This window comes from Nitratidesulfovibrio sp. HK-II (assembly GCF_003402415.2).
Taxonomy (GTDB): Bacteria; Desulfobacterota; Desulfovibrionia; order Desulfovibrionales; family Desulfovibrionaceae; genus Cupidesulfovibrio.
Map to the genome: position 1 here is coordinate 1,760,698 of NZ_AP036014.1, position 461,373 is coordinate 2,222,070.

Sequence of the window (461,373 nt, forward strand, 5' to 3'; positions counted from 1 at the left end):
CACCGGGAATTTCAGCGACAGCTTGCGCTGGTCCTCGATGATGCGCGAGCCGTAGTCCACAAGGCCCGCCATGGCGTCGCGGTCGAAGGGCAAGAGCTTTGCCTCGTCGATGATCCGCGCGATGCGCGCAAGGTACACCTTCACCCCGTCGGCGTTGCGCTCCGTGGCCTCGGTCAGGTGCGCCTTGATCTTGAACAGCTTGGGGAAGCGGTCGTCGTTGACCAGGAGCGTCTCGTACATCTCCTCGGTGCCCACCAGCACCACCTTCAGGTCAAGGCGCAGCGGTTCCGGTTCTATGCCCTTGGTCTTGCTGGAATCCTGCCCGTCGCCCGCGTCCTCTATGCGGGCCTGGCCCGAGCGCAGGGCGCGCAGCAGCCCTTCCCAGGCGCTGGGGTAGGACAGGATGTCCTCCATGTGCAGCACCAGGAAGCCGCCGTTGGCCTTCTGCAGGGAGCCCGCCTTGACCAGGGTGAAGTCCGTCACCAGCGCGCCCATTTCCGATTCGCGCTCGATGCACCCCAGAAGGTTGGACGGGGTGGGGTGGTCGTCCACCACGATGGGCGCGCCGTGGGTTTCGCTGTTGTCCACGAACACGTTGATGTCGTAGCGGAAGGAGGTGTCCTCCGGCGGCGGGCCAAGATCGGGCTGCTGCTGCGGCATGTGGGTGGGCAGGTCGCGCTGCACGAAGCCCTCGATGTTGTCCAGGATGTCTTCGCGCATGTCGGCGAAAAAGCGCTTCAACTCGTCGCACGGGCAGGACTTGGCGAACTTTTCGGCCAGCGGCGTCAGGAACTGGTCCAGCACCTCGCGCACCACTTCCTTTTCAAGGGTGCGCTCGTCCTCCACGAGGTCCTGCTCGGCGCGGGTCAGCTTGCGCATCAGGCCGGTCATGGCCTGCAGCAGGCGGTCGCCCTTCAGCTTCAGGCTCTTGCGCAGGGTGGCGTCGAGCTTTTCGTACTCGTCCTCGCTCAGCCGTTTGCCCTCCACGATGGGGTACAGGGTCAGGCTGCCGGAATCGTCCATGTCCAGGTTGAAGCCTTCGCCCACGGCCACCGTGTCCATTTCCTTGAACAGCTTGCTGCGCTGCGTCTGAAATTTGTCCAGTAAAATGGTGCGTTTGCGAACAAAGGCGTCGTGCTCGAAGCGGCTGGGGGCTTCCTTGCGGGCCTTGGACAGGGCCTGGGTGAGGGCGGTGCGCAGCTTGCGCCCCTGCCCGGCGGGCAGCGCGATGAGGCGCGGTCTGTCCGGGTCCTCGAAATTGTAGACGTGGATGAGGTCTGGCGGGGTGTCCATCTTGCGGGCGCGCGGCGCGAGGTATTCGCGCAGCATGTAGGTGCGGCCAAGGTTGGCCTCGCCCGAAAGGTAGACGTTGTAGCCGCCGTCGCGGATGTGCAGCGCCAGCTCCAGCGCCTGCAGCACGCGGGGCTGGGGGGTGCGGCGCATGCCGTTGCGCGGCGGGCGTGGAATGGCGTCGCTGGTCTCCCACTGGATGCGGGCGGGGTCGAGCGTGGCGCGAAGGCGGGCGGCGGGCAGCGGGGAAACCTTGGTCATGATGCTCCTGCACGGCGAAGGGATTGAATCTGAAGAACGGACCGGCGCGAAGGGCCGGGTTTTCCAGCGTAGCGCGTTGCCCCGCGCTTGTCACGCCCCTGTCGCCCCCGTCGCCCGCAAGGCCACGTCCAGCGGGGCTCGCGGGGGATGGCTGTCTTCCGCCACGGTTCTGGGCCAGGGTTGGTAGGGCTTGGCAGCCGGGGCGGAACGAGGAAGGGCGGGGGATGGCTGGGCGTCCGGGTCGTCTGGAGGGGTTTGTCAGCCGGGACGCGAACGGCTATCATCCGCGCCATGACCGCAGCCCACCGTCCGGAGCCGACCCGCGAGGCGAATGCCACCGGCGGGGAACTGCACCCCGTGGCCCCGCGTAAGCAGGGACCGGGGGTTCTCCTGTCCGTGGTGGTGCCGGTGCTGCACGAGGCGCACCGCATCGCGGATCTGGCCGGGCATGTGGCCGCGCTGGCGGCGCATCTGCCCGGCGGCGCGGTGGAACTGGTTGTCGCCGACGGCGCGTCCGAGGCGGACACCCTGGCCGCGCTGGCGGCGTGTCGAGCCGATATGAACACGGACGCCGGGGCCGCGTGCGGAGCGCCGCAGCGCCTGGGTGTCGAAGGTTTTTCTGGTGGCTCTCTGTCCGTGCGCGGCGTGGCCGCGCCGCGTGGCCGGGCCCGGCAGATGAACGCCGGGGCCGCCGTGGCCGGAGGGCAGGTGTTGCTGTTCCTGCACGCGGACACCCGCCTGCCGGACGACGCCTTTCCCGCCGTGCTGCGGGCCGTGGGCGTGGACGTGACCCCCGTCGTGGGGGCGCACGAGGCGGACATGGACGCCCATAGGGACGAGAACACGCCCGCCAGCGGTGCCGGGCCTGCGGGCAACGCGGCCCCCGCAACGGATGTCCGCTCCGGGGCGTTGCGCCAACGCGCCGGGGCGTTCACCCTGTCCATCGACGCGCCTGGCGCGTGGTTTCGGGTGGTGGAGGCGCTGGCCAACCTGCGCAACCGGCTCACCCGCACGCCCTATGGCGACCAGGCCCAGTTTTTCCGGGCGGAGTTGTTCCGCGCCATGGGCGGCTACCCGGACCAGCCGCTGATGGAAGATGTGGAGATCATGCGCCGCCTGCGCGGCGCGGGCGAACCGCTGGCCCTTTTGCCGCAGCGGGTGGCCACCTCGGCCCGGCGCTGGCGCGACGAAGGGGCCGTGCGCTGCACCCTGCGCAACGCCTGTCTGCGGCTGCTGTATGCGCTGGGGGTTCCGGCGCAGCTACTGGCGCGCTGGTACCGCGCCCGAAAAGGAGCATCATGAGCGACACCTGCGTACTCTTCTTCGTCAAATACCCCGAGCCGGGCGCGGTGAAGACCCGCCTTGCGTCCGTCATGGGCGCGGAACCGGCCGCCGCCATGTATCGCCATTTCGTGCAGGACATGCTGGGGGAACTGGCCCAGGTGAAGGCCGACCTGCGCATCTGTTGTGACGTGGAATCGGCCCCTGGCGGTTCCGGCGGCGCGGATGCGGCGCTGGCCGCCTACAAGGCGTGGCTGGGGCCCCGGCATGCCTACCGGCCCCAAGCGGGCGACGACCTTGGCGCGCGCATGCGCACGGCCCTTGCGGACGCCTACGCCGAAGGGTACGAGCGCGTGGTGGTGCTGGGCAGCGACATCCCCGACTTTCCGCACGAGCTGGTGCAGAAGGCCCTGGACGACCTGGACCTGCATGATGCGGTCATCGGCCCGGCCTTCGACGGCGGGTACTATCTGATAGGCTTCCGGCGCGACAGGTTCCGGCCCGAGGTGTTCGATTCCATCGCCTGGAGCGGCACGGCGGTGTACGCCGCCACCATGGAGAGGCTGGAAGCCGCCCGGCTGGACGTGGTGCGCCTGCCGGAATGGAACGACGTGGACACCATGTGGGACCTCAACGTGCTGTACCGCACCAACCGCAACAGCTCGTTCCGCAAGTCGGCCTCCTACGCCGCAATGCGCGAGCAAGACGCGCTCATCCGCCAGTACGACATGGAACTGCCCGTTTGGGCACGGGAAACGGAAACAGGAAAATGAAACCCGCCTTGTTCTTGCCGCGCGCGGTGCTGTGCAGCGGCCTGCTGGCCCTGCTGCTGTGCGCCCCCACGCGTGCCCTGGCCGCCGACGATGCTCCGGCGGCCTCGTCGCTCGATGTCCCGCCATTTTCCGCGTCACCGTTCCCCGCCCCGGCGGATGACGGAACGGATTCCCCGGCGGATGCATCCGCCTCAACCGCAGAACCTGCCGCTCCGAAGACCGCCAAGGCCTTCAGCACGGTGGTCATCTACTTCGAGAACGACCTGTTCGGCGGCACCGACCAGTACTACACCAACGCGGTGCAGGCCCGGCTGGTTTCGCCCGACCTCAAGACCCTGTCCGACGACGAAATGCTGCCCGACGTGCTGGATCACCTGATCGAGCGCCTGCCCTTCGCGGGCGACCCGGACGCCCAGTACAACGTCAGCGTGGCCTTCGGGCAGGCCATCTACACCCCGTCGGACACCCAGGCCAGGCACTACCTGCCCGGCGACAGGCCCTACGCGGGCTTTCTGTACGGGGCCATCGGCCTGCACGCCAAGAAGGGCGACCACATGGACACCCTGCAATTCACCGGGGGCATCGTGGGGCCGTCGGCCAGGGGCGAAACGGCCCAGAACGAGATACATGAACTGCGCGACATCCCCACGGCCAAGGGCTGGGACAACCAGTTGCACGACGAACCGGGCGCGATGCTGACCTGGCAGCGCAACTGGCGGCTGAACCCTTCATCCATCGGGCGCGGTTTCGGCTGGGACGTGCTGCCCCGCGCGGGGGCCACGGCGGGCAACGTGCTGACCCAGGCCAACGCGGGGGGCGAGGTGCGCCTTGGCTGGAACCTGCCGGGCGACTTCGAGACCTCGCTGATACGCCCCGGCGGCGGCATAGAAGCCCCCACCGACGACGCGGACCCCCGCGTGCGCGAAAGCTGGGGCTGGTATCTGTTCGCCGGTGCCGATGGCCGGGCCGTGGCGCGCGACATCTTTCTGGACGGCAACACCTTCCGCGACAGCCACGACGTGGAAAAGAAGTACTTCGTGGCCGATCTTTCCGGGGGGCTCGCCGTGATCATCGACGGGGTGCGCATAACCTACACCCATGTCTACCGCACCGAGGAATTCGTGGGACAGGACCGGGGCCAGCACTTCGGCTCGCTGACCGTGGGGCTTTCGTTCTAGCCACGGCCAGTCGCCGTTCCGGCATTGCATGACAAGGGAGCGCTCCTTCGGGGCGCTCCCTTGTTGCGTTCAGCGGGCGGCTTTCGGATGGGTTGGCGGGGGCTGCCGCACGGGGCACGAACCACGGTGCGGGTCGGCATGGCGTCGGCCGGAGACTGCATGTCCGGGGTGCGGAAGGGTACGCGTCATGCGTTCATGAAGTTGTGAAAGGATATGTGTTGCAGAATAATCTTCGTGATGTCGAGGGCAAGTGTCGCACATGTTGTTTTTGAAGGCTTCAAAGGTATGCATTTTGAAATATGCTTTTAAATTATGATGTGAGTAGGCACTTTTTTGCTGTAAGGTGCTGTCGCTTGCCGCCCCTTTCGAGTACAGCGCCGTAGCTGCGTTGCGGCCCGGTTTTCAGGCGGGTACGGCCGGTATTCGAAGACGGCCCATTGGTCCATGGCGCATACAGGCTGCCCGGCTCTCTTGCGCTTTTTCCTGCCAGCCGCGTTTTCTGCGTGTTTCCTGCAGCTCCGGCGTGCAGGCTGGCTCTTGCCGCTGGTCTCAGCGGGTATGCCATGATTTATAATAGTGATTGCCCGCATCGGGATGGCTACAATAGTATAGACAAAAAAGTGAGCGAGATGGGTAGGCTACTCGGAAGACTCGTCAGAGAGGCACGGCTTGAACGGAACCTGGGCGGCAAGCCGCTGTCCATACGTCAACTGGCTGACCGCCTGGGAGTGCATCATTCGTATCTCAGCCGCATAGAGCGGGGCGACGATGTATGCCTGAAACCGGACAAACTGCTGAAGCTCGCGGATCTGCTGGGCATGGACCACCACCTCGTGCTGGCCGTGGCGGGCATCGTGCCCGAGCGGCTGCGCGAAGCCATTTTCGACAACCGCAAGGCCTTCACCAGCTTCGTGCGCAATGTGCTGCGCGATGATCCGTCACCCTGCATCCGTGACGTCCATGCAGAGGACCGCGCAAGGCGCTGCTGGCGAATAGCCTATGCCGACGATGCGGACCTGCTGCTGCGCCTTGCCGATGCCATGTCCCGCGAAGGATGGATCGTCTCGCGGCGGGCTCTGGACCATCTGGCGGCTGCCCTGGCCCTGGCCGAGCCTTCCTTTTGCGACGTGGGGCTGGGGCGGGGCGTGGTCAACACGGCGGGCATGCGCAGCCTGAGGATATTTCGGCGGCACGACGCGGGCGGCAAGGGCCGGCTGGCGGTGGTCTACCGTTCCCGCCGGACGGGCACGGGAACTGTGCGCACCGTGGTCGACCTGTTCCGGCGCATGCGTCACGCCTTCGGAGTGCGCGTGCAGGTGACGGACGGCTTCGATGTGGTGGTTTTCGATTCATGCGCGGATCGGGAGGCGGCCAGGGAAGACGCCGGTCCGTTTCGCCCTTTCGGTGGTAATGGCGGTTTCCCCTTGCAGGCCGGGGCGCGCAATTGCCCCGTGCCTGTGGATGGGGGCGATGCGCCCCATGGCGGCCTTACCACGCCGGTCCTGTCGGTGTGCATGTGTTTCCAGTGGGACGAGATGGATGCTTTCTCCGTTTTCGTGGATGCGGGGAAGGGCTTCGCGCAACCAGTAACGAAGGAGTGACCACGTGAACAACGTTCGCGTCAGCATCCGCTTGATTCTGGGCTTCATCTTCGTGGCCGTGCTCACGCTGATCACGGCCGGTTCCGGGTATTTCGCCATCGAGAACGCGGGGGAAAGCCTGCGCGAGGTCAACGAGGAAATGCTGCCCGCCGTGGCCCACACAGGCAGCATGGAACTGGCCATGCGCGGCATCGTGGTGGCCCAGCGCACCCTGATGATGGAGCGCCTTTCGGCCACGGAGCGCGAACGCCAGCGCGAAAACATCCGCCAGGCCCGCGAGGTGATCGCCAAGGCCAAGGGCGAGATGGAGCGGATAGACCTGTCGCCCGCCGTGAAGGAAAAGTGGGCGACCTTCAACACCACGCTGGAGCAGGTGCGCGCCATCAACGACGAGATCATGTCGTCCATCCAGGAGTGGGAGCGGGACATCGCCAATGACGACAAGCAGGCCAAGGCTGCGGACCTCGTTATCGGCAAGGGGGTTCAGGCCAACGCCCGACTGGCGGAAGCCGCCGCCGCAGTGCAGGCAACAGTCCGCGTGGAGGCACGCGCGGCCCGCGCCGCAAGCGCGGCCGACGCCCGCGTTGCCCACAACACCGCCATCGGCCTCGCCATCGGCGCGCCGCTGCTGTCGCTGCTGTTCGGCATTCTCATTTCCCGCTCCATCACCCTGCCGCTGGGCAGGGCGGTGTCGTTCGCGCAACTGGTGGCGGGCGGCAACCTGAACGCCGAACTGGCCGTGCGCGGGCGCGACGAGATCGGCGCGCTGGCCGACGCGTTGCGGGTGATGGTGGACACGCTGAAGCTGAAGATCGCCGAGGCCGAGGACAAGAGCGAGCAGGCCGCCCGTAAGGAGCAGGAAGCCCTTGTGGCCATGCGCGAGGCGGAAGAGGCCCGCAAACAGGCGGAAAGCGCCAAGCGCGAGGGCATGTTGCAGGCCGCCGCGCGGGTGGAGGGCGCGGTGGAGGTGGTGTCTTCCGCGTCCGAGGAGCTTTCGGCCCAGATCGAACAGGCAGACCGGGGCGCGGAGGAGCAGGCCAAGCGCGTTTCAGAGACTGCCACGGCCATGGAGGAAATGAACGCCAGCGTGCTGGAGGTGGCCCGCAACGCCGGGGACACGGCCGAGGTTTCCGACGCCGCCAAGGCCAAGGCCGCGCGTGGGGCCGAATTGGTGGAACGGGTGGTGGGCACCATTGACGGCGTGCGGCGGCAGTCGATGGACCTCAAGACCGACATGGAAGACCTGGGACGCCAGGCGGAGGCCATCGGCCAGATCATGAACGTGATCAGCGATATCGCCGACCAGACCAACCTGCTGGCGCTGAATGCGGCCATTGAGGCCGCGCGGGCCGGTGACGCCGGGCGCGGCTTTGCCGTGGTGGCCGACGAGGTGCGCAAGCTGGCGGAAAAGACCATGCAGGCCACCGTGCAGGTGGGCGATTCCATCCGGGGGGTGCAGCAGGGCACCCGCAAGAACATGGAGAACGTGGACCGCTCGGTGCAGGGAATCGAAGAGGCCACGCTTTTGGTGCGCGAATCGGGCGAGGCGCTGGGCGAGATCGTGCGGCTGGTGGAAACGGCCAGCGACCAGGTGCGGTCCATCGCCACGGCCTCGGAGCAGCAGTCCTCGGCCAGCGAGGAGATCAACCACGCGGTGGAGCAGGTCAGCACCATTTCCGGCGAGACGGCGCAGGCCATGCGCGAATCGGCGCGGGCTGTGTCCGCGCTGGCCGAGCAGGCCCAGGTGCTGAAACGTCTGGTGGACGAGATGAAGGCGGGGTAACCGCCCGCGTTACGGGGCCAGGGAAGAATGAAAGCGGGCCGCCCCTCCGTGCTGGAGGGGCGGCCCGTGTCGTTCCGTGAAAATGCGAGGAAACGTCTAGTTCACGGCTTCACCGCTGCCGTACACCTCGGCCAGGATATCCCCCGCGCCATCGGCCACCAGTTGCGCGGCAAGGTCCAGGCCGACCGTGCGGGCCTGCGCGCCATCGGGGGCGCTTTTGCCGTTCATGGTGCGGCGGATAACCCGCGCGCCGGTCAGGTCGGCCACCAGACCTTCAAGGGTAAAGGTGTCGTTGCCGGTCATCACGGCGTGCCCGGCGATGGGCACCTGGCAGCCGCCCTGCAACCCGGCCAGGAAGCCGCGCTCGGCCTCCACGCGGATGCGGGTGGGCGTGTGTTCCAGAAAGGCCAGCAGGTCATGCAGGTCGGTCCGGTCTGCCCGGAATTCTATGCCCAGCGCGCCCTGGCCCACGGCGGGCAGGAAGGCGGGCGGACCCAGCACCTCGCTCTTGGGCGCGGAAAGGCCAAGGCGCTTCATGCCAGCGGTGGCCATGATGATGGCGTCGAACTGGCCCTCGGAAAGCTTGCGCAGGCGGGTGTCCACGTTGCCGCGCAAGGAGACCACGTTCAGGTCCGGGCGCAGGGCCAGCAACTGCGACTGGCGGCGCAGGCTGCTGGTGCCCACGGTGGCCCCGTGGGGCAGGGCGGCCAGGGATGCGTGGTGCACGGAAAGGAAGGTGTCGGAAGGTTCCTCGCGCTCGGGAATGATGCCCAGCACCAGCCCTTCCGGCAGTTCCATGGGCACGTCCTTCATGCTGTGCACGGCAAGGTCGGCCCGGCCGTCCAGCAGGGCTTCCTCGATTTCCTTCACGAACAGGCCCTTGCCGCCCACCTTGGCCAGCGGCACGTCGAGGATGATGTCGCCCCGAGTCTTCAGCACCAGCAGTTCCACGGAAACGCCGGGGTGCTTGCCCTCGATGCAGGACTTGATGTGTTCGGCCTGCCACAGGGCCAGCTTGCTGCCTCGGGTGGCGATGACGAGTTTCTTCATGTGGTTGGGTGCTGTGAGAGGATGAAATCGTGGGCGTGCGCCAGCGGACGAAAAGACAATCCGGATGCGGCCGCTAGCTGCACGTGGAGCAGTTGCCCCCAGAACACCCGGAGCAGCCGCTGCGGTTGGACTTGGGGAAGGTCACGGTCTGCCCCACGCGCGAGGGCGCGGGCATCTTGAAGCAGGCGCAGGACAGCTGCTTTTCGGTGCGGGCGGAACCGCAGGCGGGGCAGGGCGGCACGTCGTCGCCGAAGACGAGTTCCTCGAACTTCTTGCCGCAGGCGGTACATTCGTATTCAAAGATGGGCATGATGCGGTCTCCTCCAAGGCGGTGCGAAAGGCAGCCCTGCCGTATCGCATGATGGCCCCGTACCATGCGGGGCCGTGCGCGCGGGGCGGAATATGTTCAGGCGGAACGGGGGCCGGGCCGGTGCACCAGCGCGCCGGGCTGGCCGGACGCACTGCCCGCTCGTCACCACGTGCGGGCTAGCCCGGCGTCTGGCCTTCCAGATACGGTTGCAGGGCCAGCACGTTCTCGAACAGGAAATGGTCGGTCAGCTGGCACAGCAGGTGCCCCACGGTGATGTGGATTTCCTGCACCAGCGGGGTGCGTCGGTCGGAAACGTCCAGCAGGTAGTCGCACAGCGGGGCCATTTCGCCGCCGCCGCGCCCGGTCATGCCCACCGTGGCCATGCCCTTGTCGCGCGCGGCCTTCAGCGCCAGCACCACGTTGGGGCTGTTGCCGGATGTGGAAATGCCCACCAGCATGTCGCCGGGCTGGCCCAGCGCCTGCACCTGCTTCAGGAACACCTGCTCGAAGCCGTAATCGTTGCCTATGGCGGTAAGTATCGAGGTGTCGGTGGTCAAGGCCAGCGCGGGCAGGGGCGGGCGCTCCATCATGAACCGGTTCACGAATTCGGCGGCCAGGTGCTGGGCGTCGGCGGCGCTGCCGCCGTTGCCGCAGAACAGTATCTTGCGGCCGCGCGCCAGGGTGAGGGCCATCTGCAGGGCCAGTTCCACCACGCGGTCAGCGTTCTGCTGGAAATAGCGTTCACGAAGCTTCGCGCCTTCGGTGGCGTGTTCGAGCACGATCTGACGGGCGGTGTCGGTCATGGAGCGGTGGATACCTCTGCGGCGGGCCTGCGGGCTGCCCGTGGAAGTTGCGGAACCACTCGGCAGTATACCAAATGGCCGCATGTGACAACCGTGGGGCGCGCCGGTAACGCCCGTGACTCCCGCGAAGTCAGGGGGTGGGCAGGGTGCGGGGCCACCCTTCGCGCCTTCGGGGCGGGGTTCCGCCGCGCCGCCCTTCGCGGTTATTCCTTGAAGGCGCGGGCCGTTTCCTCTAGGAACACTCCATGCACACCGCGCTTCGTTCCATTCTCATCGTCACCAAGTCGGGCCACCGCGAGGCAGAGGCCCTTGGCGAGCGCATGCGCGCCTGGTTCGTCGCGCGCGGCCTTGCGGCGCACGTGGTGGAGAACACGGGCGACGCCGTGTCCCAGGCCGTGGCCGGGCAGGAGTGCAGCCTGGCCCTGGTGCTGGGGGGCGACGGCACCATCCTTGGCGTGGCCCGGCGGCTGCTGGGCACCGGCGTGCCGCTTCTGGGCGTGAACCTGGGCAAGGTGGGCTTTCTGGCCGAGGTTTCCGCCACCCGCTGGGAAGCCAGCCTGGAACGGCTGCTGTCCGGCGGCGTCACCGTGCAGGAACGGCTGGCCCTGTCCTTTCGCGTGGAGCGAGACGGCCGCACCGTACATTCCGGCGGCGCGGTGAACGACGTGGTCATCAATCGCGGGATTCTCGCGCGGGTCATCAACCTGGACCTGCGCGTGGGACAGGAACGGCTGGGCGAACTGCGCGCCGACGGGCTCATCGTATCCACCCCCACCGGGGCCACGGGGTATTCCGTGTCCGCGCGGGGGCCGCTGGTGCACCCGCAGTTGCAGGTGTACACGGTGACGCCCATCTGCCCGTTCCTGAACAACCTGTTGCCGTTGGTGCTGCCCGGCGAGGCCCGGCTTTCCGTGGCGGTGCGCGAGCGCACCACCGACGTCTACCTGACCCAGGACGGGCAGGAAGGCTACGCCCTGCGCGCGGGCGACGTGGTGCACGTGGAGCGCGCGCCCGGCGGCATGCTGTTCGCCGCCATCGAGGAACTTTCGTACTACCGCAAGCTGAAGGCCAAGGGGTTTATCAAGGACCAGGCGTAGGGGCTATTTCCAAATAGTCCTTTCGTCCGTTGGCTACGTCAAACGTCGCCTGCCATTTCGGTCGAATACGGCAAGAGTATGCTCCCTCATGGCAGGCTTGTTTTCCTTGCCAACGAACGAAAATCCTGATTTGGAAACAGCCCCTTGGAGAATCCTTAAGGTCGGGATTGGAGCAAGCCCAATACGATCGGCACCCGTAGACGTTCGCGCTCGCCGCCGGTCCGCCCGCCTCGTTCTCCGCGTCGGCCCTTTGCCGGGGGGCCGCCCCGCCATGCCACCCGGCACGCCGACACGAGGTCGCCATGCGAAAGCTGCCCGAGTTCGACGCCGTCAGGGACATCCGCCTGCGCAAGGACCCCTATTTCGACGCGTGGGTCTACAATTTCATGACCGAGAACAATCTCGAACACCTCATGAACCCCACGCTCATCGCCACGCCGGAGCAGTTGCGCTTCATGGTGGCGCTGGCCGACGACCAGGTCTACGTGCCCTGTTCGGACGAAACATTCCGCCTCATGTGCGCGTCAGAGACGCCACGGGATCTGCAGAAGCAGTACAACCGCGCGTGGCGCATCATCATGCGCCTGGTGCGCAGCGCCACGCACATCGAAAAGCAGGTCAAGCGGCGCATCATGCAGTACTGCCGCCATCGCTTTCGCCTGCACATCAGCCAGCACACCACCATCCCCTCGCGGGTGGTCAAGCGGTTGACCAGCATCGTGCTTACCCAGTCCGGCCAGGAAGACCCGTGGGTGGGCCGCAAGCAGGCCGCCAACCGCAAGGCCCGCGCCTTGTTGCAAGACCCCGCGTTGCAGCGGTTGCTGCGTCGCCCCCCGGCCACGCTGGACCCGCACCGCGACATCGTGGACATGCGCTGGGAACTGGACCTGACCGAACTTGTCCGGCTGCTGCACGTGGCCATGCACGGCCGCCAGTGGCTGGAATGTCCCCCCTCGCCGCTTGCGGTGGAGCAGGCCATGGAATCGGTGGGCGAACCTTCGGCCCAGCTGCGCCTGCTGTTCGGCCCGGAAACCGAGCCCCGCAAGAAGATCCTGTACCTGTGCGACGGCGACGGCGGCGTCATGTTCGACCTCGCCATCGTCAGGGTGCTGCTGCGCATGGGCCACCAGGTGGTGCTGGCCCTGAAGGAGGGCTTCTTCTTCTACGCGCCGGTGATCTGGGACGTGGAGTCCGACCCCACGCTGAAAGAGGAGATGGAGTCCGCCTTCGTGCTGCACGACGACAGGGTGAGCAAGAACGACCTGCTGCGCCACCTGCGCGAGCACCGCTTCGTGGTCATTTCCGACGGCACGCGCGAACGGCTGAACCTGTACCGCGCCAGCGTCACCTTTGCCCGGTCCTGGAAGGAGTGCGACGTGGTCATGGCCAAGGGCTGGCGCGCCGACAACATCTTTCTGCGCACCAGCCACCAGTTCACCCGCGACATCGTGTGCTTCTGGGGCGAGGACGACGGGCAGTGCAACATCGTCTGCAAACCCCGCGCGACCGGGGTGCGCAAGTTTACCGAAAAGGATCTGGCCGGCAAGGCGGCAGAGATCATCGAGGCCATGCGCGCGGCGCGCCAGGCGGGCAAGGCGGTGATGTTCTACAGCTGCATCATCGGCTCCATTCCCGGCCAGACCAAGACCGCCATCGCCGTGGTGGACGCCTTCGTGCGGCACCTGCGCGAGAAGCTGGACACCACCTTCATCGTCAACCCCGCCGAGCACTTCGAGGAAGGCATGGACGGCGACGACCTGATGTTCATGTGGGAGCGGGTGCAGCGTAGCGGGCTCATCGACATCTGGCGTTTCCAGACCGTTGAGGATATAGAGACGAGCTTCGCGCTGCAGGAACGCAAGGTGCCCTCGGCGTGGTCGGGCAAGGACGCCACGTACTCCACCGGCTGCACCAAGGAAATGCAGATCGCCCTCGACATGCAGAAGAAGCACCGCGAACTCCAGATCATCGGCCCGTCGCCGGACAACTTCTTCCGCCGCCGCGAATACGGCGTGGGCAAGTACTTCGACGTGGGCATCAGCGGATAACCGCAGCCTTCAAGGATACACGATGCATACGCCCCATACCGTGGCCGCGCTGCTCACGGACTGTTTCGACGCCCAGCACAAGGCCACCGCCGCTTGGCACATGGCCGAACCCCCGGCGCACAAGCCCGCGCCAATCGTGACGGACGCCCCGGATGCCGTGGCCGACGCCGCGCTGCTGCACCGGCTGGTGCTGGCCCAACACCTGATGAACTTCCGCCTGTGGCACGTGGAGGACACCGCCCGCCGCACCGACGTCGGGCCGGATGTCATCGCCGGGTGCAAGCGCACCATCGACGGCCTGAACCAGAGCCGCAACGACTACATGGAAAAGGTGGATGCCTGCCTGGTGGCGCTGCTGCGCCCGCTGCTGCCCGCGCCCGCCCCCGGTGAGCGCCCGCGCCACAACACCGAGTCGCTGGGCATGGCCGTGGACCGGTTGTCCATTCTCAGCCTGAAGGTCTTCCACATGGAAGAACAGGCCGAACGTACCGACGCCGCGCCCGACCACCGCGAACGCTGCGCCGCCAAGCTGGCCGTGCTGCGCGAGCAGCGCGCCGACCTGGCCCAGGCCGTGCTGGACCTGGCCGCCGAGTTCCTTGACGGCCGCAAGCAGCCCAAGGCCTACTACCAGTTCAAGATGTACAACGATCCCAGCCTTAACCCCGAGCTGTACAAGCACGTAAAGGGGTAGGAGAGGGAGAATTGTGAAGAGAATGACCGGGGGAAGGAACCTTTTGGAAAAGGTTCCTTCCCCCGGACCCCCATCCTCCCAAACTTTTTAGTAGGGGCATACCCCACAAAAAGGGGTCAAGGGGGCGCGGCCCCCTTGCGGGGGGCGGGGCGGAGCCCCGCATTGCCTTTGCATCCAAGCCGTTCAGGAGATTCGTCATGGCCTTGTATGAAGCCGTCATCGGGTTGGAAGTGCACGCCCAGTTGCGCACGCGGTCCAAGCTGTTCTGTTCCTGTTCCACCGCGTTCGGGGCGGCCCCCAACACCAACGTGTGCGAAGTGTGCTCCGGCATGCCCGGCGTGCTGCCGGTGCCCAACGCCCGCGCCGTGGAATACGCCGCCCGCATGGGCATGGCCGTGAACTGCACGGTGAACCCGGTTTCGGTGTTCGCGCGCAAGAACTATTTCTACCCGGACCTGCCCAAGGGCTACCAGATCTCGCAGTTCGAGACGCCCATCTGCGAACACGGCCACCTGGACATCACGGTGAACGGCCAGACGCGCCGCATCGGCATCACGCGCATCCACATGGAGGACGATGCGGGCAAGAACATCCACTCGGCGGGCGACAACGCCAGCTACGTGGACCTGAACCGCTCGGGCGTGCCGCTTATCGAGATCGTCAGCGAGCCGGACATGCGCAGCGCGGAAGAAGCCGTGGCCTACCTGAAGGCCCTGCACTCCATCGTGGTGTACCTTGGCGTGTGCGACGGCAACATGGAGGAGGGCAGCTTCCGCTGCGACGCCAACGTGTCCATCCGCCCGAAGGGACAGAAGGAATTCGGCACCCGCGCGGAGCTGAAGAACCTGAACTCGTTCCGCAACGTGCAGCGGGCCATCGAGTACGAAATCGCCCGCCAGCAGGACGTGCTGGAGGACGGCGATGCCGTGGTGCAGGAAACCCGCCTGTACGACGCGGTGAAGAACGTCACCGTGTCCATGCGCGGCAAGGAAGAAGCCCACGACTACCGCTACTTCCCCGATCCGGACCTGATGCCCGTGCGCATCGCGTCGGAAGACCTGGCCCGCTGGCGCGCCGACCTGCCGGAACTGCCGCAGGCCCGCCGCGCCCGGCTCATGGAACAGCACGGCCTGTCCGAGCAGGACGCCGAGGTGCTTACGGCGGACAGGGCGCTGGCCGATTTCTTCGAGGCGGCCACGGCGGCCTGCGGCCAGCCCAAGAAGGTGGCCAACATGATGCAGGGCGCGCTGCTGCGCGAACTGAACCAGCGCGCGGTGACGGTGGACGCCATCGCCATGCGTCCGGAAGCGCTGGGCGAACTGGTGCGCATCGTCGAGGCCGGGCTGATCAGCGCCAAGATCGCCAACGACATCTTCGGCGAGCTGCTGGAAAGCGGAGCCATGCCCGAGTCCTTCGTGAAGGAGCGCGGGCTGGTGCAGATTTCCGACACCTCGGCCATCGAGACCGCCGTGGACGAGGCCATCGCCGAAAACCCGGCCGAGGTGGAAGCCTACAAGGGCGGCAAGACCAAGCTGATCAGCTTCTTCATGGGGCAGATCATGCGCAAGACCAAGGGCAAGGCCAACCCGGCCCTGGTTACCGAACTGCTGCAGAAGAAGCTGGGGTAGCCCCCGGAACGACAACGACGCCAGACGCAACGCGGGGCGAAGGAACCGGTAGGGTTTCTTCGCCCGCTTCATTTTGGGGACGGGGGAAGGGAGCCGTGTTCAGCGCAAGGCCGCCAGCCCGGCCTCTTGCGCGGCCTCGGTGAAGTCGTCCATTTCCGGGCCGTGGTCGTACCCGGCCAGGTGGCCAAGGCCGTGCGCCAAAAGGCGCAGGGCGTGTTCCACCGGCTCCTGCCCGTACAGCAGGCATTCGCGCCGCCAGGTATCCAGCGACAGCACCAGCCAGCCCAGATGGCTGGGGGGGGCTTCGTCCGCCCCATCATGCGGGCCGTCATGCGGACCGTCTTCCGGCAGAACGGGGGGCATGGCGGGCTCACCGTCTTGGGCGGGAAAGGACAGGATGTTGGTGGGGCCGGTGCAGCCAAGGTGTACGGCATTCAGGCGGGCGATTTCCTCGTCGCCCACCAGGTCCAGCTCCACGGCGCACCCGGCAAGGCCCGTGGCCTCCTGCATGGCCGCGAACACGGCGCGCAGTTCGCCGGGGGCCAGGGGCAGCATCCAGCCCATGCCGAGTGCGCGGCGCAACACCAGCATGGCGGCCTAGACGGGCTTGGCGGGCTTGGCGTTCGCCTCGGGCCCGGCGGATTCCGGAGCGTCCTGTGCAGGGTTCGGCGAAGCGTTCGGCGGAACGTCCGCCTTCACCGGGCCGTCGCCGTTGCCGCCATCCAGCGTGCCGTAGCAGCAGGGCATGGCCGGTTGCGGCTCGTTGCAGGCGGGGCAGGGCGGACACTCCGGGCAGGGGCCGTCGGGCTTCCTGCCGCTCTTTTCGGTCGCTTTGCCGCTCCTGTCCTGTCCGCTTTTCTCGGCTCCGTTCCTGTCACCATTTTTTTCGGGGCACTTTTCCGCGCCCTTCTCGCCGCATTTGGGCGCGTCACGATCTGGGCTGCGGTCGGGCTGGCCGGGCTTTGCCGCGTCCGGGTAGCCGATGCGCTGGTGGAACAACCCGGTGAGGATGCGGTGGAAGTTCTCGCCCAGCTTGTGCAGGTCCTTGAAGGTCAGTTCCGATTCGTCAAGCTGCCCTTCGGCGAAGATGCCCTTGACGATGGTGTCGATGTGCCCCTTGATGCGCGCCGGAGTGGGGTCCACCAGCGTGCGGCTGGACGCCTCCACGGCGTCGGCCAGCATGACGATGGCCGCCTCGCGCGTCTGCGGGCGCGGGCCGGGGTACTGGTAGTCCTGTTCGCGCGGGTTTTCGCCCAGGTTCACGGCCTTCTGGTAGAAGTAGCGGATTACCCGCGTGCCGTGGTGCTGGCCGATGATGTCCACGATCTCCTGCCCCAGGCGGTGCTGCTGGGCCAGTTCCGCGCCCTTCTTGACGTGCGAGGTAAGAATCAGCGCGCTCATGGACGGGGCCAGCTTGTCGTGCTTGTTGCGCCCGCCGAACTGGTTCTCGATGAAGTATTCCGGGCGGCTCAGCTTGCCGATGTCGTGGTACAGCGCGGCCACCTTGCACAGCAGGCTGTTGGCCCCGATGGCCTTGGCCCCGGCCTCGACCATGTTCGAGACGATGAGCGAGTGGTGGTAGGTGCCGGGCACGGCCACCATCAGGTCCTGCAGCAGCGGCTGTTCCAGGTTCATCAGCTCCATGAGCCTGAAGCGCGTGGTGTAGCCCAGGCACAGCTCGATGATGGGCGAGAGCGCGAACAGCAGCAGCAGCGAGAGCATGGCGTTGACCACCACGGCCAGCAGCCCCCACGCCAGTGCGGCCGGGTCCACGTGCCCGCCCAGCGCGGTGGCCCCCAGCCAGACCAGGCCCAGGCCCGCGCACAGCGGCAGCATGCTCCACACCACGTCCTGGCGGGTCTGGGCGCGGGTGACCAGCCAGGTGTTCCACATGGCTCCCAGAAAATAGAACATGAACAGGGCAAGGCCCCCGTCGGCCAGCACGGTGCAGAAGAAAGCCAGCAAGAGCCCGGTGACGCAGTAGCGCCGGGCCGAAAAGATCAGCGCGGCAAGGCCCGCCGCCCCGGCCACGGGAAAGGCGAAGGCCAGCACCTCGGGCGTCAGGCCGCCCCCCTGTTCCAGCACCCGCTGACCAAGCAGGGTCAGGCCCTTGGACATCAGCGCGAACACCAGCAGCAACAGCGCCACGAAGAACAGGTCCTTCTGGCGCACGGCGGAACCCATGCGCCCGCTGGGCGAGAACAGCATGCCCGTGCCCAGCAGCAGGGACGTCAGCAGCACCCCGGCCACGGTGGCCATGTGCACCTTTTCGCCCTTGCGCGCCCACAGGGCCTGCAACTTCAACTGTTGCTCGCGGCTTACCCGTTCACCCTGGCGCACCACCACCTCGCCCTTCTGGATGCGGTAGAACACCGGCTCCACGGCGCCGGCCATTTCCGCGACCCGAGCGTCGGTGGCCTCGCGGTTCAGGGTAAGGGTGGGCGAGAGCAGGGGCGACAGCAGCAGCACGGCGGTGCGGCGCACAGCCAGCGAGGCCTTGGTTTCGTTCTTCAGGTTCTGGCTCAATTCCGAAACCACGGACCGCAGGTCGTGCAGGTTCTGCAAATCGGTGCGCAGGGTTTCGCCGCCGGTGGCCAGATCGCGCAGCAACACCCCGCCCTTGAACTGGAGCACGATGCGCGTGTCGGCCGAAACGCCTTCGGCCAGGCGCGATTCCACCCACGGCAGGGCGCGGGTGGTGACCAGGGCCTGCAATTCTTCGCTGGCCAGCACGGCCAGGGTGCGTTCGGTGATTTCCGCGCCCAGGGCCTCGGCCAGCTGCCAGCGCAGTTGTTCCTGCTCGGCCGGGTCGGCGTGGTTCACGGCCAGGAAGATGTCGTGCACGCGCTGGCGCAGCAGCGCGATGGGCTCGCGGCTCAGGTCGAACACGGCGGGCTGCAGTTGGGCCACCTGATCGCGCCGGGCGCGGGTGCCCTGCTGGTCTTCCACCAGCAGGTCGCGGTCGGCCGTCACCTCTTGCGCGGCGATCTCGCCAGCCACGAACAGCCGCACCGAGGGCGAAAGGTTGGCGCCCGCCAGCACGGCCAGCGCGACCATGGTCAGGCAGAAGAAGAACAATCCCGGCCCGGCCTGGTGCCGGGCCAGCCAGCGGATGGGCGCGGCCACGAACTCGGCCGTCAGCGCCCTGGGTCTAGCGGGAGTTTGCTGTTTCGTGGCGTTCATAGGCCTGCACGATCCTCCCCACCAGGGGGTGGCGGATCACGTCGTCTTCATGGAAGCGGATGGAGCGGATGCCCTTGACGCCTTCAAGCACGCGCAAGGCGTGCACCAGGCCGGAGCGCGCAAGCGCGTCGGCCTTGCCCGAGGCGGGCAGGTCTATCTGGGTGATGTCGCCGGTGATCACCGCGCGCGAGCCGAAGCCCAGGCGGGTGAGGAACATCTTCATCTGTTCCTGGGTGGTGTTCTGCGCCTCGTCCAGGATGATGAACGCGTCGTTCAGGGTACGGCCGCGCATGAAGGCCAGCGGGGCGATCTCGATGATGCCCGTCTCCAGCATGTCGGACACCTTCTGGAAGTCCTGCATGTCGTGCAGGGCGTCGTACAGCGGGCGCAGGTAGGGGTTCACCTTCTCCACCAAGTCGCCGGGCAGGAAGCCCAGCTTTTCCCCCGCCTCCACGGCGGGCCGGGTGAGGATGATGCGCTTGACCTTCTTGGCCAGCAGCATGGAAAGGGCCACGGCCACGGCAAGATAGGTCTTGCCGGTGCCCGCCGGGCCCACGGCGAAGACCATGTCGTTTTCGCGCAGGGCGGCCACGTAGTCGCGCTGGCTCAAGGTCTTGGGGGTGATGGTCTTGCGGGGGGAAACCACGAACACCGCATCGCGGAAGATGCGCCGCAGGTCGGCCGAGGGGTCGCGGTCGAGCATGCCGTAGGCATAGGCCATGTCGCGCGGGTAGACGGGGTGGCCCGACTTCAGCAGGCCGTACAGCTGCGCCAGCAGGTTCAGCACCGTTTCGCGCACGCGGGGGTCTTCGGCCTCCACGGTGACGGTGGACCCGCGCGTATCCAGGCGCACGCCGGACTTTTCGGCGATCAGGGAAAGATTGGCGTTGTGCGCGCCGAACAGCTGGTTGGCCAGTGCTGCGTCGTCGAATTCCAGCGTGGCGGCGGTGGTGGTTTGCGACATGAGTCTCGCTGGGTTGTGGTGGGCGGAGTGGCGTTGCGGGCCATGCATGGCGAACGCCTGCGGGCCGGTCCGGGATGCGCCGCCGTGCGGCATGCGGTCCGGGAGCGGCCAGGGCTCCGGCCGGGCGCTGGCCCGGCTGCGGCTAGGCGGCGAAATGCCCGAATGGCGAGAAGATGGGGCGCGCCGCGTGGATGTCCGTTACCGCCCCGATAGCCCGTTTCCGGCGTGGCGTCCAATGGTTTCACCGCCTAGGGCGCGGCGGTATGCGCTGGCGGATGCGCGTGCGCGGGGATGGCCGCGCCCGCCCGGAAAGCGCGGGGATGGATGTCGGCACGGCAACTGCCGTGAGTCCGCGCTGGCATGGCCGATGCATTAAGAAGTGTAAAGGCGGAACCCGGAAAAATCGTCCGCCCCGGAGGCAGCATGTCCATCTCGTCCATCTACAGCAGTTACGGCACCTACGGCATCGACCTTTCGATGAAGAAGACACAGGAACAGGCGGAGAGCGGCTCGTCCTCCTTGTCCGCCTCTTCTTCATCCACCTCGTCCTCTTCGTCCAACACGGTGACCGGGCTTTCGCTCGACTACCTGAGCCAGCTTTCCGCCGTGCTGAAGGAAATTTCTCCCAACGCCAGCGGCAAGCTGACCTTCAGCATGGTGGAGGACTACCGCAAGGACCTGGAGGAGGAGTTTTCCGCCAAGGTGCGCGAAGACCTGACCAAGCTTGGGGTGGACAAGGACGTGGAATTCCGGGTGGTCACCAATGACAAGACCGGCGGCGTCTCGGTGATCACCGACAGCGAGGACAAGGCCAAGATAGAGAAATATTTCAAGGACAACCCGGACATGGTCAAAAAGTTCCAGAAGATCCAGACGTTGTCCAACCTCGAGAAGGCCCGCAAGGCGGAAGGATATTCCGCCCAGGACGTGAAGACCCGTCTGCAGATGGAAGCCATGAGCGCCTGGTGGAGCGAGGACGGCGCGTCCTCGCAGATCATGGACTTTACGGGGGGGCAGGCCACGTTTCTTGCCGGTTTGAGCGCGCGGGTGTAGCCCGGCGCGCAGGCGGCGCGCCTAGTGCGGCCCCATGCCCTTGCATGCATTTCATGCCCCCGGACATTCCGCGCGGCTTTCCCGCTACGCAGGTTTTCCTGCCAGCCGGGCGGAGCGGAATGGCCGGGGGTTGTCATTGCCGGGCGATTGCGGCATGACGTGCCCGTGAACGCACCAGACCCCGCCACCCTTGCGGCCGCACCCGCCGCAGCGCCGTCCCCCGTGGGGGGCGACACGCCGTTGCGCACCATCCAGGTGGTCAACGTGCGCTGGTTCAACGCCACGGCGTGGTACGGCATGATGCTGGCCCGCCTGTTGCGCGAGGCCGGGCACGAAACCCTGGTGCTGGGCCTTGCGGGCACCGAATCCTTCGAGCGCGCCCGCGCCTGGGGGCTGGACCCCATCCCCCTGCCGCTGAATGCCGCCAATCCCGTCACCCTTGCCGGGCTGTACGGCTCGCTGCACCGCATCGTGCGCGATTTTCGCCCCCACGTGGTCAACTGCCACCGGGGGGAAGCCTTCGTGCTGTGGGGCCTGTTGAAGGCGCTGCACGCGCGCGGGCCGCACCGCTTCGGGCTGGTGCGCACGCGCGGCGACCAGCGCCTGCCGAAAGGCAACCGGCCCAACCTGTTCCTGCACACCCGCGTGGCCGATGCGGTCGTTGCCACCAACTCGGTGATGGCCGGGCACTTCATCCATGAAATGGGCGTGCCCGCAGACCGGGTGCATACCATTCTCGGCGGGGTGGACGAGGCCGTGTTCCGCTTCGACGCGGCGGGCCGCGCCCGCGTGCGCGCCGAATACGGCTGGACGGACGACGATTTCGTGGTGGGGCTGCTGGGCCGGTTCGACGCGGTGAAGGGCCAGCGCGAACTCATCGAGACGGTGGCGGGGCTGCGCGCGGGCCGCTGGGACGGCACGCCCCGTCAGAGCCTGCGGCTGATGCTGGCCGGGTTCGATTCCGCCACGCCCGAGGCCACGGTGCGCGGCTGGCTGCGCGAGGCGGGCATCGAGGACAGTTCGGTGATCACCGGCAAGCGGCCCGACGTGGCGGCGTGCATCTCGGCCATGGACCTTGGGGTGGTGGCCTCGCTGTGGTCGGAAACCATTGCCCGCGCCGCGCTGGAGATCATGGCCTGCGGCAGGCCGCTGGTGTCCACCACCGTGGGGGTCATGCCCGACCTTCTGCCCCACGGCGCATTGGTTCCGCCGGGCGATGCGGCGGCCATGGCTGGGGCCATCGCCCACGCCATGGACAGCCCGCCGTGGCTGGAAATATTGCGCGACGCCTGTGGTCTGCGCATCGCCAGCCTGCACCGGGCGGACTTTCTGAACCGCACCCTTGCCGTCTATCGGGACGTGTGCCGCGGCGTGTGGCAAGGCGCCTGCCGCCTGAATGGTCCTGACACCCCAGACACCCCTGACCACGCGCGCGGGGCCTGACGTCCGCCACATATTTCCCCATCCCGACGGCGCGTCCGCGCCGCCACACCATGCACCACGGGCGGGGCCGCCCACGCCGCTCCGCCACGCAAGAGCCAGAGCAGGAGACACACCAGTGAGCCTCAAGAGTTTCGCCAGCGACAACACCTCGGGCGTGCACCCGCGCATTCTCGCCGCCATGGAGCGCGCCAACGCCGGGCAGGCCCGCCCCTACGGGCAGGACCCGTACACCGAGCAGGCGAAAGAGGTATTCGCCCAGCACTTCGGGCCGGACATCGACATGTACTTCGTGTTTCTGGGCACGGCTGCCAACGTGCTGGGGCTGCGCGCCGTGACCCGGCCGTGGCATTCGGTGGTCTGCGCGGACGTGGCGCACATCAACGTGGACGAATGCGGCGCGCCGGAATCGGTTACCGGGTCGAAGCTCCAGGTCATCCCCTCGCACGACGGGCGCATCCGGGTCATGGACGTGGTGCCGCTGCTGCACATGATCGGCAACTTCCACCACAGCCAGCCCCGGGTCATTTCCATCACCCAGTCCACGGAGCTTGGCACGGTGTATTCCCCGGCGCAGGTGCGCGCCCTGGCCGATTTCGCCCACGCCAACGGCATGCTGCTGCACATGGACGGCGCGCGGCTGGCCAACGCGGCGGCGGCGCTGGACGTGAGCCTTGCGGAACTTACCCGCGACGCGGGCGTGGACGTGCTGTCCTTTGGCGGCACCAAGAACGGCATGATGTTCGGCGAGGCGGTGATCTTCTTCAACCCCGAACTGTCGCGCGAATTCAACTTCATCCGCAAGCAGGGCATGCAGCTCATTTCCAAGATGCGCTTCATCGCCGCGCAGTTCATCGAAATGCTGCACGACGGCCTGTGGCTGGAAAACGCCCGCAACGCCAACCAGATGGCCCGGCTGATGGCCGACAGCCTGCGCGGCCTGCCCCACGTCACCATCACCCGGCCGGTGGAGGCCAACGCGGTGTTCGCGCGCCTCTCGCCCGAGCACATCGCCCGGTTGCAGCAGGATTTCTACTTCTATGAATGGGACCCGGTGCTGCACGAGGTGCGCTGGATGACCAGCTTCGACACCACCGAGGAAGACGTGCGGGCATTCACCGACGCCGTGAAGGCGCTGGGGTAGGGAGGGCGGCCGTTCGACACGACTGCGGCGGCAGGATGATGAAAGAGTGGGCGTATGCATCTGCATACGCCCACTCATGCATTTGTACGGAAAGCGTGTTCGATAAGGCGTTAGTCGTAACAATCATCGCCCGCATGCAGTATCCTGGGGCGAAATTCAAGCCAAACGTTTCTGCAGCGGTAAGCGGGTAGCCGCCATGCCGCAGTCAGGCCGGATATCAGGGGGATATCAGAACTCGTACATCAGCGACAGATTGCCCCCCACGCCCTCGCGCACGCCGGTATAGCCCTGTGCGCCCAGATCAAGCGAAAAGCCGCTGTCTGGCAGGGGTTTCCAGATAATGCCCGCCTCGCCCACGCCCGTGCCGCCCTTCAGGGTTGGCGCGGGTGCGTCGACCCCGGCCACCACGCTGTGCGCCGTGCCGTCGAATTCGTATTCCCATGCCGCGCCGGTGTACGGCGTGATGCACTTGTTCAGCGCATAGCCAAAGCGCGCCCCAAGGCGGGTGCGGTACGAATCCACGTCGTCGAACGTTACCGGGTCGCCCAGTATGCGCACGTCCGCCCCCGTGGTGTGCGTCCAGAGGTACTTGCCGTACAGGTCAAGCCAGGCCTGTTCGCTGATGTTCCAGATGTACCCCACGCCAGCGTGCGCGCCGTAGTAGGCGACGTTGATGTCGTATTCGGCCTCTCCCAGCGTGGGGTTCAGGTCGTCGCTCCTGTAGTCGGAACTGAGTCTGCCCGCGCGCACCGTTGCTTCTGCGTACAGCCCGCGCGCCATGCCGTCGGTGGCTTCCACCCGGCCCAGCAGGCCGCCGCCGTTGGAACGGCTGTCGCCCCGGGCCGTGATGCTATCGCCCGCCGCCGTTTCGTTGTGGCTGTCGTAGGAGCCGACGCTTGTTTCGAAGAAGGCCCCCACAAGCAGGTCGGTGCCGCTTACCGGCAGGCGTTTGGCCAGACCGGTCATGAGCGAGAAGCTCTGCACGTCCACATGAGACCCGGTTGCATAGCGGGATGTGCCGCCGGACGTGGCCCCGAAGCCAGCCCAGCCAGCCTGCGCCATGTTGTCCGCGCCAAGGACGGCTGCCGCGCGCGCGTTGCCCATGCCCGGCCCGGCCGCAAGGTCCGCGCCTTGCGTCACAAGGGCGACGCCAGCCGCCTTGCCCTCGGACGGGGATTTGCGCACGCTTTCGTCCGTCTGTTCGATGCTGGTCACACGGGCCAACAGGCTGTTGACGGTTGTTTCCAGGCCGAAGGTGTAGAGGCTGGAAATGCCCGCCATGCCCGTTGTGGTGTTGGTCATGCCCGTGTCGGCGAAGAGAAAGGAGGTGCTTTTGATGAGGGTAACGGTGTCGTTGACGGCCAGCGGGGTTCCGCCGCCCACGATGCCGACGCCCACGGTGGTCGGGGCGGTGGAAGGGCCGCTGGAGGGCGTCTCGATAACAACTCCGTTATCCACGGTAAGCACCGTGTCGCCCGCCCTGACCGTATCGGGCAGGTAGAAGCGGAAGTGCTGGAAATTATCGATACCAGATGTCTGAAGGTTCAGGGTGTGGATTTCCAGCGTGTTGCCGGTGCGGGTGTCCTGGAGAGCACTCATGCCGTCCCAATGGAAGCGACCACCAACAAGGCCGGAATTGCGGAGGTCGGGGGTGCCGAAGATGCGCAGGGTGTTGCCGGTGGCGGTGCCAGCCTGAGAATACCCCCCAAATACCATGGTGCTTATCGCGCCGCCGGTGATGGTTACGATGTTGTTGCTGGCGCTGCCGGAACCGTCGCTGAAGCCGCCGTATATCCCTTCTCCCGTGTGTGTGCCGCCGGTTACTGTTACACTGTTGCCATTGGCGTTGCCGGCATCGCTGAAGCCGCCGATTATGGGGCCGGTTATGCCGGTGTCGATGGTGACGTTTCCGCCTGTGGCGTCAGAGGCGTCGGGCCGATAGACGCCAACGTAGCCGGGATTGGCGAATTGCATGCTCGGCAAGGCGAAGGTGGCACCGCCCGAGTTGGCGGCCCGTGTTGGTGCGGCCAGCGCGAGCAGCGCGAAAAAGAGTAGCGCCGCCGCAGCGCGCGCGGAATGGCTGCGTGCGCGCCGTGGAGATTTTTTTGCCTGTGGGCCCCCCTGGCGCAAGGACAAAAACATGACTCCCCCCTGATGTAATGCTGTGGTGTGGTGCTTCCTCTGGTGATTTGCGGGCGTAAGAATGCCCGGTGCAGCACGCGCTGGCATCGGGCATTGATTGCGGCTCGGTTCTATCGGATGTTATCTAAACTACACGTATGTTAACTAAATGCAAAGCAGATGTAAAGTGAATGTAAGGCTGCCATGCCCCGTATCGGTTGCAAGTTTAGGCCGTGGGCATGGGGGTGTCGTGGGGCGTCAGAATTTGATAGTGGCGCTTCATATGGCGGATTTACCACTGCACTGCTTCAGCAAGCTTGCAATCTGTCCTGCAATATGTTCGTCACATGGCTTTAAATCGGGGAGACGACCGGCGTTGCGGTAGGTCCGGCGTGAGGCGGGCGGCACGCTGCGGTGCCATTATCAGGCAGATGGGATGTGTCGCAGACTCCACACCAGAACTTTCTGTGCCTACAGCCGCATCTTCGCGTACAGCCGGGCCAGCCAGGGGCGGGAGTACAGGAACAGGCGCAGCAGCAGCCACGAGCCGGGCTTGTCCTTGGCCTTGAAGCGGTGGACGTGGGCGGCGCTGCCGGGCAGGTTTTCACCCATGGTGGTGGCGAAAAACACGGAAAATCCCTGGGCCCGCGCGATGTCGCGGGCCTCGTCGCAGTATGCGCCCCACGGCCAGCACAGCGAGCGCACGGGGTGTCCCAGTTCGCGGGCCAGGGTGGCGGCGCAGTCGGACAGTTCGCGGGTCATGCGGGCGGTGCGGTCGGCATCGGACTCGTGCGCGCCAAGGCCGCCCGGCGTGGCGGTGAAGGTTTCAGCCAACGCTTCAAGTTCTCGCACCTTGCCGGAATCCTGAAAGAAGGCGTAGGCCCCGGCCTTGTCCTGCGGGACAAGGCCGCGGATGGCGTCCACCAGTTGCGGGTCGGGCACGAAGGCGCGGCGCAGCAGGGCGGGCCGCTGCGGAAAGGCGGGCAGCCCCCACGGCACGGGAAAGTCCACCCGGTCGAAGGTGCGCGTGCGGTGGCCGGGGGCGTGAAATCCCTTGTATTCCGGCTTGGCGAACACGGCGTGGTGCCAGTGGGAATGGGCGGCGATGGCCATGGTGCCATCGGCCTCCATCAGCCGCGCCTCGTCCCAGTTGCAGAACAGGTCCTTGCGCTCGTCAAAGCCCAGTGCGTGGCGCACGTAGGGCTGGTCCACGCGGGGCAGCCCGTCCTCGCGGACGCGGCCCGCGCGCACGTCGTCCAGGGTGGGGCGCGGCGTGCCCTGCTCCAGCCTGCCCGTCACGGCGAAAATGACGCCCTTGTGCCCGTACTGCTTCAGGATGGGCCAGGCGTACACGTAGTTGTCCAGAAACCCGTCGTCGAAGGTGATCAGCGCACTGCGCGGCGGCAGCGGGGCCTGGCCCAGAAGATACGCCTCGGCCTCGGCAAGCCCGATGCCGGTCCACCCGGCGCGGCGCATGGCGCGGCAGTGGGCCTCGAAGGTATCTGGGTGGACGGCGATGGGATTTTTCTTGCGACTGACGTAGTGGTACATCAGCACGGGCAGGCTTTTCAGGCCAGACAGGCCAGACAGGCCAGATGAGGCGGACGCTGCGGCGGGGCGGGGTGCGGACATGCGGTGACGGTGGCTTGGCCGGTTGAGGATGAACGATGTCGGGCGCGCCATTGCCGGGTGGCCCGTCGCGCGGCTTGTCCGGCGTGTGTAGCGCAGCGGGCGGCGTCCGTCGAGAGGTGGGCGAGAAGTGTGGGGCGGCGTGAGGGGCGATACGTCGGCTGGCGGGGGGCGCGGGTTCGCGATGCCTTGGCGGCAGCGGGGCACCGCCTGATATTTCTGCTCCGGCCAAGCGATGCGGGCCGGTGCGACGCCGGTCGTGTCGGTCTTTTGACATTGCGCCGCTTGACACCACGGCGCACCGGATTATCCTACAATGGCAGCAGGTTTGCGGCACGTATCGTCGATAAAGGAGAGCTAGGCGAGATGGCAGTCGAATACAAGGACTACTACAAATTGCTGGGCGTGGAGCGTTCCACCCCGCGCGACGACATCTCGAAGGCGTACAAGAAGCTTGCCCGCAAGTATCACCCGGACCTCAATCCCGGTGACAAGAATGCGGAAGAACGCTTCAAGGAAATCAACGAAGCCTACGAGGTGCTCAAGGACGACGAGAAGCGTCGGCTTTACGATCAACTTGGCCCCAACTGGCAGCATGGACAACAGTTTCAGGGTGCGCCGGGCTTCGAGAACATGCGCTTCGACTTTGGCGGTGGGCGCGGCTTTGAAGGGGCCGGGTTCAGCGATTTCTTCGAGACGCTGTTCGGCGGCGGCGCGCGGGCGCGCGGGCAGGGCGGCTTCGGGCCGGACCCGTTCGGCAATTTTTCCGCCCGGCAGCGGCGCGGCCGCGACGTGGAGGCGGAGTTTTCGCTGACGCTGGAGGAAGCCTTCCGGGGCGGCCGCAAGGCTGTGTCCCTGCGCGAGGCCAGTGGCGGCGCCAAGACGCTGGAGGTGAACATACCCGCCGGCGTGCGCGAGGGGGCCCGCATTCGGCTGGCCGGCCAGGGCGACCCCGGCATGGGCGGCGGCCCTGCGGGCGACCTGTACCTGAAGGTGCGCATGGCCCCGCATCCGCAATTCACCCTGGACGGCGACAACGTGATCTACGACCTGCAACTGGCCCCGTGGGAGGCGGCGCTGGGGACCACGGTGCGCGTGCCCACGCTGGACGGCGATGTGGACATGACCATTGCCCCCGGCGCGTGCAGCGGGCGCAAGCTGCGGCTGCGCGGCAAGGGTCTGGGCAGCGGCGTGGCGCGCGGCGACCAGTACGTGCGCATAGGCATCCGCACGCCGGGCGAACCCACGGAGCGCGAACGGGAACTGTGGCAGGAACTGGCCCGGACCTCCGCGTTCCGGGCGCGGGACTGACGCGGAAGCCGGAAACAGCATGACTGGCGCGGAACAGGGCAGGCACGGGAACAACACGGCCCGATTTTCATCCGGAGGTGACGCCTGATGTGCCCCGACGAACGACACGACCACGGATACGACCTTGCGCAGGGCGGTGAACTGCCCATCCGTTCAGAATTCATCGCCTGGGCGGAATTCCTTCAAATATCCGGCGTGCACCCCAGCCGCCTGGGTGAGCTGATCGAACTGGGCTGGCTGGAACCGCGCCGCACGGCGGGCGAAGGCTACCTGTTCCGCCGGTTGGACGTGTACCGCACCCGCAAGCTGGAACGCATCTGCGACGACTTTGAACTGTCCAGCCTTGGCGGGACCATCGTGGTGGACCTGCTGGACCGCATCGACCGTCTGGAACGCAGGGTGCGGGAGCTGGAAGCGCAACGGTAGCGAGCCGCCCCGCGCCGGGTTGGCCGCTCCATCACGGAATTTCTGCCTTCGGGCGCGCCGCCCCCGGCTTTTACCGGGGGGCAGGCCGCCGCCCAGGGCACACCGTATTCTTGGCCCGGCCCTGCCGGGCAAGGGGGAATGAGAGATATGGACATCAACAAGTTCACCGAAAAGTCGCAGCAGGCCATTGCCGAGGCCCAGTCCACGGCCGTGCGCTTCGGGCACCAGCAGGTGGACGTGGAGCACGCAGCGCTGGCCCTTGTGCGTCAGGAGCAGGGGCTGGTGCCGCGCCTGCTGGAGCGGGCTGGCTACAAGCCCGACGCCTTTGCCGCAGCCCTCGAGGCCACGTTGCAGAAGCGCCCGGCCGTTAGCGGCCCCGGCGCGGCGCAGGGCCAGATCTACGTCACCCAGCGGCTGAACCAGGCCCTGGTGCGCGCGCAGGATTTCGCCAGGCGGCTCAAGGACGAATACGTCAGCGTGGAGCATCTTATCTGTGCCTTTCTGGAAGAGCCGCCCGCAACCGATATGGGCAAGGTGGCCCGCGAGTTCGGCCTGACCCAGGACAAGCTGCTGGCCGTGCTTGAAGACGTGCGCGGTGCGCAGCGCGTTACCTCGCAGAATCCGGAGGACACCTACGAGGCGCTCCAGAAGTACGGGCGCGACCTGGTGGAAGAAGCCCGCAAGGGCAAGCTGGACCCGGTCATCGGGCGCGATGCGGAAATCCGCCGGGTGGTGCGCATCCTGTCGCGGCGCACCAAGAACAACCCCGTGCTCATCGGCGAGGCGGGCGTGGGCAAGACGGCCATCGTCGAGGGCCTCGCCCACCGCATCCTGAAGGGCGACGTGCCGGAAGGGCTGAAAAACCGCAGCCTGTTCGCGCTGGACATGGGCGCGCTCATCGCCGGGGCCAAGTACCGCGGCGAGTTCGAGGAACGGCTGAAGGCCGTGCTGAAGGAAGTGGAAAAGGCCGAAGGCCGCATCCTCATGTTCATCGACGAACTGCACACCATCGTGGGCGCGGGCAAGAGCGACGGGGCCATGGACGCCGGCAACCTGCTGAAACCCATGCTGGCGCGCGGCGAGCTGCACTGCATCGGCGCGACCACGCTGGACGAGTACCGCAAGTACATCGAGAAGGACCCGGCCCTGGAACGCCGTTTCCAGCCGGTGGTGGTGGACGAGCCCACGGTGGAGGACACCATCTCCATCCTGCGCGGCCTGCGCGAGCGGTTCGAGGTGCACCACGGCGTGCGCATCAGCGATTCGGCCATCGTCGAGGCGGTGACCCTGTCGCACCGCTACATCACCGACCGCCAGCTGCCGGACAAGGCCATCGACCTCATCGACGAGGCGGCGGCGCTGATCCGTACCGAAATCGACTCGCTGCCCGCCGAACTGGACGAGGTGAACCGCAAGGTCATGCAGCTCGAAATCGAGCGCGAGGCCCTGCGCCGCGAGACGGACGCCGCCTCGCGCGAGCGGCTGGAACGGCTGGAGAACGAACTGGCCGACCTGCGCGCCAGCCAGGCCACCCTGCTGGCCCAGTGGGAGCGCGAAAAGGGCTCCATCGACGCCGTGCGCCACGTTAAGGAAGAGATCGAGCGCACCCGCCTCGCCATCGACGAGGCGGAACGCAACTACGACCTCAACCGCGCGGCGGAACTGAAGTATTCCAAACTGCTGGAACTGGAGCGCAAGCTGGCCGACGCCGAACGCGGCGACGACGAGAACCGCCTGCTGAAGGAAGAGGTGCGTCCCGACGACGTGGCCGAAATTGTGGCCCGCTGGACCGGCATCCCCGTCACCCGGCTGCTGGAGTCGGAACGCGAGAAGCTGCTGCGCCTGGGCGACGTGCTGCACGAGCGGGTGATCGGACAGGACGAGGCCGTGCAGGCCGTGGCCGAAGCGGTGCTGCGCGCCCGGGCCGGGCTTTCCGACCCCGGGCGGCCCATCGGGTCGTTCATCTTCCTTGGCCCCACGGGCGTCGGCAAGACCGAACTGTGCAAGACGCTGGCGGAATCGCTGTTCGACAGCGAGGACAACATCGTGCGCATCGACATGAGCGAATACATGGAGAAGCACGCGGTGGCCCGGCTCATCGGCGCGCCCCCCGGCTACGTGGGCTACGACGAGGGCGGTCAGCTGACCGAGGCCGTGCGCCGCAAGCCGTACAGCGTGGTGCTGTTCGACGAGATAGAAAAGGCCCACGCCGATGTGTTCAACGTGCTGCTGCAAATCCTGGACGACGGGCGGCTCACCGACAGCCACGGCCGCACCGTGGACTTCAAGAACACCATCATCATCATGACCTCCAACATCGGGTCGGCGCACCTGTTGGAGGGCATCACCGAGGGCGGCGAATTCCGCCCCGGCGTGCGCGACAGGGTGATGGACGAGATGCGCCGCCACTTCCGGCCGGAGTTCCTGAACCGGGTGGACGAGATCGTCATGTTCCGCCCGCTGCTGCCCGAGCAGATCGGGCGCATCGTGGAACTGTTGCTGGGCAGGCTGCGGGCGCGTCTGGCCGACCGCAAGATCACCGTGGATCTTTCCGATGCGGCGCGCGACTTCATCGCCGAATCGGCCTACGACCCGGTGTACGGGGCGCGGCCCCTGCGGCGCTACCTGCAAACCAACGTGGAAACCCCGCTGGCCCGCCGCCTGATCTCGGGCGACCTCAAGGACGGGCAGCACGTGGTCATTGGCGTGCGGCTGGACAAGCTGACGTTTGAGTAACCTGTCGCAATTTTGAACGTATATTGAGAGAGATGCGTCGGGGAGGGGACCCTTTGGAAAGGGTCTCCCTCCCCGAACCCCGCGTTGCTGTCGCCATCCGTAAGCACTCGCGCGGGGCGCTCGTGCAACGGCTGCCGCTCCTCCCAAACTTTTTAATAAGGACGACCTTGGTCCGCGTGACCAAAAGGTACTCGGTACTATTTCGTGGGAAATTCAAGGACGCCTTTGAAGAGTACCTTGAAAACCGCCGCAACCGCGCGCCCCTTACTCTTGCCATAGCAGATGGCGCACCCTCCGCCCATTGGTACGCCATGCCGATTGCCCTGCGGTGGCGCTTCTGGTAATGGCACCGGCACGGGCGGTTCGCCCATCCAACTATCACACTCCCGGAGCAAAGCATGCGTTGGTTGCTGCTGGCCGCGCTAACGGCCCTTTTCGCGTTCGCAGGTCACGGAACCGCCATGGCGGCTTCGGCACAGAGGGGACACACGGTGATCAAGCTGGAAACGAGCATGGGCGACATCGTCATCGAACTGGATGACGAAAAGGCCCCCAAGTCCGCCGCCAACTTTCGTGAATACGTTGCGGCCGGTCACTACGACGGCACCATTTTCCACCGCGTCATCGACGGGTTCATGATCCAGGGCGGCGGCTACGACGAGAAGATGCGTGAAAAGCCCACCCGCGAACCCATCGAGAACGAGGCCAACAACGGCCTGCGCAACGAGAAGTACACCGTGGCCATGGCCCGCACCATGGCTCCGCATTCCGCCACCGCCCAGTTCTTCATCAACGTGAAGGACAACGCCTTCCTCGACCACCGCGCCCCCACCATGCAGGGCTGGGGCTATGCCGTGTTCGGCAAGGTGACCGAAGGCACCGACGTGGTCGACAAGATCAAGGCGGTGCGCACCGCCACCGTGGGTTCGTTCGAGAACGTGCCCACCACGGCCGTGGTCATCAAGAAGGCCACCGTGCTGACCCCGGCGGCGAAGTAGTTCGCTCCGCGACGGACAAGAGCGCATCGGCAGCGCCCCGCGCCCGGCAAGGGTGACGGGGCGCTATCGTTTTGCGTTGCGCACCGCGTATGGTCCCGGCGAGCCCCAGCCGCCCACAGTCGCCCCCCCGGCGTGTCCGCTCCGCGACGGCTGGTCCGCAACGGGCCGCGACCGTCACGGCGGGCGGGAGTGTCACCCATCGGACCGCAATGGACCATCCCGGCGGACCATAGGCGGGCGGCGGCAAGGGTGGTATGGTCCACCATGCGCGCGCCGCTCAGGACGGCACGGTTCGCCCAGGGCATCCATTGCGCGGCGCATCACGTTCACCCCGGAACCCCTTGCCCAAGGACGCCACATCCATGGAATACCGCATCGAGCGCGACAGCCTTGGCGAACGCAAGGTGCCCGCGCATGTCTACTACGGCGTGCAGACCCTGCGGGCGCTGGAGAACTTCGACGTCACCGGCCAGACCATCGGCCGCCATCCGCGCTTCGTGCAGGCGCTGGCCGCCGTGAAGAAGGCCGCAGCGCTGGCCAACATGGAACTGGGCCTGCTGGACGGCGGCGTGGGGCAAGCCATCGTGCAGGCCTGCCGCGAGGTGCGCGCGGGCCGCTTCGACGACCAGTTCGTGGTGGACGTGATCCAGGGCGGGGCGGGCACCTCGGTGAACATGAACGCCAACGAGGTCATCGCCAACCGCGCGCTGGAGCTCCTGGGCCATGCGCGCGGCGAGTACGGCGTGGTCAGCCCGCTGAACCACGTCAACCTCTCGCAGTCCACCAACGACGTGTATCCCACCGCGCTGCGCATTGCGCTGGTGTGGTACGCGCGCGACCTTGGCGGCGCGCTGCGCGAACTGCGCGACGCCTTCCATGCCAAGGGCGAGGCGTTCGCCGATGTCATCAAGATGGCCCGCACCCAGTTGCAGGACGCCGTGCCCATCACCCTGGGCGCGGAATTCGCGGCCTACGGGGTGACCGTGGGCGAGGACACCGAGCGCCTGACCGAGGTGACCCGCCTGCTGTGCGAGGTGAACATAGGGGCCACGGCCGTGGGCACCGGCATCAACACCGTGCCCGGCTACGCGCCGCTGGTCTGCGACCGGCTGGCGGACATCACCGGGCTGCCGCTGTCCCTTTCGCCCAACCTGGTGGAGGCCACCAGCGACGCGGGGGCCTACGTCACCCTGTCCGGCCTGCTCAAGCGCGTGGCGGTAAAGCTCTCCAAGATATGCAACGACCTGCGGCTGCTGTCGTCCGGGCCGTTCACCGGCCTTGGCGAGATATCCCTGCCCGCCGTGCAGCCGGGCTCCAGCATCATGCCCGGCAAGGTCAACCCGGTGATTCCGGAACTGGTCAACCAGGTCTGCCAGCAGGTCATCGGCAACGATCTTACGGTGACCCTGGCGGCGGAGGCGGGGCAGCTGGAACTGAACGTGTTCGGCCCCATCATGGCCTGCAACCTGTTCCAGTCGCTGGAAATCCTGACGCGCGCTGCGCGCATCTTGCGGGTGCGCTGCGTGGAGGGCATTGCCGCCAACCGCGAACGCTGCCTGGAATTGCTGCACGGCTCGCTGGGCATGGTCACGGCGCTGGCCCCGGTCATCGGCTACGAGGCGGCGGCCGCCGTGGTCAAGGACGCCCGCGCCACCGGGCGCACCCCGCGCGACCTGCTGGTGGAGCGCGGCCTGATGCGGCCGGAGGAATACGACGACCTGATGGACCCGGCCAAGATGCTGGGTCCGCGCGACGTGCGCGGCCACCGGCACGGCACGAACGGGCAGGGCGGGGGGGACGCATGTCCCACGGCCTGACGTTCACCCGCCTGGCGGACCTGAGTCATCCCATAGGCGCCGGCATGCCGCGCTGGCCGGGCGACCCTCCGGTGACCTTTCTGGAAATGGCCTGCCGTGAAGAAGACGGCTACGACCTGCGCGCCTTCGCCATGGGCGAGCACAGCGGCACCCACGTCAACGCGCCCGGCTCGTTCCTGGCGGACGGGGCGGACGTGCGCGCGGCGGCCCCGTGGCCGCTGCTGCTGCCCCTGGCCGTGCTGGACCTGCGTACGCGGGCGGCGGCGGACCCCGGCACGCGCTGCGCGCCGGACGACGTGCTGGCGTGGGAGGCGGCCAACGGTCGCGTTCCGCGCGGGTGCCTGTTCGTGTGCAATACCGGCTGGCACCGGCTGTGGAACGAGCCGGAACGGTTCATGGGAATCCAGTGGGGGGCGCTGCGCGCCGGGCCCGGAACCGCGCCGCCCATGCGGTTCCCCTCGTTCACGCCGGATGCGGTGCACCTGCTGGTGCACGCGCGCGGGGCGCGGGGCATCGGCATTGACACCCACGGCGTGGATGCCCCCGACGACGGGGAATTTTTGTGCAATCGCATGGCCCTGGCCGCCGGAGCGGTGGTGGTGGAATGTCTGGCCGCGCTGGATGGACTGCCCGCCGCCGGGGCGCACGTCTTGCTGGCCCCGCTGCCGCTGCGCGGCGGCACGGGCGCGCCGGTGATGGTGACGGCGTTCATTCCGTAGGCCGATCGGGGTTTGCCAGCCGTCAGCAACATGTCGAAGGGGGAGGAACCTCACGGTTCCTCCCCCTGTATTCTTGCAGTGTCTGCGAAACGGCGGGATGATGCGTCCCCCTGCGTTCTTTAGGGGCTGTCTCCTAATTAGGATTTTCGTTCGTTGGCAAGGAAAACTAGCCTGCCATGAGGGAGTGCGGTAGCCGTTAGGCGAGCGCGTAGCGCGAGTCTTACGGATAGCGACCGCAACGCGTACTCTTATCGTATTCGACCGACATGGCAGGCGAAGTTTGACCGCGTTGCGCACGATGCCCGTAGGGCTCGCAAGCTCGCCCAACGGGCACGCTTCGCGCCCTTCGGGTCGGTCAGCCAACGGGCGAAAAGACAATTTGGAGACAGCCCCTAGCTGCGCATGTCGCCAATGACACGCTTCAGATCCGAGGCCAGCCGCGAAACGTCCTCCACCGCCTGCGACGAGTGGCGCATGGCCTCGGCCGTTTCGGCGGCGATGCGGGTGATCTCGTCGGTGGAGCGATTGATCTCCTCGCTGGCCGCGGACTGCTGTTCCGAGGCGGTGGCGATGGAGCGCACCTGGTCGGCGGTGCTTTCCACAAGGCCCACGATCTCGCGCAGCACGTCGCCCGAGCGGCGGGCCATGCCCGTGCCTTCCTCGATGGCGGCGGTGGCCTTTTCGGTGTTGTCGATGTTCTTGCGCGCGCTTTCCTGAATGCCCCGGATGGCGCTGCCCACCTCGTTGGTGGCGGTCATGGTCTTTTCGGCCAGCTTGCGCACCTCATCGGCCACCACGGCGAAACCGCGCCCCGCGTCCCCGGCCCGCGCCGCCTCGATGGCGGCGTTGAGCGCCAGCAGGTTGGTCTGGTCGGCGATGTCGGCGATGACGTTCATGATCTGGCCGATGCCCTGGGCCTGGGTGCCCAGTTCGGCCATGTCGGCCTTGAGGTGCGAGGCAAGCTCATGGGCATGCTGGATGGTGCGCACCGAGCCGTCCACCACCCCGGCCCCTTCCTGGGCGCGGGTCTTGGCCTTTTCGGCCATCTCGGCGGCACCCCCGGCGTTGCGGGCCACCTCGAGCACGGAGGCGTTCATCTGTTCCATGGCGGTGGCCGCCTCGGCCGTGCGCTCACGCTGGATGTCCGACCCGCGCGCGGACTGCTCTATCTGCGCCGAAAGCTCTTCCGAGGCGGCGGCCAGTTGCGAGGCCACGTCGTCGGCCTCTGCCGAGGCCCGCGCGATGCGTTCGTTCTGCTGGGTGATGATGGCGGCCTGGCGCTTCATCTCTGTGGTGTCGATGTACAGGCAGAACCCGCCGATGATCTTGCCGTCCAGGTCCTGCAGGTAGGTGACGTTGGCCAGCACGTCCACCTTGCCGCCCTTGTGGCCGGTGATGACCACCTCGAGGTTGGTGATGCTGGTCTTCTCGTTCATGGCCCGTCCCACGGCGGTCTTGCGGCCGGGGTCGTTGTAGAACACCTCGGCCAGGGTGCGGCCGTATTGCGTTTTGGGGTCGGAGTCGATTTCCAGCATGTCCATGCAGGCCTTGTTGGTGAACACCGTGCGTTCCTCGCGGTCCACGATCAGCACGGGCACCACCATGGCCTCCAGTACGCTCTGCGAGAAGCCCAGCTTCTCCTTCAGGTCCGCCACCATGGACTGGATGGAGCGGGCCAGGTCGTCCAGTTCGCAGCGGTACGCGCCTTCCATGATGGCGCGCAGGTCGCCCCCGGCCACGCGTCCCGAGAAGTCGCGGATGCGGTTCATGGGGCCAAGGATGACGCGTCGGGTCAGCAGCACGATGGAGCCGGTAAGGGCGATGATGGCCACAAGTCCCACAACCGCCAGCAGCATGCGCTGCTGGCGCGCCACCCCGGCCAGGTCGTCCTCGTAGGCGGAGGAACAGATCTTCCACCCGGTGAGCGGCATGGTGCGGCTGACGAGAATCTTGGACTTGCCGTCCCAGGGGTATTCGATCTGGGTCGTCTGCTGGGCCATGACGGTGCGGACGAAATCGTACTTCGTCGCGTCGGAGAACAGCAGATCCTTGTTGGGGTGCGAGATGAACCTGCCCTTGGCGTCGAGCACGAAGGGGTAGCCCTGCTGGCCGAACTTCACGCTTTCGACGAAGCGGGCGCTGAAGCTCGTCCAGTTGAGGGTGATGGCGATGCCGCCGCCCGACTGTCCCATGACGTTGAGCACGGGAGCCGCGATGGTGAACAGCACGTCGCCCTTGGGTCCCTTGAAGGGCGTTGCGCCGACGAATTCCCTGCCCGCGCCGGTGGCGGCAAGCGCATCGGACATTTCCAGCGGCTTGCCGGACATATCCTGGCCGTCCGCCGTGTAGCCCGCGAGCACCTTGCCCGTGGCGTCGTAAGCGTGGATGGCGGCATAGTGCGAGTTGCCCTTCAGGGTCTGCTGCAACTGGTCCTTCATGACCAGGCTGGCGCTGCCGTATAGTATGCCGCTGGCCAGCGCCTTCTGCTGCGCAAGCCCGCGCACGGCGGTGAGGTTGCCGGTCACGAAGTCTTCCGCCGCCTTCTCTATCTGCTGTCCCACCTGGGCCATGTTGGCCGTCTCGGTGCGCAGCATGCCGTCGTAGGCGGTCTTGGACGCGATGAACACGAACGCGCACATGAAGAAGATGACCAGTCCGCCGGTAAGGACGGTGATCTGCGTGGAGATGCTCTTGAAGCGCATGCGATACTCCCGGAAGCGGTGCGTCTTGTGCGAGGCTTATCGGCACGTTCCGGCCATTGTTTAGGCAGGCCGGAGGCGCCGGGTCAATCGGCCCGCGTGGTGTCGGCGTGACGTGCGCGCGGCATCGGCGCTGCCGGTCCGCGCCCCGGCTTCATGCACCGGGGCGGAACGCGACGCATGAAGGGCGCTGCGGCGCGGAGGGCGCCAGCCGTCATGAGGGCTCATGCAACAGGCTAGCCGGAACCGTGTCCGCTGCCAAGCGGTTTTGCGCCGGTTTCACGTCGGGCGCGGGAGCGTGGGGGGACGTTGCGTGGACCCTGCGGTGGGAGTGAAGGCGTTTTGGCGAAATGGCGCGGCATGTTGCAGTGCGTTGCATGGGGCAGGCGGCGTCGCCGGGCGCAATTGCCGTCCGGCGTGGGGCTTGCGGAAGACGCGTTGCGGCAAGGACGAACGGGGGACGCCTTGCGGCGTCCCCCGTGATGTTGCGTGGACAGGCAAGGCCCGGCGCGAGGCCGGACCCTGCGGCTAGACGATGCCCGCCGCCGAAAGGATGTCGCGCAGGCGTGACTGGTTGGCCGGTTGCAGCGGCACCATGGGCAGACGCAGCTCCAGTTCCATCTTGCCCATCATGGACAGGGCGGTCTTGACCGGGATGGGGTTGGTTTCCAGGAACATGGCGCGGTTGATGGACGCAAGCTCGTAGTGCACGCGGCGCGCGGTGGCCAGGTCGCCCTCGAAGAAGGCGCGGCACAGTTCGGCCATCTTGGCGGGCACCACGTTGGAACTCACGGAAATGACCCCGCAGCCGCCCACCGCCAGCAGCGGCAGAACGGTGAAGTCGTCGCCCGAAAGCACCTGGAAGTCCGCGCCGCAGTACTCGATGATTTCGGAAACCTGGATCAGGTTGCCCGTGGCTTCCTTGATGCCGATGACCTCGGGAATGTCGCGCTTCATGCGGGCCAGCGTTTCCGGGCACAGGTTGGTGCCCGTGCGGCTCGGCACGTTGTACACGATGAAGGGCATGGGCACTTCGGCGGCGATGGCCTTGAAGTGCTGGTACAGCCCTTCCTGGGTGGGCTTGTTGTAGTACGGGGTTATCAGCAGCGCGCCGTCGGCGCCGGCCTGCTTGGCGTAGCGGGTAAGCTCCACCGCCTCGCGGGTGTTGTTGGAACCGGCCCCCGCCAGCACGGGCACGCGGCCCTTCACCTGCTCGACGCAGATGCGGATGACGTCCTTGTGCTCCTGGTGGGTGAGCGTTGCCGATTCGCCCGTGGTGCCGCAGGGGACAAGGCCGTTGATGCCCTGTTCGATCTGCCATTCGATGAACGCACGGTAGCGTTCCTCATCCACGGCGCCGTTGCGGAACGGCGTGACGAGAGCGGTGAAAGCGCCTTGAAACTGCATGTTGCCTCCTTTGGACCGGGTACCTGCTGCCCCGGCCTTGCGGCACGCCGCGCCCGGGATGGCCGCCTTCCCTGCCGCCCGCGCGGCCTGAACGCGCGGCAATGCAAGGGGGGCCCGCCGGGCGGGGTGCGTTACGCCAGGGCCAGCCCCAGCCCCTCCAGGAACATTTCGCCCGAGAAGACGCGCACGGCCTTGCCGGAAAGGAAGACCGAGCCGCCCTCTATGGATATGCCAAGGATTTCGCCGCCGGAACTCCTGACATTCACCGTGGATTCGGTAAGCCCCAGCGCATGGGCGATGAACGCTCCCGCCGCCGCGCCGGTGCCGCAGGCGTAGGTTTCGTCCTCCACCCCGCGCTCGAAGGTGCGCAGATGGATGTTCCTGCGGTCGATGACCTGCGCGAAGTTGGCGTTGGTCCCGGCCGGGGCGAAGTGCGCGTGGCGGCGCAGGGCAGCGCCAAGGGTGCGCACGTCCACGGCCGAGGCGTCGCGCTGGAACACCACGGCGTGCGGCACGCCGGTGTTCACGAAGTGCACCATCTCGCGGCCCTGGCCAAGGTCAAGTTCGATGCCCAGGGCCAGGTCGCGCGGCGGGGTCAGTTCCACCTTGGCCATGCCCGCCGCCACGTCGGCCTCTGCGCGGATGAGCCCGGCGTCGGTGCCGAATACGTGTTTCGGTCCGGCAAAGCCCAGCTCCACGGCAAGGAGCGCCGCGCAGCGCGATGCGTTGCCGCACATCTCGGCGCGCGAGCCGTCGGCGTTGTAGAAGTGCCAGATGTAGTCGCCTTCGCGGTCCTTCGGCGTCTCGTCCAGAAAGACGAGGCCGTCGGCCCCCACGCCGAAGGCGCGGCGGCACACCGCGCGGGCCCAGTCGGGCATGGCCGCCAGGGGCAGGCGCAGCGCCCGGTTGTCGATGAATACGAAGTCGTTCCCGCACCCGTGCAGCTTGTGTATGGGTACGGTGCGTGCCTTGCCGCTCATGCTGCGTGCTCCTTGTGTTGGCCGGGGCCGGGCGGGCGCGCGTTGCGCTGCCTACCTCGCGGCGGGAACCGTGCCGACGACCGCCTCGACGACAGGGTCCGGCTCCACGGCGTCCTTCAGGGGAACCTGCCGGACGGAAATATCCATGCCCACGATCCAGTGCCGGGGCTGCGGGCGTCCTTGCGCCCGTTCGGGCCAGACCAGCACGTCCACCACGTTGACGCTGCGGCCCTCCATGTCTGGCCGGGACCATAGCAGCGAAGGTGCCGCGCCGTCCACGACCCCGTCGAACCCGGTGCCGATGCCCCCGCCGAGCAGGATGTGGAAGGCCTGCCCCAGTTCGGCCAGGTAGCGCCGCTCGCCAAGCCCGCCCCATGCGGCCACGCCGATGACGAGGTCCGCGCGCTCCTGCGCGGCAAGCCCCGACTGTACGGCCTGCGCGGCCATGGCGGGCGTGGGGTCTTCCCACGGCTTCGGCAGCGCGGGCAGGAAGACCACGGCCACCTTGCGCCCGGCCACGGCGTGGATGCGCGTTGCGGGTTGGCCGCCCACTTCGCGGAATCCTGCGGGCGCGTCGTTCGCGTGCTTGCGGAACCAGGCGGCGGCAGCGCCGGAAAGGTAGCCGTCGTCCACGCGCAGCAGGTCGTAGGCCTTGCGCACCATGGGGGCCAGGCGGCCTTCGGCGTCCTCGCCCACGTCGGCCGGAAATTCATCGGGCCCGGCCAGCACCAGGGTGGGAATGCCGTCCTGCCCGCGCCACTGCTTGAACATGCTCGCCCGCCGGGCAAGCCCACCAGAGGTGCCGCCCCCTCAGGAGGGGCAGGGATGCAGCGTGCCCCTGGTGCTGGCGTTGTACAGGATGCGCAGCACGGGGCCTTGCGTTGCGTCGGCCCGGGCGCTGGCGTCCTCGGCGGACAGGGGCGCACCCTGCCCCAGCAGGGCGAAGTCTGCCAGGCTGCGCGGCGCGACTGTCTGGGGCTGCGCGGCGCTTGGGTCGGCGTTGGGGACGGCGCTGTCCGTGGCCGGGACTGGTGAGACTGGCGAAGCTGGCGACGGCTGGAGCCCAGGCATATGCACGCGGGGCTCACCGGCCGTGGCGAAGGGCAGGCCAGAGGGCAGCCCGTCACGCGTCATGGCCGGATTTGTCACGTTCGCGGGCGTCGCCTGCGTGGTCGCGGTGGGCTGCTGCGCTGTCGGGCCTTCGCTGCCGTCAGGTCGTGCGCAGGCGGCCAGCAGCACGCACAGCGCCGTTGCCGCAAGGCAACAGACAACCCACGCCGCATCCCTGTGCGGGCGCGGCTGGCGAAGCTGGAAATGGGGGGACGGAAACGGGCGAAGCGCCGGGGCGGCGGCACGGAGAGCCCGTGCCGCCGTGCCGTCAGGCGATGATCGCAGGGTCATCGCCTAGTCGTTGAGGAATTCTTTAAGTTCCTTCCCGGCGCGGAAGAAGGGCAGGCGTTTGGGCTCGACCACGACCATGTCGCCGGTCTTGGGGTTGCGGCCGGAGTAGCCGCCGTAGTCCTTGACCTTGAAGCTGCCGAAGCCGCGGATTTCCACGCGGTCTCCATCAGTCAGCGCGTCCTTCATGCTGTCCACGAAGGTGTTCACGACCATGGCGGCTTCCTCGATGGGGATGTTCGTCTCTTCGGACAGCGTCTTGATGAGTTCGCTCTTGTTCATGGAATCCTCCGTGGTGCGGCGGTGCGGTTCGTTCCGCCCCGAAAAACGTCTGCGGGAAGACGGCGGCCGGAAAACGTCGAATCGTCACGCGGGGCGCGCGGGGCTTGCCGCCGGATGGAACCGGTGCGCCTTGCCCGGATTTCCTGCCCGCAAGGTAGGGGAAGGGTGGGGGGCAACTCCAAAGACGATGAACGCACTATGGCCGAAGATGGTCAAGGTTTCAAGGGGTTAATATGGCTCTTCCGCAAGGGCGCGCAAGGGGTGCTTGTCCGCCAGTTCCGGCAGCAGTGCGGATCGCATGCGTTGCAGTTTGACCGCGATGGAAAAAAGGTCTTGCGCGGCGGGAGATTGCGGCGCAACGCGCATCAACGGCTTCTGCTTGCGCACAGCGTCCGGCAGGGCCTTGTCCAGGCGCACGCCGCCCAGGAACTGCGGCTCTATGTCCAGGAACTTGCGGCAGGCGGCGGCCAGGCGCTCGAAGGTCTGGGTTTCTTCCTTGCGCGATTCCGCCTGGTTCACGATGACGAAGAAGTCGCGCACCCCGTGCTGCGTGGAAAGCACCTTCATCAACGCGTAGCTGTCGGTGAGCGAGGTGGGTTCCGGCGTCACGATGACGATGCGCAACTGGGTCATGGCCGCGAAGGCCAGCACCGTGGGGTTGATGCCCGCGCCAAGGTCCAGGAACAGGAAGTCGTAGGCGGCGAACAGCGGCTCCAGCTTGCGGACCAGCAGGGCGCGCATGTCCCCGTCCATTTCCACCAGTTCGGGCACGCCCGAGGCGGCGGGCAGGAAATCGAATCCGCCCTGTTCGATGGGCACGGCGATGTCGCGAGGGGCCGCATCGCTGTCCAGAAGGTCCTGCATGTTCCTGTCGGGCGCGATGCCCAGCAGCACGTCCAGGTTGGCCAGCCCGAGGTCGCAGTCCATGAGCAGCAGGGGGTGCCCGCCGCGATACAGGCAGTAGCCGAGGTTGAGGGCGATGTTGGTCTTGCCCACGCCGCCCTTGCCGCTGAGTATGGAAACGCTGAGTGTGGTGTTCTGCGTCATGTTCCGTCCGTGGATGCGGCCCCGTGGGGAGCCAAATTGCCCTAAGGGGCTGCCTCCCAATTAGGATTTTTGTTCGTTGGCAAGGAAAGTGAGCCTGCCATGAGGGAGTATACTCTTGTTGTATTCGACCGACATGGCGGGGGAAGCTTGACGCAGCCAACGGGCAAAAGGACAATTGGGGTGGAGCCCCTAGTCGTCGTTGCCTGAAAAAAGAAACTGCTTCTCGTCCGACTGCACCATGGTGGAACGGTCATAGTCGGGCACGCCCGGCAGCCGGTGCACCCGCACGCGGGCCTTGCCCGAGTTCTTGGCCTCGTACAGGGCCTTGTCCGCCCGGTCGAGCAGCTCTTCCGCCCGGCACACCGTGGCGCCCTTGCACCCTGCGATGCCCGCGGAAAAGGTGACCCGGAAGGTCTCGCCCCGGCACTCGAAGGCTTCTTCCCGCATCTGTTGCAGCAGGCGTTCCAGCAGGGCCTGGGCGCGCATGGGCGAAGCCCCCGGCAGCAGCAGCACGAATTCCTCGCCGCCGATGCGGCCCGCCACGTCATAGGCGCGGGTGGCGTCGCGCAGCACGTCGGCCATGCGGCGCAGCACAAGGTCGCCGCAGGCGTGGCCCCAGGTGTCGTTGATGCGCTTGAAGTCGTCCAGGTCCACCATGGCCAGGCTGAGTTCCGCGCCGCCCCGGTGCACGCGCTGGAGTTCCAGTTCCACCTGGCGCAGGAAGGCCCGGCGGTTCATCAGGCCGGTGAGCGGATCATGGTCGCGCTGGTGGGCCAGTTCTTCCACGGCCTTTTGCAGTTCGCGCAAATTGAAGTTCGAGCTCTTGTCGAGTTCGATGGCGAACCATTCACGCAGGCCGTGTTCTTCGGCCAGGGCCAGCCAGCGGTGCCGGGTCATGCCGGGAAACAGACGGGCCACGGCCAGCAGCGGGCCGTCGTCGGTCAGGTCCCGCCGTTCCGTCCCGGAATCTGTGCCCTCGGGCGCACGGGCGACGCGGGCGGCCTCTTTGGCCAGCGCCCGGCGCAGGGCGTCCAACTCCCCCGGCAACTGCCCAGATTGAGAGGACTGGGCGGGCTGGGAGGCTTGTGCGGAATCGCCCGAATCTCCGGGGGGAGCGGCGTCAGTTGGTCTTCTGGCCATGGAGGTACAGCAGGTAGTCCCGCAGGAGCTGATCAATGCGGCCGTCCAGCACGGCCTCGACATCGCCTATTTCCGTATTGGTGCGGTGGTCCTTGACGAGGCGGTACGGCTGCAGCGTGTAGGTGCGGATCTGGCTGCCGAAGCCGATGGCGTCCTTGCCCGCGTACTGGGCCTTCTTCTCTTCTTCCAGCCTGCGCAGTTCCAGTTCGTACAGGCGCGCCCGCAATATCTGCATGGCCGTGTCGCGGTTGCTGTGCTGCGACTTTTCGTTCTGGCACTGCGCCGAAATGCCCGTGGGCAGGTGGGTGATGCGCACGGCCGAACTGGTGGTGTTCACGCTCTGGCCGCCGGGGCCGCTGGAGCGGAAGATGTCGATGCGCAGGTCCGTATCCTTGATGTCCACGGTGATTTCCTGGCCCACGTCGGGGATCACGTCCACCGAGGCGAACGAGGTGTGGCGGCGGCCGGATGAATCGAACGGCGAGATGCGGATGAGCCGGTGGATGCCCTTTTCGCCCTTGAGCAGACCGTAGGCGTTGGGCCCGGCCATGCGCAGGGTGACGCTCTTCACGCCCGCCTCGTCGCCCGCGAGATAGTCGAGGTATTCCGCCTTGATGTCGTGGGTGTCGGCCCAGCGCAGGTACATGCGCACCAGCATCTCTGCCCAGTCCTGGGCCTCGGTGCCGCCCGCGCCGGGATGGATTTCCACGATGGCGGCCAGGCGGTCTTCCTTGCCGGAGAGGAGCAGGTTCATCTCCGTCTCCTGCAGCAGGCTTTCCAGCGCGGCAACCTGTTCGGCCAGCGATTCCAGGGCCTCCTGGCCGGGTTCGCCCGTGGCGTCCTCTTCCTCCGCCAGGGTCAGCCATTCGGTGACGTCGCGGCGGCAGGTTTCCAGGCGCTCCAGGCGCGTTATCTCGCCTTCCAGCTGGCTTTTTTCCTGCAGGACGGGGGTAAGCTTTTCGGGGTTGTTCCAGGCGTCGGGGCTGGAAAGCTGGCGTTCGATTTCGTCGAGGCGGTTGCGGTTGCCCGCAAGGTCAAAGACGCCCCCAGAGGGTGGCGTACTGGTCGATGAGGGCGGCGCTGCGCGCGCGCAATTCGGCAAGCTGAAGCATGTGGGTGGTGTGTCTGTTGCGGGGTTGTGCGTGATGAACGGGATGGGCCGTTGCGGGGCGGGCGGTTGTGCCCGGCGCTCTGCTCAGGCCCGGCGGCGGCGAGTGGGCAGCAGCAGCGCGGCGGCCGCAAGGCCCAGGGCCACGGGCCACACCAGGTGGTGTACCCGGTGGAACACGGTGGTTTCCGCGCGGGCCGTGGCCATGCCGCCGATCACCTCGGCCCGGAACAGGCCGCCGCGCTCGGCGATGCGCCCCTGCGGGTCGATGATGGCCGAGATGCCGGTGTTGGTGCCGCGCAGCACGTAACGTCCCTGTTCCACGGCCCGAAGCACAGAGAGCTGCAGGTGCTGTTCCGGGGCCGCCGTGGTGCCGAACCACGCATCGTTGCTGATGTTCACCAGAACGTTGGCCCCGTCGGCAACGCGTTGCTGGGCCAGTTCCGGAAAAATAGTTTCATAGCAAATGAGTATGCCCAGCGCAAGGTTGCCGAGACGCAGCGGGGCAACGGCGGCTCCGGGGGTGAAGTCGCCCACGCCCTGCATCAGGGTTTCCAGGAAGGGCATGTCCAGGCCGGGGGGGGCGTATTCGCCGAAGGGGACAAGGTGCTCCTTGTCGTAGTGCCCGGCGTCGCCGCCCGCCTCGTCCACCAGCATGGCGCGGTTGTACAGCAGAAAGCCGCGCTTCACGGGGGCGTTGACGTAACCGGGCGTGCCGATGAGCACAGGCGTGCGGTTGGCGGCGGCAAAGGCGCGGATGGCCGGGCCGAATTCCTTGTGTTCCTGGAAGTAGAAGGGCATGGCCGTTTCCGGCCACACGATGAAGGCGGGGTGCCCGGCGGACACGGCGTCCTTGCTCAGCGAAAGGTAGCGCTCCACCGTGGCCCGCTGGAAGGCGGGCTCCCACTTCTGGTCCTGGTCGATGTTGCCCTGCACCAGCGCCACCCGGAAGGGCTCGCCATCCTTGGGCAGGCCGCGCGACAGGGTGTACGCGCCATAGCCCACCAGGCCGAACGCCACCAGCGAGGCCCCCAGGGCGCAGGCCAGGGTCTGGGCCAGCGAAGAGGGCGTCACGGAACGGCGCGCGCCGGGGCAGTGCAGGCCGCATTCCGGGGCCATGGCCCCCATGGCCCAGCACACCACGGCCACCAGCAGGCCGGAAAGGCCGTAGGCCCCCACCAGCGACGCCCCCTGCACGGCCACGGGCCACGGGGCGAAGGCGGCGGAAAGAACAAGCCACGGAAAGCCGGTAAGGAACACCCCGCGCAGCATTTCCAGCAGCAGCCAGGCGCAGCCCAGGAACAGTCCGCGCCGGAAGGGGGTGAGCCGGTCGCGCGTCAGGTGCGCCAGAAGGCAGAACTGCCCGGCGTACAGGCCCACGTACGCGCCGATGGCCACGGCGCACGGCACGGCCAGCGCCCAGGGCAACTGGCCGTATTCGTGCACGGGCAGGGCCAGCCAGTACAGGCAGGCCGAGGAACCGGCGATGCCGGTAAGCCAGCCCACGCGAAAGGCGGGCCAGCGGCCCGGCGCGCCAAGGCCCAGCAACAGCAGGGCAAGGGGGTAGGCAAGGGCGAGAAGCGGCAGTTGGACCACCGGGTTCGGAAAGCCCAGCCACAGACCCGCCGCGCCGAGAAGGATGCAGAGTGCGTTGCGCATAAGCGGAGGTGAAAACCCCTGGGAGGGGAAAAGTCAAGCACGGCACGGTGACGGATGTGTTGCGTGTGTCCGTCGTGCCGCGCCGCGCCGTGACGCGTCGTGCCGCGCCATGAGCCAAGCCGGGCCGCATCGGGGCGGCAGCGGAGGCTGTACGGCGGGGGTGGGAAACCGCCCGGCCATGCCGCCGGGGCAGGTCGTGAACGGCAGGCCCGTGAATAGAGGACCGGTGAACGGGCAGCCGGGTAAGGGCGGGGCCGGGGAACAGGGAACCGGCTATGCGGCCGCGATGGGCCCCACGCGCACCGTGCGGATCTGCTTGGCGTCGGCCTCCACCACCTCGAAGCGGCGTCCGGCCAGATCGAAGGCCTCGCCCGCCTGGGGCACGTGGCCCGCCAGCATGCTGAGGTAGCCGCCGATGGTGTCCACCTCGTCCGAGGCAAGGCTGATGCCCAGTTCTTCCAGGTCTTCCAGCAGGGCGCGCCCGGAAAGCTGGTAGTTATCGCCGTCCAGCACCACGATGTCCTCGTCGCGCGGGGCATCGTGCTCGTCCTCGATGTCGCCCACGATGACCTCCAGCACGTCCTCGATGGTCACGAGGCCAGAGGTGCCGCCGTACTCGTCGAGCACGATGGCCATGTGGTTCTTGCGGCTGCGGAATTCCTGGAGCAGTTCGTAGACGTTTTTGGTCTCGGGCACGAAGTACGGCTCGCGCATCAGGTCAGCCACCGGAGTTCCGCATCCGGCGGGGTCGACGAAGCAGCGCAGCAGATCCTTGGCGTAGACCACGCCCACGATGTTGTCGCGGTTGTCGCGGTAGATGGGGATGCGCGAATGCCCGGAAGCGACGATGCGCTCGATGACTTCCCCCAGGGGGTTGTCCACCTCGACGCAGTCGATGTCGGTGCGGGGGGTCATGATGTCCTGGACCTGCGTGTCGTCGAGGCTCAGGATGTTCAGCAGCATCGAGCCTTCGTCGGCGTCCAGTTCGCCGTCTTCGCGGGCCTCGATGATGGCCTGTTCCACCGAGTCGTTGGTGCGGCCATGGAACAGCCGCGTGATGCGCGACCAGATGGGACTGCCCGATTCTCCGTCCAAAGGGGGCTCCTGTGTTGTGGTGACGTCGCCGTGGGGCGGGGCGGTATTCGCCACCGGCGGCTGGCGGATGCGCCGCCGCGCACGGCATGCCGGAACCCCATGCATGACCCGGTGGTGATGCCCGCGGCCCGCCGTGCACGGCGGGGGCGCGGAGCGGCGCGTGGTCAGGCGGGGGTTGCCAGCGGGCACGGGCGCTTGCGGTCCGGCGTCACACTACATCGCTCCCGCTTTCCCTGTAAAGCTCAAGGTGGCGGCGGATTACCCAGTTGCCGAGGGGTTCCGCCTCGCCCTCGTCGGACAGGGGCTTCCAGTCGGCCATGTGCGGGGCGTCGGGGCGGGCCTGGCCCCAGGCCAGCACCTGCGCGCCCAGTTCCACGTCGCGCGTTTCAAAGGCCACGAAGCGGTTCTGAATGCGGCAATGCAGCCAGAAGCCCAGGCTGCGGTCGTGCTGTGGGTCGTACAGTTCCAGCAGGGCGGCGAAGCGCCCGCCCACGTCCAGGCTCATGCCCCGCGCCGTGGCGGAGCGGGCCGTGGCGCGCGGCGCCAGCAGGCGCAGCCCCCCGCCGGAAAGGTTCAGCAGGCCCACGGGCAGCGCGGTGGTGATGTCGGGAAAAATGGGGGGGATGTCGTCTTTGGCAGCGGGGGCAGCGGGGGCAGCGGGGGCGCAGGACGCCGGGGGCTCCGTGGGGTGCGGCGGGGAGTGGGACGGGGGGAGGTCCCGTGCTGGCGGCGCGTCGTGGGCGGGGTCGTCGACTGGCACGGTGTCGAAGTCTTCGGGCAGGGCGGTCTCGCCGGAAAGTCCGGCCCGATGCGCGGTGAAGCTGTTCAGGGTGGTGGCGTCGGGCAGGGCCAGCAGCGGCGTGCCCAGCCTGCGGCCATCGGCAGGGGCTGGCGTGTCCGGCCCCATGGGCCATGCGGCAAGGCCCAGCACCAGGTGGCGCGGCACGTCCAGCCGCAGGAAGGCCCGCTTCTGCCGCCGTTCCAGCTTTTCCGGCAGGGCCAGGTCCACCAGCCAGACCGAATCGGCATCGCCGCCGGGGCTGCGGGGCGCGTCGCGGTTGGCGGAGGGCGCACGGTGCGCCCCGATGATTTTCGTGGTGAACTGGTAGTAGATCTGGATGCGCTTCTGCTGGGTGCGGAAGTAGCAGTCCACCTCGCGGCCCTTCCACGATTCCGGCACGGTGCGCAACAGCGAACATTCCAGCGTCAGGTCCGAGCGCGACACCGACACGGCGGTGCAGTAGGTGGAGCGGCGACCCGTGGGGCCGTGGAACTGCATCTCGAAGCGGCCGCGTTGCAGGATGGCGGCCTCGAACAGTTCGCGGATCACGTGCGGGTCGTTCACCCAGCCTTCGGGGGTGTAGCGCTGGCCTCGCTGGCGCAGTCCGCCGATAAGCAGCACCGCCGCCAGCAGCGCGGCCACGGCCGCCACGATGAGCATGAATTCGCGCACCAGCGAAAAATCGGACTGGTAGTCGCCGAAGTGGCGCGAAATATCGGCCAGGAAACTGGCCGCGCCCGGAAGAGGGAAGGCATGCGGGGAAGCGGGAAGGCCGAGGAGGAAGGCTTCGGCAAGGGTGCGGGCAAGACCGTTGAAGACGAAGTCCGACAGGAACGGTGCGGCGCTGTTCATGATGATGCCCCGGACTGTTGGTGTACGCCGTAGGGTGCGCGGCAGGCGGCGTGCGAACCCGGACGGACGCATCTTGGACGGTAGCCGCAAACGGCCTTCGTCGCAACAGGCGGAACGTTAGAGCTTGGGCGTCGTGCGGGCGGAACGCGGGGCGCGAGGCGAAGGGGGAAGAGGGAAGGGACGAGGGTGCGGCACCCGGCAACGGGCGCGGCACGCCGCGCCCCGAGCGTTTCGCGCCTAGGCCCGTTCCAGCTTGCGCAGGTGGATTTCCAGGCAGGTCAGCGCGGCCGGGGTCACCCCGGAAATGCGCGATGCCTGCCCCATGGTGCGCGGCCGGACGCGGGTGAGCTTTTCCACGATCTCGCGGGTCAGCCCGGCCACCGCGCCGTAGTCCAGGTCTTCGGGCAGGGGGGCGGATTCCTGCCGGGCGGCGCGCTCCACCAGTTCCTCCTGCCGGGCCAGGTACCCGGAATAGCGGATGATGGTTTCCGCCTCTTCGCACACCTCGGGCGCGTGGTCCGTGGCTTCGGGCCAGAAGACACGCAGCCGTTCCAGCGACATGCTGGGGCGGCGCAGCAACTCGGCCAGCGACACGGCGCGGGTGGGCACGGCTTCGCCAAGTTCGGCGAAGATGGCGCGGGTGGCGGCGTCGGGCGTCACCCGGCGCTGTTCCAACTGGTTCATGAGTTCGGCCAGGGCATCGTGGCGGGCGCGGAACACGGCCCAGTGGGCGTCGTCCACGAGGCCCAGGTCGCGGCCCAGCGGGGTCAGCCTGGCGTCGGCGTTGTTCTCGCGCAGCAGCAGGCGGTGTTCCGCGCGAGAGGTGAACATGCGGTACGGCTCGCGCGTGCCCTTGGTGACCAGGTCGTCCACCAGCACGGCCATGTAGGCCACGTCGCGCCCCGGCAGGAACGGCGGCATCCCGCGCAGCGCGCACGAGGCGTTCAGCGCGGCCCACAAGCCCTGCGCCGCCGCCTCTTCGTAGCCGGATGTGCCGTTGATCTGCCCGGCCAGGTACAGGCCCGGCAGCGTCTTGGCTTCCAGCGTGGGGTGCAGCTGGATGGGGTCCGCGTAGTCGTATTCGATGGCGTAGCCGGGGCGCACGATCTGGGCGTTTTCCAGCCCCGGAATGGTGGCGATCATGGCCTTCTGCACGTCCAGCGGCAGGCTGGTGGGAATGCCGTTGGGGTAGCATTCCGGGCTGGTCAGCCCTTCCGGCTCCACGAAGATCTGGTGGCGTTCGCGGTCGGGGAAGCGGGCCACCTTGTCCTCGATGGACGGGCAGTAGCGCGCCCCGGTGCCGGTGATGACCCCGGTGAACATGGGCGAGCGGTCGAACCCGGCGCGGATGGCCGCGTGGGTGCGCTCGTTGGTCCAGGTCATGTGGCAGGGCACCTGCGGCAGGCGCACGCCGGGGCCGCGAAAACTGAACGGGCGCGGCGGTTCGTCGCCGGGCTGCTCTTCCATGACCGAAAAGTCGATGCTGTCCCGCAGCAGGCGCGGGGTGGTGCCGGTCTTCAGCCGCCCCAGTTCCAGCCCGTGGCCGCGCAGCGAGGCGGAAAGCCCAACGGCGGGCGCATCACCCAGCCTGCCGCCGGGAAAGTTGGTGAGCCCCACGTGGATCAGCCCGCACAGGAAGGTGCCTGTGGTCAGCAGCACCGACCGGGCGCGAAATTCTTGCCCAAGGCCGGTGCGCACCCCGGCGGCGCGGCCCTGTTCGCTCAGGATGGCCTCTGCCGTGTCCTGCCAGACCCACAGGTTGTCCTGTGCGAAGACGTCGCGCCGCACCGCGTGCAGGTAGGCGTCGCGGTCTATCTGGGCGCGGGTGGCCCGCACGGCGGGCCCCTTGCTGACGTTCAGGGTGCGGAACTGGATGCCCGCCTCGTCGGCCCACAGGCCCATCATGCCGCCCAGCGCGTCGATTTCCTTGACCATGTGCCCCTTGGCAAGCCCGCCGATGGCCGGGTTGCACGAAAGGTGGCCGATGCGGTCGGCGTTGCTGGTCAGCAGCAGGGTGGGGTGGCCCAGGCGCGCGCTGGCCATGGCGGCCTCGCACCCGGCATGCCCCGCCCCGACCACGATGCAGTCGAAGATGGCGGGAAATGGGGGTTTGCGCGGCGTGAGGGATGCGGACATGGGCGGTACCGTGGGGTTGGGGGCTGTGACGGCGAAGGCGGCAAGGTGACGTTGTGACGACGCGACGGGGCAACGCCGAAGCGCCCGACCAGACGGCGAGGCAAGGCGCAAGGGTGGGCGCGTTACGCCCCCGGCTGCTTTCCGTCCTTGAACAGCATGGTGGCGATGACCTTGGCGTCTCCGATGTTGCAGGAGATGCGCGTGGCCTCGTTGGGCACGTGAGCGTTGGGCACCAGCTTGGACCATACGGCGGCGGAAAGGCCCATGCGCCGCACGATGGCGGCCACGGTGCCCCCGCCAATGCCAGCGGGCCGGGCGGTGACGCCGTACACGCCGCTGATGGCCGCGCGCAGCCGGGTGACCACCTCGGCGTCGGGGCTGGTGGGCGGCGCGGCCTGCTCGCGCAGCACGTGCGAAATGGCGATGGAGGCCCCGTATTCGCGCTCCACCTCATCGGCCAGGCCGCGCACGGCCGCCACCACGTCATCCAGGTCGTAGCGGGGCAGCACGCGGCAGTCCACGTAGAACACGTCCGAGCCGGGCACGGTGTTCACGTTGGGCACGTTGGCTTCTTTCTTGGTGGGCACGAAGGTGGACGTGGCCGGGTTGAACAGCGGGTCCGCGTCGGGGAAGCGCTCGTTCAGGCGGCGGATGCGCAGGATGAGCGCGGCGGCGGCCGCGAGGGAGTTCACCCCCTCGTCCGGCGTGGAGGCGTGGCACTGCTTGCCGGTGACGGCGATGCGCAGCCAGAGCATGCTCTTTTCCGCCACCTCGATCATGGCCCCTTCGCTGTCGCCGAAGTCGGGCACCACGATGAGGTCGTCCTGCCGGAACAGGTCGGGCCGCACGGCGGCCACGTGGGCCATGCCGTGGGTGTTGCCCGTTTCCTCGTCGGCCACGAAGGCGAGGCCAAGGGAAAGATCGGGGGTGATGCCCTGCTCCAGCAGTTCGCGCGCCACCAGCAGGCCAGAGACGATGGCCTGCTGGTTGTCCTCCACCCCGCGCCCGAACAGCACGTCGCCGTCCACGCGCATGGTCCACGGATCGCCGTCCCACAGGGCGGGGTCGCCGGGGGGCACGACGTCCATGTGCGCCAGCACCCACACCGTGCGGGGGGATTTGCCCGGCACGCGGGCGATGATGTTGGGGCGATGGCCGCAGGGCACGCGGGGGTCGGGGGCGTCGATGGTCTCGATGTCCGTCACGCCCATGTCGCGCAGGTGGGCAAACAGCCAGTCGGCCTTGGCGCGTTCGCCTTCGCCGCCGCTTTCCGGGCCAAGGGCCGGGCGGCGGGTCAGTTCGCGCTGCACTTCGATGACGGTGTCGCGGCGGGCGTCGAGAGCGGATAGGATGCGATGCGGCATGCGGCAAACCCCGTGCGCGTGGCGCGTGACGCCCGCTGCCGCACGAAGCGGCCCGGCCGCCGAGTCAGAAGGGTGCCCCGCCGGGCATGACCATGGCTGGCGCGCGGCGGAGAAAAAAAGAAAGGGCGAGGTCGCCCGCGCCCTTTCCCGTGGTGTCGAGGTAGGGTCTAGCGGCCCTTGGCGGCGCGCTTGGACGCCTTGAGGGGGTTGACCTTCGCGGCGGCGGCGGCCTGCGTCTTGATGTGCGTGGCGAAGTTGCACTTGCCGCCCACCCACTTGCGTTCGGGCAGGGGGTAGCTGCCGCAGAACTTTTCGTCTTCGAAAAGGCGAATGCGTTCACAGCCTTCGCACTGTTCGACGATGGGCTTGATGGCGATGCCGTTCATCACCACGCCGTCGGCCGTCTTGGTGGCACCAGCAAGGACGTTGCTCGTTGCGCTCATCTCGAAATCCTCCGTCGCGCGCGAAGCGCGTTTGTTCTTTCAGAAAGCAGGTTCCAATTATACAGTTCGCCCCGATTGTCAACAGGAAAATGGCGAAGCGGGGCCGGATACCGATGGGCGTGGAAAAACGGCGCTCCCCCCGGCGGGCGGCAGGCGGCTACCTGCCCAGCTTGTCCAGCACCCAGCGGCGCACGTCGCGCATCTGGGCCACCAGGACGGGGTAGTCGAAGCGGGTGAACCGGCCATCCTGATACAACACCTCGCCCGCCACCATGGTCAGGCGCACCTCGTGCCCGGTGGCGGCGTACACCAGGTGAGAGACCGGGTTGTACATGGGTTGCAGGTTGGGCGCGGTAAGGTCCAGCGCGGTAAGGTCGGCCGGGCAGCCGGGGGCAAGCTGGCCAAGGCCGGGCCAGTGCAGGGCGGCCGCGCCGCCACGGGTGGCCATGTCCAGCACGGCCTGGGCCGGGGCGCAGGTGGGGTCCATGCAGCGCAGCTTGTGCAGCATGGCGCAACTGGTCATTTCCGTGAACATGTTCAGGCTGTTGTTGCTGGCCGCGCCGTCGGTGCCGATGCCCACCGGAACGCCCAGTTGCAGCATGCGCACCACGGGAGCCGCCCCGGACGCCAGCTTCATGTTGCTTTCCGGGTTGTGGGCCACGGCCGCGCCGGTCCGCGCCAGCAGTTCGATTTCGTCGTCCGTCAGGTCCACGGCGTGGGCCACGGTGGCGCGGGGGGTGAGCAGGCCAAGGCCGTGGCAGTAAGGCACGGGCCGCTGTCCGAACATCTGCTGGCACTGGGCGGTTTCCGTGGTGGTTTCCGCCAGGTGGATGTGCAGGGGCAGGTCCAGTTCCTCGGCCAGCGCCTGGCAGCGTTGCAGCAGCTCCGGCGAGGTGGTGTACACCGCGTGCGGGGTGACGCACTGGCGGATGCGCGGGTTGTGCCGCCAGCGCTCGTGCAGCTGCCGCACCAGCGCAAGGCCCGCGTCGGCGTCGGGGTAGGCGGGCGAGGGAAAGCCGAAGATGCCCTCGCCGCCCAGGCAGCGCATGCCCGCCTTGTCCACGGCGCGGTAGGTGGCGTCCTGGATCAGGTACATGTCGTTGAAGGCGGTGGTGCCGGTGCGCAGCATTTCGGCGCAGCCCAGCAGGGCCCCGGCTTCCACGATGTCGGGTGTGAGGTGCTTTTCCACGGGAAAGATGTGCTGCGTCAGCCATTCCATCAGCGGCAGGTCGTCGGCCACGCCGCGCAAAAAGGTCATGGCCGCGTGGGTGTGCGCGTTGACCAGGCCGGGCAGGACCAGCGCATCGCCAAGGTCCAGCACCCGCGCCGGTGCATGCGCGGCGGCCACGGCCTCGCGCGGGCCCACGTCCAGCACCATGCCGTCGGCCACGGCCAGCGCGCCGTTCTCGACGACGGTTCGCAACCCGTCTTGTGTAACGATGCAGGCGGCCTGTATGAGGATGTCGCAGGGGCGTGTCATGGTGGCTCCTTCAGGTGGCGGAGTGCGGCAGGGCGGGCCAGCGCGGTGCGCGCCGCGGGTGATGTCGATGGCTTTCGGCCGGGCAACGAAACGATTTTCCTTTAATATAGGGCATGGCGCGCGGCAAGCGTGCGGAATGCGGCAATGAGCGCCAGGGAGCGCCAAGGAGCGAAGGATGCGCGTGGGATGCCTGCTGGTGCACGGGTTCACCGGAGCCCCCTTTGAAATGGAACCGCTGGCCGGACCGTTGCGGGACGCGGGGTGCGTGGTGCGCAATATCCGCCTGCCGGGTCACGACACCTCGTTCGAGGACTTTCGACGCACCGTGTTCGCCGATTGGGCGGCCCACGCGGAAGCAGAATACCGCGCGCTGGAGCAAGAGGTGGACGCGGTGGTGCCCGTCGGGCTTTCCATGGGCGGCACCATCGCCCTGCACCTGGCGCAGGTGTTCCGGCCCCTGGGCGTGGTGGCGCTGGCCGCACCCGTGTACGTGTACCGCATCGTTCCGTGGCGCATGAAGGACTGGCGGTTGCCGCTGGTGGGGCTGCTGCGCCACGTGCGCCCGGTGTGGCCCTCCGCCCCGCGCAGCGAGGCGGCCCGCGCCGTGGCCCCGTGGCGTGGATATGAAGACGCCACGGCCCTGCCGCAGTTGCACAGCCTGATCAGGGGCGCGGCCGACGTGCGCAGGGGGCTGCACCGGGTGACGGCCCCCCTGCTGGTCATGCAGGCGCGCGGCGACGCCACCGTGCATTTCTCCAACGCCTTGCACATTGCCGCCCACGTGGCCTCGCCCGACGTGACCCTGAAACTGTTCGACATCGCGGACAGGCGCGCCGGGCACCACGTCATCACCACCCACGCTGAAAGCCGCGACAGGGTGTGCGCTGTCGTGCGCGACTTCGTGTGCGGGCTTTTTTGTTGAGACAAAAATGTTATTTTTTGCCTTTTTTGCCGTTTTCTCCAAAAAACATAATTTCACAATCTAATATTCCGCAACAATTACACTGTTTCTGCTGTGTGACCGGTCAATCCCGACTTGTGCTTGTGGCGGGATTGACGATTTTGCACGGAATCGTTAAATCCTGATCATGCCGGACGCTCCGGGGGAATCGCGTTGGCGCATTCCCGGCTTTTCGCGGCACGTTCCGCTTTCCGACGGCAAACGCCGGACACGGGTGCGGAAACATGCTATGCGGGAGGCGAACCGGGCTGCCGTTCCGGCCGTATCCCCACAGGTTCGCCAAGCAGAGGTTACCAGCGTGCACGTGAAGCCCATCAGCCAGCATTTCAACGACTTCGTCATCGAGCGCGAGCGCGCCCGGTGCATCAACTGCGAGGTCTGCGTGCGGCAGTGTTCGTACGAGGCCCATTTCTGGGATGAGGCCAGACAGTTCGTGGTGCACGACAGTGCCCGCTGCGTGGGCTGCCACCGCTGCGCGGCCATGTGCCCCACCAGTTGCCTGACCATCCGCAAGAAGCCCTCGGATTTCCGCGACAACTCGCTGTGGACGTCCACGTACATCAAGCACATTTTCAAGCAGGCCGACACCGGCGGGGTGCTGCTGTCCGGCATGGGCAACCCGCAGCCCAAGCCCATCTACTGGGACAACATGCTGCTGGACGCCAGCCAGGTGACCAACCCCTCCATAGACCCGCTGCGCGAGCCCATGGAACTGCGCACCTTTCTGGGTGCCAAGCCCGACGCCGTGGACTTCATCCACACCCCGGAAGGCCCGCGCCTGAAGCAGCCCCTGCCGCCGCAACTGCAACTGGAATACCCCATCATGTTCGCGGCCATGTCGTTCGGGGCCATCAACTTCAACCTGCACGTGGCCATGGCCCGCGCCGCCACGCAACTCGGCATCTGCTACAATACCGGCGAAGGCGGCCTGCACCCCGACCTGTACCAGTACGGGGCCAACACCATCGTGCAGGTGGCCTCCGGACGGTTCGGCGTGCACAAGGACTACCTGAACGCCGGGGCCGCCGTGGAGATCAAGGTGGGGCAGGGGGCCAAACCGGGCATTGGCGGCCACCTGCCGGGCGAGAAGATCGACGAGGAAGTCTCGCGCACCCGCATGGTGCCGCAGGGTTCCGACGCCATCTCGCCCGCGCCGCACCACGACATCTATTCCATTGAAGACCTGCTTCAGCTCATCTACGCCATCAAGGAATCCACCCGCTACCGGGTGCCCGTGGCCGTGAAGATAGCCGCGGTGCACAACGCCCCGGCCATCGCGTCCGGCATCGTGCGCGCCGGGGCGGACATCGTGGTCATCGACGGCTTCCGGGGCGGCACGGGCGCGGCCCCCACCATGATCCGCGACAACGTGGGCATTCCCATCGAACTGGCCCTGGCCGCCGTGGACAACCGCCTGCGCGACGAGGGCATCCGCAACCATGCCTCGCTGGTGGTGGCCGGGGGCGTGCGGTGCAGCGCCGACGTGGTGAAAGCCATCGCCCTGGGCGCCGACGCCGTGTACATCGGCACCGCCGCGCTGGTGGCCGTGGGCTGCACCCTGTGCGGCCGCTGCTACACCGGCAAGTGCCCGTGGGGCATCGCCACCAACGCCGCGCAACTCAAGAAGCGCCAGAACCCGGACGTGGCCGCGCAGCGCATGGCCAATCTTGTCCGCGCCTGGGGCCACGAGATTCAGGAAATGCTGGGCGGCATGGGGCTGAACTCCATCGAGAGCCTGCGCGGCAACCGCGACAAGCTGCGGGGCGTGGGGCTCAACGACGTGGAACTGAATGTCCTGGGCATCAAGCACGCGGGGTTGTAACCCGGCGGTGCGGATCGCGGGCGCTGGCTGCGTCAAACCGGCTTTTTGCGCCGGTCACGTACCAAAGAGTACGCTCCCTCTGCAAAAATGCCGGTTTTCCTTGCCATCACCCACGCTGCGCCCCGCCGGGGTTGTGCGGGGTATGGCGTGATGAAGAGTTAAAGAAGAACTTGAAGTCGGTGCGGCCCACTGACACCACGGAGAAAGGCCATGCAGGCTCCACGCGATTTCTGGCATTTCGAGAAGGACATTTCCGGCTGCGGCGTGTTCGGCGTCATCGACCGGGCGCGGCGGCTCATACCGGGGTCGGAGCCCATTGCGGCCATGTGCACCATGCACGACCGGGGCAACGGCCTGGGCGGCGGCTTCGCTGCCTACGGCATCTACCCGGACCGGGCGGACTGGTACGCCTTCCACCTGATGTGTGACGACCGCGACGCGCTGGAACGGGCGGAAGGCGTCATCAAGCAGTTTCACGACATCCGCCATTCCGAGCCCATCCCCACCCGCAAGGTGGCCAGCGTGAAGAACCCGCCCGTGGTCTGGCGCTTCTTTGTCACGCCCAAGGCCAACCGGCCCGCCTGGGCCACCGGCGACGAGGCCGACTACATGGTGGGCACGGTGATGCACATCAACACCAAGGTGCCCGGCGTGTTCGTGTTTTCCAGCGGCAAGGACATGGGGGCCTTCAAGGGCGTGGGCTTTCCCGAGGACATCGCCGACTTCTTCCGGCTGGACGAATACCACGCCCACATGTGGACAGGGCACAACCGTTTTCCCACCAACACCCCCGGCTGGTGGGGCGGGGCGCACCCGTTCACCCTGCTGGACTGGGCCATTGTGCATAACGGCGAAATCTCGTCCTACGGCATCAACAAGCGCTACCTGTGCCAGCACGGCTACGAGTGCACCCTGATGACCGACACCGAGGTGGTGGCCTACCTGATCGACCTTTTGATCCGCAAGCACGGCCTGACCAAGCGCGAGGCCAGCTGGGTGTTCGCGCCGCCGTTCTGGGACGAGGTGGACCGCATGCCCGAGGCGGAGCGCGAGGCCTTCAAGGCGTTGCGCATGGTCTACGGTTCGGCCCTGCTCAACGGCCCGTTCGCCATCCTGGTGACCGATTCCCACGGGATGATGGGCCTCAACGACCGGGTCAAGCTGCGCCCGCTGGTGGTGGCCGAAAAGGGCGACCGGGTGTTCATGTCCAGCGAGGAAAGCTCCATCCGCGAGGTCTGCCGTGACCTTGACCGGGTCTGGGCGCCCAAGGCGGGCCAGCCCGTGATCGTAGACTATCTGCCGCAGGGGGATGCAGCATGAACGCCGACGTGATGTGCGACGAAAAGGGCTTCTGCGTGCAGCGCGAGGGCGAGCGGTGCGTCATCGACGCCACCGGGGTCTACTACCGTCAGCTCAATGAACACATCCGCGCCGCGCTGGAGCACGGCGTGACCGACATCGAGGTGGTGCAGGTGCGCGGGCAACGCTACATCGCCACCGCCGTGGAGGGCGACGTGCGCTTCACCGTGCGCGGGGTGCCGGGGCAGGACCTGGGCGCGTTCATGCGCGGGCCCACCATCCATGTGCACGGCAACGCGCAGGACGGCGTGGGCAACACCATGGACGGCGGGCGCATCGTCATCCACGGCATGGCGGGCGACGTGCTGGGCTACGCCATGCGCGACGGGCGCATTCTGGTGCGGGGCGACGTGGGCTACCGCGTGGGCATCCATATGAAGGCCTACATGGACCGCGTGCCGGTCATCGTGGTGGGGGGCAAGGCGGGCGATTTTCTGGGCGAATACATGGCGGGCGGGGCCATCATCCTGCTGGGCATGCATTCCGGCATGGCCGATGCGCCCATCACCGGGCGCAATCTGGGCACCGGCATGCACGGCGGGGTCATCTACCTGCGCGGCCGGGTGCCGGAATACCAGCTTGGGCCGGGCCTTTCCATGGAGCCGGTGGACGACGGGGACATGGAGTTCCTGCGCGGGCATGTGGCGGACTTTGCCGCCGAGTTCGCGGGCGAGTTCGGGGCCGTGGGCGATGAACCAGCCGATGCCGCGACGCTGACCGATGCCATCCTGTCCGAGCCGTTCGTGAAGATACGCCCCTTCTCGCACCGACCCTATGGCAACATGTACGTGGGGACGAACTAGCCGCCACGTCGGCAATAGCACGGGATATCGAACGGAACGGAATGCAACGGGGCCCCGGCGCGTCAACGCGCCGGGGCCTTTCGCCGTTGCGGCGCGTTGTTTGGGGCGCGCCGGGGGTTGCGCGGCATGGCCGGAGTGCGCATAGTCAGGCATTGGTCCGCATTTCCTCGTTTCCGGCGTCGCCCCATGCGCCGCGCCTTCACCCCGACGGGAGCGTTTCATGCCGCACAATATCGACCTCATCCTCACCCTGGCGGGCGGACTTACCGCCGCGCTGGCCCTTGGTTTCATCACCCAGAAGCTGCGCCTGTCGCCCATCGTGGGCTACCTGCTGGCGGGCATGGTGGTGGGGCCGTATTCTCCCGGTTTCGTGGCCGACGCGGACACGGCCACCCAGTTCGCGGAACTGGGCGTCATCCTGCTGATGTTCGGGGTGGGGCTGCATTTTCATCTCAAGGATCTCATGGCCGTGCGTTCCGTGGCCGTGCCGGGGGCCATCGTGCAGATCGCCGCCGCCACGGTGCTGGGCATGCTGGCCACGCATTTCTTCGGCTGGTCGTGGACGGCGGGGGCCGTGTTCGGCATGGCCATTTCCGTTGCCAGCACCGTGGTGCTCACCCGCGTGCTGTCCGACAACCGGGCCATGCACACTCCCGTGGGCCATGTGGCCATCGGCTGGCTGGTGGTGGAAGACCTGTTCACCATCCTGGTGCTGGTGCTGCTGCCCGCGCTGTTCCCGCCCGCTGCCGCTCCCGGTGCGGGGGGCGCGTCGGTGTGGGCTACACTGGGCATGACCACCCTCAAGCTGGGCGCGCTGGTGGTGTTTACGCTGGTGGCCGGGCAGCGGCTGATCCCGCTGTTGCTTGCCTATGTGGCCCGCACCGGCACGCGAGACCTGTTCACCTTGGCCGTGCTGGTGCTGGCCCTTGGCATTGCCGTGGGTGCGGCGGAGTTCTTCGGAGCGTCCATGGCGCTGGGGGCGTTTCTGGCGGGGATGGTCGTCGGGCAGTCCGACTTCAGCGCCCGCGCTGCGGCCGAGGCGCTGCCCATGCGCGACGCCTTCGCGGTGCTGTTCTTCGTGTCCGTGGGCATGCTGTTCGACCCCGCCTCGCTGGCCACCGGCTGGCCGCTGATGCTGGTCACCCTGGGCATCGTGCTGGTGGGCAAGCCGCTGGCCGCGCTGCTGGTGGTGCTGGTGCTGGGGCGCCCCCTGCGCAAGGCCGTCTCCGTGGCTGTGGCGTTGGCCCAGATCGGCGAATTCTCGTTCATTCTCGCCTCCATGGGCACCGCGCTGGGGGTATTGCCACCGGAGGCGGGCAACGCCCTGGTGGTGGCGGCGGTGGTGTCCATCACCATCAACCCCTTGCTGTACAAGGGTATTGATCCGATGATGAAGGCGCTGGCCCGGCGGGGCATCGGCGTGGCCCGCGCCGGGGGCGACGGTGACACGCCCGTTCCACCGCCCGGCGACAACGCCCACCGCGTGGTGCTGATCGGATACGGTCCCGTGGGCCGGGCCATTGCCCGCATCCTGCGCGACAACGACATGGACGTGGTGGTGGTGGAGATGAACATCGACACCGTGCGCGAACTGCGCGAACTGCGCGAACAGGCCGCGCGCGAGGCGGCGGAAGGCGAGGGCGGCGACGCCGACGGCACGGCCCATGCCCCGCATGACTCGCATGACGGGCATGGCCTTGCGGCCGTGCACGGCGACGCCACCCAGGCCGAAATATTGCGTCACGCCGGGCTCGAACAGGCCGAGGCGCTGATCATCTCCACGGCTACCGCGCCCGCGCGCGAGATCATCGAGGTGGCACGGGGGGTGAACCCCAGGGCGCGCATCCTCATCCACACCACCTACCTGCGCGAGGCCGAGGCCCTGCGCGCGGGCGGGGCGGAAGTGGTCTTTTCCGGCGAGGGCGCGGTGGCGCTGTCCCTGTCCACCTTCCTGTTGCGTGAACTGGGCGCCACCGACGAACAGGTGGACGCCGAGCGCCGCCGCATCCGTGAGGAATGGTGTTGAATTCGCCGCGTGCCTGTGCCTTGGTGCGTTGAACGGTGGGAACCAGCGGCAACGGGATGTGGCGCGCCCCGCCTGCCCGTAAACGGGCCGGCCCCCCGCACCGCAGGGCCGTTGCTTTCGCGTCGGGACGCGGGGGAAAGCGTCTGGTCGCACTCGGCCGCACCCCGCCATGCCCGGCCGAAGGCCCGCGCCGCTTGGCGCGCGCGGTTCCCCGGCCAGAAAAGCGTTGAAAAAAAAGGCCACGGCAGGTAGGTATGTCACGTTTTGCGACCATAACGCCCTCGCCTGCGGGGGCGTAACCTTCAAGGAGGCATCATGCTCTGGACCAACGTGGCGTACGCCATGGGCGCTGGGCAGCCGGCCGGCGGCGGGGCCAACCCCATCGCGTCTTTCGTGCCGCTGATTCTCATGTTCGCCATTTTCTACTTTCTCCTGATCCGTCCCCAGCAGAAGAAGGCCAAGGAACACAAGGCCATGCTGGAAGCCATCAAGAAGGGCGACAACGTGGTCACCGCTGGCGGCCTGTACGCCCGCGTGTTCGAGGTGCAGGACGACGTGCTGGTGCTCGACCTTGGCGAAACCAAGGTCCGCGTGGGTCGTTCCTTCGTCAGCGCGGTCATCGACCCCAAGGCGAAGAAGGACGACAAGAAGCCCGCCAAGGGCGCGGACAAGAAGGAAGACGGGAAGGACGGGCAGAAGTAGCCCCGTTTCCACCGGCATGGGCAAGCACGCGCGCCGCCAAGGCGGATTGCGCCTGCTTGCCTTTTTGCCGTGAATGCGGCCGCGCGCCGCACCCGCGTGACATACCGCAACTCCAGGAGTCGCAATGAAAGAGGGTTTCCGCTGGAGACTCGCCGTGGTGCTGGCCGTGCTGCTGTTCGCCGCGGCCTACGTGCTGCCGAGCCTGCCGGGCGTCAAGTCGTCGCCGCTGGGGCGGTTTCTGCCCGACAGCACCATCAGCCTCGGGCTCGACCTCATGGGCGGCATCCACCTGACGCTCGGCGTCGACGTGGACAAGGCCGTGGAAAACTCGCTGGCTCAGATGGGCCAGGACATCCGCACCATGGCGCGCGAGAAGGACGCCTTCGTGCTGCGCCCCCGCGTGCTGCCCGGCGACCGCATCGAGTTCGTGCTGGCCAAGGCAGAGCGGCGCGAGGTGCTGGGCGAACTGCTGGCCAGGCAGTTCCCGCAGCTCAGCGTTGCCGCGCCGCAGACCACCGATGACGGACAGTTGCGCTACGTGGCCACCATGAAGCCGGAATATCGCAAGACCATCAGCGATATGGCGCTGGAGCAGGCGGTCAAGACCATCCGCAACCGCATCGACCAGTTCGGCGTGGCCGAACCGGACATCCGCAAGCAGCAGGACAACCGCATCCAGATCCAGCTGCCCGGCCTGCACGACACCCAGCGCGCCATCCAGATCATCGGCCAGACGGCCCACCTGGAATTCCACATCGTGCGCGACGACGTGGACGCGGAAAAGGCCGCGCGCGGCATCGTGCCGCCCGGCACCGAGGTGCGGCCCATGGTCCGCCGCGGCGCCGACGGCAGCCAGTCCGAACTGCCCCTGGTGGTGGACAAGGAAGCCGTGCTCACCGGCGAATACGTGGCCGACGCGCGCCCCGGCTTCGACAATTTCAACCAGGCCTATGTGATGCTGACCTTCAACAGCCGCGGCGCGGCCATGTTCGAGCGCATCACCCAGGAAAACGTGCGCAAGCGCCTGGCCATCGTGCTGGACGGCAAGGTGTACTCCGCGCCGGTCATCCAGGAAAAGATCGGCGGCGGCCGCGCCAGCATCACCGGCAAGTTCTCCACGGCAGAGGCGCAGGACCTGGCCATCGTGCTGCGTGCGGGTTCCTTGCCCGCGCCGGTGAGCATTCTCGAAGAGCGTACCGTGGGTCCCTCGCTGGGCCAGGAATCCATCGACAAGGGCATCATGGCCGCCGTTGTCGGCGGCGCGGCGGTGATGCTGTTCATGGTGGTGTACTACGGCGTGTCGGGCCTTATCGCCGACGTCATGCTGTGCGTCACCGTGCTGCTCATCCTTGCGGGCATGGCCGCCTTCGGGGCCACCCTGACCCTGCCGGGCCTTGCGGGCATCGTGCTGACCCTGGGCATGGCCGTGGACGCCAACGTGCTGATCTACGAACGCATCCGCGAGGAACTGCGCAAGGGGCACACGGTGCTTTCCGCCATCCATGAAGGCTTCGACCGCGCCACGCTGGCCATCACCGACTCGAACCTGACCACCATCATCGCGGCGGCCATCCTGTACCAGTTCGGCACCGGCCCGGTGCGGGGCTTTGCCGTCACGCTGTCGCTGGGCATCATCGCGTCCATGTTCACCGCCATCTTCGTCTCGCGCGTGGTCTTCCAGGCCTGGAAGGGCGGTTCGGGCGACAAACGCCTCAGCATATAGCGGAGGAGAACCACAATGGGTTTCTCGTTCATCCGGCATGACACCAATGTCGACTTCGTGGGCATGCGCCACAAGGCGTACGTGCTTTCCATCGTGCTCATCCTCGTGGGCCTGCTGTCCATCGTCTTCAAGGGCGGGCTGACCTACGGCATCGACTTCGCGGGCGGGGCCATCGTGCAGGTGAAGTTCGACCGCCCCGTGGCCGACGACACCCTGAAGAAGAGCCTGGAAGGCGCCAACCTGCCTGGCCTTGCCGTGCAGCGTTTCGGCGAGGGCGAAACCGAATACCTCATCCGCATCTCGAACTCCGACGAATCGACCGATGTCATCCGCACGGCGGTCACCGCGGCGTTGAAGGCCAACATCAAGGACGCCAGCTTCGAGGTGCAGCGTCTGGAGATGGTCGGCCCCAAGGTGGGCGCGGATCTCAAGAGCAAGGCGGTGGAGGCGCTGTACTACGCGGTGCTGCTTATCGCCATCTACATCTCCGGCCGGTTCGAGCGCCGCTGGATGGCGTCTGCCGTCATGGCGGGCACCCTTGCGGGCGGCATGTACCTGCTGGGGATCATCGGAGTGCCCCGGTTGTGGCTGGTGCCGTTCTCGCTGGTGCTCACCATGGTGCTGTGCTGGAAGCTGCGGCTCAACTTCGCCCTGGGGGCCATCGTGGCGCTGGTGCACGACGTGCTCATCACCCTGGGCGTGCTCTCCCTGCTGGACAAGGAAGTGGACCTGAACATCGTGGCGGCCATCCTGACCCTGGTGGGCTACTCGCTTAACGACACCATCATCGTCTACGACCGCATCCGCGAAACGCTGCGCACCCACCGCAAGGAATGGACGTATGCGCGCATCATCAACGCCAGCATCAACCAGACGCTCAGCCGCACCATCCTGACGGGCGGCACCACGCTGGTGGTCATTCTGGCGCTGTTCGTGCTGGGCGGCGGGGTCATCCACGACTTCGCGCTGACCATGCTGGTGGGCGTGTTCGTGGGCATCCTGTCCTCCATCTTCGTGGCGAGCCCGGTGCTGCTGCACTTCGGCATGCCCGAGGAAGAAAAGGAACCCGCGCCCCGCGTGGGCCAGGAAGGGGCCGTGTAGGCAGCCTTTTCAGGTTCGCATCAGAAATGGACGGGCGGCGCGCAGGTGCCGCCCGTTTTTCATGTTATCATCCCAAATCGCCGTTCGATGCGGCATGGGGGAACGAAATCGCGCCAGGCTGCCGCCCAAGGCATGATGGCGGTTGCTTTTTTTCGTGTTCAGGCGTTATCCTACGGGTACTTGCAATCGTTTTTGTCCCGTGGAGGCGACATGAAGGCAATCGTTGCGGGTGGGGCGCTGGCCGCCCTGCTGGTCGGGGCGGCCCTGGGGGCCATGACGGTCCCGGCAGTTCCGGCCCTGGCGGCGGACGGCGCGGCGCTGTACGCGCAGTGCGCGGGTTGCCACGGCGATGACGGCGGCAAGGCAGCCCTTGGGGCAGCGCGCCCCGTGAAGGGGCAAACTGCCGAAGCCCTGTACGGCAAACTGAAAGGCTATGCCGAGGGCAGCTACGGCGGATCGAAAAAGGCCGTCATGGCGGGGGTCGCCAAGAAGCTTTCGGACGAGGACATGCGGGCCTTGGCCGCGCACATGGCCTCCTTTTAGAGCCGACCGCCGCACAGGGCACGCCTGCGGGGCCTGCCCGTCGAACGGTCTGGTAAAACAGGCATCATCAAGAACAGGAGAACTCGCATGAAACGCATTCTTGTGATCATGAGCATCTGTGCCGCCCTTGCCTTCGGCATTTCCGCTGCAGTGGCCGCCGACGGCGCCGCCCTGTACAAGTCCTGCGTTGGCTGTCACGGGGCCGACGGCTCCAAGGTGGCCATGGGCGTAGGCCAGCCCGTGAAGGGCCAGAAGGCCGACGAACTGTTCAAGAAGCTGAAGGGCTACGCAGACGGCAGCTATGGCGGCGAGAAGAAGGCCGTCATGACCAACCTCGTCAAGCGCTATTCCGACGAGGAAATGAAGGCCATGGCCGATTACATGTCCAAGCTGTAGGAGCCTGACGATGCGCGTCCGCCATCATGACCTGACGAGTGTTGGCGTGCGCGCGCTTGCCGCCACGGCCTTGTTGCTTGGTTTGATCGCATCGTGCGCCACGGGGGCGTGGGCGACGGCTCCGTCCGTCGGCCATGCCCCCGTTCTCGTGGCTGCCGTCGATGCCTCCCCGGCCTCCCCGACCACGCCGGGCGATGCCGGGCATGGCGGACATAACGGACATGCCGGGCAGGGTAGCGCCACCATGCCCGACGATCCTGCGGAGCACACTGGGCATGCGGGGTCCGCGGGCCACGCCCCGGCCACTGCAGCACCCGCCCAGGATGCCCATGTCGGCCACGGCGTGGCCGACGCCGCACAGCCCCCGGCGGAGCACGTGCACCCGGTGCCCCCGCCCACCACAGGCAAACTCGGCCAGCCAACGCCCGCGGGTCAGTCCGGCCAGCCGCCTCAAGGAGCCCAGCCTTCTTTGGCGGGGGTGGACGAGCGCCTCGGCGAGATCATCCCCGAAGGCGTCCTGCTGCGCGACGAGATGGGCAACCCCATCGACCCGCGCAGCCTGATGGACGTGCCGGTGATCATCGCACCCATCTATTATTCCTGCCCCACCGTGTGCAACATGCTGCAAAGCTCGCTGGCGCGGGTGTTGCCGCAGATTTCTCTGCAACCGGGCAAGGACTATCGCGTGCTGTCCGTGAGTTTTGACGAGACGGACACCCCCCAACTGGCCGCGCGCAAGAAGCAGAACTATTTCGCGGCGATGAATTTTTCCTATCCGGAAGACGGCTGGCGCTTCCTGTCCGGCGACCTTGCGTCCATCAACAGGTTCATGGACGCCATCGGCTTCCGGTTCACCCGGCAGGGGCGCGACTTCATCCACCCCGTGGTGCTGGTGGTCACCGCGCCGGGGGGCAAGGTGGTGCGCTACCTGTACGGCCAGAACTTCATGCCCTTCGACCTGACCATGGCCGTCACGGAAGCCTCGCACGGCACCATCGGCCTGTCGGTGAAGCGCGTGCTGTCGTACTGCTTCACCTACGACCCGGAAGGGCGGCGCTACGTGTTCGACTTCATGCGCATCGCCGGGCTGATCATCCTGTTCGGCGCGGCGGTGCTGCTGTTCGTGCTGGTGCGGGGCGGCCCGCGCAAGAAGGAACGCAAGGAACCGGAAGGCACGCCCACGTCTGGCACGCCCACGGAAGGCACGCCCCCTTCCGGCGCATCTTCATCCGATCTGCCTCCGTCAGATTCGCCAAAGCCGGGGCCTCCCCAGGGCTAGGCCGCCAATTCGGCCTGCTGCGTCCGACGGTTCGGTTCCGTTGTCAGTTCTTATTCCCGGTTCACTGCCCGTACCAGCTACAGGAGATCATCGCATGAGCGCAGACGCGCACGACCACCCGAACTTCTTCCAGCCGCTGCCCGGCACGAAGGGAGGGATTGCCTCGTGGATCTTCAGCACCGATCACAAGCGCATCGGCATGCTGTACCTGTACTGCATCGTCGCCATGTTCCTGGTGGGGCTGACGCTGGGCTTCCTGATCCGGCTGGAACTCATCGCGCCGGGTCGCACCATCATGGGGCCGCAGACCTACAACGCGCTGTTCACCCTGCACGGGGTGGTGATGATCTTCCTGGTGGTCATCCCCAGCATTCCCGCCGCGTTCGGCAACATCTTCCTGCCCATCCAGATCGGGGCGGAGGACGTGTCCTTTCCCCGGCTGAACATCTTTTCATGGTGGCTGTACATCATCGGCGCGTTGCTGGCCGTTGTCTCGCTGGTCACCGGCAAGGGTGCGCCCGACACCGGCTGGACCTTTTACGTGCCTTTCAGCGCGGTGACCACCACCAACGTGGACGTGGCGGTCATCGCCGTGTTCATCCTGGGCTTTTCGTCGATTCTCACGGGGCTCAACTTCATTACCACCCTGCATCGGCTGCGCGCCCCCGGCATGACCTGGACGCGCCTGCCGCTGTTCTGCTGGTCGCTGTACGCCACGGGCTGGATTCAGGTGCTGGCCACGCCGGTGCTCGGCATCACCGTGCTGCTCATCTTTGCCGAGCGGGTGCTGGGCGTGGGGCTGTTCGACCCCTCGCGCGGGGGCGACCCCATCCTGTACCAGCACCTGTTCTGGATCTATTCGCACCCGGCGGTGTACATCATGATCCTGCCCGCCATGGGCGTGATTTCCGAAATCCTGCCGGTGTTCGCGCGCAAGCCCATCTTCGGCTACAAGATGATTGCCTTTTCCAGCCTTGCCATCGCGTTTGCCGGGTCGCTGGTGTGGGCGCACCACATGTTCGTCAGCGGCATGAGCGACACTGCGGTGATGGTCTTCTCGTTCCTGACCTTCGTGGTGGCCATTCCCTCGGCCATCAAGGTCTTCAACTGGGTTTCCACGCTGTACAAGGGGTCCATCCGGGTGGAACCGCCCCTGTGGTACGCGCTGGCGTTCATCTTTCTGTTTTCCATCGGCGGCCTGACGGGCCTTGTGCTGGGCGCGGCGGGCACTGACGTGCATGTGCACGACACCTATTTCGTGGTGGCGCACTTCCACTACGTGATTTTCGGGGGGCTCGGCTTTGGGCTGTTCGGGGCCATGCACTACTGGTTCCCCAAGGTCTATGGACGCATGTACGACAAGCGCATCGCCAACTGGTCGTGTCTGATCGCCTTCGTGGGCTTCAACATCCTGTATTTTCCCATGTTCATCATCGGGTTGCAGGGCATGCCGCGCCGCTACTACGACTACCTGCCCAAGTACGCAGATGGGCACTTCATCTCCACCATGGGGTCGTGGGTGCTGGCGGCCGGGCTGCTGCTGATGTTCTGGAACCTGTGGCGGGGCATTCGCCACGGCAAGCCCGTGGGCCGCAACCCGTGGGGCGCGGCCACGCTGGAATGGATGGTGCCTTCCCCACCGCCGCACCACAACTTCGACGTCGAGCCCGTGGTCACGCACGGCCCCTACGACTACACGGGGGTGAAGCCCGATGCATGAGCACCGCGACTACGAAGGGGCCAAGATAGGCATGTGGCTCTTCCTGTTCACGGAAGTGCTGCTGTTCGGCGGGCTGTTCCTGCTCTATGCCGTGTACCTGCACCGCTACCCGGCGGAATTCCATGCCGCGGGCAAGGACTTGAGCCGTATCTTCGGCACGGCCAACACCATCGTGCTCATTACCAGTTCGCTGTTCATGGCGCTGGCCATCAGCGCGCTGCAACGCGGCAAGGTGCTGCTTTCGCAGCGGCTTGTGCTGCTTACGGTGGCCCTGGCCGGGGTGTTCCTGGTGAACAAGTTCTTCGAGTGGAGCGCCAAGATAAGCCACGGCATCTATCCAGACAGCCCCGCGCTGCTCAAGCTGCCGCCCGGCGAGATGGTGTTCTTCAACCTGTACTACCTGATGACCGGGCTGCACGGCATCCACGTGATCATCGGCGGTGCCGTGCTGCTGTATGGCTGGCACCTGATGCGCGTGGGCCGGGTGACTCCGGAGCACTTCGTGTTCCTGGAAAACGGCGGGCTGTACTGGCACCTGGTGGACCTGGTGTGGATCTACCTGTTTCCGCTCTTCTATCTTGTGGTCTAGGGGGCCAGCATGACCGGACACGACACAGAGCACCACGCCGTCCCGGCGCGCACCAACATGCTGGTGTGGGCGGCCCTGATGATGCTGACCGCCATCACCGTGGGCGTTACCGCCTACGACTTCGGTTTCCTGAACGTGGTGGTGGCGCTGAGCGTGGCCACAACCAAGGCGGGGCTGGTCATCCTGTGGTTCATGCACCTGCGCTACGAGGGCAGGGTCATACGGCTGATGGTGTTCACGGCCTTCGTCATCCTTGCCATCGCCATCGGGTTCACCTTCTTCGACGTGGCCTACAGGTAGGTTGCCATGTATCCGCAATCATTGACGCCCGTGCAGCAGGTGGACCTTGCGTTCGCCATCATCTTCGGGTTTTCGGTATTCGTGCTGCTGGCCATCACCGCAGCCATGCTGTGGTTCGTGTGGCGCTACCACGAATCGCGCCACCCCGTTGCCGCGCAGTTCTCCGGCAACGTTCCCGCCGAGATCGCCTGGACGGTGATTCCCTCCATCATCGTCATGGGCCTGTTCTACTACGGGTGGGAGGGCTACAAGGCCCTGCGCACCGTGCCAGAGGGCGCCATGGAGGTTAAGGTGACCGCCCGCATGTGGTCGTGGGTGTTCGAATACCCCGGCGGCAAGCGGAACAGCGTGCTGGTGGCGCCCGTGGACACCCCGGTGAAGCTGCGCATGACCAGCGTGGATGTGCTGCACAGCCTGTTCGTGCCCGCCTTCCGCATCAAGATGGACACCGTGCCCGGCATGGAAACCTATGCCTGGTTCAAGGCCGACCGCCCCGGAGAGTATGACCTGCTGTGCGCCGAATACTGCGGGCTGAAGCACGCCAACATGATCACCACGGTGAAGGTGGTGGACAAGCCTGCCTTCGATGTCTGGCTGGCCAGCACCGAGGCCCCCGGCGGCAAGGGCAGGGCGCTGATGGAAACGTACGGCTGCATCTCGTGCCATTCGCTGGACGGAACGCCAGGCGTCGGTCCCACCTTCAGGGACCTGTACGGGGCCGAACGCGAGGTGGCCCTGCCCGACGGCACGAAACGCAAGGTGTTCGCCGACGAAGGGTATCTGCGCCGCGCCTTCACCGACCCCAACGGCGAACTGGTAGTGGGCTACGACCCCATCATGCCGTCCACCGAGGGCATGGTGCCGCAAGAAGACATGGAACAGATGCTGGCCTGGCTGATGCACGGCAATGAGGTGGGGCGCGAGGAGGGCAGGCGGCTGATGGAGGCCGAAGGCTGCATCTCGTGCCATTCCACCGACGGTTCGATCATTGCCGGGCCCAGCCTGAAGGGGCTGTGGAACGCCCCCTCCACCGTGCTGCGCGACGGCAAGGAACAACAGGTCACCGCCGATGATGCGTACCTGCGCGCCAAGATCGCCAATGCTCAGTCGCTGGGCACGGTGAAGGGCTACGACCCCATGATGCCGCCGTATGAGCACCTGACGCCGGATCAACTCGGGGCCATGGTGGAGTACATCAAGTCCCTCGGTGAGCACGCACATTGATGCACAAGGTTCGCATGCCCAGTCTGCACGACCTGCGCCTGTTGCTGCGCCTGAACGTGACGTTGATGGTGGGCGCGGCCACAGCCTTCGGCTTTCTGCTGGCCGTGCCGCTGCCCTTTGCCGCGCGGGGGGGGACGCCGGTTGCGCTGGTCTGCGTGGTGGCCGGGGCCATGCTGCTCGCGGCGGCGTGTTCCGCGTGGAATCAGGCCCAGGAGCGCGACATCGACGCCTTGCTGCCCCGCACGGCGGGGCGGCCGTTGCCCGCCGGGCGCATGACGCCAGGCACGGCCGTGGGACTGGGGGCGTTGCTGTTCGCGGGGGCGTTGGGTTGCCTGTTCACGGCCGGGGCGTTCGCACCGCCCGTGGACCAGCCCCCGGCCTTCGGCAGCTTGCCCGCCGAGGCGTATCCGTTGTCCGGTCTGCGCCTTGCCCTGGTGGGCGCGGCCATCGCCGTTGTTTACAACGGCGCGTACACCCCCCTGAAACGGGTGACGGCCTTTGCCCTGCTGCCGGGGGCGCTGGTGGGGGCCATGCCGCCCCTGCTGGGCTGGATGGCGGCGGGCGGAGACCCGGCCGACCCCGTGGCCATCCTGCTGTACGGCGTGTACGTGTTGTGGCAGGTGCCCCATTTCTGGCTGCGGGCACAGCGTGAAAGCATCCACTACGCCCGCGCCGGGCTGCCCGTGCCGCCCGCCCAGTATGCGGCCGAACGCTACGGCAGGCTGCTGCGGGTGTGGTATCACGCCTACGCCGTGGCCGTGCTGATGCTGCCGGTTTTCCCGCTGCTGCACGACCCGCTGACCCGCGCCGGGGTGGTGGGGCTTGGCGTGGCGCTGCTGGCGGCGGCCGCCCTGCCGCGCCGCGCCAAGAGGGGCGGAACGCCCGATGGTCATGGGCTGGCCCTGCGCGTCGCGGACGCCGCCATGCCCGCGCTCATGCTGCTGTTGCTGCTGGACCGGGTGCTGCCTTTATTTTAAGTTCAGATACCACCTCTTTCCTCCACATCCGCATCGGGAGCCGCACATGGTCTGGATTCATCCCGTCCTGCAGTTCGTCGCCACGCTCATCGGCCTGTACGCCATGTATCTGGGCTGGGTCCGTTTCCAGGCCGCCCACATGGGGCGCAAGATGGTCTTTCCGTGGAAGCCGCACGTGAAGTGGGGCACCGTGGCCCTGGGCGTATGGGCGGCGGGGGCGTTGCTGGGGCTGGCAGTGGCCCGGCTGGCGTGGTCCAGCGTGTTCATCACCGGCGCGCACGCGTGGGTGGGCCTGCTGATGGTGCCCCTGTGCGCCGTGGGCTACCTGACCGGACAGCGCATGGACGTGGTGAAGAAGCGCCGCAAGCTGCTGCCGCTGCTGCACGGAGCGAACAACCTGCTGCTGGTGGTGCTGGCCCTGTGGCAGTTGTGGACGGGCATCGTGGTGGTGCGCGTTTATCTGCTGTAGCCAGGATTGTGCTGAATCTTTGCGCCCGGCGCGGCAGTGGCGACCACTGCCGCGCCGGGCATTTTTTGTCTTTGGGCAGCCTTGGCGGGGCGCGGGGGAGGGGACGCACGGGGCTGGGCGGATCATTCCGCCGCCATCCCTCCCGCGTGGCTGGGGCTGATGCCGAAATAGCGGCGAAATTCCCGGCTGAACTGCGAAACGCTTTCATAACCCACCATGCGGGCCGCCTCGCTGGCGCGCACACCATCCTCGCGCAGCAGGCTGCGCGCCTTGTTCAGGCGCACCCGTTTCAGGTACTGGATGGGCGAGAACGAGGTAACGTCCTTGAAGGCCCGGTGGAACGTGGACGGGCTCATGTTCACGAACCCGGCCAACTGGTCCACGTTGAACGGCTCAGAAAAGTTGCCGTGGATCTGCTTCAGGGCCTTTTCGATGCGCGACATGTTGGTGTTCTTGGTGACAAGGGCATGCAGCGCAGCCGCGTTCTCGCCGCACAGCACCCGAAACAACAGTTCGCGCACCAGCCCCGGCCCCAGCACCTGGCTTTCCAGCGGGCAGGTCAGCGCCCACAGCAGGCGCAGCACCGTGTTCTTGAAGGCCGCGTCGGCCCTGGCCAGAAACAGCCCCTGATGGGTGCAGCCTTGCGTCAGCGACCGGTAGTCGATACGGTCTTCTATCTGATCTATGAGTTGGTTGAGCAGCCCCAGGTCAATGTCCACCACCAGGGACAGCAGTGGTTCTTCCGGCGTGGCCACGGCCTCGCATTCGGCGGCAATGGGCACGCTGAGGGCCAGGTAGTGGTCCTCGTCATATTGGTAGACCCGCCCGCCGAAGTGCACCAGCTTGGCCCCCTGGCCGAGAATGATCAGCCCCTGCTTGTACAGCAGCGGCGTGCGCTGGATGGAGCCGGAGGTTCTGTACAGCCCCACGCCGGACAGGCCGGTTTCCGTCTTGCCCTCGCCGACGGCAAGCCTGTTCATGAGTTCCGCGATTTCGTGCATCCGTCCTCCATTCCGAAGCGGGGCTGGGGTGCCCGCTGTTTGAAGCGGTGGTAACAGTTCTGACGCGTTTCTGCCACCGCTGGCAGGATCAGGCAAGATATCGGCAGGAATGTGCCTTCTCTTCCGGGCACGGGATGGGTATTCACCGGAGCATTGAACATTCCCCGCGCCGGTCCGAACCAACGGGACGAACCCCGGCCCGGGCGGATGGCGCAACGGCGGCCCCGCACGCAACGGAAAGGCCGCCGACCGCGAAACCGTGAACGGGCGCACCGCGCCCGGCCCCGAAGGAGCGAGACGTGCTGTACAGAACCATGCCCAAGAACGGTGACACGCTGTCCGCGCTGGGCTTCGGCTGCATGCGCCTGCCCATGCTGGACGGCAAGGTGGACGAGGCCCGCGCCATCGCACAGATCCGCAGCGCCATCGACGGCGGCGTCAACTACGTGGACACGGCGTGGCCGTATCACCACGGCGAGAGCGAGATCGTGCTGGGCAAGGCCCTGCGCGGCGGCTACCGCGAGAAGGTGAAGGTTGCCACCAAGCTGCCCTCGTGGCTGGTGCAGGACCGCGCCGACATGGACCGCTACCTGGATGCGCAACTGGAGCGCCTTGGGGTTGCGTGCATCGACTACTACCTGGTGCACGCGTTGGACGGCCCCCTGTGGGACACCGTGCACGGCCTGGGCGTGCTGGAATTTCTGGATTGTGCCAAGGCCGACGGGCGCATCGCCAACGCCGGGTTCTCGTTCCACGGGCTGGCGGAAGACTTCAGGCGCATCATCGACGCCTATCCCTGGGTGTTCTGCCAGATTCAGTACAACTACCTGGACGAGACCTACCAGGCGGGCACCGATGGGCTGCGTTACGCCGCGGGCAAGGACATCGGCGTGATCATCATGGAGCCGTTGCGCGGCGGCAATCTGGGACTGATCACCGCGCCCCCCGCCGTGCAGGCCATCTGGGACGAGTCGCCCGTGCGGCGCACCCCGGTGGAATGGGCGCTGCGCTGGATATGGAACCACCCGGAAGTGACCGTGGTGCTGTCCGGCATGAACGAAGAGGCGCACATCGCCGAGAACCTGGCCATCGCCGGGTCGGCCCGGGCTGGCTCCATGACCCCGCAGGAACTGGAACTGGTGACCCGCGCCAGCGACAAGTACCGCGAACTGATGAAGGTGCGCTGCACCGGTTGCGGCTACTGCATGCCGTGCCCCATGGGCGTTTCCATTCCCATGTGCTTCGAGACCTACAACAAGATGCACATGTTCGGTAACATCGAGGAAGGCAAGTTCCTGTACGCCCTGCGCATGAGCGGCGAGATCGGCGGCGAGGGTCCCGGCTACGCCTCGCAGTGCGTGGCCTGCGGTCAGTGCATGGAAAACTGTCCGCAGCACATCGCCATTCCGGATGTGCTGGCCGAACTGGCGGCCGAACTGGAAGGGCCGGACTTTGCCCAACTGCAGGAGGCGGGGCGGCAGTTCTTGCGCCGCACGGCGTAGGTTGCCGGACAGGGCGGACAGAATTGGATAGAATGAGCCGGGCAGGCCGGGGCGGCCCATCCACCTCGGCCCCCGGGTACACTTCTGCTGGACGTGGGACAGGCTTCAGACCCGATTTTGATGCGCAACACGTGTCGCACCGCCCGTTCCGTGCGGGCAGCGACGGCCAACGCCGACCGGAGGGATACCCGGCGTGAAGATACTGTTCTACGATTGCTTCGCGGGCATCAGCGGCGACATGCACCTTGCCGCGCTGCTTTCCCTTGGCGTGGAGCCCGACTACCTGCGGGCCGAACTTTCAAAGCTGGGGCTGGACAACGAGTTCGAGTTGCGGGTGACGCCCGACATGCGCAAGGGCATTGCGGGCCTGCGGGTGGACGTTGTGCTGCCGCACGAGGGGCAAAATTGCGGGCAGGGCGATGGGCACGGGCACGATCATGACCATCCGCATGGGCACGGTCGGCATGCGGACAATGACCGCGGGCACGGGCATCATCACGCGCACCACGAACATGGTGCCCATCATCACGGGCGCCACCATGGAGAGCACCGCGACCACCATCATGCCCATGCTGATGGGCATGGCCTCCATCACCCCCCGCACCGCAACCTGCCGGACATAGAGGCCATCATCACCGCCAGCACGCTGCCCGAGCCCGTGCAGCGCACCAGCCTGGCCATCTTCCGCAGGCTGGCCGAGGCAGAGGCCAGGGTGCACGGCAAGCCGGTGCACGAGGTGCACTTTCACGAGGTGGGCGCCACCGATTCCATCGTGGACATCGTGGGCGCGGCCATCTGCTACCACAGCCTGGGCGTGGACGCGGCCTGGGCATCTCCCGTGGAACTGGGCGGCGGGTTCGTGCGTTGCGCCCACGGGCTGATGCCCGTGCCCGCCCCGGCCACGGCGGAACTGCTGTCGGGCATACCCACCACGCGTGGTGCCACCCCGCACGAAACCACCACCCCCACTGGCGCGGCCATCCTGGCCACGCTGGTGCGCCGGTTCACCGCCGCGCCGCGCATGGCCGTGCAGCGCACCGGCTACGGCATCGGCCACCGCGACACGGAATTGCCCAACCTGCTGCGAGTGCATCTGGCCGAAGTGGACGAGACGCATGCGGGCACGGCGGCAGATGCCGCAATGCCGCATCCCGCAGGGCTGCCCACGGAGTCCGCGCGCCTGCTGCAATGCAACATCGACGACATGACCGCCGAGCAACTGGCCGTGGCCATGGAACTGCTGATGGAAGAGGGGGCCATGGACGTGCACTTCACCCCCATCACGATGAAGAAGGGGCGGCCAGCCACCTGCGTTTCGCTGCTCTGCGCCCGGGGCGAGCAGGAGCGCTTCGCGCGGCTGCTGTTCCGGCACACCACCACGCTGGGCATCAAGAGCGTGCCCATTGACAAGCTGGTGCTGGAAACGCGCTTCGAGCGGCTGGAAACCCCGCTGGGGCCGGTGACCATGAAGCTGGCCCTGCTGGACGGCGAGGTGCTGCGCGCCAAGCCGGAACTGGAAGACTGCAAGGCGCTGGCGCGCCAACACGGTATTCCCCTTGCCGATGTGTATCTGGCCGTGGGCAAAGCGCGTAACTAGGGGCTGTACCTTCAGAACAGCTTTCAAGGCATACCGGCAGCGCCCGTGTGGCGCGCCGCAACGACGGACGACGACATGGACAGGACAGACGCCCTGCGCGACCTGCTGGAAGGCATCCGCACGGGCACCATCGACGTGGACAAGGGCATGTCGCAACTGCGCGACCTACCGTACCTTGAAATGGGCCACACCCGCTTCGACATGCACCGCAAGCTGCGCAACGGCTTTCCCGAGGTGGTCTACGGCGCGGGCAAGACGCCCGAGCAGGTGGCGGACATCTTCACCCGGCTGCGCGGCATCAGCCACGTGCTGGCCACCCGCGTCTCGCCGGAAATGGCGGAGCACGTGCTGGCCGCCTGCCCTGGTGCCACCTACAACCCCCTTGGCCGCACCCTGACCATGCTGCACGGCGAACTGGCCTTCAAGCCGGGCGAGATCGGCATCATCACCGCAGGCACCTCGGACCTGCCCGTGGCCGAGGAGGCCCGCGTGACCTGCGAAATGCTGGGCAGCAAGGCGTGGGTCATTTCCGACGTGGGCGTCGCGGGCGTGCACCGGCTGTTCGACCGGCTGGACGAGTTGCGCAAGGCCCGCGTGCTCATCGTGGTGGCGGGCATGGAAGGCGCGCTCACCAGCGTGGTGGGCGGCCTCGTCTCGCAGCCGCTCATCGCCGTGCCCACCTCGGTGGGGTACGGGGCCAACTTCGCCGGGTTGTCCGCGCTGCTCGGCATGCTCACCTCGTGCGCCAGCGGCGTCACCGTGGTCAACATCGACAACGGGTTCGGCGCGGCCTGCGCGGCGTGCCGCATCAACAATCTGTTTGCGGAGTAGGTGTGGAGGGGAGCGTTTTTTTGCGCCTCCGGCGGGCAGGGGGATTCTCCCCCTGCACCCCTTTAACAACAAAAACCGCCCAATTGGGCGGTTTTTCTGTTTTGTGGATAAGAGCAGCCTCTGATCCTCCGATATCTCGCAATATCATTTTCGGGGGTGCAGGGGGCGTTCGCCCCTTGCCCGCCGGAGGCTGACAAAAAACTTCCCCTCTAATCCACCCGGTAATGACACCCCAGACTCTGCTTGTTGCGCAGCGCGGCCATGGTCACCATGTACGAGGTCTGGCAGCCGTGGAACAGGTCCACGAGCGGCTTGGAAAGCGGGGTGCGCTTGTAGAAGTCGTGCAGGTGGCGCGACAGGTCGCGCAGGTCTTCGAAGGCGCGTTGCAGACGGCTGCGGGTGCGGGTGATGCCCACGTAGTTCCACATGGTGTGGCGGATGGTGGCCCAGTCCTGCGCGATGAGGGCCGGGTCGTCGTTGCGTTCGTCGCCGGAGGATTGCCAGTCGGGGATGGAGTCGCGCAGGCGCTTGCCAAGGCCGCGTCGTGCCCCGGCGCGGCTGGCGATGTCTTCCGCCGCCGCGCGGCCCCACAGCAGCGCTTCGAGCAGCGAGGTGGAGGCCAGGCGGTTGGCCCCGTGCACGCCGGTGCAGCTGCATTCACCCACGCTGTACAGCCGTTCCAGGGTGGTGCGGCCAGCGAGGTCGGTAAGAATGCCGCCGCAGAAGTAGTGCGCGGCGGGCACCACGGGGATCAGGTCGCGCCGGATGTCGATGCCCAGTTCCAGGCACCGCGCGAAGATGGTGGGGAAGCGTTCCGAGGGGTCCTGCTCCATGTGGCGGGCGTCCAGGTACACGCATTCCTCGCCGTTGCGCAGCATTTCCTCCACGATGGACCGGGCCACGATGTCGCGCGGGGCCAGGTCGCCACGGGGGTCGTAGCGTTCCATGAAGTGCTCGCCGCTGCCGTTCACCAGCCGCCCGCCTTCGCCGCGCATGGCCTCGGTGACCAGGAACCGGCGCGAGCTGCGGTGCAGCAAGGCGGTGGGATGGAACTGCACGTATTCCAGGTTCTCGGTGCGCACGAAGGCGCGGCTGGCCATGGCCACGCCCGAGCCGATGCAGGCCGGGCTGTTGGTGGTGTGCAGGTACACCTGCCCGATGCCGCCGGTTGCCAGCACGGTGACGTCGGCGAGGATGGTTTCCACCCGGCGCAACTGCTCGTTGAAGACGTAGGCCCCCACGCACTGGTTGTTGAGTTGGTAGCGGAACTCGTTGTTGCGCGCGTGGTGGTGGCTGGTCAGCAGGTCGACGGCGGTGCGCTCGGACAGCACGCGGATGTTGGGCGCGGCGTTCACCGCCGCCATCAGGCCGTCCATGATGGCCCGGCCGGTGTAGTCGGCGCAGTGCAGGATGCGGTGCGCGCCGTGGCCGCCTTCCATGGTCAGGTCCCATTCGCATTCGGGGGTGCGCCCCTTGGCGAACGGAATGTGCAGCCGGTCCACAAGAATGTCCTGCACGGCCTTGGGACCGCTGCGGGCGATGTGGCGCACCGCGCGCAGGTGGTTGTGGCGGTGCCCGGCGATGAGGATGTCGGTTTCAAGCTGGCGGGGGTCGCCGTCGCCCGCGCGGAACACGATGCCGCCCTGGGCCAGGGCGGAATTGCCGCTGTCCAGGTGCTGGCCGCTGTTGATGAGCGTGACGTCGATGCCCTGGTCGGCCAGGGTGAGCGCGGTGGTGCACCCGGCGATGCCCGAACCGATGACCAGGACCGGGGTGTGCAGGCGGTAGGTGGAATTGTTCATGGCGCGTCCCTTGCGAAGTGGCGGGCGTGGGGGGATGTGGTGCGCTGCCCGTGCGCCGGGCCTTCCGGTTGGCAGGGGCATTCCCGGTGGCGGAAGGGGCGGCTGGCGCGGGCGGAGAAAAGCCGTCTCCTGATTGGGCAAGCCGGGCGCAGGATGCTGGTCGGCCCGCGCGATGCCCCGTGTCGGCGGGCGTCGCGCGGGCCGTCCGTCAATCTCTACGCCTGCTCAGGCGCAGGCGTCCAGCATGCGTTGCAGGGCGGCCTTGGCGGGTTCGTGCAGGTCCATGGGCACCGTGACCGGGGTTTCCGTGCCCGCCGCCACGCCTTCCAGGGTGCGCAGCAGCTTGGGCTCGGTCACGCGGGCCATGTGCGAACAGGCGCTTTCCAGCAGAGGCAGCACGGTCAGCCGCCCGGCATGCTGGCGGGCCAGCCGCTGCACGAGGTTGATTTCCGTGCCCACGATGACGGTGGAGCCGTCCGGGGCCTCGTCGGCAAAGCGGATGATGGTGGTGGTGGACCCGGCGGCGTCGGCGGCGTTGACCACCTCTGGCGAACATTCCGGGTGCACCACGATGCGGCAGCCGGGGTGCGCGGCGCGGGCCGTTTCCATCTGGCGCAGGTTGAACCGCGCGTGGATGGCGCAGCAGCCGGGCCAGATCAGCAGTTCCGCCCGGCGGGCCTCGTCGGTCAGCACGTCTGTACCGAAGCTGGCGGCCCGCACGTCAAGCATGTGCCGCTTGTCGTCGGGAATGCCCAGCAGGTTCGCGGTGTTGCGGGCCAGGTTCTTGTCCGGCATGAACAGCACGGCGTCGCCCTGTTTCCGGGTCCATTCCAGCATGGTGCGCGCGTTGGCGGAGGTACACACCGCGCCGCCGTGCCGCCCCACCACGGCCTTTACCGCCAGCGAGGTGTTCACGTAGGCCAGCGGCACAACCTTGCGGCCGTCGGCCTGAAGGGCGCGCAGCACCGCGTCCACCCGTTCGGCCGGGGCCATCTGGGCCATGACGCAGTTGGCGGAATGTTCGGGCAGGTACACCTTCTGGCCGGGGCGCGCCAGCAGGGCGGCCGATTCGGCCATGAAGTACACCCCGCAGAACACGATGCTGGCGGCGTCCGTCGTGGCCACGCGGCGGGCCAGTTCCAGCGAGTCGCCGCGCAGGTCGGTGTGCCGGATGACCGATTCGTGCTGGTAATGGTGCCCCATGATGGTCAGGTTGGGGCCGAGCGCGGCGCGCAGCGCGGCGATGCGCTCTTTCTGGGAGGGCTGTGCGGTCATGTCATGCCTTGCGTATGCGCATGCTGAAGTCCGCCACCGGGGCGGAGTGGGTGAGCCTGCCCACGGAGACGAAATCCGGCCCGTGGGGGGATGCCTCTGCCAACTGGCGCAGCGTTTCCAGGGTGACGCCGCCGCTGGCCTCGGTTTCGATGCCGGGGGGCACAAGGGTAAGCGATTCGCGCAGGAGCGCAAGGTCCATGTTGTCCAGCATGATGCGGTCCACCTTGCTGGCCACGGCCTCGCGCACCTCGTCGGGGGTGCGGCATTCCACCTCTATGGGCGGGCAGGGCGCGTAGGCGGCGCGCAGCGCCGCCACGGCGGCGGTGATGGACCCGGCCGCGTCGATGTGGTTGTCCTTCAGCATCAGCATTTCGGCCAGGGTGCGGCGGTGGTTTTGTCCGCCGCCCACAAGCACCGCGTACTTTTCGGGAAAGCGCAGCCCCGGCAGGGTCTTGCGCGTATCCAGCAGGCGGGTGGCCGTGCCCTCCAGTTCGCGCGCGTAGCGGCGCGTAAGGTTGGCGATTCCGGACAGGTGGCAGATGAAGTTCAGGATGACCCGTTCCGCCTTCAGCACCAGCCGTGCCGGGCCTTCGATGTCGGCGGCGATGAAGCCGGGCGGCAGTTCGTCGCCGTCGGCGGTGTGGGGGGTCCACGTCCAGCCGCCCACCACCGGGCTTTCCAGCAGGGCGGCACAGCGCTCCATGACCAGCGGGGCAATGGGCAGCCCGGCCACCAGGGTCTGCTGCTTGGCCACGATGACCGCCGCCAGCCGGTCCACGGGGCCGAACACGGCGTCGCTGGTCAGGTCGGGGCCGTCCTCGGTCAGGGCCAGGTCGATGGCGGCCAGCAGGTGTTCGCGGGCCTGCCCGGTAAAGAAGGCGTCGAAATCCGGTACGGTATGCGATGACATGGATTGTGCCGTCACTGGCTAGATGGTACACGCAGGGTGCCCCGCGCAGCGCCTGCGCGTGGCGCTGGCAACGGCGGAGAGGGTGCTTGCCGTGTAGTAGGAGGCTGCCCCGCTTTCGTCAAGCCAACGCCGCCGTGCCGCCACACGGGGCGGGCATGTCTGATGACTGTCTTGCGCAGGCGCGGTGCCGCCATGCATCACGCAGCACGCATCATGCGACCATCGAGTGGGGGATTTCATGACCGGGCAGGAACACGGGCACGAAAGCGGCGCAGACCGCGCATGTCCGGAAGGCGCCCCGCGCGACGATGCGGACGCCTGCCGGGTCATCGTGCTGCCCGAAGAATGCCGCGACCCTTCCGTGCAGGGCGAAGACGCAGAATTCGCCCACCCCGCCGACGTCGCCGACCATCTTGAGAATCTTTCGCTCGAACGCCAGGTGTGCGTGCTGCGCCACCTGCCCGCCGAAGACGCCGCCGACGCCCTGGCCGAGCTTGACGAGCACGTGCGCGTCGACCTGCTGGAAAACCTCGACGCCGACGTTGCCGCCCAGATCCTGTCCGAAATGTCGCCCGACGACGCGGCCGACGTGCTGGACGAACTGGACGAGGACCACCGCGACGTCCTGCTGAACAGCCTCGAAACCGAGGACGCCGAGGAAATCCGCCACCTCATGGCCTTCGACCCGGATACCGCGGGCGGGGTCATGAACACCGAGGTGATCATCCTCGACCATGGCCTGACCGCCGACCAGGCCATCCTGCAGATCCGCGCCGAGATCGAAGACAAGGAAATTCCCTACTACGCCTACGTGGTGGACGAGCAGGACCGCCTTGTGGGCGTGCTGTCGCTGCGCGACATCATGCTCTGCAAGCCCGGCAACAAGCTGCGGGACGAGGTGCGCGGCCAGGGCCTCATTTCCGTGCTGTTCGACCAGGACAAGGAAGACGTGGCGCATCTGCTGGGCCACTACAACTTCATGGCCATGCCCGTGGTGGACTACGAGGGCCGCCTGCTGGGCGTGGTCACCCACGACGACATCATCGACATCATCCACGACGAAGCGTCCGAGGACATGCTGGGCATGGTGGGCGCGGGCACGGACGAAAGCGTGGACACGCCGTGGCACGAATCGGTGCTGAAGCGGCTGCCGTGGCTGGTCATCAACATGCTGAACTCGGCCGTGTCGGCGTCCGTTGTCTACATGTTCGAGGGGTCCATCGCCCAGATGGCGGTGCTGGCCGTGCTGATGCCCATGGTGGCCAACCAGGCGGGCAACACCGGGCAACAGGCGCTGGCCGTGATGATCCGGCAGCTGGCGGTGGAACGGTTCGACCGGCGCAAGGCTTGGTGGGCGGTGCTGCGCGAGGCCAAGATCGGCCTGTCCAGCGGGGCCATTGTCGCGCTGCTGGTGCTGTGCGCGGTGTGGGCGTTTGCCGGGTCGTGGAAGCTGGCGGCGGTGATGTCGCTGGCGCTGCTCTTGGACATGTTGCTGGGGGCGCTGGCCGGGGCGTCCATACCGCTCATTTTGCGCGCGCTGCGGCGCGACCCGGCGCAGGCGTCCAGCATCTTTCTTACCGCCATCACCGACGGCGCGGGGTTCTTCATCTTTTTGGGGCTGGCGACATTGGTATTGTTTTAGGCGCCATGCCACATGCCTTCGTGGCGTGATAATGTGCAGGTGGGCGTCCGTACAACGCGCGGAGACGCTCGATTGCTGAGGCTGCATGAATGAAGAAGGGCCGGTCCCCCATGGTGGGACCGGCCCTTGGCCGTTCGGTGCGGCAGCCCGCCGTCGCGCGGGCTACAGGGTGAGCACCGAGGCGTCTATGATCTCGCGGCGCATCTCCAGAAAGCGCTTGCCCGTCAGGTCTCGCGGGCGGGGCAGATCCACGGTGTAGGTGCGTTGCACCCGGCCGGGCAGCTTGCCTTCGATGGTGACGATCCGGTCGGCCAGGAACAGCGCCTCGTCGGTGTTGTTGGTGACGAAGATGACGGTGCGCTTGTCGGTCTGCCAGATGCGTTCGGTCTCCTGCTCCATGAAGATGCGCGTCTGGGCGTCCAACTGGCCGAAGGGTTCGTCCAGCAGCATCACCCGGGGCTTGTTGGCGTAGGCGCGGGCAATGCCCACGCGCTGCTTCATGCCGCCGGAAAGCTGGTGCGGGTAGTGCTTCTCGAAGCCTTTCAGCCCCACCAGGTCGATGTAGTGCAGGGCGATGTCACGGCATTCGTCCTTGGGCAGGCCGCACAGTTTCGGCCCCATTTCCACGTTGCCGAGCACGGTCTTCCACGGAAAGAGCATGTACCCCTGGAACACCAGCCCACGGTCGGCCCCCGGCCCGGTCACCGGCTCTCCGTCCAGGATCACGGTGCCGGTGGTGGGTGTTTCCAGCCCGGCGATGATGCGCAGCAGCGTACTCTTGCCGCTCTGGCCGGGGCCCAGGATGACCACGAATTCGTTGGCCTGCACGTCGATGCTCACGTCGTCGAGCACCGGCACTTCCTGACTGCCCTTCTGGATGAAGGTCTTGCTCACGTTGCGGCATTCGATCACGGCGTCGTCCCTTCCTTTCGGGTGTGCGATTGCTGCGGGCTGCGGGCGCGGTGGGCAAAATCCTGGCGGGCTACAGCCCGGCGATCTTGCGCTTCCACGGGCACAGCTTGCGTTCCAGCGCGGTGACCAGCAACGTGGTGCCCCACGCCGCCGCCGCGATGACCGCCATGCCGCCGATGACCATGGCCGGTTGCGACAGGTTCATGCCCTGCACGATGATGTACCCCAGGCCCGAGCGGGCGCTGACCAGTTCCGCCGCCAGCACGCAGGTCCAGGCGATGCTGAGCGATATCTGCAAGCCCGCGAAGATGGCCGGGAACGAGGCGGGAAAACAGACGTGCAGGATTTCGTCGCGCCGCTTGCCGCCCAGCATGCGCACCACGTCGTACAGTTCCGGCTCCACCAGGCGCACGCCGTTGTAGGCGTTGAGCAGGCAGGGCACGAAGGTGCCCAGCACGATGATGAACACCTTGGACGTCTCGCCGATGCCGAACCACAGGATGGAGATGGATATCCACGAGATGGGGGGCATGGGCTTCAGCAGGTCGAACAGCGGTTTTACGATGGCGTTGACGTAGCGGTTCAGGGCCATGAACAGGCCCAGCGGCACGGCGATGGCGGCGGCGATGGAAAAGCCCGTCACCACGCGCCGGGTGCTGGCCCACACATGGCCCCACAGGGTCAGTTCCGCCAGTTCCTCGCGGGCGAGAACCACCAGCTGTTCCAGCACCTCGTGCGGGCGGGCCAGGGCGCTGCTGCCGCCGCCCAGCACGTTGGAACCGGCCAGCCAGTCCCACGTCCAGAAGAACGTCACGATGGACACGGTGTGCAGGAACCAGCGGTTGGTGAGGATGCGGACGAGGCTGAAGGGGCCGTGGTCCACCACCTGGCCCACGGTTTCGTTGGCGATGGAAGAGGTTGCGGCGTTGCACGTGGCTTCCTGCGACATGGTCTACCTCCTGATTCCGGCCAGCAGCCGCTTTTCCACCCTGTCGATGATCACGCCGATGAACGCGCCGGTCAGGCCCACCATGAACATGCCCAGCACCACCATTTCGGGCATGGCCAGGCGGCGGCCCATGGTGATCATGAACCCCAGGCCCGCGTCGGCTGCCAACAGTTCTGCCGCCACAAGGTTGGTCCAGCAGCAGGCCAGCGCGATCTGGAGTGCGCCGAAGACCATGGGCAGGGCCGAGGGGATGCACAGCTGCCTGAAAATCTGCCAGTCGCTGGCCCCGTAGGTGCGGGCCATCTGGATGAGCGTGGGGTTGGTCATCTTGACGCCCACGTAGGCGTTGATGACGCAGGGCACCAGCCCCCCCAGCCAGATGATGAATATCTTGCCGGGCAGCCCGATGCCGAACCAAAAGATGGTCAGGGGTATCCACGCCACCGGGGGGATGGGCCGGATGATCTCGAAGATGGGCCGGGCCAGCCCCTCGGCCACGTTGAACCAGCCCATGGCCAGGCCCAGCGGCAGCCCCACGGCCAGCGCCAGGAAATAGCCGCCGAAGGCTTCCTGGATGCTTACCCAGGCGTGCTCGTACAGCAGCGCGCCGTCCGGGTCGATGTTGGTGAACTTGTCGAACAGAAGCTGCGTCACGGTTGTGGGCGCGGCCAGCATGGTGTCCGGCACGACCCCGGTGCGCACGACGATCTCCCATGCGATGAAGAACGTGGCCACGCTGAGAATGGGCAATATCTTCAGCGCCAGCGGTGTTCTTACGACTACCTCGCGATACGCGGTCATGCAGACCTCCGGTGTCGGCGGGTGGGAAGGGGCGCCCGCCCCGGGCGGGGCGGGCGCTGCGCGTAAGCGGTTACTTGACGGTGGGCACCAGCTTCAGGAACTTGTCGGTGATGTAGTAGCCGGACAGCAGCTTTTCACCTTCGGCGGGCTTCAGCTTGCCGAGTTCGGTGAAGAACTTCACCAGGTCCTTCTGCCATGCCTGCACCTGGCTTTCGCCAGCGGAGGCGTCGAACATCTTCAGCTGTTCCTGCAGGGTGAACACCGGGTGCAGTTCAAGGTCCATCTTCGCTTCTTCCTCGGTCATGTTCAGCCCGGCCCACTTCAGGAACTTGGCGTATTCCGGGGCCAGCTTCACGCCTTCGGAGCGCAGGGCGTCGATGCCCTGGAAGTACACCTTCAGGAAGCGCGCGACTTCCTCGGGGTTCTTGTCGCAGTACTCCTTGTCGCCAATGAGCACGATGGGCACGAAGCCGCCCGCCGTCTTGACGTCGGAGGCGACCTTCCAGCCCTTCTTGAGGCCGTTGTACATCTGCGGGGCCCACAGCACGACCGCGTCGCCGATGCCCTTCTCGAACGCGGCCACGCACTGGGCGGGGTCCATGTTCTTGATGGTCACGTCCTTGTCGGTCAGGCCCAGGGACTTCAGCCACAGGCTCATGGCGTAGTGGCCGGACGAGATGGTGGTGGCCAGGATGGTCTTGCCCTTGACGCTTTCAGGCGAGCCGAACACCTCGGGGTGCTTGGGGTTGAATCCCTTGGTCTTCAGGATGGGGCTGTCCGGACGCACCAGCACCGCGTTGGTCACCGACTCGTCGTTGGCGATGGCGATGAGGTAGGCGTTCTGGCGCAGCGCGCCGAACATCATGGGCACGCCGCCCGTGCCGCCCACGACCCACTGTTTGGCGGGCAGGGCTTCGATCTGGGCCATGCCCGAATCGAACATGTGCATCTTGAAGTCGAACCCGGCGGCCTTGTCCCAGCCCTTCTGCTTGGCGTACCAGGGCACGAAGGTTTCGTGTTCGGCCTGCCAGGTGGTGTTCAGGATCTTCACTTCCGCAGCCAGGGCCGTTGCCGCCATGGCAAGAAGAGCCATCACGGCAGCCGCAAATCCAACCCAACGTTTCATCTGGAGCATGGTCAGACCTCCTTGAAGCAGGTTACGGTAGACTGTCTGGGGCGTATGTTCTTGCCATTGCGAGTCCCCTTGCGGGGTTACCACCATCTGATGAGCTCCGTGACGTGTTCACGGATGCGTACGAATTCCGGGTCCATGAAGTCGCGCGGGCGGGGCAGGTCCACGCGGACCTCGGCCTTGATGCGCGTGGGCTTGTTGGACAGCACGAGGATGCGCTCGGACACGTAGACCGCCTCCTCGATGTTGTGGGTGATGAACAGCACCGTGCTTTGCAGCTTGCGCCACAGGTTCACCAGTTCGTCCTCCAGATAGAACCGCAGCTTCACGTCCAGCTGGCCGTACGGCTCGTCCATCAGCAGCAGGTCCGGGTCCACGGCGAACGCGCGGGAGACCGCGATGCGCTGCTGCATGCTGGCGGATATCTGGTTGGGGTACAGGTTCGCGCACTGGGTCAGCCCCACCAGGTCCAGGATGTGGTCGAGCCGCTCGTCGATTTCCTTTTGCGGGCGACCCTTGACCTCCATGCCGTAGGCCACGTTTTCGCGCACGGTGCGCCAGGGCAGGCAGGTGGGTTCCTGGAAGACGTAGGAGATGTTGTGGCGTTTGGGGTTGGCGGGCGTGCCGTCGATGAGTATCTGGCCGCCCGATGCGGGCAGCAGGCAGGACAGGGCGTTGAGGAAGGTGGTCTTGCCGCAGCCCGTGGGGCCGACGATGGCCACGAATTCGCCCTCCGCCACCGAGAAGGATATGTCGTCGAGAACCAGCAGTTCACCGAACCGCTTGGTGAGGTTGCATACTTCGATCTTGGTCCGTGGTCTGGCGGCGTCTTGCACGGGTACGCTCCATCGGCCGGGGGCTGTCGGCTCTTTCCGTCCGGTCTGGGCCGGAGGGGGAAGGACCGGGCCACCGCGTTGTCGGAGGCGGCGGATTCCGCGTCGTCGTCATGGCTGCGGGGGCCGGGCGTACCCGGCCGACCCCCGCGCGGAGGCCGGCCGGACCCGGAACGCCCCGTCTACAGCACCTCTTCCACAGGCACGTGCGACAGCCCGAAGGCTTCGGCCACGGCCGGATAGGTTATCTTGCCGTCCACCACGTTCAGCCCCTTGCGGATGTCCGCGTGGCGGCGGCAGGCTTCCTTCCACCCCAGGTCCGCGATGGTCAGGGCGTAGGGAAGGGTTGCGTTGGTCAGCGCGGCCGTGGAGGTCATGGCCACGGCGCCGGGGATGTTGGCCACGCAGTAGTGGCTCACGCCGTCCACCACGTACACCGGTTCGGCATGGGTGGTAGGCCGCGAGGTCTCGAAGCAGCCGCCCTGGTCGATGGCCACGTCCACCAGGATGGAGCCCTTGCGCATCAGCGCGAGGTCTTCGCGGGTGACCAGGTGGGGGGCCTTGGCCCCCGGCACCAGCACCGCGCCGATGACCACGTCAGCCTGGGGCAGCAGCTTGCGGATGGCGTAGGGGCCGGACATCATGGTGATGCAGTTGGGCGGCATCACGTCGCTGAGGTAGCGCAGCCGGTCCAGGTTCTTGTCCATCAGGTACACCGTGGCCCCAAGGCCGCAGGCCATCTTGGCCGCGTTGATGCCCACGGTGCCCCCGCCGATGACCACCACAACGGCGGGTTCCACGCCGGGCACGCCGCCCATCAGTTTGCCCATGCCCCCGGTGGGTATTTCCAGGTACTTGGCGGCCTGCTGGATGGCCATGCGGCCCGCCACCTCGGACATGGGGGTGAGCAGCGGCAGCGAGCCGTCCGCCTTCTGGATGGTTTCGTAGGCGATGTTCACGTTGCGCGCTGCGGTCAGGGCGTGGGTCTGCTCCTCGTCGGCCGCCAGGTGCAGGTAGGTGAACAGTATCTGGTCCTTGCGCAGCATGCCGTATTCCGAGGGCTGCGGCTCCTTGACGTGCATGACCATGTCGCACTCGGCGAAGATGGCCCGCGCGTCGGACATGACGGCTCCGGCGGCCACGTATTCCGCGTCGTCGAATCCCGCGCCCGCGCCCGCCCCGGTTTCCACCAGCACCGAGTGCCCGTGCGCGCGCAGCGCCACCACGCCCGCGGGCGTCATGGCCACGCGGTTCTCCAGCACCTTGATCTCTTTCAGAACGCCGACCTGCATGGGATGCTCCTTTGCGGGTTGGAGTATCAGCCGAGCACCTTTTCAAGGGCCGCACGCAGGGTGCGGAGGATGACGTCGATGTCGCCCCTGGTGACCACATAGGCCGGGGCGATGTTGATGATGTTGTTGTAGCCGGGCAGGCTGCGGTTGGTGCGGCCCACCAGCACGCCGTTGGCCGCCATTTCGCCCACCACCTGGATGACCTTGCCCTCGGGCACGGGCTTCTTGCCTGCCCTGTCCTGCACCAGTTCGATACCGCACAGAAGGCCCTTGCCGCGCACGTCGCCGACATAGGGCAGCCCGGCCAGTTCCCGCAGGCCCGCCAGCAGGTAGTCGCCCATGGCCACCACGTTATCGAGCAGCTTTTCCTCCTCGATGATGGCCATGTTCTCAAGGGCGGCGCTGCACCCGGCGGCGCAGCCGCCGTAGGTGCTGATGTCGCGGAAGTAGGCCATCTTGTCGGCCGGGTCGTTCAGGAAGGCGTTGAAGACCGCCTCGGTGGTGGCGGTGACCGAGATGGGCATGTAGGCGCTGGCGACGCCCTTGGCCATGGTCACGATGTCGGGGGTGACGCCGTAGTGCTGGTAGCCGAACATGGTGCCGGTGCGGCCCATGCCGCAGACCACTTCGTCCATGATCAGCAGCACGCCGTGGCGGCGGCAGATGTCGGCCAGCACGGTGTAGTATTCCGCCACCGGCGGGATGACCCCGCCGCCCGCCGTGATGGGCTCGACGATGAGGCCGCCCACGGTTTCCGGTCCTTCCTGCTCAATGATCCGCTCCACCGCCCGGGCACAGTCGATGTCGCAGCCGGGGTAGCTCTTGCCGAAGGCGCAGCGGTAGCAGCAGGCGTGGGGAAATTCGACGAAGCCGGGCACCAGCGGGCCGAACCATTCCTTGCGTTCCGCCTGGCCGGTGGAACTGAGCGCGCCCAGGGTGGTGCCGTGGTAGTCGCGGGCGCGGAACAGTATCTTTTTCTTGGCGGTGTTGCCGGAAAGATGCGCCAGCGCGCGCACCATCTTGTAGGCCTTTTCGTTGGCCTCGGACCCGCTGTTGGAAAGGTAGGCGCGGGTCAGCCCCGGCATGTGGGCAAGCAGCTTTTCGGCGAACTCGATGTAGGGGATGTTGCCCGCCGTGGCCGCGTAGTAGGGCATGGCCTTCATCTGTTCGTACACGGCCCGGGCGATGCGTTCGCGGCCGTAGCCCACGTTCACGCACCACACGCCGCCCGAGGTGGCGTCCAGATATTCCCTGCCGTTGATGTCCCGCAACTTCAGCCCTTCGCCTTCGACCACGATCATGGGGCCTTTTCCGGCGAGGGCCTGGTGCTGGACGAGATGATGCCACACGTGGGCCATGTCGGCCGCCGCGTATGCCGCTGGGTCATGCTTCAGACTGGGGCTCATGTCCTGCTCCTTGGGGTTGTCAGGAAAAACGATGATGCCTTCCGTGATGCGGACCGCGGGGAGCAACCTCCGGGCGGGAATGATGCGGATGTGATCCGTCAATTGTCGGCGTTCCGGGCGGTCCTCCAGTAAATCCGGGGAAATCTGCGAAAATCCGTGAAGGCCTTCCGCCTTCTTTTTTCGCTTTGTCTAGACATAGCGATGAGACTTTGCTATTTTTTTGTCAAGCGTTTTTTGCGACGGGCGGGAACCTGCCGTAAAATAACCTCAACGCCACGCAACATCATGAAATGACAGCGCGGCATACCCCTCTGAGGAGGCTTCGACATGCCCAAGATGACCCCCAGTGAAGCAATGGCGGAAGTGCTGGTGCAGGAAGGCGTCACCCATGTCAGCGGCATTCTCGGCTCCGCTTTCATGGACCTGCTGGACCTGTTCCCGGCGGCGGGCATCGATTTCATATCGGTGCGGCACGAACAGACGGCGGGCCACATGGAGGACGCCTTCACAAGAATGACCGGCAGGGCAGGCGTTTGCATCGGCCAGAACGGGCCTGGCATCACCAACTACGCCACGGCGGTGGCCACGGCCAACATGGCCCACACGCCCATGGTGCTTATTTCGCCCAGTGCTGGCAGCATTTCCGTGGGTTGGGACGGCTTTCAGGAATGTGATACTTGGAACATGTTCAAGCCGATCACGAAAGCGTCACTCCGCGTGCCGCACCCCAAGCGCGCGGCCGACATCCTGCGCACGGCCTTCCGCATCGCCTACGCCGAACGCGGACCGGTGCTGGTGGATATCCCGCGCGACTTCTTCTACGGCGAACTGGACGAGGACATCCTGGCCCCTTCGCAGTACCGGGTGGCCCCCGGCGGCATCGGCAATCCGGAACAGTTCCGCGACGCAGTGGAAGTGCTGAAGGCCGCCAAGCGGCCGGTCATCGTCTCCGGGCGTGGCGTGGTCGATTCCGGCGCGCTGGAAACGGTAAAGGCCCTGGCCGAGCACCTCAACGCCCCTGTGGCCTGCACCTACCTGCACAACGACGCCTTTCCCTGCGACCATCCGCTGTGGACCGGCCCCATCGGGTACATGGGCTCCAAGGCGGCCATGCGCATCCTGCAGCAGGCCGACGTCATCCTGGCCATCGGCACCCGGCTGTCCTACTTCGGCACGCTGCCCCAGTACGACATCAACTACTTCCCCAAGACCGCCAAGATCGTCCAGATCGACATCAACCCCCGCCACATCGCCAAGACCCACCCCGTGGCCGTGGGCCTGTGCGCCGACGCAAAGGACGCCGCCGTGGAACTGCTGGCCCGCGTCCGCGAGGCCATTCCCAATCCCAAGCGCGACGATGCCGTGTACGCCATGGTCAAGGCCGAACTGGAGGACTGGTACAAGGAAATCGCCGCCATCGCCGACGAACCGGTGCAGGAAGGCCGCATGCACCCGCGCAAGGCGCTGGAGGTGGTGGGCCGCTTCGTCACCGCGCACAACGCCATCGCCACCACCGACATCGGCAACACCTCGTCCACGGCCAACAGCTACCTGCGCTTCCGCAACGCCAAGCGTTCGGTGGCCACGCTGACCTTCGGCAACACCGGGTTCGCCTATCAGGCGGGCCTGGGCGCGCAGCTTGCCTGCCCCGAGGACGCCGTGGTGGCCATCGTGGGTGACGGCGCGTGGGGCATGAGCCTGTTCGAGGTGCCCACCGCCGTGCAGTACAACCTGCCGGTCATCGCCACCGTGTACAACAACGGGGCATGGTGCGCGGAAAAGAAGAACCAGGTGGACTTCTACAACAACCGCTTCGTGGGCGCGGACATCTGGTCCAACTCGTATGCGGCCATCGCGGAAGCCATGGGCGCGGTGGGCTACAAGGTGAACACCCAGGCCGACCTGGCCGACGCACTGGACGCCGCCCGCAAGAGCCGCAAGCCCTCGGTCATCGAGATCATGACCGACGGCACGCGCCTGGCCCCGCCGTTCCGGCGTGACGCCCTGGCGCTGCCCACGCGGCACCTGCCCAAGTATGACCACCTGGACAAGCGGCACTTCCCCAAGTAGCCGCCGCCAAACTGCGATACGGCAAGGGCGGCGCGCCCGATGGTGCACGAGAGTGAACCCGGACAGGTCATGGCTGATGCACGGAACGGGCGCGCCGCCCGCGCCTTTTGGAAGCAAGACGGAAACACGGGGGCTTGCCCCCGCACGTGCGGCGCCTGCCGCCCCCTTGCAGGGGGGCGGCAGGGTCCGGCGGCTGTTCCCTTTCGGGGGGCGGTTTGCGTGCAGGAGCAGGAAATGTAGTCCGGCGTGCGCCTGGCAGCCACGGCTTCGGCCTGGCACACGCCGGGGCACGCCATTGGGCGCGTCCCCACCATACATGGGCAGGTGAACATGAATCCCTTTCTTCGCACCCGCGTGTACCAGGGCCCGGTGCGGGCCGTGGTGCTGGACTGGGCGGGCACGGCCGTTGACCACGGCTGCCTTGGCCCCGCCGCCGTGTTCGTCCGGGCCTTCGCCCTGCATGGCGTGGAGGTGAGCGTGGCCGAGGCGCGCGAGCCCATGGGCAGCGAAAAGCGCGAGCATGTGCGCCGCATGCTGGGCATGGACTCCGTGGCGGCCCGCTGGCGCGCCGCGCATGGCCGCGCGCCCGGCGAGGCGGACGTGGACGCCGTGTACCGCGACGTGGAGCCGCTGATGCTGCAAACCATCGCCGCCCATGCCGCGCCGGTGCCCGGCCTTGCGGAATTCGTGGGCCGCGTGCGCGGCCGGGGCATGGGCCTTGGTTCGTGCACCGGCTACACCGGCCCAATGATGGCGGTGCTGGCGCCGGAGGCGGCCCGTCAGGGCTACAGCCCCGACGTGGTGGTGCACGCCTCCGAGGTGCCGACGGGCAGACCGTACCCGTGGATGTGCTACCTGAACGCCATGCGGCTGGGGGTGCACCCCATGGAATCCATGGTCAAGATCGGCGACACCGTGGCCGACGTGCACGAAGGCCGCAACGCGGGCATGTGGACCGTGGGCGTGGTGCGCACCGGCAACGACGTGGGCCTTTCCGAGGCGGACGCTGCGGCCATGGACCCGGAACGCCTGGCTGTTCTGGCGGCATCCGCCGGGGCGCGGCTGCGCGATGCCGGGGCGCATTACGTGGTGGATTCCATCGCTGACTGCTTTGCCGTCATCGAGGCCATCGAGGCGCGCCTTGCCCGGGGCGAGTCGCCGTATCCGGGCTGATGCCGCCCGCGAAGCTGGGCGGAATGTTCAGCGGGGGCTGGTCTGCCACGCGCGTCCGTGGTACGCGGGCGTGGCCCGATGGTGCGGGTTTTTGCCTCCGGCAGGGGCGGTCGTGGGCCGGTCCGCCCTCGGGACGGGGAGAACGAAGGGGAAACGCGTGCCGGTGCGGTGGCGCACCGCGCGCGGCCATGGGAAGGGTATGGGCAAATCCAAGTATCTCGTCATTTACGAATGGCTTTCCGAGCAGATACGCAACAAGGTGTACCAGCCAGGGGACAAGATCCCCAACGAGAACGAGCTGGCCGCCATGTTCGGCGTGCATCGCATGACGGTGCGGCAGGCCATCGACAAGCTGGTCAACGACCACATGCTGGTGCGCAAGCGCAGCAAGGGCACCTTTCTGCTTTCCGAGAAAAGCCCGGTGCTCACCCGTTCGCTCGAAAGCATCACCACCTATTACGATGACATCATCAGCGCCGGGCTTGAGCCGCATTACCGGACCATCGCGGCGGGCATCGAGTTCGCCGACGCCGAGGTGGCCGCCCACCTGAACATCGCCGTGACCCAGCCGGTGATCTTCCTGTACCGGCTGATGCTGGCCAGCGGCGTGCCGCTGGTGCTGGAGCGTTCCATCCTGCCCACCGACCTGGTGCCCGGCTTTCTGGAAAAGAAGCTGGACACCGTGCTCTACAAGGTGCTGCACGAGGACTACGGCATGCGCCTGTTGCATTCGCGGCAGGAACTGGGTGCGGTGATGCCCACCGAGAGCGAGCGCAAATACCTGAAGATCGGCGATAATTGTCCGTGCATCTGGGTGGAGAGCGTGGTCTACGCCGATACGGGGCGAGCCGTGGAATTCAGCCGCGCCCTGCATCGGGGCGACAAGTACCGCTTCCGCTGCGCCATTGGCGGCTACGTGTACGACAAGGACGGCAAGGCGGGGCAGGTTCCCCTTGCCGGAGCGCTGGTGGACCCCGCCGGAAACGGCGGGGCAGGCTCGGAAGGCAAGGCTGGGCAGACGGAAGGCTGACCGTGTCCCGCCATGCCTGCGGGCAGGGGAAAACGCACGCGAAAAAGGCCGTGCTCCGTGGGAGTTCCGGCCTTTTTCGCGTGCGCCGCCATGAATCCGTTTGACGGACGTTTGGCGGGCGATGGGCAGGGGATGTCAGCGTTTGGGGGGCAGCAGCGACAGCCATTGCGCCGACTCGGGCGCGGGGTCCGGCGTGCGATGGGCGGCGGGGCGTCCGGTCGGCGCAGCCGGGGGTGCGTCGGACTGGTCCTGAGGCTGTTCTGGAGCAGGGGCCGGGGCGTCGGTGAGAACCTCTGCGGGGCTGTTTCCAGAAGTTGCCGGGGGGAACGCGGGCGGTTCCGGCTCGCCGGTTTCCTGTTCCGGCGTGTCCCACAACGAGGGGTGGCGTTCTTCCGCCAGCGCGGAGGGGGCGGAGGGCGCGTCGGGCAGCCCGGCGGACGGCCCCCTGCCGGGCTCGATTTCAGGCGCGGCCTGCGAAAGGGCATGGAGTGCGGCTTCATTCCCGGCGTCGGGCGCTGCGGCCGGGTGTTCAAGCGGTGAGGCATCGAACGCCGGGTCCTCGTGCTGGTATGGAGGCACGCTGCCCGCGTCGGCATCCATTCCGCCGTCCGTCATATGGTCCGGCCCGGCATGAGACATGCCCGGATCGAATTCCGGTTCCATGTCCATGGCGTTGCCCCAGACCGTTTCCGGTCCCATGTCGGACGCTTCGAAGGGCGTGTCGCCAGGGCCAGACGTGTCAGGGCCAGACGTGTCCGGGCCAGACGTGTCCGGGCCAGACGCGTGCGGGTCGAACATGTCCGGGAGGAACATGTCCGGCGCGGAGGCCATCATGTCCGCATCCGGGTCGGTGAAGGCGGCAGGGGCGATATCTTCGGAATACTCGGTTTCCGGGTAGTCCCAGTTGTCGTCCCGAGCGTCGTCTGCCCGGATGTCTTCCCGCGCGTCTTGCCGGATGTCTTCCCGGACGCCGGGGGCAAGGGATTCATCACCGCCGTGTTTCGCGTTGTCTTTGGCGGCGGCCAATTCCGCATCCGCCGGGGCCTGGTCGTCGTCCCCGGCCATGGGGGCGGCGTCCGCAGGGGGCGATGGATGGACATCCGGCACGATCATGGCCTCGGGCGCGTGGTTGGTCGCGGTCGGCGTGTTGTCTTCGGCCTCGGCGGAAAAACTTTCGGCCTCGCCGGGTACGGCCGGGCGTTCGCCATTCCCGCAACAGGCTGCGGGTGCGGCGTCCCGTGCTGCATCGGTCGGCACGAGGATGGTGGCCACGTCGGCCATGGGGCACGGAAAATTCCAGGCTCCGCTGGCCCTCGCTCCCTCCCCGGCCGTGTCGGCGTAGGCGGCGCGGCACAGTTCCATGAACGTGTCCATGTAGGGCGATACCCACTTGCCCTTGTGGCGCACCATGAGCACGGCGGTTTCAAAGGGCTGGTCCGTCCACGCCAGCGCGCGCAGGTTGCCTGCGCGCAGTTCGTCGCGCACGGCAACGCCGGGCAGCAGGGTCACCCCCACGCCAGATGCCACGCAGCCGCGCAGGGCCGCCGCGCTTGAAAATTCCAGCCCCGCCGCAAGCTGCACCCCTTCGGCGGCCAGGGCATCCTCGATCACCGCGCGGTACGAGCAGTCCGCAGTGGAAAGCACCAGCGTCGCGCCGTGCAGGTCGCGCGCGGACAATGTTTCGCGGCCCGCCAGCGGGTGATGCGGCGCCGCCACCAGCACCAGCGGCTCCACGCCCAGGGCCTCCACCACCAGGTCGCCGCCGCGCACGCTGTCGGTCATGACAAAGGCGAGGTCGGTTATGCCCTGGCGCAGGTCCTTTTCCAGTCCGTTCAGGGTACAGGCCGTCAGGTGCAGGGCCACTTCCGGGTGGCGGCGGCGGAACGCCGCGATGACCGGGGGCAGGCGGTAGGCGCACAGCGATTCCGGCACCCGCACGGTGAGCAGGCCGCGCAGGCGCGATTCGCCGGTGACCCAGGCGCGCGCTTCGTCCTCCACGTCGATGAGCTTGGCCGCGTACTGCACCAGCCGTTCACCGGCGTCGGTCAGCGCCACGCGGCGGCCCAGCCGTTCGAACAGCCGGACGCCCAGTTCCGTCTCCAGCGCGGCGATGCGCGCGGAAACCGTGGACTGCGCCGCGTTCAGTTCCGCCGCCGCGCGGTGGAAGCTGAGCAGGCGCGCCACTGCCGCAAAGGTCCTCAGATCGCGAAGCTCCATGGCCGTCCTCGTTATCGTTCGGAAACCGCGATTACCCGCATCGAAACGTATCGTTGGATTCGATTTTGAGCAATGCGTATGCAGCGCTTTAGATACTGTCGAGCGGGGCATCCGGGTGGCCCGGACCTGTCGGCAACACCCTGAAGCAGGAGGCATATCCATGGATATCAGCGTGATCGAACGCAAGGTGCGGGAACGTTTCGAGGCCGGATTCAATTGTGCCGAGTCGGTATTTCTTGTCGTCACCGAGGCGTTCGGCCATCACGCGCCGGAACAGGCGCGACTGGCCACCGCCTTTGGCGGCGGCGTTGGGCGGTGCAAGGAGGAGATGTGCGGGGCCGTCGCGGGTGGCGTGCTGGCCGTGGGGGCGTTGCACGGGCGTGACCGCGCCGGGGCCGATTGGGATACGGCCGCCGAGGTGGCGCGGGCAGTGCGCAATGACGCCCTTGCGACCTGCGGCAGCACGCGGTGCGCCGATCTCCTGCATGCCTTTGGCGAGCAGCAGGGCATGGCGGCCTGCATCCGGTTCACGGCCACGGTGGCGGGGCGCGTGGCCGCCCGGTTGCTGGAGGCGGAAGGTGAAGCGACCGCCTGTGATGGTCCCGGCGGTTGCGCCTGCGGGTGCTCTGCCTCCCGGTTGCCGGAAACCCCCCGTCGGCAAGGGTGACAGGCGGACTGATCGGGCCGGAGATTCAGGAGCTCCTTGATTCGGGACATTCGATCTTTGGCGCACTGCGCCGTCGTGTATGCGCTGTGCGCACGTGACCCTGCCGCGCAGACGGGCAGCGCGGCAGAGGGCGATGGCCGAACGCAAGCGGGGCGCTCGGAAAGGAGCGCCCCGCATCGTTTCGACAGTCACTTGCCCGGCTAGCCGGTAGCCTCGGCGTCTTCGCAGCCGGACATGGTGCACACCACATTGCGGCCGTTGGCCTTGGCCAGGTACAGCGCCCGGTCGGCCTCGCGCACCAGTTCCTCCACGTTGGCGAACGCGCCGGGGCGAAAGCCCGCCACGCCTATGCTCACCGTGGCCGAAAGCTGCACGCCGTGGTGCGTCACCCGGCATTGCTCGATGCGGTGGCGCAGCCGTTCGGCCAGCATGTGGCCTTGCGCCTCTTCGGTATGCGGCAGGATGACCACGAATTCCTCGCCGCCGTAGCGGGCCGCGAAGTCGGTGGCGCGGATGCCGTGGCGCAGCACGTCGGCCAGTTCGCGCAGTACGGCATCGCCCGCCTGGTGGCCGTACGTGTCGTTGATGGCCTTGAAGTGGTCCAGGTCCAGCAGCAGCAGGCTCATGGAGTGCCCGTAGCGGCGGTGCCGCTCGAACTCGGTGCGCAGCCGCTCGTCCAGGCTGCGCCGGTTGTGCAGCCGGGTCAGGGCGTCGTGGTCGGCCTGCAGCTTCACCTCGCGGTAGATCATGGCGTTCTTCAACGCCAGCGCCAGGTGTTTCATGGCGGAATCCAGCGCCTGTGCCTGATCCTTGCCCAGCGACTGGCTGCCGTCGGTCAGGATGGCCAGCGCCCCCATGGCTTCGGTCCCGGCGCGCAACGGCATCAGGATCACCCTGCCGGGCAGGGGGCCCGATGGGGGCTCCACGGCACAGCCGGTGGCGTCGACCACCTCCGCCATGCCCGGCACGTGGGTGACGCGGTAGCCCGCCACCGGCGCGTTGCCCAGGCGACGGGCCGATTCCAGCAGCAGATCCACCCATTCCACGTTCACCGGGCAGTCGGGCGAGGTGGCCACGAACAGCTCCGCCTCCAGCGCGCCACCATCGGCCACCGGCGGCCAGAAGATGCCGTGCACGGCCGATACGGGCAGCAGCAGCGCGAGGTCTTCGCGCACCTTGCCCAGGATGTCGGCCGGGTCCAGGCTTTCCGTGGCCCGGGTAAGAAAGGTGACCAGGAACGACAGGGTGTCGTTCTTGCGGGCCAGCATTTCCCGTTCGAGAAAAATCTCGCGCGTCATGCGCAGGATGTCGTGGTAGAGGTTGCGCGTTTCCACGGCGCGGCGCAGCACGTCCAGCACGCGGGCCCGGGTGAGCGGCGGCTTGATGACGTCGGTGAAGCTGCTGTCCAGCGCCCGTTCTATCTCGTCGCGCGAGTAGCCGGGCTCCAGCACCAGCACGCGCGGGACAAGGTCGAGGTGCTGCGACTTGCCTTCGCGCTGGCTGGCGATGGCGTTCCACGCTTCGGACGTGAGCCAGAACAGGCACGGGTCGTCGCGCTCCATTTCAAGGGCCGACGGCGCGTGTCCCGGAGGCAGGGCGATGATGCGGTAGTCGCTGCCCGCGTGCGCGGCCAGCAACCCCGCCGCGGCCTCTGAAAGGCCCATGGTCCACATGGTGTGCTGTTGTGTCTTCTTCATGGTCCGGTCTCCCCCCCCAGGGGTGTGCGGCATACGGTCGGTGTCCGTCTGTGTCGGCGTTTCGGGCTCCCCTGTTGCGAAACGCCGGGCAGGCGTCGAAAGCACGACGCTTGCACGCGGAACAAGCAAGAAGTGGTCCATGTGGCCTTTGGCGCGGTGTGGATGCACCGCAACACGGCGCGACGGCAAGGTTTGCCGCCTGCCCGGCGTAAGCGGGATGCGGCGGGAGAGCGCAGGGTGGATGCGCAAGGGCACGAGGGGCGCGCCTGCCGCGCGGGGCGGCGTGCCCGATGTTTCCGGTTGGTTTGACAGCCTCGACAAGTTGTGTCTTTGCTGCACCATGAGCACCAAGCGCGCCTGGGGCACCCTGCACCCCTTTCTTGAAACCGGCGACATCATGGGACGGCCCGTGGCCAATGCGGGCTTTCTGCGGGCGCTGCTGCGCGCCGACCCCTTTCCGGAGTACCATTTCTTCCTGCCGGGCCACGACGTGGCCAGGGCCACGGAAGTCCGCCTGCGCGAGGAGTTTCCCTCCATCGTCTCGCGCAACGGATTCAGGGTGACCACCCGCAACGAACTGGCGTGGATGCTGGCGCGCAAGCCCTACCACTGCTTCCACCTGTCCGACAGCGTGACGGACCAGCCTCATGTGGCCCGGCTGCGCAACGCGCACGCTCCGGTGCTGTTCCCGGTCACCGGGGTCACCCATTCGCTCAGCTACGCCCGCTATCCCGCACGGTTTCTGGCGCATCTGTGGCCGGGCACCACGGCGCGCGACGCCGTGGTGGCCACCTCCACCGCCGGGCAAACGGTGGTGCTGCGCATGTTCGAGCACCTGCGCCGCGTCTACGGGCTGGACGAGGAAACCCACCCCGCGCCGCATGTCGAGCGCATACCCCTTGGTGTGGACGCGAATTTCCTGAACGCCGCGTCCGGTGCAGCAACCGGTGCAGCAACCGGTGCTGCGTCCGGTGACGGCACGCCCCGAAAATCCGCCCTGCGCACCGGCATGCGCCAGCGGCTTGGCGTGGCCGAAGAACCGGTGCTGCTGGTTTTCGCGCGCATCGCCCACTATTCCAAGATGGACCTGCTGCCCCTGCTGCGCGCCCTGCAGCGCACCGAGGGCCTGGGCCTGCCCCGGGGCGGCTACCTGCTGGTGGTGGCCGGGTTCGTGAAGCCCGGCGACGAAACCCCGGCGCGCATCACCGAGCTTGCCGGGCGGCTGGGCATCCGCATCCGGGTGGTTCCTTCGCCCGGCGACGCCGAGCGGGCCGCGCTGTTCGCCGCGGCGGACATCTTCGTCTCGCCGGTGGACAACATGCAGGAGACCTTTGGCCTCACCCTCGTGGAAGCCGGGGCCGCCGGGTTGCCCGCCGTCGTTTCCGACTACGACGGCTACCGCGACATCGTGGTGCACGGCGAAACCGGGTTCACCGTGCCCACGCTGGCCCCCGTGGCCACGCCCGACGTGGACATGTTGGCCCCGGTCTTCTTCGACAGCCAGTACCACCTGCTGCTGGCCCAGCAGACCGTGGTGGACGTGCCCGCACTGGCCGACGCCCTGGCCCGCCTGGCCACCGACGCGGCCCTGCGCGCCCGCATGGGGGCCGCCGCGCGGGCGCGGGTGCTGGCCGAATTCACCTGGGACGGCGTGGCGGCCCGCTGGCTGGACCTGTGGGAGGCGTTGTGGCGGCAGCCCGCGCCTGGCGGCCATGGCGGATACGTCGTATCCGGCGGCGAAGACGGCGCGCACGGCGACGTCGATGCCGGTGCCGACGCGGAGGCCCTGCGCGAACTGCGCGAGGCCGTCCACCCGCTGCACATGCCCTACGCCGAGGTGTTCGGGGCGTATCCCTCCACGCTGCTCGACCGCGACATGGCCTTGCGCTGGACCCGCGCGGGTGAGGCCGTGTACCGCAAGCAGGAATTTCCCGTGCTGTACGCAGGCGTGGACCGGCAGGTACCCCCGGTCCTGCTGCAACGGATGCTGTTCGCCGCGCGGCGCCCTGCACCGGCCGGGCAGCTGCTGGACATGCTGACGGGCGAGGGCTTGGCTCGCGAGGCGGCCACCTTCCTGTTGCTGTGGGCGCTGAAGCAGGACCTGCTGGAACGGGCCGGGTCCGGCTTGGGCTCGTCAAACGGGCACGTCGGGCCAAACGGGGCAAACGGACAAGACGGGACAACGCCATGACCACCCCCCCGGCCGCGCTGCACTTCCATACCCTGCTTTCCGACCGGGGCGGGGCCACGCGCGTGGCCCGCATGCTGGCGCGCGGCCTTGTCCGGCGTGGGGTGGTGGTGCACCATACCTGCGAAATCCTGGACTGCGACGCCTGCAACGACGCTGGCGGCGACGACGCTGGCGGAGGGTGCGCGCAGGGGGTCGTCCCCGCCGCCGGGGTGGGCGGCTGCCTGCTGCCCGGCATGCCCCTGCACCTGCATTCCACGCTGGACTGGACGGCCTGCCTGCACTCCGTCGCGGCAGCGGGGCAGGGCGGCCAGCCTGTGCCGCTCATCGTCACCGTGCATGACTGCTCACTGCTCGCGGGCGGGTGTGTGTATCCCATCGATTGCGACGGCTGGGGCACGGGCTGCCCCACGCCGTGCCCGCGCGGCTACCCCGGCGCTGCCTCGTTGCAGGACAGCCGGGCGCGGGCCCTTGTGGCCGCCGCCCCGCTGCTGGTCAGCCCCTCGGGCTGGCTGGCGCGCATGGTGCGCGCCCGGTTTCCGGATATGCCGTGCGTCGTGGTCCCCAACGGGGTGGAGGCGGCGGGCGGCCCCCCGCCGCATGAGGCCCGCGCCGCGCTGGGCATAGCGCCCGACGCGCGGGTGGCCATCTTCGTGGCGCACGGCGGCGAGCAGGCCATGCTCAAGGGCGGGCACCGCTGGTTGGCCCTGTGGAACGAGGTGAAGCGCGCCGTGCCCGCCGCGGTGGGGCTGATGGTGGGCGGCGACGTGACCGAGCGCGACGGCGACCTGCTGCGCTGGCCCTACGTGGGCCGCGCCATGCTGGACACCCTGCTGGCTGCGGCGGACGTGTTCGTCTATCCCACGCTGGCCGACAACCATGCGCTGGTGGTGCTGGAGGCTATGGCGGCCGGGGTGCCGGTGTGTTCGTTCCGCGTGGGCGGGCTGCCGGAACAGGTGGAGGACGGCGTGACCGGTGCCCTGGCCGACGAAGGCGATTGGGGCGGCCTGGCCGCTTCGGTGGCTGGGCTTCTGGAACGCCCTCGGCTGGCCCGCACCCTGGGCAGGGCAGGGCAGGAGGCGTGGCGCGCCCGTTTCACCGTGGACAGGATGGTGGAAGACTACCTGAAGGTTTACGCCCGGCTGTAGTCGGCATCTTGCCGGACGCGGGCGCGTTCCGTCTCGTCGGCGTCCCGGCCCCCTTCCGCATTCCTGCCACATGCCGCAGCGCCTGGCGCCTCTGGCGCGTCTGGCGTATCGGGGATGGTCGCCGTGCATTCCCGCTCGGCATGGGCGCGGCCGTGCGCCAGTTCGCGCAGCGCATCAATGGCGAGCCGGGCCGTGTTGCGGTCCCAGAGCATCCAGATGTGGCTCACGGCCGGGGACGTGCGCAGGGTCCAGCCGGGCGTGGTCACGTGCAGCCCTTCCTGCGGCACCACCATGTTGTCGATGGGTGAGTACAGGGCCACGCAGCCCACTTCGGCCGGGGCCTCGCAGGCTTCCAGGTTGCGGATCAGCGCGCCCCGGAAGGTCAGGCTGCGCGCCAGGCTGCCCGCGCCCAGCCGGGCCAGGCTGCTGCCCTGGTGCGGCGTGCCCAGGGTTACCGCCCCGCTCACCAGTTGCTGGTTGGCGGCGTCGGCCAGCCAGCCCCGGATGAGCAGCCCGCCCAGGCTGTGCCCCATGAGCAGGGGCTTTTCGCCGGGGTGCGCGGCCACCAGGTCGCGCACCGCCTCGTCCAGTTCGTCCACCAGCAGCCCGAAATCGGTACGCCAACTGGAATAGCCGTGGCAGTACACCCGCGTGAACCCGGCCGCGCGCAGCCAGCGGCGGTACAGGGTCCATGCCGTGACGTTGTGGTACAGGCCGTGGACCAACAAGACAGGAGGCGTGACGGGCGATTGATCCGGCGCGGGCGGGCAGGGAAACGGACGGGGGCGGCAGCGCCGCCGAAACCAGGGGGCCAGCGGGTAGAACGCCAGGGCCAGCAACACCCCGGCCACGCTGTAGGCCACGCCCCGCAACACCAGCGAGGCGGGGGGCGTGGGGGCGGCGTCGCGGCGGGCGGCGCGGAAGAACAGCAGGTAGCTGACCGCGGCCACCGCAAGGGCGATGCACAGCGGCGCAAGCAGGTAGGACATGCACGGGCCTCTTCGGGCGGAATGCGGCGCGGGGGGGCATGCGCCCGCCGCCGCGCCGGGTTGTCTTGACGCGGTGAGAGTAGCCAATTACTGTTTACGGAACAAGCACCGCCGGGCAACGCCGTTCGCGTCGTGCCCGAGCCGTTGCGGCAGCAGGAAGTCCTGCCAGCCGCATGGCTTCGTCCCATCCCCGTTTCGCGGCGCATCTTCCGGGCCAGCCCGCCCTGCGCCGCCCACCCATGCCGACATCCCACCCGTCACGAGGTTTTCCCGTCCCATGTCGATGTCTTTTCTTCCGTCTTTTTCTGTCGCAGCCCGTTCCGCCGCCAGCCGCGCGGTTTCCCTGGCCGTGGCCGTGGCCGCGGTTGCCTGCTTCCTGACCCTTGCGCCCTTGTCGGCGCTGGCGTCGGACGACAACCCCGACAAGTCCAGTGAAAAGGGCAACCTTCCGGAGCCCCTGGAGGGCGCCATCTCCATGTTGCTCGCCGCCGTGGGCGACCGCAACGCGGCCTTCGGCAAGGGCATCGACCCCGCCGAACTGCGCACCCTGCTCGACTTCGCCATGCAGCCCGCCGCCGCCACCGAAAAGGCCCTGCCCGCCAAGCGCGACCCCGGCTACGGCATCTTCTACCGCAGCCAGATCGGCGCGCCGCTGGATAAGCTGCTGCGTTACTGCTACGACCCGGCCATTCCGCAGGAAGCGGTGTTTCCCGCGTCCATTCGCAGCAGCCGCTGGCAGCCGGGCAGCGACATCGTGAAGAACGGCGTGCGGCTGTGGGAGCGCGTTCCGGACCAGGGGCTTGCCGATGCCCCGCTGGTGCTGCACGGCGCGGAGCGCGAGGAAATCACCCCCGACACCTTCAGCGGCTGCTACTACGCCTACACCCTGAACCGCCTGCTGGTGCTCATGCGCCACGAAGGCCGGGCGGTGCTGGTTTCCGTGTCGCGGCAGGCAGAGCCTTCCACCGTGGGCCGCAAGGGCGCCATCGTGGGCAAGGACGCCGACTGGGAATACGTCTATTCCGGCGTGCCCGGCGCGACCACGCGCGGCATCAGCTGGATGGACACCTACATGTACGATTCCGCCACCATCACCGTGTTCTTCGAGGATCAGCCCGGCTCCAAGACCACCGGCTACGCGCTGTTCAAGTGGGTGAAGGCCGGGTGGGCCAACCTGAACGTGGTGCAGCGCAAACACATCCGCTCCGGGGCGGAGCGCTTTCTGTCCGGCTTCCGGCAGGTGCTGGAATCGGACCGGCTGCCCCCGGCCGAAGCCATTGCCGCGCGCACCGGCGAGTTCGACCGCATGAACGAGGACGCCCTGCGCACCGCGCTGGCGGACTACAGCGTGCGGCTGGCCGTGGTGGCCAAGGAGGATTCCGTCCTCTCCCGCGACGATTTCTGGAAGATCATCAAGGACGGTGCCTACGCCAACCATCTCAGCCGCGAGGAACTGGTCAGCGCGCTGCTCAAGAACTTCATGAAGGAACGGCTGGGCAAGCCCGCGCTGGGCTCGTAGCCGGGCCCGTTCTCCACGCCATCAACGCCCTTGGCGGCAACGGCAACGCGCGGCGCAACGTCGCGCGTTGCCTCGTTTCCGGCGAGCGGCTATAGTGCGCCCAGCGTGCGGCGCGGCCATCGCATCCCCGCGCGCGCATCGTTTTCCGTACCCCAACAGCAGGAACCGCATGTCCTCCTCAGCCAGCGATATTTCCTCCTCCCTTTCGGCATGCGCCGGGGACTCTTGCGAACCGGACGCTTCCGGACCAGACGTTTTCGGGCCAGACGTGGCCTGTCTGCTGGCGTCCACGGCTGGTGTCGTACCCGTGGACGACGCGGCCTTCGCCGCCGCCTACGAGGCCACCGGCGACGTGGACCGCGCCCGCCTGAAGACCTGCATCGCCCGGCTGCACGTGCTGTATGGCTCTGCGAGCGGCCTTGGCGCGGGCGACGTGCGCGAGGGCCGCACCGCCACGCGCTGGCGGCACGGCTTCACCAGTCTGGAACAGGCCTCTCCCTGCGCCTGGACGCTGCTGTGCGTGGATGCGTCGTGGTCCTCCGGCCCGCGCCTGCTGGCGGCATTGCTGCCCGCGCTGTTCGCGGGGGTGGGCAGCGTGGCCGTGCTGCGCGTGGGCGGTGGCGGGGCGTGGCCGCCGCAGGTGCTGGCGGCGCTGGAACTGGCCGGGCAAGAAGTGGCGGCCGATGCGGAACCCGCCGCAGTGCCCGCGTTGCTGGAGGCGCTTGCGGCTTCGGGCGGGGTAGGGGGCGCTGCGGGCCGCCTGCTGCTGCTGGGCGAGCATCCCGATCAGATGGCCGCCCTGGCCCGGGTGCAGGGGGTGCCCGTGTGGCGCGACGCACCTTCACCGACCATCGCGATTGCATCATGCGGCGATGGTATCGAGAATTCCGATTGTCCCGATGGTGCGGCCCTGCGCGCCGCACATCCCGACGCCACCTTCGTGGATGTCCCGGCCCTGCCGGAGTCCCTAGGCCGCGCCGTAGCCCCTGCGCCGCTCGTCCCCTTGTTTCCCCTGGCTCCCTTGTCCGCTGTCGCTTGCGCTCCGGCGCATGCCGGTGGCTGGCTGCCCCACACCGGGCTGGTGCTGGGTCCCGGCCATGAATGGTGCTGGATGCATCCCGGCCTGACCCCGGCCTGGTTTGCCCGGCGCTCCGTGGCCCTGCTGCCCGCGTCGCCTCCGCCCGAAGACTTGCTGCCCTGACTGTTCCTGATCGTTTTGGGCGGCACCCGCTGTTTACCCGCCCGTACAGTTCTCCGGTTTCCCACTCCCTCGCACGCCAATCCCCGGAGCCACCCATGTCCCACGCAGCCACCGGCGGCAAACGCACCCATCCCCGCGAGAAGGCGGGGCCGCTGCGCAACATCGGCATCATCGCGCACATCGACGCGGGCAAGACCACCCTCACCGAGCGCATCCTGTACTATACCGACCGCATCCACCGCATGGGCGAGGTGCACGACGGCACCGCAACCATGGACTTCATGCCCGAAGAGCAGGAGCGCGGCATCACCATCGCTTCCGCCTGCACCACCTGCGCGTGGAACGGCCATACCGTGAACATCATCGACACCCCCGGCCACGTGGACTTCACCATAGAGGTGGAACGTTCGCTGCGCGTGCTGGACGGCGCGGTGGGCGTGTTCTGCGCCGTGGGCGGGGTGGAGCCGCAGTCGGAGACGGTGTGGCGGCAGTCCGAGAAGTTCGGCGTGCCCAAACTGGCCTTCGTGAACAAGATGGACCGCGCAGGGGCCGACTTCGGCGCTGTGCTGGAGGCCATGCGCACCCGACTGGGGGCCGTGGTGGTGCCGGTGATGGCCCCGGTGGGGCAGGGCGAGGATTTCGAGGGCCTGCTGGACCTGGTGACCATGGAATACCTGTCCTTCGACCAGGCCACCCAGGGTCGCGAGTACACCCGCACCCCGCTGGAACAGGCCGCCTCCCTGCCCGACGCCCCCGACCCGGCGGCGCTCGCCGCCGCGGCGGCCTGGCGCGAACGGATGCTGGAAACCCTGGCTGAGGCGGACGACGCGTTCATCGACGTGTACCTGGGCGGCGGCGACATGCAGCCCGGCGTCATCCGCGCCGCGCTGCGCCGGGCCACCCTGGCCCGGCGGGCCGTGCCGGTGTTCGCGGGATCGGCCCTGCGCAACGTGGGCGTGCAGCCCGTGCTGGACGGCGTGTGCGACTACCTGCCCGGCCCGGACGAAACCGCTCCGGTGCTGGGCTACGACACCGCCGTGGGGCGCAAGACGGCCGTTCCCTCCGATCCTGACGCGCCGTTTTCCGCGCTGGTGTTCAAGGTGGTCATGGAGGGCAGCCGCAAGTACGCCCTGTTGCGGGTATACGCGGGCGCGGCCTCGGAAGGGGATGCCTGCCGCAATGTCACCCGCGAGAAGGATGAGCGCCTTTCCAAGCTGTACCGGCTGCACGCCGGGCGGCGCGAACAGATCGAAACCGCCGTGGCGGGCGACATCGTGGCCGCCGTGGGGCTGCGCTCGGTGCGCACCGGCGACACCCTGTCCGACCCGGCCCGGCCGCTGCTGCTGGAAAACATAGCCGGATACCGCCCGGTGATCTCGCTGGCGCTGGAACCCCGCAACACGGAGGAAGGGGCCAAGCTGGACGAGGTGCTGGAGCGCTTCACCCTGGAGGACCCCACCCTGGCCGTGGAACTGGACGAGGGCACGGGCCAGCGCATTGTTTCCGGCATGGGCGAACTGCACCTTGAAGTGGTGCTTGAACGCATGCGCCGCGAGTACGGCGTGTCGCCCCGAGTGGGCAACCCGCAGGTGGTGCACCAGGAAACCGTGCTTTCCGCCGCCACGGGCAGCGGGGAATTCGACCGCGAACTGGGCGACCAGCCCCACTACGGCTTCGTCGGTGTTTCCCTTGCCCCGCGCCCGCGCGACGAAGGCACCCGGGTGCGTTTCGAGGTGGACGTGCAGCAATGGCCCCGCCCGTGGGTGGACGCCGTGGAACAGGGCATCACCGACAGCCTGCAGAGCGGGGTGGTCAAGGGCTACCCGGTGCAGGACGTGGAGATCGCCGTCACCGAACTGCGCCGCCGCGACGGCGCGTCCAGCCCGGCGGGCTACCACATGGCCGCCGTGGCCGCCGTCAAGGACGCCCTGGCCAAGGCCGACCCGGTGTTGCTGGAGCCCATCATGTTCGTGGAGATCGGCGTGCCCGAGGCCCACGTGGGCTCGGCCATCGGCCTTCTGGGGGCGCGCGGCGGCAAGGTGGAGAACATGTTCGACCATTCCGGCCAGAAGGTGGTGCAGGCCCTGGCCCCGCTGCGCGAACTGTTCGGCTTTTCCACGGCCTTGCGTTCGGCCACCCAGGGCCGCGCCGGGCTGGTGATGCGCTTCGAGCGCTTCGACAGGATGGAATGAGGATCCCGCCGATGCGCATGACGGTAAGGCCGGTATGGCGCTTCATGCCCTGCGCGGACAAGGATTCGCGCCGATGACGTGGTGGACGAGGTTGCGTCGCTGGACACGTTTCCAGTACCTGAGGCTGGTGCGCCAGCCCGCGTCGGCCCATTCGCTGGCCGTGGGGCTCGCGGCCGGTGTGTTCGCGGGCTTTCTGCCCATCATCCCGTTCCAGATGGCGGTGGCCGTGACTCTGGCCCTTCCGGTGCGCGGCAGCAAGGTGGCGGCCGCGCTGGGTACGTGGGTTTCCAACCCGGTCAACGTCATTCCCCTGTACGCTCTGATGTACTGGGTGGGCGGGTTGTTCGTGGCCACCGACGCCGCCTTCGACCCCGCGCACCTCGCCATGCGCGACATGCTGACCATGGGGGCGGATTTCTTTCTGGTGATGTGCCTGGGCGGGGTGGTCATGGGCATTCCCGCCTCGTGCATCACCTACGTGCTGGCCTTTCGCGGGGTGAACGCCTACCGCCACCGCCGGATGATCAAACTGATGCGCGCGTGGCAGGCCCGGCAGCCGGTGGTGACGCCGGAGGCGGCGCAGGCCGCGCCCCCATGCGCCTTGCCGGGCGATGTCGGCGGGGGGGACAGCCCCAAGCCCCGCAGCCCTGCAGATAACGGAGACCGTTCATGACCGCCCGCAGCAAGAATTCCGGCAGAACCGACAGAACTGGCAAAGCAGGCAGCGCCGGAAAGCCGGGCCATTCCCGCAGCGCCTCAAATCGTTCGGGGCGCGGTCCGGCCGCGCGTGGGCGCAACCGTTTCGACGGCGCGCCGCAGGACGCAGGCGGTCTGCCCGCGGATGCGGACGCTGTGGAAAGTGCGTTTCCCGTTTCCTCCGCCGAAGACGCCATGCCCTCGCCCGACGGGGCAGGGGGGCCGCGCGCCAAGAAGAGCCTTGGCCAGAACTTCCTGCGCGACCGCAACATCGCCGCCAAGATCGTGGCGGCCCTGCGCATCGGGCCGGAGGACCGGGTCATCGAGATCGGCCCCGGCCCCGGCGCGCTGACCCGGCACATTCACGCCGCCGGTCCCGCGCAGCTGTTTCTGCTGGAAAAGGATTACCACTGGGCCACGGAGCATGGCCGCACCCGCCCGGCCGAGCCGCCGGTGATCACCCCCGTGCTCACCGACGCGCTGTGTTTTCCGTGGGAGCGGCTGACCCCGGCACGGTCGTGGAAGGTCATCGGCAATCTGCCCTACAACGTGGCCTCGCCGCTGATGTGGGACATCCTGAGCATGGCCCCCGGCCTTGCGCGGGCGGTGTTCATGATTCAGAAGGAAGTGGGCGAGCGCATCGTGGCCGCGCCGGGCAGCGGGGCCTATGGCGCGCTTTCGGTGTGGTTGCAGAGCTTTGCCGTGCCGCGCATGGAGTTCATCGTGCCGCCGCAGGTGTTCGTGCCGCGCCCCAAGGTGGATTCCGCCGTGCTGTCCTTCGTGCCGCTGGGCCCGGCGCGGGGCCGGTTCGACCCGGCGCGCCTTTCGCGCCTTTTGAAGGTGTGTTTTCAACAGCGCCGCAAGCAGTTGCAAAGAATATTGCGTGGTTATATTGCGGAAGACGTGCCCGCGCTGCTTTCCGCACTTGGGCTGGACCCGGCCATGCGGCCGGAGAACCTTGCTCCGGAAGATTTTCACATGCTGTCGGAAGCCGTCAAAATCCCCTGACAGCCTTGACTTTGTGCCGGGAATCATGTTTGTCGATGCGGAGTGTACCGTTGTTCCGTTGCGTGCGGGGTGCGCCTCTGGTATTGCTGGGGCGGCTTGAGAAAAAAAGCGCAAACGTGGCGGCCACACCGCCCGCGCCGAAAGCTTCAGGCAACCTGAGCGCAGCTAACCTGAGAGGAGGAGAAGGCAGATGACCAAGGCTGATCTGGTCGACAAGATCGCGGCAAAGGCCAACCTGACCAAGGCCAGCGCCGAGCGCTCGCTGAACGCGTTCCTGGACGCGGTGAAGGACGCTCTGGCCGCCGAAGGCAAGCTCACCCTGACCGGCTTCGGCACCTTCGCCGTCGAGGCGCGCAAGGCGCGCAAGGGCCGCAACCCCCGCACCGGCGCCGAAATCAAGATTCCGGCGTCCAAGGTGGTCAAGTTCCGCCCCGGCAAGACCCTGAAGGACTCGATCAAGTAGGGTCGGAGGAACAACATGCTGCACGGTGAAACCATCCATAGCCCCCTGCCGCAGGACATCCCGTGGTGGATGCCCGACCACGCCATCTTTTTCGGCGTGCTGTACGGCGTCCTGTTCGTGATCTGCAGCGGCGTCGGCTACGTGATTCTCAAGTCGGTGATGGAATCCTGCAAGGGCGGGTGCCATTCCGAGGGGCATCACTAGGCAAGAGTTTTTCACCCGTTTCCGGCGGCCGTACGCGGCGCCATGAACGGGTTCTTTTTCGGCCCTGTCCGGTTTCGGGCAGGGCTTGCCTTTTGCGCGCGGGCGGAGTATACAACCCGTTCGCACCCACCCCGCAAGGGGATTTCTGGCGAAGGGGGTGATTTCTTTGCCCGGTGTGTATCTTAACGACGACGAATACAACTTCGACATCGCGCTGCGTCGCTTCAAGAAGCAGGTCGAAAAGGCCGGCGTTCTTTCCGAAATGAAGAAGCGTCAGCACTACGAAAAGCCCAGCGTGATGCGCAAGAAGAAGAAGGCGGCCGCCCGCAAGCGTCTCCTGAAGAAGATCAGGAAGATGAACATGGCCTAAGCCGCCTGCTTGCGACCCGCTTGTGAACGGACACGCGCATGCTGTCCGAACCGAGTCAGGAACGGGAAACCCGGAGGCCTTCCGGGTTTCCCGTGTTCCGTATTTTTCGCCCTTCCTCATCCTTTTGCACCCGGTGGCGACCATGAATCTTTCCGAACGCATCGAGAAGGACTACGTGTCGGCCTACAAGGCCAAGGACGCGGTGCGCCTGGGCGTGCTGCGCATGCTGAAGACCGCCGCCAAGAACCTGCAGGTGGAGCTGATGCGCCCGGTCACCGAGGCGGAACTGCTGGACGTGGTGCTGAAGCAGGCCAAACAGCGGCAGGACTCCATCGAGCAGTTCACCGCCGCCGCGCGCGTCGATCTTGCCGACAAGGAACAGGCCGAGCTGGTCATCCTGCGCGAATACCTTCCCACCCCGCTGGAAGGCGACGAGCTTGCCGCCGCCATTGATGCCGCCATCGCGGAAACCGGGGCCAAGGGTCCGCAGGACATGGGCCGGGTGATGCAGGCCATCATGAATGCCCACAAGGGCCGGGTGGACGGCAAGGCGCTTTCCGCCACCGTCCGCGCGCGTCTGGCGGGGTAGCCCCCAGCATGGAATCCCGCAGCCTTCAGGTGCTGGAGTTCGGCAAGGTGCTGACGCACCTTGCCGGCATGTGCGTTTCCGAAGCCGGAGCGGAAGCGGCCCACGCGGTGCGCCCGCTGACCGACATCGGCGCGGTGCACCACGCCGCCGCCCTGTTCGACGAGGCGCGGCGCTGGGCCGGGCACACGGGGTTCCGCCTCTCTTCCTTCCCGCCGCTGGACGGCGTGTTCCGCGCGCTGGACGCCCCGGCCACGGTGCTCGACCTCGACGCCCTGTGGGCCCTGCGCCAGACCCTGGGCCTGGCCCGCAAGCTGGCCTTGTCCATCCGCGAGGGGCAGTCCACCGGCGGGCGCTGGGAATTGCTGGTGGCCCTTGTGGATGGCCATCCGCTGCCGCAACGCACCGTTTCGGGCCTGGACCGCTGCGTGTCCGACGACGGCCTGCTGCGCGACGAAAGCTCGCCCGAGCTCTCGCTGGTGCGCGGCGAAATTCGCCGCATCCACCAGCAGTGCACCCGCAAGGTCAAGGAATACGCCCAGCGCTACAACATCGGCCACTACCTGCAGGACGAGTTCATGACCCTCTCGTCCGACCGGTACGTGCTGCCCCTGAAGTCCAACTTCAAGGGCCGCTTGCAGGGCATCATCCACGACTATTCCCAGACCGGCGAAACCTGCTACTTCGAGCCCATGTTCCTGGTGGAGCTGAACAACGGCCTGCAGGAACTGAAACGCGAGGAACGCGAGGAAGAGCGCAAGGTGCTGCGCTATCTCACCGACCTCGTGCGCGACGAGCTGGCCGCCGTGCGCGGCGCCTACGACCTGCTGGTGGAGGCCGACGTGCTGTGCGCGCGCTGCGCCCTGTCCGCCCGGTTCGAGGAATGCGGCGAGGCGGGGGCGGTTTCCATCGTCGAGGGGGGGCATGTTGCGCTGCTGGGCGCGCGCCATCCGCTGCTGGCTCTGGCCGCCGCCCGCGAGGCGAAGGCAGGGGGCGCGACCGTGCAGTCCGCCGCCCGCGCCACGGGCCGGGACAAGGCCGCCTCCGGCCATGGCCCCCAATTCCCCCAGGCCCCCCAGGCAGTGGACATCGAGCTTTTGCCCGGCCAACTCGGCCTGGTCATCAGCGGCGGCAACGCGGGCGGCAAGACGGTGTGCCTGAAGACGCTGGGCCTCATCGCGCTGATGGGGCTGGCCGGGTTGCCCGTGCCGGTGCGCCCCGGCAGCACGCTGCCGTTCTGGACCGACATCTTCGCCTTCATCGGCGACGAGCAGAGCCTTGAGGACAACGTGTCCACCTTCACCGCGCAGATCCGCCACCTGAGCGGCGTCTGGGACCGCCTTGGTTCCGGCGCGCTGGTGATCCTGGACGAATTCGGCGCGGGCACGGACCCGGCGCAGGGCGCTGCCCTGGCCCAGGCCGTGCTGGACGAGGTGATGGATGCGGGCTCCACCGTGGTGGCGGCCACCCATTTTCCGGCGCTGAAGGCCTACGCGCTGACGCGCGAGCAGGTGCGCGCCGCATCCGTGCTGTTCGACCCGGCCACCAAGCGGCCGCTGTTCCGCCTGGCCTACGACCAGGTGGGGGCCAGCCAGGCGCTGGACGTGGCCCGCGAGCACGGCCTGCCGGAAGCGGTGCTGCGCCGCGCCGAGCAGTACCTGCTGCTGGACGGCGAGGACACCAGCGCGCTGGTGGACCGCCTGAACGCGCTGGCCGTGCAGCGCGAAGCCGAAATTTCCTCGCTGCGGGCGGAAGAGGCCCGTTTTCGCGACAAGCGCGCCAAGCTCGACGAGCGCTTCGAGCGCGAACGCCGCACCCTGTTCGAATCGGTGCAGGGACAGGCCAAGACCGTGCTCCAGGAATGGAAGTCCGGCAAGGTCAGCCACAAGCAGGCCCTGAAGGCTCTGGCGGAAACCCGCGCCAGGCTGGCGGGGGGCGCGCCCGGAATGCCGGGCGAGGGCGGCGGCCCGGAAGAGCCTTCGCAGGCCCCCGCGCTGCAGGTGGAAACCCTGCGCACCGGGCAGGCCGTGCGCTACGTGCCGTGGGGCAAGAAGGGCACGGTGGTCGAGGTGGACGCCCGGCGCGGCCGGGTGCGCGTGGACCTGAGCGGCGTGACCATGTGGGCCGAGGCTAAAGACCTGGCCGCATTGGACGAAAAGCCTCGTGTGGCCGTGGGCGCGGTAACCCGCACCATTTCGGACGCAACCGCGTCCATGAGGGTTGACTTGCGCGGCATGCGTGCTGATGTTGCCGTAAGCGAACTGTCGCGCGCGCTGGACAAGGCCCTGCTCGCGGGCATGTCGGCGGTGGAGGCCATCCACGGCCGCGGCACCGGGGCCCTGCGCAAGGAAATCCACGCATTTCTCAAGACGTTTCCGGCCGTGCGGTCGTTTGCCCTTGCCCCGGAAGACCAGGGCGGCGACGGCGTGACCGTCATTGAACTCAAGTAGCTGGTCCAGTTGCAGAATACGGTGAAAATGGAGCAGGGCGGCCCGCGCACCACGCGGTCCTCCCTTTCGCGCACCCGGAACACCGGAACGGCGGCATGAAACGCAGGGACGGCTCGGTCGTGCAGGCCATCAAGGCCCGCCTGAACCTCGTGGAGGTGGCGCGCCGCTACGTCGAGCTGCGCCATACCGGCGGCCCGCGCTGGATGGCCCCGTGCCCGTTCCACCAGGAGACCAAGCCTTCCTTCTCCATCAACGAGGAGGAAGGATTTTTCTACTGCTTCGGCTGCCAGGCCTCGGGCGACATTTTCGATTTCTACGGCCGCATCCACGGGCTGGAATTTCGCGAGACGCTGGAGGCCCTGGCCGAGGAGGCGGGCGTTTCGCTGGAGGACGACTGGAAGCCGGACCCCAAGGTGCAGCGCGAACAGTCGTTCAAGCGGCAGTGCCTGCGCATGTACGACGTGGCGCGCGAGCATTTCCGGCGCAACCTGACCATTTCGGACGGCCAGGAATGCCGCGACTACATCGCGCGCCGCCAGCTTTCGCCGGAGATCGTGAACGGTTTCGAGCTTGGCTGGAGCCTGCGCGGATGGTCGGCCCTGGCGGACGCGTTGCGCCGGGCGGGCTTTGCCCAGGCGGACGCCGCGCAGGCGGGCCTTTTGTCGCGCAACGACGCGGGACGCATGTTCGACCGTTTCCGGGGCCGGATGATCTTTCCCATCAAGAACCTGGCGGGGCAGGTCATCGCCTTTGGCGGGCGCATCATCGCCGACGAGGACCAGGCCAAGTACATCAACAGCAGCGATTCGGCCATCTACAAGAAAGGGGAGCACCTCTACGGCCTGTTCCAGGCGCGCCGGGCCATGACCCAGCACAAGACGGCCATGCTTACCGAAGGGTACATGGACGTGCTGACCCTGCACCAGTACGGCTACAACATGGCCTGCGGCGTGCTGGGCACCGCGCTGACGCCGGAACAGGTCAAGCGCCTTGGCGGCTTCTGCTCCACGGTGGAGCTCTTGTTCGACGGCGACAACCCCGGCCGCAAGGCGGCCATGCGCGCATGCGAGATGCTGCTGACGCGCGGCATGCGCTGCAAGGTGGTGCTGCTGCCCGACGGCGAGGACATCGACAGCCTGCTGCACGATCAGGGCAAGGATGCCTTCGAGGCGCTGCGCAAGAGCGCGCCCGACGGGCTGGAATTCTGCATCGACACCCTGCGCACGCTCTATTCGCCGGGCGACGCGCTGGAATGGTCGCGCAACCTTTTGCGGCAGGCGGGGGCGGGCCATGCGGACGGACAGTTGCTGGCGTCGCGCTTTCTGTCCCGCATCGCCTCTGGCCTTGGCATCCGCGAGGACGCCATCCGCGAGGGACTTTCGGGCGATTTCTACAAGGGCGCGGCCGCGGCCGCGCCCGGTGGCCGCGAGGCGCGGCAGCCCGCGCCGCAGCGCCAGGTGGACGCCGTGCACGCCAGCGGCGACGCACCCGCCAAGCGTGACCGGGCCGTGATGTTCTTTCTGGTGCGCTACCCGCACCATTTCGCCCGCCTGCGCGAGGCCGGGGCCGAACTGGTGCTGGCCAGCCCGTGGGCGCGTGAACTGTGGGCCAAGATGGCCCGCCACGGCGCGGAGCCGGAGCAGCTTCTGCCCAATCTTTCGGAACGCGAAAAGGAATTCTGGATCAGGTGCAGGACGGGCGATGTCCCGCCCCGCGACAAGGAACTCGAGGAATTGCAGGATCTGCTTTCCGGCATCGAATCGGTGACCACACGGGAACTCGGCGCATCAAGCATGATGGCCGCCCTTCGCCAGACGGCGACATCCACCGACCCTGCCGCAGGCATTGAATTGCTGAGGGCCCTTCAGGAAACGTTGGGGAGATCGAATGGGTAACATCAAGGATATTCAGCAGATCAAGTCGCTCATCGCCAAAGGCAAGGTGAACGGCTTTCTGACCTTCGACGAGGTCAACAAGGCCCTGCCCGCAGAGGTCAACACGCCCGAGCAGATCGAGGAGATCATCGGCATCTTCGACCAGCTCGAGATCGCCATTGTCGATACCGAGAAGGACGGCAAGAAGATTTCCGTGTCGCCCGGCGAGTCGGAAGAGGAACCTTCCGGCGAACCGGGGCTGGACCTTGTGGAGGACGAGGAGTCGGCGGACTATTCGTCGCGTTCCACCGACCCGGTGCGCATGTACCTGCGCGAAATGGGCGCGGTGCCGCTGCTGGACCGCGACGGCGAAGTGCAGATCGCCAAGAAGATCGAACTCGGCGAGCAGGACGTGCTGTACGCCCTGGTCGAAGTGCCGGTGGCCGTCGAGGAACTGATCAACGTCGGCGAAGACCTGAAGCAGAACCGCATCAAGCTGAAGGACGTCGTCAAGACCATAGAGGAAGACGACCCCAGCGAAGACGAGATGAACCAGCGTTCGCGGGTCATCCTGCTGCTGGACGAGATCAAGCATACCTACAAGAAGAAGCGCAAGGTCTACGGCAAGCTGGACGACTGCTGCACCCTGGAACGCCGGGTGACGGCCATCCAGAAGGAAATCCTTGGCTTCAAGGAAGACATCGTCAACCGTCTGCGCGACATCAAGCTGGAAAAGACCCTCATCGACCGGATCATCGAGACGGTGGAGGACTACGTGCGGCAGATGCACAACTGCCAGCGCGACCTTTCCGCCTACATCCTGTCCACGGGCAAGAACCAGGCCGAGATACAGGACATCTTCCGCATGCTGGAAGCACGCGAGATGAACCCCGTGGCCGCATCCGCCGCGCTGGGCATGACGGTGGAAGAACTGTTCTCGTTCAAGGAAATGATCATCGGCAAGATCGAGATCCTGAACCGGTTGCAGGACAAGTGCTGCCACAACGTGACGGACCTCGAGGAAGTGCTGTGGCGCATCAAGCGCGGCAACACCCACGCCATGCGCGCCAAGCAGGAGCTGATCCGCTCCAACCTGCGCTTGGTGGTCAGCATTGCCAAGAAGTACACCAACCGCGGCTTGCAGTTCCTGGACCTGATCCAGGAAGGCAACATCGGCCTGATGAAGGCCGTGGACAAGTTCGAGTACCAGCGCGGCTACAAGTTCTCCACCTACGCCACGTGGTGGATACGCCAGGCCATCACCCGCGCCATCGCCGACCAGGCCCGCACCATCCGCATTCCGGTGCACATGATAGAGACCATCAACAAGCTCATCCGCACCTCCCGCTACCTCGTGCAGGAACTGGGGCGCGACCCCACCCCCGAGGAAATCGCCGAGCGCATGGATTACCCCATCGACAAGGTGAAGAAGGTGCTGAAGATCGCCAAGGAACCGATCTCGCTCGAAACGCCCATCGGCGACGAGGAAGATTCGAGCCTCGGCGACTTCATCGAGGACAAGAAGGCTGTGGCCCCGGCGGAAGAGGTGGTCAACACCAAGCTGTCGGAGCAGATCGCCTCGGTGCTGGCCGACCTTACCCCGCGCGAGGAGCAGGTGCTGCGCAAGCGCTTCGGCATCGGCGAAAAGTCGGACCACACCCTCGAGGAAGTGGGCAAGCTGTTCAACGTCACACGCGAGCGCATCCGGCAGATCGAGGCAAAGGCCCTGCGCAAGCTGCGCCACCCCGTGCGCAGCCAGATGCTGCGTTCGTACTACGAAAGCTAGAATTGGCGCGGCGCCCCATGGCGGCGCAACGCATTCGCTGATAACATCGGGGGCGGCCAGCAGGCCGCCCCTGCCGCGTGCTGGGGGCCAACGTGCAACCGTTGACGGCACGCGGCGGCGCATACGCACGGTGCTTCTCCGTACCGACCGGGCGATGCGCGAAGAACACACTCTGACGGTACGAGAACGAGACCTTCATGGCACAGGACAACACCTGCAATTGCACCCGCCGCGACTGCGCCTTCTCGGGGGAGGGGCGTCTGTGCGATGTGCTGGACCGCGCCGGGGTGCCGCGTGACGGCAAGTGGCGCACGCTCATCTTCTACATGCGCGGGTTGGGCGAGTTCAGCACCCTCAGCGACGAACAGAAGGCCCGCATCCAGCAACTGCTGGTGGACGTGCTGAACCGGCGGGATTTCAGCGAGGCCAGCTATCACGACGTGCTGCGGGCCGACAGGGACATCCGTGTGGAACCCTACGAGTGCCGCATGCGCGAGGCCCTGCAGGAAGCGGAACGTCTGGCCCGCGAATTCCGCTCCATGCTGCACCAGCGGCGGGGCGACATGGACAGGCTGGAACAGGACAGCGTGCGCGCCGTGGAAAGCGGGCTGGACCCGGCCGAAGTGGTGCGCCTGTTGCGGGCCACCTTCAGCGAAGTGCGCGAACAGTTGGAGAACGACGCAGCCCGGGTGGGCGAACTGACCGTCACCGACCCGCTCACCGGGCTGGGCAACCGGCGCGCCTTCGACGCCGCCCTGGCGGCGGGCGAGGCGGCGTGGGCCGGGGGCACCCCGCTGGCGCTGGTGCTGTTCGACGTGGACCGCTTCAAGCTGATCAACGACCAGCACGGACACCGCATCGGCGACCAGGTGCTGCGTACCGTGGCCGAGGTGTTGCGCCGCAAGGTGGATGACTGCAACCGTAGCGTGGGCGAGGGGGCCGGAGAATGCGCCTCTGCCGTGGCGCGCTACGGGGGCGAGGAATTCGCCCTGGTGCTTACCGGCGAAGGCGCGCTGCGGGCCGGGGAGATCGCCGAATCGGTGCGCGCGGGGCTTGAGGGCGTCAGCTTCGCCATCCGCGACGGCAATGGGCAGACGGTGGAGCATGGCGTGCGCGTGACCATGAGCGCGGGCGTGGCCCATGCCCGTCCGGGCCTTGCGGCGCCGCTGGCGGAAAGCCTGTTCGACCTGGCCGACAAGGCCCTGTACGAGGCCAAGCGCGAGGGGCGCAACCGGGTGCGGGTGTTTTTGGCCGAAGACGGCGGACAGCCGAAATAGCTGCCCCCGCCCTGTGGGACTGGAGCACGGGTCGCGCGCGGCAGAGCCCATGCGGGACGATGATTCTTCCAGGATATTGCCGCACGCACCCGGATGGCGGGGCGGCGGGCGAAAGCGCCATCGGCCGGAACGGCCGGGGCGCTTTTCGCGTTGCGGGGCCGGGGCTTTCCGGGCGCGCGAGCGGGCAGAAGGGACAGTGTGCCGCGCGCCGAGTTGCGGCGAACGCCGGTTGGTGTACACTGTGCCAAACCGCCGTTGCCGCGCGGCATCCCGAACAGGCCGGACTGCGTGCCGCGCCCATGTTTCCTCTGGCCAAGGAGGTGCATCCATGTCGTCTCGATCCACCCGTGCACCCAAACGCGTGACATCTGGCCAGCAACGCCTGGGGGGCGACCGCCCCGATCTTTCAGCCCGTTCCGTCACCCGCGCCATCTCCCATCCCGGCACCCTGACCCGCCGTGGGTTCCTGCGCCTGGCGGGCGGCGCGGCGCTGGGACTGGGCATTGCCACGGGTCTGCCCATGTGGGCCGCGTGGGGGGGGCGGGCCTGGGCGGCCGCCGCGCATCCGCTATCCGGCGGGCCGTTGCCCCTGCCCGGCCAATCCGGCCAATCCGGCCAATCCGGCCAGTCCGGCAAGTCAGGCCTGTTCGGGCTGCTGACCCCCACGGGACCGTTCACCCTCACCGCCGCGCCCCAGCCGGGCCTGCTGCCCGCCACGGGCGGCCCCCTGCTGACCTACATGGCGGAACACGAGGGCCGCGTGTACCACAACCCCGTGCTGGTGCTGGACAAGGGGCAGGACTTCGCCGTGCGCCTGGTGAACGGGCTTGGGGCCATAGGGCCCGCTCCGGGCGGGCACGGCGATGTGCATGGGGCAGGGCACGGGGGGCATGCTCCCGCCGCGGCGTCCGGCTCCAACGATGCCGGTCCGGACACCATCATCCACTGGCACGGCGTGGACTGCCCCTGGCGTCAGGCCGGGCATCCCATGTATGCCGTGGGTCCCGGCGGGCACTACGACTATGCCTTCCCCATCACCAACCGGTCGGGCACCTACTGGTACCACCCGCATCCGCACGGGGACACGGCGCGGCAGGCCTATCTGGGGCTGGCCTCGTTTTTCATCGTGCGCGACGACGAGGAGCGCGCCTTCGCGCGTGAACTGGACCTGACCCTGGGCGTCACCGACATTCCACTGGTGTTGCAGGACAAACGCATCGGGCCGGACGGCGGGCTGGTTTACACTCCCACGCAGGACGAACTGTTCATGGGTTACCTGGGCGACCGGGTGCTGGTGAACGGCGCGCACCTGCCCACGCTGTCCGCTGCCACCCGGGTCTACCGGTTCCGGCTGCTCAACGGCAGCACGGCGCGCATCTTCAACCTGTCCTTCGTGCCGGGCGGGGGCGCTGGCGACAGCAGGGGCAAGGCGACCGCCCGGCCGCCCGTGCTGCCCATGACGCTCATCGCCAACGACGGCGGCTTTCTGCCCGTACCCTGCCAGATCGACGGGCTTTTCCTTGTGCCGGGAGAGCGCGCGGAAGTGCTGCTGGACCTGCGCGGCCTTGATGTGGGCGAGGTGGCGTGGCTGCGCAATCTGTCGTTCGACCCCATGCACAACGAGATGGATCATGCGGGCGGGGGAACAGGCGAGGCCGGGGGCACTGGCCATGGCGGCGGGCACGGTGATGCAGCCGTTGCCACTCCCTCGGACGCGCAGGGAATGAGGATGGGGCATGACGGTTCCATGCCCCACGGCATGACCAGGGCCACCATGCCCAAGGTGACGGATGCGGCCGAGGGACACGGCGGCCACGGGGCGGGCGGTGGGGCGCACGGGGAAACGGGCGGCCTGGCCGAAGGCGGCGCTTACCCCATCCTGCGGGTGTCTGTGGAACGCGCGGAACGCTATGACCGCAAGATTCCCGAGCGGTTTTCCTCGACGGGAGATGCCACCGACGCTCTGGCGGACCTGCCTGCATTCACACGCACCCTGCGGCTCGCGGCCGACGGCAAGCGCTGGACCATCGCCGGTGAGACCTTCGCCATGGACCGCTTTCCCATCACGGTGCCGGACAGGCGGCGCGAGCTGTGGGCGATTGTGAACGCGGCCCGCAGCATGCCGCACCCCATGCACCTGCACGGGTACTTTTTTCGCGTTCGCGAGCGACGTGGCAGCCCGGCGCAGGTGCGCTCCCTGGCCGTGGACGGCGCGGGCAGGCTGCCCACGGACCTGGGCCTGAAGGACACGGTGCTGGCGTGGCCCGGCGAAACGGTGCTGGCCGACGTGGATTTCAGCGCGCCGGCCTACCCCGGCGAACAGGTGTTCCTGTTCCACTGCCACAACCTGGAGCACGAGGACCAGGGGATGATGGTCAACGTGCGCCTGCCATAGGCGGGGGAGAAGAAGCATTCCGGAATCGTGCCGGAAGGTTGCCCGCAAGTCCGGCCACGGGCGCGGCATTGCCGCAACGCCATGAACGAAGAAGCCCGCCGTCCCCATCTGGGAGCGGCGGGCTTCGTGCGTTTTCGGCGTGAAAGAGGGCGCGCGGGCGCTACTTGTTCATCACGTTCAGGAACTCGCGGTTGCTCTTGGTGGCGCGCATCTTGTCCAGCAGGAATTCCATGCTGTCGATGGGCGACATGGGGGCAAGTATCTTGCGCAGGATCCACACGCGGTTGAGCACCTCGTCGGACAGCAGCAGGTCTTCCTTGCGGGTGCCGGTGCGGTTGATGTCGATGGCCGGGAACACGCGCTTTTCGGCAAGGTGGCGTTCCAGGTAAATCTCCATGTTGCCGGTGCCCTTGAATTCTTCGAAGATCACTTCGTCCATGCGCGAGCCGGTGTCGATGAGGGCGGTGGCGATGATGGTCAGGCTGCCGCCTTCCTCGATGTTGCGCGCCGCGCCGAAGAATCGCTTGGGGCGTTGCAGGGCGTTGGCGTCGAGACCGCCGGACAGCACGCGGCCCGAAGACGGGGTAACGGCGTTGTACGCACGGCCAAGGCGGGTGATGGAGTCGAGCAGGATGACCACGTCGCGCTTGCGTTCCACCAGGCGCTTGGCCTTTTCCAGCACCATCTCGCAGACCTGCACGTGGCGCTGCGGCGGTTCGTCGAAGGTGGAGCTGACCACCTCGGCGTTCTTCACCGTGCGCTCCATGTCGGTCACTTCTTCGGGCCGCTCGTCGATGAGCAGCACGATGAGGTAGGCATCGGGATGGTTGGCGTTGATGGAATTGGCGATGGTCTGGAGCAGGATGGTCTTGCCGGTGCGGGGCGGCGCGACGATGAGGCCGCGCTGGCCACGGCCCACGGGGGCCATCATGTCGATGACGCGGCTGGAGTAGTTCTTGTCCCCGTTCTCCATGATGAACTGGCGGTCGGGGTAGATGGGCGTCAGGTTGTCGAACAGGACGAGGTTCTTGGCGTTTTCCGGCGGCTCGAACCCGATTTCGGTCACCTTCAGCAGGGCGAAATAGCGTTCCCCTTCCTTGGGCGGGCGAATCTGGCCGGAAACCACGTCGCCCTTGCGCAGGTTGAAGCGGCGGATCTGCGAGGGCGAGACGTAGATGTCGTCGGGCCCCGGCATGTAGCTGCACAGCGGTGAGCGCAGAAAGCCGAAACCGTCGGGCAGTATCTCCAGAACGCCGTCGCCGTAAATGGCGCCGTTCTGCGAGGCGCAGGCCTGAAGCAGGGCGAAGATCAGCTCCTGCTTGCGCATGCCGCTTGCGCCTTCGACGTTGTACTGCTCGGCAAGCTCCATGAGCTCGCCCATGCTCTTGATCTTGAGTTCCGAAAGATTCATGGCCGTTTCGGAACCCTGAACGTTCTTCTTTTTCCTCATAGGCGTGGTGGGATACTGCTTTGGAAGGATGTGGAGGGTATATGAAAGGATAGGACCACAGTCGGCCGCACGGCGCGAAAGACCGCACGATGGCGAACCGGTCACGAGGCGGGACTGATGTCGGAGTGACTATAAGAAGGAAATACGTCGAGATGGTCGGGCGGGAACACTGTACCGGGTCCGCTGCCGGGTTTTCATTGCCCGGAATGGAGGGGAGAGGACCCGCAAGAGTGGTGTTGCAACAATCGGTTGCTTCCACCCGCCGTACAAGGGGCTACCTAGCCCATTCGACACGGGATGGCAAGAGGTCTACTCGTTTTTTTCCCTGGCCTGCAAGACGTCCTGGAACATCTCTTCGATTTCGGCGCGCACATGGTCCTGGGTGCGGTCGAGCACGCAGGCCAGTTCCAGGGTAATCAGGCCCATGGCCTGCTCCAGCAGGCGGCGTTCGCCGAACGAGAGTTCCTTGTCGCGGCCGATGAGCAGCAACTCGCGCAGCACGTAGGCCACGTCCGCCAAATCGCCGCTTTTCAGCTTTTCGGAATATTCGCGGTACCGGCGGTTCCAGTTCTGGCCGGTGTACCCGGTGAAGCCGGTGCGGTCGCGCAGGGATTCGAGGATCTCGGCCCCGCGTTCCGGCGCGCACAGCGGCCGCAGCCCCACGTTGGCCGCGTTGCGCACGGGCACCATGAGCGTCACGTTGTTGCCGAGGATGCGGACGATGTAAAAGTCCGTGGCAACACCGCCAACTACCTGCGACTCGACGCGTTCGACCTTGCCGACGCCTTGAGCCGGGTAGACGACGAGTTGATCCTGGGCAAACACTCGGTGAACTCCATGCGGGGGAAAATAAGGTTGATCTCGGCAGGAAAGAACAGTCTATCCCAATCCGCAGCAAGAGTCCATCCCGCGTCAGGTTGACGGCGCAGCGCATGCTGGCGGGGGCGCAGGCCGCGCCTTGCGGACGGGCGGGAAGAACGGTTGTCCGTGCCGGGTTATGTGGGAGTGCAGGCTGGGCAGCTTGCCGTGCGGCAACGAAAGCCGAAGGTTTGCCTCGGCCGGGCCGCACCTGTAGCGTGCGGACGGTACGGGCTCTACAGCGGTTCGTGGCCCTGCCAGCGTCAGTCGGGCAGGAAGGCGTTGGCGAACTGGGTGGTGGCCGTGGCGCCCTGGGCGGCGAAAATGGTCATGGCCTGCACGGCGGCGGGCAGCAGCTTGTCCAGCAGCTCCTGTTCCGGGCCGGACAGGCGGCCGAGCACCCAGTTGGTGGTTTCGCCGCCGTGCGGAGGGCGGCCAATGCCCAGGCGCAGCCGGTGGAAGTCGGGCGTGCCGAGCAGCTGGGTGATGGATTTCAACCCGTTGTGCCCGGCGTTGCCGCCCCCGGTCTTGAACTTCATGCGGCCGAAGGGGATGTCCAGTTCGTCGTGCACCACCAGAATGGAGGCTGGCTTGACCCGGTAGTACGAGGCGATGGCCAGCACCGCTTCGCCGCTCAGGTTCATGAAGGTCTGCGGCTTGGCCACAAGCCAGGGATCGCCGGATGGCGTGATGCGGCAGCGCCACAGGTCGTATTTCTTCTTGCCGCCGGAAAGCTGGTCGCACCCGCCGCCCGGTTCGCGGGCGGCTGCTTCCATCAGCGCGTCCACGGCCATGAAGCCCAGGTTGTGGCGCGTGCGCTCGTATTCCTTGCCCGGATTGCCCAGGCCGACGATGAGACCGGCGACGTTCATGCGTGAAAGGGGTGGTTGTAGGTGGCGGAACGGAGAGAGGAGCGCCGGAAGCAGGCATGACCGCCATGGCTCGGCAGAGCTGGCAGATCTGGCGGGGCAGCCGGATTATGGGCAACCCTGGCTACGTCCGTGCGGACTGCGCCGCACCGGGCTTCGCCAACGCGGAAACCGGCCCCGCGCATCTGCGCGGGGCCGGAGGGAAACCGCGGTCCGAACCGTGGGAACACGCCTGAATCATGCCGCACGCACCAAGGTGCGCGGCGCGGCAGGGGCGTGACGCCCGGCCTTGGTCGCTATTCCTCGCCCTTGGGCGAGACGACGGCGACGATGGCGAAGTTGCGGTCGGCAACGGCAGTGACGCCTTCGCCGAGCGGCAGGTCGTTCACGCTGATGGTCTTGCCGATTTCAAGGTCGGTCAGATCGATGGTGATCTTGCTGGGCATCAGCAGGGGCTTGGCGCAAATGTCCAGCGCTTCGCGGTACACTTCCAGCTTGCCGCCCACCTTCACGCCCTTGGAGGTGCCGGTGAATTCGAGGGGCACGCGGATCTTGACGGGCTTTTCCAGGTCCACGCCGCGAAAATCGATGTGCGAGAAGCGGCTTTTCACCGGGTGGTACTGGATCTGCCAGAACAGCGCCGGGTAGGTGGTCTTGGTGCCGTTGTCGTCCAGTTCGAGGTTGAAGACGGTGGTGCGGCCCACGGCTTCGAACATCTTCTCGACGGGAAGCGTGTCCATCACGATCGGCACGTTCAGGCCTTCGGCGTTGTAGAACACGCCGGGGACCAGGGTTTCGACCCGCAGCTTGCGGTTGGCGCCCTTGCCAAGGCCGTCACGCTTGCGCACGCTCAAAGTCTTCAGTTCGGACATTGCAGTTCTCCTTAAATTCATTCCCGCGTAAGCATCCCGCCCCGCGTCGGAATGTGAATTGCTTATACGAAAAGCACGCTCACCGAGGATTCGGTGTGGATGTTGTGGATGGCCTTGGCCAGAAGGCCGGCCACGGACAGCACCTTCAGCTTGCCGCACGCGGCCAGCTTGTCGCCCAGGGGCACCGTGTCGGTAACGATGACCTGCGAAAAGGCGGAATTGCACAGCCGCTCGATGGCGGGGCCGGAAAGCACGGGGTGGGTGGCGCAAGCCATGACTTCCTTGGCCCCGTTCTTCAGCAGCACGTCGCCCGCCGCGCACATGGTGCCCGCGGTGTCGATCATGTCGTCCACCACGATGGCGATCTTGTCCTTCACGTCGCCGATGACGTGCATGGCCGACGCCTGGTTGGGCCTGTCGCGGCGCTTGTCGATGATGGCGAGTCCCGCGTTCAGCTTCTTGGCGAACGAGCGGGCGCGCTCCACGCCGCCCGCGTCGGGCGAGACGATGACGATGTCACCGGCGTACGGACGCAGGTATTCGAGAATGACCGGCTGCGCGTACAGGTTGTCCACCGGAACGTCGAAAAAGCCCTGAATCTGCCCGGCGTGCAGGTCTACCGTAACCACCCGGTCGGTGCCGGCGGTGGTCAGGAAGTCGGCCACCAGCTTGGCGCTGATGGGCGCGCGCGGGCTGACCTTGCGGTCCTGCCGGGCGTAGCCGTAGTAGGGCACCACGGCGGTGACGCGGCCCGCGCTGGCACGCTTGAGCGCATCCAGCATCAGGCAGAGCTGCATCAGGTTGTAATTCACGGGCGAACAGGTGGCCTGAACGACGAACACGTCGTCACCACGCACGTTGTCGCCGATCTCGATGCGAATCTCGCCGTCGCTGAACGTCTCGCACAGGGCCGGGGTGAGCTGGCACCCCAGATGGTCACAGATGGCCTTGGCGAGGGCGGGGTTCGACGTGCCGGTAAGAATCTTCAGATCACCGTGCATGTTTCGACTTCCGGCTTGTGGTTGCGATGGCAAGCGTCATCGGAAAAGTGGCTGGGGCGGAAGGATTCGAACCCTCGGATGACGGGACCAAAACCCGTTGCCTTACCAGCTTGGCGACACCCCAGCATGAGGGAAAACTGATTTGTTACGCAGGGGCTGGCCTGCGTGCGCCGGTCAGGCGGCGCGCCTCTCACAGCGCGTGCAAAAAGGCCGCGATGTTGTCGTTGCGAAGCGCTTCGGCCACATCGCGCGCCGTGCCGTGTTTTCTGAACAGGGCGAAGAGGCTTGCGCCGCTCCCGCTCATCAGCGCGGCACAGGCCCCGCGTCGAAGAAGAAATTCCTTGGTCCGGCGCAGGGTTCCATGTGTCTGAAAAACAACCGGTTCAAAGCTGTTGGTCAGCCACGGGCTGCGAGAGAGTGGATTTCTATCTTCTAGACTTTCCGATGTCAAGCAAGGGCGCAATGATTTCGCGCACCGCCCGGCTTCGGGGGCGTCGTGCGCGCACGCCGGGTTGGCGGCATCCCATGCCCGGTAGGCCCACGGGGTGGAAACGCGCAGCGGCGGACAGGCCAGCACCAGGTGCATGCCCGCAAGGCCGAGGCCCGCGAGTTCCCCATGGGGGACCGGGGTGAGCTCGTCGCCGATGCCGGTGGCCCGCGCCGGGCCGTCCATCAGAAAGAAGGGCACGTCCGCGCCCACCTTGGCCGCGATGGTCCGCAGGGTTTCTGGCGTGGGGACCATGTCGGGGGCCTGTTTCAGGCACAGCGCGGCAAGGTGGCGCAGCAGCGCGGCCGCGTCGGCGCTGCCGCCGCCAAGTCCGGCCCCGTGGGGGATGCGCTTTTCCAGGTGTACCCCAAGGCCGGGGCGAAACCCGGTGGCCATGGCGAAGCCTTCATAGGCGGCGACCACGGTGTTGCGGGCCGGGGCCACGTCCGGCTCGGTGCAGGTGAAGCAGATTCCCTCGCCCGCATGGGGGGCCACGTGCAGCAGGTCGTGCGGTTCGGGCAGGGGCAGGAACAGGGTGTCCAGTTCGTGGTAACCGTCGGGGCGCACGCCGGTGATGCGCAGGTACAGGTTCACCTTGCACCCGGCGCGCAGGGTGACTGCGGGGGATGGCGCGGTGATCATGCCGCCGCGTCCGCGCCGCGCCGCAGGGTTTCCACCGTCAGGTGCCCGTTGGTGAACACGCACAGTTCCCCGGCCACGGCCATGGCCTCGCGCACCACGGTTTCCGCGTCCAGCGCGGTATGCCGGGACAGGGCGCGGGCGGCGGACAGGGCGTAGGGGCCGCCGCTGCCGATGGCGGCGATGCCGTCGTCGGGTTCGATGACGTCACCGGTGCCGGTAAGGATGAGGATGGTTTCCGCGTCGGCCACCAGCAGCATGGCCTCCAGCCTGCGCAGATACTTGTCCTTGCGCCAGTCCTTGGCCAGTTCCACGGCGGCGCGGGTAAGGTTGCCGCCGAATTCCTCCAGCTTGGCCTCGAACCGCTCGAACAGGGTGAACGCGTCGGCCGTGGCCCCGGCAAAGCCCGCCAGCACCCGGTCACGGTACAGACGGCGCACCTTGCGGGCGGTGTGCTTCATCACCACGCTCTGGCCCATGGTCACCTGGCCGTCACCGGCCATGGCCACGCCGTTCGCGTCGCGCACGGCCAGGATGGTCGTTCCCTTCAGTTCCATATGTCGGTTCCTTCGGCGTCGCGCGCCGGTGTCGTGCTGTCGTGTTCGTCCGCTGTCGTCCCTGGTCGTTCTCAATCGTCCGGGGTGTCATGGGGATGCGCGCTCAGGCGTGCGGTTGGCCGCCTGCAGTATGTCCAGCATCGGTGGCCTGCGCGGCAAGGCGTTGGAAGGCAGCGCGCCACACCGCCAGCATGGTCTGCCCATGCAGGACGAAGCGCACCTCGCGCACCAGCCCGGCGCGCAGGCCGCGCACGGCCTCGGCCAGGGCGATGGGCGCGGCCAGTTCCGGCGGGTAGCCGTAGCTGCCGCAACTGACGGCCGGAAAGGCCACGCGGGCAAGCCCGTGCTCGGCCGCGAGGCGCAGACTGTTGGCATGGGCGGCGGCAAGCGCCATCGGCTCGCCCTGCATGCCGCCGCGCCAGATGGGCCCCACTGCGTGAATGACATGGCGCGCCCGCAGGTTGAAGCCGGGGGTGATGACGGCCTCTCCGGCCGATAGCGGTCCGCGCGCGGCCACGATGGCCCGTCCGGCGGACAACAGTTGCGGCCCGGCGGCGCGATGCAATGCGCCATCCACGCCGCCGCCCCCGCGCAGTTCGGCGTTGGCGGCGTTGACCACCGCGTCGGCCTCCGTGGCAGCCAGGTCGCCCGTGGTCACCAGCAGCCGTCCGGGGCCGACGGGGGCATCAATCATCAGGGAGAGTGCATCCATGGACGTGCCTGTGGACGTTGCCGTATGCGAGATTGGCGGCCGCAGCGGTAGGCGGAAGGGCGGGCGGCAGCATTCCTGCGGCTGGCGGCGCGCTCCGCCATTACCAGAATGCCTTGCGTTCCTGATACCTGGCGTCGAAGCGCTCCAGGTCGGCCTGCTCCTCAGGCGTGCGGATGGCCCCGCGCGCCTTGTCGCGCAGCTGCTCCACCTTTTCCTTCTCGTTGGCGAACAGTGCGCTGTAGGCCAGGTGCAGGTAACCCTTGAACACCTGCCCGTCCATGCCGAGCGCGCGGCCGTAATAGTCGTGCACTTCGGAATCCTCGGGCAGATGCCGCAGCACTTCCTTGTAATAGGTATAGGCTTCGGCGCGCTGGCCGGAATCGAACAGCAGGCGCGCGTAGAAGAACAGGCCCATGTAGTCGCGCGAATTCATCAGCACGGCGCGTTGCAGCATTTGCGCGGCGCGGTTGCGGTCGCCCTTGGTGTAGTGGAACCGTCCGGCCTCGCGCCAGACCAGCTGGTCCTTGGGGTTGCAGGCGATGGCCTTGTCGAACGCGGCCGTGGCCTCGCCCACCCGGTTCAGGCGCGAGTACAGGATGGCCAGCCCCAGTTGCGACATGCAGTCGCCGGGCTTGGCCTGCTCGAAGGTGCGCAGGGCGATGTTGGCGTCTGCGTAGCGGGCGCGCACCAGCAGTTGCACCCGGCGGAAGCGTTCGTCGTCGTCCTTGCGATCGCGCACGCTGGCGGGCAGCTGTTCCACGCGCAACCGCACCTCGCTGATGCGGTCGGTCACGTTGGGGTGGGTGCTGAGATAGGTGGGCACGTCGGTGCCGGTCATCCAGTGCTGGCGGCGAATCTTCTCGAAGGCCCCGGCCATGCCGTCGGGTTTGAAGCCTGCGGCCACCAGGTACTGCATGCCCACCTGGTCGGCGTCGGTTTCGTCGATGCGGCTGTAGTTGAGCATGGCCGTCTGCCCGGCAGCCAGCGAACCGGCCATGGCAGCGCCCTTGCCGCTGCCCGCCCCCACGAAGGCCCCGGCCAGCGCCCCGGCCAGGCTGAGCAGGGTGATGCGCTGCGATTTCTCGATGCGGCTGGCGATGTGGTGCTGGGTGACGTGGGCCATTTCGTGGGCCAGCACGCCGGCCACCTCGCTTTCGTGCTCCATGGCCATCAGCAGGCCGGTGTGCACGAATATGTATCCGCCGGGGCTGGCGAAGGCGTTGACGGCGTTGTGCAGCAGCACGTTGGTCTCGAAGTCGAAGGGCTGCGGCGGCACCACCGCCTTCAGCCGCTCCACGATGGACCGCACGTACTCCTTCACCTCCGGGTCTTCCACCAGCGGCAGGCGCGCCTTGATGAGCACGTTGAACTTCTTGCCCAGTTCCACCTCGTCCTTGACCGTGAAGTCGCCAAGGAAGGCCCCGGCGGGCGGCGCGAAGGCGGGCAGGGCCTGGCCCAGCAGCAGGAGCGCGCACAGGCACAGGGCAAGAGCGCCCCGCAGGCTGGCGCGGAGCCAGCCGGTGCGGGGCGCGGAATGATGGCGGAAGCGAGTGGTCATGCGCGTGCTATAGCACGTCCCACACCGCGCCGGAAGGCGTGTCACGCACTTCTATGCCGAGGGCGGCGATCTCGTCGCGGATGGCGTCGGCGCGGGCGAAGTCCTTGTCGGCGCGGGCGTTGATGCGGGCCTGCATCAGTTCTTCGACCCTGGCCGGGTCGATGGACTTGCGGGCCACGCGGCAGGCGCGCAGTTCCGCAAGGAATTCTGCGGGGTCGCGGCCGAACACGCCCAGCACGGCGGTCCAGGCGCGGGCCTCGACCAGCACGCGGCGGAAGAGTTCGCGCGCGCCCTCTGTCTTGCGCTGGCCCTTGTTGTCCAGGATGCGGTTGGCCAGGCGGACCATGGTGAACACGTGCCCCAGGGCGGCCGCCGTGTTCATGTCGTCTTCCATGGCGTCGGCGAAGGCCTGGCGCAGGCCTTCGAATTCCTCGGTCACGTCCTTGGGCAGGGGGCCGGAGGTCCACTTTTCGCGTTGCAGTTCGGCGTGCAGCAGCCCCAGCGCCTCGTAGATGCGCTTGAGGTTCTTTTCCGCTTCGTCCATGGACTCGAAAGTGAAGTCGATGGGGCTGCGGTAGTGCTTGGTGAGCAGGAAGTAGCGAAGCGTCTCGGGCAGGTAGCCTTCCAGGATGTCGCGGATGGTGCGGAAGTTGCCGAGCGATTTGGACATCTTTTCGGCGTTCACCTGCACGAAGCCGTTGTGCACCCAGTAACGCACGAAATCCTTGCCCAGGGCGGCCTCGGTCTGGGCGATCTCGTTCTCGTGGTGCGGAAAGACCAGGTCCTGCCCGCCGCCGTGGATGTCCAGGGGCAGGGGCAAGTGCTTTTCGCTCATGGCCGAGCACTCGATGTGCCAGCCGGGACGGCCATGCCCCCACGGGCTTTCCCAGTATGGTTCGCCGGGCTTGGCGCCCTTCCACAGGGCGAAGTCGAGCGGGTCTTCCTTTTCCTCGCCGGGGGCCACGCGCGCGCCGGAGCGCAGGTCGTCCACGTCGCGTCCGGAAAGCTTGCCATACCCGGGAAAGGCGCGCACGCGGAAGTACACGTCGCCCGAGGGGGTGGCGTAGGCCTTGCCCTGTTCGATGAGCCGTTCGCACAGCGAGATCATCTCGGCGATGTGCGTGGTGGCGCGCGGCTCTATGTCGGCCCGCAGCACGTTCAGGCGGTCCATGTCCTCGTAGAAGGTGGCGATGTACTTTTCCGCCACTTCCTGGCTGGAAAGGCCTTCCTGGTTGGCGCGGGTGATGATCTTGTCGTCCACGTCGGTGAAGTTGCGCGCGAAGGTGACGTCGAGGCCGGTGTGGCGCAGGTAGCGCACCAGCACGTCGAACACCACGGCGGAGCGGGCGTGGCCGATGTGGCACAGGTCGTACGCGGTGATGCCGCAGACGTACATGTTGACCTTGCCGGGCACGGCGGGCTCGAAGTGTTCCTTTTTGCGGGTCAGGGTATTGTACAGTTGCATTGATGCTCCCGTGGATGTGCGGTGTGGTGCGGCAGCGGACGCGGTACGCGCCGTGTCAGTTGCACCCTGCGCTTTCGGCGCGGTGCGGGAATAAATGTGACGCCAGGCGTTCGGCTTGTAAGGCCGACGCTCCGCCCGTCAGATGTGCGACGGGTGTACGGCAGCGTCTGACGACGGCTAGCAGCCGCCGGTGCGGGCGGACCCGTCGAACTGGTCGATGCGGCGCTGGTGGCGGCCGCCCTCGAATTGCGTGTCCAGAAACACGTCCACGAGGCCCATGGCCACGCCGGGGCCGGTCACCCGTTCCCCAAGGCACAGCACGTTGGCGTCGTTGTGCTGGCGGGTGGCGCGGGCGTGGAATTCGCAGGTGCACAGCGCGGCGCGGATGCCGGGAAAACGGTTGGCGGCCATGGACATGCCGATGCCCGTGCCGCAAACCAGGATGCCGAGGCCGCCGGTGGCCAGCACACGTTCCGCCACCTTGGCGGCGTAGAGCGGGTAGTCGCAACTTTCGGCGGTCTGGGGGCCAAGGTCTTCAACTTCGCGGCCGGTGGCCTTGAGGTGGGCGACGATGACTTGCTTCAGGGCGAGACCGGCGTGGTCGGAGCCGATTATGACGGGTGCGGACATGGGTTCCCTCGCTGCGTGCTGACGGAAATATGGGATGTGCGCCGATGTCGTGCGCGGTGCGTGCCGTGGAAGTTGAACGCTGCCCGTGCGCCGGACCGCAACGACGTGGGCGGGACGGCTGCCGGACGGCGCTGGAAATGTGCTGTTCCCGGAGCCGCTTGTCAAGACGGTGGTGCGCCCCGTGCGGGCGCGGAGGACGGCGGTCGCCTGCCCGGTCAGCCCTTGCCGCCGTTTCCGCAACATCGGGCCATGCGGGCCAGGTGCCGCTCGCGGTCCGCATCGGCCCCGGCGGCGTGGCGGGCCAGTTCGTCGCGCAGGAAGGCGGCGCGGCCAGCCAGTTCATGAATACGGGCATCATCCGTGGCGGGCACTCCCGCATCCAGCAGTTCCATCATGCGGCGGCCAAGGGCGGCGTGCTCCTCGTCCATGCGGCGGCGCAACTGGCGCGCCTCCATGCAGCGTAGCACGCCGGTTGCCATGCGGCCCAACTCGCCGCGCAGCACGCACAGCCCCACCTTGAGGTTGGACAGCACGGCGGAAAGGGAGAAGGAGGTGAAGGTGTCGGGCGCGGTCATGAACGTCTCCGTCGCGTTGTGGTGCCTGCGGGGCTGGTGGTGTTGGCGGGCTGGACCTAGCGCCGCGCGCCTTCGCGCAGCGGCAACACCTCGGTGCCTTCGGGCAGGACAAGCCCCAGCTGTTCGCCGGTGAAGGCCTGCGGCCGCTCCCGCTCCTTCACGAGCAGGATGGCGGAATATCCCTTGGCGTGGGTGATGGCGATCTTGCGCGGCAGGGGGGGCACGGCGTCGTCGTAGTCGATGCGCATGTCCCATCCGTCCTGGGGTTCGCCGGGGGGCGCATCGGTCCAGCGGCGGGGCAGCCCTTCAGGAGAAAGTTCAAGCATTCCGCGAACCCTGCCGCGCGGCAGAGTGTAGGCGATTCCCCCGTCCGCCACAAGCCTGGGGTCGGCGTGGGCATCATCGAACACCTTGGCGAACCTGCCGTTGAGCAGGTTGGCGAGATCCGGCACCGAAAAGGGCACCGGCACGCCGAACGAGAGCAGGGCGCGCCCGCCTCGGTTCAGTTCGCCGCTGTGGTAATAGGCGCGGTTCTCGTTGGGCGCGTAGGCGAGAAAGGTGGTGTCGTCCTCGCGGATGCGGGCCACGGTGGCCCCGATGCCCGCCATGATGTCCAGCCGCAGCGGCACGTCTCCGTTGGACCACAAGAGCGCCACCACGCGGTTGCCGTCATGTTCGCTTGTCTTGTAGCGCAGGCTGGCGTTGACCCGGAAGGGACCCGCGTCGGCCTCGTTGGACTGCGCCCAACTGCGGTAGGCGTGCCAGGCGGCGTCGGCCTCGGCCTGCGGGGCGGGCACGCCGGGGGCCACGCGCGGGGCACAGCCCTGGGCCAGCGCGGCCGCGACGAGCAGGAGCAGGACGCAACAGCGCACGGCAATGCCGTGCGCCAGGGATTGGTCGTGGGAAAGACGAAGGGGATGCATCATAGGTTCTTGAGCTTGGCGGTGATGTCCGCCGCGTTGGCGGGTGACATTTCCAGCGCCTTGCGGTAGCCCTTGCGCGCCTCGGCCTTCTTGCCGAGGGCGGCGGCGATGTCGCCGTAGTGTTCCCAGATGGTGGGGTCGCTGGCGCCCTGGTCCACGGCGCGGTTGATGGTCTGCCACGCTTCGTTCAGCTCGCCCCGGCGGTAGTGCGTCCAGGCCAGCGAGTCGATAATGTAGGTGCTGTCGGGCGACTCTTCAAGGGCACGGGTGATCAGCTCCAGCGCACGGTCCAGGTCGCGCCCCTGCTCGGCCAGGGTGTAGCCCACGTAGTTCAGGGCCTGGGCGTGGCGCGGATGTTCGGCCACCACCTGTTCCATCACCGTGAAGGCCTCGGCCTTCATGCCCCGCTCATCCAGGATGATGCCGCGCATGAAGGCGATTTCCGCGTCGTCGGGCCAGAACCTGCGCGCTTCGTCCATGACGGCCAGGGCTTCTTCCGGCTTGTTGCTGTTCAGGTACAGCTGGGCCTCCATCTGCCAGAATTCCTTCTGGCCGGGGTAGGTCTTCTGTCCTTCCTTCAGCGTGGCCAGGGCGGCGTTCAGGTCGCCGGTCTCGAACTGCAGCTGGCTTTTCAGGCGCAGGGCTCGGTCGTGGAACTTGTTGGACGGGGTGATCTCGCCAAGCCAGTGGATGGCCCCGGCAGGGTCGCGCTTGCCCTCGAAGGAGAGCACGGCCAGGTAGAAATACACTTCCTCGGGCGCGCCGGGTGTGTCCTTGACCACGGTGAGCAGGGCGTCGGCCTGTTCGTAGAATTTTTCTTCCAGGAACAGCGTGGCCGCCGTGAGCAGAAAGCCGAAGGTCTCCGGCCCCTGACGGGCCAGTTCATAGGCCTTGGCCGGGTTGTTCAGCTTCAGGCTGATGGCGATGAGCCGCAGCCACACGTCCTGGTTGCTTTCGTCCAGGGTGATGATCTGCTCATAGGTGCGCTCGGCCTCCACGTAGTCCTTGCGCAGTTCGTAGATGAACGCCAGTTCCGCCCAGGCCTCCAGAAAATCCGGCGCGGCCTTCACGGCCTTGCGCAACTGGCCCAAAGCCTCGGAGTGGCGGTTCAGCCCCACCAGCGCGCGGGCGTGGTAGTAACGCAGCACCGGCGTGCGGTTGCGCTCGGCGATGCCGGAGAGCAGCTTGTCCGCCTCGGCGAAGTTGCGGGTCTTCACCAGCAGCAGGGCCAGTTCCTGGCGGGCCTGCTCGTCCTCGCCATGGGCGCTGGTGAAGGCGCGCAGGGTGTACAGCGCGTCGTTGGTGCGGTTTTCCTCAAGGTAGGTTTCCACCAGCAGCAGGGTGATGTCGAGGTCGTCGGGATAGCGCGACACGCCTTCCTGCAACACCTGCCGGGCCAGGGTGGGTTCCTTGCGCGAAAGCAGGAACGAGCCGCCGTCGATGAACACCCTGGGGGACGGGTCCAGCGCCACCAGCTTTTCGATGGCGGTCATGGCGTCGCGCAGGTTGCCGGTGCGGCTGGCCTGCTCCAGAAGCAGATAGTAGTAAGTGGTCGCCGCTTCCGGCGTAAGCCGCCATTCCACCGGGGCCGCGGGCTGTTCCGGCGTGGCCTGGCGGGTGGCGCAGCCCGCGACGCCGGTGGCCAGACAGACGGCGGCCAGCAGCACGGCAGCGCGGCGCAGCGGCCACGGGCGGGCCTGCCGCGCCAAACGTGCCAGACGTGCGGCGAAGGTGCGGCGGTGCGCCCCTTGGGGCTGGTGCGCCGGGGCGTTCCGGAAAATGGCGATGGGGAAAATGGATGGCATGAAGGGCTCGTGCAACGGCCTGACCGGGCCGGGCGGCTACTGTGAAATCCAATCCGAGGAGAAGTCGCGGATTTCCTTGAAGAGGTGGTCACGCAGCTTTTGCAGCAGACGCGCCTCGATCTGCCGGACGCGTTCCCGGGTGATGTCGTACTTTTCGCCGATCTCGCGCAGGGTGACGGGCTGTTCCGAAAGCAGACGGTGCTGGAGGATGTACGCCTCCTTGTCCGAAAGCTTCGGCAGGATGGTCTGCACCCTGTCCTGCACCATGCGCGCGATTTCGCTGTTGGCCAGCGTCTCTTCAATGCCGGGGCCCAGCGCGGGCAGAAAGTCCATGCGGGTGGCCCCGCCGGAATCCTCGCCCACGGTGATGTCCAGCGACATGTCGGACGAATCGAGCCGCTGTTCCATCTCCACGACCTGCTCGACGGTGACGTTGAGCTTTTCGGAAAGGGTGGCGGCGTCGGGGTCGTACCCCTGCGCGATGAGGCGCTGGCGTTCCTTGTTAAGGTTGTAGAACAGCTTGCGCTGGGCCTGGGTGGTGCCTATCTTGACCATCCTCCAGTTGTCCATGATGAACTTGAGGATGTAGGCCTTGATCCAGAACGCGGCGTAGTACGAGAACTTGATGCCTTTTTCCGGGTCGAACTTGTTCACCGCGCGCATCAGGCCCACGTTGCCTTCCTGAATCAGATCCAGCACATTCTGCATCCAGCGGCGCTGGAAGTCCATGGCGATCTTGACCACCAGGCGCAGGTGCGAGGTAACCAGGCGGAAGGCGGCGTCGCTGTCGCCCTGTTCCTGCACGCGCCGGGCAAGGTCGAATTCCTCGTCCGGCTTCAGCAGGGGAAAGCGGCTGATTTCGCGCAGGTACAGGTGCAGGGAATCGCGCGTGGAGGCCCCAGGCGTGGACGGGCGCAGCACGGGCAGGGCCTGGCGCGGGCTTTCGCCGTCGTCGTGCGCCTCTGCGCCGTGCGGGGCGGCTTCGCCATGCAGCATATCCACGTCGATGGCGTCGTCGCTGGCGCCGTCGAAATCGATGTCCAGGTCTTCTTCGTCCGCCCCTTCCGTACCATCCGGGGTTTCTTCGTCATCCTCGGCGGAGATGCGCGATACGGGAGACGGATCGTCCTCGTCGGCGGGGGCGTTGCGGCGGCTTCGCGCGGGTTTTCCGGCAGTTGCCTTGGCGGAAGCGCCGCGGGCGGCCTTGGCGCGGGGCGTGCCGCTGGGCACGTCATTGGTGACGTCACTGGTCACGTCACCGCGCACGTCAAGGATCACCTCGGCATCAACCACTACGGGGTCGACGCCGGGCGTTTCGGCTGGCGCGGCGGCCTTGGCGCCGCGTGCGCGCGGGGCGGGGCGCGGCGTTCTGGGGGTATCGGTCATGGTATCCGGTAAGGCGCGGCGCGGGCCGCGCCGGTTCGTGCGTCGTGCAGCGGTGTCCCAAAATGCTTGACGGGGGCCGTACAGACGATGATGGTATGATTTTTGTTTGTCCTTTACAAGGCTTTCCGGTACACAGGCCTACCCGCGCGGCGTCGCGCGCCAGTGTGCGCCAAGGTGCGCCAAGGTGCGCATGTCTCGGGCATGTTTCGGAACCCTCGCGGCCTACGGTCATCCGGTCGTCGGCGAGCCAAGTTTCAGGAGTACAGGCTGTGCCAGATTTTCGTCAAGCGCTTCGCTCCGGCCGTCGACTGGTCTTCGACGGCGGCATGGGCACCATGCTGCAATCGCGCGGGCTGCCGCCCGGCGTGAGCCCCGAACTTTTCTGTCTGGCCCGGCCCGACGTGCTGGTGGGCATCCATGCCGACTACCTGCGCGCCGGGGCCGACGTACTGACCACCAACACCTTCGGGGGCTGCGTCTACAAGCTGGGCACCGGCACGCCCGACGTGGTGGAATTCAACCGGGCCATGGCCCGCGCCGCGCGCGAGGCGGTGGCCTCCAGCGGCCGCGAGGCGTTCGTGGCGGGCAGCGTGGGGCCGTCCGGCCACTTCATGCGTCCGTTGGGCGACCTGGACCCCGCCGAACTGGTGGCCGCCTTCCGCGCCCAGATCCGGGGGCTGGTGCAGGGCGGGGTGGACCTGATCCTGGCCGAAACCCAGTTTGACCTGGCAGAGGCCCGGGCCATCGTGCTGGCCGTGCGCGCCGAATGCGACCTGCCCGTGGGCGTTTCCATGACCTTCGAGAACGGCGTCAGCCTTACCGGCACGCGGCCCGAGGTGTTCGTGCAGTCCATGCTGAACATGGGCGTGGACCTTGTGGGCACCAACTGCAGCGCTGGTCCGGAGCAGATGGTCGAGGTGGCGGACGAACTGCTGGCCATCTCGGAAGTGCCGGTGCTGGTGGAGCCCAACGCGGGCCTGCCGGAACTGGTGGACGGCAAGACCGTGTTCCGCCTGGGGCCGGACGACTTTGCCCGGCATACCGCGCGCTTCGCCGCCGCAGGGGCGCGCCTGCTGGGCGGCTGCTGCGGCACCACGCCCGACCACATCGCCGCCCTGCGCGGGGCGCTGGACGCCCTTTCCGGCGGCCTTGTTCCCGACCCGGCCCGGCGCGACGGCATCGTGCTGACCACCCGCGCCCAGGCCGTGCACATCGGGGCAGGCAGCCCCATTCGCATCATCGGCGAGCGCATCAACCCCACCGGCAAGAAGCAGCTCATCGCCGAATTGCAGGCGGGCGAATTCGCCCAGGCGCTGCGCTTCGCCGACGAACAGGTGGAGGCGGGCGCGCCGGTGCTGGACGTGAACGTGGGCGCGCCCATGGTGGACGAGGCGGTGCTGCTACCCGCGCTGGTGGAGCGCCTGGTGGCCCGCCACGCGCTGCCGCTGTCGCTGGATTCGTCCAACGCGGACGCCATCGCGGGGGCCCTGCCGTTCCATCCCGGCTCGCCGCTGGTCAATTCCATCAGCGGCGAACCCGGCCGCATGGAGCATCTGGGGCCGCTGTGCCGCGACCACGGCGCGCCGTTCATCCTGTTGCCGCTCAAGGGGCGCAAGCTGCCGGTGACGGCGGCCGAGCGCATCGCCATCATCGAGGAACTGTTGCAACAGGCGGACGGGCTGCGCATTCCGCGCCGCCTGGTCATGGTGGACGTGCTGGCGCTGGCCGTGTCGTCCAAGGCCGAGGCCGCCCGCCACTGCCTGGACACCATCCGCTGGTGCGCCGCGCAGGGCCTGCCCACCACCATCGGCCTGTCCAACATCTCGTTCGGCCTGCCCGCGCGCGAACTGTTGAATTCCACCTTCCTGGCCATGGCGGCGGGCGCGGGGCTTTCCTCGTGCATCGCCCACCCCGGCAACGCGCGCATCCGCGAGGCGGTGGCCGCCTCGGGCGTGCTGCTGGGGCTGGACGCCAACGCCGAAGCCTTCATCGAGGGCTATTCCGGCTGGACGCCGGGCAGCGGGGAGGCCGGTGCGGTCCAGACGGGCGGGGCAGGGGGGGCTTCCGGTGCCAGTGGCGTGAAGGCCAAGGCCGCCACGCTGGAAGAGGCCGTCATCCGGGGCGACCGCGAGGGCGCGCTGGCCCTGGTGGACCGCGCCCTGTCCGAAGGGGCCGACCCGTTCTCGCTGGTGCAGGACAAGCTGATTCCCGGCATCACCGAGGTGGGCCGCCGCTACGAGCGGCGCGAGTACTTCCTGCCGCAGCTCATCCGCTCCGCAGAGACCATGCAGCATGCCTTCCGCAAACTTCAACCATTGCTTGAAGCCCAGCGGGGGCAGGAAACGCGGCCGGTGATCATCATGGCCACGGTGGAAGGCGACATCCACGACATCGGCAAGAACATCGTCACGCTGATGCTGGGCAACCACGGGTTCGACGTGGTGGACCTGGGCAAGGACGTGAAGGCCGCCGACATCGTGGAGGCCGCCGAGCGCCACGGGGCCGGGGTGATCGGGCTTTCGGCCCTGATGACCACCACCATGGTGCGCATGGAGGACACCGTGCGGCTGGTGCGCGAACGCGGCCTGCCCATCAAGGTCATGGTGGGCGGCGCGGTGGTGACGCCCGCCTTTGCCGAGGCCATCGGCGCGGATGGCTATTCCGCCGACGCCGTGGAGGCCGTGCGCGTGGCCAAGGAGTTGCTGGCCGTCCAGTAGGGACGTTGGCGGCGCCCGCGTGGCGCCGCTGCCGTGCCCCATGACCGGCCAGGGGGTCTCCGCGTTTTTTTCCGCGTTGCCAACGGGGCCGCCATTCCGGCGTCCGTCTTCATCCATTTTCCGCGCGGCCGTTCCGGACGCGCCGGTTGCCCCGGCGCACGTTCGGCGGTAAGAATGCGCTCCGCCCCTGCGGCGGATGCCGGGGGTGCGCCGGGCCCGTGCCCGTTGCCGCGCCGTTTCCGCCGGTTCCATCAATCGGAGGCTTCCTGATGAAACGCCTGATATCGCTCGTTCTTCTGCCGCTGGTGCTTGCCGCCCTGTGCGGCGCGGCCATTGCGTCCCCCACGGGGGTGGAAGAAATGGGCTCCGGCGAGTTGCTGCGCCGCGTCACCGCCGCCAAGGGCAAGGTGGTCATCGTCAATTTCTTTGCCTCGTGGTGCCCGCCGTGCCTGGAGGAGATTCCCGGCCTGATCAGCATGCGCGCCCGCTATCCAGAGGACAAGGTGGCCCTGTACGGCATCTCGCTGGACGATAACCCCAAGCAACTCGCGGCCTTCATGTCCCGCACGCCGTTCAACTACCCGGTGTGGAAGGGCAAGGACGAGTTGCAGCGGTTCTTCAACGTGTCGTCCATTCCGCAACTGCTGGTCTATGACCGCGAAGGCAAACTGGTGGCCAACCACGTGGGCCTTGTCGAGGCGGAGGAACTGGGCAAGTTCGTGGATACCCTGCTGGGGGGCAAATAGATGGGCCAGCCTTACATCCGCAAGGCCCGCGTGCAGGACGTGAAGGCCATCCACGGCCTGCTCATGCACACCTCCGGCCAGGGGCTGCTGCTGCCCCGTTCGCTGAACCAGCTGTACAGCCACCTGCGCGACTTCGTGGTCATCGACCCGGACGACGGCGGCCCGCTGGTGGGCTGTTGCGCCCTTTCCATCGCCTGGGACGACATCGCCGAGGTGCGTTCGCTGGTGGTGGCCGACGTGCTGCGCGGCAAGGGCTGGGGCCGCAAGCTGGTGGATGCCTGCCTGAGCGATGCCGTGACCCTGGGCATCTTCCGGGTGTTCGCCTTGACCTATCAGGTGGATTTCTTTCTGAAGATGGGGTTCCGGGTGGTAGAAAAGGATGTGTTGCCCCAGAAGATCTGGGCGGACTGCATCCACTGCCCCAAGTTCCCCGACTGCGACGAGACGGCGGTGCTGCTGGAAATGTAGCCGCCGATGCGGCCCGGCGATCCCGGTGCCCCCTGCGATCGTTGACGACAGTGCACTGCCCTTGCGGGGCGGCTCCTCACCTCGGCTGCAACCCATGCCGCGTGGCGATGCCCCTCCCTCGCATCATCAAAATACCCAGGCCCGGAGGCCGGACGACAATGACGATCAAGGAACTGAAGGTGGTGTACGACGCGCAGGCCATTGCCGCGCGCGTGGCCGAGATGGGCCAGGAGATCAACCGCCTGTACGCGGGCGAAGAAGTGGTGGTGGTCTGCGTGCTGAAGGGCGCGTTCATGTTCTTCGCCGACCTGGTGCGGCATCTGGACATGCGCCCCGAACTCGATTTCGTGCGCGTGGCCAGCTACGGCGCGTCCACCTCCACCTGCGGCACCGTCAGCTTCACCAAGGACGTGGAGGTGCCCTTGCAGGGCAAGCACGTGCTGCTGGTGGAAGACATCGTGGACACCGGCCACACCGTGGACTTCCTGTTCCGCCAGTTGGCGGCGCGGGGCGCCAAGAGCCTGCGCCTGGCCGCGCTGGTGGACAAGCAGGAACGCCGCGCCGTGCCCGTGCGCGTCGACTTCGCCGGGTTTGCGTTGCCCGGTGGCTTCATTGTAGGGTATGGGCTCGACTATGCCGAACGGTATCGCGAACTTCCCGGCATCTACGAAGCCGTCATCGAACCCGAGGGTGCGTAGGGTGGGCGAAACCGCCAGCCTGTCGTCGCGCCCCGGCCATTCGCCGAGATCCCACGTCCGAGGTGCCCGATGATCGTCATCTGCCCCAGTTGCTCGACCAAGTACAACCTCCCCGACGATCGCGCCCGCCCCGGTGCGAAGTTGAAGTGCACGCTGTGCAAGTCCGTTTTCCCCATCGAGGCGGGCACCCCGCCCACGACACCGCCGGGCGGCGTTCCCGATTTTGACGCCGCCATGGGCGACATGGGCATGGGCAGTGACGACGCGCAGGGCGCCGCCAATGGCCTTGTCTCCGCCAACGGCGCGGAACTGGACCACGGCCCCTTTGACGTCGCCAGCGACGCCGCCGATCTGGACGCCGCCGTGCGCGCCAAGGTGCAGGCCGAAGCGCGCAAGCGCGACCGGGCCGGAGACGAAGGTCCCGACGTCAGCGACATCATCGGCTCCATGAAGGGCTACAACCTGGATGACGCCCCGCCCGCCGTGCCGCCCAAGAAGTATGGCTGGCCGGTCGTCGCCGGTTTCGTGGCCGTGCTGCTGGCCGTGGCCGTGGGCGTCACCCTGCGCTTCACCGGCATCTGGCCCTCGGATAAGGCGGCGGATACGCCGCCGCCGGTGGTCAACGGCACCGAGCAGATCAAGAACATCGCCTTGCGCAATTACCGCCAGTACTACGTGAACAACGAGAAGGTGGGCCAGGTGGCGGTGATCGAGGGCAAGGTGGTGAACAACTTCTCCTCGCCCCGCGAACTGATCAAGATCGAGGCTTCGCTGTACGACGCCAACGGCGCGGCCGTGGTCACCAAGCAGCAGTTGTGCGGCGTCACCGTGTCGCTGTTCCAGTTGCAGGTGCTGGGCGAGCAGGAGCTGGAAACGGCCCTGAACAACAAAATTGAAATCCTCACCAACAACACCAACGTGCCCCCCGGCGGCGAAGTGCCGTTCATGGTGGTGTTCTACAATCCGCCCGCCTCCGTGGCCGAATTCGGCGTCAAGGTGGTGGAGGCGCGCACCCCGCCCGAAAGCAAGTAGCGTGCGCCCGTGAAGCTGCGCGAAACCTACGTCTGCACCGCCTGCGGGGCGCGCGCGCCGCAATGGCGCGGCCAGTGTCCCGCCTGCAAGGAATGGAACACCCTGGAGCTTACCGTGGCCCCGCGCGAGGGCCGGGCAGGGGCGCGCTCCGGGGCGTCGTCCGTTGGCGCGCAGGGCAGGGCGCAACCGCTCAAGGATGTGGCCGATCACGGGGCCGAGCCTTTCGGCAGCGGTCTCGATGCGCTGGACCGCGTACTGGGCAAGGGATTGGTGCCGGGCGCGGCCATTCTGGTGGGCGGCGAGCCGGGCATCGGCAAGTCCACGCTGCTGCTGCAGGTGGCCGGGGCCGTGGCGGCCTCGAACCGCTCCGTGCTGTACCTTTCCGGCGAGGAATCGCTGCCCCAGCTCAAGGCGCGCGCCGAACGGCTGGGCGTGCTGCATGACGAACTCATGGCCGTGGCCACCACCAGGCTGGACGACGTGCTGCCCCTGCTGGAAGGCCCCGCCGCCCCCGCGCTGCTCATCGTCGATTCCGTGCAGACCGTCAGTTCCGACCGGGCGGAAGGACTGCCCGGCAACGTCAGCCAGGTGCGCGCCGTTTCCACGGAAATCGTCGAGGCCTGCAAGCGCAGCGGCACCACGGTGCTGCTGGTGGGCCACGTGACCAAGGATGGCGCGCTGGCGGGACCGCGCCTGCTGGAACACCTGGTGGACACGGTCATCTCCATCGAGGGCGACCGGCGGCAGATGTTCCGCCTGCTGCGGGTGCTCAAGAACCGCTTTGGCCCCAATCAGGAACTGCTGGTCTTCCGCATGGCCGAGCAGGGCATGGAGGTGGTGGAAGACCCTTCCACCTTCTTCCTCGGCGCGCGCGACCCGGCCCTGTCCGGCACCGCGCTGGTCATGGCCGTGGACGGGCAGCGTCCGCTGGCGGTGGAGGTGCAGGCCCTGGTCACCCGCAGCTATCTGGCCATTCCGCGCCGCACGGGCCTTGGGTTCGACGTGAACCGCCTGCATCTGCTGCTGGCGGTGCTGGAAAAGCGGCTGCGCCTCAACTTCGGCCAGGTGGACATCTACGCCAAGATCGGCGGCGGCATGAAGCTGCAGGACCCCGGCATGGACCTGGGACTGGTGGCCGCCGTGCTCTCGTCGTTCTACGACCTGCCCTTGCCCGAGCGGGCCGTGTTCTGGGGCGAGGTGGACCTCAACGGCCAGGTGCGCCCGGTGGCCGCCCATGCCATCCGCCGCGACCAGGCCCGCAGGCTTGGCTACACGCCCCTTCTCCACCCCGCCGACGATGACGCGCGCGGCGTGCCCACCGTGGCCGCCTTGCAGGACGCGCTGTTCCGCCGCGCCCGCCGCCCCGCGTATGCCGCCCAGTCCGACGGGCAGGGCGCGCGCGGCCCTGCCGTCGATGGCGGGGCCACGGGCGCCGATTCCGGCAGCGGCGAGGACGACGGCGTCTAGCATAAGAGGGGGGCGTCCGCCGCGTACGTGCGCCTTCCCGCCGCCTCATTCCCCTTTTCCCGCATCCAGCCCCAGCATCCGCACCCGGCGTTGTCACGCCGCGCTTCCGCATCGTTCCCCAACGCGTCGTCGTAACGGCCTTCGCTGTTTCGTACATGATAATCTGGGCAATGCCGTTTGCTTGGGCCGCCCAACAGGGTACATTCAGGGCAATTTTCCCGAACGTCATCACCGCGATAACGGAGACCGCCATGAAGAACCCGCGCGCCTCGTTTCCGCCTGTTCCCGCCATCCTCGGCACGGTGTTGAGTCTGCTCGCCGCCGGTCTCGCGTTGCCCGGCGGCCTTCTCTGGTCTGGCCTTGCGCTCTGCCTTGGCCTTGCCATGACCGCCGGGGCCTTTTTCTACGACATGCGCATCCGGGAGGCCCGGCAGGACGGGTTGCGCGCAGAATTCATCGCGCGCGGCCCAGGGCGGGTGCTGGAAGACATCCGCGCCCGTGGGGGCTCGTCGTACCCGGCCCTGGAGGAGGCCGCCCGGCTGGAGGCGGACACCGCCCTGCTGCACGCGGCCTTCGACGTACTGGCCGCGCCGGTGCTGCTGCTGGACGCCTCGGGGCGCATCGCCCGGGCCAGCAAGGGCGCATCCACGCTGACGGGCGTTCCGCCGGACCGCATGCTCGGCCGCACCCCGGCGGACGCCCTTGCCGGAGGAGCAGGCGCAAGCGGAGGCCTGGACTTCATGCCCGTCGTGCCCGCCACCTCCCTGCACCGCGACGTGGAATTCGTCACCCCCGGGGGTGCGCGCCTGTCGTTGCAGGCGCTCTCCGATTCGCTGGCCGACGTGCACGGTGCCGTGTCGGGCGCGGTGGTTGCCCTGATCGACCACAGTGATTCAAGGCGCGAATGCTCGGCCCTGGAGTTGCGCCAGCAGGAACTTCTGGTCACGGGCGCGGACATCAGCAGCCTGGCCCAGCGCGTGGCCTCCGCATCGGAAGAGCTCTCCGCCTCGTCGGACGAGCAGGCGCGCGGCGCGGTGCGCCAGAAGGAGCAGTCCGCCTCGGTGGCCACGGCCATGGAGCAGATGCGCAACACCGTGCTCGAGGTGGCGCGCAACGCCTCGGCCACGTCCGACGCCGCTCGGGACGCCCGCAACGACGCCAACGAAGGCGCGGCGCTGGTGCAGCGCGCCGTGGGGGGCATCAACGCGGTGGCCGAATCGGCCGACCGGCTGGCGGCTGAACTCAAGCAACTGGACGGGCAGGCCGGGGAGATCGGCCGCATCATCGGGGTCATCAACGACATCGCGGACCAGACCAACCTGCTGGCCCTCAACGCCGCCATAGAGGCGGCCCGCGCCGGTGACGCCGGGCGCGGCTTCGCCGTGGTGGCGGACGAGGTGCGCAAACTGGCGGAAAAGACCATGTCGGCCACCAAGGAAGTGGAGCAGGCGGTGCGTACCATCCAGCAGCGCTCCACCGACGCCATGCAGTCCATGCAGGTGACCGGGGCCCAGGTGACCGAGAGCACCCAGCTTTCCAACGAGGCGGGGCAGGCCATCACCCGCATCACGGTGCGCATAGAGGACATGGTGGAGCGTGTGGCGCAGATCGCCACGGCGGCCGAACAGCAGTCCGCCTCGGCGGAAGAGGTGACCGGCGCGGTGGAGGCCATCGCCGCCGTGGCCGGGGAATCGGAGGCGGGCGCGACGCAGGCGTCGGCTGCCACGCGCGACCTGGCCGGGCTTTCGCAGGAACTGCTCACCCTGGCCGTGCGCTTCAGCGAGGCCAAGGTGGACGCCACCAAGCTGTGGAAGTCCCAGGGGCAGATGCGCGGCGTGCTGCCCAAGCTGATGCAGGAATTCGCCGTGGGCAACTACGGGCGGGACGTGGTCGCCAAGGTTCTGGAAGCCATGGGCAACCCCGTGTTCCTGGCCACCGGCAACTACCCGGACCAGGTGCTGAAGCAGATGGCGCACGAACTTTCGCGCATCACCGGAGATTCCACGCGCGATGTGTTCCGCAAACTGGGGCGCTACACCATGGACGGTTTCTACAGGATGTATCGCCGTTACTTCAAGACCAACGATCTCAAGGAAATGTACCTGGGCATGGATGCACTGCACAAGCAGCTTACCAAGGACTACCCCGGCATCAATCCGCCAGCCTTCACTTACGAGGACAGGGGCAACACCCTGATAATGACGTATCGATCCTCTCGCGCGCTGTTTGAATACTTCGAGGGGATACTTATCGGCGCGGCCGATTTCATGAGGCGAAAGGTGGACGTCAAGGTGACGCCGCAGGGGGAACATACCGCACGGGCGGAAATCCGTTTTCTCGACTGACCGTGCAATGTCGGATATCGGCGTGGGGCTCTCCCTGGCGGGGGTTCCCCCATTTTATACTTTAAACGCGATGGGGGCTGCGTTAACGTAGGTCTGCTGCCACCCTGACCATGCGCCGGTTTGTTGCGCCCGTTTGCCCGATTGCGGCTTGCGGGGGATATCCGGTACAACCGGCAGGCACGGTCGGGCGATCAGCTAGGGGCGGTGCCCCTACAGGGCAACGGCGTGATGGCGGCGGAACTGGGCGCGGGGGACGGCCAGGCGATTCAGGACACCACGGGTGCCGCGACATCCGGTGCATCGGCCGCGGGGGATGCAGGAACCACTGGAGACGGGACGCAGATGCAGGAATACACGGCGCTGGCGCGCGAGGTGCGGGAGCGGCTTGGGCGCGTGGGCAGCGGGCTTGCCCTGCTGGTGCAGCAGCGCGAGGACGATTTTCTCGCCCTTGGCGCGGAATTGCAGGACGTGGCCCTTCGGGTTCAGGACATTGCCGCCGACAGCCAGAAGCTGACCCACATCGCTTCGGGCGACACAGTGCGCCATATTCTGGAAGAACTGGTGGCCGAACTGGATGCCATGCAGACGCTCTGCCACGTGGACGAGGACGCCACAGATCTCGCCATGCTGGCCCGTGCGCGCGAACTGGTGCACGAACTCTCCAAATCCATTCGTGATTACGCACGGGTTGTGCGCACGCTGCAAATGCTGGGCATCTCCACGCGCATCGAAAGCGCGCGCCTCGGTTCGGACGGGCGCGGCTTCAGCACCCTTGCCGACGACGTGGAAAAACTGGGCTACAAGATCGTCGAATATTCCGACCGCATCATGCTGCAGGCGAAAACGCTGGACGCGCTGGCCGAAAAGGCCGAAACCAGCACCCGCGAGATGCACGAAATGCAGCGCGAGTGCGCCTATTCCGTGTTCGGGTCGCTGCGCGACAACATGGACACCCTGCACGAGGTGGCCGACTCCAGCCGCAAGGCCTCGGAAGAGGTGCGCGGGCATACTGCCGACATTGCAACATCCATGGGGCGCATCATAGGCTCGCTCCAGTTTCACGACATCGTGCGCCAGCAGGTGGAGCATGTGGAAGAGGCCCTGGCCGACGCCCGCACGGGCATCGAGGGCGCACCGGAAACCGACGAGGCCGCGCTGGCCGAGGAATTGGCCGTGGCCGCCGATATCTGCGCCCTGCAACAGGCCCAGTTGGACAACGCGCGGAACAGCTTTGCCGATGCCGTGTCCACCCTGCGGCTTGAGCTGACGGCCATCGCCGCCAGCGTGCGCGGGGTAGGCCAGCGCACCGGGGGATTCTCTGATGAGTCACGCCTGGGTGAGGGCTGCGGGGGCACCGCCGTGCTCGACCACTTGGAGCGTAGCGTGGCGGAAATCGCCGCGCGCATGCTGTCGTTGGCCGAGCAGGGCGAACGCATGGGCCACGTGATGGGCGAAGTTGCCGAAATGGTTGCGCAGATGAGCGTTTTTCTTGAAGATATAGAAGACGTCGGCGACGAGATAGAGCTCATCGCACTCAACGCCAGCATCCGGGCCGCGCATACCGGAGAAAAGGGCAAGGCGCTGGGCGTACTGGCCTCTTCCATCCAGCGGCTGTCGCAGGATGCGGGCGAAAGCACCACGGCCCTTGCCACGCTGCTGCGCGAGGTGGACGGCGTGGCAGGGCAGCTCAAGAGCTATGCGACCGCCTACCTCGATTCCTCGCGCGTCACGGAAATTTCCGATGAACTGGAGGGGCTTACGAACGGTCTGCGCCAGGTGAACGGCGAAGCCGCACGCCTGTTCGCCGGGGTGGGCAATGCCTGCTCCGAGTTGGCCAGACAGGTTGACCACGCCGTGAGCGACCTTGGTTTCGATGCCCAGGTGAAGGCCGGACTTTCCGACGCCGCCGCGGACGTGGGCGACATGGCCGCCATGCTGCGCGACCGGGTGCCCGCCTCCGCGCGCGAGGCCGCGTCACGGCGCCTTGCCGCCCTGCGCGACCGCTACACCATGGAGCAGGAACGCGTGCTGCACGGCCGCGTGCTGGGCGGCGCGCACGCCGCTGCCCCGGCGGCCGGGGGTGACGACGGCTACGGCGACAACATCGAACTTTTCTGACCCCGCCGCGTCGCGGCTACCGTCGCGACGCCCGCACGAAACCGCCAACTCAGAACATTCGAGCACGAGGGATTTCATGAGCAAGCTCATCATGACGGTGGACGATTCGGCGAGCATCCGGCAGATGGTCGGCTTCACCCTGCGCAACGCGGGGTACGAGGTCGTTGAGGCCAAGGACGGCAAGGACGCCGTGAGCAAGCTTTCCGGGCCCATCAAGATGGTGATCACCGACCTGAACATGCCCAACATGGACGGCATTGAACTTATTAAACAGATTCGCGCCAACCCCGCCTACAAGTTCATCCCGGTCATCATGCTGACCACCGAGTCGCAGGCTACCCGCAAGCAGGAAGGCAAGGCCGCAGGAGCTACGGGCTGGATCGTCAAGCCGTTCCAGCCGGAACAGTTGCTGGCCGTGGTCAAGAAGGTGCTCGGCTAGGCCCGGGCGCGCACCGTCCGGAAACGCCGCACATTTCGGACAAGGAAGGGCCGCATGCAATCGCAGGAAGACGCAAACAGGGCCGCCTTCATCGAAGAAGCGCAAGACCTGCTGGCAGAGCTGGAAACGGCGTTGCTGGAACTGGAGGAGCAGCCCGATGACCGCGACCTGGTGGCGCGTGTGTTCCGGGCCATGCACACCATCAAGGGGTCCGGGGCCATGTTCGGCTTCGACGACATCGCCCACTTCACCCACGACGTGGAAACGGTGTTCGACCGGGTGCGCAATGGCGAGATGCCCGTCACCCGCCAGTTGCTGGACCTTACCCTGGCCTCGCGCGACCACATCGCACGGCTGTTGCACTGCGCCGTCAGCGGTGAAGCGCCCGACCTTTCGCACGCGGCGGCCATCACCGCGTCGCTGCGCGCCCTGGTGCCGACGGCTGCGGCCCTCGCTGCCGAAGCCCCGGCTCAGGACGCCGACGGCGCGGAATGCCTGGCTCAACCCGACGCATCGTGCCCCCCCTGTGCCCGCACCTGGCGGGTGCGCTTTCGCCCCGCGCCGTCCATCCTCTTCAGCGGCGCGAATCCCTTGTCCTTGCTGGATGAACTGCGCGAGCTTGGCGGGGCGCGGGTATTCCCGCACTTCAGCGACGTTCCCGCCCTCGACGAATTGCAGCCAGAACTGTGCCACGTGTGGTGGGACGTGCTGCTTTCCACCGAAGGGGACGAGACGGCCATTCGCGACGTGTTCCTGTTCGTGGAGGACGACGCGGACATCGACATCCGCCTGGTGGACGACGCGCGCATTGTGGACGACGCCGCCTACAAGCGTCTGGGCGAAATCCTGCTGGAGCGCGGCGACGTCAGCGCAGACGACCTGCACCGCGTGCTGGACGAGCAGCGCCCTCTGGGCCGTCTGCTGACCGACGCGGGCGTGGTGATGCCGGAGCGGGTGGAGGCGGCCCTTGCCGAGCAGCAGGCCGTGCGCACCATCCGCCAGTCGCGTGACAAGGAAACCGCGACGCGCGACGATTCCGGGGCCAGCATCCGCGTGGCCGCATCCAAGCTGGACTTTCTTGTGGACCTGGTGGGCGAACTGGTCATCGTGCAGGCCCAGCTTTCGCAGGCCGCGCACCTGCGCAGCGACCCCGGCCTGCTGGGGCTGGTGGAGGAACTGGAGCGGTTGAGCGACGAGTTGCGCGACACCACCCTGGGCATCCGCATGCTGCCCATCGGCACCACCTTCAGCAAGTTCCGCCGCCTGGTGCGCGACCTTTCGGCGGAACTGGGCAAGGACGTGGAACTGGTGACCCAGGGCGGAGAGACCGAACTGGACAAGACCGTCATCGAACGGCTGGGCGACCCCCTGGTGCACTGCCTGCGCAACAGCCTGGACCACGGGGTGGAGCAGCCCGACGTGCGCGTCGCGGCGGGCAAGCCGCGTACCGGCACGGTAACCCTTGCGGCGGCCCATGCCGGGGGGGAGGTGCTGATCACCATCGCCGACGACGGCGCGGGCATCGACCCGGCCCGGGTGATGGAAATCGCCCGCAGGCGCGGCGTCATCGCCCCGGACGTGGAACTGCCCCCGCGCGAGGCCATGGAACTCATCTTCGCGCCCGGCTTTTCCACGGCGGAAAAAGTCACCAGCGTTTCCGGCCGAGGGGTGGGCATGGACGTGGTGAAGCGCTCCATAGAGGCGCTGCGCGGCCGCATAGAACTGGACAGCGCCGTGGGGCGGGGCACCACGCTCACCATCCGCCTGCCGCTCACCCTGGCCATCATCGACGGCCTGCAGGTGCAGGTGGGCGGCGAATCGTTCGTCATTCCGCTGAACCATGTGGAGGAGTGCGCGGAACACACAACCCCCCGCTCCGGCGACGACAGGCAGCGCATCATCAACCTGCGCGGCGAGATCGTGCCCTACATCCGCCTGCGCGAGCTGTTCGCATCTCCCGGCCCTGCGCCGGGCATCGAGCAGGTGGTGGTGGTCGATGCGCAGGGCAGCCGTTTCGGGCTGGTGGTGGACTGCGTGGTGGGCGAGCACCAGACGGTGATCAAGAGCCTTGGCCGCATCTACAAGGACGTGCCGGGCATTTCCGGGGCCACCATCAAGGGCGACGGCAGCATGGCCCTGATCCTGGACGTGCCGGGGCTGGTGCAACTGGCCGCCGGACAGCCGCAGGGCGGGCAGGCCGGGGCTTCTGGGGCCGCTGGCGGGGCGGCGCGTCCGCGTTCGGCCCCCATGGCCGCCCCGTCGCGCGGGGGGGCTGCATGACCAACGGCGCCACGGCCCTTCCGGCGGGGTGCGCCCGGCCAGGCCCCATGGCCCAGAAGCTGTTCGACCGCATGAGCCGCTTCGTTTACGAGCAGGTGGGCATCAAGCTGCCCGCCTCGAAGCGGGTGATGCTGGAGGCGCGCTTGCAGAAACGCCTGCGCGCGCTGGGCATGACCACCTACGACCAGTACGTGGACTACCTGTTTACGGACAAGGGCATCGACGAGGAACTGCGCAACTTCATCGACGTGGTGACCACCAACACCACTGAATTCTTCCGCGAACCGCGTCATTTCGACTACCTTGCCGCCACCGTGCTGCCCGGCTGGACTGCCGCTGCCGCGCGGCAGCGCGCCCAGCGTGCGCTGCGGGTGTGGAGCGCGGGTTGTTCCATTGGCATGGAGCCCTACACGCTGGCCATGGTGCTGCGCGACTACGCGGAGAGTACGCCCGGCTTCACCTTTTCCATTCTGGCCACGGACATTTCGTCGCGGGCGCTGCAACAGGCGGTGCGGGCCGTGTACGAGGAAGAGCGCGTGCACAACGTGCCGGATCACTTTCGCAAGCGCTACCTGCTGCGCAGCCGCGACCGTTCGCGCCGCCTGGTGCGCATGGGGCCGGAACTGCGCTCGTCCGTGCGCTTCGAGCGGCTGAATTTCATGGAGCCCTTCGGTTTCTCGGAACCCATGGACATCATTTTCTGCCGCAACGTGATCATCTATTTCGACAAACCCACGCAGGAAGGGCTGTTCACCCGGTTCTGCCAGTGTCTGCGCCCCGGCGGGCACCTGTTCATCGGGCACTCCGAAAGTCTTACCGGCATGGCGCTGCCCCTTGAGCAGGTGGCGCCCACCGTCTACCGGAGGACACGATGACCGCGCGCCGCATCAAGGTGCTGGTGGTGGACGATTCCGCCCTGGTGCGCCAGACCTTGGCGGACATCGTCTCGGGCGACGAGGAACTGGAGCTCATCGGCACCGCCTCCGACCCCTTCGTGGCCGCCAAGCGCATGGAAAACGTGGCCCCGGACGTGATCCTGCTGGATGTGGAGATGCCCCGCATGGACGGCATCACCTTCCTGCGCAAGATCATGACCCAGCATCCCATCCCCGTGGTGATCTGCTCGTCGGTGACGGAGCAGGGGGCCGAGGCCACCTTCAAGGCCATGGAGTACGGCGCGGTGGAGGTCATCCAGAAGCCGCGCATGGGCACCAAGCGCTTTCTGGAGGAATCCAGCATCCGCATCTGCGATGCGCTGAAGGCCGCCGCCCGCTCCCGGTTGCGCAAGCTCAGCCCCCTGGCCGCCGGGGTGCCGCCCAAACTTTCCGCCGATGCGGTGCTGCCCGCCGCGACGCCGCTGACCACCACGGTGCAGCAGACCGAGAAGGTGGTGGTCATCGGCGCGTCCACGGGCGGCACCGAGGCCCTGCGCGTGGTGCTGGAGGCCATGCCCGAAGGCTGCCCGCCCATCGCCATCGTGCAGCACATGCCGGAACACTTCACCACCGCCTTCGCAAACCGGCTGAACGCCATCTGCCGGGTGACGGTGAAGGAGGCGCAGGACAACGACGTCATGCGGCGCGGCCAGGTGCTCATTGCGCCGGGCAACCTGCACATGCTGCTCAAGCGCAACGGTTCGCGCTACTACGTCGAGGTGCGCGAAGGCCCGCTGGTGCGCAGGCACCGGCCTTCCGTGGACGTGCTGTTCCGTTCCGCCGCGCGGTACGCCGGGCGCAACGCCGTGGCCGCCATCATGACCGGCATGGGCGACGACGGTGCGGCGGGCATCAAGGAGCTGTTCGACGTGGGCGCGCACACCATCGCCCAGGACGAGGCCAGCTGCGTGGTCTTCGGCATGCCGCAGGAAGCCATCAAGCTGGGCGGGGTGCGCAAGGTGGTTTCGCTTGAAGAAATAGCCCCGGCCATCGTCCGCGCCTGCGGGGGGTAGCGGCCGCAGGAACGCGCCCGTGCCTGCACCATGCCCCGGCAGGGACGCCATCAGGCCCGTAGAGAACGTTCCGCACGGTTGCGGCGCGCCCCGGGGCGCGCCGCAACCCTTCTGGAAACGCCCGTCGCCACGGGCGTTTTCCATCGTCCTGCAGGCACGACAGAGTACGACAACGCAAACGGACCAAGGAGCATCGGACATGACAGAAACCGGCACGCCGGAACCGAGAGGCGCCATCCTTCAGCGCGACAAGCAGACCTACGCCATCGTGCCGCGCACCCCCTGCGGCATGCTGACGCCGGAAATACTCGACGCCATTTCCCGCGTGGCGCGCAAATACGGCATTCCCATCATCAAGATCACCTCCGGGCAGCGCCTTGCCCTGGTGGGCATGACGGCCGAGCAGGTGGAGCCCATCTGGGAAGATCTGCGCATGGACGTGGGCCGCGCGGTGGAGCTGTGCGTGCACTACGTGCAGGCCTGTCCCGGCACGGCGGTGTGCAAGCTGGGGCTGCAGGATTCGCTGGGGCTTGGCATCGAGATCGAGCAGACGCTGGCCGAGCAGCCCTTTCCGGCCAAGGTCAAGTTCGGCGTTTCCGGCTGTCCCATGTGCTGCGGCGAAAGCTACCTGCGCGACGTGGGCCTGGTGGGCACCAAGCGCGGCTGGAACGTGATCGTGGGCGGCAACTCTGGCGGGCACCCGCGCATCGGCGATGTGCTGGCCGAGGACCTGACCCGCGAGGCGGCGCTGGAGCTCGTGCAGCGCTTCATGCAGCTGTACCGCGACAATTCCGGCAAGCGGCTGCGCGTGTCCAAGTACGTGGAGAAGACCGGCATAGAGGCCATACGCGCCGCGCTGCTGCCCGCCGCCGAATAGGCGCGCGGCGATTTCGCGAGCAGAAAATACTGGCGGCAGGACTGCTTCGGGCGGTCCTGCCGCCTTCGTTGGCGGAAATGGTGAACGCGAGCGCGGTGGTCAGGGGGCAGGCAAAGGCGGCACGGCAGCGCGTGCCCTTGGCCCCGCCTAGCCGCCGCTGCCGGGGGCGCGCGGCTCCTGCGCGGCCTCCTTGCCCGGGCCGTGCCGATACAGCAACACCTGCACCGGGTCCACGGTCACCAGCCCTTCGGCCAGCAGTTCCTCGACGCGGGGCAGGAATGCCTCTATCTTGGCGGCGTCGTCGACGATCTCGACCACGATGGGCAGGTCTTCGGACAGGCGCAGCACCCGCGCGGTGTGCACCACGCTGTTGGCCCCGAAGCCCGCCAGCCCGCGGAATACCGTGCCGCCCGCCAGCCCGTCGCGCCGGGCGGATTCCAGGATGACCTCGTGCAGGGCGCGGCCCTTGTGGGTGTCGCGTTCGCCGGTGTAGATGCGCAGACGCAGGGCGTCGCCCGATATGATGCGCATGGCGTGCTCCTTCCTGTGGTGGATGCGTGCCGGTGGTGCATGCCGGTAGGCGGTTCTACACCAGCCGTCCGGCTCCCAGGCCCAGCCACAGCAGCACGAGGCCCAGCAGCAGCTGGCCGCCCGCATACAGGGCAAAGGCCATCCACTGCCCGGTCTCCATGAGGCCGAGGCTTTCGAAGGTGAAGGTGGAAAAGGTGGTGAACGCGCCCATGAAGCCGGTCAGCAGCACCACGCGCACGTCGGGATGCAGGGAGATGCGGTTTTCGCACACCCCCCAGACGAACCCGAAGGCCAGACAGCCCAGCACGTTGACCACGAACGTGCCGAGCGGAAACGTGCCGGGCGTCGCGCGCTGCACCAACCCGGCAAGGCCGTAGCGGGCAAGGCTGCCCAGCGCGCCCGCCAGGCCCAGCAAGACGATCTTCTGCACGGATTGGTCCTTTCTTCCGCCCATCTTCCGCAGTGCCGGAACGATGCGGCCCATGGAGTCCACATGGCGCTGGAAATGGAAATCAAGTTCCCCGAGGCGGACCTTGCCGCGCTTCGCGCGGCTTTGCAAGTGCTGGGGGCAACCGGCGGCGCTCCCTATCTGGAATGCAACCGGGTGTACGACACCCCCGGCCGCGACCTGCGCGCCGCCAATACCCTGCTGCGGCTGCGCACCAAGGCCGGGCCGGACCTGCGTGCCGCCGTGCTGACCATGAAGCGTCCGCCCCATGCGGCGGATGCCGGGTCCGCTCCCATTCCGGATGACGTGAAAGTCTGGGACGAGGTGCAGACCGCCGTGGCCGACGCCGACGCCATGCACCACGTGCTGACGGGGCTGGGGTACACGGTGGCCTTCGGCTATGACAAGGTGCGCGAGGTATGGAGCCTGGACGGGGTGCACGTGTGCCTGGACACCATGCCCTTCGGTCCGGTGGCGGAACTGGAGGGCGACCGCGAGGCCATCATGGCCGTGGCCGACAGGCTCGGTCTTGACAGGGCGCGCGCATCCATCGAAACCTATCACGATCTCAACCGCCGTTGGCGCGCGGCCCACGGGCTGCCCCCGGCGGAGGACTTCACCTTCGACGCGGCAGGGCTTGCCGCCGCCCGCCGGATGGTCTTCGGCGAAGACGATGGCCGAGCCGGGGCGGAATGACCCCTCACGGTCACGAAATTCCATGGGCGCAAGGTGTGCCGCGCGGCCCCCGTGGCCCCTCGACAGCACGCGCCGCGATGTTAGTATAAGGGCGTGGCCGCCGCAGGCCGCCCGGAAACAGCGAAACGAGCACCCATGAGCACCCATTTCGACGATCTAGGTTCACCGGCGGTTCCGGTCCGCATGGCAAGGCCGTCAGGTCCCTCCGGACCGCCAGATATGCCAGACATGCCGGATGGCGGCAGACACACGGATATCCTCATCGAGGATGAAGTGCGCGAGCCCCGGATGTTCCGGGTGCTCCTGCACAACGACGACTACACGACCATGGAGTTCGTGGTGTCGATTCTGGTCGAGGTGTTCCGCAGAACGCCCGACGAGGCGACGCGCATCATGCTGGCCGTCCACGAGAAGGGCGTCGGCGAATGCGGCGTGTACACGGCGGAGGTGGCCGAGACCAAGGTCGCCCTCGTGCATGCCCGCGCCCGGCGCGAAGGCTATCCACTGCGCTGCACCCTCGAAGAGGTATGACATGATCGGAAGACGCCTTGAAGCAGCGCTTACCGCCGCCGTCAACGACGTGCGGACGCGCAACCACGAGTTCCTGACGCTGGAGCACCTGCTCTACGCCATCTCCGGCGAGGACGCGGGCAAGTCCATCCTCGAATCCGTCGGGGTGGACGTGAAGGCCCTGCGCCTGCGCCTGGAAACCTTTTTCGCCACCCACCTGGAGCCGCTGCCCGCCGACACCCCCACCGAGGTGGTGCAGACGCTGGGCGTGCAGCGCGTGCTGCAGCGGGCCATCCGCCACATGCAGTCTGCGGGCAAGGCCGCCGTGGAAATCGGCGACGTGCTGGCCGCCATCTTCGAAGAGGACGACGCCTACGCCACCTATTTCCTGAAGTCGCAGGGGGTGAGCCGACTGGACGTGCTGCAGCACATCTCGCACGGCATGCCGGAGGACGGCGAGGGCGGCGGCGCGGGTGACGCCGAAGGCGAGGAGGGCGCGCCCGATTCCCCGCGCACCGACGCGCTGGAAAAGTTCACCGTGGACCTCACCGCCCGCGCCCGCGACGGCCGCATCGACCCGCTGATCGGTCGGGCGAAGGAACTGGAGCGGACCATTCAGGTGCTGGCCCGGCGGCGCAAGAACAACCCGCTGTACGTGGGCGACCCCGGCGTGGGCAAGACCGCCATCGCCGAAGGGCTGGCCCTGCGCGTGGCGGGCGGCGAGGTGCCCGAGGAATTCCGCGACGTGCGCATCTTCGCCCTGGACATGGGCGCGCTGCTGGCGGGCACCAAGTACCGGGGAGACTTCGAGCAGCGCTTGAAGGGCGTCATCACCGACCTCGGCAAGGTGCCGGGGGCCATCCTGTTCATCGACGAGATCCACACCATCGTGGGCGCGGGTTCCACCAGCGGCGGCTCCATGGATGCCTCCAACATCCTGAAGCCCGTGCTGGCCGACGGCAGCATCCGCTGCATCGGGTCCACCACCTACGAGGAATATCGCAACCATTTCGAGAAAGACCGCGCCCTGTCGCGCCGGTTCCAGAAGATCGACGTGCAGGAACCCTCGCAGGACGAATGCGTGGACATCCTGAAGGGGCTGCGTCCCTACTACGAGGACCACCACAAGGTGCGCTACACGCTGCCCGCCCTGCGCGCGGCCGTGGAGCTTTCCGCCCGGTACATCACCGAACGGCTGCTGCCCGACAAGGCCATCGACGTGCTGGACGAGGCGGGCGCGGCGGCCCGGCTGCGGCGCGGAGCCCGCGCGGCTTCGGCTTCGGACGCGGCCATCAGTGTGAAGGACGTGGAAAAGGTGGTGGCGCGCATGGCCCAGATACCGTCGCGCACGGTGTCGTCCAGCGACCGCGACCGCCTGCGCACCCTCGATGAAGATCTGCGCAACGTGGTCTTCGGCCAGGACGCGGCCGTGGGCGTCCTGGCGCGGGCCATCCTGCGCGCGCGGGCGGGCCTGGGGCGCGAAGACCGGCCCACCGGCAGCTTCCTGTTCTACGGCCCCACGGGCGTGGGCAAGACCGAACTTGCCCGCCGCCTGGCAGAGGTCATGGGCATCGGCTTCGTGCGCTACGACATGAGCGAATACATGGAGAAGCACTCGGTGTCGCGGCTCATCGGCGCGCCCCCCGGCTACGTGGGCTTCGACCAGGGCGGCCTGCTGACCGAGGCCATCCGCAAGCAGCCGTACACCGTGCTGCTGCTGGACGAGATCGAAAAGGCCCATCCGGACATCTTCAACATCCTGCTTCAGGTCATGGACTACGCCACGCTCACCGACAACACCGGGCGCAAGGCGGACTTCCGCAACGTGGTGCTGATCATGACCTCCAACGCGGGCGTGCGTGAAATGAGCGCGCCGTCCATCGGCTTTGGCGCCACCGCGCAGGAAGACGTGGCGGGCAAGGGCCGCAAGGCCGTGGAGAACATGTTCAGCCCGGAATTCCGCAACCGGCTGGACGCCATGATTCCCTTCGCCGGGCTGACCACCCCGGTGATGGAGCGCATTGTGGACAAGTTCGTGCTGGAACTGGAAGCCGGGCTGAAGGACCGGCGCGTGCGCCTGGAGCTGACCCCGGCGGCCCGCGTGCGCCTGGCCGAAAAGGGCTTCGAGCCCGCCTTCGGGGCGCGCCCGCTGCGCCGGGTGATCCGCACCGCGCTGGAAGACGAACTGGCCCGCGAGGTGCTGTTCGGCAAGCTGCGCAAGGGCGGCACCGCCATCGTGGACGTGGCCGCGCCGGAGGCGGCCGCCGCGCCCGCCCGCAAGGGTAAGGGCAAAGGCGCGGCGAAGGATGCCGCACCGGCGCCTGTGACCGAGGCAGCACCGGTACCCCTGTCCGGCGCCCCGCAGTCCGTTGCCGGGCTGGGCCTGGTGTTCCGCTATGAGCCGCTCGGCGGCGACGACGCCGCTGCCGATAAATGAACGTGCGCGTGCTGGGCCGGATGACCGGGGACGGTTCCGACTTCCCCGACCCGGCCGCCGCCCCGCCCGAAGGGCTGCTGGCCGTGGGGGGCGACCTTTCGCCCGCCCGGCTGGTGGCCGCCTACATGCGCGGCATCTTTCCCTGGTACGACCGGGGCACGCCCATCCTGTGGTGGTCGCCCGACCCGCGCTGCGCGCTGCTGCCGGGCAACCTGCACGTGTCGCGCAGCCTTGCCCGGCGCATCCGTTCCGATACGTTCGAGATTTCCTTCGACAAGGCCTTCGCGCTGGTCATCCGGCGCTGCGCGGCCACGCCCCGGCCGGGGCAGCGCGGCACTTGGCTGGTGCCCGCCATGATCGACGCCTACGAGGCGCTGCACCGCCTGGGCATCGCCCATTCGGCGGAGGCATGGCAGGGCGGCAGGCTGGTGGGCGGGGTGTACGGCGTGGCCCTGGGCGGGGTGTTCTACGGCGAATCCATGTTCCATCTCGCGGACGACGCCTCCAAGGTGGCGTTCACCTGGCTGGCCGCGTGGCTGCGCGAGGCGGGCTGCACCCTCATCGACTGCCAGCAGACCACCCCGCACATGGTGCGCTTTGGCGCGGTGGAACTGCCCCGGCCCGAATTCCTGGCCCGGCTGGCGGAAGGGCTGCGTGGCGCATTGCGTCTTGCCGACGGCCGCGAGGCGCGCTGTCCGGACGTTTCCGGGCTGCCCGCGCGGGGGGCGACGTCTGCGGCCGAAGTTCCGTGGGCAGCCGGGCAGGATGCGAAACCGGCCGGGCACTGGCGTGTCCCGGCCGGTTTTCGACCTTCCTGGTAGGGGCGCGGACCGGACGGTCCGCCTCATGATGCATTTCGCCACCGGCGTTGGCTGCCCCGTTGGGCGGCCAGCATGGCCAAGGCGACCGGCCCGTGGCGCGCACCCGTGTGGCGCGCTGGAGCGGGGCGGGTTATTCCTGCTCGTGCACCAGCGGCTCGTGCTGGGCCAGGTCGTAGAAGCCGCGCATGGCAAAGTGTAGCGGGTAGCGGGGCACGTCGTCGAAACGGATGACGCCCATGGTCTTGCCTTCCGGCAGGGCGGAGAAGGGCACCACGCCGCGCGGCACCGGCAGTTGCAGCGGACAGGCGATGATGCAGGTCAGCCGGTCGGCGTAGCGCCTGGACAGGTAGTCCACCACCGCGTCGCGCTCCGCCTCGGTGAAGGCTTCCAGCACCGTGCGCAGGGCGTCTGTTTCCGCCTCGGGGCCGGTCAGGTCGTCGGCGCCTGGTGCATTCGGATCAAGCGGCGCGCCCACCAGGCCGGGCACCCCGCGCAGGGCGGCCAGTTCTTCCGCCGCCTCCGTTTCGTCGGCCAGCCGGAAAAGGTGCGCCTGCACGTTGCGCCGCCCCTTGAAGGTGCGGATGGTGACGGATATGACGTGGGTGCGCGCCACCGGGGGCGTGCCTTCCACGGGAATGATGTTCAGTTCCATGCGGGCTCCATGCGTGGTTCCTGCGCGCCGGGCATCGTGCCAGCGGCCGGGAGTGCGTGCGTCGTGCGTGTGTCGTCGGGGCGGTGCGTCCGCAATCCGTGCCCATGGGCACGGGGGCATGAGAGGTCTGGAAGGCTCCATGCCGGGCAACGGGCCGCATCGCTTCCAAATTTTCTAGACCATCTTTCCGGCGGATGGAAGGGGGCGGGCGTCATCCGGCCATGTTCGCGGGCCTTGCCCCCCTCTGGAGAGGCCGTGCGGGCCGCCGTTTCCGTTTCCCGCCATCTGGCTGGCCGTCCGCGAGGGCGGCCGACCCCTTCCGAAAATGCACACCGGCCCGCGCAACGGGCCATGGAAACAGATATGACCCAATCCCCGTTCACCCTGCGCACCGACTACGAGCCGCGCGGCGACCAGCCCGAAGCCATCGACCAGATCGTCGCCAACATCGAGGCGGGCGTGAAGGACCAGGTGCTGCTGGGGGTCACCGGTTCCGGCAAGACCTTCACCATGGCCCAGGTCATCGCCCGCTGCGGCAGGCCCGCCCTGGTGCTGGCCCCCAACAAGACCCTGGCCGCCCAGTTGTACAACGAGTTCCGCCAGCTGTTCCCGGAGAACGCGGTGGAATATTTCGTCAGCTATTACGACTATTACCAGCCGGAAGCCTACGTGCCCTCGTCAGACACGTACATCGAGAAGGATTCGTCCATCAACGACAACATCGACAAGCTGCGCCACGCGGCCACCCACGCGCTGCTCACCCGGCGCGACGTGGTCATCGTGGCTTCGGTGTCGTGCATCTACGGCCTGGGTTCGCCGGAATACTACGCCAAACTGGTCATTCCCGTGGAGACCGGGCAGCGGCTGTCCATGGATGCCCTGGTTACCCGGCTGGTGGAGGTGCAGTACGAGCGCAACGACTACGACTTCCATCGCGGCACCTTCCGGGTGCGGGGTGACGTGCTGGAAATCATCCCCGCCTACCATCACGAGCGGGCGCTGCGCATCGAGTTCTTTGGCGACGACATCGACGCCATCAACGAGATAGACCCGCTCACCGGCGAAGTGCTGGCTGCGGTGGGCAAGACGGTCATCTATCCGGCCAGCCACTACGTGTCCGACCGCGACAACCTGGTGCGGGCCATTTCCGACATCCGCGGCGAACTGGGCGAGCGCCTGCGCGAACTGAAGGGGGCCAACCGCCTGGTGGAGGCCCAGCGGCTGGAGCAGCGCACCATGCTCGACCTCGAGATGATGGAGGAAATGGGCTACTGCAACGGGGTGGAAAACTATTCGCGCCACCTCGACGGCCGCGAGCCGGGCGGCCCGCCTTCGTGCCTGCTGGACTACTTTCCCGATGATTTCGTGCTGTTCGTGGACGAATCGCACATCACGGTCTCTCAGGTGGGGGCCATGTACAAGGGCGACCGTTCGCGCAAGACCACCCTGGTGGATTACGGCTTTCGCCTGCCCTCGGCCCTGGACAACAGGCCGCTGGAATTTCACGAGTTCCTCGCGCGGCTGAACCAGACCGTGTACGTTTCCGCCACGCCCGGCAAATGGGAGCTGGACCGCTCGCAGGGCATCGTGGCCGAGCAGATCATCCGGCCCACCGGCCTTGTCGATCCCATCACGGAGGTGCGCCCGACCAAGGGGCAGGTGGATGACCTGCTGGGCGAATGCCGCCTGCGCGCCGCGCGCGACGAACGCGTGCTGGTGACCACGCTCACCAAGCGCATGGCCGAAGACCTGACGGAATACTTCAACGAGATGGGCGTGGCCGCGCGCTACCTGCATTCCGACATCGACACCATGGAACGCATGGCCATCATCCAGGCGTTGCGCCGCAAGGAATTTGACGTGCTTGTGGGCATCAACCTGCTGCGTGAAGGTCTTGATATCCCGGAAGTTTCTCTGGTATCTATTCTTGATGCGGACAAGGAGGGCTTTCTGCGCTCCACGGGTTCGCTCATCCAGACCTTCGGCCGCGCCGCGCGTAACGTGGAAGGCCGGGTGATCATGTACGCGGACGTGGTGACCCGGTCCATGCAGGCCGCCATGGACGAGACGGCCAGGCGGCGCGAACGGCAGACCGGCTACAACGAGGCGCACCACATCGTGCCCGCCACCATCCGCAAGGCGGTGGATACGCCGTTCGACGCCATCTACGCCGAGGCCGCAGAAGCCAAGGGACGCAAGGGCAAGGGGCGCAAGGACGCGGCGCAGGCGGCGACAACCGTTGCCCCGTGGTCCAGCGATCCGCACGAGTTGGCCAAACAGATCCAGCAGCTGGAGCGCGACATGCGCGAGGCCGCCAAGGAACTGGAATTCGAGCGCGCGGCGGAACTGCGCGACCGCATCCGGCTGCTGCGCGAGCATTTGCTGGGTGCGTCCGGTACGAACTAGTACGGCACGAACTACTACGGCGCGACCATATTCGGCACGAACTGGGCTCGGCGGCATCATGCAGCGGGGCGCACGCCCCGGATGGCGGTTCAGGCCTGCCCGGCTTCGGGCGGTAACGGTCAGACAGGACGACGGCACATGCGGCAACACCCGCTGATCACCGCCTACCACCGGTTGCGCATCCGCCTTGGGGCATGGGGCCCGCTGGTCATCAGCCAGTGCACCATGCTGCTGGTGTTCGCCACGGCAACCTGGGCCTATTCGCACATCGAAGGCTGGAGCCTGTGGGACAGCTTCTACATGGTGGTCATCACCCTTTCCACCGTGGGCTTTCAGGAGGTGCACCCCCTGTCCGTCCCCGGCCGGGTGCTGACCACGGTGCTGATCCTGACCGGGGTGGGCAACTTCGCCTTCATCCTTGGCGCGTTCTCGCAACTGCTGGTGGATGGCAAGCTTTACAAGATGCTCGGGAGGCGCAGGGTGCTGAAGACCATATCGTCGCTACGCGGCCATTGCATCGTCTGCGGCTACGGCCGCATCGGCTCTGTGGTGGCGCGCGAACTGATGCAGGAAGGCGTGCCCATCGTGGTGGTGGAAAACGACCCGGTGGCCGTGGAGCGGCTGGAAAACGACGGCATCGTCCATCTTGCGGGCGACGCCACCAGCGACGACGTGCTCAACGCCTGCAACATCGGACACGCCAAGGCGCTCGTGGCCGCGCTGTCGCTGGATTCGGCCAACGTCTACGTGGTGCTCAGCGCGCGCCAGATGAACCCGGACATGATCATCATCGCCCGCGCGGGCGACGCCTCGCACATCGGCAAACTGCAACTGGCCGGGGCGGACCGGGTGTTCCTGCCGCACCACCTGGGCGGGCTGCGCATGGCCCAGTCCATTTTGCGCCCCACCGTGACCACGTTCATGGAACTGGCCCACTCCAAGACCGACCTGAACATCCAGATGGAAGAACTGACCGTGGGCGAGGGCTCGGAACTGTCGGGCAAGACGCTGATGGCCTCGGGCATCCGGCAGCGGTTCAACCTCATCGTCATCGGGGTCAAGAAGCCCGACGGCCAGATGTTCTTCAACCCGGAATCGACCTACGAATTGAACCCCGGCGACACCCTGGTCACCGTGGGCAAGCCGGAGAACTTCCGGCAGTTGCAGGAGATTCTGTGACGGCAAGCGGCCGGGCAGGGCGGAATGCCGCTGACGGGGGCGGCGACGCGCCCATGGCGGAACAGGCCGCAGCGCCTTCCGCAACGCCCGGCAGCGACACGGCCAATGTCCCGGTCATCGCAACGGTCATCCTGCACTACGGCGACCCGGCGCTGGCCGCCAATCTGGCCGACACGTTGCGCCGGGCCGATCCGGACCATGCCTCGCGGGTGCTGGTTCTGGACAACGCGGCCCCGCGACCGGCCATTGGCGCATGGCGCAGACTGCCGGACAACCTGTTCTGGGGCGGCGCGCTGGCGTACAGCCTGGACGCCGCGCGCGACATGGGCTGCACGCACCTGTGGTTCCTGAACAACGACATTTCCTTCGAGACGCGTCCGCCGCTGGTGGCGCGGGCGGCCCTGCGCATGGCCCGCATGGGCGCGGCGCTGGCCGCGCGCGGGCTGGGCGGACCAGCAGGCAGGGTGGGGGTGTACGCCCCGGCCGTGGACCGCAACCCCTACCACCCGCAGATGGTGCGCGACGCGCGCGTGCAGTACCGGCGCGTGGCGCTGGTGGACGGCATCGCGCCGTGCATCGACCTTGATTGCGCGCGTGCCGTGGGCGGCGCGGACTGCGCCGACAACCCGCGCGGCTACGGGGTGGACGTGTGGCTGTCCCTGCGGGCGCACCGGGCGGGCTGGCCGGTGGTGGTGGACCATCAGCTGGTGGTCCGGCACCGCTACCACACCACGGCGCGTTCCGTGGACGGCTTCATGGATGCCGCCGCCCGCGCCGAGCACGAGTACATGACCCGTCGCCTCGGCCCCGCATGGCGCGACGAGGTGGCCAGCCTGCAACATCAATGGACCGACGAGACCACGCTGTGAGCATTTCCGACGGTATTTTCCCGGCCGATACCGCGCAGGGCGATGCGCGTGACGCCGCCCCCGCGCACGTGGCCGCGCGCGCCGAATCCCTGCGCGAGCAGCTGAACTACCACAGTCATCGCTACTACGTGCTGGACGACGCGGAAATCTCCGACGCCGAATACGACGCCCTGTTCCGCGAACTGCAGGACATCGAGGCGGAATGGCCCTCCCTGCGCACGCCCGATTCGCCCACCCACCGCGTGGGCGACGCCGTGGTGGCCGCGCTGGAAACGCAGGCCCACACCCTGCGCATGTACAGCCTGGACAACGCCTTTTCGGGCGAGGAATGGGACGCCTTCATCCAGCGGTTGCTGCGGGCCGAGCCGGATGCCCCCACGGCCTTCTGGTGCGACCCCAAGATGGACGGCCTGGCGCTGGAAGTGATCTACGAAAACGGGGTCTTCACCACGGCCCTCACGCGGGGCGACGGCGAAAAGGGCGAAATCGTCACCACGGCCATGCGCACGGTGCGCAACCTGCCGCTGCGCCTGCACGGCGAGGGGCCGCATCCTATTCGTCTGGAGGTGCGCGGCGAGGTGGTCATCACCCGCGCGGAATTCGACGCCCTCAACGCCGCCCGGCGCGGGGCGGGCGAAAAGCTGTTCGCCAATCCGCGCAACGCCGCCGCCGGTTCGGTGCGCCAGTTGGATGCCTCGGTCACGGCGGGGCGACCGTTGCGTTTCCTGGCCTACGGGGTGGGGCAGGTCATCTGGCCTGATGATGTGACCGGGGGGGCGCAGGGGCTTGAAGCCCGCTGGGTCACCCACGGCCAGGTCATGGCCGCGCTGGCCGACTACGGCTTCGGCACCCCGCCCGATGCGCGCCGCTGCGAAAACCCGGCGGACGTCATGGCCTACTACGAGGAGCTTGGCCGTCGCCGATCGGAACTGCCCTTCGACATCGACGGCGTGGTGGCCAAGCTGGACGACCTGTCCGCGCAGGAGGCGCTGGGCTATACCGCCCGCGCGCCGCGTTGGGCCATCGCCCTGAAGTTTCCCGCCCACCAGGCCACCACCCGGCTTGAGCACATCGCCATCCAGGTGGGCCGCACGGGGGTGCTGACCCCGGTGGCGGAACTTGCGCCCGTGGCCGTGGGCGGCGTCACCGTGTCGCGGGCCACCCTGCACAACGAGGACGAAATCCGCGCCAAGGATTTGCGCGTGGGCGACATGGTCGTCGTGCAGCGCGCGGGCGACGTGATTCCGGAGGTGGTGCGTCCCCTGCCCGAACACCGTCCCGCCGACGGCCTGCCGGAGTTCGAATTTCCCCGCGCCTGCCCGGTGTGCCACACCCCGGTGCGCCGCGAAGAGGGCGAGGCCGCGTGGCGCTGCGTCAACGTGGGCTGCCCCGCCGTGGTGCGCCAGTCCATCATCCACTTCGTGTCCAAGGCCGGGCTCGACATTCAGGGCGTGGGCCGCAGGTGGGTGGAACTGCTGGTGGACCGGGGCAAGGTGACCAGCCCGGCGGATCTGTTCAGCCTGGACAAGCAGGCCCTGCTGGCCTTCGAGCGCATGGGGCCGAAGCTGGCGGAAAATTTCATCGCAGCGTTCGATGCCGCGCGCACCGGAGCAACCCTTGCCCGGCTTATCTGCGCACTGGGCATCCGCCACGTGGGCGAACAGACCGCGCGCACCCTGGCCACCCATTTCGCCCACCTCGACGCGCTGGGCGCGGCCGAAGGCGAGGCGTTGCAGCAACTGCCGGACATCGGGCCCGAGGTTGCCGGGTCTATTCGCGCCTTCTTCGCCAACGAGGGCAACCGCGCCTTGCTGGAGCGGCTGCGCGGGGTGGGCCTGTGGCCGGTGCGCCCAGTGCGCTCGGACGCGGACGCCGCGGGCACGCCGGGCGAAGGCAATGGCCCGCTGGCCGGGATGGGTGTTCTGTTCACCGGTTCTTTGGTTTCCCTCACCCGGTCCGAGGCGGAGCGGCGCGCCGTGGCCGCCGGGGCGCACATCCTTGGCGGCGTCAGCAAGAAGCTGGACCTGCTGGTGGTGGGCGACAAGCCCGGCTCCAAGCTCGACAAGGCCACGAAACTCGGCATACGGGTACTGCGGGAACAGGAGTTTCTCGACCTGCTGGAAGGCAGGGGCGGGGATGGGAACCCCGCAGGCGGTGCCGGCACGCCCGGCAATGAAGGCGAAGGCGACAAGGCTGGCGGTGCGGGTAACGATGCGGCTTCAGCATCTGCCTCGGTCGCTCCGGCTTCCTCGGCCCCGGCCGTATCGTCCGTTCCCCGCAAGAAGGACCAGCATTCATTGCTGTGATTCCGGCATTTCCGTTCAGACGCCACGCTTGCCGGGCCGCATCCCGGGTTTCGGCGGCGCGCGCATAACGCATAAGGAGCGAGCATGAGCACTTCGATCATCGTCACGGGCGCTGGCGGACGCATGGGGTCCACCATCTGCCGCATGGCGCAGGAAGACCCGGCCCTGACGCTGGCCGCCGTCGTCGAGCGTCCCGAACGCCTGGCCTCGCTCGACGTGTGGAAATGTCCCGCTGGCAGCGACCCGGTCGCGGTGTTCGCCCAGGTGCCCGGCGGCGTGGTGGTGGACTTCACCTCGCCCGAGGCCAGCCTGGCCAACGCCCGCGCCGCCGCCAAGGCCGGAGTGTCGCACGTCATCGGCACCACGGGGCTCACCGCCGAGCAGAAGGCGGAACTGGCCGACCTGGCCAAGACCGCGCGCATCTTCTGGGCGCCCAACATGAGCATCGGCGTCAATGTGTTACTGAAAATCCTGCCGCAACTGGTGCAGCAACTGGGCGAACAGTACGACCTGGAAATGGTGGAACTGCACCACAACCGCAAGAAGGATTCGCCCAGCGGCACCGCCCTGCGTCTTGCCGAATGCCTGGCCGAGGCACGCGGCTGGAACCTGCCCGCCGTTGCCAACTACCACCGCGAAGGCATCATCGGCGAACGGCCCACGAAAGAGATCGGCATCCAGACCATTCGCGGCGGCGATGTGGTGGGCGTGCACACCGTGTACGCCATGGGCCCCGGCGAACGCATCGAAATCACCCATCAGGCCCACTCGCGCGAAAACTTCGCCCAGGGCGCCCTGCGCGCCGCCAAGTGGCTGCCCCAGCAGCAGCCCGGCACGCTCTACTCCATGCTGGACATGTTGTAGGCACCGGACGCTTAAAGACGAATCGGGGGAAGGGGGAAACTTTTGAAAAAGTTTCCCCCTTCCCCCGAACCCCCTTTCCCCTTCCAAACTTTTTGTTTGTTGCGTGGTTGCATATGTCATCTGTGCCGTCTTCACATAGCTGAATACTATCGGCATGGTAAGCCCCAATGAAAAAGTTTTGAGCGGGTAGGGAGGGGTTCGGGGAGGGAAGGGAGAACTTTTCCAAAAGTTCTCCCTTCCCTCCCCGATACTCTCCACCTTTTTCCGATTCGGAGAAGCTTAATGAACATCGCGCTGTTGCAGCTGAACATGGTGGTGGGCGACGTGGCGGGCAATGCGGCGCGCATCGAGGCGGCGGTGCGCGATGCCGCGGCGCGGGGTGCGGGTCTGTGCGTGACGCCAGAGCTGGCCATCTGCGGGTACCCCCCGCGCGACCTGTTGCTGCGGCGCGACTTCGTGCCCGGCTGCCGCAAGGCGCTGGAGGCGCTGGCGCTGCGGCTGAAGGATGGGCCGCCGGTGCTGGTGGGCGCGCCGGTGCCCAATCCCACGCCGGTGGGCAACCGGCTGCACAACGCGGCGGTGCTGCTGCACGAGGGCACGGTAACGGTGGCCACGCGCAAGGTGCTGCTGCCCACCTACGACGTGTTCGACGAGCGCCGGTATTTCGAGCCGGGGGTGAACTGCGGCGCGGTGACGGTGGCGGGCTGGCGCATCGGCGTCACGGTGTGCGAGGACATCTGGAACGACAAGACCTTCTGGCAGGAACACCGCCAGTACGAGACCGACCCGGTGTCGGACCTTGCACTGGCGGGCGTGGACGTCATCGTCAACCTGTCGGCCTCGCCGTTCACGCTGGGCAAGCAGGCGGTACGCGAACGCATGCTGTCGCGCGTGGCCTCGCGCTACCGGGTGCCGGTGCTGTATGCCAACCAGGTGGGCGGCAACGACGACCTGCTGTTCGCGGGGAAGAGTGTGGCCTTCGACGCGGTGGGGCACCTCATGGCGCGGGGCCGCCCGTTCGAGGAAGACACGGTGCTGGTGGACGTTGCGGCGGGCACGGGCTCCATCTGCCCGGACCCGGCCGAGCCGGAGGCGCAAGTGTGGCATGCGCTGGTCATGGGCACGCGCGACTACGCCCGCAAGTGCGGGTTCACGGGTGCGGTGCTGGGCCTTTCGGGCGGGGTGGATTCGGCATTGGTGGCGGCAGTCGCGGCAGAGGCGCTGGGGCCTGGGAACGTGCGGGTGCTGCTGATGCCTTCGCCCCATTCCAGCGAGGGCAGCGTGACCGACGCGCTGGCCGTGGCCCGCAATCTGGGCCTGTCGGCGGACGCGGTGCATACGGTGCCCATCGGCCCGCTGATGGACGGCTTCGACGCGGCGCTGGCCCCGGTGTTCGGCGCGCTGGGCCGCACCGTGCGCGACGTGACGGAAGAGAACATCCAGTCGCGCATCCGGGGCAACCTGCTCATGGCCGTGTCCAACAAGTCCGGCGCGGTGCTGCTGACCACCGGCAACAAGTCGGAACTGGCCGTGGGCTACTGCACCATCTACGGCGACATGGCGGGCGGGCTCGCCGTCATCGCTGACGTGCCCAAGACCCTGGTGTACCGGGTGTGCCGCTGGCGCAACGCCCAGGCCGGGTTCGACCTGATTCCCACGGCCATCCTGGACAAAGCCCCCTCGGCGGAACTGCGGCCGGACCAGAAGGATACCGACAGCCTGCCCCCTTACGACGTGCTGGACGCCATCCTGGAGCGCAGCGTGGTGCACCACATGGACCGCAACGCCGTGGTGGCCGAAGGCTTCGACCCCGCCGTGGTGGACAACGTGCTGCGACTGGTGCGCATTTCCGAATTCAAGCGGCGGCAGGCCGCGCCCGGTCTGAAGGTTACCGACCGCGCCTTTGGCACCGGCTGGCGCATGCCCGTGGCAAGCCGGTTGGTGTTGCCGTGACAGGTGGTTGAATAAAGCAGGTTTATTCGCAGTGTGCAGGGTCAGCTATAGCTTTTTTATATCTCGAGACCCAAAACGAACTTTTGTTTTCATCCCAAGCTGTGATTGATGTGCTATTCTCTGACGTTTCGTTGAATTCTATCATTAAAATCACGTTTCCTGCCGACCAGCCAGGGACTTCAATTTTGACGATGCCATATTTTTTGTTTTTTGGATCTAGTGTTGCCGTTGCAATGTTCCCGCATTTTGTACTAAACATATATATGTTGTGAGCTATGTCTATTAAGCTTTTTTCTTCGCGCCATGTTTCCACGAAATATTTCTCTGTTCGCAGCTCGTCCGCAGAACGGTTGGAGTAGCGTACAACCATGCAACCAGAAAGCATCACTATAAACAATAAATAGACGACTGGCTTCATTTTGTAGCATCCAATTTTTGTGTGTTTATGTGGCTATCCTAATATTTATTTCGTGTTACGTCGCGAAAGATGAGCATGTCAATGACTGCCAGAGAGATGGCGATATAAGCGCCTGCCTCTCCATTGTGCTACGAGCCCGGATTCCATAAGCAACGTAACGTTTTCTTTCTTTAATTCTCCAGTCGCACCCGCTGATCATAATACGCGGTGCTGTCGCCCATGTCGGTGGCCAGCGGGGCGATGAGCGCATTGGGCGAGCGGCCATGGGCCAGCCAGCCGCCGCGCGGCATGATCACGGTGCGGGGATGGATGCCGGGCCGGGTCTGCACTTGCACGGGCATGCGGCCATGCGGCGAGACGATGAACACGGGGCGGTCCATGTCCAGCGTGGCAAGGGCAGGGCATTCCGGGGCCACCTGCACGGTGACGGGCTCCGTGTTGCCGCCGGGCTGGCGGTCCGGCAGGCCCACCTGCGAGTTGACGTAGTCCGGGGCCAGCAGGGTCAGCAGATGCAGGGGGTAGTCGCTCGCCGAAGCGCCATGCGGAGTGGTCGCGGCGGCACCGTCCATGTGCAGGGCCTCCGGCAGATGGTACAGCCCGTCGGCATGGGCGAAGCGCAGCCCTTCCCAGGCCACGGCGGCGCGCCTGGCCTTGGTCCAGCCGGTGGCCTTCAATTCTTCAAGCGATACTTCAAGCCAGGGAGAGCGCAGGGCCTGCCGCAGCACATCCTCCCGATCCGGGAATGAGATGGGCCGGGCCAGCCGCTCCGCCACGCCGCGCGCGATGTCGAAGTCGTGGCGCACATCACCGGGCATGGGGCAGGCGGGGGCGGCGTAGGCGATGTAGTTGTGGAAGGCGGAGCCAAAGATTTCCTCGCGCTCCAGCACCAGCGCGCAGGGCAGCACCACGTCGGCCCGGCGCGCGGTGTCGGTGAGAAAGGCTTCCACCACCACGGTGAAGTCGATGGCCTCCACGGCGCGGGCCAGGGCCGGGGCGTCGGGCGACTGGTTCACGGGGTTGAAGGCGTCAACCCACAGGAAGCGTACCGGCGGGTCGGCCTGGGCCAGTTCCTGCGCCAGATGCGAGAGCAGGAAGGTGCGGGCGGGCGTGCCCGCCTTCTTGCCCCACGAAAGGTCCAGGCTGCGGCCGGAGGAAATGCCGTAGTACGCGCCGCCGCCGGAAACGCCCATGTTGCCGGACAGCATGACCAGCGCATTGATGAACCGCACGCTTTCGCCGCCGCGCAGGTAACGTTGCAGCCCCCAGCCCAGCAGGCTGGCCGTGGGGCCGTCGGCCCCTGCCTCGCGGCACATCCACCGGCACAGGGTGTCCAGGTCCGCCGGGGTGGCGTCACAGGCGGCCAGCAGTTCAGATTCGCTCATGGCCAGCAGCATGGCCCGGAATTCCGCGAAGCCCCGCGTGCGTTCGCTGATGGCCCGGGGCACGGCATCGTCCGCCAGCAGGCGGCGGATGGCCGCAGCGGCCAGAAACCGGTCGCCGCCGGGGCGGATGCGGATGCGGGCGTCGGTGAAGGCGTCGTTGTCGTCGCCGCCGGGAGAGATGGTCAGCACCGGCACGCCGCGCTTGCGGGCGTCGCGCACCATCAGCCCCAGATGCAGCGAGGACCGGGCCAGGTCCTTGCCCCAGTTGACGATGGCGGCGGCGTTGGCCAGGTCGTCGCTGTCGTTGTGGTCCGGCGCGCCGAAGTCGGCCTCGCAGGCGGCATCACCCGCGCCGTCGCACAAGGATCCGCGCTTGCTGGCCGCGCCCAGGCTGTTGAAAAGGTAGTTGCTGGCCTCCGCCAGCGCGCCCCGGTAGCCGAAGCCGCGCAGGTGCAGGATGGATTCCGGCGTGTGCCGAAGGGCGTCCAGCCTGGCCGCGCACAGGGCCAGGGCCTCGTCCCACGTGGCCGGGTGCAGCGCGCCGTCCCCGCCGCGCACCAGCGGCGTGGTGATGCGGTCGGGGCTCAGGCGGCGGGCGGCCAGCCCGCGCCCCTTGACGCAGACCACCCCGCGCGTGAACGGGTGGTCCGGGTTGCCGGAAACGCGCACGCCCCCGGCGGTGTCGTCATGCAGGCTGGTTTCCTCGTCCGGCAGGTGCACCACCAGTGAACAGGCCCCGTGACAGTCAAGCGAACAGGCGGAAAGACGTTGCATGCGAAACTCCGTGGGGGAGCGGGTTGGCGGAAAATGGCGGGCATCCGGGCGGGAGAGGGTGCGGGCCGCACGGCCACTGAGCGCCACACTTACCGGAGCTTCCGTGACCCCGGTCACGGAAGAACGGCGCGGGCCGTGCCACGGTTGAGACGCCATGTAAAAAGGGCCGGACCCGGCAGCAACCGGACCCGGCCCCGCCCGGTCAGGGAAAGGGCGAAGCTGGCGGCGGGCTAGTTCTGGTACAGCTTGTCGCCGGAAATGACGGGGATGCCCGCCTCGTTCAGTACTTCGATGGCCTGGTCGGTGCGGTCGAAGCGGAAGATGAGCACCGCGTTGGCGCCGTTCTGCTGCACGAAGGCGTACATGTATTCCACGTTGACGCCGCGGGTGCTCAGCAGTTGCAGGATACTGTCGAGGCCGCCGGGATGGTCGGGCACTTCCACGGCCACCACCGAGGTGCGGCCCACGGTGAAGCCCTTGTCCTTCAGGGCGGCCTTGGCCTTTTCGTGGTCGTGCACGATCAGGCGCAGGATGCCGAAGTCCGAGGTGTCGGCCAGCGACAGGGCGCGGATGTTGATGCCCGCCTCTGCCAGGGTGTGGGTGACCTCGGCCAGACGTCCGGCCTTGTTCTCGAGAAATACGGAAATCTGTTCCACTTTCATGGCGACAATCCTTTTGCGGGGTGAAGCAGGCCGGTTCGCCCTGCCGTTGCAGTCATTGAAGGTGGATAGCATCCCCGGCGGGCTGTTGACAAGCCGGGTGCGGACTGGCCCGGGCCGGATGAAGGGCCGTGCGCAAGCGATGCGGGGCAGATGCGTAACGTTTCCAGCCCCCCCTGCGTCCCGGCGCGGGGTGTCCTTTCTCGACCGCTTGCGGAAGCAGGCCCGGTGGCTATATTGAACACGCACGCTGCGCACGCCGCACTTCGCGGCACGGCGCACGGCAAGCACCGTGGAGCACAGATGTCCAACGCCATGAATTTCGCCTTCATGCGGGAAGAACCCGCACCGCCCAACGGGCGGCGTGTCGCCATCATCGGCGCGGGGCCTTCGGGCCTTGCCGCCGCCGGATATCTGGGGTGCCTTGGCTACCAGGTGGAGGTCTACGACAAGCTGCCCAAGCCCGGCGGCCTGATGCTGTTCGGCATCCCCGGCCACCGCATTCCGGCCGACCGCATTCAGCGCGGGGTGTTCATCCTGTCGCGCAAGTTCGGGGTCAATTTTCACAACAAGACCAAGATCTGTTGCAGCGCCCCCCTGCACGAGGAGGAGGGCGACCACTTCTCGTGCGACATCCGGGGGCTGGGCGAACTGGTGGAGGATCACGACGCCGTGATCATCTGCAGCGGCGCGTGGAAGTCGCGCAAGCTCGGCATTCCCGGCGAGCACCTGAAGGGCGTGTACTCCGGCCTGGAATTCCTGTTCCCCATCCGCGCGGTGAAGTACGCCACCAGCAACGTTTCCGTGCCGCCGGTGGAAGGGCGCACCGTTGTGGTGATCGGGGCCGGGCATTCGGCCATGGATGTGGCCCACAGCGCGAAGGCCCTGGGGGCCAGGCGCGTGGTCATGGTCTACCGGCGCACCAAAAAGGACGCCCCGGCCGGCAGCTACGAGGTGGACCGGCTTATCGACGCGGGCTGCGAATGGCTGGAGCGGCGCACCCCGGTGCGGGTGGTGGCCGATGAAGCCGGAGAACACGCGGCCGCGCTGGAAATGACCGACGCCAACACCGGCGAGACCGAAGCGCTGCCCGCCGACGTCATCGTCACCGCCATCGGCGAAATTCCCACCCCGCCGTTTCAGAAGGAACTGGGGCTGGAAAACGTGCGCAAGGGCGAAGTGCGCTGGCTGCACATGACCAGTATAGAGAACGTCTTCGTGGCGGGCGACGTGCTGACCGGGCCCAGCAAGATCGGCAAGGCCGTGTACAGCGGGCTGCGGGCCGCGCGTTCGCTGACCAACTGGCTGGACCTGAAGGCGCAGCACCGCGAAAGCGAATACAACTACGACGCCGACGTCATCACGCGCCCCGGCGCATCCAACGAGCCGAGGTAGCGCGCCATGTCGGAATGCCAAGGCAGGGGCAAGACCCTGCACATCGACTACAGCAAGTGCATCGGCTGCGAAACGTGCGAGGCCGTGTGCGGCTTTCTGTACGATACGCCGCGCATCGCCATGGCCCGTACCAATGACGGCCAGATGATTCCCATCTACTGTCAGCACTGCGAGCAAGCCCACTGCATGAAGGTATGCAACCGTGGCGCGCTGATGCGCGACCGCGACGGAGCCGTGGTGCTGCAACCCATGCTCTGCCGGGGCTGCGAGACGCGCAACTGCGTCATCGCCTGCCCCTATGCCGCCTTTTTCGCCACCGACCGGGGCGTGGCCGTGCGCAAGTGCGACCTGTGCGTGGGGCGGCGCGCCGTGGGTCTTGGCCCCGCCTGCGCGGAAATGTGCCCTTGCGGGGCCATCCGCTTTGCCGACCGCGATGAACTGGACGAGCTGGAAACGGAAGCCTCGCGCGAGGCCCGCGACCGTGTGCTTGCGCACATCCGGCCCAAGAAGTAGCCAGCTCGAAAAAACGTGAAAAGCCAACGGCGGGGCGACCTTGCAAGAAGGTTGTCCCGCCGTTGCCGTTTTTGCTTGCGTTGTTCTTCTCTATCCAGCAGAGCGTTGGCATGAGGCTTTTGCCATGCGGGTTATGTGGTGGACATGGTGCCGTCGGGCGTAGCCCGTTCGGGGTGCAAACGGCAGCTCGACGTACCAGGACGCAAGCGGATGGTGGCGCATGTTATTCAAGTGGATGACTCTGGTGGCGCTGGGCGTCGGGATTCCCTGCTTTCTCGTCGGTGGGTACCTGAACGGACCCGCCGAGCTGAAGATTCTGGATTTCCTGCGGCAGGACTTCAGGGACAGCCAGCTCCGGAAGGCCTACCTCGCTGAATTTGCCTACGATCTGTACATTCCTTTGGAAGTGCGCCGTCAGTACTTCGTCTCCAACATGCTGATGGGAATTGCGCTGGTGTGTCTGGCCGTTCTGATGTTTCAGATCAACGACGTCATGGCGAAGGTGTTGGCCCCCGTGATGGGAAGCGGCGTTCTCGTGGGGATGTTCTGGGAAAGCCGGCGATACCTGAAAAGCACGCGGCCGCGCTGACGAGGTGTGGCGTCTGCTGGCAGGGCAGCGCACGGCGTTCGACAGGAAGAACATTGGCGGGAAGCACATCTGCGAACAGTACATCTGCCGGGCGCGGCGACTGTCGCGCAAAAAAGAAGGGGGCCGAAGCCCCCTTTCGTTTTGCAATCTGCACGCGCCGTGACTACGACTTCTCGCGCATGTCGATGACGCGCTTGGCCTTGCCCTCGGAGCGCTGGATGGAGCGCGGCTCCACCAGACGTACCTTGGCAGTGACGCCCAGGAATTCCTTGATGGTCTTCTGCAACCGGGCTTCGCGGCGCTGCAGGTTCTTGATCTCGTCCGAGAAGAATTCCTCGGAAACTTCCACCTGCACCTCGATGTTGTCCAGGTTGCCTTCGCGGGTCACCAGCAACTGGTAGTGCGGGGCCAGGCCCTCGGTTTCCATCAGGATGGATTCGATCTGCGAGGGGAACACGTTCACCCCGCGGATGATCAGCATGTCGTCGCTGCGGCCCGTCACGCGGCGCATGCGCACATGGGTGCGGCCGCAGGCGCAGGGGGTGTAGTCCAGCGAGGTGATGTCGCGGGTGCGGTAGCGCACCAGCGGGATGCCTTCCTTGGTCAGGGTGGTGATGACCAGTTCGCCGGTGGCGCCGGGGGGCAGCGATTCACCGCTCACCGGGTCGATGATTTCCGGCAGGAAGTGGTCTTCATAGATGTGCATGCCGCACTTGGCTTCCACGCATTCCATGGAGACGCCGGGGCCCATGATTTCGGACAGGCCATAGATGTTCAGGGCGTCGATGCCGAGTTTGGTCTCGATTTCCGCGCGCATTTCCTCGGTCCACGGTTCCGCGCCGAACACGCCGATGCGCAGGGGCAGTTCGCGCAGGTCGATGCCCGCTTCTTCCGCCGCTTCGTGCAGGTACAGGCTGTACGAGGGGGTACAGCAGATGACCGTGGCGCCAAAGTCGCGCAGCAGCAGCACCTGGCGCTTGGTGGCCCCGCCGGACACGGGAATGACCGTGGCCCCCAGGCGTTCCGCCCCGTAGTGCGCGCCAAGGCCCCCGGTGAACAGGCCGTACCCGTAGGCGTTGTGGATGAGGTCGCGGCGGGTCACCCCTGCGGCGGCCAGGCTGCGGGCCATCAGTTCGGCCCAGTTGTCCAGGTCGCGCTTGGTGTAGCCCACCACGGTGGCCTTGCCGGTGGTGCCGCTGGATGCGTGCAGCCGCACGATGGTGTCCTTGGGCACGGCGAACAGCCCGAAGGGATAGTTGTTGCGCAGGTCCTGCTTTTCGGTGAAGGGCAGCAGGGTAACGTCGGATAGCCGCTTGATGTCCGCCGGGGTAACCCCCGCCTCTTCGAACCGGCGGCGGTAGTGGGGCACGTTGGCGTAGACGCGCTCGCAGAGGTTCTTCAACCTGCGCAGTTGCAGCGCTTCCAGCTCCTCGCGCGGGAGCGTCTCGCGGTCGACGTCGAAAATCATGGGGGGCTCCTCTCGGGTTCACCGCAGGTGGCGCCGCGCGGCGCAATGGCGCGGGCGGCCCGTGCGTCACGTGTCGGGCAAGGCCAACTTGTGCCCCAACTGCCCGCATGTGGTCAAGGATGCCGGGGCGGTGCGGGCCGCCGCGGCCTTGCAGCCGCATTCACCTTTTGCCCGGAAGCGCGGTTCGTCCGGACACGGGGAGGGGGCGGCCCGTATGCATTTGCGGAGATGTAGCGAATGCGATAGATGGAATGTTTGGACAGTGAACCGGGCGGATGTCCCCGGATTTTCCGGCCCGCCCACGTTGCCCAGGCATGACATTTCGCAGGACCATCGCACCATGACCATACCGCAATCCCCCGCGCAGTCGCCCGATTTCGCCGCCTTCGCGCAGGCGGTGCGCGGCGCCCGCACCTGCCGCCGGTTTCGGGAAAGCGCTGCCGTGTCCCTTGCCATGCTGCAAGCGCTGGTGGACACGGCGCGGGTGTGCCCCAGCGGGGCAAACCGCCAGCCGCTGCGTTATGCCGCGTGCGTCGACCCCGTGCGCAATGCCGCCGTGTTTCCGCACCTGCGCTGGGCCGCCTACCTCAAGGACTGGGGCGGCCCGTTGCCCGGCGAACGCCCGGCGGCATACATCGCCGTGCTGTGCGACAAGAAGGGATCGCCCACGCCGGAAATAGACCTTGGCATCGCGGCGCAGACCATCCAGCTTGGGGCGCACGCGCTGGGCCTTGGCTGCTGCATGATCGGCGCGTTCGACCGCGACGGCGTGCGCGCGGCCCTGGGGCTGGACACGCCGGATTTTGCCGAATTGGACCTCGTGCTTGTGCTGGCGCTGGGCGTACCCGCCGAAACCCGCGTGCTGGACGCCGTGGGCGACGACGGCGACATCCGCTACCATCGCGACGCGGACGGCGCGCACCACGTGCCCAAACGAAGCCTGTCGTCGGTGCTGCTGCTGGCGCACGGCGGCGGGGACGTACTGACGGAATAGGGGCGGCCCCCCTGGTCCGGCGCATTGCCGGATGCCGGGACAGGCCGCGAACAGGACAAAACCGGCGGGCCATCCGCCGCCCGATATGAACACCACGGTCCGCGCCGCGCGCGGGCCGGACCACAGGACACCGCATGAAACCCATCGAAAAGAAGTTCAAGGACATCCCCACCGCCGAGAAGGTGGCCACCTTCGTCAACTGGCTGGAAGAAAAGAAGGGCCGCGACGTGCTGGCCCTGAATCTCGCGGGCATGAACGCCTTCGCCGAATCCATCATCATCGTCACCGCCGGCTCGGTGCGCCACGCGCAGGGCCTTGCCGACCACATCCTGGGCATGTGCGACGACGAGAAGATCGAATTCCTGCGCATGGAAGGCTACCAGGCCGGGCAGTGGATACTGCTCGACTGCAACGACGTGATCATCAACGTATTCCAGCCGCCGGTGCGCGAAATGTTCCGGCTGGAAAGCCTGTGGTCCGACGCGCCGGTGCTGCATGACGGGCGCGAACTGGCCCCGCCGGTGGAGGCCGCCACCACTTCGGCGGGCACCCACAGCGGCGTGCGCCGCATGGCGGGCAAGGTGGCTGGCGCACGCGCCGCCGCCGTGACCACCAAGCGCGCGGCCACGTCGTCCGCGAGCGCGGACGCCGAGGAAACCAAGCCCAAGCCGCGCACCCGCAAGCCTGCCGCGCCCAAGGGCGGAGCCGACCAGTGAGCAGGGCGGCCGCCGGGCAGACCCTGACCCCCACGGTGCTGCTTATCCTGGACGGCTGGGGCATCGCCCCGGCCGGGCCAGGCAACGCCGTGTCGCTGGCGCGCACGCCCAATCTCGACAAGCTTGTTGAGCTGCCCTCGCGCACCACGCTGGCCTGTTCCGGCCGCGATGTGGGCCTGCCCTCCGGGTTCATGGGCAACTCCGAAGTGGGCCACATGAACATCGGCGCGGGCCGGGTGGTCTATCAGGACCTGACCCGCATCGACATGGCCGTGGAAAACGGCGACCTCGCGCGCAACCCGGCGCTGTGCGGCCTGCTGGCCGCCATCGCGGCACGGGCCGGGAGGCTGCACCTGATGGGCCTGCTTTCCGACGGCGGCGTGCACAGCCACATCCGCCACCTGCGGCCCATCGTCGACGCCGCCAAGGCGCAAGGCGTGCCCGTGCTGGTGCATGCCTTTCTGGACGGGCGCGACACCTCGCCCACCAGCGGCGCGGGCTACGTGGCCGACCTTGAAGCCATCCTGCGCGACGCGGGCTGGGGGTGCATCGCCAGCCTGACCGGCCGCTACTACGCCATGGACCGCGACAAGCGCTACGAGCGCAACGCGCTGGCCTGGACTGCGCTCACTGGCGGCAAGGGCACGCTGGTTGATGCGGCGTCCATGCCGTGCGGCTCCCTTGCCGAGGCCGTGCGCGCGGCCTACGCGGCGGGCGAGACCGACGAGTTCGTCACCCCCCGCGTGGTGACGGAGGGCGGCGCGCCCGTGGGGCTGGTGGCCGACGGCGACGGCGTGTTCTTCTTCAATTTTCGGGCGGATCGCGCCCGGCAGCTCACCCGTGCCTTCATCGACCCGGCCTTTGACGGCTTCGACCGAGATGCCGACGGCGGGCGGCGGCCCGAACTTTCAGGCTTCGTGACCATGACCGGCTACGACGCCAGCTTCGCCGTGCCCGTGGCCTTCGCCAAGGACAACCTGGCCATGACCCTCGGCGAGGTGGTTTCCGGCCTCGGGCTGCGCCAACTGCGCATCGCGGAGACGGAAAAGTACGCCCACGTCACCTATTTTCTGAACTGCGGCCGCGAGGAACCCTTCCCCGGCGAGGAACGCCGCCTGGTGGCATCCCCGCGCGACGTGGCCACCTACGACCTCAAGCCCGCCATGAGCGCGGTGGAGGTCACCGACCTGCTGCTGGAGGAATGGCGACAGGGCGGGTACGGGCTGGTGGTGTGCAACCTGGCCAACTGCGACATGGTGGGGCACACCGGCATCATTCCCGCGGCCATCGCCGCCGTGGAGACCGTGGACGCCTGCGTGGGCCGCATCGCCGAGGCGGTGCTTGGCGCGGGCGGGCGGCTCATCGTCACGGCCGATCACGGCAATGCGGAGGAACTGCTGGACGGCGAGGGCAAGCCCCAGACCGCGCACACCACCAACCGGGTGCACTGCATCGTGGCCGAGCGCGATGCGTCGAATCCCGACGGCATGCGCACGCTGCGCCTGCGCGGCGACGGCAGGCTGGGCGACATCGCGCCCACCATCCTCGGCCTGTGGGGCGTGGACATGCCGGACCTGATGACCGGAACATCCCTGATCCTGCCTGAGACAGCAACACGTGATGACGGCGACACGGAGGCGGCATAGATGGCCGATGACAAGAGAAACGGGCAGGACGGCAAGAGCCGCAAGCCGCTGAACCCGGTGCGGCCCGACGGGCTGGAAGTGATCTTCTTCTACCCCTGCCCGCACTGCCGCCGCCAGGTGCCCCTGATCAGCCCCACGCAGCCCTCCATGGCCCAGTGCGATTCGTGCATGCAGCACTTTCCCATCGTGCCGGTGGACGAGCGCACCGTGCGCTTTCTGAAGGTGATGCTGGACAACGGGCGGGCGGCCATCGACCCCGATTTCGCGTAGCGTTCGGCTGGTTCGCGTGTCCTGCCGCCCCCTCCGGGCGGAGGGCAGGCAGGGCGAGCCGGTGCATGAAAAAAAACGTCCCCCGTTCGCGGCTGCGAGCGGGGGACGGCCTTTTTGAAAAACTCAGGTCCGGCGGGGGCTACGCGTTGGCGCGGCAGTGGGCAAAGGCCTCGGAAATGCGTTCCTTCACGTATTGCATGAAGTCTTCGTCGCCGTCTTCCAGGTTGAAGCAGCGGGCGTCGTTGCCGTTGAGGCCGGTGGGAATCCAGTCGCCTCGCTCCTCGGGGTCGGTCAGGGAATCGTCGTGAAAGCAGACCGACAGCCAGCGCGCTGCGGGGTCGTCGTCCACCACGTCCACCAGCACGGCCAGCTGGCGGGCAGCCCAGCCGGGGTAGGTGCCGCGCAGCGAATGGCTGACGCCGGGGCGGCTGACGAATTCCACCACGGCCCCTTCGTGGGCGTGCAGGTGGTCGCGCAGGGCAAGAAATACGGGCAGCACCCCCGTGGCGTCTTCACCGGCGGTCCATTCGGCGATGAAGGCGTTCGCGGCGGTTTCGGTGGCGGCATCGGCGTACATGGGCGTCTCCGTGGTTGTCGATTGCGGTGGCCGCGCGGGCCGGGCGTCTGCAAGCGCTTGCATATGCCTTTGCATGCAGGGGCTGTCAACACGGGCGGGAGACGAACGCGGAACCGGGGCAACGCATGCGGGCCGCATGGCCCCAAGAGAAGTCGCGCAATCGGCGGGGCCTGATGCGCGGCGGCTACGCCTTTCCGGCGGCGGGGGCTGGCACGGGCCGCAGGTCGTAGCGGCGGATCTGGGCCAGCGGAAAGAAGCGCAGGGTGCGGTCGGGCAGCAGCACCTGCAACGTGCCGTGCGGCGTGGGGGTGCAATCGAGGCAATCGTGCGTCACTTCCCCCCCGTCGATGAAGGCAACCTCAAGCCGCCACACCTGCGGCACACCCGCCTTGTGGCCGGAAAGCTCGTTCATGGCGTGTATCTCGCGCTCCATCAGCGCGCGCCACGCCGCCTTGACCAGCTTGCGGTTGTCCGGGGTGTCGTGCTCCCGGCACAGGCCCATCTTGAGGCTGTCGGGGGAAGGCACGAAGCCGTGCACCCAGCCGGTGGAGGCGTCCGCGCCGCAGGCAAGGCAGGGGATCATGGCGTGCGCCTCCTGACGTGGGGTGAAGGGCAGGGCGGCGGACGGCGCGCCCCGCTCACTGGCCTATACCGCCCCGGCCGCCGCTTGGAAAGATGCGTGCAGCCGGAAAACGAAACGCGGGAAGGGGATGCGTGCATTCCCTTCCCGCGAGCGGATTTTCCGGTCTTCGCGAGCTACTGGCCGCGCAGGTGGCGCACCGCGTTCTCGAACAGTACGGTGCCCAGCGTTGCAGGTTCTCCGCGCGTCCAGCCCGGATGGTTGGTGGGGTGGTTGAAGGCCTCGGGGTGGGGCATCAGGCCCAGAATGCGCCCGGTGGGGTCGGTAAGCCCTGCGATGCCCAGCGGCGAACCGTTGGGGTTCCACGGGTATTCCATGGTCACCGCGCCGGTTTCCGGGTGGGCGTACTGCAGGGTAACAAGGTTTTCGGCCACCAGGCGGCGCATCACCTCGTCGTCCAGGGGCACCAGCTTGCCCTCGCCGTGGCGCACGGGCACGTACAGGGTGTCGATGCCTTTAGTGAACACGCAGGGGCTCTGGGGGTTCACCTTTAGGGTCACCCAGCGGTCTTCGTAGCGGGCCGAATCGTTGTGCCCCAGCGAAACCTGGCGCTCGAAATACTTGCCGTCCAGCGCGGGCAGAAGACCCAGCTTCACCAGCAGCTGAAAGCCGTTGCAGATGCCGAGGGCCAGGCCGCCCCGGCCGATGAACTCCTTCAGCCGGTCCAGCAGCGACTGCCCGTCGGCGTCGGAAAGGTGCAGCCAGCGCTGCGCGGCGGCGTGGGCCGCGCCAAGGTCGTCCCCGTCCAGGAAGCCGCCGGGAAAGACGATGAAGTTGTAGTCCTCTATTCTGGTCCTGCGGGCCACGATGTCGGCGAAATGCACCACATCCGCCCGGTCGGCCCCGGCAAGGCGGGCCGCGTGGGCCGATTCCTCGTGCGAGTTCGTGCCGTAGCCGGTGATGACCAGCGTGTTCACCTGCGCCATGCGCTGCTCCTCGATGGTTTTCTTGGCAGTGTTGACTGCCTTGACAGGGGGATGTGCCTCGACTAGCTACTCGTCAGCGCTGCGCGCCGTGCACACGAAAGTGCGCGTTGGCCGTTGCGTCGGCCCGGCCGTCGTTCGCCTGCCTGGAGGCATGTTCGCCATGCCTGTGGGGACGCATGCCCGGATGGGGCCTGCCCGTCAAGAGATGTTTCCGGGGATGTTTCCGGAAAGGTTTCCGGAGCCTTGAACGACGCGGCGGAAACGGAGGGCGGTGCCCGAACCGTTTCCGCAGACGTGCCGTCCGGCGTTGCGGGCGGCGGGCGCACCCAGCGCACCCGTTCCGAAAACCCCGGCCAGCGTGCCGCGCGCGGCACGTAACGGTTGCCGCGCAACGGCCGTGCGGCATGCGGCGACATGTGCCGCAGTGCATCGCGCACACCGCTTTCGTGCGTTGGGGATAGCCGGGACCGTCGATATTACGTTCCAGTGGTACATCACGTCAACGGCTGACCTTCATGCCGAAAATGTGGCATAAGGTCCTGATGGCGTTTTTTTGCGTATCGCGTCAACCGAAGGGCGAGCGCTGTAACGGGCGTGCGGCAAGACCTGCGCGCCGCGAGCGAGAGCAACCAGTCACTCAGGCAGGAGTTTCATGAAGACCAAGTTCATATTCATCACCGGGGGCGTGCTGTCCTCGCTCGGCAAGGGGCTGGCCGCCGCCTCCATCGGAGCGCTGCTGAAGGCCCGTGGGCTCAAGGTAACCATCCAGAAGCTCGACCCCTACATCAACGTCGACCCCGGCACGATGAATCCGTTCCAGCACGGCGAAGTGTACGTCACCGATGACGGCGCGGAAACCGACCTCGACCTCGGGCATTACGAGCGGTACCTTGGCGAGTCGCTGTCGCAGAAGAACAACTACACCTCGGGGTCCATCTACCACCGCGTCATCACCAAGGAACGCCGGGGCGACTATCTGGGCGGCACCGTGCAGGTCATCCCGCACGTGACCGACGAAATCAAGAACGCCATCCTCAGCCTGGCCGAGGACGAGCCCGACGTGGCGCTGATCGAAATCGGCGGCACCGTGGGCGACATCGAGGGCCTGCCCTTTCTGGAAGCCATCCGCCAGTTGCGCGGGGACCTCGGCAAGGACCACTGCCTGTACGTCCACCTGACGCTGGTGCCCTACCTGAAGGCTGCGGGCGAGCACAAGACCAAGCCCACCCAGCACAGCGTGAAGGAACTGCGTTCCATCGGCATCCAGCCCGACATCATCCTGTGCCGTTGCGAAAAGGCCATCAGCGCAGAGCTCAAGCGCAAGATCGCCCTGTTCTGCGACGTGGACCAGGACGCCGTGTTCTCGTCGGTGGACGTGGACAACATTTACGAGGTGCCGCTGCGCTTCTACGAGGAAGGCTTCGACCAGAAGATCGCCATCATGCTGCGCCTGCCCGCCAAGAACGCCAATCTGGAGTCGTGGGAGACGCTTATCCACACCTGCTCGCACCCGGAAGGGCAGGTGACCATCGCCATCGTGGGCAAGTACGTGGACCTCAAGGAAGCGTACAAGAGTCTGCACGAGGCGCTGATCCACGGCGGCGTGGCCAACAAGGTCAAGGTGAACCTGCGCTACGTGAACTCCGAGGAGATCACCGAGGCCAACGTGGCCGAAAAGCTGGCCGGGTGCGACGGCATCCTGGTGCCGGGCGGTTTCGGGCATCGCGGCGTGGAGGGCAAGATCCGCTCCATCCGCCACGCCCGCGAACACAACATACCCTTCTTCGGCATCTGCCTTGGCATGCAGTGCGCGGTCATCGAGTACGCCCGCAACGTGCTGGGCCTGGCCGACGCCAATTCCGAGGAATTCAACGAACTTTCCGACAACAAGGTCATCTACCTGATGACCGAGTGGTACGACTTCCGCAAGGGGGCCGTGGAACGCCGCGACGCCTCCAGCGACAAGGGCGGAACCTTGCGTCTGGGCGCGTACCCCTGCGTGGTGGTGCCCGGCACCAAGGCGTGGGACGCCTACGGGGCGGAACGCGTGGACGAGCGCCATCGCCACCGCTTCGAGTTCAACAAGGCCTACTTCGAGGCCATGGCCGAAAAGGGCCTGGTGTTCAGCGGCCTTTCGCCCGACGGCGAACTGGTGGAAATCGTGGAGCTGCCTGACCACCCGTGGTTCCTGGGCTGCCAGTTCCACCCCGAGTTCAAGTCCAATCCCATGCAGCCGCACCCCCTGTTCCGCGAGTTCATCAAGGCGGCCAAGAAGGAAGCGGTGGGCGGCGGCAAGAAGAAATAACGCGCCGCATGCCGGGCACGCCACGCCTCTGGTTTCGATGCAACGCGCCTTCCCCGGCGGAAGGCGCGTTGCCCCGTCTGGGTGGGGAGGGGGCGGAAAATGCCGTGTCGACCCCGGCGCGCCTTTCATCCGACATCGCGCATGCCGCACCCGTTGCCCCGGCCGGATCCAGACCGGCCCCTTGACGCGCCACGGTTACGTCGCATTGTAAATCGTCGGCCCTGCGCGAGCCACCGGCAACCCGGTATGGCGAAAGGCGTCGACTGGTGGTAAAAGCGTCCGGCGGGGCAGGGGGGATACGCCGCTTCAGCCCCGCCGTCCGCAGCATCTTTTCGGAAGGTCCGCCCGCCAAGGCCGCGCGCACGCGCGGTCACGTCAGGGCGGGCATCCATCCGCCACGGAGAACCATGCATCCCGAAGCACCCAGCACCAGCCCGGTCCAGGCCACCCCGGATTCTTCCGGCGGCCTGACGCCCGACGCCCTGTACGAGCGCCTTCGCGCGCGCCGTTTCATTTTCGCGGGCCCATGCGCCCTTGAAAGCCTGGAACTGGCCCTGGACACCGCCCACGCCGTGCGCGAGGCGGCCGAGGCCGCCGGGCTGTTCGCCGTGTTCAAGAGCTCGTGGGACAAGGCCAACCGCACCTCGCTGGACGGCTTTCGCGGCCCCGGCCTTGTGCGCGGCATGGAATGGCTGGCCCGCATCAAGCAGGAAACCGGCCTGCCCGTGGTCACCGACATCCATGAGCCGGAACAGGCCGGGCCCGTGGCCGAAGTGGCCGACGTGCTCCAGATTCCCGCCTTCCTGTGCCGCCAGACCAGCCTGCTGCTGGCCGCCGCCCAGACGGGCAGGGTGGTCAACGTCAAGAAGGGCCAGTTCGTGGCCCCGTGGGACATGGCCCCCGCCCTGGACAAGCTGCGTTCCACGGGCAACGGCCGCATTCTCCTGACGGAGCGCGGGTCCAGCTTCGGCTACAACAATCTGGTGGTTGACTTCCGTTCGCTGCCCATCATGCAGGGCTTCGGCGTGCCGGTGGTGTTCGACGCCACCCATTCGGTGCAGCTGCCCGGCGGCAAGGGCACGTCATCCGGCGGCGACCGACGCTTCGTGCCCATGCTGTCCCGCGCGGCCGTGGCCGCCGGGGTGGACGGGGTGTTTCTGGAAACCCACCCGGACCCGGACCGCGCCCTGTGCGACGGCCCCAACAGCTGGCCGCTGGACAAGCTGGCCCCGCTGCTGCGCGACTTCGCCGCCCTCTGGAGCCTGCCGTATGCAAGCTGAAGACCTGGCCCGGTCCATTTCGCTGCTGGTGCTGGACGTGGACGGCGTGATGACCGACGGCGGCCTGTACTACGACGACGAGGGGCGCGTCTCCAAGCGCTTCAACGTGCAGGACGGCCTGGGCATCAAGCTGGCGCAGGCCGCGGGCATCACCGTGGCGGTCATCACCGGGCTCACCTCCGGCGCAGTCGAGGCGCGCGTGCGCTCCCTGGGCATCACGGACTACCACGCAGGCTTCCGGCACAAGTCGGAATGCATCGACGAAATCCGCCGCAAGCACAACGTGGAATGGTCGCAGGTGGCCTACCTTGGCGACGACTGGGTGGACTTCGGTCCCTTGAAACTGGTGGGCCTGCCCATGGCCGTGGCCAATGCCCAGCCCGAGGTCAAGGCCCTGGCCCGCTACGTGACCACCGCCAATGGCGGCCACGGCGCGGTGCGCGAGGTCATCCGCTTTCTGCTGACCCAGCAGGGCCTGCTGGAGCGCATGCTGGAAAGCTGGCCGGAGCAGGCATGAGACGCCGCACGCTGTTGATTTTGCTGGCGGTCCTCGTGGCCGTTGGCGGCGCGGCCGCCTGGAACTGGCAGGCCGGGGTGCGCAAGGCCCTGGAAACCGCCATGTCCGGAGACGCGCCGTCCTCCACCACGCTGGAAGAGGCCGTGGGCGTGGCCATGAAGGGCATAGAACTGGTTCAGGGCGAGAAGGGCATAGAACTGTGGCGGCTGAAGGCCACCTGGGCCCAGTTACGCCAGACCAACAATATCATCGACGTGGACAAGCCCGACCTCGTCTACCAGATGGACGGGGGCAAGCAGGTGCGCATCGTGGCCCAGAAGGGCGAGGTGCAACAGCAGGTGCAACTGGTGCGCATGTGGGACGACGTGCACGCCACGCATGAGCGGCACGAACTGTTCGCCAGCCTGATGGTGTACAACGGCACCAGCCGCACCATGTATTTTCCCGAAGGGGCGCGCATGGCGGGCCAGGGCATGTCGGGCAACGCCACGAAACTGGAATGGGACGTGGCCGCCGACGTGCTGCGCGGCAGCGACGGGGTGTCGTTGCTGCTCATGCCTCGCGCCGATGAGAAGGGCGGGCAGGCCGATGGCGCGCAGCCCAAGGCGGTCGCCCCGAAAAAGGATGCCCCGCGCAAGGATGTTGCGAAGAAGGAAGCCCTGAAAAAGGACGTTTCCGGAAAGGCCGCCCAGCACAAACCGGGGCAGACCGCCCGAAAGGCGTCGCCCCCCAAGGCCCCGAACACTGACGCGGGCGCTTCCAAGCCAACCAAGCAGGAGACCAGGCAATGAAATATACCGGCATCCGCTCCGCGCTGTGCGTGGCGCTGCTGTTGACCTTTTCGGCATCGGCCGTGGCCCCCGTGCCCGCCATTGCCGCCGACGCCAAGTCCCCCTCCCCCGTGCGGCGCGACGTGCCCACGGCCGTCAAGTCGGACCGCATGCAGTACGACGCCAAGGGCCAGGTGGTGATCTTCGAGGGCACCGTGTACGTGCAGCGCCCGGACTTCGAGATGTGGGCCGAGCGCATTACCCTGCATCTCAAGAAGAAGTCGGCCAAGCCCGGCAAGGCCGACACGGCGGGAGACGCCGCGCAGGGCCAATCGGGCCAGCCCGGAGTGTCGGGGATGGACGCGGGCGAGATCGACCGCATCGTGGCCGAACGCAACGTGCGCATGAAGCGCGAGAACCGCACCGGCGAATGCGAGAAGGCCACCTACACCGTGGACAACGCCGTCATGGTCATGGAAGGCAACCCCGTGCTGCACGAGGGCGACAACAGCATCAAGGGCGAGGTCATCACCTTCTACACCCGCGAGAACCGCAGCGAAGTGCGCGGTTCCGGCGCAAAGCGGGTGCAGGCGGTGTTCACCTCGTCGGGCGACGTGAATCCCCTCGGCGAGTCCAAGGACAACGGCAAGGATGACGGCAAGGACGCCGCCAAACCCTCGGGGGCGGCCCAGTGAGCTCGGTGCTGCGCGGGGAGGACCTGCACAAGCAGTTCGGCCAGCGCGAGGTGGTGCGCGGCGTGTCCCTTTCCGTGTCGCAGGGCGAGACCGTGGGGCTGCTTGGCCCCAACGGCGCGGGCAAGACCACCACGTTCTACATGCTCATCGGCATCATCAAGCCGACCGCGGGGCGCGTGGAGCTTGACGGCCGCGACATCGCCGACTGGCCCCTGCACGAGCGGGCCCGGGTGGGGTTGAGCTATCTGCCGCAGGAAAGTTCCATCTTTCGTCGGCTCACGGTGCGCCAGAATCTTCAGATCATCCTTGAGCACACCGGGCTTTCCAGGGCCAGGCAGCAGGAGCGGTCGGACATGCTGATGGCCGACTTCGGCATCAGCCATCTGGCGGATTCCGTGGCCATGCACCTGTCCGGCGGCGAGCGGCGGCGGCTGGAGATCGCGCGGTCCATGATCCGCGAGCCCAAGTTCATCCTGCTGGACGAACCGTTCGCGGGCATCGACCCGCTGGCGGTGGACGACATCCAGCAACTGATCACCGGCCTGCGCGACCGGGGCATCGGTGTGCTCATCTCCGACCACAACGTGCGGGAAACCCTGCATATCTGCGACAGGGCCTACCTGGTCCACCAGGGCGAAGTGATCCTGGAGGGCACCCCCGCGCACATCGTGGACAACCCGCGCGCGCGCGACGTGTATCTGGGCGAGGGATTCTCGCTCTAGCTCCATTTGCATTTTTGCCGCATTCACGGCGCCTTCCGCATCGCGGGGGGCGCCTTTTTCGTGCCTGCCGCCGGGGTGCGGGGCATCCCTCCGGGGGTATCCGGCGAAATGGCGACAGCGGTTGCATACTTTTTGCTTCTATGGCATGGTTTCCCTAACCTCTTGGGGAAGGGAACACATTTCCACAGTGGGCCGTTTCTTGCTTGACGTCGCACCCCGCGTTGCGTCGTCATCTTGCTCGCCCTCAACGTTTGGTGCATAGGGGTCGTCCACGCATGGCATTGGAACTCAGGCAACAGCTCAAGCTCACCCAGCAATTGGTGATGACGCCGCAACTGCAACAGGCCATCCGGCTGCTGCAGCTTTCGCGGCTTGAGCTTGTCGAGACGGTGCAGCAGGAGCTGCTGGAAAACCCGTTCCTGGAGGAAGCGCAGGACGAGGGGCCGCAGTCCGAAGCCCCCGACCAGCGGGACGCCGCCCCCGAAGCGGCGGCGGATGTCGCCTACGACCGCGATATTGCCCGCGAGGCCGACTGGGAGGATTACCTGGGCGATTTCGCCAGCACCAGCCGCCAGTCAACGGTGCGCGAATCGGAAATGCCCGAGGAGATGACCTCGTTCGAGGCGCGCTACGCCGCAAAGCCCTCGCTGGAAGGGCACCTGATGTGGCAGTTGCGCCTTTCCGCGCTCACCGAGCGCCAGAAGGACATCGGCGAGGTGATCATCGGCAACATCGCCTCGTCGGGCTACCTGCATGCGACCATCGACGAGATCGCCGAAATGGCGGGCGTGGCCCCCGGCGAGGTGGAGCCGGTGCTGCACGCCCTGCAGCGCTTCGACCCCGTGGGGGTGGCCGCGCGCACCGCGCAGGAATGCCTGCTGGTGCAGATAGAGATGCTGGGCTACACGCGCGACAAGGTGCTGGTGGAACTGGTGCGCGACCACCTGGAAGACCTTGAGAAGCGGCGCTACAAGCCGCTCTTGCGCAAGTTCCGCCTGACCATGGAGGACCTCAAGGAGTACCTGGACCTCATCCAGACCCTGGACCCCATGCCCGGCGCCAGCTACGGCGGCGGCGACCCGCAGTTCGTCAGCCCCGACGTGTTCGTCTACAAGTACGACGACGATTTCATCATCATGCTCAATGAGGACGGCCTGCCGCACCTGCAATTGAGCACCATGTACGAGCGCTCTGCCGCTGCGGCGGCCTCGGCGGGCGAGCGCGAATATTTCCAGGAAAAGATGCGCTCGGCCTCGTGGCTTATCAAGAGCCTGTACCAGCGCCAGCGTACGCTGTACAAGGTGGTGGAATCCATCGTGAAGTATCAGCGTGGCTTTTTCGAGGACGGGGTTTCGCGCCTGAAGCCGCTCATCCTGAAGGACATCGCCGACGACATCGGCATGCACGAATCCACGGTCAGCCGCATTACCACCAGCAAGTACGTGGCCACGCCGCACGGCATCATGGAGTTGAAGTTCTTCTTCAACAGTGCGCTGGAACTGGACGACGGCAGCCAGGTGGGCTCCGAGAGCGTGAAGGCGCTGATCAAGAAACTGATCGGCGAGGAAGATCCCAAGGAACCCCTGAGCGACGAGCGCATCGGCGAAATTCTGAAGGAACAGCTCAAAGTCAATATTGCCCGCAGGACCGTTGCGAAGTATCGTACTGCCATGGACATTCCCTCCTCTTCCAAGCGGAAGGAACTGTTCTGACGGTCAGAGCCCCGCGCCGGACCAGGCGCAGGGCGGCGCACCCGGCAGGCGCACCCCAGCGTGCGCGCCGCGCGACGCGCGTCGCATTCCCCTCTCACCACTGGAGGAGCGTATGAACATCTCTTTCACCTTCAAGAACTTCGAACCCTCCGACCACCTGAAGAAGTACGCCCGCCGTCGCCTTGAAAAGCTTGGCCGGTTTGTCGGCAAGTCCGCCCTTGAAATGCAGGTGAACCTTTCCGTCGACAAGTTCCGCCACAAGGCTGAAGTGCAGATGACCGGCGACGGGTTCACCCTGTCGGCCGTCGAGCAATCGGAAGACATGTACGCCACCCTCGACCTGGTGCTGGAAAAGCTGGAATCGCAGCTGCGCAAGCAGGTGGAGAAGCAGAAGGACCGCCGCCGCACGGTGCAGTCCGAAAAGCTGGGCAAGGGCATCGACGTGTTCACCTTCGGCACCGTGGGTGAAGGCGACGAACGCACCATCACCGGCACCGACCACTTCGCCCCCAAGCCCATGCACGTGGACGAGGCGGCCATGCAGCTGGACCAGGGCGACAACGAGTTCCTGGTCTTCCTGAACGCCGAAGTGGAGCGCGTGAACATCATCTACCGCCGCCGCAACGGCGACTTCGGCCTTATCGATCCCGTCGTCTAGGCGTCATACATGCGGCTTTCGGACTATCTTCACGATGAACTGATCCTGCCCGAGCTCTCCGCCGGCACCAAGAAGGAGGTGCTGGCGGAACTCGTGCAGGCCGTGGTGCGGCGGCATCCCGAAGTGGATGCCGCCGTTGCGCTGGGCGTGCTGCAGGACCGCGAGGGCCTGGGCACCACGGGCATCGGCGACGGGGTGGCCATTCCCCACGGCAAGCTGGCCACCATCAGCGACATCGTCGTCGCCGTGGGCCGCAGCGTGCCCGGGCTGGACTTCGACGCCCTGGACATGAAACCGTGTCATCTCTTTTTCCTGGTGCTGGCTCCCGAACAGGTGGCGGGCATGCACCTGCGCATCCTGGCCCATATCTCGCGCCTGCTGAAGGACCCGCAGTTCCGCCGCGCCATGCTCGACGCGCCGGACGGGGCGGCCTTCACGGCGCTGATGCGCACCACGTAACGCGGAACACCTTGCGCACATCATCGGCAGGCGCGCGGCGCGGCGCGTCTGCCGAAACGCCATCCGGCACCGGCCCGCCCGAGGAGTCCGCCATGCCCACCAAGGCTTCCCACCCACCCACGCCCGATGCTTCCACGGCGTCGGACGCACCCGCCCCCGGCACGGCGTCGGACGCGGGCAGCCCCGTGGCCGCCGCCGACTTTCCCGTCATCATCGTTACCGGGCTTTCCGGCGCGGGCAAGAGCACCGTGCTCAACGTGCTGGAAGACTTGCGCTATTTCACGGTGGATGGTCTGCCCGCCACCCTGGCCCCGCAGATGGTCACCATCCTGAACCGCGAGGCCCTGGCCCATTACCAGGGGCTGGTGCTGGGCATGGACCTGCGCGAGAGCAATTTCGTCCGCAACCTGGAAAAGTCGCTGGAACGGTTGCAGGGCATGGGCGTGCGCCCGGCGGTGGTCTTCATAGAGGCCAACCCCGCCGTGCTTAACCGGCGCTACGCCACCACCCGCCGCCCGCACCCGCTGGAAAGCGAGGGCATGGGGCTGGAACAGGCCCTGGAGCAGGAACGGCTGCGTCTTGCCCCGGTGCGCGAAACCGCCGACCTCGTGGTGGACACCTCCAGCTATTCCATCCACGACCTGCGCCGGGTCATCCAGAAGAAGTGGAGCACCATCCAGGGGCGCATCCGCTCGCTGCGCATCAACATCGTCACTTTCGGCTTCAAGTACGGCGTGCCCGCCGATGCGGACCTGGTGTTCGACCTGCGCTTTCTGCCCAACCCCTATTTCGTGCCGGACCTGCGGCCGCTGTCCGGCCTGGACGAGCCGGTGGCCAAATACGTGCTTGAAGCGGGCCACGGCGACGCGTTTCTCGCCAGGCTCATAGATTTTTTGCATTTCCTGCTGCCGCAGTACGAGGCGGAAGGGCGCTACCGCCTGACCATCGCCATCGGCTGCACCGGCGGGCGGCACCGTTCGGTCTCGGTGGCCGAGGCCCTGCTTCGCGCCTTGAAAAAATCTGATTATGCCGTATCCATAGAGCACCGCCACATGGAACTGGGCTGACGCCCGCTGCCCGCGCGGCCAACCGCCTTGCCCTGCCGCAGGGCGCACGGCTCAATCCGACAACCCCTCAGGCCCAGCCTGCACGCACCAGCATGTCCACCACCGCACAGTCCCCGGCCGCACAGCCCCAGACGGAACCGCGCATCGGCGTGATTCTGGTCACCCACGCCGACTACGGCGCGGCGCTGCTGCGCGCCGCGGAATTCATCCTTGGCCCCCTGCAGGACTGCGCGTCCATCAGCGTGGACGTCTCGCAAGAGGTGGACGAAACGGTGAAGCGCCTGAACGAGGCGGTGAAGCGCCTGGACACCGGGCGCGGGGTCATGATCCTTACCGACATGTTCGGCGGCACGCCCACCAACCTCAGCCTTGCACTGCTGGGCAAGGGCAACGTGGAAGTGCTGACCGGCGTCAACCTGCCCATGCTGCTGAAGGTGTTTGGCGGGCGCGACGGCGATCTCGCCACCCTCTCGCGCGACGCGCGCGACGCAGGGGCCAAGGGCATCGTCGCGGCGGGCGAACTGCTGCGCAGCCGGGTCAAGAACGGGTAGGGCCATGCTCTGGTTCCGCATCGACAACCGCCTGGTGCACGGCCAGATCATCGAGGCGTGGCTGCCTTACACCGGGGCACGGCGCCTGCTGGTGGCCAACGACGCCCTTGCCGCCGACGACCTGCAACAGCAGATCGTCTCGCTGGCCATTCCCGGCCGGGTGGAAGTGCACTTCGTGCGGGTGGACGCGCTGTCCACGTACTGTACCGGGCGCATCGACGAGGGGCACGACACGCTCGTGCTCTTCGCCACGTGCGCCGACGCCCGCCGCGCCTTCGACGCCGGAGTGGGCATGAACACCCTGAACATCGGCAACCTGCACTATACCCCCGGCAAGAAGCAGCTGTGCGCGCATGTTTCCGTGTCCGACGACGACGAAGCCTGCCTGCGCTTTTTCAGCCGCCATTCCGTGGCGCTGGATTTTCGCTGCGTGCCCAACGAACCGGTGCAGATAAAGGGGTGGTCATGACGGATATGCTGCCCGTGCTCACCCTGGCGCTGCCCATCGCTTTTTTTTTGCCGTTTTTTCGCTGCTGCGCTTTTCGCTGAACCTGGGGTTTCTGGAACGCCCGCTCGCCATCGGCTTCTTGTGGGCAGTCATGACCGGCGAGTGGGGGCTTTCCATGCACCTCGCCATATTCCTTGAGCTGCTTTGGCTCGATCTGTTCCCGGCGGGCACCTACATCCCGCCCAACTCCATCATCACGCTGCTGCTCACCCTGGCCGTGGCCGGGCATTTCGGCCTGGAATCGGCCGGGCAACTGGCCATTCCCGTGCTGCTTGCCCTGCCCGCCGCACTTACCGGCGCGCACGTGGAATACCTGCACCGCCGCTGGCGCAACCAGCAGTACACGGACCTTCTGCACTGGGGCAGGGTGGCCGAGCACCCCGGCAAGGGCGATTCGCCCCTGTGGCGCATCATGGTGCGGTCGCTGGGTGAACTGTTCATGCTGAATCTGGGCCTGTTCTGCGTGTGGCTGCTTGTGCTTGTGGGAACTATCGAGCTTATGTCCAACTATATCGGGCATCTTCCCGCAGTTCCCGGCATTGCCTGGGGGCACGTGTGGTTCGTGGGGGCCATGGGCGGCATGCTGGCGCTGCGCCTGCGCCGCGCCTATGCGGCCTTTGCGCTGGCCTTGCTGGCCGCTTCGGCCGCATCCTTCATCTGATTCGCATTCGTCACCGGAAATTGACGTTGCCGAGGCCTGGGGTACTTGGCAGCCCCCAAGGTTTGTGCTATTTGGCACAAACAATTTCGCAGCAGCATGCGAGCTACTCGCAGCAAAAACCCCAATGCCACATGCAACGGAGGAAACCGACATGGCAGCTCTTGTTCTTGGTCACATGAACCCCGATACCGACTCCATCATCGCCGCCATCGGCGTTGCCGATCTGATGACCAAGCGCGGCATCGAAGCCAAGGCCGTCGCGCAGGGTGCCTGCACCCCCGAAACCGATTTCGTGCTCGGCAAGTTCGGCCTGAAGGCCCCCGAAGTGGTGACCTCCGTGGCTGGCCAGAAGGTCATCCTGGTCGACACCACCGAACGCGCGCAGCTGCCCGCCGACCTGTCCGACGCCGAAATCCTGGGCGTCGTCGACCACCACAAGCTGGGCGACGTGACCACCCCCAACCCGCTGGAAATGTGGGTGTGGCCCGTGGGCTGTACCGGCACCGTGATCAAGGCGATGTACGACTTCTACGGCATCGAAGTGCCCAAGGGCATCGCGGGCGGCCTGCTGTGCGCCATCCTGTCCGACACCGTCATGTTCAAGTCCGTCACCTGCACCCCCGCCGACAAGAAGGCCGTTGAAGCCCTTGCCAAGATCGCGGGCGTGGCCGACGTGATGGCCCTGGGCATGGAAATGTTCAAGGTGAAGTCCGCCGTTGACGGCGCGTCCATGAAGGACCTGGTCTTCCGCGACTACAAGGACTTCGACATGGGCGGCAAGAAGGTCGGCATCGGCCAGCTGGAAGTGGTGGACCTGTCCATCCTCGAGCCCGTGAAGGCCGGCCTGTACGAAGAAATCACCAAGGTGAAGGGCGAAGGCCGTCACTCGGTGTTCCTGCTGCTGACCGACATCATGAAGGAAGGTTCCGAAATGCTGATCGTTTCGGACGACGCCTCCGTGGTTGAAAAGGCGTTCGGCGTGAAGGCCGAAGGCAAGTCGGTGTGGCTCGACGGTGTGATGAGCCGCAAGAAGCAGGTGGTGCCCAACTTCGAAAAGGCCTTCAAGGGCTAGTCGAAGCGGCAACCCGACCGACGCAGACTGACGCATTCTGGGCCCGGCGGCATATGTCGCCGGGCCTTTTGCGTTTGCGGGGCGGTACGGGTGGTGCCGAGGGGCGTCGGAAGGGCGCGGAACGGCCCGGCCGGACTTGCAAGGCGATGGCGGAAGGGACGCAGCCGGACGGTCTTGGCGCGGGACGGGATCAGCCCTGTTCGCGTCCGTGCGCGTGGACCTGTTCATCCAGACGGGCAAGGGCCATGCTGCGCAGTTCGCGCAGGTGCGCGCCCGAAGAGGCCCCCTGGTTGCGGAACTCCGGCGGCAGCTTCACGGCCAGCAGGGTGGCCAGTTCCGACTCGGTGCGGCGACGCAACGCCTCCAGCCGGGACATGCAGGCATCGGGAATACGCGGCGGATCGTACGGGGCAAGGGCGTCGCCAGTGCCGGAAGCGGGCGACGACGCTGTTACGATCGCATCGTCAGGCTGGCGCTGCGCGCAATCCGGTCCGGTGTCCATGCCCTTGCCCGTGCCGTCGGCCAGCACCAGCAGCCGCATGGCGGGCAGCAGCCCGCGCAGGTGCATCGCCAGCAACAGGTCCACCCGAGTACCGGGCCGCAATTCCGCGTACCGGGCAAGGCGCATGTGCAGCCGGGCGGCCATGTCGCCCGCTTCGATGAATCGTACGGGCATGGCCAGCCGCGCGCCCAGCGCCCTCGCCAGCGGCGCGCCGCGATCCTCGTGGCCGTAGTGGTGCGGCAGCACGTCCGCGCCCGTCGTCACCTTGCCGAGGTCGTGGCACAGGGCCATCCAGGCCACCAGTTCCGGCCGTGGCGGTTGCATCCCCGACATCTCCGGCGAGTTCCACGTATCAGGGGCCGGGCCGTTTGCTGCTCCGTGGGGCTGCGGCGCGCCGCCCCCCTCGCCCGGCGGCCTGTGCTCGGCCAGCGCGGCCGCAATGTCCATGACCCGCGCCACGTGGTCCAGCACCGACTCCGTGTGGTAACGCACGGGTCCGGCGGGCACCCCGTCGGCCCCGGCCAGTTCGGCGAACCATGGCGAAAGGCAGCCGCCCGCGTGCAGCACCTTCAGGTAGCGGCCGGGGCAGGGTGTGGCCAGCGCCTTCAGGGTTTCGCGGCACACCTGCTCGGCGGGCAGGCTGTCCAGCGCGCCGCTGGCGGCCACCTCGCGCATCTGGGCCAGCGTTTCGGGATGCACGCTGAACTCCGGAAACCTCGCCGCGAAACGCGCGGCGCGAAACACCCGCACCGGGCTGTCGGCCAGCGCCGTGGGCGAGGCCGGGCGCAGCACCCGCGCGGCAAGGTCGGCCAGCGCCTGCGGGTGCGCATGCAGCATGCCGGTTTCGGTCAGGGCCATGGCGTTGACGGTGAAGTCGCGCGCGGCCAGGTCTTCGTCCAGTGTGCCGCGCAAGGGCAAGTGCTCAACACCGCCCAGCAGGTACACGTCGATGTCGCGCCCAACCTTGCGGGCGCCGGGGTTCTGCCGTACAAAACACGCCGCGTCGCCCTCGAAGGCCACGTCGTGTTCGCGCGGCATGCCGCCCAGCAGCAGGTCGCGCACGGCTCCGCCCACGAGATACGTCTTCATGCGGTGAACGTATCCGATTTCGGCCCGGACGGAAATGCGCCCGGCTCCGCAACGCCCCATCCCGTGGGAAATCACTTCACGCCATGCCGGGAGGTACCATGCCCAGCAGTACTGGCCACTCCGCCCGCAACCGCGGCAGCGCCTCGCATGATGCCGCCATCCGGACGGGGCAGGGCATTCCTGTTGCGCATTTGTTGCACGACGGCCTGCCCCAGCCGTCATCCGGCACGCCATCCCACATAGCCCCCGGTCAGCCGCCCGCCGCGCCACAGTGGATGGCCGATCCGCTGCCGCCCGAAATCCTGCGCGCTTTGCCTGGCTGGGGAGACGACCTGGCCGCGTGCCCCGGCTTCGTCCCGGTGACCGTGGGGGGCGTGCCCCTGCTGGCGGCGCGGCTGGGCATGCCCGAACCGTCCGAATCATCCGCTGCTTCCCTGTCTTGCGCCGTCGCGGGCCGCGACGCCCCTTTTCCGCCCGGCGGCGCGCCAGCGCCGTCCGCCACGGGCTCCGCCCCTCCTTCGGTGATCATCTGCGGACCGTGCACCTCCAGCCTCGACGTGGCTCACGCCCTTGCCGCCGCCGGGGTCCTGCCCGAGTGGGGCGCGGTGCTGGCCGTTTCGCAGCGCGCCGGGCGCGGCCAGTTGCGCCGCCCGTGGGAATCGCCGCCCGGCAACATCTACGCCGCCTTGCGCCTGCCCGCCGCTGGCGTGTTCGCCACCGAGACGGCGGCCATCGCCCTGGGCTGCCTGTTCGCCGAGTCTTTCGCGGCGCTGGGCGTGCCGGTGCAACTGAAATGGCCCAACGACCTGCTGCTGGGCGACGCCAAGATCGGCGGCATGCTCATCGAGGAAAAGCGCGGGGTGGTGCTGGCGGGCATCGGCATCAACCTGGTGTCCGCCCCCCCGCCTGAAGCCCTGCGCCAGGGCTGGGCGGTGCCCGCCGCCAGCCTGGCCGACCGCGACATTTCCGCCACGCCGCTGACGCTGTGGCGCCATCTTGTGGAGGGGGCGCTTTTCTGCTATGAAGCGCAAGTTCTACGCGCCGGTGGGGCCGATTTCGTATCGTGCGCGGAAAAGCATCTTGCCTGGGTAGGCCGTGGGGTTGTGGTTCACGGTGGCGATGTGGGTGACTGTCCGGGCAGGATTCTTGGACTCGAACCGCAGGGGGGCCTGCGGATTGTCATTTCGGGCAGGGAACACATACTCCGCTCCGGCAGCATCACGCCCATACCTTCGTGATCCGTATTCCATGCGCCCCGCGCATGCGCGCACGTCAATTCCGGTCGCCCCTTGCGGGCCGGACAGCCAGGATACCGAGGATTAGATGGGCATCAAGACCTTCGAGCAGGTGTTGGAAGAGGTGAGGGGCAAGGCGATTCTGGTGGCCAACCGGGGCATCCCGGCCCGCCGCATCTGCCGCTCGATCCGTGAACGCTTCGATGCCGTGGCCGTGATGACCGCCACCGACATCGACAAGACCTCTCCGGCCGCCTCCGCAGCGCAGGAGCTACTGCTGCTCGGTTCCGACCCCAGAGCGTATCTGGACATCGACCACATCATCGCGCTGGCCAAACAGCGCGACATGGTCGCCATTCACCCCGGATGGGGCTTCGCTTCCGAAGACGAACGCTTTCCCGCCAAGTGCAAGGCCGCCGGTCTGACCTTCATCGGGTCCACCGCGGAGGCCATGAACCTGCTCGGCAACAAGGTGCAGGTCCGCAAGCTTGCCAAGAAGCTGAACATCCCCGTCGTTCCCGGCTCCGAGGGGGCCGTGGACATTCCCACCGCGCGCACCATCATCAACGAGATCGGCCTGCCGGTCATGCTGAAGGCGGAAGGCGGCGGCGGCGGCCGGGGCATTTTCGCCATCCATCGCGCCGAAGAGCTTTCCGACGCCTTCATGAAGGCGTCCACCATGGCGCAGGCATCGTTCGGCAACCCGCGCCTGTACGTGGAAAAGTACCTGCCTTCGGTGCGCCACATCGAAATCCAGGTCATCGCAGACATGTACGGCAACGTGTTCGCCTTTGACGAACGCGACTGTACCGTGCAGCGCAACCACCAGAAGCTCATCGAGATCACGCCCTCGCCGTGGGCGGGCATAACCCCCGAGCTGCGCGAACGGCTGAAAGAATACTCGCGCATGCTGGTGCGCGAGGTGGGTTACCATTCGCTGTGCACCGTGGAATTCCTGGTCACCGCCGACGGCACGCCGTACCTCATCGAGGTGAACACCCGCCTGCAGGTGGAGCACGGCATCACCGAATGCCGCTACGGCATCGACCTGGTGGAAGAGCAGATCGCCGTGGCCTTCGGGGCCAAGCTGCGCTTCACCGAGGAAAACACCGCCCCGCAGCACGTGGCCATGCAGGTGCGCATCAACTGCGAGGACCCGCAGAACCACTTCGCCCCCAACTCGGGCCTGGTCAGCCGCTACGTGTCGCCCGGCGGCCCCGGCGTGCGCCTGGACTCGAACATGTGCGCGGGCTACGAGTTTCCGTCCAACTACGACTCGGCGGGATCCTTGCTCATCGCCTACGGGCAGGGCTGGGAAAAGGTGCTCGGCATCATGGAGCGCTGCCTTGGCGAGTACGTCATCGGCGGCATCAAGACCACCATCCCGTTCTACAAGCAGGTGCTGAAGCACCCCAAGTTCCGCGCGGGCGACCTGGACACCAACTTCATCGCCAACACGCCGGAACTGATGTGCTACTCCGACCTCGCCCCCGAGGCGGAGCGCCTTGCGCGCCTGGTGGCCGAGGTTTCGGCCAAGGGTTACAACCCCTACGTGCAGTTGGGTGAATACCGCACCCGCGAAACGCCGCGCATGCCCCGCTTCGAGCCGGTGCTGCCGCACATTCCCGGCGCCGTGCGCCGCGCGCCCTCGCCGTATCCCACGGGCGACCGCACCGCGCTGCTGGACTACCTGCGCGACGCGGGCCACGTGCACTTCACCGACACCACCCCCCGCGACATGACCCAGTCGAACAGCGGCAACCGCTTCCGCCTGGCGGAAGACGCGCTGATCGGCCCGTATCTGGACAACTGCGGGTTCTTCTCCATCGAGAACGGCGGCGGCGCGCACTTCCACGTGGCGCTCATGGCCAACATGACCTACCCGTTCTCGGAAGCGAAGGAATGGAACCGCTTCGCGCCCAAGACGCTGAAGCAGATCCTCATCCGCTCCACCAACGTGCTGGGTTACAAGCCGCAGCCCAAGAACCTCATGCGCATGACCGGCGAGATGGTGTGCGATACCCACCACATCATCCGCTGCTTCGACTTCCTGAACCACATCGAGAACATGCGCCCCTTCGCGGAAGTTGCGCTGAACCGCACCGACGTGGTCTTCGAGCCCGCGCTGTCGCTGTCGTGGGCCAAGGGCTTCGACGTGGACCACTACGTGGGCGTGACGGAAGAAGTGCTGCGCATGGTGGGCAGCGTGGCCGGGGTGGGCCCCGACCAGGCCGCGAAGCAGATCATCCTGGGCCTGAAGGACATGGCGGGCATGTGTCCGCCCCGGTTCATGACGGCCCTGGTCACCGCCCTGCGCAAGCGCTGGCCCTCGCTGGTGCTGCATTACCACCGCCATTACACCGACGGCCTGTTCGTGCCTTCCGTGGGTGCGGCCGCCAAGGCGGGCGCGCACATCGTGGACGCGGCCCTTGGCGCTTCGGTGCGTTCGTACGGGCAGGGCGACGTGCTGGCCACGGCCGCCTACCTGGAAGACGAACTGGGCCTGAAGACCAACCTGAACAAGAACATGATCCGCGACTGCAACTTCGTGCTCAAGCAGATCATGCCGTACTACGACCGCTACTGCGCGCCGTACTTCCAGGGCATCGACCACGACGTGGTCGAGCACGCCATGCCCGGCGGGGCCACCTCGTCGTCGCAGGAAGGGGCCATGAAGCAGGGGTACATCCACCTTCTGCCGTACATGCTCAAGTTCCTGGCGGGCACCCGCAAGATCGTGCGCTACCACGACGTGACGCCCGGCTCGCAGGTTACCTGGAACACCGCCTTCCTGGCCGTGACCAACGCCCACAAGCGCGGCGGCGAGGAAGAAGTGCGCTACCTGCTCGAAGTGCTGGACCACGTGGCCCGGCACGACGAGGCCGAACTGACGCCGGAAATGCGCAAGGCGCGCCTGTCCATCTACCAGGACTGCAACGACGCCTTCCGCAACCTGCTGCTGGGCCGCTTCGGCAAGCTGCCCCTCGGCTTTCCGGCCGACTGGGTGTACGAAAGCGCCTTCGGCAACGAATGGAAGAAGGCCATCGCCTCGCGCACGGAGGCTTCGCCCCTTGATTCGCTGACCGACGTGGACCTTGCCGCCGAAGAGCGCGGCTACGTCGAGATCATACGCCGCAAGCCCACGGAAGAAGAGTTCGTCCTGTACCTGAACCACCCGGGCGACGCCATCAAGACCATCCAGTTGCGGGCTCGCTTCGGCAACCCCAACAACCTGCCGCTGGACGTGTGGTTCGAGGGCATTGCCCCCGGCGAGGACCTGAACTTCCTCGATTCCAACGGCAAGCCGCACCATCTCGCGCTGCTCAGCATCTCGCGCCCCAACGAAGCGGGCATGAGCGTGGTGCGCTACGTGCTGGACTCGGAATTCATGAGCTGCGAGGTGCAGGTGGCCAAGGCCGCCATCTCCGACGCCAAGGGCACGGAAAAGGCCGACCCGTCCAACCCCATGCACGTGGCCGCGCCCAGCAACGGCGACCTGTGGGTGATGTACGTGCACCCCGGCGACGTGGTGAAGGCCGGCGAAGAGCTGTTCAACATCTCCATCATGAAGCAGGAAAAGGCGGTGCTGGCCCCGGTTTCCGGCATGGTCAAGCGCGTGCTGAAAACCGCCGACTACCGCGAAAGCAAGCAGATGATGCCGGTACGCGAAGGCGAGCTGATCGTGGAGCTTGGGCCCATCCCGCGCACCTGCCCCAACGCGGCGTGCTCGCGGCCCATCACCATGGAAGGCATCGACTTCTGCCCCTACTGCGGCGAGGCCTTGAATCCATAAGCAGACATTCCGCGCGCGGCCCCGGCACCACTGCGGGCCGCGCGCGGATACATCCTTCGGCTGTATCAGGCACCGCCCGGCCCGGCTTTCACGGGCCGCGGGCGACGATGCGAGAACCCCCCATAAGGAGACCGGCACCCCATGCCAGCCCCCTGCATGATACCCACCGGCTGATCACAACGCCCCGCGCGTGGGACAAGACCGGCATTTTCGGGTATCGGACCTTCAGGCAAGCGTTTCTATCCCCCATAGGAGGATTCACGAATGGGCAAAACTCCGGTTGAAAAGCCCGCGGCCAAGGCCGCCAAGGCTGGCGCCGAGATTTCCGAACTCACCAAGAAGCTGGTGCTGACCGGCGCCGACATCGTGCGCATCGGCGATGACGCCGAACTGCTGGTCGGCGGCAAGAACTACAACACCGCCATCATCAGCCAGGTGGAAGGAATCCGCGCACCCGAGTTCCGCGCCATATCGTCGCAGGCGTTCCACATCCTGCTCGACGAAACCAAGGTCAACGCATCGCTCGTCCGCGCCACCGTGGACAAGGAATACAACCGCATCGACTGGAACGACCCCGAGATCAACAAGGATTCGGAGTTCCTGCAGAAGTTCGTTCGCAACCTGGCCAAGGAAATCCGGACGCAGGCGTCCGCCAAGCCGGGTGAAACCCAGATCAAGCTGCGCACCTTCGTCAACAACGTGGTGGAAGGCTTCGCCACCTCGCCGGAAGGCATCGACCAGCTGCGCAAGCGCTCGGTGCTGGTGCAGGCGGGCATCCTGTGCGTGGAACTGCCCAAGGAAGTGGACGAATGCGTGCGCGCCGCCTACCGCTCCATCTGCAAGGAAGCGGGCGCGGAAGACGTGCCCGTGGCCGTGCGCTCCTCCGCCGCCGGTGAAGACTCGCGCAAGAAGGCCTTCGCCGGGCTGCAGGACACCTACCTGAACATCGTGGGTGAAAGCCGCGTGTCCGCCGCGTACCACTGGGACTGCGCATCCGCCTACAACCTGCGCTCCATGACCTACCGCCGCGAGGCGATCCTGGACGCGCAGGCCCGCGCCGAAGCCACCGGCGACGAATCCATCGCCATCAAGGCCAAGCAGGAATGGGCCATCGAGAACACCTCGCTCTCGGTGTGCATCATGCGCATGATCAACCCGGTCATCTCCGGCACCGCCTTCAGCGCGGACACCGCCACCGGCTGCCGGGGCACCGCGCGCAAGGACCTGGTGGGCATGGACGCCAGCTACGGCCTCGGCGAGGCCGTGGTGGGCGGCATGGTCACCCCGGACAAGTTCTACGTCTTCCAGCGTGACGACGGGCCCGAGGTGGTCATCCGCCAGATGGGCTGCAAGGACAAGAAGATCGTCTACGACGAGAAGGGCGGCACCAAGAAGGTGTCCGTGCCGGAAATCGAGGCCTTCCGCTGGTCGCTTTCGCTGGCCCAGGCCGAGCAGGTGGCCAAGGGCGTGCGCGCCATCAGCCGCGCCTACGGCGACATGATCATGGACACCGAATTCTGCATCGACTCGGCCGACCGGCTGTGGTTCGTGCAGGCCCGCCCCGAAACCCGCTGGAATGAAGAGCTGGAAAAGCACCCGCACACCATCTTCATGCGCCGCCGCGAGGTGGACCCGAAGGCGGCCACCCAGGCCGAGGTGCTGCTGGAAGGCAACGGCGCGTCGCGCGGGGCCGGGCAGGGCAGGGTGAAGTTCCTGCGTTCCGCCCTGGAACTGAACAAGATCAACAAGGGCGACATCCTCGCCGCCGACCGCACCGACCCCGACATGGTGCCCGGCATGCGCGTGGCCGCCGCCATCCTTGCCGACGTGGGCGGCGACACCAGCCACGCGGCCATCACCTCGCGCGAACTGGGCATCCCCGCCGTCATCGGCATCCAGCGCCTGGAAATCCTGCGCGCCCTGGACGGCCAGGAAGTGACCGTGGACGGCACCCGCGGCCGGGTGTACCGGGGCATGCTGCCCCTGCGCGAAGTGGGCGGCGAGATGGACCTGTCCAAGCTCCCCCCCACCAAGACCAAGGTCGGCCTGATCCTGGCCGACGTGGGCCAGGCCATGTTCCTCTCGCGCCTGCGCGAGGTGGAAGACTTCGAGGTGGGCCTGCTGCGCGCGGAATTCATGCTGGGCAACATCGGCGTGCACCCGCAGGCGCTGGAAGCCTTCGACAGCGGCGAACTGGACCACGCCGTGCAGGCCAAGCTGCGCGAACTGGACGCCCGCCTTTCCAAGATCCTGCGCGAACAGCTTGCCGCCGGGCTCATCGCCATCGACATGAAGCTGCGCGAGTATGCGGGCCACATCACCGGGCTGTCCGCAGAGATAGAGGCCCTGGCCTCGCGCGAGAATCTGCGCGGCACCGAACAGGTGCTGGTCATGCACCGCAAGATGCGCGAACTGGACCATAAGCTGGACGAGCATGTGGAACTGGCCACCCGCCGCATCGACATCCTGAAGACGTCCATTGACCTTGAAGACCACGTGCGCGTGATCATGGGCTACGACGACCAGTTGGCCATGCTCAACGGCATCGACCCGGACACGGTGAAACGCCGCGCCGAGATAGAGGCCAACGTGCGCGCCCACGTGGAGCGCATCGAGGACATTCCCGCCGTGCAGGACGCGCTGGCCAAGATCGCACGCCTGCGCCACGAGGTGGGGCTGCGCAGCGGCCTGCAGAAGGAAATGGACGACATGCGCGCCGTGCCGGACAAAATCCGCGCCCTGATCCGTTCACGCGGGTTCCGCACCGGCAAGGAACACTACGTGCAGACCCTGTCGCAGGGCCTGGCCCTGTTTGCCATGGCCTTCTACGGCAAGGACATCGTCTACCGCACCACAGACTTCAAGTCGAACGAGTACCGCAACCTGCTGGGCGGCAACCTGTTCGAGCAGATCGAAGACAACCCCATGCTGGGCTTCCGCGGGGTGTCGCGCAACCTGCACGACTGGGAAATCGAGGCATTCAAGCTGGCGCGCGGGGTGTACGGCGGGGTCAACCTGCAGCTCATGCTGCCCTTCGTGCGCACCCTTGAGGAAGCGCGCTCCATGCGCCGCTACCTCGAGCAGGTGCACAAGGTTAAGAGCGGCGTTGACGGACTGAAGATGATCCAGATGTCGGAAATTCCGTCCAACGCCGTGCTGGCCAAGCAGTTCATCGAGGAGTTCGACGGCTTCTCCATCGGCTCCAACGACATGACCCAGATGGTGCTGGCCACCGATCGCGACAACGCGCGCCTTGGCCACATCTATGACGAGGAAGACCCGGCCGTTGTCTGGGCCATCCTGGTCACCATCTTCACCGGCCAGAAGTGCGCCCGCAAGGTGGGCTTCTGCGGCCAGGGCGTGTCCAACAGCAAGATACTGCGCGGCCTGGTGGCCATCGCGGGCATCGTGTCCGCCTCCGTAGTGCCCGACACCTACTACCAGACCAAGCTGGACATGGCCGAAGTGGAAGCGGAGAACATCCCCACCTCGGAACTGGGCACTTGGCTGCGCGACCAGCACCTGGCGAACCTTCGCGCGCTGCTGGAGGAAAAGGGCTACGGCCACATCCTCAAGAAGTACACCCAGGCCGAAGACCTGATGGACTGGTACGAAGGCGAACTGCGCCGCCTGCACGAACTGCTGCGCGAAAGCCTGGAAACGCCCAAGGAGAAGTTCTACCGCTCCGAGCTGGAACAGTTCCGGGCCACCTTCCACAAGCCGGTCATCTACGCCACCTGGAACTGGTCCAGCACCGTCTCCGACGCGCTGCACCAGGCCGGGTTCGCCAACTTCGAGGAGCAGGCCAAGGCCCTGGAGGCCCAGCGCGCCAAGAAGTGGTAGACGCCGGTCGCGGCACCCGTTTCACCACGCCCTGCGCTCACGCCGCCGGGTGATGGCCGGAACGACATCGCCAGTAAATGCCGACACACGGCATGCGCCACACGCGTGCCGGAAGCACGTTGAAGAGAAAAGGACGGGCGGTCTTCGGGCCGCCCGTTTCTCTGTATCCCGCTGCTGCAGCTACAGGGCGCTTTCCCATGCCGGAGGAAGGCGCCCTTGCCGTGCTTCGGCCGTCCCTCCGCCTGATCCTTCCTGCATGACGGTCATCCTGCGAACACAGATTGTGCTGAGCTAGTTATTACCTGACAGTAGGCCCTCCGAAAGGAAGTGGTCATGCCGTGCCCGACTGGGGTAGCGATGAGGTTGCGAAGCGTCATCAACCACCAGCAAGGAGACCGACATGACCACTGGCAAGAAGGTAGCACGAAGGAAGTTGAGCCTGCTAGAGCTTGCAAGCGAACTGGACAACGTGAGCAAGGCGTGCCGCATCATGGGGTATTCGCGGCAGCAGTTCTACGAAATCCGTCGCAATTACCAGACGTTCGGGGCTGAAGGGCTTGTGGACCGCCTGCCGGGACCACGAGAACCGCACCCGAACCGGGTGGATGAGGCGACGGCGGAAAGGATTCTCGCGTACAGTCTTGATTTCCCGACGCACGGCCCGGTGCGCGTGGCCCAGCAACTGGTGCTGCAAGGTGTGCAGGTCAGTTCCGGGGGCGTGCGAGGCGTTTGGAGCCGCAACGGAATATTGACCCGACATGAACGGTTGCTGCGCCTGGAGCGGCATGTGCGGGATACCGGAATCTCCCTGAATGACGACCAGGTTCGCACTCTGGAACGATTTAGCCCGGAATTCCGGGAGCGCCATATCGAAACCCGGTGCAGCGGGGATCTGGCGGCCGTGGATACGTTTTTCGTAGGCACGCTGAAGGGCGTGGGAAAAATCTATATGCAATCGGCCAACAGCTGCCACAGCCGCTACGCCTTCGGCAGGCTGTGCACCAGCAAGCTGCCGGTTACGGCGGTGCATATGCTCAACGAGTCCGTGCTGCCCTTATTCGAGGAACACGACACGCCGGTCGTCACGGTGCTTTCGGATAATGGCCGGGAATTCTGCGGGCGTCCCGACAGGCATCCCTATGAGTTGTTCCTGCAACTGGAAGGCATCGAGCACCGGACAACCCGCATCAGACGCCCGCAAAGCAACGGCTATGTGGAGCGGCTGCACAGGACATTGCTTGACGAGCATTTCAGGATTCAGGGGCGCAGGAACTGGTACGAGTGCTTAGACGAAATGCAGACGGACCTGGACGTTTACCTGCACCACTACAACCACGAGCGGGCGCACCAAGGCAGAAACATGAACGGTCGGACACCCTACCAAGCCTTCCTCAATGGCCTTCCCGGAGGCCAGCCGGAAGAGGACAGCGAAGGGCAGCAGGCAGCCTGATCAGCGCCCCGCCGGGCACGGCAGTGTCAGGTGAATACTATCTCTGTACATACAGGGGGCTTTTACTTTGTTAGAGCAGCCAGCAGCAGCAAACTCTAAAGTGATTTGTCACATGTTCTATCCAAAAAATTGCCTGCCAGTTTCGCACCTGCCTTGAATCGCTTCCAAAGAAGCACCATTCCTGTGGCAAGCAACCAGAGAGCGAGCATTTTGGCCGCAGTGCGGTTAAAGAAAAATGCAAATTTGCATCCGAACTGTTCGAGGTTGCCGATCAAGATGACAACGGTTGTGGCTATTGCGAACAGGGCTATCCACTTGGGCAATACTTTCGTTTTCAGTATCGAGATACCGAAAAACAGAAACATCATAGACGAAAAGAGAAACTGAGCATGTTCGGCAATCGATTCGCCGACATAGGTATTCATCGCTTTGAAAACGAGATCGATATCAGCTGCGTCGAACTGGCCTGTTGCACGCAATTGCCCAAGAGAAGGAAATAGGATGCTGTACCTGATGATACCTGTAAACAGTAGCACTCCTGCGACTATGCCACAGCACTGTCCGAACTTTGAGTAAACGCGCTCCCCAGAATATTCCAGGAGCATTCCAAAGATAATTGCAAAAAAGAACATGCTTATTCCGGCACCACCTACGCCGAAGTAGTACAGAAATGGCACGATGTGGCGCAACTCGTGAATCCTTTGCAGAATGACGCCCGGCTCGGCGCGGATGATATCGGGATACCCAAAATAATATTTCAACCCCATGATGCCAAAAACAACACATAACCCACCACAAAGACCGGCTATCCCACCAGCGGTGTGAAGCGTTCTCACTACATTCATAGCAAAACCTCCAAAAAAGTTTAGCAGCTAAACCTTTGATGAAAAAATTACTTCCCAGCAAAGTCGGCGACCATGTCAACGACGGATGCAAACGCCTCGACGTCATTATCCGACATTTTTTCAAGCCTCGAAAGTATGTCACCCACAAGAGCCATTTCATGCCTCTCATGTTCTTCGTAAGCCTTCCAGCCAAGCGCTGTCAGGTAAAGCTCATGAACTCGGCTATCGTTTGGATGATAACGCTTCTCTAGGACCTCCTTGTTCAAAAGTTTTGTGGAAAGTTGCGAAACAGCCCCTTTAGTGACTTTGAGTATGTCGGCAATCTGCCAAGCGGTGACTCCCGGATTCTGCCCAATCATCTCAATAAGATGTATCTCGGCTTTATGAAAGTCCATCCCCGCGTAGCTTCTGGCTTCTCGCTTTCCGGCGGTGAGGATATGAATGAGTCTCTTGAGCGAAAGAAACAGGGCTTTTCGTGAATCGTTCATGAACAGATAGTATAGAAGCTAAACAATCATGTCAAGCAGGCTTTAGAGCCTAAGATCGGCGCGAAAGCCTCCCACACAGGTCCCCACTCAACGGGGCTTGGTGAAGAAAAAGTTTTTGACAACAAAGACTTACCATTTCACCCAAAAGACCAACGTCGTCGGATTGCCCGGGGCTAGAGCTCTAGAAATTCTACTATCCTGGGGGGGGATCGCTCCAGAGGAAGAACAGGATGTGCTGAGCTAGTTATTGCCTGACGATTCTCAACAAGGCTCCCGCCCTGATATGGCGTGCAGGAACCGACGGCCAGTGCGACTGGTTCAACGAAACCTGGCTCGCCTTTACTGGCAAGAGCATGGCACAAGAGCGCGGTGACGGCTGGACGGCTGGCGTTCACCCAGAAGACGCCGAGAACTGCCTCCGTACATACGAAAACGCGTTTTCGCAGCGCCATCCGTTCGAGATGGAATACCGCCTGCTCCGCCATGACGGCACCTATCGCTGGATCGTCGACTTCGGAAAGCCGCTGTACGCAATCGACGGGGAGTTCGTTGGATACATCGGCTACTGCTACGACATCACCGAGCGCAAGCAGGCCCTCGCGGAACTTACAGAGGCAAAAAGCAACGCGGAGAAGGCCAGCAAGTCGAAAAGCGAGTTCCTGGCCAACATGAGCCACGAGGTGCGCACCCCCCTCAACGGAATTCACGGCATGCTGCAACTGCTTCTGACCCTTTCCCCAGAAGGCGAACAGGCTGAATATGCAAGCATTGCCATACAATCGTGCGAACGCCTCACCAGCCTGCTATCGGATATTCTGGATCTCTCTCGGGTAGAGGCGGGCAAGCTTGCCATTCAGTCAAAGCCCTTCAACCTGCGCGAGACGCTACGCAATGTGGACGACCTCTTTCGCCCTAATGTCATCAAGAGTGGTGTGCATCTGAACATGCAGGTTGCGTCTTCAGTGCCAGCCATGCTCGTTGGTGACGAACTGCGACTGCAACAGATATTGAACAATCTTGTGGGCAATGCCTTCAAGTTCACGGATTCTGGCCAGATCAGCGTGGAGGTGTACCCCCTCTGGTCAGCAGAGCCGAATGAATGCCGTCTGCTGTTCGCGGTATCGGATACCGGCATCGGTGTTGCGGCAGAGCATATTCCCCACCTGTTCCGGCCGTTCGAGCAGGCAGGGTCCGGCTACGCGCGCAGACATCAGGGGGCGGGCCTGGGGCTGTCCATATGCCGCCAGTTGGTTTCTCTCATGGGTGGGGACATCACATTCGAAAGTGAAGCAGGGGAGGGGTCAACCATCCTTTTCTGCATCACGCTACGGCGCGACGCGGAAGCAAGTGCGGCTTACGAAGAGGCGGCGGACAATCCCGCGCGACTTGCCGGGCTCCGTATTCTGCTTGCCGAGGACGACGCCGTGAGCCGCCTTGCCTTCGGCAGACATCTCACGCAGTGCGGCGCCCAGGTCCTAGAGGCCGGAGACGGCAGGCAGGCGTTGGACCTGCTGGCGCGGGAGCATGTTGACGTAGTCGTCATGGACATCCAGATGCCGGACATTGACGGCCTTGAGGCTACAGCACGATTGCGCCGTGGCGATGCTGGGGAAGCGAACCGTCATGTTCCGCTCGTCGTCATGACGGCATACGCCATGACCGGTGACCGGGAACGATTCCTGGCCATCGGGGCTGATGGCTACCTCGCCAAGCCTGCTACCATGGCAGCCTTGCGCGGCGCCATCAGCGAGGTTCGAGCCCGCAGGCTGGGGGTGGACAAGAGAGCGTCGGCCATTTGAGGGCTGGTGTGATGAAAGCTTCAGCAACCGGAGGAGGCATAGGGCAGGGGCGTGCACGTGCGCCAGTCCCCGTCGGATACGGTGCGCTCGCCAGTTGCCGTCGGGCCTGCCTCTTAAAGTGATGAGTGAAGGTTGTCGGTTCTTGCCGTGCCGTTGGGGGGCACGCCTTCACGAATGCTTCGCAACATTCTGAACACCAATAAAAACGGGGGGGCCATGCCCCCCCGTCATGCACTCGGATGGCCTTTCCCTGCCTCGCCTCTTGTCTCGGCAGGGGGCGGCGCTACTTCAGGCGCGAGGTCACGTTGTCCTCGATCCAGTGCGGGTCCAGCCATTCCACGGGCTGCACCTGCACCCCGCTGATGGTCACGCCGAAGTGCAGATGGTCGCCGCCCGCCATGCCGGTGGTGCCGGTCTTGCCGATGACGTCGCCCTTTTTCACTTGTTGGCCCACGTTGGCCGAAATCTCGCTGAGGTGCGAGTACAGGGTCTGCAGGCCAAGGCCGTGGTCGATGATCACGAGATTGCCATAAATGCCCAGCTGCCCGGCAAAGACCACGCGCCCGCTGTTGGAGGCGGGCACCTCGGCCATGGCCAGCGAGGCGAAGTCCAGGCCCAGGTGGGTCTGGTTGTCCACCTTCTGCCCGTTGTAGATGTAGCTGCGGTTGTCCGCGAACCCGGCCCGGGTGGCCGAGTTGGGCAACTGCAGGAAGGCACCGTGCCAGAGCATGTTGGGAGCGGTATCCTTGCCCACTTCCAGCAGCTTGCGTTCGTTGGAGGTGCGCAGTTCGCTGTTCACCTTCAGGAAGCGCTCCAACTGGGTCATTTCGCCGGGCACTTCCTGCTCGAACTCGGGCATCTTGCTGGTCAGGAAGTTTTCGGAAAGATTGATGTTGTCATGCCGGAATACCTTGTCCAGCGGGCGGATGACCAGGCGGCTGGCCATGGCGTTGCCCGAAAGGTCCACCGCGGTTATTTCCGGCGCGTACTGGGCCATGGTGAGAAAGTGGGGGAAGGCGAAGAAGCAGAGATAGTCGCCGCTGGGCTGCCGGAACCCCGGAAAGTACAGGTCGCCCACCTTCACGCCGGTGCGTTCCACATCCTCGTTCACCGAATAGAGAATGGAACCGGTGCCGCCACGCCGCACGTAGGGGGGCATGCTCTTCACCGAAACGCGCGGGGGCTGGGTGTCGAGGCGCATGGGGTAGACCCGGGTGGTGGTGTTGCCCTTGCCGAACCCGGCCAGCGAGGTGTCGGTCGCGCGCACTTCAAGGTCGAACGCGCCGTCCTTCAGGCCCGCGTCCTTCAGATTGAAGGTGACGCGCTGTTCGCGGCGACCGTCTGAAAAGGCGCTGTCGAGCACGACCAGAGAGTGCGAATTTTTCTTCACCGTGACGGAGACGGACCGGATGCCCGACTTCTTGTCGCGCAGGGTCAGCGCCAGGTCCTGATGCGGCGAGGCGCGCCCCGTGTCCGGGGTAAGGATGACTTCCGGCCCTTCCATGTCCTGGAAGAGCATGAAGCCGCCGATGCCGAGCAGCCCCAGCAGGGCCGCGAACACGATCACGATGGAAAGATTCTTTGCTGCAGTCATGTCTCCTGATCCTTTCAAGTGAAAAGCCGCCCTGAAAGCCGGGCGGCTCGTGTCGGAACCTTTGGGGAATGGCTTCGGTGCTGGCGCGCGCTCCTGATTTCCGGCTGGCCGGCAGGGATTGCGGATTTGCTACGGATGCTCGACCGCGTCCAGCAGACTGATGGTCAGCTTCAGGAAGTCGGCCTCGGTCACGATGCCCACCAGGCGGTTGTCCTCGGTCACCGGCAGGCACCCGTACTTGTGGTGCAGCAGCAGTTCGGCCGCGTCGCGCAGCAGGGTGCCGGGGTGCACGCACACCACGTCGGTGCGCATGATCTCGCCTACGGGAATGCCGGAATCTATCTCGTTCTGCACCGCCTCGTCCACGTCGGCGAAGCGGGAAATGGTGGCGGACAGGATGTCGCGGTGGGTCAGCAGCCCCTGGAAGTCGCCCTTGGCGTCCACGATGGGAATGTGCCGGATGCGGGCCAGCTGCATCAGCGAACGGGCCGCCCGGAGCGAATCGGTCTTCTTCAGGGTGAAGAGGCCTGTGGACATCAAGTCGCCGACGTAGAGCATGGCTTCCCCCACATGCATGTTTCGCGAAGTGTCGCATACTCCGCGCATAAGTCAAGCAAGCCCGGGCGCGACATGCGCCCGGTTGCCCATTGCGCCCGGCCGCGCAACGTCCACCGGCGGGCAGACATTCACCCGCCCGATTGACGCCGGAGGCAAAATCTGTTTTCCAAGCCATGCCGGGGCCGTAAGGACGAAGCGACTCGCAGCGCCCGTCCCCACGCCTTTGCCCCCTTCCGCAGTCCGCCCGATGCCTCGCCGACGCGACAACGCCCGCCACGCGGCGTCCGCACGGCCTTGCGGCCCTGTCGCGCGTGTTCACGCGCAGGCGCGCCGTGCCGAAGGATGAGAAGGCAGCCCGCGCGACCGTTCGCGATCGCCCCATCGGCGTGTGCGGCCGGATTTCCGGCGCGGCGGCCACGGCCCCGGCAGGGCACCCATTCCCAAAAAGGACCGCGCATGCTCGACATGAAGCGCAACCGCGAGCGCATGGTGAAACAGCAGTTGGAGACGCGCGGCATCACCGACCCGGCCGTGCTCGTGGCCATGCGTTCCGTGCCGCGCCACCTGTTCGTGCAGGAAGCCCTGCGCGCGCAGGCCTATGAAGATCACCCCCTGCCCATCGGACATGGCCAGACCATTTCCCAGCCGTTCATCGTGGCGCTCATGTCGCAGATCATCGAGCCGCAGCCCGGCCTGCGGGTGCTGGAAATAGGCACCGGTTCGGGCTACCAGGCCGCCGTGCTGGCCGAAATGGGCATGGACGTGTACACGGTGGAACGCATCCGCGAACTGCATGGGGCCGCGCGCGACCTGCTGCGCACGCTGAAGTACCGCAAGGTGCGCCTGAAGCTGGACGACGGCACCCTGGGCTGGCCAGAGGCCGCCCCCTACGACCGCATCCTGGTCACGGCGGGCGGGCCTGAAGTGCCGCTGCCGCTCATCGAGCAACTGGCCGACCCCGGCATTCTGGTCATCCCCGTGGGCACCAGCAAGCGCATGCAGGAGCTGGTGGTGGTGCGCAAGCAGGGCGGCCGCGTGGTGCGCGAAAGCAAGGGCGGGGTGGCCTTCGTGGATCTTGTGGGCACCCACGGCTGGCGGAATTGACGCGTACTCGCCGCACAGGCGTCGCTCGCAGTGCGAAATCGCACGAGGGCGCCCCGGCACCTGCGGTTTCCGGCCGCATACGGCTTTTTCTCCGCCTGACTACCGTTCCTTTCCCTCCCGTTCTGCCCTCGTTTCGCCCCTGTTTCGCCCCTGTTTTGCTTGACGGGGCGGCGCGATTCATTACCTTACCGGGGCGGGGGAAGCCCCCCGCAAAACGGCCGTCCGCGACAGCGAGCGGCTGCGCGCAACCGGCCCGCCACCGTTCTGAAACCGGGCCGCCATCACGCCGCGACCACATCGAAATTCCCATGGTCGGCCATGCCACGCGGCGGGCCACCACAGACAAGGAGCATACCGTATGTCCTCGTGCAGCACCTGCCCCTCGGCCAAGAACAAGGCCGAAACGGGCAAGCCCAGCGCCGGCATGGCCATTCAGGACGAGATCATCTCCTCCACGCTGGGGCGGATCAGATACAAGCTCTTCATCATGAGCGGCAAGGGTGGGGTGGGAAAAAGCTCCGTCACCGTGAACACGGCGGCGGCGCTTGCCGCGCGCGGCTACAAGGTGGGCATCCTGGACGTGGACATCCACGGGCCCAGCGTGCCCAACCTGCTGGGCCTGCGCGCGGGCATAGAGGCCGACGAGCGCGGCGGCCTGCTGAATCCCGCGAAATACAACGACAACCTGTTCGTCATCTCCATGGATTCGCTGCTCAAGGACCGCGACACGGCGGTGCTGTGGCGCGGGCCAAAGAAGACGGCTGCCATCCGCCAGTTCGTGTCCGACGTGAACTGGGGCGACCTTGACTTTCTGCTTATCGATTCCCCCCCCGGCACCGGCGACGAACACATGACCGTGCTGAAGACCATTCCCGACGCCCTGTGCGTGGTGGTGACCACCCCGCAGGAAATCTCGCTGGCCGACGTGCGCAAGGCCATCAACTTCCTGCAGTATGCCCAGGCCAACGTGCTGGGCGTGGTAGAGAACATGAGCGGCCTGTACTGTCCGCACTGCGGCGGCGAAATCTCGCTGTTCAAGAAGGGCGGCGGGCGCGAACTGGCCGAGAAGTACGGCCTGACCTTCCTGGGCGCGGTGCCGTTGGACCCGGCCACCGTGGTGGCCGCCGACCGGGGCGTGCCCGTGGTGATGCTGGAAGAGGATTCGCGCGCCAAGCAGGGCTTTCTGGAACTGGCCGACAACATCGCGGCCGCGTCCGAGAACAGCCTGGAAGCTGTGGCCAGCACCCACGCCTGATCCCGTCTGCGAAAGTTACCGGCGCGGGGCGTGCAACGGCGCGCCCCGCGCGACCTGCTTTCCATAACTTTACCTGCCTTTCACGACACCGGCGGCATTCCCGCCACAGCATGACGCCCACCCGCCCTTTGCCAGCGCGGCGAAGTATGCTAGGAACACCCTCATGACGCAGCAACCAAGCCCCCTCAAGCGGATGTTCAATCTGGCCAACCGCATCACGCTGGCGCGCATCTTCATCGTGCCCGCCATCGTCGTGCTGCTGATGTTTCCGGGCCGCATCACCTGCCTGGCGGCGGTGGTGCTGTTCGCGCTGGCTTCGGCCACCGACGTCATCGACGGCCACATCGCGCGCCGCTCGAACATGGTGACCAGCTTCGGAAAGTTCCTGGACCCGCTGGCGGACAAGATACTCATCGGGTCCGTGCTCATCATGCTGGTGGAACTGGGATGGATTGCCGGGTGGATCGCCATCGTGATCATCGCGCGCGAACTGATGGTCACGGGCCTGCGCGCCGTGGCCGCCGACGAGGGGCTGGTCATCGCCGCCGACAAGTTCGGCAAGATGAAGACCGTCATGCAGATGTTCGCGCTGGTGCCGCTGATGCTGCACTTCCCCTGGTTCGGGCTCGACCCCAACCCGGCAGGGCAGTTTATGCTTTACATCGCGTTGTTTCTCACGGTATTTTCAGGCTTCAACTACCTGTATACATTTTACGGAAACTGGCTCAAGGAAGGCGCCGGACGGGCATAGCCCGCAATGGCGGGGCGCATGGCCGGAGACGCATTCATGCAGGATCACGAGGGACTGCACAGCAGGCTGAAGAACTGCCTGCAGACCATCCTTGAGCTGGAACCCGACCTGGAACGGTTGGAGCTTGGGGGTGAACTGATGCAGGAGTTCACCGTGCTCAAGTCGTTCATGGAACGGCTTGACGCCGTGCTGCTGGACGAGGACGATGTGCGCCGCATAGAGCGCGCCACGGCGAATTTTCTGGAAGAACTGAAGGGGCCGGTTTCCGCCATGCGCCGTCGCGGCGAGCAGCATCGGCTGCTGCAGTAACCGAAGATGTTCTGGCGTCGCCTGCTCATCGGCCTGTCCGTGGCCCTCAACGTCGTCCTGCTGTACCGCCTTGTCTGGAGCGGGCAGGGCATAGTGGCCTACAAGGCGCTGAAGCAGCAATGCACCGCCATGGAGACCCGGCTGAAGGATCTCGACGCACGCAACCTGGCGCTCAGCCGTGAAATACGGCTCTTGCAGGCGGACGGAAAGTATGTCGAAAAGATGATCCGCAAGCGGCTGAACTTCGTGAAGGACAACGAAATCCTCTACATCTTCCCCGAGACGCAGGTGGAAGCGGCCACACCGGGAGCCGGATCTGATGAAGGCAAAAATTGAGTGGTATCAAGAGGTACTTGAACTCGAACCGAGTTCTAAGGTCTTTTTTCCGCTCGCCCGCCTGCTGGCCGAAAACGGTCAATCCGATGACGCCATAGCCACCCTGCGCCAGGGGCTGGATCGCCATCCCGAATTCATCGAAGCCCGCCTTTTCCTTATCGAACTCTTGCATGCAAGCCACAGGGACGACCTGCGCGACGGCGAGGTGGGCAAGCTGGCCCGTCTGCTGGGCGCGTATCCCGGTTTCTGGGACGCCTGGAGCGCCTGCCTGGCCGCAGGGGACAAAGGCCGCGACACCGCGCTGGCCCTGGCCTTCCTGGCCGCCTCGTTCCGCTCCGGCCCGCAGGGCGCGCTGTCGTGGACGGCAGTCATAGAGCACGGCCTGCGCGCCATGCTCGGCGGCAACGGCGCACAGGCTCCGTCCACCGCACCTTCTCGTGCCGCTGCAGCCCCCTCCGTCTCACCGTCCGCGCCTTCCGATTCCGGGATTTCCGAAGCCCCGGATTTCGTGCGCCTGCAGGATGCGCCGGAAGTGCGCGACGGATTCGCCGTGTCCGCCGCAAGCGGCGCAGCCGAAGCGCAAGACGCGCAGGACGAGGAAGAGGAACATTTTTCGCTGCGTACCCGCTCCATGGCCCAGGTGCTCTCCGAACAGGGCGACCTGAAGGGCGCTCTCGACATCTACGAGGAACTGCTGGCCGCAGCGGGCAGCGACGAAGAACGCGCCGACATCACCGGCGTGATCCAGGAACTCACCAATCGCCTCAAGTCCGCAGGGGAGGGAAGCCAGCGGCAGCAGGCGATCGACGAGGGGCAGCCCCTTCAGGGCAAACACAAGCTCATCCACATGCTCGAATCGCTGGCCGAGCGCCTAGAGGCGCGCGCGCAGGGATAGCGGGCAGGAACATCCGTACCGAAACCCACGCGCGGGGATACCGCGCGGCAGCCGTGCGCGTCCTTCGCCATGAAGGGGGGAACGGGGCAACGCCCCGCGCCACGCGGACTGCCGCAGATCGCAACGATCCATTCAGGAGAAAGAGAGTGCAGCGAGTCAACAAGGCCGCCTGTCTGCTGCTCGCGCTGGGCGTGCTGCTGGCGACGGGGTGCAAGCACGAGACCAAGGAGTACTGGAAGGACACCCGCCGGTACTACCGCGAATACCTGAACACCCCGGCCAAGCTCGACCTTGAGGACAAGGGCGAGGTGGAACCCGCTGAGGCCCGCCTCGCCGAAGGGTTCGCCGGCATCGACATCCAGCTTCGCGCCCTGGAGCGCGCCTTGGAAAACAGCGACCGCAAGCCCGACGCCGCGTGGGCCAAGCAGATGTTCCAGCGCTTTCCGTGGATCAGCGGCCTTGCCGCCGTGGACAGCACCGGCAACGTCATGGCCCAGCAGCCGGACGCCCCCATGAAACCCCTGGACTTCACGCCCCTGCTGCAGGAAGACGCCAAGCAGAACATGCGCGCCCTGCGCGGCTACGTCCAGGAAACGCCCCTGGGCTCCGAAGTGTACGTGGGCGTGCCGATCTACGTGGGCTCCGATTTCCGGGGCCTCGTCATCGCCCATTTCGACATGCGCGCGCTGCTGCCGTATTCGTCGCGCCCTGCCGACCTGATGATCGCCGCCCCCGGCCAGGTCGTGTGGCCCGGCCGCTTCGACGCACAGGCCACCCCCATCGCCTCCACGGATTGGGACAAACTGGTGACCGAACACGCCTACGGCTCCGTTTCCAACGGCAATGGCGAGTTTTACTGGGTGTCGCGCTACCTCGGCAACCTGCCGCTGGTCTTCGCCGTGCCCGAAGCGGGCAGCTTTCCCGAAAAGCCGGAACAGCTTGCCATCCTCAAGCAGGCCACCGCGTTGGGTTCGGCCAACGCCCCCAACGAGCCGGTGACCGAAATCCAGCCCGCCTATCCCGAACTTGACGAATCCGAGGGCAGCATCCTGACCAAGCCCGCGCCGCAGGCGTCGGACGATCAGAAGGTCAAGGAAGAAGCCATCCGATAAGGTTCGCGTCGCGCCGGGGCGTGCCCGCTTCCGCCATGCGGCGGAGGGCGCGTCCCGGCGCGCGCCGTTTCTGGCCCTTTTTGCCATCCGCCGGGCCGGTTGCGCCCGGAAATCGCCACCACCGCGCCGCACGGGTCGCGGTTTCGCCAGGAGCATTCCATGCCAGAGGTCACCGTTACCGAGCACCTGCTGCTGCACCAGAAGCGTTCACCCGCAGCCACCGGCCAGTTCACCACCCTGCTGAACGACCTTATCCTGTCCGCCAAGATCATCGCCCGCAGCGTGAACAAGGCGGGTCTGCTGGACGTGCTGGGCGGCACCGGCGAGGTCAACGTGCAGGGCGAGAACGTGCAGAAGCTGGACGAATTCGCCAACCGGGTGCTCATCTACCGCATGGAGCGCTCCGGCGCGCTGTGCGCCATGGGGTCCGAGGAAAACGCCGACGTCATTCGCGTTTCCGAAAAGCTTACCCGGGGCGACTACATCCTCATCTTCGACCCGCTGGACGGCTCGTCCAACATCGACGTAAACATCAACGTCGGCACCATCTTCTCCATCCTGCGCCGCAAGTCGCCCTCGGGCGACGACGCCACCATGGAGGACGTGCTGCAGGCCGGCACCGAGCAGGTGGCCGCAGGCTACATCCTGTACGGTCCCTCCACCATGCTGGTATATTCCACCGGCCAGGGCGTGCACGGCTTCACCCTGGACCCCACCGTGGGCGAATTCCTGCTCTCGCACCCCGACATCCGCATTCCCGAGCGGGGCAAGATATACTCGGTCAACGAGTCGTACTGGCACTACTGGGACGACGCGACCCGCGAAGCCGTCGGCTACTTCAAGGGCACCGCCAACGAGCGCGGCAAGCCCTATTCGTTGCGCTACGTGGGTTCGCTGGTGGCCGACTTTCACCGCACCCTGCTGTACGGCGGCATCTTCATGTATCCCATGGATCAGCGCGACCCCCAAAAGCCCCAGGGCAAGCTGCGCCTGCAGTGCGAAGCCTCGCCCCTGGCCTTTCTGGCCGAGCAGGCTGGCGGCCAGGCCACCGACGGCACCGGCCGCATCCTGGACATCAAACCCCAGGTGCTGCACGAGCGCGTGCCCCTGTTCATCGGTTCGCGCCGCGACGTACAGGCCGTGACCGACATTTACACCCGACACGCGAAGTAGGGCGGGGCACTGGATAATTACGGAAGAAGCAACCGGGGGAGGGGAAGGAAACATTTGCGACACCCGTTGGTGAGCGAAGCGAACCTTACGGATGGCGACCGCAGCGCGAAAATGTTTCCTTCCCCTCCCCCGTACCCCCTCCCCATCTTTCCAAACTTTTTAATTGGGGCTCACACCCGCTACGACGGCTTACCATGCTCTGTCTCGGCATAGAAACCTCGTGCGATGAAACCGCTCTGGCGCTGGTGCGCGACGGCGCGGTCATTGCCGACGTCATGTCCTCGCAGGCCGATGTGCACGCCCTGTTCGGCGGGGTGGTGCCGGAACTTGCATCGCGCGAGCATTACCGGCTCATCGGCGCGCTGTGCGACGAGGTGCTGCGCCGCGCGGGCGTCACCGCCGCGGACATCGACGTGGTGGCCGTCGCGCGCGGGCCGGGCCTGCTGGGCAGTCTGCTGGTGGGCATGGGCTTCGCCAAGGGCCTCGCCCTGGCCACCGGCGCGCGGCTGGTGGGGGTCAACCATCTGCACGCCCACCTGTTGGCCGCCGGCATTGCCGAAGAACTGCCGTACCCCACGCTGGGGCTGCTGGTATCCGGCGGGCACACCCACATCTACCGCCTGGAATCGCCGCGCCACATGCGCCTGCTGGGCCGCACCCTGGACGACGCGGCAGGCGAGGCCTTCGACAAGGTGGCCAAGCAGCTCGGCCTGGCCTATCCCGGCGGACGCACCATCGACGAGTTGGGCCGCAAGGGCAGGGTGAACCCCACCATGTTCCCCCGGCCTTACGTGGACAACGACAACCTCGATTTCAGCTTCAGCGGGCTCAAGACCGCCGCAGGGCTGGTGGTGCAGGCCAACCCCGCCCTGTCCCAGGCCGCGCGCGCCGTGGCGGCCAGTGCGGACCTTTCTGCCCCTTCTGCCGATTCAGCCTGTGCAGATGGCGCCGCGCCAGATTCGGCGTTGTGCGGCCTGTACGACATGTGCGCCTCGTTCAACCACGCCGTGGCCGACACCTTGCGCATCAAGCTGGAGCGCGCCCTGTTGCGCGAGAATGGCCCGCTGCCCGGCACGCCCCCCCCGGCGAAAAAGAAAGGGAAGAAGGGCAGGGCGGCGGCGCGCGATGGGCAACAGCTTGCGATGCATGAAATTTTCGACCCGGCCGACGGGTGTTCCCCCAGTTCGGAGCACGGCCGTGCCCTCGATTGCCCCCCCGAGGCAAACCGCGTCCCCGTGCGGGCGCTGGTGGCCGCGGGCGGCGTTGCCGCCAACTCGTACGTGCGCGAGGCCCTGACGGACCTTGCCCGCCGCGCGGGCCTGCCGCTCTTGCTGCCCACGCCCGCGCTGTGCACCGACAACGGCGTCATGGTGGCCCATGCGGGCTGGCGGCTGGCGTCCCTGGGGCTGGGGCACGACCTTGCGCTGGAGGCCATCCCGCGCGGACGAACGATTCCCGATGATTTCACCATGTTCCGGGCTGTATAGAAGCGGTGCTGCCACGCCGTCGTGCTTGACACGCCAGCAGCGCCCTACTATTTCTTCATAGGTTGGCAGGAGGCGGGGCGCCCACCGCGACGACACATCGTGCGGTGCCACGCCAGCACCCTGAAAACAGCGTTTCCTGCCCATGCCGCAACGGGTCCTGTCCGTATCGAAACCGGGCTTTGACCGTCTCGTGTGCGGTCGCCGCATGCATATACGACCAAAAGGAGTGCACCATGGCCGTTCAGATCACCGACGCCAACTTCGAAGCCAACGTCCTCAAATCCTCCATTCCCGTGCTGATCGACTTCTGGGCTCCCTGGTGCGGTCCGTGTCGCGCGATGGGTCCCGTCATCGACGAGCTGGCCGCTGAATACGACGGCAAGGTGCTCATCGCCAAGATGAACGTGGACGAGAACCCCGCCACCCCCTCCAAGTACGGCATCCGCGCCATTCCCACCCTGATCCTGTTCAAGGGCGGCGAGGTGGTGGAGCAGATCACCGGCGCCGTTTCCAAGAGCAGCATCAAGGACATGATCGCGCAGAAGGCCCTTGGCTAACATGAAGACATACGACGCCATCGTCATTGGAGGAGGGCCGGCCGGCATGACGGCCGCCCTCTACCTTTTGCGTTCCGGCGTGAGCGTCGCCTTCGTCGAAAAGCTGTCTCCCGGCGGCCAGGTGCTCATGACCGCCGAGATAGAGAACTACCCCGGCTTTCCCAAGGGCATCCAGGGGTGGGAGCTGGCCGACCTGTTCACCGCCCACCTCGAACGCTACCCCCACGACAAGTACAACGACGCGGTCACCGCGTTTGAACCCGCGCCCGGCGCCAACCGTGTGCGCGTGGGCGACGAATGGATCGTCGGCAAGACCGTGGTGGTCTGCTCGGGCGCGCGCTACAAGAGGCTGGGCCTGCCGGACGAAGACCGGCTCATCGGCAAGGGCATCTCGTACTGCGCCCTGTGCGACGGCAATTTCTTTCGCGGGCAGAAGGTCGGCGTGGTGGGCGGGGGCAACTCCGCCCTCGAGGAATCGCTGTACCTCGCCAAGCTTGTGGCCAAGCTGCACCTGATCCACCGGCGCGACGAATTCCGTGGCTGCAAGTGCTACCAGGAAAAGGTGCAGTCCGCGCCCAACATCGCCATCGAGTATTCCTCCGTCGTCCGAAAGCTGCACGGTGACAAGGCCCTTGAGGGCGTCACCCTGGCAGACGTGAAGACGGGCGAAGAGCGCTTTCTGCCGCTGGACGGGCTGTTCATCTTCATCGGCTTCGAACCCGTGGGCGACTTTTTGCCCGACGGCATCGACAAGGACCCGCAGGGCTTCATCATCACCGATACCGAGATGCGCACCAGCCTGCCGGGTGTCTTCGCCGCCGGGGACATCCGGGCGAAGTCCTGCCGTCAGGTGACCACCGCCGTCGGTGACGGGGCCACTGCCGCAACCGCAGCCTTCACCTACCTGGAACAGCTCGATGCGTAACGCCCTTTCCCGTATCCTGGCCGTCGTGCCCCTTTTGCTGCTGCTTTCGGGCTGCGGCATCATCGACTACTTCTACCTGCCCCCGCCCGAAGAAACGGCGCAGGAACTGTTCGAGTCCGGCAACGACGCCATGCGTGAAAAGCGCTACGGTGAAGCGGCGGAATCCTTCAGCAAGCTGAAGGAACAGTTCCCGTTCAGCCCTTACACCATAGAGGCCGAACTGTCCCTGGCCGACGCCCACTTCCTGGACGAGGACTACCTGCTGGCGGGTGAAGCCTACAAGGAATTCGAAACGCTGCACCCCCGGCACGAGGCCATCCCCTACGTGCTGTACCAGGTGGGGCAGTCGCGCCAGAAGGCCTATCTGTCCATCGACAGGCCCACCACGGGCCTGGTGGAGGCCATCCAGTACTACCAGCGCCTGCGCGAAAGCTACCCCGGCACCGAATATGCCGAAAAGGGCAAGCAGCACATCGCGGAATGCCGCCGCCTGCTCGCCGAGCGCGAACTGTACATCGGCGACTTCTACTGGCGCGCCGAACGCTACGGCGCGGCCTGGCGGCGCTACGAGTACGTGATGGAAAACTTCCCCGAGATCACCGACCTGCGCGACCATGCCGAAGCCAAGAGCAAGGTCGCCTACCTCAAGTACCGCCAGCAGCAGTCGCAGCAGGTGCACGAGCAGCGCGAAGGATCTTGGAAGCGCTGGTTCAACTGGCTGTAGGATTCCGCACCATCGCACGCATGAAGGCGGCCCCCCGGAAGGGAGGCCGCCTTTTCACATGGGGAAAGACCGGATGTTTCGCTCGGTTGCTGCCGGGGGAGGGGGGGCAGCGGACGGATCCGTGCCCCGGCATGCAGGTGCAGCGCCCGAAACTGCCCCCCGAAGTCGATGCGGCGCAAGCAAAGGGGCGGTGCACGCCGCCCCCCTCACACAACGGATGCGGCCGCCCGGACCTTGGCAAAGGGCGGCCGCTTGCATGTGGTAGCGAGTACGACTGGGCCGGGAGAAGCTCTTCGGCCCGCGCGAATCAGTTCAGGAACCCGCGCACCCCGGTGAACACGATCTGCGCGGACAGGGCCGCCAGGATCAGACCGGTGATCTTGCTGAGGATGGAAATGCCGGTGCGGCCCAGCAACTTTTCGATGGCCGGACCGATGTACAGGATCACCGCCACGCACAGCACCGCCGCCAAGAGGCCCAGGCTGGCCACCACCCGTTCCAGCGGACCGCGCACCGTGGCCCCCATGACCATAAGCGCGCCGATGGTGGCGGGTCCCACGGTGATGGGAATGGCCAGCGGCACCACGCTGATGTCGCCGTTCACCTCCTGCACGCGCGAGGGCTGCGGGTCGCGCACCAGCGCCACGGCGGAAAGGAACAGCAGCGCGCCGGAGCCGATGCGGAAGGCGTCCAGGGTGATGCCGAACAGGTCGAAGATATACTCACCAAAGAAATACAGGCACATGCACACGACGTACACGGCCACGCCCACCCGCACGGCAAGGCGGCGCTGCGTCTGCGGCACCATGTCCCTGGTCATGGTCAGGAACATGGTCAGCACGAAGAACGGCGTCAGCAGAAAGAACATCTTGACGAAGGTGGTCACGAACAGGTTGGCGATGGCGCTCATGGATGCCGCTCCGATGGGGTGGCAGGGGGTATGCGTGCCCCTCGCCACGCCGTTTCGCAAGCGGCGGGGGAGGGCAGACGGATTATACAGCGCCGGGGGGTTCGCCGGGAAGGGGGAAAACTTCCGGGCGGCCGCCCGGAGTTTCGGACGGTGCTAGGCGCGGTGCACGGGCAGCGCGCCGAAGGATTGGCTGGTGGGCATGACCTCGATGCGGCTCACGTTGACGTGGGCCGGGCAGGACACGGCCCAGGCGATGGCGTCGGCGATGTCCTCGGGCCGCAGGGCTGACGCCCCTTCATACAGCCTGGCGGCGCGGTCGGCATCCCCGCCGAAGCGGACCACGGAAAACTCGCTTTCCGCAAGGCCCGGCTCGATGTTGGTCACGCGCACGCCGGTGCCGTGCAGGTCGGCCCGCAATCCGCGCGAGAATTGCATGACGAAGGCCTTGGTGCCGCCATACACGTTGGCGCCGGGGTAGGCATAGGTGCCGGTGATGGACCCCAGGTTGACCACATGGCCGCGACCGCGTTCCACCATGCCGGGCAGCAGAGCGCGGGTGACGTGCAGCAGGCCCTTGATGTTGGTGTCCACCATGGTCGTCCAGTCGTCCAGGCTGCATCGGTGCGCCGGTTCCAGTCCCAGGGCCAGGCCCGCGTTGTTCACCAGCACGTCCACGGCGCGCCACGCTTCGGGCAGGTTCGCCAGCGCTTCTTGCACCGCGTCCGCGTCGCGCACGTCGAAGCACAGCGGCAGGCAGTTTCCGTCACCCAGTTCCGCCGCCAGCGCGTCCAGCCGGTCCCGGCGGCGGCCGGTGGCGATGATGCGCCAGCCGTCGGCGGCGAAGCGGCGGGCGGTGGCCGCGCCGAACCCGGCGGTGGCCCCGGTGATGCAGACGATGCCGTTGGACGATGCGGAGCGGGCGGTGGCGGAACGGGAAGCGGTGATGGTCATGGTCTTTCCTGTGGGGCTGCGAAGTTCCTGCGGTGGCGGCGCGCGCGCCGGTTCACGGTCCAGGCGGCACGGAGGCGCATACTAGCCCCCGTGCGGCCGTCAGGCAAGCCGTTCGCCCGCACAAACGGCAGTGGGCGCTCCGCCGTTGACGACCGGCTCGCGCCATGCATGTTGTCGGCGCGTATCGACATGGAACGCGACCCCGTGCTAGGCTTGTAGCAAACACCGCCGGACCGGCGGTGTGGTGTCACCGCGCCAGCGGCCCTTTCGCGCCCCACGCGGCATCCGCGCGGTTTCCGGCCACGTCGAAGCCCGCCAGCGGCGCGGGCACGACAGCCCCCCTCCCGGCGCACGTCCAACCGCAACCCAGGAAGGCACACATGGCCCATACGTTCACCTATCCCCGCGACGTGAAAACCGTCTACTACTTCGGCACCTGCCTCGTGGACATGTCGTTCCCGCAGGCGGGCATGGCGGGCATTCATCTGCTGCGCCGCGCCGGGGTGGAGGTGGTCTTTCCGCAGGAACAGTCGTGCTGCGGCCAGCCCGCGTACAATTCCGGCTTCCTCGAAGAGGCCAGGGCCGTGGCCAGGGCGCAGATCAAGGCCTTCTCCAAGGCCGACTGGCCCATCGTGGTGCCCTCCGGCTCGTGCGCGGGCATGATGCGCCACCACTACCCGGAAATCTTCGCCAACGACCCGGAATACTTCGACGTGCGCAAATTTTCCGAACGGATTTTCGAGCTGGGCGACTTTCTGCACAACGCCCTGCACGTGCAGTACAAGGACAAGGGCAAGCCGGTGAAGGTCACCTGGCATTCCTCGTGCCACGCCATGCGCGAAATGGGGGCCACGGCCGCGGCCAAGGCGCTCATCGGCCAACTGTCCAACGTTGAGCTGGTGGAAATCGAGCGGGAGTACGAATGTTGCGGCTTTGGCGGCACGTTTTCCATCAAGCAGCCGGAAATCTCGGCCGCCATGGTTGCGGACAAGGTGGAGGACATCCGGTCCACCGGGGCGTCCGCCATCCTTTCCGGCGACTGCGGCTGTCTCATGAACATCGGCGGGGCCATGGAGCGCGCGGGCGTGCCCGTGGCGCCGCGCCACCTTGCCGAATTCATATGGGAGCGCATCAATGGGTAGCCAGCACCTCGACTTTACGGCCAACGTCACCGAGGCCCTTGCCGACCGCCAGTTGCGCGCCAACTTCAAGTCGGCCCTTACCGGTCTGATGAAAAAGCGCGTGGCCGTGCTGCCCGACGAGGCGGAACGCGAACGCATGCGCGACGACGCGGAAGCCGCCAAGCGCAAGGCCCTGGCCAAGCTGCCGGAACTGCTGGAGCGGCTGGAGCGCAAGTGTACGGAAAACGGCATCATCGTGCACTGGGCCGAAACCACGGCCGAGGCCAACGAGATCATTCTGGGCATCATGCGCAGCCACGACGCCACCAAGCTGGTGAAGGGCAAGTCCATGGTCTCGGAAGAGATGCACCTGAACCACTTCCTGGAAACCCACGGCATAGAGGCGCTGGAAACCGACCTTGGCGAGTTCATCATCCAGCTGAACCACGAGCCGCCCTCGCACATCATCGTGCCCGCCGTGCACAAGAACCGCCAGCAGGTGGGGCGCATCTTCGCCGACAATCTGGAAGGCATTCCCTACACCGACGTGGTGGAGGAACTGAACGCCATCGCCCGCAAGACCCTGCGCGAAAAGTTCCGCACCGGGCACGTGGGCCTTTCGGGCGTGAACTTCGCCGTGGCCGAAACGGGCACCCTGGTGCTGGTGGAAAACGAGGGCAACGGCCGCATGTGCACCACGGTGCCCCCGGTGCACGTGGCCGTCATGGGGCTGGAAAAGGTGGTGGAATCGCTGTCCGACCTGCCGCCCCTGCTGCGCCTGCTGACGGCGTCGGCCACGGGGCAGCTGGTCACCACCTACGTCAACTGCATCACCAGCCCCCGCAAGGAGGGCGAACGGGACGGCCCCAAGGAAATCCATCTGATCATCCTGGACAACGGCCGCTCGAAGATGCTGGCCGACGCCCAACTACGCCGCACGTTACAGTGCATCCGCTGCGGCACCTGCCTGAACCACTGCCCGGTGTACATCCGCATCGGCGGACACGCCTACGGTTCGGTGTATCCCGGCCCCATCGGCAAGATACTCACCCCGCAGATCGACGGACTGGCCGACAAGGGCGTGCTGGCCACCGCGTCCAGCCTGTGCAACGCCTGCGAAGAGGTGTGCCCGGTGCGCATCCCCATTCCGGGCATCATCCGGCGCATGCGCACCGAAGCCTACGACGAGAAGGGCGACGGCGTGGTGAAGGGCCACGGGGCCAAGAAGAACCTGCTGGAAACCCTGGTCTGGAAGGGCTGGGAACTGACCTACCGCATTCCCGCGCTGAACCGGTTCGTGGTGTCCATGCTGGGCAGGTTCGGCGACAGGCTGCCCAACGTCGGCCCGCTGAAGGCGTGGACCAGCGTGCGCACCGCGCCGCGCTTCGCGCCCAAGAGCCTGCATCAACTCGTGAAGGAAGAGGGAATTCGCCATGAGTAGCACCGCCCGCGACCGCATCTTCGCGCGCCTGCACGCGGCGCGCACCACCGTATCGCCCTATGTGCCGCAGGGCGGCAACTGGCAGGCCCCCATGCTGGACAAGGCCCAGCGCATCGAACTGCTGAAGAAGCGCATGGAAACCGTGCGCTCGGAAGTACACGTGGTGCCCGAGGCGGAATGGCCCGCCAAGCTGCTGGAGGTGCTGAAGACCCGCGAGGCCAAGACCCTGACCTACGGCCACGACGCGTGGTTCGGCGGAACCTTGCGCTCGAAGATAAAGGGCAAGGGCCTGCCCAAGCTGGTGCCCTACGGCGAGAACGTGGAGGCCTTCCGCGACGAGTTGTTCGGCATCGACGTGGGCATTACCTCGACTCTGGGCGGCATTGCCGAAAACGGCACGCTCATCGTCTGGCCCACCCCGCAGGAACCGCGCCTGCTCTCGCTGGTGCCCACGGTGCATGTGGCGCTGCTGAAGGCCGACACCATCTACAGCACCCTGGCCGAGGCCATGCGTGAAATGCGCTGGGCCGAGGGCATGCCCACCAACGCGCTGCTCATCTCCGGCCCGTCCAAGACGGCGGACATCGAGATGACCCTGGCCTTCGGGGTGCATGGTCCCAAGGAACTGATCGTTCTCGTGCTGGAATAACCCCCGCGACGCGAACGAAAATCCGCATTCGCGAGGTGACTCGCCTCACAGTGCCTGACAACCGCGCGCCGGGAAGGGGGATTCCCTTTTCCCGGCGCGTCGCGCATGGTGCGGCGAAGCATAAACCACGGGGAGCCCAATGCCGCAGGACGCCTTTTCCAACGACCAGCCCGGACCCGACCACGCCGCCGACCGCCATGCCTTCTACCGGCACTTCAAGGGCCGCTACTATCAGATGGTGGGCGAGGCGCTGGACACGGCCACCGAGGGCAGGGTGGTGGTGTACCGCACCCTGTACCCGTCCGGCCATGCCCTGTTCACCCGTCCGCACGACGAATTCCACGGCTGGAGAATCACCGACGACGGTGAGCGCGTGCGCCGCTTCGCCCCGGTAGACTATGCCGACCTGCCCGATGAAGCCCGCGCCCGCGTGATCACGGCGCTGCAACTGGCGGCCGGGTAGGGCGGCCCAAGCGCATAGGGTGATCGGTCCGAACGATTCCGCCGTCTTGCCGAACCTGCCTGTACCCCGCCGGGTCGCCCCGCGAGACCCCATCCTCCGCCCCCGCCCGGCCCGGGCGCACGTCTCGCGTGTTTCCGACCACGTCAGTCTTCCAGCTTCCCCCTGAAGTCGATGTTCATCATCAATGACGGCAAGATGCGCTCTTTGCTGGTCACACCGGAAGGGCCGTGATAGGATGCCGTGCGCCTGTTCCCCGGCCATTGCCATGGCGGCCCACCGTGCCGCCATGGCAGCAGCGGGGTAGGGGGCGCGCAGACCATGCCGGTCCAGGCTGGGCCACATCCGCACCGCATCTCACAGGACAGGCCAGATCGGAGGCATCATGCAGCAACCCCACGACTACGAAACCGCCCTGCGCGAAAAGAACGCCGCCGCCCTGTCCTCGGTGCTGGCCGCCGTGCTGCTGACCGCGCTCAAGCTGGTGGTGGGCGTTTCCACCAACAGCCTCGGCATCCTGTCCGAGGCGGCCCACAGCGGGCTGGACCTGGTGGCGGCCGCCGTCACGTGGTTCGCGGTGCGCATTTCCTCCCGTCCGCCCGACGCGCGCCATCCTTACGGCCACGGCAAGGTGGAGAACCTTTCCGCGCTTGTGGAAACGCTGCTGCTGCTGGTCACCTGCGGGTGGATCGTGTGGGAGGCCATGCACCGGCTGTTCGTGGAACCGGAAATGGTGCGGCCTTCCTTCTGGGGTCTTGGGGTCATGGGCATTTCCATCGTGGTGGACATCTCGCGCTCGCGCATGCTGCGCCGCGTGGCCAAGAAGCACAACAGCCAGGCCCTGGAAGCCGATGCGCTGCACTTTTCCACCGACATCTGGTCGTCGGCCGTGGTCATCGTGGGCCTGCTGGCCCTGCTGGCGGCGGACCTGCTGCCGGAAGGCTCGGCCCTGCGGCCCGCGCTGGAACGCGCCGACGCTGTGGCCGCGCTGCTGGTGTGCGTCATCGTGGTGCACGTCAGCCTGGGCCTTGGCCGCCGCGCCGTGGACGCCCTGTTGGACGGCGGCGACGCGGGGCTTGCCGAACGCATCGAGGCCGCCGTGGCCGCCCAGCCCGGCGTGGTCCGGGTGGAACGCACCCGGGTGCGTGAAAGCGGCCCGCACGCCTTCGTGGACATGACCGTCATCGTGGCGGCCGGGCTGTCGCTGGAAGCGGCCCACGACATCACCCAACTGGCCGAAGAAGCCGTGCGCGAGGAAGCCCCCGGCGCGGACGTGACCATCCATTTCGAGCCGCAGGCGACGGGCGAGCGCGACGCGATGGCGCGCATCCGTTGCGTGGCCGCTGCCCACGCGCTGCCCGTGCATGCCGTGGAAGTCATAGACGCCCAGCCCAGGGCCGACGCCCCGCACGAACTGATGGTGGAACTTCATGTGGAACTTGAAGGCCACATGACGCTCGGGGCGGCCCATGGCCGCGTCACGGCCTTCGAGGAGGCCCTGCGCGCCGAACTGGGGCCGCTGCACGTGGCCACGCACATCGAGCCCGCGCAGGACATGGCCGCCGCCGCAGTTTCGCGGGTGGTGGAATCGCCGCGCATCAAGGCGGAAGTGCAGGCGGCCGCAGATGCCGAGCCCGGCGTGCACGACTGCCATCACGTGCACATCCGCCGCCACGGCGAAGACATTTCCCTCAGTTTCCACTGCCGCATGGCCCCGGAAACTTCGGTGACCGAAGCCCACCGGGCGTCCGCCGCCCTGGAGGCGCGTCTGCGCGCCAGCCTGCCGGAACTTGGCCGGGTGGTTGTGCACATGGAGCCGGAGCAGGGGTAGGTGCGGGCCCGGGGCGGTGAACCTGCGGCAGGCAGGCCCAGCGAGGCCGCGACGCAAAATGTATCACCCCGTTGTATGCCGTGTCGCCCCGGAGTATATGTACTGAAAGCCGGGACCAGGCAGCCACGGCGGCTTCCTGCGCCATTGGCTTCCATGTACCGGCGAGGCCCACATGCCCTTCCACCCGCTCCACGGCCCCATCCGCAAAAAGCTCGCGCTGTTGATCCTCATGTCGGCCCTTCCGGCGCTGGTCCTGATTGTCGCCTTTGGCTTGCAGGCCAGGAACAGGGCCATCGAAAACGCCACGCACGAATTGCAGTCCTTCGTGCGCAATGCCGCGGAAACGCAGGTGCGCACAACCGCGGCAACCCAACTGCTGCTGGAAAACCTGTCGCGCGTGCCAGAGGTGCAGAATGCCGATATTCCCGGCTGCACCCGCATCTTCAGGGACGTGCTGCGCATCAACCCCCGCTATTCCGTGCTCCACCTCGTGGACATCCAAGGCCGCATCATCGCCTCCACCTACGCCACGGCAGGCACCAACTTCGCCGGAGTCAAACATTTCCGGGATGCGTTGACCACCAAGGGCTTTGTGGTAGGTGAATACCAACTTGGCGTAAGCCTTGGCGTGCCCGTGATCCCCTTCGGGTGCCCAGTGATCGGACCTGACGGAAAACTCCGCGGCGTACTGCTCACCAGCATCCTGCTCCGCAGCTACGGCGACCAGTTTGCCGAAATGCGCTTTCCGCCAGATTCCTTCTTCGGCGTCTCTGACCACCAGGGGCTGCGCCTGTTCCGTTTTCCCGTTACCGACGATCTTCCGCTGGGACGGCCCATCCAGGCATCCATGTTCCGTATCGCCTCTGCCGCCGATGAAGAGGGGCTTGCGGAGAACACGGGGTCCGACGGCGTTGAGCGTATCGTAGCCTACAGGAAGATGCGGACCAGTGTGGCGGCCCTTCCGTACATGTACATGTTCGCAGGTATTCCGAAGTCCACCCTCCATGCTGCGGCCTGGAAAAGCCCGCTTCGCGAGCTGACCATTGCGCTGCTCATGGTGGTGTTCATGCTGGCCAGCGGTTGGTTCTTTGGCGGGCGCAACGTGGGCCGCCGACTGGAAGACCTTGCTGCGGCGGCGACACGCATCGGCGAAGGACATCTTTCCACGCGGGTGGACCCCGAACCCGGGATAACCGAAATCGACATCCTGGCAAGGTCGTTCAACGACATGGCCCAGGCGCTGGAACAGGACAGGCGAGAGCGCGCCCGCACAGAAGACGAACTGCGCGTGGCCAGAACCCAGGCCGAGGCGGCCAACCGCGCCAAAAGCCTGTTCCTGGCCAACATGAGCCATGAACTGCGCACCCCGCTCAATGGCCTGCTGGGCATGCTGCAACTCATCAAGGGGAACGAAGACCCCAACGAACGGGACGCCTACCTGGATTTTGCCCAGCGCGCTGGCCGCCGCCTGACGGATTTGTTGAGCGATCTGCTGGACCTGTCGCGCATCGAGGCCGGGGGCATGCGCATCGAATGCAGGCCCTTCACCCTGGCCAGCATCTTTGCGGCGCTGGCCGAGACCTTCTCGCCAATGCACCAGAGCAAAAGGGTCCCCCTCGTGCTTGCGTGCGCGCCGGAAATCCCACCGGTGCTCCTGGGCGATGATGTTCACGTCCGGCAGATCCTTTTCAATCTCGTGGGCAACGCCATGAAGTTCACGGACAAAGGCGAGGTCCGACTCGAGGTCTTTCCGCTGCTGCCCATGCCGTCCGGCGCGATCCGGCTTTTGTTCATCGTCAGCGATACCGGCATCGGCATCCCCGACGACAAACTTGACCATATCGTCCACCCCTTTGCCCAGGTGGAAGAAAGCTACACCCGTGCCCATCAGGGGGCGGGGCTTGGCCTGTCCATCGTGCGCAACCTCGTGCTCGCCATGGGGGGAACACTGCAGTTCGACAGCCTGATGGGGCAGGGCACCAGCGTCTGCCTGACCCTGCCGTTCGCCGTTTCCGCCAGTGCGCCTCCGGCAAAGCCGCCCGCAGAGTTCAGCCCGGAAGGCGCCCCCCAGGCAGGATTGCGCATCCTGCTGGTAGAGGATGACGAAGTGAGCCGCCTGTGCGCCCGGCGGATGCTGGAACATCTGGGGCACGAGGTGACCACCACCACCAACGGCGCGCAGGCCCTGGACGAATTGCGGGCCAAGCCGTTCGATTGCGTGCTCATGGACGTGCAGATGGCCGTGATGGACGGGGTGGAGGCCACGCGGCACATCCGGAGCGGCATGTCCGGCGTGCTGGATGCGCGGGTTCCCGTTATCGCAATGACGGCATACGCCATGGCCGGAGACAGGGATAAATTCCTGGCCGTCGGCATGGACGGATATGTGGCCAAGCCGGTCTTGGCCACGGAACTTGCCGCCGCCATCGGCAGTGCCGTGGCGCAACGCCGTTCGGCATGAGCCGCCCGCCTTGCGTGCGTGCCATCACCGGAAAGGGCAGCGCGGCGCGTGAAAACGCAAGCGGTTACTCGCATCGGGGTTGCGCGGCGGGCAAAAAAACGTACAATGCCCAGTTATCCGGGAGAAGCGGCGTTCGCCGCGCTCCGGGCCCCGTACGTTTGCGCATTCCGTATCATGTCCCCCACACCGCATCCCGTCCCGCACGGCAGTTCCGGAGCCTTTCATGCCCGCACCCGATCTTGGCCGCTTCATCGCCGGCTTCCGGCGTTTTCAGAAAAGCTGGTTCTGCCGCGACCACAACCTGTTCGAGAACCTGGTGGAAGAGCAGTCGCCCAAGGCGCTGGTCATCGCGTGCAGCGATTCGCGCGTGGACCCGGCGCTGCTTCTGGACTGCAACCCCGGCGACCTTTTCGTGGTGCGCAACGTGGCCAACCTGGTGCCACCGTACGAGGCGCACACCACCACCCAGCACGGGGTCAGCGCCGCACTGGAGTTCGCCGTGCGCAGCCTGAAGGTGGAGGACATCATCATCCTGGGCCACGCCCGGTGCGGCGGCATCAAGGCCCTGCTTTCCGGGGCGGCCGGGGGCAGGGACGACACGGAGTTCCTGGCGCGCTGGGTGAGCATTGCCGCGCCCGCGCAAGAGCGGGTGCAGAAAAGCTGCCCGCACTGTTCAGAGCAGGAGTTGCACCGGGCCTGCGAGCAGGAATCCATTCTGGTTTCGCTGGAAAACCTGATGACCTTCCCCTGGCTGCGCGAACGGGTGGAGCAGGGCGAACTTTCGCTGCACGGCTGGTTCTTCGACCTGGAGAAGGGCGAACTGCTGGGGTGGGACGCAGCCACCAACACCTTCCAGCCCATGGTGCGCGAGTGCGTCTGATGGCGGTGCGCCGCGCATGACGCCGCGTGTTCCCGGCTGGCTGCCGCCGGGAACTCTTCCCCTCGGCTGTCGGACCGTACCGCCACGCCCGTGCCGGTCTGATACGACCTGACGCGGCCCGACGCGACCAGACGGGCACCGGGTTTCCGCCTGTACCTGGCCAGCGTTCACGCTTTCCCCTTGCGTGAATCCACGCCGTTCGGCGGCATGCGTCGCGTCCGGCTCATCGGGCGCATCGGGCGCGGGTGCCGTCTTTCCTTGCGCCTTCCGCCGTATTCTCTCCTTCGGACACCTTGAGAAAAGCTGCCGCGCATCGTATGGTGATAGACGGAGTAAAGGCGCTCCTGCCGCCCCGCGCACGCCTGACGGCGACGCGACCGGCGGAAGGCGCCCCCAGCCCGCCATGCGCGTCGGCCGGGGGCGTTTTCCCGTCACCGGAACCGAGCAACCCGCACGAAACAACACGGCACGGCAGCCGCACGGATATTCCCGCATGTTCTTCTCGAAATTTTCGTCCAACCAGAAGCGCGAACAGCAAGACGCCCCCGGCGTGCCCCCCGAAGAGGCGGGCGTGTCCGGACAGGCCTCCGAACACGGCGGCGAAACGCCCGAATCTTCGGCGCAGGCCTCTGGACGCGGGGGATTCGGCGGGCTGGGCGACCTGCTGGGCGAGCAGGAGCGCAAGTACGTTCTGGCCTACATCGTCATCGGCATCGTGCTGGTGGAATTTCTGGTGGCCATCGTGGCCATCTGGCAGGGTGTGGCCAACGTGCAGAGCATGCCCGACGGCACGGTGCGCTTCCGCTTTCCGTGGGGCGGCTACCTGGTTTCGGTGGCCGCCGCGCCGGTGGTGGTGCTGCTGGTGTTGCAGGTCATCGCGCTGGGGTACACACGCCTGATCAAGGGCGACCCGGTGCTGACAGAGGCGCAGTTGCGCCAACTGCCGCCGTGGCTGCAAAAGATGCTGGCCGCCGTGAACGGCGTGCCCACCTTCCTGCTGTTGCTGGGCGTGACCCTGCTGGCCACGGTGATCTACTATTTCGACAAGGTGCTGGGCTTCGTCATCCGGCTGGGTGAATCCACGGAACACCTGGTGCTGTGGGTGGGCGGCGGCGTGCTGGCCGCGTGGTGCGTGGGGTATCTGGGCCGCATGTGGTTCGCCTACAAGGTGCGCCGCATGCAGGAAGAATACGCCTACCGGCGCGAGGTGCTGGACCGCACCGGCATGATCATCGTGGACCAGCGCACCATGCTGGCCCAGCTGCCCGGCCAGGCGGACCCCATGGCCCCGCGCGCCCTGCCGGGCACCATCGACGTTTCACCTTCCGGCGGGGTGCGCCACGCCAAGGTGCTGCCGCCCGCCCCGTCCGCACCATCTGCCCCGCCTGGCCCAGTCGAGGCGGATGCCGATCCGGACGGCAACGCGGCCGGGGCGCACGTGGTGGATGTTCTGGACGCCGTGCCCCCCATGCCCCCCGCGCCCACCCCCGACTACACGGCTCCCGCAGCCCCCATTGACGGCGGGCCGGAGGACGATGAGATCGAACCGGGCCTGCACGAACCGCCCCGGGCAAAAACCGCTGAACCCGCCCCGAAGAAGCCCCGCGCCCGCAAGAAAGCGCCAGACTAGCACGGCGGCGGAACAAGTGCCCCCCAAAAGACCGGAAGCCGGTCGGCGTTGCGCAACGCCGACCGGCTTCGTGATGTTGTCCGGCCTTCCCGGCCCACGCGGCATGCTCCGGAACACCCGGCGGGATCAGCAGCGGGCAACCCGCAGGGCATGCGGGCAGCCTGACGCGCGTTGCGCCCTGCCGGTGCGTGCCGTGCCCTCTCAATTCCCGCGGCCCGGCTACCATTCGGCCGGGGCGATGCCCAGCAGCCGCTGCACCTTGACGATGGCGGCATCGCGCGACCTGCGCCCCGCCGGGGCGGGGTTGTCGTCCTCGTCCTCCAGCAGGTGGGCGAAAAGCACGGTGCGGCCATCCCCATTCCGCACCCAGCCCACGAACCAGCCGACCTGCCGGTCTTCGACGCGCGTCCCGTCGGGCAGCAGGCGCACGCCGCTGCCGGTCTTGCCGTACAGCTTCCAGCCGCCCTGCATGTCCTGCACGAACAGGATGCGCCGGGTCATTTCCTGCGCATGCGCCGACACAGGCAGCTCCGAACGCACCAGCCTGCCGATGAAGTCCACCTCTTCCTGGGGCGAGACGGCCAGGCTGCTGGACAGCCACGAGCGGGTCAGGCCGTCGTCCGTGCCCCCACGTCCCGATGGGCCGCGCCGCCCCGAAACATCGCGGTTGCCGTAGCCCAGCCGGTCCACGTAGGCCTTGAAGCGCTCCATGCCCAATTCCCGCGTGGTGGCCTGCGAATACCACACGCAGCTGTTGCGCATCCACATGACCGGGTCGTGCGGCTGCTTCCACATGTCGTAGGCCACGTTCAGGCTTTCGTCGTAGGGGCGCACCGGGTGCGTCTCGTCGATCAGGATGCCCGCGTCGTAGCCCATGAGGCTGATGGCGATCTTGAACGTGGAGCAGGGCGCGCGGCGGGTGGCCAGGTCGCCTTCCGCCGCCAGCACCTCGTCGCCCTCGCGCGCCAGAAAGCTGGTGGCGGCAAAGGCCGGGGCGGATAGGGCCGCGCACAGTGCAAGCAGCAGCACGAGTACCGCCGGGGGGAAAACACGATGAATCCGCATGCGTCACCTTGGGCATGTCTATGAAAAGGCACGCCGCCGGAACGATTCCGGCGGCGGCCTTTCGTTTCAGCCCCTGCGTTACGCCGGATGCGTTATTGTTTCAATGGGGTGCGATGACCGGGGGCTGCACGGCGACGGGGCACGCAGCACGGACGGCGGACCGGGCTGAAAGGAACCGGAAAGGCGACAGAGGCAAGAGGAAGGAGAACGCCGGACAATCGGCGGATGATGCAGCCAGCGCGCTACCGCCCCAGAAACGGGGCCACGATGCTCTGGTAGCCGCCATCCTTCTTCATGTCGCGCAGAGCATCGGCCAGCCGGGGCACAATGTCGGCATGGCGGCGGTTGAGGTACATGTACATCTCGCGCGTGGCCAGGGGCGGGTCCAGCGCGCGCAGGTTGTCCAGGCCCAGCTTGCGCCCGTAATGCAGGCCGCCAAGGTGGTAGTACAGCACCACGTCCACGCGCCCGGCGCGCAACAGCGCGAACAGGTTTTCCGGCGTGGCCACCTTTACCGTGCTGCTGGCGCGTACGTTCTCGTCGTAAATCTTCCAGCCGATGATGTAGGCGACGGTGTAGTGGCGCAGATCGTCCCAGTGGCGCACGCTCACGTCCGGCCGCAGGGCGAAGGCCGTGAATTCGTAGGTCATGTTGCTTTCGGGCACCCGGAGCAGGTTGGGATAGGCGGCTTCCAGCCCGCTGATGCGGTTGGCGTCGCCATCCACCTGCCCGGCGTCGGCCATTACCAGCCCGCGTTCGCTGGGCAGTTGTTGCAGGGCTACATCCAGCCCCGCACGCCCGAAGGCCCCCTTGATAATCAGGTCCAGCATGCCTTCATGGTCGGGCTCGCTGAGCGGCGGGGACACAGTGGTGGCCAGGATAAGGGCAGGCGCGGGCTGCGCGGGAGTGGAAGGAGAAGGTGCGGAGGACGCGGTAGCGGCAACAGAAGGGCCGGATGCGGAAGCCGCTGGGGGGGACTGCCCGGCACATGCGCCGGAAGCGACCGCGCACAGCAGAAGCGCGCATGACATCGCACGGGGCATTACCCTCGTCATGCCCCGTAACATCGCCCGCAGTATCTTCATTCGTGCAAAAGCCATCAAGCGCCCTGTGAACCTTGAATCTTCGGCCTGATCGTCAGCGCGCGCTCATGGTGCCGTGGCCTTTGCAGGCGGCGTATGCGACGTCCGGAACACGCACGACGTTGGGCCGCCCACGGCCCGCAGCAACAGATACACGTAGGTTAGACGGAAATCCGGAGTTGGTTTGTCGAGTGTCTATTCTATCCTGAATTTTCGTCAACAGGCTAGAGCGGGCACGACGTGCATTTTCGCCCGGCGGCGCTGGAGTTTTCACCGACGGGTGCGCGCATCCCGTTGCGGAAGAAGCAAAATGATTCGGACCTGCCTGCCGGAAAAGCCCTGACGAACACGAGGGGGAAAAGCCATGCACAAGAACGATGCCCAAGAGCGATGCACATGACAGGCATGCCCACAAAGAAAGACCTGTGAATTTGCCATGGGCATCTGCCTGCAATCACATGGAAAAGGGCTCTGAAGCCTCGCTGTTCAACAGCGCAAGATGATCTGCCCCAGTGTTTGCCAACTTTACTGCCATTGGCTTGCCGCCGTTGCCCATGGACCAACACCCCCTGAATCAAGCCAGATGGGCAATATGATGTCATGTTATATTATATGCCAATTGACGGCATGACGTACGGACACTACGCATGACAATGAAGATAATGTTTTTTTTAACGTCACTTTCAATGGAGGCAGTATGAGAATCGCGTGCATTCTTTCAGCGTTGCTAGCCTTCCTTTCGTTCGGTCTACCATCGGGGGCCGCAGCGCCGTTGGCGGACAAGCCGGTCGTGCCCCCCGTGGCGGTTGTGTATGAGCAATTCGCCCCGCTGACCGCCATTCCCCGGCCATCGCTCAAGGAGGACAAGGTTCGCGACCATATCCGGCGCATGGCGGACAGCCTTGGTCTTGCGTGGAAGGTGGATGCGGCGGGGAACATGCTGGTGACCAAACCTGCCGCCAAGGGATACGAATCCGCCCCCACGGTGGTGTTGCAGGCGCACATGGACATGGTGTGCGTCACCGATGGCCGCCCCTTCGACTTTGCGACCCAGCCCATCGTCATGACCACCGAGAACGGTTGGATGCACGCCGAAGGCACAACGCTCGGGGCCGATGACGGCATGGGCGTGGCCATGATGCTTGCCGTGCTGCAAAGCAGGGATATGGTGCACGGCAAGATCGAATGCCTGTTCACCGTGGACGAGGAAGGACAGATGACGGGCGCCGCCAACCTGCAGGCGGGGTTCCTTACGGGCAGGATGTACATCAACCTGGACGCCGAGGATTACGACGTCGCCTACATCGGCAGCGCGGGCAGCTACATCGCGACGGGTCGGCTGCCGTTCGTCATGGCGGCTGTCCCGGCGGACACGGCCTTCTACAGGCTTTCCATGGATGGAGGGCTGGGCGGCCATTCGGGCCTCATGATCGACAAGGGCCGCGCCAACGTCATCAAGCTGGCCGCGCAGCTGCTGCAAGAAGCCAACACGCATCACGGCGTCGTCCTTTCCACCATTGATGCCGGGCAGGCCCACAACAGCATCGCCTATTCGCTGGCGGCGGTGGTGGGTGTTCCCACCGCTCGCAAGGCGGATTTTGCGACCCGGGTTGCCGCGTTCGCCAAGGCGCAGGGCGAGGTCTATGCCAAGTCGGACCCCGGGCTGAAAATATCCCTGGCCGAGGTATCACCGCCCGACCAGGTGGTGGCCAGGTCCGCAAGTGATGCGCTGCTGCGCGTGCTCACCGGATTGCCCAACGGTGTTCTGGCCATGAGCACCAAGGTGCCGGGGCTTGTGGAAACGTCAAGCAACGTGGGCATGCTGCGCACGGGCGAGAATTCCTTCGCCATCACCACCCATACCCGCAGCAACGTGCCCGCCAGTCTCGCGGATGTCCGTTCGCGCATCGGGGCATTGTATGGGGCGCAGGGCGTCACCGTGGCTTCCGCCGATGTCACCGAGTTTCCCGCGTGGGATGCGCCGCTGGGAACGCCTGTGCAAAAGTACGTTCAGGCCGCCTTTCACAGCCAGACCGGGCGTGAACTCAAGATGGCCACCATCCATGCGGGGCTGGAGTGCGGGCAGGTGACGCGCAACTACCCGGATATGGACATGATATCCATCGGCGCGTTGCAGCAGGACGTCCATACCCCGCGTGAACGGGTTGAACTGGCCAGCGTTGAAGGTATCTGGAAGGCGTTGGCGGAAAGCCTGTATCTGGTCGCGCGGCAGTAACGACGGGTTCCGGGCGGGAGGCGATGGGCGCGGGGCGAAGGCAGGGCCGAAAGCCATCCGAAACGGCGGCGAATGCCCGGCAGGATGACGTCCGGCGTACCTTAAGCAGACGGTCATGAAGGACCCAGCCTTGTCACGGCAACTCGCTTCGACCATGCCTGACATGAGTCTCATGGGGACTGAGAAGCTGATCCGACATGCCGGGCGGCCCGCTTTCGGAAAGACACACGCCCCCATTCCCTCTACCGCCAAAAAGATTTGGGCCGACCTGCCTCGCGGCGGGTCGGCCCAAAAATTTGTGGAGGCGGCGGGCGTCTATGTACCTGCCAGCCTCAACTGTAACACCCAGAATGATATGGATACGCCAAGGAGGCTGTATCTCGTGTTTGTATCCACGCTTTGTACTCATCAGGGTAGCCTGTTAGTCTCCGAAATGCAAGAAGGGTGAGGGTGAAGACAGGGGGAACAGTTAGCCCAGCCTGAACATGACTACAAAAAAGACCCGTGGTGTATCGCCGGTCTTTAGCTTGTTGTTGCCGGGGGAGAGACCCGGAAGACTCATCGTGCAGCACTATGACTGTGAACGAGATATCTGTATGGATTCCGCAACAGCTTCATAGGGAATCGTCCTCGAACGGCAACGGCGAACGCGAGATCATTTTCTTTCACGGGCGATGTCGATGGTCTCTTTCAGTATCTCGACTTCCATCGTTTTTCAGCCAAGGAGCCGTTCCAAGTCTCGGATACGCTTCTTCAGGGCTTTTGCCTCAGCCGCGGTTACCACTTGGTCATCGGCCTGAATGGCCACCTTTCCGCCATCGCTCATAAGATTTCTCCATTGGAAGACCTGATTCGGAGTGATGCCGTATTTACGGGCTACGAAGGAGACGCTCAAGCCGGGCAGGGAGGATACCTCGATCACCCGGAGTTTCTCGGCAATGGTCCACCGGCGACGCTGGACCACGGTTACGACCTCGACCGTGGGACTTTCATTAGCGTTATTGCAAGAGAAAGGGCGGGATACTGAAGCGTCCCACCCTTGTTGGTTTGTCTTGTTTTTCCAAGATGATCGTTTGGTTTTGGGTCATTGGGGCTGCAGTGGTGCAGGGCGGATGTATTCCATGACAGCGGATGTTTCCCGCCAGAAGTCTTCGTACCGGACTCCTGCATCCAGTTGGGCTGCCTTGCGTACGGCATTCAACTCCTGAAAGTTTGATTCCACAAGCGTGAATATCTCGGGATCAAGGTGCAGATTCTCTGCCATTTTACGCATTATCTTCAGTACGTCGGCTTCGCCAAGTCCACTTCTGTACGGGCGATCTTCTGTAAGAGCGGTGAAAATGTCGCTTATGGCCAATATGCGGGCCGGGATATCGTATTCCTCCGGTGCCGGTCTGAAGGGATAGCCCGTGCCGTTCAACTTTTCCTGGTGTAACGAGGCTGTTCTGGCAATATCCTTCAGCCCGCTGGAGTGATTCAGCATACTGAATGTGTAGAATGGGTGTGTTTCTATGATGGCTCTTTCTTCATCTGTAAGAGGACCGTTCTTTTCAAGAATCTCATTGGGGACTATCAGCTTTCCAATGTCGTGTAATTGACCTGCCATCTGCAGGTGGAATGAATCATCGAATCCTGCCAGTTTGCCGAGAGCTACGGCAGATGCAGATACCCCCGACGAGTGGGTGGATGTGAAACGCGATTTGTAGTCAATGGCAAGAGTGAGAATATCCGTAAGTTCGACAATCTGCTTTGCGGAAAGCATTTCGTCTGCTTCGTGTATCGTTTTATTGCTGTGCTCATAATGAATACCGTGCAGCCAGAATGAATCCCTTGCGGACGCATCATCAAAGGCCCGTACAACACGCGGCGAGAACAGGGTTCCCGCAAGGCTGGCTATGGTTTTGATGATCTTGTCCTTGAGATAAAGTATCTGGCGCTTGTCCGTGATGCTTATGTCTATTCTGTCCGCAAGGTGGATGATGTAGGCATCGAGCGGAATGGAATTACCATCCTGATCGTATCCCTGCGTTGCGTCCCATCTTACATGGTGGTGTAACACAGTGCGGTTGATATCTTTGAACATGTCGCTCTGACTGAGAAGAATGAAGCCGACTGCACAGTGTTTTTCCGGAGAAAGAACATCAAAGGCGTGGAGGTCGACAATTTCATTGATGGAGAGTGTGAAACAGCCGATATCGTGCAGTTCTGCGGCAAGAACAAGACGCTCCCTTTCAGCCTGCGAGTAGCCGAGAGACTCTGCGATGAGTGATGAAAAAATCGCGACGCGTCTTCCGTGTCCGGCGACAACAGGACAGACCAAATCCTGTGTAGCGGCAAGAGTTCTTATCATCTCGGTGCGGGAAATGCGAATATCCATATTTCCTCCGGTGACGCAGGGGTGGAATGTAAGGGGATTGGTCAAGTGTCTATTTGCTTGCTATGTAAGCGCAGATTCTTGCCCTGTTTCAACTTTCAACATCCTGTTACCACACCAACTGTCAGCGGCAGGATATTGCGGGAATAATCCTCTCCTTTCGTCATTGGACTTCACGTTCGGCAGCCTTTCAAAGATACAGTGCAGATACCGTAGCAGACCAACGCGTTGGCTGTAGCTGTATTGACTAGACTATACAAGGCCGCGCTTGCCGCAGCGCCTCTGAGCGAGGCTGAACAAAGCCAGTTTTTCCGGCCGACCGCAAAGGGACGAATGGCTTTCTCGGCCAAACTGTTATCCGGCTGCAGGATGCCGCCTCCGAGACACGCGTCACCTCGCTCCCATTGCCCCAAGGCGTAGGAGATGACGCGACCGAGCAGGCTTTTGGACGGCGTGGTCCGTCCCGCTCAAGAAGCAAAGCCTTGATGGTGCCCATGGCCTGATGGGATTGGCACTGACACATCGTCAAAATGAGATCCACATCAAACCCCGCTTGTCTGGCCTGCTTTTCCAGGCCACCTAGAGTTGAGCGATGAGATCGACCACCTCATGAGCAGTGCCACGTTTCTTTGTCCGGGCCTTGAGCACGTCCATGACCTTGCGTGCACGTGCGCCAAACAGCCCACATGAGCTCCCCCAGGGCGTTGTACCCCACGTACCCATCGGCTTGCAGGTAGCCTGAAAAGTCACGCACCAGCTCCTCGGCAATTTCTCCGGAACGCGAGGGTGAAGAATGAAAGAGTACGCCTGGTTTTCCAGGAGAACCGCCCCGTGCGAGCCACATATACGACTTGCTCGTCTTTCGGCCTGGTTCCTTCAACACCTGCACCGTGGTTTCATCCAGATTCAGGACCGGCCCAGAGAGAATCTCTTCATGCAAAAGGTCCATTATTGGCTTACATGCCTCGGCTGCCCACAAAGCCCAGCCGCACATGGAGCTTCGGGAGACATCCAGGCCAAATCGGGGAAACATGCCTTTGGCGATAGCACGGCAGCCCGTCCACAAGCTTGGAAGCTAGGATATGCGCCAGGAGACCGGCGTAGCGATACCTTTGGGAATGACCTGCGGCGGCATGGGAACATTTTTTACAGTGTGACGATCGTCTTCGACTCCCTCGCACTTGCGGCAGGCGTACATGGGACAGATGTGGCGCACAATCTGGACTTTAGCCGGAACGAAGACCTCCTGTTCGCTGACTTCTTCACCGATGCGGGTCAGGGGTGAGCCGCGGCATGCCTTGTCCTCGTCAGGCAAGTCGTGAACAGCTTGGCATTCCGCGTGTGCTGTACGGGATGGGTCGGCCGTCATGGTGCGCACGGGCATAGACCCGGTAGCACACATCTGTGAGAACCGTGGCGGGCACCTGCAATGCACCCTCCTGGCCGGTCTTTTTCGCAGGCCCAAGGTCGTTTGTTGTGTAGTGATGGTAGTAGAGCGGAGCGCAATGTTCGACTTTGACGGCGACGACCAAGGCATGCTCGAGGAGCAGGATGGCCTCGAAAATGCCGCGAAGTGCGGAGTACGTGGGCACAGGATACGAAAGGGGAGACGATCCTGTGTCTGGGCGGAAAAATAGCTGTTTTTCCTGCCCCCCCTAGAGAAACTTGGAACGCGTCCATCAGTACATCCTGCTAATATTTGCTAGCAAGCACTGCCTCACTAGTCTTCTTTATACGTGCGACAGCTAGGCGTGGTGCAATTATTTTTGCATAGGCGATATCAATTATGCTCATGGCAAGTTCGCGCCTGAACTGTCAGCCTAAAGCGAGCGGTACGGGGGGTGTGCTGAGCTAGCTATTACCTGACAGTAGGCGATCCAAAAGGAAGTGGCCATGCCGTGACAGCCGTTCGCGACGAGTGCGATCCGACTCATGAGCCAACCACTGATTGGCCAACTGCTTGGCATCCTGCTCAAAAAGCTTCTTCATTGCTAACCCCCCATCGATCCGAAGAAACATCTCGCCAATACGTGAGGACAAGGCATTAGCTGCCTCGCGAGCCTCGCGCAAGTACGAAGTTTGAAGCGTGGTGCGAATTTCACATCGCCCCAGCAGCCAGCGGTAGCGATGGGGAACAACCTTCCGGAAGTGGTAGGTCGTCCTGTTCAGGACAAGCAGTGAGGGGGATTTCGACGGCAAAGGAAGACCCCGATTGGATCAGCAGTTTGTATCCGCTGGTACAACCGGGGTCTTCAAAGGCCAGCCAGCATCTGTAATCTCAGCATGTTGGCTTACAATTTGGTGGAGGCGGCGGGAATCGAACCCGCGTCCGAGAACATTCCACGCGAAACGTCTACAGGCTTATGTCGGGAACAATTGTCGTCACGGGCTTGGCCCCCGACCGGGCGGCCCTAGACCAGCTCACCTGCTTTTCTCACACCCTCGGCGGCGAGCGCCCTTGGATGCCAGCCCGATGAAGTTACACCTCGCCGACGTATCGGGCGTCGATCGGTTCGGCGTGGCCACTAATTAGGCAGCCAGTGCGTATTCGTAATTGTTGGCAATTACTTTTGGTGCCGCTTTTTACGAGGCCAGCGGCGCCTCGGCCTGCAGTTCCGGCTTCCACATCCCCGTCGAAACCAGGGCGCCCCCGTATGTACGGCGGTGTCCGGCGTGAACGGCGTGTCGTGCCGTAATGCTGTGCGGGCCACCATCCCGCTTTGCATACTATAATGCCGTCTCCGGCAAAGGCAAGGCGTACCGGGCCAACCGCGTCTGGCGAAATATCCAGCCCCCGACCTTGCCGGAAGAGGGGCTATACGGGCTTTTGCAGCCCGTGGCAAGCGATCCGCGCCGCGCTGGCTGCAACGCAAGACGCCCGTGCCGGGGCGTCGCGCCATGGCCGGGCGGAAAAGTCTTTTCTCAATGATGGGAGAACGTGGGGAAGGGGGCGCCAGATCCGCATGGCCCGGTGCGCTTCCGGCGGATGCACCGCACGGCATGAATGCGCGGGTCAGGAATGAAGCGTCAATCCTGACTGACAGGCCAGTGCAGGCCGGAGCAACAGCGCCCGGCAACGCCGCAAGGGCAGGGCTTAGGCGTATCTGCCAAAATAGAAGTGCGACATGGCCCCCTTCAGGCTGACCCGATAGGCCGAGGTGGAACTTTCTGCGGTGCTTTCCTGGGTGGCGGCGTCCACGGCGTCGTAGGCGGATGCGCCCACGCGGGCGGTGACCACGCGGCGCAGGCTGCGGATATCGCGGATGATCTCGGACTGCGAGGCCAGCTCGCCGAAGGCGGAGGACAGTTCCGGCGTATCGGCCAGGGCCTGTTCGATGCGTGCCTTGTCGGGGTGGTCGCCCACCACCGAGAGCGAACCCGCATCGTCCATGGACAGGGTAAGCTTTTCGTCCAACGACACGCCGGCGGCGTCCATGCGCGTGGAAAGGGCGTCCAGAAATCCCTCTTGCAGGTCGGCAACGTTCTGCTCCAGCGTTTCCAACACGTTGCCGCCCCGCTCGGAAATATCTTCCAACGTCGATCGCAGCTTGGGGCTCAACGCGGAAAGGCTGGCGCTGTCGGTCAGGCGGGCAAGGCCGCCGTCGCTCGCCTGCGGCTGCTCGGACGCGGACGCCGCGCGCCCCGTATCGGCATCTTGCCCCGTGGTGCGATGCACGACCATCATGCTGCCGAGATTGTTGTAGATGCCGTCTATGGCCACGCCCGCCTCCGTCGTGCAGAAATTTCCCTTCCCGTGCCTGGGCTGGAAATGAGCAAGATCGGTGCCAGCCTGCCGGGCAGGCGGCAGGGCAGGGGGCTGAAAATGCCAACGGCCAGCCGGGCAAAGCGCGTTGACAGCCATGGGCCTTTTGCCGGAATCTGGCGGAAAGTCCGGGGTTGCCGCCATCAGCGGACACCGGCAGGAGAACGCCATGCAGAACAGACATGCCGGACGCCCCGGCGCCGCCGGGTGCGGAACGAAAGCCGTTCATGGCCGGTATGGGGGGCGACGCCTGGCGGCGGCGTTGTTGTGCGCCGCCCTTGCCGTCGCTGCCCTGGGCGGCCTGCCCGCGCCAGTGCGGGCACAGGCGCAGGGCTCGCAATTGCCAGGGGGCGACTACCCAGACGCGCAATGCACCTCGCCCCTGCGCCCCTTTGCCGGGGACAAGGCGTGGGAGTGGGAACTGTACCGCCAGAAGATGGGGGCCTACCGGGCCTGCGTGGACGCGTACGTGCGCCGCGCCCGCGCGGATATAGAAATCATCCAGGGCAAGATCGACCGGGCCGTGCGCGAGTACAACCGCGAGGTCACCATGCCCTGACGGGGATTCCGGACTGGTAGGACGGACTGGTAGGACGCACGCGCTGCACCGCGGTGCGGCCGGGCGAGACCGGGAAGGCACCCGCCCGCCGCACCGCCAAACGGGGAAAGGGCACGCGGAAGACGAACCCTAGCCCGGCCCGTTCCAGTGCCCGCAATTCTCGCAGGCAAAGCCGGAGAAGTCCGCCGCCCCGGCATCGTCGGTCCAGACTTCAACCTCGTTGACATGCCCGCAGTTCTCGCAGGGAATGCGGGCCATGTGCCCTTCGGGGTCGTAGTCGCATTCCTCGCCACGGATCAGCAGGGTGGTGGTGTACTCGGGCATGGCGACCTCCGGGATTGCGGTGCCGCCCCTTTCTCGAGGCGCCGACGATCACGCCTGGAAGGGTGCATGAAGAAACTGTCCATCCTGACAATGCAGCAGGTTTCCGTCGCGGTCAACACGGGGCGCGGGGCCGATGCTCCCCCCCGTCGCATCGGTTCGGACAGCTTGACCGGGCCGCCGGGCTGCCCTATATTGTCATACATGCCGCCCAATGGCGGCCCCGTACTGTGCCGCTGCGCGGGTTTTGCCCCGGCAGCGGGACACTTTCTTTTTGCCTACCAACAGACCATGCCCAGATATCGCAAGGAACGAGCATGAGCAGCATTCCCATCTCCACCGAAGGCTACGAACGACTGAAAAAGGAACTGGAACGCCTGAAGTCGGAGCGCCCGGCGGTCATCCAGGCCATCAAGGAAGCCCGCGAAGAAGGTGATCTGAAAGAAAACGCTGGCTACGACGCCGCCCGCGAACGGCAGGGCATGCTTGAGGCCCGCATCACGTACATCGAATCGCGCATGGCTCAGTTCAACATCATAGACCTGGATTCCCTGTCCGGCGACAAGGTGATGTTCGGCGCCACGGTGGCCATCGAAGACCTTGAGAGCGGCGAAGCCAAGCGCTACACGCTGCTCGGCCCCGATGAGGCCGATTACGCTCAGGGCACCATTTCCGTCCTGTCGCCGGTGGCGCGCGCGCTGCTGGGCAAGGAAGAAGGCGACGAGATCGTGGTCGAGGCCCCGCGCGGCCGCATCAGCTACGAAATCATCTCCATAGAATTCGAGGGCACGCGGCGCTAGCGCGCGGCAGCCCCTGGCCGATACGGACGCCCCGGCCCCGCCGGGGCGTCGTCGTTTCGGCAGCCGTCAGGCGCGGGCATGCCCGCCCGGAAAAAACGGGTGGCGCGGGGGGGGCTTTCGCCCCGGCGAGAAAGATGGCATGATCCACGTGAAAGAAAGCACATGCGGGCCGCCGTCCAGCACCGGCCCGGCAACGGAAGGAGTGCACCATGGCCCCCGCCAAGAACCTGACAACCGATCGGCTTGACGCCTTGCGTCACAAGCTGTTGGCCATGCTCGCCACGGTGGAGCAGGCCATCGACAGTTGCATCGAGGCCTATTGCCAACGCGACGAGGCCAGAGCCTGGACCGTCGCCTCGCATGACCACGCCATCAACGAAATGGAAACCTGCATCGACGAGATGGGCATGCGCCTGCTTGCCCGCGAAAGCCCGCTTGCGCAGGACCTGCGCACCGTGCTGGCCACCATGCGCATCGCCAACGACATTGAGCGAATGGCCGACGAGGCCGCCAACATCGCCGAGCGCACCATGCCGCTGGTGGCCCTGCCGCCGCTGCCTTTCGACGATGACTTCAAGGCCTATGTCCCTCTGGTGCGCAACATGGTGCATCAGGCCGTGCAATGCGTGGTGGACATGGACGCGGACCTCGCCCGCAGCCTGGCCGAACTGGACGAAGGAGTGGACTGCGGCCTGCGCCAGATCACCCTGAAGGTCGTCCAGTACATGAAGGCCAATCCGGAGAGGATGGAGGCGGCGTTGTCGTTCCTGATCATCTGCCGCAGACTTGAACGCATCGGCGACCTTTCCACCAACATCGGCGAAAGCGTGTACTTCGCCGTTCGCGGGGTCAACGCCAAGCACAGCCACTTCGAGGAAGACGAACAGGCATAGTGCCTTCACAAGATGCACAGCATTATGCGCAAATTACGCTGACAAGACACAGCATGACGGTCTACAAGAACGGCTTCGGGCACACATGGTCCGAAGCCGTTCTTGTTTTCGATGAATGTTTCTGCGGCACCACATTCACTCGTTGCATTTGCATCTGTATTTTTCATTAAATGCTTGCGATGCTGCTTGCACAGCATGCACGCTGCATGATGAGTGTGCCACCACATCTCGCGCATGCGCCGCGATTCCATGGAGATACCTGTTCCGAAACTTGACGCTGGCAGGTCGAAATGCTACCTCCCCGCTCATTGCTTGATCAATCAATTAATCCGGCATGGCGTGAGGACATGCCGGATAGCGTGAACGTTCACTTCGGAGGTGCATCCCACAATGGCGTCCATGGATTATCTGCAACTGGCGGCAGCGCTCGCCCCCATCGTCTGGCTGATTTTTTCGCTCGTCGTGCTCAAGCTGCCCGCCTATCGCACCTGTGCGCTGACCCTGGTCGGCACCCTTGCCCTGGCCGTGCTCGGCTGGTGGAAGATGCCGACCGTCATGGCCCTTTCCGCAGCGCTCGAAGGTGCCGCCATGGCCCTGTGGCCCATCATGATCGTGATCATCGCGGCCGTGTTCACCTACAACCTTGCCCGCCACACCGGCAGCATGGACGTGATCACCCGCATGCTCTCGTCCATCACCACCGACAAGCGCCTGCTGGTGCTCATCGTGGCCTGGGGCTTCGGCGGCTTTCTTGAAGGCGTGGCCGGATACGGCACCGCCGTGGCCATTCCCGCCAGCATCCTTGCCGCCATGGGCTTTCAGCCCGTTTTCGCCGCAGTCATCTGCCTTGTGGCCAACACCGTGCCCACCGCCTTCGGGGCCATCGGCATTCCCATCGTGACCATGGCCGGCGTTACCGGCCTGCCGGTGGAGACCATCAGCTACTACACCGCGTTGCAGCTGTTCGTGTTCATCATCCTGATCACCTACCTGCTGGTCATCCTGACCGCCGGGTTCAAGGGTATCAAGGGCGTATTCTGGGCCACCCTTGTCTCGGGCCTCGCCTTCGCCTTTCCCCAACTGTACACCGCCAAGTACATGGGCGCCGAACTGCCGTGCCTTATCGGCAGCGTATGCAGCATGATCGCCACCATCGTCTGGGCGCGCCTGTTCCACCGCGACACCGCCGCCGAGGTGGCGCCAATTCCCACAGCGGAAAAGGTGAAGGCCTGGCTGCCGTACATTCTGGTGTTCGCCTTCATCATCCTGTGCAGCAACCTGTTCCCGGCCATCCGCGACGCCCTGGGCGCCGTGAAGACCACCGTGCGCATCTACGGCGACAACCCCTTCATCTTCAAGTGGATAGCCACTCCGGGCGCGCTGATCATCATCGCCACCTACATCGGCGGCATGATTCAGGGCGTGAAGGTGCGCGAGATCAGCGGCGTGCTCGGCAACACCGCCAAGAAGCTGGTGCACTCGGGCATCACCGTGGTTTCCATCGTGGCGCTGGCCAAGGTCATGGCCGCCAGCGGCATGATCAACACCATCGCCATCGCCGTTGCCGATTCCACCAGCAGCTACTTCCCGTTCATCTCGCCGCTGCTGGGCGCGCTGGGCACCTTCGTCACCGGCAGCGACACCTCGTCCAACGTGCTCTTCGGCCAGTTGCAGATGGAAGTGGCCAACCGCATCAGCATCGACAGCGCCTGGATCGTCTCCGCATCCGCCGCCGGGGCCACCGCAGGCAAGATGATCTCGCCCCAGTCCATCGCCGTGGCCACCGCCGCCACCGGCCTCACCGGTTACGAAGGGCGCATCATGAACCGCACCCTTGCCGTGTGCGCGGGGTACGTCCTCGTGCTCGGCACCCTGGTCTACGTGGCCATTCCGTACCTGCACTTGCTGTAATACCGGCAAATCGCCAATCTTGGAGGGGGCGTCTTCGGACGCCCCCTCTTCGTTTTCCGGATGCAGGTAGACACGATGGGCAACCGGGACAGCGCCAGCCTGCTTATCGCGCTGTCCGCACGGCGGCTACGCGGAAAGCGCACGAGAAGGAGGCGGCTGGTGCGGATACGGCGAAACCGGTGAGGGGCACGCATGAAAAAGGCCACCCGAAGGGTGGCCTGAACGTCGACTGGACCGGAGACGGAGGCCGGCCGGAACCCGGTCAATCGCGCCTGTGGTGGGCGGCCTGCTGCAGGCTGCCGCGCACGATGAACAGCCCCGCCAGCAGCATGCCGGAAATCAGCGGCTGAGAACGGGTGGCGAAGGCCAGCAGGAAGGCGGCGAAGGTGGCATAAAGCATGTAGCGGTCCCACGGCTCCACGTTGCCGCGGGGCATGTCCAGCAGGGCGCTGGGGCGCGCGAGGTAGGTCACCCCCGCCGTGAGCAGGATGATCACGAACACGCCCGCCGCGCGCAGGTCGGCCAGCATGTGCGCAAGCCCGGGCGTGCCGGTGTACAGGCCAAGCCCGCCGAGCATGATGGACATGTTCACCCCCAGCAGCAGCCGGTCCAGCAGCACGCGCCGCCACAGCAGCACGGCCATGCACAGCGCGGCGCACAGTGCCCCGAGGCCGTAGGGCAGCAGCGCCAGGTCAGGCTCGTCGCCCACGAGGCGCGTGGCGATGGCGAAGACCTGCAACGGCAGCAACTCGAAGGCAAGGCGAATCCACTTGTGCATGGGGCTTCCGGGAACCCTGTCGGCCGGACCGACGGGGACATGGCGGCCGTCAGGAATGCTGGAACGGCCCGCGCGCTCCGGACGGAAATTGTCGTGGGTCAAGGTGTTGCCCGTTACGTTTGGACGTGGACATGAAAGGCAAGGCTGCCGCTGGCGCCACACCACCAGCGACGCGTAGCTCTAACCGAAAACCGGCTCACGCGGCAAGAGGAGCTCGGGCGTCATGACAATCCATGCGCCCCGCCGGGACGGCGGCATGGCGGCACCACGCGGGCATGGCGTGCCCCCTCCTGGGAGGAGGAGGGGGCAGGTGTGCCTGACGGCACGTTTCGGCACGAGCAGGATAAAAACACGGCGCACACGATGAAAAACGGAAAAAGGCCCTGTTTTCACAGGGCCTTTTGTCGTCTTGGTAGCAAGGGAGGGACTTGAACCCCCGACACTGCGGGTATGAACCGCATGCTCTAACCAACTGAGCTACCTTGCCAAGTCCAATGCCGCGCCGGGGTCGTTCCCGTTGCGACGGATGGTTTCTCTACCGGACACGGGGGGGCTTGGCAAGCGTTTTTTGGAACCTTTCGGAAAAAGCCCGCGCAAGCCGCGTCAGGTAAGACACGAAGCCAGCGCTGCCGCCGCCCCGCCTGCCATCAGTTGACCATGAACCAGAACACCAGCGGGGCCACGGCCAAACGATACCAGGCAAAGGGGGCCAGGGTCACCCGGCCCATGAGGCCGATGAACACCTTCACCGCCACCCACGCGGACAGGAACGACACCACGAAGCCGGTGGCGAAGAAGGGGATGTCGGCCGTGGTGAACAGCGCATGGTTCTTCAGCAGGTCGTAGCCCGTCGCGGCGAACATGATGGGCACCGCCGCGATGAACGAGTATTCGGCGGCCAGGCCGCGCCGAGCGCCCAGCAGCATGCCGCCCATGATGGTGGCGGCCGAGCGCGAGAACCCCGGCCACAGGGCCAGGCACTGGAACAGGCCGATGCCCAGCGCCAGCGCCGGGGTCATGTCGTCCAGCCCCATGAAGGCGGGGCGCATTTTGCGGCGTTCCACCAGCAGCATCGCCGCCGCGCCCACCACCAGCGCCACGGCCACCGTGGCCGGGGTGAACAGGTGTTCCTTGATGTAGCCGTGCGCCACCAGCCCCAGCAGGCTGGCGGGCAGCGAGGTGATGCACAGCAGCACGATGCCGCGCACCCCGGCGAAGCGCACGTAGGGCTTGGGCCGCAGCAGCCCCCAGAAGCGGTCCCAGTACAGCACCACCACGGCAAGGATGGCCCCAAGCTGGATGGCCACCTCGAAGGTGGCCACCTTGGGCCCGGAAAGGCCCAGCAGGTCGCCGACGATGATCAGATGTCCCGTGGAGGATACGGGCAGGAATTCGGTGAGCCCTTCGACGATGCCGAGGATGACGGCGGAGAGGATGTCGTGCATGGGGTGGCTTTCGGCCGGAAACGGCCGGACGGCTGGGGTGGATGATGGACTAGGACGCCGCGCGCGAACCGAAAAAAGCCGTGCGCCCGCGCTCCCGACCGCGCATGCCGCGCCGGACGGCCTGGCATATCTAACAAACAGGCGGACGGGCAGGCGGGCAGGCCGGATTGCGCGGGGATACCGCATGGCACGTCGAGTTGCAACCCCGCCGTGGTTGTTGTAAATTGCACGCCGCGCTAACGCCGCCCCGTGCGGCGGCCATGCAGCGTCAACCCTTGCGGGTTGCCTCCGTCCGGTCCAGCGTACCCGGTCCGGACTATCGACCTGCGCGACCTGCCTGGCCCGTGCCGACTTACCTGCCTGGGCAGGGCGGCTCAGGTGACCGGCAGCGCGCCTGAAGCCGCCATACAGCCAAAACACGTCGCGCCAAAACACCTGCTCCAGCACGCCGCCAGGGGGAACCATGACCACCGTCATTCCGCACAGCGAATTGGTGAAGCGCGCCGCCGCCTGGGTGGCCGAGCGCAGGGCCGAGCAACCGTCCCGCCCCCTGAGCGACATCGTGGACGAGGCGGGCGCGCGGTTCAATCTCGGCCCCATGGAAACCGAGATGCTGCTCGACCTGTTCCGCACCTGCCACAACGACCATACACAGGGATAATCCTCTGCGCCTTCCACTCAACACCCTGCTGCAACGCCAGCTGTTCGGCGAACTGCTGCACCTGTTCCTGCTCTGCCTGGGCTCGCTGCTCACGCTGGTGCTGATAGGCCGCGGCCTTCAACTGCGCGAACTGTTCCTGGGGCTGGATCTCGGCCTTGCGGACGCCGTGCTGCTGTTCGTCTACCTGACCCCGTTCTTCATGCTGCTGGTGGTGCCGGTGGCCTGCATGCTCAGCGTGTTCCTGACCTTCCTGCGCATGAGCACCGACCGCGAACTCATCGCGCTGAAGGCGGGCGGCGTCAGCCTGTACCAGATGCTGGCGGCCCCCGTGCTGTTCTGCGTGCTGTGCACCCTGCTGACCCTGGGCATTTCGTTGCAGGGCCTGGCCTGGGGCATGTCCAACTTTCGCGCCACCGTCATGGAGATCGCCAACAGCCGCGCCCGCGTGGTGGTGCAGCCCGGGGTGTTCAACAAGGACATTCCAGGGCTGACCCTGTTCGCCCGCCAGGTGGACCCTGCGGACAGCCGCCTGTCGCAGGTCATCGTGGAGGACCGCTCGCGCAAGGACGCCACCCTGACGATCCTCGCGCCCACCGGGGCCATCGCCACCGACGAGGCGCGCGGCGAACTGCTGTTCCGCCTGCAGAACGGCCGTCTGTACAAGACGGAAGGGCAGCAGGTCTCGGTGCTGGGCTTCGGGGAATACGTGGTGCGCATCGACCTTGGGCAGATGTTCAAGGGGCTCGACCTCGGTGAGGTGAAGCCCAAGGAACTCTCGTGGTCGCAGTTGCGCGCGCTGCCCCTGGACGAGGCCAAGGCCGAACTGGGCGACAAGTACCTGCGCAAGGTAGCCGTGGAACTGCACAAGCGCTGGGTGTTCCCGGCGGCGTGCCTGGTGCTGGGGCTGTTCGCCATGCCGCTGGCCTGCGCCTTCGAGGGGCTGCACCGCCAGTTCGGCGTGGTGCTGGCACTGCTGATGTTCCTGGTCTATTACAGCCTGCTCTCGTTCGGGCTGACCACGGGCGAGGCGGGCACCATTCCGCCGGCGGTGGGCCTGTGGGCGCCCAACGCGCTGTTCCTGGCCACCGGCCTGTGGGGCCTGCGCATGGCCGCGCACGAGCGCACTCCGGCCTTCGTCAGCCTGTTCTCGCACAGTCGTCTGGTCCTGCGGCGCAAGAGGGCATCCGCATGAGCCTGCTGTTCCGCTACCTGTTTCGCAACAACCTGCTGCTGATCCTGCCCACCCTGGCCATCGGCACGGGGCTGTACATCCTGTCCGACCTGTTCGACCGCCTGGACGACTTTCTGGAAGCGGGCGTCAGCTTTCGCGTTGCCGTCTGGTACTTCGTGGCCAAAACGCCGCTGATCGTCTCACAGATACTGCCAGCCGTGTTCCTGCTGGCAACGCTGGCCCAGCTCTGCCTCATGTCGCGCGGGCGCGAACTCATCGCGTTGCAGGCGGGCGGGGTGTCGCTGGGGCGCGTGGCCAGGTCGCTGGTGGTGTGCGGCATGGCCTGGGCCGTGGTGCAACTGGGCTTTTCCCAGGTGCTCGGCGTTTCGGGCGAACTGGAGGCCGCGCGCATCTGGAGCGAGGACGTGCGCGGCAAGACCGCGGCCACGGCCACCCTGCGCAACGTGTGGTTCACCGATGGGCCTTACGTGGTCAATCTGGCCGAGGTGGTCCCGGCAAAGGGCGAAGGGCAAGAGCTTGCCGCCTATGAACTGTCCCCCGACGGACAGGCGATATCACGGGTGATCCGCGCCGCCACCTTCACGGCCAACCACAAGGGCTGGACGCTTCAGGGCGTGACCGTGTTCGATCCTTCCGGCTATCTCAGCACCCGCCACGACACCCTGACCCTGCCGCTGCGGCAGGACGTGCAGGCCTTTCTGGTCACCGCGCCCAACGCCGACCCCTCGCGGCTGCCCCTGTGGCAACTGGGGCACGCCATCGAGCGATTGTCCGAATCCGGCTCCAACGTGGAAGGGGTGCGCACCGCCTGGCACATGAAGCTGGCCTATGCCGCCTCGCTGGTGGTCATGGCCGTGGTGGCGGCCGCCATGGTCACCTGGCGCGACAACATCTACCTGTGCATCGGCCTTGCCCTGGTCATCACCTTCATCTTCTACAGCATGTTCACCGTGGGGGGGACGCTGGGGCAGAAGGGCATCGTCTCGCCGCCCCTGGCCGCCTGGGGGGCGGACGCGCTGATCCTGGGCATTGCCCTGGCCCGTCTGGCGTGGTTCCTGAAGCCCCGCTTCAAGGCAGCGTGACGCGGCCACGCCGCGCGGATGAGCAAAAACAGCGCCCCGCCATGCACTGCATGGCGGGGCGTTTCGCATGCCGGTGAAGAAGGGCAGGGCTATTCGGATGTGGAGGGGGCGTCCCCATCCTGGTCCGCGGGCTGATCCGCCGCGTTGGCGCCGCCCGCGGGGGAACCCGCCAGAGGCACGTCGCGCTTGGCGCTGCCGAAGGGATCGAGCAGGGCGGAGCCCTGCACCTCGCCCACGGCGACAACCTTGCGCAGCGCCGCCCACAGGTTGTCCACGCCAAGGCCCGTCCTGGCCGACACCACCAGCGGAGCTATGCCGCCCAGAATGTCCCGCCACTGGCGCTGGCGCTCGGCGCGTTCGCGCTGGGTGCACTTGTCGGCCTTGGTCAGCACCGGCAACAGGGTGATGCCGCTCTTGCGGGCGAACGAGGTCAGATCCAGGTCCAGGCGCTGCGGGTCCAGGCGGCTGTCCAGCAGCACGGCCAGGGCCTTCAGGGTGGGGCAGGTGGTCAGGTAGCGCTCGATGAGCGTGGCCCACTTCTGCCGTTCCTCCTTGCTGCACTTGGCGTAGCCGTAGCCGGGCAGGTCCACCACGTAGAAGCCGTCGGGCTTCACGCGGTAGTAGTTGATGGAGCGCGTCTTGCCGGGGGTGGCGCTGATCTTGGCCAGCCCCTTGCGGCGGGCCAGCGAGTTGACGAGGGACGACTTGCCCACGTTGGAGCGCCCGGCAAAGGCTATCTGCGGCGCGTCGAAGGCGCGCATCTGTTCCAGGGTGTAGACGGTGGCTTCAAGTTCAAGCACTGGTTGCATGATGGTATCCGGTTGGCGCGCGACGCGCCGTATTGCTTTGGGGTATGTCCGGGCAAGCAGCGCCGGGGGGAAAACGCCGGGACGGCGGGGCGGCTGCGGCTTGGTGTTGACAAGAGACCGCCGTTGGGAAAAAATATCCTGTTACCCGATGCGGGCGCATGGTGTCCAGCCCGGCCGCCGTGCCGCCCCCCGCCTTCATCCGAACATGCCAACCGCCAACCGGAAGGACGCCGCATGGCCCGCTACCGCATACTGGTGCTGAACGGCCCCAACCTGGGGGCGCTGGGCGTGCGCCAGCCCGACATCTACGGCAGCTCGGGCATGGACGCCGTGCCCGGCCTGGTGGCCCAGGTGCTGGGTGCGCGGGCCCGCGAGGTGGAACTGGAGTTCTTCCAGACCAACGGCGAAGGCGCGCTCATCGACCGGCTGGAGCAGGCCCGGCGCGACGGCGTGGACGGCGTGGCGCTGAACGCGGGCGCGTACACCCACACCAGCCTTGCCCTGGCCGACTGCCTGGCCTGGATCGGCCTGCCCTGCGTCGAGGTGCATCTCAGCAACGTGCTGGCCCGGTCGGAACCGCTGCGCCAGAAGAGCTACATCGGCCGCCACGTCATCGGCGTCGTGGCCGGGTTCGGCATCACCAGCTATGCACTGGCCGTGCAGTCGCTGGTCCTGCATCTGGACGCCCGGCAATCGCCCGCAACGACCCCGGTGTAGCGCCGCATATTCAATCAGAACATCACCCCGGAGGCTTCATGTATTCGACCACCGATTTCAGGAAGGGCCTGAAGATCGAAATCGACGGCACCCCCTTCGAAATCGTCGAGTTCCAGCATTTCAAGCCCGGCAAGGGCGGGGCCATGGTGCGCACCAAGCTGCGCAACCTGCTGAACGACCGCGTGGTGGACAACACCTTCCGCTCCGGCGAAAAGGTGGGCCGCCCCGACATGGAAACCCGCGAAATGCAGTACCTGTACCGTGAAGGCGACGACCTCGTGTTCATGGACCTGACCACCTACGAGCAGCTGCACATCGCCGAGGACTCCACCGACGGCAAGGCCGGCTTCCTGAAGGAAGCCCAGCAGGTGCGCGTGCTGCTGTACAACGGCAAACCGCTGGACATCGACCTGCCCGTGTCCCTGGTGCTGGAAGTGACCGACACAGAGCCCGGCGCCAAGGGCGACACGGTGAGCAACGTGACCAAGCCCGCCACGCTGGAAACCGGCATTGTCATCGGCGTGCCGATCTTCGTGAACATTGGCGACCGCGTGAAGGTCGACACCCGCACCCGCGACTATCTGGGCCGCGAATAGCCCGGTCACGCGCACAGACACCGTTCACGAAACCGGCAGACCGGATTGGACCAGACATGCTGGGCCAGACGGTTCAGACCGGAGCGGCGAGGCCGTGTGGACGGGAATCCTCGAGTACGGTAAGGGATATGGCCGATACGGTCATATCCCTTTTCCTTGCGGGGCCGCCCCGCACGCACCACGCATTCCGCGACAATCTGGGAGGGTGCCGCCACGGACGGCAACAAACTGGCCCGCGAACTCTTCGGGCTCTTCCTCATCTTCTGGGGGCTGCTGCTCTTGCTCAGCCTCGCCACGTTCGACGCCCGCGACCCCAGCCTGAACCACGTGGTCAGCAACGCCGCGCAAGTGCGCAACAGCGCCGGGCTGTTCGGCTCGTACCTTGGCGGCATCCTGGTGGACCTGTTCGGCTTTTCCTCGTTCCTGTGGCCGCTGGGCTTCATGGGCCTTGGCGCGCGCTATGTGGTCATCCCCTTCGACGTGCCGTGGTGGCGCTGGATGGGGCTGATACTGCTCGGCGCGTGCGTGGCCACCATGGGCGCGGGCTGGAACCTGGCCATCGGCGACGTGGGCGGCGGCGGCTTTTTCGGCGTGGTGCTGCACAATTTCGCGGCCCGCTACTTCAGCCCGCGCGGCTCCGCGCTGGTGTGGCTGTTCCTGTTCCTGATCTCGGTGCAGTTGGTGCTGGGCCTTTCCTGGGCGGCCATGGGGCGACGCATTCTTGAAGGGCTGCGTGAAGGATTGACGCCAAAGGCAAAGCCCTCGGCAAAACTGGAAATCGCCGCGCCTCGCAACGTGGCGGCACCTGTCCCGACCCGCCCGGTGATCGTCGCTGCGGACGAGCCGCTGCCCGATCACGCGGCAACGGCAGGGGCAAATCGCCCCTCGCGCTGGCTGCGCCTGCCCGGCATGGGTGTGTTCCTGTTCCTGTGGAACCGCAAGCGGGGGGGGAGGCAGGGCCAGGTGCTCGACGTCACTCCCGCGTCGCTGCCCGCGGGGCGCAACGTGCAGGGCACGCCCCGGCCGTACCGCCCGCAAGATGCCGGGCTGGATGCTTCCGCCCATATTCTGGAAGACGACGACGCTTACGCCCACGCGGTTCACGACGCCGCGCTGCAGAACGGTCGGCCGGGCCGGGGCAGTGCCGATGCCGTGGCTGGCGGCACACGAGGCAAGGGTGCGCCCGCCAGCGTCGGCAATCCCTTCGCGGAGGGGGACTTCGGGCCGGGCTCCATGGGCCTTGACGACGATCTCATGAGCGACGAACTTGCGGGCGGTCTGCCCGAAGACCTGGTGGATTACGCCGCCGGAGAAGCAGGCCCCACCTGGCTGGAAGGCGCTTTTGGCGACGATCCGGCCCGCGAAGGGCAACCTGCCGCACCGTCGAAGCCCGCCCGCCCCCGCAAGGCCCGCAGCAAGCTGCCCGGCCTGGACCTGCTGCACTCCGTGGCGGGTGGCGACGCCAAGCCCGCCCGGCAGATGCTGGAGGCCAAGGGACAAAGCGTCATCACCTGCCTGGCCGACTTCGGCGTGCAGGGCGAGCTGACCCGCATCACCCCCGGCCCGGTGGTCACCATGTTCGAGGTGCGCCCGGCCCCCGGCGTGAAGGTGAGCCGCATCGCCAACCTCAGCGACGACCTGGCGCTGGCGCTCAAAGCCATAGCCGTGCGCATCCAGGCCCCCATCCCCGGCACGGACACCGTGGGCATAGAAATTCCCAACGAGGCGCGCGAAAACGTGTGCTTCAAGGAACTGCTGGCCTCGGACACCTTCCGCTCGGCCCCGTCCATGCTCACCATGGCCATCGGCAAGGACATCGCGGGCAACGCCACCGTGGCGGACCTGGCCCGCATGCCCCACCTGCTGGTGGCCGGGGCCACCGGCGCGGGCAAGAGCGTGTGCCTGAACTCCATTCTGCTCAGCTTTTTGTACAAGGCGCGCCCAGAAGACGTGCAACTGCTGCTGGTGGACCCCAAGCGCATCGAACTTGCCGTATACGCCGACCTGCCGCACCTGGTGCACCCGGTGGTCACCGAGATGGCCCTGGCCAAGAACGCGCTGGACTGGGCCGTGCAGGAAATGGACCGCCGTTACCAGGCCATGGCGCGCCTGGCCGTGCGCAACATCGCCGGGTACAACCAGAAGCTGGCCGACCTTGGCGCGGACCTGCCGCCGGAACTGTCCGACCTGGAGCGCATGCCGTACCTGGTCATCGTCATCGACGAACTGGCCGACCTCATGCTCACCGCCGCCAAGGAAGTTGAAACCAGCATCGTGCGCCTGGCCCAGTTGGCGCGCGCCGCAGGCATCCACATGATCCTGGCCACCCAGCGCCCCAGCGTGGACGTGGTGACCGGGCTCATCAAGGCCAACTTCCCGTGCCGCATCTCGTTCCAGGTCACCTCCAAGCACGATTCGCGCACCATTCTCGACACCGTGGGCGCGGAACATCTGCTGGGCAAGGGCGACATGCTCTTCAAGCCCAGCGGCAGCAAACTGCAACGGCTGCACGGGGCCTTCGTGGGCGACGACGACGTGGCCGCCGTGGTGGAGTTCTGGAAGCGCCAGCAGGCCCCCAACTACTCGGTGGACTTCGCCGAATGGGGCAACGACGGTACGGGTGACGGCCCCAACGGCAACGGCGGGGGCGACCTTTCGGACGACCCCATGTACGCCGAGGCCGTGGAATTCGTCATCGGACAGGGCAAGGCGTCCATCTCGCAAATCCAGCGGCGCTTCCGCATCGGGTTCAACCGGGCGGCGCGCTACGTGGAGCAGATGGAGCACGACGGCATCATCGGTCCTTCGGACGGCAGCAAGCCGCGCATGGTCATCAGGTAGCGGGCGGCGCGGGGCAGGGGACAGGACCATCGCCCTCCGCCCCCGTACCCTTTCCCGCCACGGGTCAAGGCGCGCCGCGAGTTGACGCGGCCGGGCAGTCCTGCTAGCGCAGCCCCCATGGCCCGGCCATGCGCGCCTTGCCATGTCTCCCCCTGCGGGGCACCGCCGCAAGGCCGCGCCCTGAAGCCACTCCATCCCGACAAGCAATCCCTCACAGGAGAATTCCGTGAAGCGTCCCCTTTCTCTCCGTGTATTGGCCCGCCTCTGCGGGCTTGGCGCGCTCTGCCTTGCCGCGCTGCTGGCGGCCGCCCCGGCCCAGGCCGCCGGGGAACTGACCAACCGGCTGCAACAACGCTACGACGCCACCACCACCCTCAAGGCGGACTTCACCCAGGTGCTGCTGCACCGCGAAAGCGGCGCCAAGGAAACCCGGCAAGGCACCCTGCAATTCCGCAAGCCGCTGCTGGTGCGCTGGGAGACCAAGGCCCCCCATGCCGAACTGCTGGTGGTGACGGCCAGCGAAATCTGGAACTTCCTGCCGGACGAAGAGGTGGCCTACAAGTACCCCGTGGAACTGGTGCAGGATTCGCGCTCCATCATCAAGGTCATCACCGGCCAGGCCAGACTGGAGCAGGACTTCGACGTGGCCGAGGAAGCCGACGACAGCGGCATGGCCCGCCTGCACATGTACCCCAAGGAGCCCACCCCCCAGCTCACCGAAGCTTTCCTGTGGGTGGACCCGGCCACCAACCTCATCCGCCGGGCCAAGATCATCGACTTCTACGGCAACGAAAACGACATTACCCTGAACAGCCTTGCCACCGACGCCGGAGTGCAGGACAGCGCCTTCCGCTTCGCGCCGCCCAAGGGGGTGGATGTGGAAGACCGGACCAGGCAGGGCTCGCCCGAGAAGCAGCTGTTCAATTAGGCCGCGCGGTGCATGAGGCCGCTGACGGCTACAGGCATCGCCACCCCTTCCGGCTGAATACCAGAGGACATGTTGCCAGCAGAAGCTGGCCCCTCCTCCTTGCGGGCGCCACGCCGTCCTGCTTCAAGTTGAACTTGAAGTTCAAAAACGACAACGCCTCCCGCACAGCCGCGAGAGGCGTTGTCTGCATCCAAGGCCAGGAACAGGAAGAAACTTACGCTTCCAGCCCGGCGGCGCGGCGCAGTGCCGCCACCTCGTTGGCGGTCAGGCGGCGCGCCGTCCCCTTGGGCAACTCGCCCAACTCCAGCGGTCCCTGGCGGACGCGGCGCAGCAGCAACACGGTCAGGCCGAGGTCACGGCACATCCGGCGAATCTGGCGGTTCACGCCCTGATGCAGGGTCATCTCGATGAGACTGGCCTGCCGGTCTGACTGAAGCAGGCGCACGTCCACCGGGGCCAGCCGTTCGCCTTCGGCCAGGGTCATGCCCTCGCGCATGGGCGCAAGGGACGCCTCGGTCACGTGGCCGCGCACCTTGACCATGTAGACCTTGGGCAGGTGATAGCGGGGGTGGGTGAGCCGGTTGGTCAGGTCGCCGTCATCGGTAAGGATGAGCAGCCCCTCGGAAAAATAGTCCAGCCTGCCCACCGGGTACAGCCGCCCGCCGCGCAGGTCCGGCGGCAGGATGCCGAGCACCGTGGGCCGCCCCTGCGGGTCGCGCACGGTGGACACCACCTGCACCGGCTTGTGCAGCATCACGTAGGTGAACGTGGCGGGCGCGGCGTCCAGTTCCAGCAGTTGGCCGCGTACCTCGATGCGGTCGCGCCCCGGCACCACCCGTGCGCCGGGGGTGTCCACCACGGCATCGTTGACCCGCACAACCCCTTGCAGTATGAGGTCGTCGGCCTGCCGCCGCGAGCACACGCCCGCCCCGGCAATGGCCTTGTTCAGGCGCACCTCTCCGGGCTGCATGACCGACTCGGCCGCAGCCCCGGCATGCGCGCCTGGAGTATCCGCTTCGGGTCCGTGGCCCTTCGTGTCGCCACGCTCTCCTCGGCCCGCATGCCGCTCGTCGGGCCGTGCGTCCTCCGGGGCACGCGGGCGGCCAGGGCGGGGCGAACCGCCGGATCGGGCGGGGGCTGCGGCGTGCCCCTTGGCGCGCTGCGACGGACGGGATGCGGGCCTGGGCGGTGACGACGGACGGCGCTGGGTCATGGAGTTCCGGGCCGGGAGAACCGGCGGGCAAAAAATTACGGGCAGAACGGGCAAGGCGGCACATCAGGCATGCAGACCGCCCACGTGGGTCAGTCTATCCCGGTCGCCCCGCAAAGAAAACCGTCCGACGCACCCTTTCGGCAGCGCGCCGGACGGCATCCCGGACACGAGAGGCTGCGGGCTGCCGAGAAACGCAATCCGCGTCCCCGGCCTGCCGCACGTCTGGCCGGTTACGGCCGGATGATCTTGGTGGCGAGTTGCAGGCTGGTGACCACGTCGAGCATGTTGGTGGTCTGCCCCACGGCCTTTTGCTCCAGAAGCCCGAAATGGTCAAGGCAGGTGCCGCACACCAGCACGGTGGCCCCTGCTGCCTCCAGGCGCTTCAGGTGGGGCAGGGCGGGGCTGTCCGCCGCCGAAAGGCGCACAGCGCCGTTCAGCATGACGATACGCCACAGTTCCGCGCCCATTTCCGGCAGCGTGGCCAGAAAGTTCTGCATCAACTTTGCGCCCAGGGCGTCGTCGCCCGCGCCGATGACGTCGGAGGTCAGGAAGACCACGACCTTCTCGCCCATGCGGCGCAGTTGCTCTTCGGTCATCACCTCGCAGACCTCGCAGTCGTCGGCTGCAGGGGCCGGGGCCTCGCCCTTCACGCCGCGCAACCGCCACAGACCGCCACCGGCATCCTCGGCCTGCACGGCGTAGCCCTGGGTAGACAGGAAACGCGTCACGTTTTCGCGCGCGGCATCGTTATCGACGACCACCACCAGCGAGGCGGGCGACTGCTCGTCAAGGCAGCGCTTGCAGCGCAGCACGGGCTGGGGGCAGGGAAGATTCTGGCAGTTCAGTTCGATTTCTGGCATGGTGAGCCTCCTTTTCAGAGGGAACACCACACCGCGCGGCCCGGTCAAATCGAAAACATCCGCGCGTTTCATAAAAACATATTCATAAAATAAATAGAAGACGCCACACCACATGGCAGACGCCAAAAAGAACGACCATCCGACGCAGGGCCAGAGCGTGCACCTGCTCAAGCGATGCTTGAAGTATTTCCGCCCCTACAAATGGCAGATCTTCATCTCCATGCTGGGCATGGGGCTGGTGTCCCTGACCACGGCGGGCACGGCCTGGCTGGTCAAACCCGCCCTGGACGAAATCTTCATCAACAAGGATGAGCAGGCGCTGCTGTATGTGCCGTTGCTGTTCTTCGTGCTCACGCTGGTGAAAGGCGTGGGCCGTTACGTACAGAACTACTACATGCACTTCAGCGGGCTGCGCGTGCTGGAAAAGCTGCGCTCGGAACTCTACGACAAGATGATCTTTCTGCCGCTGCAGTTCTACGAGGACACGCAGGTGGGCATGCTCATGTCGCGCATCATCAGCGACGTGACCATGATCCGCAACAGCCTGCCGTCCATCGTGATGATGGTGCGGCAACTCCTGACCATGCTCGGCCTGGTGGGCGTGGTGTTCTACCAGAACCCGCACCTGGCGGTATGGGCGGTGCTGGTGCTGCCGCTGGCCCTGTACCCGCTGGTGTGGTTCGGCCGCAAGCTGCGCAAATACGGCCGCCGCAACCAGTCGAAACTGGCGGATATTTCAGTGGTGTTGCAGGAAGTGTTCAGCGGCATTCGGGTGGTGAAGGCCTTCGCCACGGAACGTCACGAGGCGCGCCGCTTTGACGACGAAAACGAGCGCCTGGCCCGGCTGTACCTGAAGCAGGCAAGCGTGTCCGAACTTTCTTCGCCGGTCATGGAACTGATCGGGGCCATCGGCATCGGCCTGGTCATCTGGTTCGGCGGGCGCGAGGTCATCGCAGGCGAGACCACGGCGGGCACGTTCTTCTCGTTCGTGGCCGCACTGGCCATGCTGTATGACCCGGTCAAGTCGCTGAACTCCGCCAACATGGATGTGCAGCGCGCCCTGGCCGGGGCCGAGCGGGTGTTCGACATCCTTGATGCGCCGAACCTGGTGGTGGAGCAGGGGGGCGACGTTCCCTTCGACGAGCCTTTCCGCGAACTGCGCTTCGAGGGCGTCACCTTCACCTATGGCGGCAAGTCCGCTCCCGCGCTGGACAACGTGAGCCTTACGGTGAAAGCGGGCGAGCGGGTGGCCATCGTGGGCCCCAGCGGCGCGGGCAAGAGCACCTTCGTGAACCTCATTCCCCGTTTCTACGAGCCGCAGCAGGGGGCCATCATCCTGAACGGCCGCCCCGTCTCCGACTACACCCTGCCCACGCTGCGCCGCAACGTGGCCATGGTTTCGCAGGACGCCTTTCTGTTCAACCTTTCCGTGCGCGACAACATCACCTACGGCCTCACTGGCCAGGCGGCGGAAACGGCCGTGCGCGAGGCCGCGCGTTCTGCCTACGCAGAAGAATTCATTGCCGCGATGCCCGAAGGGTACGACACCGTGCTTGGCGAGCGCGGCGTGAAGGTCTCCGGCGGACAGAAGCAGCGCCTGACCATCGCCCGAGCCATCATGAAGGACGCGCCGCTGCTGATCCTGGACGAGGCCACCAGCGCGCTGGATTCCGAAGCCGAGCGCATCGTGCAGAAGGCGCTGGACAACCTGATGGAAAACCGCACCAGCATCGTCATCGCCCACCGGCTGTCCACCATCCTTTCGGCGGACCGCATCCTAGTCATGGAGCAGGGGCGCATCGTGGACGCCGGGCGGCACGAGGAACTGCTGGACCGCTGCCCCCTGTACGCCCGGCTGTACGCCATGCAGTTCGCCACAGAGGGCGCAGAGCAGGGCGCGGCCGCGCTGCCCGCCGCCGGAGCCACCGCGTGAAGCTGCCGCCCTCGCTCGTAGCGCCGCCGCTGTACGCGCTGTACAACGCATGGTGCGCCACCCTGCGCTATGACGTGGCCGGGCGCGACGCCGTGGACGCGCTGTGGCACGGCCGCACCCCCATGGTTTTCGCGCTGTGGCACGACGAACTCTTTCCGCTCATGCACGTGCGGCGCGACCTTGAAATCGTCACCGTGGTCAGCCAAAGCCGCGACGGCGAATACCTGGCCCAGGTGCTGCAACGGCTGGGCCTGCGCACTGCGCGGGGCTCCAGTTCGCGCGGCGGGGTCAAGGCGCTGATCAGCGCGGCCCGCCAGATGCGCAAGGAAGGCTTGTGCGGGTGCGTAACCGTGGACGGGCCGCGCGGCCCACGCCACAAGGTCAAGCCGGGGGCCATCTTCCTGGCCCAGCGGGCACAGGCCCCCATCGTGCCCATGCGTATTTTTATGGAACGCGCCAAGGTGTTCGAGCGCGCCTGGGACCGCTTTCAGTTGCCCCTGCCGTTTTCCCGCGTGCGGGTGGTGTTCGGTGAGCCGTACCGGCTGCCGGATACGGTCGATGCAGCCAGCCCGATGGAAGGAGAAGAGGGCGGGCAGAGTGCTGAAGCAACCCTGGCCGCCGCCTGCGCGGACCTTGAAGCCCGGCTTGAGAGGTTGCGATGACCACCCCCGCCCCCCGCGACGACATTCCCGTGCCACCCCTCTCCGGCAAATCCGGCACGCCCGGTGATACCCCCTCAGCCCCCGAGGGCCTGGCCGCGCGCCTGCTGCACATGTTGGGCCGCGCCCTGGCCGGGCGGGGATTCGACGGCATCGCCCGATACGGCAACGCGCTGGGCGCGCTGCTGTGGCATTGCCTGCCGGGCAGACGACGTCTGGCGGCCCGCGCCATCGCCGAGCATCTCGGCGTGTCGCAGCAAGAGGCCAACCGCATCGCGCGCGAAAGTTTCGCCCACAATGCCCGGTCGTTCCTGGAACTCGTGCTGGTGGGCCGGTTCGGCTTCGAAGATACGGGCGCGCGCCTGATCATCGACAGGCCCGACCTGCTGCGCAAAATAGCCGAAAGCGACCGCCCCATGGTGGCGACCACCGGACATCTCGGCGCATGGGAATTCATGTCCTCGCTGATGGGCCAGTGGCATCTGGACCGACCGCGCATGGTGGTGGTGCGCCGCAACAGCAACCGCACCATCAACGACTTCATCTTCGCCATGCGCGGCGCGCGCGGGTTGCAGGTGGTGGACCACCGCAACGCCGTGTTCACCGTGCTCAAGGGGCTGAAGCGCAACGGCTGTGTCGGCTTTCTGGTGGACCACAACTGCCGCCGCGATGAAGCCATCTTCCTGCCGTTCCTGAGCGAGACAGCCGCCGTGAACATGGGGCCGGCCCTGCTGGCCGTGCGTGCCGAGGCGGTAGTGTGGCCCGCCTTCATGATCCGCGAGAGCGACCACTACCGCCTGTACATCGACGACCCGCTGGACACCGCCACGCTTGGCGGCGACAGGGCGGACAAGGTCGAAGCCGTGGCCCGGTTCTACACCCAGGCCGTGGAAAAGGCCGTACGCGCACATCCGGAACAATGGTTCTGGATGCACAAGCGCTGGAAGACCCGCCCCAAGCAGGACGACTGATTCCGCCTGCTGCCTCATGCCTCTGTATCCATCGACCACTCACACCGATTGATCCGCCTCCGCCGATGACGCGCAAGCGTTCGTCGGCGGTCTTTTTGGGCGCGCGTGGACATCGTGCACGCCGATCGCATCAACGTTGAAAGCAACTTCTGCGATGGCAGGTCCTGCGGATAACCTTGGCGGCTAACACTTCCTTGTCCGCACACAACAACACCCATGGCAGGGACAAGTTCGCATCGTGAGCAGGTACTGGTCGGGCATTCTGCTGTCACCCCGACACAACCAATTATTTCGATATCAACTCGCGAAATATCGTGCTGCGACATCCCGCGCGAGCGGCCTAGAATACCAGATATCCGGGGCAAACATCATGGCAGACGCAGATTGGAGCGCATATCCGGGGCGATGCAAACCATGGATTCGGGTGGGTAGCATCGAAAAGCCACCGGTTGTTTCACGAAAAATAATGAATTTGTATCAATGCGAAATGAAAGACTTCTCACATTCAAAAAGTTAACATAATTTACATTATGAGACATTAAAAAGATCAGATAAGGGTCGAGGGCGCACCTCATTCCCCCCAGAAAGCGCCATCATCCCCGTGCCCCCCCCTGATCCCTTACCCCCTGCAGTGCACCGCCGCATCTCGGGCAGCAGCAAGCTGACCTTCCGTTTCGGACCTTGCGCTCCGCGACCAATCACCATGTCCGATCAATCATCCGACCAGACGTATCTCCTGCGTGCGCATTGCCTGCTTTGAACTCGACATTGACGCGGCCGGTTGGCGACACGTTTCCTGCGGCGCAGCTTTTACAGAGTCCGGCTCCAACTCCTTCTGCCCCCGTCAACCCCGTGTTCCAAGTTTCACTCGTGGATGCTTTCCGTGCGTCTGTGCGTTTTCGCACGAAAATGTTTCAAATCCCACTTGTCAGGCTCCCGATTTGCGCCCCGTTTTTTCAAAATACGGGGCGACATCCACCCGCACCCAGTACGCGCCGCAGAAACGAATTTTGGGCATTTTCCGGTCTGGGACGCAAAAACGGGCACCATCCGCAGGGATGATGCCCGTTTTACAACCAATATTGGCACGGTGAGGCCGAGTTTTTCGGCCAACGGCCCTGCCGACGGCAGAGCGCTACCCGTTCAGCTCTGCCCAGTCCTTATTGAAGGTTTCGAGACCGGCCGAGGTCAGCGGGTGGTCGAACATCTGGCGCAGCACGGCGAACGGCACGGTGGCGACGTGGGCTCCCATAAGGGCTGCCTCGGCCACGTGGCGCGGATGGCGCACGCTGGCCACGATGACCCGCGCGTCCATCGCATAATTGCGCAGGATGGCCATGATGTCGGCCACCAGCTGCATGCCGTCCTGCGACAGCCCGTCCAGACGGCCGACAAAGGGCGAGACGAACGAGGCCCCGGCCTTGGCGGCCAGCAGGGCCTGCATGGGCGAGAAGACCAGGGTCACGTTGGTGTCCACGCCCTTGGACTTCAGCACCCGCACGGCCTTCAGCCCCTCGGGGGTCATGGGAATCTTGACCACCACGTTGGGGCCGTTGCGCATGAGGTCGAGCCCCATGCCGATGAATTCGTCGGCGGTCTCGCCCACGGCCTCCAGGCTCACCGGGCCTTCCACCTCGCGGCAGATGTCGCGCATCACCGCGCGCCAGTCCCCGCCTTCGCGGGCCATCAGCGTGGGATTTGTGGTCACGCCGTCCAGCAGCCCCCAGGCCCTGGCGGCGCGGATTTCGGCGATGTTGGCCGTATCCAGGAAAAACTGCATGGGGCCGATGCCTCCTGCGTCAGGCCGCCGACGCCCGGGGCGCAGTTCCGAACATGAGCCGGACATGCCCCGCCGGGATGCGGCGGCGTCACGAAAAGATATGCGGAAGAAAACGACATCCGGGGATATAGCCGCCGTCGGCGGCCATGGCCGCGCAGGCGGCCGTGAGGCGGCTGATGCGCAAGGGGCCACCGACCGTCCGGAAAAACGCTGCGGCTAATCGGCGTCCTTTTCTTCGTGCCCGGGAATTTCCCGACCGCCGCCCTGCAACTGCTTCAGGAAGGTGTCGCGGCATTCGTAGCTGCAAAAACGGTAGGTCTTCTCGCCGTCGCGCACGGTGACGCCGCCGTTGGCGTCGATGTATGCGCCGCACACGGGGTCGCGCACCATTTCGCCGGTTGCCACCATTTCTTCCTTCTGCTTCTTGTCGTCCTTGCTCTTCTTGCGCGACTCGTTGGTCACGAGACGATAGAGAAAATAGCCTGCCGCGATCAGCACGAGCCACTTGAGCATGCCAGACTCCCTTTGGGACCTTGCGGCCCTTGAGGTGTTGATGGGGTGAGACGGAACCGGTCGGAACGAGTCCGTCCATACCTGGCCATACGCGGGCCAGCCTGGAAAATTCCGACTCGGACGCGGGTTCTCGCCTGCCCCGCGCTACTGGCCGATGCACCCTTCGTGCAGGGTGAACGTCAGCGATTTCAGGGCGTGTATCAGACTTTGCCCGTCGGGGAAAGCGAGTTCGGGGGCGATTTCGTGCAGGGGCACCAGCACGAAGGCCCGTTCGCGCATGCGCGGATGCGGCAACGTCAGGCGCGGGGTGTCGCGCACCGCATCGCCGAACAGCAGCAGGTCGATGTCGATGGTGCGCGGGGCATAGCGCAGGGACGCATCCGGCGCGCCTTCCACCCCACCTGGGCCATCCTCGGGAGAATACGCCCGGCGACGCCCCATGGCCCGCTCCACGGCCAGCAGATCGTCCAGCAGCCCTTCCGGCGTCACGCCCGGCCCGCATTCCAGCCGCGCCACCTGGTTGGCGAACCACGGCTGGTCACGGTAGCCCTGCGGCTCGGTGCGGTACACGGACGACACCGCGCCAACGACAATGCCGGGCAGGGCGGCAAGCGCCGCCACTGCCCGGACGAGATTGTCGGCGGGGTCGCCCCCCGGCACGCCCTTTCGGACGTTGGGGGGGGGCAGGTTGGACCCCAGGCAGACGTAGGCGATTACAGGTTCGCGATGCGTGACACGGCCTCCTCAAGGCGGTCGGTGCCCACGGTGAGCGAAATGCGGAAGTAGCCTTCGCCCGGCGTGCCGAAGCCGTTGCCGGGGGTCAGCACCACGCCGGTCTTTTCCAGCACGGCGGTGACGAATTCTGCGGACGAACCGTAGCCGGCGGGCACCTTGGCCCAGATGTAGAACGCGGCGGTGGGCACGCGGCAGGCGATGCCCACCTTGTTCAGGGCGGCCACCACCACGTCGCGGCGCTTGCGGTAGATGGCGCGCAGTTCGCGGCAGAAGTCGTCGCCGTCGCGCAGGGCCACGATGGAGGCTTCCTGCACGGCCTGGAAGATGCCGGAGTCCACGTTTTCCTTCACCTTGCCAAGGCCCGCCACCAGAGAGGCGTTGCCCACGGCCATGCCCACACGCCAGCCGGTCATGTTGTAGGTCTTGGACAGCGAGTGGAACTCGATGGTCACGTCCTTGGCCCCTTCCACTTCGAGAATGCTCATGGGCTTGTCATTCTCGTCGTAGTAGACCTCGGTGTAGGCCGTGTCGTGCGCGATGATCACGTTGTGCTTCTTGCAGATGCCGATGAGCTTTTCGTAGAACGCGCGCGGGGCCGTGGCCGCCGTGGGGTTGTTGGGATAGTTGACGAAGATCATCTTCGCCCGGTCCCAGGTGGCGGCGGGGATGGCGTCGAGGTCGGGCAGGTAGTCGTTTTCCTCCACCAGGGGGATGAACTGCACCTCGCCGCCCACGAAGCCGGTGGCGATGTGGTACACCGGGTAGTTGGGGGTGCACACCAGCACGAGGTCGCCGGGGTTCACGAAGGCCAGCGGAAAATGGGCGATGCCTTCCTTGGACCCGATGAGCCCGATGACCTCGGTCTTGGGGTCAAGGCTGACGCCAAATCGGCGGCCGTACCAGTTGGCCACTTCCTGCCGGAATTCCAGCATGCCCACGTACGAGGGGTACTGGTGGTTGGCGGGGCGCTCCACGGCCTTCTTCATGGCGTCGATGATGAAGTCGGGCGTCGGCATGTCGGGGTCGCCGATGCCGAGGCTGATGATGTCCACGCCACGGGCGGCAACTTCGGCCTTGACCTTGTCGATGCCCGCGAACAGGTACGGGGGCAGGGTCGCCAGCCGGTCCGCGAGTTTGAAATCAGCCATTCCGAATCCTCTCCTTGCGGGTTTCGATCCCCTCGGGCGCGGCCTTTCGCCATGCGGCGCGGCGCGCCCATGCGCCGGTAAAAAAAGAGGGCTCTGCCAGAAGCCCGTTCCTTGTAAAGCCAGTCCGGGTACCGCGTACCCGGTTTCGTCCGGTTGCGCGAAATCTACAGGCCCCCCGCCCGGCCTGTCAATTGATAATGGCTCCTGACGAACCGGCTCTCCGGGCGGCTGTCCAAGCGGATCAAGCGCGGGACACCATCCGCCGCCCCCCCCTCGCCCCTGCCGGCCTCTCCTCCGATGCAGCGCCACGCTCGGGGTATGCATCCTGCAGTAGCCACGCACATGCACCACCACCCTGCCCACTCCCATGCGGTGCGATGGGCGGTGGTGGCCCCCTCCCCTCCACTCGCCCGAGCCCCGGAAATCCCGTTGCGGCGCGGTTCCGGACGTATCCTGGCAAGGGACGGGGAAAGGGGGAGCGTTGCCTGGTGCGGATATGCAGGGACATCCTACCCTACCCTACTTCTTGAGTTTTAGTTGTCAAAAATGTCATCGGGCATAACGAAAACGACAAAACGAACGACACGCTCCATCAGACGCCACACACGGCTTCACGACAACGCGGGGGACGCATGACATCGGCGACACGGGCTTTGGCTGGATTGGGCCTGCTGGCGGCACTTTTCGCCTGCGCGGGCATGGCGCTCGCGCTGGGAGCGGCGGACTGGGCGCTATACGGAATCGTGGTTGCCGGGGCCTTGGCGTCCCTGGCCTGCCTGTACGACGCATGGCGCGTGCACGCGGCGCTGCGCGAGGCCGCGCGGCTGGCCGCCGCAGTGCGTGGTGACGATACAGGTTCCGGAGAGACCGGGCGTGCCGCTTCAGGCGGGCTGTCTTTCGGGGACAGGAAGATCGGGGTTGCCGCCGTGGCCCAGGCCGTAGATTCTGGTGATGATGCGCCAATCTTGCTGGCCTGTCATGTGCCGCGCCTTGTGGCGCTTCTGGAGGCCGCGCGACAGCGCGGCGTGGCGGAAACCGCCCGGGCCGACGCATGCTCGCACTCGGCCGACGCCGCCGGGCGCAAGGCCGCGCAGGTGCGTGACCGGGCAGAGGCATCCAACCGGCAGGCCATGCGCAATTCCGCCCGGACCCTGGACCGGGCCGTCACCTCGTTGCAGGAGGCGGGCGCACGCCTGGCGGCCGAGGCGGGCGGGGCATCCACAGGGGCGGACAACCAGCGGCGGCTGGCTGGCGACACCGCCGTGGCCATGGAGCAGATGACCTCCACGGTCACCGCCGTGGCCCGCAACGCGGGCGACGCCGCCGTCCAGGCCGACACCGCGCGCCAGAAGGCCCTGGCCGGGCGCGACGTGGTGGGCAAGGCCGTGGCGTCCATCGCCGCCGTGCACGGGCACACCACCGGCCTGCGCGGCGTCATGGGCGACCTGGGCACCCGGGCCGAATCCATCGGGCAGGTCATGGGTGTCATCACCGACATCGCCGACCAGACCAACCTGCTGGCGCTGAACGCCGCCATCGAGGCGGCCCGCGCCGGGGACGCCGGGCGCGGCTTTGCCGTGGTGGCCGACGAGGTGCGCAAGCTGGCGGAAAAGACCATGCAGGCCACCCGCGAAGTGGGCGAGGTCATCACCGCCATCCAGAGCGGCACCCGCAAGACCCTGGCCGACATGGACGAGGCCGCCCGCGTGGTGGACGAGGCCACCCGCCTGGCCGAGGATTCCGGCACGGCGCTGGACGAAATCGTGCACATCGTGGAGGCGACCTCCGACGGGGTGCGCAACATCGCCACCGCAGCGGAGCAGCAGGCCGCCACCTGCGAGGAAATCAACCGCATCACCACCCAGGTGGACGCCATCTCGCGCGAAACGGCCGACGGCATGCACCGCGCCAACGACGACATCGCCACGCTTTCCGCGCAGATGGCCCGGTTGGCCACCCTGAACCGGGTGTTCCACGTCATCGGCGAGGGCACGGTGCAAACCCTCATGCGCGGGCTGGCCGACGCGCCGGATATCCGCTCCATGCAGCGCGAGCGCATCGAGCGGCGGCTGCGCGAGGTCATCGCCGCCGCCCCGTACCTTGAACTGCTGTACATGACCGACGGCAAGGGGCGACAGATCATCGCCAACATCGCCCCGGCCGCACTGGCCACCCCGGCCGACGCGCAGGCCTGCGGCAAGGACTGGTCGTCGCGCCCGTGGTTCACCGGGGCCATGGCCATCGGCGACCTGTACATCTCGGAAAGCTACGTCTCGCAGGCCTCGGGCGCCCCGTGCATCACCGTGTCGCTGCCCATGGAGGACGACGCGGGAAACCCGGTGGCCCTGCTGGCCGCCGACGTGAAGCTGGGGTAGCCCCGACACGACAGCCCTGAGCCACGGGACCGGGGAAAAACGCACGCCCCCCTGCATGGGGCATCCCTGCGGCTCTCGTCACGCATCTCTTCCTTATATGTCACCCATACGGGGCGTGCCACGCGGCGCGCCCCGTTTCGCATGCAGCACCGCCACCCTGCCGTGTCACGCGTTCTCCCCCCGCTCTTGCCGCATGATGGGTGCCCGTGTACCATGCCGCATCGGATACCGTCCGCCCCGCGTGCCGCGCACGGCCGCCGGGGCCGGACACAACCGCGCCGCGCACCCAGAGCTCCATGCCCCCACGCCGTTCCCCCGTCACCGCCGAAACCGCGCCCGCCCGGCGCGGCGCAGGACCGTCCGTGACCGCCCAACCTGACAAACCGGCCAAGCCGGGCAAACCGACTAGGCCGAGCAAATCCGCCAAACCGGCCGGTCGCGCCCCGGCCGCGCGGCCCGTGGCGGAGCGCACGCCCCGCGCCACCCATCCGCTCATGGACGGGTACCTCGAATATCTGCTCATCGAGCGCGGCCTTGCGGAAAACACCCTGGCCGCCTACGCGGCGGACCTTGCCGACTTCGCCGGATTTCTCGCGCAAGGCGGCATGGCGCTGGAGGCCGCCACGGAACAGACCCTGTTCCTGTACATCGTGGACCTGCGGCGGCGCGGCCTGACCAGCCGCACCCTGTCCCGCCACCTTTCGGCCCTGCGCGGGCTGTTCGCCCACGGCGTGGCCGAGGGGCAACTGACGGCGGATCCGCTACGCTACCTGGAAAATCCCAAGCTGCCGCGCACCCTGCCCGACGTGCTCATCCGCGAGGAAATGGCCGCCGTGCTGGCCCGGCCGGACCTTTCCGATCGCCTGGGCTTTCGCGACCGCACCATGCTGGAATTGCTGTACGCTTCGGGCCTGCGCGTCTCCGAACTGTGCGGGCTGCGCCCTTTGGATTTCGATCCCATGACCGGCCTCGTGCGCGTGTTCGGCAAGGGGTCCAAGGAACGCATCGTGCCGGTGCATGACACGGCCGCGAAATTTCTGGCGGCCTACATCCGCGACTGGCGGCCCGCCTTCCGCCCGGTGGAGGACGCCCTGTTCCTGAACCGCTCGGGCAAGGGGCTGACCCGCCAGGCGGTGTGGAAGGTGGTCAAGCGACACGTGGCCGAGGCGGGCATCCGCAAAGACATCTCGCCGCACACCTTCCGCCATTCCTTCGCCACCCATCTGCTGGACGGCGGGGCCGACCTGCGCACCGTGCAGATGCTGCTGGGACACGCCGACATCGCGGCCACGGAAATCTACACCCACGTGCAGGCCGACCGGCTGCGCCAGGTGCACCGCGCCCATCACCCCCGCTCGCGCTCCTGACACCGCGCCGCGCGCCACCGCCATACGGACACCCACGCATGCAGCAGCCCCCCAAGATAGCCGCGCCGGTGCTGGTCACCGCCCACGCCAACGCAGACTTCGACGCCCTGGCCGCCATGGTGGCGGCGGGCAAGCTGTACCCCGGCGCTGTGCTGGTGTTTCCCGGCAGCCAGGAACGCACCCTGCGCAATTTCTTTATCGAAAGCGCCACCTACATGTTCAATTTCCGGCAGGCGCGCGACATCGACCCCGAAAGCGTGCAGACCCTGGTCATCGTGGATACCCGCCAGCACTCTCGGGTGCCCCACGTGCACACCGTGCTGGCGCGCGCCGATGTCACCGTGCATCTCTGGGACCACCACCCCGACACCGACGAGGACATTCCCGCCGCATTCACCCGCGTGCTGCCGTGGGGCTCCACCACGGCCATCATCGTGGCCGAAATCCGTGAACGCGGGCTGACCCTGACGCGCGACGAGGCCACCATGCTCGGCCTCGGCATCTTCGAGGACACCGGCTCGTTCTCCTTCGCCTCCACCACCGAGCACGACTTTGCCGCGGCGGGCTGGCTGAAGACGCAGGGCATGGACCTGAACGCCATCGCCGAACTCATCGCCCGCGACCTGACCAGCGAACAGGTGGGCATCCTGAACGCCCTGCTCGAATCGGCCACCACCCACGACATCAACGGCGCGCTGGTGACCATCGCCGAGGCGTCCATGGAAACCTACATGGGCGACTTTGCGCTGCTGGCCCACAAGATGATGGACATGGAGAACATCAAGGTGCTGTTCGCCTTGTGCCGCATGGGCGACAGGGTGCAGGTGGTGGCCCGCAGCCGCCTGCCCGAGGTGGACGTGGCCCAGGTGTGCGTATCGCTCGGCGGCGGCGGCCACCCTTACGCGGCCTCCGCCTCGGTCAAGGACAAGACCTTGCAACAGGTACGCGACGAGTTGTTCGCCCTGCTTTTTTCGGCGGTCAACCCGCAGATGCGCGTGCGCGACCTTATGTCCTCGCCGGTGGTGGGCGTGGACGACGACCGCTCCATCGCCGACGCGGAGGAAACCATGACCCGCTACGGCCTGAAGGCCGTGCCCGTGTTCGCCGCGGGCACCCGGCGGTGCGTGGGGTACCTGGAACAGCAGACCGCCGCGCGGGCCATATCGCACGGGCTGGGGCACATGGGCGTCATCGAGTACATGCAGCGCCGCGTGCAGACCGTGACCCCGGACGAAGACCTGTACAAGGTCATGGAAATCATCGTGGGGCTGCGCCAGCGCCTGGTGCCCGTGGTGGACCGGGTGGCCGCGCCGCATCTGGCGGGCAGCTACGGCATCGACCGCCCGGCCTCGGCCCCTACTGTCGTCGAGGATGGCGACGAGACCGGCGAGGTGGTGGGGGTCATCACCCGCACCGACCTCATCAACACCCTGGTCGAGGAACCGGCCCGCATCCCCGAAACGCTGCTGCCTGAATCGCGCCGGGAGAGGAACATCCGCTCCCTGTTGCAGGAACGCCTGCCCGACACCCACTTTCGCCTGCTGGAACTGGCGGGCCAACTGGGCGACAGGCTGGGCGTGCCGGTGTACGCCGTGGGCGGCTTCGTGCGCGACATATTGCTGGGACGGCCGAACCTTGACCTTGACGTGGTGGTGGAAGGCGACGGCATCGCCTTTGCCCGCGCCCTGGCCGACGAACTGGGCGGGCGCATGCGCGCGCACCACAAGTTCAAGACCGCCGTGGTCATCTTTCCGGCGTGGGAATCGGAAAAGACGCGCGGCGGCAAAGGCCTGGCCGAGCGCAACGGAGGGGATGGCCAGGGCGCCCCCCCCGCCCCCCTGTCCGAGCACGCCCCGCAGACCCCGCCCGCCGGGGGCGCGGCATCCGACGATTCCACGGCGGAGGCGGCACACCGTGCTGCGGCCCGGCCGGAGCAGCGCATCGACGTGGCCACGGCCCGCCTGGAATACTATGAATACCCGGCCGCCCTTCCCACGGTGGAGTTGTCATCCATAAAGATGGACCTGTACCGGCGCGACTTCACCATCAACGCCCAGGCCGTGCAGCTCAATGCCGCCCACTTCGGGCGACTGGTGGACTTCTTCGGCGCGCAGCGCGACATGAAGGACAAGGCCATCCGCGTGCTGCACTCGCTGTCGTTCGTGGAAGACCCCACCCGCATCCTGCGCGCCATCCGCTTCGAGAAGCGCTACGACTTCCGCATCGGCGCGCAGACCGAGCGGCTCATCAAGAACGCCCTGCAACTGGGCATGGTGGACAAGCTGTCCGGCGCGCGGCTGTTCCACGAACTGAAGCTGATCTTCGACGAAAAGTCCCCCCTGCCGTGCATCCGGCGCATGGAGGACTTCGACATCCTGCGCCTCGTTCACCCGCTGCTCAAGCTGAATCCGGCCAAAATGGACGTGCTGACCGAACTGGAACGGGTGCTGCACTGGTACCGGCTGCTGTACCTTTCGCCCGCGCCTGAACCATGGGTGCTCTACCTGCTGGGGCTGTGCGGCAACGGAAAATACCTGGACGTGGCCGCCGTCACCGACAGGCTGGCCTTCTCGCGCAAGGTGCGCCAGGACTTCCTTATCCTGCGCGAGAACGTGCGCGAGGCGTACAACCTGCTCAACCTGTGGATGCAGCGCGACGGTTCCATGAGCGGCCTGAACAACCTGCTCTCGCCCATCGCGCCGGAAGGCATCCTGTACCTGATGGCCCGCGCCAAGACCGAAGACGCCCGCAAGCATATCTCGCACTACCTCACCCGCCTGCGCGGCGAGGCGCCCGACATCACCGGCAACGACCTGCTGGCCATGGGCATTCCGGCGGGCCCGGCCTACGGCCGGGTGCTGCGCCGGGTGCTGGCCGCCAAGCTGGACGGGGTGGCCCGCACCCGCGCGGCGCAGTTGGACCTGGCGCACGAACTGTTGCGCGAGGAAACCGCGCGCGAGGCGCTTGCCCTTGGTGGCGCGGGCGCCGACGGCGAGGACGCGGAAGCCGCCTGCGTGGCGCAGGGCCAGGCAGGCGCGGCGCGCGGCCGTTCCCGGCCGCCGGAATGGCGCGACATGCACAACGGACGGCACGCGCCGGGCGGAATTGACGCGCGAAACGGGGGGAGCGGCCCGAATGCGTCTGGTACATCGGCTGCGTCTGGCACGTCGGATGCAGCAAATGCGTCGGACGTGTCCGGTGTGGCTGACGTGCCCGACCCCACGGGTGGAGAGGACGACGCGGACGGGCCGGACAACAGCGCTTCCCCGGCCAGGGACGGCACCGCCACGAAATGACGCCCCCTGCCCAAGGGCAAAATGTCGGCCCGCGCGCTCCGCAAACACGGCCCCGGCGGCCCGCCCCCCTTGCCCCGCAAGGCCCGAGGGTGTAAGCACAACAGACCGATGGAATTTCAATCGGAAATACGGCACGTTGCGCATGCGCACAAACAGTGGCGCGCACGGGCCTTCAGGAGACGGAACGGATCATGGAAACGCTTTGGGCGCCGTGGCGCCTCGACTACATTCTGGGCCCCAAGCCCGACAGCTGCGTGTTCTGCCTGCCCGAACACACCGGCGAGGACGAGGCGCGCCTCGTGCTGCATCGCGGACGGCACAATTTCGTGATCATGAACAAGTTCCCGTACAACAACGGGCACCTTATGGTCACGCCGTTCCGGCACGTGATGGACCTGGCCGCGCTGGAGCCGGAAGAGGCCCACGAAATGATGGACCTGCTCCAGACCTGCACCACCATCCTGCGCCAGCGCTTCAGCCCGCAGGGGATCAACATCGGGCTCAACCTGGGCGAGGCCGCCGGGGCGGGCATCCGCGAACACCTGCATTTCCATCTCGTGCCGCGCTGGAACGGCGATTCGTCGTTCATGGCGGTGATGAGTGAAACCCGGGTCATACCCGAGCATCTGCATTCCACGTATCATGCCCTGAAACCCCTGTTCGACCGCCTGCCCCAAGCGGGACGGTAAGGAGGCCGACATGCGCTTCGTCAAGGTTCTCGTTCTGGTGCTGGTGTTCTTCATCTCCATGATGTTCTTCGTGCAGAACAACGCGGTGCTGTCGCAGGCCGTCACCCTGAAGCTCGACCTGTTCTTCGACACCGCGTGGAGCTCCATCGAGCTGCCGTTCTATTTCATGGTGCTGTGTGCCTTCCTGCTGGGCGCGCTGTGCACCATGCTCATGCTTATGGTCAGCCGCCTGCGCGCCGGTGCCGCCCTCCGCCGCGCCAACAAGCGCATCCGCGTGCTGGAAAAGGAACTGAATTCGCTGCGCAACCTGCCGCTGGAAGCCGCGCGCAAGGCCCCGGAACCCATTGCCGCCCCCGCTTCCGCACCCGTGGCCGCCGCGGAGCCCACCCCGGCCAAGGCCGGGTAGGCAGAACCCCGTGACGCTGCTGGACAGACTGAAGGCGGGCGCGCGCACGCTGCTGGGCCACCGGCGCGCCGACATCCTTTCGCCCATGGGGCCGGATGCCGAATCTCCCGGCGCGCGCGACGCGCTGTCGGCCATCCAGGAGCTGAGCCGGGTGGTGCGCAACGACCCGGACGCGGTGGAGATCTACCTCGCCCTCGGCAACCTGTACCGCCTGCGCGGCGACATCGAACGCGCCGTGCAGATTCGCAGCAGCCTCATCGTGCGGCCGGGGCTGGACTCGCAGTTCAAGGCACGGGCCCTGTTCGAGCTTGGGCGAGACTACCGGCGCGGCGGGGTCATGGACCGGGCGCTCGCGGCCTTTGACGAGGCGCGGGCGCTCGGGGCCGACCCGGAACAGATCACCTTCGAACTGGCCCTGCTCCACGCGGACAGCGGGGCCTTCGAGGAAGCCGCCGCGCAGTACGCGCGCCTGGGCTACCGCCCGGCGCAGGCCCACTACATGGTGCGCCACGCCGAAGACCTGGACCGTTGCGGCCGCGCGGACGAGGCGAAAGCGCTGCTGACCAAAGCCGTCAAGGTCTACCCCGGCGCGGTGGAGGCCTGGCGGGCGCGGCTGGTCATGGCGGCACGCACCGGCGAATGGCGTCGCGCGGGCAAGCTGCTGCGCGAGGGCCTGGAGCGGGTGCCCGTCTCCATCCGCTTCCTGTTGCTTGAAGGACTGCTTGAACTTGAAGCCCCCGCCCCCCGCAACGGGGCTGGCAACGGGACGTCCAGCACTACTGACTTCGAGGAACAGCGTTGCGCCACGGTGCTTGCCGCCATCGAGGCGCAGGAGCCGGACCTGCTGCTCCAATACTACGGCGCGCTGTTCCTGCTGCGCTGCGGCAACCGCGAAGAGGCGGGCAACTGGCTGGCCAAGGCCATGGTGCTGCGCCCCGACTTCTGGGCCGCCCGGCTGGAGTTGCTCTCGCTGTCCATGGAACAACAGCACCTGTCGCCGGTGTTCCGCAGCCAGTTGGAATACTTCATCGAGCATGCCCGCAAGGTGAAGCGCTTCGTGTGCGGGGCCTGCGGTCTGCGCCGCGAGCACACCTTCAGCGTATGTCCGCGCTGCCGCAGCTGGCATTCGGCCACGTTCCGCATGTCCCTGCAAGACTGAGGGCACTGCATCGGCCTTTCGCCCTCTGGCCGGACGCCGCTGCATGGCGGCGCTGCCCCGTCCGGCCCGTCGGCCGGTACTTCCATCCCCACCCGTTCGCGGTGTACACACGAGGCATGACAGACACCTCCCCCCTTCCGCACGCCCTGTCCGACGCAACCGCCGATGCCTCGGACGGCTCCACCGGGGATGGCTGCGCGTGCAGCCCCGCCCCCGACACGTCACGTGATGCTGCGTCCCGTCATGACGCGCCCTCCGTCGCGTCAGGCAGCGGCCCGCGCGGCGCATCGCGCCTTGCCGGGGCCACCACGGCAGCGGCAGCCCGCGCCAATCCGTCAAAGCTCACCCCCATGTTCGAGCAGTACCTGCGCATCAAGGACGACCACCCGGACGCGCTGCTGCTCTATCGCATGGGCGATTTCTACGAGATGTTCTTCGACGATGCGGAAACGGCCGCGCGCGAACTGCAGATCGCCCTCACCTGCCGCAACCCCAACGCTGACCTGCGCGTGCCCATGTGCGGCGTGCCCCACCATTCGGTGGAAGGGTACATCACCCAGTTGCTGGAAAAGGGCTTCAAGGTGGCCCTGTGCGACCAGATAGAGGACCCGCGCGAGGCCAAGGGGCTGGTCAAGCGCGCCGTCACCCGCGTGCTGACCCCCGGCACGGTGGTGGAGGACGCCAACCTCGACGCCAAGGGCCACAATTACCTCGGCGCGCTGTACTGGGACGACGAGAAAGAGGCGGGCGGCTTTGCCTGGCTCGATTTTTCCACGGGTGACTGGTCCGGCCTGCACGCGAAGAAATCCGCGGACCTGTGGCAGTGGGTGCGCAAGATGCAGCCCCGCGAACTGCTGGTGCCCGAGGGCGCGCAGGTGCCAGCGTCCATGTCGCTGACGTCCACGCAGGTGGTGCGGGTGCCGGGACGCGCCCCCTTTGACCTGAAGGCCGCGACGGAACGGCTGCTGCACGCCCAGAACGTGCGCGACACCGGGGCGCTGGGCCTTGAAGGAAAGGATGAACTCGTCCGGGCCTGCGGGGCGCTGCTCGCCTACATCGTGCAGACCCAGAAGCAGGACCTCATCCACCTTGCCCCGTTCCGTCCGCTGAACCTCGGGCGGCATCTCATCGTGGACGAGGTGACGGAACGCAACCTAGAAATCTTTCGCCGCCTGGACGGCCGCAAGGGGCCGGGCACGCTGTGGCACGTGCTGGACCACACCGAAACTCCCATGGGCGGCCGCCTGCTGGAAGAGCGGCTGCGCCACCCGTGGCGCGAAATGGGCCCCATAGAGGAAACTCAGGCGGCGGTGACCTGGCTGTTCGAGCGCGACGACACCCGGCGCAACCTGCGGTCCGCCCTGAACCAGGTGTACGACCTTGAACGGCTGACCACGCGCATCTTCCTGAACCGTGCCGCCCCCAAGGACTACGTGGCCCTGCGCCAGAGCCTGGCCGCCCTGCCCAAGGTGCGCGGCGTGCTGGAACGGCCCGAGGTGGCCCCCGGCAGCTACCCCAACGACGGCGCCGCACGCGGCGAAGGCCAGCCGCCCTTCCTGCGCGCCGCCCTGAAGGGCTGGGACGACCTGTCCGACTATTTCGACCTGCTGGAGCGCGCGCTGGTGGACAGCCCGCCCCATCTCGTGACCGAAGGCGGGCTTTTCCGACCCGGCTTCCACGCCGAACTGGACGACCTGCTCGACCTTACCGAACACGGCGAGAATCTACTGCAACAGCTGCTGGCGGAGGAACAGGCCGCCAGTGGATTGCCCAAGCTCAAGCTGGGCTTCAACCGGGTGTTCGGCTACTACTTCGAGCTTTCACGCTCCGCCTCGGACACCGTGCCCGAGCATTTCGTGCGCCGCCAGACCCTGGCCAACGCCGAACGCTTCACCACCCCGCGCCTGAAGGAACTGGAGGAAAAGCTGGTCTCGGCCAGCGACCGGCGCAAGTCGCTGGAGTACAAGCTGTTCCAGAAGCTGCGCGAAACCGTGTCCGAAGCAAGGCCTCGCGTGCTGTTCATGGCCGATCTCTTGGCAGGCTTCGACTACTGGCAGTGCCTTGCGGAAACGGCCCGCCGCTGGAACTGGACGCGCCCGGTGCTGTCGCAGGCCACCGACATCCTGATCCGCGAAGGCCGCCACCCCGTGGTGGAGGCCATGCAGGGCAGCGCCAACTTCATTCCCAACGACCTGCGCATGGACGAAGCCCGGCGGCTGCTGCTGATCACCGGACCCAACATGGCCGGCAAATCCACGGTGCTGCGCCAGACGGCCATCATCTGCCTGCTGGCCCAGATGGGCTCGTTCGTCCCCGCGCGCGAGGCGCGCCTGGGCATCGCCGACCGGGTGTTCTCGCGGGTGGGGGCATCGGACAACCTGGCCCAGGGGCAATCCACCTTCATGGTGGAAATGATGGAAACCGCGCGCATCCTGCGCCAGGCAAGCAAGCGCAGCCTGGTCATCCTGGACGAGATAGGGCGCGGCACCAGCACCTTCGACGGCCTGGCCCTGGCCTGGGCCGTGGTGGAAGAACTGGCCCGCCGCGCGGGCGGCACCATCCGCACCCTGTTCGCCACCCACTACCACGAACTGACGGCCCTCGAGGGGCGCATTCCCGGCGTGCACAACATGAACATCGCCATCCGCGAATGGGGCGGCGAAATCGTGTTCCTGCGCCGTCTGGTGCCCGGCCCGTCCGACCGCAGCTACGGCATCGAGGTGGCCCGGCTTGCCGGGGTGCCGCAGCCGGTGGTACAGCGCGCACGGGAACTGCTGCACGAACTGGAGAAGACCCGCGACGGCCGGGGCGACGCCCCCCGCGCGGCGCGCGCCGTGCTGCCGGGGCTGGACATGCCGGAACCGAAGCAGGCCGCGAAACCGCGCGTCATGCCCTCCGCACTGGGGGGGCAGACCATGCCGGTGGCGCACCCGCTGCTGACCACCCTGCGCGACCTGGACACCGACCACCTGACGCCCATGGGGGCGCTGCAACTGCTCAACGAATGGAAACTGCTCTGGGGAGGCCCCGCCCATGCCGAAGATACCGTTACCGACCAGCCCCCGGCAACGCCGGGAGGCGACACTGACTGACGCATCCGCCCACCGGGCATGGCGCCTACGCCGGATGGCGGCCTTGACGGCGCTGTGCGGCCTGCTGGTTCTGGGAGCCGCGTGCGGCAAGAAGGTCATGCCCGTGCCGCAGGACAACCGCGAACTGTTCACCTGGCGTTCGGCCACGGCCACGGCAACGGCCAACGGCTGCATCGTGGCGCGGGGCGAGGCCCAGGGCAACGTGGACAACCTGGCCTCGGTCATCGTGGAAATCCAGGTGCTGGACGCGCCCGCCAACGGCGCGGGCGACAGCTGCGCCGGTTGTCCCTTCCAGGCCACGTCGCGCCAGGAATTCCGGCCTGAAAAGCAGCTTACCCCGCAGGCCACCGCCATCGTGGAAATGACCATGTGCCCCGACCGCAAGGCCCCGGCCTACCGCTGGCGGCTGGTGGGCGTGAACGTGCTGACCCGCTTCGCGCATGCCCTGAGCAAGGTGCAGACGCTTGTGGCCGACCCCAACGCGCCGGGCTTCAACCTGCCGGTGGAGGAAGCCGCTCCCCAGCAGCAGACCGAAATCGTGCTGCCGTAGCGACGGACGCCAGATCGCGCCGGAACGGACAGAAACGAGAGCGATCGGGAAAGGTCACGACGACCGGGGACGGCAGGGCTGGGCTGGCATGCCCGCATGCGCCGTCCCCGGCCCGTTCCCACGCCATTTCAGGGAGGATCGCATGCACCATTTCCAGTACCACGAGGGCGAACTGCACGCCGAAGACGTGCCGGTGCGCGAACTGGCAGCCCGGTTCGGCACGCCGCTGTACGTCTATTCCGCAGCCACGCTGCGCCGCCATTTCCAGGCCTTCGACAGCGCGTTCACCGGCGTTACGCACCTGACCTGCTATTCGGTAAAGGCCAATTCCAACGTGCACCTGTTGCGCCTGCTGGCGGAACTGGGCGCGGGCATGGACATCGTGTCCGGGGGCGAACTGCACCGCGCGCTCACCGCCGGGGTGGCCCCGGACCGCATCGTCTACAGCGGGGTGGGCAAGCGCGACGACGAAATCCGCGCCGCGCTGGAAGCGGGCATCCTGCTGTTCAACGTGGAATCGGTGCAGGAACTGGAGCGCATCGACGCCGTGGCGGGCGAAATGGGGCGCACCGCGCGCATCGGCGTGCGCATCAACCCGGACGTGGACCCCAAGACCCACCCGTACATCTCCACGGGCATGCGCAACAACAAGTTCGGGCTGGACATGGAGCAGGCCCTGGCCGCCTACCTGCTGGCCCGCGACCTGCCCAACGTCACCCCGGTGGGCATCGACTGCCACATCGGCTCGCAGCTCACCACCCTGGCCCCGTTCCTGGAGGCGCTGGACCGGGTGCTGGACTTCCACGAGCGGCTGCGCGACCTGGGGCTGCCCATCACCCATCTGGACCTTGGCGGCGGTCTCGGCATCACCTACGGCGAGGAAACCCCGCCCCATCCCAAGGAGTTCGGCGAGGCGGTGTCCACCCGGCTGCGCGGGAGGGGGCTGTCGCTGATCCTCGAACCGGGCCGGGTCATCGCGGGCAACGCGGGCATCCTGGTGGGCGAGGTGGTCTACACCAAGTCCACGCCCAGCAAGAACTTCATCATCGCGGACGCGGCCATGAACGACCTCGTGCGGCCCTCGCTGTACCAGTCGTACCATCGCATCGCCGAGGTGAAGCCCGCCGGACGCGGCGAAATCACCGCCGACGTGGTGGGGCCCATCTGCGAGTCGGGCGACTTTCTGGCGCGCGACCGCATCCTGCCCGACATGCGGCGCGGCGACCTGCTGGCCGTATTCTCTGCCGGGGCCTACGGGTTCTCCATGAGTTCCAACTACAATTCACGCCCCCGCGCGGCCGAGGTTCTGGTGGACGGCGCGACGGCGCGGTGCATCCGCCGCCGCGAAACGCTGGCGGACCTGATCGCGCCGGAACTGAACGCCGAGGGGTGACCGGCAGCGGCGCACGGCGCGAAGCAACGCCATCAGCGCAACGCCGTCATCGACATCGAACGGCAATCGGGGGCCCTGCGGGGCCCCTTTCGCGTTGCGGGGCGAAGGGAGCATCATGTGCCCAGCTAGCCACCTGAAGTAACAGTCAAAAACAGAATTCTCGCACTACCGTGATTTTTCCGCTTGCATCGCGCACGGAATCTTGTTTATAAAAGTGAACACAACGCCCGGAACGCACACAGGGCCATGACGGCCAGACCGGGCGATCGTGACGGATGCCGCACCACCTCCAGCAGGACACCACCATGCCGGACGCCTTCGACACCTTCTTCGCCCGGGTCATGCAGGGCACGGACATCACCACCCAGCAGGCCCTTGCCCGCGTTCTGGGTGTGAACCGCAGCGCCATCACCCAGGCCAAGAACCGCGACGCCATTCCGCAGAAGTGGATTCTGCGGCTGTCGCGCGTGTACGGCATCTCGCCAGACTGGCTGGAATACGGCCGAGGCGCGGCCCGCCCTGCCCCGCTTGCCGATGCCGTTTCCGGCAACGCCGCCCGTTCCGCCGTTGGCCTGGCCGCAGAATCCGGGCGCACGCCTTCGCTGCGTCCGTCCATGCCCGCGTCTCCGCTCGCTGACCTCCCCCCCGCCGTGCACATGGTGCCCAAGGTGCGCGCCCGGCTCAGCGCCGGGGGAGGCTCGTTCGAAGTGCAGGCCATGCCCGTGGGCGGCCAGCCCTTCGCGCATGCCTGGCTGTCGCGCAAGGGCACACCTTCCGCCATGGTGCTCATGGACGTGGTGGGCGACAGCATGGAACCGGAAATCCGCGACGGCGACACCGTGCTGGTGGACCGCTCCACCGAGGAAATGCGCTTCGGCCAGGTGTACGCCGTGGGCCTGGAAGACGCCGTGCTGGTCAAGCGCGTCATGCGCACGCCAGACGGCCTTGCTCTCGTCAGCGACAACCCCGCGTATTCGCCCATCCGGGTGCGCGGCGACGAACTGGAACAGTTCCGCGTCATCGGCCGGGTTGTCTGGCTGTGTCGCGAACTGGGGTAGGTATTTTTTTTGCCCGACATGTTCACTTTTATAAACAGCCAGCGCGGCGGCATGCGCAACACCGCCGCCAAGGAGTCCGTCATGCAACAGCGTTTCTGCACTTGCGGCCATCAGCTCTGGGTTCTGTACAGCTCCATCGAGCGCAAGTTCCGCACCCTGTTCTTCGCTGGCACCTGCTTCAGCGGCAAGCGGGTGGACACCTGCCCCTGCTGCGGCGCCCCCCTCGACATCAACCGCCTGAACTAGGTTGCCCACGTGCAGCCCGAAGGGTCCCCGGACGCGGCCTGCCGCCACCCCATGCGGCGGGCCGCCGGACACCCTTGCGACCATTGCCCGACAGGCGGGTGTGGCATCCCCCAGTCGCTCCCCATTGCCTCTCCACCCAGATGCAGGGGCATCCTGCATTGACCTGTCCCCCAAGCGCCGCTAGATATATGTATACAGCCATCCAATCCGGCTGCTTTTTCCGGCGCATCGCCGCCCAGGTCCGGATGCCGCACCCGGCCCTGACCACATGTTTCCCACGGCAGTCGACGGTATGCCACACACCGCCCACGCCACTACCGCCTTGCCCCGTTGCCACGCCCCTGCGCGGCAAACGCCACGCACTTCGGCACCGTCCCCGGCGTCCGCCATGGGCCGCGCGCTGCTAGCGGGCCTTGCCGCCTGGATGCTTTTCCTCTCATGCCCGCTCCCTTCCCGGGCCTTCACCCTGCTCACCGAAGACCTGCCGCCCTTCAATTACCTTCATGACGGCCTGCCGCGCGGGCCGGGCGTGGACATCGTCACCACCGTGCTGGCGCGCACCGGCACGCCCGTGAACCGAGAGGACATCCGCGTCCTGCCCTGGGCCAGGGCGTTCCACCAAGCCCAAGGAGTGTCGGACGCACTGCTGTTCAGCACCGCCCGCACTCCGGAACGCGAAGGATTGTTCAAGTGGGTGGGGCCCATCATGCGGGTGACCGTGGGCACCATCGTCCGCACGGAAAGCAGGATGGCCCCCCGCCAGTGGAGCGATCTGCGCGGCCTGCGCATCGGCACGGTGCGCAATACTGTGGGGGAACAACTGCTGCTCGAAAAGGGCGTGCCGCCGGAATCGCTGCACTCCGCCACCACCCCGGCGGACGCCGTGCGCATGCTCACCGCAGGCCGGGTGGACGTGCTGGCGTTCAACATCCACTCCACCTTCTACATGATGCAGCAGGGGGGCATCGACAGAGCCGCGTACAGCGTCTCCATGGTGCTGGAACGGTTCGACCTGTACATGGCCTTCAACCCTGCGGCGGACGATGCCCTGCTGGCCCGCCTGCAATCCACGCTGGACGCCCTGCGCTGCAACGGCGGCGTACCGGGCGGCAGCGACCTTGCGCGCATCGTGCGCCCGTATGCCGCGTTCTTTCCGCCCGGATCGTTCCCGGAGGAACGCAACTGCCCCCGCGTCGAAACGCCTGTGCCTTGAAATTGCTCCCGTCCCGGCGGGCAACCTGGCCATGCTGCGCCCAAGCCGTCACAAGGCATCCCGGCTCGACCTGCCCTTCGCACTCCCCGACATACGGCATTGCCCCAGGTTCCCGCGCGGCATGCGACAGGACCGGTTCCGCCCGCAGCAACGAGAAAAGGCCCCGAAAGGGGGCCTTTGCCGCGCGCCTGTGCGTTTATGGTGCCGAGGAAGGGACTCGAACCCTTACAGGATTTCTCCCACTACCCCCTCAAGATAGCGTGTCTACCAATTCCACCACCTCGGCACGGGGTTGGCGCAAGGCGCGCCGAAACATGCACTGCTAGTTGGACTTCTGCTCGGTCTGCGGAGCAGCGGGAGCCGGAGCGGCTGGCGCAGTCGGGGCGGGCTGCACGTCTTCCAGCTTCACGTCCAGGATGGCCGAATCGTCCGATTTGCGGCTGCTGGTGAGCACGTTGTACGACAGCGACGTGATGATGAACAGGACCGCCAGAAACGCGGTCAGCTTGGCAAGCATGCCGCCGGCGCCAGTGCTGCCGAACAGCGAGGTGTTGCCGCCGCCGAAGATCACGCCCATGCCTTCCTTGCCGGACTGCAGCAGCACCAGCACGATCAGGGCAAGACACGCGACCACATGCAGGGTCAGGATCAGGGTCTGCACCGTACTCTCCTTGTCGAAACTCCGCGCCGTGGCGCGGCTTACGCCAAAATGATGCGGCTGAACGAGTCAGCCTGCAAAGAAGCGCCTCCTACCAAGACACCGTCCACATTGTCAAGGGCAATGATTTCACGGGCGTTCTCGGGCTTGACGCTGCCCCCGTAGAGGATGCGCACCGCCCTGCCCGCCTCTCCAAAGCGGGACACCAGCAACTGGCGCACCTTGGCATGGGCGTCGATGATTTCCGGCGGACCGGCCACCTTGCCCGTGCCGATGGCCCACACGGGCTCGTAGGCCACGGCGATGGCATCAGGCACGGCGTCCGCCTTCACCCCGGCAAGGCCGGTGGCCATCTGGCGCTCCAGCACCTCGGCCAGGCGGCCCGCCTCACGCTCTTCGATGGTCTCGCCGATGCACAGCACCACCTTCAGGCCAGCAGTCAGACTGAATGCGGTCTTCCGGCCCACCAGTTCGTCGGTTTCGCCGATGACGTGGCGACGTTCGGAATGGCCCGTCAGCACCCACCCGCACCCGCAATCCAGCAGCATGGCGGGTGAAATCTCGCCGGTGAAGGCCCCTTCGGCCGCCGGGTACACGTCCTGCCCGCCCACGGAAAAGCCCGGCGCATGGCGCAATGCGTCCCCCACGGAGGAAAGCGCCGTGAACGGAGGAAAGACGAGCACCTCGCGGTCGTCCGGCAGGGCCTCGGCCGCCAGCGCCGCCAGCGAAGCGGCGGTGGTGCGCGCCTCACCGGCGGTCTTGTACATCTTCCAATTGGCGGCCATGAGCTTCTTCATGCGGGTCTCCGACGGGGTGGCGTGAAAGTTTGCAAACACGGGGCAAAGGCCTGCGCAGTCCCGGCCACAGGCGTCCTCCCGTTCGCTGGGCGGGTGCCGATGATCGGAATCAGACCTCGCCGGGGTCCGTTGACGCCGTGGAAGGCGCGGGGCAGCAACCGGGGTCGCGGCTGGCCCAATCGGCCAGGTCGCATTCGTAGATGATGGCGTCTTCGCCGGTGTCGCCGTAATAGTGCGGCCGCACGCCCGCCCGGGTGAACCCCAGCCCTGTGTACAGGCCGATGGCCGGGGCGTTGCCGGTGCGGACCTCAAGCACGGCCCTATGTATGCCCATTTTGGCGCCCACTTGCAACAGGATGGCCAGCAGCCGCCGCCCCAGCCCGCGTCGCCGCGCGTCGGGGTGCACGGCCACGTTCAGTATTTCCAGTTCGCCCGCCAGGTGGTACACGGCCACGTACGCCACAAGGCGGCCCGCGTCGCGCAGGCCGAACACCGAAAACACCTTGCGCTCGAACGCCAGCCGAAACTGTTCGTCGCTCCACGGGGTGGAGAAGCACTGGCGCTCCAGTTCCGCCACCTCGGCGATGTCGCCGGGCCCCAAGCGGAAGAACTCCGGCCGCGCCGCGCGCTGCGCCGCGCCGGAACAGGGACATTCAGGAGACTGCATGGGCAAGCGCCCTCCTTCACGTTCTGCGGACGATGCCGCCGGGCTGCGCCGCCCCAGGCCGCAACCCGGCCAGGGGCACGGCAAGGCGTCGCGCCCCCGGCCACGCGGCCGCGGCGCCGCGCGACGTGCCGCCAGGGCCGACGCCCCCCTCGCAGAGGGCGTCGAATACCTTGAAATCACAGACGAACGCGACAGGCCACTGATGGCCATGCCCATCGCCGAGGCCCGCCGCCAAACCCTGCGCCACCGGGTGGTGCTGGTAATGCTGCACGACACCGAGGGGCGCATCTACCTGCAGAAACGCAGGGCGACCAAGCACCTCTACCCCGGCAGGTGGGATCTTTCGGCCACCGGGCACGTGCGGGCCGGCGAGGCGCGCGAGGACGCGGCCCAGCGCGAACTGCGCGAGGAACTGGGCATCACGGCCGTGCGGCTGGTGCGCCGGGCCGAGGTGCCCGCCTCCGAGGAAACGGGCTTCGCCCACATCACCCTCTACACCGCCGGGCCAACGGCAGAGACCCCACGCCCCAATCCGGACGAGGTGGCCGACGGCATGTTCGTGGATGCCGACGAACTTAATGCGCTGCTTGAACATTTTCGGGACATGCTGACGCCCGCGCTGGTCTGGGCCACGGAACGCGGCGACGTGTTCCGCGACATGCCCGCGCCGTGTCCGGACACGGACGCGGCGTGGGAAGGGGCATCCTGATGCCCGACACGGCCGGATTCGGGCTGCGGCGGCCGGATTCGGGCGAACCACCGACGGCGGAGAAGGCTGCAGCCGCTTCCCACGCGCCCGCGTCGTGCCGTTGACTACAGCGCCAGCACCTCGCGCATGGCCTCGTGCACCCGGCCATTGCTGGCCAGAATACCCTCGTTGGTGAAATCGTAGGGCGCGCCGTCAAACCCGGTCACGCGCCCGCCTGCTTCCTCCACCAGCAGCCAGCCCGCCGCCGTGTCCCAAGGCTTCAGGTCCGCCTCATAGAAGGCGTCGAACCGGCCGCTGGCCACGAAGGCCAGGTCGATGGCGGCGGCCCCGCAGCGGCGCACGCCCCGCGTGGTCACCAGCGCCTTGCGCAGCCGGGCCAGCACCGTGTCCACGTCTTCCTGAATGGTGTAGGGAAAGCCGGTGGCCACCACCGCCTGCTCCAGCGGCGCGCGGTCCGAAACGGACAACGGTTCGCCGTTGCAAAAGGCCCCGCCGCCCCGCACCGCCCAGAAGCACTCCCCCAGCACGGGCGCGTTGACGATGCCCAATTCCACCCGGCCCTCGTGCCACAGGCCCACCGAGGTGGCCACGAAGGGCAGTGAATGCGCGAAGTTGGTGGTGCCGTCGATGGGGTCGATGATCCAGCAGGTGCCGCGCGGCTCGCGCGAGGTGGCGCTTTCCTCGGCCATGAAGGTGGCCCCGGAAACGACACTCCTCAAGCGATCCTTGAGAAAAGCCTCCACCGCAAGATCCGTTTCGGTCAAAAGATCAATGCGCCCCTTGAGCCGGATGTTGCGCGGCTTGCGCCAATGCTCCATGACCAGCGCGCCGCTTTCGCGGATAATCTCCAGAATGCGGGGCAACTGCGCGGCAAAGGGGGAAGCGGCACTGCCGGAAGGCGATGCCGAAGGCTGGCCGGAAGGAACTGACGAAGGCTGGGAGGACATGATGGCTCGCTGCAGGCGGCATGGCCGCCCCGTGGCTGCGGCGCAAAAGCGCGGCATGCGGGCGCGCTGCGTCGCCGGGCGTGCCCCGGCCCGCTGCCCCGCCGCCGGGCAGCGCCTAGTTGATGTACACGCGGCCGTAGAACTTGCGGTCGTCAAGGGTGCGGCCGGTGCCGCGCACCACGGTGGTCAGGGGGTCGTCGTCGATGATGACCTTCAGGCGCGTCTCGCGCGAGACCAGCGCGCCCAGGCCCTTCAGCAGCGCGCCCCCGCCCGCCAGCAGCACGCCGTTGCTGGCGATGTCGGCGGAAAGTTCCGGCGGGGTCTTTTCCAGCGCCTTGCGGATGGCCATGATGATGATGCGCACAGGCTCCTGCAGGGCCTCGCGCACATGGCCGTCGGTGACGCGCACCACCTTGGGGGTGCCGCTCACCATGTCCTTGCCGGACACCTCGACCATCAGCTGCTCCGGCAGCGGAAAGGCCGACCCGATGGCCATCTTGATGCGCTCGGAGGTGTTCTCGCCGATGAGCATCTGAAATTCTTCCTTGAAGTAGCGCTGCACCGCCTGGTTCATGGCGTCGCCCGCCACGCGCACCGATTCAGCGTAGGCCACGGCGGACAGGGTGATCACCGCCACCTCGGTGGTGCCGCCGCCGATGTCCACCACCATGTTGCCCAGCGGCTCGTGGATGGGCAGGTTGGCTCCGATGGCGGCGGCCATGGGCTCCTCCACCAGGCGCACGTCGCGCGCGCCCGCCTGTTGGGCCGACTCGATGACCGCGCGCTTCTCCACCTGGGTGATGCCCGTGGGCACGCAGATGACGATGCCCGGCTTCACCAGCGAAAAACCGCTGATGACCTTGCGGATGAAAAAGGCGATCATCTGCCGCGTCACCTCGAAGTCGGCGATGACGCCGTCCTTCATGGGACGTATGGCGCGGATGCGCTTGGGGGTGCGACCAAGGAACTCCTTGGCCTCGCGCCCCACCGCAAGCACGGTGTTGCGGTCGGTTTCCAGGGCGACCACCGAAGGTTCGTTCAGCACGATGCCCTCGGCCCGGGTGTACAGCAGCGTGTTGGCCGTACCCAGGTCCATGGCCAGGTCCTTGCCCAGAAAGCCGAACAGTCTGCGCAGCATCTAGTGGCTCTTGCGGTTGCGGTGTCAGTCGTCGGTATCGGGGCGGTCGGCGTGCGGGGCGGGCGCGGGCACGCGGCGTTCCAGCCGCGCCTTTGGCAACAGTTCGCGCAGCCTGCTCTTCAGGTACAGGTTCTCCAGAAACAGCGCCAGATGGTCCACCGCCATGCGGGTGAAGGCGCGCAGGTCGTCGGGTATGACGCGTGGCTCGCCGTGGCCAAGGCACAACACCCCGCGCGTAACCTTGTTGATCATCAGCGGCAGGCACATCACCGACTGGAAGGCGGGCATGTGCGCCCCCTTGCCGAACAGCGGCGCCATGGGCGCGCCGTCGGTGCCTTCGGTGAACACCGGGGCGTCGTTGCGGAACACCCAACCCACGATGCCGTTGCCGATGGGGTACATGGGCGCGTCGCCCTTGCCGAGCAGCAGCGGGCTGCTTTCACCCTCCAGGATGTAGTTCTGCCCGTCGCCATCGCGTGCGGCGAACAGTGCGTGGTCGAAGCCGGTGGCCTCTGCCATCAGACGCAGGAATTCGGCCAGGAATTGCGGCCAGCGGCTGATGCGCCCGCGCAACTCGCTGACCACCTGCAACGCCGCGTAGTAGCGGGTCAGGCTGGCCTGCCCGGCCCCCTGGCAGACCACGCCCTGAACGCCCGAGATGAGATCGGCGAACAGTTGCAGAATCTTCTGGTCCTTGTCGGAAAAGGAGTACTGCCGCTTGCTGTCGATGCACAGCGCGCCGCCGCCCGGCACCGGGCAGCCCATGAAGGCCTTGATGGTGGCCTCCTCGTTGCTGCGGTAGTAGCCAAGGTGGCTCTGGCGCTGGTCGAAGTTGTTGACCAGCAGCGGCTCGCGGTTGCGGATGATCCAGCCGACCAGGCCGCGCCCCGGGGCGATGGCCGTGCCAGTGTCCACCATGTCGCCCAGGCTGAAGCTGGCTGCAAGACGATGCGACTGGCTGTCGCGGTCCAGCGCGGCGGCGGCCGCCGCCGTGGCCGCGCCAGCCGAAAGATCGTCCGCGCCGTCGCCCCCGGCGGAGGCGTCGGGCAGGAAGAGCACGGCGGAATACGCGTCGAACACGCTGCAGATGATGGCAAGAATGCGTTCGTGGCAACGTTGGCTGTTCATATCCGGTTCCTCTCCGGCCCCGTGCGGTAGCCGGAGTTCATGACGTATGGCGTGGGCGGCGCGTCCGTCTGGCGGCAACACACGCAGGGGGCGTCGTGGCGGACGCCTGCTCGACCGCTGGCGCGCGCGCCATTTCCAAAGGGGAAAGCGCGGCGCTAGCCAGCCTATCCCCCCGTGGCGCGGCCCGCAAGGGGCCGAGGCACTGCGGCGACATTCGGCAGCCGATGCGGCGCGCGCGGGACATAAGGCCAAGGGGCGACAGCAGCCTGTGGCGCGGGTTCACGCACTGTCGCGCACAGCGACAGCGCGACGCGCGACCCGGCCGCTCCGTTTCAACCGGTGCTTTAACAAAGCCGGGCACATTCCCGCAACAGTCGCATGCCCACCAGAGCGCCGCGTGGCGCGGGCCCTGCGGCCCCCCGCCGCCCCGAAACCCTTGTGCGCGAGTCCTTGCCCGTCACATTATGGTAGAATTTTTTTAGAAAAAAAAATAGGCTCAAGCATCGCAATGGGGCAACTGCAATCGGGTTCGCCATGCCGGAGGGGAATGGCGAAGGCCCGCGCGTATCGGAACCACGCATGAAGATCACTCTGAAAAACGCCTTCAGCAAGGGCGAGTTCACCTACCGCGAAGACGGGCTGTTGTCCGAACCGGTGGAGCTTACCTCGCTTGCCGAGTTGAAGCGCTTTCTCGACGTGATGCACGTCAAGCAATGCCTGTTGCGCCCCTTCTTTGAACATGCCGACTACCCCTTGGTCGAATCGCGCGAGCTGCTGCCGTCGTTCGAGGCGGACCTGTGGGAATACAAGCAGTTGCCAGGCTTCAGCATGGTGGCCTTTGAACGCCCCCTCAACTACTTCCAGGAAGTCTTCCAGTTCGACATCCTGCACCCGGTGCTGGATACGGCCAGCGTTGCGGAAGGGGCCTCGTGCCCGCTGGAATCGCAGGTCATCGCCCGCAACGTGCAGGCCATGCAGACCCGCCTGCCCAAGGCATTTCAGGAATCGTTCCGCCAGCGCTTCGGGCGGTTCGACACCTCCGTGCTCGACTACTACCCCGCCCTGATGCCCTTTCTGCTGGCCATGGACCGCGCGCAGGTCTTCGCGCTGGACAGCTTTGGCCATTTCCACCTTGGCGGGGTGTACGCCTCGTTCCCGTCCGAACTCGACAGCGAAATCAAGCGCTTCGGCATGCGCATCGGCAAGTTCGACGTGGGCGACAACGAGATGTACGAACGCAACCGCCTGTTCGTGTACCAGTACCTGATGGAGCTGTACGGCTTTCCCATCGTGTCCGAGCGGCGCACCTCCAGCGCGCTGTTCGCGCGGCGGCTGCACAAGATGGGCGAACGGTTCATGATCCGCGTGCTGGGCCAGTCGGACCGCACCATCACCACCATGACCGGCGAGGGAGATTCACGCCCTTACCCCCGCGTGGAAAAGCTGGCCCTGGTCCGCGTGGACGCAGACCAGGAAGAAGCCCTGCGCGCCATCGACGAGGCGGGCTACTTCCTGGACCGCGAACGGCGGGTGGTCATTCTGCGCGTCACCTACCGCCAGCACAAGTTCAACCCCGACAACGTGCGGCAAGACCGCGCCCTGTCCGTGGAAGCGCAGGAAGTCATTCACCCCGTGACCGGCCAGGTGCTGGGCGACCTGAACATCATCAAGGACGCCAGCAACATGTTCTTGCGCCTGAACGACATAACCCGCGGCGAATACACGGGCAGGATCATCTTCAAGCGCAACGAGATCGTCGAGAACACCGACACGGACGAAAAGCGCCTGAAGTTCCTGTACGCATGGCTGTCCAAGCACCAGCGGCGCATCATCGGGTACAGCGACGAATTTTTCGCCAACGTCATCAAGGTGCTGGACAACTACCTGTTATCGCCGGACAACTACGAGGCATTCGGGCACCTGCACGACCTCTACCAGGAGGTCTGGGCCAAATACAGTTACATCCAGCAGGCCCGCAAGGTGCGCTACCTTGAAGACATCCAGGACCGCGAGTACCGGGGCGAACGCATCGGCTACCGACGCATGCTGGCCGAGGCGGTGCAGTTGCTGCACGGGCTGAAGTTCGAGATCGTCAGCTATTTCGACACGCTGGTGTCAAGCGTCATCGCCATTGGCGAAAACATGCTGAACGACCGCTACCTGCTGCGCACCTACATCGAAAAGCGCGACGACGAACTGACCCCCGGCGGACTCGAAATCAAGCGCAACTACGGCAAGCTGGTGTCGCTGGTGGACGAGTTCCGGGCCATCCAGCGCACCCGCAAGACCGCCGCGTAGGCCACGCGAAACGCCCCGGCCTTCCGCGCTGTTCACACGTCCACCACGGGCCGTGCAGGGCGCGCCACGGTTGCCGCAAATCCCTTCTCGCGATATTTCTGTCGCGCGCCGCACGGCGCACCCCAATTTTCGCGCCGGACGCAGGACCGCCCTGCCCCGGCGCAGCGCGCCCCCATACCACATGACCGCGCCAACCCCAACGGAGACATGAAGGAGCACCCCTTGTCGGACCTGCTGCAAACCCCGCTTTCCGCGTGGCACCGGGCCGCCGGGGCCAAGATGGCCCCCTTTGCCGGGTGGGACATGCCCATCCAGTATCCCACCGGCATCATCGCCGAGCATGTGCAGACGCGTGAATCCGCCGCCCTGTTCGACATCTGCCACATGGGCGAATTCACCCTGCGCGGCGCGGGCGCGCGCGAGGCGCTGTCCCGCGCCGTCAGTCACAACCTGGACACGCTGAAACCGGGCCGCTGCCGCTATGGCTTTCTGCTGAACGAGGCGGGCGGCATCCTGGACGACCTCATCGTCTACTGCATGGCAGAGGACGACTACATGCTGGTGGTCAACGGCGCGTGCACGGAAAGCGATTTTGCCGCCCTGCGTGGGCGGCTGCCCCAGACGCTGGCCTTCGAGGACATTTCGGCCCGCACCGCCAAGCTGGACCTGCAAGGCCCGAAATCGTTCGACGTGCTGGAAGCGGTGCTGGGCGAAAGCTTCCGCGACCTGCCCTACTTCGGCTGCCGCTCCGTGACCTTCGACGGCGCGCCGCTGCTGGTCAGCCGGACCGGGTATACCGGCGAACTGGGCGTGGAACTGTACCTGCCGTGGGACAAGGCCGAGGCCCTGTGGACCGCCCTGCTGGCCGACGACCGCGTGAAACCCGCTGGCCTTGGCGCGCGCGACACCCTGCGCCTGGAAGTGGGCCTGCCCCTGTACGGCCACGATCTGGACACCGAGCACACCCCGGCGGAAGCGGGCTACGGCGCCATGCTGACCAACCCCGCCGACTACGTGGGCAAGGGTGCGGACCGCGAGGTGCGCGAACCGCTGGTGGCGCTGTCCATCCCCGGCCGCCGCAGCGCCCGCCACGGCGACGTGGTGGCCCTGCCCGACGGCTCCGTTGCGGGTGTGGTGACCAGCGGATCGTTCTGCCCCTCGTTGGGCTACGCCGTGGCGCTGGCCCGCGTTGCTGTTGCCCATGCCGAGGCACCGGCCTTCGTGGTCAAGGCCGCCAGGGTGGAGCTGGAAGCCACCCGCGTGGCGCTGCCGTTTTACACGCAGGGGACCGCGCGAGCTAAACTGGTCTAAAGGGAAAAGCGGGGGCGCTGCCCCCGTCCCCCCGCAAGGGGGCAGTCGCCCCCTTGACCCCTTTTTCAGGTCCGGTCCACACTTCGTGCGGGCCGGACCTGTGGTCACAATCACCCGCTTTCCACATTCCCTTTACCCGTCACCTCGGAGCATCACCATGCGCACCTTCTTCCTGCCGCCCGAACGCTGGGCCGAACCGTACCTGCTCGACGGGCAGGAGGCCCGCCACCTGGTCAAGGTGGTGCGGGTGCGCGCGGGCGACATGGTGCGCCTGCTGGACGGCCGGGGGCGCGAAGGCGAATTCCGGGTCACGGCCACGGAAAAGGCCTTGGTACGCCTTGCGCCGGTGTCGATCACCGACCACCCGGCCCCGGCATCGCAGGCGGTGCTGGCCATCGGCTGGGGCAAGGAGGTGCGCCGGGGCTGGCTGATGGAAAAGGCGGTGGAACTGGAGGCGGGTGGCATCTGGCTGTGGCAGGCCGAGCGCAGCCAGTCGCGCGTGCCCGAGGAAACCCGCGAATCGTGGCATTCCCAGATGGAGGCCGGGGCCAAGCAGAGCCGCAACCCGTGGCTGCCGGAACTGCGCACCCTGCCCGGCGGTGTGGCCGAACTTGCCGAGGCCAGCCGGGGTTTCTCCAGGCGGTTCATCCTGTGGGAAGGCGACACCGGCGGCGTGCTGCTGGGCGCGGGGGACCTGGGCCAGCCGGGGCGCACCCTGTTCGTGGTGGGGCCGGAGGGCGGCTTTTCCGACCGCGAGGTGGCGACCCTGCTGGATTCCGGCATGACGGCGGTCAGCCTTGGCGACCGCGTGCTGCGCTGGGAAACGGCGGCCATGCTCTGCCTGGGGCTGCACTGGTGGGGACGGCAGGGCAAATAGCCTTGAATGCAGGGTCCACCCCGCACTCTGGTCCATGGTCGCCCGGTCCCAACCCGCGTACCCACCTTTTCCTCGCGCAACGGGCCTGATACACCAGACCGGAGCCGTGACGTTCCATCACCTTACCGCATGGCCGCATGCCTGCCCGACGCCAACACGGCACCGGCCCGCCAGACATTTCCGGAGATCATGACGTGACGCTGAAGCAGCCCCTGCCGGAGCGCATCCGGCCCAGCACCCTCGACGGCTTCGTGGGCCAGACCCACCTTACGCCGCGCATTGCCGCGCTGCTGCGGGCCGAACGGCTGCCCAGCCTGCTGCTGTTCGGCCCGCCGGGGTGCGGCAAGTCCACCCTGGCCCTGCTGCTGGCCAATGCCCACGGCACCAAGGTGCTGCGCCTCAGCGCGCCCGAGGCCGGCTTGCAGCAGTTGCGCCGGTCGCTGTCCGGGGTGGACGTGCTGGTGCTGGACGAGTTGCACCGCTTTTCCAAGGCCCAGCAAGACTTTTTCCTGCCCATCCTGGAAAGCGGCGAAATCACCATGATCGCCACCACCACCGAGAATCCGTCGTTCAGCGTGACCCGCCAGCTGCTTTCGCGGCTGCACGTCATGCGGCTGCGCCCGCTGGGCCGCGAAGAACTGATGGAGCTCGGCCGCCGGGGCGGCGCGGCCCAGGAAGCCCCCCTGACTGACGACGTGCTGGACTTTTTGTCCGGCATGGCCCACGGCGACGCCCGCGCCATGCTGAACCTGGTGGAATACGTGGCCGGGCTGCCCGCCGAAAACCGAGGGCTGGACGGGGTGCGCGCGGCCATGCCCGAAATCGTCAGCCGCCACGACAAGGACGGCGACAGCCACTACGAACTGGCCTCGGCGCTCATCAAGTCCATTCGCGGCAGCGACCCGGACGCCGCCCTGTACTACCTGGCCTGCCTGCTGGAGGGCGGCGAGGACCCCCGCTTCGTCTGCCGCAGGCTCATCCTTTCCGCGTCGGAAGACGTGGGCTTGGCCGACCCGCAGGCCCTACCGCTGGCCGTGGCCTGCCAGCAGGCCGTTGAATTCGTGGGCATGCCGGAAGGATTCATCCCCATGGCCCAGACCGTGGTGCACCTGGCCCTGGCCCGCAAGAGCAATTCCAGCTACGCCGCCTACCTCAATGCCGCGCGCGAGATAAAGCTCAACGGCCCGCAGCCGGTGCCCATGCACCTGCGCAATGCCGCCACCAAGCTGCAGAAGGACTGGGGCTACGGCAAGGGGTACAAGTACCCCCACAACTACCCGGACGGCTGGATAGAGCAGGACTACCTGCCTGACGGCCTGACGGAACGCCGTTTCTACCAGCCCAAGGAACACGGCGACGAACAGCGCCTGAGCAACTGGTGGCGCAGGCTGGCCCGGCAGCGCAAGCCGCGCCCCGAGTAGCCCCGCGCGAAGCCGCAACGTCGTGATCACGAGGGGACAAAGTCAGTCCCCGCAACCGCAAGGGCGCCACCGTCATAACCAGCGGAACCACACATGCCCGAAACCACCCCGCTCTACTCGCTGATCACTCCCAGCCGTGGCGACCGCCCCATAGCCCTGGGTCTTGCCATCGACAGCGTGCGGCTGGCCGCGGAACAGGCCGGGCTGCCCCCCGGCGACGTGGAAATGCTGGTGGGCTTCGACGGCGTGAAAGGCGAGCGCGTGCGGCCCGACGCATTCGTGCGCTGGTACGACTTTCCGCGCGACAACGATTTCGGCAACGCCATCCGCAACGGCCTGTTGCGCGCCTCGCGCGGCCGCCGCATCGTGTTCCTGGACGACGACAACTCGCTGACCCCGGAGGCCTTCCGGATCTACGAGGCACACCCCGACGCGGACATGCTCATCGCGCGCATCGACGTGAGCCGGGCGCACAAGGACCAGTACCTGCCGGTGGCGGAGGAAGGTCGCGAGCTGGTGCGCCAGTGCAACATCGACCCGCTGTGCCTGTGCCTGACGCGAGACCTGGTGGTCACCCGCTGTGATGGCTGGCAAGGCGCACGCTACGAGGCGGATTTTCGCAACATCGTGCGCTACCACCGCCGGGCGCACAGCGTGGAAGTGACCGACCGGCTGGTGGGCATCTACGATTCCGGACGCGGGCTGGACGCGGGCGGCCTGAACTTCCGCCAGATGAAGAAGGAACAGGAAACCCCCGAACCCTGAAGAAGACAGGGCAAGCTGCCGTCTTCCAAAGCCCCCGCAAAAGGTATTTTCCTTTCGCTTCCGCAGGGGTATACGACGTTGCAGCACGCCGCGCCGCACCATCCGCGCCGTGGCGTGCGCCATACGTCAGCAAGACCGCAAAGGGATACGCCATATGACCGACGCCATCGTTCCCGCTCCCGACATGCCCGTCCCCTTTACCGGCGATGCCTACACGACCCCGACCGATGCGGCGGGCCCCATCGCCCGGCTGTTCCCCACGCTGGCCTATTATCCGATGATGGCGGGTATCGTGTACCGTGCCGCCGCCGCCGCGCAACGGGGGGAATACCCCTCGTCGGCGTGGGTCGGCAGCAGCGTGGAGGTGGTTCGGGCGCTGGAGCGCACCGGCGTGCGCCTGCGCATCGAGGGCATGGAACATTTCGCGCGGCTGGAGGGGCCTTGCGTGTTCGTGGGCAATCACATGAGCACGCTGGAAACCTTCGTGCTGCCCGCCATCATCCAGCCGCACAAGAACGTGACCTACGTGGTCAAGCAGAGCCTGGCCGACTACCCCGTGTTCAGGCACGTGCTGCGCACGCGCGACCCCATCACCGTGGGCCGCGTGAACCCGCGCGACGACCTCGCGGCGGTGCTTGAAGGCGGCGAGGAGCGGCTCAAGCGCGGCATTTCCATCATCATCTTTCCGCAGGCCACGCGCAGCGACGCGCTGGACCCCAAAACCTTCAACTCCATTGGGGTCAAGCTGGCCCGCCGCGCCGGGGTGCCGGTGGTGCCCTTTGCGCTGAAGACCGACGCCTGGGGCACGGGCTGGCCCATCAAGGACTTTGGCCCCATCCGCCCCGCGCGCACCGTACACTTCCGCTTTGCCGCGCCGCTTGCCGTCACCGGCAACGGCAAGGACGAGCAGGCTGCCGTGTACGCCTTCATCGAAGGGTGCCTGGCAGAGTGGCGCAACGAAATTCGCGCCATTTCATCCTGACGCGGGCTGAAGTGTTGACACCCCCACGGTGGGGTACTATAGTTTTCTTGCACTGATTGATTACCCAGTCAGCTTTCAGGGCGCGATCTGCACCATCCCCCTCCGGTATGCACCTACCGGCAAGCTCCCCTGGCATCAGTACACTCCTCTCCGAGACGGCTCCCTTTTCATGGGAGCCGTCTTGTTTGATTAAACAGCCAACACCATGTCATGCGTCTTCGCAGTGCTGCTATCTCCAACCCAAGCAGCACGTCCGCCCCTGCCGTCATGCCCACCTCCCCTTGACGCGCCGCCACCGCGATGCTAGCCTTTGTTTGCTTGGCCAAACAAGCCGGACCGACGCACTCCGCCTGCCTCCTTCACGCTTTCCCGGACAGGTTTGTCGGTTTTCTCGGTGCGCAAGGTGAGCAACGGAACACTCCTCACGAGACGGCCCCACTGTGGGGCCGTCTTCGTTTTTACACGCCAGTGCAGTCCTGACAGTCACGATTTGTATTGGATTGGTCAACCATTCAGCAATGCACGGTATGGAGACTTGCCGACTCTGCATCATTTCCGAGGAATCTAGTTGACAAAACCCGCGTCAACATTTTCACTGTGCGCACAGGCGGCGTTGACTGCCACATGCATGTAAGCTACACAGGTGCAGCCCTTCGTGGCCCCTCGCCGGGCCAGCGCCGAAGGCACAAGTGTTCCCGGTGTTCCGTCGGGTGCGGGTCCGACGGTTCTTATGCGGCTCCACGACGAGCATCCGCCTTGCCGGATGCGGAGCCCTTGTATACACACCTCAAGCACTACCACGGGCCGTTGACATGAGCATCTCGAAGAAAGAAGCGTTGCTTCAGGCGGCAAAAGAGCTTTTTGGTGAATTCGGCTATGCCGACACCACCTTCAAAAAGATTTCGGAACGCGCCGGAGTGGCCCTTGGGCTGCTCACGCACCATTACGGCAACAAGGAAAAACTGTTCCTCGCCGCTGGCATCGACGTGCTCGAACAGTTTCTTGCCGTGCTGCGCGAGGCTTCCGCCAAGGGCAAGACCGGACATGAGTCGGTACTCAACTTCTGCACGGCCTACCTGGACTTCTCCATCGACAAGACGTCCAACTGGCTGGTGCTGGTGCGGTGTTCGCCGTACAGCGACATGAAGACCAAGACCGACCGCGACCTGATGTACGAAAAGTTCAACCAGGTCCCGCGTGAACTGGAAAGCCAGCTGCGCCGCGGCGTGGAAGACGGGTCCATCCGCCAGTTGCCGGTACACGAAACCGCGCAGGTCATCATTTCCATGATGGTCGGCGTCAACCGTACCCGCCTGCTCACCCCCTACGCCCCGCCGAATCTGTACGAGGAAGCCATTCGCTTCATCGCCCGCAGCATCGCCCCCTAGCAGGCGCGAATCACGCCACGCAAAAAGAAAACCGCCCCGAAAGGGGCGGTTTTCTTTTTGCCGAGGGTGACACAGGCCGGACCTGGATGATTTCGGCCCGCCAACGTAGTCGGCTTACGATCACAAGGGAACGTGATGGGCTGCGCATGGCCTAAAAATTCCGGCGCGGGGAAAAAGCGCCCAAGAGTGTCGGAACGCCCCCATGGATTGATGCCGGGATTCGCCGAGAAAGCCTCGTACGCCGCCCATGCGCGGCACTGCACGTGCGGAGAATCAGCCGAAGGTCACCAGCAGCGGAATGACGTGCAGCGTGCGTGACATTTCGCGCGTGGGCAGCAGACGCCACCGGGTGGTTTCGGCCCGGCCCAGGGCGTTGGCGATATTGGCCACCACGCCGGGCAGGTCGATAACCGGATGCCGCTCGAACACCTGCGGCAAGCCGTAGGTAAGGTTGCAGGCCAGACAGTGGCCTGGCCGCTGGGTGAGCCGGAACGAGAATTCCAGTCCGTTGTCGTGCTCGCCGTCAAAGGCCAGGGCGATGTCGTAAGCCCCGTCCTCCGCGTCGCCGTAAAGGGCGTCGAAGAAGGCGTTGGCCCGGTCGGGCGGGAACAGGGCGGCAAGCCGTTGCGGGGTGAAGATGCGTTCGCTGCTGGTAGTGGGCATCGCTGGTCTCCCATTTCGCGGCATAGGGCGGGTCGGGCGAAGACAGGGCCGCCGGAACGGACATGGCGTACGGTCCGGGGCGCGCACGGTCCGGGGCACGCCGTCCATTCGGATACGGTCCGGACGTGAAGCGGACATGCCGTGGACACGGGCGGGCCGGGACCACGAAACCCCTTGCCATTGCCGGAGTTCGCGGAAAATCTGGCTAGCACGCACAGGGCGGCGAGGCAAGCCCCTTACAGGGAAAGGACCAGCGTGCGGCACGGCTATGCGCGCGAAAAGGCGGGCTGCAGCGCGGCGCGTAAAGATGGCGATCCGTCCCAGCCCTGGCCGAACACCTGCAACGCAGCCGCAGTTCGCCGGCCCCTAGCCTGCCCGGCTCATCCGGTGCAGCAAGTCCGCCACATCGGCGGGCAGGATCACCGGCTGGCGCGACACGCGGGCCAGATCGAAACCGGCCACCAGTTCACGCGGCAAGGCAAGGCCAGGTGCATCGCGCAGTCCCAAGCGCCACGCAAGATATCCGGTGACGGCCTGCGGCTTCACACCCGCCTCGCGCAGGGCGGCCACGGCCAGCGAGCCGTGCCGCTTGGCCAGCCGCTCGCCCTCGTGATCCAGCAGCAGCGGCACATGCACGTAGTCCGGCGACGGTGCGCCCAGCAGGCGGTACAGCCATATCTGGCGCGGCGTGCTGGAAAGTATGTCGTCGCCGCGCACCACCTGGGTGACGCCCATGGCGATATCGTCCACCACCACCGCCAACTGGTAGGCGAACACCCCGTCGGAGCGCCGCACCGCGAAATCGCCCCCGCACTGGGCCAGCGACATGCGCTGCGGACCGGCAATGCGGTCGGTGAAGGTGATGTCCGCATCGCCACACTGCACCCGCATGGCCGGGCGGCGGCCTTCGGCCATGCGCCGGGCGCGGTCCTGCGGCCCAAGGGCGCGGCAGGTGCCGGGGTAGGCGGGGCCGCATTCGCCAGCATGCGGGGCGGACGCCAGGGAACGTAACTCCTTGCGGGTGCAGAAGCAGGGGTAGACGTGCCCTTCCCGCTCCAGCCGGGCCAGGGCATCCGCATAGGCAGCCAGGCGTTCGCTCTGGGAGTACGGCCCGCAGGGCCCGCCACGCGCGGGCACATCGGCGAAGCCGGGAAACTCCGGCCCCTCGTCCCAGTCCAGCCCCAGCCACAGCAGATCGCGGACCATGCCCTCCACGAATTCCGGGCGAGAGCGGTCCGGGTCGATATCCTCCATGCGCAGCACCATGCTCCCGCCGGCAGCGCGGGCGCACAGCCAGGCCATCAGAAAGGAGCTGGCATTGCCGAGGTGGATGCGCCCCGTGGGGCTGGGGGCCAGCCGCCCCCGAACCTGGCCCGCCGGTGTGGAGGCGGACGGCTGGGAACTGACAGCGGCGGAACGCCCTGCGGGACAGGCCGTGGCAGCGGCCTCGTGCGGCGTGGTGGGTGAATCCTGAAGCGGCATGCCCGTACCGGCATCACCTTCCGCCCCGAATGTCAAGGACGGGGGGAGGCAAACCTCATCGACACCCTATGTGGCGAAAGATTTAATCTCAAACTTTATCAGGGTAATGCATATTAAACAACAACAAAACAACACATCGTCAACACCCGGTTCAGGAGCAGGAAAACGCGCGCAGGAGACAACGCAACAGATGGACAACCAAAGGGCAACCAGGTCCGTTGCGGCCAGGAAATGACAAAGAGGACACGAGACGTTCATCTCGTATCCTCTTGGTTTTCTGGTGCGCCCGACAGGAATCGAACCTGTGGCCTACAGCTTAGGAGGCTATCGCTCTATCCGACTGAGCTACGGGCGCAGGAATCGATGGTCTCTAGACGATGGCGCGGCGCATTGTCAAGGTCAACGCCGGTGGAACACGGCTTCCCGCAAGGGTGGAGAGCCCCTGTGGCCTAGAGCTTAGGAGGCTATCGCACTCTCCTACATCACGCACGGGCTTGCCCGCCCGCCGCCTGCGCGGCCAGCCGTTGCGCCAGCGCCCGCAGTTCCGCGCCTTCCTCCAGGCCGTCGATGAACCGCTGCGGAACGCCGGACAGGCCAACCTGCGCCCCCACCAGCGCCCCGGTCAGAATGGCGCGCACCTGGTTCTGCCCGCCCCCGTTCACCGCGTGCAGCACGGCAGACTCGAAGTCGTCGTGAAAGCGCGCCGCGAGATAGTAGGCCGCCGGAAGCATGTGGTAGATGGCGCAGGGCATGCCGTACACCAGCGACACCTTCCACGCCGGTTCGATGCGGATGTCCGGGTCTGCCGCTGCCGCCGCCATGTAGCCGGGTGAGAGCAGCGCGTCCGGCGAGGCAAAGCGCCCCGCGCGGGGCGGGTCCGGGTCGCCGGGGCGCGGAGCCTGCAGGCCGTCGCGCGTCACGGCATGGAACGGCAACGTGCCATCCTTAACCTGTTGCATCAACGTTCCGGAAATGGAGGCGTCCAGCCGATGCCCCTGCACCAGCAAGGCCAGCACCGCGCCATACGCCACGGTAAGCGACAGCACCACGTCGTCGGATTGGGTAAGCGCCGCGTTGGCGCTGACGGCTGCGGCCAGCCGCGCGGGCTGGGCGGCATGGCGCACGGCGATGGCCAGGGTGCGCTCGATGGCTTCGGTGGTATCCGCGTGGCCTGCGGTCTGTCCCCATGGCAGCCCCTGCTCCACCCTGCGCCGCCACGCCTCGCGAATGGACTGGCTGGTGTAGTTGCCCGGCCCGCTCACCGGCTGGCCGTTCAGCAGCGGAAACAGCTCCTCGTCCATGCGGCGGCAGAAATCGGCCTGATCATAGTCGCCGCGATCCACCAAGGAACGCACCGTCAGCTTCAGGATGAACCCCGCCTGCGACAACTGCCCGGCCTTCATGCCGTCGTGGTAGCGGCCCGGTTTGGGGTCGGTGTACCCGCTGATCCACGGGCCGTAGTCGCGCCGCAGTTCGGCGAGATCATAGTACCAGTGCGGGCCAAGGCCCAGCGCATCGCCTACCCACGCGCCCATGAGCGCCCCGGCGGCTCGGTCGTGCATGGTCCTGCTCATGCTTGTGCTCCCTCTGCGGCGGCGGAGCATGCGCCCGCTCGGCAATCTCGCCCACCGTGGTTTCAACCTTTGCTTGAAGCTGCACGAACATACCATGTTCCTGCCGCACCGGCACCCTTTACCGCCCCACAGAATTGAAAAACGGCTGCGGCACGCCGCAGCCGTAACGGGCACTCAAAACCGTCTTCCCCCACGCGGACCTACCCGATGTCATACTCCCGCATCTTCCGGTACAGGGTCTTGCGGCTGATGCCGAGCGCCGTGGCGGCCAGCGAACGATTGTTGTCGTAGAATTCCAGAATCCGGGCGATGTGTTCGCGCTCCATGGCCTCGAGGGTCAGCGGGCCTTGCCCGTCGCCGGATGCGCCATGCTGCCCTGCCACGCCGCCGCCTGCAGTGCCCCCGGCGTGTCCGCCCCCCGCGCCGCCCGTTCCGCCCGCAAGGCCCGCCAGTTCACGCGGCAGGGCGTGTTCGGTGATCAGGTTGTTTTCCGCCAGGATGATGCTGCGTTCCAGCACGTTGCGCAGTTCGCGCACGTTGCCCGGCCAGGCGTATTGCATCAGGCAGGCCATGGCCCGGTCGGAAATGCGCAGGTCGTCCCGCCCGTTGCCCAGGCGGGCCAGAAAGAATTCGGCCAGCAGGGGGATGTCCTCCTTGCGTTCGCGCAGGGGGGGCATGTCGATGTTGAACACGTTGATGCGGTGGTACAGCGCCTCGTGAAAGCGCCCGGCCTCCACCTCTCCGGCCAGCGAGCGGTTGGTGGCGAAGATGAGCCGGATGTCGCAGCTGCGGTGGTCCTTCTCGCCCACCCGGCGGTAGGTCTTATTCTCCAGCACGCGCAGCAGGGACGCCTGCACCTCCACCGGCAACTCGCCAATCTCGTCCAGAAACAGCGTGCCCTTGTTGGCGAAGGCCATCAGCCCGTCGCGGTTTTCCAGCGCGCCGGTGAACGATCCGCGCACATGGCCGAACAGTTCGCTGCGCGCCAGTTCCTTTTGCAACGTTGCGCAGTTCTTGATGATGAACGGCTTGTCCGCGCGGCTGCCCAGCGACTGGATGGCGTGGGCCGCCACCTCCTTGCCCGCCCCGCTCTCGCCGGTGATCAGCACGGGCACGTCGGTGGGGGCCACCTTTTCGATCAGGTAGCGCACCTCCTTGATGCCCTGCGAATTGCCGATCAGCGTCACCGTCGGGCGCGCCCCGTCGCGCGCGTGGCGCAGCGCGCGGTTTTCGTTGCGCAGAAAGGCCCGCTGGTAGGCCCGCTCCACCACCACTTCCAGTTCGGTCAGGTTGAACGGCTTGGTGATGTAGTCGTACGCGCCCAGCTTCATGGCCTCCACGGCGTTGTCGATGTTGCCGTGCCCGGTGATGAGGATGACCTCCGTCTCCGGGTAACGCTGGCGCAGTTCCACCATGAATTCGATGCCGTCGGCATCCGGCAGGCGGATGTCCAGCACCACCACCTCGTAGCTGGCGCGGCGCAGCCGTTCGCGCGCCTGCCGGGCGCTGGTGGCCACGTGCACGGCGCGGGTGGGGGTGGAAAGCTCCTTTTCCAGCAGCTTGCCGATGGACGGCTCGTCGTCCACGGCCAGCACGGTGTAGGTGGTGCGCACGTCGGTTACTCCGGCGGAAGCGGCAGCGTGACCGTGAACGTGGAGCCTTCGCCGACCCGGCTTTCCACGCGAATGTCGCCGCCATGCTCCGTGACGATGGTGTAGCAGGTGGACAGCCCGATGCCGATGCCCCGGCCCACCGGCTTGGTGGTGAAGAACGGCTCGAACAGCGAATCGAGGTGTTCCGGCGGGATGCCGCTGCCGGTGTCGCGCACGGAAAAGCCCGCGTGGCGCTCGTCGCGGAACGGGGTAACGATGATGTTCGCCACGCCGCCAGCCTCCCCTTCCGTGTCGTTACGGGCGCGGTCCTCCCCGCCGTCTTCAGCGCCGCATTGGCCGCCGCAGTCGCCCCCGCACTCGCTGCCCTGCCCGCCCCGGCCGTTCCTGGCATCCCCCGCGTCGAAGGCATCAAGCGCGTTCACCAGGAGGTTCAGCATAACCTGCTTCAGCTGCGCCTCGCACCCCAGCACCACCGGGGCCGTGGGGCACAGCCTGGCGTCGATGCGCACGCCGCGGTACTTGGGCTGCTTCAGGTGGTTGTGCAGCAGCTTCAGGGTATCGCCCACCACCACGTTCAGGTTCACGGGCGAAAATTCAGAGGAATGCGGACGGCTGAAGGTGAGCAACGAATGCACGATCTCCTGGCAGCGGCCGCATTCGCCAAGGATGGTGCCCGCGTAGTCCGCGAGGTCGGCGTGCATCTCCGGGTCCACCTTGCCGCGCAGCCGTTCCACCCGGCGCAGGATGCCCTCGGCAAAGCCGTGGATGGCCGTGAGGGGGTTGTTCACCTCGTGGGCCACCCCGGCGGCCAGCATGCCCACCGTTGCCATTTTCTCGGCCTGGTGGAACTTGGCCTGGAATTCCTTTTCCAGGGTCACGTCGCGCTTGAAGATGAGAATCTGGCGGTCCTGGGTTGCCGGGTCCTTGATGGGCGAGGCCACCATCTCGAACTGCAGCCTGCGGCCGTTGATGCGGAAGATGGACGTCTCGCGGCACACCTCGTCGGTGACGAACGAACGATGCGCCGGACATTCCGGGCAGGGGTGGTCCTGCTGGCGAAAAATCTCGTAGCAGTAGCGGCCTTCCGGCGCGCGCACGCCCAGGATGTCGTAGAACACATGGTTCACGGCGATGATGCGCAAATCCTTGGACAGCACCATCATCAGGTCGGTGATGCCGTCCAGGATGGCCTCCATCTCCAGGCGGTTGCGCTCCGATTCGCGGTGCGCGGCCTTCAACTGCTCAATGGTCTGGCGCAGTTCCTGAAAGAAGCCCAGCTTGCTGTGCTCTATGCCGATGAGGTCGTCGAGGCTGGTTTCCTGGGCCATGTCACCACGCCTCTTCGCAGATGGCCAGCAGGTCTTGCCAGGTGACCGCGCGCGGGTTGGTGAGGGTGCAGGCGTCGTTGACCGCCGTGCGGGCGATGGTTTCCAGCGCGGAACGGTCGGGCAGCAGCTGCCCCAGCCGCACTGGCACGCCAAACCCCGCGAAGAATTCCTCCAGCCGTTCGATGCCCGCGCGGGCGATGCTTTCCGCGCTGGCCACGCGCGGGCCCACCACGATGCGCCCGATGGCCGCCAGCCGGTCGGTGCTCACCGGCAGGTTGAAGCGCATCACGTGCGGCAGCAGCACCGGGTGCACCAGCCCGTGCAGCACGTCGAACATGCCACCCAGCGAATGGGCCAGCGAATGGCCGATGCCGAGCCCGGCATTGCTGAACGACATGCCCGCCGCCGTGCTGGCGATGCTGAGCTGTTCCATGGCCTGCGGGTCGCGGCGCTCCACGGCGGGCATCAGGTTGGCCATGATCAGTTCCATGGCGCGCAGTGCCTGGTGGTCGGTGAACGGCGAGGCCAGCAGGGAAAGATACGACTCCACCGCATGGGCAAAGGCGTCGATGGCCGAGGCGATGATCAGCTCCTCGCTCTTGGTCAGCAGCACCTGCGGGTCGATGATGGAGACGTTGGGAATCAGCGACCGGCTGATGATGGACATCTTCAGGCGGCGTTCCACGTCGGTGATGATGCAGAACTGCGAAATGTCCGACCCGCTGCCCGCCGTGGTGGGCAGAAAGATCATGGGCGGCAGGGGCCGCATGACCTTGTTGGCACCCTCGTAGTCGCTGATGCGCCCGCCGTTGCCGACGATGGTGCCGATGCCCTTGGCCGTGTCCATGGGGCTGCCGCCGCCAAGGGCGATGACCACGTCGGCGCGTTCCTCGCGGTAGATCCGCGCGCCCTCGTGTACCTGATGGTCGCGCGGGTTGGAATTGCAGTCGGAAAAGTACACCCATTCAAGGCCGTTGCCCCCCAGGATGTCCATGACCCGCTCCACCCAGCCGCTGGATTCCAGCCCCTTGTCGCTGACCAGCAGCACGCGCGATGCGCCCAGCCTGCGGGCGCACGGCGCGAGGTGGTCAAGGCTGCCATGCCCGAAGATGATCTCCGGGATGGCGAATTTGGTGATCCGCATGGTGTCCCTGCTCCCGCGACGTGCCGCGCCATGCCGTGCGGTCCGTCTGGCCGTAAGCCCGTCTGGTCGTATGCCCGTCTGGCCGGTGTGCCCGGCCTGCCCGCCGGAAATGATCCGCCGGGCGCTCCAACGCGGGCAACGCCCGCGTCCCCCTTTTCCGCATCGCCCCGCGCGGCGTCCCACAACACCGTGCGCAGGGTACCCGTTCCGTGCGCCGCACCGTAAGGCGTCTGCCCCGAAAGGCTCGCCGGGCCGGGCTCTAGGTCAGCAGCCTGCACACCGGCGGCGCATCCGCACCCCCACGCCCACACGCGGCGGTACTTGCGTCACCTCCGGCGGCACGCAGGCCTCCGGGCCGGTGGACCGGCTGCACGATCACGAGCCCGTCGGAACGGGTGACCATGTCGCGGATATAACCACGCCGGGCGAATTCCTGCAACAGCGGCAGGATATCCCGGCCTTTGCCTTTGGGCACCATGGATTGCAGCCGGTGCGGGTCGATCAGGCAGGTTTCGCGCAGGGTCCAGGCCACGCCCAGCAGCCATTTGCCAAGCCCATCGCGGCCCAGCGCCGCCCTGTCGGCGATGAAGCGCGCCGCGCCCGGCGCGCTGCGCAGGGCCTCGAAGGGTTCCGGCCCGAACTCTATGCGCAGGGTGGCCGAGGCCTCGTCGCGCACCACGGCGGAAAGCAGTTGCATTCGCGCCGAGAACCGGCCGTCGCGGCAGGCCACGCGCGCCTCGTGCAGGCGGTGCAGCCGCGCGGTGAACCGCGCCGCCCCCGCCCTGCCCCCCAGCCCGGCCAACCGCGCGGGCTCATCGGCCGGGCAGCGCAGGCGGGGGGTGCGCACGCCCTGGTGCAGGGCCAGCAGCACGCAGGCCAGGTAGGCGTCCAGGTCGCCCTGATCCAGCCATGGCCCCTCGCAGGTGACGGCGGCGGAAAGCGCCAGCGGCGTCACCGGGCGCAGGCAATGGCGGCCAGCGCGCAGGTAGGTGGCGGCGAACAGGTCCGAGGCCAGGAACAGCGAGGGCATGTGGCCGCAAAAGGCACGCTCGTCCGCGATGCTCCACGCGGGCACGCCGCCCGGGGCACCGGGGTGGACCGCCGGGGGCTGCGGCGCAACGCTCGGATCGTCGAAGGGAGAAATGCCGAAGGGGGATGGATGGAACACGAACGCCTCCCGTGCTGGCCGGGCGACGCGGGAGCGCGCCCCGGCGGGCTGTCCGGCGCGCTGGCGGGAACATGCCCGCACCACGGTGTGCGGCGCGCCGGAATCTTCCGCCCCACGGGAGGCTGCGGGGGCGGACAAGGGACGCTGCTGCCTGGAGATGACGGACGGCCGGGTGCCTCTTTCCGGCCGTCCGCCCCTCCATTGCGCCGTTCCGCACCCATGTGCGGTTCGGCCCCGCGCGCGCCGTTGCGTCAGTCGTCGCGCGCGGAACGTGCACGCACCGGCGGCCGCCGGTGCGCAAAGGGCTAGCTCTGCGCCGCCTGGGCCAGCATGGCGGTAAGGGCGCGCAGGTGGGCGCGTTCTTCCGCGATGCAGGCATCCACCGTCGCCTTTTCGGACGCGGGCACCAGGTCGCGCATTTCGGTGAAGAACAGCAGGGTATCCTTCTCGAACTGGATGGCCATGCGCAGGGCGGCGGCGTGGTCGTCGGCCGCCCCCTTGAGCGAGGTCAGGGTGCCGGTCTGGGTGAACAGCGCGTGCGAATCGAGCAGCGCGTGCAGGTATTCCACGTACTCGGCGGCAATGCTCCACGCGGGCAACTCCACGGGGCCGATGCGGTCGGCCATGGCGCGGAAGGTCGCCTCGTGCTTGGCCTCTTCCGCGGCAAGGTGCTCGAACAGCGCCTTGACCTCGGGCTTGATGGCCATGGCCACGGCCTGGCGGTACACATCCTGGCCGCGCTGCTCGATGCGGATGGCGGCGGCGGTGACGTCTGCGGCGTTGAAGAACTCGGCCATATGCTCTCCGTAGGTCCCCGGCGCGGCATTTCCGCGCCGGGGGCTTGTGGACTGTCTATTCGAAACGGGGTCCGCGTTGCGGATCGTATCTCTTCTTTTCTTCAGGTGGTTTCGTAAACGCCTTGTGGCGGCACCGCCTAAAGCTCGTTGGGTAAACCCTTCAATTCAGCGTAAGTAAACACCGGCCCGTCCACACACACGTATTTCGTGCCGATGTTGCAGCGCCCGCAGATGCCGATGCCGCACTTCATGCGCCGTTCCAGCGTGGTGTAGATTTGCTCGTCGGCGAAGTGCAGCTTCTTCAGCGCCTCCACCGTGAACTTGATCATGATGGGCGGGCCGCACAGCACGGCCACGCTGTTGGCATTGGACGGGGCCAGGTCCAGCAGCACGTGGGGAATCAGCCCGGCACGGTGCGGCCAGTCTTCCGGGGCCTGGTCCACCGTCAGGGTGGTGTTCATGTCGGTACGGGCCAGCCATTCCTGCACGTCGTCGCGGAAGGCCATATCGCCCGGGGTGCGCGCGCCGTACAGCAGCGTGATGTTGCCGTAGTCGGCCCGGTTGTCCAGCATGTACAGCAGCAGCGTGCGCAACGGGGCCATGCCGATGCCCCCGCCCACGAACACGATGTCCTTGCCGCGCATGTCCTCGAACGGAAACCAGTTGCCCAGCGGGGCGCGCACGCCCACCTTGTCGCCGGGCTTCAGGCCGTGCAGGGCGGCGGTCACCTCGCCCGCGCGCATGATGCTGAACTGCAGGTAGTCCATGCGGGTGGGCGGCGAGTTGATGACGAAGGTGGATTCGCCCACGCCGAACAGCGAAAGCTGGCCCACCTGGCCGGGGTTGAAGCGGAAGGCCTCCATGCGCGCCGGGTCGTCGATGCGCACGCGCAGGGTCTTGATGGCCGGGGTTTCCTGCACGGTTTCGAGCACGGTGGCCACGTCGGGCAGGTAGGGGTTGTCGGTGAACCCCGTGCCCAGGGTGGTGGCGTGCGCGCCCGCTTGCGGGGTGATTGCGTCAGGCATTGGGGGTCTCCTCATTGGCTTGGGTGGCGCGCACCACCATCTCGCGGATATCCACGGATACCGGGCAGCCGGTGATGCAGCGGCCGCAGCCGTTGCACGACACCACGCCCTCGTGCAGTTGCGGGTAATACGAGAACTTGTGGCCCACGCGGTTGCGCAGGCGCAGGGCCTTGCCCATGCGCGGGTTGTGGCCGCTGGCCTCGCGGGTGAACAGCGAGGACATGCAGTTGTCCCAGCTGCGCAGCCGCCTGCCGCGCATGCCGTCGCCGCCGTCGTTCTCGTCGGTGATGTTGAAGCAGTAGCAGGTGGGGCACAGGTAGGTGCACGCCCCGCAGGACAAGCACTTGTCCGACATGTCGCGCCAGAAGTCGGCGTCGCTGAAGCGTTCCAGCAGGCGCGCGGGCGTGGCGGACAGGTCCGGGGCCGGGCTTTGCGCGTCCAGCGCCGCACGGGTGGCCGCATGCACGGCCTGGGCCGCGTCCATGCGGGCGGCATCGGCCTCCGGCAGGTTGGCCTGTTCCAGCACGGCACAGCCGCGCTCGGTGACGGCCATGACCACGAAACCACCCTCGTCACCACCGCCGACGGGCGTCAGCAGGATGTCCGATCCGGTGGCATCGGCCGGGCCGCAGCCGGTCCAGTGACAGAAGCAGGTGGACCCGGCCTTGGTGCAGGCCAGGGTGACCACCACGGTGGCCTCGCGCCGCGCCGCGTAGTACGGGTCGCGGTAGGGACCGTTCAGGTACACCCGGTCGAAGATGTGGAAGCCCCGCGCGTCGCACGGGCGGCCGCCGAAGATCAGCGCCGGTTCGATGTCCACGGTGGAATCCAGGCGCACGGTGGTGCGGCCGGGGTCGTTGGGATCCTTTTCGCGGATGAAGGCGAACAGCCGCTCGCTTTGCGGAAAGATGACGCCCTTGGGCGGCACCGTGGCGCGGGCCAGCAGCGGTTCCTCGCCTTCCGCGCGGGGGCGGAAGACCACGGCGTCGCCTTCCCTGCGGGGTGCGTAGGTCACGCGGCCCCGCGCCATGTCGTCGAGGGCGCGGGCAAGTTCGCCGCGCGCGATGTATCGTGCGAAGCTCATCACAGCCCATGCTCCTTGATGTTCTTTTCTTCCACGGCAAAGGCCAGCAGCGGCGGCACCGCGTTCACGTCAACGCCTGCGCGGTAGTCGAACAGGGTGCGCACCGAGCGGTTCATCCATTGCTTGAGGGCCAGCACCGGGATGTTCACCGGGCAGGCCCGCTGGCATTCGCCGCATTCGGTGCAGCGTCCGGCCAGGTGCAGGGCGTGGATGACCTGAAACTGCAGCTTCTCGCGGATATTGCCCTCCTGGGTGGTCCAGTGCGGGTCGCGGCTTTCGGCGATGCAGTGGTCGCGGCACACGCACATGGGGCACGCGTTGCGGCAGGCGTAGCAGCGCAGGCAGCGGTCCATCTGGGCGCGCCAGAAGCCGCGCCGCTGCTCCGGGGTCATGGCGTCCAGGGCTTCGAGACTGGGCGGGGCGTCGGGCGCGGGGCCCGCCGGGGCGGAGGCATTGCCCTCCACCACGTCACCCAGCAGGGGCACGGGGGTGTCGCAGGTGCGACACTTTTCTGCCACCACGTCGGCCAGCTTGAGGCGGACCGGGGTATCGCCTTCAAAGGACAGGCCGTCGCCGTCAACACCCACCGCAGAAGGCGCCACGTCGGTGCAGGCAGCGCCTTCGGCGGGCTCCATGGCCTTGCGCACGCGCTCCACGTCCACCACGCCCTCGCAGGCCATGCCGAACACCCGCACGTTGTCGGGTTCCACCAGCTTTTCCTGCAACAGCTCGATGACCGAGCGACTGTCGCACCCCTTCACCACCACGCCCACCTTGCGGTTTTTGAACTGCGGCAGGTAGGTGGCCAGGTTGTGCACGTTCAGCGGGCCCCAGGTCAGCTTGTCCACGTCCTCGGGCTTGCGCATGAACAGCGGCGTGGCGTGCAGCGCGTCGAAGCCCTGCTGCCAGCCGATGACGCAATCCAGTTCCGGCAGCGCCGCGCGGATTCTTTCGCGCAGCTGCTCCAGCGACGCGGTCAGCGTTCCCGCCGCGGGCCAGGCAAGCGGGCGCAGCGGCGCGCGCGGGGTGTCGCCCTTTTCCGCCAGCGGCAGGTACGGGGCGGCTTCCTCGATGCGCGGGGCGTGCCCCAGCTGATGCACCTTTTCGACAAAGCTGGAGACCACGTTCTTCCAGCGCTGCCCTTCCGACGCGGACACCCAGGTGTACTGGAAGCGGTCCGGGGCGATGCCCAGGGCGGGCAGGAAGGTCTTCAGCGTTTCAAGCCGACGTCGGGCGTAGAAGTTGCCCTGGCTGTAGTGACAGTCGCGCGGGTGGCAGCCGGAGACCAGCACGCCGTCCGCGCCGCCCAGCAGCGCTTTCACCACGAACATGGGATCCACGCGGCCCGAACAGGGCACGCGGATGATGCGCAAGTCCGTGGGCTGCGAGAATCGCCCGACCCCGGCGGTGTCGGCGCCGCCATACGAGCACCAGTTGCACAGGAACCCTACGACGCGGAGTTCCTTCCCCTTCAGGACAGGCATAGTGCGTTGACCTCCGCGAGGATCTGGTTGTCGGTGAAGTGCTGCAGCTGGATGGCCCCCTGCGGACAGGTGACCGTGCAGATGCCGCAGCCCTGGCACACCGTTTCAATGACGCGGGCCTTCATTTCGCCGCGCAGTTCCATCCATTCGATGGCCCCGTAGGGGCAGGTGGTGATGCACTTGCCGCAGCCCACGCAGCGGCGCACGTCCACCTGCGAGATCTGCGGATCGCTTTCCAGCCTGCCGCGCGAGAAGAGGCCCAGCACCTTGGCCGCCGCCGCGCTGCCCTGCCCCACCGAGGACGGAATGTCCTTGGGGCCCTGGCACGCACCGGCAAGGTAGACCCCCGCGGTATTGGTTTCCACCGGACGCAGCTTGCAATGGCTTTCCATGAAGAAGCCGTAGTTGTCATACGAGATGCGCAGCTTTTCGGCCAGTTGCGGCGCACCGTGGGACGATTCCGCCCCCACGGCCAGCACCACCAGGTCGGCGGGCACCTCCACCTGTTCGCCGAGCAGCGTATCCACCCCGCGCACCAGGTATTTGTCGCCCTGCGGGACGATCATGGACACGCGGCCGCGCACGTACTGCACGCCGTATTCCTCCATGGCCCTGCGGGTGAATTCCTCGTACATCTTCCCGTTGGCGCGGATGTCCATGTAGAACACGTAGCTGCGCGAATCCGGGATGTGATCCTTGGTCAGCACCGCCTGCTTGGCGGTGTACATGCAGCAGAAGCCGCTGCAGTACGGACGGTCCACCGAACGGTCGCGCGAGCCCACGCACTGGATGAACACCACGGTTTTAGGCTCTTTTCCATCGGACGGGCGTTTGACGTGCCCGCCCGTTGGGCCGGACGCCGACAGCAGCCGCTCGTACTGCAAGGACGTGATCACGTCCGGGTAGCGCCCGCCGCCGTATTCCGCGTACTTGGTGTAGTCGAAGAGGTCGTAGCCCGTGGCCGTGATGATGGCCCCCACTTCCTCGGTGACCACCTGATCTTCCATGTCGTAGCGGATGGCCCCGGTGGGGCACACCTTGGCGCACACGCCGCACTTGCCCTTGACGAACTGGCGGCAGGACGTGGGATCGATGATGGCCTTCTTGGGGATGGCCTGCGGGAACGGAATGTTGATGGAGGTGGTGACGCCCACGTGCTCGTTGAACGCATCGGGCGACTTCTTGCTGGGGCACTTTTCCATGCACAGGCCGCAGCCGGTGCACAGTTCCCAGTCCACGTAGGTGGCCTTGCGCCGCACGTCCACCTTGAAGTTGCCCACGTAGCCGCCGATCTTCTCGACCTCGGCATGGGCGTACAGGCGGATGTTGGGGTGCTGGGACACGTCCACCATCTTGGGCCCCAGAATGCAGCTTGAACAGTCCACGGTGGGAAAGGTCTTGTCCAGCTTGGCCATCTTGCCGCCGATGGTCGACTCGCGCTCCACCAGCACCACTTCGATGCCGCCGTCGGCGCAGTCCAGCGCGGCCTGGATGCCCGCCACACCGCCGCCGATGACCAGCACGCGCTTGGTCACGTCGAACGACTTGGGGTACAGCGGCGCGTTCAGGCGCAGCTTTTCAACGGCCATGCGGACCAGTTCCGCCGCCTTGTTGCTGTTGGCGTCGCGGTCCTTGCCGATCCACGAGACATGCTCGCGGATGTTGGCCATTTCGAACATGTAGCGGTTAAGCCCGGCCCGCTCCACCGTGCGGCGAAAGGTGGGCTCGTGCATGCGCGGGGTGCACGAGGCCACCACCACGCCGTCCAGCGCATGTTCCTTGATGGCGTCAACGATGGCCGCCTGCCCCGGTTCGGAGCACGCGTACATGGTGTCGGAAGAGAAAACCACGTCCGGGTAGGCGCGGGCCACCTGGGCCACGCCGGGCACGTCCACGGTGCCGCCGATGTTGCTGCCGCAGTGGCAGACGAAAACACCTATTCTCATGCCCTGCCCCCTTCATTCGCTGCGGCGGCCTGCTTGGCCTGCGCTGCCTTGGCGGCTGCCTGGGCAGCGGCCTTGGCGGCCTGCGCGGCCTCTTCGGCCTGCCGCGCCGCCACGGCCTGCGCCGCGCGGCGGAAGGCGATGGCCGGGTCAACACACAGCTGCTCCAGCCCCAGTTCCGCATCCGGCACGCCCAGGGCGCGCCCCAGCAGCTGGGTGAAGTAGAACACCGGCATGTCCACGGCCTTGCCGCCGGGCCATTCCACCTGCGTCTGGCGCAGGTCCAGATTCATCTGGCACAGCGGGCAGGCCACCACCACGGCGTGGGCGCCAGCGTCGCGCGCCGCGCCCAGCAGCCGTCCGGAAAGCCGGGCCACGATGTCGCGCCGGGTGACGCCGTACGAGGCTCCGCAGCATTCCACCTTGTAGGGGAAGGGCACGACCTCCGCGCCCAGCGCGGCAAGCAGGTCATCCATGGAGGTGGGGTTTTCCGGGTCGTCAAAGCGCATGACATCCGCCGGGCGGGTCATGATGCAGCCGTAATAGGGGGCCACGCGCAGCCCGGCGAGGGGCTGGCGCACCTTGGCGCGGATGGCGTCCAGCCCCACGCGGGTCACCAGCGTTTCCAGCACCGACTGGACGTCGGGCAAGGCGGCAAGCGCATCGGCGGGCTGATCCAGCAGACGGCCCACCTTGGCGCGAAAGCCGTCGTCGGCCATGCGGTGGCGAGCGGTCTTGAGGTTGGAAAGACAGCTCGGACAGGGGGTGGCCACGGTGTCGCAGCCCGCGCGGGCCGCGCCCACCAGATTGCGGGCCGACAACGCGCCCGACAGGGCGTGCTCCAGCGCGTGGGCCGGGGTGGAACCGCAGCAGCTCCAGTCCGGGATTTCCGTCAGCTTCACGCCCAATGCCGCGCAGGCGGCCCGGGTGGAGCGTTCGTACTCGCGCGAGGTGCCGAGCCCCGAACAGCCGGGGTAGTAGGCGAGATTCATCGCGTCCTTTCCTCCTCGTAGCGCTGGAAGATGCGGGCGATCTCGTCCCGGCCCTGGATGCCGTGCGGCATGGGGGAAAGTTTGCCCTTGGGCGCGATGCGCGGCAGCAGGTCGATGTCGGTCCATACCCTGCCGGTGCGGGCCACGTAGTTGGCCACCACGCCCAGTTCGTAGACCCGGCCGTGCTTGCGCACGGAAGCGAGGAAGGCGTCCCAGAAGGTGGTAACGCCCTTCTCGGCCACCCGGCCCTCGCGCCGGGCGATGTGGCGCAGAACGTCCATCACCCGCGCCACGTCGATGTTGTTGGGACAGCGGGTGGTGCAGCTGGAGCAGGACAGGCACAGCCAGATGGAACGGCTGTTCAGCACCTTGTCCTTCCGGCCAGCCTGCAGGTTGCGCATGATCTGGCTGACCTGGATGTCGTAGGCGAACCCGCACGGACACCCCGCCGTACAGTTGCCGCACTGGTAACAGTGCGTAAGATCCTGCCCGCTCTCCTCCATGACCGCATGGATGAAGTCGTCGTCGCGGACAGATTCAAGGTTGGTCACGTCCATGTCGTTTCCCGGCACGTTGCGGTTGCGCGCTCACGTATGCCGCCGCGGGAAGGGGAAGAAACTCTCCTCCCCGCGACGGCTGAAAGCGCAAGTGGGGACACTGGTCACAAAACCGGTCGGGCCGATCTGATCCGCTTCATTTTATGGAAGGGACCGGCGTGGGGGCCTTCATGCGCCCGCGCGGAAATGATGGTGCATCCCCCGCGCGGGCCGGTCTGCAGGTGGGGTTGCCCGCCGTCACCCTGGAAAGGACCACGCCCGGCTTTGTCTGTACCCCTTACATGGCCGCTTCGTAAATGGCCGTGACATCAGCATCGGTGGGACAACGCGGATTGGTCAGGCCGCAGGCGTCCTTCTGGGCGTTCTTGGTCATGACGGCGATGTCCTTGGCCTTCACGTCCTTGCCGTAGCGCTTGCCAAGGGCCACCAGACCCGCGGGAATGCCCACGTCGGCCGACAACCGCTTGATGGCGCAGATGGCCTTTTCCGCCGCGTCGCGCACCGAAAGGCCGCTGATGTTCTCGCCGAGCAGTTCGGCGATGCGGGCAAAGCGGTCCAGTTTGGCGATGAGGTTGAACTGCGAGACGTGCGGCAGCAGGATGGCGTTGCATTCGCCGTGCGGCAGGTCGTAGAAGCCGCCCAGTTGGTGGGCCATGGCGTGCACGTGGCCGAGGCTGGCGTTGTTGAAGGCCATGCCCGCCAGATACTGGGCGAAGCACATGCGCTCGCGGGCCTCGATGTCGCGCCCGTTGGCCACGGCGCGGCGCAGGAAGGTGGCGATGAGCGTGATGGCCTGTTCGGCGCAGGCGTCGGTCATGGGGGTTGCGATGGTGGAAACGTAGGCTTCCACGGCGTGGGTCAGGGCGTCCATGCCGGTGGCGGCGGTGAGCGCCGGGGGCATGCCCATCATCAGCAGCGGGTCGTCCAGGGCGATGCTGGGGGTCACGCGCCAGTCCACGATGGCCATCTTCACCTTGCGGCTGGTGTCGGTGATGATGCAGAAGCGGGTCATTTCAGAGGCGGTGCCCGCCGTGGTGTTCACGGCCACGTAGGGCGGCATGGGCTTGCTGGACTTGTCCACGCCCTCGAAGTCGTGAATCTTGCCGCCGTTGGCGATGACCAGGCCAATGCCCTTGCCGCAGTCGTGCGAGCTGCCGCCGCCAAGGGTGATCAGGCTGTCGCACTTGTTCTTCTTGTAGACGTCCACGCCCTTGTGAACGTTGTCGTCGGTGGGGTTGGGAATGGTTTCGTCGTACACGCTGTAGGCCATCTTGGCGGCGTCGAGCAGGTCGGTGATCTGTTTCAGGATGCCCGCCTTGACGATGCCCATGTCAGTGACGATGAGCGGCTTGGACCCGCCGAGCGCCTTGATCTTTTCGGGGATCGCCTTGGAGGCGCCGATGCCGATCAGGGTGACGCTGGGAATGAAGAACCCGTAGACCTGTTCCTGTACTGCCATGACTGCCTACCTCGCTGAGTTGGGGTTAGCGACGTCATCGCGGAGCCCGTAATCTCCGCGAACACTCCTGCCGCCACTACAGCAAGGACGGGGCCAAAGTGTCTTCTCCTGATATTTCGTTACACTGCATGATTTGCCATCCGCACGGCTGGCGACAACTGGCCCGGTCATGCACGGCCGTGCCCGCCCGGCGGGCACGGTACATGGTACTTTCGTGCCTGTGGGGTTCCGCCAGTCAAGGCCCGGCGCGGGCTGGCGGGCTTGGGGACAGAATGGGCCACCGCGCAAGCCTGATTGGGTCGAAACGCTACATGTGTCTAAAAAAGCATAATAAGCACGCCAAGCATGCGAATCGTGATTGTTTTCACGATACCCTCTCGATTTTTTACGGTCACGCGTGTAACGGAATGCGTGTTCCTGTTACAAACAACACATGCAGGGCTTTGCTTGCCTGTTGCGGACAACCGCTGTTAGGCGGGGCAAGCTCAACCAGATATCCAACGGCAGGCAAACACCGGAGGCAGCCATGGCAGGCAGGCAACAGGTGTACAGTGTATGCGGCATGTGCAGCGTGCGCTGTCCCATCATGGTCGAGGTGGAGGACGGCAAGGCCGTTCGCATAGAGGGCAACCCCAAGTCCCCCCTGAAAGGGTCGCTGTGTCCGCGCGGCGCGGCGGGCATCGCCCTTGAGATGGACACGGAGCGTCCGCAGCGCCCGCTGATCCGCGTGGGCGAACGCGGCGAGGGCAAGTGGCGAGAAGCCACATGGGACGAAGCCCTGGACTATGTGGCCGACAAGCTGAAGGCCATCACCGCCGAACACGGCGGCCGCAGCGTGCAGTGGTCCGACCGGGGCGGCCCCTTCGTGGACCTGCACCAGGCGTTCATGCGCGGCCTGGGATCGCCCAACTACTGCAACCACGACAGCGCCTGCGCGCGCAACGTGCAGCACGCCGCCAAGTCCGTGATGGGCATCGGCCGCAAGGAAGTTGTCTACGACTACCGCAACTGCAAGCATCTCGTCTTGCAGACCCGCAACATCCTTGAAGCCATCAACGTGGCCGAGGCCAACGCGGTGCTGGACGGCCTGGAAAAGGGCTGCAAGCTCAGCGTGGTGGACATTCGCGCCACCTACACCGCGGGCAAGGCCGACAATTTCTACATGGTGCGGCCCGGCAGCGACCTGGCCTTCAACCTGGCCGTCATCCACGTGCTGATCAACGAGGGCCTGTACAACAAGCCCTACGTCGAAGCGCACGTGCAAGACCTGGACGCGCTGGCCGCGCACGTGGCCGCGTGCACCCCGCAGTGGGCGGAAGGCGAGACCGGCGTGCCCGCCGCCGCCATCATCGCGCTGGCCCGCCAACTGGCCGAGGCCGCGCCGGGCGTCATCTGGCACCCCGGCTGGATGGTGGCCCGCTACGACGATTCGTTCCACGTCTGTCGCACCGCGTACATCATCAACGCCCTGCTCGGCTCCATCGGGGCCAAGGGCGGCCTGCCCATCGCCAACAAACCCGGCGACGTGGGCCGCAAGGGCCTGAAGAAGCTGGTGGACCTGTACCCCGCCCCCGAAGAGAAGCGCGCCGACGGCGTGGGCTGGCGGCACACCCAGTTCGACGGCGGCCCCGGCCTGATCAACCTGGCCTACGACGCCATGGCCACCGGCGACCCGTACCCGGTGAAGGCGTACATCTGCTACCGGCACGACCCGCTCATGGCCATGCCTGACGCCGACGCCATGAAGCGCAAGTGGGAAGGGCTGGACCTGCTGGTCAGCGTGACCTTCTCGTGGTCGGACACGGCGTGGCACTCCGACGTGGTGCTGCCCCTGTCCACCTACCTTTCGCGCGAAAGCATCATCGCCTCCAAGGGCGGGCTGAAGCCCCAGTTCTTCGTGCGCAAGCGGGCCATGCAGCCCACGCTGGACACCAGGGCCGACTGGGAAATCCTGTGCGGCCTCGCCACGCGCTTGGGCATGGACAAGCTGGCCTTCCAGCGCATCGAGGACATCTGGGAGTACCAGTTGCAGGGTACCGGCGTGACCATGGCCGATTTCGACGCCAAGGGCTTCGTGGAACTGTGCGATGCGCCCAAGTACCGCGAGGACGCCGAGCTGAAGTTTGCCACCTCGTCCGGCAAGCTGGAAATGATCAGCCCCAAGTGGACCAAGGCCGGTGAACCCAGCCTGCGTCCCTACGCCGCGCCGCCCGCGCCGCCGCAGGGCATGTTCCGCATCGCCTTCGGGCGCTCGGCCCTGCACACCCAGGGGCATACCGTGAACAACCCCCTGCTGGCGGAGCAGATGCCCACCAACGTGGCCTGGATCAACACCGCCAGGGCCGCAGAACTGGGCATCGCCGACGGCGAGATGCTGGAAGTACTGGACGCCCGGGGCGTTGCCGCCGGGAGCATGCGCGCCTTCGTCACCGACTTCGTGCACCCCGAGGCGCTGTTCATGGTGCACGGGTTCGGCCACCGGCTGCCGGTGGAATCGCGCGCGCGGGGCAAGGGCGTGGCCGACCAGGAACTGATGCCCGGCGGGCTGGAACGCTACGACCGGGCCGGGGGCGGCATCTCCATGCAGGAACACTTCGTCGCCGTGCGCAAGGCCGCGGCCAGGGCATAGGGGACAGTCATGAGCACCTACTGCATCGTCACCGACGAACGCCGCTGCATCAGCTGCAAGGCGTGCGAAATACACTGCAAGGTCAAGAACGCCATGCCCGTGGGCATCAAGCTGGGCGAACACTTCACCGAAGGGCCGCTGCCCTCGGCCAGCGGCGCTCCCCTGTTCCGCACCCTGTACATGCCCTGCTTCCACTGCGAAGAGCCGGAATGCGTGGACGTGTGCCCCACCGGGGCCATGACCAAGCGCGAGGCCGACGGCATCGTCTACGTCGAGGCCGACGACTGCATCGGCTGCGGCGCGTGCCTGGAAGCCTGCCCGTGGCACATCCCGCAATGGAACGAGGACGGGGACAAGGCCGTGAAGTGCGACCTGTGCATGGACCGCATCGACGCCGGGCTTAAGCCCGCCTGCGTCACCGGCTGCACCACCCACGCCCTGATCCTGACCGGCCAGGACGACCCGCGCTACGCGGAACAGCGCAAGCGCGCCCCGCAACGGGCCCTGGCGGAACGGTAGCCGGAGGCCGAACGTCCGCCGCGCGGACGTAGCCAGCCATATCGCCGCCCCGCCGGAACAGATGTTCCGGCGGGGCGCTTCGTTGCCAATGGACAGAGGTCCTTCCGGAGGAGGGACCCTTTTGAAAAAGGGGCTCCTCCCCCGGCCCCCCTCCCCCCAAAACTTTCATTTGTAGTTACCCAATATTACGGAAGCCCCTCGCATGGAATTTCAAAGGGATCGGCTGCCTTGCGATATCCATCGCGCGCTGCGTTTTCAATCCGCAAGATGTGCTTCTCTCACAAACGTTAGGGCCTCAAAGCCCGAAGGCCCCGCCCGCGTGGCGCGCCCCGGCGCACGCCGCGCCCTCGGCGCGGGCAAGGTCGCCCCACGCCGCCCTGCGGCCCAGGCGGCGTTCCAGCAGCGCCACCAGGCGCTGGAACACCTGGGCGCACAGGCAGGCGTCGCCCAGCGCGTCGTGGGCGTCGTGCACCTCCACCCCCAAGGCGCGGGCCACGGCATACAGGTCCGCATCCTTGAGGGGGATGTCCGACAGCGCGGCGGGCGCGCACGGCGCAAACGATGCCCCCGGCGGGATCATTGCGTCCAGGTCGGAAACCACAGCCCCACCCGACGCCCGCACATGCCGGAACAGGTCCTGCACGTCGCAGCGGGGATGCACGCGGGGCGGCAGCCCGGCGCGTTTGCGCCCGGCGGCCAGGAACCCCTCGTCCAGCCCCAGGCACCAGCCCAACAACACCACGGGGGGCGTGTCCCCTCCGCCGCGCCCGGCAGGCAAGGTCAACCCGGCCAGCCAGGCGTCAAAGCGGGCCAGCTCCGTAGCCGCTTCGTCGCCGCTGGCCGCTTCGCCGGGCAGGATGCGGTGCACGGGCACCCCTTCGGGCCGCACCGGGCAGACCGGACGCAACAGGCCGCGAAAGGTGGCGGAAAGATCCATGCGCATGCCGCGCAGGGCCACGGCCCCAACGGACAGCAGATCGTCCCGCGCGGGGTCGAGGCCGGTCATTTCGCAATCCACGGATACGAAGACCACCCGCCGCACGGGCGTGGCCGGGTCCGGCCCGGATCCGGACAACAGGCGGCGCAGCAGACGTCTCATGGCGTGTCTCCGCGCCGGGCCGTGCCGGATGGCGCGCCCACGGACGCGGCGCGCGCATCTGCTCCCCCCGGCGTGCCGGTCGCCACGGGCGTCATCCCCCCCGTCCCCTGCACCGCGTGCAACGCGCGCACCGCCTCGCGGGCGCGACGCAGGGCCAGCGCATCCAGGCTGTCCGCACCGCTCGCCCCGCCGGGCATGTCTGGAATGCTCGGCATGCCTGGCACGTCGTGCATGTTCGCCCGGCCCGTAACAGCGCCCCCCGAACCGCAGGCGTCGCCCATGGCACCCGGCCCGCCCTCGGCATCGTCCCCGCCTTCACCCGCACCGCGCGCCGCAAGTTCGGCATGGGCCGCGCGCAACAGCAGATATTCACAGGCCCGCCGGGCATCTGCCAGCGCCCCCCTCCTCGCACCGGCCAGTTCCGCAAGGGCGGCCAGCCGCGCCAGGGTTTCAGGGGGCTGCCCCCCCTGCCCCGCAGTCAGCGCGCGCGCCATGCGGGTCAGCCCCACCAGCGGGGAATCGACCCCGTCAGCCTGATCCGCTCCGCTCGCCGCCAGCGGCCAACGCGCACCTGCGCGCACCGCGCCGCCCAACGCCGCATCGGCCTCCGCCGCCACGCGCAGCCCCAGTGCCATGTCGCCGCATACCGGGCGCACGTCGAACATGCCCCTTCGCACCGGCAGCGACATGGACGATACGTTTTGCCCGGCCCCCGCGCAGTATTCCTGCCCGGCCAATTGCCGGTACCTCTCCCGCCAGCCGGAAACGGACAGCGTCCAGCCGGGTGATGCCGCCATGCGCCCCTGCGGGCACGGCGCGAAGCCCAACGCGCGCAGCCCGTCGCGCACAAAGCGGGCCAAGGTGCCGAAGTATTCGGCCGCGTGGTCGTCCAGGCTCCGGGTTCCGTCCGGACCGTTGCCCAGCACAAGGCCGTTCCACTGCCGGTGCCGGAACCACGCCTCGCGCCGGGCCGCCGCGCCAAACGCCAGAAAGCACCACGGACGCGGCGGCGGCCCCAGCACGGCCATGCCCAGATCGAACAGCCGGGCGGCCATGCGGTCGTGCAGGTCGGGCAGGGTGGCGGCCAGCGTATGCGGCCGCGCCCCTTCGCCCAGCAGCACGGCGGCCAGCGCGTCGGCGCGCGGGGCGGCCTCCACCAGTTCGGTCAGGGTTCCGGCCGCGCCGATGCGTTCGGCCAGCGCCGTGGGCGACACCCCCCGCAGCACCATGAGGTCGTGCGACGACAGCACCCCCACCGGCTCCTCGCCATCGACCACCACCACGTGATGGATGTTGCGCCCGGCCATGAGCAGCATGACGTCCAGGCACGCAGCCATGGCCTGCACGCACAGCACCGGAGCCGACATCAGCGCACTGGCGGGAAGATCATGGTCGGCCCCGCCCGCCACCACGCGGGAGCGGAAATCGCGGTCGGTGAGGATGCCCGCCGCCCTGCCCGCATCGTCCAGAAGGACGATGGCGCTGCGGTGGCGTTCGGTCATCCGCCGCGCCGCCTCGCGCAGGGCAACGTGCGCGGGAGCCGCCGCGAACCCGGCGGGCATGGCCTCTCCGGCGGTGACGGCCTGCCATGGCCGTCCGCCCTGCCAAGCCAGCGCGCCGCTGCGGGCAAGGGCCGCCGCGCCCAGTTCCAGCAACGCGGGGCCGAAGCCGGGGGCCAGCAGTTCCCGCAGATCGGGCCTGCCGTCCAGGGCATCGGATACGGCCTGCACTGGCAGCAGGTAGCACAGCGCATCGGTGGCCGCGCGGGCCGTGGTTATTGGCTGCGCGGCCTCTGGTCCGGCCTTTCCGGTCTGGCCGGTTTGTCCGGACTGGCCTGACTGATCTGCCCGGCCTTTCCGGCCGCCCGGATCACTCTGGCCAGCGGGCCAGCCGAACACCGCGCCCGGCCCCAGATGTTCGGCACCTTCCGGCGCACCGGCATCCACGGCAATGGTTCCCTTCACCACCACGTGCAGCAGGGGCGCGCCGTCGTCGCCGACAGCTTCCAACTCCTCGCCCGCCGGACAAAAGGCCACCTGCGCGCGAAAGGCCAGCGCGCGCAGGTTCGCCCGTGGCAGGAACCGGAACGGGGGCACCCCCTTCAGAAAACGGATAACGTCCTCGTGCATGTGATCTCCCGCCGGGCCGCGCTACACCATCAGGTGCAACGCGTAGCGCCGCCGCAGCATGTCCTGGAAATCCGCCACCACCTTGAAGCACTGCTTCAACCGTTCGCGCTCCAGGCCGGAAAGCTCGCCGGGCCGCACCCGGTCATCGGGAACCGCGCCGCCCCGTAGCGCTGCCGCCTGCGCCCGCGCCCGCAGCCCCAGAAGGTGGTCCATGGCCTCGCCAAGATCGGCCGCGCGCGCCTCCGACAGCACACTCGCCACCCGTAATTGTGCGATGCGCCCGGCGGTGTCGTGCGCCTGCGCGGCCGCGTCCAGCGCCAGCACGCGCACTCCGTGCATCAGCGGAAACAGCCCGCCCCGCTTGATATCCAGGGTGGCCGCGCCCGTTCGGCCAATTCCGCCAGACCCGCCAGGCCCGCCAATTCCTGCTGTCCCCTGCGGCCCGGCCTTTTCCACCACCAGCGCGCCGAACAGGCCCAGCGGCGGGGCGAAGCGCGTCGCCTCACGTGCCATGTAGCGCAGCATCAGCGGGGCCGAGCGCGCCATGTCGGACAGCATGACGCGCAGGCGGGCCACCAGATCCCAGCCGTCGTCCACGCCGCGCGCGTCCGCCAGCATGGAACAGCGCAGCACCCCCTGTGCATCGGGCGCATGCAGCATGGCCGCGATGTCCGCCCGCCATTCGGGCAGGGTCATACGCCAGGCGGGGTTGCCCGGCACCACCCCGTGCGGGCAGTCCGGCACGCCTGCCTCGGACTGCAACGCGGCAAGGCGCGCGGCAAGGCGTTCGAAATAGGCGGCCACCTGTTCCGGCGGCACGTCGCCCGACGCTTCGGAAATGACCATGGCCGCGTCCTGATCGGCGGCCAGAAACTGCTCGCGCCGGGCCTGGCTGCCCAGCACGGCCATGCCGAACGGGGCCGGGGGCGGCAGCGGCATGGACGCCACGGCCAGATGCGTCAGGCGGGCCAGCAGATGGTCGTGCAGTTCCGCCCCCAGCCGCCCCACCCCGCGCGCGGGCACGCCTTGCTCCACGCAGCGCACCACCACCCGTCGCACCCGCTCCAGCAGGGGGCGACAGGCCGCTCCATCCGGGGCGGCGGCCATGTCCGCCACCAGTTGCACGGGGTTTTCCGCGCCAGCGGACAGCAGGTCGCGCTCCTCCAGCATGCCGCGCACCGCGCCGTCCCGGTCCACCACCACCAGCCGCCGGATGGCGTGGCGCACCATGCGCGACAGCCCTTCGAACAGCAGTTCGTCGTCGCGCATGGTGACCAGGGCGGCGGTCATGGCCGCCTCCACCGGCAGCGTCGCCGCGCCCTGCCCGTGCTCCGCCAGCGCGCGCACCACGTCGCGCTCGGTGAGAATGCCCGCCGGAGGTTGGCCGCCCGACGGTCCGTCCGAGGGTGGCATGCCGGGCCCATCCGGCGCACGGACGAGACAGGCGGAAACGCTCGCCCCGGCCATACGCGCGGCGGCCTCGCGCAGCGGGGTGCCCGACGCCACGAGCAACGGTGCACGCGGCCCCGCTCCGCCAGCCTCGCCAAACCCGCCAGACCCGCCGCTGCGGTCGGCCCAGCCGGGCAGGTCGCGCACGGGGCACAGCAAAGGATTTTCCGCAGGCAACACGGAAAGGGACAACGGGCCGCGCTCGGCCCGTGCCCCATCCCGCTCCGCAGGCCCCTCCCCGTGGGGAGGGGCCGCGAATGTCATGGCGGGATCACCGGGTTTCATGCCTACTCGGCTCCCACGCCGAGGTAGTTGCGGATCTTCTGTTCAGCGTAGCGTTGCTCGGCGTCGGGCTCGGGCCGCAGCACCGACCCCAGCCACCCGGCCGCGAAGGCCGCGGGCAGCGAGATGAGCGCCGGATTCTTCAGCGCGAACGGCGCGGCCATGCCCCACGGCGAATGCAACACGTCCACCCACACGGTGGGGCTGAGCACGATGAGCCCCACGGCCAGCGTGGCCCCGGTGGCGATGGAGCATACCGCCCCGAACGTGGAGAACCGCTTCCACAGGATGGACATGAGCAGCGCGGGAAAGTTGGCGCTGGCGGCGATGGCGAAGGCCAGCCCCACCATGAAGGCCACATTCTGCCCCTTGAAGGCGATGCCCAGCGCCACGGCCAGCACGCCCAGCGCCACGGTGGCCCGCTTGGCCATGCGCACCTCGTCGTCTTCCGTGGACTGCCCGCGCCGGAACACATTCGCGTAAAGATCATGGGCGTAGGTGGTGGCGCCCGCCAGGGTGAGCCCGGCCACCACGGCCAGGATGGTGGCGAAGGCCACGGCGGCGATGAAGCCCAGGAACATGGTGCCGCCAGTCACCTCGGCCAGCAGCAGCGCGGCCATGTTGCCGCCCTTGTCGAACCGGGCGATGACGTCCTGCCCCACCAGCGCCATGGCCCCAAAGCCGATGATGAAGGTGAGCACGTAGAAGTACGATATGAAGCCCGTGGCGTAGAACACCGATTTGCGGGCGGCCTTGGCGTCGGGCACGGTGTAGAAGCGCATCAGGATGTGCGGCAGCCCCGCCGTGCCGAACATCAGCGCCATGCCCAGCGACAGGGCGTCCCACGGGTTGGACACCAGGCCGCCGGGGGACAGCACCTTGTCGCCGTAGCGCGCAGCCGAGGCGCGGAAGAGTTCCGCCGGACTGAAACCGAAGTGCTGCAACACGAAGAACACCATCACGCTGGCCCCGCCCAGCAGCAGCACGGCCTTGATGATCTGCACCCAGGTGGTGGCCAGCATGCCGCCGAACAGCACGTACGCGATCATAACCGCGCCCACCACCAGCACCGCCGTCTCGTACGGCAGGCCGAACATCAGGTGCACCAGCGATCCGGACCCCACCATCTGGGCGATGAGATAGAAGGCCACGGTCATCAGCGAACCGCACGCGGCAGCCACGCGGATGGGCCGTTGCCGCAGGCGGTAGGCCACCACGTCGGCGAAGGTGTACTTGCCGAGGTTGCGCAGCGGTTCCGCGATGAGGAACATCATAACCGGCCAGCCCACCAGAAAGCCGATGGAATAGATGAGCCCGTCGTACCCCTTCAGCGCCACCAGCCCGGCGATGCCCAGGAACGAGGCCGCGCTCATGTAGTCGCCCGCGAGGGCCAGACCGTTCTGGAACCCGGTGACGCTGCGCCCGGCCGCGTAGAATTCCGCCGCCGAACGGCTGCGCCGGGCCGCCCACCACGTGACGCCCAGCGTGAATGCCACGAACAGGAAAAAGAAGCCGATGGACAGCGCGTTGGGCTGCCCGATGGTAGAGGAAAATTCGCTAGCCATGGCGCGCCCCCTTCATGGTCTGGCCGGAATGCATGGTCGCGATGATACGCCGCACCGCGCCGTCGTACCGCCGGTTGGCCCACCACACGTAGACGCCGGTGAGCGCCGACGCGGTGATGATGATGCCGAACCCCACGGGAATGCCCAGGGTCATGCCGCCCCCCGCCGCCACCTGCAGCAGGTCGCGCCGGAAGGCCAGGACCATGATGAAGCCGAAGTAGATGGCCAGCATCACGGCAGTCAGGATGAGGGAAACGGTCCACCGGGCGCGGACCAGCGCGGCGAACTGCGCTTCGTCGGGTTGGGGATGCTCCCGATGCTGCGCCGGGGTCAGGGGAGTCTGGGGGGCTTCCATGGTCATGCCGGGTGCGCCCGCCGTTTCGGTGATCGTGGCCATGCGTGCCTCCTTTGGTGTTTCGTCCGGCCCCCGCGCCCGCTTGCTGCGAGTCGCATGGACCGGATGCAGTTCCCTCCGGCGGCGTCTGTTCCATCATGGGCCGTCGCGACGCCGCCGGTGTCCATGGCTTCGTTGTACGGCCACATGGCGAGAGCGCCACGTCACTTTCGGTGAACGGCCCCCATGCCGCCGCAAGCGTGCACCAAAGGGCGAAACGCCCCGGCCCGCACCGTTCGCGCCGCCGTTTGCCGTTCATCCGTGTCGCGGGGGCAAGAGCGCCACGACAGCGCACGCATGTGCAACAGCATGCCGTTCACCGGCCATCCCGCGCCGCACGCCACTGCCTGCGTGCCGTTCGGCCCCTGCCTGCCGCCTGGCAAATGATGCGGGCCGTTCCCCCGCGCACGACGCAAAAAAAGGATGCCGCGTCATGCGACATCCCCTGCAACGCCCGGCGTGCCAACCGACGGGCGGCTGACGGTGACCGGCGGGTGACCGGCGGTGCCTGGCGGGCGGCTGCGGCTAGCAGTCAGCCACCCCACGCGCCCCTGACTTCAGTGGTCAGCCAGCAACGGCACGGATTCGTGCAGCGCGTCCATCAGACGGCGCACGGCGCGGCGGCGCATGCCCGGCACCAGGTCCCACGATTGCGCATCGCAACTGACGCAACAGTTGTCGCGCTCCACGTCCACGAACAACAGCGAGCCCACCCGCGCCTCTATCTCCATCCGTTCGCCCTCGCGGGTCACAAGCACGACCTGCACCAGGTCGTACGGATATTCTTCGTTGTTCATGGCGTCCTCCGGTTGCCGTTACAGGAGAGAGGTCACCACCTCTTATCACATGCCGCCACCCATTCAAGACGCCACGCCCCGACAGGCCGGACATTGTGCATTTACTGGACTAGCTGTTTCTTCGGCGTGCTACGTGGTGTTTCATTGACATTTTTCCGGAACACGCGAGTGCTGCGCACAAGGATTTCTCCATTGTGAAATAAATAATTACTGACATATGCATGTTTGAACAATCAGTCATCAACACATCCCCCAGACAGCAAAGCGCCGCCCAGCGCTTTTGCGTCGGACGGCGCCGGGGTCTCGCCATACATGTGATGCGGCTTGTACCTCACACGGGCGGGAAGCCGCGCAAAGCAGCGACCGCTGGACCTTCTCGCAGGCGCAGGCAGGGAGTAAATGCCCCGCCCGGAGGGGGCATGCCTCCAGGCGGGGGTTGAGGCGGATTACGCGCGTTCGCGGAACATGCGGGCGAACAGCTGCTTGCGGGTAAGCGGGCCGGTTTCCAGTTCGGCCACCGCATGCTCGAAGTAGCTCTTCGGGTCGCGCTGGAACAAGTACACCACGCGGACGTCGTTGGGGTCGCCCAACACGGCCTTGGGATGCACCTTTTTCACTTCGGCCAGGCGCTTGTTGGCGAGTTCAGTCATTTCCGCCTCGTCGCCAAAGTTCATGCACCCGGTGGGGCACGCCTTGACGCAGGAGGGCAGCAGGCCGTTCTGCACCCGGTCGTTGCACATGTCGCACTTGGACAACCTGCCGGTGGCGGCATCCTTGCGCGGAATGTCATACGGGCAGGCGGAGCGCACCATGTCGCCGTCCACCTTGGCGGTCAGTTCGGTGAACAGGACGGCCCCGGTGGCCTCGTCCTTCAGCACCGCGCCTTCCAGGTCCACGTCCGCCTGGCCCTTGCAGGGGGGTTCGAGACAGTGGCGGCACTGTTCGGGAAAGAACAGCCACTCGAACTTCTTCTCGAAGGTGCCTTCGGTGAAGCGCACCGTCTTCAGGGTGACGTACGACAGGTCCGGCGGGTTCTGGTACGACCCGGTGTTGCGGGTGTGTTCAGCCGGAAGGTTCTTCCACTGCTTGCATGCGATCTGGCAGCCACGGCAGGCCGTGCACCGCGTAAGGTCGATGAAGAACATCTTTCCCATGACTAATCCCCCTACGCCTTGCGGACGTCCACCATGAACGCCTTGGTTTCCGGAATGCCGGTGTTCGGGTCGCCCACCGACGGGGTGATCAGGTTGGCGGAATCACCGCCGTCCTTGGGTGTCATCCAGCCGAAGTGCCAGGGCAGGCCCACCATGTGGTATTCCTTGCCCATGACCTTGAACGGCTTGATGCGCTCGGTGACGATGGCCACCGCATCCACCTCGCCGCGAATGCTGGACAGGCGAACGGTATCGCCGTTCTTGATGCCCTTCTGCTTGGCAAGGCCGGTGCCCATTTCGCAGAACACCTGCGGCTGCGCCTCCACCAGCCATGCGCAGCGACGGGTCATCAGGCCCGTCTGCCAGTGCTCGGTGACCCGGTAGGTGGAGCAGATGTACGGGTACTTGGGGTCCGCCACCGCCTTCTTCTCGTCGGCGAAGTGGAACGCCACGGGGTTGCTGCGCTGCTTCGAGAAGGGATGCGCGGCAATGGGGCCTTCCATGGGCTCGTAGTGCTCAGGGAAGGGGCCGTCCTCGCGCCCCGGGCCGTACAGCGCGCCGAAGCCGTGCGTCTGCATGATGAAGGGGTGCTTGGCGCCGGGGTCGCCGCCGCCGTCCACCACGTCGCCCACCCACTTGCCGTCCTTCCATTCGATGACGGCCTTGGCCGGATTCCACGGCTTGCCCGTGGCGTCCACCGAGGCTCGGTTGTACAGGACGCGACGGTTCACCGGCCAGCAGAACGACCAGTTGGGGAACAGGCCGATGCGCGCCTGCTCGGGCGTCTGGGCGGTGTCGCGGCGGGCCATCATGTTGCCCGCGTCGGTGAACGACCCGGCATGCAGCCAGTTGCCGGAACAGGTGGAGCCATCCGCCGTCAGGAAGGCGAACGCGGGCACCATCTGCCCGGCCTTGAACTGCTTGCCGCCCACTTCCGTGTCCTTCAGGAAGTAGCCGTTCATCAGCCTGGCGACCTTGGTGGGCGAGAACTCGTTGTGTTCCTCCCATTCCGCCACGTTCAGCTTGAGGACGGGGTCGGGGTGCGCCCCGCCTTCCTTGGCGTACAGGTCGCGGATCTTGTGCATCATCTCCAGCATGATATCGCCGTCGGGCTTGGTGTCGCCCCAGGGCTTCGGCCCGCGATAGCGCCACTGCATCCAGCGGCCGGAGTTGACGATGGACCCTTCCTTCTCGATGGACACGGCGCACGGCAGGAAGAACACCTCGGTGCCGAGGGCCTTGGGGTCCGTGCCCGGCCCCTTCCAGAACGACGAGGTTTCGTTCTCGAAAATGTTGACGTTGACAAGCCAGTCCAGCTTGCCCAGCGCGCGGCGGTTCTTGCCCGCGTTGGCCCCGCCGCAGGCGGGGTTCATGCCCCAGGCGAACGCCCCCTTGAACTCGCCCTTGTCCATCCGGTCGAAGATGTTCAGCCAGAAGTAGTGGGTGGACGCCTTGTCGGCGTCGACCTTGGGCATGATGTCATAGGCTTCCGCAGGGGACAGGTTGGGGTACAGTGCCTTCAGGTAGCTGGCCACGTACTTTGGGCGGTTTTGCCACCAGTTGACGCTCTTGGGATCCTTGGACAGCGGGGTAGCCGCGTTGTACTCGTCCAGGGTGGCCTGCCTGCTGGTGGGGGTGGGGTTGTACCCCGGCCAGATTTGGGCCAGCAACCCCTGGTCGGTGGACCCCTGCACGTTGGATTCGCCGCGCAGCGCGTTGACGCCGCCGCCCGCCACGCCAATGTTGCCCAGCAACAGCTGCACCATGGCCATGGTGCGGATGTTCTGCACGCCTACGGTATGCTGCGTCCAGCCCATGGCGTACATGATGGTGCCTGCCTTGTCCGGCTTGCCAGTGGCTGCGTAGGTCTTGTAGACCTGCAACAGCTGGTCCTTGGGCGTTCCGGTGACGTTGGACACCTGCTCGGGGGTGTAGCGTTCGTAGTGCTTCTTCATCAGGTTGAAGACGCACCGGGGGTGCTTCAGCGAAGGGTCGCGCTTGGGCACGCCGTTCCCGTCCAGTTCGAACGCCCACTGCGATTTGTCGTACTTGCGTTTTTCCGCGTCGAAGCCGCTGAACAGCCCATCCTTGAACGAGAACTTCTCGCCCACGATGAGCGACGCGTTGGTGTACTCGCGCACGTACTCTTCAAAATACAGCTTGTTGTCGAGAATGTACTTGATGAGGCCGCCAAGAAAGGCGATGTCGGTGCCCGAACGCATGGGGGCGTAGATATCCGACTTGGAGGCGGTGCGGGTAAAGCGCGGGTCCACGTGCACGATGGTGGCGCCCCTGTCCTTGGCCCGCATGACCCACTTGAAGGAAATGGGATGGTTCTCGGCGGCGTTGCTACCCATGATCAGGACGCAATCGCTGTTGGCGATATCGTTCCAGTGGTTGGTCATGGCCCCGCGCCCGTAGGTCTCCGCCAGCGCGGGCACGGTGGAGCTGTGGCAGATGCGCGCCTGGTGCTCGATGAACACAAGGCCAAGGCTGCGCAGGATCACCTGGTAGGCCCAGCATTCCTCGTTGTCGAGGGCGGCCGATCCCAGCGAGGCGATGGCCTCGGTACGGTTGACCTTCTCGCCCTTGGCGTTGGCAGTCTGGAACGATGCGTCACGCGTCTTCTTGACGCGCTTGGCGATCTCGGAAAGGGCCCAGTCCCATTCCACTTCCTTCCATTCGCCGCTGTTGGGCGCGCGGTACAGGGGCTTCTTTGGCCGGGCGTCGTTTTCGCCCAACTGAAAGATGGAACCGCCCTTGGGGCACAGCGCCCCTTCGTTGATGGGGTGGTCCGGGTCGCCTTCCACGTTGACCGCACGGCCTTCGCCGTTTTTGGCTGTATGCACGATGAGCCCGCAACCCACCGCACAGTAACAGCAGACCGAGGTGGTCTGCTTTGCCCACTGAAGCTTCTGAAGTTCCGCCCGCGCCACCGAGGGCGCGAGGCTGATTCCCAGCCCGCCGAACGCGCCAGCCAGCGTGGCCCCGGCGCTCAGCTTCAGGAACTGCCTGCGATTGACCGTCATTGTGCCTCCTTGCGGCCGGTTCACCGGCCCCTGGTTTCCCGCCCCAGCGCCACCTGCAATGCGTACCCCGCCTTGACGTGCCCGCGTTGTCTTCGGACCTGCGGCACGCCGCGCGGCGTCGCCGCACGACGCACCGAAAGCGCCGACGCCCGCGCCATGACCGGCGCAAGATCGTGCCCCAGTCCCGAAAACGGCAGTGCGAACGCATGCCCGTTCATGACCTGCGACCATCCCGTTTGTTTCAAGGCGTGAATCGACATTTATGCTGGAGCCAACATATATCGGCGTCCTAGCCATCCGCCGGGTGCAAACGCAACAACATCATTCTTGCTTTCATTCTCACAGCGAAATGTGTCTATGAGGCACTCTTATTATCAACGCGAATCTCCATTCCAGGGCTATTCTCCAATACACAATCTACAATTACATTTGCTTTATATGTATCTTTTTTGGCATAAATCATCATGGATCAACCACGAATACATAGATGCGTTCTATACAGACACCACAAACGCATTATCGCCACCATGGCGCACGATCCTCCTCTGGAATTGCGCCGCACTAAAAAAGACGTCCCGCCTTGAAAAGAGGCGGGACGTCTTGTTTGAACGTTCCGGTACAACCAGGAGGGTTTCGCGCATGCGCGGCCCGCCGAAGCGGTTAGCCCTGCTTGTCCTCCGGCTTCCGGGGGGCCTTGGCGCGTTTGCCCTTGCCCTTGCCGTTGCCGTTGCCGTTCTCGTCCTTCTTCTCGCCAAAGCTGCGCAGGCCTTCGGCCAGTTCGCGCAGTCGCGCATCCACCTTGCCGTACACGGAATCGGCCGGGTAGCTGCCGTCCGGTCCGCGCACCCCGGCGGGCACGCCGGTGAGCAGTTCAATGCCTTCGTCCACGGTGCGCACGGCCCAGATGCGGAACGTGCCCGCGCGGACCGAATCCACCACCTCGGGCTTCAGCATCAGGTCGTTGACGTTGGCGGCGGGTATCATCACGCCTTGCTTGCCGGTCAGCCCCTTGCGCTTGCACACCTCGTGAAAGCCCTCGATCTTTTCATTCACCCCGCCAATGGGCTGCACCTCGCCCTTCTGGTTCACCGAGCCGGTGACGGCGATGCCCTGCCTGATGGGCACGCCCGACAGGCTGGAGAGCAGCGCGTACAGTTCGGTGGACGAGGCCGAGTCGCCGTCCACCCCGCCGTAGGACTGCTCGAAGGCGATGGACGCCGCCAGCGTCAGCGGCTTGTCCTGTGCGAAGGCCCGGCGCAGGTAGCCGGAAAGGATGAGCATGCCCTTGTTGTGTATGGCTCCGGACAGGTCCGATTCGCGCTCGATGTTGATGATGCCCTCGCGCCCCATGGAGGTGGTGGCGGTGATGCGCGAAGGCTTGCCGAACATGTGGTCGCCCATGGCGTACACGGCCAGCCCGTTCACCTGCCCGACGACCTCGCCGTCGGTGTCGATGAACACGCTGCCCCGGTCGATCATCTCCTGCACCTTCTCCTCGATAAGCCCTGCGCGGTACTGCCGCCCTTCCACCGCCTGGGCCACGTGCGGCGCGGACACCATGTCCGCCCCGGCCTGGCGGGCGATGTACTCGGCCTCTTCCATGATGTCGCGCAGCACCGGGAACGAGGTGGTGACCTTCTCGCGCCGGCCGGTCATGCGCACGCCGTGCTCCAGCAGGGCCGCCACGGCCGTGGCGTCGAACTGGCGCAGGTTGCGCGCCGCCACGAAGGTCTTCATCAGCTTGGCGATGTCGGTGACGCACACGTCGTCGAGCGGCATGGACGAATCGAAGTCCGCCCACACCTTGAAGATCTTCTGCACGTCCGGGTCGTAGTGGCGCAGCATGTGGTACAACTGGGGCGTGGCCATGACCACCACCTTGACCTCCATCTTGATGGACTCGGGTTTGATGCCCGTGGCCGTGATGAAGTAGTAGGGGTCGAAGGTCTGGATCTCCATTTCCGAGGTCTTCAGGGCGCGCTTCAGCGTCTGCCACACCCCCGGCTCCATGATGGCGTCCATCAGGTTCAGCACCAGGTACCCGCCGTTGGCCTTGACGAACGACCCGGCGTTGATCTTGGTGAAGTCGGTGCGCCACAGGCCGGACCGGTCCATGACCCGCTCGATGGAGCCGAACAGGTTGCGGTAGTTCGGGAACGATTCCACGATCACCGGCGGTCCCTTGAGCTCTGCGTTGTCCACCAGCAGGTTGACCTGGTAGGGGTGCAGCACGGCTTCCGCCGGGGCGGGCACGAACATGCCCATGGGCCCCTGCACCTGCTGGCCCATCACCTTCAGCCCGTCGAGGTTTTCGGCCATGTCGGCCAGCACCGCCTCGATGTGCTTCTGCGCCTTCTCATCGGCGTAGCCCTCCAGCAATGGCCGGGCCAGGTCGCGGGCGGCGCTCATGAACATGAGCCGGTCCACCTCTTCGGTCTTGCGCTTCACTTCCTTCTGCAGTTCGCGCACGTCCAGGAAGATGGCGTCTATCTCTTCCTTGAGCACCTTGTAGGTTTCCTGCAGCTTTACCAGTTCCTCCTGGGGAAAGCGCCCCTTGGCGGCCATTTCCTCCAGCTTCATCAGGTGCACCGGTTCGCCGTCCACGATGGGCACGATGTCAGGCCGCTGAATCTGGCCCATCTGCATGTTCACCAGCACGAAGCCGGAATCGCGCACCTTTGTTTCCAGGTTCTTGAAGAACTCGCGGGTCTTCCTGTCGTGCGCCTCGATGATCTCGTTCTTGCTGGCGATGTATTCCTGGCTTTCGAAAAGCTGCGGAATGTCGCGTTTCACCGTTTCCAGAAAAGCCTGCACGTCGGCCTTGAAGGCGCGGCCCTTGCCCGCCGGAAAGCGCAGCAGGATGGGTTCTTCCGGCGTCTTGAAATTGTTGACGAAGCACAGGTCGTCGGGCGTGGCTTCCGCGTGCGCGCCGTTGCCCAGCAGCCGCTTGACCATGGCCAGCTTGCCGATGCCCACGGCCCCGGTGACGAAGATGTTGTAGCCCTTGCCCTGCATGCCCATGCCGAAGCGAAAGGCATCCACCCCCCGCCGCTGGCCGACGATGTCGGCCTGCTCGTCCACCTCGCCGGTATGGGCGAAGGGCAGCGTTGCGGGGTCGAGCGTCCAGCGCAGCTGTTCGGGCGCGAGGGGGGCGGGAAGCCCCGTGGCGCCCGGTGCGGATGAGAATGCGGACGGAGACGCGGAAGAGGCAGCGGTGCGTTTGGTCGCCTTCTTGGTGGTGGTCATGGTGCCTCCTTATGTTCAACCGGCCCGGCCGGTCCTGACGGGAACGCGGCGCGCCTCGGGCCTGCGGCACTTGGGCATGGTGATGCGCAGCACGCCCTCGTCCAGCTCCGCCTCCACGTCCTCCGTGCGGACCTTGCACGGCAGCATGAAACGGCTTTCGTACCTGCTGGCCGATTCGCCGATGCCGCAGGTTTCGCTTTGGGCGCAGCGCACGATCAGCACGGTGCCGGTGATGACGATGTCGAGGTCTTCGGGGGTGACGCCCGGCAACTGCGCCTCGACCACCACCGCCTCGGGGGTGTCGATCATACGCAGGGCGGGTTGCATGAGCGGCTGGCAGACCGAGGGCAGGCCCAGTTCCGAGCACAACCGGTCGAACATCCGGTCGCTCTCGCTTCTCAGGCGCTGCAACTCCTCGCTTTTCCACAGTTTGAAATTGGCCATGCGGGGTGCCCTCCGGAAATGCTGGCGGAGATGCGGGCGGGGCCGGACGCAGCCGCGAAAGGGGCGGGCTGTCCTGATCCGGCGTGCCTCCCGTGCGGCGTGGCGCGCCGCTGTCGCTTCGGCCCGTGCGGGCCGGGGAATGGCCGGAAAATGCGACGGCCGGGGCGGAGCCTTGCGGGGCTGCCGCCCCGGCCGGGTTGCGGTTCTCTACAGGGCATTCGCGCGGCATGCCGTGCCGGGCATGGCCGCCTTCCCATGGGAATAAGGCGGCGCCGCCGCCCCGTCCAGAGGAAGGGGCAAAAGGGACGCGTTCCTCGCGGAACGCACCCTAGCTGCCGCTGCGCGCGGTGACTTCAATGAGATGGTGGCCGAACTGGGTGCGCACGGGGCCAAGCACCGTGCCCACTTCGCCGGTGAACACAACTTCGTCGAATTCGGGCACCATGGCGCCACGGGGGAATTCCCCCAGGTCGCCGCCGCGGCGGCCCGACGGGCACTTGGAATGGGCGCGCGCCACCTCGGCGAAATCTTCGCCCGCCAGGATGCGGGCCTTCAGTTCGTTGCAGGCATCCTCGGTATCGACGAGAATGTGGCGTGCCTTGGCTTTGAGCATGGAACCTCCTTACGGAAATGGCGATTTCCTCCCATTATCGCACGCCGCGCACGGCGACGCAACCACGCCGTCGCACTTGCCCTCGCCCTTCGGCGCTGATATTGCGGGTGAACGCCACGCGGCGCACGCCACTTTTCAAGGAGATCGGACTGATGACTGGTGAACGCACCGAAGGCACCGGACTGGAAAGCCCGGAGGCCACCCCCGAAACCGCACAGGCGGAAGCCCCCGCCCACGAAGCCGCCGCCGCCCCTGCCCCGCAGGAGGCTGCCCCCGTCGACATGAGCGGTGACGACGCATTCGACGAGAACGCCAGCTTCGCGGACCTGCTGGAGGCGCATTCCGGCACGGCGGAAACCGTGCGCACCGGCGAACGGGTGAAGGCCACCGTGGTGGCCATCGGCGAGGACACCGTCTTCGTCGCCACCGGAGCCAAGGTGGACGGCATCGTGGAGCGCAAGGAGCTGGAGGATGCCGAAGGCAACCTGCCTCTGGCCGTGGGCGACGTGCTGGAACTGTACGTGGTTTCGGCCAACGCCAACGAGATCAAGCTTTCGCGCGCCATGACCGGCCAGGCCGGGCTTGCCCAACTGGAAGACGCCCGCTCGGGCGGCATCCCCGTGGAAGGGCGCGTCACCGGGCCCTGCAAGGGCGGCTTCAACGTCGAGGTACTGAAGCGCCGCGCCTTCTGCCCGGCCAGCCAGATGGACCTGCGCCCCGGCGCGGAGCCCGACTCCTTCACCGGCCAGACCTTCCAGTTCCTGGTCACCCGGCTTGAGCAGAACGGCCGCAACATCGTGGTTTCGCGCCGCATGCTGCTGGAACGCGAGCAGGCCGAATCGTTGAGCGCCCTGATGCAGAGCGTGAACGAAGGCGACGTGCTGGAAGGCACCGTGGCTCGCCTTGCCCCGTTCGGCGCGTTCGTCGAGATCGCCCCCGGCCTTGAAGGCATGGTGCACGTTTCCGAGCTTTCGTGGTCGCGCGTGCAGCAGGCCGACGAAGCCGTGAGCGTGGGCGACAAGGTGCGCGTGAAGGTGCTGGGCATCTCCGGGGCGGAAGAAGGCAAGGGCGGCAAGGATTCCCGCAAGGGTCCGCGCATCTCGCTGTCCATCCGCCAGGTGTCCGGCGACCCGTGGCAGGACGTGGCCGATCGCCTTGACGCCGACCAGGTGCTCACCGGCAAGGTCACCCGCCTCGCCCCGTTCGGCGCCTTCATCGAGGTGCTGCCCGGCGTGGAAGGCCTGGTGCACCTTTCCGAAATGTCCTGGACCCGCCGCATCAACAAGCCCGAAGAGGCCGTGACCCCCGGCGAGACCGTGACCGTGAAGGTGAAGGAACTGGACCCCGCCCGCAAGCGGTTGTCGCTCAGCCTGCGCGATGCCGAGGGCGACCCGTGGTCCACGGCCGAGGAACGCTTTCCGGCTGGTTCCACCGTCACCGGCACCGTGGAAAAGCGCGCCCCCTTCGGCCTGTTCGTGAACCTGGCCCCCGGCGTCACCGGGCTGCTGCCCAACGCCGTGGCCGCCACCTCGCCCCAGTCCAAGACCTACGCCAACATGAACCCCGGCGCGGAAGTCTCGCTGGTGGTGCGCGACATCGACGTGAAGGCCCGCCGCATCTCGCTGGCTCCGGCCGACGCTACCGGCGAGGACGACGGCGAGTGGCGCAAGTACGGCCAGCCGCAGAAGCGCGAACACCACGGCGGCCGCGAGGGCGGCCGTGAAGGCGGCAGGGGTCAGCGCTCCTCCGCGCCGACCACCGTGGTGGCCGGCGATTCCGGCGGCTTCGGCATCCTTGGCAACGCCCTGCAGGCCGCCCTGGAAAAGCGCAAGAAGTAGCCGCTTCGCATCCGACATCCAGCGGGGGAGCGCCACGGCGTTCCCCCGTTTTTTTCGTTGCCGCACCCCGGCGCGCCCGCCCTGCGCGGACAAAAAATACCCGGCCGGTGTTTACATCGTACCGGTATGCCCTATTATCTCACCCAGTCGGCCCTGTATCCGTCAGCGCCGCGGACGCAGGCCGTCGCCGCCTGCAAACTCCCCTGCCAAGGAGCCCTGACATGGCACGCTTCCTCTCCCGCACCTTCGCCGCCGCGCTTGCGCTGTGCCTCGTGCTTGCAGCCGCCGCCCAGGCCGCGCCCATGCTGCCCGATTTTCGCGAACTCGCGAAGCAATCGGGCAACGCCGTGGTGAACATCAGCACCGAAAAGACCGTGCAGGCCACGGAAAACCCGTTCAACGAACTTTTCCGCAACATGCCGCCCGGCACCCCGTTCGACAAGTTCTTCGACCAGTTCGAAAAATTCCATGGCCGCCAGCAGCGCCCGCAAAAGCAGCGTTCGCTGGGTTCCGGCTTCATCATTTCGGCCGACGGCTACATCGTCACCAACAACCACGTGGTGGCAGAGGCCGACGTGATCCGGGTGAACCTGCAGGGCGCCAGCGGCAAGTCCAATTCCTACGTGGCCAACGTCATCGGCACCGACGAGGAAACCGACCTCGCCCTGCTCAAGATCAACGCGGGCGGCTCGCTGCCGGTGCTGCGCTTCGGCGATTCGGACAAGCTGGAAGTGGGCGAATGGCTGCTGGCCATCGGCAACCCCTTCGGCCTCGACCATTCGGTGACCGCGGGCATTTTGAGCGCCAAGGGGCGCGACATCCGCTCCGGTCCGTTCGACAACTTTCTGCAGACCGACGCCTCCATCAACCCCGGCAACAGCGGCGGTCCGCTGCTGAACATGGACGGCCAGGTCATCGGCATCAACACCGCCATCATCGCCTCTGGCCAGGGCATCGGCTTCGCCATTCCCAGCAACATGGCCGAGCGGGTCATCGCGCAACTGCGCGCCGAGGGCAAGGTGCGGCGCGGCTGGATCGGCGTGACCATCCAGGACGTGGACGACGCCACGGCCCGCGCCCTGGGCCTTGGGGAACCGCGCGGCGCGCTGGTGGGTTCCGTCATGCCCGGCGAACCGGCCGACAAGGCGGGCCTGAAGCCCGGCGACATCGTGCTGAAGGTGGACGGCGACGACGTGCCCGATTCCAGCCAGCTGCTGCGCCGCATCGCCGCGCTGAAGCCTGGCGACACAACCAAGCTCACCATCTGGCGCAACGGCCAGACCAAGACCGTCAACCTCACCCTGGGCGAGCGCACGGCGGAGCACCTTACCGCCCAGCGCGGCGACGCCGCCCCGGAAAAGGGCGGCAAGGAACAGGCATCGGCCGGGCTTGGCATGAGCGTGCGCCCGGTTTCGGCCGAGGACGCCCGCAACCTGAAGCTGGAAGAGGCGCGCGGCCTGCTGGTGGTCTCCGTGGAGGGCGGCAAGCCCGCCGCAGAAGCCGACATCCGCGCTGGCGACATCATCCTGCTGGCCAACCTGAAGCCGGTGAACACCGCCGCCGACCTGACCAAGGTCATCGAGCAGGACGGCAAGAAGCGCGGCGCGGTGATGCTGCAACTGATGCGGCGCGGCCAGACCTTCTTCCGCACCGTGCCCCTGGAATAGCGCGCCACGCGCGCAACGTGATCGAAAACCGGGGAGGAGGCGCGCATGCGCCCCCTCCCCTTCAATTTGCCCCGGCCCCCATTCGCTCCGTTTCACCGTCGTTCTGGCCCCGAGTGGCGTTGGCTTTCGCCGCCCGCGCTGGTATCGTGCCCCGCACGGCCGCCCGCCCCCCTTCCCGAGGGAGTAGGGACCGCCAGAACGACCAACCCGCCTTCGCGCATACCGACCATGAGCAACCTTACCCCCCGCGAAATCGTTTCCGAACTGGACAAGTACATCGTGGGCCAGAACGCCGCCAAACGCATGGTGGCGGTGGCCATGCGCAACCGCTGGCGTCGCCAGCAGCTGGACCCTGCCCTGCGCGACGAGATAGCCCCCAAGAACATCATCATGATGGGCCCCACGGGCGTGGGCAAGACCGAGATCGCCCGGCGGCTGGCCAAACTTTCCGCTTCCCCGTTCATCAAGGTGGAGGCCACCAAGTTCACCGAGGTGGGCTACGTGGGGCGCGACGTGGAATCCATGGTGCGCGACCTGATGGAAATCGGCATCGCCCTGGTGCGCGCCGAAGAGAACGAGAAGGTGCGCGTGAAGGCCGAGGCCCGCGCCGAAGAACGCCTGCTGGATCTGCTGCTGCCCGGCGGCGCGCCGCAGCCCGCGTCCCATCCCGCGCAGGGCTTGGGCGGCCTGACCTTCGACCTTTCCGGCGGGCAGGCCATTCCCCAGCCCCCGTCGCAGCCCAATGCGTCAGACACGTCCCACGCGACCCACACCACCGGCCCGGCCTCGGACAGTCGCTCTTCCACGCGCGAAAAACTGCGCACCCTGTGGCGCGGCGGCAACCTGGACGACCGCGAGGTGGACATGGAGGTGGAGGAATCCGGCGGGCCGCAGGTGGGCGTGTTGTCCATGCCGGGGCTGGAGGACGTGGGCTCGCAGGTGCGCGACATGTTCAGCAAGGTCTTTCCCTCGCGCCACAAGCGCCGCCGCATGAAGGTGCGCGACGCCTTCAACCAGCTGGTGCAGGAGGAGGCCGACCGGCTCATCGACCACGACCGCGTGGCCGACCTGGCCCGCGAGCGCGTGGAGCAGACCGGCATCATCTTCATCGACGAAATCGACAAGATCGCCAGCGGCACCACCCAAAAAAGTTCCGACGTCTCGCGCGAAGGGGTGCAGCGCGACCTTCTGCCCATCGTGGAAGGCAGCGTGGTCAACACCAAGTACGGCATGGTGCGCACCGACCACGTGCTGTTCATCGCCGCCGGTGCGTTCCACTTCAGCAAGCCCTCGGACCTGATCCCCGAGTTGCAGGGGCGCTTTCCGCTGCGGGCCGAACTTTCCGCCCTGGGCCACGACGACTTTCTGCGCATCCTCACCGAGCCGCGCAACGCGCTCACCCGGCAGTACACCGCCCTGCTGGAAACCGAGGGGGTGCACATAGACTTCACCGACGACGCCCTGCGCGAAATCGCCGCCTTCGCCGAGGAAACCAACGCCCAGACCGAGAACATCGGCGCGCGGCGGCTGTACACCATTCTCGAAAAGATCCTGGCCGACCTTTCGTTCGAGGCCCCGGACCGGTCCGGCGACCGGGTGACCGTGGACAGCGACTACGTGCGCGCGCACCTGGCCGACGTGCGCGCCAACAAGGATCTCAGCCGCTACATCCTGTAGGGCCTGCTTCCAAATTGTCCTTTCGCCCTTTGGCGCCGTCAAACCTCGCCTGCAATATCGGCTAAACATGATAAGAGCATATACCCTTATGGCAGGCTTGTTTTCCTTGCCAACGAGCGAAAATCCTGCTTTGGAAGCAGACACCTATAGCAAGAACCCCAGCCGCTACCCCGCCGTAGCGCACCGCCCGCAGAGAGTGCCATGAGCCAGACCGAACACGAGGCCGCGTCCTGCTGCGCGGACCCCGCCGCCTACGCCAAGCTCCAGTCCAAGGTGCTCATCGAGTGCCTGCCCTACATGCGCCAGTTCCATGGGCAGACCGTGGTCATCAAGTACGGCGGCCACGCCATGAAGGACGAGGCGCTGAAGAAGGCCTTCGCCCTCAACATCGCCCTCTTGAAGCAGGTGGGCATCAACCCGGTGGTGGTGCACGGCGGCGGCCCGCAGATCGGCCGCATGCTGGAGCAGCTGCACATCCAGTCTCAGTTCCGCGAGGGGCTGCGCGTCACCGACGACGCCACCATGGACGTGGTGGAAATGGTGCTGGTGGGCAAGGTCAACAAGGAAATCGTGAACCTGCTGAACCTCAGCGGGGTGAAGGCCGTGGGCCTTTCCGGCAAGGACGGCCAGCTCATCCGCGCCCGCAAGATGGAGATGATCGTCAACGGCGGCAACCACGCGCCGGAAATCATCGACCTCGGCAAGGTGGGCGAGGTGATGCGGGTGGAAACCACCCTGCTCCGCTCGCTGGAGCGCGACAACTTCGTGCCGGTCATCGCGCCCGTGGGCGTGGACGAAAACGGCGAGACCTACAACATCAACGCCGACGCCGTGGCCGGGGCCGTGGCGGCCGCCCTGCGCGCCAAGCGCCTGCTGCTGCTCACCGACGTGGCGGGTATCCTGGACAAGCAGAAGGAACTGATCCGCTCGCTGACCACCCGCGAGGCCGTGGAGCTGTTCACCGACGGCACCCTCACCGGCGGCATGATCCCCAAGGTGAAATGCTGCCTGGAAGCGCTGGAGGAAGGCGTGGAAAAGGCCATGATCGTGGATGGCCGGGTGGAGAACTGCATCCTGCTGGAACTGTTCACGGACAAGGGCATCAGCACCGAAATCGTGGGCGAGCGCGGCGCGCGCGCCGCCGTGAGCTGCGGCTGCCGCCGGTAGGGCATGCCGCCGCAACGCCATGGCGCAGCGTGAGTTGCAGGAACGCGTAAACCGTTCCCGCGCAGCCGAAGCACCCCAAACGCCACCTGCAATTGCCACCCCCAAAAGGCCGGAAGCACCCCTTCCGGCCTTTTCCCTGCCCGTATCTCCGCTATTCTCCTCTCGCCAAGCCACAATACCGCAGCAGCCACGCCCTGCGCCGCTGCCGTTCCACGCGCCATGCAGCCGCCGCGCCCTTCACCTTCGCCTGTCCTGCCGTATTCCTCACCAGCCCCTGCAATGTCCGGTTGGCGGCACGACACGCGCGGTTGGCAGCCGGAAAGCCCGGTTTGCACCCATTACCTCCCGCCGTTTCATGCAACATGCTGTCGCTCTTGATTGTTCCAGAAGTGAACAACCATGGAACACCGCTTGCTAACATGCATTCACCATCGAGCGCGAGTGGTCGCTCTTATTTCACCGGAGGAACAGCATGGAACGAATGGACAGAAGAACGATGTTGAAGACCATGGGCATGCTGGGATGCGCCACGGGCTGCCTTGCCAGCGGCATGTTGCCGGGCGCGGGGCCAGAACCGTCCCTGGCCGCGCCGGGCGGGCGTTTTGCCCAGAAGGACGCCCCCTTCTCGTGGAAGCCGCACATGCTGGACGCCAAGGTCTGCGCGCCGGTGGCCTATGACGGCTACTGGCACCAGGGCTACGGCTGCGCGTACGGGGCATTCTATGCCATCGTGGGCATGATGGGCGAACAGCACGGCGCTCCGTACAACCAGTTTCCGTTCACGATGCTGGAAGTGGGCAAGAGCGGCATTTCCGACTGGGGCACCATCTGCGGCGCGCTGCTGGGCGCGGCCAGCGCCTTTGCGCTGTTCTGGGGCCGCAAGGACCGCGACCCCATGGTGGCCGAGTTGTTCCGCTGGTACGAGCAGACTGCCTTCCCCATGCATGATCCGGGTCCGGCGTTCAAGGGCGTGGCCGGTGCGCTGCCCACCAGCGTGAGCCATTCGCCGCTGTGCCACGTGTCCGTCGGCCGGTGGTGCCAGGCATCCGGCTTTGCGGAAAAGAGCAAGGAACGGGGCGAACGTTGCGCGCGCATTACCGCCGACGTGGCCACGAAAGCCATCGCCATCATGAACGCCAAGCAGGCGGGCACCTTTGCCGTGGCCCATGGCGACCCGGCCTCGGTCACCTACTGTGGCGAATGCCACAACCCCGGCAAGCAATCGCCCCTGCTGAAGGGCAAGATGGACTGCACCCCCTGCCATTCCGGCAGCCCGCATACGGCGGACAAGTTCAAGAACCATCCCTGATTCTCGCCTTCTCCTGCCTGATCCGCCCGCCCCTGCCCCCCGCCCTGCCCCCCTCGCCACAGCGCCGCGCCGCAGCCGGATTCCCCGGTGAACGGCGCGGCGCGTCATTGCGAATGCCGAGGGCTTCCGCAAAAGGTCGTTGGAGATGGACGAAGCCGCGTCGCGTCGGGACCAACCAGCCCGGCTAGCCCGCGCGCCGGTAAGCCCACGGCGCGAAGGGAGGATTAGCAGGCGGAAAGGTCCATGCCCGGCACGTATTCCTTGTCGTCCACATCCTTTACGACGGCCTGACCAGCGATCACCTGCTTGCGCTCCGCGTCGTAGGTCAGCGTGGGACCGCCATGCAACTGCCAGCCCTTGTTCAGGGCCTCGGTAACGCGGTGGCAGAAGGCGGAATCGTCGGGGCCGGTCAGGTAGCGGTAGACTTTCATGGCGCATCCTTCAAGAAGAGGTTCAGGAACTGGCGATGTTGCCCGCTCGGCCGGACCACCGGCGCGCGGCCGAGGCTGGTCTGTCGAAGCAGGCGAAACGACGCGGCGCGTCAGTGGAACAGGCGAACGGGGGATCGGAGGATCGAGGATCAGCGGGTCAAGTGGGCAGCCAGCTTTTGCGGCCCGTATTCCGCGAACAGGGCGCGCAGCGTGCCGTTGGAGCGCATGCGCGCCAGCGAGGCATTGACCGTGGGCAGAAACTCTCGCAACGAGGCGTGCAGCATCACCGAAATCGGCGCGGGGTCGGCGAAGACGTAGGCCACGCGAAAATCACCCTCGGACCACCCGCCCTTGTGAATCCAGTAGGCGGCCTCGTAGTCGTCCACGATCATGGCGTCGATGCGCCCGGCCAGCAGTTTCTGGAGGTTCTGGGTCACGGTGTAGGCGTCCTCGCGCCGCACCATGCCCTGCTCGAAGGCCGCATCGAAGCCGTCGGGGTAGACGTAGCCGCCGATGGTGCCCATGCGCCACCCCGCGAAATCGCCGGGGGAGCGGAACACTCCCTTGGTCCCGGCAGGCACCAGCACCATCTCCGTGGCCATCATGAACGGCTCGGAATACACCGCCACGTCGGACAGCACGCCTTCCCAGATCGGCGAGGCGCACGGCACCACGTTGATCTCGCCCCGGCGGAAGCCCATCTGGCGGCGCGCCTTGGGCATGAAGCCGAATTCCACATCCAGCCCCAGGTCTTCGGCCACCTTGCGCATCACCATGGGGCAGATGCCCTCCGCCGCGCCATCCGGCCCAGCCATGATGCGCGGGGCCCATTCGTCCGAAACGGCCACCAGCATGCGGGCGGACTGGCCTTCGGCATGCACCGGAGGCACGAAAGCCGCCATGCATGCCGATACGGCGCACAAGGCCAGCAACACGCACAGGGCGTGACGGGCCAGGTGACTGCGAACGTGCACCTCCCTACGCTTTGTCCAGCCGATAGACATCGACAAGCAACACTCCTGTGACGGGGTCCAGCCCGCTTCGGCGGAGGTTCGGAACCACGGTGCCGACCCTCGGCGAGGGTCGGCGACATCGCGGGCATGGTGCTCTTCAGGCGTACTGCCTGCGCCACTCGTCAAGAAACAGCAAGGACGTTTCCAGAGGAGTCAGTTGGCCGCTACGCTGGCGCAGGGCGGTGATCACATCGGCGAAGGCGGCGTCGGCGGGCAGGCCCAGCCGATCCAGCAGCGAGGCGAGATCGCGGCGCATGTCCTCCGGCAGGTCGGCGGGCAGGCCCGCATCGGCCGTGCGCGGGGCGGGCCAGCCCGGGCGGCGCTGGGCGATGAAGTCCAGCAGGCTGCGCATGCGGTGCTGGTAGGTGTGCTCCGCCAGCACCCGTGCGCGGGCGCGGGCCGCCATGGCCTGTCGTTCTTCGGGGTGGGCCAGGTAATGGGCGATGGCCTCGGTCAGCCCGTCCATGGAATCGAAGGTGGCCAGTTCGTCATCCGCGAACAGTTCGCCCATCAGGGTGCGCCGGTCCACCAGTTGGAAGGCCCCGATGCAGGCCAGCTCGAAGGTGCGCGGGTTCACGAAGTCGCCGCCGGTGACCAGCGTACGCGCCTGGATGCTGGAATGCAGGTTCAGGTTGATGCGGCTGGCGTTGTAGATCTTCACCGAATCCTCGGCGGAAACCCGCGCCCCCCCCTGCTGCACGTGCCGCGCCAGCAGCGTTTCGCCGTCCCATTCCGTGCCCCAGATCTTGAAGTCCAGATGCACCAGTTGGCGAAAGGCCACGCGCCGGTTGGGATAGCCCGCGCCCAGAAAGGCCACGTCCGCACCGTAGCGGCGCTGGTCCACCGGTGAAAGTTCAAGTGGTTTGTGAAAGGACGGCAGCGCGGCCATGGGCAGGTACAGCGCGTCGCGCACGCCGATGGAGGCCAGTTCCTCCAGCATGGGGGCGCGCTGGATCACGGCGAACACGTCGTAGAACGGCGCGAAGGCCCGCCAGTAGGTGAACACCCGGTGGTCTTCCACGAACCACATGGCCGTGGCCACGTTGTCGCGGCGCAGCCGCTTGAGGGCCTGGTGGTTCAACGGCGCCTGCGCCAGGCACAGCACCAGGTCCGGCCCGAAGGTCTCCACCTTGGCCAGCACCGCTTGCGAAACCACTTGAAGAAACGCGTTCTCCAGGTACTCCAGCCGATCCGCCGTCACCTTCAGGTCCTTCAGCGCCGTGAACGCGCCGAGAAACGACGGGGCCTCGAAGGTTTCCACCACGTGGCCCAGGTCGCGCAGGGCGTCCACGCAATACCGCCCGATGGGCAAGGATCCGCCATACATGGGCAGCACCACCAGCACGCGCAGACGCGGCATGGCGGAGGCGGGCGCGGCGGATTCCGGGGCCAGGGCGCTGTCGAAAGGCTGCATCATGCGCGAACCTCGTGCCGGTGGTTCCGGCGGGAGTGAAGGCAGTGCCATGCGGGCCGGAGGCAGGTTTCGCCACTCAGCCCTTAAAGCTGAACATTAAAGGCCTGTCGGGCGCACCCTTCAACCACGGCGCACCGGCTCGTCCGCAAAGGGGTCGAACGCGGCGAACGCCGCGCCTTCCGGGCCGGGAAGCATCCAGTCTGCCTCGTGGTACAGCAGGCGAGCCAGGTCATGGTCCGCCAGTTCCTCGCCCGTGAACAGGCCAAGGTACTCGCCCACCAGCGCCCGCAGCTCCACGCGGCGCGGGGCGGATGCATCCTCGCCGAACACCGTGAGCCACGTGGAGCCCACGTCGTCGAGGGTGGAGACCATGCCGAGCATGCCGGGCGGGTTGCGGTCGCCGGGGCGGCCGGACAGGAAGGACAGGAACTCGCGCGAACGGAAGGCATCCAGGCATTGCACCCCGATGGGGCACGGCCGCGCCTCGAGGCAGGGCAGGCAGTCCAGCGTGGCCTGCCATACCCGGTGCCCGGGGCCATAGGGGCCGGTTTCGTGGCACCACGCCGAGGACAGAAAGAAGCCCTGCACCGGCACGCCCAAATGCGCGGCCAGATGCATGGTGCCGGTATCCGGCGTGAGCAGCGTGTCCAGTCCCACAAGCGCATCGGCAAGGTCCGCCCACCCGGTGCGTCCCACGAGGTCGTCGTAATTCCCGGCCACGGATGCGGGCAGATGGTCCAGCACCTTGCGCAGCAGGGGGCGTTCGGCCCTGGTCCCGAAAAAGGTCACGCGCGGGCCGCCCAGCCCCTCGAACACCGCGCGCAGACAGGCGGCCAGCGCATCCGGCGGCAAAGACCGGCGCGACATGCGCCCGGCCAGCACCACGCCGATGCCCCGCCCGCCGCGCAGGGCGATGGGGTTCACCCGGGCCGGGGCAATGGGCCGTGGGGACAGCGCCGCCCAGAAATCCACGAGGTTGACGGGGGACAGTCGGCGATGGGCCACCCAGCGGAAGGCCATGCGCATCCAGCGGTCGCGCAGGGGCTGGCCGTTCAGGGTGCGGTAGCCGCGCACCACGTCTGGCGGAAACAGCGCGGCAAGCGCCGTGTTCAGCCCGGAATTGTTCAGGTTGTAGACGGCGTCGAACCGTTCCGCCGCAAGGGCGGCGAAGGCGCGGGCGTTGTGCGCCAGCACGTCTGCCTGGGCCACGCCGCCGTGGGCGCGCACGCCGTGCACGGTGACGCCGGGGTAGACCAGCCGGGCCAGTTCCACCAGCGACACATCCACCACCAGATGAACTTCCGGAGCCGGATGGACTCCGTTCGGGGCGACATCCTTGTCGTATGCGCCATCATGCAGCAGCGACAGCACCAAACGCTTGGTCTGCACGAGATCGCCGAAGCGGGCCAACTGGATGACGAGGTGCTTGCTCATGGTGTGTTCGGTGGTGCCAAGGTGTTGCCGTCGTTGCGGGAATTGGCCCTCAGGGGGCTTTCCGGGGCAGACTAGCCCAAGTGGCGCGTGGCGGCAAGGCAGGGGCCGGATTGCGGCCTGCCGCGCCGGTGCTGGCGCAATCCCTGAACGTGCCCCCCGCAGCACCCCCCGCGGCCTCCGATCGCCGCCGGGCGCGGTTCCCCCACGCCCGCTTCGCCCCTCTCGCGGCGAGCCGGTTTTACTTTGCGCGCCCCTCGTGTATACGACCCCAATGCGTTATTATCCCCTGCTTCTCGACCTGCACGGCCGCGCCTGCCTGGTGGTGGGCGCGGGAGGCGTGGGACGCCGCAAGCTGACATCGCTGCTGGCCTGCGAGCCGGGCCGCGTGCTGGTGTTGGACGCCAACCCGGATGCCCCGACCGACCCGGAACTTGCCCCCCTGCTGGCCCACCCCGCCGTGCGCTTTGAGGCGCGCGCCTTCGCGCCCGCCGACGTGAACGGCTGCGCGCTGGTCTTCGCGGCCACGGGCAGCCGCGCCGTCAACGCCGCCGTGGCCGACGCCTGCCGCCAGCGCAACGTGCCCTGCAACGTGGCCGACGCCCCGGACGAAGGGGCGTTCATCGTGCCCGCCCACTTCGCCTGCGGCGACCTGACGGTGGCCCTTTCCACCGGGGGGCACAGCCCGGCCCTTGCCCGGCGCATCCGCATGGACCTGCAACAGTGGTTCGGCGCGCGGTACGACGCCATCACCGTGCTGCTGGGCCGCCTGCGGCCGCTCGTCCTTGCGCTTGGCCACGAGACAGGGCAGAATACGGCGCTGTTCCGCGCCATCGTGGAATCGCCGCTCATCGACGCGCTGGCCGCGCGCGACCGCGCCGGGGCCGAACGCATCCTGACCGAACTGCTGCCCGCGGAGCTGCATCCGCGCATCGTGGAGTTGCTGCATGAGCTCGTTTGAGCTGCTTTCCATCGCCATCATCATGCTCTACGTGCTCGGCACGGTGTGCATCGCCGTGGGGCTGCTGGCCCGGCGCGACAGGCTGAAGCGCCTTTCGCAGTGGCTGACCCTGGCGGGCTTTGCCCTGCACACCGTCATGCTGGGGCTGTCCATGCAGGGGCAGACCTGGCAGGTTCTGGAAAAGGCCTACTATTTCCGCATGCTCTCGTGGAGCCTGCTGCTGATCTATTTCTTCGTCTGGTGGCGGCTGCGGCTGGAATTCCTGGGGCTTACCGCGTCGCCGGTGGCCCTCGTCTTCTACGTCTCGTCGTTCATGCTGGCCGACGTGCAAAGCAAGCTGCCGCCCGCCATGTCCGGCCTGTTCTTCGGGCTGCACATCGGCACGCTGTTCCTCAGCTTCAGCCTGATGACCATGGCCTTCGGCTCGGGCATCCTGTTCCTGTACATGGACCGCAAGCTGAAGCACAAGGCGCGCCTTTCCGGCTTCGACCGCGACCTGCCGGCCCTTTCGGCCTTCGACAGGGTGAACCACCTGGCAGTCATGGCGGGCTTTCCGCTGTTCACGCTGGGCATGGTTTCCGGCTTCGTGTGGGCGCGCATCGCCTGGGGCAAGATGCTCTCGTGGGACCCCAAGGAAGTCGTCTCGCTGGTGGTGTGGGGCATGTTCGCCCTGCTCTTTCACCAGCGGGTGGCGCTGGGCTGGCGCGGTCGCAAGACCGCCGTCATGGCCATCTGGATATTCGCGGTATGCGTGTTCTCGCTGCTGGGGGTCAACTTCCTGATGACCACGCACCACAGCTTCAACCCGCAGTAACGGCCACACCCGGCAGGAACCATGACCCGCAACCCGGAACCGACGCCGCGCGCCGCGCACCCGGCGGGCCACAATACGCACCCCGCGAAGCCCACGAAGAACATGGACCAGGAAATCTATCTCATCGGCCTCAACCACCGCACCGCCAGCGTCGAAGTGCGCGAGCGGTTCGCCCTCACCGACTGTACCGTCCTTGAACAAGGGGTGGTGCCCACCGGCGACGACATTTCCGAAGTGGTCATCCTGTCCACCTGCAACCGCGTGGAAATCATGGCCGTGGGCAATGGCCCCGGCGTGCCCGCGCGCGTGCTGGACTGTTGGGCCGCCGCGCGCGGCCAGAAGCGCGGCGACCTGGAACCCTTCGTCTACGTGCACAAGGGCATCGACGCGGTGCGCCACCTGTTCAGCGTGGCCTCCAGCCTCGATTCCATGGTGGTGGGCGAGCCACAGATCCTCGGCCAGCTCAAGGACGCCTACCGCAAGGCCGTGGGCCGCAACGCCACCCGCGTGGTGCTGAACCGCCTGCTGCACAAGGCCTTTTCCGTGGCCAAGCGGGTGCGCACCGAAACCGCCGTGGCCTCCAGCGCCGTGTCCATCAGCTACGCGGCGGTGGAGCTTGCCAAGCGCATCTTCGGCGAAATGTCGCAGTACAAGGCCATGCTGGTCGGCGCGGGCGAAATGGCGGAACTGGCGGCCACCCACCTGCTGAATTCCGGCATCCGCGAGATCATGGTGGCCAACCGCACCTTCGAGCGCGGCCTGCAACTGGCCAAGCAGTTCAAGGGCGAGGCGGTGCTGTTCCAGGACCTGTTCGTGCGGCTGGCCGAGGCGGACATCGTCATCAGCTCCACCGGCGCGCACGAGCCCATCATCCGCGCGCGGGACATCAAGGACGTGCTGAAGCGCCGCAAGAACCGGCCCATGTTCTTCATCGACATCGCCGTGCCGCGCGACATCGACCCCGACGTGAACAACCTGGACAACGTCTACCTGTACGACATCGACGACCTGAAAGAGGTGGTCGAGGAAAACATGGCCCAGCGCCGCGACGAGGCGGCCAAGGCCCGCTCCATCGTGGAGGAGGAGGCCGGAAACTTCGCCAAGTGGCTGAAGTCGCTCGACCTGCAACCCACCATCGTTGACCTTCTGCGGCGCAGCGAACGCATTGCGCAGGACGAGTTGGCCCGCACCCTGAAGCGCATCGGCCCGGTGGACGAACCCACCCGCGAGGCGTTGCAGGCCATGCTGTGCGCCATCGTCAAGAAGGTGAACCACGAACCCATCACCTTCCTGAAGCGCCGCTTCGACGAGGAAGAGGCCGGAACCCGGTACATCGACATCACCCGCCGCATGTTCAACCTGGACTGCGACGACGTGCCCGAAGACGCCCACAGCGACCGCAAGCACCCGCAGCAACACGACGACGCATAAGAGCCAACCATGCGCACCTACCGCATCGACGACCTGACCTCCGCAGACATCGCCGCCGTGCGCGCGCGGCTGAACGAAATGGACCTTGGCGCGGGCATGGACGGCCTGTACTGGCTGCCCGTTCCGCAGCAGCACCTTACGCCAGTGCAGGTGGCCCACGGCGAAAGCTGCGGCCCGTTCTGCCTGGCGCTGGAAGCCGACGACGACGCCCTGCGCATGGAGCTGCTGGTGCGGGCGCGGGGCATGCTGCGCTGCGAGTGCATCGCCTACGCCTCGCCCGAACTGCGGGCGCACATGATCGACTATCTGGACGGCCTGCTGGCGGACCTTGGCATAGCGGTATAGCGCAGGACGGCGCGAAACGCGCGGGGCCGTGGCGGGGTATGCCGCTCCAGTCCCCCCCCCCTGCGATGCTGGCCCGCGCCGTTGTCGCATGCACGTCAGCCGTGACTGGCAAACGGACCATAGCTGCGTGACGGGTCATGATGCCCACTCCCGCGTGGCGGGCATGCCCGGCATGCAGCCGCCCTTTGCACGGCCACTCCCGACACCGTTCCTGCCTTCCCGCCCCCGGCCTTCCCGCCCCCGGCCTTCCGACCCCGGTCTTCCGCCGGACGTTTCTCCTTTCGTTCGCAGGCCAGCCATGCCCCATTGCACTACCCCGCAATCCCCAACTGCCCGAACGGCACATCCCCAACTGCCCGAACGGCTGCCCCTGCGCTTGCAGGATCTGCCGCCCCGCGCGGCGCGGTTCTGCCTGCGCGTCGCGGACTTTCTGACGGCGGAGTTGGCGCGGGCCGTTGAGCCAGGCAGTGAACCTTCCCGCACGGACCGCCCCGGCAACCTCTCCTCACCGGGGCTGATCGCCCCGGACGGCATGACGCTGCTGGTGGGCGTCTCCGGCGGGGCCGATTCGCTGGCGCTGCTGCTTGCGCTGCGCTGGCTGGCCCCACGCCTTGGGCTGCGTCTGCACGCCGCCGTGCTGGACCACGGGTTGCGCCCGGAATCGGCGGCGGAAGCCCGCGCCGTGTCCGTGCTGTGCCGCCGCCTGGGCGTTCCCTGCCGGTCCGAAAGCGCCGACGTGGCCGCGCTGGCCGCGCGTGAGTGCTGCGGCGCGGAAGACGCCGGGCGGCGAGCCCGCTATGCCTTTTTCGCGGCCGAGCGGCTGCGCGTGGGCGCGGACTGGGCGTGCACCGCCCACCAGTCGGACGACCTGTGCGAGGACGTGCTGCTGCGGCTGGTGCGCGGCACCGGCTGGCCCGGCCTGGGCGGCATGCCCGCCGTGGACCCCGAACGGCGCATCCTGCGCCCGTTGCTGATGACCGAGCGACGGGACATAGACGCCTTTCTCGCGGAACTCGGCGTGCTGCCCGTGCGCGATCCTTCCAACCACGACCCGGCTTACCGCCGCAACCGCCTGCGCCACGACGTGCTGCCCCTGCTGCGCGCGGAAAACCCCGCCCTTGGCGAATCCGTGCGCTCGCTGTGGGACCTGGCGCGCTGCGACGCGGACTACTGGTCGCGGCAGCTGGACGGGCTGCCCCTCCCCAGCGGCGTGGAGCCCCCCATCGCCATTCCCGCCCGCACCCTGCGCGGGCTGCACCGCGCGGCCCGTCTGCGCCTGTACAAGCGGCTGCTGGACAGGCTGGGCCCCGGCCAGCCACTGGCCGACTGCCTGATCGCCCTTGACGAGGCGTGGGCGGCCGGACGCGGCGGAGCCTGCGTGCAGTTTCCCGGCGGCAAGACGGCTCTGGTCGTGCCTGCGGGCACAAGCGATGCTGCCGCAGGAGGCATCGAATTTCGCGCCCACCCCGCGCGGTAGGTGCGCAACCGCCCCCGCTGGTCTTGGCGCCCACCCGCTGCCCCCCTGTCGCTGGTCGGCGCACACCAGCCCCGCCACGCGCGATACTCCACGGCCAGATTCCCCTTTCCCACACCCCCGCATCCCCGAGCCCCGAAAATACCCGCACGAGCCCCGAAAGCGGCGCGGGCAGCCGCAAGCCCTTGCCCAGAGCCATTGCGCACCCCGCACAATCCCCCTGCATTTCCGGCATTTCTCCGGGCGCACCCCCGTCTGCGATTGACAGGGCCTTGCCTTCGCGGTATGCCCTCGTGAAAATTATTACAAGGAGGTTCGGGGTGAATATCCTCATCTTCGGTCCCAACGGTAGCGGCAAGGGCACCCAGGGGGCGCTCGTCAAGAAGAAGTACGATCTGGCCCACATCGAATCGGGCGCCATCTTCCGCCAGCACATCGGCGGCGGCACCGAACTCGGCAAGAAGGCCAAGGAATACATCGACCGCGGCGACCTCGTGCCCGACGACATCACCATCCCCATGGTGCTGGAAACCCTGAAGGGCGCCGGTCCCAACGGCTGGCTGCTCGACGGCTTCCCCCGCAACATGGTGCAGGCCCAGAAGCTGTGGGACGCCCTTCAGGCCGAAGGTCTGAAGCTCGATTACGTCATCGAGATCCTGCTGCCCCGCGAAGTGGCCAAGAACCGCATCATGGGCCGCCGCCTCTGCAAGAACGACAACAACCACCCGAACAACATCTTCATCGACGCCATCAAGCCCAACGGCGACGTGTGCCGGGTGTGTGGCGGCAGCCTGTCCGCCCGCGCCGACGACCAGGATGAAGGCGCCATCGGCAAGCGCCACGACATCTACTACAACACCGTGGACGGCACCCTGGCCGCCGCCTACTTCTACAAGGATCTCGCCGCCAAGGGCGTGACCAAGTTCATCGAGCTCGATGGCGAAGGCTCCATCGACTCCATCAAGGACACCCTGCTGAAGCAGCTTGCTTAAGCCGGGCCTCCTCCAAGCCTGAATGCACAGCGCCCCGACCGCAAGGCCGGGGCGCTTTTGCTTGTCCGCGTCGCGGACCCCAGGGACAGGGGCCGCCTACCTGCGCCAGTATTCGGGCAGGAACAGCACGAGGATGGTGTAGATTTCCAGCCGCCCCAGCAGCATGCACAGCGAAAGCAGCCACTTGGCCAAACCCGGCAGATGGGCGTAATTTTCCGTGGGGCCCAGGCTGCCAAACGCCGGGCCCACGTTGCCAAGGCAAGAGGCCGTGGCGGAAAAGGCCGTCAGCACGTCCATGCCAAGCGCGGTAAGAACGATGCCCACCCCGGCGAACACCGACACGTACAACACGAAAAAACCCACCACGCCGGACACCACGTCCTGCGGCACGGTACGGCCACCCAGCTTCAGGTGGCGCACCGCGCGCGGGTGCACCAGCCGGAACAGTTCCTGATGGGCCAGGCGCAGCAGCACCATCACCCGCATGCATTTCAGGCCGCCGCCGGTGGATCCGGCACACCCGCCCAGAAACATGAAGAACAGTAGCAACCCCTGCGCCAGATGGGGCCACACCTCGTAGTCGGCCGTGGCGAAACCCGTGGTGGTGCAAATGGACACCACCTGGAAGGCCGCCGCCCGCAAGGATGATTCCGCATCCGCGTAGTGGCCGCCGTACAGCCCGGCGGCGATGGCCAGCGTGGCTCCCGCCACCAGCACGGCGTAGAAGCGGAACTCCGCATCGCGCAGCAGCGCCCCCGGCCTGCCCTGCAGCACCTTGAAGTGCAGGGCGAAGTTGGCGCCCGCCAGAAACATGAAGATCGTGATGGTCCACTGGATGAACGGGCTGTCGTAATGCCCCACCGAGGCATTGCGGGTGGAGAAGCCCCCGGTGGCCAGCGTGGCGAAGGTGTGGGTGGCGGCATCGAACAAACTCATGCCCCCGGCGCACAGCAGGACCGTCTGGGCCACCGTAAGCAGCAGGTAGACCTGCCACAGCACGGCGGCGGTGTCCTTGATGCGGGGTTTGAGCTTGTCCGGGGTCGGGCCGGGCACCTCGGCCCGGTACAACTGCATGCCCCCCACGCCCAGGAACGGCAACACGGCCAACGACAGCACGATGATGCCCATGCCGCCCAGCCAGTGGGTGAACGAACGCCAGAACAGCAGGCTGGGGGCAACCTCCTCCACATCGGTGAAGATGGAGGCCCCGGTGGTGGTGAACCCGGAAACGGATTCGAACACCGCGTCGGTCCAGTCGCAGATGCCCGCCAGAACGTAGGGCGCACCGCCCGCCACCCCGGCCACGAACCATCCCAGGGCCACGATGGCGATGCCTTCGCGATGGTTCAGCGACCAGTCGCGCCCCCTGCGCCAGCCCAACATCAGCAGGCCGCCAGCCAGCGCGGTGCACCACATGGCATGGAACAGCGGCCACACGCCCGCGTCGTCGTACCACAGGCCAACGGCCAGAGACACCGACATGGAAGCGGCCAGGCAGCACAGCAACGCCCCCACGGCGTGGCATACCGTACGCGCGTGCATGGGCTAGAAACTCTTCAGGGAGACCATCAGGGCCTGCTCCACCCGGCTCACCGCCTGCCGGGTGGACAGGATGATGATGCGGTCTTGCGGCTGGATGACCGTATCGCCGCGCGGGATGAACACGTCGTCGCCACGCAGTACCGCCAGCAGCAACGCACCGACAGGAAAATCCAGTTGGCTCACCGGCTTGCCCACGATGGCCGAATGCTCCTGGGCCACGGCTTCCATGGCCTCGGCCTCATCGCCGCGCACGGAAATGGACGACAGCACCTTGCCCTGCCGCACGAAGTGCAAAATGCTGTTCACCGCCGAAAGGCGCGGGCTGACGGAATGTTCGATGCCGATGGCCCGCACCAGCGGCTGGTACTCGGCCTTGTTCACCCGGGTCACGGTCTGCGCCGCACCCATGGACTTGGCCAGCAGACAGGAGAGGATGTTGGTTTCCTCGTCGCCGGTGACGGCCACCACCACGTCCATGCCCGCCACGTTTTCCTCGCGCAGCAGGGCCTGGTCGGTGCCGTCGCCATGCAGCACCAGCGTGGTGTCCAGTTGTTCGGCCAGTTGGGCGCAGCGTGCGGCATCGCGGTCCACAAGCTTGGTGTGGTAGCCCTTGCGCTCGAACAGGCGGGCCAGCCGCAGGCCGATGTTGCCGCCGCCCACGATGAGCGCGTGGCGGATGGTGCGTTCTTCGCGCGCCAGCGAGGCCAGCAGGGCCGGACGCGTGCCCTCGTCGTAGACGAAGTAGACGATGTCGCCTTGCTGGATGACGTCGGCCCCGGTGGGAATGATCAGCCGGTCGTCGCGCACGATGGCGGCGACCATGATGGCCCCCTCGCCCACGATCTCGCGAAAGCGCATCAGCTTCTGGCCCACCAGGGGGCCCTTGTCCACCCCGATGCCCGCCATCTTGATGCGCCCGCCCGCGAATTCGCCATACTCCACCGCGCCGGGCACGCTGAGCATGCGGTCGATGGTGCGCACCACCTCGACCTCCGGATTGATGAGCATGCTGATGCGCAGCGCATCGCCGCGCAGGGCGTCGTGGTAAAGGGTGTATTCCTCGTTGCGGATGCGCGCCAGCTTCACGGCATCGGGCGCGATGGCATTGGCGAACAGGCAGGCGATGATGTTGATCTCGTCGCTGTCTGTGACGGCCAGGATGATGCCCGCTTCGTCCGCCCCGGCCTCGGACAGTACCGAGGGACTGGAGCCGGACCCCAGCACGGCCTGAACGTCCATGGCATCGGTCACGCGGCGCAGGGCTTCGGGGTTCTGGTCAATGACGACCACCTGCTTGTTCTCGCGCGACAGGCGACCGGCGATGTGAAAGCCCACTTCGCCCGCGCCGATGATGACGATTTTAAGCTGTTCGGACTGCGGCTGACGTCGGAAAAAGGCCATCCTGTTCCCCTGTATGTGCTCCGGCAGAGCTGGTGCGGTTGCTGCATCCCAGCAGAACGCCATGCCGCGCTGGCATATCAGAGGCAGCATCGAATTGCAAAGCTGCGGGAACACCAGAAAACATCAAGCAACGGACACCACGCGCGGGGCGGGACAGGGCAAAAGGCCGGGGCGTGCGGAGGAACATGCCGGGGCCGACGCCAAAACAGCGCGAAAGGGAACGCCAGCCGTACGCGAGAACGCGAAAAGCCCGCCGGACGAATCCGGCGGGCTGACGCGCAAAAGAAAAGGCGGGACTACTCGACGGAGCCCACGGCCTTGGTCAGGCGGGAAATCTTGCGGGCCGCCTTCTTCCAGTGGATGACGCCCTTGCCGGCGGCCTTGTCGAGCACCGACATGGCGGCGGTCAGGGCCTGGGCGGCGGTGTCCTTGTCCTTCTGCTGGACGGCGGCACGCACGGCCTTCACCACGTTCTTGATTCTGGTCTTGGCGGCGCGGTTGCGCGCGGCGCGCTTCAGGCTCTGCTTGTGCCGCTTGATGGCAGACTTGTGGTTAGCCAAGGTAACTCCTCCGAATGGCTTCGCAATATATGTTCAATTAATTTCTGGGCAGGAACACGGGGAACCAGTCAATACCCGCATGGCAGGGGCTTGTCAAGCACGTGCCACCGCATTCCGCGCCATTCCCGGAAATCCCGCGAGATTCCGTGAGCGGGCGCGCCCACGTCCAGTGCCTTGCGTCGGGGCATCCGGAACGGCCCGCCCATATCCCGGAACGGCCCGCCCTGCCCCTTCGCCGGGGCCATCACATCTGCAACGCGCCGAAGTCGGCCAGACGGCCCAGCCGCAGCACCAATGCCTTCAACAGGTTCAGACGATTGCCGCGCAGGGCCGCATCGTCGCACATCACCATCACGCCGTCGAAAAAGGCGTCCACCGCCGGGCGCAGTTCGCCCAGCAGCCCGAACAGGCTGGCGAAGTCGTCCGCCGCCCACAGGGCGTCGAAGCGCGGGGCCACCTCTTCCAGACGGGCGGCCAGGGCCTTTTCCGCATCCTCGGCCAGCAGGTCGTGCCGGTAGGTTCCGTCAAGAACCACGCCGCCCTCCTGGCCCTGCTTGCGGATGATATTGGCCGCGCGCTTGAAGGTCAGCACCGCGCTGCCGAAGTCCTCGCGGCGGCTGAAGTCGGCCAGCGCGGCCAGACGCGCCCCGGCGGCACGCACGTCCACGCCAGCGCCCTCGGGCGTGTCGGCGGCCAAGGCCGCCTCCACCAGCAGGGTTTCGTACCCGGCGGCCATGAAGTGGTTCTTGAGGCGGGCCATGAAGAACTCTTCCAGCTTCGCCAGCGCTTCCGCCGGGGCCAGCTTCCACGCGCGCTCGCCGTACAGGGCCAGCGCCGCACGGAACAGCTCGCGCACGTCGATGCGCAGACCGCGCTCCAGCACGATGCGGGCAATGCCCAGCGCGCAGCGGCGCAGGGCGTACGGGTCGGCCGCGCCGGTGGGAATCATGCCCAGGCCGAAGCACCCGGCCATGGTGTCCGCCTTGTCGGCGATGGACAGCAGCGCCCCGGCGGGGGTGGCGGGCACGGGGCTGTCCGGCCCGGCGGGCAGGTACTGTTCGGCCAGGGCGGCGGCCACGACTTCCTGTTCGCCCATGCGCCGCGCGTAGATGGAGCCCATGATGCCTTGCAGGGTGTCGAACTCGCCCACCATCTCGGACACCAGGTCGGCCTTGGAAAGCCGCCCGGCACGGGCGCAGGCCACCTCGTCGGCAACGCCGCTGGCCTTGGCCAGCCAGGCGCACAGTTTTTCGAGGCGGCGGGTCTTGTCGCCCATGGAGCCCAGCGGCCCCAAGAAGATCACGTTGTCCAGTTCGGCCAGCCACGCATCGAAGCTGGCGGCGAGGTCGGTCTTCCAGAAGAAGCGGCCGTCCTCCAGCCGGGCGCGCAGCACGCGTTCCCAGCCTTTCTTGACCAACGCCTCATCCAGCGGGGTGAGGTTCAGCACGGTAAGAAAATGCGGCAGCAGCGCGCCGTCGGGCCCTTCCACGCCAAAGCTCTTCTGGTGGCTTTCCATGCTGGTCAACAGCACTTCACGCGGCAGTTCCAGGAATGACGGGTCGATGTCGCCCAGAAGCGGCACCGGGTGCTCGGCAAGGCCCTGAACTTCGTCCAGCAGGCTTTCCTTCCACAGGATGCGCCCGCCCGCCGCATCGGCGGCGGCGTTGCCGCTCTCGATGATCCGTACGCGGCGCTCGGCCGGGTCGGGCATCACGCCGCCCTTCTCGGTGACCACGTTCAGGTAGTCGGCGGCGGATTTCACCACCAGCGGACCTGCGCCGTGGATGCGATGGCCCCAGGTGACCCCGCCGGAGATCACGCCGCCCACCTCGAAGGGGGTAACGGCGTCATCGAACAGGGCCAGCAGCCAGCGCAGCGGGCGGCCGAAGGTGAAGTCGCCGCTGCCCCAGCGCATGCGCTTGGGAAACGGCAGCGCGGCGATGATGGCCGGGCACGCGGCGGCGATGAGGTCGGCCGCCTGCGCGCCGCCGGTGCGCTTGCGCACCGCGATGTACTCGCCCTTGTCCGTGGACAGGGTGAAGATGTCGGCCATGTCCACGCCCTGGGTGCGGGCAAAGCCTTCGGCGGCCTTGGTGGGCTTGCCTTCGGCGTCGTAGGCCACGCGCACGGGCGGGCCGGGCACCACTTCTTCCGCCTCGCGCTGCACGGGGTTGATGCCCTCGATGAGCACGGCCGCGCGGCGGGGCGTGGTGAGCACCCGGATGGATTCATGTTCCACGCCCGCGTCGTCCAGCGCGCGGGCGAAGCGTTCCGCCAGTTCCCGTTCCAGGCCGGGCAGGAAGCGGGAGGGCAGTTCCTCGAAACCGATTTCAAGCACGAATTGCGACATGCTCACGTCCTTCCTTCTTGTTCCGGGCTAGCGGGCGGAGGCCAGCATGGGATAGCCGAGTTCCTCGCGCTGGGCGGCGTACAGCCGCGCCACGGCAGAGGCCAGGGCGCGCACGCGGCCGATGTAGCCGGTGCGTTCGGTGATGGAGATGGCCCCGCGCGCGTCAAGCAGGTTGAAGGTGTGCGAGCACTTCAGACAATAGTCATAGGCGGGCCATAGCAGCCCTTCGTCGCACAGCCGCTTGCACTCGCCTTCGCAGGCATTGAAGAAGTCCAGCAGCATCCTGGGGTTGCTGGCCTCGAAGTTGTACTTGGACTGTTCCACCTCGTTCTGGTGGTAGATGTTCCCGTAGGTGACCCGGTCGTTCCACGAAAGGTCGTAGACCGATTCCTTGCCCTGCAGGTACATGCACAGCCGCTCCAGTCCGTAGGTGATTTCCACGCTGGTGGGGGCAAGGTCTATGCCGCCCACCTGCTGGAAATAGGTGAACTGGGTCACTTCCATGCCGTTCAGCCACACTTCCCAGCCAAGGCCCCACGCGCCCAGGGTGGGCGATTCCCAGTCGTCCTCCACGAAGCGTATGTCGTGGGCTGCCGGGTCGATGCCGAGGGCGCGCAGGCTGTCCAGGTAGATGTCCTGCACGTTGTCGGGCGAAGGCTTCAGGATGACCTGAAACTGGAAGTAGTGCTGGAGCCGGTTGGGGTTTTCGCCGTAGCGACCGTCGGTGGGACGGCGCGAAGGCTCCACGTAGGCCACGTTCCACGGTTCCGGCCCGATGACGCGCAGGAAGGTCGAGGGGTTGAAGGTACCGGCCCCGCATTCCACGTCGATGGGCTGCATGATCACGCAGCCCCGCTTGGCCCAGAAATTCTGCAAGGTGAGGATGACGTCCTGAAAATGCATGCTGTACCCCTAGATTGTCCTGACTTGGCCTGACTGTTGCCGTATGTGCCGGGCGGCGGCCCGGCATGCGGCCCCGCGCTACAGGCGGCGGAACCGCCCGTTGTCCCATGCGAGGCCGATGTGAAACTGTATGAAGCCGTCCACCGCGCGAGTGCACTGCCGCCGCACGGCGACCATGCCCTTTGCATCGGGAGTGACGACCATGCCCGGCGTGTCGGCCGCAGGAAAACTGTCAGCCGGGCCGCGCGCGTCCGGTGATGCATGCCCTGCCCGACCTGCCCGACCTGCCTGTACGGCCAGTCCGGCCAGTCTGGTCGGTACGGCAGGCGTTGCAGGCCGAAACGGCATGGGGAGCACCGCGCCACGGTCACCCCCGAAAATTTCCTGCGGCTGGGCCAACTCTTCACCGGCCCACGCATCGTCGCCAATATCTTCACTGCCGCGCACCGGACCGAACGGATCGCGCTCGAACACCGAACTGCCGTTCCACAGGGGGCGCGGCGCGCCCGAAGAGGCTGGTGCGGGCTCCTGTTCTGCGGCCCGGCCCGGCTCGGCCTGCGTCGCGGCGTCCTGCGCCAGCGCGCTGTCCGGCAACCGGCACAGGCAATCGTCAAGCGAACCGTGCCCGCCGTCGCCAAAGGCCAGGCCCGACAGGCTGCCCAGAAAACGCCCGTCCAGAAAGCGGGGGGACGCTCCGCCCGCGAAACCGTTGCGAGTGGAATCGGCGCGCGGGGTCATGTCCGGCGGCGGCAGGACAGGCCCCGATCCGTCGGGTTCCGGGAATCGCCCGTGCGGCGTCGCGGGCGAACGCTGCTCCCCGTCCGCCACGACAGCGGTCTGCCCCGGCGCGGGGGGCAGCACACCCGGCCACAGAAGCGGGGAATTCTCCTGCACAAAGCGCAGCACGTCAAGGGCTTCGCGCTCCACCCGCACGCGCGGACCGGGCAGGGGCGCGCAGGCATCACACTGGGCCGCGCCCTCCTGCACCAGAAAGGCCGCGCCCGTTACGCGCGTCAGGTCAGCGCCGCAGGTGGCGCACGCATCGGTGCGCGGCGCGTACCCTTGCTCCGCCGCCAGCCGCAGCCGGAACAGCACGGGCAGCATGTCGGGGACGGGGCCGTCGCCCTCCAGGAGTTCGAGCATATCCTCGACCAACTGATGCGTGGCTGCCGCGCCCTCCGGCCCGCACCCCAGGGCTTCCAGGAATTTCAGGCAGTTCACCGCCGCGCCGAAGCGCGGCCAATCGCGCCGCAGCCTGTCTGGCCCGCGCAACAGGGTGCCTTCCTGGATGGACAGGTACTGCCCGCCGCGCGTGGACTTGACCCGCAAGAGCGCCCGATTGAACAGGTCCAGGCAGCCGCAGAACCGCTTGCGGCTGCGGCAGCCGCCAAATGCAAAGGCGGTAAGCAGGCCGCGCGTCGGAGACAGGAAGCGGACCCAAAGGTCCGCCTCCCTGAAACGTCCGGTACGGACGATCAGCACCTGTTCCGAGAATTCCATGCCTGCCCTGCCCTTGCGGGCGTGGTTGCGACGGCGGCCTTTCGGGGCCGGACGCCGTGATCCGGCATCAAGCGCCTGGCCGTTATTGTGCCTGCGGCGGAAACACCAACGTGCGCACCTGGCCCGATTCGCCGGGCGCGGGCTGTTCCTGTCCGTTGTAGCGGATGCGCACCCCGCCCGCGTTGCCGAGCTTGAGCGTGAGGCGTTTGGTGAAGGTCAGCGCGAAGGTCTGCCCCTTGTGCAGCGAGAACTGGCGTACGTCGGAATCGTCCGCGCTGGAATGCACCCAGCAGTCGGCCAGGGCGATGACCACGATGCGGTGCGTGCCGCCAGCCAGCACGGAGCCGTCGGTATCGGCCCCTTCGCCCGCGGCGGCCTCGCTGTCGAACACCCCGCCCTGCGGCGCGCCGGGCGGGGTTGCAGCCTGCGTGGCAACCGGAGCGGCAGGCGTTACGGTTGCCGGGACCGTAGTGGCCGAAGCGGACGCGGCGACGGCAACCGGTGCCGTGGCGTTGCGGCCGGGCTGGGCGGCGAGGGTGGTGGATGCCGCAGCCGTGGCGTTGGTTGCATTGGCCGCCATGCCGGTCGTACCGGACATGGCCGCCGGAACGGTGGCGTTCGCAAGGGGGGCCGCATCAGCCGCAGACGCGGGCTGCGCGTCGGCGGCGACTGGCGTTGCTGGCGCAACTGGCGCGACAGAAGCGACTGGCGGCACCGACTGGACGGGCTCGGCCGATTGGGCGGGCTGGGCCACCTTGGGCATGTCCGCATCGCGCGCTGACTGCTGGCGGTAGTGCCAGCCGCCGCCAAGGGCGGCCAGCAGCACCAGCGCGGCCAGCACCAGCACCACGGGCGACAGCCCCGTGCGCGCGCGGGCCGGTGGCTGCGCCATCACGGACTCGGGCAACAGTTCTTCTGGCACCTCGAAGGGGTACGCCTCGTCCACGGCCCGCATGACCAGGTCGTTGTCCACGCCCAGCAACGCACCGTAGGACTTGATGAACCCCCGCGCATACACGGCGTGGGGCAGCCCGTCCCGATCCCCATCCTCTATGGCGCGCAGGACGCGGGCGGAAACCTTGATACGGATCGCCACGTCCTCGATGTCGAGGTTTTTCGTCTCGCGCGCCTCGCGCAGGGCGATGCCGAGTTCCTTGAGTGCCATCTCCTCTCCTTGGCTGGGGGACCGGGCAGACCGAGCGGGTCGGGCTGCGTGGCGCGGTCTAGATGCGGATGTCGATGACGGCCTTGTCGCGCAACTGCTTGGTGTATTCCACGAAACGCTCCTGCATCTTGGGCTCGCGCAGCACGTTCTCGATCTCGGGAGTGGCTTCCTCCACCGACTGCGAACGCCCGGCCGAAACCTCGATGAGCTTGAGCATGGCCTTGCGGCCTTCCACCTGCATGACCTTGCTCACCTCGCCAGCCTTCAGGCCGTCCAGGGCTTCCTTCCAACTGGGGGCGAGGTCGGTCCACTTCAGGGTGCCGATGTCGCCGCCCGAGGTGTGGTTGGGGCCGATGGAGTCGGTGGCGGCCAGTTGCTCGAAGGTCGTCTGGCCCGCGCGCACCTTCGCGGCCAGCCCTTCGGCGTCGGCCGTGGGGGCGAAGATGATCAGCCCCAGGCGCACGGTGCGGTCGGTGACGAACTGCGACTTGTGCGCGTCGTAGTACTTCTTGACGTCTTCCTGGGTGATGACGATCTTGCGGGCGATCATGAGGGCCAGCAGGCGGTGGCGCAGAATGCCCTTGCGCACGCGGTCGCGCATGACGTCCATGGAAAGGCCCTGCTGCACCAGCTGACGTTCGAATTCCTGCTGCGAAAGCTGGCTGCGCTGCACGTACTTGCGCAGTTCGTTGTCCACTTCGCTGTCCTGCACGGTGATCTTCCAGCGCTCCGCCTCCTGGGTCATCAGGATGTCGGTGATCATGGAATCGAGCACCTGCAGATGCACCTTGCGCACAGCCTCCTGCTGAGAGGGGTTGTTGCGGTCAAGGCCAAGGCGCATCAGCTCGGGGGTGGCCTGCGCCTGCACGTCGAAGAAGGTTATCATCTCGCCGTTGACCACGGCTGCGATCTTGTTGATCTGTTCGGCCCGGGGAGCCACGACCGCAAAGGCGGCAAGGCAGACAAAAAGGACGGGGGCGGCAAGGCAGAGGGTGCGGAGCAGCGGACGCAAGGGGCACTCCTGTTTCGTGGTTGGGGGGGCGGACCCGGAATCGGACCCGCAGCGGAACGGGGAAGCATTCCCCGGACCGGAAGGCCGGTGCGCCCCCTTGTTCCTGATTTCCTATGATGCCGGAAACCCCTTGCGGGGCCGGTTCCATCAGGCCGTGGCGGGACGCCTTGCGGACGGCGGGCGGGCCGCCGTCAGTGGAAAGCCGGGTGAAATGCCCGGAGCTTCGGGTGTCGGCCGGGCGGTCCACCGTTGGCAAACCCGGCATGTAATATCTTTTTCCCGTTTATGCAATCAGCCGCAACAATACGTATTATTTCGTCTTTGCCTTGCGTTGCGCGCCGTTCGCCGGGGGTGCCGCCGCGCCCTTGCCGCCTTCGGCGGGGGGCGGCGCGGCAAGGTCAGGCAGGGTGTCGGAAACGGCGGGGCCTCCTTCGCCCATGGCGTCGGGGGGCTGCATGCCCTGCCCCAGGCCAGACGGATGCTGCATATCGGCGGAATTGGGCATGCCGCCCGTTGCCGTTCCGTTGCCGCCGCCCGCACCTGCTCCGCGCGGCTCGGGCACGAGATGCGCGGAAACCCGAATCCGCGCGGTGCGCAGTTCCGCTTCTATCCAGCGGGCGTAGGCTTCGTCCATCTTGCGTTCCAGCAGTACCCGCTCCACCAGCGGGTAGGCGTGGGAAAGCTCCAGTTGCTTCTCGGGTATCTCGCCCACCAGCAAAAACGACTGGTAGCCCCACTCGCCCTGCTTCACCGCCGATGCCTGGCGGGGCGCAAGGCCCGCCAGTTCCTTGCTCCACAGCGCGGGCAGCCGGTCGCGGCGCATCTTCACCTCGCGCACGGTGACCGTGGGCTGCGCGGCCTCCACGTCTGCGGGCCTGGCCCCGTTCAGGGCCATGGCGCGGGCCTTGTCCACTGCGGCCTTGTCCGGCCCGGCCACAACCAGGAACTGCACCCGGCGCGGCAGCCGGTAATCCTGCTTGTGCGCGGCGTAGTAGGCCTCCACCTCTTCCAGCGGAATGCTGATGGTGGGGCGCAGCACCTGGCGCATGAACTTCTGCATGGCGATGCGCGAACGCAGCATGGACCGCCACAGGTCAAGGTCTATGTATTCCTCGACCAGCGATTTTTCGAATTCCCCCGCCGGGTAGTCGGCGCGCACCTCGGCCTCGGCTTCGGCCACTTCCGCGTCGGTGACGGCGATATTCTCGCGCGAGAGCGCCTGCGCCACCAGTTCCTGCACAATGAGGTCGGACAGCACGCCGCCGTACTGGGCCTGCAACTGCTCCACCGACGGGGCATGGCCGGACCAGCTCATGCTGTTCATGTCGTGCACCGCTTCCAGGGTGCGCAGCATGATGGGCCTGTCGTTGACCGTGGCCACCACGCCCTCGGGCAGTGGGTCTTCGCCGCAACCGGCCAGCAGCAGGGCAAGCAGCGCCGCGCACAGCAGCGGCAGGACGGCCCGCGCGCCGGAATGCGGCGGGCTGGAATGCCGCCGGAAAGGCGCGGGCAGCGCATGCGTGAGCAAGGACGGGGAAGGAACCATGGGCGGGATTGCTCTCCTGTTGCGGTGCACGGGCCGGGCGGGGCCTACGCGAAAAAAACGCCGGACGGGCTATCCGGCCAATCCGGCCAGCGCCGCCAGTTCGGTGCGCACCTTGTCCAGCCGCGCACCAAGGTCGCCTTCGGCCTCGGCGGCGGAGCCCGGCACGGCCTCCATGCGCACTTCCAGCGTGGCCGGGGGCACCAGGCGCGCCCTGCCCTGCCGGGCCGCCACCCACCCCACCAGCCGTTCCGGCGCGATGGCGGTCTGGCGTTCGTCCCAGACCAGGCGCAGCCGCTCGGGATGGATGTCCGCGCGCACCACCTGCAGGGATGCCAGGAAGCGCTTAAGCACCAGCACGGCCAGGAAGTTGCGCAACTCCGGCGGGCAGGGGCCGAAGCGGTCGCGCAGTTCCATTTCCACGTCCTGCAACGTGGCGGCGTCCGGTGCGGATGACAGCGCCTTGTAGAACTTCAGCCGTTCGCGGGCGTCGCCAATGTACGTTTCGGGGATGTGCGCTGCAAGCCCGATGTTCAGTTCCGGCTCCGCCGCCTCGCGCGGCGGGTCGCCCTTCAGGCGTGCCACTTCCTCTTCCAGCATCTCCAGGTACAGGTCGAGGCCCAGGCGGGTCATGTGGCCGGACTGCACCTCACCCAGGATGTTCCCCGCGCCGCGCAGCCGCAAGTCTTCCATGGCCACCTGGAACCCCGCGCCCAGATAGTCCAGTTCAAGGATGATGCGCATGCGCTGGCGGGCGTGCTCGGGCAGGCGTTCGGCGTCGGACACCACGAACACGGCGTAGGCCTGCCGGTCCGACCGGCCCACGCGGCCGCGCAGTTGGTACAACTGGCCAAGGCCGAACATCTGGGCCTGGTCCACGATGAGCGTGTTGGCGCGCGGAAAATCCAGGCCCGATTCCACGATGGCCGTGCATACCAGGACATCCAACTCGCCGTGCCAGAACTTGTGCATGGTGTCTTCCAACTCGCGCTCCCCCATCTGGCCGTGGGCCATGCCCACCCGCGCCGTGGGCACCAGTCCGCGCACGAATTCCGCCACCCGCTCCAGCCCCTGCACCCGGTTGTGCACCCAGAACACCTGCCCCTCGCGAGCGATTTCGCGCTCCAGGATCTGGCGCAGGGCGTTGGCGTCGCGCTCGATGAGCGCGGTGGCCACTGGCTTGCGTTCCGGCGGCGCGGTCTCGATGACCGACAGTTCGCGAATGCCCGACATGGACAGTTGCAGGGTGCGCGGAATGGGCGTGGCGGTCAGGGTAAGGGCGTCCACGTTCTTGCGGAACTTCTTCAGCTTTTCCTTGTGGCGCACGCCAAAGCGCTGTTCTTCGTCCAGCACCAGCAGTCCCAGGTTGGGCAGTTGCACGTCGTCGGAGAGCAGGCGGTGGGTGCCAATGAGGATGTCGATCTGCCCGCGCGCGGCGGCTTGCAGCACGTCCTTCTGCTTCTGGCGCGGCACGAAGCGACTCAACATCCCCACGTTGACCGGGAACCCGGCCAGACGGCTGCGAAAGGTCTGGTAGTGCTGTTCGGCCAGCACCGTGGTGGGGCACAGCAGGGCCACCTGACGGCCTTCGGCGGCGGCGCGGAAGGCCGCGCGCAGGGCCACCTCGGTCTTGCCGAAGCCCACGTCGCCGCACACCAGGCGGTCCATGGGTTCCGGCTTTTCCATGTCGTCCAGCACGTCCTGGATGGCCCGGGCCTGGTCGGGCGTCTCCTCGAAGCCAAAGGAAGCCTCGAACTCGCGGTACAACTCGCCCAGCGGGCCATAGCGATAGCCCTTGGCCACCTTGCGGTAGGCGTACATTTCCACAAGATCGGCGGCGATCTTCTCGATGGCCTTGCGGGCCTTATCCTTGCTGGCCCGCCAGCCCGCGCCGCCCAGCTTGTCCAGCGCGGGCGCGGCATCGTCACCGCTGCCCTTGAACCGCTGGATGAGCGACAGCCGGTCAACAGGAAGGTACAGGCGGTCTTCGCCCGCGTATTCCAGCAGCAGGAAGTCGTTGGCCACCCCGCCAAGATCCATGCGGTGCAGCCCGCCAAAGCGCCCCACCCCGTAGTCGCGGTGCACCAGCAGGTCGCCGGGCGAAAGGTCGTCGTATTTGTCCAGCCCCAGGAAGGCCCCGGTGGGCACGCGGGGCTGGCGGTCGGCCTTGGGTTGCAGCACGTCCTCGCCGATGACCAGCACGTTGTCCCACGCAAGGTCGATGCCCGCGCGGAACGGGGCCACCAGCGCGTACAGGCCCCGGTCGGACGGGGAATAGCGCAGGGCCGGGCGCACGCCGTCCTGTTCGGCCAGCTTCAGGAATTTGCGGCGACTGCGGTCGCTGGCGAAGCAGAGCACCACCTGCCGCCGTTCGGCGGTCCACTGGCGCAGGGCCGTCACCAGCCGCTGCCACGGCCTGTCGTCGTCGCCGGGGGTGGGGAACAGGTCGCGGAAGGCGTGCAGCCGCCGTTCCGGCAGGTCCACGCCGGTGCGCTCCACCCCCATGACCAGCCGTTCGAAGTGGGCCACGGCCTGGCCGCGCCAGGCTGCCTCGGCCTCGTCGGCGTCGCGCAGCACCAGCGCGCGCGGCTGACGCAGGCGGTGCTCGTCGTACTGCCGGTCGAGGTGCGACTCCCAGTTGGCGCGCGCCGCCTCCAGCGCGGCGGCCAGGTCCGCCCGGTCGGGCAGCAGCCACACGGCGTCGCGGGGCAGCCAGTCTTCCATCCAGGTGGCGTTCTCGTACCATGCGCCGGGCAGCAGACCGGTCACTTCGCCTTCGGCCATGCGGGCCAGGGCGGCAGCCTGCTCGCCGTCGATGACGCCTTCCTTGCGCAGCAGCTTCCAACGGCGGGTTGCTGCGTCGCGATAGTCGCGGCTGCCCACCACCGGGGCCACGGGCAGCAGGCGGAATTCCTCCAGGCTGGCCAGCGAACGCTGGCTGGTGGCGTCGAACAGCCGGATGTCTTCCAGAGTGTCACCGAAGAATTCCAGGCGCAGCGGCTTTTCGTAACCGGGGGGAAAGATGTCCAGGATGTCGCCGCGCCGGGCCGCCTCGCCGGGGCGGCTGACCATCTGGGCGCGCTCGAAGCCCCAGTCGATGGCCTGGTCCAGCACCAGTTCCGGCGACATGTCCTCGCCACGGGCAAGGCGCAGTTCGTGACGCTCGAAGATATCCACCGGCGGCAGCTTGGGCAGCAGGTTGTCCACCGAGACGATGACGCCGCGCGGGTGCTCGCGGCGGCTCAGGGCGTACAGGCTGGCCATGCGCGCGGCCCAGGCGGCGCGGCCGCGGGTGCCCGCCGGGTGCTGCGGAAAGACGATCCACTGGGCGTCCCAGCGGGCCTGGGTCACGGCCGGGTCCGCGCCGGAAAGCTCCGGCGAGAACAGGGTGGTCAGGGCGCGGGCTTCGGCCAGTTCGGCGGCGTCACGCACCACCATGACCACGTCGCGCCCGGCATGCATCAGGGCCAGGGCAAGGCGGGCCGTCCCGCCCATGCCGCTGCGGGCCACCTCAATGCGGCAGCCCTCGCCCGCCGGGACGGGGTGCGCGCCCGTGGCGGCGGGGACGGAAAGCCCGGACGCAGCCAGGCGTAAGGTCAGTTGCTCGAAATTCACGGTGCCTCCGTGCCCCCCCGCGCGGGCGGCGTCCGGCGCGCCGCAATCCATTGCGGGCGGGGCGGCCATGGCGCGGGGATCAACGGCAAAAGGCCGCTTCGCCCTGTTGCCGACAAACGGCGGCAAGGGGGAAGGCGGCATGGATTCCTTGTGGCGCGTGCGGCGCATGCCGCGCGCAGGGCGGGACCTTACCCGGTTCGCCCCCGGCGCGCAATGGGCGCACGGGGGACGGGACAGGCATGCGCAAGCGTCCCGAGTTCCTGCTTGGAACACGGTGGCCCCAGGCGACCCGGCACCCCATGCTGGCGGATACGCACGGGCCGGACAGGCCAGCGGCCCGTGAACAAACGCGCAACGCCCCGATGGCCGAAACCACCGGGGCGCGAACGAAAACGAAGGAAATGCCTAGATGTGGCCGAGGACGCTCATGTCGTCGTTGGACAGCAGCTTGTCGAGGTCCAGCAGGATCAGCAAACGATCCTGCAGCTTGCCCACGCCGCTGATGTACTCCGACTCAAGCCCGGCGACCACGGGTGGCGGCGGCTCGACCGTGCTGGCGGGAATGCGCAGCACCTCGGAGACTGAATCCACCACGAACCCGACGATCATGTTGTTGATCTCGATGACGATGATGCGGGTATGCTTGTCGTGGCTCTTGGAGTCGAGCCCGAATCTGCGGCGCAGGTCGATGATGGGAATGACCTTGCCGCGCAGGTTGATGACGCCCTCGACGAATTCCGGCGCGCGGGGAACCTTGGTGATCTCCATGGTGCGGATGATTTCCTGCACCTTCAGGATGTCCACCCCGAATTCCTCGTCGCCGATGCTGAACGTGACGAGTTGCAGCAGCTCATCGTCCTGCTTCTTCTGCGTTGCATCCATGACCAACTCCTTGGTGCGGGTAGCGACAGTTGCGGCAGTCCGGGCGAAGAACGCCGCGACCGCATTTAGGATTCTATGCGGAATCATCCTTCAAGGCAAGTGACGTGCCCGTGGCATGTTCCTGTCATTGGGCCGCTTTCCGGCTACGGGGCTTGATAATCACACCGCCGTGGCGTAAAAGGTGGCTGCACAGCCCATTGCCAGTTCGTCTGCCCGTGTACCGGCGCGTCATCCGCGCGGTGACCGCGTGTTTTCGCGCAGTCCCCGTCGCAGGCATGCACCGGCGGACCGCCGTACCCCCGTTACGGCGACCGGTACGGCGAAAGGTCACGGGCCGCGCACGGATGCAAACCTGACAAGAACCGATGCGAACCGCCCAGGGTCGTTCAGGGTGCATCCGTGAGAGGCAGGCGGCCGGCCCGGCGACCGCCCCGGCACCACAACGTCCACCGATGCGGAGGAATGCTGCCGATGGCGCATATGTTCCCCTTCCCCGACGACCTGCCCCTCGCCCTGCAAATAAAGGCCCTCGGTGATGAGGAGTTGCTGGACTTCTGGGAGGAGACCCAGTTCCTCGAAAAATTCCTTGAAGAAGACTTCAACGTGCAGCCGGAGCACTCGGTTGAGTACGAACGGCTGATCCTGCAGGAGTTGCAGTTGCGCTCCTGTAGACGCAGCCTCGACCGTCGCCCGTAAAGGACGGACGGGGCTTCGGGTCGCCGCCGGGATCATGCGCGCGACAAGCGCGCACAAGCGATACCGACGCGGCGACGCGTGAAAAGGGCCGCACCCAGAACTGGGTGCGGCCCTTTTCACGCGCCTGGGCCAGGACGACAACGAAGCGCCCGCGCCTTGGGGCACACCGCAGTGCGAGCCCAGCCACCCCGGTACAACAAGGCCCCCGCAGGATAACTTCCAGCGGGGGCCCGATGCATCATTTGCAGTGGTCTACAGGCTGGTGGCCCGGCCCACGCAGAAGTAGGCGAAGCCCTGCTCGCCCATGAACGCGGGGGAGTACAGGTTGCGGCCATCGAACAGCACCGGCGCCGTCAGCAGTTCCTTCACCCGCTCGAAGTCGGGGTTGCGGAACTGGTTCCACTCGGTGACCACCAGCAGCGCCTGCGCGCCCCGGCAGGCTTCGTACTGTTCGGAAACGATCTCCACCAGCGGGTTGTCGCCGATGAGCTTCGCGGCGTTCTCGGATGCCACCGGGTCGAAGGCCCGCACGCGCATGCCGTGGACAGTCAGGTCCTTGATGATGGACAGGGCCGCCGCCTCGCGCATGTCGTCGGTATTGGCCTTGAAGGCCAGGCCCCACAGGGCCAGCGTCTTGCCAGCGACCCCGCCCTGCGGCGCGAAGTAGTCCCGCACGCGCCGGGCCATGGACACCTTCTGGCGGGCGTTGACGTCCTCCACCGCGTCCAGCAGTTGGGGCACGGCCCCGGCCTCGCGGGCGGTGTGGATCAGTGCCTTGACGTCCTTGGGAAAGCACGAGCCGCCATAGCCCACGCCGGGGTAAATGAAATGGTAGCCGATGCGCTGGTCCGAGCCGATGCCGATGCGCACCTCGCGCACGTCGGCCCCCACCTGCTCGCAGATACCCGCGATTTCGTTGATGAACGAAATCTTGGTGGCCAGCATGCAGTTGGCGGCGTACTTGGTCATTTCAGCGCTGCGGGTGCCCATGACGATGAGCTTGTCGCGGCTGCGGGCGAAGGGGGCGTAGAGCTGGCGCAGGTACTCGGCCGAGCGCTCGTCTTCCGTGCCCACCACCACGCGGTCCGGCTTCATGAAGTCGCTCACCGCGTCGCCTTCCTTGAGAAATTCGGGGTTGGACACCACGTCGAAGGCGATCTCAGCGCCGCGCGCGGCCAGTTCCTCGCGGATCAGCCCGCGCACCCGGTCGGCGGTGCCCACGGGCACGGTGGACTTGTCCACCACGATGAGCGGGCGGTGCATCAGGCGGCCGATCTCGCGGGCCACTTGGTCCACATAGGAGAGGTCGCACGAACCGTCGTCGCGCGAGGGGGTGCCCACGGTGATGAACACGAACTGGGCGCGCTCAAGGCCCTGTTCCAGGCTGGTGGTGAACACCAGGCGGCCTTCGGCGTGGTTGCGGCGCACCAGATCTTCAAGGCCCGGCTCATAAATGTGCACCTTGCCGGCGGTAAGGGTTTCCACCACGGCGGGGTTCACGTCCACGCAGCAGACATTGTTGCCCATTTCGGCGAAGCAGGCGGCGCTGACCAGACCGACATAGCCGGTGCCGACGATGCAGACGTTCATGGTATCCTCGTTATGTTTTCGTGCAGGATATGCGGATGTTCGGAAAATACGCGGGCTCTGGCCATGATATGTCGAACGGCCAGCGGATATACGCACCCTGCCCTACATCGCCCCCCCGCCGTTCGTCAACGGCGGGGCAAGTGCCGCTCCACCAATATATGGATGATGGTGCAGAAAGGCATGCGCCCGCGCCCCCCCAGATAACCCTGTTCCTGACGCCGCGCCGCCAACCCGCCTCACAGACGCCGATCCCAAACGTTGCGTCCCGCGTTGCGCCCTTGACTTCGCGCCCGCCGGGGTGTGAAAATCCGGCACGTTCGGTATGTTCACCCCAAGGAGCCGCCATGCCCGTTCTCGTCGTCAACGTGGACCACGTCGCCACCCTGCGCCAGCAGCGCCTCGGCAAGGAGCCGGACCCGCTCACCGCCGCCCACATGGCGGAACTGGCGGGGGCGCGCGGGATCATCGTGCACCTGCGCGAAGACCGCCGCCACATCCAGGACCACGACGTGGAACTGATGGCCCGCACCCTGAAGACCCGCCTGCACCTGGAAATGGCCGCCACCGGGGAAATGCAGGCCATCGCCCTGGCCCGCAACCCGTACATGGTCTGCCTGGTGCCCGAAAAGCGGGAGGAACTGACCACCGAGGGCGGGCTGGCCGTGGCCGGACGCGAGGCGTTCCTGAAGGAATACCTGGCCCCCATCCATGGGCGTGGCATCCTGTCCAGCCTGTTCATAGAAGCGGACGAGGCCCAGGTGCGCGCCGCCGCCGCCGTGGGCTGCCCGTACATCGAACTGCACACCGGCCACTTCGCCGATGCCCCCACCCGCGCAGCGCAGCGCGCCGAGCGCGACAAGATCGTCCGGGCCATCGGCCTGGCCCGCAGCCTGGGCCTTGCCGTCAACCTGGGGCACGGGCTGAACTACGACAACATTTACGAGTTCGCGGACGTGCCGGGCATCAGCGAGTTCTCCATCGGCCATTCCATCGTGGCGCGCGCGGTGCTCACCGGCTTTGCGCCCGCCGTGGCCGACATGGCGGCCATCATAGCCCGGTTTCCCGCCTGATGGGCACCCGGACGGTCAGTGAAACAGGCAGCCAGACGGTGAATCCGCAGGGGATGCGCCCGCCGGAACGCGCCGGGGAGGCCGCATGATCGTGGGGCTCGGTATCGACATCGCGGAGATTTCGCGCATCGCCAAGGCCTGGGAACGTCACGGCCCGCGCTTTGCCGCGCGGGTGCTGCACCCCGCCGAACTGGCCTGCCTGCCGCCCTCGCCCGTGGCCTTTCTGGCCGCGCGCTTCGCCGCCAAGGAGGCTGCCGTCAAGGCGTTGGGCACCGGTTTTTCGCAGGGCATCGGCCCGCGCGACATCGAGGTGCGCCCCCTGCCCACCGGCCAGCCCCAACTGGTGCTGCACGGCAAGGCGGCGGACCGCCTCGCCGCGCTGGGGGCCACCGCAGCCCATGTCTCCCTCACCCACGGCCGCGACACCGCCGCCGCCGTGGTGGTGCTGGAACGCCACACGCCGTAACGGACGCATAAAGGCGTTCCGGGTGAAAATCCCCCAAAAAAACGACCAAGGGGCTGACGGTATCCAGACCTGCACAGGAGCCTTCCATGACCCCCACCGACAGACCTGACCGCTGGATGCTGCCCTGCGTTGACCTGCCCGCCCCCGAGGAAATGGCCGGGTGGGACCGTGCGGCCATCACCGACTTCGGCCTGCGCGAAGAAATGCTGATGGAGAACGCCAGCCGCGAGGCGCTGCACGCGCTGCGCGCTGAACTGGTCAGCCGGGCCGAAGCGGGGGCAGGATTGAACTACGGCGCGCCAATCGCACCGGCCACGCCGTCCGCCGCCACGACCGCCTCCTTCTCCTTTTCCGGGCTGCGCGTGCTGCTGTTCATGGGCGGCGGCAACAACGGCGGCGACGCAGCCGCCCTGGCCCGGCACCTGCACGATGCCGGGGCCGAGGTGCTGGTGCTGCATACCCGCCCGCTGGGCGGCTATCGCGGCGCGGCGGGCTACCACGCCCGGCTCGCCAAGCGCTGCGGCGTGCCCTTCCGGCCAGCCGGGGCGTGGCCCCGCAGCCTGCCCCACCCGCGCTGGCTGGCCCCGCATGTGGTGGTGGACGGCCTGCTGGGCACCGGTTTCACCGGCATGCTACGCGAACGTGAAGCCAGCCTGGTGACCGCCATCAACGAACTGTCCGGCCGGGCCTTCGTGCTGGCGCTGGACATTCCCTCCGGCCTCGGCGGGTTGACGGGCCGCCCCCGTCCTGAAGCGGTGCGCGCCCATGCCACCGTCACCTTCGAGGCGGCCAAGCCTGGCCTTGTCCTGCCCGAGGCCGCGCCCTACGTGGGCCGCCTGCATGTGCGGTCCATCGGCATTCCGCAGGCCGTGAGGGCGCTGCACCCCGCCTCGTACCGCATGCTGGACGATTCCTGCCTTGCCGCCCTGCCCGCGCCCGCGCCCTGCATGCACAAGGGCACCGCCGGGCACGTGCTGGTGGTGGGCGGATCGGAAGGGCTCACCGGAGCGCCGCTGCTGGCCGCCCTTGGCGCGCTGCGCGGGGGCGCGGGGCTGGTCACCGTGGCCTGCCCCGGCGGCCTCGCCGCAGAGGTCAAGGCCGCAACCCCCGACGTGATGACCCTGCCCCTGGGCAATCGCCGCGCCTGGGACCCCGCCGCCCTGCCTGGCCTGCTGGCGCTGGCCTCACAGACAGGGCGCTGCAACGCACTGGTGATCGGCCCCGGCATGGGCCGCTCGCCGGAGGCGGTGGAGGTGCTGTCCGCCCTGCTGGCGCTGCCCGGCCGCCCCCCGGCCGTCATCGACGCCGACGGCCTGTTCCCTCTGGCGGAAGGCCTTGTTTCGCTTGATTTGGTGCGTGAAACAGATATTGTTACCCCCCACCCCGGCGAAATGGCCCGCCTCGCGGGCCTTACCACGGCGGACGTGCAACGCGGCAGGGCAGCCACGGCACGGGCCTTCGCGGCGCGCTGCGCGGGGGTGCTCGTGCTCAAGGGCGCGGGCAGCCTCGTCACCCGGCGCGACCGGCCCATCACCCTCATTCCCCTTGCCGCCCCCACGCTTGCCGTCGCCGGTTCGGGCGACGTGCTTTCCGGCCTTGCCGGAGCCCTGCTGGCGCAGGGCGCGCCGTCCGACGTGGCCGCCTGCCTCGCGGCATACCTGCATGCCAAGGCCGGACAACTGCTGCTGCACGACTACCCCGCGCGGGGCAACACCCCGCGCGAAATCGCCGACGCCATCCCCCGCGCGCGAAAGGAGCACCTCCCATGCTGCTAGCCAAGGACATCATGACCGCCGCCCCCGTCACCGTCACCCCGGAAACCGGCATCGCCGAAGCGGCCCGCATCATGATCCAGCGCAAGTTCAACGGCCTGCCCGTAGTGGACGCAAAGGGCACCCTCGTCGGCGTCATCTGCCAGAGCGACCTGATCGCCCAGCACAAGAAGCTGAACCTGCCGACGCTGTTCACCGTGCTCGACGGCTTCATTCCCCTGCGCTCCATGAGTGACCTGGACGAGGAGATGCGCAAGATCTCCGCCACCAACGTGGGGCAGGCCATGACGCCAGCCCCGGTCACCGTGGGGCCTGAAACCCCCATCGACGAGGTGGCCAGCCTGATGGTGGACTCGAAGTACCACACCCTGCCCGTGGTGGACGGCGGCGCCCTGGTGGGCGTCATCGGCAAGGAGGACGTGCTGCGCACCCTTGCGGGGGCGTAGCCGTCGGGCGCATGGCCCCAGCGAACCCGGTCCAGAAGACCTCGGCCCGTACCCTGCGGCTGCCCGGACATGACGACACGTTGCGTCTGGGGCGCACCCTTGCGCGCGCCCTCGCGGCGGAAGCCGGGGCGCGGACCCTTCTGCTGACAGGCGGGCTGGGCGCGGGCAAGACCACCCTGGTGCGCGGCCTTGTCGAGGCGCTGCCCGGCGGCGACGCCGCCGAGGTCAGCAGCCCCAGTTTCAATATTTGCAACATGTACCCCACCCGGCCGGAAACGGCCCATTACGACCTCTACCGACTGGAGCAGGCGCCCGGCGCGGCCCTGGCGGTGGCGGACGACGCCCTGCTGGACCTTCTGGAAACGGAAGGCCCCCGGCGGGCGCTTGTCATCGTCGAATGGGCCGAACGCCTTCCGGCCGATGTGCTGCCCCCCGACAGGCTGGAGCTTACCTGGCTTCCGGCCAAGCACGGCAGGCTCATCACGGCCTTTGCCCGGGGAGAGGCGGCACGCCGCGTACTGGATGCGACGGCGCGCGAGGTCGCGGACCTCGTGACGTCGGAAACGGCGCCCGTTACGGCAGCGGAAACGGCCACGCAGGCCCCCGCCGCCCGTAACGACCAAGCGAACACGTAGCGACGTTGCCGGGCCACGGCCCGGCGCACGACACCAACAACGCTCGATACAACGCACGATAAGGAAGCGGTATGCGTATTCTGGTGCAGAAGTTCGGCGGCACGTCCGTCGCCAACCTCGAGTGCATGAAGCAGGTGCGCGAGAAGGTGCGGCGGGCGCTGCGCGACGGCTACAAGCCGGTGGTGGTGCTTTCCGCCCGCTCGGGCGAGACCAACCGCCTGCTGTCCCTGGCCGAAGAATGGTCCACGGACCCCGACCCGGCCGAGGTGGACGCCCTCATCGCCACCGGCGAACAGGTTTCGGTGGCGCTCTTCTCCATGCTGCTCAAGGATTCGGGCATCAAGGCCCGCTCCATGGCCGGGTTCCAGGTGCCCATCACCACCAGCGACGCCTTCGGGCGGGCGCGGATCATGGACATCGACGCCTCTCGCCTGCGCAAGGAACTGGAAAGCCACGACGTCGTCGTGGTGGCCGGGTTCCAGGGCGTGACGCCCGAAGGGCGCATCACCACGCTGGGGCGCGGCGGCTCCGACACCAGCGCGGTGGCGCTGGCCGCGGCGCTCGGCTCGGTGGAATGCGAAATCTACACCGACGTGGACGGCGTCTACACCACCGACCCCAACCTGTGCTCCACCGCCCGCAAGCTGGACCGCGTCTCGTATGACGAGATGCTGGAAATGGCCAGCATGGGCGCAAAGGTGCTGCAAATCCGGTCCGTGGAGTTCGCCAAGAAGTACAAGGTGCCCGTCCACGTGCGCTCAACGTTCACCGATACCCCGGGAACCATGGTCACCCAGGAGGATTGCGAGATGGAAGCCGTACTCGTTTCCGGCATAGCCTACGACAAGGATCAGGCGCGGGTGACCCTGCGCAGCGTGCCCGACAAGCCGGGCGTTTCCGCCGCCATCTTCGGCCCGCTGTCGCAGCAGGGCATTCTTGTTGATATGATCGTCCAGAACCCCAGTCGCGACGGCGTGACGGACATGACCTTCACCGTGCCCCGCAAGGATCTGAAGAAGACCCTGGCGCTGATGGAGGAAATCCGGGCCAGGACCGGCGCGCAGGAAGTGCTGCACGACACCCAGGTGGCCAAGGTCTCGGCCATCGGCGTGGGCATGCGCAACCATTCCGGCGTGGCGGCCAAGGCCTTTGCGGCGCTGCATGCCGAGAACATCAACATCCTGATGATCAGCACCTCTGAAATCAAGATTACCTGCCTCATCGAGGAAAAGTACACCGAGCTCGCCGTGCGCACCCTGCACGACGCCTTCGGCCTGAATCACGACCTCGGCAACGCATAGGGCCACGGTCATGACCCGGCGCATACAACTCTACGACACAACCCTGCGCGATGGTTCGCAATCCGAGGACATCAACCTCACTGCGGCCGACAAGCTGAAGATCGCCCTCAAGCTGGACGAACTCGGCATCGACCGCATCGAGGGCGGCTGGCCGGGATCGAACCCCGTGGATGTGGCGTTCTTCAAGGAAATCGCCAGCTACCATCTGAAGCATGCGACCATCTGCGCCTTTGGCAGCACGCATCATCCCAACTTCACGGCGGACACCGACCCCAACCTGCGGGCCATCGCCGAATCGGGCGTGCGGGCGGCATCCATCTTCGGCAAGTCGTGCGAGGTGCACGCGGCCGAGGCCCTGCGCCTGGACGCCGCGCGCAATCTGGAGATCATCGGCGACTCGGTGGCCTTCCTGAAGGGAAAGCTGGCCGAAGTGTACTTCGACGCGGAGCACTTCTTCGACGGCTACAAGCAGAACGCCGAATATGCCACAAACGCCCTGCGCCGGGCCCATGCGGCGGGGGCGGACGTGCTGGTGCTGTGCGACACCAACGGCGGCACCCTGCCGCACGAGGTGGCGCGCATCGTCGCCGAGGTACGCGCGGCCCTGCCGGACGCTGCCGTGGGCATCCACGCCCACAACGACTGCGAACTGGCCGTGGCCAACTCCATCGCGGCGGTGCAGGCCGGGGCCTCGCAGGTGCAGGGCACCATCAACGGGGTGGGCGAGCGCTGCGGCAACGCCAACCTGTGCTCCATCATTCCCACGCTGGAACTGAAGTTCGGCAAGGAATACGCCTGCCTGCCCCAAGGGCGGCTGCAACAGATCACGGCGGTGGCGGCCTACGTCTCGGAAGTGGCCAACATCCCTCCGTTCAGCCGCCAGCCCTACGTGGGCCGCTCGGCCTTTGCCCACAAGGGCGGGGTGCACGTCAGCGCGGTGAACCGCAAGTCGTCGCTGTACGAGCACATCAGCCCGGACCTGGTGGGCAACCGCCAGCGCATCCTGATCACCGAACTGGCCGGGCGCAGCAACATCGTCTCGCTGGCGCGGCGCTTCGGCTTCCACCTTGACAAGGACGAGCCGGTGGTGAAGGGGCTGCTGACAGAACTGAAGAAGAAGGCCAGCCTGGGCTACGACTACGCCGCCGCCGAGGCCTCGGTGGAACTGCTGATCCTGCGCAAGCTGGCCCGGCGCGGCGTGCGCGAGTTCTTCCGGCTGCTGCAGTTCCGGGTGCTCGAGACCAAGCACGACAGCGAGGCCGACCCCGTCTCCGAAGTCTCGGTGATGGTAGACGTGGAAGGGGTGACCGAACACACCGCCGCCACCGGGCGCGGCCCGGTGAACGCGCTGGACAACGCCCTGCGCAAGGCCCTGATGGGCTTCTACCCGCGCCTCGCCGAAATGCGCCTGCTCGACTTCAAGGTGCGCGTGCTGACCGGCGCGGAAACGGGCGGGGGCACGGCATCCACCGTGCGGGTGCTCATCGAGTCGGGCGATTCCGACAGCCGATGGGTGACCGTGGGGGTGTCGTTCGACATCATAGAGGCAAGCTGGCAGGCCCTGGCCGATTCCATCACCTACAAGTTGTACAAGGACGAGCACGCCCGAAGGGCGGGTTCGGACGGGGAATAGAGTCGAGCACGCCCGAAAGGCGAACCACGGCAGCCCCGTAAACTGTCATCCGATCATCAACGCCCCGGCCGTTTTGGCCGGGGCGTTTCCTTTCGCCTTGCCATGCTTACCGCAGCATTTCCTCTCATTCCTGCACAACGTTCCCGTGTCCATTTTCTGTCTCGACCCGGCAAATCGTCAATCGGCACGGGCAGAAATGCTTCGCCCATGATAGGGGGGCACGTAGCACCCCATCCACATCAGTAACACACATCTAATAGTTCGTCACACCATCAAACGCGTTTGACCACTCAACCGTCGCAACTCACCCCGTCAAATCACTTTTTTCTATCAAAACCCACCCCTGCCATCGGCACCGCATTGACCCTGGCGAGTGGGGGGAGCTATTCATCATTGAAAGAATACGGGGCTATCGCGGGAAAATAGCCACTCCGGTCTATGCAAACGCCGCAACCAAGGAGGCAGGGATGAGTCTCAACAGGCGTGATTTCGTCAAATTGTGCACAGGCACGGTTGCAGGGTTCGGAATATCCCAGATGTTCCACCCCGCCGTCTGTGAAGCCATTTCCGGCACTCTGAACGGCGAACGCCCCCCGGTGCTCTGGCTGCAGGGCCAGGGCTGCACCGGCTGCTCGGTGTCGCTGCTGAACTCGGTGCACCCCACCATCGCCGACGTGCTGCTGAAGGTGATCAGTCTGGAGTTCCACCCCACCGTCATGGCCTGGGAAGGCGAACCCGCCATGGAACACATGATGAAGATCGCCGAGCAGTACAAGGGCAAGTACTTCGTCGTGGTGGAAGGGGCGGTGCCCACCGAGGCCGACGGCAAGTACTGCATCATCGGCGAAGCGCACCACAAGGAAATCTCCATGGCTGACGCCATGAAGAGCGTTGCCGCCAACGCAGCGGCCGTGCTGGCCGTGGGCACCTGCGCGGCCTACGGCGGCATTCCCGCCGCCCAGGGCAGCGAAACCGGCGCCAAGTCGGTGTCCGCGTTCTTCAAGGAAAACGGCATCGCCACCCCGGTGGTGAACATTCCCGGCTGCCCGCCCCACCCCGACTGGATCGTGGGCACCGTGGTGGTGGCGCTGAACGCCATCAAGGCCAAGGGCCTTGCTGGCGGGCTCGCCGACGTCGTCAAGCTGCTTGACGCCGACGGCCGCCCCACCCCCTTCTATGGCCGCAACGTCCATGAAAACTGTCCCTACCTTGAAGCGTACGACGCCGGGAAGATGTGCGAAACCTTCACCAAGAAGGACGGCTGCCGCTACGACCTCGGCTGCAAGGGCCCCATGTCCATGTGCGACAGCTTCGAGCGCAAGTGGAACGGCGGCGTGAACTGGTGCGTCTCCAACGCGGTGTGCATCGGCTGCGTCGAACCCGACTTCCCTGACGGCAAGTCTCCCTTCTACTCGGCCTAGCCCCGGCGCCATACACCAAGGAGGAAACCATGTCCGGCTGTACACCCAAGGCCGCACCTGCCGGGGCCACCGGCAAGGCGACCATCGCCATCGACCCGGTAAGCAGAATCGAAGGCCACCTGAAAGCCGAAGTCACCGTTGAAAACGGCGTGGTGGTTGACGCCCGCCTGTCCGGCGGCATGTACCGCGGTTTTGAAACCATCCTGCGCGGACGCGACCCGCGCGACGCCTCGCAGATCGTGCAGCGCATCTGCGGCGTGTGCCCCACCGCGCACTCCACGGCGTCCTGCCTTGCACTCGACAACGCCTTCAAGGTCAAGGTGCCCACCAACGGCCGCCTGACCCGCAACCTGACCTTCGGCGCCAACTACCTGCAGTCGCACATCCTGCACTTCTACCACCTGGCCGCCCTGGACTTCGTGCAGGGGCCGGACAGCGCGCCCTTCGTGCCGCGCTTCTCCAAGCCCGACCTGCGCCTGCCCAAGGACGTGAACGCCGCCGCGGTGGACCAGTACCTGGAAGCGCTTGAAGTGCGCCGCATCTGCCACGAAATGGTCGCCATGTTCGGCGGGCGCATGCCCCACGTGCAGGGCCAGGTCGTGGGCGGCACCACCGAAATCCCCACCAAGGAAGCCCTTGTCGAATACGCCGCCCGCTTCAAGAAGGTGCGCGAATTCGTCGAGAAGAAGTACGTGCCCGTGGCCTACACCGTGGGCTCGGTCTACAAGGACCTGTTCAAGTTCGGCCAGGGCTACAAGAACTGCATCTCCTTCGGCGCCTTCCCCATGAACGACGCCATGACCGAGCTGCACCTGAAGCGCGGCGTGTACATCGACGGCAAGGATCAGCCGTTCGACCCCAAGCTGATCAAGGAATACGTCAAGTACTCCTGGTTCGACGACGCCACCACCGGCCTGCACTTCTCGCAGGGCAAGACCGTGCCTGCGCCCAACAAGGCTGGCGCGTACAGCTTCGTCAAGGCCCCCCGCTACAACGGCAAGGCCGTTGAGTCCGGCCCGGTGGCCCGCATGTGGGTCACCAACCCCGAACTGTCGCCCGTTGGCCAGAAGCTGCTGAAGGACCTCTTCAAGCTGAACGCCAAGCGCTTCCGCGACCTTGGCGACGAGGCCGCCTTCTCGGTCATGGGCCGCCACGTGGCCCGCGCCGAAGAAACCTACTACATGCTCTCCGCCATCGAACGCTGGCTGAAGGAAGTTAAGGCCGGCGAAGAAACCTTCGCCGCCGCCGAAATTCCCGCCAAGTCCGAGGGCGTGGGCTTCACCGAAGCGCCGCGCGGATCCCTGGTCCACTACATCAACATCAAGGACCAGAAGATCGACAACTACCAGATCGTGTCCGCCACGCTCTGGAACTGCAACCCGCGCGACGACAGCGGCCAGCTTGGCCCCGTGGAACGCGCCCTGATCGGCACCCCGGTGCCGGACATCGGCAACCCGGTGAACGTGGCGCGGGTAATCCGCGCCTTCGACCCGTGACTGGGCTGCGCCGTGCACGTGCTGCACGCTGAATCCGGCAAGGTTTCCGTCGTCGAAGTGAAGTAGACGCCGCATACCGACGCTACGGAGGGGGCCAGACCGGCAGGACCGGCCGGGCCCCCTCTTCTTTTTCCGCTCGGCTATCCCGTTTTCGCGGTGCAGCCCGTCTCGCAGCCGCGCCGCCGCGCGTGCTTCGGACCGCCCGAAACCGGCTTGCGCAGGGTCCCGGCCCGCCATAGGGTGGCCAGACGCGTCCGCCCCCGGCGGAACCGCCCATGCGCCTTTCAAGGGGCGGACGCACCCTGAATCCGGGTGGCGCCGCCACATCGCCAGCGCACCGAAACAGCATCAACCAAGCATCATGGAGCCCCGCATGCAGAAGCTGCTCGTACTCGGCATCGGCAACACCCTGCTCACCGACGACGGCGTCGGCGTCTTCGCCGCCGAGGAACTGATGAAGGAAACCTGGCCGGACAACGTCACCATCATGGACGGCGGCACCTTCACCCAGGACATCTTCTACCTGTTCGAGGGCTACGACCGCCTGCTGGTGCTCGACATCGTGCACGCCAAGGGCACGCCCGGCACCATCTACCGCCTGTCCGAGGACGACCTGGTGCAGAACGAAAAGCAGCGGCTGTCCATCCACGACGTGGATCTCATCGACTCGCTGAAAATGGCCGAACTGCGCGGCCCGCGCCCGCGCATGCAGGTCATCGGCATGGAGCCGCACGATTTCCTGAACTGGAACATCGGCCTTTCCGAAGCGGTGCAGGCCGCCTTTCCGCGCTTCGTGGAAGTGGCGCGCGAGGAAATCCGCACCATCATCGCCGAGATGGACGCAGCGAAATAGCTGCCGCAAACGGACCACCCGCCCGGAGCAGGACACCCCGGCGGCGTCCTTTGCCCATCCGCCCGCCCAGCCCAGGCAAGGACCGCACAGCCCAGGCACGACCTGCGCAACCCCGACACGGCCTGCCATTCCGATTGGCTCCCAGGGGGGCTGGCGAGCCAGCCTTCCATCCTCCCACCGCGCAGCCGGACACCTTCCCGCCAGGAGCGGAAGGCGCGCTTGCAACGCGGACCAGCGACGGGGCACTCTTGCTTCTGCCCAAACACTGCATACGTTTTTGCGCGATGCAACAAGAATGGTGTTACGTATTTAAAATACGTAACACCATTCTTGTTTTCCGCTACCCGTGCCGACGGTACGCCAACGCTCAAAGACTGATTACACAAACAATGCACTGCACGCGAAAACACCGTGCACGTTGCATGGTGTGCATCCCGTATTGCACGCGCAACGGCTGACCGAGAACGCTGTCATTCCTGTCCGCGATGCAGAAATGTGTGCCCCATTTGCATTTTCAATTGGAATAGCGTTTCAATGTGTTGTATCTTTCCGCCAAACGTGCGGACAGGTCACCGCGGGAAACGGATGCACGCAGAAGCGCCCGCATCCGGGGGGCCTTTCGCACCAGTACGACCCTTACCCCGCCGCGCCGTTGGCGGCGGGCAGGCGCGGTGGCATGCCGCGCCGAAGGAGGCAGGGATGAAAATCTCGATCGGTCTCGGCAAGGAGGGCGTGGAGGAAAGGCTTGCGGAACGCGGCGTGTCTCGGCGCGACTTCCTCAAGTTCTGTACGGCCATCGCCGTGACCATGGGCATGGGCCCCGCGTTCGCGCCGGAAGTGGCCCGTGCGCTCATGGGCCCCCGGCGTCCGTCCGTGGTCTACCTTCACAACGCCGAATGCACCGGCTGTTCCGAATCGGTGCTGCGCGCGTTCGAACCCTACATCGACACCCTCATTCTGGACACGCTGTCCCTCGACTACCATGAGACCATCATGGCCGCCGCGGGCGAAGCGGCGGAAGCCGCCCTGGAACAGGCCGTCAACAGCCCGCACGGCTTCATCGCCGTTGTGGAAGGCGGCATTCCCACGGCTGCCAACGGCATCTACGGCAAGGTGGCCAACCACACCATGCTGGACATCTGCAGCCGCATCCTGCCCAAGGCCCAGGCCGTCATCGCCTACGGCACCTGCGCCACCTTCGGCGGCGTGCAGGCGGCCAAGCCCAACCCCACCGGGGCCAAGGGCGTCAACGACGCACTGAAGCACCTTGGCGTCAAGGCCATCAACATCGCCGGGTGCCCGCCGAACCCGTACAACCTTGTCGGCACCATCGTGTACTACCTGAAGAACAAGGCCGCGCCCGAACTGGACAGCCTGAACCGGCCCACCATGTTCTTCGGCCAGACCGTGCACGAGCAGTGCCCCCGCCTGCCCCACTTCGACGCGGGCCGGTTCGCCCCGTCGTTCGAATCCGAAGAAGCCCGCAAGGGCTGGTGCCTCTACGAGCTGGGCTGCAAGGGCCCGGTGACCATGAACAACTGCCCGAAGATCAAGTTCAACCAGACCAACTGGCCCGTGGACGCGGGGCACCCCTGCATCGGGTGCAGCGAACCCGACTTCTGGGACGCCATGACCCCGTTCTACCAGAACTGATCACGCGCACGCGCACGGTCACCACTTACCCGACCAGGCAACAGCCAAGGAGGACACCATGAGCGGCTGCAGAGCCCAGAATGCTCCGGGCGGCATCCCCGTGACGCCCAAGAGTTCCTATAGCGGTCCCATCGTCGTCGACCCCGTTACCCGCATCGAAGGCCACCTGCGCATAGAGGTGGAAGTGGAGAACGGCAAGGTCAAGAACGCCTACAGCAGTTCCACGCTGTTCCGGGGCCTCGAGATCATCCTGAAGGGCCGCGACCCCCGCGACGCCCAGCACTTCACCCAGCGCACCTGCGGCGTGTGCACCTACACCCACGCGCTGGCCTCCACCCGTTGCGTGGACAACGCCGTGGGCGTGCACATTCCCAAGAACGCCACCTACATCCGCAACCTGGTGCTGGGCGCGCAGTACCTGCACGACCACATCGTGCACTTCTACCACCTGCACGCCCTGGACTTCGTGGACGTGACCGCCGCGCTGAAGGCCGACCCGGCCAAGGCCGCCAAGGTGGCCTCGTCCATCTCGCCCCGCAAGACCACGGCGGCTGACCTGAAGGCGGTGCAGGACAAGCTGAAGACCTTCGTGGACAGCGGCCAGCTCGGTCCGTTCACCAACGCCTACTTCCTGGGCGGCCACCCCGCCTACTATCTGGACCCGGAAACCAACCTCATCGCCACCGCCCACTACCTGGAAGCCCTGCGGCTGCAGGTGAAGGCGGCCCGCGCCATGGCCGTTTTCGGCGCCAAGAACCCGCACACCCAGTTCACCGTGGTGGGCGGCGTGACCTGCTACGACGCCCTGACCCCGCAGCGCATCGCCGAATTCGAGGCGCTGTGGAAGGAAACCAAGGCGTTCGTGGATGAAGTGTACATCCCCGACCTGCTGGTGGTCGCGGCCGCCTACAAGGACTGGTCGCAGTACGGCGGCACCACCAACTTCATCACCTTCGGCGAATTCCCGAAGGACGAGTACGACCTGAACAGCCGGTACTTCAAGCCCGGCGTGGTCTTCAAGCGCGACTTCAAGAATCTGAAGCCGTTCGACAAGATGCAGATCGAAGAGCACGTGCGCCACAGCTGGTACGAAGGCGCGGAAGCCCGCCACCCGTGGAAGGGGCAGACCCAACCCAAGTACACCGACCTGCACGGCGACGACCGCTACTCGTGGATGAAGGCCCCGCGCTACATGGGCGAACCCATGGAAACCGGCCCTCTTGCCCAGGTGCTGGTGGCCTACTCGCAGGGGCATCCCAAGGTGAAGGCCGTGACCGACGCCGTGCTGGCCAAGCTGGGCGTGGGTCCCGAAGCACTGTTCTCCACCCTGGGCCGCACGGCGGCGCGCGGCATCGAAACCGCGGTCATCGCCGAATACGTGGGCGTGATGCTGCAGGAGTACAAGGACAACATCGCCAAGGGCGACAACGTCATCTGCGCCCCGTGGGAAATGCCCAAGCAGGCGGAAGGCGTGGGCTTCGTCACCGCTCCGCGCGGCGGCCTGTCGCACTGGATCCGCATCGAAGACGGCAAGATCGGCAACTTCCAGTTGGTCGTGCCCTCCACATGGACCCTTGGCCCCCGTTGCGGCAAGAACAAGATGGCCCCGGTGGAGGAATCGCTCATCGGCACGCCGGTGGCCGACGCCAAGCGCCCCGTGGAAATCCTGCGCACGGTGCACTCGTTCGACCCGTGCATCGCCTGCGGCGTGCACGTCATCGACGGGCATACCAACGAAGTGCACAAGTTCCGCATCCTCTAGACCGTGCCCAAGCCCCTGCCCGACAGGACCAGCCCGGCACCGGTCAGTCCCTCTCGGGCAGGCGGCGAGAACATGCACGGCACCCGTGAAAACCAAAAGGCCCGGCCTTGCGCCGGGCCTTTTCCAACCCTATAGTACCACCCACATGAGCGAACGCCCCAACATCCTCGTCCTTGGCGTAGGCAACATCCTGTACACCGATGAAGGCATCGGCGTGAGGGCCGTGGAGTCGTTGCAAAAGGCGCATGCCTTCACGGACAACGTCACCGTCATGGACGGCGGCACCCTTGGCATGCGGCTCATGGACGCCATCATGGAGTGCGACCACCTGATCGTGGTGGACGCCGTGCTCGCGGGCGACGAACCCGGCGCCATCTACCGCCTGACCGGCGAAGACCTGCGCAAGAGCCTCGGCTTCAACGACTCCATGCACCAGACCGACCTCGTGGACACCCTGATCTTCTGCGAACTGGTAGGCAAGCGGCCAGAGGCGGTGATCATCGGCATGGAGCCCCACGACTACCAGTCGCTGGGTACCGAACTTTCCCCCGTGGCGGGCCAACGCCTGCCCCTGCTGTGCGACGCCGTCGTCGCCGAGGTGCGCCGCGCGGGCGGCGACTGCACCCCGGCCCCGGCCGCCAGTTGAACAACCCGACGGAGCAGACCTGATGTGCCTCGCCATTCCCGCCGAGATCGTGGAAATCAATGAAGCCGGCATGGCCAAGTGTCGTGTGGGCAAAAGCGAAACCTACCTCAACGTCTCGGCCATGCTGCTGCCCCATCGCCCCGCCATCGGCGAATACGTCATCGTGCACGCCGGGTTCGCCCTGCGCGTGCTGGACAAGGCCGAGGCAGAGGAAACCCTACGGCTGCTGCGTGAAATGTCCGAGGCCGTGGAAGGCCAGCCCGCCGGGTTCTGATCCGCGCGGCGAACGCCGTGCGCCCGGCCTTGCCAGCGCCGGGCGCGGAGCAGGCTTCGATCAGCACGGGGAAGAACGCCGCGCCGGACGCGCGTTCTTCCCTTTTCCTTTGCGACCCGTTGCAGGGGCCTTCCCCCTCTTGCCGGATGCACAGCGCCCCCCCCACCGGAGTCCACCATGCCGCACCCCATCACCCTGCTGGCCCTTGGCGACAGCCTGACCGAAGGCTATGGCCTGGACCCCGACGACGCCCTGCCCGCCGCGCTGGAACGTTTGCTGCGGGCGGGCGGTCACGACGTCACGGTGATCAACCTCGGCCTCTCGGGCGACACCACGGCGGGCGGCCTGCGCCGCCTGCGCGCCTGGCTGGTCCGCAATCCCGGCTTCGGCAACGACGAGGGAGCCGCCCCACACTGCTTCGCCATGGTCGAACTGGGGGCCAACGACGGCTTCATGGGGCTGGACCCGCAGGACATGGAAGAAAACCTGGCAGCCATCCTCGCCCTGCTGGCCGAACGGCGCGTGCCCGCGTTGCTGGCCGGGTTCAAGGCCGAATTCGCCGACGATCCCGACTATGCCGAAGAATACGACGCCCTGTTTCCGCGCCTGTCCGCGCGCTTCGGCGTGCCCCTGTGGCCCTACGTGCTGGAAGGCGTCTGGGGGCTGGCGGACCTGACCCTGTGGGACGGCCTGCACCCCAACGTGGCCGGGGTCGAGCAGATGGCACGAGCGGCCTTGCCGTATGTGCTAGGCCTGCTGGGCAACGGCGGCGCGCCGGACGCCTGATTCCCCTCCCGCATTGGCACCCGCGCCCGGCTCCATTCGTACACCGCTCGGGCACAGCTTGGCAGCGGCTGCGACGAGCGCTGCCGCTTGCCGGGGCTTGCCTCTTTGCCCCATGCGCCGACCCCCAGGCCTCGGGCGGCACGGCCAGACCATCGCCCCCCGGCGGCCAAACGCCCGCGCGGGCCGCGCGCGGCTTGACTTCCGCACCTTCTTGAACCAATTACATCGTTTTGCGTCACCCGCCGGGCACGGCCAAAGCGCCATCCCACCCGATGATGCGCGCCACGCGCGCCGTCACCCCGCCGGGCGCGGCCATGCGCCGCCGCCGGACCTTCCGGCATGCCGACACCCCCGAGGAGCAGCACGTCCATGAGCGACTACAAGAAGACCCTGCATCTGCCCGACACCAAATTTCCCATGAAGGCCAACCTCACCCAGCGCGAGCCGGAAATGCTCAAGTTCTGGGAAGGCATCGACGCCTACGCCGCCATGGCGCAGGCCTCCGGCCAGAAGGGGACGTACGTCCTGCACGACGGCCCCCCTTACGCCAACGGGCACATTCACCTCGGGACCGCGCTGAACAAGATCCTGAAGGACATGGTGGTCAAGTCGCGCAACATGCAGGGCTACTCCGCCCGCTACGTGCCCGGCTGGGACTGTCACGGCCTGCCCATCGAACACAAGGTGGAACAGGAACTGGGCGAGAAGAAGAAGGAACTGCCCGCCCACGTGGTGCGCAAGCGCTGCCGCCAGTATGCGGAAAAGTACCTGGACATCCAGCGCAAGGAATTCAAGCGCCTCGGCGTGCTTGGCGCGTGGGACAAGCCCTACATGACCATGGACCCGGCCTACGAGTCGGCCACCGCGCGCGAGCTCGGCAACTTTGTGGCCGCGGGCAACGTGGTGCGCAGCAAGAAGCCCATCTACTGGTGCTGCTCGTGCCAGACCGCCCTGGCCGAGGCCGAGGTGGAATACTACGACCACACCTCGCCCTCCATCTTCGTGCGCTTTCCGCTGCGCGACGCCAGGGTGGCCGACGTATTGAACGTGGACCCGGCCAGCGCCTACATCGTCATCTGGACCACCACCCCCTGGACCCTGCCCGACAACATGGCCGTGGCCGTGCACCCCGACCATGACTACGCCCTGGTCCGCCACGAAGGCGCGCACTACGTGCTGGCCGCCGCGCTGGTGGAAAGCAGCGCCAAGACCTTCGGCTGGGAAGGGTACGAAGTGGTGGCCACCGTGCCGGGCGCCAAGCTGGAAGGCCTTGCCGCCACGCACCCCTTCTACGACCGCCCCTCGCCGGTGGTGCTGGCCGACTACGTGGTGCTCGATTCCGGTACCGGCTGCGTGCACACCGCGCCCGGCCATGGCCGCGAGGACTACGAGACCGGCCTGCGCTACGGGCTGGAAATCCTTTCGCCGCTGAACGATGAAGGCCGCTTCCTCGATTCCGTGCCCTTCTTCGCCGGGCTGACCGTGTTCGAGGCCAACCCCAAGGTCATCGAAAAGCTGCGCGAGGTGGGCAACCTGCTGGCCGAACGCAAGCTCTCGCACAGCTACCCGCACTGCTGGCGCTGCAAGAAGCCGGTCATCTTCCGGGCCACCACCCAGTGGTTCATCGCCATGGAGAAGAACGACCTGCGCGCCCGCGCGCTGTCGGCCATCCGCAACGACGTGCGCTGGATTCCCGCCTGGGGCGAGGAACGCATCCACAACATGATCGAATTCCGGCCCGACTGGTGCATCTCGCGCCAGCGCACCTGGGGCGTGCCCATCATCGCCCTGCTCTGCGAGGGCTGCGGCGAGGCGTGGAACGACGCCGCCTGGATGCGCGACATAGCGGACCGGTTCGCCAAGCACCCCACCGGCTGCGACTACTGGTACGAAACGCCGCTGGAAGACATCGTGCCCGCCGGTCTCGCCTGCCCGCACTGCGGCGGCAACCACTGGAAGAAGGAAACCGACATCCTGGACGTGTGGTTCGATTCCGGCACCAGCTTCTCCGCCGTGCTGGAACAGCGCGGCGACACCGCGTTCCCGGCGGACCTGTACCTGGAAGGCTCCGACCAGCATCGCGGCTGGTTCCACAGCTCCCTGCTGGCCTCCATCGGCACGCGCGGCGTGCCGCCCTACCGCGCCGTGCTCACCCACGGCTACGTGGTGGACGGCGAAGGCCGCAAGATGTCCAAGTCCATCGGCAACGTCATCGCCCCGCAGGAGATCATCGACAAGTACGGCGCGGAAATCCTGCGCCTGTGGGTGGCCTCCGTCGATTACCGCGAGGACATCCGCATCTCGGATGAAATCCTCAGCCGCCTGGTGGACGCCTACCGCCGCATCCGCAACACCTGCCGCTACCTGCTGGGCAACATCGACGACCTGACGCCCGAAGAGATCGTGCCGTTCTCGGTCATGGACCCGCTGGACCGCTACGCGCTGGACATCGTCACCGACGCCCACGCCCGCATCCAGGAGGCGTATTCCGAATTCGAGTTCCACAAGGTGTTCCACACCCTGCACAACCTGTGCGTGACCGACCTCAGCGCCTTCTACCTCGACGTGCTGAAGGACCGCCTGTACGCCTCGGCCAAGGACAGCCCGGAACGCCGCTCGGCCCAGACGGCCCTGCTGCACATCCTGCTGGTGCTGGTGCGCGACATGGCCCCCATGCTCAGCTTCACGGCGGAAGAAGTGTTCCGGCACATCCCCGAGGCGCTGCGCCCGGCCGCGCCCACGGTGTTCGCCCTGCGCGGGTCCGACACGCCGCTGTACAACGTCAGCTCCGACGAGAGCGAACGGTGGGAGGCGGTGCTGGCCGTGCGGTCCGAGGTGACCAAGGCCATCGAGCCGCTGCGCAAGGCGGGCACGGTGGGGCATTCGCTGGACACCCACGTGACCCTGTACGCCGATGACAAGCTGGCCGCCCTGCTGCGCGCCACCGGCACCGACCTGCGCGCGGTGTTCATCGTCTCCAGACTGAACATCGCCCCGCTGGAGGACGCGCCGCAAGACGCCTTCGCCTCCGAAGAGGTCAAGGGCCTGCGCATCGGCGTGGCCAAGGCCCCCGGCGCAAAGTGCGAGCGCTGCTGGGTCTACCACGAGGACCTGGGCGCCGACCCCAACTTCCCCGGCGCGTGCGCCCGCTGCACCACGGTGCTGCGCAACGGTTAGGACATCACGGAAAACAGCATCAAGGCCCCCGCCCGACGCCGCACGGCAGCGCGCCGGGCGGGGGAAACGCCGCCCCATCCATCAAGAGGCCCCATGCGCCCCAGATTCGTCATGGTCTTCTCCATCGCCGCGGCCGTCATCGGCCTCGACCAGCTCACCAAGCTGTGGGCGGTGACGGCCATACCGGAACACCATTCGGTGCCGGTCATCGCCGGGCTGTTCGACCTCGTCAACGTGCGCAACCGGGGAGCGGCCTTCGGCTTTCTGAACCGCTCCGACATCGAGTGGCAGTTCTGGCTGTTCCTGGTGGCCACTGTGCTGGCGGTGTGGGCCATTGTCTCGCTTACCCGCGCCGCGCAGGAAGACAAGGTGCTGTTCACCGGCTTCGGCTGCATTCTCGGCGGGGCGCTTGGCAACCTCATCGACCGGGTGCGCTTTCGCGCGGTGATCGACTTTCTGGACTTCTACGTGGGCGACTGGCACTGGCCCGCCTTCAACGTGGCGGACATCGCCATCTGCGTGGGCGCGTTCCTGGCCTTCATCGCCATGTACCGCCAGCCCGCGCCCCGCAACACCACGCCCAGGTCCCGCTAGGAGGCCCGCATGAACACGGCCCTGCTCATCCCGTTGCTTGCCATTCCCATCTTGCCCAACCTGTGGTGCATCTGGCATTCTTACACCCACGAATTCGAGCGCCCCGCCGAAAAGGCCCTGTGGATGGCGGCCGGGATATTCCTGCCCGTGCTCGGCGGCCTTGGCTATCTCGTGTTCGGCCAGCGGCGCGCCCGCAAGGCGTGACGCCGCGCCCCGGCCAGACGGGCTCCGGCCAGACGGGCTTCGTCGCCCACCTGCCGGAGCATCGAAACCCATCGCCAAGCAAAGTGAACCGAAAGGCGGACCAAAAAGCCATGAAGACCCGCATCGTTTCCCGTCGTTTCCTTCCCGTCTGCTCCCTGGCCGCCCTGGTCGCCCTTTCGGGCTGCGTGCGCCAGGAAGACGTGGACGCCCTGAACGCGCGCGTCATGCGCCAGGACCAGCAGATCCAGACGTTGAACTCGCAACTTTCCGGCGTGCAGCCCGCGCAGGCGGACACCTGGTCGCAGGTGCAGTCCACCCGGCAGGAAATCGCCACCCTGCGGGGCCAGATCGACGACATGCAGATGCGCCTGAACGCCACCGGCGACCAGAGCCGCGACCTGCCCCAGATGCGCGACCAGTTGAACCGCCACGACATCGCCCTGCGGCAGATGGCCTCGCAGTTGGCCATCGACATCGACAGCGTGCTCGCCGCCCCCGCCCCCGCAGGGGCAGCCAGCGGCGCGGCCCCGTCCACCGGCATGACCCACGCGGGCGACCCCAATGCCCCGGTCCTGCTCGTAAACCCCGGCAAGGAGAACGGCTTTGTCGTCGCGCCATCCAGCCAGCCCACCGGGCCGGTCACGGTGCCGCCGGCGCAAAGCGGCACCATGGCCGTGACCAGCGCGGAACCCGCCAAGGCGGCTCCCGCTCCCGCCGCCAAGCCTGCCGCCGCAGCGGTGGATACGGCCCAGGCGCTGTACGACCAGGGCATGACGGCGTTCAACGAACGGCGCTACAAGGATTCCGTGAAGGCGTTCACCGACTTCACCACCACTTTCGGGGACCACAGGCTGACCAGCAACGCGTGGTTCTGGCAGGGTGAGGCCAACTTCCAGCAGCAGGATTTCGCCCGTTCGGCTCTGGCATACGAACAGGTCATCTCCAAGTATCCCAAGAGCCCCAAGTACGCCTCGGCGCTGCTCAAGCAGGGCATCTGCTTCTACAAGCTCGGCAAGAAGGACGCCGGCAAGGTGCGCCTGGAAGAGCTGATCAAGAAGCTGCCCGATTCGCCCGAAGCGCAACGCGCCAAGAAATTCCTGAGCGAGAACAAATAATCCGAGTACCCGGTGCTCCGGCCCGGAAACACCATGAGCGAACAGCAGACCAAGGTCTACCGCAAGAACATCCACCTCACGTTCCCGCCCGAAATCTCGGGCAAGCCCATCGTGAGCGACCTCGTGCGCAGGTACGACCTTACCGTCAACATCCTGAAGGCCCAGATCACCCCTCGCAAGGAAGGCTACCTTACCCTGGAGATATCCGGGGTCGAGGACAACTGCCTGAAGGGCATCGCCTACCTGCGCGAGCAGGACGTGACCGTCACCGACGTCTCGCAGCGCATCTCGCGCGACGAGGAAAGCTGCATGCATTGCGGCATGTGCACCGCCATCTGTCCCACCTCGGCCCTGGCCATGGATATTGAAAAGCGCCTGGTGATGTTCGACAAGGAGCGCTGCACGGCCTGCGGCCTGTGTACGCGCGTGTGCCCCGTTGGGGCCATGAACGTGGAAGTGGAGAACGGCGGCCTGTAGGGCCTGTAGCGCCGCACCACTCCTGCACCATCGCACTCCGGGCGGGGCGCATGCGGAACTGCCGCACGCGCCCCGCCTTTGCGTTGCCCTTCCCGCACGCCCCCCTGCACCGGGCGCGCCGTGCACGGGCATCCGGCCACGGCGCGCCCGGTGGTGGCGTGTTCGGTCAGTCGCCCTGTCAAGGGTGCGGAATCCCAGACGCAACGTTTTCCGCTTTTCCGTCGGCCGACTATCTGCTAGCTTCACCAATGCGGACTTCCGGCCCGCGTCCGCTGCCCACGGACGCACGGCACGGGATTGCTTCCGCGCAGCCGCCGCCCGGCGGACACATCACCAGCAGGAGCGCATCATGGTCACGCAGGAAGAACTGCTCGAAAACGTGATGGAGCGCGTGACGAACAACCTCGTCACCAACATCCGCGACGTGCTTTCCGCCACCATCGAGCGGGAAATCACCACCAATCTCACCCGCGCCCTGGTGGAAAGCGAGTTCTACCGCCGCATCAGCGACGACATGCGCGGGGGGCTGCAGACCATCTACCGCGAAATTTCCACCGCCGCGAAGCCGGGCGCGCCTGAAGCCGACCCGGCCGGAACCCCGGTTGAACGCGAAGCCGCGGACCGCCTGTTCAACGAAGCGTCGCACCAACTCGACGAAGTGCTTACCACCACGCAGGAAGCCACCGAAACGATCATGGACGTGGTGGAAGTGCAGATCGAACGCCAGAAAGAGGCGGCCGTGCTGCTGGAAGCCATCCGCGCCGGGGCGGGCGTGGAACGCGCGCTGGACCGCATGGTGCAGATCAACGCGGCACTGGGCGAGGGGCTGGTGGAAATCCTGACCACCCTCGGTTTCCAGGATCTGACCGGTCAGCGCATCAAGAAGATCATCGAGGCCCTGCGCACCATCGAAAGCACGGTGGTGGAACTGTACCTGTCCACCGGCCTGCTGATCCGCGCGCGCGAGGAAGCCCCGGAAAAGGACATTTCGCAGATCGAGGCGGAAACCCGCCAGGTGGTGTCCGAACTGAAGGGGCCGCAGCGCGGCACCTCGCAGGATAACGTGGACGACCTGCTCGCCCAACTCGGGCTGTAGGCTTTCGGGCCTCACGACACGGGGGGCATCTTCGCCCCTTGCCAGCGGCGTCTGGCTGCCTACTTTCTGGTTCTGCGCGCGTGCCTGGGCGCATCCCGCTTCCGCGCGCCAGACCGGAAACCCGCAACAGACGCACGGCAACGCCGCCCGCGCCTTCCATACGGAGATGCCCCATGTCCGACACCACCTCCGCCTCCGCCAACACCCCGCTGGTGATCATCGGCTCCGGCCCGGCCGGGCTTTCCGCCGCCATCTACACCGCCCGCGCGGGCATTCCCACGCTGGTGCTGGGCAGCGCCCCCAAGGTGGCGGGCGACTACGACATCGACAACTATTTCGGCTTCGACGAAACCATCTCCGGGCGCGACCTCATCGAGCGCGGCCGCAGGCAGGCTGAGCGCTTCGGCGCGCGGTTGCTCGAAGAACGCGTGCTGGCCGTGCACCATGGCGACGCGGGCGGCTTCCACGTCAAGACCGACAAAGGCGAATACGACGCCTGCGCCGTGGTGCTGGCCACCGGCGTGGCCCGTGTGCGCCCCGGTATCGACAACCTGGGCGACTTTGAGGGCAAGGGCGTGTCCTACTGCGTGAGCTGCGACGGATTCTTCCATCGCGGCAAGCAGGTGCTGGTGCTGGGCGAGGGCATCTTCGCCGCCAACCAGGCCCTGGAGCTGACCCAGTACACCCCCCACGTGTCCATCTGCACGCAGGGCAAGGCCCCGGTGCTCAACTCCGGCTTCGAGCAGCGCCTGGCCGATGCGGGCATCGCCATCGACACGCGCAAGATTTCGCGCCTCGCCGGAAACAACGGCCTTGAGCGCGTGGTATTCGCCGACGGAACGGAACAGCCCGTGGACGGCCTGTTCGTGGCCATGGGCGAGGCGTCGTCCCTCGACTTCGCCTACTCGCTGGGCGTGGAGCGCAAGGGCGTGTTCCTGATGGCCGACGACGAGCAATGCACCAACATCCCCGGCGTGTTCGCGGCCGGAGACTGCACCGGCGGCTTTCTGCAGATCGGCGTGGCCGTGGGCGAAGGGGCCAAGGCGGCCCGCGCGGCCATCGCCTACGCCAAGGAACAGTGCGGGGTGAAGAAGGCCGGGTAACCCCTGTAAAAAAGCCGTCAGGCATCCGCCGCCGGGGCGCTCTTGACAGCCGCAACACCTCGGCGTATCAGAGTCGGCTCACCGGGCAGCATTCCGGGCGTCGGACAAAGCGCCGGGCCGGTCCGGTCCCTTCGTGGGCCTATAGCTCAATTGGCAGAGCCTCCGGCTCATAACCGGCTTGTTGCGTGTTCGAGTCACGCTAGGCCCACCAACTTTCATGGGCTGGCGCAAGCGCGCCGCCCCGGCACCGGGCAACTGCCAAGGCCCCCTGCCGCGCAACAGAGCAACGGGACAGGAACGCGGACATTGGAGCAGCACCAATTCCGGAACCACGCCTTGCCGCTTCGAGGGTGCTTGCGCCGCGTCCATCCGGCGAAGCACCCTCTTTGTTTGGGGTTTATGCATGAAACGCTCTGAAATAATTAGCGTTATCGAAAAAACGGCACTTCCAGCCTCGGCCGCCCAGTGGGACAGGTCGGGCATGCAGGTGGCCGGGCAGGACGTAAAGGCCCACGGGCTTGCCGTCTGCCTCGACCCCACCCCCGCCGCCGTCGCAGCCGCCCTGGACCTTGGCGCGGACGTCATCCTCTCCCATCACCCGCTCGCTCTTTCGCCTCGCCCGCTCGACGCCCTGGACGACCATCACGCCGTGGCCTCCGCCCTGCTGGCGCGCGGGGCGTGGCTGTACGCCGCGCACACCTCGCTTGACGCCAACCCCGCTGGCCCCGTGGGCTGGCTGGCCCGCGAGCTGGAACTTTCCGACGCCACGGTGCTGGAACCCACGCTGCGCCAGGAACGGCTGACCCGCTGCATCGTTTCCGGTGGCGCGCCCGACCCGCGCTGGGCCGACATCGAAGGCGTGCTGGCCTGCCGGATGCTGGGCGCAACCGCCGTGCTCACCTGCGAAGCCGCCGCATGGCCCGCCATCCGCGCGGCCATCGTGTCCGCCGCTCCGTCGGGTGCCGTGCCCGCCTTCCTGCCCGCCGAGCCGGAGTTGCCGCCGCGCGTCTTCGGCTTTGGCCTGGTGGGCGGCCTGCCCGCGCCGCTCGAATTTTCCGCCTTCGCCGCAAGGCTGCACGCCCTTGCCGGGCGCGCCCACTGCCACGTCAGCGGCCCCGTTCCGCCCGTGGTGCGGCGGGTGGGCTACTGCACCGGTTCCGGCAGTTCGCTGGCCGATGCCGCATTCGCCCTTGGCGCCGACGTGTTCGTTACCGGCGACGTGAAGTACCACACCGCGCTGGAAGCCCATGGCTGCCTGCTCGACGTGGGGCACTTCGCCCTTGAAGAGGAAATGATGCGCCGTTTCGCAGACAACCTGCGCACCGCGCTGCCCGGCCTGCCCGTGCATTTCCTGCCATCCAGCGATCCACTGCGGCTGCACCTGTCCGCCACGCCCACGGGCGCGGGCGGCGGCCGCGTTCCGGAACATCCGGCCTAACCCGCATTTCAGGAGGATATGACGTTGAGCCTCTATCTCAAGCAGATCGAACAGCTTGTCGCCCTGCAGAAGGTGGACGACCACATCTACGGCATCAAGGCGGAACTGAAGAACGCGCCGCAGGAAGTGGAAGGGCTGCAACAGCGCTTCGACTCCATCGAGGAACAGCGCAACCGCCTCCTCGACAAGCTTACCCACCTGAAGGACCAGGAAAAGCGCCTCGGCACCGAGATCGAGGACGATTCCCTGCGCATCAAGAAGAGCAAGTCCAAGCTCATGCTCGTGGGTAACACCAAGGAATACCACGCCATGATGCGCGAAATGGACAACATGGAAAAGATGAACCGCTCGCGCGAGGAAGAAAAGCTGGCTCTGGCAGAGGAACTGCAGCGCCAGACCGAAGCCATGACCGAGATGGACGAACGCTACACCACCCTGAAGGCCGACCTGGAAGCCAAGAAGGCCAGCCTTGACGCGCGGCTGGCCGAAGCGGGCGCGGGCCTCGCCGACCTGGAGGCGCAGCGCAAGGCCGCGGGCAAGGAAGTGCCCCCGCCCGTGCTGAGCCGTTACGAATTCATCCGCCAGCGGCTGGAAAACCCGGTCATCGTGCCCGTGGACAAGGGCGTGTGCTCCGGCTGCCACATCTCCATCCCGCCGCAGAGCTACATCGAACTGCAGAAGGGCACCCAGATCCTCAGCTGCCCCAACTGCCAGCGCCTCATCTACTGGAGCGAGCATTTCTGCGTGGAAACGCCCGGCGGCGAATAGCCCCGGCCCACGCACGCACTTTCGGGAGCCGGACGGGCTGTCGCCGCGGGCCGCAAGGCCCGGGGAGGAAAGTCCGGGCTCCGCAGGGCAGGACGCTGGGTAACCCCCAGGACGAGCGATCGTCGGACAGGGCCACAGAAAGCAGACCGCCCGGCAGGTTCGCCTGCCGGGTAAGGGTGAAACGGTGGGGTAAGAGCCCACCAGCTGGCGCGGTGACGCGCCAGGCTCGGTAACCCCCGTCCGGAGCAAGACCAAATAGGGAAGCGTTCGAGGCCTGCCCGGCCGATGCTTCCGGGTCGGTTGCTTGAGGGCGCCGGTAACGGCGCTCCTAGAGGAATGACAGCCGCCCGCAAGGGCACAGAACCCGGCTTACAGTCCGACTCCCGAACGTTGATCGAAAGGTAACGGGGGGAGGGAGGAACCCCCTTTTGAAAAAGGGGGTTCCTCCCTCCCCCCGGCCCCCTCCCTCCTCCCCCCAAACTTTTCCATTGGGGGGTTCTTTTTGGCGCAGATAGAGCGCGAAGGGACGGTGAACACAAAAGCCTCTGCCTCGTCCCTCTACCCCCAGTTAAAAAGTTTGCGGGATGGGGGGTACGGGGGGAAGGGGGCTTTTCAAAGCCCCCTTCCCCCCGTATCTTTTTTTGCCTTAAATATTCTTCCTAAAGGATTGTACATGCACGCATGGGCCATTGTTCTCGCGGCGGGCAGCGGCACCCGGCTGGCGGCGGCCGGGCTGACCACGGCCAAGCAGTTCATCGAACACCGGGGCGCGCCGCTGTACTGGCGCTCGGCGCGCACGTTCGCGTCGGTGGCTCGGGTACGTGGGCTGGTGTTCGTGTTTCCGCAAGACAGGCTGGAGGCCGAGCGCGAACGCCTGGCCACGCTGGACGCCGGGCGCGCCCTGGGCGTGCCGTGGCGGGCGGTGGCGGGCGGCGCGCTGCGGCAGGATTCCGTGGCCGCGGGGCTTTCGGCCCTGCCGCACGAGTGCGACGTGGTGCTGGTGCACGATGCGGCCCGTCCATTCGCCACGGCGGCACTGTCCAACGCGGTGCTCGACGCCCTGGCGGCGGGCGCGCCGGGGGTGGTGCCGGGCATCGCCGTGACGGACACCATCAAGCAGACACAGAACGGCGTGGTCACCCACACCCCGGACCGATCCGGGCTGGTGGCCGTGCAGACCCCACAGGGGTTCGCGCTGGCCGCGCTGCGCGATGCCCATGACCGTGCCCGCGCCGAGGGCTGGACCGTCACCGACGACGCCGCGCTGCTGGAACGCTGCGGCCTGCCCGTGCGCGTGGTGGCCGGAGAGCCCGCCAACGCCAAGATCACCACGCCAGAGGACCTCGCCATGCTGGACGATGCCGACACCGCCCGCGCCCCGTGGGATGCCCGCAAGGGGCAGACACGCCTGGTCCCCTGCACCGGCTGGGGCTACGACGTGCATCGCTACGTGCAGAAGGAAGAGACCGGACGTTCCGGTCAAGTCGGCCGTCCCATGAAACTGGGCGGCGTGCCCATTCCTGGCGGGCCGGAAGTGGTGGCCCATTCCGATGGCGACGTGCTGCTGCACGCCCTCACCGATGCCCTGCTGGGGTGCATCGGCGGCGGCGACATCGGCCAGCACTTCCCGGACACGGACGCCGCGCTGGACAACGCCAACTCCGCAGTGCTGCTGGACGAGGTGCTGCGCCTGACCCGGGCTGCCGGGCTGGAAATCACCAACGTGGACCTCACCGTCATCGCGCAGGTGCCCAAACTGGCCCCGTGGCGCGAGCAGATTCGCCGCAACGTCTGCCGTCTGCTTGCGCTGGACGCCATGGCCGTGAACGTGAAGGCCACCACAGAGGAAAAGCTGGGCTTCACCGGCGAGAAAAAGGGGCTGAAGGCCGTGGCCACGGTGACCGGGCTGCGCCCAGTTCACCCAGTTCACCCCGTTTGCCCCGACCGGCCAGCCCGATCAGACCGACCAGACCGGCCAGACCGGCCCGCCAATCCCACGGACGACGCGCCCCCTGCCGGTGTCGACGAGGCGGACAACGCCTGAGCAACGGCCCCTCTCGGCCATGCGCAAGGGGATCGCCCGAAACGGCCCCCCGGCCCGGCACAGTCCCCCCCCCGCGCGTCCCGTAGCGGCTCCGAACCGGCCGCGCATGCGCGGCGCATGTGCCCTGCCCGAGTGTCCGTGCCCGCCGCCGCAGGGCTTGCGCGCCATCGGGCCGCATAGTACAAGCCTTAAGGTTTGCCTTCCATCCCCTTGAACACACGAACAATACGGGCCTGCGCCAGCGCCCGTGCGCCGCACATGCCTTGCCGGGCAACGCGGAGCGCGCGGGATGACGCGGCGGTCACGGTCCGACGACACGTATGACCGAACCCAACATCACCGCCGACTTTCCCTGGCTGGCCAGCTACGACGCAGGCGTTCCCGCCAACATCAGCTACGAAACCTATCCGCTGTTCACCCTGCTGGACAGGGCGGCGGAACGCACCCCCCGCCGCACGGCCATCGCCTTCCGCAACTATCGCCTCAGTTACGCCAAGCTGCGCCAGCAGGCCGAAATCATGGCCGCCAACCTGCGCGCCCAGGGCGTGCGGCGCGGCGACAAGGTGTCGATCATGCTGCCCAACCTGCCGCAGACGGTCATCGCCTTCTGGGCGGTGCTGAAGGCGGGCGGCGTGGTGGTGATGACCAACCCGCTGTACATGGAAAAGGAACTGGTCCACCAGATCCACGATTCCGGCGCGCGGTTCATGATCGCCCTCGACCTGGTGTGGCCCAAGATCGAGCCGCTGCGCGACAAGCTGGGCATCGACAAGTATTTCCTCACCCGCATCGGCGACGGGCTGTCCTTCCCGCTGAACCTGCTGTACGCCTTCAAGGCCAAGCGCGAAGGCACCTGGCGCGAACTGCCCTTCGACGGCAGGCACGTGCTGCCGTGGAAAAGCCTGCTCAAGGGCAAGGCCCGCCACTCCACCACCACGTGCAACCCCACCGAAGACCTGGCCGTGCTGCAGTACACCGGCGGCACCACCGGCATTTCCAAGGGGGTCATGCTCACGCACCACAACATGTCGGTGAACGTGCAGCAGATCATCGCCATCCTTGGCGACGCCTGCGACATGGACCACTGCTTCCTGGGGCTGATGCCCTATTTCCATGTCTACGGGCTGACCACCTGCCTCACCCTGCCCACGTCACTGGCGGCCACCATCGTGCCCTTCCCGCGCTACGTCCCGCGCGACGTGCTGGTGGGCATCCAGAAGCACAAGCCCACCATCTTCCCCGGCGCGCCCTCCATCTACATTTCGCTGATGCAGCAGAAGGAGGTGGGCGACTACGACCTGACATCCATCCGCTACTGCATCTCCGGCTCCGCGCCCATGCCGGTGGAACACATCCGCCGGTTCAAGGAACTTACCGGCGCGCAGGTCATCGAGGGCTTCGGCCTGACCGAGGCCTCGCCGGTCACCCACCTGAACCCCATCAATGGGGTGAGCAAGCCCGGCTCCATCGGCGTGCCCTTTCCGGACACCGAGGCGCGCATCGTGGACATGGAGGTGGGCCTGGTGCCGCTGCCCGCGGGCAAGGTGGGCGAACTGATCATCCGGGGGCCGCAGGTCATGAAGGGCTACTGGAACCGCCCGGACGAAACCGCCAACACCCTGCGCAACGGCTGGCTGTACACCGGTGACATCGCCACCATGGACGAGGACGGCTACTTCAGCATCGTGGACCGCAAGAAGGACATGTTCCTGGTGGGCGGCTACAACGTCTACCCGCGCGAGATCGACGAGGTGCTGCACGAGCACCCCAAGGTCAAGGAGGCGGTGACCGTGGGCGTACCCCACCCCACGCGCGGCGAGATGATCAAGGCCTTCGTGGTGGTGAAGCCCGGAGAAAAGCTGAGCAAGGCCGAGGTGGTGGCCCACTGCCGCGAAAAGCTGGCCAGCTACAAGGTGCCCAAGCAGGTGGAATTCCGCGATGACCTGCCCAAGACCGTGGTGGGCAAGGTGCTGCGCCGCATCCTGCGCGCCGAGGAAGAGGAAAAGCTGAAGGCGGAACTGGCCGCATCTTCAGCCACTGCCGCCGCATCCGACGAGGACGGGGCGCAGTAGGCCCCGCCCGGCGCGCACGGCGAAAGGAACGGCCATGCAACTGCTGCTGCAACGGGCGCGCCGGGGTTCGGTGACGGTGGACGGCCGGACGGTGGCCGTCATCGGCCCCGGGCTGGTGGTGCTGGCGGGCTTTGGCCCGCGCGACGCCGCCACCCTGCCCGGCGAACCCCGCTGGGCGGGCATGATCGACAAGCTGCTGGACCTGCGCGTGTTCCCCGACGACGCGGGCAAGATGAACGTGGGCCTGCGCGACTGGGCCGTGCCGCCGGACATGCGGGCCGGGGACGATGCTGGCCCGGCCTTCGGCGAACTGCTGCTGGTGCCGCAGTTCACCCTGTACGCCGACTGCCGCAAGGGGCGCCGCCCGTCGTTTTCCGCCGCCGCGCCGCCCGCCGTGGCCGCGCGGCTGTTCGACCAACTGACCGCCGACATTGACGCACGCCTGCCGGGGCGGGTACGCTGTGGCATCTTCGCGGCCGACATGGACGTGGCCCTCGTCAACTGGGGGCCGGTGACCATCCGGCTGTGCGATGACGACCTTTTCCCGGAGCGGCGACCACCCCATGGCGGCGGATGACATCACCCTTCTCATCGCCGCGCCCTCCCCGCTGACGCGCGAGACGCTGCGCCGCCTGTCGGGAACGGGGCGCACCGTGCTGCGCGCCGCCACCCTGGCCGAAGCGCTGGCGCTGCACGCCGCGCGCCGCCCCCACGTGGTCATCATCGACGCCGACCTGCAGAACCCCGCCGGTCCTGGCGGTCCTGGCGGTTCTGGCGGTCCTGGCGGTCCTGACGGACCTGGCAGCGCGCATCCCGCGACCCGTCCGGCAGAGCCCTCGTTGACATCCCCGCCCCCGCCGCCTCCCTACGATGCAGTTCCGCCGCCCGTCATCCGCCAGCCCGGGCACCGGGCCGACAGGGGCCCCGTGCTGGACCTGGTGCGCGCCATCCGCGCCGAACGCGGCGACGAGGACGTGTTCCTCATCGTGCTGACGGAACCGGAGGACCACGACCTGCGGAACGAAGCGCTGGCCCTGGGGGCCAACGACGCCCTGCGCCTGCCGCTGGAACCTCCGGAACTGGATGCCCGCGTGGCCGTGGGCGCGCGGCAGGCCCGCATGGCCCGCCGCCTGCGCTCCTATTCCGACCGCCTGAGCCGCGAAATGGCCCGGGTGGCCGAGTTGCAAATGCGCCTTCTGCCGTCCTCGTCGCCCTACCTGCCCGGCCTGCACGTGGAAAGCCTGTACCGACCCTCCGGCGACGCCAGCGGCGACTATTTCGACTACTTCCTGCTGCCGCAGCGCACCGGGAACGGCACCAGCGGGTCAAACGGGCCGGTGCTGCGCGTGGTCATCGCCGACGTTTCGGGCCACGGGGCGCGCGCCGCGTTCCTGATGAGCATCGTGCGCACCTTGGTGCGCGCCCAGAACGACGGCGCGGCGGCCCGCCAGGCCGACGGCATGCCCCCCCAGCCGCTCACCGAGACCGTACACCGCATCAACCGCCACTTGGTGGACATCATCGGGGGCGAGCCGGACTTCGTCACCCTGTTCGCGGGCGACATCGACTTTTCCACGGGCACGCTGGAATACGTCAACGCCGGGCACTGTCCGGCCCTGCTGCGCGACGGCGCGGGCGGCGTGGACCGCCTGCCCTCCAACGCCCCGCTGCTGGGTTTTTTCAGCGCCGATTTCACGGCCGAACGCCGACCCTTTCCGCCCGGAAGCCAGCTTTTGCTGTTCACCGACGGGCTGCACGACTGGACGGTGCATGGCGGGGCGCGCCTTGGCCCCGAAAGGTTCCTGGCACTGACGGAGCCCTGCCTGCGCGCGGGCAGGGACGTGCTGGCCGCCATGGAGGCCGCCCTGCACGACGCGGCGGGCGGCGCCCCGCCCCCCTTCCGCGACGACGTGACCGCCCTGTGGATACGCCGCGAAGGCCCCGTCGCCGGAAAACCCGCCAAACCGGATTAGCACGACCGGACTGGCACGACGCACAGGCACGACCGCCAACGCCGCGCCCACGCACCACCGCTCACGGAACCGCGCCATGCACAGCTACGAATTCACCACCACCGCGCAGCGCGAAACATACCGCCCCTTCGTGCGCGGCGTGGCGGCCACCATGGCCGCCTATCTGGCCAGCCCCACGCTGGTGCATCCGCTGGAACTGGTCACCGCCGAGGCGTGCGCCAACGTGGTGCGCCACGCCTACCCCGAAGGCCAGACCGGCCCCTTGCGGGTACGCCTGACGGTGACCCCGCGCGTGGGCATTGAGCTAGCGGTCACGGACTGGGGCCGGGGCTGCGCGGTCTGCCCCCTGCCGCCCGGCGGGCTTGCCGGACCCGGACTGCCGGACGTGCCCGAAGGGGCCACGTCCGGGCGGGGCTTGCGCATCATCGCCTGCCTGTGCGATGCCGTGACGGGTGAAACCGGCCCGGACGGCAACACCCTGCATCTGCAATTGGCCATCCCGGAGGAACAATGGCGCACCTCGAACTTGACGATCACGGAAACATCCTTGTCGCGGCGCTGACGGGCGAACTGACCCTGGCCAACGCCACCGAGGTCCGCACCGAACTGGAGCGGCTGTTCGGCCGCAAGGGCTTATCCGACGTGGTGCTGGACCTTGGCGCCGTGTCGTTCATGGACAGTTCCGGCCTCGGCACGCTGGTGGCCGCAAGCACCAAGGCGCGGTCCATGGGCCGCCGCCTGCTGCTGTACCGGCCCACCCCGGAAGCGGTGCACACCATGGAAACCGCGCAACTCACCGGGTTCTTTCCCATCCTCGACGACGAGGAGGACCTGCTGGCGCTCTTGCCCGATTAGGGCCAACAGCCACGCAGACGCAAACCGGCAAGAACACGGCCATCCTTCGCCCGCAGTCCGGACAAGCGGCACGCACGCGCGGCGCCGCAGGCACAGCCCACGGGAGAGCGCCACATGCCTTACTACCTGCGCCACCATTTCGAGCCAGACTTCGACTACATGCACCTGAAGCCCAAGGCGGACGATGCCGGCAACATCGACCGCTACAACCTCGGCTACGTCCAGAACGTGGTGAAGGGGCAGGTGCTGGCGGAACTGCTGCCGCTCGAAGAGGCCACCGCCAGCGCGGTCGGCCCCCTGGACCCGCGTTACGTCTACGACATCCCCCCGAAGGAGCTGCCCTGCGGCCCCAACTGCGAGGTGGACCCCGCCTCGCCCAACCGGGTGGTGGCCGACGCCAACGGGTACGTGTTCTACCACGACGGGCTGATCACGGTGAAGAAGATGCTCAACGTGCGGCGCGACGTGGATTTTCACACCGGCAACATCTTCTTCGTGGGCGACCTTGCCGCCCATGCGGACGTGAAGCCGGGCTTCGAAATCCAGGCCGACAACATCCTCATCAAGGGCATCGTGGAGGGCGCTGTGGTGCGCGCCCGTGGGGCCATTGCCTGCGAAAGCGGCATCAAGGGCGGCAAGGGCTGCCTGCTCGACGCGGGCGACACCTTGCGGGTGCCCTTTGCCGAAAACGCGGAACTGCGCTCGCACGGCAACATGTACATCGAGCGCTTCGCCCTGCACTGCCGCGTCTACGCGGGCGCGAACCTCGTCGTGAAGGACCGCGTGCAGGGCGGCACCGTGCACGGCGCGGGCGTGGTGTACATCGAAAATCAGTTGGGCGGCGCGCAGGGCACCCCCACCAAGGTCAACCTGGGCTACGACCCCTTCAAGTTCCGCAAGATCACCCGGCTGGAGGATAACATCCGCGACCTGCGCCAGCGCATCGTCCACTACGAGGCCGTGGCCGCCGACACCCCGGCGGGCAAGGAAGAGCCGGTGCGCCGGCTGGAGGCCGCGCTGAAGAAGATGGACCGCCTGCTGCGCCAGCGCGCCGCGCTGTGGGAAGACCTGAAGCGCGGCGGCCCCATCGCAGAGCGCTGCCGCCTGGTGGTGCCCGGGCGCATCATGCCGGGCGTGGAGATTTCCATCGAGGAGTCGTGGATGGAAGTGCGCGAGGAACTGCGCGACGTGCGCATCGTGCTGCGCGACGGCGAACTGGCCGTCGAATCGCCCGCCCTGCCGCCCGCGTCGCGCTGACGGCAGCCCGTGCCCTTGCCTCCTCCCGCCATCCATACCCCAACCGGGCTTCGCCCCGCGCAAAGGCATTTCACGGACCATGCCGCCAGTTGACGAAACACCACGCGAGGCCGCATCGCGCCCGAGACTTGAAGTCCGAGCGCTGCCGTCGCCCGGCGCCGCTGGCCCGGCGGATTCCGGCCACAGGCCCGTCGCCGACGTCGAAGTCACCGTGGACGGCCGCACCCTGACCATGCTTGGTCCCGGCGGCCTCGCGCGCGAACTGGCCCTGCTGGCCCCGTATGAAAAGCTGCGGGCGGAAGCGGCGACAACCCCCATTTCTCCAGCACCCCCAAGCCTGCCCGTTCCGCACGCTCCGCCCACTCCCTTAGTCCTGCCCGTTCTTCTGGGCGCGGGAGCTGGCGCGGCCCTGGGCCGCCTGATGGAGATGCACGACGGCCCCGTGGCCGTGGTGGACCGCACCCCGGAAATCCTTGCTGCCACGGCCTTGCGCGAGCGCCATGCCGACGCCACCGCCGCCGGGCGCATCCTATGGGTGACCGAAGACGACCCGGACGACGCCCTGCGCACCCTCACCCGCTGGCAATACGAGAACGGCGGGCTGCCGCTGCTGCCCCTGCCGCACCCCTTCTACCTGCGGCTGGACCGCGCTCACTACGCCCGCCTGCGGGACGTGCTGTCCGCAAGCGCACGGTTCAACTTCTGGGAGCGCGCCGCCTACCCCAAGTTCGCGGACCCCGCCGCCCTGCCGCGCGTGCTGCTGATCACCAGCCAGTACTTCCTGATGGGCGAGATCGTCACCGCCTGCCAGCGCCTGGGCGTGCCGCACCACCTGCTCACCCTGGACGACGACGAGGTGGGCCGCGCCGAATTCGTGGAAAAGCTGCTGCGCGCCGTGGTGGAGTTCCGGCCCGACTTCGCCTTCACCATCAACCACCTGGGAGTAGACCGCGAAGGCGTGCTGACCGACCTGCTGGAAAAGCTTCGCCTGCCGCTGGCCTCGTGGTTCGTGGACAACCCGCATCTGATACTCTACCTGTACCGGCGCATCGTCAGCCCGTGGACGGCCATCTTCACCTGGGACGCGGACAACCTGCCCTCGCTGCGCGACCTGGGCTTCGAGCACGTGGCCTATCTGCCCCTGGGCACCGACCCGGTGCGCTTCGCCCCACCCAGGGGCGCGCCGCCCGCCAACCATCCGTGGCGGGCGCGGGTGTCCTTCGTGGGCAATTCCATGGTCTACAAGGTGGCCCACCGCATGAAGGCGGGCAAACTGCCCGCCGCGCTGCTGCGCTCGTACCGCGAGGTGGCGGCGGGGTTCGGCGCGCACGGCGAACGCTCCGTGGGGGCCTACCTGCGGGCGCACCAGCCGGAACTGGCCGACGTGTACGACGGGCTGGGGGGGATGGACGGGATGGACGACGCCGAGCGCCGCCTGTCCTACGAGACCATGCTGACCTGGGAGGCCACCCGCCAGTACCGGGCCGCCTGCGTGGCGCGCACCCTGCCCTTCGCCCCGCTCATCGTGGGCGACACCGGCTGGCGCAAGGTGTTCCGCGCCGCGCCCCCCGGCTGGCGGCTGCACCCGGAAATCAACTATTACACCGAACTGCCCGCGTTCTATCCGCTGTCCGACATCAACTTCAACTGCACCAGCAAGCAGATGAAGGGCGCGGTGAACCAGCGGGTGTTCGACGTGCCCGCCACCGGCTCGTTCGTGCTCACCGACTGGCGCGACCAGATCGAAAACCTGTTCGAGCCGGGCCGCGAGGTGGTCTGCTACGGCGAGCCGGAAGAAGCGGACGATCTGCTGCGCCGCTACCTGGAGCATCCGCAGGACCGCGCCCGCGTGGTGGCCGCCGCGCACAGGCGCATTCTTGCCGAACATACCTACGAGCACCGGCTGCGCGCGCTGCTGGACCACATGCGCCGCATATTCGGCCCGCCGCGCGCCAGGTAGCCGTCCACGCCATGCCCGTCGCCCCCATCCCCCCGCCGTCCGCCGCCGCGCCGGACAACGCCCCCATCCTGGTGTTGCAGATGCAGCGCATGGGCGACCTGGTGCTGACCTTTCCGCTGCTGGCGTGGCTGCGGGCCGAACACCCGCGCCGCCCGCTGTGGGTGGTGGGCGAGGAGAAATTCTTCAAGGGGCTCATGCCCATCGGGCCGGAGTCCGTCTTCTTTCCGTACGGCGCGGCAGACCGGCTGCGCCAGAACCGCTACCACCTGGTGATCAACCTCAGCCACCGGCCGGAAGCGGCGGCGCTGGCGGGGCAACTGCGCGCCGACGCCCATTTCGGCCCGCGCCTGGTGCCCGGAGGGGCAGGTGGAGGGAGCGGACGGGAGGCCAGCACCACCTACGTGCATGGCCGCTGGCAACTGTACCGCACCTCGCTGGTGCACAACAACCGGCACAACCAGTTCCACTGGGCCGACCTGAACGCGCTGGACTGCGTGCCCCACGCCCGCCTGCGCTCCACGGATTGGCCGTGGCCGCTGTCCGAAGGACGCGACCCGCTGCGCGTGGGGCTGTTCCTGGGGGCCAGCGAGCCGGAAAAACGCCCACATGCCCCATTCTGGGCCGCGCTGGCCCGCGACCTGTTGCGGCGCGGGTTGAAGCCGGTGCTGCTGGGCGGCCCGGCAGAGGCCGCGCTGGGGGCCGACGTGGCCCACCGCGCCAGCACCCCGGCCCTGAACCTGTGCGGACGCTTCACCCTGCCGGAGCTGGTGGCCTTCACCCGCACCCTGCGCCTGCTGGTCACCCCCGACACCGGCCCCATGCACGTGGCCGCCTGGACCCAGACCCCCACGCTCAACCTGTCCATGGGCCCGGTGAACGCCTGGGAGACCGCGCCCTTTTCTCCCGGCCACCACGTGCTGCGCGCCACCATCAGTTGCGTGGGCTGCTGGCGGTGCATCCAGCCCTCGGTGCTGTGCCGCGACAGGTTCGACCCCGCGCGGGTGGCCTCGCTGGCGCATGCGCTGCTGCGCGAGCAGGACGCCGCCCACGCGGATGGCGAAAATGCCCCCGGCGCGCCCTCCTCGCGCCTGGCCCGATTGCGCCTGCCGGGGCTGGAACTGCTGCACACGGGGCGCGACGCGCTGGGCCTGTTCGATCTCGTGCCCCTGGCCGCACCGGCCTCAGGCCCCGCCGCCTCACCCCGCCGCCTGTTCGGCCTGTTCTGGAAGGCCTTCTGGGCGTGGCGGTTCGACCTGCACGGGGAAGCCGCCGCCCGCCGGGCCTGGGCCGACCTGGCGGCCGCATCGCCGCAGTTGGCCGAAACCCTGCGCCGCGCCCTGTCCGGCCTGGGCCGCGACCTGGCCCGCGCCCTGCGCGGGCACGCCCTAGGCAGACAGACCGTTTTGCCGCCCGACTTCTGGCAGTCGCACCCGCCCATGCTGCGCCCCCTTACCGGGTACCTGCACATGTCCGTGCAGAACGCCGACGCAGCCCCCGCCGCCTGGGCCGAGGCCCTTGCCCTGGTGGAGGCCCTGGCCGCCCTCACGGCCTGACGCTCCGCCCTTCCTCCCGCCCGTCACGGCATTTTCCACCGCGCGGAGCGACCACCGCACCGCGCGACATGCTGGCGTGCCCGTCCCATGTCGGCCCCATGTCGGTCCCATGCCGACCGCGCGCCACCTGCAACCGCGCGACGTGCCCCCGCCCCCTTCCCACCCGCTGCCCCGGCTTCCGGCATCCTGCCCCCTGCGTGCCCCTTTCGGCGGGCGAAGCATCCCACCGTGCCCGCTCTCCACTCCGCCGCCACCCGTCAACCATCAAGAATGGTCAAGATTTGCAAACAGCATTACCCCGCCGCCCCCCGCAGGCACGGCACGCATTGCCGGGCACGCCTGCCTTACGGCTCGCAACCAACTGGAATCACATAACGTAAAGTTTTGGAACGGTCCTTGTAATTCAATGGCTGCAAGGAGCCCCGGCATGCACATTTTTCCCTTCCTTACCGAGACCGAAAAGGCGCCGTCCGACGTGACGCGGCGCTCCAAGGTCACTGCAAGCACCCTCGACTTCGCTTCCGTGCTCGCGGAAAAGGCGAGCCCGCGCTCCCTGTTCGGAGCAGGGTCCGGAGCGGGCGGCACCGCCCTCCGCACGGCGGCCGCCAGCGCCGCCACGGAAGCCAAGGGCAAGGTGCGCAGGGGCGAGGATGGCGGCGTGCTGACCGCGCCGGGGCAGATCAGCCTTTCCTACCAGGACGTCATTTCGCTGCGGAACCAGCTGGAAAAGAGCGGCGTCTCGCCCGACCGGCTGGAGCGCCTCACCCAGATGGCTTCCACCCCCGGCACCTACTCGCTCGGCCAGGTCATCTCGGCCCTGCGCAAGGACGGCCCCTACGCCAATCTGGACGCGGACGGCACGGCCACCACCGCCCTGAACGGCAATCAGCGTCTGGACGCCAAGCAGTTCCTGCAGAAGCTCGGCATGCAGCCCGAAGAAGCGGACGGCATGCTCGCCCAGATGGACGCGGGCAACACCGACGCCGTGTGGAAGGCCGTCAGCGCCAAGCTGACCGAGAAGACCGACGGCGACGTCATCGACGTCAACGCCTCGGAACTGGAGGCCATGGCCAAGGGACTCAAGCTGTCGCCCGAAGTGCTGGCCGCCATGCAGAAGCTGTTCGGCGGGCAGACGGAAATTTCCACCACCGCCGCCGGGCTGAAGGCCGTACTGGTGCCCGCCGGGCAGGAAATGGCCGCGCGCGAGCAGGCAGACCGCAACCTGGCCTCGGCGCTGGGCAGCGCTCTCGACCCGGTGTTGCAGGCGGCCAAGAAATCCGCCGACCGCATCAAGCAGTCGGACCGTCGCGGCGACCGCGCCGCCCAGCGCAGCGAGGTGCTGATTCGCGAAGCCGCCACCGGCAAGGCCAACGGCACCGGCGTGGCCCCGGCGCTTGACGCGGAACGCCGCGACGAAGGCTCCGCCAACGCGGGCAAGGTCCGGCAGTCCGGCCTGATGCGCACTGGCGGCACTTCGCACGAGCATACCGGCCCGCTGGCCGATCCCCGCTCCGCCCAAACCGCTCACGACACCCAGGCCGGGCAGAACGCGGCAGCCTTGCAGCAGAACCTTTCCGCCAGCAACACCCCGCAGGCTGGAAAGCAGGTTCAGGCGAATCAGGCGAATCAGGGCACGGCGGCCGCGCAAGCCTTCGGACTCGACAAGCAGAGCGGACAGGCAGGCCAGTCCGGCCAGTCCGGCCAGTCGGGCGACGGCAAGGGCTCCGCCTGGCAGGACCAGCACGGCCGTTCCTCTTCGAGCGCCGCCAGCGACCCGTGGGCGGAACTGCTGCGCAAGATCGACGTCAGCCCCTCCTTCAGCGGAGCGGCGCAGAGCATGGCTGCGGACGCCTCGGCCAGCGCGGCCAATGCGGCAAGCGCGGCACAACGCCAAGGCCAGGCACTGACCCCCTATCTTTCCGAACAGGCGGCGGCCCAGCTTGAGCGGGGCATCCTTACCTCCATGCAGGACGGCACCCGCCAGCTGACCATGCGGCTCGACCCCGGTGAACTGGGCAACGTGACGGTGACGCTCTCCGTGCGCAACGGCGAGGTAAACGCCACCATCCGCCCCGACCGCACCGAGACGGCCCAGGCCATCAACGACCAGTTGCACGTGCTGCGCACCGCCCTGGAGCAGCAGGGGCTGAAGGTGGACCGGCTGGAAGTGCAAACCCAGTTGCAGGACAACTCCTTCTCCCAGGCCTGGCAGGACGCCGCCCAGCACAACGCCGGGCAGGAACAGCAGGCCCGCAGCGCCGAGCGCGAGCGCTTCCGCCGTCTGCGCCGCATGCGCGAAGGCGACGACGACACCGGCCAGCCTACGGCAGACGCCTCCGGCATCACCGGCGAACGTCCGGCAACTCTTGCCGCCTCCGGGCTCGACATCATCGCATAGGAGTCCATCATGGCAACCAGCCCCGTACTCGGCCAGGCCGAGCAGGACTTCGGCAACTACCTTGGCGCCAAGACCAAGAACGACGAGTTGGACAAGCAGGCGTTCCTGAACCTTCTCGTGGCCCAGCTGAGCCATCAGGACCCGCTGAACCCCATGGACGACAAGGAATTCGTCGCCCAGTTGGCGCAGTTCACCAGCCTTGAACAGCTGACGAACATCAACACCGGCATCACCAGCCTGAACGAAAACGCCAAGCAGCAGCAAATGGCCGCCGCCGTCAGCTACATCGGCAAGGAAGTGACCGCCAGCGGCTACGAGGTCAGCAAGGCCTCGGGCACGGTCAGCACGGTGTTCTTCACGCCGCAGGCCGAGGTGACCAGCGGCTACATCAATATCTACGACAGCGAAATGAACCTGGTGCGCACCGAACTCATGGGCGCGAAGCAGGCTGGCACCTACTCGTACCAGTGGGACGGCAAGGACTACCAGGGCAACAGCGTGGCCGACGGCGTGTACGCGGTGGCCATGTACGGAGAAGGCACGGACGGCAAGGCCGTCTACATCACCACGCAGGTCACCGGCACGGTCAACGGCGTGATCAACGTGGACGGTGAACCCTACCTGAGCCTGGCCGACGGTCGCCACCTCGCCTTCTCGAACGTTACCCAGATCGTCGCGCCCAACAACACGGGCGACGACACGGAAGACGATTCCGACAGCACGGACGATGATTCCGGCAGCGGAGCGGGCAGCGGCAGCTAGCCCCCGCGGAACAAGAGCACGCACACAACACCCCTTGCGGGTGCTATGTACACAGGAGGTCGATCATGAGTGTCACGGCAAGTATGTGGACCGGCGTTTCGGGACTGCTGGCCCACGGCGAGAAGATGAACGTTCTCGGCAACAACATCGCCAACGTCAACACCGTGGGCTTCAAGGGCTCGCGCATGGACTTCCAGGACTTCATCAACCAGGATGTCTACAGCGCGGCCGGGGTCAGCCAGGTGGGCCGTGGCGTGTCCATCGGCGCGGTCTTCGGCGACTTCAGCCAGGGCGCCTTTGAAACCACCAACGACGCCACGGACCTTGCCATCGGCGGCAAGGGGTTCTTCCAGGTCCGGCCCAAGGGGCAGGAAACCGCGTACTACACCCGCGCGGGCAACTTCCGCTTCGATAACGACGGCTACCTGGTCGATCCGCACGGTTACGTGCTGCAGGGGTGGGAAATCGAGCGGGCTCGCCCCTCGCTGTCCACCTCCACCGCTCAGGTGACGTCCACCACCTCGCAGATCAAGGGCGCGGGTTCGCCCAAGGACATCAAGCTGGACGGTTTCACCTGCGAACCCCAGCACACGTCCACCATCACCTCGGCGCACAACCTCGACGCGCGCGACGGCGGCGACAAGTCGGTCAACGCCACCGATCCGTTCATGTCCATTTTCAACAACTGGGACGGCTCGGCCGACACCCCGCTGTCCGACAGCCGCTTCGCCTACCAGACCACCGTCAAGGTGTACGACGAGGGCGGCACCGCCCACGAACTGACCATCTACTTCGACCAGGTAGCCTCGGACACCGTGAACAACGCCGCCAGCGGCAAGCGGTACTGGGAATACATGGTCACCATGAATCCCTCGGACGACCTGCGCTCGGTCAACGGCCTGAACTTCGCGGGCACCTCGGCGGCAGGCATCCTGATGACCGGCACGCTCACCTTCGACACCGCCGGGCAGCTGACGGACATGACGGCCTTCACCATCGCCAGCGGCGCCACCGGCAGCCTGAAGGACCTGAACAACTGGCAGCCCACCACCTTCTCCAGCAACGGCTACCCCCTGTTCGTGGCCAACTTCTCCGGCGTCTCCAACGCCAGCTACACCACGCCCACCGCGTCTGACGAGGCCGAACCGTACCTGATGGAACTGAACTTCGGCCTGAAGAACCTGAGCAACACGTGGGCCAGTGCGCCCGCCAGCGCCGCCGCCATCGGCAGCAACGCCAGCAACCTCGGCGGCCTGGGCGCGCAGGCCGAACGGCAGTCCACGGCCATGACCAGCTATGGCGGCTCGTCGTCCATGATCTTCCAGAAGCAGGACGGCTACACCTTCGGCTTCCTGCAGAACATCACCGTGGACCAGGACGGCGTGGTGCATGGCCGGTACTCCAACGGCGTCATCCTCGACCTGTACCAGGTCACCCTGTACGACTTCACCAGCCCCACCAACCTGCGGCGCGAAGGGGGCAACCTGTTCTCGGAAACGCGGGCTTCGGGCGATGCGCTGGCGGGTCCGGCCAACGCCAACGGGTACGGTTCCATCAACTCCAACTCGCTGGAACAGTCCAACGTCGACCTTGCCCGCGAGTTCGTGCAGATGATCACCACGCAGCGCGGCTTCCAGTCGAACAGCAAGGTCATCACCACCACCGACACCATGCTTGAAACCGTCGTGAACATGAAGCGTTAGCGGCGGATCATGATCGACCGGCGGACGCGGGCCCGAACCCGCGTCCGCACCGTGTCGGCGGGAACGCGCCCCGGCGTGTCCCGCGCAACATCCCGGCCTGCCCTTTTAGGGGCAGGCCGGGATGTTGCGCATTGGAGCCGGGCCGGTGAAGGGCGTCGCGGAAGTGGAGTGACCTGGCTGGAAAAGGAGCTGCACGACGTCCCGGTATGGATGGAATGCCGGGGCATTTTGGCCGGCCGCTGCGAAACGTCTCGCGGCGAAGCGTGACGGGGGCGTGAGGGGGGTGTGAGGGGGAGCGCGGCGCGGCAGTGGCATGCCGCCCGGGCAGAGAGACGTCGTGACGGGCGACCAGATCAAGTGCGCAATCAAACAATAATTGCGGCACGAAAAATCGCGAAAGGCACGTGCTGCCCACCGCCACCGCATGTCCTGGTGGCACTGGCGCGGCGTTGCCCCCACGCCTGAAACCGCAGGACCGGGAGCACCGGCTCCTGTCGGCAGCCGCGAGGGCAGACGGGGCCAGCGGCAACCAGCCGGAATTGCCGGAACTGGCCGGAGTCAACCTGCCCGACAAGGCTTCGGCTGCCTCGGGCTGCACGCGGGGGCAAAGAACGCAGGGCCGCGCGGCGGCGGACGGGCATCCGCCGCCGCACCCTAGAACTGCCGGTTGAGCAGCCCGCCGATGGTCATGCCACCGTCCTTGCCGACGCGCAGCACCCCTTCGGGGGGAATGCGCATGAGCACCTTGTTGCTGTTCTTTTCGGAAACCTCAACCTGCACCACGCCCTGCTCGCTCACGATCTCGAACTTCAGCGATGCACCCTTGGCTTCAAGGGTGCGGGAAAGATCGTTCAGCGAGCTTTCAAGCTGTTGCATGTTCACGGTTTCCGCTTCCGCGGATCGTTCGTCCCCGGTCGGCAGCCATTCCGCGAGAGAAGGAGAAGTGGCGGATGAAGATGCGGCGGCCAAGCCGCGTGCCGGGGGGCGCTTGCTATCCGATCCCGCGGAAGAACCTGCCGCTACCGTCTGGATTTCTTCCAGCAGCATCATGGTTCCTCCTCGAGGCGACATTGCCTCCCCCGGAAACATCGTCTCACACCTCTTATCGGCAGATTCCGCCGCCCGATTAGGGCACGGCAAATCCCGCGCGATGGGCGTGCAAAAAATTCCGCCGCCCCGCCCCCGCCCCGCGCAGCACGCCGCAAGCCCTGGGAAAATTTTGGCATGGGTGCGTCGGCAACCGGGCATGGGCTGTCTAGAGTTTTGCTAACGCTTTACCTTTCTTTGCAAAAAATGTGTTGGCACCAACATTGCTTAATGTTGGCCAGACAACCCGAAGGAGGTTCACCCCATGTCTTTGGTCATCAATCACAACATGATGGCGCTGAACGCCACTCGTAACCTGAACGAGAGCTACGGCCGCCTGGCAACGTCCACCCGCCGCCTTTCCTCGGGTCTGCGCGTCGGCACCGCTGCGGACGACGCCGCGGGCCTCGCCATTCGCGAACTTATGCGGGCCGATATTTCCACCATGCGTCAAGGCATCCGCAACGCCAACGACGCCATCTCGATGATCCAGACCGCCGACGGCGCGCTGCAGATCATCGACGAAAAGCTCATCCGCATGAAGGAACTGGCCGAACAGGCGGCCACGGGCACGTACAACTCCGACCAGCGCCTGATGATCGAATCCGAATACCAGGCCATGGCCTCGGAAATCACCCGTATCGCCAACGCCACGGACTTCAACGGCATCCACCTGCTGGACGGCACCCTGTCGGGCACCCACGACGGTTCGGGGCTGACGCAGACCGGCGAACTGAAGATCCACTTCGGCACCGGCAACGATTCGAGCGAAGACTACTACTACATCAAGATCGGCGGGGCCACGGCGTCGCAGCTCGGCATCGGCAACGCGTCCGCCATGGGCGTGGCTGCCGGGGGCTACACCATCTCCACCCAGTCGGCCGCCCAGCAGGCGCTGACCGCCCTCGACCAGGCCATCATCTCCAAGGACAAGATCCGCGCGGCGCTCGGCGCCCTGCAGAACCGCCTGGAGAACACCATCAGCAACATGACCATTCAGGCGGAAAACCTGCAGGCTTCCGAGTCGCGCATTTCCGACGTGGACGTGGCCGAGGAAATGACCGAATTCGTGCGCAACCAGATTCTCACCCAGTCCGCCGTGGCCATGCTTTCGCAGGCCAACTCGCTGCCGCAGATGGCGATGCAGCTCATCGGTGGCGGCTAGCAGACCGCGCCCACGGCGTAACGCCGCGCATCAGTTGGCGAAGGTTGACCAAAGACAACAGGACCGGGGGGGAACGGCCTCCCCGGTCATTGTCTCCATCTCAGCCCTCGCTGCGTGACTCCAGGTCCTTCAGCGCAAGTCCGGCCGCCAGTTGCTCGGCCCTTTTGACGCTGGGACCGATGGCCGTGAACACGGTGGCGTCCGGCAGCGTCAGCCGCACCTCGAAGCGCTTCTCATGCTCCGGACCGCTGCTGCCCATCAGGACGTACACCGGGCGCTCGCGGAACAGGCTCTGCGTCAGTTCCTGCAGGCGGCTCTTGTAGTCCTTGCTGCGCTTGCCATCGGCGGCGCAAGGCCAGCGGTTGGCCAGAATGTGCCGCACCACGGCCCTCGCCCGCTCGTATCCCCCATCCAGAAACACCGCGCCCAGCATGGCCTCCAGCGCATCCGACAGCAACGAACTGCGTTCGCGCCCCCCCTGGCTTTCTTCCCCCCTGCCCAGCCGCAGAAACTGCTCCAGCTTCAGTTCGCGCGCAAGTTCGGCCAGCGCCGGCTTGCTCACAAGCCGCGCCCGCATGCGGGTCAGGTCGCCCTCGCGGGCGGCGGGAAAGCGGACGAACAGTTCTTCCGACACACACAGTTCAAGCACGGCGTCGCCCAGGAATTCCAGGCGTTCGTTGTGCTCCACGTGGTCCTGCTGCTCGTTGGCCCACGAACTGTGGGTCATGGCCGTGGTCAGGAGCCCGGCGTCTGTGAAGGCATAGTGGATGGCGGTTTGCAGATTCTCGAACATGGGGTGGTGGTCGCTCCTTAAGGGTGCCGCCCGGCAGCTTTTGCCGCCCGGCGTTCCGGTCATGGCCGGGAACGATACCGGCACCGCCCCCATTGTGCAAGGCCGCCCGCGCCGCGCAGCCCCTCTTGTCAAATTTCCGGCGGGCATGGTGCGCCCGCGACCGCCGTTTCCACCGCCCGCCCGGACACGCCAATGAGTGCCCGGCAACGTCGCCCGGAATGGATACTGACGCACCCTTGACGCACTCCGGTCACGGCCTGAGCGAGCGAACAGCCACGAAATCGCAGTTGTCCCTTGATTTTCAGCTGTTATTCGGGGCAGAATCAACCAAGCACATGGCATGGTGCACCGGCCCCGGACCGCATGGCGGAAACAGCCGGGCACCCCCACCGCCAGCCAGCCGGACAGGCAGGCAGGTAGCCGGGAAGCGGGTGGGCAGCGGGCATGCGCGCGGATTCAGCAACAGGAGGCTGCTATGGCGGCGGGCATCTACGTGGGTTCCACGGCCGGGTATTCCGGCAAGAACATGGTGATCATGGGTCTTGGCCTGCGCCTGCAGAAGGATGGCTACAACGTGGGCTACATGAAGCCCGTGGGGGCCATGCCGCAAGAGCGCGGCGGCGTGCTGGGCGACGAGGACGCCTTTTTCGTGCAGGACGTGCTGGGGCTGGACGAGCCGTCCAACCTGGTCACCCCGGTGCTGGTCACCCAGGATTTCAAGGTGCGCGCCTTCAGCGGGCAGTGCGAAGAGTACATGCCCGGCATCGTCGATGCCTACCGCCAGCTTGCCAGCCGTCACGACGTGATGGTGGTGGCCGGTTCCGGCAGCATGTATTCCGGCCGTTACTGCAACGTGGACGGCATCCGCGTGGTCAAGGAACTGGGGCTGAAGGCCATCATCATCGACCGCCTGCACAAGGAACTGAACTACGACTACCTGGTGGTGCTCAAGGATACCCTGGGCGACAACCTGGCAGGCGTGGTGCTGAACGACATTCCCGCCAACTTCATGAACGAAGTGGAGGGGCTGATCAAGCCGTTCCTGGAACGCAACGGCGTGCGCGTGGTGGGCGTCATCCCCAAGGACCCGCTGATGGGGGCCATCAAGGTGGGCGACCTGGCCGAACGGCTGGGCGGCAAGGTCATCTCGGCCCAGAACAAGTCCGACAAGGTGGTGGAAAACTTCCTGATCGGCACCATGCAGGTCGAAAACTTCATGACCCACTTCCGCAAGAACAAGAATTCCGCCGTCATCGTGGGGGGCGACCGGTCCGACGTGCAACTGGTGGCGCTGGAGGGCAACTGCCCGTGCCTGGTGCTGACCGGCAACCTGTACCCCAACGACATCATCCTCACCCGGTCGGAAGTGCTGAACATACCCATCGTGGTGGTGCGCGACGACACGTACACCGTGGCCAAGAAGATGGAGGTCATCCTCTCGCGCCACAAGCTGCGCGACGTGATCAAGATTCGCCAGGGCGCGCAGCTCGTCAGCTCCTCCATCGATTTCGCCTACGTCAAGGAAGCGGCGGGCCTGTAAGGCCCCGCAAGACGAACGATACGGGGGGGCGACCGGCCCCCCCTCTTTTTTTGACGACCGCGCACGCAACGCCGGGCGGCGGATACCACCGCACCCCCTTTCGCGGCCCCGACCATACCGGACACACTCATGACCTCCGACACCACCGCAACATCCGCAACCGCAACCGACACCGCCCCCGTCTTTTCCGCAGCCCTGCCATGGGTTGGGCTGGTGGCGCTGCTGTTCTTCGTCAACTACGGTTCGCGCGCCGTGCTGGCCCCCCTGCTGCTGTCCATAGAGACGGACCTGGGACTCAATCATGCCCAGGCCACCCGCCTGCTGTTCCTGATGGCCTGCGGATTCACCGTCAGCCTCGCGGCCAGCGGCTTCCTGCTCAGCCGGGTAGCGCCCCGGCGCATGGCGGCCTTTTCGTGCATGGCCACGGGCGCGGTGCTCATGGGCATGTCCGCCGTGCACGACCACGCCGCCGCGCGGTACATGTTCGTGCTCATGGGCCTTGCGGCCGGGCTGTACTTTCCGGCGGGCATGGCCACCCTTGGCACTCTTGCCCGCCAGCGCGACTGGGGCAAGGCCGTGTCCATCCACGAACTGGGGCCCAACCTCAGCTTCGTGGCCGTGCCGCTGCTGGCGGAGGCGGGCCTGCGCTTCACCGACTGGCGCGGCGTGCTGGCGGGCATGGGCGCGCTGGGCATGCTGGCGGGCATCACGTTCGCCTGCGTGGGGCGGGGCGGCCGGGCGCTGGCGGAACCGCCCTCGCTGCGCGGGTTCACCGGGGCGCTGCGCTCGCCGCTGACCTGGCTGTTCGCGTGGCTGCTGGGCCTTGGCGTGGCCGGTGAGTACGCCACCTACAGCGTGCTGCCGCTGCACCTGGTGGAGAGCCTGGGCCTTGCGCCCGGCACGGCCAACGGGCTTCTGGCGGCCTCGCGCCTGGTCACCCCCTTTGCCGCCCTGGCCGGGGGCTGGGTGGCCGACCGGATGGGCGCGCGGCGCACCATCGCCGCGTGCCTCGGCCTGACCGGCGTGGCGCTGCTGTGCATGGCCGCGCCGTCCGTCGCGCTCGTCACGGCGGGCATGACCGTGCAGGGCGGCATGACCGCGTTCATCTTTCCCGCCATTTTCAAGGAACTGGCCCGCTGCTACCCGGCCGCGCGCCTGCCCACGGTGCTGTCCATCGCCACGCCCGCCTCGTCGCTGGTGGGCACGGGCGCGGCCCCGGCCCTGCTGGGGGCCATCGGGCAGGCCTGGTCCTTCAGCGCCGGGTTCGCCCTGCTGGGCGTGCTGGCGCTGGCCACCATCATCCCCCTACGCTTGCTGCCGCCCGAGCCGCGCCGCTGACGGTTCGCCGCCAAGCCGAAGAGGCGCGCCGTTGCTTGACAGCGACAGCCCCAGCCCCTACCTATGCCGGGAACCAACCACCAAGGAGACACCCCCGATGGCCTACGATATCAGACTGGTGAAGCTCGTGAACGGCGAGCTGGTGCTCGGCAAGTTCGACGAAGCCTCCGACTCGCTCAAGGACGTTGCCGCCCTGCAGACCGTACCCACCCAGCAGGGGGTGCAGATGATGCTGCTGCCCTACGGCTATCCCTTCGAGCAGGGCTTCGACGGCGCCATCAGCCGCGTGCACGTCATCTACGAATACAAGACCTGCCCCGAGGAACTGAAGACCAAGTACCTCGAAGCCACGTCCAACCTCACCCTGTCCACCGGCGGACTCGGGGGCGGCCTGGGCAACCTGAACCTGGCCAAGGGCCCGGCTGGCGGCAAGATTTCCGGCATTTCCGACCTGCTGAAGAAGTAGGCGCCAACAGCGCCACGGTCGCCGAAGCGTACCGATGCCCACGGCACGGCGCGCGGCAACGGCCGGGAGCGGCATATTCCGGGGGGTGGCGCAGCCGCCCCCCTTTTCATGTCGGCCTCCATAACGGGGGGGCCGATACACGACGCCACCGGGGCGGCGCGCCGCCTGACGGCCCGCCCCACCCGGCACGCGTTCACCCTTCATCCCCCCAGGAACCATGCGCGAACTTCTGCCCCTGCTGCCCAAGCCCAGCCGCTACATCGGCATCGAGGAAGGCACCGTCCACAAGACGCCCGACGCCGCCACCCTGCGCGTGGCGCTGGCCTTTCCCGACATGTACGAGGTGGGCATGTCCTACCTTGGGCAGAAGATCCTCTACGCCATCCTGAACGAGCGGCCCGACGTGTGGGCCGAGCGCGTGTTCACCCCCTGCCGCGATGCGGGCGCGGTGCTGCGCGAGCGCGGCGTGCCGCTGGCCACGCTGGAATCGGACACGCCGCTCGCGGCCACGCACCTCGTGGGGTTCAGCATCACGCACGAGCTGTGCTATTCCAACGTGCTGTACATGCTGGATCTTGCGGGAATACCCCTGCGCGCGGCGGAACGCGCCACGGACGATTCGCTCTTCGCATGGCCAGTGATCATGGCTGGCGGCGGCTGTACGCTGGCCGCCGAGCCGCTGGCCCCGTTCATGGACCTGATGGTGCTGGGCGAAGGCGAAGAGGTGATGGTGGAACTGACGAACCTGCTGGCCGCCGCCCGCGCCGCCGGACATTCGCGCTCCCGCTTTCTGGATGACGCCCGGCGCATTCCCGGCGTGTACGTGCCGGAGTTCTTCAAAGGTTCCGTGCCGCCGGATACCGCCCGCAACGTGCCGGGCGTCCCGCCGCGCCCCCTGCTGCCTGAAGCCACCGGCTACACCCGCGTGGCCCGGCGCGTGGTGGCCGACATGGACACCGCCCGCTACCCGGCCAGCCAGGCCGTGCCCTTCGGCGCGGTGCACAATCGGCTGGCGCTGGAGATCGGCCGGGGCTGCACGCGCGGCTGCCGGTTCTGCCAGGCGGGCATCATCTACCGCCCGGCCCGCGAGCGCTCCACCGAAAATCTTCATGCGCTGCTTGAAGAATGCCTGGGTCAGACCGGCTATGACGACGTGTCCTTCCTGTCCTTGAGCACCGGCGATTTCTCTGCCCTCAAGCACCTGTTCCTGGCCACGGTGGACCGCTGCGCGCAAGAACAGGTGGCGGTTTCGCTGCCCTCGTTGCGGGTGGGCTCCATCGACGACGAGATCATGCGCCGCATGGCGGGCATCCGCCGCACCGGGGCCACCCTGGCCCCGGAGGCGGGCAGCCAGCGCCTGCGCGACGTGATCAACAAGGGCGTCACCGAGGAAGGGCTGCTGCTGCACGTGCAGAAGCTGTTCGAGCACGGCTGGCAGCAGGTGAAGCTGTATTTCATGATCGGCTTGCCCACCGAAACGCGCGAAGACCTGGACGCCATCGTGGACCTGTGCCGCAAGGTGCGCGACGCCGCCGGGCCGGGCATTCGCCGGTTGCAGGTGACGGCGGCCATCTCGCCCTTCGTGCCCAAGCCGCACACCCCCTTCCAGTGGGAGCGTCAACTGTCGCTTGAAGAAATCCGTGATCGCATCGGCTACCTGCTGTCCCGCTTCAAGGGGGAAAAATGCCTGAAGATGCGCTGGCACGAAGCCTCCATGAGCGCGCTGGAGGGCATCTTCTCGCGCGGGGATCGGCGGCTGGCCGACGTGGTGGAAAGCGCCTACCGCAAGGGGGCCATCTTCAGCAGTTGGATCGAAGGGTTCGATCTTGCCCCGTGGCTGGACGCCATGGCCGAACACGGGCTTAGCCCCTCGGACTACACCCGCGAACGCGGCGAGGACGAGCCGTTGCCCTGGGACCACCTGGATGCCGGGGCCAGCCGCGAATTCCTGCTGCGCGAACGCCACCGTGCGCTGGACATGAAGCTGACGGGCGACTGCCGCTACGGGGCCTGCCACCTGTGCGGAGTGTGCGACACCAAATCATCCCCATCCCGCCTGGACAAACTGCCCGGCGTCACCGCCTACGCCAACCGCACCAACCTGCCCCAGCGCGACCAGCAGGCCCACCAGCCCACCCTGGACGAGCACGGCCGGGTGCGCATGCCGGAAAAGACGGACAAGCCGCCGCAGATTTCGGACGAACTGGCGCTGAAGGCTGGCCATTACCGCATCTGGTACACCAAGGAGGACATGGCGGTGTTCCTCAGCCAGCTTGAACTGCAATCGCTGTTCGAGCGCGCCCTGCGCCGGGCCGGGCTGCCGCCCGCGTTCTCGCGCGGGTTTCACCCGCTGCCGCTGCTCTCGTTCGGGCGCGCCCTGCCCGTGGGCGTGGCCAGCCGGGCGGAATGGCTGGCCGTGTACCTGCGCGAATACCGCACCGCCGACGAGGTGCGCCGCGCCCTGGACGGCCGCCTGCCGCGCGGCATGCGTGTGACCTATGTGGAGGAACTGCCCGTGGGCCGCAACACCGCGCCGCAGCCCGCCGGGGAAACCTTCGAGCTGCGCTACGGCTTGGATGACGGACGCCGCGCCGCGTTCCTGCAAGCCTGGCGCGACTTCGCGGCCGCCCCGTCGCTGGAATGGACGCGGGAAACCAAGAAAGGCGAACGCACCACCGACATCCGCCCCCTGTTCCGATCGGTGGAGGTGCGCGACGACGGCAGCGTGCTGCTGGACATGGACTGGACCGAGCTGTACCTGTCGCCCCTCTCGCTGGCCCGCGCCGTGACACCGCAGGCCGAAATCCACGAGGTGCACCTGCTCAAGGTATCCCAGCGCTTTGACGGAGTGGCCCGCGCCTAGTTCACCGTACTTCCAGGAAATTCACGGGGCTGCCTCCAGCAGGGGCGGCCCTTTCCTTTTGTATTTCCGATTAAAATGCTCATTTATCGGTTTTTTCGTTCATGCCTGTCCCCTTTCACCCTGATGATCGGAACAGGACGCGGTTGCCATCACGTGAAGCGACACTATCTTTCCCATAGGCGGGCACACCCGCCGGGAGGATCCCATGAACGTCACCGCCACCATCCTCGCGGACAAGATTCGCGAGATACACCCCGCCCTGAACAGGCACGGCATTTCCCTGCACATCGCCTTCGACGAGGGCAAGGACGCCTGGATCGTCCGCCTGCGCAAGGACGGCAACGAACTGTGGACGCACATCAACGCCGTTGACGCGGCCAAATGTCTGGACGGCATCGAGTGCGTACATCTTGGCGTGCAGATCGGCCAGTTCATCAACTACTACTGCGACGGCCCCGTGGCCGCCTGCGCTGCCTGACGCCTGCGCGCTCCCTGGACGCAGTTTCCGCCGCAGCATTACGGCAACCGGTACAGGCCAGCACACGAAAACGGCGCGTCCCCCCGAAGGGGAACGCGCCGTTTCACATGACGCAGCGATATTCTTAGGGACTACAGGCTCTCGCCCAGCAACAGCTTTTCCAGCCCCACGCGGCGCACGCCCGCCGCATCCAGCCCGGTGCGCCTGGCCGCTTCGGCCACCGCCTCGGGCACGGGGCCACTGGCCGCAAGGTCCACCCCGCGCGCCCGCGCGGTGACCGAGGCCGATTGCAGCAATTGCACCAGGGTCAGGTCCGCCGCCGTAACGCCCGCCATGTCGATGCGCACCGAGGCGAAATTGTCCAGCACGTCCAGCAGCGCCTCGCGCAGGTCGGCCCCGCGTTCGATGGTCACCTCGCCGGACAGCACCAGCACGCCGCTTGTCCCGCCCTGGGGCGAAGATTCCGCGTCGGCCGCGCGCACGGTGAAACCGGCCACGGTACGCGAGGCAGCCGCACCGGTAAGGTCCAGAGCCACCCCATCGCCGGGCCGCTCGGCCAGCACGGCGTCGAGGTACGAAAGGTCGGGCGCGTCGCCGCTGTCCGCGAACAAGTCGGCGTCGGGGTCGGCGTCGGGGTCGGGGTCGGGGTCGAGGCCCCCAAGCCCGTCGTGCGCGCTGGCTGCCGCCTCCGCAGCAGGCATCATGTCGCCGATCAGCGCGGCCAGCGGGCCATCCGGCACTGTACCAGCATCACCTGCAGCACCGTCGGCGGCATCGCCCAGGTCATCAAGGGCCAGAGCGTCCATGCCAGCGGCAAGTTCGGCCTCCAACTCCGCCAGTCGGCGCTCTTGGGCATCGGGGGCCACCACCGTGCCGGAAAACTTGCCTTCGTCGTCGGAACCGTTGTTCATGGTATCCTCCCGCATTTTCCGCATGGCCATGTCGTACTGGCGCACCAGCGCGTCGATGCTGTCGGTGTCGGGCGACATGGGAGTGGCCAGATCCGTGGTCTGGACGGGCCGCGCTGTTGCCCGTCGCCAGCCCGGCTCACCGCGCCGCAACCCCTCCACGTCCATGGGGTGCACCCGATTCGAGGTCACCTGAAATACCGTATTTACCAGGTCCGGCTCAAGGATAGAGGCGTACAGCACGTGCAGCCCGAAGCCGGGCACTCCCTGCCCCTCGCCGCCTGGACCGGGCACGAAATGCGCGTCGAGCACAAGCCCGCTCTTGCGCAAGAACGCCAACAACCCCAACGGGCTCAAATCCTTGCGCAGCAGGTCGTCCGTACCGCCAAATTCCACCACGTACAGGTACAGCCCGTCTCGCCCCGCCCGCAACACGTCTATGCCGTGCAGGTAGAACAGGCAGTTGCCGTCAGGGTTGCAAACGGGCAACGACTCGCGCGCGGCATCACGAAGGCTGGCAGGCGAGCCATCCTCCATCAGGGGCAAAAGTCGCGCTACGGCCTTGTCGGCCCGGATGTCCGCCTCTCCGGTCTTGCCGTGAGCGCGAAGGGGTGAAGGCGCGTCGGCCCCGTCCTCGAAACCGGCGATTCCGGCCACGTCAAGCATGACGACCCCGCCGCCAAGGTTTCCGGGGTCGGCGGAATCACCCTGCCCGTCCGCCTCGCCCACGCCGGAAAGCTCGGCCAAGGCGCGCATGCAGCCGCCCAGCGCGGAAACCGCCTCGGGCGTCAGGCGCAACGAACCGTCGCGCGCAAGCTCGAATGCCGCCTCCAGCACGCGGGCCACCCGGCCCGCGCCCTCCAATCCCAGCAGCCCGGCCGCGCCACGCACCCCGTGCACCAGGCGCGACAGGCGGCCCAGCAATTCCGGGTCGGCCCGTTCGCCCGCCACTTCCAGTTCCAGCAGGTGCACGTCGGCCTCGGCCAGCACGTCGCGCACGTCATTGCGGTATTGCTTGAGAAGTCGTTGCATGGCCTTGTATTGTGTACGCCCGGGGGCGTGACGAAAACATGATTTTGCGCGGGCCGCCGCACCCCACGCCCGGCCATCCGCCGGGCGGTTTCAGAACGCCTTACCCCTGCGTCACTAGCAGCAAAGTGCCGTTTTGTCTTCCGCTGCCACCTTGCCTTGCGCCGCGAAACGATTACATGTACCTGTCGGCCCCGCCCATGACGCCCGTGCGTCGGCGCGCCGACACATGCGCCCCCACGCGAACGCGCCTGCAAGGGCCGAGCCGCGGTTTACAGGCCACTTCCGGCCGCCGTTTCCGGCAGCCGGGCACGACACAGCGCACGCCGCCCCGCGCGGCGACATCGGAGACTTTCGCCATGCGCACCCTTCTCACCCTGTTTCTCCTTCTCGGAGCCCTGACGATGCCCACCGCAGCCACGGCGGCCGCCCCGCTCCCGCAACTGACCCGCCTGTCCAACGGCCTGACGGTGCTCATCCAGCCGGACGAGCGCTTTCCGCTGGCCTCGCTGCGCCTGTACGTGCACGCGGGTTCCACCTACGAAACCCCGCGCGAGGCGGGCATAAGCCACGTGCTGGAGCACATGGTGTTCAAGGGCACGGAAAACCGGCCCAAGGGCGCGGTGGCCCGCGACGTGGAACGCGCGGGCGGCTACCTGAACGCCGCCACCAGCTTCGACTACACCGTGTACCTTACCGACATGCCCGCCGCGCAATGGAAGCTGGGCATGGAGGTGCTGAAGGACATGGCCTTCCACCCCACGCTGGACCCGGCCGAGCTTGAATCCGAAAAGGACGTCATCCTGGCCGAACTGCAACGCGGCGAGGACAGCCCGGACAACCGGCTGTTCCAGCACATGCAGGCCCTGACCCTGAACGGCACGCCCTACGCATCGCCCATCATCGGCCTGCGCGAGACCATCACGTCGTTCACGGCGAACGACATCCGCGACTATATCCGCAGGCACTACCAGCCGCAGTCCATGCTGCTGGCCGTTGTCGGCAACGTGAACCCGGCCGAGGCCCTGACCGAGGCGCAGCGCCTGTTCGGCGACCTGAAGAACGACGCCACGGTCACCCCGCCCGCGCCCATCGACGCCGAAAAGCTGCTGGCCCAGCCGCTGATTCTTATCGACGGGGGCAAGGCGGACGGCGGCAAGACCGCCGCGCCCGCATCCGCCAAGTCCGAAAAGACCGCCAAGCCCGCCAAAACGGAAAAGACGGAAAAGGCGGCCAAGCCCTCCGCTGCCGCCGCCCCCGTCACCCCCGTCACCCCCGTCACCCCTGTTCCCACGGTCAAGATCGAGCCCGGCCCGTGGAACAAGGTGTATCTGGGCATTTCCTTCCCCGCGCCCGGCTTCGGCGACGTGCAGTCGCCCCAGCTTGACGTGCTGGCCCACCTGCTGGGCGGCGACCGCACCTCGCTGCTGTACCGCACCTACAAGTACGAGAAGCAGCTGGTGGACTCCATCTCGGTGTCCAACTACAGCTTCGAGCGCGTGGGCATGCTGTACCTGACGGCGGAACTGGACGCCGACAAGCTGGACGAATTCTGGACCGCCCTGACGGCCGACCTGGCCACGCTGTCTGCCAGCCGCTTCACGGCGGAGGACATCGACCGCGCCAAGCTGAACCTCGAGGACGACATGTTCCGGGCCAAGGAAACCCTGCCCGGCCTTGCCTCCAAGCTCGGCTACTTCCAGTTCTTCACCGGCCTGCAGGGCGAAACCAACTACCTGCGCGGCCTGCACGACGTGACCCCGGCCATGCTGCAAGACCTGATCGCCCGCTGGCTGCGGCCCGAACGGCTTTCCGTGGTGGCCCTGACGCCGGAAAAATCGCAGACGCCCGACCTTGCCGCCACGCTGGCGAAAGCCTGGCCCGCCCCGGCCCGCGCCGGGGCCGACGCCGCATCCGCCGCCGTGACCGACAAGACCGAGGTCATCGACCTTGGCAAGGGCCGCACGCTCATCCTCATGCCTGACGCCACCCTGCCCTACACGGCGGTGGACATGGTGTTCAGCGGCGGCAACGCACTGCTGCCCGCAGACAAGCAGGGCCTGGCATCGCTGGCCGCCAGCGCGCTGCTGAAGGGCACCCTGCCCACGCCGCAGTCCGCCGGGGCGAAAGCCGCCGGCATCGCGGGCGGGCTGGACGCCCCGTCCATGGAAGCCTACCAGTCCGACCGCGCCGCCAGCATGGGCGCGTCCGCCGGGCGGCAGACCTTCAGCCTTTCGCTGCGCCAGCCTGCGCGCTTCAATGACGACATGTTCGCCCTGCTGGGCCAGGTGCTGTCCGCGCCCGCCTTTGCCGATGCGGAAGTGGCGCGCGAACGGGTGAACCAGGTGGCCGCTATCAAGGCGCGCGAAGACCAGCCCATGGGCCTGGCCTTCCGCCATCTGACGCCCTTTCTGTTCCCCGGCCACACCTACGGCTACTACCATCTGGGCATGCCCGAGGCGGTGCAGAAGTTCGGCGTGGCCGACGTGCGCGGCTTCTGGGCGCAGCAGGCGCGCCAGCCGTGGGTGATGGCCGTGTGCGGCCAGTACGACCGCGAGGCGGTCATCCGCCACGCCAAGGAACTGCCCGCGCCCGACGCCAAACCCGCCAGCCTGTCCGCGCCCGACTGGAACAAGGACAAGGGGCTGGACCTGCACCTGCCGGGCCGCAACCAGGCCCACTTGATGCTGGTCTTTCCCACCGCGCCGCTGAAGAGCGACGACACCCCCGGCCTTGAACTGATGCAGACCATCCTGTCGGGCCAGAGCGGCCTGCTGTTCCGCGACCTGCGCGACGAGCAGGGCCTTGGCTACACCGTCACCGCCATGAACTGGCAGTCGGAACAGGCCGGGTTCATGATCTTCTACATCGGCACCGAGCCGGGCAAGCTGGACCAGGCCACGCAGGGCTTCAAGGACGTCATCGCCCGCCTGCACGCCGACCGCCTGCCCGACGACGAACTGCGGCGCGGCAAGAACCAGCTGGAAGGCGACTACTACCGCGAACACCAGCGCCTTGGCAGCCGCAGTTCCGAAGCGGCGGTGCTGACGTCGCAGGGATACCCGCTGGCCTTCAACAAGCAGGTGGTGGACAAGGCGGCCAAGCTGGACGCCGAGGCCCTGCGTGCGCTGGCCCGCAAGTATCTGAAGGTGGATGGGGCGTACACCGTGCGGGTACTTCCCTAACGAACGCCGCAAAACCTTGATCTGATGCCGTTCCCGCGCCGGGGCATCCGCATGGATGTCCCGGCGCTTTCGTATCCTCTGGGGGCGCTGTCCAAGGCTGCTCTTCCTTTTTTCAATCCAAGATTGCCTTGCTTCCTTATACTCCGCGCCGGTCTTCCGGCGCGGATGGCTGTGCGGGGACGATGCAAGGAATTACGAGTTTTTTCGCCGGGCAAGGCGGATGGCTTTTTTTGAGCGGAGATCGGCAGCCGTTAGGTGAGCGCGTAGCGCGAACCTTACGGATGGCGAAAGCAGCGCTGTACTTATGTACGTGAGCATCAAAAAAAGACAGCCAACGCAGCCCGGCGGAAAAAGGCGGCAGCCGTTATGAGAGTGCGCAGCACGATCATTACGGATGGCGACCGCAGCGCGCGGATTCCGTCAGCAGCGTCCCCGCTCACCACCAAGCCCTGCCGCACTCCCCCGGCCCGCCCCCCGCCCCCCCAACGCTTTCCCTTTATCCACGCTGCCTATACAACGGCACGACACACTCACCGGAGCATCCCATGGAATTCGCGACCCTGGCCGCCATGAGCACCTATGCCGTCGCCATGAGCGTCACCCCCGGCCCCAACAACACCATGGTCATGTCATCGGGCCTCACCTTCGGCTTCTGGCGCACCATGCCCCACCTGCTGGGCGTCTCGCTGGGCTTTCCGCTGATGATCATTGCCGTGGGCCTCGGCATGGACCAGATTTTCGCCGCCGTGCCGCAACTGCACGACTGGCTGCGCTGGGTTGGCTCCGCCTACCTGCTGTGGCTGGCATGGCGTATCGCCACCGCCGCGCCGCCCACGCCGGGCGAAGCGGCAAAAGGCCGCAACGCCGCGCGCCCCATGAACTTCATCGAAGGGGCGCTGTTCCAGTGGGTTAACCCGAAGGCGTGGCTGGCCGCCGTAGCCGGGGTGACCACCTACGTTTCCGGGCATGACGGCGCGGAATCTGCCCTTGCCGCCAACGTGCTTGGCCTGCACGGCGTATCGCCGGAACTGCTGGCGCTTACCGCCGTGTTCGCGGCGATGGCCTTCCCGTCCTTGGCCCTTTGGTGCGCGGGCGGCACGGCCCTGCGCGGGCTGCTGCATTCGCCGGTGGCGGTGCGCTGGAGCAACGCGGTGATGGGCGCGCTGCTGGCCATTTCGGTATTTTCCTTGTTCTAGCAGGCTATTGAAAAGCCAAGACATTGCGGGGGAGGGACCCTTTTGTAAAAGGGCCTCCTCCCCCGACCCCCTCCCCAAAAAACTTTTATTTGTATTCCCAGCATATTACGCGAATATAAAAAATGGGGTTCCAAGGGGCACCAGCCCCTTGGCCGCCGGAGGCGTCCAAAACAAACCCCAACCAAAGCTGACGCGGGCCCGCCCTTTCCAAACCGCGCAAAAGACGCTATGAAGCCCCGGCGGCCACGCCGCCCCCCAACCCGCGCCCCGCGCCGCATATGGCGCGCGCGCCATCATCGCAATTTCCGGAGACAGACATGGCTCTCAGCATAGGCATCGTCGGGCTGCCCAACGTGGGCAAGTCCACCCTGTTCAACGCGCTGACCAAGGCCCAGAACGCCGAGGCGGCCAACTACCCCTTCTGCACCATAGAGCCCAACAAGGCCACGGTGGCCGTGCCCGATGCGCGCATCGACAAGCTGACCGAAATGGCCAAGCCGCAGAAGACCATCAGCGCAACGGTGGACTTCATCGACATTGCCGGGCTGGTGCGCGGGGCCAGCAAGGGCGAAGGGCTGGGCAACCAGTTTCTGGCCAACATCCGCGAATGCGCCGCCATTCTTGAAGTGGTGCGCTGCTTCGACGACGAGAACATCACCCACGTGGACGGGGCCATCGACCCCATTCGCGACATAGAGACCATAGAGACCGAACTGCTGCTGGCCGACATCCAGTCCGCCGAAAAGCGGTACGAGCGCCTGTCCAAGATGTCCAAGTTCGACAAGGAAGCCAAAGCCGCGGCTGACGAACTGGCCCGCCTGCTGGAACACATGAACGCGGGCAACCCGGCATCCACCTTTGAAGGCAAGGACAACGACCTGTTCAAGCAGGCCATGCGCGAAATGGGCCTGATCACCGCCAAGAAGGTCATCTACTGCGCCAACGTGGACGAGGCCAACCTGGACGGCGCCAACGACCACGTGCGCCGCGTGCGCGAACTGGCCGAACAGCGCGGCTGCGACATGGTGGTCATCTGCGCCAAGATCGAGGAAGAGCTTCAGGGCCTTTCCGACGAGGAACAGGCCGAGATGCTGGCTTCTTACGGCATCAAGGAAAGCGGCCTCGTCAGCATCATCCGCACCGGCTACCACACGCTGGGCCTGGCCAGTTACTTTACCGTGGGCGAAAAGGAAGTGCGCGCCTGGACCATCCAGCAGGGCTGGAAGGCCCCGGCCTGCGCGGGCGTGATCCACACCGACTTCGAACGCGGCTTCATCCGGGCCGAGGTTATCGGCTACGACGACTACGTGAAGCACGGCACCGAGGCGGCCTGCCGTTCCGCCGGGGTGCTGCGCGTGGAAGGCAAGGAATACGTGATGAAGGACGGCGACGTGGTGCACTTCCTGTTCAACGTGTAACGCATGCATCGCCAGGCCTGACGCCCCGGAGAACAGATCGCCGGGGCGCGGGCCGTCCCCGCAGCCCCACCGGACGCAAGCCGCCATCCTTGCAAGATGCCAGTCAGGAGGAGGGATGACCGACCTTCAATCGCCACTGCCGGGTGAATTCCTGCTCTACGAAACCGAGGATGGTCACACCCGTGTGGAGTGCCGGTTTGCCGAGGATACGCTTTGGCTTTCGCAGGCAATGATGGCCGAGCTGTTCCAGACTTCGTCACAAAACATCACCCTGCATCTGAAGGCCCTGTACGCAGAGGGCGAAATTACCCCCGAGGCAACCTGTAAGAGTTACTTACAGGTTCGAGCCGAGGGGGCGCGGCAGGTTCGGCGCAGCGTCAAGTTCTACAGTCTCGACGCCATACTGGCCGTGGGCTATCGCGTCCGTTCGCCTCGCGGTACCCAGTTCCGCCGCTGGGCTACGGAACGGCTGCGGGAGTACCTGGTCAAGGGTTTCACCCTGGACGACGAACGGTTGAAGAACCCGCCCGTTGCCGGATCAGCCGTGCCGGACCGCTTTGACGAACTGCTTGATCGCATCCGCGACATTCGGGCCAGTGAACGCCGGATGTACCTGCGCGTGCGCGAGATATTCGCAATGGCGGCGGATTACTCCCCCACGCTGCCGCAAACCACCCAGTTTTTCCGGTTCATCCAGAACAAGCTGCACTTTGCCGTCACCGGCAAGACCGCTGCGGAACTCATTGCCGAACGGGCCGACAGCAGCCTGCCGAATATGGGGCTGACGACGTGGAAATCGGGAAGCGTGCAGAAGGCGGACGTCACCGTTGCCAAGAACTATCTGCACGAACCGGAGATTGGCGAACTCAACCGCATCGTCACCATGTGGTTGGACTTTGCAGAAGACCAGGCCCGCCGCCGCAAGGAAATTTTTCTCAAGGACTGGGCCGAAAAGCTTGATTCCTTCCTGAAATTCAACGACCGCGATGTGCTTGAAGGCGCGGGCCGGATTTCCAAAAAGCAGGCGGACACCCACGCGGAAGGCCAGTATGAGCAGTTTGCCGCACAACGGCGCGCACTGCTGGAAGCCGAGGGGGAAACGTTCAATGTGCGGGCATTGGAAGACGCCGCAAAGGCACTGCCTGAACCGAGCAAAGCTGAAGCACAGGCAAAGCCTTCAACACGCGAAAAACTGCGGCACGGCAAAAACTGACGACCAAGACGACAATCGCAAGAGTGTGTAACGGTTAAGGACAATACCGTGTGAGCATGGCGTAGGCGAACAGACCGCCTGGTCAGCACTCCGCCGGCACAGCTGTGTCAGGAGAATACTATCTCTGTACAGTTTTCATCCCATTGTCCTTGTTGGACGACAAATATCATTTCACATCCATTCTCCAACGAAACACATTCAAACTGGCCGTGGATTTCACCTAAGGAGAATTCGGACTTGAAACAGGAACGGATCGAGTCAATAACCGAACCTGGCAAATCAACACCATTTGCCCGAAACCAGAGCATGTTGCACATTGCAAGGAAGTCATTGACCACTTGACCTTTGGTTTCGGACCGTTCTGGATGCCTTGCGATGTTGAGCACTGACATTTTAAAGACAAGCTTTTTAACAACCCCTTTGACGCCACGAATCGAATAACAATACGTGTTCATAATGTTTATATCATTGGCTGTCGCGGTAGCTGATGCGGAGCAATAATCTCCATATCTCCAGTCGTAGTAATCAGGTATCAGTTCATAATCATCAAGAAAATGCCTAGCATCTTTTGGAAGCCACCCCTCATTTCCTGAAACAGGTTCAGGAAATATCTCAGACAGCCATGTCTGCATAATTCTTTTTATTCCCGAATTGATTCCTGATATATTTTGCGGTCTTGTGCAAGCCACAATCCAAGACCACCTCTTTGCGATATTAACATTAAAGTTAAAGACAATGAAAGACACTACCTTCGCATAAAGAGCCACTGACCTCTTCTTTACATGGAAATCTACCAATACAAACACGCTTTCGTAGGCACAAAACATGGTGAGGGCAAACACGAACGGCACATACAGAACTGTCAAGGATGCGACGGAGACATAGTTCAAGAGAACCTGCTGGTTGAAATACGCCTTCGGATTGCTATACATGTCAAAGCCTGTTCGTACGACGACGAACAATACAATCCCCAAAATCATAAAGCTTGTCATCTTGACGACACGTTGTTCCTCCATCTTCTCCGCGTAAGCGAGTATGATTCCAAAAAAAAGCATGAGTGGAACGCCAATAAAAAACTCAACCAAGAAATCAAACGGATAAAGCCCGAGGAAAAATGAAAACAAAGCCAGCCAAGTCCAACCTGACCTGACAAGAGTGAAAGCGTTTCCAACCATGTTTTTCTGAAATTCTTTCATTTTCCCAAGTGGTATAAATCCTACTGAAACAATCCAGATGAAGGCGTATTTAAGCTGATACACTGTGAATATGCCAAGTTGCTCAAGCAGGTACAAGGAGCCACCAGTGTATGCCAATATGGCAAAACAGACTGAAACTAATTTTTTTCTCAAAGCAGCTTTGACAACCTGAAAAGCGGGCTCCCTTGTCTTCTTGAAAGCAAAGACCAAAGCAACAGCCATTCCAATCCATGAAAGAAGTGCAAGGTCCCTTGTGCTGACAGTGCCTGCAACCGCAAGTGCTTTGCCGTTGAAAGTGGCTAGCAAGAAATGAAGCCCTTCGCTGATATTTAAAAAGAAACCATCCATATCATGTCCCTGCTATACCATTAACCATCGCTACAGACGCACACACGCGGTATCAACTCTGAATAATTGAAGATAAATCCGTTTATCCTGTTTTTCAAGAAAAACCATATTGGAAGCTGAAGCCAAACAGAGAGCAGTGGGAGGATATTCCATCATACATGCACATTAACACCTTGAGGAGCAAACTCTTCCCCTGTACGAGCAACCAGCACAATGTAGCTAATTATAACTCCACCCTCACCCTTGCGCTCGCCCTGCCCCGACGGTATACAAATTCTCCAAACACTTCGGCACATTTCGCGCCGTCAGGACAGGAGCACGCCATGGCAACGCATCCGCAGGCCGGGCAGCGGCCCGAACCTTCGCAACTGGTGGACATTCCGGCGCTGGTCGCCGCCTACTATACCGAGCACCCGGATACCGCCGCGCCCGAGCGGCGCGTGTCCTTTGGCACCTCCGGGCACCGGGGCGGCGCGCTGTCCGGCAGCTTCAACGAGGAACACATCCTCGCCGTCACCCAGGCGGTGTGCGAATACCGCGCGCAGGCAGGCATAACCGGCCCGCTGTTCCTGGGCATGGACACCCACGCCCTGTCGGAACCCGCCCACCGCACCGCGCTGGAGGTGCTGGCCGCCAACGGCGTGTCCACGGTCATCCAGCAGGGCGGCGGCTACACCCCCACCCCGGTCATTTCGCACGCCATCCTCACATGGAACGCGGGCCGCGCGCAGGGCCTTGGCGACGGCATCGTCATCACCCCCTCGCACAACCCTCCGGAAGACGGCGGCTTCAAGTACAACCCGCCCCACGGCGGCCCGGCAGACACCGACGCCACCAAGTGGATTCAGCGCCGCGCCAACGAACTGCTTGATGACGGCAACCGCGCCATGCGCCGCATGCACCTGCGCAATGCGCTGGCCGCCCCGTGCGTGAGCCAGCGCGACTTCGTGCGCAACTACGTGGACGACCTTGCCTCGGTGGTGGACATGCCCGCCATCAAGGCCGCCGGGTTGAAGCTGGGGGCAGACCCGCTGGGCGGCTCGTCGCTGGCCTACTGGCGCCCCATTGCCGAAACCTACGGCCTCGACATCACCGTGGTGAACGACGCGGTGGACCCCACCTTCCGGTTCATGCCGCTGGACAAGGACGGCAAGATCCGCATGGACTGCTCGTCCCCGTGGGCCATGGCCGGGCTGATCGGCCTGCGCGACAAGTTCGACGTGGCCTTCGGCAACGACGCCGACGCAGACCGCCACGGCATCGTCACCGCATCGGGCCTGATGAACCCCAACCACTACCTGGCCGTGGCCGTGTGGTACCTGTTCCGCCACCGCCCGCAGTGGTCGCCGCAGTGCGCCGTGGGCAAGACGCTGGTCACCAGTTCCATGGTGGACCGGGTGGCCGCGTCGCTGGGCCGCAAGGTGGTGGAAGTGCCCGTGGGCTTCAAATGGTTCGTGCAGCCGCTGCTGGAAGGCAGTTGCGGCTTCGGCGGCGAGGAAAGCGCCGGGGCGTCCTTCTTGCGGCGCGACGGCACGGTGTGGACCACGGACAAGGACGGCCTGCTGCTGAACCTGCTGGCGGCGGAAATCATGGCCGTGGAAGGCCGCGACCCGGCGGAACTGTACGCCAAACTCACCGAACAGTTCGGCGCGCCGCTGTACGAACGGCTGCAATCGCCCGCCGGGGCGGAACGCCGGGCCGTGCTGGCCAACCTTTCGCCCGACGTGCTGACCGCCACCGAGCTTGCGGGCGCGCCCATCACCGCCATGCTCACCAAGGCCCCCGGCAACGGGGCGTCCATCGGGGGGCTGAAGGTCATCACCGACGACGGCTGGTTTGCCGCGCGCCCCTCCGGCACCGAAGACATGTACAAGATCTACACGGAAAGCTTCAAGGGTGCCGACCACCTGAAGCGCATCCAGCAAGAAGCCGTGGACATCGTAGACCGGGCCTTTGCGGCGGCCGGGGTATAGACGGCAGGCGGCCCTGCAACGCCGCCTTATAGAAAGACGCGCAGGGCGTTAACGCTCATTGACCGCGCCACCGCTGGCGGCTATGTTCGTCAGCAATTTCACAGACGGACGCCGGAGTGCGTCGACGTTACCCCTGTTGCGGACCGCACCGCGTTTACCGGGCATCCATCAGGCCGCCGCCCCACGCAGGCGCGGCGGCGAAACCACGGCGCACAAAGCGCGCAGGCAGAAGGACGTTCCGATGAAATTCCTGGTCGTTGACGACGACTTCGACAGCCGCAGACTGGTCCAGAAAATCCTTCACCCCTACGGGTATGTCGACATCGCCACCGACGGCGAGGAAGGCGTGCAGGCCTTCAACTCTGCCCTCAAGGACGGCGAACCCTACGACGTTGTCACCCTCGACATCCTCATGCCCAACGCCGACGGGCAGCAGGCCCTGCGCGAAATCCGCGAAATCGAGAAAGAAGAGGGCGTTGCCCCCGAAAAGGCCGTGAAGGTCATCATGATCTCCGGCCTGGACGATTCGCAGGAAGTGCACGACGCCTTCTTTCTGGGCGACGCCGTCAGCTTCATCGTAAAGCCCATCCGCCGCCAGTTGCTGCTGGACGAGATCGAAAAGCTCGGCGTGCACCTCGAAAAGACCGAGAAGTAGGCGCGCCAACGCCCCCTTTTCATTGTGTCGCGGCACTTGCGGGCCGCGCCGTGTCCGGCTATTACCGGTGCACCGGCGCGCTCGCCGCGTTGCCGGTGCGTTCGGCATGTCCTTTCCACCGCAGAAAGGGCAGCGCGTGCCCCGCACCGTTTGCAACAAGGCCGCGCCCCGCACCGTTCGCAACAGCGCCACACACACCGCAGCCGGGCCGTGACCGCCGTGCCCGCGCCGTGCATTCCACCCACCCCCACTGGCCCCCACCACAGGCCGAACCTTTCCAGGAGGCACACATGTCCATTCCCGCCGACCTGCTCTACACCGACACCCACGAATGGGTGCGCATCGAGGGCGACGAGGCCGTCATCGGCATCACCCAGTTCGCGCAGGAACAGCTGGGCGACCTGACCTTCGTCGATCTGCCCGCCGTGGGCGACACCCTGGCCACCGGCCAGGAAATGGGCTCGGTGGAATCGGTGAAGGCAGCCAGCGAACTCTACTCGCCGCTCGCGGGCACCGTCAGCGCCGTCAACGACGCCCTGTCCGGCGCGCCGGAACTGGTGAACCAGTCGCCCTACACCGACGGCTGGATGGTGCGCGTGAAGCTGGACGGCAAGCCCGAGGGCCTGCTCTCCGCCGCCGACTACGAAGCCGTCGTCGCGCGCGACGCCCACTAGCGGCAAGGAGCACCCCATGCCGTTCATCCCGCACTCCCCAGAGGAGGTCCGGGAAATGCTCTCCGTCATCGGCGTGCAGAGCATCGAGGACCTTTTCGTCGATATTCCGGCAGAAATGCGCCCGCGCAGCTTCGAGCTGCCCCAGGGCCTCAGCGAAATGCAGGTGCTGGCCAAGATGGAAGAAATGGCCGCCCGCAACCGCACCGACGTGGTCAGCTTTCTGGGTGGCGGTTTCTACAACCACCACATCCCGGCCGCCGTCGATGCGCTGGTCTCGCGCGGTGAATTCTACACCGCCTACACCCCCTACCAGCCCGAAGCCTCGCAGGGCACCCTGCAGGCCATCTTCGAGTACCAGACGGCGGTGTGCCGCCTGCTGGACATGGACTGCGCCAACGCCTCGGTCTACGACGGCGGCTCGGCCATCTTCGAAGCCATGATGATGGCCGTGCGCGCCACCAAGCGCCGCAAGCTGGTCATCGACGAGGCCGTCAGCCCCATCTGGCGCACCATGCTGGCCTCGTACACGTCCAACCTCTCGCTCGACCTGGTCACCGTGCCGCAGGTGGACGGCAGGTCGGACATGGCCGCCCTGAAGGCCGCCGTGGATACCGGCTGCGCCGCCGTGGTGGTGCAGAACCCCAACTTCTTCGGGGTGGTGGAAGACTTCACCGACCTGTTCGCGCACGCCAAGAGCCAGAAGGCCGCCTCGGTCATTTCGGTGTACCCGGTCATGCAGTCGGTGCTGAAAACGCCCGGCGAAATGGGCGCGGACATCGCCGTGGCCGAAGGCCAGTCGCTGGGCCAGCCGCTGAGCTTCGGCGGGCCGTACCTGGGCATCATGACCTGCACCAAGGACATGGTGCGCCAGATGCCCGGCCGCATCGTGGGCCGCACCAACGACACGGAAGGCCGCACCGGCTACGTGCTCACGCTGCAGGCGCGCGAACAGCACATCCGCCGCGCGAAAGCCACGTCCAACATCTGCTCCAACCAGGCCCTGTGCGCCCTGCGTACGCTGGTGCACCTGTGCCTGCTGGGACCGGAAGGCCTGACCCGCACGGCCGAGCTTTCCATGGAACGCGCCCGCTACGCCATGGACCGGCTTACCGCCATCGCCGGGGTGCGCCCGCTGAACACCGCCCCCTTCGGCAACGAATTCGCCGTGCGGCTGCCCATTCCCGCCTTCGAGGCGGTGGACAGGCTTACCGCGCGCGGCTACGTGCCCGGCTTTCCCGTGGGGCGCTACTACGCGGGCATGGACGACGTGCTGCTGGTGGCCTGCACCGAAAAGAACAGCTTCGAACAGGTCGGCATTCTGGCCGAAATGCTGGGAGGTATCCTGTGAAGACCGCCTTCGCCGCATCCGTCCCAGGCCGCACCGCCTGCCTGCCCGCAGAGCCGAAAATGCACGCGGCGGACATGCTGCCCGCAAACCTGCTGCGCGCCACCCGCCCCGCCCTGCCCGAACTGGGCGAGCTGGACGTGGTGCGCCACTTCACGCGGCTGTCGCGCCTGAACTTCGGGGTGGATTCCAATTTCTACCCCCTCGGCTCGTGCACCATGAAGTACAACCCCAAGTTCACCGAACAGGTGGCCGCCCTGCCCGGCTTTACCCGGCTGCACCCGCTGATGGCCCAGCTGAAGGGCGCGGGCCAGTACACCCAGGGCGCGCTTGAGGTGATGTGGGAGACCGAGCGCCTGCTGTGCGAGATCACCGGCATGCGCGCGTTCACCCTGCACCCCATGGCGGGCGCGCACGGCGAGCTTACCGGGGCCATGCTCATCGCCGCCTACCACAAGGACAAGGGCAACCGTAAGACCAAGGTCATCTGCCCCGATTCCGCCCACGGCACCAACCCCGCATCCGCCGCGCTGGCCGGGTACGAGGTGGTGAACATCGAATCGAAGGACGGCATGGTCGACCCGGACGCGCTGGAAGCCGCCCTGGACGACGACGTGGCCGCCCTGATGATGACCTGCCCCAACACCCTGGGGCTGTTCGAAAACCACCTGCCGCGCATTGTCGAAAAGCTGCGCGCGGTGGACGCCCTGCTCTACTACGACGGCGCGAACCTGAACGCCATTCTCGGCAAGATGCGCGTGGGCGACGTGGGCTTTGACGTGGTGCACCTGAACCTGCACAAGACCTTCGCCACCCCGCACGGCGGCGGCGGTCCCGGTGCCGGTCCGGTGGGCGTCAGCGAACGGCTGGTGCCGTACCTGCCCATCTCGCGGGTGGAAAAGCTGCACGACGGCCGCTACTACCTGAACTACGACCACCCGAAGTCCATCGGCTTCATGGCCCCGTTCTACGGCAACTTCGGCGTGCTGCTCAAAGCATATGCCTACATCCTGCGCCTGGGCGGCGAAGGGCTGGAACGCGTGTCCGAATACGCGGTGCTCAACGCCAACTACCTGCGCAAGCGGCTGGAAAAGGTGCTGGAAATCCCCCACGACCGCATCTGCATGCACGAGTTCGTGGCGTCCGCCTGCAACCACGCAGAGTGCGGCATCCGCGCGCTGGACGTGGCCAAGGCCCTGCTGGACAAGGGCTACCACGCCCCCACCATCTACTTCCCGCTCATCGTCAAGGAATGCATGATGTTCGAGCCCACGGAAACCGAGAGCAGGCAGACGCTTGACGAATTCGCGGACGACCTCATCGCCATCCTGGAATCGGCGGCCCAGAACCCCGACGCGCTGCACGCGGCCCCGGTGACCACGCCGGTGCGCAGGCTGGACGAGACGGCGGCGGCCCGCAACATGGTGCTGACGGATGACGCCTAGCACCCGCTACGACATGATCATACTCGGAGGAGGGCCCGGCGGAAGCCGGGCCGCCTTCGATGCGGCGGCGCGCGGGCTTTCCGTGGCGCTGGTGGACCGTGACGGCCTGGGCGGCACCTGCCTGAACTGGGGGTGCATCCCCACCAAGCTGCTGCTGGGGGCCACCGCCGCCCAGCCGCTGCTGGAAACGCAAAAGAAGCTGAAAGGTGCCGCTGGCCACATCACCTTCGACCTGCCCGCCCTGCAACAGCGCAAGGACAGGTACGTCAAGGGCAGCCGCCAGGCTCTGGAAAAGCGCCTGAAGGCGGCGGGCATCGCCGTGTACGCGGGCGAGGGCCGGGTGACGAGCGGACGGCAGGGTGACGCCGACGGCGAGCTGTCCGTCACCGCCACGCAGGCCGACGGCGCCACGCAGGAAACCCGGCTCGGCTGGGGTACCCTGATCGTGGCCACCGGCTCCACCCCGGCCAGCTTTCCCGGCCTTGCCGCCGACGGCGCGGCGGTGCTCGACTCCACCGCGCTGCTCGACGTGACCGAGGCCCCGGAAAGCCTGATCGTGGTGGGCGGCGGGGCCATCGGCCTGGAGATGGCCGACTTCTTCTCGCGTCTTGGCTCGCGCATCACCATCGTGGAAGGCATGGCCCGCCTGGCCCCCACCGAGGACGCCGAAGTGGGCGACACCCTGCGCAAGGTCTACGCGCGCGAGGGGTGGATCATCCACACCGGGCGCAAGGTGGCCTCGCTGGCAACCGTAAGCGAGGGGAGTGATGCCCACGCCGTGCTGCGCTTCGAGGACGGCGAGGAGCTTTCCGCCAGCAAGGCGCTGCTGGCCGTGGGGCGCAAGCCCGCGTCGGCCGGACTGGGGCTGGAGGCGCTGGGCGCGACCCTGCGCGGGCCGGGATGGGTGCAGACCGACGAGTTTCTGCGTGCGACGCCGCACGTGTACGCCATTGGCGACGTGAACGGCCGCACCCTGCTGGCCCACGCGGCGGACCATCAGGCCCGCTACGCGGTGCGCCACGCCTGCGGCGACACGGCAGCGGGCTACGACGCTGGCGTCATGCCCGCGTGCATCTATGGTCACCTTGAGGTGATGCGCGTTGGCCCTACCGCGGAAGAATTGAAGAATGCGGGATTTTCCCCCCGTGTTTCGCGCTCCATGCTCATTGCCAATCCCATTGCGCAGGCGTATGGAACGACGCAGGGTTTCATCAAGATCGTCTGGGTTGACGGGCATATCCGGGGCGTGACCGCCGTGGGACATGGCGTGTCGCACCTGGTGACGCTGGCGGCCGTGCTTGCGGGAGGGAGCGGCACTGTCCAAGGCTGGACCGCGCACGACGCGGGGAATGTCATTTTCGCCCACCCGACGCTGGATGAAGCCCTGGAAGCCGCAATGGAGGCTTTGCAAGAGCCCGCGTGACGGCGAGCGGCCCGCGAAAATTCGGAAAGATTGTGTCTAAAACGCAGAAGGGTCTTGTCACGGCCATTTTTTGTCGGTAACTTGCACAATATGAAGATAATTCCGGGCTGGAGTTTTTACCTGCGTCAACATCAGCTATTTTGGAGGCTCCCATGAAAATCTCGAAACTTCTGACTCTGGTTGCGGCGCTCATGCTCGTCTGCGCCGCCCCGGCCTTCGCCGCCGGTCAATCCACCCTTGTTCCCAAGATCGCGAGCTTCGACTTCTTCGTGGACTACTCCGGGTCCATGATGATGTCGCACGAGAAGCTCGGCAAGAACAAGATGGAACTGACCAAGAAGCTGATCTCGGCCATCAACGCCAAGATCCCGGCGCTGGGCTACGAAGGCGGCCTGCACACCTTCGCCCCTTCGACCGAAATCCAGCCCGTGGCCGCGTGGGACAAGGCGTCCTATGAAAAGGCCATCAAGAAGCTGAACGAAAACGAAGACACCTTCGCCCGCATGACCCCCATGGGCACCGGCCTGCAGAAGGCCACCTACGCCAAGGCCATGAAGCGCAAGGCCGCCATGATCATGGTCAGCGACGGCGAATCCAACCTGGGTTCCGACCCCGTGGCCGAAGCCAAGCTGCTGCTTTCCACCAACCCGGGCCTGTGCCTGCACGTCATTTCCATGGCCGACAAGCCCGCCGGCCAGGCCACCCTTGACGCCATCGCCAAGCTGAACGGCTGCGCCGTCACCGCCAAGGGTCCCGAACTGCTGGCCAACGAAGCCGCCCTCGACAAGTTCGTGCGTGACGTCTTCTACGAAGAAAAGGCCGCCCCCGCCGCTGCCGCCGCCCCCATGGACGAAGTGATCGTGCTGCGCAGCATCCAGTTCGCCCTGAACTCGGCCAAGCTGGACGCCACCGCCACCAGCATCCTTGTGGAAACCGCCGCCATCCTGAAGACCAAGAAGGGCTCGGTTGAAGTTGCCGGTCACACCTGCAGCCTCGGCACCGACGAATACAACCAGAAGCTGTCCGAAGCCCGCGCCAAGTCGGTCAAGGACTTCCTGGTCAAGCAGGGCGTCGAGTCCTCGCGCCTGATCACCAAGGGCTTCGGCGAGTCCAAGCCCAAGTACGACAACAGCACCGAAGAAACCCGCAAGCTGAACCGCCGGGTTGAGCTGTCCATCCTCAAGTAGCACAACGGATTCCTGAGGCCCGGCGGGGAAACCCGCCGGGCCTTTCCGCAAACGGAGACGAGGACGATGAAGCAAGGCCGCATCGCGATGGCCGCAAAGGCCCTGACGCTGCCCGTTACCCTGGCCCTGGTCCTGACCGGGGCTGTCTGCGTTTCTCAGGCTGACGCGGCGGAGAACGCCGCCACCACCCAGCAGACGCAACAGACGAAAAAGACCGCTGCCAAAGCGACGGACAAGACCGCCAAGGCCGCCGTGCAGAAACCGGCCCAGGCAGCCAAGCCCGCCCCCAAGACCACTCAGGTCGCCAAGGTGGCCCCGGCCAAGAAGCCCTTGGGTGAAACCATCGAGGACGTGCACAACAAGCTCGATACCCTCGCCCGCGCCAAGCTGCGCCACATGAACGAAAGCCTGCGCCCCTGCCAGACTCGCAAGGACGTGGTGCAGAACGGCAACGAATACGTGGCCCGCTACCTGGCAGTGGACACCGACTCGCTCTCCACCGACGTGCACGACGCGCAAGGCCCCGGCGCCAAGTACGTCGGGCTTATCGTCTACCACGAGCAGGAATACGAAAGCCGCGCCGCCACCAAGGAAGCCGCCCTCACCGGCAGCTTCACCATGGTCAAGGCCCGCCGCGTCACCGAAATCATCCGCTACGACAAGGGCAAGTGGATCGACTAGCGATCCTTCGCCCGCTTCGGCCCGAAACATCACGCCGCACGGACTGCCTGTCCGTGCGGCGTTCGGCTTTCAAAACACCTGAAGGGCAAAGGCACGTCGCCGGCCCCATGCCCGACGCGCAACCGGCCGCTCGGCCACGTGCCCTCCGTTCCACATCTTGCACACCTCCCGGTGTTCACCACGCCCCCCGGGTGATGCCTGGTGCCGCACTTCTCGCGTGCGACCTTTGGCATGTTCCGGCACACTGACCCGCCACATTTTTTTCGCCCCCCTCTTGACGGATCGCGTTCTCTGCGCAATAAATGATACAAGAAATCATTACTAATAAATCCTTCAAAAGGAGTCCTTGAACATGAGCTGCCCCACGCAACAGGAATACCCCGTCTCCGCCGTTGTCGGTCGTCCGGTCAAGCCCTTCACGCTGGAAACCTACGACCCCACCGAAGGCTCCTTCGGCCAGATTTCCCTTGAAAAATTGCAGCAGGACCGCAAATGGACCGTGCTGGTCTTCTACCCCGCCGACTTCACCTTCGTGTGCCCCACCGAACTGGCGGACCTTGCCGAGCGCCACGCTGCCCTGAAGGACATGGGCGTGGAGGTCATCTCGGTGTCCACCGACACCAAATTCTCGCACCTTGCCTGGCGCAACTCCGAGCGCTTGCTGGAAAACGTGCGCTACCAGATGGCCGCAGACCCCACCGGCGCGGTCTCGCGCTATTTCGGCGTGTATGACGAGAGCGCGGGCCTTGCCCTGCGCGGCACCTTCATCATCAACCCCGAAGGGGTGCTGGTGGGGTCCGAGGTGAACTTCTACAACGTGGGCCGCAACGCCGCCGAACTGGTGCGCAAGATGCAGGCCAACAAGCACCTGCGCGACCATCCCGCCGAAGCCTGCCCCGCCCGCTGGGAACCCGGCGCACGCACCCTGACCCCCTCCGAAAAGCTGGTGGGCAAGGTGTACGAAGACCTCATCCCCTAACGTTGCGGACAGCCCGTGCAACACGGCCGCCCCCGGCGTCGCCTCGTTTGGGTAGTCCCGGAACGGCCTACACGGCCGGGCCGACGGGGTTGACCGGGTTGCTACTACGGCACGCAAAAACGCAGCGGGGCACGATGCAAGTCGTGCCCCGTTCGGATTCCTGGCCTGCGCCAGGCCGCGCACTGCCATGCTACAGCCCCGTTGCAGCCCCGTTGTTACGCGGACGACATGGCCCCTGCCCCTTGCCTGCCCCCCTGAACGGCCATACATGGAAATGGGCGCACATCGACATGCGCCGGGAGGACACATGACCAACCAGCACGGCACCACGCAGGGTCCGGCAGCAGCCCGCGCCGCAGCAGCGGCGGATACGGCCGCCCCGGCGTCGGGGTTCAAGGAAGTGCTGCTTTCGCCCGGCGATTGCAGCGGTTGCGGCGCATGCACGGAGCTGGCCCCGGACATCGTGGGCTGGCGCGAAGGGGATGAAAGGCCGTTCCTTGTCAGCGACGTGGCCCCGGACGGAGTGCTGACGGAACTGATGGCCTTCTGCCCGGAAGGGTGCTTCGAGGGCGGCGACGAATCCTGACCTTAAGGACGGGGCGCGGCAGTCGGGGTTACCCCCTGTTGGCCGCAAGCCACGCGGCGATATCCACGCGCGTGACCTCTGCGTCCTCCAGCAGGCCCAGCCATTCCACGCGGGCGGCGGCCACGTCTTCGTTGCGGCTGGCCAGGTCCAGGGCGGCGGCCCGGTGGTGCAGCCGCGTGGCGCCGATGGTGGCGGACGCCCCCTTCAGGCTGTGCGCGAGACGCGCGAGGTCGTCCAGACGCCCTTCTCCCAGTGCGGCCTGCATCTTGGCCAACCGGTCGGCGAAATCGGGCAGAAAGGTGTCGAGCAGCAGCGTGAGGAATTCGCGGTCGCCCTGCAGGCGGCGCAACACGGCGTCGAGATCGAAGACGGGGTGGTTGGCGGGCTCGCTCATGGGACACTCTTGAAGGGTTGCCGGACCACGCCGCCGGGGCATCCCGGCCCGGAACGCGGGCGCGGGTCCGAGGTTCATCTTGCAGACTACGGCAACACGCCCCCCATCGGCAAGGGGGAACGGTACGCGTGAGGTCTCCATTGATATTCATAATGCGAACACCGCCGAAAACCGGCGGTGTTCGCATTCATTGCATCTCGCGCAGGCTGGCGCCCCGCCCCGGCGGCCTCCCGCCAAGGCGCTGCCTGCCCCGGCAAGGACGGCCGCACGGCACGTCACGGCAGGTATTCGACGGGGCTGGGCGGCAAGGCGGGATCGGGCACGTCGCCACGGTCCATGCCGCTCCGGAACCTGTCGCGGTCTCGCTTCATCTCTTCCAGCGCATTGGCCTGGGCGGCCTCGCGCGCGTACAGCTCCGCGGACTGCGGGCCAAGGGCCAGTTCGTCCGCCTGTAACAGGTTGAAGCGCTGGCGCACCACGCGCAGCACCTCCATCCTGTCCGTGGTCCAGCCGCTCCACGCGGTGCGGGCCGCGTCACCGTCGCGCGCGGCGATGGCCGCGATGCCCGCCCAGAACCGGGCGTATTCATCGGCCCGCCAGTCCTCGGTCAACGGCATGAGCACGGCGCGGGCCGCCGCGTAATCCCCCTTGCGGTACAGGGCGTATCCCTGCCGCACCCCCGATCGCCAGTCGGACGGGTTCTCGGCCGTAACGGCGGCGTAGGCCGTGGCGGCCTCCGCGTAGCGGCCCTGCTCCAGCAATGACGAAGCCTGCATGCTCTTGCCGGAACATCCGGCCGTGATGACAACCGCGACGACAAGGGCCACAAGAACCAACGCTCCGTGGAACCTGTTCATGATGCCTCCCTGGCGGGCTACATGCCCCGCCGTATCAAACCGAACTTCTTCAACTTGTATTGCAAGGTACGACGGCTGATGCCCAACGCGTCGGCCGTGCGTTCCCGGTGCCCGCCGTGCACGTCCAGCGCACGCAGCAGGGCGTCGCGCTCCGCGTCGTCCAGCGAGCCGGGGTAGGCCCCCGGTACGCCGCCGCCATAGCCACCGCCCAATGCGTCACCCTCGCCCTGCCACCCGATGTCGCCGCGCGGCAGGGAGGACTGGGCGTCGCCCCCCCACCCCCGGCCCTGCCGGTCCATGCCACGTTCCATGCCACGTTCCGGGCCTCTTTCCGGGCCTCGTTCCGGCGTGCGGTCCATGCCGTCCTGCCTGTCCGTCAGCACCTGCGAGGGCAACGAATCCGGCCCCAGTGTATCCGAACGGCTGAGGATAAGCGACCGTTCCAGAACGTTCTCCAGTTCGCGCACGTTGCCGGGCCAGGCGTAGCGCATCAGCGCGTCGAGAAACTCCGGGCTCACGCTGCGAATGCCCTTCTTGTTCTTGCGGCACAGCCGCTCCAGCAGCCGACCGGCCAGCATGGGCAGGTCCTCCAGCCGGTCGCGCAGAGGGGGGGAGACCACCTCCAGCACGTTGAGCCGGAAAAAGAGGTCTTCGCGAAATTCACCCGCCTCCACCGCGCGCCTGAGGTCGCGGTTGGTGGCCGCGATGATGCGCACGTCCACCGCCACAGGGCGCACCGCGCCCAACGGCTCCACCACGCGCTCCTGCAGTGCGCGCAACAGCTTGGCCTGCAATTCCAGCGGCAGTTCTCCGATCTCGTCGAGGAACAGCGTGCCCCCGCGCGCCAGTTGGAAGCGCCCCGGCTTGTCGCGCACCGCCCCGGTGAACGCGCCCTTCATGTACCCGAACAGTTCGCTTTCCAGCAGGTGGCCGGGCAGGGCCGCGCAGTTCACCTTGACCATGGGTTGCGCGGCGCGGTTGCTGGCATCGTGCAGGGCCTGGGCGATAAGCTCCTTGCCGGTGCCCGATTCGCCCATGATCAGGATGGTGGCCTCGCTGGGGCCTGCCTGACGGATGAAGTCGCGCACCCGGCACATGGCCTGGCTGGCCCCCACGATGGGCGCGGTGGGGTCGTCATCGCTCAGGCGGCGGCGCAGGTTTTCGTTCTCCTCCATCAGCCTGCCGAAATCCCAGGCCTTTTCCAGAACCGCCGTCAGCTCTTCGTTGTCGGCGGGCTTGGTCAGGTAGTCGTAGGCTCCCTTCTTCATGGCCACCACGGCGGACCCCACGGTGCCGAACGCGGTCAGCATGACCACGGGCAGGCCGGGGTGCAGTTCCTGGATCCGGGCCAGCGTTTCCTGCCCGTCCATGCCGGGCATGCGCATGTCCAGCAGGACCACGTTCACGCGGTCCTGGGCCAGGAATTCCAGGCCCTCCTCTCCGGAGCCCGCCTCTTCCACGGTCCAGCCGCTGTCCTCCATGACGGCGCGGACCATCAGGCGATGGCCGGGTTCGTCGTCGATGACCAGAAGTCGCTTCATCGTGTTTCCTTGGTGCTGACGGTGCGCCTGTCCGCGCCCGGCATGACGGCGCGGACCATCAGGCGATGGCCGGGTTCGTCGTCGATGACCAGAAATCGCGTCATCGTTTGTCCTCGGTTATGTCGATGACCGTATCCCCGGCGGATTGCTGCGCCGTGGCCTGGTCCGTACCATTTCGGTGCGGGGCGTTTCCGCCTGCTGCATCCTCGCCGAAGGCGCTCCGAGCCGCGCCTGGGCAACTGCCCGCCGGGCTGTCCGCGTCGCGAAAGGGGCCGACGTCGGCCTCATCCGCTTCCGCATCCGCCGCTCCACCCGATTCGGGGCGAGAGCCCGGAAAAAACAACGCCACCGTGGCGCCGCGCCCCACCTCGGAATCTATCTGGGCCCGACCGCCATGATCGCGCATGGTCTTGTGCACCAGGGCGAGTCCAAGGCCGGTGCCCTTCTTCTTGGTGGTGTAGAACGGCTCGAAGGCCTGTTCGCGCTGTTCGCGGCTCATGCCGGGGCCGGTGTCGCGCACGAACACCCACACCCCGCCGTCCGAGGCCATGGAGGAAATGTGGATTTCCCGTTCGCCATGCCCGGCTGTGGCCGGGCACTGCGCCAGGGCATCCAGGCTGTTCAGCACCAGGTTCAGCAGGGCCTGCTTCAGGGCGTCCTCGTCGGCCATGACCAGGTCCGGCCCCAGGCTGGTGCGCATGCGCACCCCCAGCTTGCCCGCGTCGAAGCGCACCAGGCTTTCCAGTTCCGCCGCCAGCTGCCCCAGGCTTACCTGGCGCGGTTCGATGGCGCGCGGCCGGGCCAGGTACAACAGATCGGTAATGACCCGGTTCAGCCGGTCGGCCTCGCGCACCATGGTCTGGGCGTAGTTTTCGTCCGGCTGCTTGCCCGCCAGCTTCTTGGCGAAATACTGGGCAAAGCCGCGCAGCGCCGACAGCGGGTTGCGTATCTCGTGGGCAACGCCAGCGGCCAGCGTGCCCACGGCGGCCAGCTTTTCCGCCTCGCTCAGGCTCTTTTCCAGTTCGCGGATCTGGGTGCGGTCGCGGATGATGACCAGCCGGTCGTGCTCCTCGTCGCTTTCGCGAATGGGCAGGGTAAGGATTTCCAGGTGCGCGCCGTCCACGGTGCGGTTGGCCCAGCCGGGGGTGGCCCCGCTGTCCGGCCCGGCGATGCACCCGGCGATTTCCGGCGGCAGTTCGGCCACGTCCGTGCCCGCAAGGCCGCCGTCGCGGGCCTTCAGGATGTCGTGCGCGGCCGGGTTGGCCGCGCGCACCACATTGTCCTGGGTGATGGTCAGCAGGCCGTCGGGCAGGTTGTCCACCAGCCGGGCCTGGAACCGTTCCAGCACGGCGGCGCGGCCCGCCTGCTCGCGCCGCTTCAGGAAGCTCATGGTCAGCACCCAGATGAACACCGCCGCCGCAAGGATGTACGCGGCCTGAAACAGGGCGTTCTGGCGAAAGCCACGATACACGGCGAGGTGCTTGGCCATGTCCAGCCCCACCACCAGAAAGGTGGGCAGCGCGTTGGGGTCGTCCTGCGCGAAGTCATCCTGCGCGAAGTCACCCTGGGCGAAGGGACCGGCCGCGTGCGGCTGGGCGGTGTCGCCTTCTTCCGGCCCGCCGGGGCGGGGCTGCCCCGCTCCGTCCGTTTCCGGGGCGTGCATAAGGGTGTGGCTGCGCGGCAGGATGCGCTTGCCGTAGACGTAGGCGCTCAACTTGCCGAAGGTGGCGCGGCCGTGCCATTCGCCCTTCTGGGAAAGGTCCTGCAACGCCTCTGGCGGGAAGACCAGCGTGCCTCCCGCCTCTTGCGTGGGGCGCGAGGTGAGCACCCGCCCCCCCTGCCGGTCGATGATGCCCACGAACAGCACGTCGCCGCTCTGCTCCAGTTCGCGGAACAGTTCCGCCGTGCCGGGGCTGAACAGGCCAGGTCCGTTGGGCCGCATGAACAGCCCGCGCCGCAGCGAGGTTTCCACCGCCTGCAGCACTGAACGCGCCGTGAGGATGAGGTGCTGCGTGCCTGCCTCTTCCTGCCGGTTCAGGGTCTGCCCGGTGGAGACGATGAGCGAGAGCCCGATGGTCACCAGCGCCATCACCGCGATGATCAGGGTGCTGCGCTCGGTGTTCTTGTCGGCGATATCCATGAACTTTCCTTGGGATGCGCGAACCAGGCTGCACAAGCGGCCGGGCGTGGGCTTGCGCATGAAAACGCCGTGCCAAGACGTGCACAACGCGATTCCGGCTGGTTACGCAAAACACATTGCACAAATGGTGTGTCGGCGTCGCTTCACTGTGCATAAAATTGCACACGCGGAAAAAACGCGCAACACCCGATTGCACGTGTGCAATCCAAGGACGGAAGAAAGAAAGGAGGCGAGGAAAAGAAGCTCGAAGAACGAAGGGTGCGGCGGGAGCGCCACGCGGCGCGCATCGGAATTACCGGCCGTGTCGCTGCCCGGCGCGACGCACCGTGCGCGGGGGACAGCACGTGGCTATTGTGCGCCGGACTGCGCTCCCTGCCGCTGGCCGTTGGGGGAGGTGGCATTGCCGTTGCCGCCCGCCGCGTCCTGCAAGCCTTCCAGCACGCGCAACGGCATGCCGATGACCCCGCCCAGCAGATCGAACACGGTGCTGCCCAGGTTCCCCAGGGTGCCGGTGACGATGCCCGTCTGGCGCACGCTGGTTTCCGGCTTGCGCAGGTCGCCGTGGAAGCGGATGGGGAAGGTGGGCACGCGCACCAGCGAGACGTCGGTGGTGTAGTCGATGCGCTTTTTCGCCAGGTCCACCCAGCCCCGGCCCACCATGGTCAGCAGCAGGCTGCGCAACGTGAAGTCCTCGTTGTGCAGCACGCCGGTGCGCATGTAGCCGCTGGCCCGCGCCTCGGAAAACGGGGTCTTGGACTGTTCCGGCGTGCTCGATTTGCCCCGCGTGCTGTAGAAGCCGTCGCGCACCTCGAAGGCCCAGGTCCCGGAAAGGGCGGCGGGCATGTCGCCCTCGGTGCGCAGGGGGCCTTGCACGTCCAGCACCAGCATGGCCTTGCCCCCAACATAGTCCTTGCCCGCGAAGCGCTGCCCCACCGGTTCCAGGTCGAAGTCGCGCGCGTCGAGCACCAGGCGCGTGGCCAGGGCATCGCCCGCCGTGGCGCGGATGCTGCCCCCCAGCGTGCCGCCATAGAAGCCGGAGGCGATGGGCCCCACTTCCAGGTGCCCTTCGCGCAGCAGGATGGGGGCGGTGAACCCGTCGAACCGCAACTGCTTGAGCGTGGCGCGCCCAACAGAGACGCGCCCGTCCGCGTCGAAGGCCCGCAGCCAGGCGTAATGCAGCGGATCGTTGGATGGCCGCGGCTCCGGCTCGCCGGGCGCAGGGTCCGGCTGCCTGGGGGCCAGGTAGCGGTCCGCGTCGAAGGCGTCGGCGTGCACGCTGAACCGCCACAACGGCCGCTGCCCCGAAATGCGCGAAACGTTGCCGGACACGGGCTGACCATCCAGCATAAGTTGGATGTCGGTGAGGTCCAGGGTGTTGCCCGCTTGACGGAAAGTGGCGGCCAGGTCGGCCGCGCGCAGCGCGTCATCGGCCATTTTCCATTCGGGCAGGCCGACGGCGCGCAGGGTGGCGCGGGGGTCGGCGAACCGGGCGTTCAGCACGCCCGACCACATGGCGGCCTTGCTCATGCCCGTGGCCGCAAGGGACATGGTGGCCCGCGCGGCCAGGGTCTCCACTTCCAGGCGCTCGCCGTTCAGGGTGCCCGCGTCGAAGTCGAAGCGCACCGGGCCGGAAAGACGCACATCCACCACGCGGTCCAGGTCGGTCAGCCCTGGCGGCAGCGACAGGCGCAGCGTGGCGGGCAGCCGGTCGGCGGCCACGGGCAGCCCGGTGCCCGTGTCGAACAGCAAGGGACCGTTGGCCGTTGCCTCCCATTCCGTGCCGGATGGCGTGCGCATGGCCGTGCGCCAGGCCCCGGTCCAGGCCAGCCGGGCGGGGGCCTTTCCGTTGGGCAGGCCCTGCCCCGCCGCCTCGCCGCGCACATCGAACCGGGTGAAGGGCTGCCGTTCCAGCGCGCCGTTGCGCCACACCAGCAGAAAGCCGTCATCCAGGCGCGCGGCCAGCGTGCCGCGCATGGAGGCCACCACGGCCCCAAGGCTGTGGCCCTGCCCGCGCACCGACGCCTTCAGCCCCAACTTGCCCGCAGCGGATTCGCGCCCGCTGACGATGACCGCCGGACGCGCCAAGGCCACGTCGGCGGCGGTGAGTTGCAGGCGGTAGTCGTCCACGATGTCCAGCAGGGCCTTCACCGTGCCCCCGTAGAACGAGGCGGCCGTGAATTCCAGCAGCGTGCCTTCGCGCGAGGGGGAACAGCGGAAGGCCAGCCCGCCCGTGTCGAACTTCCAGCCGCGCGCCTTTTCCGCCCGCACGCGGATGTCGTAGCCCACGTCGGGAATATCGTCCGAACCGCCGCTGGCGGGTTGCGCCGTACCCGCCTTCCCGTCGGGGGCGGCCACCGCGGGGGGGCCGGAATGCGTCAGGGGGCGCGGGTCGGCCCCGGCCAGCTCGGGCATCACCCTGTTCACGTCGATGTCCGGCCCGGCCACGTCGATGGCGATGACCGGCGCGCCGAAATCGGCCACACCGCCCGTACCGCGCAGGGGCATGCCCAGCACTTCGGCCGTGAGCACGGGCACGTCAAGGCCGCGCCGGGTCAGCGTGAATTCCAGATGCCCGGAAATGGCGTCCAGCGCGTGCTGCAACCCCACGGGCAGGTTGCGCGCGAAGCCGAACCAGCGCGGCAGGCTGAGCCGCCGCACCTCGGCCGTTCCCCGCGCCGCCACCTCATCCGTGCCAAGCCCGGCAAGGCTGGCCGTCACCTCCACGGCGTCCTGCTCCAGTTGCAGGCGCGCGCCGGTAACGCGCGAGTCCGCGCCCCGCTCCGCGTCGAACGGCACGGAAAGCTCGAAGGGCACGGGCTGCCCGCCCAGCGGCACATGGCCGCGCGCCCGGATGGCGCCATGGGCGGCAACCGGCAACAGCCCGGCCGTACCGTGGGAAAGGGCCGCCTCCAACGCCAGCGTGCCGGTGACGCCGGGCGCGGCGTCGTAGGAGCAGGACATGCGCAGCACGCCCGCGCCAGCCTTGTCCGCATGGACCATGCTGCCGCTGCTTCCGGCGGCCTGCCCCGGCGCGTTGCCAAGGCCCGGTGCATTGCCGAAACCCGTGGCGTTGCCCGGCCCGCTTCCCGCCCCCTCGCGGTGCGGCAGCACGTCACGCGAGCCAAACGCGCCGCCCAGCAGGTCGCGCAGCTTCCTCCAGCCGCCTCCCGGAGTGGAAAAAGAAATATCCACGTCGCGCAGCACGCCGGGGCGCGTTCCTGGCGCTGTGACCCATTCCAGGCTGCCATGGCGCACCGTGCCCTCGGACAGGCGGCCGCCACGGGCGACCAGGGACACGTCCACCCCTTGCCCGCGCACCTGCGCGCCGGTGGCGGTGTTGCGCCATT

General features: G+C 66.8%; 377 protein-coding genes, 5 tRNA genes, 2 other RNA genes and 5 pseudogenes (2 of these 389 cut by a window edge). 235 read left to right on the forward strand and 154 right to left on the reverse strand.

The features are described 5' to 3' along the window. Positions 1-1,551, reverse strand: the 5' portion of a protein-coding gene (locus RVX_RS07070; protein ID WP_116305304.1) for a Lon protease family protein. The gene continues 885 nt to the left of window position 1, outside the view; 1,551 of the gene's 2,436 nt are visible here — the first part of the coding sequence; the start codon lies at positions 1,549-1,551; its stop codon lies off the left edge, out of view. A 291-nt stretch (positions 1,552-1,842) separates the two neighbouring features. Here RVX_RS07070 and RVX_RS07075 point away from each other — a divergent pair, with 291 nt between their 5' ends. The 5 genes from RVX_RS07075 (at position 1,843) to RVX_RS07095 (ending at position 8,167) form a co-directional block, all read left to right on the forward strand. Then, positions 1,843-2,853: a TIGR04283 family arsenosugar biosynthesis glycosyltransferase gene (locus RVX_RS07075; RefSeq protein WP_116305305.1), complete on the forward strand. Its 1,011-nt coding sequence runs from the start codon at positions 1,843-1,845 to the stop codon at positions 2,851-2,853. Then, positions 2,850-3,605 carry a TIGR04282 family arsenosugar biosynthesis glycosyltransferase gene (locus RVX_RS07080; RefSeq protein WP_116305306.1) on the forward strand — a complete coding sequence of 252 codons (756 nt, stop codon included), beginning with the start codon at positions 2,850-2,852 and terminating at the stop codon, positions 3,603-3,605. Before RVX_RS07075 ends, RVX_RS07080 begins: the two co-directional genes overlap by 4 nt. After that, positions 3,602-4,783, forward strand: a complete 1,182-nt coding sequence (locus tag RVX_RS07085; RefSeq protein ID WP_116305307.1) for a lipid A deacylase LpxR family protein — start codon at positions 3,602-3,604, stop codon at positions 4,781-4,783. Before RVX_RS07080 ends, RVX_RS07085 begins: the two co-directional genes overlap by 4 nt. A 563-nt stretch (positions 4,784-5,346) precedes the next feature. Then, positions 5,347-6,384 (forward strand): helix-turn-helix domain-containing protein, encoded by a 1,038-nt coding sequence (locus tag RVX_RS07090; RefSeq protein ID WP_116305308.1) that lies wholly within the window; start codon positions 5,347-5,349, stop codon positions 6,382-6,384. Positions 6,385-6,388: 4 nt separating this feature from the next. Continuing rightward, entirely contained in the window at positions 6,389-8,167 is a 1,779-nt protein-coding gene (locus RVX_RS07095) for a methyl-accepting chemotaxis protein (protein WP_116305309.1), read from the forward strand. A 96-nt stretch (positions 8,168-8,263) separates the two neighbouring features. Here the strand turns inward: RVX_RS07095 and hemC are convergent, their stop codons facing one another. The 3 genes from hemC to RVX_RS07110 form a co-directional block, all read right to left on the reverse strand. After that, positions 8,264-9,217 (reverse strand): hydroxymethylbilane synthase, encoded by a 954-nt coding sequence (gene hemC / locus RVX_RS07100; protein WP_116305310.1) that lies wholly within the window; start codon positions 9,215-9,217, stop codon positions 8,264-8,266. Positions 9,218-9,290: 73 nt separating this feature from the next. Further along, positions 9,291-9,527 carry an FmdB family zinc ribbon protein gene (locus RVX_RS07105; RefSeq protein WP_116305311.1) on the reverse strand — a complete coding sequence of 79 codons (237 nt, stop codon included), beginning with the start codon at positions 9,525-9,527 and terminating at the stop codon, positions 9,291-9,293. Between the two features lie 176 nt (positions 9,528-9,703). Beyond that, positions 9,704-10,330: a D-sedoheptulose 7-phosphate isomerase gene (locus RVX_RS07110; protein WP_116305312.1), complete on the reverse strand. Its 627-nt coding sequence runs from the start codon at positions 10,328-10,330 to the stop codon at positions 9,704-9,706. A gap of 245 nt (positions 10,331-10,575) precedes the next feature. Between RVX_RS07110 and RVX_RS07115 the strand changes: the two genes are divergently transcribed. The 4 genes from RVX_RS07115 (at position 10,576) to gatB (ending at position 15,794) form a co-directional block, all read left to right on the forward strand. Then, complete coding sequence (locus RVX_RS07115) at positions 10,576-11,427, forward strand: NAD(+)/NADH kinase (RefSeq protein ID WP_116305313.1); 852 nt, start codon at positions 10,576-10,578, stop codon at positions 11,425-11,427. Positions 11,428-11,729: 302 nt separating this feature from the next. Next, positions 11,730-13,475, forward strand: a complete 1,746-nt coding sequence (locus RVX_RS07120) for a hypothetical protein (protein ID WP_116305314.1) — start codon at positions 11,730-11,732, stop codon at positions 13,473-13,475. 22 nt (positions 13,476-13,497) lie between these two features. Continuing rightward, positions 13,498-14,166 carry a DUF4254 domain-containing protein gene (locus tag RVX_RS07125; protein ID WP_116305315.1) on the forward strand — a complete coding sequence of 223 codons (669 nt, stop codon included), beginning with the start codon at positions 13,498-13,500 and terminating at the stop codon, positions 14,164-14,166. A gap of 197 nt (positions 14,167-14,363) precedes the next feature. Then, positions 14,364-15,794: an Asp-tRNA(Asn)/Glu-tRNA(Gln) amidotransferase subunit GatB gene (gene gatB, locus RVX_RS07130; protein ID WP_116305316.1), complete on the forward strand. Its 1,431-nt coding sequence runs from the start codon at positions 14,364-14,366 to the stop codon at positions 15,792-15,794. Positions 15,795-15,893: 99 nt separating this feature from the next. Here gatB and ybeY read toward each other — a convergent pair whose 3' ends face one another. From ybeY to RVX_RS07145, 3 genes are read right to left on the reverse strand one after another with little or no spacing between them, the layout of a single operon-like run. Next, positions 15,894-16,385: an rRNA maturation RNase YbeY gene (ybeY, locus tag RVX_RS07135; protein WP_116305317.1), complete on the reverse strand. Its 492-nt coding sequence runs from the start codon at positions 16,383-16,385 to the stop codon at positions 15,894-15,896. Positions 16,386-16,391: 6 nt separating this feature from the next. Further along, positions 16,392-18,977 carry an HD family phosphohydrolase gene (locus RVX_RS07140; RefSeq protein WP_230404454.1) on the reverse strand — a complete coding sequence of 862 codons (2,586 nt, stop codon included), beginning with the start codon at positions 18,975-18,977 and terminating at the stop codon, positions 16,392-16,394. Beyond that, positions 18,946-19,941 carry a PhoH family protein gene (locus RVX_RS07145; protein WP_007522364.1) on the reverse strand — a complete coding sequence of 332 codons (996 nt, stop codon included), beginning with the start codon at positions 19,939-19,941 and terminating at the stop codon, positions 18,946-18,948. The genes RVX_RS07140 and RVX_RS07145 overlap by 32 nt, the downstream gene beginning before the upstream one ends. 423 nt (positions 19,942-20,364) lie before the next feature. Here RVX_RS07145 and RVX_RS07150 point away from each other — a divergent pair, with 423 nt between their 5' ends. The 3 genes from RVX_RS07150 to RVX_RS07160 all read left to right on the forward strand — a co-directional run bounded on the left by RVX_RS07150 (position 20,365) and on the right by RVX_RS07160 (position 23,578). Continuing rightward, positions 20,365-20,994 (forward strand): hypothetical protein, encoded by a 630-nt coding sequence (locus RVX_RS07150; RefSeq protein ID WP_230404456.1) that lies wholly within the window; start codon positions 20,365-20,367, stop codon positions 20,992-20,994. Between the two features lie 240 nt (positions 20,995-21,234). Next, positions 21,235-22,437: a glycosyltransferase gene (locus tag RVX_RS07155; protein ID WP_116306434.1), complete on the forward strand. Its 1,203-nt coding sequence runs from the start codon at positions 21,235-21,237 to the stop codon at positions 22,435-22,437. A 115-nt stretch (positions 22,438-22,552) separates the two neighbouring features. After that, positions 22,553-23,578: a threonine aldolase family protein gene (locus RVX_RS07160; RefSeq protein ID WP_116305320.1), complete on the forward strand. Its 1,026-nt coding sequence runs from the start codon at positions 22,553-22,555 to the stop codon at positions 23,576-23,578. Between the two features lie 228 nt (positions 23,579-23,806). On the opposite strand, the gene RVX_RS07165 is transcribed toward RVX_RS07160, so the two are convergent. Together RVX_RS07165 and RVX_RS07170 are read right to left on the reverse strand one after the other, a co-directional pair. Next, a complete protein-coding gene (locus RVX_RS07165; RefSeq protein WP_230404457.1) occupies positions 23,807-25,552 on the reverse strand; it encodes an autotransporter outer membrane beta-barrel domain-containing protein in 1,746 nt (581 codons plus the stop codon). Positions 25,553-26,170: 618 nt separating this feature from the next. After that, positions 26,171-27,331, reverse strand: coding sequence for a polysaccharide deacetylase family protein (locus tag RVX_RS07170; protein ID WP_172596541.1), 1,161 nt, complete (start codon positions 27,329-27,331; stop codon positions 26,171-26,173). 363 nt (positions 27,332-27,694) lie between these two features. On the opposite strand from RVX_RS07170, the gene RVX_RS07175 reads away from it, so the two are divergent. The 6 genes from RVX_RS07175 (at position 27,695) to RVX_RS07200 (ending at position 35,335) form a co-directional block, all read left to right on the forward strand. Beyond that, positions 27,695-28,639: a DnaJ C-terminal domain-containing protein gene (locus RVX_RS07175; protein WP_116305321.1), complete on the forward strand. Its 945-nt coding sequence runs from the start codon at positions 27,695-27,697 to the stop codon at positions 28,637-28,639. Positions 28,640-28,726: 87 nt separating this feature from the next. Next, entirely contained in the window at positions 28,727-29,065 is a 339-nt protein-coding gene (locus RVX_RS07180) for a chaperone modulator CbpM (protein ID WP_116305322.1), read from the forward strand. Positions 29,066-29,212: 147 nt separating this feature from the next. After that, entirely contained in the window at positions 29,213-31,801 is a 2,589-nt protein-coding gene (gene clpB / locus RVX_RS07185) for an ATP-dependent chaperone ClpB (protein WP_116305323.1), read from the forward strand. 461 nt (positions 31,802-32,262) lie between these two features. Next, positions 32,263-32,799, forward strand: a complete 537-nt coding sequence (locus RVX_RS07190; RefSeq protein ID WP_230404459.1) for a peptidylprolyl isomerase — start codon at positions 32,263-32,265, stop codon at positions 32,797-32,799. Between the two features lie 362 nt (positions 32,800-33,161). Then, positions 33,162-34,616, forward strand: a complete 1,455-nt coding sequence (locus RVX_RS07195; RefSeq protein ID WP_116305325.1) for an aspartate ammonia-lyase — start codon at positions 33,162-33,164, stop codon at positions 34,614-34,616. Next, positions 34,601-35,335, forward strand: a complete 735-nt coding sequence (locus RVX_RS07200) for a cyclase family protein (protein WP_116305326.1) — start codon at positions 34,601-34,603, stop codon at positions 35,333-35,335. The genes RVX_RS07195 and RVX_RS07200 overlap by 16 nt, the downstream gene beginning before the upstream one ends. Before the next feature lie 392 nt (positions 35,336-35,727). Here the strand turns inward: RVX_RS07200 and RVX_RS07205 are convergent, their stop codons facing one another. From RVX_RS07205 to RVX_RS07280, 16 genes are all read right to left on the reverse strand, one after another. Beyond that, the gene (locus RVX_RS07205) at positions 35,728-38,037 is read right to left on the reverse strand and encodes a methyl-accepting chemotaxis protein (protein ID WP_116305327.1); all 2,310 of its coding nucleotides are present in this window, start codon (positions 38,035-38,037) and stop codon (positions 35,728-35,730) included. A gap of 525 nt (positions 38,038-38,562) precedes the next feature. Beyond that, the gene (dapA, locus tag RVX_RS07210; RefSeq protein WP_116305328.1) at positions 38,563-39,441 is read right to left on the reverse strand and encodes a 4-hydroxy-tetrahydrodipicolinate synthase; all 879 of its coding nucleotides are present in this window, start codon (positions 39,439-39,441) and stop codon (positions 38,563-38,565) included. Between the two features lie 131 nt (positions 39,442-39,572). Further along, positions 39,573-40,421, reverse strand: coding sequence for a diaminopimelate epimerase (gene dapF / locus RVX_RS07215; RefSeq protein WP_116305329.1), 849 nt, complete (start codon positions 40,419-40,421; stop codon positions 39,573-39,575). A 51-nt stretch (positions 40,422-40,472) separates the two neighbouring features. Further along, positions 40,473-41,192, reverse strand: a complete 720-nt coding sequence (locus RVX_RS07220) for a hypothetical protein (RefSeq protein ID WP_116305330.1) — start codon at positions 41,190-41,192, stop codon at positions 40,473-40,475. A gap of 39 nt (positions 41,193-41,231) precedes the next feature. Next, a complete protein-coding gene (locus tag RVX_RS07225; protein WP_147307513.1) occupies positions 41,232-41,555 on the reverse strand; it encodes a hypothetical protein in 324 nt (107 codons plus the stop codon). Positions 41,556-41,825: 270 nt separating this feature from the next. Further along, positions 41,826-42,101, reverse strand: coding sequence for an HU family DNA-binding protein (locus RVX_RS07230; protein ID WP_007522175.1), 276 nt, complete (start codon positions 42,099-42,101; stop codon positions 41,826-41,828). 228 nt (positions 42,102-42,329) lie between these two features. Then, positions 42,330-43,148, reverse strand: coding sequence for a MinD/ParA family protein (locus RVX_RS07235; protein WP_116305332.1), 819 nt, complete (start codon positions 43,146-43,148; stop codon positions 42,330-42,332). Positions 43,149-43,337: 189 nt separating this feature from the next. Next, positions 43,338-44,288: a GGDEF domain-containing protein gene (locus tag RVX_RS07240; protein WP_116305333.1), complete on the reverse strand. Its 951-nt coding sequence runs from the start codon at positions 44,286-44,288 to the stop codon at positions 43,338-43,340. Beyond that, positions 44,269-45,400, reverse strand: a protein-coding gene (gene prfB, locus RVX_RS07245; RefSeq protein ID WP_116305334.1) for a peptide chain release factor 2 whose coding sequence is annotated in 2 segments (ribosomal slippage) — positions 44,269-45,324 and positions 45,326-45,400 — 1,131 coding nt in all. Because the reading frame shifts where the segments join, the coding sequence is not laid out codon by codon here. The genes RVX_RS07240 and prfB overlap by 20 nt, the downstream gene beginning before the upstream one ends. An 83-nt stretch (positions 45,401-45,483) precedes the next feature. Next, positions 45,484-47,055 (reverse strand): apolipoprotein N-acyltransferase, encoded by a 1,572-nt coding sequence (lnt, locus tag RVX_RS07250; RefSeq protein ID WP_116305335.1) that lies wholly within the window; start codon positions 47,053-47,055, stop codon positions 45,484-45,486. A gap of 273 nt (positions 47,056-47,328) precedes the next feature. After that, entirely contained in the window at positions 47,329-48,150 is an 822-nt protein-coding gene (locus RVX_RS07255) for a hemolysin family protein (RefSeq protein WP_116305336.1), read from the reverse strand. Positions 48,151-48,358: 208 nt separating this feature from the next. Then, positions 48,359-49,783, reverse strand: a complete 1,425-nt coding sequence (locus RVX_RS07260) for a hypothetical protein (RefSeq protein ID WP_420192426.1) — start codon at positions 49,781-49,783, stop codon at positions 48,359-48,361. A gap of 237 nt (positions 49,784-50,020) precedes the next feature. Then, positions 50,021-51,919, reverse strand: a complete 1,899-nt coding sequence (gene mnmG, locus RVX_RS07265) for a tRNA uridine-5-carboxymethylaminomethyl(34) synthesis enzyme MnmG (protein ID WP_116305337.1) — start codon at positions 51,917-51,919, stop codon at positions 50,021-50,023. A 122-nt stretch (positions 51,920-52,041) separates the two neighbouring features. Beyond that, the gene (locus tag RVX_RS07270) at positions 52,042-53,283 is read right to left on the reverse strand and encodes a M20 family metallo-hydrolase (RefSeq protein WP_116305338.1); all 1,242 of its coding nucleotides are present in this window, start codon (positions 53,281-53,283) and stop codon (positions 52,042-52,044) included. A gap of 167 nt (positions 53,284-53,450) precedes the next feature. After that, a complete protein-coding gene (locus RVX_RS07275) occupies positions 53,451-53,726 on the reverse strand; it encodes a PxxKW family cysteine-rich protein (RefSeq protein ID WP_043608189.1) in 276 nt (91 codons plus the stop codon). A gap of 157 nt (positions 53,727-53,883) precedes the next feature. Continuing rightward, entirely contained in the window at positions 53,884-55,206 is a 1,323-nt protein-coding gene (locus RVX_RS07280) for an amidohydrolase family protein (protein WP_116305339.1), read from the reverse strand. 175 nt (positions 55,207-55,381) lie between these two features. On the opposite strand from RVX_RS07280, the gene RVX_RS07285 reads away from it, so the two are divergent. The 17 genes from RVX_RS07285 (at position 55,382) to RVX_RS07365 (ending at position 73,200) form a co-directional block, all read left to right on the forward strand. Next, positions 55,382-56,128 (forward strand): alpha/beta hydrolase, encoded by a 747-nt coding sequence (locus tag RVX_RS07285; protein WP_116305340.1) that lies wholly within the window; start codon positions 55,382-55,384, stop codon positions 56,126-56,128. 337 nt (positions 56,129-56,465) lie between these two features. Next, the gene (locus tag RVX_RS07290) at positions 56,466-57,989 is read left to right on the forward strand and encodes a glutamate synthase-related protein (protein ID WP_116305341.1); all 1,524 of its coding nucleotides are present in this window, start codon (positions 56,466-56,468) and stop codon (positions 57,987-57,989) included. A 210-nt stretch (positions 57,990-58,199) separates the two neighbouring features. Next, positions 58,200-59,309, forward strand: a complete 1,110-nt coding sequence (locus RVX_RS07295; protein WP_116305342.1) for a class II glutamine amidotransferase — start codon at positions 58,200-58,202, stop codon at positions 59,307-59,309. After that, positions 59,306-60,151 carry a hypothetical protein gene (locus RVX_RS07300; protein WP_230404462.1) on the forward strand — a complete coding sequence of 282 codons (846 nt, stop codon included), beginning with the start codon at positions 59,306-59,308 and terminating at the stop codon, positions 60,149-60,151. The genes RVX_RS07295 and RVX_RS07300 overlap by 4 nt, the downstream gene beginning before the upstream one ends. A gap of 220 nt (positions 60,152-60,371) precedes the next feature. Beyond that, positions 60,372-62,177, forward strand: coding sequence for a cation:proton antiporter (locus RVX_RS07305; protein ID WP_116305343.1), 1,806 nt, complete (start codon positions 60,372-60,374; stop codon positions 62,175-62,177). Between the two features lie 315 nt (positions 62,178-62,492). Then, complete coding sequence (gene yajC / locus RVX_RS07310; protein ID WP_007522133.1) at positions 62,493-62,879, forward strand: preprotein translocase subunit YajC; 387 nt, start codon at positions 62,493-62,495, stop codon at positions 62,877-62,879. Positions 62,880-63,003: 124 nt separating this feature from the next. Then, complete coding sequence (gene secD, locus RVX_RS07315) at positions 63,004-64,602, forward strand: protein translocase subunit SecD (protein ID WP_116305344.1); 1,599 nt, start codon at positions 63,004-63,006, stop codon at positions 64,600-64,602. A gap of 15 nt (positions 64,603-64,617) precedes the next feature. Further along, entirely contained in the window at positions 64,618-65,703 is a 1,086-nt protein-coding gene (gene secF / locus RVX_RS07320) for a protein translocase subunit SecF (protein WP_116305345.1), read from the forward strand. 273 nt (positions 65,704-65,976) lie between these two features. Continuing rightward, on the forward strand, positions 65,977-66,246 hold the full coding sequence (locus RVX_RS07325) for a c-type cytochrome (protein WP_371682104.1): 270 nt from the start codon (positions 65,977-65,979) through the stop codon (positions 66,244-66,246). A gap of 87 nt (positions 66,247-66,333) precedes the next feature. Beyond that, complete coding sequence (locus tag RVX_RS07330) at positions 66,334-66,642, forward strand: c-type cytochrome (protein WP_116305347.1); 309 nt, start codon at positions 66,334-66,336, stop codon at positions 66,640-66,642. A 244-nt stretch (positions 66,643-66,886) separates the two neighbouring features. Next, positions 66,887-67,921: an SCO family protein gene (locus RVX_RS07335; RefSeq protein WP_420192427.1), complete on the forward strand. Its 1,035-nt coding sequence runs from the start codon at positions 66,887-66,889 to the stop codon at positions 67,919-67,921. A gap of 94 nt (positions 67,922-68,015) precedes the next feature. Continuing rightward, positions 68,016-69,641, forward strand: coding sequence for a cytochrome c oxidase subunit I (gene ctaD, locus RVX_RS07340; RefSeq protein ID WP_116305348.1), 1,626 nt, complete (start codon positions 68,016-68,018; stop codon positions 69,639-69,641). After that, positions 69,634-70,230, forward strand: a complete 597-nt coding sequence (locus RVX_RS07345; protein WP_116305349.1) for a cytochrome c oxidase subunit 3 family protein — start codon at positions 69,634-69,636, stop codon at positions 70,228-70,230. The genes ctaD and RVX_RS07345 overlap by 8 nt, the downstream gene beginning before the upstream one ends. A gap of 9 nt (positions 70,231-70,239) precedes the next feature. Beyond that, entirely contained in the window at positions 70,240-70,530 is a 291-nt protein-coding gene (locus tag RVX_RS07350) for a cytochrome C oxidase subunit IV family protein (protein WP_116305350.1), read from the forward strand. A 6-nt stretch (positions 70,531-70,536) separates the two neighbouring features. Further along, positions 70,537-71,754 carry a cytochrome c oxidase subunit II gene (coxB, locus tag RVX_RS07355; protein ID WP_116305351.1) on the forward strand — a complete coding sequence of 406 codons (1,218 nt, stop codon included), beginning with the start codon at positions 70,537-70,539 and terminating at the stop codon, positions 71,752-71,754. A 14-nt stretch (positions 71,755-71,768) separates the two neighbouring features. After that, complete coding sequence (locus tag RVX_RS07360; RefSeq protein ID WP_230404465.1) at positions 71,769-72,731, forward strand: UbiA family prenyltransferase; 963 nt, start codon at positions 71,769-71,771, stop codon at positions 72,729-72,731. Positions 72,732-72,777: 46 nt separating this feature from the next. Beyond that, positions 72,778-73,200 (forward strand): DUF4079 family protein, encoded by a 423-nt coding sequence (locus RVX_RS07365; protein WP_116305353.1) that lies wholly within the window; start codon positions 72,778-72,780, stop codon positions 73,198-73,200. Positions 73,201-73,322: 122 nt separating this feature from the next. On the opposite strand, the gene RVX_RS07370 is transcribed toward RVX_RS07365, so the two are convergent. Then, positions 73,323-74,201, reverse strand: coding sequence for an AraC family transcriptional regulator (locus RVX_RS07370; protein WP_116305354.1), 879 nt, complete (start codon positions 74,199-74,201; stop codon positions 73,323-73,325). A 299-nt stretch (positions 74,202-74,500) separates the two neighbouring features. Here RVX_RS07370 and RVX_RS07375 point away from each other — a divergent pair, with 299 nt between their 5' ends. The 3 genes from RVX_RS07375 (at position 74,501) to larB (ending at position 78,131) form a co-directional block, all read left to right on the forward strand. Then, on the forward strand, positions 74,501-75,703 hold the full coding sequence (locus tag RVX_RS07375) for an aldo/keto reductase (RefSeq protein WP_116305355.1): 1,203 nt from the start codon (positions 74,501-74,503) through the stop codon (positions 75,701-75,703). Between the two features lie 193 nt (positions 75,704-75,896). Further along, positions 75,897-77,300 carry a nickel pincer cofactor biosynthesis protein LarC gene (larC, locus tag RVX_RS07380; RefSeq protein ID WP_116305356.1) on the forward strand — a complete coding sequence of 468 codons (1,404 nt, stop codon included), beginning with the start codon at positions 75,897-75,899 and terminating at the stop codon, positions 77,298-77,300. Positions 77,301-77,375: 75 nt separating this feature from the next. Next, positions 77,376-78,131 (forward strand): nickel pincer cofactor biosynthesis protein LarB, encoded by a 756-nt coding sequence (larB, locus tag RVX_RS07385; RefSeq protein ID WP_116305357.1) that lies wholly within the window; start codon positions 77,376-77,378, stop codon positions 78,129-78,131. Between the two features lie 209 nt (positions 78,132-78,340). Here larB and nadB read toward each other — a convergent pair whose 3' ends face one another. From nadB to nadC, 3 genes are all read right to left on the reverse strand, one after another. Next, positions 78,341-79,933: an L-aspartate oxidase gene (nadB, locus tag RVX_RS07390; RefSeq protein ID WP_116305358.1), complete on the reverse strand. Its 1,593-nt coding sequence runs from the start codon at positions 79,931-79,933 to the stop codon at positions 78,341-78,343. A gap of 225 nt (positions 79,934-80,158) precedes the next feature. Beyond that, the gene (nadA, locus tag RVX_RS07395; protein WP_116305359.1) at positions 80,159-81,208 is read right to left on the reverse strand and encodes a quinolinate synthase NadA; all 1,050 of its coding nucleotides are present in this window, start codon (positions 81,206-81,208) and stop codon (positions 80,159-80,161) included. A gap of 1 nt (position 81,209) precedes the next feature. Continuing rightward, positions 81,210-82,118, reverse strand: a complete 909-nt coding sequence (gene nadC / locus RVX_RS07400; protein ID WP_116305360.1) for a carboxylating nicotinate-nucleotide diphosphorylase — start codon at positions 82,116-82,118, stop codon at positions 81,210-81,212. Between the two features lie 238 nt (positions 82,119-82,356). Here nadC and mgtE point away from each other — a divergent pair, with 238 nt between their 5' ends. Continuing rightward, positions 82,357-83,760, forward strand: a complete 1,404-nt coding sequence (gene mgtE / locus RVX_RS07405; RefSeq protein ID WP_116305361.1) for a magnesium transporter — start codon at positions 82,357-82,359, stop codon at positions 83,758-83,760. A 162-nt stretch (positions 83,761-83,922) separates the two neighbouring features. On the opposite strand, the gene RVX_RS07410 is transcribed toward mgtE, so the two are convergent. From RVX_RS07410 to RVX_RS07440, 7 genes are all read right to left on the reverse strand, one after another. Further along, positions 83,923-84,672, reverse strand: coding sequence for an ABC transporter ATP-binding protein (locus RVX_RS07410; protein ID WP_116305362.1), 750 nt, complete (start codon positions 84,670-84,672; stop codon positions 83,923-83,925). A gap of 70 nt (positions 84,673-84,742) precedes the next feature. Next, positions 84,743-85,621: an ABC transporter permease gene (locus tag RVX_RS07415; protein WP_116305363.1), complete on the reverse strand. Its 879-nt coding sequence runs from the start codon at positions 85,619-85,621 to the stop codon at positions 84,743-84,745. 3 nt (positions 85,622-85,624) lie between these two features. Next, positions 85,625-86,422 carry an ABC transporter permease gene (locus RVX_RS07420; RefSeq protein WP_116305364.1) on the reverse strand — a complete coding sequence of 266 codons (798 nt, stop codon included), beginning with the start codon at positions 86,420-86,422 and terminating at the stop codon, positions 85,625-85,627. Positions 86,423-86,492: 70 nt separating this feature from the next. Next, positions 86,493-87,557: an ABC transporter substrate-binding protein gene (locus RVX_RS07425; protein ID WP_116305365.1), complete on the reverse strand. Its 1,065-nt coding sequence runs from the start codon at positions 87,555-87,557 to the stop codon at positions 86,493-86,495. A 77-nt stretch (positions 87,558-87,634) separates the two neighbouring features. After that, positions 87,635-88,390 carry an ABC transporter ATP-binding protein gene (locus RVX_RS07430; protein WP_116305366.1) on the reverse strand — a complete coding sequence of 252 codons (756 nt, stop codon included), beginning with the start codon at positions 88,388-88,390 and terminating at the stop codon, positions 87,635-87,637. A 179-nt stretch (positions 88,391-88,569) separates the two neighbouring features. Then, positions 88,570-89,679 (reverse strand): alanine dehydrogenase, encoded by a 1,110-nt coding sequence (ald, locus tag RVX_RS07435; protein ID WP_116305367.1) that lies wholly within the window; start codon positions 89,677-89,679, stop codon positions 88,570-88,572. Positions 89,680-89,705: 26 nt separating this feature from the next. After that, positions 89,706-91,073 carry an aspartate aminotransferase family protein gene (locus RVX_RS07440; protein WP_371682105.1) on the reverse strand — a complete coding sequence of 456 codons (1,368 nt, stop codon included), beginning with the start codon at positions 91,071-91,073 and terminating at the stop codon, positions 89,706-89,708. Between the two features lie 339 nt (positions 91,074-91,412). Here RVX_RS07440 and xsc point away from each other — a divergent pair, with 339 nt between their 5' ends. From xsc to RVX_RS07455, 3 genes are all read left to right on the forward strand, one after another. After that, on the forward strand, positions 91,413-93,155 hold the full coding sequence (gene xsc, locus RVX_RS07445; protein ID WP_007522069.1) for a sulfoacetaldehyde acetyltransferase: 1,743 nt from the start codon (positions 91,413-91,415) through the stop codon (positions 93,153-93,155). 330 nt (positions 93,156-93,485) lie between these two features. After that, a complete protein-coding gene (phnX, locus tag RVX_RS07450) occupies positions 93,486-94,328 on the forward strand; it encodes a phosphonoacetaldehyde hydrolase (protein WP_116306443.1) in 843 nt (280 codons plus the stop codon). Between the two features lie 199 nt (positions 94,329-94,527). Then, positions 94,528-95,358, forward strand: a complete 831-nt coding sequence (locus RVX_RS07455; RefSeq protein WP_230404467.1) for a GntR family transcriptional regulator — start codon at positions 94,528-94,530, stop codon at positions 95,356-95,358. A 135-nt stretch (positions 95,359-95,493) separates the two neighbouring features. On the opposite strand, the gene RVX_RS07460 is transcribed toward RVX_RS07455, so the two are convergent. Further along, positions 95,494-97,575: a LysR family transcriptional regulator gene (locus RVX_RS07460; RefSeq protein WP_116305369.1), complete on the reverse strand. Its 2,082-nt coding sequence runs from the start codon at positions 97,573-97,575 to the stop codon at positions 95,494-95,496. Between the two features lie 160 nt (positions 97,576-97,735). Between RVX_RS07460 and RVX_RS07465 the strand changes: the two genes are divergently transcribed. After that, complete coding sequence (locus RVX_RS07465; RefSeq protein ID WP_116305370.1) at positions 97,736-98,242, forward strand: C-GCAxxG-C-C family protein; 507 nt, start codon at positions 97,736-97,738, stop codon at positions 98,240-98,242. A 200-nt stretch (positions 98,243-98,442) separates the two neighbouring features. On the opposite strand, the gene RVX_RS07470 is transcribed toward RVX_RS07465, so the two are convergent. After that, entirely contained in the window at positions 98,443-99,939 is a 1,497-nt protein-coding gene (locus RVX_RS07470) for a GGDEF domain-containing protein (RefSeq protein WP_116305371.1), read from the reverse strand. Between the two features lie 340 nt (positions 99,940-100,279). Between RVX_RS07470 and RVX_RS07475 the strand changes: the two genes are divergently transcribed. Further along, entirely contained in the window at positions 100,280-102,130 is a 1,851-nt protein-coding gene (locus RVX_RS07475) for a glycosyltransferase family 4 protein (RefSeq protein ID WP_116306445.1), read from the forward strand. After that, on the forward strand, positions 102,127-103,275 hold the full coding sequence (locus RVX_RS07480; protein ID WP_116305372.1) for a glycosyltransferase: 1,149 nt from the start codon (positions 102,127-102,129) through the stop codon (positions 103,273-103,275). Before RVX_RS07475 ends, RVX_RS07480 begins: the two co-directional genes overlap by 4 nt. Here the strand turns inward: RVX_RS07480 and RVX_RS07485 are convergent. Then, complete coding sequence (locus tag RVX_RS07485) at positions 103,260-104,264, reverse strand: esterase/lipase family protein (RefSeq protein ID WP_116305373.1); 1,005 nt, start codon at positions 104,262-104,264, stop codon at positions 103,260-103,262. The two genes, RVX_RS07480 and RVX_RS07485, sit on opposite strands and share 16 nt — an antisense overlap. A gap of 277 nt (positions 104,265-104,541) precedes the next feature. Here RVX_RS07485 and RVX_RS07490 point away from each other — a divergent pair, with 277 nt between their 5' ends. The 14 genes from RVX_RS07490 (at position 104,542) to RVX_RS07555 (ending at position 122,285) form a co-directional block, all read left to right on the forward strand. Further along, positions 104,542-105,783, forward strand: coding sequence for a hypothetical protein (locus tag RVX_RS07490; RefSeq protein WP_116305374.1), 1,242 nt, complete (start codon positions 104,542-104,544; stop codon positions 105,781-105,783). A 268-nt stretch (positions 105,784-106,051) separates the two neighbouring features. Then, positions 106,052-106,984 carry a hypothetical protein gene (locus RVX_RS07495; protein WP_116305375.1) on the forward strand — a complete coding sequence of 311 codons (933 nt, stop codon included), beginning with the start codon at positions 106,052-106,054 and terminating at the stop codon, positions 106,982-106,984. Positions 106,985-107,079: 95 nt separating this feature from the next. Then, positions 107,080-109,176, forward strand: coding sequence for an elongation factor G (fusA, locus tag RVX_RS07500; RefSeq protein WP_116305376.1), 2,097 nt, complete (start codon positions 107,080-107,082; stop codon positions 109,174-109,176). A 73-nt stretch (positions 109,177-109,249) separates the two neighbouring features. Further along, the gene (locus RVX_RS07505) at positions 109,250-109,849 is read left to right on the forward strand and encodes a DUF2062 domain-containing protein (protein WP_116305377.1); all 600 of its coding nucleotides are present in this window, start codon (positions 109,250-109,252) and stop codon (positions 109,847-109,849) included. Between the two features lie 218 nt (positions 109,850-110,067). Beyond that, complete coding sequence (rsmA, locus tag RVX_RS07510) at positions 110,068-110,880, forward strand: 16S rRNA (adenine(1518)-N(6)/adenine(1519)-N(6))-dimethyltransferase RsmA (protein WP_116306447.1); 813 nt, start codon at positions 110,068-110,070, stop codon at positions 110,878-110,880. A gap of 190 nt (positions 110,881-111,070) precedes the next feature. Next, positions 111,071-111,343 (forward strand): HU family DNA-binding protein, encoded by a 273-nt coding sequence (locus RVX_RS07515; protein WP_007522025.1) that lies wholly within the window; start codon positions 111,071-111,073, stop codon positions 111,341-111,343. A gap of 15 nt (positions 111,344-111,358) precedes the next feature. Further along, a complete protein-coding gene (locus RVX_RS07520) occupies positions 111,359-111,547 on the forward strand; it encodes a hypothetical protein (protein ID WP_007522023.1) in 189 nt (62 codons plus the stop codon). Between the two features lie 166 nt (positions 111,548-111,713). Continuing rightward, the gene (rpsU, locus tag RVX_RS07525; protein WP_012611647.1) at positions 111,714-111,917 is read left to right on the forward strand and encodes a 30S ribosomal protein S21; all 204 of its coding nucleotides are present in this window, start codon (positions 111,714-111,716) and stop codon (positions 111,915-111,917) included. 142 nt (positions 111,918-112,059) lie between these two features. Then, positions 112,060-112,506 (forward strand): GatB/YqeY domain-containing protein, encoded by a 447-nt coding sequence (locus RVX_RS07530; RefSeq protein ID WP_007522020.1) that lies wholly within the window; start codon positions 112,060-112,062, stop codon positions 112,504-112,506. An 8-nt stretch (positions 112,507-112,514) separates the two neighbouring features. Continuing rightward, positions 112,515-114,953 carry an endonuclease MutS2 gene (locus tag RVX_RS07535; protein WP_116305378.1) on the forward strand — a complete coding sequence of 813 codons (2,439 nt, stop codon included), beginning with the start codon at positions 112,515-112,517 and terminating at the stop codon, positions 114,951-114,953. Between the two features lie 95 nt (positions 114,954-115,048). Next, complete coding sequence (dnaG, locus tag RVX_RS07540; RefSeq protein WP_116305379.1) at positions 115,049-116,848, forward strand: DNA primase; 1,800 nt, start codon at positions 115,049-115,051, stop codon at positions 116,846-116,848. Further along, entirely contained in the window at positions 116,841-118,613 is a 1,773-nt protein-coding gene (gene rpoD / locus RVX_RS07545; protein ID WP_007522013.1) for an RNA polymerase sigma factor RpoD, read from the forward strand. The genes dnaG and rpoD overlap by 8 nt, the downstream gene beginning before the upstream one ends. Positions 118,614-118,810: 197 nt before the next feature. Continuing rightward, positions 118,811-119,890, forward strand: coding sequence for a GGDEF domain-containing protein (locus RVX_RS07550; RefSeq protein WP_172596542.1), 1,080 nt, complete (start codon positions 118,811-118,813; stop codon positions 119,888-119,890). 328 nt (positions 119,891-120,218) lie between these two features. Then, positions 120,219-122,285 carry a multicopper oxidase family protein gene (locus RVX_RS07555; RefSeq protein WP_116305380.1) on the forward strand — a complete coding sequence of 689 codons (2,067 nt, stop codon included), beginning with the start codon at positions 120,219-120,221 and terminating at the stop codon, positions 122,283-122,285. Positions 122,286-122,445: 160 nt separating this feature from the next. Here the strand turns inward: RVX_RS07555 and rho are convergent, their stop codons facing one another. The 16 genes from rho to RVX_RS07635 form a co-directional block, all read right to left on the reverse strand. Beyond that, positions 122,446-123,696 (reverse strand): transcription termination factor Rho, encoded by a 1,251-nt coding sequence (rho, locus tag RVX_RS07560; protein ID WP_007522003.1) that lies wholly within the window; start codon positions 123,694-123,696, stop codon positions 122,446-122,448. Positions 123,697-124,044: 348 nt separating this feature from the next. Continuing rightward, on the reverse strand, positions 124,045-124,560 hold the full coding sequence (locus RVX_RS07565; RefSeq protein ID WP_007522001.1) for a CarD family transcriptional regulator: 516 nt from the start codon (positions 124,558-124,560) through the stop codon (positions 124,045-124,047). A 296-nt stretch (positions 124,561-124,856) separates the two neighbouring features. Beyond that, positions 124,857-125,465 carry an aminoacyl-tRNA hydrolase gene (gene pth, locus RVX_RS07570; protein WP_116305381.1) on the reverse strand — a complete coding sequence of 203 codons (609 nt, stop codon included), beginning with the start codon at positions 125,463-125,465 and terminating at the stop codon, positions 124,857-124,859. Positions 125,466-125,758: 293 nt separating this feature from the next. Beyond that, positions 125,759-126,334, reverse strand: coding sequence for a 50S ribosomal protein L25/general stress protein Ctc (locus tag RVX_RS07575; RefSeq protein WP_116305382.1), 576 nt, complete (start codon positions 126,332-126,334; stop codon positions 125,759-125,761). 62 nt (positions 126,335-126,396) lie between these two features. Next, complete coding sequence (locus RVX_RS07580) at positions 126,397-127,335, reverse strand: ribose-phosphate diphosphokinase (protein ID WP_007521993.1); 939 nt, start codon at positions 127,333-127,335, stop codon at positions 126,397-126,399. Between the two features lie 48 nt (positions 127,336-127,383). Beyond that, a tRNA-Gln gene (locus tag RVX_RS07585) sits at positions 127,384-127,459 on the reverse strand. A gap of 66 nt (positions 127,460-127,525) precedes the next feature. Continuing rightward, positions 127,526-128,464, reverse strand: a complete 939-nt coding sequence (ispE, locus tag RVX_RS07590) for a 4-(cytidine 5'-diphospho)-2-C-methyl-D-erythritol kinase (RefSeq protein WP_116305383.1) — start codon at positions 128,462-128,464, stop codon at positions 127,526-127,528. Next, on the reverse strand, positions 128,461-129,018 hold the full coding sequence (gene hslV, locus RVX_RS07595; RefSeq protein ID WP_116305384.1) for an ATP-dependent protease subunit HslV: 558 nt from the start codon (positions 129,016-129,018) through the stop codon (positions 128,461-128,463). Before hslV ends, ispE begins: the two co-directional genes overlap by 4 nt. 103 nt (positions 129,019-129,121) lie before the next feature. Continuing rightward, on the reverse strand, positions 129,122-129,730 hold the full coding sequence (locus tag RVX_RS07600) for a macro domain-containing protein (protein WP_230404470.1): 609 nt from the start codon (positions 129,728-129,730) through the stop codon (positions 129,122-129,124). A gap of 100 nt (positions 129,731-129,830) precedes the next feature. Continuing rightward, the gene (locus tag RVX_RS07605) at positions 129,831-131,288 is read right to left on the reverse strand and encodes a M48 family metalloprotease (RefSeq protein WP_116305385.1); all 1,458 of its coding nucleotides are present in this window, start codon (positions 131,286-131,288) and stop codon (positions 129,831-129,833) included. Positions 131,289-131,295: 7 nt separating this feature from the next. After that, positions 131,296-132,753, reverse strand: coding sequence for a cysteine--tRNA ligase (cysS, locus tag RVX_RS07610; RefSeq protein ID WP_116305386.1), 1,458 nt, complete (start codon positions 132,751-132,753; stop codon positions 131,296-131,298). 177 nt (positions 132,754-132,930) lie between these two features. Continuing rightward, positions 132,931-133,383 (reverse strand): ribose 5-phosphate isomerase B, encoded by a 453-nt coding sequence (rpiB, locus tag RVX_RS07615; protein ID WP_116305387.1) that lies wholly within the window; start codon positions 133,381-133,383, stop codon positions 132,931-132,933. Between the two features lie 215 nt (positions 133,384-133,598). Then, positions 133,599-133,958: a hypothetical protein gene (locus RVX_RS07620; RefSeq protein WP_116305388.1), complete on the reverse strand. Its 360-nt coding sequence runs from the start codon at positions 133,956-133,958 to the stop codon at positions 133,599-133,601. Positions 133,959-134,014: 56 nt separating this feature from the next. After that, positions 134,015-134,881, reverse strand: coding sequence for a hypothetical protein (locus RVX_RS07625; protein ID WP_230404471.1), 867 nt, complete (start codon positions 134,879-134,881; stop codon positions 134,015-134,017). Beyond that, positions 134,881-136,686: a tetratricopeptide repeat protein gene (locus RVX_RS07630; RefSeq protein WP_230404473.1), complete on the reverse strand. Its 1,806-nt coding sequence runs from the start codon at positions 136,684-136,686 to the stop codon at positions 134,881-134,883. Before RVX_RS07630 ends, RVX_RS07625 begins: the two co-directional genes overlap by 1 nt. Before the next feature lie 36 nt (positions 136,687-136,722). After that, the gene (locus RVX_RS07635) at positions 136,723-138,072 is read right to left on the reverse strand and encodes a sigma-70 family RNA polymerase sigma factor (RefSeq protein ID WP_116305390.1); all 1,350 of its coding nucleotides are present in this window, start codon (positions 138,070-138,072) and stop codon (positions 136,723-136,725) included. A 269-nt stretch (positions 138,073-138,341) separates the two neighbouring features. Here RVX_RS07635 and RVX_RS07640 point away from each other — a divergent pair, with 269 nt between their 5' ends. From RVX_RS07640 to RVX_RS07700, 13 genes are all read left to right on the forward strand, one after another. Next, entirely contained in the window at positions 138,342-140,789 is a 2,448-nt protein-coding gene (locus tag RVX_RS07640; protein ID WP_116305391.1) for a homocysteine S-methyltransferase family protein, read from the forward strand. A 269-nt stretch (positions 140,790-141,058) separates the two neighbouring features. Continuing rightward, the gene (locus tag RVX_RS07645; RefSeq protein WP_116305392.1) at positions 141,059-141,535 is read left to right on the forward strand and encodes a TlpA family protein disulfide reductase; all 477 of its coding nucleotides are present in this window, start codon (positions 141,059-141,061) and stop codon (positions 141,533-141,535) included. Further along, positions 141,536-142,003 (forward strand): N-acetyltransferase, encoded by a 468-nt coding sequence (locus RVX_RS07650; protein ID WP_007521959.1) that lies wholly within the window; start codon positions 141,536-141,538, stop codon positions 142,001-142,003. A gap of 158 nt (positions 142,004-142,161) precedes the next feature. Continuing rightward, the gene (gene hpt, locus RVX_RS07655) at positions 142,162-142,701 is read left to right on the forward strand and encodes a hypoxanthine phosphoribosyltransferase (RefSeq protein WP_116305393.1); all 540 of its coding nucleotides are present in this window, start codon (positions 142,162-142,164) and stop codon (positions 142,699-142,701) included. A gap of 69 nt (positions 142,702-142,770) precedes the next feature. Then, positions 142,771-143,733, forward strand: coding sequence for a DUF3426 domain-containing protein (locus tag RVX_RS07660; protein WP_116305394.1), 963 nt, complete (start codon positions 142,771-142,773; stop codon positions 143,731-143,733). 9 nt (positions 143,734-143,742) lie between these two features. Continuing rightward, complete coding sequence (gene radA, locus RVX_RS07665) at positions 143,743-145,200, forward strand: DNA repair protein RadA (protein ID WP_116305395.1); 1,458 nt, start codon at positions 143,743-143,745, stop codon at positions 145,198-145,200. 251 nt (positions 145,201-145,451) lie between these two features. Then, positions 145,452-147,545 (forward strand): methyl-accepting chemotaxis protein, encoded by a 2,094-nt coding sequence (locus RVX_RS07670; protein WP_116305396.1) that lies wholly within the window; start codon positions 145,452-145,454, stop codon positions 147,543-147,545. A 342-nt stretch (positions 147,546-147,887) separates the two neighbouring features. Continuing rightward, positions 147,888-149,663: a methyl-accepting chemotaxis protein gene (locus tag RVX_RS07675; protein ID WP_116305397.1), complete on the forward strand. Its 1,776-nt coding sequence runs from the start codon at positions 147,888-147,890 to the stop codon at positions 149,661-149,663. Positions 149,664-149,739: 76 nt separating this feature from the next. After that, a complete protein-coding gene (locus RVX_RS07680) occupies positions 149,740-150,102 on the forward strand; it encodes a response regulator (protein ID WP_007521947.1) in 363 nt (120 codons plus the stop codon). A gap of 54 nt (positions 150,103-150,156) precedes the next feature. Next, positions 150,157-152,382, forward strand: coding sequence for a chemotaxis protein CheA (locus RVX_RS07685; RefSeq protein WP_116305398.1), 2,226 nt, complete (start codon positions 150,157-150,159; stop codon positions 152,380-152,382). Then, positions 152,379-153,257, forward strand: coding sequence for a CheR family methyltransferase (locus RVX_RS07690; protein ID WP_116305399.1), 879 nt, complete (start codon positions 152,379-152,381; stop codon positions 153,255-153,257). The genes RVX_RS07685 and RVX_RS07690 overlap by 4 nt, the downstream gene beginning before the upstream one ends. After that, positions 153,254-154,330, forward strand: coding sequence for a protein-glutamate methylesterase/protein-glutamine glutaminase (locus RVX_RS07695; RefSeq protein WP_116305400.1), 1,077 nt, complete (start codon positions 153,254-153,256; stop codon positions 154,328-154,330). Before RVX_RS07690 ends, RVX_RS07695 begins: the two co-directional genes overlap by 4 nt. A gap of 199 nt (positions 154,331-154,529) precedes the next feature. Further along, positions 154,530-155,207: an NAD(P)/FAD-dependent oxidoreductase gene (locus tag RVX_RS07700; RefSeq protein WP_116305401.1), complete on the forward strand. Its 678-nt coding sequence runs from the start codon at positions 154,530-154,532 to the stop codon at positions 155,205-155,207. A 147-nt stretch (positions 155,208-155,354) separates the two neighbouring features. On the opposite strand, the gene RVX_RS07705 is transcribed toward RVX_RS07700, so the two are convergent. Together RVX_RS07705 and crcB are read right to left on the reverse strand one after the other, a co-directional pair. Next, entirely contained in the window at positions 155,355-155,738 is a 384-nt protein-coding gene (locus tag RVX_RS07705) for a DUF190 domain-containing protein (protein WP_116305402.1), read from the reverse strand. A 55-nt stretch (positions 155,739-155,793) separates the two neighbouring features. Further along, positions 155,794-156,168, reverse strand: a complete 375-nt coding sequence (gene crcB / locus RVX_RS07710) for a fluoride efflux transporter CrcB (RefSeq protein WP_116305403.1) — start codon at positions 156,166-156,168, stop codon at positions 155,794-155,796. 63 nt (positions 156,169-156,231) lie between these two features. Here crcB and RVX_RS07715 point away from each other — a divergent pair, with 63 nt between their 5' ends. From RVX_RS07715 to aat, 4 genes are all read left to right on the forward strand, one after another. Then, positions 156,232-156,882, forward strand: coding sequence for a class IV adenylate cyclase (locus RVX_RS07715; RefSeq protein WP_116305404.1), 651 nt, complete (start codon positions 156,232-156,234; stop codon positions 156,880-156,882). Between the two features lie 228 nt (positions 156,883-157,110). Beyond that, complete coding sequence (locus RVX_RS07720; RefSeq protein ID WP_116306456.1) at positions 157,111-157,413, forward strand: ATP-dependent Clp protease adaptor ClpS; 303 nt, start codon at positions 157,111-157,113, stop codon at positions 157,411-157,413. Position 157,414: 1 nt separating this feature from the next. Then, positions 157,415-159,829 (forward strand): ATP-dependent Clp protease ATP-binding subunit ClpA, encoded by a 2,415-nt coding sequence (gene clpA / locus RVX_RS07725; RefSeq protein WP_116305405.1) that lies wholly within the window; start codon positions 157,415-157,417, stop codon positions 159,827-159,829. A gap of 20 nt (positions 159,830-159,849) precedes the next feature. Then, positions 159,850-160,650, forward strand: a complete 801-nt coding sequence (gene aat / locus RVX_RS07730) for a leucyl/phenylalanyl-tRNA--protein transferase (RefSeq protein ID WP_371682106.1) — start codon at positions 159,850-159,852, stop codon at positions 160,648-160,650. 130 nt (positions 160,651-160,780) lie between these two features. Here the strand turns inward: aat and RVX_RS07735 are convergent, their stop codons facing one another. Then, positions 160,781-161,302, reverse strand: a complete 522-nt coding sequence (locus tag RVX_RS07735) for a hypothetical protein (RefSeq protein ID WP_116305407.1) — start codon at positions 161,300-161,302, stop codon at positions 160,781-160,783. Positions 161,303-161,665: 363 nt separating this feature from the next. Here RVX_RS07735 and uvrB point away from each other — a divergent pair, with 363 nt between their 5' ends. The 6 genes from uvrB (at position 161,666) to RVX_RS07765 (ending at position 170,879) form a co-directional block, all read left to right on the forward strand. Continuing rightward, positions 161,666-163,708, forward strand: a complete 2,043-nt coding sequence (uvrB, locus tag RVX_RS07740) for an excinuclease ABC subunit UvrB (RefSeq protein ID WP_116305408.1) — start codon at positions 161,666-161,668, stop codon at positions 163,706-163,708. Positions 163,709-163,846: 138 nt separating this feature from the next. Next, the gene (locus RVX_RS07745; protein ID WP_116305409.1) at positions 163,847-164,887 is read left to right on the forward strand and encodes a potassium channel family protein; all 1,041 of its coding nucleotides are present in this window, start codon (positions 163,847-163,849) and stop codon (positions 164,885-164,887) included. Beyond that, positions 164,884-165,756 carry a hypothetical protein gene (locus tag RVX_RS07750; RefSeq protein ID WP_116305410.1) on the forward strand — a complete coding sequence of 291 codons (873 nt, stop codon included), beginning with the start codon at positions 164,884-164,886 and terminating at the stop codon, positions 165,754-165,756. The genes RVX_RS07745 and RVX_RS07750 overlap by 4 nt, the downstream gene beginning before the upstream one ends. Continuing rightward, positions 165,753-168,062 carry an NAD-dependent DNA ligase LigA gene (gene ligA, locus RVX_RS07755; protein WP_116305411.1) on the forward strand — a complete coding sequence of 770 codons (2,310 nt, stop codon included), beginning with the start codon at positions 165,753-165,755 and terminating at the stop codon, positions 168,060-168,062. The genes RVX_RS07750 and ligA overlap by 4 nt, the downstream gene beginning before the upstream one ends. A gap of 84 nt (positions 168,063-168,146) precedes the next feature. Continuing rightward, a complete protein-coding gene (dapB, locus tag RVX_RS07760) occupies positions 168,147-168,926 on the forward strand; it encodes a 4-hydroxy-tetrahydrodipicolinate reductase (protein ID WP_116305412.1) in 780 nt (259 codons plus the stop codon). A 282-nt stretch (positions 168,927-169,208) separates the two neighbouring features. Next, positions 169,209-170,879 (forward strand): NAD+ synthase, encoded by a 1,671-nt coding sequence (locus RVX_RS07765; RefSeq protein WP_116305413.1) that lies wholly within the window; start codon positions 169,209-169,211, stop codon positions 170,877-170,879. A gap of 22 nt (positions 170,880-170,901) precedes the next feature. On the opposite strand, the gene RVX_RS07770 is transcribed toward RVX_RS07765, so the two are convergent. The 3 genes from RVX_RS07770 to RVX_RS07780 all read right to left on the reverse strand — a co-directional run bounded on the left by RVX_RS07770 (position 170,902) and on the right by RVX_RS07780 (position 174,115). Continuing rightward, positions 170,902-171,297, reverse strand: a complete 396-nt coding sequence (locus RVX_RS07770; RefSeq protein WP_147307514.1) for a hypothetical protein — start codon at positions 171,295-171,297, stop codon at positions 170,902-170,904. A gap of 170 nt (positions 171,298-171,467) precedes the next feature. Further along, positions 171,468-173,453 carry a molybdopterin-dependent oxidoreductase gene (locus RVX_RS07775; RefSeq protein WP_116305414.1) on the reverse strand — a complete coding sequence of 662 codons (1,986 nt, stop codon included), beginning with the start codon at positions 173,451-173,453 and terminating at the stop codon, positions 171,468-171,470. Positions 173,454-173,683: 230 nt separating this feature from the next. Next, positions 173,684-174,115, reverse strand: coding sequence for an ACT domain-containing protein (locus tag RVX_RS07780; protein ID WP_116305415.1), 432 nt, complete (start codon positions 174,113-174,115; stop codon positions 173,684-173,686). Positions 174,116-174,415: 300 nt separating this feature from the next. On the opposite strand from RVX_RS07780, the gene RVX_RS07785 reads away from it, so the two are divergent. From RVX_RS07785 to RVX_RS07795, 3 genes are all read left to right on the forward strand, one after another. Continuing rightward, the gene (locus RVX_RS07785) at positions 174,416-175,507 is read left to right on the forward strand and encodes an FAD-dependent oxidoreductase (protein ID WP_116305416.1); all 1,092 of its coding nucleotides are present in this window, start codon (positions 174,416-174,418) and stop codon (positions 175,505-175,507) included. A gap of 6 nt (positions 175,508-175,513) precedes the next feature. Next, the gene (locus RVX_RS07790) at positions 175,514-176,020 is read left to right on the forward strand and encodes a 4Fe-4S dicluster domain-containing protein (protein WP_007521886.1); all 507 of its coding nucleotides are present in this window, start codon (positions 175,514-175,516) and stop codon (positions 176,018-176,020) included. A 220-nt stretch (positions 176,021-176,240) separates the two neighbouring features. Next, on the forward strand, positions 176,241-176,609 hold the full coding sequence (locus RVX_RS07795; RefSeq protein ID WP_116305417.1) for a hypothetical protein: 369 nt from the start codon (positions 176,241-176,243) through the stop codon (positions 176,607-176,609). Between the two features lie 163 nt (positions 176,610-176,772). On the opposite strand, the gene RVX_RS07800 is transcribed toward RVX_RS07795, so the two are convergent. Beyond that, entirely contained in the window at positions 176,773-178,077 is a 1,305-nt protein-coding gene (locus RVX_RS07800) for a phenylacetate--CoA ligase family protein (RefSeq protein WP_007521882.1), read from the reverse strand. A 340-nt stretch (positions 178,078-178,417) separates the two neighbouring features. Between RVX_RS07800 and RVX_RS07805 the strand changes: the two genes are divergently transcribed. The 4 genes from RVX_RS07805 to RVX_RS07820 all read left to right on the forward strand — a co-directional run bounded on the left by RVX_RS07805 (position 178,418) and on the right by RVX_RS07820 (position 181,703). Next, a complete protein-coding gene (locus RVX_RS07805; RefSeq protein ID WP_230404474.1) occupies positions 178,418-179,071 on the forward strand; it encodes a nitroreductase family protein in 654 nt (217 codons plus the stop codon). Positions 179,072-179,205: 134 nt separating this feature from the next. Then, positions 179,206-179,787, forward strand: coding sequence for a ribosome silencing factor (rsfS, locus tag RVX_RS07810; RefSeq protein WP_116305419.1), 582 nt, complete (start codon positions 179,206-179,208; stop codon positions 179,785-179,787). Continuing rightward, on the forward strand, positions 179,784-181,433 hold the full coding sequence (gene gpmI / locus RVX_RS07815; RefSeq protein ID WP_116305420.1) for a 2,3-bisphosphoglycerate-independent phosphoglycerate mutase: 1,650 nt from the start codon (positions 179,784-179,786) through the stop codon (positions 181,431-181,433). The genes rsfS and gpmI overlap by 4 nt, the downstream gene beginning before the upstream one ends. Next, positions 181,434-181,703, forward strand: a complete 270-nt coding sequence (locus RVX_RS07820) for a hypothetical protein (protein ID WP_007521874.1) — start codon at positions 181,434-181,436, stop codon at positions 181,701-181,703. It abuts the gene before it with no gap. Between the two features lie 139 nt (positions 181,704-181,842). Here RVX_RS07820 and RVX_RS07825 read toward each other — a convergent pair whose 3' ends face one another. The 3 genes from RVX_RS07825 to RVX_RS07835 form a co-directional block, all read right to left on the reverse strand. Further along, complete coding sequence (locus RVX_RS07825; RefSeq protein ID WP_230404475.1) at positions 181,843-182,280, reverse strand: hypothetical protein; 438 nt, start codon at positions 182,278-182,280, stop codon at positions 181,843-181,845. A 184-nt stretch (positions 182,281-182,464) separates the two neighbouring features. Then, complete coding sequence (locus RVX_RS07830; protein ID WP_116305422.1) at positions 182,465-182,863, reverse strand: hypothetical protein; 399 nt, start codon at positions 182,861-182,863, stop codon at positions 182,465-182,467. 173 nt (positions 182,864-183,036) lie between these two features. Further along, entirely contained in the window at positions 183,037-183,846 is an 810-nt protein-coding gene (locus RVX_RS07835) for a phosphoribosylformylglycinamidine synthase subunit PurQ (protein WP_116305423.1), read from the reverse strand. Positions 183,847-184,498: 652 nt separating this feature from the next. Between RVX_RS07835 and RVX_RS07840 the strand changes: the two genes are divergently transcribed. From RVX_RS07840 to RVX_RS07905, 14 genes are all read left to right on the forward strand, one after another. Further along, positions 184,499-186,151 carry a CTP synthase gene (locus tag RVX_RS07840; protein WP_116305424.1) on the forward strand — a complete coding sequence of 551 codons (1,653 nt, stop codon included), beginning with the start codon at positions 184,499-184,501 and terminating at the stop codon, positions 186,149-186,151. A 407-nt stretch (positions 186,152-186,558) separates the two neighbouring features. Beyond that, positions 186,559-187,431 carry a 3-deoxy-8-phosphooctulonate synthase gene (gene kdsA / locus RVX_RS07845; RefSeq protein ID WP_230404477.1) on the forward strand — a complete coding sequence of 291 codons (873 nt, stop codon included), beginning with the start codon at positions 186,559-186,561 and terminating at the stop codon, positions 187,429-187,431. Further along, on the forward strand, positions 187,421-187,948 hold the full coding sequence (locus RVX_RS07850) for a KdsC family phosphatase (protein ID WP_116305425.1): 528 nt from the start codon (positions 187,421-187,423) through the stop codon (positions 187,946-187,948). Before kdsA ends, RVX_RS07850 begins: the two co-directional genes overlap by 11 nt. Further along, positions 187,945-188,739, forward strand: coding sequence for an LPS export ABC transporter periplasmic protein LptC (gene lptC, locus RVX_RS07855; protein ID WP_116305426.1), 795 nt, complete (start codon positions 187,945-187,947; stop codon positions 188,737-188,739). The genes RVX_RS07850 and lptC overlap by 4 nt, the downstream gene beginning before the upstream one ends. After that, complete coding sequence (locus RVX_RS07860) at positions 188,736-189,413, forward strand: LptA/OstA family protein (RefSeq protein WP_116305427.1); 678 nt, start codon at positions 188,736-188,738, stop codon at positions 189,411-189,413. Before lptC ends, RVX_RS07860 begins: the two co-directional genes overlap by 4 nt. Further along, positions 189,410-190,135 (forward strand): LPS export ABC transporter ATP-binding protein, encoded by a 726-nt coding sequence (gene lptB / locus RVX_RS07865; protein ID WP_116305428.1) that lies wholly within the window; start codon positions 189,410-189,412, stop codon positions 190,133-190,135. Before RVX_RS07860 ends, lptB begins: the two co-directional genes overlap by 4 nt. A 275-nt stretch (positions 190,136-190,410) precedes the next feature. Next, the gene (gene rpoN / locus RVX_RS07870) at positions 190,411-191,847 is read left to right on the forward strand and encodes an RNA polymerase factor sigma-54 (protein WP_116305429.1); all 1,437 of its coding nucleotides are present in this window, start codon (positions 190,411-190,413) and stop codon (positions 191,845-191,847) included. A 112-nt stretch (positions 191,848-191,959) separates the two neighbouring features. Further along, on the forward strand, positions 191,960-192,505 hold the full coding sequence (gene hpf, locus RVX_RS07875; protein ID WP_116305430.1) for a ribosome hibernation-promoting factor, HPF/YfiA family: 546 nt from the start codon (positions 191,960-191,962) through the stop codon (positions 192,503-192,505). A gap of 9 nt (positions 192,506-192,514) precedes the next feature. Then, positions 192,515-192,964, forward strand: a complete 450-nt coding sequence (locus RVX_RS07880; protein WP_007521852.1) for a PTS sugar transporter subunit IIA — start codon at positions 192,515-192,517, stop codon at positions 192,962-192,964. A 92-nt stretch (positions 192,965-193,056) separates the two neighbouring features. After that, positions 193,057-194,031 carry an RNase adapter RapZ gene (rapZ, locus tag RVX_RS07885; RefSeq protein ID WP_371682097.1) on the forward strand — a complete coding sequence of 325 codons (975 nt, stop codon included), beginning with the start codon at positions 193,057-193,059 and terminating at the stop codon, positions 194,029-194,031. A 92-nt stretch (positions 194,032-194,123) separates the two neighbouring features. Further along, positions 194,124-194,582, forward strand: a complete 459-nt coding sequence (locus tag RVX_RS07890; RefSeq protein WP_116305431.1) for a PTS sugar transporter subunit IIA — start codon at positions 194,124-194,126, stop codon at positions 194,580-194,582. Positions 194,583-194,586: 4 nt separating this feature from the next. Next, complete coding sequence (locus RVX_RS07895) at positions 194,587-195,051, forward strand: PTS sugar transporter subunit IIB (RefSeq protein WP_116305432.1); 465 nt, start codon at positions 194,587-194,589, stop codon at positions 195,049-195,051. A 154-nt stretch (positions 195,052-195,205) separates the two neighbouring features. After that, positions 195,206-195,751 carry a hypothetical protein gene (locus tag RVX_RS07900; RefSeq protein ID WP_371682098.1) on the forward strand — a complete coding sequence of 182 codons (546 nt, stop codon included), beginning with the start codon at positions 195,206-195,208 and terminating at the stop codon, positions 195,749-195,751. 151 nt (positions 195,752-195,902) lie between these two features. Then, positions 195,903-196,823, forward strand: coding sequence for a manganese-dependent inorganic pyrophosphatase (locus RVX_RS07905; protein ID WP_116305434.1), 921 nt, complete (start codon positions 195,903-195,905; stop codon positions 196,821-196,823). Positions 196,824-197,013: 190 nt separating this feature from the next. Here RVX_RS07905 and RVX_RS07910 read toward each other — a convergent pair whose 3' ends face one another. Beyond that, entirely contained in the window at positions 197,014-198,414 is a 1,401-nt protein-coding gene (locus RVX_RS07910; RefSeq protein ID WP_172596543.1) for an HD domain-containing protein, read from the reverse strand. A gap of 98 nt (positions 198,415-198,512) precedes the next feature. Here RVX_RS07910 and RVX_RS07915 point away from each other — a divergent pair, with 98 nt between their 5' ends. From RVX_RS07915 to RVX_RS07930, 4 genes are all read left to right on the forward strand, one after another. Next, positions 198,513-199,652: a biotin--[acetyl-CoA-carboxylase] ligase gene (locus RVX_RS07915; protein ID WP_230404478.1), complete on the forward strand. Its 1,140-nt coding sequence runs from the start codon at positions 198,513-198,515 to the stop codon at positions 199,650-199,652. A gap of 85 nt (positions 199,653-199,737) precedes the next feature. Continuing rightward, the gene (locus RVX_RS07920) at positions 199,738-203,442 is read left to right on the forward strand and encodes a pyruvate carboxylase (protein ID WP_116305436.1); all 3,705 of its coding nucleotides are present in this window, start codon (positions 199,738-199,740) and stop codon (positions 203,440-203,442) included. Positions 203,443-203,706: 264 nt separating this feature from the next. Continuing rightward, on the forward strand, positions 203,707-207,285 hold the full coding sequence (locus tag RVX_RS07925; RefSeq protein ID WP_116305437.1) for a PEP/pyruvate-binding domain-containing protein: 3,579 nt from the start codon (positions 203,707-203,709) through the stop codon (positions 207,283-207,285). Between the two features lie 400 nt (positions 207,286-207,685). Continuing rightward, positions 207,686-208,735, forward strand: a complete 1,050-nt coding sequence (locus RVX_RS07930) for an IS481 family transposase (RefSeq protein WP_116305438.1) — start codon at positions 207,686-207,688, stop codon at positions 208,733-208,735. A 95-nt stretch (positions 208,736-208,830) separates the two neighbouring features. On the opposite strand, the gene RVX_RS07935 is transcribed toward RVX_RS07930, so the two are convergent. Both RVX_RS07935 and RVX_RS07940 read right to left on the reverse strand, forming a co-directional pair. Beyond that, entirely contained in the window at positions 208,831-209,580 is a 750-nt protein-coding gene (locus tag RVX_RS07935; protein WP_116305439.1) for a DUF4386 family protein, read from the reverse strand. A gap of 47 nt (positions 209,581-209,627) precedes the next feature. Further along, on the reverse strand, positions 209,628-210,068 hold the full coding sequence (locus tag RVX_RS07940) for a MarR family winged helix-turn-helix transcriptional regulator (RefSeq protein ID WP_116305440.1): 441 nt from the start codon (positions 210,066-210,068) through the stop codon (positions 209,628-209,630). A 257-nt stretch (positions 210,069-210,325) separates the two neighbouring features. Here RVX_RS07940 and RVX_RS07945 point away from each other — a divergent pair, with 257 nt between their 5' ends. After that, positions 210,326-211,867 carry a PAS domain-containing hybrid sensor histidine kinase/response regulator gene (locus tag RVX_RS07945; RefSeq protein WP_268914472.1) on the forward strand — a complete coding sequence of 514 codons (1,542 nt, stop codon included), beginning with the start codon at positions 210,326-210,328 and terminating at the stop codon, positions 211,865-211,867. 283 nt (positions 211,868-212,150) lie between these two features. Here the strand turns inward: RVX_RS07945 and RVX_RS07950 are convergent, their stop codons facing one another. Together RVX_RS07950 and RVX_RS07955 are read right to left on the reverse strand one after the other, a co-directional pair. Continuing rightward, positions 212,151-213,461, reverse strand: coding sequence for a M23 family metallopeptidase (locus RVX_RS07950; protein WP_116305442.1), 1,311 nt, complete (start codon positions 213,459-213,461; stop codon positions 212,151-212,153). Positions 213,462-213,590: 129 nt separating this feature from the next. Then, a complete protein-coding gene (locus RVX_RS07955; RefSeq protein ID WP_007521827.1) occupies positions 213,591-214,019 on the reverse strand; it encodes a CBS domain-containing protein in 429 nt (142 codons plus the stop codon). A 456-nt stretch (positions 214,020-214,475) separates the two neighbouring features. Here RVX_RS07955 and RVX_RS07960 point away from each other — a divergent pair, with 456 nt between their 5' ends. The 12 genes from RVX_RS07960 to RVX_RS08015 all read left to right on the forward strand — a co-directional run bounded on the left by RVX_RS07960 (position 214,476) and on the right by RVX_RS08015 (position 224,647). Beyond that, a complete protein-coding gene (locus tag RVX_RS07960; protein WP_172596544.1) occupies positions 214,476-215,123 on the forward strand; it encodes a protein-L-isoaspartate(D-aspartate) O-methyltransferase in 648 nt (215 codons plus the stop codon). A gap of 358 nt (positions 215,124-215,481) precedes the next feature. Then, positions 215,482-216,378: an Mrp/NBP35 family ATP-binding protein gene (locus RVX_RS07965; protein ID WP_007521820.1), complete on the forward strand. Its 897-nt coding sequence runs from the start codon at positions 215,482-215,484 to the stop codon at positions 216,376-216,378. A 193-nt stretch (positions 216,379-216,571) separates the two neighbouring features. Further along, complete coding sequence (gene pgsA, locus RVX_RS07970) at positions 216,572-217,129, forward strand: CDP-diacylglycerol--glycerol-3-phosphate 3-phosphatidyltransferase (RefSeq protein WP_116305443.1); 558 nt, start codon at positions 216,572-216,574, stop codon at positions 217,127-217,129. 36 nt (positions 217,130-217,165) lie between these two features. Further along, positions 217,166-217,438 carry a hypothetical protein gene (locus RVX_RS07975; RefSeq protein WP_043608096.1) on the forward strand — a complete coding sequence of 91 codons (273 nt, stop codon included), beginning with the start codon at positions 217,166-217,168 and terminating at the stop codon, positions 217,436-217,438. A 6-nt stretch (positions 217,439-217,444) separates the two neighbouring features. Beyond that, positions 217,445-217,774, forward strand: coding sequence for an FtsB family cell division protein (locus RVX_RS07980; protein ID WP_007521816.1), 330 nt, complete (start codon positions 217,445-217,447; stop codon positions 217,772-217,774). Then, positions 217,758-218,669, forward strand: coding sequence for a tetratricopeptide repeat protein (locus tag RVX_RS07985; protein ID WP_116305444.1), 912 nt, complete (start codon positions 217,758-217,760; stop codon positions 218,667-218,669). The genes RVX_RS07980 and RVX_RS07985 overlap by 17 nt, the downstream gene beginning before the upstream one ends. A 146-nt stretch (positions 218,670-218,815) precedes the next feature. Then, positions 218,816-219,781, forward strand: coding sequence for a PDC sensor domain-containing protein (locus RVX_RS07990; RefSeq protein ID WP_116305445.1), 966 nt, complete (start codon positions 218,816-218,818; stop codon positions 219,779-219,781). Positions 219,782-219,940: 159 nt separating this feature from the next. Continuing rightward, complete coding sequence (gene fbp, locus RVX_RS07995) at positions 219,941-220,954, forward strand: class 1 fructose-bisphosphatase (protein WP_007521811.1); 1,014 nt, start codon at positions 219,941-219,943, stop codon at positions 220,952-220,954. Between the two features lie 194 nt (positions 220,955-221,148). Then, positions 221,149-222,441 (forward strand): tRNA (adenosine(37)-N6)-threonylcarbamoyltransferase complex transferase subunit TsaD, encoded by a 1,293-nt coding sequence (tsaD, locus tag RVX_RS08000; protein ID WP_116305446.1) that lies wholly within the window; start codon positions 221,149-221,151, stop codon positions 222,439-222,441. 233 nt (positions 222,442-222,674) lie between these two features. Further along, a complete protein-coding gene (trxA, locus tag RVX_RS08005; RefSeq protein WP_007521809.1) occupies positions 222,675-222,998 on the forward strand; it encodes a thioredoxin in 324 nt (107 codons plus the stop codon). 1 nt (position 222,999) lies between these two features. Further along, positions 223,000-223,923 carry an NAD(P)/FAD-dependent oxidoreductase gene (locus RVX_RS08010; protein ID WP_116305447.1) on the forward strand — a complete coding sequence of 308 codons (924 nt, stop codon included), beginning with the start codon at positions 223,000-223,002 and terminating at the stop codon, positions 223,921-223,923. Beyond that, positions 223,916-224,647 carry an outer membrane protein assembly factor BamD gene (locus RVX_RS08015; protein WP_116305448.1) on the forward strand — a complete coding sequence of 244 codons (732 nt, stop codon included), beginning with the start codon at positions 223,916-223,918 and terminating at the stop codon, positions 224,645-224,647. The genes RVX_RS08010 and RVX_RS08015 overlap by 8 nt, the downstream gene beginning before the upstream one ends. A 307-nt stretch (positions 224,648-224,954) precedes the next feature. Here RVX_RS08015 and RVX_RS08020 read toward each other — a convergent pair whose 3' ends face one another. Both RVX_RS08020 and RVX_RS08025 read right to left on the reverse strand, forming a co-directional pair. Then, entirely contained in the window at positions 224,955-225,557 is a 603-nt protein-coding gene (locus tag RVX_RS08020) for a MarC family protein (protein ID WP_116305449.1), read from the reverse strand. A 153-nt stretch (positions 225,558-225,710) separates the two neighbouring features. Continuing rightward, positions 225,711-226,508 (reverse strand): SDR family NAD(P)-dependent oxidoreductase, encoded by a 798-nt coding sequence (locus RVX_RS08025; RefSeq protein WP_116305450.1) that lies wholly within the window; start codon positions 226,506-226,508, stop codon positions 225,711-225,713. Between the two features lie 380 nt (positions 226,509-226,888). Between RVX_RS08025 and RVX_RS08030 the strand changes: the two genes are divergently transcribed. From RVX_RS08030 to RVX_RS08065, 8 genes are all read left to right on the forward strand, one after another. Further along, positions 226,889-227,650, forward strand: a complete 762-nt coding sequence (locus RVX_RS08030) for a (Fe-S)-binding protein (protein WP_116305451.1) — start codon at positions 226,889-226,891, stop codon at positions 227,648-227,650. After that, on the forward strand, positions 227,643-229,070 hold the full coding sequence (locus RVX_RS08035; protein WP_116305452.1) for a LutB/LldF family L-lactate oxidation iron-sulfur protein: 1,428 nt from the start codon (positions 227,643-227,645) through the stop codon (positions 229,068-229,070). Before RVX_RS08030 ends, RVX_RS08035 begins: the two co-directional genes overlap by 8 nt. Further along, positions 229,063-229,719 (forward strand): LutC/YkgG family protein, encoded by a 657-nt coding sequence (locus tag RVX_RS08040; protein WP_116305453.1) that lies wholly within the window; start codon positions 229,063-229,065, stop codon positions 229,717-229,719. Before RVX_RS08035 ends, RVX_RS08040 begins: the two co-directional genes overlap by 8 nt. Positions 229,720-229,858: 139 nt before the next feature. After that, a complete protein-coding gene (locus RVX_RS08045; RefSeq protein ID WP_116305454.1) occupies positions 229,859-230,182 on the forward strand; it encodes a DUF1653 domain-containing protein in 324 nt (107 codons plus the stop codon). Positions 230,183-230,564: 382 nt separating this feature from the next. Next, a complete protein-coding gene (locus RVX_RS08050; RefSeq protein WP_116305455.1) occupies positions 230,565-232,010 on the forward strand; it encodes a cation diffusion facilitator family transporter in 1,446 nt (481 codons plus the stop codon). Positions 232,011-232,182: 172 nt separating this feature from the next. Further along, positions 232,183-234,471, forward strand: coding sequence for a hybrid sensor histidine kinase/response regulator (locus RVX_RS08055; RefSeq protein ID WP_116305456.1), 2,289 nt, complete (start codon positions 232,183-232,185; stop codon positions 234,469-234,471). 223 nt (positions 234,472-234,694) lie between these two features. Beyond that, entirely contained in the window at positions 234,695-235,351 is a 657-nt protein-coding gene (locus RVX_RS08060) for a carbonic anhydrase (protein ID WP_116305457.1), read from the forward strand. A 493-nt stretch (positions 235,352-235,844) separates the two neighbouring features. Beyond that, a complete protein-coding gene (locus RVX_RS08065; protein ID WP_116305458.1) occupies positions 235,845-236,981 on the forward strand; it encodes a hypothetical protein in 1,137 nt (378 codons plus the stop codon). Positions 236,982-237,200: 219 nt separating this feature from the next. On the opposite strand, the gene blaOXA is transcribed toward RVX_RS08065, so the two are convergent. Together blaOXA and RVX_RS08075 are read right to left on the reverse strand one after the other, a co-directional pair. Then, complete coding sequence (blaOXA, locus tag RVX_RS08070) at positions 237,201-238,010, reverse strand: class D beta-lactamase (protein ID WP_230404479.1); 810 nt, start codon at positions 238,008-238,010, stop codon at positions 237,201-237,203. 278 nt (positions 238,011-238,288) lie between these two features. Continuing rightward, positions 238,289-238,876 (reverse strand): substrate-binding periplasmic protein, encoded by a 588-nt coding sequence (locus RVX_RS08075; protein WP_230404482.1) that lies wholly within the window; start codon positions 238,874-238,876, stop codon positions 238,289-238,291. A gap of 1,060 nt (positions 238,877-239,936) precedes the next feature. On the opposite strand from RVX_RS08075, the gene pepD reads away from it, so the two are divergent. Then, the gene (pepD, locus tag RVX_RS08080) at positions 239,937-241,364 is read left to right on the forward strand and encodes a beta-Ala-His dipeptidase (protein WP_172596545.1); all 1,428 of its coding nucleotides are present in this window, start codon (positions 239,937-239,939) and stop codon (positions 241,362-241,364) included. 577 nt (positions 241,365-241,941) lie between these two features. Here pepD and RVX_RS08085 read toward each other — a convergent pair. The 9 genes and pseudogenes from RVX_RS08085 to RVX_RS08125 all read right to left on the reverse strand — a co-directional run. After that, positions 241,942-242,328, reverse strand: a pseudogene (locus tag RVX_RS08085) (transposase); the annotation flags it as partial. Between the two features lie 120 nt (positions 242,329-242,448). Continuing rightward, on the reverse strand, positions 242,449-243,741 hold the full coding sequence (locus tag RVX_RS08090) for an HD domain-containing phosphohydrolase (protein WP_116305461.1): 1,293 nt from the start codon (positions 243,739-243,741) through the stop codon (positions 242,449-242,451). A 170-nt stretch (positions 243,742-243,911) separates the two neighbouring features. Then, positions 243,912-244,184, reverse strand: a pseudogene (locus tag RVX_RS08095) (IS66 family transposase); the annotation flags it as partial. 161 nt (positions 244,185-244,345) lie between these two features. Next, on the reverse strand, positions 244,346-244,771 hold the full coding sequence (locus RVX_RS08100; RefSeq protein WP_116305462.1) for an IS66 family transposase: 426 nt from the start codon (positions 244,769-244,771) through the stop codon (positions 244,346-244,348). A gap of 42 nt (positions 244,772-244,813) precedes the next feature. Next, positions 244,814-245,140, reverse strand: coding sequence for an IS66 family transposase zinc-finger binding domain-containing protein (locus RVX_RS08105; protein WP_116305463.1), 327 nt, complete (start codon positions 245,138-245,140; stop codon positions 244,814-244,816). After that, a pseudogene (gene cas5 / locus RVX_RS08110) lies at positions 245,046-245,360 on the reverse strand (CRISPR-associated protein Cas5); the annotation flags it as partial. The gene RVX_RS08105 and the pseudogene cas5, both read right to left, overlap by 95 nt. Before the next feature lie 229 nt (positions 245,361-245,589). After that, the gene (locus tag RVX_RS08115; RefSeq protein ID WP_371682099.1) at positions 245,590-245,937 is read right to left on the reverse strand and encodes a DUF6538 domain-containing protein; all 348 of its coding nucleotides are present in this window, start codon (positions 245,935-245,937) and stop codon (positions 245,590-245,592) included. Between the two features lie 100 nt (positions 245,938-246,037). Beyond that, positions 246,038-246,390, reverse strand: a transfer-messenger RNA (tmRNA) gene (gene ssrA, locus RVX_RS08120). Positions 246,391-246,832: 442 nt separating this feature from the next. Next, positions 246,833-247,459 carry a hypothetical protein gene (locus tag RVX_RS08125; protein WP_116305465.1) on the reverse strand — a complete coding sequence of 209 codons (627 nt, stop codon included), beginning with the start codon at positions 247,457-247,459 and terminating at the stop codon, positions 246,833-246,835. 211 nt (positions 247,460-247,670) lie between these two features. Between RVX_RS08125 and RVX_RS08130 the strand changes: the two genes are divergently transcribed. Then, positions 247,671-248,060, forward strand: coding sequence for a hypothetical protein (locus RVX_RS08130; RefSeq protein ID WP_116305466.1), 390 nt, complete (start codon positions 247,671-247,673; stop codon positions 248,058-248,060). A gap of 129 nt (positions 248,061-248,189) precedes the next feature. Here RVX_RS08130 and RVX_RS08135 read toward each other — a convergent pair whose 3' ends face one another. Next, a complete protein-coding gene (locus RVX_RS08135) occupies positions 248,190-248,384 on the reverse strand; it encodes a hypothetical protein (protein ID WP_007521748.1) in 195 nt (64 codons plus the stop codon). A gap of 314 nt (positions 248,385-248,698) precedes the next feature. Here RVX_RS08135 and greA point away from each other — a divergent pair, with 314 nt between their 5' ends. From greA to RVX_RS08150, 3 genes are all read left to right on the forward strand, one after another. Continuing rightward, on the forward strand, positions 248,699-249,181 hold the full coding sequence (gene greA, locus RVX_RS08140; RefSeq protein ID WP_007521746.1) for a transcription elongation factor GreA: 483 nt from the start codon (positions 248,699-248,701) through the stop codon (positions 249,179-249,181). A gap of 209 nt (positions 249,182-249,390) precedes the next feature. After that, positions 249,391-250,074 (forward strand): phosphate signaling complex protein PhoU, encoded by a 684-nt coding sequence (phoU, locus tag RVX_RS08145; protein ID WP_116305467.1) that lies wholly within the window; start codon positions 249,391-249,393, stop codon positions 250,072-250,074. A 399-nt stretch (positions 250,075-250,473) separates the two neighbouring features. Continuing rightward, positions 250,474-251,985 carry an L-lactate permease gene (locus RVX_RS08150; protein ID WP_116306466.1) on the forward strand — a complete coding sequence of 504 codons (1,512 nt, stop codon included), beginning with the start codon at positions 250,474-250,476 and terminating at the stop codon, positions 251,983-251,985. Positions 251,986-252,247: 262 nt separating this feature from the next. Here the strand turns inward: RVX_RS08150 and RVX_RS08155 are convergent, their stop codons facing one another. The 3 genes from RVX_RS08155 to RVX_RS08165 form a co-directional block, all read right to left on the reverse strand. Beyond that, positions 252,248-252,763, reverse strand: coding sequence for a hypothetical protein (locus RVX_RS08155; protein ID WP_116305468.1), 516 nt, complete (start codon positions 252,761-252,763; stop codon positions 252,248-252,250). A 410-nt stretch (positions 252,764-253,173) separates the two neighbouring features. Next, positions 253,174-253,250 (reverse strand) — tRNA-Met (locus RVX_RS08160). A gap of 160 nt (positions 253,251-253,410) precedes the next feature. Beyond that, positions 253,411-254,208: an undecaprenyl-diphosphate phosphatase gene (locus RVX_RS08165; protein ID WP_116305469.1), complete on the reverse strand. Its 798-nt coding sequence runs from the start codon at positions 254,206-254,208 to the stop codon at positions 253,411-253,413. A 463-nt stretch (positions 254,209-254,671) separates the two neighbouring features. Between RVX_RS08165 and RVX_RS08170 the strand changes: the two genes are divergently transcribed. Genes RVX_RS08170 through RVX_RS08180 form a run of 3 tightly spaced genes read left to right on the forward strand, consistent with a single transcriptional unit; the run spans position 254,672 to position 257,143 of the window. Further along, entirely contained in the window at positions 254,672-254,869 is a 198-nt protein-coding gene (locus RVX_RS08170) for a hypothetical protein (protein ID WP_007521734.1), read from the forward strand. Between the two features lie 28 nt (positions 254,870-254,897). Beyond that, positions 254,898-256,061: an LPS export ABC transporter permease LptF gene (lptF, locus tag RVX_RS08175; RefSeq protein ID WP_305764157.1), complete on the forward strand. Its 1,164-nt coding sequence runs from the start codon at positions 254,898-254,900 to the stop codon at positions 256,059-256,061. Continuing rightward, entirely contained in the window at positions 256,058-257,143 is a 1,086-nt protein-coding gene (locus tag RVX_RS08180) for an LptF/LptG family permease (RefSeq protein WP_116305471.1), read from the forward strand. Before lptF ends, RVX_RS08180 begins: the two co-directional genes overlap by 4 nt. 89 nt (positions 257,144-257,232) lie before the next feature. On the opposite strand, the gene yihA is transcribed toward RVX_RS08180, so the two are convergent. Then, on the reverse strand, positions 257,233-257,952 hold the full coding sequence (yihA, locus tag RVX_RS08185; protein WP_116305472.1) for a ribosome biogenesis GTP-binding protein YihA/YsxC: 720 nt from the start codon (positions 257,950-257,952) through the stop codon (positions 257,233-257,235). Positions 257,953-258,186: 234 nt separating this feature from the next. On the opposite strand from yihA, the gene RVX_RS08190 reads away from it, so the two are divergent. From RVX_RS08190 to lolA, 4 genes are all read left to right on the forward strand, one after another. Beyond that, positions 258,187-258,669, forward strand: a complete 483-nt coding sequence (locus tag RVX_RS08190) for a type II 3-dehydroquinate dehydratase (protein ID WP_116305473.1) — start codon at positions 258,187-258,189, stop codon at positions 258,667-258,669. Between the two features lie 38 nt (positions 258,670-258,707). Continuing rightward, positions 258,708-259,265 (forward strand): elongation factor P, encoded by a 558-nt coding sequence (gene efp / locus RVX_RS08195; RefSeq protein WP_007521725.1) that lies wholly within the window; start codon positions 258,708-258,710, stop codon positions 259,263-259,265. Positions 259,266-259,421: 156 nt separating this feature from the next. After that, positions 259,422-262,106, forward strand: a complete 2,685-nt coding sequence (locus tag RVX_RS08200; RefSeq protein ID WP_230404483.1) for a DNA translocase FtsK — start codon at positions 259,422-259,424, stop codon at positions 262,104-262,106. Between the two features lie 226 nt (positions 262,107-262,332). Next, a complete protein-coding gene (gene lolA, locus RVX_RS08205) occupies positions 262,333-263,034 on the forward strand; it encodes an outer membrane lipoprotein chaperone LolA (RefSeq protein ID WP_116305474.1) in 702 nt (233 codons plus the stop codon). 214 nt (positions 263,035-263,248) lie between these two features. Here the strand turns inward: lolA and RVX_RS08210 are convergent, their stop codons facing one another. Both RVX_RS08210 and yedF read right to left on the reverse strand, forming a co-directional pair. Continuing rightward, the gene (locus RVX_RS08210) at positions 263,249-264,004 is read right to left on the reverse strand and encodes a pseudouridine synthase (protein WP_116305475.1); all 756 of its coding nucleotides are present in this window, start codon (positions 264,002-264,004) and stop codon (positions 263,249-263,251) included. Positions 264,005-264,477: 473 nt separating this feature from the next. Continuing rightward, on the reverse strand, positions 264,478-265,107 hold the full coding sequence (gene yedF, locus RVX_RS08215; RefSeq protein ID WP_116305476.1) for a sulfurtransferase-like selenium metabolism protein YedF: 630 nt from the start codon (positions 265,105-265,107) through the stop codon (positions 264,478-264,480). A 112-nt stretch (positions 265,108-265,219) separates the two neighbouring features. Between yedF and msbA the strand changes: the two genes are divergently transcribed. From msbA to RVX_RS08230, 3 genes are read left to right on the forward strand one after another with little or no spacing between them, the layout of a single operon-like run. Further along, the gene (gene msbA / locus RVX_RS08220; protein WP_116305477.1) at positions 265,220-267,040 is read left to right on the forward strand and encodes a lipid A export permease/ATP-binding protein MsbA; all 1,821 of its coding nucleotides are present in this window, start codon (positions 265,220-265,222) and stop codon (positions 267,038-267,040) included. Then, on the forward strand, positions 267,037-267,702 hold the full coding sequence (locus RVX_RS08225) for a lysophospholipid acyltransferase family protein (RefSeq protein ID WP_116305478.1): 666 nt from the start codon (positions 267,037-267,039) through the stop codon (positions 267,700-267,702). The genes msbA and RVX_RS08225 overlap by 4 nt, the downstream gene beginning before the upstream one ends. Further along, positions 267,699-268,670 carry a lysophospholipid acyltransferase family protein gene (locus RVX_RS08230; protein WP_116305479.1) on the forward strand — a complete coding sequence of 324 codons (972 nt, stop codon included), beginning with the start codon at positions 267,699-267,701 and terminating at the stop codon, positions 268,668-268,670. Before RVX_RS08225 ends, RVX_RS08230 begins: the two co-directional genes overlap by 4 nt. 1,135 nt (positions 268,671-269,805) lie before the next feature. Here RVX_RS08230 and fsa read toward each other — a convergent pair. The 4 genes from fsa to RVX_RS08250 all read right to left on the reverse strand — a co-directional run bounded on the left by fsa (position 269,806) and on the right by RVX_RS08250 (position 272,846). Further along, positions 269,806-270,450 carry a fructose-6-phosphate aldolase gene (gene fsa / locus RVX_RS08235; protein ID WP_116305480.1) on the reverse strand — a complete coding sequence of 215 codons (645 nt, stop codon included), beginning with the start codon at positions 270,448-270,450 and terminating at the stop codon, positions 269,806-269,808. Between the two features lie 216 nt (positions 270,451-270,666). Further along, complete coding sequence (locus tag RVX_RS08240; protein ID WP_116305481.1) at positions 270,667-270,963, reverse strand: transcriptional regulator; 297 nt, start codon at positions 270,961-270,963, stop codon at positions 270,667-270,669. Positions 270,964-271,107: 144 nt separating this feature from the next. Continuing rightward, positions 271,108-271,662 carry a 2-amino-4-hydroxy-6-hydroxymethyldihydropteridine diphosphokinase gene (gene folK / locus RVX_RS08245; RefSeq protein WP_116305482.1) on the reverse strand — a complete coding sequence of 185 codons (555 nt, stop codon included), beginning with the start codon at positions 271,660-271,662 and terminating at the stop codon, positions 271,108-271,110. Between the two features lie 14 nt (positions 271,663-271,676). Then, positions 271,677-272,846, reverse strand: coding sequence for an LL-diaminopimelate aminotransferase (locus RVX_RS08250; protein ID WP_116305483.1), 1,170 nt, complete (start codon positions 272,844-272,846; stop codon positions 271,677-271,679). Positions 272,847-273,478: 632 nt separating this feature from the next. Between RVX_RS08250 and RVX_RS08255 the strand changes: the two genes are divergently transcribed. From RVX_RS08255 to RVX_RS08310, 12 genes are all read left to right on the forward strand, one after another. Further along, a complete protein-coding gene (locus RVX_RS08255) occupies positions 273,479-275,221 on the forward strand; it encodes a methyl-accepting chemotaxis protein (RefSeq protein WP_116305484.1) in 1,743 nt (580 codons plus the stop codon). Positions 275,222-275,715: 494 nt separating this feature from the next. Further along, a complete protein-coding gene (gene xerD / locus RVX_RS08260; protein WP_116305485.1) occupies positions 275,716-276,588 on the forward strand; it encodes a site-specific tyrosine recombinase XerD in 873 nt (290 codons plus the stop codon). Between the two features lie 38 nt (positions 276,589-276,626). Further along, positions 276,627-279,884, forward strand: a complete 3,258-nt coding sequence (locus RVX_RS08265; protein WP_116305486.1) for a CBS domain-containing protein — start codon at positions 276,627-276,629, stop codon at positions 279,882-279,884. A 191-nt stretch (positions 279,885-280,075) separates the two neighbouring features. Further along, positions 280,076-280,573: an HIT family protein gene (locus RVX_RS08270; protein WP_007521697.1), complete on the forward strand. Its 498-nt coding sequence runs from the start codon at positions 280,076-280,078 to the stop codon at positions 280,571-280,573. A gap of 10 nt (positions 280,574-280,583) precedes the next feature. Further along, positions 280,584-280,979: a LapA family protein gene (locus tag RVX_RS08275; RefSeq protein ID WP_116305487.1), complete on the forward strand. Its 396-nt coding sequence runs from the start codon at positions 280,584-280,586 to the stop codon at positions 280,977-280,979. Positions 280,980-280,989: 10 nt separating this feature from the next. Beyond that, entirely contained in the window at positions 280,990-282,138 is a 1,149-nt protein-coding gene (locus tag RVX_RS08280) for a tetratricopeptide repeat protein (protein ID WP_116305488.1), read from the forward strand. Between the two features lie 350 nt (positions 282,139-282,488). After that, entirely contained in the window at positions 282,489-285,230 is a 2,742-nt protein-coding gene (gene mutS, locus RVX_RS08285; protein WP_116305489.1) for a DNA mismatch repair protein MutS, read from the forward strand. Between the two features lie 34 nt (positions 285,231-285,264). Continuing rightward, positions 285,265-285,780, forward strand: coding sequence for a hypothetical protein (locus RVX_RS08290; RefSeq protein ID WP_230404490.1), 516 nt, complete (start codon positions 285,265-285,267; stop codon positions 285,778-285,780). 142 nt (positions 285,781-285,922) lie between these two features. Beyond that, positions 285,923-287,173, forward strand: coding sequence for a diaminopimelate decarboxylase (gene lysA, locus RVX_RS08295; protein ID WP_116305490.1), 1,251 nt, complete (start codon positions 285,923-285,925; stop codon positions 287,171-287,173). 305 nt (positions 287,174-287,478) lie between these two features. Continuing rightward, positions 287,479-288,231 (forward strand): LexA family transcriptional regulator, encoded by a 753-nt coding sequence (locus RVX_RS08300; RefSeq protein ID WP_172596548.1) that lies wholly within the window; start codon positions 287,479-287,481, stop codon positions 288,229-288,231. A gap of 81 nt (positions 288,232-288,312) precedes the next feature. Continuing rightward, positions 288,313-288,477: a hypothetical protein gene (locus RVX_RS08305; RefSeq protein WP_085929117.1), complete on the forward strand. Its 165-nt coding sequence runs from the start codon at positions 288,313-288,315 to the stop codon at positions 288,475-288,477. A gap of 388 nt (positions 288,478-288,865) precedes the next feature. Next, on the forward strand, positions 288,866-289,690 hold the full coding sequence (locus RVX_RS08310) for a substrate-binding periplasmic protein (RefSeq protein ID WP_230404492.1): 825 nt from the start codon (positions 288,866-288,868) through the stop codon (positions 289,688-289,690). Between the two features lie 199 nt (positions 289,691-289,889). Here the strand turns inward: RVX_RS08310 and RVX_RS08315 are convergent. The 4 genes from RVX_RS08315 to rimI form a co-directional block, all read right to left on the reverse strand. Beyond that, positions 289,890-289,976, reverse strand: a tRNA-Leu gene (locus RVX_RS08315). 36 nt (positions 289,977-290,012) lie between these two features. Then, positions 290,013-290,351: a preprotein translocase subunit SecG gene (secG, locus tag RVX_RS08320; protein WP_007521683.1), complete on the reverse strand. Its 339-nt coding sequence runs from the start codon at positions 290,349-290,351 to the stop codon at positions 290,013-290,015. A gap of 38 nt (positions 290,352-290,389) precedes the next feature. After that, positions 290,390-291,145 carry a triose-phosphate isomerase gene (gene tpiA / locus RVX_RS08325; RefSeq protein WP_116305494.1) on the reverse strand — a complete coding sequence of 252 codons (756 nt, stop codon included), beginning with the start codon at positions 291,143-291,145 and terminating at the stop codon, positions 290,390-290,392. A gap of 109 nt (positions 291,146-291,254) precedes the next feature. Then, positions 291,255-291,812 (reverse strand): ribosomal protein S18-alanine N-acetyltransferase, encoded by a 558-nt coding sequence (gene rimI, locus RVX_RS08330; protein ID WP_116305495.1) that lies wholly within the window; start codon positions 291,810-291,812, stop codon positions 291,255-291,257. Between rimI and RVX_RS08335 the strand changes: the two genes are divergently transcribed. After that, positions 291,811-292,521, forward strand: a complete 711-nt coding sequence (locus tag RVX_RS08335) for an NUDIX hydrolase (RefSeq protein ID WP_116305496.1) — start codon at positions 291,811-291,813, stop codon at positions 292,519-292,521. The two genes, rimI and RVX_RS08335, sit on opposite strands and share 2 nt — an antisense overlap. A gap of 104 nt (positions 292,522-292,625) precedes the next feature. Here the strand turns inward: RVX_RS08335 and RVX_RS08340 are convergent, their stop codons facing one another. From RVX_RS08340 to RVX_RS08350, 3 genes are all read right to left on the reverse strand, one after another. After that, positions 292,626-293,468, reverse strand: coding sequence for an inositol monophosphatase family protein (locus RVX_RS08340; protein WP_116305497.1), 843 nt, complete (start codon positions 293,466-293,468; stop codon positions 292,626-292,628). A gap of 115 nt (positions 293,469-293,583) precedes the next feature. Then, on the reverse strand, positions 293,584-294,606 hold the full coding sequence (locus RVX_RS08345) for a rod shape-determining protein (protein WP_116305498.1): 1,023 nt from the start codon (positions 294,604-294,606) through the stop codon (positions 293,584-293,586). Positions 294,607-294,630: 24 nt separating this feature from the next. After that, positions 294,631-295,734: a GAF domain-containing protein gene (locus RVX_RS08350; RefSeq protein WP_116305499.1), complete on the reverse strand. Its 1,104-nt coding sequence runs from the start codon at positions 295,732-295,734 to the stop codon at positions 294,631-294,633. Positions 295,735-296,313: 579 nt separating this feature from the next. Here RVX_RS08350 and RVX_RS08355 point away from each other — a divergent pair. The 7 genes from RVX_RS08355 to RVX_RS08385 all read left to right on the forward strand — a co-directional run bounded on the left by RVX_RS08355 (position 296,314) and on the right by RVX_RS08385 (position 304,776). Continuing rightward, complete coding sequence (locus RVX_RS08355; protein WP_116305500.1) at positions 296,314-298,032, forward strand: hypothetical protein; 1,719 nt, start codon at positions 296,314-296,316, stop codon at positions 298,030-298,032. A gap of 207 nt (positions 298,033-298,239) precedes the next feature. Continuing rightward, entirely contained in the window at positions 298,240-299,343 is a 1,104-nt protein-coding gene (gene gcvT, locus RVX_RS08360) for a glycine cleavage system aminomethyltransferase GcvT (protein WP_116305501.1), read from the forward strand. A 157-nt stretch (positions 299,344-299,500) separates the two neighbouring features. Further along, positions 299,501-300,220: a 16S rRNA (uracil(1498)-N(3))-methyltransferase gene (locus RVX_RS08365; RefSeq protein ID WP_116305502.1), complete on the forward strand. Its 720-nt coding sequence runs from the start codon at positions 299,501-299,503 to the stop codon at positions 300,218-300,220. A 194-nt stretch (positions 300,221-300,414) separates the two neighbouring features. Next, positions 300,415-301,641 carry a replication-associated recombination protein A gene (locus RVX_RS08370; RefSeq protein ID WP_116305503.1) on the forward strand — a complete coding sequence of 409 codons (1,227 nt, stop codon included), beginning with the start codon at positions 300,415-300,417 and terminating at the stop codon, positions 301,639-301,641. A 93-nt stretch (positions 301,642-301,734) separates the two neighbouring features. After that, positions 301,735-302,406: a glycosyl transferase family 2 gene (locus tag RVX_RS08375; RefSeq protein WP_116305504.1), complete on the forward strand. Its 672-nt coding sequence runs from the start codon at positions 301,735-301,737 to the stop codon at positions 302,404-302,406. Between the two features lie 154 nt (positions 302,407-302,560). Further along, a complete protein-coding gene (locus tag RVX_RS08380) occupies positions 302,561-303,388 on the forward strand; it encodes a lysophospholipid acyltransferase family protein (protein WP_116305505.1) in 828 nt (275 codons plus the stop codon). An 812-nt stretch (positions 303,389-304,200) separates the two neighbouring features. After that, on the forward strand, positions 304,201-304,776 hold the full coding sequence (locus RVX_RS08385) for a TetR/AcrR family transcriptional regulator (RefSeq protein ID WP_172596549.1): 576 nt from the start codon (positions 304,201-304,203) through the stop codon (positions 304,774-304,776). Between the two features lie 273 nt (positions 304,777-305,049). Here RVX_RS08385 and RVX_RS08390 read toward each other — a convergent pair whose 3' ends face one another. The 16 genes from RVX_RS08390 to RVX_RS08465 form a co-directional block, all read right to left on the reverse strand. After that, positions 305,050-305,439, reverse strand: a complete 390-nt coding sequence (locus tag RVX_RS08390) for a pancreas/duodenum homeobox protein 1 (protein WP_116305506.1) — start codon at positions 305,437-305,439, stop codon at positions 305,050-305,052. A gap of 366 nt (positions 305,440-305,805) precedes the next feature. Continuing rightward, complete coding sequence (gene gluQRS / locus RVX_RS08395) at positions 305,806-306,921, reverse strand: tRNA glutamyl-Q(34) synthetase GluQRS (RefSeq protein WP_230404493.1); 1,116 nt, start codon at positions 306,919-306,921, stop codon at positions 305,806-305,808. Positions 306,922-307,199: 278 nt separating this feature from the next. Further along, positions 307,200-307,276 (reverse strand) — tRNA-Arg (locus RVX_RS08400). A 127-nt stretch (positions 307,277-307,403) separates the two neighbouring features. After that, a complete protein-coding gene (locus tag RVX_RS08405) occupies positions 307,404-308,495 on the reverse strand; it encodes an ADP-ribosylglycohydrolase family protein (protein ID WP_230404494.1) in 1,092 nt (363 codons plus the stop codon). Between the two features lie 200 nt (positions 308,496-308,695). Continuing rightward, positions 308,696-310,108 (reverse strand): sigma-54-dependent transcriptional regulator, encoded by a 1,413-nt coding sequence (locus RVX_RS08410; RefSeq protein WP_116305507.1) that lies wholly within the window; start codon positions 310,106-310,108, stop codon positions 308,696-308,698. 5 nt (positions 310,109-310,113) lie between these two features. Beyond that, positions 310,114-311,436, reverse strand: a complete 1,323-nt coding sequence (locus RVX_RS08415; protein ID WP_116305508.1) for a two-component system sensor histidine kinase NtrB — start codon at positions 311,434-311,436, stop codon at positions 310,114-310,116. 1 nt (position 311,437) lies between these two features. Beyond that, positions 311,438-312,580, reverse strand: a complete 1,143-nt coding sequence (locus RVX_RS08420) for an iron-containing alcohol dehydrogenase (RefSeq protein ID WP_116305509.1) — start codon at positions 312,578-312,580, stop codon at positions 311,438-311,440. 259 nt (positions 312,581-312,839) lie between these two features. Further along, complete coding sequence (locus RVX_RS08425; protein ID WP_116305510.1) at positions 312,840-313,748, reverse strand: hypothetical protein; 909 nt, start codon at positions 313,746-313,748, stop codon at positions 312,840-312,842. Positions 313,749-314,053: 305 nt separating this feature from the next. Beyond that, on the reverse strand, positions 314,054-314,545 hold the full coding sequence (locus RVX_RS08430; protein WP_116305511.1) for a ferritin-like domain-containing protein: 492 nt from the start codon (positions 314,543-314,545) through the stop codon (positions 314,054-314,056). Positions 314,546-314,682: 137 nt separating this feature from the next. Beyond that, a complete protein-coding gene (locus tag RVX_RS08435; RefSeq protein WP_116305512.1) occupies positions 314,683-315,570 on the reverse strand; it encodes an FAD/NAD(P)-binding protein in 888 nt (295 codons plus the stop codon). Continuing rightward, positions 315,563-316,654: a 4Fe-4S dicluster domain-containing protein gene (locus tag RVX_RS08440; RefSeq protein WP_172596550.1), complete on the reverse strand. Its 1,092-nt coding sequence runs from the start codon at positions 316,652-316,654 to the stop codon at positions 315,563-315,565. The genes RVX_RS08435 and RVX_RS08440 overlap by 8 nt, the downstream gene beginning before the upstream one ends. After that, the gene (locus tag RVX_RS08445) at positions 316,654-318,138 is read right to left on the reverse strand and encodes a hydrogenase iron-sulfur subunit (protein WP_116305514.1); all 1,485 of its coding nucleotides are present in this window, start codon (positions 318,136-318,138) and stop codon (positions 316,654-316,656) included. The genes RVX_RS08440 and RVX_RS08445 overlap by 1 nt, the downstream gene beginning before the upstream one ends. Beyond that, positions 318,126-320,084 carry a CoB--CoM heterodisulfide reductase iron-sulfur subunit A family protein gene (locus RVX_RS08450; RefSeq protein ID WP_116305515.1) on the reverse strand — a complete coding sequence of 653 codons (1,959 nt, stop codon included), beginning with the start codon at positions 320,082-320,084 and terminating at the stop codon, positions 318,126-318,128. The genes RVX_RS08445 and RVX_RS08450 overlap by 13 nt, the downstream gene beginning before the upstream one ends. Continuing rightward, positions 320,081-321,073 carry a CoB--CoM heterodisulfide reductase iron-sulfur subunit B family protein gene (locus RVX_RS08455; RefSeq protein WP_116305516.1) on the reverse strand — a complete coding sequence of 331 codons (993 nt, stop codon included), beginning with the start codon at positions 321,071-321,073 and terminating at the stop codon, positions 320,081-320,083. The genes RVX_RS08450 and RVX_RS08455 overlap by 4 nt, the downstream gene beginning before the upstream one ends. Then, complete coding sequence (locus RVX_RS08460) at positions 321,070-321,630, reverse strand: 4Fe-4S dicluster domain-containing protein (RefSeq protein WP_116305517.1); 561 nt, start codon at positions 321,628-321,630, stop codon at positions 321,070-321,072. The genes RVX_RS08455 and RVX_RS08460 overlap by 4 nt, the downstream gene beginning before the upstream one ends. Positions 321,631-321,907: 277 nt before the next feature. Further along, positions 321,908-323,089 (reverse strand): iron-containing alcohol dehydrogenase, encoded by a 1,182-nt coding sequence (locus tag RVX_RS08465; RefSeq protein ID WP_116305518.1) that lies wholly within the window; start codon positions 323,087-323,089, stop codon positions 321,908-321,910. Positions 323,090-323,615: 526 nt separating this feature from the next. Here RVX_RS08465 and RVX_RS08470 point away from each other — a divergent pair. Beyond that, a complete protein-coding gene (locus tag RVX_RS08470) occupies positions 323,616-325,718 on the forward strand; it encodes a molybdopterin-dependent oxidoreductase (protein WP_116305519.1) in 2,103 nt (700 codons plus the stop codon). 9 nt (positions 325,719-325,727) lie between these two features. Beyond that, positions 325,728-326,237, forward strand: a complete 510-nt coding sequence (locus RVX_RS08475) for a 4Fe-4S dicluster domain-containing protein (RefSeq protein ID WP_116305520.1) — start codon at positions 325,728-325,730, stop codon at positions 326,235-326,237. Between the two features lie 295 nt (positions 326,238-326,532). On the opposite strand, the gene RVX_RS08480 is transcribed toward RVX_RS08475, so the two are convergent. The 11 genes from RVX_RS08480 to RVX_RS08530 form a co-directional block, all read right to left on the reverse strand. Beyond that, positions 326,533-327,336, reverse strand: coding sequence for an exonuclease domain-containing protein (locus RVX_RS08480; protein ID WP_116305521.1), 804 nt, complete (start codon positions 327,334-327,336; stop codon positions 326,533-326,535). After that, complete coding sequence (locus RVX_RS08485) at positions 327,333-329,465, reverse strand: DUF294 nucleotidyltransferase-like domain-containing protein (RefSeq protein WP_116305522.1); 2,133 nt, start codon at positions 329,463-329,465, stop codon at positions 327,333-327,335. The genes RVX_RS08480 and RVX_RS08485 overlap by 4 nt, the downstream gene beginning before the upstream one ends. Before the next feature lie 21 nt (positions 329,466-329,486). Beyond that, complete coding sequence (locus tag RVX_RS08490) at positions 329,487-331,073, reverse strand: putative nucleotidyltransferase substrate binding domain-containing protein (RefSeq protein ID WP_172596551.1); 1,587 nt, start codon at positions 331,071-331,073, stop codon at positions 329,487-329,489. A gap of 128 nt (positions 331,074-331,201) precedes the next feature. Then, a complete protein-coding gene (locus tag RVX_RS08495) occupies positions 331,202-332,761 on the reverse strand; it encodes a sodium:solute symporter family transporter (RefSeq protein WP_116305524.1) in 1,560 nt (519 codons plus the stop codon). Further along, positions 332,754-333,158 carry a DUF485 domain-containing protein gene (locus RVX_RS08500; protein WP_116305525.1) on the reverse strand — a complete coding sequence of 135 codons (405 nt, stop codon included), beginning with the start codon at positions 333,156-333,158 and terminating at the stop codon, positions 332,754-332,756. Before RVX_RS08500 ends, RVX_RS08495 begins: the two co-directional genes overlap by 8 nt. Before the next feature lie 554 nt (positions 333,159-333,712). Then, positions 333,713-333,952 carry a hypothetical protein gene (locus RVX_RS08505; protein ID WP_116305526.1) on the reverse strand — a complete coding sequence of 80 codons (240 nt, stop codon included), beginning with the start codon at positions 333,950-333,952 and terminating at the stop codon, positions 333,713-333,715. 446 nt (positions 333,953-334,398) lie between these two features. Beyond that, a complete protein-coding gene (locus RVX_RS08510) occupies positions 334,399-335,106 on the reverse strand; it encodes a 4Fe-4S dicluster domain-containing protein (RefSeq protein WP_116305527.1) in 708 nt (235 codons plus the stop codon). Positions 335,107-335,117: 11 nt separating this feature from the next. Next, on the reverse strand, positions 335,118-338,135 hold the full coding sequence (gene fdnG / locus RVX_RS08515) for a formate dehydrogenase-N subunit alpha (protein ID WP_116305528.1): 3,018 nt from the start codon (positions 338,133-338,135) through the stop codon (positions 335,118-335,120). 660 nt (positions 338,136-338,795) lie between these two features. Further along, entirely contained in the window at positions 338,796-341,381 is a 2,586-nt protein-coding gene (locus RVX_RS08520; RefSeq protein ID WP_172596552.1) for a Lon protease family protein, read from the reverse strand. Positions 341,382-341,396: 15 nt separating this feature from the next. Beyond that, positions 341,397-341,825 (reverse strand): Hsp20/alpha crystallin family protein, encoded by a 429-nt coding sequence (locus RVX_RS08525; RefSeq protein ID WP_116305530.1) that lies wholly within the window; start codon positions 341,823-341,825, stop codon positions 341,397-341,399. A 328-nt stretch (positions 341,826-342,153) separates the two neighbouring features. Further along, positions 342,154-342,438 carry a peptidylprolyl isomerase gene (locus RVX_RS08530; RefSeq protein WP_012611461.1) on the reverse strand — a complete coding sequence of 95 codons (285 nt, stop codon included), beginning with the start codon at positions 342,436-342,438 and terminating at the stop codon, positions 342,154-342,156. A gap of 152 nt (positions 342,439-342,590) precedes the next feature. Here RVX_RS08530 and RVX_RS08535 point away from each other — a divergent pair, with 152 nt between their 5' ends. The 5 genes from RVX_RS08535 to RVX_RS08555 all read left to right on the forward strand — a co-directional run bounded on the left by RVX_RS08535 (position 342,591) and on the right by RVX_RS08555 (position 350,096). After that, positions 342,591-344,276: a 30S ribosomal protein S1 gene (locus RVX_RS08535; RefSeq protein ID WP_116305531.1), complete on the forward strand. Its 1,686-nt coding sequence runs from the start codon at positions 342,591-342,593 to the stop codon at positions 344,274-344,276. A gap of 221 nt (positions 344,277-344,497) precedes the next feature. Beyond that, positions 344,498-345,943, forward strand: a complete 1,446-nt coding sequence (locus RVX_RS08540; RefSeq protein ID WP_116305532.1) for a DegQ family serine endoprotease — start codon at positions 344,498-344,500, stop codon at positions 345,941-345,943. 228 nt (positions 345,944-346,171) lie between these two features. Beyond that, entirely contained in the window at positions 346,172-347,620 is a 1,449-nt protein-coding gene (gene hslU / locus RVX_RS08545; protein WP_116305533.1) for an ATP-dependent protease ATPase subunit HslU, read from the forward strand. A gap of 201 nt (positions 347,621-347,821) precedes the next feature. Then, complete coding sequence (gene argB, locus RVX_RS08550; protein ID WP_116305534.1) at positions 347,822-348,787, forward strand: acetylglutamate kinase; 966 nt, start codon at positions 347,822-347,824, stop codon at positions 348,785-348,787. A gap of 472 nt (positions 348,788-349,259) precedes the next feature. Continuing rightward, positions 349,260-350,096, forward strand: a complete 837-nt coding sequence (locus RVX_RS08555; RefSeq protein WP_116305535.1) for a split-Soret cytochrome c — start codon at positions 349,260-349,262, stop codon at positions 350,094-350,096. Positions 350,097-350,320: 224 nt separating this feature from the next. Here RVX_RS08555 and RVX_RS08560 read toward each other — a convergent pair whose 3' ends face one another. The 4 genes from RVX_RS08560 to RVX_RS08575 all read right to left on the reverse strand — a co-directional run bounded on the left by RVX_RS08560 (position 350,321) and on the right by RVX_RS08575 (position 354,388). Further along, entirely contained in the window at positions 350,321-350,527 is a 207-nt protein-coding gene (locus RVX_RS08560) for a DUF1737 domain-containing protein (RefSeq protein WP_116305536.1), read from the reverse strand. 149 nt (positions 350,528-350,676) lie between these two features. Then, positions 350,677-351,531, reverse strand: coding sequence for a substrate-binding periplasmic protein (locus RVX_RS08565; RefSeq protein WP_116305537.1), 855 nt, complete (start codon positions 351,529-351,531; stop codon positions 350,677-350,679). A gap of 106 nt (positions 351,532-351,637) precedes the next feature. Continuing rightward, positions 351,638-352,900 carry a CgeB family protein gene (locus RVX_RS08570; protein ID WP_116306480.1) on the reverse strand — a complete coding sequence of 421 codons (1,263 nt, stop codon included), beginning with the start codon at positions 352,898-352,900 and terminating at the stop codon, positions 351,638-351,640. A gap of 174 nt (positions 352,901-353,074) precedes the next feature. After that, on the reverse strand, positions 353,075-354,388 hold the full coding sequence (locus tag RVX_RS08575) for a glycosyltransferase family 9 protein (RefSeq protein ID WP_116305538.1): 1,314 nt from the start codon (positions 354,386-354,388) through the stop codon (positions 353,075-353,077). 271 nt (positions 354,389-354,659) lie between these two features. Here RVX_RS08575 and RVX_RS08580 point away from each other — a divergent pair, with 271 nt between their 5' ends. The 6 genes from RVX_RS08580 to RVX_RS08605 all read left to right on the forward strand — a co-directional run bounded on the left by RVX_RS08580 (position 354,660) and on the right by RVX_RS08605 (position 360,402). Continuing rightward, positions 354,660-355,346 carry a precorrin-2 dehydrogenase/sirohydrochlorin ferrochelatase family protein gene (locus tag RVX_RS08580; RefSeq protein WP_116305539.1) on the forward strand — a complete coding sequence of 229 codons (687 nt, stop codon included), beginning with the start codon at positions 354,660-354,662 and terminating at the stop codon, positions 355,344-355,346. Then, positions 355,333-356,160, forward strand: a complete 828-nt coding sequence (locus RVX_RS08585; protein WP_116305540.1) for a cytochrome C assembly family protein — start codon at positions 355,333-355,335, stop codon at positions 356,158-356,160. Before RVX_RS08580 ends, RVX_RS08585 begins: the two co-directional genes overlap by 14 nt. A 102-nt stretch (positions 356,161-356,262) precedes the next feature. Beyond that, positions 356,263-357,591: a glutamyl-tRNA reductase gene (hemA, locus tag RVX_RS08590; protein WP_116306482.1), complete on the forward strand. Its 1,329-nt coding sequence runs from the start codon at positions 356,263-356,265 to the stop codon at positions 357,589-357,591. A gap of 9 nt (positions 357,592-357,600) precedes the next feature. Then, positions 357,601-357,936, forward strand: a complete 336-nt coding sequence (locus tag RVX_RS08595; RefSeq protein WP_116305541.1) for a hypothetical protein — start codon at positions 357,601-357,603, stop codon at positions 357,934-357,936. A 298-nt stretch (positions 357,937-358,234) separates the two neighbouring features. After that, on the forward strand, positions 358,235-359,413 hold the full coding sequence (tilS, locus tag RVX_RS08600) for a tRNA lysidine(34) synthetase TilS (RefSeq protein WP_116305542.1): 1,179 nt from the start codon (positions 358,235-358,237) through the stop codon (positions 359,411-359,413). A 317-nt stretch (positions 359,414-359,730) separates the two neighbouring features. Continuing rightward, a complete protein-coding gene (locus tag RVX_RS08605; RefSeq protein WP_007521557.1) occupies positions 359,731-360,402 on the forward strand; it encodes an adenylate kinase in 672 nt (223 codons plus the stop codon). A 96-nt stretch (positions 360,403-360,498) separates the two neighbouring features. Here the strand turns inward: RVX_RS08605 and RVX_RS08610 are convergent, their stop codons facing one another. The 12 genes and pseudogenes from RVX_RS08610 to RVX_RS08665 all read right to left on the reverse strand — a co-directional run bounded on the left by RVX_RS08610 (position 360,499) and on the right by RVX_RS08665 (position 376,875). Beyond that, positions 360,499-361,944: a TrkH family potassium uptake protein gene (locus RVX_RS08610; RefSeq protein WP_116305543.1), complete on the reverse strand. Its 1,446-nt coding sequence runs from the start codon at positions 361,942-361,944 to the stop codon at positions 360,499-360,501. 3 nt (positions 361,945-361,947) lie between these two features. Further along, the gene (trkA, locus tag RVX_RS08615; protein WP_116305544.1) at positions 361,948-363,345 is read right to left on the reverse strand and encodes a Trk system potassium transporter TrkA; all 1,398 of its coding nucleotides are present in this window, start codon (positions 363,343-363,345) and stop codon (positions 361,948-361,950) included. Positions 363,346-363,641: 296 nt separating this feature from the next. Then, the gene (gene rpsT / locus RVX_RS08620) at positions 363,642-363,905 is read right to left on the reverse strand and encodes a 30S ribosomal protein S20 (RefSeq protein WP_007521542.1); all 264 of its coding nucleotides are present in this window, start codon (positions 363,903-363,905) and stop codon (positions 363,642-363,644) included. Positions 363,906-364,149: 244 nt separating this feature from the next. Further along, positions 364,150-366,255, reverse strand: coding sequence for a glycine--tRNA ligase subunit beta (glyS, locus tag RVX_RS08625; protein WP_116305545.1), 2,106 nt, complete (start codon positions 366,253-366,255; stop codon positions 364,150-364,152). Between the two features lie 27 nt (positions 366,256-366,282). Next, complete coding sequence (gene glyQ, locus RVX_RS08630) at positions 366,283-367,158, reverse strand: glycine--tRNA ligase subunit alpha (RefSeq protein ID WP_116305546.1); 876 nt, start codon at positions 367,156-367,158, stop codon at positions 366,283-366,285. A gap of 78 nt (positions 367,159-367,236) precedes the next feature. Continuing rightward, positions 367,237-367,323: pseudogene (locus RVX_RS08635) on the reverse strand (DNA repair protein RecO); the annotation flags it as partial. A gap of 702 nt (positions 367,324-368,025) precedes the next feature. Beyond that, a pseudogene (gene recO / locus RVX_RS08640) lies at positions 368,026-368,658 on the reverse strand (DNA repair protein RecO); the annotation flags it as partial. An 82-nt stretch (positions 368,659-368,740) separates the two neighbouring features. Then, positions 368,741-369,823 (reverse strand): helix-turn-helix domain-containing protein, encoded by a 1,083-nt coding sequence (locus RVX_RS08645; RefSeq protein WP_116305548.1) that lies wholly within the window; start codon positions 369,821-369,823, stop codon positions 368,741-368,743. 58 nt (positions 369,824-369,881) lie between these two features. Further along, positions 369,882-370,835 carry a peptidyl-prolyl cis-trans isomerase gene (locus RVX_RS08650; RefSeq protein WP_116305549.1) on the reverse strand — a complete coding sequence of 318 codons (954 nt, stop codon included), beginning with the start codon at positions 370,833-370,835 and terminating at the stop codon, positions 369,882-369,884. Between the two features lie 310 nt (positions 370,836-371,145). After that, positions 371,146-372,381 carry a peptidylprolyl isomerase gene (locus RVX_RS08655; protein WP_230404495.1) on the reverse strand — a complete coding sequence of 412 codons (1,236 nt, stop codon included), beginning with the start codon at positions 372,379-372,381 and terminating at the stop codon, positions 371,146-371,148. Positions 372,382-372,450: 69 nt separating this feature from the next. After that, positions 372,451-375,993 carry a transcription-repair coupling factor gene (mfd, locus tag RVX_RS08660; protein ID WP_116306486.1) on the reverse strand — a complete coding sequence of 1,181 codons (3,543 nt, stop codon included), beginning with the start codon at positions 375,991-375,993 and terminating at the stop codon, positions 372,451-372,453. Between the two features lie 405 nt (positions 375,994-376,398). Next, the gene (locus RVX_RS08665) at positions 376,399-376,875 is read right to left on the reverse strand and encodes a chemotaxis protein CheW (protein ID WP_012611435.1); all 477 of its coding nucleotides are present in this window, start codon (positions 376,873-376,875) and stop codon (positions 376,399-376,401) included. A gap of 471 nt (positions 376,876-377,346) precedes the next feature. Here RVX_RS08665 and RVX_RS08670 point away from each other — a divergent pair, with 471 nt between their 5' ends. Further along, a complete protein-coding gene (locus RVX_RS08670) occupies positions 377,347-377,571 on the forward strand; it encodes a hypothetical protein (RefSeq protein ID WP_043608002.1) in 225 nt (74 codons plus the stop codon). A gap of 252 nt (positions 377,572-377,823) precedes the next feature. On the opposite strand, the gene RVX_RS08675 is transcribed toward RVX_RS08670, so the two are convergent. Beyond that, on the reverse strand, positions 377,824-379,161 hold the full coding sequence (locus tag RVX_RS08675) for a UDP-glucose dehydrogenase family protein (protein WP_116305550.1): 1,338 nt from the start codon (positions 379,159-379,161) through the stop codon (positions 377,824-377,826). Positions 379,162-379,505: 344 nt separating this feature from the next. Here RVX_RS08675 and RVX_RS08680 point away from each other — a divergent pair, with 344 nt between their 5' ends. From RVX_RS08680 to RVX_RS08865, 38 genes are all read left to right on the forward strand, one after another. After that, positions 379,506-380,231, forward strand: coding sequence for a pyridoxine 5'-phosphate synthase (locus RVX_RS08680; RefSeq protein WP_116305551.1), 726 nt, complete (start codon positions 379,506-379,508; stop codon positions 380,229-380,231). Positions 380,232-380,316: 85 nt separating this feature from the next. Next, positions 380,317-380,697: a holo-[acyl-carrier-protein] synthase gene (locus tag RVX_RS08685; RefSeq protein WP_116305552.1), complete on the forward strand. Its 381-nt coding sequence runs from the start codon at positions 380,317-380,319 to the stop codon at positions 380,695-380,697. A gap of 86 nt (positions 380,698-380,783) precedes the next feature. Further along, positions 380,784-382,472: an NAD(P)H-hydrate dehydratase gene (locus RVX_RS08690; protein ID WP_230404497.1), complete on the forward strand. Its 1,689-nt coding sequence runs from the start codon at positions 380,784-380,786 to the stop codon at positions 382,470-382,472. Next, positions 382,463-382,915 carry a CBS domain-containing protein gene (locus RVX_RS08695; protein ID WP_116305553.1) on the forward strand — a complete coding sequence of 151 codons (453 nt, stop codon included), beginning with the start codon at positions 382,463-382,465 and terminating at the stop codon, positions 382,913-382,915. Before RVX_RS08690 ends, RVX_RS08695 begins: the two co-directional genes overlap by 10 nt. Before the next feature lie 11 nt (positions 382,916-382,926). Further along, positions 382,927-383,550, forward strand: a complete 624-nt coding sequence (gene tsaE, locus RVX_RS08700; protein WP_172596553.1) for a tRNA (adenosine(37)-N6)-threonylcarbamoyltransferase complex ATPase subunit type 1 TsaE — start codon at positions 382,927-382,929, stop codon at positions 383,548-383,550. Positions 383,551-383,621: 71 nt separating this feature from the next. Further along, complete coding sequence (locus RVX_RS08705; RefSeq protein ID WP_116305554.1) at positions 383,622-384,851, forward strand: aspartate kinase; 1,230 nt, start codon at positions 383,622-383,624, stop codon at positions 384,849-384,851. Positions 384,852-384,861: 10 nt separating this feature from the next. Then, complete coding sequence (cimA, locus tag RVX_RS08710) at positions 384,862-386,484, forward strand: citramalate synthase (RefSeq protein WP_116305555.1); 1,623 nt, start codon at positions 384,862-384,864, stop codon at positions 386,482-386,484. A 467-nt stretch (positions 386,485-386,951) separates the two neighbouring features. Continuing rightward, on the forward strand, positions 386,952-387,905 hold the full coding sequence (gene hysB, locus RVX_RS08715) for a NiFeSe hydrogenase small subunit (RefSeq protein ID WP_007521500.1): 954 nt from the start codon (positions 386,952-386,954) through the stop codon (positions 387,903-387,905). Between the two features lie 29 nt (positions 387,906-387,934). Next, entirely contained in the window at positions 387,935-389,467 is a 1,533-nt protein-coding gene (gene hysA / locus RVX_RS08720; RefSeq protein WP_116305556.1) for a NiFeSe hydrogenase large subunit HysA, read from the forward strand. A 307-nt stretch (positions 389,468-389,774) separates the two neighbouring features. Next, positions 389,775-390,254, forward strand: a complete 480-nt coding sequence (gene hysD / locus RVX_RS08725; RefSeq protein WP_116305557.1) for a NiFeSe hydrogenase maturation protease — start codon at positions 389,775-389,777, stop codon at positions 390,252-390,254. Between the two features lie 699 nt (positions 390,255-390,953). After that, entirely contained in the window at positions 390,954-391,907 is a 954-nt protein-coding gene (locus RVX_RS08730) for a hydrogenase small subunit (RefSeq protein WP_007521493.1), read from the forward strand. A 58-nt stretch (positions 391,908-391,965) separates the two neighbouring features. Next, positions 391,966-393,669, forward strand: coding sequence for a nickel-dependent hydrogenase large subunit (locus tag RVX_RS08735; protein ID WP_116305558.1), 1,704 nt, complete (start codon positions 391,966-391,968; stop codon positions 393,667-393,669). 145 nt (positions 393,670-393,814) lie between these two features. Beyond that, complete coding sequence (locus RVX_RS08740) at positions 393,815-394,315, forward strand: HyaD/HybD family hydrogenase maturation endopeptidase (RefSeq protein WP_116305559.1); 501 nt, start codon at positions 393,815-393,817, stop codon at positions 394,313-394,315. 22 nt (positions 394,316-394,337) lie between these two features. Continuing rightward, on the forward strand, positions 394,338-394,589 hold the full coding sequence (locus RVX_RS08745) for a HypC/HybG/HupF family hydrogenase formation chaperone (RefSeq protein ID WP_116305560.1): 252 nt from the start codon (positions 394,338-394,340) through the stop codon (positions 394,587-394,589). A 177-nt stretch (positions 394,590-394,766) separates the two neighbouring features. Next, positions 394,767-395,375: a GDSL-type esterase/lipase family protein gene (locus tag RVX_RS08750; protein ID WP_116305561.1), complete on the forward strand. Its 609-nt coding sequence runs from the start codon at positions 394,767-394,769 to the stop codon at positions 395,373-395,375. Positions 395,376-395,744: 369 nt separating this feature from the next. Next, positions 395,745-398,552: an isoleucine--tRNA ligase gene (ileS, locus tag RVX_RS08755; protein WP_116305562.1), complete on the forward strand. Its 2,808-nt coding sequence runs from the start codon at positions 395,745-395,747 to the stop codon at positions 398,550-398,552. Between the two features lie 93 nt (positions 398,553-398,645). Continuing rightward, on the forward strand, positions 398,646-399,146 hold the full coding sequence (gene lspA, locus RVX_RS08760; RefSeq protein WP_043607968.1) for a signal peptidase II: 501 nt from the start codon (positions 398,646-398,648) through the stop codon (positions 399,144-399,146). A gap of 9 nt (positions 399,147-399,155) precedes the next feature. Beyond that, positions 399,156-399,350 (forward strand): PLD nuclease N-terminal domain-containing protein, encoded by a 195-nt coding sequence (locus RVX_RS08765; protein WP_007521480.1) that lies wholly within the window; start codon positions 399,156-399,158, stop codon positions 399,348-399,350. 110 nt (positions 399,351-399,460) lie between these two features. After that, a complete protein-coding gene (ybgF, locus tag RVX_RS08770; RefSeq protein WP_116305563.1) occupies positions 399,461-400,465 on the forward strand; it encodes a tol-pal system protein YbgF in 1,005 nt (334 codons plus the stop codon). A 33-nt stretch (positions 400,466-400,498) separates the two neighbouring features. Next, on the forward strand, positions 400,499-400,942 hold the full coding sequence (locus RVX_RS08775; protein ID WP_116305564.1) for an NIL domain-containing protein: 444 nt from the start codon (positions 400,499-400,501) through the stop codon (positions 400,940-400,942). Between the two features lie 349 nt (positions 400,943-401,291). Beyond that, positions 401,292-402,038, forward strand: a complete 747-nt coding sequence (locus tag RVX_RS08780; protein ID WP_116305565.1) for a protein phosphatase CheZ — start codon at positions 401,292-401,294, stop codon at positions 402,036-402,038. Positions 402,039-402,211: 173 nt separating this feature from the next. Further along, entirely contained in the window at positions 402,212-403,141 is a 930-nt protein-coding gene (locus tag RVX_RS08785; protein ID WP_116305566.1) for an NAD(P)/FAD-dependent oxidoreductase, read from the forward strand. Positions 403,142-403,276: 135 nt separating this feature from the next. Next, a tRNA-Ile gene (locus RVX_RS08790) sits at positions 403,277-403,352 on the forward strand. A gap of 192 nt (positions 403,353-403,544) precedes the next feature. Beyond that, positions 403,545-404,579 (forward strand): Nif3-like dinuclear metal center hexameric protein, encoded by a 1,035-nt coding sequence (locus RVX_RS08795; RefSeq protein ID WP_116305567.1) that lies wholly within the window; start codon positions 403,545-403,547, stop codon positions 404,577-404,579. Positions 404,580-404,597: 18 nt separating this feature from the next. After that, entirely contained in the window at positions 404,598-405,347 is a 750-nt protein-coding gene (locus RVX_RS08800; protein WP_007521469.1) for a zinc ribbon domain-containing protein, read from the forward strand. 24 nt (positions 405,348-405,371) lie between these two features. After that, an RNA gene (gene rnpB, locus RVX_RS08805) (RNase P RNA component class A) lies at positions 405,372-405,735 on the forward strand. A gap of 285 nt (positions 405,736-406,020) precedes the next feature. Beyond that, on the forward strand, positions 406,021-407,391 hold the full coding sequence (gene ispD, locus RVX_RS08810) for a 2-C-methyl-D-erythritol 4-phosphate cytidylyltransferase (protein ID WP_116305568.1): 1,371 nt from the start codon (positions 406,021-406,023) through the stop codon (positions 407,389-407,391). Positions 407,392-407,711: 320 nt separating this feature from the next. Then, entirely contained in the window at positions 407,712-409,463 is a 1,752-nt protein-coding gene (locus RVX_RS08815; RefSeq protein ID WP_116305569.1) for a long-chain-fatty-acid--CoA ligase, read from the forward strand. A 34-nt stretch (positions 409,464-409,497) separates the two neighbouring features. Next, positions 409,498-410,040, forward strand: a complete 543-nt coding sequence (locus RVX_RS08820) for a D-aminoacyl-tRNA deacylase (protein WP_116305570.1) — start codon at positions 409,498-409,500, stop codon at positions 410,038-410,040. After that, entirely contained in the window at positions 409,994-411,436 is a 1,443-nt protein-coding gene (locus tag RVX_RS08825) for a PP2C family protein-serine/threonine phosphatase (protein ID WP_230404498.1), read from the forward strand. The genes RVX_RS08820 and RVX_RS08825 overlap by 47 nt, the downstream gene beginning before the upstream one ends. Before the next feature lie 76 nt (positions 411,437-411,512). Further along, positions 411,513-411,998 (forward strand): ATP-binding protein, encoded by a 486-nt coding sequence (locus tag RVX_RS08830; RefSeq protein WP_116305572.1) that lies wholly within the window; start codon positions 411,513-411,515, stop codon positions 411,996-411,998. After that, on the forward strand, positions 411,947-412,291 hold the full coding sequence (locus tag RVX_RS08835) for an STAS domain-containing protein (protein ID WP_116305573.1): 345 nt from the start codon (positions 411,947-411,949) through the stop codon (positions 412,289-412,291). Before RVX_RS08830 ends, RVX_RS08835 begins: the two co-directional genes overlap by 52 nt. A gap of 114 nt (positions 412,292-412,405) precedes the next feature. Beyond that, positions 412,406-413,548 (forward strand): FapA family protein, encoded by a 1,143-nt coding sequence (locus tag RVX_RS08840; protein ID WP_116305574.1) that lies wholly within the window; start codon positions 412,406-412,408, stop codon positions 413,546-413,548. A gap of 79 nt (positions 413,549-413,627) precedes the next feature. Further along, on the forward strand, positions 413,628-415,508 hold the full coding sequence (locus RVX_RS08845; RefSeq protein ID WP_116305575.1) for a CgeB family protein: 1,881 nt from the start codon (positions 413,628-413,630) through the stop codon (positions 415,506-415,508). A gap of 11 nt (positions 415,509-415,519) precedes the next feature. Beyond that, complete coding sequence (locus tag RVX_RS08850; protein WP_116305576.1) at positions 415,520-417,061, forward strand: glycosyltransferase family 9 protein; 1,542 nt, start codon at positions 415,520-415,522, stop codon at positions 417,059-417,061. A 427-nt stretch (positions 417,062-417,488) separates the two neighbouring features. Further along, positions 417,489-419,459 carry a flagellar hook-length control protein FliK gene (locus tag RVX_RS08855; RefSeq protein WP_116305577.1) on the forward strand — a complete coding sequence of 657 codons (1,971 nt, stop codon included), beginning with the start codon at positions 417,489-417,491 and terminating at the stop codon, positions 419,457-419,459. Between the two features lie 9 nt (positions 419,460-419,468). Beyond that, positions 419,469-420,221, forward strand: a complete 753-nt coding sequence (locus RVX_RS08860; protein WP_116305578.1) for a flagellar hook assembly protein FlgD — start codon at positions 419,469-419,471, stop codon at positions 420,219-420,221. Positions 420,222-420,286: 65 nt separating this feature from the next. Then, complete coding sequence (locus tag RVX_RS08865; protein ID WP_116305579.1) at positions 420,287-421,924, forward strand: flagellar hook protein FlgE; 1,638 nt, start codon at positions 420,287-420,289, stop codon at positions 421,922-421,924. A gap of 654 nt (positions 421,925-422,578) precedes the next feature. Here the strand turns inward: RVX_RS08865 and RVX_RS08870 are convergent. Then, positions 422,579-422,974, reverse strand: a complete 396-nt coding sequence (locus RVX_RS08870) for a flagellar protein FlaG (RefSeq protein WP_116305580.1) — start codon at positions 422,972-422,974, stop codon at positions 422,579-422,581. Between the two features lie 301 nt (positions 422,975-423,275). Between RVX_RS08870 and RVX_RS08875 the strand changes: the two genes are divergently transcribed. After that, entirely contained in the window at positions 423,276-424,175 is a 900-nt protein-coding gene (locus RVX_RS08875; protein WP_116305581.1) for a flagellin, read from the forward strand. 100 nt (positions 424,176-424,275) lie between these two features. Here RVX_RS08875 and rnc read toward each other — a convergent pair whose 3' ends face one another. Continuing rightward, positions 424,276-424,968 (reverse strand): ribonuclease III, encoded by a 693-nt coding sequence (gene rnc / locus RVX_RS08880; protein ID WP_116305582.1) that lies wholly within the window; start codon positions 424,966-424,968, stop codon positions 424,276-424,278. Positions 424,969-425,443: 475 nt separating this feature from the next. Between rnc and RVX_RS08885 the strand changes: the two genes are divergently transcribed. The 5 genes from RVX_RS08885 to RVX_RS08905 all read left to right on the forward strand — a co-directional run bounded on the left by RVX_RS08885 (position 425,444) and on the right by RVX_RS08905 (position 431,653). Continuing rightward, positions 425,444-426,508 carry a phosphotransacetylase family protein gene (locus RVX_RS08885; protein WP_116305583.1) on the forward strand — a complete coding sequence of 355 codons (1,065 nt, stop codon included), beginning with the start codon at positions 425,444-425,446 and terminating at the stop codon, positions 426,506-426,508. Between the two features lie 129 nt (positions 426,509-426,637). Further along, the gene (locus RVX_RS08890; protein WP_116305584.1) at positions 426,638-427,846 is read left to right on the forward strand and encodes an MFS transporter; all 1,209 of its coding nucleotides are present in this window, start codon (positions 426,638-426,640) and stop codon (positions 427,844-427,846) included. Positions 427,847-427,943: 97 nt separating this feature from the next. Then, a complete protein-coding gene (locus RVX_RS08895) occupies positions 427,944-428,312 on the forward strand; it encodes a hypothetical protein (RefSeq protein ID WP_116305585.1) in 369 nt (122 codons plus the stop codon). A 217-nt stretch (positions 428,313-428,529) separates the two neighbouring features. Beyond that, positions 428,530-431,175, forward strand: a complete 2,646-nt coding sequence (locus RVX_RS08900; RefSeq protein ID WP_116305586.1) for a TIGR03960 family B12-binding radical SAM protein — start codon at positions 428,530-428,532, stop codon at positions 431,173-431,175. Positions 431,176-431,380: 205 nt separating this feature from the next. Then, complete coding sequence (locus RVX_RS08905) at positions 431,381-431,653, forward strand: hypothetical protein (RefSeq protein ID WP_116305587.1); 273 nt, start codon at positions 431,381-431,383, stop codon at positions 431,651-431,653. A gap of 131 nt (positions 431,654-431,784) precedes the next feature. Here the strand turns inward: RVX_RS08905 and RVX_RS08910 are convergent, their stop codons facing one another. After that, complete coding sequence (locus tag RVX_RS08910; protein ID WP_116305588.1) at positions 431,785-433,593, reverse strand: STAS domain-containing protein; 1,809 nt, start codon at positions 433,591-433,593, stop codon at positions 431,785-431,787. A 356-nt stretch (positions 433,594-433,949) separates the two neighbouring features. On the opposite strand from RVX_RS08910, the gene RVX_RS08915 reads away from it, so the two are divergent. The 4 genes from RVX_RS08915 to RVX_RS08930 all read left to right on the forward strand — a co-directional run bounded on the left by RVX_RS08915 (position 433,950) and on the right by RVX_RS08930 (position 440,602). Further along, positions 433,950-436,775: a M16 family metallopeptidase gene (locus RVX_RS08915; RefSeq protein ID WP_116305589.1), complete on the forward strand. Its 2,826-nt coding sequence runs from the start codon at positions 433,950-433,952 to the stop codon at positions 436,773-436,775. Between the two features lie 545 nt (positions 436,776-437,320). Next, positions 437,321-437,971, forward strand: a complete 651-nt coding sequence (locus RVX_RS08920) for a LysE family translocator (protein WP_116305590.1) — start codon at positions 437,321-437,323, stop codon at positions 437,969-437,971. Positions 437,972-438,288: 317 nt separating this feature from the next. Then, positions 438,289-439,389, forward strand: a complete 1,101-nt coding sequence (ychF, locus tag RVX_RS08925) for a redox-regulated ATPase YchF (protein ID WP_116305591.1) — start codon at positions 438,289-438,291, stop codon at positions 439,387-439,389. Positions 439,390-439,504: 115 nt separating this feature from the next. Then, the gene (locus RVX_RS08930) at positions 439,505-440,602 is read left to right on the forward strand and encodes a virulence RhuM family protein (RefSeq protein ID WP_116305592.1); all 1,098 of its coding nucleotides are present in this window, start codon (positions 439,505-439,507) and stop codon (positions 440,600-440,602) included. A gap of 107 nt (positions 440,603-440,709) precedes the next feature. On the opposite strand, the gene RVX_RS08935 is transcribed toward RVX_RS08930, so the two are convergent. Then, a complete protein-coding gene (locus tag RVX_RS08935) occupies positions 440,710-442,146 on the reverse strand; it encodes a hypothetical protein (protein ID WP_147307515.1) in 1,437 nt (478 codons plus the stop codon). Between the two features lie 323 nt (positions 442,147-442,469). Here RVX_RS08935 and pgm point away from each other — a divergent pair, with 323 nt between their 5' ends. The 10 genes from pgm (at position 442,470) to RVX_RS08985 (ending at position 453,094) form a co-directional block, all read left to right on the forward strand. Then, positions 442,470-444,119: a phosphoglucomutase (alpha-D-glucose-1,6-bisphosphate-dependent) gene (gene pgm / locus RVX_RS08940; protein WP_116305593.1), complete on the forward strand. Its 1,650-nt coding sequence runs from the start codon at positions 442,470-442,472 to the stop codon at positions 444,117-444,119. Between the two features lie 241 nt (positions 444,120-444,360). Then, on the forward strand, positions 444,361-444,774 hold the full coding sequence (locus tag RVX_RS08945) for a response regulator (protein ID WP_116305594.1): 414 nt from the start codon (positions 444,361-444,363) through the stop codon (positions 444,772-444,774). Positions 444,775-445,064: 290 nt separating this feature from the next. Then, positions 445,065-445,448, forward strand: coding sequence for a glycine cleavage system protein GcvH (gene gcvH / locus RVX_RS08950; RefSeq protein ID WP_116305595.1), 384 nt, complete (start codon positions 445,065-445,067; stop codon positions 445,446-445,448). Between the two features lie 16 nt (positions 445,449-445,464). After that, positions 445,465-446,796, forward strand: coding sequence for an aminomethyl-transferring glycine dehydrogenase subunit GcvPA (gene gcvPA / locus RVX_RS08955; protein WP_116305596.1), 1,332 nt, complete (start codon positions 445,465-445,467; stop codon positions 446,794-446,796). Next, entirely contained in the window at positions 446,793-448,238 is a 1,446-nt protein-coding gene (gene gcvPB / locus RVX_RS08960) for an aminomethyl-transferring glycine dehydrogenase subunit GcvPB (protein ID WP_116305597.1), read from the forward strand. Before gcvPA ends, gcvPB begins: the two co-directional genes overlap by 4 nt. Further along, positions 448,228-449,661, forward strand: coding sequence for a dihydrolipoyl dehydrogenase family protein (locus RVX_RS08965; protein ID WP_116305598.1), 1,434 nt, complete (start codon positions 448,228-448,230; stop codon positions 449,659-449,661). The genes gcvPB and RVX_RS08965 overlap by 11 nt, the downstream gene beginning before the upstream one ends. 152 nt (positions 449,662-449,813) lie before the next feature. Further along, positions 449,814-450,848 (forward strand): OmpA family protein, encoded by a 1,035-nt coding sequence (locus RVX_RS08970; RefSeq protein WP_116305599.1) that lies wholly within the window; start codon positions 449,814-449,816, stop codon positions 450,846-450,848. A gap of 66 nt (positions 450,849-450,914) precedes the next feature. Next, complete coding sequence (locus RVX_RS08975; protein ID WP_230404500.1) at positions 450,915-451,529, forward strand: hypothetical protein; 615 nt, start codon at positions 450,915-450,917, stop codon at positions 451,527-451,529. A 352-nt stretch (positions 451,530-451,881) separates the two neighbouring features. After that, a complete protein-coding gene (locus RVX_RS08980) occupies positions 451,882-452,508 on the forward strand; it encodes a peroxiredoxin (RefSeq protein ID WP_116305600.1) in 627 nt (208 codons plus the stop codon). 307 nt (positions 452,509-452,815) lie between these two features. Next, entirely contained in the window at positions 452,816-453,094 is a 279-nt protein-coding gene (locus tag RVX_RS08985; protein WP_116305601.1) for a ferredoxin, read from the forward strand. A gap of 28 nt (positions 453,095-453,122) precedes the next feature. Here the strand turns inward: RVX_RS08985 and RVX_RS08990 are convergent, their stop codons facing one another. The 5 genes from RVX_RS08990 to RVX_RS09010 all read right to left on the reverse strand — a co-directional run. Continuing rightward, positions 453,123-453,488 carry an Hpt domain-containing protein gene (locus tag RVX_RS08990; protein WP_116305602.1) on the reverse strand — a complete coding sequence of 122 codons (366 nt, stop codon included), beginning with the start codon at positions 453,486-453,488 and terminating at the stop codon, positions 453,123-453,125. A gap of 275 nt (positions 453,489-453,763) precedes the next feature. Beyond that, positions 453,764-454,345 (reverse strand): tetratricopeptide repeat protein, encoded by a 582-nt coding sequence (locus tag RVX_RS08995; protein ID WP_116305603.1) that lies wholly within the window; start codon positions 454,343-454,345, stop codon positions 453,764-453,766. A 17-nt stretch (positions 454,346-454,362) separates the two neighbouring features. Then, positions 454,363-455,886 carry a sigma-54-dependent transcriptional regulator gene (locus RVX_RS09000; protein ID WP_116305604.1) on the reverse strand — a complete coding sequence of 508 codons (1,524 nt, stop codon included), beginning with the start codon at positions 455,884-455,886 and terminating at the stop codon, positions 454,363-454,365. Between the two features lie 100 nt (positions 455,887-455,986). After that, positions 455,987-458,026, reverse strand: a complete 2,040-nt coding sequence (locus tag RVX_RS09005; protein ID WP_116305605.1) for a two-component system sensor histidine kinase NtrB — start codon at positions 458,024-458,026, stop codon at positions 455,987-455,989. Between the two features lie 348 nt (positions 458,027-458,374). Beyond that, positions 458,375-461,373, reverse strand: partial view of an AsmA family protein gene (locus tag RVX_RS09010; RefSeq protein ID WP_172596554.1) — the 3' portion only. Its footprint extends 703 nt past the window's final position; only the last 2,999 of its 3,702 coding nucleotides appear in the window; the start codon falls outside the window, past its right edge; its stop codon occupies positions 458,375-458,377.

What these genes read in the sequence shown, in the direction of transcription:
- RVX_RS07075 (WP_116305305.1), top strand. Translation starts at nt 1,843, where the DNA reads ATGACCGCAGCCCACCGTCCGGAGCCGACCCGCGAGGCGAATGCCACC.
- RVX_RS07080 (WP_116305306.1), top strand. Translation starts at nt 2,850, where the DNA reads ATGAGCGACACCTGCGTACTCTTCTTCGTCAAATACCCCGAGCCGGGC.
- RVX_RS07085 (WP_116305307.1), top strand. Translation starts at nt 3,602, where the DNA reads ATGAAACCCGCCTTGTTCTTGCCGCGCGCGGTGCTGTGCAGCGGCCTG.
- RVX_RS07090 (WP_116305308.1), top strand. Translation starts at nt 5,347, where the DNA reads ATGATTTATAATAGTGATTGCCCGCATCGGGATGGCTACAATAGTATA.
- hemC (WP_116305310.1), bottom strand. Translation starts at nt 9,217, where the DNA reads ATGAAGAAACTCGTCATCGCCACCCGAGGCAGCAAGCTGGCCCTGTGG.
- RVX_RS07105 (WP_116305311.1), bottom strand. Translation starts at nt 9,527, where the DNA reads ATGCCCATCTTTGAATACGAATGTACCGCCTGCGGCAAGAAGTTCGAG.
- RVX_RS07110 (WP_116305312.1), bottom strand. Translation starts at nt 10,330, where the DNA reads ATGACCGACACCGCCCGTCAGATCGTGCTCGAACACGCCACCGAAGGC.
- RVX_RS07115 (WP_116305313.1), top strand. Translation starts at nt 10,576, where the DNA reads ATGCACACCGCGCTTCGTTCCATTCTCATCGTCACCAAGTCGGGCCAC.
- RVX_RS07120 (WP_116305314.1), top strand. Translation starts at nt 11,730, where the DNA reads ATGCGAAAGCTGCCCGAGTTCGACGCCGTCAGGGACATCCGCCTGCGC.
- RVX_RS07125 (WP_116305315.1), top strand. Translation starts at nt 13,498, where the DNA reads ATGCATACGCCCCATACCGTGGCCGCGCTGCTCACGGACTGTTTCGAC.
- gatB (WP_116305316.1), top strand. Translation starts at nt 14,364, where the DNA reads ATGGCCTTGTATGAAGCCGTCATCGGGTTGGAAGTGCACGCCCAGTTG.
- ybeY (WP_116305317.1), bottom strand. Translation starts at nt 16,385, where the DNA reads ATGCTGGTGTTGCGCCGCGCACTCGGCATGGGCTGGATGCTGCCCCTG.
- RVX_RS07140 (WP_230404454.1), bottom strand. Translation starts at nt 18,977, where the DNA reads ATGAACGCCACGAAACAGCAAACTCCCGCTAGACCCAGGGCGCTGACG.
- RVX_RS07145 (WP_007522364.1), bottom strand. Translation starts at nt 19,941, where the DNA reads ATGTCGCAAACCACCACCGCCGCCACGCTGGAATTCGACGACGCAGCA.
- RVX_RS07150 (WP_230404456.1), top strand. Translation starts at nt 20,365, where the DNA reads ATGTCCATCTCGTCCATCTACAGCAGTTACGGCACCTACGGCATCGAC.
- RVX_RS07165 (WP_230404457.1), bottom strand. Translation starts at nt 25,552, where the DNA reads ATGCAATTCGCCAATCCCGGCTACGTTGGCGTCTATCGGCCCGACGCC.
- RVX_RS07170 (WP_172596541.1), bottom strand. Translation starts at nt 27,331, where the DNA reads ATGTCCGCACCCCGCCCCGCCGCAGCGTCCGCCTCATCTGGCCTGTCT.
- RVX_RS07175 (WP_116305321.1), top strand. Translation starts at nt 27,695, where the DNA reads ATGGCAGTCGAATACAAGGACTACTACAAATTGCTGGGCGTGGAGCGT.
- RVX_RS07180 (WP_116305322.1), top strand. Translation starts at nt 28,727, where the DNA reads ATGTGCCCCGACGAACGACACGACCACGGATACGACCTTGCGCAGGGC.
- clpB (WP_116305323.1), top strand. Translation starts at nt 29,213, where the DNA reads ATGGACATCAACAAGTTCACCGAAAAGTCGCAGCAGGCCATTGCCGAG.
- RVX_RS07190 (WP_230404459.1), top strand. Translation starts at nt 32,263, where the DNA reads ATGGCGGCTTCGGCACAGAGGGGACACACGGTGATCAAGCTGGAAACG.
- RVX_RS07195 (WP_116305325.1), top strand. Translation starts at nt 33,162, where the DNA reads ATGGAATACCGCATCGAGCGCGACAGCCTTGGCGAACGCAAGGTGCCC.
- RVX_RS07200 (WP_116305326.1), top strand. Translation starts at nt 34,601, where the DNA reads ATGTCCCACGGCCTGACGTTCACCCGCCTGGCGGACCTGAGTCATCCC.
- RVX_RS07205 (WP_116305327.1), bottom strand. Translation starts at nt 38,037, where the DNA reads ATGCGCTTCAAGAGCATCTCCACGCAGATCACCGTCCTTACCGGCGGA.
- dapA (WP_116305328.1), bottom strand. Translation starts at nt 39,441, where the DNA reads ATGCAGTTTCAAGGCGCTTTCACCGCTCTCGTCACGCCGTTCCGCAAC.
- dapF (WP_116305329.1), bottom strand. Translation starts at nt 40,421, where the DNA reads ATGAGCGGCAAGGCACGCACCGTACCCATACACAAGCTGCACGGGTGC.
- RVX_RS07220 (WP_116305330.1), bottom strand. Translation starts at nt 41,192, where the DNA reads ATGTTCAAGCAGTGGCGCGGGCAGGACGGCATTCCCACCCTGGTGCTG.
- RVX_RS07225 (WP_147307513.1), bottom strand. Translation starts at nt 41,555, where the DNA reads ATGACGCGTGACGGGCTGCCCTCTGGCCTGCCCTTCGCCACGGCCGGT.
- RVX_RS07230 (WP_007522175.1), bottom strand. Translation starts at nt 42,101, where the DNA reads ATGAACAAGAGCGAACTCATCAAGACGCTGTCCGAAGAGACGAACATC.
- RVX_RS07235 (WP_116305332.1), bottom strand. Translation starts at nt 43,148, where the DNA reads ATGACGCAGAACACCACACTCAGCGTTTCCATACTCAGCGGCAAGGGC.
- RVX_RS07240 (WP_116305333.1), bottom strand. Translation starts at nt 44,288, where the DNA reads ATGGCCAGAAGACCAACTGACGCCGCTCCCCCCGGAGATTCGGGCGAT.
- lnt (WP_116305335.1), bottom strand. Translation starts at nt 47,055, where the DNA reads ATGCGCAACGCACTCTGCATCCTTCTCGGCGCGGCGGGTCTGTGGCTG.
- RVX_RS07260 (WP_420192426.1), bottom strand. Translation starts at nt 49,783, where the DNA reads ATGAACAGCGCCGCACCGTTCCTGTCGGACTTCGTCTTCAACGGTCTT.
- mnmG (WP_116305337.1), bottom strand. Translation starts at nt 51,919, where the DNA reads ATGTCCGCATCCCTCACGCCGCGCAAACCCCCATTTCCCGCCATCTTC.
- RVX_RS07270 (WP_116305338.1), bottom strand. Translation starts at nt 53,283, where the DNA reads ATGCCGCATCGCATCCTATCCGCTCTCGACGCCCGCCGCGACACCGTC.
- RVX_RS07275 (WP_043608189.1), bottom strand. Translation starts at nt 53,726, where the DNA reads ATGAGCGCAACGAGCAACGTCCTTGCTGGTGCCACCAAGACGGCCGAC.
- RVX_RS07280 (WP_116305339.1), bottom strand. Translation starts at nt 55,206, where the DNA reads ATGACACGCCCCTGCGACATCCTCATACAGGCCGCCTGCATCGTTACA.
- RVX_RS07285 (WP_116305340.1), top strand. Translation starts at nt 55,382, where the DNA reads ATGCGCGTGGGATGCCTGCTGGTGCACGGGTTCACCGGAGCCCCCTTT.
- RVX_RS07295 (WP_116305342.1), top strand. Translation starts at nt 58,200, where the DNA reads ATGCAGGCTCCACGCGATTTCTGGCATTTCGAGAAGGACATTTCCGGC.
- RVX_RS07300 (WP_230404462.1), top strand. Translation starts at nt 59,306, where the DNA reads ATGAACGCCGACGTGATGTGCGACGAAAAGGGCTTCTGCGTGCAGCGC.
- RVX_RS07305 (WP_116305343.1), top strand. Translation starts at nt 60,372, where the DNA reads ATGCCGCACAATATCGACCTCATCCTCACCCTGGCGGGCGGACTTACC.
- yajC (WP_007522133.1), top strand. Translation starts at nt 62,493, where the DNA reads ATGCTCTGGACCAACGTGGCGTACGCCATGGGCGCTGGGCAGCCGGCC.
- secD (WP_116305344.1), top strand. Translation starts at nt 63,004, where the DNA reads ATGAAAGAGGGTTTCCGCTGGAGACTCGCCGTGGTGCTGGCCGTGCTG.
- secF (WP_116305345.1), top strand. Translation starts at nt 64,618, where the DNA reads ATGGGTTTCTCGTTCATCCGGCATGACACCAATGTCGACTTCGTGGGC.
- RVX_RS07325 (WP_371682104.1), top strand. Translation starts at nt 65,977, where the DNA reads ATGACGGTCCCGGCAGTTCCGGCCCTGGCGGCGGACGGCGCGGCGCTG.
- RVX_RS07330 (WP_116305347.1), top strand. Translation starts at nt 66,334, where the DNA reads ATGAAACGCATTCTTGTGATCATGAGCATCTGTGCCGCCCTTGCCTTC.
- RVX_RS07335 (WP_420192427.1), top strand. Translation starts at nt 66,887, where the DNA reads ATGCCCGACGATCCTGCGGAGCACACTGGGCATGCGGGGTCCGCGGGC.
- ctaD (WP_116305348.1), top strand. Translation starts at nt 68,016, where the DNA reads ATGAGCGCAGACGCGCACGACCACCCGAACTTCTTCCAGCCGCTGCCC.
- RVX_RS07345 (WP_116305349.1), top strand. Translation starts at nt 69,634, where the DNA reads ATGCATGAGCACCGCGACTACGAAGGGGCCAAGATAGGCATGTGGCTC.
- RVX_RS07350 (WP_116305350.1), top strand. Translation starts at nt 70,240, where the DNA reads ATGACCGGACACGACACAGAGCACCACGCCGTCCCGGCGCGCACCAAC.
- coxB (WP_116305351.1), top strand. Translation starts at nt 70,537, where the DNA reads ATGTATCCGCAATCATTGACGCCCGTGCAGCAGGTGGACCTTGCGTTC.
- RVX_RS07360 (WP_230404465.1), top strand. Translation starts at nt 71,769, where the DNA reads ATGCCCAGTCTGCACGACCTGCGCCTGTTGCTGCGCCTGAACGTGACG.
- RVX_RS07365 (WP_116305353.1), top strand. Translation starts at nt 72,778, where the DNA reads ATGGTCTGGATTCATCCCGTCCTGCAGTTCGTCGCCACGCTCATCGGC.
- RVX_RS07370 (WP_116305354.1), bottom strand. Translation starts at nt 74,201, where the DNA reads ATGCACGAAATCGCGGAACTCATGAACAGGCTTGCCGTCGGCGAGGGC.
- larB (WP_116305357.1), top strand. Translation starts at nt 77,376, where the DNA reads ATGGACAGGACAGACGCCCTGCGCGACCTGCTGGAAGGCATCCGCACG.
- nadB (WP_116305358.1), bottom strand. Translation starts at nt 79,933, where the DNA reads ATGAACAATTCCACCTACCGCCTGCACACCCCGGTCCTGGTCATCGGT.
- nadA (WP_116305359.1), bottom strand. Translation starts at nt 81,208, where the DNA reads ATGACCGCACAGCCCTCCCAGAAAGAGCGCATCGCCGCGCTGCGCGCC.
- nadC (WP_116305360.1), bottom strand. Translation starts at nt 82,118, where the DNA reads ATGTCATCGCATACCGTACCGGATTTCGACGCCTTCTTTACCGGGCAG.
- mgtE (WP_116305361.1), top strand. Translation starts at nt 82,357, where the DNA reads ATGACCGGGCAGGAACACGGGCACGAAAGCGGCGCAGACCGCGCATGT.
- RVX_RS07415 (WP_116305363.1), bottom strand. Translation starts at nt 85,621, where the DNA reads ATGTCGCAGGAAGCCACGTGCAACGCCGCAACCTCTTCCATCGCCAAC.
- RVX_RS07420 (WP_116305364.1), bottom strand. Translation starts at nt 86,422, where the DNA reads ATGACCGCGTATCGCGAGGTAGTCGTAAGAACACCGCTGGCGCTGAAG.
- RVX_RS07425 (WP_116305365.1), bottom strand. Translation starts at nt 87,557, where the DNA reads ATGCTCCAGATGAAACGTTGGGTTGGATTTGCGGCTGCCGTGATGGCT.
- ald (WP_116305367.1), bottom strand. Translation starts at nt 89,679, where the DNA reads ATGCAGGTCGGCGTTCTGAAAGAGATCAAGGTGCTGGAGAACCGCGTG.
- xsc (WP_007522069.1), top strand. Translation starts at nt 91,413, where the DNA reads ATGCCCAAGATGACCCCCAGTGAAGCAATGGCGGAAGTGCTGGTGCAG.
- phnX (WP_116306443.1), top strand. Translation starts at nt 93,486, where the DNA reads ATGAATCCCTTTCTTCGCACCCGCGTGTACCAGGGCCCGGTGCGGGCC.
- RVX_RS07455 (WP_230404467.1), top strand. Translation starts at nt 94,528, where the DNA reads ATGGGCAAATCCAAGTATCTCGTCATTTACGAATGGCTTTCCGAGCAG.
- RVX_RS07460 (WP_116305369.1), bottom strand. Translation starts at nt 97,575, where the DNA reads ATGGAGCTTCGCGATCTGAGGACCTTTGCGGCAGTGGCGCGCCTGCTC.
- RVX_RS07465 (WP_116305370.1), top strand. Translation starts at nt 97,736, where the DNA reads ATGGATATCAGCGTGATCGAACGCAAGGTGCGGGAACGTTTCGAGGCC.
- RVX_RS07470 (WP_116305371.1), bottom strand. Translation starts at nt 99,939, where the DNA reads ATGAAGAAGACACAACAGCACACCATGTGGACCATGGGCCTTTCAGAG.
- RVX_RS07475 (WP_116306445.1), top strand. Translation starts at nt 100,280, where the DNA reads ATGAGCACCAAGCGCGCCTGGGGCACCCTGCACCCCTTTCTTGAAACC.
- RVX_RS07480 (WP_116305372.1), top strand. Translation starts at nt 102,127, where the DNA reads ATGACCACCCCCCCGGCCGCGCTGCACTTCCATACCCTGCTTTCCGAC.
- RVX_RS07485 (WP_116305373.1), bottom strand. Translation starts at nt 104,264, where the DNA reads ATGTCCTACCTGCTTGCGCCGCTGTGCATCGCCCTTGCGGTGGCCGCG.
- RVX_RS07490 (WP_116305374.1), top strand. Translation starts at nt 104,542, where the DNA reads ATGTCGATGTCTTTTCTTCCGTCTTTTTCTGTCGCAGCCCGTTCCGCC.
- fusA (WP_116305376.1), top strand. Translation starts at nt 107,080, where the DNA reads ATGTCCCACGCAGCCACCGGCGGCAAACGCACCCATCCCCGCGAGAAG.
- RVX_RS07505 (WP_116305377.1), top strand. Translation starts at nt 109,250, where the DNA reads ATGACGTGGTGGACGAGGTTGCGTCGCTGGACACGTTTCCAGTACCTG.
- rsmA (WP_116306447.1), top strand. Translation starts at nt 110,068, where the DNA reads ATGCCCTCGCCCGACGGGGCAGGGGGGCCGCGCGCCAAGAAGAGCCTT.
- RVX_RS07515 (WP_007522025.1), top strand. Translation starts at nt 111,071, where the DNA reads ATGACCAAGGCTGATCTGGTCGACAAGATCGCGGCAAAGGCCAACCTG.
- RVX_RS07520 (WP_007522023.1), top strand. Translation starts at nt 111,359, where the DNA reads ATGCTGCACGGTGAAACCATCCATAGCCCCCTGCCGCAGGACATCCCG.
- RVX_RS07530 (WP_007522020.1), top strand. Translation starts at nt 112,060, where the DNA reads ATGAATCTTTCCGAACGCATCGAGAAGGACTACGTGTCGGCCTACAAG.
- RVX_RS07535 (WP_116305378.1), top strand. Translation starts at nt 112,515, where the DNA reads ATGGAATCCCGCAGCCTTCAGGTGCTGGAGTTCGGCAAGGTGCTGACG.
- dnaG (WP_116305379.1), top strand. Translation starts at nt 115,049, where the DNA reads ATGAAACGCAGGGACGGCTCGGTCGTGCAGGCCATCAAGGCCCGCCTG.
- rpoD (WP_007522013.1), top strand. Translation starts at nt 116,841, where the DNA reads ATGGGTAACATCAAGGATATTCAGCAGATCAAGTCGCTCATCGCCAAA.
- RVX_RS07550 (WP_172596542.1), top strand. Translation starts at nt 118,811, where the DNA reads ATGGCACAGGACAACACCTGCAATTGCACCCGCCGCGACTGCGCCTTC.
- RVX_RS07555 (WP_116305380.1), top strand. Translation starts at nt 120,219, where the DNA reads ATGTCGTCTCGATCCACCCGTGCACCCAAACGCGTGACATCTGGCCAG.
- rho (WP_007522003.1), bottom strand. Translation starts at nt 123,696, where the DNA reads ATGAATCTTTCGGAACTCAAGATCAAGAGCATGGGCGAGCTCATGGAG.
- pth (WP_116305381.1), bottom strand. Translation starts at nt 125,465, where the DNA reads ATGAACGTCGCCGGTCTCATCGTCGGCCTGGGCAATCCGGGCAAGGAA.
- RVX_RS07575 (WP_116305382.1), bottom strand. Translation starts at nt 126,334, where the DNA reads ATGTCCGAACTGAAGACTTTGAGCGTGCGCAAGCGTGACGGCCTTGGC.
- RVX_RS07580 (WP_007521993.1), bottom strand. Translation starts at nt 127,335, where the DNA reads ATGCACGGTGATCTGAAGATTCTTACCGGCACGTCGAACCCCGCCCTC.
- ispE (WP_116305383.1), bottom strand. Translation starts at nt 128,464, where the DNA reads ATGATCACCGCGCCATCCCCCGCAGTCACCCTGCGCGCCGGGTGCAAG.
- hslV (WP_116305384.1), bottom strand. Translation starts at nt 129,018, where the DNA reads ATGGAACTGAAGGGAACGACCATCCTGGCCGTGCGCGACGCGAACGGC.
- RVX_RS07600 (WP_230404470.1), bottom strand. Translation starts at nt 129,730, where the DNA reads ATGGATGCACTCTCCCTGATGATTGATGCCCCCGTCGGCCCCGGACGG.
- RVX_RS07605 (WP_116305385.1), bottom strand. Translation starts at nt 131,288, where the DNA reads ATGACCACTCGCTTCCGCCATCATTCCGCGCCCCGCACCGGCTGGCTC.
- cysS (WP_116305386.1), bottom strand. Translation starts at nt 132,753, where the DNA reads ATGCAACTGTACAATACCCTGACCCGCAAAAAGGAACACTTCGAGCCC.
- rpiB (WP_116305387.1), bottom strand. Translation starts at nt 133,383, where the DNA reads ATGTCCGCACCCGTCATAATCGGCTCCGACCACGCCGGTCTCGCCCTG.
- RVX_RS07620 (WP_116305388.1), bottom strand. Translation starts at nt 133,958, where the DNA reads ATGACCGCGCCCGACACCTTCACCTCCTTCTCCCTTTCCGCCGTGCTG.
- RVX_RS07625 (WP_230404471.1), bottom strand. Translation starts at nt 134,881, where the DNA reads ATGCATCCCCTTCGTCTTTCCCACGACCAATCCCTGGCGCACGGCATT.
- RVX_RS07630 (WP_230404473.1), bottom strand. Translation starts at nt 136,686, where the DNA reads ATGCCATCCATTTTCCCCATCGCCATTTTCCGGAACGCCCCGGCGCAC.
- RVX_RS07635 (WP_116305390.1), bottom strand. Translation starts at nt 138,072, where the DNA reads ATGACCGATACCCCCAGAACGCCGCGCCCCGCCCCGCGCGCACGCGGC.
- RVX_RS07645 (WP_116305392.1), top strand. Translation starts at nt 141,059, where the DNA reads ATGAAACGCCTGATATCGCTCGTTCTTCTGCCGCTGGTGCTTGCCGCC.
- RVX_RS07650 (WP_007521959.1), top strand. Translation starts at nt 141,536, where the DNA reads ATGGGCCAGCCTTACATCCGCAAGGCCCGCGTGCAGGACGTGAAGGCC.
- hpt (WP_116305393.1), top strand. Translation starts at nt 142,162, where the DNA reads ATGACGATCAAGGAACTGAAGGTGGTGTACGACGCGCAGGCCATTGCC.
- RVX_RS07660 (WP_116305394.1), top strand. Translation starts at nt 142,771, where the DNA reads ATGATCGTCATCTGCCCCAGTTGCTCGACCAAGTACAACCTCCCCGAC.
- RVX_RS07670 (WP_116305396.1), top strand. Translation starts at nt 145,452, where the DNA reads ATGAAGAACCCGCGCGCCTCGTTTCCGCCTGTTCCCGCCATCCTCGGC.
- RVX_RS07675 (WP_116305397.1), top strand. Translation starts at nt 147,888, where the DNA reads ATGCAGGAATACACGGCGCTGGCGCGCGAGGTGCGGGAGCGGCTTGGG.
- RVX_RS07680 (WP_007521947.1), top strand. Translation starts at nt 149,740, where the DNA reads ATGAGCAAGCTCATCATGACGGTGGACGATTCGGCGAGCATCCGGCAG.
- RVX_RS07685 (WP_116305398.1), top strand. Translation starts at nt 150,157, where the DNA reads ATGCAATCGCAGGAAGACGCAAACAGGGCCGCCTTCATCGAAGAAGCG.
- RVX_RS07690 (WP_116305399.1), top strand. Translation starts at nt 152,379, where the DNA reads ATGACCAACGGCGCCACGGCCCTTCCGGCGGGGTGCGCCCGGCCAGGC.
- RVX_RS07695 (WP_116305400.1), top strand. Translation starts at nt 153,254, where the DNA reads ATGACCGCGCGCCGCATCAAGGTGCTGGTGGTGGACGATTCCGCCCTG.
- RVX_RS07700 (WP_116305401.1), top strand. Translation starts at nt 154,530, where the DNA reads ATGACAGAAACCGGCACGCCGGAACCGAGAGGCGCCATCCTTCAGCGC.
- RVX_RS07705 (WP_116305402.1), bottom strand. Translation starts at nt 155,738, where the DNA reads ATGCGCATCATATCGGGCGACGCCCTGCGTCTGCGCATCTACACCGGC.
- RVX_RS07715 (WP_116305404.1), top strand. Translation starts at nt 156,232, where the DNA reads ATGGCGCTGGAAATGGAAATCAAGTTCCCCGAGGCGGACCTTGCCGCG.
- RVX_RS07720 (WP_116306456.1), top strand. Translation starts at nt 157,111, where the DNA reads ATGCCGGATGGCGGCAGACACACGGATATCCTCATCGAGGATGAAGTG.
- clpA (WP_116305405.1), top strand. Translation starts at nt 157,415, where the DNA reads ATGATCGGAAGACGCCTTGAAGCAGCGCTTACCGCCGCCGTCAACGAC.
- aat (WP_371682106.1), top strand. Translation starts at nt 159,850, where the DNA reads ATGACCGGGGACGGTTCCGACTTCCCCGACCCGGCCGCCGCCCCGCCC.
- RVX_RS07735 (WP_116305407.1), bottom strand. Translation starts at nt 161,302, where the DNA reads ATGGAACTGAACATCATTCCCGTGGAAGGCACGCCCCCGGTGGCGCGC.
- uvrB (WP_116305408.1), top strand. Translation starts at nt 161,666, where the DNA reads ATGACCCAATCCCCGTTCACCCTGCGCACCGACTACGAGCCGCGCGGC.
- RVX_RS07745 (WP_116305409.1), top strand. Translation starts at nt 163,847, where the DNA reads ATGCGGCAACACCCGCTGATCACCGCCTACCACCGGTTGCGCATCCGC.
- dapB (WP_116305412.1), top strand. Translation starts at nt 168,147, where the DNA reads ATGAGCACTTCGATCATCGTCACGGGCGCTGGCGGACGCATGGGGTCC.
- RVX_RS07765 (WP_116305413.1), top strand. Translation starts at nt 169,209, where the DNA reads ATGAACATCGCGCTGTTGCAGCTGAACATGGTGGTGGGCGACGTGGCG.
- RVX_RS07770 (WP_147307514.1), bottom strand. Translation starts at nt 171,297, where the DNA reads ATGAAGCCAGTCGTCTATTTATTGTTTATAGTGATGCTTTCTGGTTGC.
- RVX_RS07775 (WP_116305414.1), bottom strand. Translation starts at nt 173,453, where the DNA reads ATGCAACGTCTTTCCGCCTGTTCGCTTGACTGTCACGGGGCCTGTTCA.
- RVX_RS07780 (WP_116305415.1), bottom strand. Translation starts at nt 174,115, where the DNA reads ATGAAAGTGGAACAGATTTCCGTATTTCTCGAGAACAAGGCCGGACGT.
- RVX_RS07785 (WP_116305416.1), top strand. Translation starts at nt 174,416, where the DNA reads ATGTCCAACGCCATGAATTTCGCCTTCATGCGGGAAGAACCCGCACCG.
- RVX_RS07790 (WP_007521886.1), top strand. Translation starts at nt 175,514, where the DNA reads ATGTCGGAATGCCAAGGCAGGGGCAAGACCCTGCACATCGACTACAGC.
- RVX_RS07795 (WP_116305417.1), top strand. Translation starts at nt 176,241, where the DNA reads ATGTTATTCAAGTGGATGACTCTGGTGGCGCTGGGCGTCGGGATTCCC.
- RVX_RS07800 (WP_007521882.1), bottom strand. Translation starts at nt 178,077, where the DNA reads ATGATTTTCGACGTCGACCGCGAGACGCTCCCGCGCGAGGAGCTGGAA.
- RVX_RS07805 (WP_230404474.1), top strand. Translation starts at nt 178,418, where the DNA reads ATGACCATACCGCAATCCCCCGCGCAGTCGCCCGATTTCGCCGCCTTC.
- rsfS (WP_116305419.1), top strand. Translation starts at nt 179,206, where the DNA reads ATGAAACCCATCGAAAAGAAGTTCAAGGACATCCCCACCGCCGAGAAG.
- RVX_RS07820 (WP_007521874.1), top strand. Translation starts at nt 181,434, where the DNA reads ATGGCCGATGACAAGAGAAACGGGCAGGACGGCAAGAGCCGCAAGCCG.
- RVX_RS07825 (WP_230404475.1), bottom strand. Translation starts at nt 182,280, where the DNA reads ATGTACGCCGATGCCGCCACCGAAACCGCCGCGAACGCCTTCATCGCC.
- RVX_RS07830 (WP_116305422.1), bottom strand. Translation starts at nt 182,863, where the DNA reads ATGATCCCCTGCCTTGCCTGCGGCGCGGACGCCTCCACCGGCTGGGTG.
- RVX_RS07835 (WP_116305423.1), bottom strand. Translation starts at nt 183,846, where the DNA reads ATGGCGCAGGTGAACACGCTGGTCATCACCGGCTACGGCACGAACTCG.
- RVX_RS07840 (WP_116305424.1), top strand. Translation starts at nt 184,499, where the DNA reads ATGAAGACCAAGTTCATATTCATCACCGGGGGCGTGCTGTCCTCGCTC.
- kdsA (WP_230404477.1), top strand. Translation starts at nt 186,559, where the DNA reads ATGCATCCCGAAGCACCCAGCACCAGCCCGGTCCAGGCCACCCCGGAT.
- RVX_RS07850 (WP_116305425.1), top strand. Translation starts at nt 187,421, where the DNA reads ATGCAAGCTGAAGACCTGGCCCGGTCCATTTCGCTGCTGGTGCTGGAC.
- lptC (WP_116305426.1), top strand. Translation starts at nt 187,945, where the DNA reads ATGAGACGCCGCACGCTGTTGATTTTGCTGGCGGTCCTCGTGGCCGTT.
- RVX_RS07860 (WP_116305427.1), top strand. Translation starts at nt 188,736, where the DNA reads ATGAAATATACCGGCATCCGCTCCGCGCTGTGCGTGGCGCTGCTGTTG.
- rpoN (WP_116305429.1), top strand. Translation starts at nt 190,411, where the DNA reads ATGGCATTGGAACTCAGGCAACAGCTCAAGCTCACCCAGCAATTGGTG.
- hpf (WP_116305430.1), top strand. Translation starts at nt 191,960, where the DNA reads ATGAACATCTCTTTCACCTTCAAGAACTTCGAACCCTCCGACCACCTG.
- RVX_RS07880 (WP_007521852.1), top strand. Translation starts at nt 192,515, where the DNA reads ATGCGGCTTTCGGACTATCTTCACGATGAACTGATCCTGCCCGAGCTC.
- rapZ (WP_371682097.1), top strand. Translation starts at nt 193,057, where the DNA reads ATGCCCACCAAGGCTTCCCACCCACCCACGCCCGATGCTTCCACGGCG.
- RVX_RS07890 (WP_116305431.1), top strand. Translation starts at nt 194,124, where the DNA reads ATGTCCACCACCGCACAGTCCCCGGCCGCACAGCCCCAGACGGAACCG.
- RVX_RS07895 (WP_116305432.1), top strand. Translation starts at nt 194,587, where the DNA reads ATGCTCTGGTTCCGCATCGACAACCGCCTGGTGCACGGCCAGATCATC.
- RVX_RS07900 (WP_371682098.1), top strand. Translation starts at nt 195,206, where the DNA reads ATGCACCTCGCCATATTCCTTGAGCTGCTTTGGCTCGATCTGTTCCCG.
- RVX_RS07905 (WP_116305434.1), top strand. Translation starts at nt 195,903, where the DNA reads ATGGCAGCTCTTGTTCTTGGTCACATGAACCCCGATACCGACTCCATC.
- RVX_RS07910 (WP_172596543.1), bottom strand. Translation starts at nt 198,414, where the DNA reads ATGAAGACGTATCTCGTGGGCGGAGCCGTGCGCGACCTGCTGCTGGGC.
- RVX_RS07915 (WP_230404478.1), top strand. Translation starts at nt 198,513, where the DNA reads ATGCCCAGCAGTACTGGCCACTCCGCCCGCAACCGCGGCAGCGCCTCG.
- RVX_RS07920 (WP_116305436.1), top strand. Translation starts at nt 199,738, where the DNA reads ATGGGCATCAAGACCTTCGAGCAGGTGTTGGAAGAGGTGAGGGGCAAG.
- RVX_RS07925 (WP_116305437.1), top strand. Translation starts at nt 203,707, where the DNA reads ATGGGCAAAACTCCGGTTGAAAAGCCCGCGGCCAAGGCCGCCAAGGCT.
- RVX_RS07930 (WP_116305438.1), top strand. Translation starts at nt 207,686, where the DNA reads ATGACCACTGGCAAGAAGGTAGCACGAAGGAAGTTGAGCCTGCTAGAG.
- RVX_RS07935 (WP_116305439.1), bottom strand. Translation starts at nt 209,580, where the DNA reads ATGAATGTAGTGAGAACGCTTCACACCGCTGGTGGGATAGCCGGTCTT.
- RVX_RS07940 (WP_116305440.1), bottom strand. Translation starts at nt 210,068, where the DNA reads ATGAACGATTCACGAAAAGCCCTGTTTCTTTCGCTCAAGAGACTCATT.
- RVX_RS07950 (WP_116305442.1), bottom strand. Translation starts at nt 213,461, where the DNA reads ATGACTGCAGCAAAGAATCTTTCCATCGTGATCGTGTTCGCGGCCCTG.
- RVX_RS07955 (WP_007521827.1), bottom strand. Translation starts at nt 214,019, where the DNA reads ATGCTCTACGTCGGCGACTTGATGTCCACAGGCCTCTTCACCCTGAAG.
- RVX_RS07960 (WP_172596544.1), top strand. Translation starts at nt 214,476, where the DNA reads ATGCTCGACATGAAGCGCAACCGCGAGCGCATGGTGAAACAGCAGTTG.
- RVX_RS07965 (WP_007521820.1), top strand. Translation starts at nt 215,482, where the DNA reads ATGTCCTCGTGCAGCACCTGCCCCTCGGCCAAGAACAAGGCCGAAACG.
- pgsA (WP_116305443.1), top strand. Translation starts at nt 216,572, where the DNA reads ATGTTCAATCTGGCCAACCGCATCACGCTGGCGCGCATCTTCATCGTG.
- RVX_RS07975 (WP_043608096.1), top strand. Translation starts at nt 217,166, where the DNA reads ATGCAGGATCACGAGGGACTGCACAGCAGGCTGAAGAACTGCCTGCAG.
- RVX_RS07980 (WP_007521816.1), top strand. Translation starts at nt 217,445, where the DNA reads ATGTTCTGGCGTCGCCTGCTCATCGGCCTGTCCGTGGCCCTCAACGTC.
- RVX_RS07985 (WP_116305444.1), top strand. Translation starts at nt 217,758, where the DNA reads ATGAAGGCAAAAATTGAGTGGTATCAAGAGGTACTTGAACTCGAACCG.
- fbp (WP_007521811.1), top strand. Translation starts at nt 219,941, where the DNA reads ATGCCAGAGGTCACCGTTACCGAGCACCTGCTGCTGCACCAGAAGCGT.
- tsaD (WP_116305446.1), top strand. Translation starts at nt 221,149, where the DNA reads ATGCTCTGTCTCGGCATAGAAACCTCGTGCGATGAAACCGCTCTGGCG.
- trxA (WP_007521809.1), top strand. Translation starts at nt 222,675, where the DNA reads ATGGCCGTTCAGATCACCGACGCCAACTTCGAAGCCAACGTCCTCAAA.
- RVX_RS08010 (WP_116305447.1), top strand. Translation starts at nt 223,000, where the DNA reads ATGAAGACATACGACGCCATCGTCATTGGAGGAGGGCCGGCCGGCATG.
- RVX_RS08015 (WP_116305448.1), top strand. Translation starts at nt 223,916, where the DNA reads ATGCGTAACGCCCTTTCCCGTATCCTGGCCGTCGTGCCCCTTTTGCTG.
- RVX_RS08020 (WP_116305449.1), bottom strand. Translation starts at nt 225,557, where the DNA reads ATGAGCGCCATCGCCAACCTGTTCGTGACCACCTTCGTCAAGATGTTC.
- RVX_RS08025 (WP_116305450.1), bottom strand. Translation starts at nt 226,508, where the DNA reads ATGACCATCACCGCTTCCCGTTCCGCCACCGCCCGCTCCGCATCGTCC.
- RVX_RS08030 (WP_116305451.1), top strand. Translation starts at nt 226,889, where the DNA reads ATGGCCCATACGTTCACCTATCCCCGCGACGTGAAAACCGTCTACTAC.
- RVX_RS08035 (WP_116305452.1), top strand. Translation starts at nt 227,643, where the DNA reads ATGGGTAGCCAGCACCTCGACTTTACGGCCAACGTCACCGAGGCCCTT.
- RVX_RS08040 (WP_116305453.1), top strand. Translation starts at nt 229,063, where the DNA reads ATGAGTAGCACCGCCCGCGACCGCATCTTCGCGCGCCTGCACGCGGCG.
- RVX_RS08045 (WP_116305454.1), top strand. Translation starts at nt 229,859, where the DNA reads ATGCCGCAGGACGCCTTTTCCAACGACCAGCCCGGACCCGACCACGCC.
- RVX_RS08050 (WP_116305455.1), top strand. Translation starts at nt 230,565, where the DNA reads ATGCAGCAACCCCACGACTACGAAACCGCCCTGCGCGAAAAGAACGCC.
- RVX_RS08055 (WP_116305456.1), top strand. Translation starts at nt 232,183, where the DNA reads ATGCCCTTCCACCCGCTCCACGGCCCCATCCGCAAAAAGCTCGCGCTG.
- RVX_RS08060 (WP_116305457.1), top strand. Translation starts at nt 234,695, where the DNA reads ATGCCCGCACCCGATCTTGGCCGCTTCATCGCCGGCTTCCGGCGTTTT.
- RVX_RS08065 (WP_116305458.1), top strand. Translation starts at nt 235,845, where the DNA reads ATGTTCTTCTCGAAATTTTCGTCCAACCAGAAGCGCGAACAGCAAGAC.
- RVX_RS08075 (WP_230404482.1), bottom strand. Translation starts at nt 238,876, where the DNA reads ATGCTGGACCTGATTATCAAGGGGGCCTTCGGGCGTGCGGGGCTGGAT.
- RVX_RS08090 (WP_116305461.1), bottom strand. Translation starts at nt 243,741, where the DNA reads ATGGATATTCGCATTTCCCGCACCGAGATGATAAGAACTCTTGCCGCT.
- RVX_RS08100 (WP_116305462.1), bottom strand. Translation starts at nt 244,771, where the DNA reads ATGTTTCCCCGATTTGGCCTGGATGTCTCCCGAAGCTCCATGTGCGGC.
- RVX_RS08105 (WP_116305463.1), bottom strand. Translation starts at nt 245,140, where the DNA reads ATGTGTGCTACCGGGTCTATGCCCGTGCGCACCATGACGGCCGACCCA.
- RVX_RS08130 (WP_116305466.1), top strand. Translation starts at nt 247,671, where the DNA reads ATGCAGAACAGACATGCCGGACGCCCCGGCGCCGCCGGGTGCGGAACG.
- RVX_RS08135 (WP_007521748.1), bottom strand. Translation starts at nt 248,384, where the DNA reads ATGCCCGAGTACACCACCACCCTGCTGATCCGTGGCGAGGAATGCGAC.
- greA (WP_007521746.1), top strand. Translation starts at nt 248,699, where the DNA reads ATGAGCAGCATTCCCATCTCCACCGAAGGCTACGAACGACTGAAAAAG.
- phoU (WP_116305467.1), top strand. Translation starts at nt 249,391, where the DNA reads ATGGCCCCCGCCAAGAACCTGACAACCGATCGGCTTGACGCCTTGCGT.
- RVX_RS08150 (WP_116306466.1), top strand. Translation starts at nt 250,474, where the DNA reads ATGGATTATCTGCAACTGGCGGCAGCGCTCGCCCCCATCGTCTGGCTG.
- RVX_RS08155 (WP_116305468.1), bottom strand. Translation starts at nt 252,763, where the DNA reads ATGCACAAGTGGATTCGCCTTGCCTTCGAGTTGCTGCCGTTGCAGGTC.
- RVX_RS08165 (WP_116305469.1), bottom strand. Translation starts at nt 254,208, where the DNA reads ATGCACGACATCCTCTCCGCCGTCATCCTCGGCATCGTCGAAGGGCTC.
- RVX_RS08170 (WP_007521734.1), top strand. Translation starts at nt 254,672, where the DNA reads ATGACCACCGTCATTCCGCACAGCGAATTGGTGAAGCGCGCCGCCGCC.
- RVX_RS08180 (WP_116305471.1), top strand. Translation starts at nt 256,058, where the DNA reads ATGAGCCTGCTGTTCCGCTACCTGTTTCGCAACAACCTGCTGCTGATC.
- yihA (WP_116305472.1), bottom strand. Translation starts at nt 257,952, where the DNA reads ATGCAACCAGTGCTTGAACTTGAAGCCACCGTCTACACCCTGGAACAG.
- RVX_RS08190 (WP_116305473.1), top strand. Translation starts at nt 258,187, where the DNA reads ATGGCCCGCTACCGCATACTGGTGCTGAACGGCCCCAACCTGGGGGCG.
- efp (WP_007521725.1), top strand. Translation starts at nt 258,708, where the DNA reads ATGTATTCGACCACCGATTTCAGGAAGGGCCTGAAGATCGAAATCGAC.
- RVX_RS08210 (WP_116305475.1), bottom strand. Translation starts at nt 264,004, where the DNA reads ATGCAGCCCGGAGAGGTGCGCCTGAACAAGGCCATTGCCGGGGCGGGC.
- yedF (WP_116305476.1), bottom strand. Translation starts at nt 265,107, where the DNA reads ATGCCAGAAATCGAACTGAACTGCCAGAATCTTCCCTGCCCCCAGCCC.
- msbA (WP_116305477.1), top strand. Translation starts at nt 265,220, where the DNA reads ATGGCAGACGCCAAAAAGAACGACCATCCGACGCAGGGCCAGAGCGTG.
- RVX_RS08230 (WP_116305479.1), top strand. Translation starts at nt 267,699, where the DNA reads ATGACCACCCCCGCCCCCCGCGACGACATTCCCGTGCCACCCCTCTCC.
- fsa (WP_116305480.1), bottom strand. Translation starts at nt 270,450, where the DNA reads ATGCAGTTTTTCCTGGATACGGCCAACATCGCCGAAATCCGCGCCGCC.
- RVX_RS08240 (WP_116305481.1), bottom strand. Translation starts at nt 270,963, where the DNA reads ATGCTCAAGTGGCTCGTGCTGATCGCGGCAGGCTATTTTCTCTATCGT.
- RVX_RS08250 (WP_116305483.1), bottom strand. Translation starts at nt 272,846, where the DNA reads ATGGCTGATTTCAAACTCGCGGACCGGCTGGCGACCCTGCCCCCGTAC.
- RVX_RS08255 (WP_116305484.1), top strand. Translation starts at nt 273,479, where the DNA reads ATGACATCGGCGACACGGGCTTTGGCTGGATTGGGCCTGCTGGCGGCA.
- xerD (WP_116305485.1), top strand. Translation starts at nt 275,716, where the DNA reads ATGGACGGGTACCTCGAATATCTGCTCATCGAGCGCGGCCTTGCGGAA.
- RVX_RS08265 (WP_116305486.1), top strand. Translation starts at nt 276,627, where the DNA reads ATGCAGCAGCCCCCCAAGATAGCCGCGCCGGTGCTGGTCACCGCCCAC.
- RVX_RS08270 (WP_007521697.1), top strand. Translation starts at nt 280,076, where the DNA reads ATGGAAACGCTTTGGGCGCCGTGGCGCCTCGACTACATTCTGGGCCCC.
- RVX_RS08275 (WP_116305487.1), top strand. Translation starts at nt 280,584, where the DNA reads ATGCGCTTCGTCAAGGTTCTCGTTCTGGTGCTGGTGTTCTTCATCTCC.
- mutS (WP_116305489.1), top strand. Translation starts at nt 282,489, where the DNA reads ATGTTCGAGCAGTACCTGCGCATCAAGGACGACCACCCGGACGCGCTG.
- RVX_RS08290 (WP_230404490.1), top strand. Translation starts at nt 285,265, where the DNA reads ATGGCGGCCTTGACGGCGCTGTGCGGCCTGCTGGTTCTGGGAGCCGCG.
- lysA (WP_116305490.1), top strand. Translation starts at nt 285,923, where the DNA reads ATGCACCATTTCCAGTACCACGAGGGCGAACTGCACGCCGAAGACGTG.
- RVX_RS08300 (WP_172596548.1), top strand. Translation starts at nt 287,479, where the DNA reads ATGCCGGACGCCTTCGACACCTTCTTCGCCCGGGTCATGCAGGGCACG.
- RVX_RS08305 (WP_085929117.1), top strand. Translation starts at nt 288,313, where the DNA reads ATGCAACAGCGTTTCTGCACTTGCGGCCATCAGCTCTGGGTTCTGTAC.
- RVX_RS08310 (WP_230404492.1), top strand. Translation starts at nt 288,866, where the DNA reads ATGGGCCGCGCGCTGCTAGCGGGCCTTGCCGCCTGGATGCTTTTCCTC.
- tpiA (WP_116305494.1), bottom strand. Translation starts at nt 291,145, where the DNA reads ATGAAGAAGCTCATGGCCGCCAATTGGAAGATGTACAAGACCGCCGGT.
- RVX_RS08335 (WP_116305496.1), top strand. Translation starts at nt 291,811, where the DNA reads ATGGGCAAGCGCCCTCCTTCACGTTCTGCGGACGATGCCGCCGGGCTG.
- rimI (WP_116305495.1), bottom strand. Translation starts at nt 291,812, where the DNA reads ATGCAGTCTCCTGAATGTCCCTGTTCCGGCGCGGCGCAGCGCGCGGCG.
- RVX_RS08340 (WP_116305497.1), bottom strand. Translation starts at nt 293,468, where the DNA reads ATGTCCTCCCAGCCTTCGTCAGTTCCTTCCGGCCAGCCTTCGGCATCG.
- RVX_RS08345 (WP_116305498.1), bottom strand. Translation starts at nt 294,606, where the DNA reads ATGCTGCGCAGACTGTTCGGCTTTCTGGGCAAGGACCTGGCCATGGAC.
- RVX_RS08350 (WP_116305499.1), bottom strand. Translation starts at nt 295,734, where the DNA reads ATGAACAGCCAACGTTGCCACGAACGCATTCTTGCCATCATCTGCAGC.
- RVX_RS08355 (WP_116305500.1), top strand. Translation starts at nt 296,314, where the DNA reads ATGAAGATCACTCTGAAAAACGCCTTCAGCAAGGGCGAGTTCACCTAC.
- gcvT (WP_116305501.1), top strand. Translation starts at nt 298,240, where the DNA reads ATGAAGGAGCACCCCTTGTCGGACCTGCTGCAAACCCCGCTTTCCGCG.
- RVX_RS08365 (WP_116305502.1), top strand. Translation starts at nt 299,501, where the DNA reads ATGCGCACCTTCTTCCTGCCGCCCGAACGCTGGGCCGAACCGTACCTG.
- RVX_RS08375 (WP_116305504.1), top strand. Translation starts at nt 301,735, where the DNA reads ATGCCCGAAACCACCCCGCTCTACTCGCTGATCACTCCCAGCCGTGGC.
- RVX_RS08380 (WP_116305505.1), top strand. Translation starts at nt 302,561, where the DNA reads ATGACCGACGCCATCGTTCCCGCTCCCGACATGCCCGTCCCCTTTACC.
- RVX_RS08385 (WP_172596549.1), top strand. Translation starts at nt 304,201, where the DNA reads ATGAGCATCTCGAAGAAAGAAGCGTTGCTTCAGGCGGCAAAAGAGCTT.
- RVX_RS08390 (WP_116305506.1), bottom strand. Translation starts at nt 305,439, where the DNA reads ATGCCCACTACCAGCAGCGAACGCATCTTCACCCCGCAACGGCTTGCC.
- gluQRS (WP_230404493.1), bottom strand. Translation starts at nt 306,921, where the DNA reads ATGCCGCTTCAGGATTCACCCACCACGCCGCACGAGGCCGCTGCCACG.
- RVX_RS08405 (WP_230404494.1), bottom strand. Translation starts at nt 308,495, where the DNA reads ATGAGCAGGACCATGCACGACCGAGCCGCCGGGGCGCTCATGGGCGCG.
- RVX_RS08415 (WP_116305508.1), bottom strand. Translation starts at nt 311,436, where the DNA reads ATGGCCCAGGAAACCAGCCTCGACGACCTCATCGGCATAGAGCACAGC.
- RVX_RS08420 (WP_116305509.1), bottom strand. Translation starts at nt 312,580, where the DNA reads ATGCGGATCACCAAATTCGCCATCCCGGAGATCATCTTCGGGCATGGC.
- RVX_RS08430 (WP_116305511.1), bottom strand. Translation starts at nt 314,545, where the DNA reads ATGGCCGAGTTCTTCAACGCCGCAGACGTCACCGCCGCCGCCATCCGC.
- RVX_RS08435 (WP_116305512.1), bottom strand. Translation starts at nt 315,570, where the DNA reads ATGCCTGACGCAATCACCCCGCAAGCGGGCGCGCACGCCACCACCCTG.
- RVX_RS08440 (WP_172596550.1), bottom strand. Translation starts at nt 316,654, where the DNA reads ATGAGCTTCGCACGATACATCGCGCGCGGCGAACTTGCCCGCGCCCTC.
- RVX_RS08445 (WP_116305514.1), bottom strand. Translation starts at nt 318,138, where the DNA reads ATGCCTGTCCTGAAGGGGAAGGAACTCCGCGTCGTAGGGTTCCTGTGC.
- RVX_RS08450 (WP_116305515.1), bottom strand. Translation starts at nt 320,084, where the DNA reads ATGAGAATAGGTGTTTTCGTCTGCCACTGCGGCAGCAACATCGGCGGC.
- RVX_RS08455 (WP_116305516.1), bottom strand. Translation starts at nt 321,073, where the DNA reads ATGAATCTCGCCTACTACCCCGGCTGTTCGGGGCTCGGCACCTCGCGC.
- RVX_RS08460 (WP_116305517.1), bottom strand. Translation starts at nt 321,630, where the DNA reads ATGGACGTGACCAACCTTGAATCTGTCCGCGACGACGACTTCATCCAT.
- RVX_RS08465 (WP_116305518.1), bottom strand. Translation starts at nt 323,089, where the DNA reads ATGGCAGTACAGGAACAGGTCTACGGGTTCTTCATTCCCAGCGTCACC.
- RVX_RS08470 (WP_116305519.1), top strand. Translation starts at nt 323,616, where the DNA reads ATGGCAGGCAGGCAACAGGTGTACAGTGTATGCGGCATGTGCAGCGTG.
- RVX_RS08475 (WP_116305520.1), top strand. Translation starts at nt 325,728, where the DNA reads ATGAGCACCTACTGCATCGTCACCGACGAACGCCGCTGCATCAGCTGC.
- RVX_RS08480 (WP_116305521.1), bottom strand. Translation starts at nt 327,336, where the DNA reads ATGAGACGTCTGCTGCGCCGCCTGTTGTCCGGATCCGGGCCGGACCCG.
- RVX_RS08485 (WP_116305522.1), bottom strand. Translation starts at nt 329,465, where the DNA reads ATGCACGAGGACGTTATCCGTTTTCTGAAGGGGGTGCCCCCGTTCCGG.
- RVX_RS08495 (WP_116305524.1), bottom strand. Translation starts at nt 332,761, where the DNA reads ATGGCTAGCGAATTTTCCTCTACCATCGGGCAGCCCAACGCGCTGTCC.
- RVX_RS08500 (WP_116305525.1), bottom strand. Translation starts at nt 333,158, where the DNA reads ATGGCCACGATCACCGAAACGGCGGGCGCACCCGGCATGACCATGGAA.
- RVX_RS08505 (WP_116305526.1), bottom strand. Translation starts at nt 333,952, where the DNA reads ATGAACAACGAAGAATATCCGTACGACCTGGTGCAGGTCGTGCTTGTG.
- RVX_RS08510 (WP_116305527.1), bottom strand. Translation starts at nt 335,106, where the DNA reads ATGGGAAAGATGTTCTTCATCGACCTTACGCGGTGCACGGCCTGCCGT.
- fdnG (WP_116305528.1), bottom strand. Translation starts at nt 338,135, where the DNA reads ATGACGGTCAATCGCAGGCAGTTCCTGAAGCTGAGCGCCGGGGCCACG.
- RVX_RS08520 (WP_172596552.1), bottom strand. Translation starts at nt 341,381, where the DNA reads ATGACCACCACCAAGAAGGCGACCAAACGCACCGCTGCCTCTTCCGCG.
- RVX_RS08525 (WP_116305530.1), bottom strand. Translation starts at nt 341,825, where the DNA reads ATGGCCAATTTCAAACTGTGGAAAAGCGAGGAGTTGCAGCGCCTGAGA.
- RVX_RS08530 (WP_012611461.1), bottom strand. Translation starts at nt 342,438, where the DNA reads ATGCTCAAAGCCAAGGCACGCCACATTCTCGTCGATACCGAGGATGCC.
- RVX_RS08535 (WP_116305531.1), top strand. Translation starts at nt 342,591, where the DNA reads ATGACTGGTGAACGCACCGAAGGCACCGGACTGGAAAGCCCGGAGGCC.
- RVX_RS08540 (WP_116305532.1), top strand. Translation starts at nt 344,498, where the DNA reads ATGGCACGCTTCCTCTCCCGCACCTTCGCCGCCGCGCTTGCGCTGTGC.
- hslU (WP_116305533.1), top strand. Translation starts at nt 346,172, where the DNA reads ATGAGCAACCTTACCCCCCGCGAAATCGTTTCCGAACTGGACAAGTAC.
- argB (WP_116305534.1), top strand. Translation starts at nt 347,822, where the DNA reads ATGAGCCAGACCGAACACGAGGCCGCGTCCTGCTGCGCGGACCCCGCC.
- RVX_RS08555 (WP_116305535.1), top strand. Translation starts at nt 349,260, where the DNA reads ATGGAACGAATGGACAGAAGAACGATGTTGAAGACCATGGGCATGCTG.
- RVX_RS08560 (WP_116305536.1), bottom strand. Translation starts at nt 350,527, where the DNA reads ATGAAAGTCTACCGCTACCTGACCGGCCCCGACGATTCCGCCTTCTGC.
- RVX_RS08565 (WP_116305537.1), bottom strand. Translation starts at nt 351,531, where the DNA reads ATGTCTATCGGCTGGACAAAGCGTAGGGAGGTGCACGTTCGCAGTCAC.
- RVX_RS08570 (WP_116306480.1), bottom strand. Translation starts at nt 352,900, where the DNA reads ATGCCGCGTCTGCGCGTGCTGGTGGTGCTGCCCATGTATGGCGGATCC.
- RVX_RS08575 (WP_116305538.1), bottom strand. Translation starts at nt 354,388, where the DNA reads ATGAGCAAGCACCTCGTCATCCAGTTGGCCCGCTTCGGCGATCTCGTG.
- RVX_RS08580 (WP_116305539.1), top strand. Translation starts at nt 354,660, where the DNA reads ATGCGTTATTATCCCCTGCTTCTCGACCTGCACGGCCGCGCCTGCCTG.
- RVX_RS08585 (WP_116305540.1), top strand. Translation starts at nt 355,333, where the DNA reads ATGAGCTCGTTTGAGCTGCTTTCCATCGCCATCATCATGCTCTACGTG.
- hemA (WP_116306482.1), top strand. Translation starts at nt 356,263, where the DNA reads ATGGACCAGGAAATCTATCTCATCGGCCTCAACCACCGCACCGCCAGC.
- RVX_RS08595 (WP_116305541.1), top strand. Translation starts at nt 357,601, where the DNA reads ATGCGCACCTACCGCATCGACGACCTGACCTCCGCAGACATCGCCGCC.
- tilS (WP_116305542.1), top strand. Translation starts at nt 358,235, where the DNA reads ATGCCCCATTGCACTACCCCGCAATCCCCAACTGCCCGAACGGCACAT.
- RVX_RS08610 (WP_116305543.1), bottom strand. Translation starts at nt 361,944, where the DNA reads ATGCACGCGCGTACGGTATGCCACGCCGTGGGGGCGTTGCTGTGCTGC.
- trkA (WP_116305544.1), bottom strand. Translation starts at nt 363,345, where the DNA reads ATGGCCTTTTTCCGACGTCAGCCGCAGTCCGAACAGCTTAAAATCGTC.
- glyS (WP_116305545.1), bottom strand. Translation starts at nt 366,255, where the DNA reads ATGTCGCAATTCGTGCTTGAAATCGGTTTCGAGGAACTGCCCTCCCGC.
- glyQ (WP_116305546.1), bottom strand. Translation starts at nt 367,158, where the DNA reads ATGCATTTTCAGGACGTCATCCTCACCTTGCAGAATTTCTGGGCCAAG.
- RVX_RS08645 (WP_116305548.1), bottom strand. Translation starts at nt 369,823, where the DNA reads ATGGCACTCAAGGAACTCGGCATCGCCCTGCGCGAGGCGCGCGAGACG.
- RVX_RS08655 (WP_230404495.1), bottom strand. Translation starts at nt 372,381, where the DNA reads ATGGTTCCTTCCCCGTCCTTGCTCACGCATGCGCTGCCCGCGCCTTTC.
- RVX_RS08665 (WP_012611435.1), bottom strand. Translation starts at nt 376,875, where the DNA reads ATGGATGCAACGCAGAAGAAGCAGGACGATGAGCTGCTGCAACTCGTC.
- RVX_RS08670 (WP_043608002.1), top strand. Translation starts at nt 377,347, where the DNA reads ATGGCGCATATGTTCCCCTTCCCCGACGACCTGCCCCTCGCCCTGCAA.
- RVX_RS08675 (WP_116305550.1), bottom strand. Translation starts at nt 379,161, where the DNA reads ATGAACGTCTGCATCGTCGGCACCGGCTATGTCGGTCTGGTCAGCGCC.
- RVX_RS08680 (WP_116305551.1), top strand. Translation starts at nt 379,506, where the DNA reads ATGCCCGTTCTCGTCGTCAACGTGGACCACGTCGCCACCCTGCGCCAG.
- RVX_RS08685 (WP_116305552.1), top strand. Translation starts at nt 380,317, where the DNA reads ATGATCGTGGGGCTCGGTATCGACATCGCGGAGATTTCGCGCATCGCC.
- RVX_RS08690 (WP_230404497.1), top strand. Translation starts at nt 380,784, where the DNA reads ATGACCCCCACCGACAGACCTGACCGCTGGATGCTGCCCTGCGTTGAC.
- RVX_RS08695 (WP_116305553.1), top strand. Translation starts at nt 382,463, where the DNA reads ATGCTGCTAGCCAAGGACATCATGACCGCCGCCCCCGTCACCGTCACC.
- tsaE (WP_172596553.1), top strand. Translation starts at nt 382,927, where the DNA reads ATGGCCCCAGCGAACCCGGTCCAGAAGACCTCGGCCCGTACCCTGCGG.
- RVX_RS08705 (WP_116305554.1), top strand. Translation starts at nt 383,622, where the DNA reads ATGCGTATTCTGGTGCAGAAGTTCGGCGGCACGTCCGTCGCCAACCTC.
- cimA (WP_116305555.1), top strand. Translation starts at nt 384,862, where the DNA reads ATGACCCGGCGCATACAACTCTACGACACAACCCTGCGCGATGGTTCG.
- hysB (WP_007521500.1), top strand. Translation starts at nt 386,952, where the DNA reads ATGAGTCTCAACAGGCGTGATTTCGTCAAATTGTGCACAGGCACGGTT.
- hysD (WP_116305557.1), top strand. Translation starts at nt 389,775, where the DNA reads ATGCAGAAGCTGCTCGTACTCGGCATCGGCAACACCCTGCTCACCGAC.
- RVX_RS08730 (WP_007521493.1), top strand. Translation starts at nt 390,954, where the DNA reads ATGAAAATCTCGATCGGTCTCGGCAAGGAGGGCGTGGAGGAAAGGCTT.
- RVX_RS08735 (WP_116305558.1), top strand. Translation starts at nt 391,966, where the DNA reads ATGAGCGGCTGCAGAGCCCAGAATGCTCCGGGCGGCATCCCCGTGACG.
- RVX_RS08740 (WP_116305559.1), top strand. Translation starts at nt 393,815, where the DNA reads ATGAGCGAACGCCCCAACATCCTCGTCCTTGGCGTAGGCAACATCCTG.
- RVX_RS08745 (WP_116305560.1), top strand. Translation starts at nt 394,338, where the DNA reads ATGTGCCTCGCCATTCCCGCCGAGATCGTGGAAATCAATGAAGCCGGC.
- RVX_RS08750 (WP_116305561.1), top strand. Translation starts at nt 394,767, where the DNA reads ATGCCGCACCCCATCACCCTGCTGGCCCTTGGCGACAGCCTGACCGAA.
- ileS (WP_116305562.1), top strand. Translation starts at nt 395,745, where the DNA reads ATGAGCGACTACAAGAAGACCCTGCATCTGCCCGACACCAAATTTCCC.
- lspA (WP_043607968.1), top strand. Translation starts at nt 398,646, where the DNA reads ATGCGCCCCAGATTCGTCATGGTCTTCTCCATCGCCGCGGCCGTCATC.
- RVX_RS08765 (WP_007521480.1), top strand. Translation starts at nt 399,156, where the DNA reads ATGAACACGGCCCTGCTCATCCCGTTGCTTGCCATTCCCATCTTGCCC.
- ybgF (WP_116305563.1), top strand. Translation starts at nt 399,461, where the DNA reads ATGAAGACCCGCATCGTTTCCCGTCGTTTCCTTCCCGTCTGCTCCCTG.
- RVX_RS08775 (WP_116305564.1), top strand. Translation starts at nt 400,499, where the DNA reads ATGAGCGAACAGCAGACCAAGGTCTACCGCAAGAACATCCACCTCACG.
- RVX_RS08780 (WP_116305565.1), top strand. Translation starts at nt 401,292, where the DNA reads ATGGTCACGCAGGAAGAACTGCTCGAAAACGTGATGGAGCGCGTGACG.
- RVX_RS08785 (WP_116305566.1), top strand. Translation starts at nt 402,212, where the DNA reads ATGTCCGACACCACCTCCGCCTCCGCCAACACCCCGCTGGTGATCATC.
- RVX_RS08795 (WP_116305567.1), top strand. Translation starts at nt 403,545, where the DNA reads ATGAAACGCTCTGAAATAATTAGCGTTATCGAAAAAACGGCACTTCCA.
- RVX_RS08800 (WP_007521469.1), top strand. Translation starts at nt 404,598, where the DNA reads ATGACGTTGAGCCTCTATCTCAAGCAGATCGAACAGCTTGTCGCCCTG.
- ispD (WP_116305568.1), top strand. Translation starts at nt 406,021, where the DNA reads ATGCACGCATGGGCCATTGTTCTCGCGGCGGGCAGCGGCACCCGGCTG.
- RVX_RS08815 (WP_116305569.1), top strand. Translation starts at nt 407,712, where the DNA reads ATGACCGAACCCAACATCACCGCCGACTTTCCCTGGCTGGCCAGCTAC.
- RVX_RS08820 (WP_116305570.1), top strand. Translation starts at nt 409,498, where the DNA reads ATGCAACTGCTGCTGCAACGGGCGCGCCGGGGTTCGGTGACGGTGGAC.
- RVX_RS08825 (WP_230404498.1), top strand. Translation starts at nt 409,994, where the DNA reads ATGACGACCTTTTCCCGGAGCGGCGACCACCCCATGGCGGCGGATGAC.
- RVX_RS08830 (WP_116305572.1), top strand. Translation starts at nt 411,513, where the DNA reads ATGCACAGCTACGAATTCACCACCACCGCGCAGCGCGAAACATACCGC.
- RVX_RS08835 (WP_116305573.1), top strand. Translation starts at nt 411,947, where the DNA reads ATGGCGCACCTCGAACTTGACGATCACGGAAACATCCTTGTCGCGGCG.
- RVX_RS08840 (WP_116305574.1), top strand. Translation starts at nt 412,406, where the DNA reads ATGCCTTACTACCTGCGCCACCATTTCGAGCCAGACTTCGACTACATG.
- RVX_RS08845 (WP_116305575.1), top strand. Translation starts at nt 413,628, where the DNA reads ATGCCGCCAGTTGACGAAACACCACGCGAGGCCGCATCGCGCCCGAGA.
- RVX_RS08850 (WP_116305576.1), top strand. Translation starts at nt 415,520, where the DNA reads ATGCCCGTCGCCCCCATCCCCCCGCCGTCCGCCGCCGCGCCGGACAAC.
- RVX_RS08855 (WP_116305577.1), top strand. Translation starts at nt 417,489, where the DNA reads ATGCACATTTTTCCCTTCCTTACCGAGACCGAAAAGGCGCCGTCCGAC.
- RVX_RS08860 (WP_116305578.1), top strand. Translation starts at nt 419,469, where the DNA reads ATGGCAACCAGCCCCGTACTCGGCCAGGCCGAGCAGGACTTCGGCAAC.
- RVX_RS08865 (WP_116305579.1), top strand. Translation starts at nt 420,287, where the DNA reads ATGAGTGTCACGGCAAGTATGTGGACCGGCGTTTCGGGACTGCTGGCC.
- RVX_RS08870 (WP_116305580.1), bottom strand. Translation starts at nt 422,974, where the DNA reads ATGATGCTGCTGGAAGAAATCCAGACGGTAGCGGCAGGTTCTTCCGCG.
- RVX_RS08875 (WP_116305581.1), top strand. Translation starts at nt 423,276, where the DNA reads ATGTCTTTGGTCATCAATCACAACATGATGGCGCTGAACGCCACTCGT.
- rnc (WP_116305582.1), bottom strand. Translation starts at nt 424,968, where the DNA reads ATGTTCGAGAATCTGCAAACCGCCATCCACTATGCCTTCACAGACGCC.
- RVX_RS08885 (WP_116305583.1), top strand. Translation starts at nt 425,444, where the DNA reads ATGGCGGCGGGCATCTACGTGGGTTCCACGGCCGGGTATTCCGGCAAG.
- RVX_RS08890 (WP_116305584.1), top strand. Translation starts at nt 426,638, where the DNA reads ATGACCTCCGACACCACCGCAACATCCGCAACCGCAACCGACACCGCC.
- RVX_RS08895 (WP_116305585.1), top strand. Translation starts at nt 427,944, where the DNA reads ATGGCCTACGATATCAGACTGGTGAAGCTCGTGAACGGCGAGCTGGTG.
- RVX_RS08900 (WP_116305586.1), top strand. Translation starts at nt 428,530, where the DNA reads ATGCGCGAACTTCTGCCCCTGCTGCCCAAGCCCAGCCGCTACATCGGC.
- RVX_RS08905 (WP_116305587.1), top strand. Translation starts at nt 431,381, where the DNA reads ATGAACGTCACCGCCACCATCCTCGCGGACAAGATTCGCGAGATACAC.
- RVX_RS08910 (WP_116305588.1), bottom strand. Translation starts at nt 433,593, where the DNA reads ATGCAACGACTTCTCAAGCAATACCGCAATGACGTGCGCGACGTGCTG.
- RVX_RS08915 (WP_116305589.1), top strand. Translation starts at nt 433,950, where the DNA reads ATGCGCACCCTTCTCACCCTGTTTCTCCTTCTCGGAGCCCTGACGATG.
- RVX_RS08920 (WP_116305590.1), top strand. Translation starts at nt 437,321, where the DNA reads ATGGAATTCGCGACCCTGGCCGCCATGAGCACCTATGCCGTCGCCATG.
- ychF (WP_116305591.1), top strand. Translation starts at nt 438,289, where the DNA reads ATGGCTCTCAGCATAGGCATCGTCGGGCTGCCCAACGTGGGCAAGTCC.
- RVX_RS08930 (WP_116305592.1), top strand. Translation starts at nt 439,505, where the DNA reads ATGACCGACCTTCAATCGCCACTGCCGGGTGAATTCCTGCTCTACGAA.
- RVX_RS08935 (WP_147307515.1), bottom strand. Translation starts at nt 442,146, where the DNA reads ATGGATGGTTTCTTTTTAAATATCAGCGAAGGGCTTCATTTCTTGCTA.
- pgm (WP_116305593.1), top strand. Translation starts at nt 442,470, where the DNA reads ATGGCAACGCATCCGCAGGCCGGGCAGCGGCCCGAACCTTCGCAACTG.
- RVX_RS08945 (WP_116305594.1), top strand. Translation starts at nt 444,361, where the DNA reads ATGAAATTCCTGGTCGTTGACGACGACTTCGACAGCCGCAGACTGGTC.
- gcvH (WP_116305595.1), top strand. Translation starts at nt 445,065, where the DNA reads ATGTCCATTCCCGCCGACCTGCTCTACACCGACACCCACGAATGGGTG.
- gcvPA (WP_116305596.1), top strand. Translation starts at nt 445,465, where the DNA reads ATGCCGTTCATCCCGCACTCCCCAGAGGAGGTCCGGGAAATGCTCTCC.
- RVX_RS08965 (WP_116305598.1), top strand. Translation starts at nt 448,228, where the DNA reads ATGACGCCTAGCACCCGCTACGACATGATCATACTCGGAGGAGGGCCC.
- RVX_RS08970 (WP_116305599.1), top strand. Translation starts at nt 449,814, where the DNA reads ATGAAAATCTCGAAACTTCTGACTCTGGTTGCGGCGCTCATGCTCGTC.
- RVX_RS08975 (WP_230404500.1), top strand. Translation starts at nt 450,915, where the DNA reads ATGAAGCAAGGCCGCATCGCGATGGCCGCAAAGGCCCTGACGCTGCCC.
- RVX_RS08980 (WP_116305600.1), top strand. Translation starts at nt 451,882, where the DNA reads ATGAGCTGCCCCACGCAACAGGAATACCCCGTCTCCGCCGTTGTCGGT.
- RVX_RS08985 (WP_116305601.1), top strand. Translation starts at nt 452,816, where the DNA reads ATGACCAACCAGCACGGCACCACGCAGGGTCCGGCAGCAGCCCGCGCC.
- RVX_RS08990 (WP_116305602.1), bottom strand. Translation starts at nt 453,488, where the DNA reads ATGAGCGAGCCCGCCAACCACCCCGTCTTCGATCTCGACGCCGTGTTG.
- RVX_RS08995 (WP_116305603.1), bottom strand. Translation starts at nt 454,345, where the DNA reads ATGAACAGGTTCCACGGAGCGTTGGTTCTTGTGGCCCTTGTCGTCGCG.
- RVX_RS09000 (WP_116305604.1), bottom strand. Translation starts at nt 455,886, where the DNA reads ATGAAGCGACTTCTGGTCATCGACGACGAACCCGGCCATCGCCTGATG.
- RVX_RS09005 (WP_116305605.1), bottom strand. Translation starts at nt 458,026, where the DNA reads ATGGATATCGCCGACAAGAACACCGAGCGCAGCACCCTGATCATCGCG.